This is a genomic window from Pedobacter sp. CAN_A7, assembly GCF_015752175.1.
Classification (GTDB): domain Bacteria; phylum Bacteroidota; class Bacteroidia; order Sphingobacteriales; family Sphingobacteriaceae; genus Pedobacter.
Window position 1 is genome coordinate 173,015 of sequence record NZ_JADOUW010000001.1, and the last position, 461,373, is coordinate 634,387.

Annotated in this window: 438 protein-coding genes, 3 tRNA genes, 1 other RNA gene and 7 pseudogenes (1 of these 449 running past the window's edge); 193 read left to right on the top strand and 256 right to left on the bottom strand. The window is 40.1% G+C overall.

Annotation, left to right across the window (positions count from 1 at the left end):
• Positions 1-288, top strand: the final stretch of a protein-coding gene (locus IWX76_RS00740) for an EamA family transporter (protein WP_196857949.1). Its footprint begins 615 nt before the window's first position; the window shows 288 of its 903 coding nt (coding positions 616-903); the start codon falls outside the window, past its left edge; its stop codon occupies positions 286-288.
• A 14-nt stretch (positions 289-302) separates the two neighbouring features.
• Here the strand turns inward: IWX76_RS00740 and IWX76_RS00745 are convergent, their stop codons facing one another.
• Positions 303-2,045, bottom strand: coding sequence for an ABC transporter ATP-binding protein (locus IWX76_RS00745; protein ID WP_196857950.1), 1,743 nt, complete (start codon positions 2,043-2,045; stop codon positions 303-305).
• 161 nt (positions 2,046-2,206) lie between these two features.
• Here IWX76_RS00745 and IWX76_RS00750 point away from each other — a divergent pair, with 161 nt between their 5' ends.
• Both IWX76_RS00750 and IWX76_RS00755 read left to right on the top strand, forming a co-directional pair.
• Entirely contained in the window at positions 2,207-3,061 is an 855-nt protein-coding gene (locus IWX76_RS00750) for a dienelactone hydrolase family protein (RefSeq protein WP_196857951.1), read from the top strand.
• A 67-nt stretch (positions 3,062-3,128) separates the two neighbouring features.
• Positions 3,129-4,040, top strand: a complete 912-nt coding sequence (locus IWX76_RS00755) for an NAD(P)-dependent oxidoreductase (RefSeq protein WP_196857952.1) — start codon at positions 3,129-3,131, stop codon at positions 4,038-4,040.
• On the opposite strand, the gene IWX76_RS00760 is transcribed toward IWX76_RS00755, so the two are convergent.
• Positions 4,027-4,827: an aspartate dehydrogenase domain-containing protein gene (locus IWX76_RS00760; RefSeq protein ID WP_196857953.1), complete on the bottom strand. Its 801-nt coding sequence runs from the start codon at positions 4,825-4,827 to the stop codon at positions 4,027-4,029. The two genes, IWX76_RS00755 and IWX76_RS00760, sit on opposite strands and share 14 nt — an antisense overlap.
• Positions 4,828-4,972: 145 nt before the next feature.
• On the opposite strand from IWX76_RS00760, the gene IWX76_RS00765 reads away from it, so the two are divergent.
• The gene (locus tag IWX76_RS00765) at positions 4,973-5,323 is read left to right on the top strand and encodes a HopJ type III effector protein (protein ID WP_196857954.1); all 351 of its coding nucleotides are present in this window, start codon (positions 4,973-4,975) and stop codon (positions 5,321-5,323) included.
• Positions 5,324-5,356: 33 nt separating this feature from the next.
• A complete protein-coding gene (locus tag IWX76_RS00770) occupies positions 5,357-6,289 on the top strand; it encodes an NADP-dependent oxidoreductase (protein ID WP_196857955.1) in 933 nt (310 codons plus the stop codon).
• Here the strand turns inward: IWX76_RS00770 and dinB are convergent.
• Positions 6,276-7,376 carry a DNA polymerase IV gene (dinB, locus tag IWX76_RS00775; protein ID WP_196857956.1) on the bottom strand — a complete coding sequence of 367 codons (1,101 nt, stop codon included), beginning with the start codon at positions 7,374-7,376 and terminating at the stop codon, positions 6,276-6,278. The two genes, IWX76_RS00770 and dinB, sit on opposite strands and share 14 nt — an antisense overlap.
• 164 nt (positions 7,377-7,540) lie before the next feature.
• Here dinB and IWX76_RS00780 point away from each other — a divergent pair, with 164 nt between their 5' ends.
• The 4 genes from IWX76_RS00780 (at position 7,541) to IWX76_RS00795 (ending at position 10,167) form a co-directional block, all read left to right on the top strand.
• Positions 7,541-8,116 (top strand): Crp/Fnr family transcriptional regulator, encoded by a 576-nt coding sequence (locus IWX76_RS00780; RefSeq protein ID WP_196857957.1) that lies wholly within the window; start codon positions 7,541-7,543, stop codon positions 8,114-8,116.
• A gap of 93 nt (positions 8,117-8,209) precedes the next feature.
• A complete protein-coding gene (locus IWX76_RS00785; RefSeq protein ID WP_196857958.1) occupies positions 8,210-8,659 on the top strand; it encodes an SRPBCC family protein in 450 nt (149 codons plus the stop codon).
• A 36-nt stretch (positions 8,660-8,695) separates the two neighbouring features.
• Positions 8,696-9,325: a DinB family protein gene (locus tag IWX76_RS00790; protein ID WP_196857959.1), complete on the top strand. Its 630-nt coding sequence runs from the start codon at positions 8,696-8,698 to the stop codon at positions 9,323-9,325.
• Entirely contained in the window at positions 9,325-10,167 is an 843-nt protein-coding gene (locus tag IWX76_RS00795; RefSeq protein ID WP_196857960.1) for a VOC family protein, read from the top strand. The genes IWX76_RS00790 and IWX76_RS00795 overlap by 1 nt, the downstream gene beginning before the upstream one ends.
• A gap of 67 nt (positions 10,168-10,234) precedes the next feature.
• On the opposite strand, the gene efp is transcribed toward IWX76_RS00795, so the two are convergent.
• A complete protein-coding gene (gene efp, locus IWX76_RS00800) occupies positions 10,235-10,795 on the bottom strand; it encodes an elongation factor P (RefSeq protein WP_196857961.1) in 561 nt (186 codons plus the stop codon).
• 357 nt (positions 10,796-11,152) lie between these two features.
• Here efp and IWX76_RS00805 point away from each other — a divergent pair, with 357 nt between their 5' ends.
• Together IWX76_RS00805 and IWX76_RS00810 are read left to right on the top strand one after the other, a co-directional pair.
• Entirely contained in the window at positions 11,153-13,516 is a 2,364-nt protein-coding gene (locus tag IWX76_RS00805; RefSeq protein ID WP_196857962.1) for a beta-L-arabinofuranosidase domain-containing protein, read from the top strand.
• A gap of 31 nt (positions 13,517-13,547) precedes the next feature.
• Positions 13,548-14,792, top strand: coding sequence for an MFS transporter (locus tag IWX76_RS00810; protein WP_196857963.1), 1,245 nt, complete (start codon positions 13,548-13,550; stop codon positions 14,790-14,792).
• A gap of 6 nt (positions 14,793-14,798) precedes the next feature.
• Here IWX76_RS00810 and IWX76_RS00815 read toward each other — a convergent pair whose 3' ends face one another.
• Positions 14,799-15,782: an aldo/keto reductase gene (locus IWX76_RS00815; protein ID WP_196857964.1), complete on the bottom strand. Its 984-nt coding sequence runs from the start codon at positions 15,780-15,782 to the stop codon at positions 14,799-14,801.
• 278 nt (positions 15,783-16,060) lie between these two features.
• On the opposite strand from IWX76_RS00815, the gene IWX76_RS00820 reads away from it, so the two are divergent.
• The 5 genes from IWX76_RS00820 (at position 16,061) to IWX76_RS00840 (ending at position 23,086) form a co-directional block, all read left to right on the top strand.
• Entirely contained in the window at positions 16,061-17,071 is a 1,011-nt protein-coding gene (locus IWX76_RS00820) for a glycoside hydrolase family 76 protein (RefSeq protein ID WP_196857965.1), read from the top strand.
• Positions 17,072-17,158: 87 nt separating this feature from the next.
• The gene (locus IWX76_RS00825; protein WP_196857966.1) at positions 17,159-19,177 is read left to right on the top strand and encodes a BCCT family transporter; all 2,019 of its coding nucleotides are present in this window, start codon (positions 17,159-17,161) and stop codon (positions 19,175-19,177) included.
• A 191-nt stretch (positions 19,178-19,368) separates the two neighbouring features.
• Positions 19,369-20,013: a (2Fe-2S)-binding protein gene (locus tag IWX76_RS00830; RefSeq protein ID WP_196857967.1), complete on the top strand. Its 645-nt coding sequence runs from the start codon at positions 19,369-19,371 to the stop codon at positions 20,011-20,013.
• Positions 20,010-20,993, top strand: coding sequence for an FAD binding domain-containing protein (locus IWX76_RS00835; RefSeq protein ID WP_196857968.1), 984 nt, complete (start codon positions 20,010-20,012; stop codon positions 20,991-20,993). The genes IWX76_RS00830 and IWX76_RS00835 overlap by 4 nt, the downstream gene beginning before the upstream one ends.
• 11 nt (positions 20,994-21,004) lie before the next feature.
• Positions 21,005-23,086: a xanthine dehydrogenase family protein molybdopterin-binding subunit gene (locus tag IWX76_RS00840; protein ID WP_196857969.1), complete on the top strand. Its 2,082-nt coding sequence runs from the start codon at positions 21,005-21,007 to the stop codon at positions 23,084-23,086.
• Positions 23,087-23,123: 37 nt separating this feature from the next.
• Here IWX76_RS00840 and IWX76_RS00845 read toward each other — a convergent pair whose 3' ends face one another.
• From IWX76_RS00845 to IWX76_RS00895, 11 genes are read right to left on the bottom strand one after another with little or no spacing between them, the layout of a single operon-like run.
• A complete protein-coding gene (locus tag IWX76_RS00845; protein ID WP_196857970.1) occupies positions 23,124-25,367 on the bottom strand; it encodes a xanthine dehydrogenase family protein molybdopterin-binding subunit in 2,244 nt (747 codons plus the stop codon).
• 26 nt (positions 25,368-25,393) lie between these two features.
• On the bottom strand, positions 25,394-26,413 hold the full coding sequence (locus IWX76_RS00850) for an FAD binding domain-containing protein (RefSeq protein WP_196857971.1): 1,020 nt from the start codon (positions 26,411-26,413) through the stop codon (positions 25,394-25,396).
• Complete coding sequence (locus IWX76_RS00855; protein ID WP_196857972.1) at positions 26,406-26,891, bottom strand: (2Fe-2S)-binding protein; 486 nt, start codon at positions 26,889-26,891, stop codon at positions 26,406-26,408. The genes IWX76_RS00850 and IWX76_RS00855 overlap by 8 nt, the downstream gene beginning before the upstream one ends.
• Before the next feature lie 58 nt (positions 26,892-26,949).
• Complete coding sequence (moaCB, locus tag IWX76_RS00860; protein ID WP_334641334.1) at positions 26,950-27,900, bottom strand: bifunctional molybdenum cofactor biosynthesis protein MoaC/MoaB; 951 nt, start codon at positions 27,898-27,900, stop codon at positions 26,950-26,952.
• Positions 27,901-28,344 (bottom strand): molybdenum cofactor biosynthesis protein MoaE, encoded by a 444-nt coding sequence (locus tag IWX76_RS00865; RefSeq protein ID WP_196857974.1) that lies wholly within the window; start codon positions 28,342-28,344, stop codon positions 27,901-27,903.
• 1 nt (position 28,345) lies between these two features.
• On the bottom strand, positions 28,346-28,594 hold the full coding sequence (locus IWX76_RS00870) for a MoaD/ThiS family protein (RefSeq protein WP_196857975.1): 249 nt from the start codon (positions 28,592-28,594) through the stop codon (positions 28,346-28,348).
• Entirely contained in the window at positions 28,587-29,315 is a 729-nt protein-coding gene (locus IWX76_RS00875; protein WP_196857976.1) for a sulfite exporter TauE/SafE family protein, read from the bottom strand. The genes IWX76_RS00870 and IWX76_RS00875 overlap by 8 nt, the downstream gene beginning before the upstream one ends.
• 6 nt (positions 29,316-29,321) lie before the next feature.
• Positions 29,322-30,497, bottom strand: a complete 1,176-nt coding sequence (locus IWX76_RS00880) for a molybdopterin molybdotransferase MoeA (RefSeq protein ID WP_196857977.1) — start codon at positions 30,495-30,497, stop codon at positions 29,322-29,324.
• Positions 30,494-31,102 carry a nucleotidyltransferase family protein gene (locus IWX76_RS00885; protein ID WP_196857978.1) on the bottom strand — a complete coding sequence of 203 codons (609 nt, stop codon included), beginning with the start codon at positions 31,100-31,102 and terminating at the stop codon, positions 30,494-30,496. Before IWX76_RS00885 ends, IWX76_RS00880 begins: the two co-directional genes overlap by 4 nt.
• A 31-nt stretch (positions 31,103-31,133) precedes the next feature.
• The gene (gene moaA / locus IWX76_RS00890; RefSeq protein WP_196857979.1) at positions 31,134-32,114 is read right to left on the bottom strand and encodes a GTP 3',8-cyclase MoaA; all 981 of its coding nucleotides are present in this window, start codon (positions 32,112-32,114) and stop codon (positions 31,134-31,136) included.
• A gap of 2 nt (positions 32,115-32,116) precedes the next feature.
• Positions 32,117-33,265, bottom strand: coding sequence for an XdhC family protein (locus tag IWX76_RS00895; RefSeq protein ID WP_196857980.1), 1,149 nt, complete (start codon positions 33,263-33,265; stop codon positions 32,117-32,119).
• A 115-nt stretch (positions 33,266-33,380) separates the two neighbouring features.
• Between IWX76_RS00895 and IWX76_RS00900 the strand changes: the two genes are divergently transcribed.
• Entirely contained in the window at positions 33,381-35,528 is a 2,148-nt protein-coding gene (locus tag IWX76_RS00900) for a S9 family peptidase (RefSeq protein ID WP_196857981.1), read from the top strand.
• A gap of 61 nt (positions 35,529-35,589) precedes the next feature.
• On the opposite strand, the gene IWX76_RS00905 is transcribed toward IWX76_RS00900, so the two are convergent.
• Entirely contained in the window at positions 35,590-36,891 is a 1,302-nt protein-coding gene (locus IWX76_RS00905) for a M23 family metallopeptidase (protein WP_196857982.1), read from the bottom strand.
• A 22-nt stretch (positions 36,892-36,913) separates the two neighbouring features.
• A complete protein-coding gene (locus IWX76_RS00910) occupies positions 36,914-37,900 on the bottom strand; it encodes a GlxA family transcriptional regulator (protein ID WP_196857983.1) in 987 nt (328 codons plus the stop codon).
• A 231-nt stretch (positions 37,901-38,131) separates the two neighbouring features.
• Between IWX76_RS00910 and IWX76_RS00915 the strand changes: the two genes are divergently transcribed.
• The 4 genes from IWX76_RS00915 to IWX76_RS00930 all read left to right on the top strand — a co-directional run bounded on the left by IWX76_RS00915 (position 38,132) and on the right by IWX76_RS00930 (position 40,754).
• The gene (locus tag IWX76_RS00915) at positions 38,132-38,674 is read left to right on the top strand and encodes a DinB family protein (RefSeq protein ID WP_334640889.1); all 543 of its coding nucleotides are present in this window, start codon (positions 38,132-38,134) and stop codon (positions 38,672-38,674) included.
• Positions 38,661-38,876, top strand: a complete 216-nt coding sequence (locus IWX76_RS18005) for a DoxX family protein (protein WP_334640890.1) — start codon at positions 38,661-38,663, stop codon at positions 38,874-38,876. The genes IWX76_RS00915 and IWX76_RS18005 overlap by 14 nt, the downstream gene beginning before the upstream one ends.
• Before the next feature lie 293 nt (positions 38,877-39,169).
• Positions 39,170-39,739 (top strand): NADPH-dependent FMN reductase, encoded by a 570-nt coding sequence (locus IWX76_RS00925; RefSeq protein WP_196857984.1) that lies wholly within the window; start codon positions 39,170-39,172, stop codon positions 39,737-39,739.
• 19 nt (positions 39,740-39,758) lie between these two features.
• A complete protein-coding gene (locus IWX76_RS00930) occupies positions 39,759-40,754 on the top strand; it encodes a 3-keto-disaccharide hydrolase (protein ID WP_334640892.1) in 996 nt (331 codons plus the stop codon).
• Positions 40,755-41,002: 248 nt separating this feature from the next.
• Here IWX76_RS00930 and IWX76_RS00935 read toward each other — a convergent pair whose 3' ends face one another.
• Positions 41,003-43,567: a M1 family metallopeptidase gene (locus tag IWX76_RS00935; protein ID WP_196857985.1), complete on the bottom strand. Its 2,565-nt coding sequence runs from the start codon at positions 43,565-43,567 to the stop codon at positions 41,003-41,005.
• A gap of 96 nt (positions 43,568-43,663) precedes the next feature.
• Here IWX76_RS00935 and IWX76_RS00940 point away from each other — a divergent pair, with 96 nt between their 5' ends.
• The 3 genes from IWX76_RS00940 (at position 43,664) to IWX76_RS00950 (ending at position 46,925) form a co-directional block, all read left to right on the top strand.
• Positions 43,664-44,995: a Gfo/Idh/MocA family protein gene (locus IWX76_RS00940; RefSeq protein WP_196857986.1), complete on the top strand. Its 1,332-nt coding sequence runs from the start codon at positions 43,664-43,666 to the stop codon at positions 44,993-44,995.
• Between the two features lie 3 nt (positions 44,996-44,998).
• Entirely contained in the window at positions 44,999-45,670 is a 672-nt protein-coding gene (locus IWX76_RS00945; protein ID WP_196857987.1) for a peptidylprolyl isomerase, read from the top strand.
• A 67-nt stretch (positions 45,671-45,737) separates the two neighbouring features.
• Complete coding sequence (locus tag IWX76_RS00950; RefSeq protein ID WP_196857988.1) at positions 45,738-46,925, top strand: multiheme c-type cytochrome; 1,188 nt, start codon at positions 45,738-45,740, stop codon at positions 46,923-46,925.
• A 9-nt stretch (positions 46,926-46,934) separates the two neighbouring features.
• Here IWX76_RS00950 and IWX76_RS00955 read toward each other — a convergent pair whose 3' ends face one another.
• The gene (locus tag IWX76_RS00955) at positions 46,935-48,176 is read right to left on the bottom strand and encodes a glycosyltransferase (RefSeq protein ID WP_196857989.1); all 1,242 of its coding nucleotides are present in this window, start codon (positions 48,174-48,176) and stop codon (positions 46,935-46,937) included.
• Between the two features lie 62 nt (positions 48,177-48,238).
• On the opposite strand from IWX76_RS00955, the gene IWX76_RS00960 reads away from it, so the two are divergent.
• The 4 genes from IWX76_RS00960 (at position 48,239) to IWX76_RS00975 (ending at position 52,601) form a co-directional block, all read left to right on the top strand.
• Positions 48,239-48,820, top strand: a complete 582-nt coding sequence (locus IWX76_RS00960) for a tRNA-(ms[2]io[6]A)-hydroxylase (protein ID WP_196858996.1) — start codon at positions 48,239-48,241, stop codon at positions 48,818-48,820.
• Between the two features lie 149 nt (positions 48,821-48,969).
• Positions 48,970-49,905: a zinc metalloprotease gene (locus tag IWX76_RS00965; RefSeq protein WP_196857990.1), complete on the top strand. Its 936-nt coding sequence runs from the start codon at positions 48,970-48,972 to the stop codon at positions 49,903-49,905.
• On the top strand, positions 49,898-50,206 hold the full coding sequence (locus tag IWX76_RS00970) for a lipocalin family protein (RefSeq protein WP_196857991.1): 309 nt from the start codon (positions 49,898-49,900) through the stop codon (positions 50,204-50,206). Before IWX76_RS00965 ends, IWX76_RS00970 begins: the two co-directional genes overlap by 8 nt.
• A 28-nt stretch (positions 50,207-50,234) precedes the next feature.
• Entirely contained in the window at positions 50,235-52,601 is a 2,367-nt protein-coding gene (locus IWX76_RS00975; RefSeq protein ID WP_196857992.1) for an ATP-binding protein, read from the top strand.
• On the opposite strand, the gene IWX76_RS00980 is transcribed toward IWX76_RS00975, so the two are convergent.
• The gene (locus IWX76_RS00980; protein ID WP_196857993.1) at positions 52,598-53,872 is read right to left on the bottom strand and encodes an Hsp70 family protein; all 1,275 of its coding nucleotides are present in this window, start codon (positions 53,870-53,872) and stop codon (positions 52,598-52,600) included. The two genes, IWX76_RS00975 and IWX76_RS00980, sit on opposite strands and share 4 nt — an antisense overlap.
• A 59-nt stretch (positions 53,873-53,931) precedes the next feature.
• Positions 53,932-54,885, bottom strand: a complete 954-nt coding sequence (locus IWX76_RS00985; protein WP_196857994.1) for a DUF6515 family protein — start codon at positions 54,883-54,885, stop codon at positions 53,932-53,934.
• Between the two features lie 271 nt (positions 54,886-55,156).
• Here IWX76_RS00985 and IWX76_RS00990 point away from each other — a divergent pair, with 271 nt between their 5' ends.
• Together IWX76_RS00990 and IWX76_RS00995 are read left to right on the top strand one after the other, a co-directional pair.
• Complete coding sequence (locus IWX76_RS00990) at positions 55,157-55,732, top strand: flavodoxin family protein (RefSeq protein WP_196857995.1); 576 nt, start codon at positions 55,157-55,159, stop codon at positions 55,730-55,732.
• Between the two features lie 70 nt (positions 55,733-55,802).
• On the top strand, positions 55,803-56,072 hold the full coding sequence (locus tag IWX76_RS00995) for a 4a-hydroxytetrahydrobiopterin dehydratase (RefSeq protein ID WP_196857996.1): 270 nt from the start codon (positions 55,803-55,805) through the stop codon (positions 56,070-56,072).
• 21 nt (positions 56,073-56,093) lie between these two features.
• On the opposite strand, the gene IWX76_RS01000 is transcribed toward IWX76_RS00995, so the two are convergent.
• The 3 genes from IWX76_RS01000 to IWX76_RS01010 are packed head-to-tail and all read right to left on the bottom strand — an operon-like array spanning position 56,094 to position 59,576.
• The gene (locus IWX76_RS01000; RefSeq protein ID WP_196857997.1) at positions 56,094-56,753 is read right to left on the bottom strand and encodes an HAD family hydrolase; all 660 of its coding nucleotides are present in this window, start codon (positions 56,751-56,753) and stop codon (positions 56,094-56,096) included.
• Positions 56,746-57,333, bottom strand: coding sequence for a biliverdin-producing heme oxygenase (locus IWX76_RS01005; RefSeq protein WP_196857998.1), 588 nt, complete (start codon positions 57,331-57,333; stop codon positions 56,746-56,748). The genes IWX76_RS01000 and IWX76_RS01005 overlap by 8 nt, the downstream gene beginning before the upstream one ends.
• Positions 57,334-57,356: 23 nt before the next feature.
• Positions 57,357-59,576 carry an ATP-binding protein gene (locus IWX76_RS01010; protein WP_196857999.1) on the bottom strand — a complete coding sequence of 740 codons (2,220 nt, stop codon included), beginning with the start codon at positions 59,574-59,576 and terminating at the stop codon, positions 57,357-57,359.
• Between the two features lie 144 nt (positions 59,577-59,720).
• Here IWX76_RS01010 and IWX76_RS01015 point away from each other — a divergent pair, with 144 nt between their 5' ends.
• On the top strand, positions 59,721-60,524 hold the full coding sequence (locus tag IWX76_RS01015; protein WP_196858000.1) for a metallophosphoesterase family protein: 804 nt from the start codon (positions 59,721-59,723) through the stop codon (positions 60,522-60,524).
• The gene (locus IWX76_RS01020; RefSeq protein WP_196858001.1) at positions 60,505-61,116 is read left to right on the top strand and encodes a hypothetical protein; all 612 of its coding nucleotides are present in this window, start codon (positions 60,505-60,507) and stop codon (positions 61,114-61,116) included. The genes IWX76_RS01015 and IWX76_RS01020 overlap by 20 nt, the downstream gene beginning before the upstream one ends.
• Before the next feature lie 8 nt (positions 61,117-61,124).
• Here IWX76_RS01020 and IWX76_RS01025 read toward each other — a convergent pair whose 3' ends face one another.
• The 13 genes from IWX76_RS01025 to IWX76_RS01085 form a co-directional block, all read right to left on the bottom strand.
• Entirely contained in the window at positions 61,125-61,352 is a 228-nt protein-coding gene (locus tag IWX76_RS01025; protein ID WP_196858002.1) for a hypothetical protein, read from the bottom strand.
• 111 nt (positions 61,353-61,463) lie between these two features.
• Positions 61,464-62,675: a 3-oxoadipyl-CoA thiolase gene (locus IWX76_RS01030; RefSeq protein ID WP_196858003.1), complete on the bottom strand. Its 1,212-nt coding sequence runs from the start codon at positions 62,673-62,675 to the stop codon at positions 61,464-61,466.
• 10 nt (positions 62,676-62,685) lie between these two features.
• A complete protein-coding gene (locus IWX76_RS01035) occupies positions 62,686-63,186 on the bottom strand; it encodes an FUSC family protein (RefSeq protein WP_196858004.1) in 501 nt (166 codons plus the stop codon).
• Positions 63,187-63,231: 45 nt separating this feature from the next.
• Positions 63,232-64,578 (bottom strand): 3-oxoacid CoA-transferase, encoded by a 1,347-nt coding sequence (locus IWX76_RS01040; RefSeq protein ID WP_196858005.1) that lies wholly within the window; start codon positions 64,576-64,578, stop codon positions 63,232-63,234.
• Between the two features lie 10 nt (positions 64,579-64,588).
• Positions 64,589-65,368 (bottom strand): 3-oxoadipate enol-lactonase, encoded by a 780-nt coding sequence (gene pcaD, locus IWX76_RS01045; protein WP_196858006.1) that lies wholly within the window; start codon positions 65,366-65,368, stop codon positions 64,589-64,591.
• A 34-nt stretch (positions 65,369-65,402) separates the two neighbouring features.
• Positions 65,403-66,188, bottom strand: coding sequence for a 1,6-dihydroxycyclohexa-2,4-diene-1-carboxylate dehydrogenase (locus IWX76_RS01050; RefSeq protein WP_196858007.1), 786 nt, complete (start codon positions 66,186-66,188; stop codon positions 65,403-65,405).
• 50 nt (positions 66,189-66,238) lie between these two features.
• A complete protein-coding gene (gene benC / locus IWX76_RS01055) occupies positions 66,239-67,252 on the bottom strand; it encodes a benzoate 1,2-dioxygenase electron transfer component BenC (RefSeq protein WP_196858008.1) in 1,014 nt (337 codons plus the stop codon).
• 10 nt (positions 67,253-67,262) lie between these two features.
• On the bottom strand, positions 67,263-67,748 hold the full coding sequence (gene benB, locus IWX76_RS01060; protein ID WP_196858009.1) for a benzoate 1,2-dioxygenase small subunit: 486 nt from the start codon (positions 67,746-67,748) through the stop codon (positions 67,263-67,265).
• A 10-nt stretch (positions 67,749-67,758) separates the two neighbouring features.
• Complete coding sequence (locus IWX76_RS01065) at positions 67,759-69,105, bottom strand: Rieske 2Fe-2S domain-containing protein (protein ID WP_196858010.1); 1,347 nt, start codon at positions 69,103-69,105, stop codon at positions 67,759-67,761.
• 83 nt (positions 69,106-69,188) lie between these two features.
• Positions 69,189-70,103 (bottom strand): catechol 1,2-dioxygenase, encoded by a 915-nt coding sequence (gene catA, locus IWX76_RS01070; protein WP_196858011.1) that lies wholly within the window; start codon positions 70,101-70,103, stop codon positions 69,189-69,191.
• A gap of 28 nt (positions 70,104-70,131) precedes the next feature.
• A complete protein-coding gene (gene catC, locus IWX76_RS01075; protein WP_196858012.1) occupies positions 70,132-70,434 on the bottom strand; it encodes a muconolactone Delta-isomerase in 303 nt (100 codons plus the stop codon).
• A 2-nt stretch (positions 70,435-70,436) separates the two neighbouring features.
• Positions 70,437-71,561, bottom strand: a complete 1,125-nt coding sequence (locus IWX76_RS01080; protein WP_196858013.1) for a muconate/chloromuconate family cycloisomerase — start codon at positions 71,559-71,561, stop codon at positions 70,437-70,439.
• A gap of 129 nt (positions 71,562-71,690) precedes the next feature.
• Entirely contained in the window at positions 71,691-72,602 is a 912-nt protein-coding gene (locus IWX76_RS01085) for a helix-turn-helix domain-containing protein (RefSeq protein ID WP_196858014.1), read from the bottom strand.
• Positions 72,603-72,991: 389 nt separating this feature from the next.
• On the opposite strand from IWX76_RS01085, the gene IWX76_RS01090 reads away from it, so the two are divergent.
• Positions 72,992-73,528: a lipocalin family protein gene (locus IWX76_RS01090; protein WP_196858015.1), complete on the top strand. Its 537-nt coding sequence runs from the start codon at positions 72,992-72,994 to the stop codon at positions 73,526-73,528.
• A 2-nt stretch (positions 73,529-73,530) separates the two neighbouring features.
• Here IWX76_RS01090 and IWX76_RS01095 read toward each other — a convergent pair whose 3' ends face one another.
• Positions 73,531-74,832: an ABC1 kinase family protein gene (locus tag IWX76_RS01095; RefSeq protein ID WP_196858016.1), complete on the bottom strand. Its 1,302-nt coding sequence runs from the start codon at positions 74,830-74,832 to the stop codon at positions 73,531-73,533.
• A complete protein-coding gene (locus IWX76_RS01100; RefSeq protein ID WP_196858017.1) occupies positions 74,829-75,485 on the bottom strand; it encodes a TetR family transcriptional regulator C-terminal domain-containing protein in 657 nt (218 codons plus the stop codon). Before IWX76_RS01100 ends, IWX76_RS01095 begins: the two co-directional genes overlap by 4 nt.
• Positions 75,486-75,575: 90 nt before the next feature.
• On the opposite strand from IWX76_RS01100, the gene IWX76_RS01105 reads away from it, so the two are divergent.
• Positions 75,576-76,379 (top strand): DUF3050 domain-containing protein, encoded by an 804-nt coding sequence (locus tag IWX76_RS01105; protein WP_196858018.1) that lies wholly within the window; start codon positions 75,576-75,578, stop codon positions 76,377-76,379.
• Here IWX76_RS01105 and IWX76_RS01110 read toward each other — a convergent pair.
• A complete protein-coding gene (locus tag IWX76_RS01110; protein WP_196858019.1) occupies positions 76,345-77,007 on the bottom strand; it encodes an HAD family hydrolase in 663 nt (220 codons plus the stop codon). The two genes, IWX76_RS01105 and IWX76_RS01110, sit on opposite strands and share 35 nt — an antisense overlap.
• A 146-nt stretch (positions 77,008-77,153) precedes the next feature.
• Between IWX76_RS01110 and IWX76_RS01115 the strand changes: the two genes are divergently transcribed.
• A complete protein-coding gene (locus IWX76_RS01115; RefSeq protein WP_196858020.1) occupies positions 77,154-77,447 on the top strand; it encodes a hypothetical protein in 294 nt (97 codons plus the stop codon).
• Between the two features lie 65 nt (positions 77,448-77,512).
• Here IWX76_RS01115 and IWX76_RS01120 read toward each other — a convergent pair whose 3' ends face one another.
• On the bottom strand, positions 77,513-78,103 hold the full coding sequence (locus tag IWX76_RS01120; protein ID WP_334640916.1) for a superoxide dismutase family protein: 591 nt from the start codon (positions 78,101-78,103) through the stop codon (positions 77,513-77,515).
• 65 nt (positions 78,104-78,168) lie between these two features.
• Complete coding sequence (locus tag IWX76_RS01125; protein ID WP_196858021.1) at positions 78,169-79,731, bottom strand: M28 family metallopeptidase; 1,563 nt, start codon at positions 79,729-79,731, stop codon at positions 78,169-78,171.
• Between the two features lie 293 nt (positions 79,732-80,024).
• Between IWX76_RS01125 and IWX76_RS01130 the strand changes: the two genes are divergently transcribed.
• From IWX76_RS01130 to IWX76_RS01140, 3 genes are all read left to right on the top strand, one after another.
• A complete protein-coding gene (locus IWX76_RS01130; RefSeq protein WP_196858022.1) occupies positions 80,025-80,465 on the top strand; it encodes an Hsp20/alpha crystallin family protein in 441 nt (146 codons plus the stop codon).
• A gap of 155 nt (positions 80,466-80,620) precedes the next feature.
• Positions 80,621-80,803: a hypothetical protein gene (locus tag IWX76_RS01135; protein ID WP_196858023.1), complete on the top strand. Its 183-nt coding sequence runs from the start codon at positions 80,621-80,623 to the stop codon at positions 80,801-80,803.
• Positions 80,804-80,954: 151 nt separating this feature from the next.
• On the top strand, positions 80,955-82,394 hold the full coding sequence (locus tag IWX76_RS01140; protein ID WP_334640919.1) for a trypsin-like peptidase domain-containing protein: 1,440 nt from the start codon (positions 80,955-80,957) through the stop codon (positions 82,392-82,394).
• An 18-nt stretch (positions 82,395-82,412) separates the two neighbouring features.
• On the opposite strand, the gene IWX76_RS01145 is transcribed toward IWX76_RS01140, so the two are convergent.
• A complete protein-coding gene (locus IWX76_RS01145) occupies positions 82,413-83,558 on the bottom strand; it encodes a baeRF7 domain-containing protein (protein WP_196858025.1) in 1,146 nt (381 codons plus the stop codon).
• Between the two features lie 173 nt (positions 83,559-83,731).
• Between IWX76_RS01145 and IWX76_RS01150 the strand changes: the two genes are divergently transcribed.
• The 3 genes from IWX76_RS01150 to IWX76_RS01160 all read left to right on the top strand — a co-directional run bounded on the left by IWX76_RS01150 (position 83,732) and on the right by IWX76_RS01160 (position 85,292).
• Positions 83,732-84,544 carry a hypothetical protein gene (locus IWX76_RS01150; protein WP_196858026.1) on the top strand — a complete coding sequence of 271 codons (813 nt, stop codon included), beginning with the start codon at positions 83,732-83,734 and terminating at the stop codon, positions 84,542-84,544.
• Positions 84,545-84,598: 54 nt separating this feature from the next.
• Positions 84,599-84,853, top strand: a complete 255-nt coding sequence (locus tag IWX76_RS01155) for a hypothetical protein (RefSeq protein WP_196858027.1) — start codon at positions 84,599-84,601, stop codon at positions 84,851-84,853.
• Positions 84,854-84,923: 70 nt separating this feature from the next.
• Positions 84,924-85,292: a YccF domain-containing protein gene (locus IWX76_RS01160; protein WP_196858028.1), complete on the top strand. Its 369-nt coding sequence runs from the start codon at positions 84,924-84,926 to the stop codon at positions 85,290-85,292.
• Here IWX76_RS01160 and IWX76_RS01165 read toward each other — a convergent pair.
• Positions 85,289-87,076 (bottom strand): mechanosensitive ion channel family protein, encoded by a 1,788-nt coding sequence (locus tag IWX76_RS01165; RefSeq protein ID WP_196858029.1) that lies wholly within the window; start codon positions 87,074-87,076, stop codon positions 85,289-85,291. The two genes, IWX76_RS01160 and IWX76_RS01165, sit on opposite strands and share 4 nt — an antisense overlap.
• 13 nt (positions 87,077-87,089) lie before the next feature.
• The gene (locus tag IWX76_RS01170; protein ID WP_334640925.1) at positions 87,090-88,361 is read right to left on the bottom strand and encodes a BamA/TamA family outer membrane protein; all 1,272 of its coding nucleotides are present in this window, start codon (positions 88,359-88,361) and stop codon (positions 87,090-87,092) included.
• A gap of 239 nt (positions 88,362-88,600) precedes the next feature.
• Between IWX76_RS01170 and IWX76_RS01175 the strand changes: the two genes are divergently transcribed.
• Entirely contained in the window at positions 88,601-89,578 is a 978-nt protein-coding gene (locus IWX76_RS01175) for a 2-hydroxyacid dehydrogenase (RefSeq protein WP_196858030.1), read from the top strand.
• A gap of 8 nt (positions 89,579-89,586) precedes the next feature.
• Here IWX76_RS01175 and IWX76_RS01180 read toward each other — a convergent pair whose 3' ends face one another.
• From IWX76_RS01180 to IWX76_RS01205, 6 genes are all read right to left on the bottom strand, one after another.
• Positions 89,587-91,500, bottom strand: coding sequence for an ATP-dependent DNA helicase (locus IWX76_RS01180; protein ID WP_196858031.1), 1,914 nt, complete (start codon positions 91,498-91,500; stop codon positions 89,587-89,589).
• A gap of 70 nt (positions 91,501-91,570) precedes the next feature.
• Entirely contained in the window at positions 91,571-94,093 is a 2,523-nt protein-coding gene (locus IWX76_RS01185) for an LruC domain-containing protein (RefSeq protein ID WP_196858032.1), read from the bottom strand.
• Between the two features lie 26 nt (positions 94,094-94,119).
• Positions 94,120-94,644, bottom strand: coding sequence for a hypothetical protein (locus IWX76_RS01190; protein WP_196858033.1), 525 nt, complete (start codon positions 94,642-94,644; stop codon positions 94,120-94,122).
• Positions 94,644-94,979 (bottom strand): STAS domain-containing protein, encoded by a 336-nt coding sequence (locus IWX76_RS01195; protein ID WP_196858034.1) that lies wholly within the window; start codon positions 94,977-94,979, stop codon positions 94,644-94,646. The genes IWX76_RS01190 and IWX76_RS01195 overlap by 1 nt, the downstream gene beginning before the upstream one ends.
• The gene (locus IWX76_RS01200; protein ID WP_196858035.1) at positions 94,966-96,108 is read right to left on the bottom strand and encodes a SpoIIE family protein phosphatase; all 1,143 of its coding nucleotides are present in this window, start codon (positions 96,106-96,108) and stop codon (positions 94,966-94,968) included. Before IWX76_RS01200 ends, IWX76_RS01195 begins: the two co-directional genes overlap by 14 nt.
• The gene (locus IWX76_RS01205; protein WP_196858036.1) at positions 96,101-96,643 is read right to left on the bottom strand and encodes a hypothetical protein; all 543 of its coding nucleotides are present in this window, start codon (positions 96,641-96,643) and stop codon (positions 96,101-96,103) included. The genes IWX76_RS01200 and IWX76_RS01205 overlap by 8 nt, the downstream gene beginning before the upstream one ends.
• A 38-nt stretch (positions 96,644-96,681) precedes the next feature.
• Here IWX76_RS01205 and IWX76_RS01210 point away from each other — a divergent pair, with 38 nt between their 5' ends.
• Positions 96,682-97,596, top strand: a complete 915-nt coding sequence (locus IWX76_RS01210; RefSeq protein ID WP_196858037.1) for a glycosyltransferase family 2 protein — start codon at positions 96,682-96,684, stop codon at positions 97,594-97,596.
• Positions 97,597-97,601: 5 nt separating this feature from the next.
• Positions 97,602-98,768 (top strand): glycosyltransferase family 2 protein, encoded by a 1,167-nt coding sequence (locus tag IWX76_RS01215; protein ID WP_196858038.1) that lies wholly within the window; start codon positions 97,602-97,604, stop codon positions 98,766-98,768.
• On the opposite strand, the gene IWX76_RS01220 is transcribed toward IWX76_RS01215, so the two are convergent.
• The 5 genes from IWX76_RS01220 to IWX76_RS01240 form a co-directional block, all read right to left on the bottom strand.
• Complete coding sequence (locus IWX76_RS01220) at positions 98,769-98,975, bottom strand: hypothetical protein (RefSeq protein WP_196858039.1); 207 nt, start codon at positions 98,973-98,975, stop codon at positions 98,769-98,771. It abuts the gene before it with no gap.
• 226 nt (positions 98,976-99,201) lie between these two features.
• The gene (locus tag IWX76_RS01225; RefSeq protein ID WP_196858040.1) at positions 99,202-99,693 is read right to left on the bottom strand and encodes a hypothetical protein; all 492 of its coding nucleotides are present in this window, start codon (positions 99,691-99,693) and stop codon (positions 99,202-99,204) included.
• Between the two features lie 49 nt (positions 99,694-99,742).
• On the bottom strand, positions 99,743-100,387 hold the full coding sequence (locus IWX76_RS01230; protein ID WP_196858041.1) for a hypothetical protein: 645 nt from the start codon (positions 100,385-100,387) through the stop codon (positions 99,743-99,745).
• Positions 100,388-100,663: 276 nt separating this feature from the next.
• Positions 100,664-100,912 (bottom strand): hypothetical protein, encoded by a 249-nt coding sequence (locus tag IWX76_RS01235; RefSeq protein ID WP_196858042.1) that lies wholly within the window; start codon positions 100,910-100,912, stop codon positions 100,664-100,666.
• Between the two features lie 96 nt (positions 100,913-101,008).
• Positions 101,009-103,177 (bottom strand): S46 family peptidase, encoded by a 2,169-nt coding sequence (locus IWX76_RS01240; protein ID WP_196858043.1) that lies wholly within the window; start codon positions 103,175-103,177, stop codon positions 101,009-101,011.
• Positions 103,178-103,687: 510 nt separating this feature from the next.
• On the opposite strand from IWX76_RS01240, the gene IWX76_RS01245 reads away from it, so the two are divergent.
• The 12 genes from IWX76_RS01245 to IWX76_RS01300 all read left to right on the top strand — a co-directional run bounded on the left by IWX76_RS01245 (position 103,688) and on the right by IWX76_RS01300 (position 113,331).
• Positions 103,688-104,164 carry a GAF domain-containing protein gene (locus IWX76_RS01245; protein WP_196858044.1) on the top strand — a complete coding sequence of 159 codons (477 nt, stop codon included), beginning with the start codon at positions 103,688-103,690 and terminating at the stop codon, positions 104,162-104,164.
• Positions 104,157-104,765, top strand: coding sequence for a DNA-3-methyladenine glycosylase (locus IWX76_RS01250; RefSeq protein WP_196858045.1), 609 nt, complete (start codon positions 104,157-104,159; stop codon positions 104,763-104,765). The genes IWX76_RS01245 and IWX76_RS01250 overlap by 8 nt, the downstream gene beginning before the upstream one ends.
• Positions 104,766-104,823: 58 nt before the next feature.
• Positions 104,824-105,312 (top strand): pyridoxamine 5'-phosphate oxidase family protein, encoded by a 489-nt coding sequence (locus IWX76_RS01255; RefSeq protein ID WP_196858046.1) that lies wholly within the window; start codon positions 104,824-104,826, stop codon positions 105,310-105,312.
• A 3-nt stretch (positions 105,313-105,315) separates the two neighbouring features.
• Positions 105,316-106,218, top strand: coding sequence for a histone deacetylase family protein (locus IWX76_RS01260; RefSeq protein ID WP_196858047.1), 903 nt, complete (start codon positions 105,316-105,318; stop codon positions 106,216-106,218).
• Positions 106,219-106,329: 111 nt separating this feature from the next.
• Positions 106,330-108,171: a DNA topoisomerase III gene (gene topB / locus IWX76_RS01265; RefSeq protein ID WP_196858048.1), complete on the top strand. Its 1,842-nt coding sequence runs from the start codon at positions 106,330-106,332 to the stop codon at positions 108,169-108,171.
• Between the two features lie 86 nt (positions 108,172-108,257).
• Entirely contained in the window at positions 108,258-108,632 is a 375-nt protein-coding gene (locus IWX76_RS01270) for a response regulator (RefSeq protein WP_196858049.1), read from the top strand.
• A 45-nt stretch (positions 108,633-108,677) separates the two neighbouring features.
• A complete protein-coding gene (locus IWX76_RS01275) occupies positions 108,678-109,013 on the top strand; it encodes a hypothetical protein (RefSeq protein ID WP_196858050.1) in 336 nt (111 codons plus the stop codon).
• Complete coding sequence (locus tag IWX76_RS01280; RefSeq protein ID WP_196858051.1) at positions 109,004-109,813, top strand: hypothetical protein; 810 nt, start codon at positions 109,004-109,006, stop codon at positions 109,811-109,813. Before IWX76_RS01275 ends, IWX76_RS01280 begins: the two co-directional genes overlap by 10 nt.
• On the top strand, positions 109,810-110,739 hold the full coding sequence (miaA, locus tag IWX76_RS01285) for a tRNA (adenosine(37)-N6)-dimethylallyltransferase MiaA (protein ID WP_196858052.1): 930 nt from the start codon (positions 109,810-109,812) through the stop codon (positions 110,737-110,739). Before IWX76_RS01280 ends, miaA begins: the two co-directional genes overlap by 4 nt.
• 88 nt (positions 110,740-110,827) lie before the next feature.
• Positions 110,828-111,367, top strand: coding sequence for a hypothetical protein (locus IWX76_RS01290; RefSeq protein WP_196858053.1), 540 nt, complete (start codon positions 110,828-110,830; stop codon positions 111,365-111,367).
• 94 nt (positions 111,368-111,461) lie between these two features.
• The gene (locus IWX76_RS01295) at positions 111,462-111,992 is read left to right on the top strand and encodes a DUF3347 domain-containing protein (RefSeq protein ID WP_196858054.1); all 531 of its coding nucleotides are present in this window, start codon (positions 111,462-111,464) and stop codon (positions 111,990-111,992) included.
• 52 nt (positions 111,993-112,044) lie between these two features.
• Entirely contained in the window at positions 112,045-113,331 is a 1,287-nt protein-coding gene (locus IWX76_RS01300) for a citrate synthase (RefSeq protein WP_196858055.1), read from the top strand.
• Positions 113,332-113,422: 91 nt separating this feature from the next.
• Here IWX76_RS01300 and IWX76_RS01305 read toward each other — a convergent pair whose 3' ends face one another.
• From IWX76_RS01305 to IWX76_RS01320, 4 genes are read right to left on the bottom strand one after another with little or no spacing between them, the layout of a single operon-like run.
• On the bottom strand, positions 113,423-114,688 hold the full coding sequence (locus tag IWX76_RS01305; RefSeq protein ID WP_196858999.1) for a nucleoside permease: 1,266 nt from the start codon (positions 114,686-114,688) through the stop codon (positions 113,423-113,425).
• Positions 114,689-114,731: 43 nt separating this feature from the next.
• Positions 114,732-115,346, bottom strand: a complete 615-nt coding sequence (locus tag IWX76_RS01310; protein WP_196858056.1) for a bifunctional nuclease domain-containing protein — start codon at positions 115,344-115,346, stop codon at positions 114,732-114,734.
• Between the two features lie 39 nt (positions 115,347-115,385).
• Positions 115,386-116,357 (bottom strand): electron transfer flavoprotein subunit alpha/FixB family protein, encoded by a 972-nt coding sequence (locus tag IWX76_RS01315; RefSeq protein ID WP_196858057.1) that lies wholly within the window; start codon positions 116,355-116,357, stop codon positions 115,386-115,388.
• Between the two features lie 37 nt (positions 116,358-116,394).
• Positions 116,395-117,132: an electron transfer flavoprotein subunit beta/FixA family protein gene (locus tag IWX76_RS01320; RefSeq protein ID WP_196858058.1), complete on the bottom strand. Its 738-nt coding sequence runs from the start codon at positions 117,130-117,132 to the stop codon at positions 116,395-116,397.
• A gap of 73 nt (positions 117,133-117,205) precedes the next feature.
• Between IWX76_RS01320 and IWX76_RS01325 the strand changes: the two genes are divergently transcribed.
• Positions 117,206-117,514, top strand: a complete 309-nt coding sequence (locus tag IWX76_RS01325; RefSeq protein ID WP_334640940.1) for a tetratricopeptide repeat protein — start codon at positions 117,206-117,208, stop codon at positions 117,512-117,514.
• 11 nt (positions 117,515-117,525) lie between these two features.
• Positions 117,526-118,725 (top strand): chromate efflux transporter, encoded by a 1,200-nt coding sequence (gene chrA / locus IWX76_RS01330; RefSeq protein ID WP_334640942.1) that lies wholly within the window; start codon positions 117,526-117,528, stop codon positions 118,723-118,725.
• Between the two features lie 14 nt (positions 118,726-118,739).
• Here chrA and dnaB read toward each other — a convergent pair whose 3' ends face one another.
• Positions 118,740-120,302: a replicative DNA helicase gene (gene dnaB / locus IWX76_RS01335; protein ID WP_196858060.1), complete on the bottom strand. Its 1,563-nt coding sequence runs from the start codon at positions 120,300-120,302 to the stop codon at positions 118,740-118,742.
• A 131-nt stretch (positions 120,303-120,433) separates the two neighbouring features.
• On the opposite strand from dnaB, the gene rlmB reads away from it, so the two are divergent.
• Positions 120,434-121,201: a 23S rRNA (guanosine(2251)-2'-O)-methyltransferase RlmB gene (gene rlmB / locus IWX76_RS01340; RefSeq protein WP_196858061.1), complete on the top strand. Its 768-nt coding sequence runs from the start codon at positions 120,434-120,436 to the stop codon at positions 121,199-121,201.
• A 160-nt stretch (positions 121,202-121,361) separates the two neighbouring features.
• Here rlmB and IWX76_RS01345 read toward each other — a convergent pair whose 3' ends face one another.
• Both IWX76_RS01345 and IWX76_RS01350 read right to left on the bottom strand, forming a co-directional pair.
• Positions 121,362-122,453, bottom strand: a complete 1,092-nt coding sequence (locus IWX76_RS01345) for a mannose-1-phosphate guanylyltransferase (protein WP_196859001.1) — start codon at positions 122,451-122,453, stop codon at positions 121,362-121,364.
• Positions 122,454-122,469: 16 nt separating this feature from the next.
• The gene (locus IWX76_RS01350; protein ID WP_196858062.1) at positions 122,470-123,435 is read right to left on the bottom strand and encodes a KpsF/GutQ family sugar-phosphate isomerase; all 966 of its coding nucleotides are present in this window, start codon (positions 123,433-123,435) and stop codon (positions 122,470-122,472) included.
• An 88-nt stretch (positions 123,436-123,523) separates the two neighbouring features.
• Here IWX76_RS01350 and recQ point away from each other — a divergent pair, with 88 nt between their 5' ends.
• Both recQ and kdsA read left to right on the top strand, forming a co-directional pair.
• Positions 123,524-125,713, top strand: coding sequence for a DNA helicase RecQ (recQ, locus tag IWX76_RS01355; protein WP_196858063.1), 2,190 nt, complete (start codon positions 123,524-123,526; stop codon positions 125,711-125,713).
• A 26-nt stretch (positions 125,714-125,739) separates the two neighbouring features.
• On the top strand, positions 125,740-126,555 hold the full coding sequence (gene kdsA, locus IWX76_RS01360; RefSeq protein WP_196858064.1) for a 3-deoxy-8-phosphooctulonate synthase: 816 nt from the start codon (positions 125,740-125,742) through the stop codon (positions 126,553-126,555).
• Positions 126,556-126,615: 60 nt separating this feature from the next.
• Here kdsA and IWX76_RS01365 read toward each other — a convergent pair whose 3' ends face one another.
• Complete coding sequence (locus IWX76_RS01365; RefSeq protein ID WP_196858065.1) at positions 126,616-127,239, bottom strand: 7-carboxy-7-deazaguanine synthase QueE; 624 nt, start codon at positions 127,237-127,239, stop codon at positions 126,616-126,618.
• A gap of 112 nt (positions 127,240-127,351) precedes the next feature.
• Here IWX76_RS01365 and IWX76_RS01370 point away from each other — a divergent pair, with 112 nt between their 5' ends.
• Positions 127,352-127,684, top strand: coding sequence for a Rieske (2Fe-2S) protein (locus IWX76_RS01370; RefSeq protein WP_196858066.1), 333 nt, complete (start codon positions 127,352-127,354; stop codon positions 127,682-127,684).
• Between the two features lie 65 nt (positions 127,685-127,749).
• On the opposite strand, the gene IWX76_RS01375 is transcribed toward IWX76_RS01370, so the two are convergent.
• The 6 genes from IWX76_RS01375 to IWX76_RS01400 all read right to left on the bottom strand — a co-directional run bounded on the left by IWX76_RS01375 (position 127,750) and on the right by IWX76_RS01400 (position 133,826).
• Positions 127,750-128,631, bottom strand: a complete 882-nt coding sequence (locus IWX76_RS01375; RefSeq protein ID WP_196858067.1) for a bifunctional 5,10-methylenetetrahydrofolate dehydrogenase/5,10-methenyltetrahydrofolate cyclohydrolase — start codon at positions 128,629-128,631, stop codon at positions 127,750-127,752.
• 40 nt (positions 128,632-128,671) lie between these two features.
• Positions 128,672-130,459 (bottom strand): translation elongation factor 4, encoded by a 1,788-nt coding sequence (gene lepA / locus IWX76_RS01380; protein ID WP_196858068.1) that lies wholly within the window; start codon positions 130,457-130,459, stop codon positions 128,672-128,674.
• A gap of 29 nt (positions 130,460-130,488) precedes the next feature.
• Positions 130,489-131,292 carry a nitrilase family protein gene (locus IWX76_RS01385; protein WP_196858069.1) on the bottom strand — a complete coding sequence of 268 codons (804 nt, stop codon included), beginning with the start codon at positions 131,290-131,292 and terminating at the stop codon, positions 130,489-130,491.
• Positions 131,293-131,319: 27 nt separating this feature from the next.
• Positions 131,320-132,465, bottom strand: a complete 1,146-nt coding sequence (locus tag IWX76_RS01390) for a methionine aminotransferase (RefSeq protein ID WP_196858070.1) — start codon at positions 132,463-132,465, stop codon at positions 131,320-131,322.
• A gap of 3 nt (positions 132,466-132,468) precedes the next feature.
• Positions 132,469-133,314, bottom strand: a complete 846-nt coding sequence (locus IWX76_RS01395) for a CvfB family protein (protein ID WP_196858071.1) — start codon at positions 133,312-133,314, stop codon at positions 132,469-132,471.
• Positions 133,315-133,469: 155 nt separating this feature from the next.
• The gene (locus tag IWX76_RS01400; protein ID WP_196858072.1) at positions 133,470-133,826 is read right to left on the bottom strand and encodes a YtxH domain-containing protein; all 357 of its coding nucleotides are present in this window, start codon (positions 133,824-133,826) and stop codon (positions 133,470-133,472) included.
• A gap of 177 nt (positions 133,827-134,003) precedes the next feature.
• Here IWX76_RS01400 and IWX76_RS01405 point away from each other — a divergent pair, with 177 nt between their 5' ends.
• From IWX76_RS01405 to IWX76_RS01420, 4 genes are all read left to right on the top strand, one after another.
• A complete protein-coding gene (locus IWX76_RS01405; RefSeq protein WP_196858073.1) occupies positions 134,004-135,149 on the top strand; it encodes an MFS transporter in 1,146 nt (381 codons plus the stop codon).
• Between the two features lie 255 nt (positions 135,150-135,404).
• The gene (locus IWX76_RS01410) at positions 135,405-137,819 is read left to right on the top strand and encodes an AsmA family protein (protein ID WP_196858074.1); all 2,415 of its coding nucleotides are present in this window, start codon (positions 135,405-135,407) and stop codon (positions 137,817-137,819) included.
• Between the two features lie 120 nt (positions 137,820-137,939).
• Positions 137,940-138,248 (top strand): RNA recognition motif domain-containing protein, encoded by a 309-nt coding sequence (locus tag IWX76_RS01415; protein ID WP_196858075.1) that lies wholly within the window; start codon positions 137,940-137,942, stop codon positions 138,246-138,248.
• 66 nt (positions 138,249-138,314) lie between these two features.
• Positions 138,315-138,998 carry a lysoplasmalogenase family protein gene (locus IWX76_RS01420; RefSeq protein ID WP_196858076.1) on the top strand — a complete coding sequence of 228 codons (684 nt, stop codon included), beginning with the start codon at positions 138,315-138,317 and terminating at the stop codon, positions 138,996-138,998.
• A gap of 2 nt (positions 138,999-139,000) precedes the next feature.
• Here IWX76_RS01420 and IWX76_RS01425 read toward each other — a convergent pair whose 3' ends face one another.
• Together IWX76_RS01425 and topA are read right to left on the bottom strand one after the other, a co-directional pair.
• On the bottom strand, positions 139,001-139,405 hold the full coding sequence (locus tag IWX76_RS01425; protein ID WP_196858077.1) for a hypothetical protein: 405 nt from the start codon (positions 139,403-139,405) through the stop codon (positions 139,001-139,003).
• Positions 139,406-139,418: 13 nt separating this feature from the next.
• Positions 139,419-142,022 (bottom strand): type I DNA topoisomerase, encoded by a 2,604-nt coding sequence (gene topA, locus IWX76_RS01430; RefSeq protein WP_196858078.1) that lies wholly within the window; start codon positions 142,020-142,022, stop codon positions 139,419-139,421.
• A 256-nt stretch (positions 142,023-142,278) separates the two neighbouring features.
• Here topA and IWX76_RS01435 point away from each other — a divergent pair, with 256 nt between their 5' ends.
• Positions 142,279-142,791, top strand: a complete 513-nt coding sequence (locus IWX76_RS01435) for a glutathione peroxidase (RefSeq protein ID WP_196858079.1) — start codon at positions 142,279-142,281, stop codon at positions 142,789-142,791.
• A 57-nt stretch (positions 142,792-142,848) separates the two neighbouring features.
• On the opposite strand, the gene mnmA is transcribed toward IWX76_RS01435, so the two are convergent.
• Entirely contained in the window at positions 142,849-143,940 is a 1,092-nt protein-coding gene (gene mnmA, locus IWX76_RS01440; protein WP_196858080.1) for a tRNA 2-thiouridine(34) synthase MnmA, read from the bottom strand.
• A 345-nt stretch (positions 143,941-144,285) separates the two neighbouring features.
• On the opposite strand from mnmA, the gene IWX76_RS01445 reads away from it, so the two are divergent.
• Positions 144,286-145,149 carry a sigma-70 family RNA polymerase sigma factor gene (locus tag IWX76_RS01445; RefSeq protein WP_196858081.1) on the top strand — a complete coding sequence of 288 codons (864 nt, stop codon included), beginning with the start codon at positions 144,286-144,288 and terminating at the stop codon, positions 145,147-145,149.
• A gap of 35 nt (positions 145,150-145,184) precedes the next feature.
• On the opposite strand, the gene IWX76_RS01450 is transcribed toward IWX76_RS01445, so the two are convergent.
• The 4 genes from IWX76_RS01450 to ribD form a co-directional block, all read right to left on the bottom strand.
• Positions 145,185-145,502: a hypothetical protein gene (locus IWX76_RS01450; RefSeq protein ID WP_196858082.1), complete on the bottom strand. Its 318-nt coding sequence runs from the start codon at positions 145,500-145,502 to the stop codon at positions 145,185-145,187.
• Positions 145,503-145,587: 85 nt separating this feature from the next.
• Positions 145,588-146,202, bottom strand: a complete 615-nt coding sequence (locus IWX76_RS01455; RefSeq protein WP_196858083.1) for an IMPACT family protein — start codon at positions 146,200-146,202, stop codon at positions 145,588-145,590.
• Positions 146,192-147,055: an EamA family transporter gene (locus tag IWX76_RS01460; RefSeq protein WP_196858084.1), complete on the bottom strand. Its 864-nt coding sequence runs from the start codon at positions 147,053-147,055 to the stop codon at positions 146,192-146,194. The genes IWX76_RS01455 and IWX76_RS01460 overlap by 11 nt, the downstream gene beginning before the upstream one ends.
• Positions 147,052-148,107, bottom strand: a complete 1,056-nt coding sequence (ribD, locus tag IWX76_RS01465; protein ID WP_196858085.1) for a bifunctional diaminohydroxyphosphoribosylaminopyrimidine deaminase/5-amino-6-(5-phosphoribosylamino)uracil reductase RibD — start codon at positions 148,105-148,107, stop codon at positions 147,052-147,054. Before ribD ends, IWX76_RS01460 begins: the two co-directional genes overlap by 4 nt.
• 48 nt (positions 148,108-148,155) lie before the next feature.
• Here ribD and prmC point away from each other — a divergent pair, with 48 nt between their 5' ends.
• Positions 148,156-148,998: a peptide chain release factor N(5)-glutamine methyltransferase gene (gene prmC / locus IWX76_RS01470; RefSeq protein WP_196858086.1), complete on the top strand. Its 843-nt coding sequence runs from the start codon at positions 148,156-148,158 to the stop codon at positions 148,996-148,998.
• A gap of 1 nt (position 148,999) precedes the next feature.
• Here prmC and xerD read toward each other — a convergent pair whose 3' ends face one another.
• The gene (xerD, locus tag IWX76_RS01475) at positions 149,000-149,899 is read right to left on the bottom strand and encodes a site-specific tyrosine recombinase XerD (protein WP_196858087.1); all 900 of its coding nucleotides are present in this window, start codon (positions 149,897-149,899) and stop codon (positions 149,000-149,002) included.
• A gap of 45 nt (positions 149,900-149,944) precedes the next feature.
• Between xerD and aroQ the strand changes: the two genes are divergently transcribed.
• On the top strand, positions 149,945-150,364 hold the full coding sequence (gene aroQ, locus IWX76_RS01480) for a type II 3-dehydroquinate dehydratase (RefSeq protein WP_196858088.1): 420 nt from the start codon (positions 149,945-149,947) through the stop codon (positions 150,362-150,364).
• Here aroQ and IWX76_RS01485 read toward each other — a convergent pair.
• Both IWX76_RS01485 and IWX76_RS01490 read right to left on the bottom strand, forming a co-directional pair.
• A complete protein-coding gene (locus tag IWX76_RS01485; RefSeq protein WP_196858089.1) occupies positions 150,339-151,361 on the bottom strand; it encodes a glycosyltransferase family 2 protein in 1,023 nt (340 codons plus the stop codon). The genes aroQ and IWX76_RS01485 overlap by 26 nt on opposite strands.
• A complete protein-coding gene (locus IWX76_RS01490; protein ID WP_196858090.1) occupies positions 151,351-152,241 on the bottom strand; it encodes a lysophospholipid acyltransferase family protein in 891 nt (296 codons plus the stop codon). Before IWX76_RS01490 ends, IWX76_RS01485 begins: the two co-directional genes overlap by 11 nt.
• A gap of 37 nt (positions 152,242-152,278) precedes the next feature.
• On the opposite strand from IWX76_RS01490, the gene IWX76_RS01495 reads away from it, so the two are divergent.
• From IWX76_RS01495 to mgtE, 3 genes are read left to right on the top strand one after another with little or no spacing between them, the layout of a single operon-like run.
• Complete coding sequence (locus IWX76_RS01495; protein WP_196858091.1) at positions 152,279-152,890, top strand: WbqC family protein; 612 nt, start codon at positions 152,279-152,281, stop codon at positions 152,888-152,890.
• A 4-nt stretch (positions 152,891-152,894) separates the two neighbouring features.
• On the top strand, positions 152,895-154,013 hold the full coding sequence (gene corA / locus IWX76_RS01500) for a magnesium/cobalt transporter CorA (protein WP_196858092.1): 1,119 nt from the start codon (positions 152,895-152,897) through the stop codon (positions 154,011-154,013).
• Position 154,014: 1 nt separating this feature from the next.
• The gene (gene mgtE, locus IWX76_RS01505) at positions 154,015-155,364 is read left to right on the top strand and encodes a magnesium transporter (protein WP_196858093.1); all 1,350 of its coding nucleotides are present in this window, start codon (positions 154,015-154,017) and stop codon (positions 155,362-155,364) included.
• Between the two features lie 90 nt (positions 155,365-155,454).
• On the opposite strand, the gene IWX76_RS01510 is transcribed toward mgtE, so the two are convergent.
• The 7 genes from IWX76_RS01510 to IWX76_RS01540 form a co-directional block, all read right to left on the bottom strand.
• Positions 155,455-155,865 carry an organic hydroperoxide resistance protein gene (locus IWX76_RS01510; RefSeq protein ID WP_196858094.1) on the bottom strand — a complete coding sequence of 137 codons (411 nt, stop codon included), beginning with the start codon at positions 155,863-155,865 and terminating at the stop codon, positions 155,455-155,457.
• Between the two features lie 44 nt (positions 155,866-155,909).
• Positions 155,910-158,066, bottom strand: coding sequence for an FUSC family membrane protein (locus tag IWX76_RS01515; protein ID WP_196858095.1), 2,157 nt, complete (start codon positions 158,064-158,066; stop codon positions 155,910-155,912).
• A 134-nt stretch (positions 158,067-158,200) separates the two neighbouring features.
• Positions 158,201-159,349 (bottom strand): tetratricopeptide repeat protein, encoded by a 1,149-nt coding sequence (locus IWX76_RS01520; RefSeq protein ID WP_196858096.1) that lies wholly within the window; start codon positions 159,347-159,349, stop codon positions 158,201-158,203.
• An 82-nt stretch (positions 159,350-159,431) separates the two neighbouring features.
• Positions 159,432-160,511, bottom strand: coding sequence for a tetratricopeptide repeat protein (locus IWX76_RS01525; RefSeq protein ID WP_196858097.1), 1,080 nt, complete (start codon positions 160,509-160,511; stop codon positions 159,432-159,434).
• Between the two features lie 28 nt (positions 160,512-160,539).
• The gene (gene gyrA / locus IWX76_RS01530) at positions 160,540-163,155 is read right to left on the bottom strand and encodes a DNA gyrase subunit A (RefSeq protein WP_196858098.1); all 2,616 of its coding nucleotides are present in this window, start codon (positions 163,153-163,155) and stop codon (positions 160,540-160,542) included.
• Between the two features lie 91 nt (positions 163,156-163,246).
• Positions 163,247-164,143, bottom strand: coding sequence for an oxygen-dependent coproporphyrinogen oxidase (hemF, locus tag IWX76_RS01535; protein WP_196858099.1), 897 nt, complete (start codon positions 164,141-164,143; stop codon positions 163,247-163,249).
• Between the two features lie 112 nt (positions 164,144-164,255).
• Positions 164,256-164,480: a coproporphyrinogen III oxidase gene (locus IWX76_RS01540; RefSeq protein ID WP_196858100.1), complete on the bottom strand. Its 225-nt coding sequence runs from the start codon at positions 164,478-164,480 to the stop codon at positions 164,256-164,258.
• 89 nt (positions 164,481-164,569) lie between these two features.
• Here IWX76_RS01540 and IWX76_RS01545 point away from each other — a divergent pair, with 89 nt between their 5' ends.
• From IWX76_RS01545 to IWX76_RS01560, 4 genes are all read left to right on the top strand, one after another.
• On the top strand, positions 164,570-165,055 hold the full coding sequence (locus IWX76_RS01545) for a DUF4442 domain-containing protein (protein WP_196858101.1): 486 nt from the start codon (positions 164,570-164,572) through the stop codon (positions 165,053-165,055).
• 24 nt (positions 165,056-165,079) lie between these two features.
• Positions 165,080-165,463, top strand: coding sequence for an AlbA family DNA-binding domain-containing protein (locus IWX76_RS01550; RefSeq protein WP_196858102.1), 384 nt, complete (start codon positions 165,080-165,082; stop codon positions 165,461-165,463).
• Positions 165,464-165,490: 27 nt separating this feature from the next.
• Complete coding sequence (locus IWX76_RS01555; RefSeq protein ID WP_196858103.1) at positions 165,491-166,852, top strand: MATE family efflux transporter; 1,362 nt, start codon at positions 165,491-165,493, stop codon at positions 166,850-166,852.
• A gap of 103 nt (positions 166,853-166,955) precedes the next feature.
• Positions 166,956-168,413 (top strand): sensor histidine kinase, encoded by a 1,458-nt coding sequence (locus tag IWX76_RS01560; protein WP_196858104.1) that lies wholly within the window; start codon positions 166,956-166,958, stop codon positions 168,411-168,413.
• Here the strand turns inward: IWX76_RS01560 and IWX76_RS01565 are convergent.
• Positions 168,392-169,429 (bottom strand): aldose epimerase family protein, encoded by a 1,038-nt coding sequence (locus IWX76_RS01565; RefSeq protein WP_196858105.1) that lies wholly within the window; start codon positions 169,427-169,429, stop codon positions 168,392-168,394. The two genes, IWX76_RS01560 and IWX76_RS01565, sit on opposite strands and share 22 nt — an antisense overlap.
• 84 nt (positions 169,430-169,513) lie before the next feature.
• Here IWX76_RS01565 and IWX76_RS01570 point away from each other — a divergent pair, with 84 nt between their 5' ends.
• Complete coding sequence (locus IWX76_RS01570) at positions 169,514-170,665, top strand: galactokinase (protein WP_196858106.1); 1,152 nt, start codon at positions 169,514-169,516, stop codon at positions 170,663-170,665.
• Between the two features lie 15 nt (positions 170,666-170,680).
• Entirely contained in the window at positions 170,681-171,211 is a 531-nt protein-coding gene (locus IWX76_RS01575; protein WP_196858107.1) for an RNA methyltransferase, read from the top strand.
• A gap of 77 nt (positions 171,212-171,288) precedes the next feature.
• Here IWX76_RS01575 and IWX76_RS01580 read toward each other — a convergent pair whose 3' ends face one another.
• Both IWX76_RS01580 and gltB read right to left on the bottom strand, forming a co-directional pair.
• Positions 171,289-172,755: a glutamate synthase subunit beta gene (locus tag IWX76_RS01580; protein WP_196858108.1), complete on the bottom strand. Its 1,467-nt coding sequence runs from the start codon at positions 172,753-172,755 to the stop codon at positions 171,289-171,291.
• A gap of 2 nt (positions 172,756-172,757) precedes the next feature.
• Entirely contained in the window at positions 172,758-177,269 is a 4,512-nt protein-coding gene (gltB, locus tag IWX76_RS01585; RefSeq protein ID WP_196858109.1) for a glutamate synthase large subunit, read from the bottom strand.
• 413 nt (positions 177,270-177,682) lie between these two features.
• Here gltB and ffs point away from each other — a divergent pair.
• Both ffs and fsa read left to right on the top strand, forming a co-directional pair.
• Positions 177,683-177,782: signal recognition particle sRNA small type (gene ffs, locus IWX76_RS01590), an RNA gene on the top strand.
• 151 nt (positions 177,783-177,933) lie between these two features.
• Positions 177,934-178,599 (top strand): fructose-6-phosphate aldolase, encoded by a 666-nt coding sequence (fsa, locus tag IWX76_RS01595; RefSeq protein WP_196858110.1) that lies wholly within the window; start codon positions 177,934-177,936, stop codon positions 178,597-178,599.
• 268 nt (positions 178,600-178,867) lie between these two features.
• Here the strand turns inward: fsa and IWX76_RS01600 are convergent, their stop codons facing one another.
• Positions 178,868-179,365 (bottom strand): D-glycero-alpha-D-manno-heptose-1,7-bisphosphate 7-phosphatase, encoded by a 498-nt coding sequence (locus IWX76_RS01600; RefSeq protein WP_196858111.1) that lies wholly within the window; start codon positions 179,363-179,365, stop codon positions 178,868-178,870.
• 66 nt (positions 179,366-179,431) lie between these two features.
• Here IWX76_RS01600 and IWX76_RS01605 point away from each other — a divergent pair, with 66 nt between their 5' ends.
• From IWX76_RS01605 to IWX76_RS01645, 9 genes and pseudogenes are all read left to right on the top strand, one after another.
• Positions 179,432-181,507, top strand: coding sequence for an OPT family oligopeptide transporter (locus tag IWX76_RS01605; protein ID WP_196858112.1), 2,076 nt, complete (start codon positions 179,432-179,434; stop codon positions 181,505-181,507).
• 132 nt (positions 181,508-181,639) lie between these two features.
• Positions 181,640-181,715 (top strand) — tRNA-Lys (locus tag IWX76_RS01610).
• Positions 181,716-182,034: 319 nt separating this feature from the next.
• A complete protein-coding gene (locus tag IWX76_RS01615) occupies positions 182,035-182,238 on the top strand; it encodes an Arm DNA-binding domain-containing protein (protein ID WP_196858113.1) in 204 nt (67 codons plus the stop codon).
• Positions 182,239-182,377: 139 nt separating this feature from the next.
• A pseudogene (locus tag IWX76_RS01620) lies at positions 182,378-183,019 on the top strand (phage integrase SAM-like domain-containing protein); the annotation flags it as partial.
• 531 nt (positions 183,020-183,550) lie between these two features.
• Entirely contained in the window at positions 183,551-185,098 is a 1,548-nt protein-coding gene (locus IWX76_RS01625; RefSeq protein ID WP_196858115.1) for a class I SAM-dependent DNA methyltransferase, read from the top strand.
• On the top strand, positions 185,098-186,534 hold the full coding sequence (locus IWX76_RS01630) for a restriction endonuclease subunit S (protein WP_196858116.1): 1,437 nt from the start codon (positions 185,098-185,100) through the stop codon (positions 186,532-186,534). The genes IWX76_RS01625 and IWX76_RS01630 overlap by 1 nt, the downstream gene beginning before the upstream one ends.
• On the top strand, positions 186,521-188,224 hold the full coding sequence (locus IWX76_RS01635; RefSeq protein WP_196858117.1) for a restriction system-associated AAA family ATPase: 1,704 nt from the start codon (positions 186,521-186,523) through the stop codon (positions 188,222-188,224). The genes IWX76_RS01630 and IWX76_RS01635 overlap by 14 nt, the downstream gene beginning before the upstream one ends.
• Position 188,225: 1 nt before the next feature.
• The gene (locus IWX76_RS01640; RefSeq protein WP_196858118.1) at positions 188,226-189,251 is read left to right on the top strand and encodes a hypothetical protein; all 1,026 of its coding nucleotides are present in this window, start codon (positions 188,226-188,228) and stop codon (positions 189,249-189,251) included.
• Between the two features lie 384 nt (positions 189,252-189,635).
• A complete protein-coding gene (locus IWX76_RS01645) occupies positions 189,636-189,788 on the top strand; it encodes a hypothetical protein (protein WP_196858119.1) in 153 nt (50 codons plus the stop codon).
• 57 nt (positions 189,789-189,845) lie between these two features.
• On the opposite strand, the gene IWX76_RS01650 is transcribed toward IWX76_RS01645, so the two are convergent.
• The 14 genes and pseudogenes from IWX76_RS01650 to IWX76_RS01715 form a co-directional block, all read right to left on the bottom strand.
• On the bottom strand, positions 189,846-190,064 hold the full coding sequence (locus IWX76_RS01650; RefSeq protein ID WP_334640960.1) for an ATP-binding protein: 219 nt from the start codon (positions 190,062-190,064) through the stop codon (positions 189,846-189,848).
• A 17-nt stretch (positions 190,065-190,081) separates the two neighbouring features.
• Positions 190,082-190,572 (bottom strand): annotated as a pseudogene (locus tag IWX76_RS18120) (ATP-binding protein).
• Between the two features lie 14 nt (positions 190,573-190,586).
• On the bottom strand, positions 190,587-190,931 hold the full coding sequence (locus IWX76_RS01660; protein ID WP_196858121.1) for a hypothetical protein: 345 nt from the start codon (positions 190,929-190,931) through the stop codon (positions 190,587-190,589).
• 79 nt (positions 190,932-191,010) lie between these two features.
• Entirely contained in the window at positions 191,011-192,129 is a 1,119-nt protein-coding gene (gene istA / locus IWX76_RS01665; RefSeq protein WP_196858122.1) for an IS21 family transposase, read from the bottom strand.
• Positions 192,130-192,361: 232 nt separating this feature from the next.
• Positions 192,362-193,504, bottom strand: coding sequence for a hypothetical protein (locus tag IWX76_RS01670; RefSeq protein ID WP_196858123.1), 1,143 nt, complete (start codon positions 193,502-193,504; stop codon positions 192,362-192,364).
• 158 nt (positions 193,505-193,662) lie between these two features.
• Positions 193,663-194,478 (bottom strand): hypothetical protein, encoded by an 816-nt coding sequence (locus IWX76_RS01675; RefSeq protein WP_196858124.1) that lies wholly within the window; start codon positions 194,476-194,478, stop codon positions 193,663-193,665.
• Positions 194,479-194,614: 136 nt separating this feature from the next.
• Positions 194,615-196,645 (bottom strand): DUF3732 domain-containing protein, encoded by a 2,031-nt coding sequence (locus IWX76_RS01680; protein WP_196858125.1) that lies wholly within the window; start codon positions 196,643-196,645, stop codon positions 194,615-194,617.
• Positions 196,645-197,148, bottom strand: coding sequence for a three component ABC system middle component (locus tag IWX76_RS01685; RefSeq protein WP_196858126.1), 504 nt, complete (start codon positions 197,146-197,148; stop codon positions 196,645-196,647). Before IWX76_RS01685 ends, IWX76_RS01680 begins: the two co-directional genes overlap by 1 nt.
• A 3-nt stretch (positions 197,149-197,151) precedes the next feature.
• A complete protein-coding gene (locus tag IWX76_RS01690; RefSeq protein WP_196858127.1) occupies positions 197,152-198,306 on the bottom strand; it encodes an ABC-three component system protein in 1,155 nt (384 codons plus the stop codon).
• Between the two features lie 422 nt (positions 198,307-198,728).
• Positions 198,729-200,933: an AAA family ATPase gene (locus IWX76_RS01695; protein ID WP_196858128.1), complete on the bottom strand. Its 2,205-nt coding sequence runs from the start codon at positions 200,931-200,933 to the stop codon at positions 198,729-198,731.
• A gap of 279 nt (positions 200,934-201,212) precedes the next feature.
• Entirely contained in the window at positions 201,213-202,454 is a 1,242-nt protein-coding gene (locus IWX76_RS01700) for an ATP-binding protein (protein ID WP_196858129.1), read from the bottom strand.
• Positions 202,455-202,661: 207 nt separating this feature from the next.
• Positions 202,662-202,829: a hypothetical protein gene (locus IWX76_RS01705; RefSeq protein WP_196858130.1), complete on the bottom strand. Its 168-nt coding sequence runs from the start codon at positions 202,827-202,829 to the stop codon at positions 202,662-202,664.
• Positions 202,830-203,181: 352 nt separating this feature from the next.
• Entirely contained in the window at positions 203,182-203,529 is a 348-nt protein-coding gene (locus tag IWX76_RS01710; protein WP_196858131.1) for a HepT-like ribonuclease domain-containing protein, read from the bottom strand.
• On the bottom strand, positions 203,516-203,827 hold the full coding sequence (locus tag IWX76_RS01715; RefSeq protein WP_196858132.1) for a nucleotidyltransferase family protein: 312 nt from the start codon (positions 203,825-203,827) through the stop codon (positions 203,516-203,518). Before IWX76_RS01715 ends, IWX76_RS01710 begins: the two co-directional genes overlap by 14 nt.
• Before the next feature lies 1 nt (position 203,828).
• On the opposite strand from IWX76_RS01715, the gene IWX76_RS01720 reads away from it, so the two are divergent.
• A complete protein-coding gene (locus IWX76_RS01720; RefSeq protein WP_334641337.1) occupies positions 203,829-204,032 on the top strand; it encodes a type II toxin-antitoxin system HigB family toxin in 204 nt (67 codons plus the stop codon).
• 253 nt (positions 204,033-204,285) lie between these two features.
• On the opposite strand, the gene IWX76_RS01730 is transcribed toward IWX76_RS01720, so the two are convergent.
• The 4 genes and pseudogenes from IWX76_RS01730 to IWX76_RS18125 form a co-directional block, all read right to left on the bottom strand.
• Complete coding sequence (locus IWX76_RS01730) at positions 204,286-204,423, bottom strand: DUF2256 domain-containing protein (protein ID WP_196858133.1); 138 nt, start codon at positions 204,421-204,423, stop codon at positions 204,286-204,288.
• Between the two features lie 334 nt (positions 204,424-204,757).
• Positions 204,758-205,927 carry an NAD(P)/FAD-dependent oxidoreductase gene (locus IWX76_RS01735; RefSeq protein ID WP_196858134.1) on the bottom strand — a complete coding sequence of 390 codons (1,170 nt, stop codon included), beginning with the start codon at positions 205,925-205,927 and terminating at the stop codon, positions 204,758-204,760.
• Positions 205,928-205,959: 32 nt separating this feature from the next.
• Entirely contained in the window at positions 205,960-206,586 is a 627-nt protein-coding gene (locus tag IWX76_RS01740; protein ID WP_196858135.1) for a flavin reductase family protein, read from the bottom strand.
• A gap of 1 nt (position 206,587) precedes the next feature.
• A pseudogene (locus IWX76_RS18125) lies at positions 206,588-207,303 on the bottom strand (SDR family NAD(P)-dependent oxidoreductase).
• 257 nt (positions 207,304-207,560) lie between these two features.
• On the opposite strand from IWX76_RS18125, the gene IWX76_RS01750 reads away from it, so the two are divergent.
• Positions 207,561-208,301 carry a class I SAM-dependent methyltransferase gene (locus tag IWX76_RS01750; RefSeq protein ID WP_196858136.1) on the top strand — a complete coding sequence of 247 codons (741 nt, stop codon included), beginning with the start codon at positions 207,561-207,563 and terminating at the stop codon, positions 208,299-208,301.
• On the opposite strand, the gene IWX76_RS01755 is transcribed toward IWX76_RS01750, so the two are convergent.
• The gene (locus IWX76_RS01755; RefSeq protein ID WP_196858137.1) at positions 208,287-208,889 is read right to left on the bottom strand and encodes a hypothetical protein; all 603 of its coding nucleotides are present in this window, start codon (positions 208,887-208,889) and stop codon (positions 208,287-208,289) included. The two genes, IWX76_RS01750 and IWX76_RS01755, sit on opposite strands and share 15 nt — an antisense overlap.
• A 180-nt stretch (positions 208,890-209,069) precedes the next feature.
• Positions 209,070-209,774, bottom strand: coding sequence for an SDR family oxidoreductase (locus tag IWX76_RS01760; protein WP_196858138.1), 705 nt, complete (start codon positions 209,772-209,774; stop codon positions 209,070-209,072).
• Between the two features lie 114 nt (positions 209,775-209,888).
• Here IWX76_RS01760 and IWX76_RS01765 point away from each other — a divergent pair, with 114 nt between their 5' ends.
• Both IWX76_RS01765 and IWX76_RS01770 read left to right on the top strand, forming a co-directional pair.
• The gene (locus IWX76_RS01765; protein ID WP_334640973.1) at positions 209,889-210,428 is read left to right on the top strand and encodes a YfiT family bacillithiol transferase; all 540 of its coding nucleotides are present in this window, start codon (positions 209,889-209,891) and stop codon (positions 210,426-210,428) included.
• Positions 210,429-210,466: 38 nt separating this feature from the next.
• Positions 210,467-210,838, top strand: a complete 372-nt coding sequence (locus IWX76_RS01770; protein WP_196858139.1) for a nuclear transport factor 2 family protein — start codon at positions 210,467-210,469, stop codon at positions 210,836-210,838.
• Here the strand turns inward: IWX76_RS01770 and IWX76_RS01775 are convergent.
• From IWX76_RS01775 to IWX76_RS01810, 8 genes are all read right to left on the bottom strand, one after another.
• Positions 210,835-211,152, bottom strand: coding sequence for a MazG-like protein (locus IWX76_RS01775; RefSeq protein ID WP_196858140.1), 318 nt, complete (start codon positions 211,150-211,152; stop codon positions 210,835-210,837). The two genes, IWX76_RS01770 and IWX76_RS01775, sit on opposite strands and share 4 nt — an antisense overlap.
• A gap of 14 nt (positions 211,153-211,166) precedes the next feature.
• Complete coding sequence (locus tag IWX76_RS01780) at positions 211,167-211,505, bottom strand: nuclear transport factor 2 family protein (RefSeq protein WP_196858141.1); 339 nt, start codon at positions 211,503-211,505, stop codon at positions 211,167-211,169.
• Positions 211,506-211,642: 137 nt separating this feature from the next.
• On the bottom strand, positions 211,643-212,647 hold the full coding sequence (locus IWX76_RS01785; protein ID WP_196858142.1) for a saccharopine dehydrogenase family protein: 1,005 nt from the start codon (positions 212,645-212,647) through the stop codon (positions 211,643-211,645).
• A 28-nt stretch (positions 212,648-212,675) separates the two neighbouring features.
• Positions 212,676-213,461: an SDR family oxidoreductase gene (locus tag IWX76_RS01790; protein ID WP_196858143.1), complete on the bottom strand. Its 786-nt coding sequence runs from the start codon at positions 213,459-213,461 to the stop codon at positions 212,676-212,678.
• Positions 213,462-213,513: 52 nt separating this feature from the next.
• Positions 213,514-214,131 carry a hypothetical protein gene (locus tag IWX76_RS01795; RefSeq protein WP_196858144.1) on the bottom strand — a complete coding sequence of 206 codons (618 nt, stop codon included), beginning with the start codon at positions 214,129-214,131 and terminating at the stop codon, positions 213,514-213,516.
• Positions 214,132-214,177: 46 nt separating this feature from the next.
• On the bottom strand, positions 214,178-214,756 hold the full coding sequence (locus IWX76_RS01800) for a TetR/AcrR family transcriptional regulator (RefSeq protein ID WP_196858145.1): 579 nt from the start codon (positions 214,754-214,756) through the stop codon (positions 214,178-214,180).
• A 94-nt stretch (positions 214,757-214,850) separates the two neighbouring features.
• On the bottom strand, positions 214,851-215,762 hold the full coding sequence (locus IWX76_RS01805) for a helix-turn-helix domain-containing protein (RefSeq protein ID WP_196858146.1): 912 nt from the start codon (positions 215,760-215,762) through the stop codon (positions 214,851-214,853).
• Between the two features lie 76 nt (positions 215,763-215,838).
• Positions 215,839-216,645, bottom strand: coding sequence for an SDR family oxidoreductase (locus tag IWX76_RS01810; protein WP_196858147.1), 807 nt, complete (start codon positions 216,643-216,645; stop codon positions 215,839-215,841).
• Between the two features lie 161 nt (positions 216,646-216,806).
• Here IWX76_RS01810 and IWX76_RS01815 point away from each other — a divergent pair, with 161 nt between their 5' ends.
• The 4 genes from IWX76_RS01815 to IWX76_RS01830 all read left to right on the top strand — a co-directional run bounded on the left by IWX76_RS01815 (position 216,807) and on the right by IWX76_RS01830 (position 219,580).
• Positions 216,807-217,118, top strand: a complete 312-nt coding sequence (locus IWX76_RS01815) for a type II toxin-antitoxin system HigB family toxin (protein WP_196858148.1) — start codon at positions 216,807-216,809, stop codon at positions 217,116-217,118.
• A complete protein-coding gene (locus IWX76_RS01820; RefSeq protein WP_196858149.1) occupies positions 217,102-217,461 on the top strand; it encodes a helix-turn-helix domain-containing protein in 360 nt (119 codons plus the stop codon). Before IWX76_RS01815 ends, IWX76_RS01820 begins: the two co-directional genes overlap by 17 nt.
• Positions 217,462-217,615: 154 nt before the next feature.
• Positions 217,616-218,614, top strand: a complete 999-nt coding sequence (locus IWX76_RS01825; RefSeq protein WP_334640982.1) for an aldo/keto reductase — start codon at positions 217,616-217,618, stop codon at positions 218,612-218,614.
• Between the two features lie 69 nt (positions 218,615-218,683).
• A complete protein-coding gene (locus tag IWX76_RS01830; RefSeq protein ID WP_196859005.1) occupies positions 218,684-219,580 on the top strand; it encodes a helix-turn-helix domain-containing protein in 897 nt (298 codons plus the stop codon).
• A gap of 92 nt (positions 219,581-219,672) precedes the next feature.
• On the opposite strand, the gene IWX76_RS01835 is transcribed toward IWX76_RS01830, so the two are convergent.
• Positions 219,673-220,647, bottom strand: coding sequence for a hypothetical protein (locus IWX76_RS01835; protein ID WP_196858151.1), 975 nt, complete (start codon positions 220,645-220,647; stop codon positions 219,673-219,675).
• A gap of 17 nt (positions 220,648-220,664) precedes the next feature.
• Here IWX76_RS01835 and IWX76_RS01840 point away from each other — a divergent pair.
• A pseudogene (locus tag IWX76_RS01840) lies at positions 220,665-220,814 on the top strand (helix-turn-helix domain-containing protein); the annotation flags it as partial.
• Positions 220,815-220,878: 64 nt separating this feature from the next.
• Here IWX76_RS01840 and IWX76_RS01845 read toward each other — a convergent pair.
• Both IWX76_RS01845 and IWX76_RS01850 read right to left on the bottom strand, forming a co-directional pair.
• On the bottom strand, positions 220,879-221,922 hold the full coding sequence (locus tag IWX76_RS01845; RefSeq protein WP_196858152.1) for a methyltransferase: 1,044 nt from the start codon (positions 221,920-221,922) through the stop codon (positions 220,879-220,881).
• A 181-nt stretch (positions 221,923-222,103) separates the two neighbouring features.
• The gene (locus IWX76_RS01850) at positions 222,104-223,153 is read right to left on the bottom strand and encodes a DUF5694 domain-containing protein (protein WP_196858153.1); all 1,050 of its coding nucleotides are present in this window, start codon (positions 223,151-223,153) and stop codon (positions 222,104-222,106) included.
• A gap of 429 nt (positions 223,154-223,582) precedes the next feature.
• On the opposite strand from IWX76_RS01850, the gene IWX76_RS01855 reads away from it, so the two are divergent.
• Both IWX76_RS01855 and IWX76_RS01860 read left to right on the top strand, forming a co-directional pair.
• Positions 223,583-224,077, top strand: coding sequence for an SRPBCC family protein (locus tag IWX76_RS01855; protein ID WP_196858154.1), 495 nt, complete (start codon positions 223,583-223,585; stop codon positions 224,075-224,077).
• Positions 224,078-224,284: 207 nt separating this feature from the next.
• Positions 224,285-225,394 (top strand): PAS domain-containing sensor histidine kinase, encoded by a 1,110-nt coding sequence (locus IWX76_RS01860; protein WP_196858155.1) that lies wholly within the window; start codon positions 224,285-224,287, stop codon positions 225,392-225,394.
• A 41-nt stretch (positions 225,395-225,435) separates the two neighbouring features.
• Here IWX76_RS01860 and IWX76_RS01865 read toward each other — a convergent pair whose 3' ends face one another.
• The 3 genes from IWX76_RS01865 to IWX76_RS01875 form a co-directional block, all read right to left on the bottom strand.
• On the bottom strand, positions 225,436-226,353 hold the full coding sequence (locus IWX76_RS01865) for a helix-turn-helix domain-containing protein (RefSeq protein ID WP_196858156.1): 918 nt from the start codon (positions 226,351-226,353) through the stop codon (positions 225,436-225,438).
• 116 nt (positions 226,354-226,469) lie between these two features.
• Positions 226,470-227,243 carry an SDR family NAD(P)-dependent oxidoreductase gene (locus tag IWX76_RS01870; protein WP_196858157.1) on the bottom strand — a complete coding sequence of 258 codons (774 nt, stop codon included), beginning with the start codon at positions 227,241-227,243 and terminating at the stop codon, positions 226,470-226,472.
• Between the two features lie 98 nt (positions 227,244-227,341).
• On the bottom strand, positions 227,342-227,737 hold the full coding sequence (locus IWX76_RS01875; protein WP_196858158.1) for an EthD family reductase: 396 nt from the start codon (positions 227,735-227,737) through the stop codon (positions 227,342-227,344).
• A 343-nt stretch (positions 227,738-228,080) separates the two neighbouring features.
• Between IWX76_RS01875 and IWX76_RS01880 the strand changes: the two genes are divergently transcribed.
• The 4 genes from IWX76_RS01880 (at position 228,081) to IWX76_RS01895 (ending at position 230,646) form a co-directional block, all read left to right on the top strand.
• A complete protein-coding gene (locus IWX76_RS01880) occupies positions 228,081-228,638 on the top strand; it encodes a DUF2975 domain-containing protein (protein WP_196858159.1) in 558 nt (185 codons plus the stop codon).
• A gap of 2 nt (positions 228,639-228,640) precedes the next feature.
• On the top strand, positions 228,641-228,853 hold the full coding sequence (locus IWX76_RS01885; protein WP_196858160.1) for a helix-turn-helix domain-containing protein: 213 nt from the start codon (positions 228,641-228,643) through the stop codon (positions 228,851-228,853).
• A 232-nt stretch (positions 228,854-229,085) separates the two neighbouring features.
• Complete coding sequence (locus tag IWX76_RS01890; RefSeq protein WP_196858161.1) at positions 229,086-229,307, top strand: hypothetical protein; 222 nt, start codon at positions 229,086-229,088, stop codon at positions 229,305-229,307.
• 43 nt (positions 229,308-229,350) lie between these two features.
• A complete protein-coding gene (locus IWX76_RS01895) occupies positions 229,351-230,646 on the top strand; it encodes an outer membrane protein assembly factor BamB family protein (RefSeq protein ID WP_196858162.1) in 1,296 nt (431 codons plus the stop codon).
• Positions 230,647-230,671: 25 nt separating this feature from the next.
• On the opposite strand, the gene IWX76_RS01900 is transcribed toward IWX76_RS01895, so the two are convergent.
• Positions 230,672-231,031 (bottom strand): winged helix-turn-helix transcriptional regulator, encoded by a 360-nt coding sequence (locus IWX76_RS01900; protein ID WP_334640988.1) that lies wholly within the window; start codon positions 231,029-231,031, stop codon positions 230,672-230,674.
• A gap of 102 nt (positions 231,032-231,133) precedes the next feature.
• On the opposite strand from IWX76_RS01900, the gene IWX76_RS01905 reads away from it, so the two are divergent.
• On the top strand, positions 231,134-231,889 hold the full coding sequence (locus IWX76_RS01905) for an SDR family NAD(P)-dependent oxidoreductase (RefSeq protein WP_196858163.1): 756 nt from the start codon (positions 231,134-231,136) through the stop codon (positions 231,887-231,889).
• Between the two features lie 27 nt (positions 231,890-231,916).
• Positions 231,917-232,687: an SDR family oxidoreductase gene (locus IWX76_RS01910; RefSeq protein WP_196858164.1), complete on the top strand. Its 771-nt coding sequence runs from the start codon at positions 231,917-231,919 to the stop codon at positions 232,685-232,687.
• A gap of 20 nt (positions 232,688-232,707) precedes the next feature.
• On the opposite strand, the gene IWX76_RS01915 is transcribed toward IWX76_RS01910, so the two are convergent.
• On the bottom strand, positions 232,708-233,340 hold the full coding sequence (locus IWX76_RS01915) for a flavodoxin (RefSeq protein WP_196858165.1): 633 nt from the start codon (positions 233,338-233,340) through the stop codon (positions 232,708-232,710).
• A gap of 26 nt (positions 233,341-233,366) precedes the next feature.
• Positions 233,367-234,350, bottom strand: a complete 984-nt coding sequence (locus tag IWX76_RS01920) for an aldo/keto reductase (RefSeq protein WP_196858166.1) — start codon at positions 234,348-234,350, stop codon at positions 233,367-233,369.
• Between the two features lie 286 nt (positions 234,351-234,636).
• On the opposite strand from IWX76_RS01920, the gene IWX76_RS01925 reads away from it, so the two are divergent.
• A complete protein-coding gene (locus IWX76_RS01925; RefSeq protein WP_196858167.1) occupies positions 234,637-235,533 on the top strand; it encodes a helix-turn-helix domain-containing protein in 897 nt (298 codons plus the stop codon).
• A 143-nt stretch (positions 235,534-235,676) separates the two neighbouring features.
• Positions 235,677-238,082 (top strand): ABC transporter permease, encoded by a 2,406-nt coding sequence (locus IWX76_RS01930; protein ID WP_196858168.1) that lies wholly within the window; start codon positions 235,677-235,679, stop codon positions 238,080-238,082.
• Between the two features lie 8 nt (positions 238,083-238,090).
• Here IWX76_RS01930 and IWX76_RS01935 read toward each other — a convergent pair whose 3' ends face one another.
• From IWX76_RS01935 to IWX76_RS01960, 6 genes are all read right to left on the bottom strand, one after another.
• On the bottom strand, positions 238,091-238,648 hold the full coding sequence (locus tag IWX76_RS01935; protein WP_196858169.1) for a dihydrofolate reductase family protein: 558 nt from the start codon (positions 238,646-238,648) through the stop codon (positions 238,091-238,093).
• Between the two features lie 49 nt (positions 238,649-238,697).
• Positions 238,698-239,150 (bottom strand): hypothetical protein, encoded by a 453-nt coding sequence (locus IWX76_RS01940; protein WP_196858170.1) that lies wholly within the window; start codon positions 239,148-239,150, stop codon positions 238,698-238,700.
• A gap of 54 nt (positions 239,151-239,204) precedes the next feature.
• The gene (locus tag IWX76_RS01945; RefSeq protein WP_196858171.1) at positions 239,205-240,275 is read right to left on the bottom strand and encodes a dipeptidase; all 1,071 of its coding nucleotides are present in this window, start codon (positions 240,273-240,275) and stop codon (positions 239,205-239,207) included.
• A 14-nt stretch (positions 240,276-240,289) separates the two neighbouring features.
• A complete protein-coding gene (locus IWX76_RS01950; protein WP_196858172.1) occupies positions 240,290-241,402 on the bottom strand; it encodes a D-TA family PLP-dependent enzyme in 1,113 nt (370 codons plus the stop codon).
• A gap of 53 nt (positions 241,403-241,455) precedes the next feature.
• Complete coding sequence (locus IWX76_RS01955; RefSeq protein WP_196858173.1) at positions 241,456-241,926, bottom strand: RidA family protein; 471 nt, start codon at positions 241,924-241,926, stop codon at positions 241,456-241,458.
• A gap of 70 nt (positions 241,927-241,996) precedes the next feature.
• The gene (locus IWX76_RS01960) at positions 241,997-243,310 is read right to left on the bottom strand and encodes a gluconate:H+ symporter (protein ID WP_196858174.1); all 1,314 of its coding nucleotides are present in this window, start codon (positions 243,308-243,310) and stop codon (positions 241,997-241,999) included.
• 163 nt (positions 243,311-243,473) lie between these two features.
• On the opposite strand from IWX76_RS01960, the gene IWX76_RS01965 reads away from it, so the two are divergent.
• From IWX76_RS01965 to IWX76_RS01980, 4 genes are all read left to right on the top strand, one after another.
• Positions 243,474-244,238: an SDR family oxidoreductase gene (locus IWX76_RS01965; protein ID WP_196858175.1), complete on the top strand. Its 765-nt coding sequence runs from the start codon at positions 243,474-243,476 to the stop codon at positions 244,236-244,238.
• A gap of 18 nt (positions 244,239-244,256) precedes the next feature.
• Positions 244,257-245,171, top strand: coding sequence for a helix-turn-helix domain-containing protein (locus IWX76_RS01970; RefSeq protein WP_196858176.1), 915 nt, complete (start codon positions 244,257-244,259; stop codon positions 245,169-245,171).
• A 127-nt stretch (positions 245,172-245,298) separates the two neighbouring features.
• Complete coding sequence (locus tag IWX76_RS01975) at positions 245,299-245,628, top strand: ArsR/SmtB family transcription factor (protein ID WP_196858177.1); 330 nt, start codon at positions 245,299-245,301, stop codon at positions 245,626-245,628.
• A 28-nt stretch (positions 245,629-245,656) separates the two neighbouring features.
• On the top strand, positions 245,657-246,085 hold the full coding sequence (locus IWX76_RS01980; protein ID WP_196858178.1) for an SRPBCC family protein: 429 nt from the start codon (positions 245,657-245,659) through the stop codon (positions 246,083-246,085).
• Between the two features lie 87 nt (positions 246,086-246,172).
• Here IWX76_RS01980 and IWX76_RS01985 read toward each other — a convergent pair whose 3' ends face one another.
• Positions 246,173-247,588, bottom strand: a complete 1,416-nt coding sequence (locus IWX76_RS01985) for an alanine/glycine:cation symporter family protein (protein ID WP_196858179.1) — start codon at positions 247,586-247,588, stop codon at positions 246,173-246,175.
• A 352-nt stretch (positions 247,589-247,940) separates the two neighbouring features.
• Here IWX76_RS01985 and IWX76_RS01990 point away from each other — a divergent pair, with 352 nt between their 5' ends.
• Complete coding sequence (locus IWX76_RS01990) at positions 247,941-248,507, top strand: DUF4256 domain-containing protein (protein ID WP_196858180.1); 567 nt, start codon at positions 247,941-247,943, stop codon at positions 248,505-248,507.
• 91 nt (positions 248,508-248,598) lie between these two features.
• Positions 248,599-249,522: an NAD(P)/FAD-dependent oxidoreductase gene (locus tag IWX76_RS01995; RefSeq protein ID WP_196858181.1), complete on the top strand. Its 924-nt coding sequence runs from the start codon at positions 248,599-248,601 to the stop codon at positions 249,520-249,522.
• A 230-nt stretch (positions 249,523-249,752) separates the two neighbouring features.
• On the opposite strand, the gene IWX76_RS02000 is transcribed toward IWX76_RS01995, so the two are convergent.
• Together IWX76_RS02000 and IWX76_RS02005 are read right to left on the bottom strand one after the other, a co-directional pair.
• Positions 249,753-250,097 (bottom strand): hypothetical protein, encoded by a 345-nt coding sequence (locus IWX76_RS02000; RefSeq protein ID WP_196858182.1) that lies wholly within the window; start codon positions 250,095-250,097, stop codon positions 249,753-249,755.
• 15 nt (positions 250,098-250,112) lie between these two features.
• On the bottom strand, positions 250,113-250,667 hold the full coding sequence (locus IWX76_RS02005; protein WP_196858183.1) for an RNA polymerase sigma factor: 555 nt from the start codon (positions 250,665-250,667) through the stop codon (positions 250,113-250,115).
• Positions 250,668-250,835: 168 nt separating this feature from the next.
• Here IWX76_RS02005 and IWX76_RS02010 point away from each other — a divergent pair, with 168 nt between their 5' ends.
• Complete coding sequence (locus tag IWX76_RS02010; RefSeq protein ID WP_196858184.1) at positions 250,836-251,465, top strand: hypothetical protein; 630 nt, start codon at positions 250,836-250,838, stop codon at positions 251,463-251,465.
• Between the two features lie 33 nt (positions 251,466-251,498).
• Here the strand turns inward: IWX76_RS02010 and IWX76_RS02015 are convergent, their stop codons facing one another.
• Together IWX76_RS02015 and IWX76_RS02020 are read right to left on the bottom strand one after the other, a co-directional pair.
• Positions 251,499-253,430 (bottom strand): sialate O-acetylesterase, encoded by a 1,932-nt coding sequence (locus IWX76_RS02015; protein WP_196858185.1) that lies wholly within the window; start codon positions 253,428-253,430, stop codon positions 251,499-251,501.
• A gap of 263 nt (positions 253,431-253,693) precedes the next feature.
• Positions 253,694-254,899: an MFS transporter gene (locus IWX76_RS02020; protein WP_196858186.1), complete on the bottom strand. Its 1,206-nt coding sequence runs from the start codon at positions 254,897-254,899 to the stop codon at positions 253,694-253,696.
• A 238-nt stretch (positions 254,900-255,137) separates the two neighbouring features.
• Here IWX76_RS02020 and IWX76_RS02025 point away from each other — a divergent pair, with 238 nt between their 5' ends.
• Entirely contained in the window at positions 255,138-255,704 is a 567-nt protein-coding gene (locus tag IWX76_RS02025) for a DUF1579 family protein (protein WP_196858187.1), read from the top strand.
• A gap of 41 nt (positions 255,705-255,745) precedes the next feature.
• Here IWX76_RS02025 and IWX76_RS02030 read toward each other — a convergent pair whose 3' ends face one another.
• Positions 255,746-256,831: an acyltransferase family protein gene (locus tag IWX76_RS02030; protein ID WP_196858188.1), complete on the bottom strand. Its 1,086-nt coding sequence runs from the start codon at positions 256,829-256,831 to the stop codon at positions 255,746-255,748.
• A 161-nt stretch (positions 256,832-256,992) separates the two neighbouring features.
• Here IWX76_RS02030 and IWX76_RS02035 point away from each other — a divergent pair, with 161 nt between their 5' ends.
• The gene (locus IWX76_RS02035) at positions 256,993-257,469 is read left to right on the top strand and encodes a DinB family protein (protein WP_196858189.1); all 477 of its coding nucleotides are present in this window, start codon (positions 256,993-256,995) and stop codon (positions 257,467-257,469) included.
• 49 nt (positions 257,470-257,518) lie between these two features.
• Here IWX76_RS02035 and IWX76_RS02040 read toward each other — a convergent pair whose 3' ends face one another.
• Positions 257,519-258,487 (bottom strand): helix-turn-helix transcriptional regulator, encoded by a 969-nt coding sequence (locus IWX76_RS02040; protein WP_196858190.1) that lies wholly within the window; start codon positions 258,485-258,487, stop codon positions 257,519-257,521.
• An 88-nt stretch (positions 258,488-258,575) separates the two neighbouring features.
• On the opposite strand from IWX76_RS02040, the gene IWX76_RS02045 reads away from it, so the two are divergent.
• From IWX76_RS02045 to IWX76_RS02070, 6 genes are all read left to right on the top strand, one after another.
• Positions 258,576-259,688 carry a DNA alkylation repair protein gene (locus IWX76_RS02045; protein ID WP_196858191.1) on the top strand — a complete coding sequence of 371 codons (1,113 nt, stop codon included), beginning with the start codon at positions 258,576-258,578 and terminating at the stop codon, positions 259,686-259,688.
• A 24-nt stretch (positions 259,689-259,712) separates the two neighbouring features.
• On the top strand, positions 259,713-260,252 hold the full coding sequence (locus IWX76_RS02050; protein ID WP_334641003.1) for an OmpA family protein: 540 nt from the start codon (positions 259,713-259,715) through the stop codon (positions 260,250-260,252).
• Between the two features lie 48 nt (positions 260,253-260,300).
• A complete protein-coding gene (gene xth / locus IWX76_RS02055; protein ID WP_196858192.1) occupies positions 260,301-261,074 on the top strand; it encodes an exodeoxyribonuclease III in 774 nt (257 codons plus the stop codon).
• Positions 261,075-261,274: 200 nt separating this feature from the next.
• On the top strand, positions 261,275-262,477 hold the full coding sequence (locus tag IWX76_RS02060; RefSeq protein ID WP_196858193.1) for a multidrug effflux MFS transporter: 1,203 nt from the start codon (positions 261,275-261,277) through the stop codon (positions 262,475-262,477).
• Between the two features lie 128 nt (positions 262,478-262,605).
• Positions 262,606-262,681: transfer RNA gene (locus IWX76_RS02065), tRNA-Lys, on the top strand.
• Between the two features lie 180 nt (positions 262,682-262,861).
• Entirely contained in the window at positions 262,862-263,455 is a 594-nt protein-coding gene (locus IWX76_RS02070; protein ID WP_196858194.1) for a hypothetical protein, read from the top strand.
• On the opposite strand, the gene IWX76_RS02075 is transcribed toward IWX76_RS02070, so the two are convergent.
• The 6 genes from IWX76_RS02075 to IWX76_RS02100 form a co-directional block, all read right to left on the bottom strand.
• Positions 263,452-265,014 carry a glycoside hydrolase family 43 protein gene (locus tag IWX76_RS02075; protein WP_196858195.1) on the bottom strand — a complete coding sequence of 521 codons (1,563 nt, stop codon included), beginning with the start codon at positions 265,012-265,014 and terminating at the stop codon, positions 263,452-263,454. The two genes, IWX76_RS02070 and IWX76_RS02075, sit on opposite strands and share 4 nt — an antisense overlap.
• An 83-nt stretch (positions 265,015-265,097) precedes the next feature.
• The gene (locus IWX76_RS02080; RefSeq protein WP_196858196.1) at positions 265,098-266,225 is read right to left on the bottom strand and encodes an alpha/beta hydrolase; all 1,128 of its coding nucleotides are present in this window, start codon (positions 266,223-266,225) and stop codon (positions 265,098-265,100) included.
• Between the two features lie 44 nt (positions 266,226-266,269).
• Positions 266,270-267,343, bottom strand: a complete 1,074-nt coding sequence (locus IWX76_RS02085; protein WP_196858197.1) for an alpha/beta hydrolase-fold protein — start codon at positions 267,341-267,343, stop codon at positions 266,270-266,272.
• Between the two features lie 6 nt (positions 267,344-267,349).
• A complete protein-coding gene (locus IWX76_RS02090; RefSeq protein WP_196858198.1) occupies positions 267,350-268,510 on the bottom strand; it encodes an alpha/beta hydrolase-fold protein in 1,161 nt (386 codons plus the stop codon).
• A gap of 35 nt (positions 268,511-268,545) precedes the next feature.
• Complete coding sequence (locus IWX76_RS02095; protein ID WP_196858199.1) at positions 268,546-271,038, bottom strand: glycoside hydrolase family 95 protein; 2,493 nt, start codon at positions 271,036-271,038, stop codon at positions 268,546-268,548.
• Positions 271,039-271,111: 73 nt separating this feature from the next.
• Positions 271,112-273,022 carry an alpha/beta hydrolase-fold protein gene (locus IWX76_RS02100; RefSeq protein WP_196858200.1) on the bottom strand — a complete coding sequence of 637 codons (1,911 nt, stop codon included), beginning with the start codon at positions 273,020-273,022 and terminating at the stop codon, positions 271,112-271,114.
• A 240-nt stretch (positions 273,023-273,262) separates the two neighbouring features.
• Here IWX76_RS02100 and IWX76_RS02105 point away from each other — a divergent pair, with 240 nt between their 5' ends.
• The 3 genes from IWX76_RS02105 to IWX76_RS02115 all read left to right on the top strand — a co-directional run bounded on the left by IWX76_RS02105 (position 273,263) and on the right by IWX76_RS02115 (position 279,520).
• On the top strand, positions 273,263-274,666 hold the full coding sequence (locus IWX76_RS02105) for a glycoside hydrolase family 43 protein (protein ID WP_196858201.1): 1,404 nt from the start codon (positions 273,263-273,265) through the stop codon (positions 274,664-274,666).
• Between the two features lie 150 nt (positions 274,667-274,816).
• Positions 274,817-277,903, top strand: coding sequence for a SusC/RagA family TonB-linked outer membrane protein (locus IWX76_RS02110; protein ID WP_334641006.1), 3,087 nt, complete (start codon positions 274,817-274,819; stop codon positions 277,901-277,903).
• 9 nt (positions 277,904-277,912) lie between these two features.
• A complete protein-coding gene (locus IWX76_RS02115; RefSeq protein WP_196858203.1) occupies positions 277,913-279,520 on the top strand; it encodes a RagB/SusD family nutrient uptake outer membrane protein in 1,608 nt (535 codons plus the stop codon).
• Positions 279,521-279,595: 75 nt separating this feature from the next.
• Here IWX76_RS02115 and IWX76_RS18130 read toward each other — a convergent pair whose 3' ends face one another.
• From IWX76_RS18130 to IWX76_RS02120, 3 genes and pseudogenes are all read right to left on the bottom strand, one after another.
• Positions 279,596-280,075 carry a helix-turn-helix domain-containing protein gene (locus IWX76_RS18130; protein ID WP_442952249.1) on the bottom strand — a complete coding sequence of 160 codons (480 nt, stop codon included), beginning with the start codon at positions 280,073-280,075 and terminating at the stop codon, positions 279,596-279,598.
• A pseudogene (locus IWX76_RS18135) lies at positions 280,052-280,462 on the bottom strand (response regulator); the annotation flags it as partial. The pseudogene IWX76_RS18135 and the gene IWX76_RS18130, both read right to left, overlap by 24 nt.
• A 33-nt stretch (positions 280,463-280,495) precedes the next feature.
• Positions 280,496-283,762, bottom strand: a pseudogene (locus tag IWX76_RS02120) (two-component regulator propeller domain-containing protein); the annotation flags it as partial.
• A 257-nt stretch (positions 283,763-284,019) separates the two neighbouring features.
• Between IWX76_RS02120 and IWX76_RS02125 the strand changes: the two are divergent.
• The 3 genes from IWX76_RS02125 (at position 284,020) to IWX76_RS02135 (ending at position 285,456) form a co-directional block, all read left to right on the top strand.
• Positions 284,020-284,349, top strand: a complete 330-nt coding sequence (locus IWX76_RS02125; protein WP_196858205.1) for an NAD(+)--rifampin ADP-ribosyltransferase — start codon at positions 284,020-284,022, stop codon at positions 284,347-284,349.
• Positions 284,333-284,701: a glyoxalase gene (locus IWX76_RS02130; RefSeq protein WP_196858206.1), complete on the top strand. Its 369-nt coding sequence runs from the start codon at positions 284,333-284,335 to the stop codon at positions 284,699-284,701. The genes IWX76_RS02125 and IWX76_RS02130 overlap by 17 nt, the downstream gene beginning before the upstream one ends.
• Positions 284,702-284,877: 176 nt before the next feature.
• Entirely contained in the window at positions 284,878-285,456 is a 579-nt protein-coding gene (locus IWX76_RS02135; RefSeq protein ID WP_196858207.1) for a YdeI/OmpD-associated family protein, read from the top strand.
• A 106-nt stretch (positions 285,457-285,562) separates the two neighbouring features.
• Here IWX76_RS02135 and IWX76_RS02140 read toward each other — a convergent pair whose 3' ends face one another.
• The 3 genes from IWX76_RS02140 to IWX76_RS02150 all read right to left on the bottom strand — a co-directional run bounded on the left by IWX76_RS02140 (position 285,563) and on the right by IWX76_RS02150 (position 289,323).
• On the bottom strand, positions 285,563-287,794 hold the full coding sequence (locus tag IWX76_RS02140; RefSeq protein ID WP_196858208.1) for a B12-binding domain-containing radical SAM protein: 2,232 nt from the start codon (positions 287,792-287,794) through the stop codon (positions 285,563-285,565).
• A gap of 277 nt (positions 287,795-288,071) precedes the next feature.
• The gene (locus IWX76_RS02145; RefSeq protein ID WP_196858209.1) at positions 288,072-288,626 is read right to left on the bottom strand and encodes a GNAT family N-acetyltransferase; all 555 of its coding nucleotides are present in this window, start codon (positions 288,624-288,626) and stop codon (positions 288,072-288,074) included.
• 55 nt (positions 288,627-288,681) lie between these two features.
• A complete protein-coding gene (locus IWX76_RS02150) occupies positions 288,682-289,323 on the bottom strand; it encodes a hypothetical protein (protein ID WP_196858210.1) in 642 nt (213 codons plus the stop codon).
• 106 nt (positions 289,324-289,429) lie between these two features.
• Here IWX76_RS02150 and IWX76_RS02155 point away from each other — a divergent pair, with 106 nt between their 5' ends.
• Complete coding sequence (locus IWX76_RS02155) at positions 289,430-289,948, top strand: protease (protein ID WP_196858211.1); 519 nt, start codon at positions 289,430-289,432, stop codon at positions 289,946-289,948.
• A 50-nt stretch (positions 289,949-289,998) separates the two neighbouring features.
• Here the strand turns inward: IWX76_RS02155 and IWX76_RS02160 are convergent, their stop codons facing one another.
• Together IWX76_RS02160 and IWX76_RS02165 are read right to left on the bottom strand one after the other, a co-directional pair.
• On the bottom strand, positions 289,999-291,624 hold the full coding sequence (locus IWX76_RS02160) for a PepSY-associated TM helix domain-containing protein (RefSeq protein ID WP_196858212.1): 1,626 nt from the start codon (positions 291,622-291,624) through the stop codon (positions 289,999-290,001).
• Positions 291,625-291,633: 9 nt separating this feature from the next.
• Positions 291,634-291,915 carry a hypothetical protein gene (locus tag IWX76_RS02165; protein WP_196858213.1) on the bottom strand — a complete coding sequence of 94 codons (282 nt, stop codon included), beginning with the start codon at positions 291,913-291,915 and terminating at the stop codon, positions 291,634-291,636.
• A gap of 111 nt (positions 291,916-292,026) precedes the next feature.
• Here IWX76_RS02165 and IWX76_RS02170 point away from each other — a divergent pair, with 111 nt between their 5' ends.
• A complete protein-coding gene (locus IWX76_RS02170; protein WP_196858214.1) occupies positions 292,027-292,317 on the top strand; it encodes a hypothetical protein in 291 nt (96 codons plus the stop codon).
• A gap of 1 nt (position 292,318) precedes the next feature.
• On the opposite strand, the gene IWX76_RS02175 is transcribed toward IWX76_RS02170, so the two are convergent.
• The 3 genes from IWX76_RS02175 to IWX76_RS02185 form a co-directional block, all read right to left on the bottom strand.
• Complete coding sequence (locus IWX76_RS02175; protein WP_196858215.1) at positions 292,319-293,539, bottom strand: DUF4374 domain-containing protein; 1,221 nt, start codon at positions 293,537-293,539, stop codon at positions 292,319-292,321.
• A gap of 19 nt (positions 293,540-293,558) precedes the next feature.
• Positions 293,559-295,907 carry a TonB-dependent receptor gene (locus tag IWX76_RS02180; protein ID WP_196858216.1) on the bottom strand — a complete coding sequence of 783 codons (2,349 nt, stop codon included), beginning with the start codon at positions 295,905-295,907 and terminating at the stop codon, positions 293,559-293,561.
• A 142-nt stretch (positions 295,908-296,049) separates the two neighbouring features.
• Positions 296,050-296,763 (bottom strand): DUF4198 domain-containing protein, encoded by a 714-nt coding sequence (locus IWX76_RS02185; RefSeq protein WP_196858217.1) that lies wholly within the window; start codon positions 296,761-296,763, stop codon positions 296,050-296,052.
• A gap of 174 nt (positions 296,764-296,937) precedes the next feature.
• On the opposite strand from IWX76_RS02185, the gene IWX76_RS02190 reads away from it, so the two are divergent.
• Positions 296,938-297,258, top strand: coding sequence for a hypothetical protein (locus IWX76_RS02190; protein ID WP_196858218.1), 321 nt, complete (start codon positions 296,938-296,940; stop codon positions 297,256-297,258).
• Positions 297,259-297,270: 12 nt separating this feature from the next.
• The gene (locus IWX76_RS02195) at positions 297,271-298,401 is read left to right on the top strand and encodes a DEAD/DEAH box helicase (protein ID WP_196858219.1); all 1,131 of its coding nucleotides are present in this window, start codon (positions 297,271-297,273) and stop codon (positions 298,399-298,401) included.
• A gap of 3 nt (positions 298,402-298,404) precedes the next feature.
• Here the strand turns inward: IWX76_RS02195 and IWX76_RS02200 are convergent, their stop codons facing one another.
• Entirely contained in the window at positions 298,405-298,863 is a 459-nt protein-coding gene (locus IWX76_RS02200; RefSeq protein ID WP_196858220.1) for a hypothetical protein, read from the bottom strand.
• A gap of 222 nt (positions 298,864-299,085) precedes the next feature.
• Here IWX76_RS02200 and IWX76_RS02205 point away from each other — a divergent pair, with 222 nt between their 5' ends.
• A complete protein-coding gene (locus IWX76_RS02205; RefSeq protein WP_196858221.1) occupies positions 299,086-299,421 on the top strand; it encodes a cupin domain-containing protein in 336 nt (111 codons plus the stop codon).
• A gap of 87 nt (positions 299,422-299,508) precedes the next feature.
• Here IWX76_RS02205 and IWX76_RS02210 read toward each other — a convergent pair whose 3' ends face one another.
• The 3 genes from IWX76_RS02210 to IWX76_RS02220 form a co-directional block, all read right to left on the bottom strand.
• Positions 299,509-301,632: a TonB-dependent receptor plug domain-containing protein gene (locus IWX76_RS02210; RefSeq protein WP_196858222.1), complete on the bottom strand. Its 2,124-nt coding sequence runs from the start codon at positions 301,630-301,632 to the stop codon at positions 299,509-299,511.
• 86 nt (positions 301,633-301,718) lie between these two features.
• Entirely contained in the window at positions 301,719-302,108 is a 390-nt protein-coding gene (locus IWX76_RS02215; protein WP_196858223.1) for a hypothetical protein, read from the bottom strand.
• A gap of 6 nt (positions 302,109-302,114) precedes the next feature.
• Positions 302,115-302,966: a hypothetical protein gene (locus IWX76_RS02220; protein WP_196858224.1), complete on the bottom strand. Its 852-nt coding sequence runs from the start codon at positions 302,964-302,966 to the stop codon at positions 302,115-302,117.
• A 98-nt stretch (positions 302,967-303,064) separates the two neighbouring features.
• Between IWX76_RS02220 and IWX76_RS02225 the strand changes: the two genes are divergently transcribed.
• Complete coding sequence (locus tag IWX76_RS02225) at positions 303,065-304,162, top strand: glycosyltransferase (RefSeq protein WP_196858225.1); 1,098 nt, start codon at positions 303,065-303,067, stop codon at positions 304,160-304,162.
• On the opposite strand, the gene IWX76_RS02230 is transcribed toward IWX76_RS02225, so the two are convergent.
• Complete coding sequence (locus IWX76_RS02230; protein WP_196858226.1) at positions 304,159-305,652, bottom strand: succinate CoA transferase; 1,494 nt, start codon at positions 305,650-305,652, stop codon at positions 304,159-304,161. The two genes, IWX76_RS02225 and IWX76_RS02230, sit on opposite strands and share 4 nt — an antisense overlap.
• A gap of 216 nt (positions 305,653-305,868) precedes the next feature.
• Between IWX76_RS02230 and IWX76_RS02235 the strand changes: the two genes are divergently transcribed.
• From IWX76_RS02235 to IWX76_RS02250, 4 genes are all read left to right on the top strand, one after another.
• Positions 305,869-307,356, top strand: a complete 1,488-nt coding sequence (locus IWX76_RS02235; RefSeq protein ID WP_196858227.1) for an MFS transporter — start codon at positions 305,869-305,871, stop codon at positions 307,354-307,356.
• 133 nt (positions 307,357-307,489) lie between these two features.
• On the top strand, positions 307,490-308,179 hold the full coding sequence (locus IWX76_RS02240; RefSeq protein ID WP_196858228.1) for a DUF421 domain-containing protein: 690 nt from the start codon (positions 307,490-307,492) through the stop codon (positions 308,177-308,179).
• Positions 308,180-308,308: 129 nt separating this feature from the next.
• Positions 308,309-308,381: transfer RNA gene (locus tag IWX76_RS02245), tRNA-Lys, on the top strand.
• Between the two features lie 84 nt (positions 308,382-308,465).
• Positions 308,466-309,272 (top strand): oxygenase MpaB family protein, encoded by an 807-nt coding sequence (locus IWX76_RS02250; protein WP_196858229.1) that lies wholly within the window; start codon positions 308,466-308,468, stop codon positions 309,270-309,272.
• On the opposite strand, the gene IWX76_RS02255 is transcribed toward IWX76_RS02250, so the two are convergent.
• The 9 genes from IWX76_RS02255 to IWX76_RS02295 form a co-directional block, all read right to left on the bottom strand.
• Complete coding sequence (locus IWX76_RS02255; RefSeq protein WP_196858230.1) at positions 309,269-311,302, bottom strand: PAS domain-containing sensor histidine kinase; 2,034 nt, start codon at positions 311,300-311,302, stop codon at positions 309,269-309,271. The genes IWX76_RS02250 and IWX76_RS02255 overlap by 4 nt on opposite strands.
• 52 nt (positions 311,303-311,354) lie before the next feature.
• Positions 311,355-312,350, bottom strand: a complete 996-nt coding sequence (gene mgrA / locus IWX76_RS02260) for an L-glyceraldehyde 3-phosphate reductase (RefSeq protein ID WP_196858231.1) — start codon at positions 312,348-312,350, stop codon at positions 311,355-311,357.
• Between the two features lie 107 nt (positions 312,351-312,457).
• Positions 312,458-313,804, bottom strand: a complete 1,347-nt coding sequence (locus IWX76_RS02265) for a Gfo/Idh/MocA family protein (RefSeq protein WP_196858232.1) — start codon at positions 313,802-313,804, stop codon at positions 312,458-312,460.
• Between the two features lie 176 nt (positions 313,805-313,980).
• Positions 313,981-314,739, bottom strand: a complete 759-nt coding sequence (locus IWX76_RS02270) for a phosphatase PAP2 family protein (protein ID WP_196858233.1) — start codon at positions 314,737-314,739, stop codon at positions 313,981-313,983.
• On the bottom strand, positions 314,736-315,926 hold the full coding sequence (locus IWX76_RS02275) for a sensor histidine kinase (RefSeq protein WP_196858234.1): 1,191 nt from the start codon (positions 315,924-315,926) through the stop codon (positions 314,736-314,738). The genes IWX76_RS02270 and IWX76_RS02275 overlap by 4 nt, the downstream gene beginning before the upstream one ends.
• Entirely contained in the window at positions 315,923-316,933 is a 1,011-nt protein-coding gene (locus tag IWX76_RS02280; RefSeq protein WP_196858235.1) for a SpoIIE family protein phosphatase, read from the bottom strand. Before IWX76_RS02280 ends, IWX76_RS02275 begins: the two co-directional genes overlap by 4 nt.
• Positions 316,926-317,339 carry an anti-sigma regulatory factor gene (locus IWX76_RS02285; RefSeq protein ID WP_196858236.1) on the bottom strand — a complete coding sequence of 138 codons (414 nt, stop codon included), beginning with the start codon at positions 317,337-317,339 and terminating at the stop codon, positions 316,926-316,928. Before IWX76_RS02285 ends, IWX76_RS02280 begins: the two co-directional genes overlap by 8 nt.
• Positions 317,320-317,736 (bottom strand): STAS domain-containing protein, encoded by a 417-nt coding sequence (locus IWX76_RS02290; RefSeq protein WP_334641011.1) that lies wholly within the window; start codon positions 317,734-317,736, stop codon positions 317,320-317,322. Before IWX76_RS02290 ends, IWX76_RS02285 begins: the two co-directional genes overlap by 20 nt.
• A gap of 3 nt (positions 317,737-317,739) precedes the next feature.
• On the bottom strand, positions 317,740-318,594 hold the full coding sequence (locus tag IWX76_RS02295) for an STAS domain-containing protein (protein ID WP_196858237.1): 855 nt from the start codon (positions 318,592-318,594) through the stop codon (positions 317,740-317,742).
• A gap of 167 nt (positions 318,595-318,761) precedes the next feature.
• On the opposite strand from IWX76_RS02295, the gene IWX76_RS02300 reads away from it, so the two are divergent.
• Positions 318,762-319,826 carry a dipeptidase gene (locus tag IWX76_RS02300; protein ID WP_196858238.1) on the top strand — a complete coding sequence of 355 codons (1,065 nt, stop codon included), beginning with the start codon at positions 318,762-318,764 and terminating at the stop codon, positions 319,824-319,826.
• Between the two features lie 42 nt (positions 319,827-319,868).
• Here IWX76_RS02300 and IWX76_RS02305 read toward each other — a convergent pair whose 3' ends face one another.
• From IWX76_RS02305 to IWX76_RS02330, 6 genes are all read right to left on the bottom strand, one after another.
• The gene (locus IWX76_RS02305; protein WP_196858239.1) at positions 319,869-320,324 is read right to left on the bottom strand and encodes a ferritin-like domain-containing protein; all 456 of its coding nucleotides are present in this window, start codon (positions 320,322-320,324) and stop codon (positions 319,869-319,871) included.
• Positions 320,325-320,394: 70 nt separating this feature from the next.
• Positions 320,395-321,480: a Gfo/Idh/MocA family protein gene (locus tag IWX76_RS02310; protein ID WP_196858240.1), complete on the bottom strand. Its 1,086-nt coding sequence runs from the start codon at positions 321,478-321,480 to the stop codon at positions 320,395-320,397.
• Between the two features lie 10 nt (positions 321,481-321,490).
• Complete coding sequence (locus IWX76_RS02315) at positions 321,491-322,945, bottom strand: Gfo/Idh/MocA family protein (protein ID WP_196858241.1); 1,455 nt, start codon at positions 322,943-322,945, stop codon at positions 321,491-321,493.
• A gap of 6 nt (positions 322,946-322,951) precedes the next feature.
• On the bottom strand, positions 322,952-326,377 hold the full coding sequence (locus IWX76_RS02320; protein ID WP_196858242.1) for a DUF1080 domain-containing protein: 3,426 nt from the start codon (positions 326,375-326,377) through the stop codon (positions 322,952-322,954).
• A 25-nt stretch (positions 326,378-326,402) separates the two neighbouring features.
• Positions 326,403-327,677: a Gfo/Idh/MocA family oxidoreductase gene (locus IWX76_RS02325; RefSeq protein WP_196858243.1), complete on the bottom strand. Its 1,275-nt coding sequence runs from the start codon at positions 327,675-327,677 to the stop codon at positions 326,403-326,405.
• 114 nt (positions 327,678-327,791) lie between these two features.
• Entirely contained in the window at positions 327,792-328,163 is a 372-nt protein-coding gene (locus tag IWX76_RS02330) for a YybH family protein (RefSeq protein ID WP_196858244.1), read from the bottom strand.
• 173 nt (positions 328,164-328,336) lie between these two features.
• On the opposite strand from IWX76_RS02330, the gene IWX76_RS02335 reads away from it, so the two are divergent.
• The 4 genes from IWX76_RS02335 (at position 328,337) to IWX76_RS02350 (ending at position 330,717) form a co-directional block, all read left to right on the top strand.
• Positions 328,337-328,990 (top strand): hypothetical protein, encoded by a 654-nt coding sequence (locus tag IWX76_RS02335; RefSeq protein ID WP_196858245.1) that lies wholly within the window; start codon positions 328,337-328,339, stop codon positions 328,988-328,990.
• The gene (locus IWX76_RS02340) at positions 328,968-329,777 is read left to right on the top strand and encodes a DUF3307 domain-containing protein (RefSeq protein ID WP_196858246.1); all 810 of its coding nucleotides are present in this window, start codon (positions 328,968-328,970) and stop codon (positions 329,775-329,777) included. Before IWX76_RS02335 ends, IWX76_RS02340 begins: the two co-directional genes overlap by 23 nt.
• Positions 329,778-329,883: 106 nt before the next feature.
• Positions 329,884-330,090 (top strand): YtxH domain-containing protein, encoded by a 207-nt coding sequence (locus IWX76_RS02345; RefSeq protein WP_196858247.1) that lies wholly within the window; start codon positions 329,884-329,886, stop codon positions 330,088-330,090.
• A 21-nt stretch (positions 330,091-330,111) separates the two neighbouring features.
• Positions 330,112-330,717, top strand: a complete 606-nt coding sequence (locus tag IWX76_RS02350) for an OmpA family protein (RefSeq protein ID WP_196858248.1) — start codon at positions 330,112-330,114, stop codon at positions 330,715-330,717.
• Between the two features lie 8 nt (positions 330,718-330,725).
• Here IWX76_RS02350 and IWX76_RS02355 read toward each other — a convergent pair whose 3' ends face one another.
• The 5 genes from IWX76_RS02355 to IWX76_RS02375 form a co-directional block, all read right to left on the bottom strand.
• Entirely contained in the window at positions 330,726-331,118 is a 393-nt protein-coding gene (locus IWX76_RS02355) for a hypothetical protein (RefSeq protein WP_196858249.1), read from the bottom strand.
• Positions 331,119-331,368: 250 nt separating this feature from the next.
• On the bottom strand, positions 331,369-332,460 hold the full coding sequence (locus IWX76_RS02360; RefSeq protein WP_196858250.1) for a helix-turn-helix domain-containing protein: 1,092 nt from the start codon (positions 332,458-332,460) through the stop codon (positions 331,369-331,371).
• A 121-nt stretch (positions 332,461-332,581) separates the two neighbouring features.
• Complete coding sequence (locus IWX76_RS02365; RefSeq protein WP_196858251.1) at positions 332,582-332,923, bottom strand: helix-turn-helix domain-containing protein; 342 nt, start codon at positions 332,921-332,923, stop codon at positions 332,582-332,584.
• 146 nt (positions 332,924-333,069) lie between these two features.
• Complete coding sequence (locus IWX76_RS02370; RefSeq protein WP_196858252.1) at positions 333,070-334,233, bottom strand: glycosyltransferase family 4 protein; 1,164 nt, start codon at positions 334,231-334,233, stop codon at positions 333,070-333,072.
• A gap of 130 nt (positions 334,234-334,363) precedes the next feature.
• On the bottom strand, positions 334,364-334,891 hold the full coding sequence (locus IWX76_RS02375; RefSeq protein ID WP_334641015.1) for a UpxY family transcription antiterminator: 528 nt from the start codon (positions 334,889-334,891) through the stop codon (positions 334,364-334,366).
• A gap of 567 nt (positions 334,892-335,458) precedes the next feature.
• Between IWX76_RS02375 and IWX76_RS02380 the strand changes: the two genes are divergently transcribed.
• Complete coding sequence (locus IWX76_RS02380) at positions 335,459-336,319, top strand: AraC family transcriptional regulator (protein WP_196858253.1); 861 nt, start codon at positions 335,459-335,461, stop codon at positions 336,317-336,319.
• A 132-nt stretch (positions 336,320-336,451) separates the two neighbouring features.
• Positions 336,452-336,736 carry a DUF983 domain-containing protein gene (locus IWX76_RS02385; RefSeq protein ID WP_334641017.1) on the top strand — a complete coding sequence of 95 codons (285 nt, stop codon included), beginning with the start codon at positions 336,452-336,454 and terminating at the stop codon, positions 336,734-336,736.
• A 43-nt stretch (positions 336,737-336,779) separates the two neighbouring features.
• Here the strand turns inward: IWX76_RS02385 and IWX76_RS02390 are convergent, their stop codons facing one another.
• The 15 genes from IWX76_RS02390 to IWX76_RS02460 form a co-directional block, all read right to left on the bottom strand.
• Positions 336,780-337,241, bottom strand: coding sequence for a tetratricopeptide repeat protein (locus IWX76_RS02390; protein ID WP_196858255.1), 462 nt, complete (start codon positions 337,239-337,241; stop codon positions 336,780-336,782).
• 160 nt (positions 337,242-337,401) lie between these two features.
• Positions 337,402-337,608 (bottom strand): exodeoxyribonuclease VII small subunit, encoded by a 207-nt coding sequence (gene xseB / locus IWX76_RS02395; RefSeq protein WP_196858256.1) that lies wholly within the window; start codon positions 337,606-337,608, stop codon positions 337,402-337,404.
• Entirely contained in the window at positions 337,598-338,959 is a 1,362-nt protein-coding gene (gene xseA / locus IWX76_RS02400; RefSeq protein ID WP_334641019.1) for an exodeoxyribonuclease VII large subunit, read from the bottom strand. The genes xseB and xseA overlap by 11 nt, the downstream gene beginning before the upstream one ends.
• Before the next feature lie 20 nt (positions 338,960-338,979).
• Positions 338,980-339,603, bottom strand: coding sequence for a phosphatase PAP2 family protein (locus tag IWX76_RS02405; protein ID WP_334641020.1), 624 nt, complete (start codon positions 339,601-339,603; stop codon positions 338,980-338,982).
• A 307-nt stretch (positions 339,604-339,910) separates the two neighbouring features.
• Entirely contained in the window at positions 339,911-340,540 is a 630-nt protein-coding gene (locus IWX76_RS02410) for a sterol desaturase family protein (RefSeq protein WP_196858258.1), read from the bottom strand.
• A gap of 4 nt (positions 340,541-340,544) precedes the next feature.
• A complete protein-coding gene (locus IWX76_RS02415; protein WP_196858259.1) occupies positions 340,545-341,837 on the bottom strand; it encodes a DUF4833 domain-containing protein in 1,293 nt (430 codons plus the stop codon).
• 22 nt (positions 341,838-341,859) lie between these two features.
• Positions 341,860-344,418: a DUF5686 and carboxypeptidase-like regulatory domain-containing protein gene (locus IWX76_RS02420; protein ID WP_196858260.1), complete on the bottom strand. Its 2,559-nt coding sequence runs from the start codon at positions 344,416-344,418 to the stop codon at positions 341,860-341,862.
• A gap of 1 nt (position 344,419) precedes the next feature.
• Positions 344,420-344,791, bottom strand: coding sequence for a GtrA family protein (locus IWX76_RS02425; protein WP_196858261.1), 372 nt, complete (start codon positions 344,789-344,791; stop codon positions 344,420-344,422).
• 1 nt (position 344,792) lies between these two features.
• Entirely contained in the window at positions 344,793-345,245 is a 453-nt protein-coding gene (locus IWX76_RS02430) for a phosphatidylglycerophosphatase A family protein (RefSeq protein ID WP_196858262.1), read from the bottom strand.
• 14 nt (positions 345,246-345,259) lie between these two features.
• Positions 345,260-346,249 carry an NAD-dependent epimerase/dehydratase family protein gene (locus tag IWX76_RS02435; RefSeq protein WP_196858263.1) on the bottom strand — a complete coding sequence of 330 codons (990 nt, stop codon included), beginning with the start codon at positions 346,247-346,249 and terminating at the stop codon, positions 345,260-345,262.
• Entirely contained in the window at positions 346,246-347,367 is a 1,122-nt protein-coding gene (locus IWX76_RS02440) for a hypothetical protein (protein ID WP_196858264.1), read from the bottom strand. Before IWX76_RS02440 ends, IWX76_RS02435 begins: the two co-directional genes overlap by 4 nt.
• Entirely contained in the window at positions 347,364-348,569 is a 1,206-nt protein-coding gene (spt, locus tag IWX76_RS02445) for a serine palmitoyltransferase (RefSeq protein ID WP_196858265.1), read from the bottom strand. The genes IWX76_RS02440 and spt overlap by 4 nt, the downstream gene beginning before the upstream one ends.
• A 245-nt stretch (positions 348,570-348,814) precedes the next feature.
• Positions 348,815-349,432 carry a TetR/AcrR family transcriptional regulator gene (locus IWX76_RS02450; protein ID WP_196858266.1) on the bottom strand — a complete coding sequence of 206 codons (618 nt, stop codon included), beginning with the start codon at positions 349,430-349,432 and terminating at the stop codon, positions 348,815-348,817.
• A gap of 120 nt (positions 349,433-349,552) precedes the next feature.
• Entirely contained in the window at positions 349,553-350,734 is a 1,182-nt protein-coding gene (locus tag IWX76_RS02455) for a hypothetical protein (RefSeq protein WP_196858267.1), read from the bottom strand.
• A complete protein-coding gene (locus tag IWX76_RS02460) occupies positions 350,718-351,323 on the bottom strand; it encodes an RNA polymerase sigma factor (protein WP_196858268.1) in 606 nt (201 codons plus the stop codon). Before IWX76_RS02460 ends, IWX76_RS02455 begins: the two co-directional genes overlap by 17 nt.
• Positions 351,324-351,481: 158 nt before the next feature.
• On the opposite strand from IWX76_RS02460, the gene IWX76_RS02465 reads away from it, so the two are divergent.
• A complete protein-coding gene (locus IWX76_RS02465) occupies positions 351,482-352,192 on the top strand; it encodes a DUF4397 domain-containing protein (RefSeq protein ID WP_196858269.1) in 711 nt (236 codons plus the stop codon).
• Between the two features lie 412 nt (positions 352,193-352,604).
• On the opposite strand, the gene IWX76_RS02470 is transcribed toward IWX76_RS02465, so the two are convergent.
• From IWX76_RS02470 to cls, 4 genes are all read right to left on the bottom strand, one after another.
• A complete protein-coding gene (locus IWX76_RS02470; RefSeq protein WP_196858270.1) occupies positions 352,605-353,882 on the bottom strand; it encodes an NAD(P)/FAD-dependent oxidoreductase in 1,278 nt (425 codons plus the stop codon).
• A gap of 119 nt (positions 353,883-354,001) precedes the next feature.
• A complete protein-coding gene (locus IWX76_RS02475) occupies positions 354,002-354,454 on the bottom strand; it encodes an RpiB/LacA/LacB family sugar-phosphate isomerase (RefSeq protein ID WP_196858271.1) in 453 nt (150 codons plus the stop codon).
• Between the two features lie 26 nt (positions 354,455-354,480).
• A complete protein-coding gene (gene tkt / locus IWX76_RS02480; RefSeq protein WP_196858272.1) occupies positions 354,481-356,478 on the bottom strand; it encodes a transketolase in 1,998 nt (665 codons plus the stop codon).
• A 56-nt stretch (positions 356,479-356,534) separates the two neighbouring features.
• On the bottom strand, positions 356,535-357,989 hold the full coding sequence (gene cls / locus IWX76_RS02485) for a cardiolipin synthase (RefSeq protein ID WP_196858273.1): 1,455 nt from the start codon (positions 357,987-357,989) through the stop codon (positions 356,535-356,537).
• A 64-nt stretch (positions 357,990-358,053) separates the two neighbouring features.
• On the opposite strand from cls, the gene IWX76_RS02490 reads away from it, so the two are divergent.
• The 3 genes from IWX76_RS02490 to IWX76_RS02500 all read left to right on the top strand — a co-directional run bounded on the left by IWX76_RS02490 (position 358,054) and on the right by IWX76_RS02500 (position 362,233).
• Positions 358,054-359,277, top strand: a complete 1,224-nt coding sequence (locus tag IWX76_RS02490) for a dicarboxylate/amino acid:cation symporter (RefSeq protein WP_196858274.1) — start codon at positions 358,054-358,056, stop codon at positions 359,275-359,277.
• A 32-nt stretch (positions 359,278-359,309) separates the two neighbouring features.
• Positions 359,310-360,836, top strand: coding sequence for an FAD-dependent oxidoreductase (locus tag IWX76_RS02495; RefSeq protein ID WP_196858275.1), 1,527 nt, complete (start codon positions 359,310-359,312; stop codon positions 360,834-360,836).
• Positions 360,837-361,027: 191 nt separating this feature from the next.
• A complete protein-coding gene (locus tag IWX76_RS02500; RefSeq protein ID WP_196858276.1) occupies positions 361,028-362,233 on the top strand; it encodes an inositol-3-phosphate synthase in 1,206 nt (401 codons plus the stop codon).
• Between the two features lie 375 nt (positions 362,234-362,608).
• Here the strand turns inward: IWX76_RS02500 and IWX76_RS02505 are convergent, their stop codons facing one another.
• From IWX76_RS02505 to glpK, 9 genes are read right to left on the bottom strand one after another with little or no spacing between them, the layout of a single operon-like run.
• Positions 362,609-364,516, bottom strand: a complete 1,908-nt coding sequence (locus tag IWX76_RS02505) for an AAA domain-containing protein (protein WP_196858277.1) — start codon at positions 364,514-364,516, stop codon at positions 362,609-362,611.
• A gap of 3 nt (positions 364,517-364,519) precedes the next feature.
• On the bottom strand, positions 364,520-364,903 hold the full coding sequence (locus tag IWX76_RS02510; protein ID WP_196858278.1) for a DUF3037 domain-containing protein: 384 nt from the start codon (positions 364,901-364,903) through the stop codon (positions 364,520-364,522).
• Positions 364,881-365,678, bottom strand: a complete 798-nt coding sequence (locus IWX76_RS02515) for a HipA family kinase (RefSeq protein WP_196858279.1) — start codon at positions 365,676-365,678, stop codon at positions 364,881-364,883. Before IWX76_RS02515 ends, IWX76_RS02510 begins: the two co-directional genes overlap by 23 nt.
• A 2-nt stretch (positions 365,679-365,680) precedes the next feature.
• Positions 365,681-366,064, bottom strand: coding sequence for a hypothetical protein (locus tag IWX76_RS02520; RefSeq protein ID WP_196858280.1), 384 nt, complete (start codon positions 366,062-366,064; stop codon positions 365,681-365,683).
• A gap of 49 nt (positions 366,065-366,113) precedes the next feature.
• On the bottom strand, positions 366,114-367,256 hold the full coding sequence (locus tag IWX76_RS02525; protein WP_196858281.1) for a hypothetical protein: 1,143 nt from the start codon (positions 367,254-367,256) through the stop codon (positions 366,114-366,116).
• Between the two features lie 22 nt (positions 367,257-367,278).
• A complete protein-coding gene (locus IWX76_RS02530; protein ID WP_334641029.1) occupies positions 367,279-368,022 on the bottom strand; it encodes a copper homeostasis protein CutC in 744 nt (247 codons plus the stop codon).
• A gap of 28 nt (positions 368,023-368,050) precedes the next feature.
• Positions 368,051-369,085, bottom strand: coding sequence for a N(4)-(beta-N-acetylglucosaminyl)-L-asparaginase (locus IWX76_RS02535; RefSeq protein ID WP_196858282.1), 1,035 nt, complete (start codon positions 369,083-369,085; stop codon positions 368,051-368,053).
• A 6-nt stretch (positions 369,086-369,091) separates the two neighbouring features.
• Positions 369,092-369,823 carry an MIP/aquaporin family protein gene (locus tag IWX76_RS02540; protein WP_196859011.1) on the bottom strand — a complete coding sequence of 244 codons (732 nt, stop codon included), beginning with the start codon at positions 369,821-369,823 and terminating at the stop codon, positions 369,092-369,094.
• A 17-nt stretch (positions 369,824-369,840) separates the two neighbouring features.
• Positions 369,841-371,340 (bottom strand): glycerol kinase GlpK, encoded by a 1,500-nt coding sequence (gene glpK / locus IWX76_RS02545; RefSeq protein WP_196858283.1) that lies wholly within the window; start codon positions 371,338-371,340, stop codon positions 369,841-369,843.
• Positions 371,341-371,552: 212 nt separating this feature from the next.
• On the opposite strand from glpK, the gene IWX76_RS02550 reads away from it, so the two are divergent.
• Entirely contained in the window at positions 371,553-372,347 is a 795-nt protein-coding gene (locus tag IWX76_RS02550) for an SDR family NAD(P)-dependent oxidoreductase (protein ID WP_196858284.1), read from the top strand.
• A gap of 56 nt (positions 372,348-372,403) precedes the next feature.
• Here the strand turns inward: IWX76_RS02550 and IWX76_RS02555 are convergent, their stop codons facing one another.
• The 11 genes and pseudogenes from IWX76_RS02555 to IWX76_RS02605 all read right to left on the bottom strand — a co-directional run.
• A complete protein-coding gene (locus tag IWX76_RS02555) occupies positions 372,404-372,934 on the bottom strand; it encodes an RNA polymerase sigma factor (RefSeq protein WP_196858285.1) in 531 nt (176 codons plus the stop codon).
• 134 nt (positions 372,935-373,068) lie between these two features.
• Positions 373,069-373,998: a hydroxypyruvate isomerase family protein gene (locus IWX76_RS02560; RefSeq protein ID WP_196858286.1), complete on the bottom strand. Its 930-nt coding sequence runs from the start codon at positions 373,996-373,998 to the stop codon at positions 373,069-373,071.
• A 4-nt stretch (positions 373,999-374,002) separates the two neighbouring features.
• A complete protein-coding gene (locus IWX76_RS02565) occupies positions 374,003-375,028 on the bottom strand; it encodes an FAD:protein FMN transferase (protein WP_334641033.1) in 1,026 nt (341 codons plus the stop codon).
• Positions 375,028-376,350, bottom strand: a complete 1,323-nt coding sequence (locus IWX76_RS02570; protein ID WP_196858287.1) for a Gfo/Idh/MocA family protein — start codon at positions 376,348-376,350, stop codon at positions 375,028-375,030. Before IWX76_RS02570 ends, IWX76_RS02565 begins: the two co-directional genes overlap by 1 nt.
• A 36-nt stretch (positions 376,351-376,386) precedes the next feature.
• On the bottom strand, positions 376,387-377,352 hold the full coding sequence (locus IWX76_RS02575; RefSeq protein WP_196858288.1) for a formylglycine-generating enzyme family protein: 966 nt from the start codon (positions 377,350-377,352) through the stop codon (positions 376,387-376,389).
• 45 nt (positions 377,353-377,397) lie between these two features.
• Entirely contained in the window at positions 377,398-379,278 is a 1,881-nt protein-coding gene (locus IWX76_RS02580) for a RagB/SusD family nutrient uptake outer membrane protein (RefSeq protein ID WP_196858289.1), read from the bottom strand.
• A gap of 29 nt (positions 379,279-379,307) precedes the next feature.
• Entirely contained in the window at positions 379,308-382,811 is a 3,504-nt protein-coding gene (locus IWX76_RS02585) for a TonB-dependent receptor (protein ID WP_196858290.1), read from the bottom strand.
• A gap of 85 nt (positions 382,812-382,896) precedes the next feature.
• On the bottom strand, positions 382,897-383,928 hold the full coding sequence (locus IWX76_RS02590; protein ID WP_196858291.1) for a FecR family protein: 1,032 nt from the start codon (positions 383,926-383,928) through the stop codon (positions 382,897-382,899).
• A gap of 81 nt (positions 383,929-384,009) precedes the next feature.
• The gene (locus IWX76_RS02595; RefSeq protein ID WP_196858292.1) at positions 384,010-384,576 is read right to left on the bottom strand and encodes an RNA polymerase sigma factor; all 567 of its coding nucleotides are present in this window, start codon (positions 384,574-384,576) and stop codon (positions 384,010-384,012) included.
• A gap of 50 nt (positions 384,577-384,626) precedes the next feature.
• Positions 384,627-385,100 (bottom strand): ankyrin repeat domain-containing protein, encoded by a 474-nt coding sequence (locus IWX76_RS02600; RefSeq protein WP_196858293.1) that lies wholly within the window; start codon positions 385,098-385,100, stop codon positions 384,627-384,629.
• A gap of 39 nt (positions 385,101-385,139) precedes the next feature.
• A pseudogene (locus tag IWX76_RS02605) lies at positions 385,140-386,684 on the bottom strand (catalase); the annotation flags it as partial.
• A gap of 173 nt (positions 386,685-386,857) precedes the next feature.
• On the opposite strand from IWX76_RS02605, the gene IWX76_RS02610 reads away from it, so the two are divergent.
• Positions 386,858-390,217: a vitamin B12-dependent ribonucleotide reductase gene (locus tag IWX76_RS02610; protein WP_334641037.1), complete on the top strand. Its 3,360-nt coding sequence runs from the start codon at positions 386,858-386,860 to the stop codon at positions 390,215-390,217.
• 128 nt (positions 390,218-390,345) lie between these two features.
• Here the strand turns inward: IWX76_RS02610 and IWX76_RS02615 are convergent, their stop codons facing one another.
• Positions 390,346-390,996, bottom strand: a complete 651-nt coding sequence (locus IWX76_RS02615; protein ID WP_196858295.1) for a DUF6266 family protein — start codon at positions 390,994-390,996, stop codon at positions 390,346-390,348.
• A gap of 342 nt (positions 390,997-391,338) precedes the next feature.
• On the opposite strand from IWX76_RS02615, the gene IWX76_RS02620 reads away from it, so the two are divergent.
• The 7 genes from IWX76_RS02620 (at position 391,339) to IWX76_RS02650 (ending at position 399,416) form a co-directional block, all read left to right on the top strand.
• Positions 391,339-391,737: an HYC_CC_PP family protein gene (locus IWX76_RS02620; RefSeq protein WP_196858296.1), complete on the top strand. Its 399-nt coding sequence runs from the start codon at positions 391,339-391,341 to the stop codon at positions 391,735-391,737.
• Positions 391,738-391,961: 224 nt separating this feature from the next.
• Entirely contained in the window at positions 391,962-393,260 is a 1,299-nt protein-coding gene (locus IWX76_RS02625; RefSeq protein WP_196858297.1) for an efflux RND transporter permease subunit, read from the top strand.
• Positions 393,257-395,194 (top strand): efflux RND transporter permease subunit, encoded by a 1,938-nt coding sequence (locus IWX76_RS02630; RefSeq protein ID WP_196858298.1) that lies wholly within the window; start codon positions 393,257-393,259, stop codon positions 395,192-395,194. Before IWX76_RS02625 ends, IWX76_RS02630 begins: the two co-directional genes overlap by 4 nt.
• A complete protein-coding gene (locus IWX76_RS02635; protein ID WP_334641041.1) occupies positions 395,178-396,428 on the top strand; it encodes a TolC family protein in 1,251 nt (416 codons plus the stop codon). The genes IWX76_RS02630 and IWX76_RS02635 overlap by 17 nt, the downstream gene beginning before the upstream one ends.
• Positions 396,406-397,620, top strand: coding sequence for an efflux RND transporter periplasmic adaptor subunit (locus tag IWX76_RS02640; RefSeq protein ID WP_196858299.1), 1,215 nt, complete (start codon positions 396,406-396,408; stop codon positions 397,618-397,620). Before IWX76_RS02635 ends, IWX76_RS02640 begins: the two co-directional genes overlap by 23 nt.
• Before the next feature lie 2 nt (positions 397,621-397,622).
• On the top strand, positions 397,623-398,843 hold the full coding sequence (locus tag IWX76_RS02645; protein ID WP_196858300.1) for an efflux RND transporter periplasmic adaptor subunit: 1,221 nt from the start codon (positions 397,623-397,625) through the stop codon (positions 398,841-398,843).
• A 24-nt stretch (positions 398,844-398,867) separates the two neighbouring features.
• Positions 398,868-399,416: a DUF3347 domain-containing protein gene (locus IWX76_RS02650; protein WP_196858301.1), complete on the top strand. Its 549-nt coding sequence runs from the start codon at positions 398,868-398,870 to the stop codon at positions 399,414-399,416.
• 63 nt (positions 399,417-399,479) lie between these two features.
• Here IWX76_RS02650 and IWX76_RS02655 read toward each other — a convergent pair whose 3' ends face one another.
• On the bottom strand, positions 399,480-400,196 hold the full coding sequence (locus IWX76_RS02655; RefSeq protein ID WP_196858302.1) for a RibD family protein: 717 nt from the start codon (positions 400,194-400,196) through the stop codon (positions 399,480-399,482).
• A gap of 296 nt (positions 400,197-400,492) precedes the next feature.
• Between IWX76_RS02655 and IWX76_RS02660 the strand changes: the two genes are divergently transcribed.
• From IWX76_RS02660 to IWX76_RS02675, 4 genes are all read left to right on the top strand, one after another.
• Entirely contained in the window at positions 400,493-401,224 is a 732-nt protein-coding gene (locus IWX76_RS02660; protein WP_196858303.1) for a DUF3667 domain-containing protein, read from the top strand.
• An 11-nt stretch (positions 401,225-401,235) separates the two neighbouring features.
• Positions 401,236-401,418, top strand: coding sequence for a hypothetical protein (locus IWX76_RS02665; protein WP_196858304.1), 183 nt, complete (start codon positions 401,236-401,238; stop codon positions 401,416-401,418).
• 66 nt (positions 401,419-401,484) lie between these two features.
• A complete protein-coding gene (locus IWX76_RS02670) occupies positions 401,485-402,465 on the top strand; it encodes an alpha/beta fold hydrolase (protein WP_196858305.1) in 981 nt (326 codons plus the stop codon).
• Positions 402,466-402,484: 19 nt separating this feature from the next.
• Entirely contained in the window at positions 402,485-403,012 is a 528-nt protein-coding gene (locus tag IWX76_RS02675; protein ID WP_196858306.1) for a DUF922 domain-containing protein, read from the top strand.
• 193 nt (positions 403,013-403,205) lie between these two features.
• Here the strand turns inward: IWX76_RS02675 and IWX76_RS02680 are convergent, their stop codons facing one another.
• From IWX76_RS02680 to IWX76_RS02710, 7 genes are all read right to left on the bottom strand, one after another.
• Positions 403,206-405,590, bottom strand: a complete 2,385-nt coding sequence (locus tag IWX76_RS02680) for a glycosyl hydrolase 115 family protein (protein ID WP_196858307.1) — start codon at positions 405,588-405,590, stop codon at positions 403,206-403,208.
• A 63-nt stretch (positions 405,591-405,653) separates the two neighbouring features.
• On the bottom strand, positions 405,654-407,033 hold the full coding sequence (locus IWX76_RS02685) for a glycoside hydrolase family 28 protein (protein ID WP_196858308.1): 1,380 nt from the start codon (positions 407,031-407,033) through the stop codon (positions 405,654-405,656).
• 89 nt (positions 407,034-407,122) lie between these two features.
• Positions 407,123-408,790 (bottom strand): RagB/SusD family nutrient uptake outer membrane protein, encoded by a 1,668-nt coding sequence (locus IWX76_RS02690; RefSeq protein ID WP_196858309.1) that lies wholly within the window; start codon positions 408,788-408,790, stop codon positions 407,123-407,125.
• Positions 408,791-408,803: 13 nt separating this feature from the next.
• Positions 408,804-412,049: a TonB-dependent receptor gene (locus tag IWX76_RS02695; protein ID WP_196858310.1), complete on the bottom strand. Its 3,246-nt coding sequence runs from the start codon at positions 412,047-412,049 to the stop codon at positions 408,804-408,806.
• 228 nt (positions 412,050-412,277) lie between these two features.
• Positions 412,278-413,303: a FecR family protein gene (locus IWX76_RS02700; protein WP_196858311.1), complete on the bottom strand. Its 1,026-nt coding sequence runs from the start codon at positions 413,301-413,303 to the stop codon at positions 412,278-412,280.
• Positions 413,304-413,414: 111 nt separating this feature from the next.
• Positions 413,415-414,056 (bottom strand): RNA polymerase sigma-70 factor, encoded by a 642-nt coding sequence (locus tag IWX76_RS02705; protein ID WP_196858312.1) that lies wholly within the window; start codon positions 414,054-414,056, stop codon positions 413,415-413,417.
• A 159-nt stretch (positions 414,057-414,215) separates the two neighbouring features.
• Entirely contained in the window at positions 414,216-414,491 is a 276-nt protein-coding gene (locus IWX76_RS02710; RefSeq protein ID WP_196858313.1) for a hypothetical protein, read from the bottom strand.
• A gap of 93 nt (positions 414,492-414,584) precedes the next feature.
• On the opposite strand from IWX76_RS02710, the gene IWX76_RS02715 reads away from it, so the two are divergent.
• Positions 414,585-415,667: an FUSC family protein gene (locus tag IWX76_RS02715; RefSeq protein ID WP_196858314.1), complete on the top strand. Its 1,083-nt coding sequence runs from the start codon at positions 414,585-414,587 to the stop codon at positions 415,665-415,667.
• Between the two features lie 77 nt (positions 415,668-415,744).
• On the opposite strand, the gene IWX76_RS02720 is transcribed toward IWX76_RS02715, so the two are convergent.
• The 8 genes from IWX76_RS02720 to IWX76_RS02755 all read right to left on the bottom strand — a co-directional run bounded on the left by IWX76_RS02720 (position 415,745) and on the right by IWX76_RS02755 (position 421,744).
• On the bottom strand, positions 415,745-416,185 hold the full coding sequence (locus tag IWX76_RS02720) for a sulfatase/phosphatase domain-containing protein (protein ID WP_334641338.1): 441 nt from the start codon (positions 416,183-416,185) through the stop codon (positions 415,745-415,747).
• On the bottom strand, positions 416,182-416,661 hold the full coding sequence (locus IWX76_RS02725) for a sulfatase-like hydrolase/transferase (protein ID WP_196858316.1): 480 nt from the start codon (positions 416,659-416,661) through the stop codon (positions 416,182-416,184). The genes IWX76_RS02720 and IWX76_RS02725 overlap by 4 nt, the downstream gene beginning before the upstream one ends.
• Positions 416,662-416,680: 19 nt before the next feature.
• Positions 416,681-416,983 (bottom strand): sigma factor, encoded by a 303-nt coding sequence (locus tag IWX76_RS18140; protein WP_196859015.1) that lies wholly within the window; start codon positions 416,981-416,983, stop codon positions 416,681-416,683.
• A 133-nt stretch (positions 416,984-417,116) separates the two neighbouring features.
• Positions 417,117-418,391: an adenosylmethionine--8-amino-7-oxononanoate transaminase gene (gene bioA, locus IWX76_RS02735; protein ID WP_196859016.1), complete on the bottom strand. Its 1,275-nt coding sequence runs from the start codon at positions 418,389-418,391 to the stop codon at positions 417,117-417,119.
• 4 nt (positions 418,392-418,395) lie between these two features.
• Positions 418,396-419,376, bottom strand: coding sequence for a biotin synthase BioB (gene bioB, locus IWX76_RS02740; protein WP_196858317.1), 981 nt, complete (start codon positions 419,374-419,376; stop codon positions 418,396-418,398).
• Positions 419,377-419,386: 10 nt separating this feature from the next.
• On the bottom strand, positions 419,387-420,013 hold the full coding sequence (gene bioD, locus IWX76_RS02745; protein WP_196858318.1) for a dethiobiotin synthase: 627 nt from the start codon (positions 420,011-420,013) through the stop codon (positions 419,387-419,389).
• A complete protein-coding gene (locus IWX76_RS02750; protein ID WP_196858319.1) occupies positions 420,006-421,112 on the bottom strand; it encodes an aminotransferase class I/II-fold pyridoxal phosphate-dependent enzyme in 1,107 nt (368 codons plus the stop codon). The genes bioD and IWX76_RS02750 overlap by 8 nt, the downstream gene beginning before the upstream one ends.
• Before the next feature lie 26 nt (positions 421,113-421,138).
• Positions 421,139-421,744, bottom strand: coding sequence for a hypothetical protein (locus tag IWX76_RS02755; RefSeq protein ID WP_196858320.1), 606 nt, complete (start codon positions 421,742-421,744; stop codon positions 421,139-421,141).
• 67 nt (positions 421,745-421,811) lie between these two features.
• On the opposite strand from IWX76_RS02755, the gene IWX76_RS02760 reads away from it, so the two are divergent.
• Positions 421,812-423,299, top strand: a complete 1,488-nt coding sequence (locus IWX76_RS02760; RefSeq protein WP_196858321.1) for an aminotransferase-like domain-containing protein — start codon at positions 421,812-421,814, stop codon at positions 423,297-423,299.
• 10 nt (positions 423,300-423,309) lie between these two features.
• Here the strand turns inward: IWX76_RS02760 and IWX76_RS02765 are convergent, their stop codons facing one another.
• Genes IWX76_RS02765 through IWX76_RS02780 form a run of 5 tightly spaced genes read right to left on the bottom strand, consistent with a single transcriptional unit; the run spans position 423,310 to position 424,498 of the window.
• On the bottom strand, positions 423,310-423,630 hold the full coding sequence (locus tag IWX76_RS02765) for an HPP family protein (protein WP_334641050.1): 321 nt from the start codon (positions 423,628-423,630) through the stop codon (positions 423,310-423,312).
• A complete protein-coding gene (gene uraH / locus IWX76_RS02770; protein ID WP_334641051.1) occupies positions 423,578-423,892 on the bottom strand; it encodes a hydroxyisourate hydrolase in 315 nt (104 codons plus the stop codon). The genes IWX76_RS02765 and uraH overlap by 53 nt, the downstream gene beginning before the upstream one ends.
• Positions 423,804-423,986: a hypothetical protein gene (locus IWX76_RS18035; RefSeq protein WP_334641346.1), complete on the bottom strand. Its 183-nt coding sequence runs from the start codon at positions 423,984-423,986 to the stop codon at positions 423,804-423,806. Before IWX76_RS18035 ends, uraH begins: the two co-directional genes overlap by 89 nt.
• Positions 423,987-423,989: 3 nt before the next feature.
• Entirely contained in the window at positions 423,990-424,094 is a 105-nt protein-coding gene (locus tag IWX76_RS02775) for a hypothetical protein (protein ID WP_334641052.1), read from the bottom strand.
• Between the two features lie 44 nt (positions 424,095-424,138).
• Positions 424,139-424,498, bottom strand: coding sequence for a heme-binding protein (locus tag IWX76_RS02780; protein ID WP_196858324.1), 360 nt, complete (start codon positions 424,496-424,498; stop codon positions 424,139-424,141).
• A 154-nt stretch (positions 424,499-424,652) separates the two neighbouring features.
• Between IWX76_RS02780 and parS the strand changes: the two genes are divergently transcribed.
• Together parS and IWX76_RS02790 are read left to right on the top strand one after the other, a co-directional pair.
• Positions 424,653-425,183: a type II RES/Xre toxin-antitoxin system antitoxin gene (gene parS / locus IWX76_RS02785; RefSeq protein WP_196858326.1), complete on the top strand. Its 531-nt coding sequence runs from the start codon at positions 424,653-424,655 to the stop codon at positions 425,181-425,183.
• Positions 425,184-425,186: 3 nt separating this feature from the next.
• Complete coding sequence (locus IWX76_RS02790) at positions 425,187-425,654, top strand: RES family NAD+ phosphorylase (protein WP_196858328.1); 468 nt, start codon at positions 425,187-425,189, stop codon at positions 425,652-425,654.
• A gap of 461 nt (positions 425,655-426,115) precedes the next feature.
• Here IWX76_RS02790 and IWX76_RS02795 read toward each other — a convergent pair whose 3' ends face one another.
• From IWX76_RS02795 to IWX76_RS02815, 5 genes are all read right to left on the bottom strand, one after another.
• On the bottom strand, positions 426,116-426,409 hold the full coding sequence (locus tag IWX76_RS02795) for a M48 metallopeptidase family protein (RefSeq protein WP_334641053.1): 294 nt from the start codon (positions 426,407-426,409) through the stop codon (positions 426,116-426,118).
• A 134-nt stretch (positions 426,410-426,543) separates the two neighbouring features.
• Positions 426,544-428,076, bottom strand: a complete 1,533-nt coding sequence (locus tag IWX76_RS02800) for a reverse transcriptase domain-containing protein (protein WP_196858331.1) — start codon at positions 428,074-428,076, stop codon at positions 426,544-426,546.
• A 687-nt stretch (positions 428,077-428,763) separates the two neighbouring features.
• On the bottom strand, positions 428,764-429,924 hold the full coding sequence (locus tag IWX76_RS02805) for a hypothetical protein (RefSeq protein ID WP_196858333.1): 1,161 nt from the start codon (positions 429,922-429,924) through the stop codon (positions 428,764-428,766).
• A gap of 8 nt (positions 429,925-429,932) precedes the next feature.
• Complete coding sequence (locus IWX76_RS02810; protein WP_196858335.1) at positions 429,933-430,574, bottom strand: DUF6266 family protein; 642 nt, start codon at positions 430,572-430,574, stop codon at positions 429,933-429,935.
• Between the two features lie 484 nt (positions 430,575-431,058).
• Positions 431,059-431,271: a helix-turn-helix domain-containing protein gene (locus IWX76_RS02815; RefSeq protein WP_196858337.1), complete on the bottom strand. Its 213-nt coding sequence runs from the start codon at positions 431,269-431,271 to the stop codon at positions 431,059-431,061.
• Between the two features lie 157 nt (positions 431,272-431,428).
• On the opposite strand from IWX76_RS02815, the gene IWX76_RS02820 reads away from it, so the two are divergent.
• Together IWX76_RS02820 and IWX76_RS02825 are read left to right on the top strand one after the other, a co-directional pair.
• The gene (locus IWX76_RS02820; protein WP_196858339.1) at positions 431,429-432,022 is read left to right on the top strand and encodes a Crp/Fnr family transcriptional regulator; all 594 of its coding nucleotides are present in this window, start codon (positions 431,429-431,431) and stop codon (positions 432,020-432,022) included.
• A 165-nt stretch (positions 432,023-432,187) separates the two neighbouring features.
• Positions 432,188-432,622 carry a helix-turn-helix domain-containing protein gene (locus IWX76_RS02825; RefSeq protein WP_196858341.1) on the top strand — a complete coding sequence of 145 codons (435 nt, stop codon included), beginning with the start codon at positions 432,188-432,190 and terminating at the stop codon, positions 432,620-432,622.
• A gap of 173 nt (positions 432,623-432,795) precedes the next feature.
• On the opposite strand, the gene IWX76_RS02830 is transcribed toward IWX76_RS02825, so the two are convergent.
• Positions 432,796-433,107 carry a DUF4113 domain-containing protein gene (locus IWX76_RS02830; protein WP_196858343.1) on the bottom strand — a complete coding sequence of 104 codons (312 nt, stop codon included), beginning with the start codon at positions 433,105-433,107 and terminating at the stop codon, positions 432,796-432,798.
• A gap of 290 nt (positions 433,108-433,397) precedes the next feature.
• On the opposite strand from IWX76_RS02830, the gene IWX76_RS02835 reads away from it, so the two are divergent.
• Both IWX76_RS02835 and IWX76_RS02840 read left to right on the top strand, forming a co-directional pair.
• Positions 433,398-434,306: a helix-turn-helix domain-containing protein gene (locus IWX76_RS02835; protein ID WP_196858345.1), complete on the top strand. Its 909-nt coding sequence runs from the start codon at positions 433,398-433,400 to the stop codon at positions 434,304-434,306.
• A gap of 79 nt (positions 434,307-434,385) precedes the next feature.
• Complete coding sequence (locus tag IWX76_RS02840) at positions 434,386-435,207, top strand: SDR family oxidoreductase (RefSeq protein WP_196858347.1); 822 nt, start codon at positions 434,386-434,388, stop codon at positions 435,205-435,207.
• Between the two features lie 218 nt (positions 435,208-435,425).
• Here the strand turns inward: IWX76_RS02840 and IWX76_RS02845 are convergent, their stop codons facing one another.
• A complete protein-coding gene (locus IWX76_RS02845) occupies positions 435,426-436,307 on the bottom strand; it encodes an alpha/beta hydrolase family protein (RefSeq protein ID WP_196858349.1) in 882 nt (293 codons plus the stop codon).
• Between the two features lie 256 nt (positions 436,308-436,563).
• On the opposite strand from IWX76_RS02845, the gene IWX76_RS02850 reads away from it, so the two are divergent.
• The 17 genes from IWX76_RS02850 to IWX76_RS02930 all read left to right on the top strand — a co-directional run bounded on the left by IWX76_RS02850 (position 436,564) and on the right by IWX76_RS02930 (position 451,522).
• The gene (locus tag IWX76_RS02850) at positions 436,564-437,166 is read left to right on the top strand and encodes a Crp/Fnr family transcriptional regulator (protein ID WP_196858350.1); all 603 of its coding nucleotides are present in this window, start codon (positions 436,564-436,566) and stop codon (positions 437,164-437,166) included.
• Positions 437,167-437,259: 93 nt separating this feature from the next.
• Positions 437,260-437,850, top strand: a complete 591-nt coding sequence (locus IWX76_RS02855) for a PPC domain-containing DNA-binding protein (RefSeq protein WP_196858352.1) — start codon at positions 437,260-437,262, stop codon at positions 437,848-437,850.
• Between the two features lie 233 nt (positions 437,851-438,083).
• Positions 438,084-438,863 carry an alpha/beta fold hydrolase gene (locus tag IWX76_RS02860; protein ID WP_196858354.1) on the top strand — a complete coding sequence of 260 codons (780 nt, stop codon included), beginning with the start codon at positions 438,084-438,086 and terminating at the stop codon, positions 438,861-438,863.
• A gap of 31 nt (positions 438,864-438,894) precedes the next feature.
• Positions 438,895-439,251: a nuclear transport factor 2 family protein gene (locus IWX76_RS02865; RefSeq protein WP_196858356.1), complete on the top strand. Its 357-nt coding sequence runs from the start codon at positions 438,895-438,897 to the stop codon at positions 439,249-439,251.
• An 11-nt stretch (positions 439,252-439,262) separates the two neighbouring features.
• Positions 439,263-439,646: a YybH family protein gene (locus IWX76_RS02870; protein WP_196858357.1), complete on the top strand. Its 384-nt coding sequence runs from the start codon at positions 439,263-439,265 to the stop codon at positions 439,644-439,646.
• A 16-nt stretch (positions 439,647-439,662) separates the two neighbouring features.
• Positions 439,663-440,634, top strand: coding sequence for a zinc-binding alcohol dehydrogenase family protein (locus tag IWX76_RS02875; RefSeq protein ID WP_196858359.1), 972 nt, complete (start codon positions 439,663-439,665; stop codon positions 440,632-440,634).
• 3 nt (positions 440,635-440,637) lie between these two features.
• Positions 440,638-441,633 (top strand): L-histidine N(alpha)-methyltransferase, encoded by a 996-nt coding sequence (gene egtD / locus IWX76_RS02880; RefSeq protein WP_196858361.1) that lies wholly within the window; start codon positions 440,638-440,640, stop codon positions 441,631-441,633.
• A 44-nt stretch (positions 441,634-441,677) separates the two neighbouring features.
• Entirely contained in the window at positions 441,678-442,841 is a 1,164-nt protein-coding gene (egtB, locus tag IWX76_RS02885) for an ergothioneine biosynthesis protein EgtB (RefSeq protein ID WP_196858363.1), read from the top strand.
• Between the two features lie 83 nt (positions 442,842-442,924).
• Positions 442,925-443,794 (top strand): helix-turn-helix domain-containing protein, encoded by an 870-nt coding sequence (locus tag IWX76_RS02890; protein WP_196858364.1) that lies wholly within the window; start codon positions 442,925-442,927, stop codon positions 443,792-443,794.
• A 166-nt stretch (positions 443,795-443,960) separates the two neighbouring features.
• Positions 443,961-445,289, top strand: coding sequence for a TolC family protein (locus IWX76_RS02895; RefSeq protein ID WP_196858366.1), 1,329 nt, complete (start codon positions 443,961-443,963; stop codon positions 445,287-445,289).
• A gap of 15 nt (positions 445,290-445,304) precedes the next feature.
• Positions 445,305-446,345 carry an HlyD family secretion protein gene (locus tag IWX76_RS02900; RefSeq protein WP_196858368.1) on the top strand — a complete coding sequence of 347 codons (1,041 nt, stop codon included), beginning with the start codon at positions 445,305-445,307 and terminating at the stop codon, positions 446,343-446,345.
• A 3-nt stretch (positions 446,346-446,348) separates the two neighbouring features.
• Positions 446,349-447,950: an MFS transporter gene (locus IWX76_RS02905; protein ID WP_196858370.1), complete on the top strand. Its 1,602-nt coding sequence runs from the start codon at positions 446,349-446,351 to the stop codon at positions 447,948-447,950.
• Positions 447,951-448,094: 144 nt separating this feature from the next.
• Positions 448,095-448,661, top strand: coding sequence for an ester cyclase (locus IWX76_RS02910; RefSeq protein ID WP_334641060.1), 567 nt, complete (start codon positions 448,095-448,097; stop codon positions 448,659-448,661).
• Between the two features lie 68 nt (positions 448,662-448,729).
• A complete protein-coding gene (gene ygiD / locus IWX76_RS02915) occupies positions 448,730-449,497 on the top strand; it encodes a 4,5-DOPA dioxygenase extradiol (RefSeq protein ID WP_196858371.1) in 768 nt (255 codons plus the stop codon).
• A gap of 9 nt (positions 449,498-449,506) precedes the next feature.
• Positions 449,507-450,187: an alpha/beta hydrolase gene (locus tag IWX76_RS02920; protein ID WP_196858372.1), complete on the top strand. Its 681-nt coding sequence runs from the start codon at positions 449,507-449,509 to the stop codon at positions 450,185-450,187.
• A gap of 37 nt (positions 450,188-450,224) precedes the next feature.
• On the top strand, positions 450,225-450,809 hold the full coding sequence (locus IWX76_RS02925) for a Crp/Fnr family transcriptional regulator (protein ID WP_196858373.1): 585 nt from the start codon (positions 450,225-450,227) through the stop codon (positions 450,807-450,809).
• Positions 450,810-450,844: 35 nt separating this feature from the next.
• On the top strand, positions 450,845-451,522 hold the full coding sequence (locus tag IWX76_RS02930; protein WP_196858374.1) for a family 16 glycoside hydrolase: 678 nt from the start codon (positions 450,845-450,847) through the stop codon (positions 451,520-451,522).
• Between the two features lie 81 nt (positions 451,523-451,603).
• Here IWX76_RS02930 and IWX76_RS02935 read toward each other — a convergent pair whose 3' ends face one another.
• The 3 genes from IWX76_RS02935 to IWX76_RS18145 form a co-directional block, all read right to left on the bottom strand.
• Complete coding sequence (locus IWX76_RS02935) at positions 451,604-452,701, bottom strand: efflux RND transporter periplasmic adaptor subunit (protein ID WP_196858375.1); 1,098 nt, start codon at positions 452,699-452,701, stop codon at positions 451,604-451,606.
• Positions 452,702-452,832: 131 nt separating this feature from the next.
• Positions 452,833-457,209, bottom strand: a complete 4,377-nt coding sequence (locus tag IWX76_RS02940; RefSeq protein WP_196858376.1) for a CusA/CzcA family heavy metal efflux RND transporter — start codon at positions 457,207-457,209, stop codon at positions 452,833-452,835.
• 60 nt (positions 457,210-457,269) lie between these two features.
• A complete protein-coding gene (locus tag IWX76_RS18145; RefSeq protein WP_442952245.1) occupies positions 457,270-457,602 on the bottom strand; it encodes a DUF6660 family protein in 333 nt (110 codons plus the stop codon).
• Between the two features lie 385 nt (positions 457,603-457,987).
• Between IWX76_RS18145 and IWX76_RS02945 the strand changes: the two genes are divergently transcribed.
• The 4 genes from IWX76_RS02945 (at position 457,988) to IWX76_RS02960 (ending at position 460,008) form a co-directional block, all read left to right on the top strand.
• Entirely contained in the window at positions 457,988-458,986 is a 999-nt protein-coding gene (locus IWX76_RS02945) for a PAS domain-containing sensor histidine kinase (RefSeq protein WP_334641341.1), read from the top strand.
• 107 nt (positions 458,987-459,093) lie between these two features.
• On the top strand, positions 459,094-459,282 hold the full coding sequence (locus IWX76_RS02950) for a GNAT family N-acetyltransferase (RefSeq protein ID WP_196858378.1): 189 nt from the start codon (positions 459,094-459,096) through the stop codon (positions 459,280-459,282).
• The gene (locus IWX76_RS02955; protein ID WP_196858379.1) at positions 459,272-459,520 is read left to right on the top strand and encodes a GNAT family N-acetyltransferase; all 249 of its coding nucleotides are present in this window, start codon (positions 459,272-459,274) and stop codon (positions 459,518-459,520) included. Before IWX76_RS02950 ends, IWX76_RS02955 begins: the two co-directional genes overlap by 11 nt.
• A 113-nt stretch (positions 459,521-459,633) precedes the next feature.
• The gene (locus IWX76_RS02960; protein ID WP_196858380.1) at positions 459,634-460,008 is read left to right on the top strand and encodes a hypothetical protein; all 375 of its coding nucleotides are present in this window, start codon (positions 459,634-459,636) and stop codon (positions 460,006-460,008) included.
• Between the two features lie 103 nt (positions 460,009-460,111).
• On the opposite strand, the gene IWX76_RS02965 is transcribed toward IWX76_RS02960, so the two are convergent.
• On the bottom strand, positions 460,112-461,068 hold the full coding sequence (locus IWX76_RS02965) for a DUF4625 domain-containing protein (RefSeq protein ID WP_196858381.1): 957 nt from the start codon (positions 461,066-461,068) through the stop codon (positions 460,112-460,114).
• Between the last annotated feature and the right edge of the window lie 305 nt (positions 461,069-461,373).

Here is a 461,373-nt window from a genome sequence, read left to right on the forward strand (position 1 = left end):
ACCAATAATTTCAATAGCATCAACATATTAATCAGTGGGGTAGTGCTAGCCATATTTGGTACCATATTGCCTCCCTTATTATTTACCAAGGGGATCCCTTATATTGGTTTAGGACTTGCCAGTATCCTGATTTCGGTAGAGATACCCATATCCATTACATCAGCACAACTGGTTCTAGGCGAGCAGGTATCGCTTACTCAATGGTTAGGGGTGGTAGTCATATTTATTTCTATCGTGCTGGCTAACTTAAAAACGATTAGCGAAAGCAGCCAAAAAACACCTGCTTAGCGTTTATAGCTTAACTATCTTCTTTCACCAATTTGTTGTCGCCACATAGAGTAATACAGCCCTTTGAGTTGTAAAAGTTCGTCATGGCTGCCCATTTCAGAGATCTTGCCTTTTTCTAATACATAGATCGTATCGGCATGCATGATGGTGGATAGCCTATGTGCAATCAGGATGGTCATTTGTTCACGCATGTTGGAAATATCCCTGATGGTAGCTGATATTTCCTCCTCGGTCAGGGAGTCAAGTGCAGAAGTCGCTTCATCGAAGATCAGCAAGCGCGGTTTTCTTAGCAATGCCCTGGCAATGGATAGACGCTGTTTTTCTCCTCCAGATAGTTTCATCCCGTTTTCACCAAGCACGGTGTCAATGCCATGGGATGCCCTTTGTATCAGTCCGGTAGCTGCCGCTTTTGCCAGTGCGTCCATCATATCAGCTTCTGTAGCCGTTGGGTTTACAAAGAGCATATTCTCCCTGATGGATCCGGCATATAACTGTGTATCCTGGGTAACAAAGCCTATTTGCCTGCGCATGGGGTTATAGCGGATCTGTGTGGAGTCTGTTCCGTTGAACATGATCTGTCCTTCAACGGGTAGGTAAAGTCCCACCAGAAGTTTGACCAGGGTAGATTTTCCAGATCCAGAAGGACCTACGAAGGCCGCAGTTTGCCCTCTTTCAATGCCAAAGGAAATGTCGTCTATGGCGTTATAACTAGAAGTTTTATGTTGGAAAACAACATTTTTAAACGCTAATCGCTCTAGTGGCCCCACCTCAATGGAGTTTTCCGGACGCAATTCTATTGATTTGTTCATCAGTGCATCAAAAGTTTTGAGCGAGGCATCGGCTTCCCGATAAAGAAGAATAAAATTACCCAGGTCCTGGAGCGGCGTAAAGATGGCAACCGATATAAACTGCATGGCAATCAGCTCTCCGGTAGTGAGCACCTGCCTGAAAATAAGCCACAATAAGATAAATAGTACAGATTGTTTAAGCAGGTTGAGTAGGTTTCCTTGTAAAAATGAAAGCAGACTGACCTTTCTTGCCTTTAGCATTTCCAGGTCAAATATCTTCAAGGTCTGGATATTCAGCCTCCGGATCTCCGAAAAGGTAAGTCCGAGACTTTTAACCAACTCGATGTTACGCAGGCTTTCCGTAATGATGCCTGCCTGACTGGTGGTCTGTCGGTTAATAGAACGTTGGATGGTTTTTATTTTCTTAGATATTAATCCGGTTAAGGAACCCAGTAACAACACCCCCACAAAAAATACAGGAACGAGTAACCAGTTTTTGTTGATGCTGTACCAGATCAGGAAACAAATACCCACTGTAGAAGAAAAAAGAATATTGATAAAGGCATTAATAAAGCGCTCTGCGTCGGTTTTTACTTTTTGAAGTACGGAGAGGGTGGTTCCACTGCGACTTTCTTCGAATTCCTGGAAAGAAAGTCGCAGCGTTTGTTTCAAGCCGTCATTGAAGATGCCCATGCCGAAGCGTGCAACAGCTTTGCGGGTCGTAAATTCCTGGATGGACTTAAAAAGTTTGGCCAGTACTGCAATACCCAAAGCGATTAATAGCCAATAGGTGACTTCAGTGATGAGCTGCTGTTCACTTAGGTTATTTTTGTTGGTGGAGTAGTCGTCGATAATGCGCCCAAAAATAATCGGATCCAAAAGATTCAGTAATTGTGCTACACCTGCCAGCACCAGGGATAAGGCAATTAATGAACCATGTGGTTTAAGGTATTTCCAGAGTATCTTCATCAGGGTGATTTAGGAAGCAAATCACTAAGGTAAGTAACTGGTGCGGGAAATCAATGGTTTGGATGATCACCTGATGTTATGCTAATTTTTATTCCTAGAAATAAGCAAAAAATAAAAAGAGTACACCTATTTTAGTAGTCATCAACCTAACCCATCACATTATGGATCAGAAAATTATCAACCTGTACGATTCGTACACACACAGCCAGCTAAGCAGAAAAGAATTCATTAAAAAATTATCTATTTTAACTGGAGGCACAGCGATGGCCTTGACCATGTTGCCCTTGCTGGAGAATAATTATGCTGCTGCAGCATCGTTGGTAGACGACAGTCAGCTAGAGACCGAAACCATAACATATAAAGGAGTAAATGGCGAAATGAAAGGTTTTATGGCGAAACCTAAAAACGGCAAAAACTTAGGCACAGTACTGGTGATTCATGAAAATCGTGGGCTGAACCCGCATACCATTGACGTGACGAAACAGGTTGCTGCCGAAGGGTTTCTGGCATTAGGTTTAGATGCCTTATCGGTTACTGGCGGTACACCAGCAGATGAAGATAAAGCACGGGAAGAAATAGGTAAACTTGACCCTGCTGCCAATCTTCAAAACTTTATTCTGGGCCTGGATTATTTAAGGAAACGGAAAGATGGGAATGGTAAAGTGGGTTGCGTGGGATTTTGCTGGGGTGGGCGCATGGCGAACCTGCTAGCGGTAAACGACCCTAACTTACAGGCGGCTGTGGCTTATTATGGATCACAGGCAGAGGTAGCCGATGTTCCGAAAATTAAGGCATCGCTGATGTTGCATTATGCCGGTCTGGATGAACGGATCAATGCGGGAATTCCGGCTTATGAGGCCGCATTAAAACAAAGCAGTATTGATTACCAACTTTTTATCTATGAAGGTGTTAATCATGCATTTAACAACAATACATCACCCACAAGGTATAATGAAGCGGCTGCTAAGCTTGCCTGGGGTAGAACAATTGATTTATTTAAGACGAAATTAAAGTAAATCCGTCCTGGTTTGCAAATTCCTTTTAAATGTGCTATCATATGGCTTTACTGATAGAAGAAAAAGTATGTTTAGAAAACTAGTTGCTATAGAACCCTTGAGTTTAAACCCATCAGCAGAAGAAAAGCTGTATGACTTTGCAAAAGAGGTAGTTATTTATCGTGACATCCCAGCAAATGCGGAAGAAATGGCTTTTCGCATTGGTGATGCAGATGCGGTATTATTAAGTTATACCTCAAGTCTTGGTTCCGAAACATTAAGTAAATGCCAACAGGTGAAATATATTGGCATGTGCTGTTCTTTATATTCTGCAGAAAGTGCAAATGTGGATATCCATTACGCCAACGCACGTGGCATTACGGTTACAGGCATCCGGGATTATGGTGATGAAGGCGTTGTGGAATATGTGGTCAGCGAACTAGTACGCTGCTTGCATGGTTTTGGACGCGATACGGAAGGTAAGCCGGTGGCGCCATGGGATGGTGTGGCTAGAGAAATTACTGGATTAAAAGTTGGCATTGTAGGCCTGGGTGTATCTGGTGGTATGGTAGCTGATGCCTTAAATTTTTTTGGCGCTGATATCTCCTATTTCTCCCGCACCGAAAAACCGGGCGCCGCGGAAAAAGCTTACCACTTTTTGCCTTTAAAAGAGCTGCTTAAAAAAAATGAAGTGGTGATCACTTGTTTGAATAAAAACACGATCCTGTTGAAGGAAGAAGAATTTGCACAGCTGGGGAATCGTAAAATATTGTTTAATACCGGACTTTCGCCTGCATGGGAGGAAGCGCCTTTTGCTAAATGGATTGCCCAGGATAACCGCTGTTATTGCGACACCATCGGTGCTTTGGGTGGCAGCCAATTTTTAGGTCATCCGCATGTGCATTGCATGGAAATCTCGGTTGGCCGTACTCGCCAGGCCTTTGACCGCCTGAGCGAAAAAGTCCTGGCCAATATGGCGTCCTATCTTAAAACACAATAGGCGAAGTTATGTTGCGCAGCGTATTTACTACGCTCCAGCCGGCAATTTGTGCTGTTTTGCTATATACATCAATCACCGCATGGACCTGATCACTTTTAATCTCTATGCGGTGGTCATCGCCAACAAAATTAGGTGTTGAGGTCACTGATACTTTCATCTCTGTTGGTCCAACAGAAGCTAATGAGGCGGCCACGGCCACATTTACGCTGGTCGGGAATAGGGCAATGGCTTCTTTGGCATTACCTTCGAATACTTTTCGCTGCTCGGTTTGCAGGGATTCATCATAAATTGATGATTTCCTTAAAGATTGAGGCCCTTTTTCGGTGGAGAAAGAGGCACTGCAATTGCCCATTAAAGATACGGTACGTAATACATCAAATCCACCAATAGCACCAGAAACCAAATGGACGCGTGTTTGGTTTTCAAGCGCTACTTTTTTAACTTCTTCGTAAAAATCGGTATCTGCAAATACTCCAATAGAAAGGGTAACAATAGAAGATCCGTTTTTTAAAGCAGGCAATGCCAGTGACCGCATAGAATCAGGTGAAGCCATTTCCAGGATGTAATCTGGTTTAAGGGAGAGCAAATCTTCCAGGTTTTCACAAGGTGTACATAGATTACCTGGATTGGCATGTTGTACTTTTTCGGCAATAGCTTTTGCTTTGTCTATGCTGCGTGAGAAAGTTCCAATTAATTTATAATCAGGCAGTAAACCTGCAATTAAAGCGTCGGTAACCAGGGTGGCGAGTTTGCCACAGCCTACAATAGCCAATGTTTTTGTGCTCATTGTGACAACATAACGTTTTTTTTAGCAAATGCCAAGTTGAAAGGAGTATGGTCTATGAGGAGTTTGTTTTACATTTGTATTGCCGGTTTAGCTGAATAAAGCTTGTAAAGTGAATGCTGCCCGGTTAATTATAAAATACATATTCATGAAAGATCAATTAAATACTTTACTTGCCGGTTTAAAAGCCAATACCATTCCATTCTCTTCGGTAATTACATTTATTGAAACATACTATACTCACCAACCCACTGCCTTTAAAAATGGGGATACTTATAATGAAGCTACGCAAAATCAGGGTAGTGCAAAAGTTTTTGCTTTTGCGCAAATCAATAACCTGAATGCGGCAGAAACCCTTACGCTATTTGCCGAGCATTACCAGGCCGTATTAGCACAACCGGACGCAACAGATCACCAAAATATCAGGCAATTTATGTCAAATGGCTGGGATGGTATTCAGTTTGAAGGGACAGTGCTAACTGCTATTTCAGCCAATTAAACTATACTATTTAACCAGCAACCAACCAAAACCATGAAAGCCATTTTAATCAACGAATTCGGGGATGCCAATAAATTACACATCGCCACTGTAGAAATGCCTCCTTATGGCCATGACCAGCTACTAATAAAGGTAATAGCAGCAGGACTAAATCCTGTGGACGCCAAGATCCGTTCAGGGAAACATGTGTCCTGCAGTAGTTTGCAGCTACCAGCTGTTCTAGGAAAAGATATGTCTGGAATTATTGAGGCTATGGGTAAAAATGTGCAAGGTTTTGCTGTGGGGGATGAGGTTTTTGGTTGCATTTCCAATACTTACAGTGAATATGTAGTTACCCATCCGGATGCTGTGGTTAAAAAACCAGAAAATGTTTCTTTTGAAGAGGCAGCAGCGGTTTCTTTAGCTGGATTAACAGCTTACCAGGCTATTCATGAACATTTAAAGGTAAAGGCCGGTCAGCGGGTATTAATCCAGTCGGCAGCAGGGGGCGTCGGCCACTTAGCCTTACAATTCGCCAAGATAAGTGGTGCCTGGGTGAGTGGTACGGCTTCTGGTAAAAACCTGGATTTTTTAAAAGACTTAGGACTTGACCAGCCCATTGATTATATGGAGGAGAGATTTGAAACCATTGCCACTGACCTTGATGCTGTTATGGATACTATGGGAGGCGAAGTCCTCTATCGTTCAATTGCTTGTGTTAAACCTGGTGGAAGGGTGGTTTGTCTGCCATCCTTTACTAAAGATGATCCTAAAGCCATTGAACTGGCACGGGAGCGTGGAGTAGAGCTGATCTGGTTTATGATGACAGCTCATCAAGAAACATTGCAACAAATTGCAGGTATGCTAAAAGAGGGCCAGCTTAATGTGGAAGTTTCAAAAGTGTTCGCCATGGAAGAAGTTGTCCAAGCCCATCATTTGATAGAAACGCAAGGCGTTCGTGGAAAAGTGGTGATTAAAATAAGCTAAGCTGGTCACCCGCCATCGCTGCCTTCGACCGCTCTGTTAAGTCGACGAAATTAGAAAGTGATATACCCAGTAACCTGATTTTCTGATCTTCAGAAAAAGTGTTCGTTAACAATTGTTTGGCTGTAGTGCTGATGGTTTCCAGATCGCCAACAGGGAATGGGAAGGACCTGTTCCTTGTTATTTGCGTAAAATCATTGTATTTTACTTTCAATGTGATGGTGCGCCCTTTCAGGTTTTTTCTGGCTAAACGGTCGCAAACCAGTTCGGCTATACGGTCTAGTTCGTTTTCCAACTCTTCCATCGTAGATAGGTCATGCGCAAAGGTGTCTTCAGCGGCCAACGATTTTGTTTCCCTATGGGGCCGAACTTCACGGTGATCGATACCACGCACAATCTGGTAATAGAACCGGCCTGATTTTCCAAACCTCCAGGTTAGTTGTTGTTCCGTGAGGTTCTTAAGGTCGGCACCGTTATGTATGCCCATCGACTTCATTTTGGCGGCAGTTACTTTGCCCACGCCATGAAATTTTTCAACCGGTAGTTTTTCCATGAAAGCCTCAACGGCAGAGGGACCAATAAACTTTAATCCATCGGGTTTATTGATATCCGAAGCTATTTTTGCAACAAACTTATTGATTGATACGCCCGCAGAAGCTGTTAACTGCAGTTCATTCTTAATGGCTGTCCTTATTTGCGCTGCTATTTCAAGTGCTGAGCCAATGTTTAATTTATCATGAGTAACATCCAAATATGCTTCATCAAGGGACAAGGGTTCAACCAGATCAGTGTAGCGGTGAAAGATCTCCCGAATTTTTTGAGAAACCTCTTTATAAGCATCAAATCTGGGTCTGACAAATAAAGCTTGTGGACAACGTTGGTAGGCGGTTCTTGATGGCATGGCCGAGTGGATACCGTATTCGCGAGCTTCATAACTGGCTGCAGCAACCACACCCCGGCCTTCGGGCTGGCCACCAACAACCAAAGGTTTACCGCGGTATTCTGGGTGGTCCCGCTGCTCGACCGATGCATAAAATGCATCCATGTCAATATGAATGATTTTGCGGTTATTTAAAGTTTCGTCCGCCATAAAAATTTCCTTTCTCCTAAATGGCTATTGAAGTCAAAACTATGTTTTGTTACCAAATGTACCAATTACCTTCAAGTTGTTTGTCATTTACAAGTAGCCATCTTTATCTTCTGTACTGATAAAACAACAAGTAAAATATTTATCTTTAATTAAATAATACCCTGATGACAGCATTACAAAAGGTCTATCAACATCCCTTGTTAAAGCCTCAAGATCTTGAAATCATCTTTGAAGCGCATCATAAGTTTAATTTCCAAAAGGGAGATTTTCTGCTTAAAAAAGGGCAAGTGGCTAATGCCTATTATTGTGTGTCAAATGGCTTAATCAGGTCTTTTGTATACGATTATGATGGCCACGATATTACCACAGGATTTATAGGAATTAATGAGATTGCTATTGATGTAGCATCCTTGTTTCGCAGGATCCCCACGATCGAATATTTCCAGGCAGTAACCGATGGTGAATGTTATTCAATAGATTTAGAAACCTTTCAGGGGTTATACCATTCCATGAAAGGGCTAAATGAATGGGGCCGTGAATGGATGTCTGAAAGCTTATTTCAACTGAAACAGCGATCCATTTCTATGATTTCAGATTCGGCAAGTGAGCGCTATAAAAGTTTACAACGTCAGCATCCCCATATTCTACAACAAGCCCCATTAAAATTTATTGCCAGTTATCTAGGGATAACTGACACCTCCTTAAGCCGTATCAGAAAAGAACTGGTAAAAGATACATAGCCTGTGTTTCTTGTCATAAGGCAAGAGGATTGCTAACGAATTGATTTAATTTTGATTAGCAGAAATAAACTTAACAATCAAAACTTAGATCATATGGAAAGAATGCAGTTTAAAACAGACATCCAGGCAGACGTCGCCAAAGTTTATCAGACCATGCTGGAAAATGAAGGATACCGTCAATGGACAAGTGTTTTTAATCCTACTTCGGATTTCGAAGGCAGTTGGAATAAAGGCGAAAAAATTTCTTTTGTTGGCACCAATAAAGAAGGTAAAAAAGAGGGGATGGTGGGCTTGATTAAAGAGCATATCCCTCAAGAATTTGTTTCTATAGAATACATTGCCATGGTGGATGGGGATAAGGAAGTGAAAGATGGCCCCCATGTAGAAGATTGGATAGGGGCCTATGAAAACTATACGTTTACAGGTGATAATGGCCAATCTACAGTAACTGTTGAAGTAGATGTGAACGAGCAGATGGTTGATTATTTTAAAACGACTTATCCAAAAGCTTTAAAAAAGCTGAAGGAAATTTGTGAGGCATAAAGGCTTTAAAGTTTATAAACACCTTAATTAAATTTTATGAAACAATTAATCACCGGAATACTTCTATTTGTTGCCGTTGGCCATACTTTCGCACAGCGGAAGGCTACAACGGATACCTTAGCAGCAACCTCTGTAAATGGAAAAGAATTTATGGTTAGCTACTATCAGCAAACATTTGATGCATTGAAGAAAAGTATAGATGGCCTGAGTGCAGCGCAACTGCAATTTAAACCTGCAGACGACAAGTGGTCCATTAGTCAATGCCTTGACCATATTTTACTCACCGAAAAAGCCCTTTTTGATTATGCTAAACAAGGTATGGAAAAGGCAGCTAATCCAGAACGGAAGAAAGACGTGAAGGTCAAAGATGAGGAGTTGATCAAAGGGATGAACGACAGGACTTCGAAAGCCAAAGCACCAGAAAACATCGTGGGGAAAGGCACTTATACTCAGCCGGCTACTGCCCTTGCTGATTTGCAAAAAAGCAGGGAGACTATATTAACTTACCTTAACCAATTTTCAGTCGATGATATGCGCAACCGCGTCAACGATTCTTATTTCGGGCCTGTTGATGCTTACCACGGTTTTTTATACATTGCTGCACATACATCCAGGCATACGGCACAAATTGAAGAAATTAAAGCAGACCCTAATTTCCCAAAGTAATGAAAAATACAGTTTATCCTTGCCTTTGGTTTGATAACCAGGCAGAAGAAGCCGCGGCATTCTATACAGATACCTTTCTAAACGCCAAAATTAAAGCAAGTAACCCAGTAGTTGTTACCCTTGATATCAATGGCAAACAGTTTATCTTATTAAATGGTGGCCCAGCTTATAAACCCAATCCATCGATCTCCTTTTTTAACGTTTGTGAATCAGCACAAGAAGTGGAGCAGCGCTGGAATAAACTTAGTGAGGGAGGAAAGGTGATGATGCCACTCGATGTTTATCCATGGAGTGATAAATATGGCTGGGTACAGGATAAATATGGAATTTCCTGGCAGCTGGCATTAGGCAAACCTGAGGAAAAAGCTGATTTATTCCCATCCTTGTTATTTACAGGTGAGCAAAATGGACAAGCAGAAAATGCAATCAATTTTTACACCTCTCTATTTAAAAACTCTGCTATTGAAGTGATAGCCAGGTATGAGCCTGGCGACAACGATATAGAAGGCCACATAAAATACGGCGAGGTTTTCCTCGATGGTAGCCGCATGGCGGTCATGGAAAGCGCAATGGAGCATGATTTCGCTTTTAACGAAGGGCTCAGCCTGGTGGTGGAGTGTGATACTCAGGAGGAAATAGATTTTTATTGGCTTAACTTAACCGAAGACGGTATGGAAGGACGCTGTGGCTGGTGTCGAGATGCTTTCGGTGTATGGTGGCAAATAGTACCTTCCATTTTAGTTCCGCTGATGAGCGACCCAGATAAGGCGATCAAGGTTACAGAAGCTTTTTTGCAAATGACAAAGTTTGATATCGAAGCCATTAAACAAGCTGCTGCATAAAAAATACCTGCGATAAAGAGAGGTTTATAAAACTATATCGCAGGTATTTAACTAAAAACAGTATTATTTATTTAACACGTTCAACATATTCTCCTGTGCGGGTATCAACTTTAACCTTATCACCCTGGTGTACAAACAAAGGAACTTTAATCTCTACGCCAATTTCAGTTGTTGCATATTTTTGTGCTCCTGATGAAGTATCGCCTTTAACAGCGGGCTCCGCGTAAGTGATTTCTAACTCCACAAAATTTGGAGCCTGTGCCATAATTGGTTCTTCGCTTTCGAAAGAAACAATCACATCCATACCTTCTTTTAAAAATTTTGCAGAAGTGCCGAATAATGCCTTAGCTACATTGAACTGGTCAAAAGTAACATTGTCCATTACGACAAAGTAGTCGCCTTCTTCGTATAAATATTGGAAGTCATTTGTTTCCACACGGCAAATTTCTACTTGCTCATCAGTTGCTAAACGAGCTTCTACAATTTTACCAGTTTTAATGTTACGGAATTTACCTAAGTAGAAAGCTCCACCTTTACCAGGTGTACGATGTATGATTTCTAAAACGATTACCAGTTCATTGTTAAATCGTAATGTATTACCAACTTTAATTTCTGATGCCTTTGCCATAAAGAATTTAATTGTAAAAAATTTGCACAAAGATATATGCTTTTTTGACTATTTATAATTGAAAGTGATAAGTAATGCTTATTGGTGTCTTTGAGGTGTTTTTTGTCGCAATACCCCCTAATGATGTCGCTTTCAAGCCTCATCCTTAGCCTAACATCCCGTATCTTTAATTAGCGTTTAAAGGCAAATGCAAGTTGGTAAAGCATCCTGAATTTACTGGCAATTGCAGCTGCTTTTAATTATAAATACTAGTCAGATTAAATGAAAGGTTATGAAAACTAAAGATTTAATGGAATTCTCCATAGGGATATTAAATGTTACCTTGACATTTAATAAATATATCTCTAGCTTAGGCCTATGGTAAGGAACAATCGTCGTCGTTTTTATGGTATTTTAGTCTTGCTTCTCCCAATAGTTGGCACGCAGGCACAAACAGGGAAATTGCAAGCTTTTCCTTTAGCCTCGGTCAAGCTATTAAATGGCCCTTTTCTGCAGGCACAACAAACTGATAAAAAATATATGCTGGCCATGGATCCGGATCGCCTATTGGCACCTTTCCAAAGAGAATCAGGACTGGAACCAAAAAACACAAGTTACGGCAATTGGGAAAACACAGGTCTGGATGGTCATATCGGGGGCCATTACTTGTCTGCCTTAGCTAATATGTATGCCGCTACTGGCGATGCCAATGTGAAAGCAAGGTTAACATATATGCTCAATGAGCTGGAAAAATGCCAGCTGGCTAATGGTGATGGTTATATTGGAGGGGTGCCAGGTGGCAAGGCCATTTGGAAAGATATTGCTGCAGGTAAAATAAAGGCGGCTAGCTTTTCGCTCAATGATAAATGGGTGCCGCTGTATAACATTCATAAAACTTATGCCGGACTTATCGATGCTTATCGACATACGGGTAATGAAAAGGCTAAAAGTATGTTGCTTAAATTTGCCGAATGGGCTTACCACTTAACAGCAGGTCTTTCAGACCAGCAGATCCAGGAATTATTACTAAGTGAATATGGTGGTTTAAATGAAGTTTTTGCTGATGTGGCGGAGATTTCCGGTGAGGAGCGTTACCTCAAGTTGTCACGTCAGTTTTCACAGCGCTTGATTTTAGATCCGCTGTTAAAGCAAAAGGACGTGTTAACGGGCATGCATGCCAATACACAAATACCTAAGGTGATTGGCTATATGCGGGTAGCTGAACTTACTGGTGATTCGGACTGGGCTGGTGCTGCTGATTTTTTTTGGAATACGGTGGTGAATAAAAGAACCGTATCTATAGGTGGGAACAGTGTCCGTGAACATTTTCATCCAGTCGACAATTTCTCTTCCATGATGGAATCGCGGGAAGGACCTGAAACCTGTAATTCCTATAACATGCTGAAACTAAGTAAACAGCTGTTCCTAAACCACCATACAGCTCCATATATGGATTATTATGAGCGTACGGTGTATAATCATATTCTTTCTTCACAACATCCAGACGGTGGTTTTGTCTATTTCACCCCCATGCGTCCAGGCCATTACCGGGTGTATTCTCAGCCACATGAAGGCTTCTGGTGCTGTGTAGGTTCAGGGTTGGAAAATCATGGTAAATATGGAGAGCTGATTTATGCGCATCAGGATAAATCATTGTATGTTAATTTATTTATGGCTTCTGAGTTAACTTGGAAGGAGCAGGGATTAAAACTTGTTCAGCATACCACTTTCCCGGAAAGTGAACATTCAAGCCTTACGTTAACGCTCGATAAACCTGCAAAATTTACCATTCATTTTAGGTATCCGAGCTGGGTAGCTCCTGAGAAAATGAAGCTTAGCATTAATGGCAAAGAGCAGCAGCTAATTAAAGATTCAGCTTCGTATGTCAGTATAAAACGACAATGGAAAAACGGCGACCGGATCAACATTACCCTGCCAATGCATACCCAGGCAGAATTTTTGCCGGATCAGAGTGATTGGGTGTCATTTGTGCACGGGCCAATGGTGTTGGCCGCTGCCACAGATAACAACGATATGACTGGTTTAAAAGCTGACGGCAGCAGGATGGGGCATATTGCTTCTGGCCCTCTAATGTCATTAGACGAGGCTCCTTTAATTGTGTCTTCTAAAGCTGCGCTGGTCAAAGGCCTAATAAAATCAAAGAAAGGACCGCTAACTTTTAAGGCACCATCCCTTATTCATCAGCAGAAATATAAGGACCTCGATTTAGTGCCATTTTATAAACTTCATGATACCAGGTACACCATTTACTGGCCGTATACCAGCCCGGATCGATTAGATGGCTTATTAAGCGCAGTGAAAAAAAGAGAAATAGCTGCTGCGGCACTGGAAGCGCAAACCGTCGATCAGGTCAATACGGGTCAACAACAACCTGAATCAGATCATCAATTTAAAAGTGAAAACGCTGAAAACGGCTTATTCATGGAGCGGCATTTCCGTACCGGAAAAGGGTGGTTTAGTTATGTGCTTCGAAACCCTAAAGGCTTAGCTAAAAAACTCAGGTTAACTTATTTTGGTGCGGAGAAAGATAGAAATTTTGATATTTTTATCAATAATATCCTCATTAGCCATGTTGAATTAGACGGCACCAAAGGTCGGGATTTTGTAGATGTAGACTATCAGCTTCCAGCGGGGATAAATGCAAAGGAATTGGAGGTGAAATTTGTAGCCAAAGAAAAATCAGCTATTGCCAATATTTTTGAAGTGAGGTTAATGAAGTAAAAAAAATGTGTTCAGAAAATCACGACTAAATATGAAACCACCATCAAGCAGCCCCAGGTCTGGCCAAACAAAATTGTTCAGTGCAGCAGTAATTGTCGCATCCCTGGGTTATTTTGTAGACATTTACGACCTCTTGCTGTTTAGCATTGTACGGGTATCAAGTTTGCAGTCTTTGGGTTTAAATCCACAACAGGTTACCGATAGCGGATTGTTATTGTTAAATATTCAAATGATAGGCTTGTTGTTAGGTGGTATCTTTTGGGGTACACTTGGCGATAAAAAAGGCCGTTTGTCGGTGCTCTTTGGTTCCATTTTTCTCTATTCCCTGGCTAATATTGCAAATGGCTTTGTCACTTCTGTGGAAGCCTATGCGTTGTGGCGTTTTATTGCCGGTTTTGGCTTGGCAGGTGAACTTGGCGCGGGCATTACGCTGGTCGCAGAATTGATGCCTCGAGAAAAACGCGGTTATGCCACAACGGTAGTGGCTACGGTAGGCGTAAGTGGGGCAGTAGCTGCATTTTTTATTGCGCAATATTTTGACTGGCGTACATCTTATTTTATTGGTGGAGGTTTGGGACTTTCCTTATTGTTTCTCCGGATAGGTGTTGCGGAATCCGGGCTATTTGGAAGGGCCACACAAACTGATGTAAAAAGAGGTGATTTCTTCTATTTATTTGCGGATAAAAAACGGCTTTACAAATACATTAACTGTATTGTAATTGGTGTTCCCTTGTGGTTTGTAGTGGGTATTCTCATCACGTTGTCGCCAGAATTTGGCAGGGCACTTGGTGTTAAAGGGGTGGTTGATGCCGGCGTTGCCGTAGCATGCTGTTATGCGGGACTTGTACTTGGTGATATCGCCAGCGGTTTATTAAGTCAGTACCTTAAAAGCCGCATCAAGGTAGTTTACACTTATTTAGTGTTGTCATCTATAGCCATTACGGCTTATTTTATGATGCAGAATGTGGAGATTTTTACCTTTTATGTTGTCTGCACATTTCTCGGATTTACGGTAGGGTACTGGGTGATTTTTATGACCATTGCAACGGAACAATTTGGAACTAATATCCGCGCAACAGTAACCACAACAGTGCCTAATTTTGTAAGAGGGGCAGTAGTGCCCCTCTCGATCCTTACACAATTGTTGAAAAATCTATTTGATGGAAATATTGTATACGCAGGTATTGTTGTTGCCATCGTGAGTATATTGGTTGCTTTTCTTGCCCTCCGCAAAATGGACGAGACTTTTTCCAAAGACCTCGATTATACCGAATAAGCTGTTTTAGTAATGTCCACGGATTTGATCCTTGATTTTGGAGTCATATAATTCTCTCAGTGCTTTGTGAGTTTCATTTGAAAGCGGGTCTAATGGAGACGCTTCTACGTTACTTTGCACATGATTCACTTTTGACGCTCCCGGGATCACGGTTGTTACTTCCGGATGATCAAGAATCCACCGAATAGACCATTGTGCCATCCTTTCATCAGGAAGTAAGGTTTTTATGGCGGTACTCAACTTTATACCTTCCTTAAATTCAATACCCGAAAACGTTTCTCCGGCATTAAACTGGTCGCCGTTTGCATTGAAATTTCGGTGATCATTATTAGCAAAACTGGTATCTTCTTTAAATTTACCACTTAACAAACCACTGGCCAGGGGCACGCGGATAATTAATGCCACACCTTTCTCTTTTGCTTTGGCGAATATTTCATCAGCCACATGTTGACGAAACAGGTTGAATATCATTTGTAACGATGCCAGACCTTCCTGTTTCAAACATATAAGCGCTTCTTCACTTGTTTCCACACTCGCACCAAAATGTTTAATCAGTCCTTCGCTTTGTAAACGCCTCAAATGGTCAAAGACTTCTCCCGAACGCAGTTCTTCAGTGGGGATGCAGTGTAATTGTTGCAAAAATAATTGCTTCAAACCTAAGTGTTGCAAGGATTCTTCGGTTTGCTTTTTCATGGCTTCATAACTGAAGTTCTGTGGCCAGCCATTTTCATGGTCGCCGCGCCGACCTAGTTTCGTTGCCACATGTATTTCATGTCCGGCAGTTTTAAGGAACTTGCCAATTAGCTGTTCGCTCACACCCATGCCGTAAACATCAGCCGTATCAATAAAATTACCACCTGCATCAACGTAAGCTTGCAAAATGTTCAGTGCAGCATCTTGATCAACTGTTCCCCAATCAGCACTCCCTAACTGCCATGTTCCTAATCCAACTTCTGCAATGTTTGTATCTCTAAAGGGTCTAAAATTCATGTAAATGTATTTATGGTAATATGATTTTATTTAATATAACAATTTGCCAGGCATTTGTTTGATTGTGAATTGTAGAAATAATCTTGTAACGAAACAAACCCAACTAAATTATTTACATCCCAATATCTGTGTGGCGCCAATCTATATTTTTTGAAACACCTATATTCGATAAACCAAATATTTATATCATAATGACCAAGATTCGAAAACAAACTAAATTTACCAGCGCCTTACCCTTCGTTTTTATGCTATTATTTGCAGTATCAAGCCTACCCGCTATGACACAGTCTACAAAATATCAGGAGCGGGTAGATGTACTGGTCGACAATATTGACCAGCACTTTAAAGCCGGGATAACAGGTTTATATTACGAGACAGCCGATCGTGTTCAAAAAGACAATCCACATTCCTGGTTATGGCCACTTTGTGCGTTGCTGCAGGCCAGTCATGAAGTTGATGTGGTGATGCCTGGTAAAAAACACATGGAACCGGTGGTGAAAGCCATTGACCAATATTATAGTCCGGTTGTACCTGTAGCTTACCAGGATTATGTAACTGCAGAACGGAAAAGTTCGCGGTTTTACGACGATAACCAGTGGATTGCCATTACCTATCTGGATGCTTACCAGCGTAATCCCGATCCTAAATACCTACAGGCATCGGTAATGATACACGATTTCATGATGACCGGTTTGGATACTGTAGCTGGTGGAGGACTTTACTGGAAGGAGGGTGAGTTGGATAGCAAAAACACCTGTTCAAATGGCCCGGCAATTTTAATCGCTCTGCAGCTTTATAAAGTAACTAAAGAAAAAAAATACCTGGAAACTGCCATGTCCGTGTATAACTGGACGAATAAAACTTTGCAGGCCCCGAATGGATTGTTCTATGACGCAATTAAAATTCCTTCCTTAAAAATTGACCAAACTTTTTTTACTTATAATGCTGGTAGTATGATGCAGGCTAATGCTTTATTGTATAATATAACTAAGGATAAGAAATATTTATTGGAAGCTCAACGCATTGCAACAGCGGCAAAGACACATTTCTTTAAAAATAATCGCTTGCCTAAAGACTATTGGTTTAATGCGGTGCTGTTAAGGGGATGCCAGGAGCTTTATAGCATTGATAAAAACTGGGGCTGGATCGACTTCTTTGTCACAGATGCTGATGCCATTTGGGCACAACGAGACGCGCAAAATTTCTTAAAGGATGGTCAGCATAAGGCACTAATTGATCAGGCTGGCATGCTGGAAATATATGCACGATTGGCTCAACTGGTAAAATAAAATTATAATGCTTTAAACTCTCCAACTTGCTCAAGTTTCTGTTATTAAACTGGAAGCGTAACTTTGGAATAATTTAAAGACATCATCATGGACAGGTTGACAAACATATTTAAACAATCTACCTTTAAAAAAGGGATTGTAGTACCGAGTCTGATTTTTATACTTTCCATAACGTTTCTATCCAGCTTCTTTCCTGGGCAGACTGCCTATTATTTAGGGATAGTACAGGAATGGATATTTATTAACCTCAACTGGGTATACGTTTGGTCAGTAACCATATTTGTAATATTTCTGTTGTTTCTATTGTTTAGTAAGTTTGGATCCATCCGACTGGGCGAGTATGATGCTGACCCGGAGTACTCTTTTTTTTCGTGGATATCTATGCTCTTTGCCGCAGGAATGGGTATTGGACTGATGTATTTTGGTGTAGCAGAACCCATGGCACATTTTTCAGATCCTACCTTCGCCGGTATTGAAGAGACTCAACGTGCAAGGAATGCCCAGCTTTTTACTTTTTTTCACTGGGGTATTCATGCCTGGGCAATTTATGGCGTGGTAGGTTTGTCGCTTGCTTATTTTGCCTATCGCTTTCGCTTACCACTTTCACTCCGCAGTTGCTTTTATCCGATTTTAAAAAATAAGATCAATGGTCCGGCGGGCGATGTGATTGATACATTCGCCTTATGCAGTACTTTTTTTGGTATAACAACAACCCTGGGTTTCGGCGTAGTACAACTAACAGCTGGACTTGTTGAATTAGGGTTGATAGCTGGCACCGGCTTCGGTTACCAGGTGGGTATTGTTGCAGTGGTCATGACCGTTGCCATCTTATCAGCCACTTCCGGGGTAAACAAAGGAGTGAAACTGCTCAGTCAGATTAATATCGTCTCGGCAATACTGCTAATGGCGTTTATTCTTATTTTTGGACCAACAATCTATCTTTTAGGTACCTTTTCTGAAGGAATTGGATACTATATCACCAGCTTCTTTACCTTAACATTTAATACGCATGCCTATGACCCGGCAAGTCAGCCGTGGTATTTCAGTTGGACAATTTTATACTGGGCTTGGTGGATTTCCTGGTCGCCATTTGTAGGACTGTTTATTGCTAAAATATCCCGTGGACGCACTATTCGCGAATTTATCGGCGCCGTACTGGTCATCCCAACTATCTTTAACTTTATTTGGATGACGATTTTTGGTAATAGTGCCATTTGGGTGGACAGAAATATCGGAAATAAAGTGTTAAGTAGTATTGCTAACAACACCGATGAACTGCTGTTCCGGTTCCTGGATTATTTTCCCGTCTCTGGAGTAACCAGTTCACTTGCCATATTTATCATTGTCGTTTTCTTTATCACGTCTGCCGATTCAGGTATTTATGTAATGAATAGCATAGCAACAAATAATGCTGCAAAGTCGCCTAAATGGCAACTGATCTTTTGGGGCGTCTTGTTATCAATTTTAGCGCTGGTATTGCTCAATGCCGGCGGGCTTCAGGCACTTCAAACACTAACCCTGATTACGGCTTTACCCTTCTCCATCATCATGTGTTTATTCTGTTACAGCCTCATCAAGGGTTTGGTTTTAGATCATAATTATTACGCCAGGGGTTATTCTCCTGCAGCAAACAACTGGTCGGGAGAATTTTGGAAAGAGCGGCTTCAACACATCCTTTCTTATAAAAACCGTCCTGCAGTGGAAAAATTTCTACAGCAATGGGTTCGCCCGGCTTTAGAAGACCTTGCTGAAGAATTCAATAATAAGGGCATTACAGCAGTCGTGCAAATTAATGAAAAACCAATGGAGGTGCAACTGACTATCAAACATGATGTTATTGAGGATTTCACTTATGGGGTGAGGTGTCAATCGAAATTGATTTCTGATTTTTTAGTGAATGAAGAGAATATTCCAGGGGTTGATATTAATAAAACATATATTCCCAAGACTTATTTTGGTGACAACAGAATGGGTTATAACATTGAATATTTTAATAAAAATGAGATTATTGCCGATGCGCTTAAACAATATGAGCGTTTTGTAGAACTGTCATCAGAGGTGAAAAATGAAATGTTCATTGACAATACTTTGAAAGACACGCCATAATATGTATGGTAAGTTTAGTTGTCATATTTTTCACTGGTCATTAATAGCTAGTTTTTTAATGACATGGTTTTAATTTATTGTATGAAGAAGAATGTGTAATGGTGATGTTACCCGTAAATTATTCTTAACTTAAAACAAAATAATGGGGGCGGCGGTTGTCAATTTACCTCACCCCAAACAGCTGAATGGTTATGTCGAAAAAAGATACTCATCAAAAAGATGCAGAGGTAAATCAAGCAGCTGGTAATGGCCGGCGTGATTTCCTCAGGCAGTCAACACTAATTACAGCCCTCAGTCTATCCCCAGGCGTGTTGCTTAAAGCAGCAGAGGCTAATATTGACGATAAGTTTGCCGCTTATTTTGAAAAAATCCCCCTTTCCATAGAAGTGAATGGATTGAAACACAACTTATCTGTGGAACCACGGGTAACTCTATTAGATCTCGTTAGGGAACAACTGGCTCTTACCGGAACAAAAAAAGGATGTGACCACGGGCAATGTGGCGCTTGTACTGTCCACGTGGATGGTCAAAGGGTATTGTCATGCCTAACCCTAGCGGTCGCACAACAGGATAAAAAGATAACCACAATTGAGGGTGTATCTAATGGCAAAAATCTACATCCATTACAGGAAGCTTTTATTAAACATGATGGCTTTCAATGTGGTTATTGTACCCCTGGACAAGTAATGTCGGGTATCGCCTGTATCAAAGAAGGGCATGCGAACACTGACGACGATATCAGGGAATACATGAGTGGAAACATTTGTCGTTGTGGGGCTTATCATAATATTGTTAAAGCCATTGCTGAGGTAAATAAAGAGGGGCTACAACCATGAAAAATTTCCAATATGTAAGGGCGTCCACGCCCGAATCTGCAATTACCGCGGTGACTAAAGACGGTACTGCCCAGTTTCTTGCTGGTGGCACCAATTTAGTAGACCTGATGAAAAAAGGGGTTGCTGCACCCGATAAACTCATAGACATTACCGGGCTTGATATAAAGAAAATTGAGGAACGTCAGGGGACTTTACACATTGGCGCCATGGCGCTGAATAGTGTCGTCGCTGCTGATGCCCTAGTTAAAAAGCAACAACCATTATTAGCCTTGGCTTTGTTAAAGGGCGCCTCCCAGCAAATCAGAAATATGGCAACCGTTGGCGGCAATATGCTGCAGCGTACGCGTTGTCCGTATTTCTATAACACTGATTTACCTTGTAACAAAAGAGAACCGGGAACAGGCTGTGGGGCCTTAAAAGGCTTCAACCGTATGCACGCTATCTTTGGTGCTTCAGAAAGTTGTATTGCTGTCCATCCTAGCGATATGTGTATCGCTTTGGTGGCTCTCGATGCCACCGTGGTGGTAAAAGGTTTAAAAGGTGAACGTCGTATTCCTTTTGCCGACTTTCATCGACTGCCGGGTGATCAACCACAACTTGACCATACCCTTGCTCGCGGTGAAATGATCATGGGGCTGGAAATTCCTGCTAATCAATTTGGTTCGCATGTGCATTACTTGAAGGTACGCGACCGTGCATCTTATGCTTTTGCGCTAATATCGGTTGCTGCCGCCATCAGAATAGATGGTAATACCATCGCTGATGTACGCTTAGCGATGGGTGGGGTGGCACATAAACCTTGGCGATTAACAGCAGCCGAACAATTCCTTAAAGGCAAAGCCGCGACAGAAGGTAATTTTCGTGAAGCCGCAAAACTAGCCATGAGCAATGCCACAGGCTACGGACACAATAATTTTAAGTTAAAACTTGCACCCAACAGCATTGTAGAAGCCTTAACAAAGGCTGCTGCAGCTTCATAATTAATAATCTCATGGGTAAATCACAATCCATTAACCGGGTAGATGGTATAGCGAAGGTAACCGGTACCGCAACATATGCTGCTGAATATCAAAGCAAAGGTATGGTCTATGGTTTTCTGGTTGGCAGTACCATTGCTAAAGGCCGAATAAAAACCATCGATATCAAAAAAGCAGAATGGGCTCCTGGCGTCATTGCTGTTTTGACCTATTTAAATGCACCTAAAATTCCTGGCTATCAAACTGGCAAGGATCCTGCAAAACCTCCTACCACTGGTCAGCCACTCCGTATTTTTTATGATAATGAGATCTTATATTATGATCAGCCCATTGCTATGGTGATAGCTGATACGTTTGAAAGAGGTCGTCATGCTGCCATGCTTATTAAAGCAACATACACCAAAGCGGCACACCAAACTAACCTGGAATCGCATTTGGAGGAAGCAAAAACGCCGACTGGTCCAAGGTTTGAAGATTATACCAGGGGAGAAGCAGATGCTTATAAAAAAGGCATTGTAACGATAGCGCAGGAATATGTGCAACCCATAGAAGTGCATAATCCCATGGAACTAGGAAGTATTATTGCCAGTTGGCAAGGCGAAGATCAATTGACTGTATACACCAAAACACAAGGTGTGGAGTCTACCAGGCGCTCACTTGTAGATGCCTTTAAACTTACTCCTGAGAAAGTGACTGTGCACGCAGAATATGTTGGCGGTGCATTTGGCATGGCACTACGTACCTGGCCTTATGAAATTGCGGCGGTATTGGGCGCTAAAAAAGTAGGACGACCATTAAAACTTGTTTTACACCGGGAACAGATGTTTACTAATGTGGGTTCAAGGCCAATCACCATACAAAAAATGGGACTCGGTGCCACACGTGACGGGAAGTTAACCGGATTAACACACGAAGCGATAGCACAAACCTCCACTTATGAGGACTTTACTGAAGCGACTGTTAACATTTCACGGTTTTTATACGCATGCCCGAATGTAACTACCCGATATAAACTGGTGGAACTTAATACCTGTACCCCAATTTGGATGCGTGGCCCTGGAGAGGCGACAGGTGCTTTTGCCCTTGAAAGTGCGATGGACGAAATGGCCCATGCTTTAAAAATGGATCCCCTTGAGTTTCGTTTAGTTAACCATGCAGATCAGGACCCCGAAAAGAACATTCCTTGGTCCAGCAAATACCTGAAGGAATGTTATGAAATGGGTGCAGACCATATTGGCTGGAAAAACCGTAAAATGGAACCTGGCACTTTGAAGGAAGGCGACTGGCTAACCGGTTATGGAATGGGCACAGGTTCATTTGGTGCCTTTAGAAATTCGACATCAGTAAAAGCAAAACTTCTTGCCAATGGCAGATTAGTGCTTGAGTGTTCCGTAAACGATATGGGACCTGGTACGGCAACGATGATGACCGCCATTGCCGCCAAGGAAATGGATTTGTCGACAGATAAAATTACCATAAAGATGGGAAGCACGGGGTTACCACCGGGCCCAACACAAGGTGGTTCTGCTACAACTTCATCTGTAGGCTCGGCAGTAGTAGAAGCATGCGCGGCTTTAAAAGCAAAACAGGGGACGTTAGAAAAAGGCACAGAACTGGAGGTAACCGTTACTTCAAAGGGTGGCGATGAGATGAAGAAATATTCAATGTATTCCTTTTCTGTTCACTTTGTGAAGTTGCAGGTACACCCGGAAACGGGGATGATCAGGCTTAACCATGTGGTTTCTTGTGCTGATGCAGGTACAATCATCAATGAAAAAACGGCTGCCGGTCAGATGAGTGGTGGTGCAGTAGGTGGTATAGGTATGGCCATGATGGAAGACCTGGTTATTGACCATCGTTTTGGGCGACCAATTAACAATAATTTGGCTGACTACCATGTTCCGGTAAATGCGGATATCCCAAAGATGGAGGTGTTTTTCGTGAACAAAAAAGATCCTTATACAAACCCTATGGGTTCAAAAGGCTTAGGAGAGATTTCTCTGGTTGGAATGGCACCGGCAATTGCCAATGCCGTATTTAATGCAACCGGAAAACGTATTAGGACTTTACCCATTACACCAGATAAATTGATTTAAAATTATCGCATAATCAGCTACTCATCAAATATCCAGTTTACTCATTGAGCAAAACGTCAAAGTGGATGGGTAGCTGGTTAATTCTTTTCCCTGTGGCATGATAGATCGCATTGGCAATGGCAGGAGGCATGCCCACAATTCCAATTTCCCCAATGCCTTTAGTGCCCATTTCATTCACCACATCATCATGTTCTGTAACAAAGATCACGTCCAGGTCATGTATATCGGCATGCACTGGAATGTGGTATTCTGCTAGGTTTTGATTCATATATTTTCCCAAGCCATGGTCACTGATGGTTTCTTCTCTTAAAGTTTTACTGATTCCCCAAATCATTCCACCTAACAGCTGACTCCTCGCCGTTTTCGGATTAATGATGTTGCCTGCAGCCACAGCAGTTACAGCACGAGTCACATTGATTACCCCTAATTCCTCATCGACCTCCACTTCAACAAATACAGCACTGTGCGTTGCACTCGAATATTTTCTTGTTTTTAGTGGGTTTGGTACTGATGTATTTTTACTTTTAATGACTTTACCTTTGTTGGCGGCAATGATCTCGTGGAAGGACACCCTGGCGGTGGTGTTTTTTCTGAGCACGATAGCGCCGTCCTTAAAAACGACTTCCTTAATATCTGCTCCTGCCAATGGCGATTTATCCATGTTTTTTGCCACTTTTAATAACTTCTTCCCTAGCTCCATACAGGTCTTCTTTACTGCAGAGCCCACCGTAGATACCGTAAAGGAACCACCTTGTATAGGTGCGAAAGGCATTTTGCTGTCTCCGTACGAAAACGTTACTTCTGAAACCGGCAGGCCGAGTTCATCGGCCGCTATTTGTGTCATCACGGTTAATGTTCCAGTACCAATGTCAGTCACAGCACTGTTCACTAGAAGTTTGCCTTCAGGTGTCATCACAGCTTCTGCGCGGGCGAGCAGCCTGTTTACCTCCCAGATACCGGTGGCCATGCCATAACCTACAAGTTTGCTGCCGCGACGCATGCTCCGGGGTTCCGGACTTCGCTTCGCCCAGCCGAATTTTGCTGCACCCTGTCGGTAACACTCCAGTAATTCCTTGCTGGAATAAGGTTTATCTACCGTGCCATCAATTTCCGTGTAATTGAGCAAGCGTAGTTCCAGCGGATCTAGGCCTAGTTTATACGACAGGTCGTCCATGGTGCTTTCTATGGCATGTATACCAGTGCTGCCTCCCGGTGCGCGCATATCAAGGGGGGTGAATACATCCAGCGGAACTAACTTATGCTCCAGGTTGGTATGTTCTGCAGGGTACAATTTGCTTGCCCAGTTCACCACTACTTCTGTATAATCTTCAAACCTCGATGTTTCTGAAAAAGCCTGGTGCGCCATAGCATTGACTTTACCATTACGATGAGCACCGAATCTGGTATATTGTAGCGTAGGTGGACGGTGTCCGAAGGAAAACATTTGTTGGCGGTCGAGCGTTACCCGCACGTGGCGTTTAAGCTGTAATGCCGCCATCACGGATAGAAAAAGTTGGTATTGTGGTCGTAGTCCAGATCCGAAGGCACCACCCACATAGGTAGAGATCACCCTCACATTTTTAAACCGTAGTCCGAAAACATTGCCAACATAGAGTTGCGAATTAACTGTGCCCTGGGTTTTATCATAAATGGTCACTTTACCTTCCCCTTCAAATACGGTGGTGGTCGTAAATAACTCTAAAGGGTTGTGGTGTTCGGTGCCGTGTTTAAACTCACCTTCTGATTGCGCATATGACTTCTTAAATTCCTTCTCAAAATTACCCTTGTCCTTTGGAGGCAGAGGTTTCAGTAAGGTGGCTAAGCTCACTTTAGGGCCGCGTGCCTTGTCGAGGTTGGCCTGCAGGTCGGTTGCAAAAATTTCTTCCACATATTCTACCATCACCAGGCTTGCTGCATAACGGGCAAGTTCAAAGGATTCGGCAACCACTAAACCAATCGGCTGACCATTGTATTTGATCTCCTCATCAGCTAGCGGCTTAAACACCATTCCGGGAGGAGCATCCATATCTGCATATTGTATGTCAAACCTGGCGGTTGATGGTCGGTTTTCATGCGTAAACACTTCCACGACTCCAGAAAGTGCTTTAGCTTGTTCTGTATAGATTGCCGTTATTTTACCTTTAGTAATGGTGCTGTTGATGACATAACCATACAGTAAATCAGGCACGTTATATTCGCCGGCAAATTTCGCTGCACCGGTAACTTTCTGGTAACCTTCCAACCGGCTGATCGGTTGTCCTATTGATGCTTTAGCGGCCATAAAGAGTGATTTAACATTATAATTAATTAAAGGGAAGGTTGGGCACCCGGTAATTGTGAAGAAGGGTCCAAGGCCATCATGCAATTCCGTATAATGGCCTTACGGGCTAGGGAGGGTTTGAAATGATTATAAGTATAGGTAACAGCACCTTCGAGGATTATGTCTGCTGCGGAAGCGAAATTTTCTTTGATGGCCATTCTACCGCGGAGGTAATCTTCTGCGGCCTTTACTCGCCAGGGTTTATGCGCTACACCACCAAGTGCCAAACGTGCATCTTTAATGCGGTCGCCATCCAAATCCAGTCCTGTTGCCACCGATACCAAGGCAAAAGCATAGGAATTGCGATCGCGAAGTTTCAGGTAGGAATAGTGCTTTTCAAAACCTTGAGCTGGTAAATCAATGCTGGTAATGACCTCACCATGCTTCAGGTTATTGTCCAGCTGGGGTGTATCGCCCGGCAAACGGTGAAAATCAGCAAAGGCAATGGAACGATGGCCGTCTGCACCGGAAACATTAACCACAGCCTCCATTGCCGCAAGGGCCACACTCAAGTCTGAAGGATATACGGCAATACAAAGATCACTGGTACCCATAATGGCCATTATGCGATTATAACCACCTATAGCCGAACAACCAGAACCAGGTTCACGTTTATTGCAGGGGGTATTGACATCATAAAAGTAATAACAACGGGTACGTTGTAAAAGGTTTCCGCCGTTGGTAGCCATATTTCTGATTTGTGCAGAAGCCCCTGCTAAAATGGTTTTAGACAATAGGGGATAACGTGATACCACTGCAGGATGATATGCCGTATCGGCATTGCTCAGCATGGCTCCTAAACGTAGTCCACCTTCTGGACTTTCCTCTACTGTTTGATGTTCCTTTAGCTGGTTAACATCCACCAGTTGATTCGGTTTAGTGATAAAATACTTCATCAGATCGGTGAGGTTGGTGCCCCCAGCAATATATTTCGTGCCCATATTTCCGTTGTGCTGCGCAATGGCGTCTTGCACATCTTTGGCTTTAGTGTAGCTAAAGTTATGCATGTTTACCTCCGTCTTTCACTTCCATAATAGCGTTAATGATGCCTATGTTTGCCCCACAGCGACACAGGTTGCCACTCATCAGTTCTTTAACCTCCTCACGAGTGTTTGCATGGCCTTCCTGCAGCAGTCCAATGGCACTGCATATTTGTCCCGGTGTGCAATAGCCACACTGAAAAGCATCGTGATCAATAAACGCCTGTTGTAATGGGTGAAGTTCACCCTCATCGGCTATACCTTCTATGGTGGTGATTTGGGAGCCGTCTTTCATCACGGCCAGGGTCATGCAACTGAGGATTCTCTTTCCATCACAGATTACTGTGCAGGCACCGCATTGTCCATGATCACAACCTTTTTTGGTCCCGGTGAGGTCCAAATATTCTCTTAGGGCATCAAGTAGCGAAACCCAGGGCTGGAAGTTTTGCTGGTAATTTTTCCCATTGACATAAAGAGTGGTTACATGTTCTTCTGCAGGTAGCATAAGCGTAGGTTAAGCGTTAATAATCAAATGGTAATTATTGATGAAGATATCACCTGTATTATTTTAGTTCCAATGGGTGGTCTATGTTATTGTGTACTTCAAAAATATGCAGTAGCTGTGGAAACAGGGCGGCCATGGTTTCTTTTGCACCATTTGTTGATCCCGGTAGGGTGATTACCAGTGTGTTTTTTACAAAACCAGCCACCCCACGAGATAACATGGCATATTTGCTGCGCTGTTGACCGTAACTACGGGCAGCTTCCATAATTCCGGGTACAGGTTGATCAATCAATGGACTCACCGCTTCAGGCGTAACGTCTCTGGCTGATAAACCAGTGCCACCCGTGAAAATTAGTAGGTCTATTCCAGAAGTACTGTAATTTTTTACCTGTGTTTGTATGAGGTCAAAGTCATCTGCAATGATCGAATACGCAACATTAGCAAATCCGTATTTCTCTAGGGTGTCCACAATAGCTAAACCGGCACTGTCTTGTCTTTTTCCACTGGAAACTCGGTCAGAGCAAACCACAACCGCTGCACGTAGGCCCAGCTTTGCGGCTATTTTCTGGTCACTTTTACCACCAGTTTTCTCCTGCAACCTGATATTCTGAATTTCTACATGTTTGTCTATTGGTTTAAGCATATCGTACATGACCAATGCTGCCACTGAAGCACCATGCATAGCTTCAACTTCCACACCCGTTTTGTACACCGTATGCACCTCTACAGTAATCTTCACCGAAAGGTCATCTATGCTATAACTTATTGAAGCGAATTCTACCGGGAGAGGGTGGCAGTCAGGAATGACATCACTTGTTTTTTTAATGGCAAATAGGGCAGAAGCCCGTGCAAATTCAAAGATATCACCCTTAGGAACCCTACGTTGGTCAATAGCCTCCATGGTTTCCCGCATGGATGTTTTCACCACAGCAGTGGCAATAGCTTTTCGTAAAGTGGTTGATTTATGTGTTATGTCTACCATGTTTATATGTCTACCCTTATTATTTATTTATTTATTTATTTTCCATTGGTGTGTGGCATCTTCAAACCATTCCTTACCCCAAATAGGTAATTCAGCTTTAATGCGTTCTACTACTTCCTCACAGGCATCTATAGCCACTTTACGGTGTTTGGAAGAGGTGAATGCAAAAAGGCAGATTTCTCCAGCCTTTACCATGCCCAGGCTGTGGTGTATATGCATACAGGTAAGCGCAGGGTATTTTTCAAATATGCTTTCTCTTATATGAAACATTAATTCCAATACCATCTCCTCATAGGCGGTATATTCTATCGCAGCTACGGTTTTTTCAGCTATAGCATCGGCCCTTACCTGACCTAAGAACAGGCTGTGCGCGCCAATAGTTTTATTGGTGGCGTGCTTTTGTATACTCGTTGCTATAAAATCGGCAGGAATAGCACCGGCCATAAATATACTTTTTCGTTTATCTTTCATATTATCCTCCCGAAAATGGCGGCAGCAGGGCCACCAGGTCGTTTTCTTCTAATGTGGTGTTCTCGGTGACTATAAATTCGTTCACGGCAATCAGGTAATTCTTACTTTGCAGCACAGGATATAATTTTCCAATCTGTGCTTGTAAATCGTCGGTATCTGTGGCCTGCATCTGCCATTCGGCTAAGCGGGTGTTGTCTGCCAGCTGACCAAAAACCTTTACGGTGACTGTTTTAATAAGAATGTTAAGCATAAGTAAAAAGTAATTTATAGGATGCAACCAATAACACACCAGCAAGTACTTGTTTTAACACACGCTGGTTAAACTTTAACGCACCAAAATAAGCGCCAAAACTTCCACCGGCAAACGCTACAAGCACATAAGCAAACATATGGTTATTGAATTGTATACCTTGTGTAAACTGGCCTGCTAGTCCGGCCAGGGAATTAACAAAGATGAAAATGGCACTGATCGCTGCAGTTTGTTTTTGATCTGTCCATTTGAGTAGCAAGATAACAGGCGACAAAATAATTCCACCCCCAATGCCAATCATGCCCGATAGCAATCCAATGCTTCCTCCAATCAATAAGGCGGGTACAAGTTTGTAAGAGCGCATTTCCCCTGGCTCGGGGTTCCTGAAAAAGACAAAGCGAATGATAGGCAGCAGTAGTAGTAAACCCAGAATTTTTTTATAAATGTTAGCCTCTATATCAATCATACCACCTACAAAAGCCATGGGGATAGAGGCAAGTGCCAGTGGGATAAATAAATCCTTCCTGAAATAATTGCCGCGATAATACTGTGAAAATGAAACTGCTGAAACAAAAAGATTAAGTAGAAGGGCTGTGGGTTTCATTTCTTCCGGGGCAATGCCGTAAATGGCCATTAATGCTAAATAACCGCTAGCGCCGCCATGCCCAACAGATGCATATAGAAAAGCAACAATAAAAAGGATCACATAAAATAACTCCATAGTTCATTAAAGGGGTAGCAAATGTACATCAACAATCTCCCCGGCCACTACTTCCGTTTGTTCTTCCTTTAAAACGATAAAGGCATTAGCTTGTGCAAAAGAATGTAAACGAAAGGACTCCTGTGCAGGCAAGGGTGTTACCTGTCCATTCTGGTAAGAGGCTTTTATAAAATGAGTTAGTCCCATTGTCTTTTTATAATTATTTGTAAGTGTGGCAGTTATTTGTTTTACTTCTTGTAGCTGTTGACCAGTAGCAGCCAACGCTGGTAATACATATTCGTAAAAGCAGGTGAGAACCGATGAGGGATTGCCAGGAAGGCCGAATACCAGTTGCCGACCTTTTGTGCCAAAAAATAAAGGTTTACCAGGTTTCTGTCTGATCTTATGGAATTGCTGAGTGATGCCACACGCCGCGGTCGCTGCCACTACAAAATCGTAGTCGCCCACGCTAACACCACCTGTCAACAGCACCATATCGCTTATTAACAGCGACGTCTGCAATACCGAAATCAGCTCGTCCAGTTTATCAACTGCTTTTAAAACCTTTACCTGTTTCACCTGGGCCTGTTGTAAGGCCGCCTTTAGCATCACCGAATTGGCCTCATACACCTGTCCAAAGGCTAATGGTTTTCCCGGATCCTGCAATTCATTTCCTGTCAGGATGATCGTTACTTGTAGGGGTTGGTAAACCGGTACTTCCGTTAATCCAATGCCTGCCAGGAACCCGATGGCTGCCGGAGAAAGGTAAGTGCCAGCGTCCATGGCCAATTCGCCTTTTTTAGCTTCAGCACCAATGGGCCGTACATTAGTGCCCATCCGCAATTGGTCATCCAATAACAACAGCTGTCCACCTTCCCGTTTTACTTTTTCCTGCATAATCACCGTGTCGGCGCCTTCAGGCAGGGGTGCCCCGGTAAAAATGCGTGTTGCCTGGTAAGGTTCCATCTTTTGTATAGCTGTAGCGCCAGCCTGCATTTCTCCGGCCAGCTCCAGTTCACGCAAGTCTGAGAATTTCAATGCATAACCATCCATAGACGACTGTGTAAATGCTGGAATGTCTATGGCTGCATAAACCGGTTCGCCCAGGGTTAGTCCCAAGGCTTCCACTAAGGAGATTTTTACTATTGGAGCTTTTATTGTACAGTCTTTAATAATGGCTTTGGCGGCTTCAACAGAAATCATATGGCAGTACTTTTCATCAGGTTAATATAGTCTTCCTCGGTATCAATATCGATGGCTCCTTTTTCAAAAGGAAGTTTAAATACGACGTCAGGGTATTGCAAAAAGATTTTTTTAGCACCCTCTCTGCCATTCAGCAGCATTAAATCTTTAAAGTAATTTCTCCTGAACAGGGCTGGAGTACCCAGGGTGTCGGCATAGGCCGAAGCAATCAGTTCCTCGCCAGCATTCAGGTGTTTCTTAATCAGCGCTTTGAACACCTCCCGATTAACATGAGGCTGGTCGCACACACTAAGAATACAGGAGTCCAACTGGGGTAACCATTCTTTCAAGGTTTCTACACCTAATCGAATCGAGGAGGCCATGCCTTCCTGCCATTCCGGGTTATAAACAGTCTTTACCCCGGTATCAGCTATTTCAGCCTCCATCACCTCATTTTTATAGCCAGTGACAACCAGGGTTAGGGTGTTAGACACGGCCATCGCTTCCATCACCATTCTTTTTAACAAACAGTTTTCCTGGTAAGGGAGCAATTGTTTTGGTCGCCCTAAGCGCATTGAATTTCCTGCGGCCAAAATAATAATTCCAATTTTTTCTTCTTTTTTCATGGCCAAGCGAATATGGTGAATAAATTAAAGGTTAACCTCCAATGGTAATCATACTTCTGTTTTCTATTGTATCGGGATCTATTTCTTCGAAAATACCGGAAAACTGACCGCCAAGGGCCTTTGCCTTTCCTTGTATGCAGGAATGAATCAGGGGCAATACTTCTTGCCCTGCGCGTAAGGCCGATAACAAATCCGTCTCTGTAGTGGAGAACAGGCAGTTCTTTAATTTACCATCTGCCGTTAGCCGCATGCGGTTGCAGCTGCTGCAAAAAGGCGCGCTCATCGTGCTGATTACGGCAAAAGAGCCTACGTGGCCGGGAATCCTGAAACTTTTAGCCGTATCATTGGGTTCTGATGCAACGGCCAGTACCGAGTGATGTTTTTCAATCACATTAAGCACTTCCTGCAAGGTGAATACCTGGTTGCTGGTCCAATGGTTGCCGCTAAAAGGCATAAATTCAATAAAACGGACTTCAATCGGACTATCTTTAGTCCAGTGGATAAAATCAAGAATCTCGTCATCATTAAGTCCTTTCATTACCACCACATTGATCTTCACTTTCACAGGGAGTGCCAATAATAAATCAACATTTTGACGAACCTGTTGGAACAGGTCGCGTCTGGTTATTTTGAAAAACTTATTTTCCTGCAGGGTATCCAGGCTAATGTTGATGGTGCTTACTTTGGCCGCCATCAGTTCTGGTAAAAGCATATGAATCCTGGTGCCATTGGTGGTGATGGCCAGATTTATCGGAAGTTTACCTAGGGCTTCCAGTATTTTAGGAGCATCTTTTCTAATCAACGGCTCGCCACCGGTAAGGCGAATTTTTTTAACACCCTGTTCAACAAATAACTTAGCCAATGTTTCTATTTCACTCACTTGCATCAATTTAGATGCTGGAGCAAAGTCATAATTTTCATCGGGCATACAGTAAAAACACCTGAGGTTGCAATTATCGGTGAGGGATATCCTTAAATAATCATGAATTCTTCCGTAGGTGTCTATAATCATTACTATTTATTTAGGGGTAATGTTTCTTTGCCTGCATCAGGCGGTTTGCTATGAATAGACGTGGTTTTATACCTTAATGAAGCGCCTGTGGTTCCGGATAATACGGCTTTAATTTCCGCTAACATGGAAAGGGCAATTTCTTCCGAGGTTTCTGCCCCTATGTCAAGGCCCAGCGGACTATACACTTTTTCCAGCTCTTCGCTTGTCCAGTTAATGCCTTGCGCCTGCAGTTCAGTAAACATCTTGTTGAGCTTTGATTTCGGCCCTAAAATACCAATATAGGGTGTTTCCTGCTGTTGTAAAAGTTTCAATAAAGCCAGGTCGTAATTATAATTATGTGTCATGAGAATAAAAACCGTCTGCTCATCAACGGGCACTTGTGCCAAAACCTGCTCAGGCTTTAATAGAAGTACATGATCAGCTTTCGGGAAACGACTTTGTACGGCATGTGTTGGTCGCCCGTCCACAATCGTCAGCTGCCAGCCTAATAAACTCGCCATGTTTACAACCGGTTGTGCATCATTACCGGCTCCGGCAATCACCAGGGAAACCGCTGGCGGAATAAATTCTACCAAAGCATTTAACGAGGGGTCGTTTAATACACCGGTTTCCACACCGGTCCTCTTGCCTTGAAGGGATTTTTCCAGAATCGGTAAAAGCTGATCCTGCTGTTCAACAGCTAAGGTACTTTCTAAGGTGTCCCTTAAAAGTAATGCGGTACCTGGCTGCTGCTGTCCACTTATGGAAAATAGGGTAACCAATATTGCGTTTTGACGCTCACTGGCCAATTGTTTTAAAAAGTCAATGGGATGGAAGGGCGATTCTGCGTTAATGGGTTCAAATAGGATGTGAACAATGCCGTTACAGCCCAGCTGTACACCAAACTTCAGGTCGTCTTCGTCAGTCGTATCGTAGGTGACCAGCTTATTTTCCTGCTGAAATATCGCCAGAAGGGCTTTTTTTAAGGCGTCACCTTCCAGGCAACCCCCGCTAATGGCTCCAGTTAATTGGCCATCTTCAGTGACCAGCATCCTGGCACCCGCACGCCTGTAGGATGACCCATCTACCTGCACTACCGTAGCCAGGGCAGATTTCTGTCCAGACTGCTGTGCATGCTCAAAAGCCTTTATAATTTCCTGTATTTCCTTCATAGGAGTTAAAACGGTTGCTTGTCTGTTTTGTTTTTCGGCATTTTATTCTGCAGTAGCTAAATTTCGTTATTTTTGTTGAGATAGAACCTACCTAAACCGCTAAAATAACCGAAAAATGAAGAAAAAATTACCGCTCCTGCTGCTTTTACCTGTCCTGGTGGCATGCAACAACTCAGAAAAGAACATGAAATCAACCCAATGGCCCGAAGCCACCCCGCCTGTAGCAGAAATTTTACCAACAACCAGAGTATTGCATGCTGATACCGTGGTCGACAATTACTACTGGATGATCGATTACTTTAAAAAAGGTAGAGACAGCAGCCGTGTGGTGCAATACCTGGAAGCAGAAAACAACTATACGGATACCATGATGAGTGGTACCAAAGATTTTAGGGATGACCTGTTCAAAGAATTGAAAGGTCGCATTAAAGAAAAAGATGAGTCGGTCCCGGTATTGAATAACGGTTATTACTATTATACCCGCACCGAAGATGGCAAACAATATTTTAAATATTGCCGCAAAAAAGGTAGCTTGAGTGCACCGGAAGAGGTATTGCTGGATGTGGATGAAATGGCCAAAGGTTTGCCTTATTTCTCGGCAAATGGCATGAAGGTGAGTCCGGATAACAAACTATTGGCTTACGGGGTCGACAAAGTTTCCCGCCGCCAATATACCATCCATATCAAAAACCTGGAGACAGGAGAAATTCTTAAAGATGCCATTCCTAATACAGAAGCAGATCCGATTTGGGCAGCTGATAATAAAACCTTGTTTTACACGTCAAAAAATGAGGTCACTTTGTTAAGTGAAAAAATTAAAAAGCACCGCCTGGGTACCGATGCCAAACAAGATGCAGAGGTTTACCATGAGAAAGACAATACCAATTATATTGGCGTAGGCAAAAGCAAAAATGGCAAGCATATTTTCATTTATTCCATGGCCACCTTATCGTCTGAAATGAGGATGATTGATGCAAGCATGCCAGACCAGCCCTTTAAGTTAATGGCACCACGCAGTAAAGACGTGTTGTATGAGATGATTGCACTGGATGATAAATTTCTGATCCTGACCAACTGGAATGCCAAAAATTTCCGTTTGATGGAATGCCCGTTGGATCAAACGGCAAAAGAAAACTGGAAAGAGGTGATCCCACACCGCAAAGATGTATTGTTGGAAGGTGTTGATGAGTTTAAGGATTTTATCACCATCACCGAACGTAAAAATGGATTGATACAATTACGTATCCAAAACCGCAATGGTGCAGAACATTTTGTAGCTTTTGAGGAACCTGCCTACCGTGCTGGTACGGGTGCCAACCCGGAATACAATACCAAAACCTTGCGTTACAGTTATACCTCCATGACTACCCCAAATTCTGTTTTCGATTATAACATGGAAACCAAAGCCAGGAAATTGATGAAGGAACAGGAAGTGGTTGGAGGCTACGATAAAACCGCCTATACTACCGAGCGTTTATATGCTACGGCCAAAGATGGTACCAAGGTGCCCATTTCGCTGGTGTATAAAAATGGCTTTAAGAAAGATGGAACAGCACCTTTACTTTTATATGCTTATGGGTCGTACGGAAACAGCATAGATCCGTCGTTCTCCAGCAATACTTTAAGCTTACTCAACCGTGGTTTTGTTTATGCTATTGCACATATTCGTGGGGGACAAGAAATGGGGCGCCAATGGTATGAAGACGGAAAGCTGATGAAAAAGAAAAATACTTTTACCGACTTTATTTCTTGCGGGGAATTCCTGATAAACCAAAAGTTCACCGCTAAAGGACATTTATATGCACAAGGCGGTAGCGCCGGTGGCTTATTAATGGGTGCAGTGGTTAATATTGCGCCTGATCTATGGAACGGTGTTCTTGCACAAGTTCCTTTTGTTGATGTGATCAACACCATGCTGGATGAAAGTATTCCTTTGACCACCAATGAATTTGATGAATGGGGGAATCCAAAACAGAAAGCAGCTTACGACTATATGAAAACCTATTCTCCATATGAGAATGTGGAAGCTAAAGCTTATCCGAATATGCTGGTGACTACCGGGTTGCACGACAGTCAGGTGCAATATTTCGAACCTGCAAAATGGGTAGCCAAACTAAGGGCCACTAAAACAGATAAGAATGTATTGCTCTTGAAAACTGATATGGACTTTGGTCATGGTGGTGCTTCTGGGCGTTTCGACTACCTAAAAGACATTGCATTCAACTATGCCTTTTTGTTTAAATTAGAAGGCATTACCAAGTAAGATAAAAGCCTTCGAGGAGCGCTGGTTATGCTGAAAAAAGCATAACCAGCTTTTTTTTGCATTAGTTCAAACCATCGCCAGCAATCCAGCCACGGCTTTTCTCCTGTTCAATGAAATAGTAACCTTCATATTCGCCAATAACCTTAACACGAGTGGCCACAGGACCAGGTTTCAGCTGTGCTGCCATGGGGTGTGGTGCAGCATAGACTACGCTGGCACTATCCAATTTTAAGGTGCGAATAGCCGTCACAACTGGCTGTAAGCCTTGTTGTAAAACAAAAGTCTTTTGCCGGTTGGGTAATACCACCCGATAGCCATTTTGCGTAGCGGCTTCAATTCTCACAGGTGTGTGTTTTAATCCTGCGGCCTGGTTACTATTTAACCTCATCATTTCCCCCAGACGGTTCGTATTGGCTAAAATTTTAGCTGGCGTTGATTTCCCTGGCCGAATAAAAGGCAGGGGGTCTACGGCTCCTGTGTTGGTATAGATACCGAAATGTAAGTGAGGTGGTGTAGTCATCGCATTTCCCGTATTGCCAATTAAACCGATGGTATCACCAATCTCTACCGGCTGACCGCTAACCACCAGCTGGCTGTCCAGGTGGGCATAATATAGGTTTATGGAACGCCCTTCGGGCCGTAAAAACACCACTTTGCCGCCTAAGTTATTCGTGCCGACCCGGCTGATGACTCCTTTGGCGGCTGCCACCGCTGGTGTAGACCGTGCTGCAAAAATATCTAGTCCTTCATGCTTTCGTTGTCCTGCATCCCTGGCCACGCCCCAAAAACTTTCAATGCTATTTTTAGTGCCTTTGGCTACCGGATGCTCCAGTGAAGGGCCAGCGGTAAGCTGCAAATCGTAAGAAACCCTGGCCAGGAGTTCCGGCTGCAAACGGAGCAGAAAACGGCCATCGATGTCAATGGCGTAACTTAAGCTGCTGTCGCCATCTTTTGCCGAAACCAGGTGTTTTGGTCCTGTGGTGGTATCCGCAGGAACTTCAAAAAGGTCCATAAATAAACGTACGCTATCAGCGCTTTGAAAACTAAGGTTCACCTGTAGTTGCTCACCCTGCCGCGCCTCAAATACCAATCCTACCGCCTCGGGCAGCTCACTGGCGAAATAACCTTTTTCAGCATATGGAACGCTGATGGTTGTAGGCTGATTTATACTTCTTGCCGCCGATTCCATCCATGACCTGTATAAAGCGCTTTCCTTTAAGCCTGCATTTTTCAATTGTTCGGCATAGCGTTCATGTGGTGTGGCCGGTTTAAAGAGCGTGCGACTTAACTTATTGTTGCATGACCAGCACAACAGGCTGATAGATAGCAGGAGCAGGGGGTAGCGGAACGGAAGGTGCTTCATATGAGCACAAACAATCAGAACATTAAAAAGTTGGCGTCATCTGTGCACTGTACTTGTTCAGGTAGTCCATCGGGGTCATGTTTGTAATTTTTCTAAACACATCCCTAAATGCTTTTGGGTCAGTATAGCCCACTTTATACATCACCTCATTTACCGTTTTTTTACCCAGCTCTAGTTCCTTTTTCGCAGCTTCCACTTTTACCCGTTGCAGGTATTCCCAAACGGTATTTGCAGTCGCTTTTTTAAAGCGCCTTTCGAAAGTTCGCCTGCTTAAGGCCATATGTTCGCATAGTCCGTCGATGGTAAGCTTCTGGTGGAAATTCCTTTCTATAAAATCCTGTGCTTTTAGGATATCGTCATCTTTATGGTTTTTCTGACCAGAGAAAATGGTGAATGGCGACTGGCTGTTCCGATCCAGGTCGATCATAAAACCTTTGGCAACCAGGATGGCCATGTCGCGTCCAGCAAATTTTTCGATTAGGTAAATAATCAGGTTGGTAAATGAGTAGGCTCCACCGCTGGTGTAAATTCCATCAGCCTCTGTTAGTATTTTGTCATCCATCAACAAAGCTTTTGGATAACGTTTTCTAAATTCATTGGCATACTGCCAATGGGTTGAGCAGTTTTTACCATCAAGTAAACCTGTGGAGGCCAGGAAAAAAGAACCCACACAAAGGCTTACGATTTCTGCTCCTCCATGGTATTGTTCCACAATCCAGGGAAGGAGGGCAGCGTTGTTTTCCAGGTTTTCTTCAAAATTACCATGAATGGCCGGAATGATAATTAAATCCGTTTTTTTGATGTCCTCGACCAGTAAATCGGCATGAACTGAAAACAAACCATTTGATTGGATAATGCTTTTTTCGGCAGCGGCAAGTTGAATATGAAAGAGGGGATGTTTGCCCTGCTGCTCCAGAAATTCATTTACAAAGGAAAATAGTTGATGGGTGCCGGCTATATTTACCATGCTGGTATGGCCTTTTGGGATAAGTATGGTTACTTGTTTCATCTTTCCTGTTTTTGATGGTCGTTCAACGCTGATTTCCTGTAGAATTTATAGGTTAATAGAGGAACGCACAATTATAAAGTTACAAAATTGTCTTGTCGTAATCAACCCTTACGATTGCCGTAATCACACTAGCTACCCAATGCATGTGTGGCTTATATTTGAGTTAATTATTCACCAGAGATAGAGCTATATGGGCGCTGTATGGTGGTCTGTTACTTAACAAAATAGGTTATGACTAGAATGGAATTGTTGCAGGAATTTGATGAGGTTACGCACCAATTATTGCATCTGCTTTCTCCTCTGGAGGAGGAGCAATTGAACCAGGTGCCATTTACCGGGAGCTGGACCGCCGGGCAGGTAGGCGATCATCTGTATAAATCGTACGAAATTCTACCCATCCTCTATGGTCATGTAGAAGAATGTAACCGTCCTGCCGATCAGAAATTACCGCCTTTGAAAATTGCTTTTGAAGATTTCAGCATTAAAATGAATGCGCCGAAAGAAGTGTTACCCAAAGGGGGTTACCTAAAAAAAGCTGAATTATTGACTGCCTTGCGCCAGCGCCTGGATCAGCAGCGGGAAGCCTTGCTAACCACCGATTTGACGAAACTGTGCCTGGACTTTGCAATACCAGAAAATGGACATTTTACGCGTCTAGAATGGCTCGGTTTTAATGTTATTCATACCCGTCGCCACCTGCACCAATTAAAAAATATCATTACGATTGTAAACCAACACCACACCATAAACCAATTTAAAGATGAAAAAATTTAAAATCTATTTCTGGATCAGCACGATCATTATAGTTTTGTTTGAGGGGGTGATGCCCTTGTTCACTTATAACACTGCAATGGCAAGGGAGGGCATCAGCCATTTAGGTTATCCTGTGTATTTCGGTACCGCCCTGGTTGTATTTAAGGTATTGGGCTGTGTGCTGTTAATTATTCCTAAATTGCCACCACGCGCCAAAGAATAGGCTTATGCGGGTTTTACTTTCGATTTTATTTTTGCATGCATTAGCCACTGGGCAGTGGATGGCATGGGGGTCATAGCACTGTTCCCGCTTCTTTTTTTAATCATCCTGATGATCTCTTATGTTAATTACCACAGGTTGCTTTCCAATGAAAATACGCCTGTTAATGAATTTAAAAGTGATCCATACCAGTCGCCGGTTAGTGGATAGCAAAGGCCCTGCTCAAACAATTACAGGATAGAAACCGTTTTAGTTCTATAGCAAAAATGTTTAGCTGTAAACTAGAAAAAGATATCATGTTTAAACTTAAAATTATATCGTCTACGGTACGACCTGGCCGTAAAGGTCCGCTTGTTGCCGGATGGATTACGGAACTGGCCAAATTGAAAGGAATTTTTGATGTTGAACTTCTGGATCTTGGTGAAATCAACCTGCCCATGATGAACGAAGAACATCATCCATCACAAAAAAAATATGCACATGAGCATACGAAACAATGGAGTGCAAAAATAGAAGAGGCCGATGCTTTTATATTTGTTACTGCGGAGTACAACTTTAACTATCCTGCGCCATTACGCAATGCATTGGAATACCTGGTGCAGGAATGGGCTTATAAACCCGCAGGTATTGTTAGTTATGGTGGTATTTCTGCAGGTACCCGGGCAGCAAATGCACTAAAGGGTGATTTGGCAACCTTCAAGGTGGTTCCCTTAACAGAGGCAGTCAACTTTTCGATGTTTACGCAGAACATCAATGAACATGGGGAATTCCATGCTAATGAAGTCTCTCACAAGGCTGCAGAAGTGATGTTAACACAATTGTTGCGCTGGACTAAGGGTTTGAAGGCGATTAAGGAAGACAGTTAATGAAATATAACTTATCTTAATGGCTTATTTCAAACCTATGCAACAGAAATATCTAGTATTCAGTTTAAGTGCCTTGCTCAGTTTTGGTATGGGCAACACCCTAATGGCGATGGATGAAGCGCCTAAGTATCAGCTACAGCAAAGTGTAACGGCTAAAGACCTTATCGGGCGCTGGGACATCACCATGGATGAAAATGGTAAGGCCGTGCCTTCCTGGTTGGAAGTGAAACTTTCAGGAACACATACGCTCGTGGGCTCTTTTGTTGGTGTCTCGGGCAGTGCAAGACCAGTATCGAAAGTGACCTTTAACCAGGGGAAATTCAGCTTTAGCCTGCCCCCACAATGGGAAAAAGGTGATCAGGACTTTGTGATCGAAGGAGAACTTAAAGGCGGCACGATCAGTGGTACATTAGTGACTAGCGAAGGTAAAAAACATACCTGGACAGGTGTACGTGCACCATACTTGAAAAGAACAAAGGAAGTAACCTGGGCTGAACCCATTAATCTGTATAATGGAAAAGACCTTACTGGATGGAAAGCCGCAGGACCCAATCAATGGGTGGTGAATAACGGCGTATTAAGCAGTCCGAAATCTGGTTCCAACCTTATTTCTGATCAGAAGTTTAACGATTTTAAATTATACCTGGAATTTAAATACCCTAAAGGAAGTAACAGTGGTATTTATTTAAGGGGTAGACATGAATTACAAATTGAAGATAGTGACAAAAACACTCACCCTTCAAACGTCTTATTTGGTGGTATCTACGGATTTCTGGCACCAAGCGAAATTGCTGCTCTAGGTCCTGATCAATGGCAAACCATGGAAGTCACCCTGATTGGCAGGATGGTTACTGTGAAAACCAATGGCAAAACCGTGATCAATAATCAGGAAATTCCCGGCATTACTGGCGGGGCACTGGATAGCAAGGAAGGTGAACCTGGACCGATTTATATTCAGGGTGATCACGGCCCGGTGGAGTTCAGAAAAATTGTGCTTACCCCAGCGAAGAATTAGGAGTTAGTAAGGAGCGGTTAGCCTTTCAAAACTGTTATGGCTAACGACTGGACATGCACTGATTTTCGCATGGCTAATGTTTGGTATTCGTGCTTATTAACTATACTTCACCTTTATATCTCCTCTATATCTGGTTCGGTAAAACAACCTTGTGATATACAGGAGATATAGAAGTGTCTGACAAGCAATAGAGCTTTAGATCCCGGTATGAGCAGGCCTGCTACAAAGCAGCTATAATGAGCTGATTTTTATGGGCGGAGCAGCTGCTGATTCCGGTATAAATGATCGGTGCTTTGCAGGATTTTACCACGGAGATTAGGGTTGTAATCCGGATGCTGGTGTAAAAACTCATTCACGATATCCATTGCTGCCTTGCTCTGGTAACTGTTAAATGTTGCGCTAAGCCAAGAGGTAGGAAAGAAAATGTCGCCTGTTTTCTGGATTTCTGTTAACAGCGATAAACTTTTTGGCAGGTACTTCATCGACGTATACTGCCTTAAGGGGTGATGGAGGTAGGCAAGTGCCGATCCTACCCAGCTTTCCTTTTGTCGGTTTTCACGTTGGCTTAAGCGGTTAAAAAAGGCATCGCGGTCTTCGACGCGGGAAGACAAAGCAGGTTTCAGGAACAATAACCGGGTTTTACGGTCTACGTTGTCTGTTCTTGCTATTTGTTGATCGATAACGGTAAGTGTCGTGTCGCTTTTAAGACTAAGCATTAAGGCCAGGGATATATAATCATCTTCAATCAGTTTAACACCTGCTGGCGCCTCTTGGGTTTTCCAAATGCTGTAAAGCTTTTGTCCAGCCTTTTTACTTAGGTAAATGTTTTCAAACGCATTATAGAGAATTTTTTTCTGGTTGCCCTGGCTTCGCTGTTTCATGGTAGTCCATAAACGTTCTTCCAGCAGGGTGCTATAGTCTAGACGCTGTTCCGGGCTGATAAAAGTCCAGTACAAGGTGCTGATGTAACCTGTGAGCATCCTTAAATTCATTTCCTGCTGTTCTTTCTGCAAGCCTTCAGTAAACAACCTCAGCAACTCAACTGGGGTGTAACCTTGTCCGGAGAGCGTGTTTTCGTAAATGTTGATGTAGGCTGCCGCACGTTCAAGCGGGATTTCCAGTTGATATACCGAGTCTATCATGGCTTTGTCGACCGGAAACCTCCCATAGCCGGTACCGTCTGCATTAAATATAATAAACAATGGTTTTTCCAAGTCCTTCATTGATGCTAAATCAAGGCTTTGGCCTTTAATTTTAACCGGGATGATTTTAGTAAAGTTAGGGTATACTAATTTGATGGTAAAACTTTGAGGCCATACACGTGATGGACCTGATTCTGCTTGCTGGGTGATTATAAATTTATTGATTTTATTTCCGGAGTAATTTACCTGATAATTAAATACCGGGCGGCCGGCCTGGTTTACCCATGTTTTATTCCATTCATAAAGGTCGTCTTTCGTATGTTTACTCAAGATGGCAATCAGGTCGTTCCAGGTGGCATTTTGGTAAGCATATTTATTCAGGTACTCCCGTATTCCTTTTTGAAATGGTTCTGGGCCCATTAATTTCTCTAGCTGCCGCATCATGATGGGTGCTTTGTGGTAAATGATATTGCCATACATAGAACCGGCATCCTGAAGGTTACCGAGTTGCTGCCGAATGGGGTTGGCACCACGTGTGCGGTCTACACTATAGGCCGCGGGATAATGGTCCTGCAGAAATTTCAAGTTAAAAGTCTGGCTGCCCATTAGTTTCTCTGTCACCTTATCAGCCATAAAATTGGCAAATACTTCCTTCATCCATACGTCATTGAACCATTTCATTGTCACCAGGTCGCCAAACCACATATGGGCAATTTCGTGTGAAATGAGGTTGGAGCGTGATATAAACTGATCTTTGGTGGCACCCTCACCTAAAAACAGGCTTGATGCCTTGTACTGTATTTCACCAGGATGCTCCATACCGCCAAACTGATAATCAGGGATGGCTACAAAACCCACCTTTTGGAAAGGATATTTGATACCAGTCCAGTGCTCCATAAACTGAATGGCATCGCGGTGAGCAATGAAAATAGAGTCTACACTACGTGTTGTTTTGTTAAGGTCAGTTTCCCGGTGCAGGAATTCCATGGCCCTTGACCCCGGGTTTTGATGTAAGGCGGTGTATTTTCCAGCGGTGAAAGAAAATAAATAGGTGGGTAACTGTTCAGTAGTGGCAAAGCGGTAGGTGGTCAAGTTCCCTTTGACCAGGGAGTCAGTTTTAGCGCCATTGGCCAGCACTTTCCATGGGGAAGGTACGGTTAAAGTTAAGTCGAAAGTGGCCTTTAAATCTGGCTGATCAAAACACGGAAATACCGTGCGGGCACGATCAGGGACTAACAAGGCATAGAGGTAGTCGTCATTGCGGTTTAGCGATGCATTTCCAGCGATAAATTCAATTTTGATGGTATTTTTTACGGCCACAAGGTATTTTCCATCGATAAGCAGGTGCTCATTTTTCAATTGGACAGGAATATTTTTGCCATTAACAGCAATGGTTTTAACCTGGTAATCGCCCGCTTTAAAATCGAGTTGTAAAAGTGCTGGTCGGTTAGCCAATTGAAACCTAATGGCTGCTGTGCCTGCTATGGCTTTGCTTTTTTCGGCTGGTAATTGGAAGTGAAGCTCGTAATTCAATTGGCTGATGTCATTTCGTCGTTGGGTAGCCAGCGCTAAAGATACCCCAGGTTCGACTGCCTGTGGCGGAACAGTTGGTTGGGCATAGCTGGTTGCCGTTAACAACAAGAGGCAACAAAGGGTATGTAGAGGTTTCATCTGCGTAATGGAAATATTATATAAGTATTTTATACCGGGTTGAATTTAGGAGAAAAATATTTGTAATTTACTTTTTCAAACCATTGAATAAACCAAATGTTAAACCGAAGAAATTTTATCCGTAACAGCGCAGGGGCTTTAGGTAGCACTGTATTACTTTCCGCACTCGACAATCCGGCATACGCGTTATATGAACAAACCATAGGTGCCAACGACCAGATCAATATTGGCGTTATTGGCATTAATGGAATGGGTTGGGCCAATTTAAAAGCTGCTTTAAAAGTGCCGGGGGTAACCCTGGTTGCCTTATGCGATTCAGATCAGAACGTAATTGCTAAACGCATGACCGAGCTGAAGGAGCTTAAAGTGGATGCCGCAAAAGTGAAAACCTATAGTGATTACCGTTCTTTACTAGACAGGAAAGATATTGATGCCGTGATTATTGGCACACCAGACCATTGGCATGCTTTAATGATGATTCATGCCTGTGAAGCAGGAAAAGATGTTTATGTAGAAAAACCTGTGGGTAACTCTATTGTAGAGTGCCGTACCATGGTAGCTGCACAACAAAAATATAATAAAGTAGTACAAGCCGGACAATGGCAACGCAGTCAGCAACACTTTAAGGATGCGGTCGACTTTGTACAAAGCGGACAGCTAGGTAACATCAGAACAGTAAAAGTGTGGTGTTACCAAGGTTGGATGAAACCGGGGCCAGTGGTGCCTGACGCCATGCCACCTGCAGGCGTTGATTACGACCTATGGTTGGGCCCGGCAAAGAAACGTCCTTTTAATGCCAGCAGGTACCATTTTAATTTCAGGTGGTTTTGGGATTATGCCGGTGGGTTAATGACCGACTGGGGCGTGCACTTATTGGATTATGGTTTGCTAGGTATGGGGATGCCTGTACCTAAGACCATTTCTGCTTTAGGCGGCCGTTTTGCTTACCCTGATTTGTACGAAGAAACTCCGGATACATTAACGACCCTGTATGAGTTTGATAAATTTAACATGGTATGGGATTCTGCCATGGGTATTGACAACGGATCGTACAACAGGGGCCACGGAATTGCCTACATAGGTAACAATGGCACCTTGATATTAGACCGTGGCGGCTGGGAAGTCATTGAAGAAAGACAGAGTGGCAATAAGGTAAGTAAACCTTTGGTAAAGGCATCGGATAACGGGCTGGACAACCACATGGTGAATTTCTTTAAATGCATCAGGAGCCGGAAAAAGGATGAGTTAAATTGTTCTATACAGGCGGGTGCACATGTGGCTACAGTTGCTCAAATGGGTAATATTGCCTTTCGCAGCGGGGAGAAAATAACTTGGGATGACCATACAAAACTGTTTACGAACAAACAGGTTAATGACAAGTATTTAATGTCGGAATATCATAATGGCTATCAATTGCCTAAATTTTAATTCATGAAACGGACTGCACTAAGCTTTGTCCTATGTTTATTTGCCCTGACCGTATTTGCGCAAGCTCGGTTTGTGCGGTTAAAAACAAACATGGGCGATATCACATTGCATTTATATGAGGAGACGCCCAAACATCGGGATGCTTTTGTACAAAGCATTAAAAAAGGACTGTTTGACGGTGCTGCATTTAACCGGGTGATCAAAGGTTTTGTGAGTCAGGCCGGTGAACTCGATGATGTGATATTGGAACGGGAGGCCAAACAACCTGGCATTCAGGTATCACGTATTGACGCAGAGTTGGTAGCAGGTTTGATCCATAAAAAAGGCGCCCTGGGTGCAGGACGCAATGACAATCCGGAGAAAAGTTCATATTTTTCGCAGATTTACCTGGTAGCTGGTAAAAAACATACAGCAGCACAATTGGATGCACTGGAGAAAAAGAAGGGGATTAAGTTTTCGCCTTTACAGCGACAGGTATACACCACGATAGGTGGAACGCCACACCTGGATGGCGATTATACCATATTTGGTGAAGTGGTGGAAGGTATGGAGGTGGCCGACCGCATTAATGCAGTGCCAACCAAACAAGGCGACCTACCTGTAAAGGAAATCATTTTTACACCGCAGGTGTTAACCCAAAAGGAAGTCAATGCCCTGTTGAAAAAGCTTCCGTAAGCTATTATACTCCATAGCTTAGGCTATTTTTTAATGCTCAACTTTGATACCCATAAGCCAAATTAATATGAGGCAACGACGTTTAATACTTCTCCTGTTTACCCTGTCGTCATTGCTGGTGGTGATTGTGCAATGCACGCAGACCAAGGTAAAAGAGCCAGACAGCCGGGGCCAGGCTTATGCGGGCAGTGCTACCTGTGTAAGTTGCCACAAAGCGGTTGGTGATTCTTATGCACATAATGCCCATTTTAATACTTCCAGGGCGTTAGATGGCACTGCAGCAACAGACTCCCTCGGGCTTCCCGAAGGTGAATTTGTGTTTAATGAAAATACTAGAGTTGGTTTAGAGAAACGCAATGGCGCTTTTTACCAGGTTGCTTACATCAATGGGAGAGAGGTGAAAGCTGAAAAAACAGACTTTGTTTTTGGTTCCGGCCACAGCGCATATACCTTTGCTTTCTGGTATAATAACCAATTGATGCAGATGCCCCTCAATTACCTGACCCAGGAGCACCAGTGGGTAAATAGTCCTGGCTACCCGGAGGAGCAGATTTACTTTGGCCGACCGATAATTGCCCGTTGTTTGGAATGCCATAGTTCATCGGTCAATAAAAAACTAATACAAACGGCCGACCTGAAGCTAGAAGAGCAGTTTGTAAAAGGATCTTTAATTGCCGGTATCGATTGTGAACGTTGCCACGGACCAGCCGTGAAACATGTAGAATTTCATCAGGAAAATCCTGAAGTAAAAGAAGCTAAACACATGGTGAACTATAAATCATTGCCTTTAGCTCGCCGAATAGATGCTTGTGGCGTATGCCATTCTGGAGTGGAGCTCCAATCCCTAACTTCTACTTTTACCTTTAAACCTGGAGATACGCTAAAGAGTTTGCCCCAATACAGCAGTTATACCGGTCAGGATCCTGATGTTCATGGCTATCAAAAGCAATTGCTGGAAGCGAGTCCTTGTTTTAAAATAGGCAAAGCCGAGTGTATATCCTGCCACGATGTGCATGGGGAACCTAAGGTAAGTTTGAAAATCTATTCTAACCAATGTAAAAGTTGCCACGAGAACACACCACATCCTACTTTGGCTGCAAAAGACCGGGCCATCATGGCGGACAATTGTATTGACTGCCATATGCCTAAAAAGACCTCGGGTACCATTGGTTTCCAAGTGAGTAACAGTAAGGATAAAATTCCCTATATGGTGAGGACCCATCGCATTGCTGTATATAAAGACCTGGTTAAATAAGCAATTAGGTTATTTAGGTTTGTTCTTTTCCTGAATCCACAAAGACATGTATTTAGTGCTGTTTGCGGTATGGTGCTGTAACAGTTGTCCGTAGAAATTTTGTTGCCGGTGGCTGGTCAGGTTTGCAAATAGTTCAGCGATCTTTTTTAGGAAGTCCGCTATAAACTTTGTTTTTCCATAACGTTCATTAATGATCTGTCGACCATGTTGTTGTGCTTGTAAAAATTGGGTTTTATGCTGATACAAAGCAGCAGCCTGTTCGATAAACAAGGTGATGTCATCAACGATGTAACCGTTCCATTCCAGTTCTGCTTTCATGGCTTCAGCACCGATGCTGGTGGTTACCGAGGGGGTACCGACCTGCATGGCATCGATAAACTTACCTTTTACACCCGCACCAAATCGTATGGGTGCAAGCAGGATTCTGTGTTTAGCCAGGGCTTCTCTTGCATTTGCTGCACGCCCATGTACATAAAAACGCTCTTTTTCATTGTGCAGTTGTAAAACTTTCTGACTGGCATAGGCGCCATAAATATGCAGCCTGGCACCGGGCACTTTAGCACGTAACCCTGGCCATACCTGTGTTTTTAAGGTTTGAAGGGTATGCCAGTTGGGTTCGTGCAGGTAGTTGCCGATAAAGGTGAAACCCTCGCGGTTTTCATAGCTGTTCCAGTTTTCTACACGTTGATCACTTAGTTCTTCTTCTAAAAAAGGCAGGTAATAAAGTATGGCCGGGTCTATCCGGAATTGCTGATTCAGGATGTCCATCTCCGCCTGGGAGATGATTAAGGATAAGTCACAGCGTAATATAGCCGCAATTTCACGTTTGGCAACTTCGTTGAACAAATCGGCCGTAGTCACAGTTCTGGCTGTTTTTATGGCCTGTTGTCGGGCATAACGTAAGCAGTGAAGGTCTTCGGTATCAAGCATCCGCAACGCATCGGGACATTCCTGCTGCACACGCCAGCCATATTGTTCTTCCACCATAAAACGGTCAAATAATACCAGGCTTGGCTGTAGGACTTTAATGAATTCATCAAAACCGTCGTCATTAAGTTTAATGGCTTGTTCGGTGACACCTAATGAAGGTAAGTCGTAGCTAAATTCACCTTTTGAAGCCGCGCAGGCAAAAGTGACGTTTGCCCCGGCAGAAAGAAATACTTGAAGGAGTTGGATGATCCTGGTGCCTGCCGCCGAGGAGCCAGGCTCTGGCCAAACCAATCCAATAACCAAGATGTTGTTTTCCTTCATTCCTTTTAAAATTTATGCAAAATAGATGTAATTTTGGCAGTGAAGAATATATTTATCAGCACATGCTTGGATTAAAATTACTAACAGACCCACGTTGGGCTAATATTGCGGAATCAAATTTAGAAGAAATATTGACGGATCATGCCTGGTGTGAGCAAAAAGCGGCAACAAATGCCATTACGCTTATTGCTAACAATTCTGAGCATATGGATTTAGTGGAGGAGCTGACCGCTATAGCCATTGAGGAGATGGAGCATTTTCAAATGGTGGTGGACATTATTAAACAACGTGGTTATACGCTGGGGCGTGAGCGTAAAGACGATTATGTTGGACGTTTGGTGAAATTCAGTAAAAAAGATGGCAGCAGAAACTCTGCTTTTATTGACCGGTTATTATTTGCGGCGATGATTGAAGCCCGAAGTTGTGAGCGTTTCCGGGTTTTATCGACCAATATAAAAGATGCGGAACTGGCTAAATTCTACCATGAGCTGATGGTTTCTGAAGCTGGCCATTACACTACCTTTTTAAACTTTGCTCGCAAATATACCATCGATGTGGATGTAAACAAAAGATGGAAAGAATGGCTGGACTTTGAAGGTGAGCTAATACAAAGCTTCGGAAACCGGGAAGCTATTCACGGTTAATTCTTTACCATAAATTTTCTTTATAAAATACTTGTTGTGGCACCATATTCTGGTGCCATTTTTGTGCATTATAAGTATATTTATTGATGTACAGGGTTGATTGACAACAGGGTTACATCATTTATGAAACCTATTTAAGCAATCAGGCTATGGCAGAGGGTATAAAAGTGAGAAACTGCGCCACCATGGAGGTATTTAACCGACAGGTAGAAGCTTTTCCGGAGTTCAGGAGGGCTCAGGCATCCATTGAAAACAACATCAATTCGCTGTTATACCAGACCAGGTCTTTTCGCCTACGGGAGCACGTGATGATACAGGTGGTGGTACATGTAGTGTATCAGGAAGAAAGTCAAAATATATCAGAAGAACAGGTCATCAGTCAGTTACAGGTATTAAATCAGGATTTCAGTGCAAGGAACCGCGATCGGAGCAAAGTGCCTGAAGTATGGTCGGGCCTGGTGTCTGATTCGCTGATTGGTTTTGAACTGGCCAGGGTGGGGCCTGATGGTATGGCTAGTAATGGAATTACCCGTACAGCAACGACAGTGGAAGGGTTTGGTACAGATGATCAGGTTAAGGATGGTGCCAGGGGCGGAGTTGCACCTTGGGCCACAGATCGTTACCTTAACATTTGGGTATGCAGCCTGGGTAACTCGATTTTGGGCTATGCACAGTTTCCAGGTGGGCCACCGGAAACCGATGGCGTGGTGGTAGACTACCGTGCATTTGGAACAAATGGCACGGCACTGGAACCATTTAATTTAGGCAGGACCACTACTCACGAAGTGGGACATTATTTAAACCTGTCGCATATTTTTGGGGAGGGTCGGGGCAGCACCTGTTCTGATTCTGACTATGTTGACGATACACCAAACCAATTAGGACCTAATTATCAAAAACCAAGTTTTCCTTCCATTTCCTGTGATAATGGTCCACATGGAGATATGTTTATGAATTATATGGACTACGTAGACGACGACAGCATGTACATGTTTACTGATGGGCAGGTTGCCCGGATGAATGCCACCATGCAGGGCCCGAGGGCATCTTTAATACAGACAGAGCAAACGGAAGGTTATGACTGATACAGAACTGCAACAATTACAACGGAAGTGGACACACTCTTTTGAGGAAGATAATGAACAGGAACAGGTTTATCGTCCGGCCGACTTTCCCTTTAACCGTTCGCGTGGCAGAAGTCAATTTGACCTAAAGGAAAATGGTGAAGTAGCAAGTTTTCAAATCGGCAGAAACGATGTTCCAGAGCAGATAACTGGTTCCTGGCGGCTGGAAGGCGACAACCTATTAATTATTTTTCATGATGGAACGTCGCAAGTGCTTTCTGTAAAGGAGGTTAATGAAGATAAATTAGTTGTTAAGAAATAATACAATTTTTTTCTACTTTTAGTGCAACATGAAAGTTGGTAAAATTGTTGTCCTGTTCGTTCTTCTTTTTAGCCTTGTCACCTGGAAGGTGAACGCCAAGTCCATTACGCCCATGGCGAGTAATGGAACCATCGACTTGCGTATGCAATCTCTTTCAACAGGTATACCACTAAATGGGCAATGGGAATTTCATTGGAAAGTATTTCTGGATCCTGACTTACCGAATGATAAAAGTGGAAAGTTAGTAGACTTCCCTTTCAGGTGGACAGATAAACATTCGGATGGTACTAAACTTCCATCTTTTGGTTATGCAACTTACAGGGTTAGGGTGTTGCTTCCGGCAAATACCGATTCGCTTAGCATGAAAGTTCCAGATACCTATAGTGCCTATAAATTGTTTATTAATGGTAAACTGGTATCTTCAAATGGAATCATCAGTACATCTGCCGAAGGTTTTCGACCATACTGGCGCCCGACATTGATCAATATTCCGCCTGGAAGGGACACTTTACAGGTTACGCTGCATATCGCTAACTTCGCTCATTACAAAGGGGGAATTTCCCAACCACTATTGGTTGGAAAACAGCAGCAACTTGGGCTCTCTGAAAATCGTGCCAGCTCTATAGATTTATTGCTTACCGGATGTTTATTAATGGCTGGTATTTTTTTTATGGGACTTTACCTTGTAGGCAACCGCGATAAAACCATCTTGTTTTTTGCGCTGTTTTGTTTATTGTATAGCTATCGAATTATTGGGGTTGATAATTACCTGTTACATTCCATTTTCCCAGGGATGAGCTGGCACCTCACTGTGCGCTTAGAATATATTAGTTTGTTTTTGAGTATTGGTGTTTTTAGTTTATATACACGTTATTTGTATCCCCAGGACATCCATAAGGTAGTCATCAGATGTACCAATGCTGTGTGTTTTTCATTTACTTTTCTCACCTTGGCGCTGAGTCCTTATTATTTCACGCAATTGTTAACGCCCTTTTTATTGGTTGCCACTTTTTGCATTTTTTATATCCCCTATATCTATACCATTGCCTATAGGAGGAAACGTTCTGGCGCTATTTATACATTAATGAGTGCGCTTGCCATTGTGACTGCCTTTGCGATATCCTTGCTGCATTTTTGGGGATATATTGATCGTTATCAAATGGTTAGCTTTGTGTGTTACATTGCTTTTTTCTTTCTGCAGTCGCTCATTCTGTCACACCGTGTATATGCTGCTTTAAAACAGGCCAGAACCGAGGCGGAACAAGGTCTTTTAGTGAAAAGTGAGTTTTTGAGCACGATGAGTCACGAAATCAGGACCCCCTTAAATGCAGTAATTGGTATGAGCCACCTGCTATTAAATAACAATCCAAGACCGGATCAGGAAGAGAATTTGAAGGTGATGTTGTTTTCTGCAAACAACTTATTAGTGATTGTCAATGATATTCTAGATTACAATAAAATAGAAGCTGGTAAAATTACTTTTGAGCGCATGGAGATGGACGTGGCCGATATAGCTAAATACATCGTATCGGGATTAAATGCCACGGCTACAGATAAAAATATAGCTTTAAAATTTGAGGTTGATCAGGAATTAAAAGACCTGGTGATTGGTGATCCGACCAGGTTTACACAAGTGCTGACCAACCTGTTGCACAATGCAATAAAATTTACAGACGCTGGTTACGTGGCAGTGACCATCGAGGTGTTAAAACAAAATGCGACAGCTATATATTTAAAAGTAGCGGTAAAAGATACCGGCATCGGCATTCCTCTTAAAAATCAGCAACGCATTTTTGAGCGCTTTACGCAGGCTGATTCTTCCATTTCAAGAAGTTTTGGCGGTACTGGATTAGGCCTGGCGATATCAAAGCGTATACTTGAGTTGCAGGATTCATCATTAGACCTTGTTAGTGAAGAAGGTAAGGGATCGGTTTTTTATTTTGAACAGCTGTTTACAAAGGGTAAAAAAATAGTACCCAAAGATATAACCCAGTCTGCGCCGCTTAGTCAGAAACCTTTCCAGGATGTAGCGGTGCTGGTAGTAGACGATAACATGATTAACGTGATGGTAGCCCGAAAATTTCTTGAAAATTGGGGTGCTACCGTTGATGTAGCTATGGATGGGCAAGAGGCTCTGGATCAGCTTGATGTTAACAAACACCAGTTGGTACTGATGGACTTACATATGCCCGTAATGAACGGCTATGAAGCGTCAAAAAAGATGCGTACAGATGGCGTGGTTATTCCGATTATTGCCTTGACTGCAAACTTGCCTGAAGAGATCTACGGCAGGCTAAAGGATTCGGGCATAGATGATGTGGTGGTTAAACCTTTTCTACCTGATCAATTGTATAAAAAAATCTGTCAATACCTCAATTTAGAAAACCTGTCTTAATAACCATCCTCAAATAAATAACTGCTGTAGGCGAGGCCTTTGGCTACACTGGTGAAGTTGTCGCCTGAGTTGACCTTAATATGTGGGAACTTGCTTTTGAACAGCTTTTGTATAGCAGGCACCAGGGAAGTACCACCCGTTAAAAACAGGCTGTCGATAGCAGACTCCTGGATATTATTTTTTTGCAAAAATTCGGTCATGTAATGTGCTATTTTTTGCAGGTCTTTATCAATGATGCGGTCATATTCAGCAATATCAACCTCTTCTTTAATATCTATATTCATGTTGCTGTATTCAAAGCAAGAATGGTCTTGAAAACTCAGCTCAACCTTTGTCTTTTCAATGGACTGGAATACCGAATACCCCAGGTTATGATCTATTAAAGTGATCAAATTCTTAAATTTAGGGTCATTGCCCGAAAAGTAATAATAATCTTCAATCTCCTTTTTGATCTTCAAACCATTGAAAAAGTTCATTTTATCCCAGGAGCAAATATTAGCAAACAGCGATTTAGGCACTGTTAACACTTTACCCGGCGTAGCTTCATACTGTGTATATTTACCAAAATAGGGGGTGCCTTTTTCCCACATAAATGCAGAGTCGAAGCTATCGCCACCAATGTAGATACCTCCTGAGGCCACTAAATCTTCTTTGCGGTCAATATTGCCTGTTTTATTAGGGTCAAGGATCACATAAGTAAAATCGGTGGTACCGCCGCCAAGATCGGCAACCAGCACATGTTCTTTCTTTGTTAAAGTTTTTTCATAGGCAAAGGCAGCGCCGATCGGTTCAAACTGAAAGCGCACCTGATCGAAGCCAGCAAGTTCAGCCGCTTTGTTTAAACGTGTTTGTGCAAGGGTGTCTTTAGAAGTATTGTCATCGTCGAAGAATACCGGGCGTCCAATGACTGCTTTGGTGCAGGACTGCCCGATGAATTGATCTGCCCTTGTTTTTAACTCCTTAAGAATCAAGGCCACCAATTGTGAAGCATTATACCGTTTGTTTTGAATACGGGTTTCTGTAAAGCTACTTCGGGATAGGATTTGTTTGATCGATTTTATAAATCGGCCTTTCATACCATCTTCGAGGTAAGCATCAATTGCCGTTTCGCCAACTATATAGTTTAAAGATCCTTCAGAAGCGGAAGTTTCCGGAAAATAGATGAGGGAAGGAATAAGTATGGTGGTTAGGATTTCCTTCTTTTCTTCATCATAAATGGATAAAGCCGAATTCGTTGTTCCAAAATCAATTCCATATAATATCTTTTTCATCAAAACCTTTTTTTATACTTTGCCGGGGCGGCGAAAGTATAAAAAAAAGTTAAGAAAGCTTATAAGCCAACCACTTTATAGCTGACCTTTTCGTCGGCAACTACTTTTTCATAGTAGACACCATCAGGAGAAACAAAGTATTGTGCACCTTTCAACGTCACCTCTGCACTGCCTTCAGGCAGTTGCTGAACTTCGTCGCCAATGCGTACGGCTTCGTTAGGATCGTCAACCGGGGCCTGGCCATCAGCTGTGTTCAGTACACCATCTTTTCCAGCGATGACATAAACTGTTTTTCCTTCATCATTTTGGCGGGCCTGGTAATAAACACCTTTGTATTCATAGAATACTTTTCCGTTCACGGTAACCTCCTGAGCCTCTTCTGGTAGGCTTGGTACTTCAGCTCCAACCGGTGGTACGACTACCTTATATTCTCTTTCATATTGTCTGTAGTATAATCCGCCTGAATAGAAGAATTGAGTTTGACCAAAATAGAATGGGTAATAGCCAAACGGCAATACGCTTAAGCTAAAGCCAAGGTAAGGTCTGTAATAATTATAGAAACGACCATAAAATGGAGCTCTGTAGCCATAACCATGTCCATATCCATAACCTGGGCGGCCATAATGTGGTCTGCTGTTTACGGGCCCACGGTAGTTGGTAGGGCGGCCAGCATAATTGGGCCTCCTGCTGCTATTCGGGTTAATCCTCGAGCGATTCTGACTTTGCAGGCTTCGGTTTTCATTCCGTTGGATGGAGCGTTGTGCCGATCGGCTGGTATTGCCCTGTAAAGAACGCGGCTGACTCGGTCTAACGGCTGATCTGTTGCCAGAATTACCCATTGAACTTCTTGATATGCTTGGTGCGCTGCTTCTTGATGGTGCAGAACGGCCTGCTGATCCGCCGCCACCGTTACTGCTTCGCCCTCTTTGCGCAAACGTATCCTGAATAGTTGTGCTACTTATAAAAAGTACCGCAGCTATACTACCTAATGTTTTGAAATTTAAGAGTTTCATAAGTGTATATTTAGTTGTATAAAGGTCTTGAAGCCATCATGAGCAATATCTAGTTTTTGTCCTGAACGTTACTTGACATGGGTCTTCGATATAAATGTACTGGTAAGACTATAACTGCTGTGAATGGATTAACGCTACAAATAAGGTTACATTTATATGATGAATTCCTTTTTGTCATCATAAATGTATTGACCTAAAACTACTGGTCAGTTTTAGTGTTAGTGATTAGACATTCCACCGGACGATTTAGTTTAACCTTAAATTCATTCAGATGAAAGCAGTAATTTTACTCGGAACGCTAAAGAAAACAGGGCTATCTAATACGGAGACTTTATCAGCGTTTTTTGTCGAAAAACTAGAACAACAGGGTGTGACCTGTGAGGTTATTAAATTAGTTGATCACCCAATTTTTGCTGGAACCTATGATGACATGGGGGCGGGGGATGCCTGGCCGGCAATTTTGGAGAAGATACTTGCAGCCAGAATTTTGATCTTTGCCACACCGATCTGGTGGGACAATCATTCTTCGGAAGTACAGCGGGTTATTGAAAGGCTGGACGAAGTGCATGATATGATTTTAGCTGGCGAAACATCAAGGCTGGCCAACAAAGTTGGCGGAATTCTGATTACAGGTGATTCTGATGGTGCGCAACATATTATAGGCAACATTAGCAATTTCTTAAATGCAGTTGGCGTTTTAATACCACCATACTGTACCCTCTCGGTATTATCGCAGGAGCAGGCTAAGGGCGTGGCTACCACAAGGGAAGCGCTGCTGGAAAAATACGAATCGGAGTATAGTCAAACAGCTGAAACAATGGTTGCTCATTTGTTAAGATATATTTAATCGCCGTCTGACGATACTTTTAAAATGATAAAACATATAGAACATTACAAACTGTTAGTTACTACCTACAATGGAACATTTCATTCAAAAACAATGGGAAGAAAAAGACAATAAACTGTATAAAGCGGTGATCTTTAAAGATTTTCAGGAAGCTTTTTCTTTTATTGTGAAGGTTGCCTTTCTCGCTGAGAAAAACAACCATCACCCTAAATGGACTAATGAATATAATAAAGTCGAACTATGGCTATCTACACATGATGTTGGAGATTTCGTCACAGAAAAAGATCGTAAAATGGCAATGGAAATAGACAAGCTATTGATGTACGACCTGGAAGAATAATAGTGGCTATAAAACTACCAGTTATGATAGTAACTTTTTTACCTGGTCAAACGACAATTCTGTGTAATTATTGATGTACAGGTCGCAGGGAGGAAGCTCTTCTTTTTGATGTGAAGTTAACACGCCAACAACCTTCATTCCTGCATTTAACGCAGCACTTATGCCAGAAAATGAATCTTCAAAAACTAGGCATTGCGAAGGATCCACCTGTAGATTTTTTGCAGATGTTAAGTACACTTCCGGATCTGGCTTATGTTTAGTCACGTTCTCACTTGCCATGATCGATCCGAACATTTCCCTGATTGGCACCTTGCTCAATATCAGATCAAGGTTGGCTTTTGGTGCCGATGTAGCCACACCAAGCTTAACGCCATGGTCATGTAAATCGGTGATAAAGGGCACAATGCCTGTTATCGGGTCCACATGTGCTTCATATATTTTTCTGAACAAACCTTCTTTCTCTTCTTCCAGTTCCAATAATTCAGCACTTTCTATTTTACGTTGTAAAAAGTGGCTCATGATATAACTGTTGCTCTTGCCAAACATATGGGCAGCAAATTCTTCGTCGGTTGGATTTAAATTTCTAGTGGAGAAAAATTCGCGAAAAGCTAGGGAATGATATGGATTGGTATGGCAAATTACACCATCCATATCAAATATAACGGCAATTTCTTTATTCATTTTGCAAAGTTAGCTTAAGCTTGGGATAATATTCCATCCAATGTTTAAACTTTACAAAAGTTTCATTGGCAGCAGCAATAATTTCCGCTCCTTCTGCTTCATTGTTAGCCTGTTTGTTCATATAATCTTTAAAATCTGACCACATGGCCATGGTATTGTCACCATAACCATTAAAAAAGCTTAGTCCAGCAGAATCAGCCTGTTCCAGTTGTTTACTTATCATTTGGCTAATGTATTTGCCGCCTAAGGTAGATCCTTCAATCACATATAATGCACCAATGGCCTGCAGGTGGTTTTCAATTTTAGGTAAGTCATCTGCTGAAGCCAGTGGGGGTATTGCTGCCCCATAATGCGACAGGTCAGCGGCAAGATCACCAGCTTTTCTTCTTTCTGCTATGGCAAAGCCATCATTCAGATGTGCTTTGATTTGTTGTTCCAGTCCGCCAAAATAACTGTAGAATATTTCTAAAATGTCCGTATAATCGTTTATGGATTTCATAGACTTTAATTGGCGTATCATGATTACTTCCAATGCCTGGTGGTGGGTATTTGTATTGTTTTTGATTTGATCGGCTATCATATTATAATTACAATCGTTTATTATTAATCTGTGAAGGAGATAAAAAAGGTAGAACCTTCGCCAAGCGTGCTTTCTACCCAGATATGTCCGTTGTGTTTTTCTATTATTCTCTTAACAATTGCCAGACCAATCCCAGTGCCTTCAATGTTTTGTACGTTTTCCATGCGTTTAAACAAGTCAAATACTTTAGACAGCTCCTGTGCATGGATTCCAATTCCATTATCATTAATGCGATAAACCACTTCTGATCCTTGCAGATTCCCTTCAATCCTGATGCATGGATGCTCATTTTTGCTGGAGTACTTAATAGCATTACTTAGCAGATTGGAAAAGACCTGTGAAATCATAAGCGGATCGCCTTTTATCATTGGCATATTGCCTATAATCACCTCCAGATTGTCAGTTTGGTAAGCAATGCGAAGGTCCCTGATCAGGTCTTCCACCAGTGTTTTTACTTGGATGTCTACTTTACTTAACTCCCCCTGGTTGATCCTCGAATATTCTAAGACCTCCTTAATCATGTAGTTCATTTTATCCGTGCTGGCTAAAATTCTATCGACTACATTGGAAGCATGTGGTGTTAAACTCTTTTCTCGTTTTAATATCTGGGAGAAACCCTTAATCGTAGAAAGGGGTGTCTTAAGGTCGTGTGATATGGTGTAACTAAAGGTATCCAGCTCCTGATAAGCTTTTTGAAGCTTCTCATTCAATTGCCTGATTTGGTTTGCCTTAAGGTTTATGGTATATACAATTTCCTCCTTAAGTCGTTTTACCGCTTTGATTTCCTCTCTATTCCAACTTTTTGATTTGCCAATCACCGTTTCTGACCATATTTCAAATGATTTTCTGGGCGATAAGTGGACCAATCCGGTTCCATCAATGGTTTGTTCCTTTTCTTGCTTTCCTGCCCAGTTAATAGTTTGCACATACTCTGGCTTAAACCATAAAAGGTACTCATTCAATTCTTTTGACAGCACACATACCAATAACCCACTGGCTATCTTCTGATAACTTTCTGCCTTTGGAAAAACATTTTTCAGGTGAGTGGTGTGGTAAAAGCGGTCATGTACGGTATCTTTAATCCAGCTCACTAATTCGGTAATTTCTGGAATGCTGGGTGTGATGCCTAAGGTTTTTATGTTGTTTTCGTACAACAAGACGGCCCCATTACAGTCAGTAACTTCCAGTAAATTTACTTTGTGCGCTGTTAATGCTTCTATAATATTACTTCCTGGCATCATTAATTGCCTGGATAAGGCATCAACGTTATTGCGAAACAGTTGTAGCTTTTGCTCATTTTCCTCGTCCTGCCTAAATTCCAATGCTGATGAAAGGATTTGGCTAATGAGTTTAGAAGACTCTCTCGATTTATAATCAATGAATCGCGGACTATAATGATGACAGGCGATTAATCCCCATAACTGGCCATGGTATATTAAAGAAATGCTAAAGCTGGTAGCCACCTTCATATTTTTGAGGTACTCAATATGAATAGGCGATACCGCACGAAGTTGTGCATGACTTAAGTCTAATTGGAAGGCTTTATCTTCCACCGCTGTGACCAGTCTTGCGGGTTCAGCATGAACATCGGTAATTAACCTGGTCAGGTTGATCTTATACAGTTCGCGGGCTTGTTCTGGAATATCTGATGCAGGATAGTGTAAACCCAGCCAGGAGGAGAATCCTTCATTACGTGCTTCAGCCACTACTTCCCCATGATGATCGGCGGCAAAACGATAAATCATCACCCTGTCGAAAGAAGTGATCTTTTTTATCTGGGCAACAGCGTTGTTTAACAGGTTATTGAGGTTTTTATCACCAAGCATTTCAGCAATTGAACGCCCTATTATTTTATTCAGGTCTACGTCAAGATCCGTTTGTGCAGGTTCGAATTCCAACAAGTAATACATGGTGGAAGGACTGATCATCAGGTAAAAAGGTTTACCGTTAATCTCGATAGAGATAGGATTAATTTGTTCAAAGCCATTGGTTTTACCAATAGCAATTAACTGTTCTAATACGGGGTGATGCAACTGCTGGCTTAATAGACCATCCAACACACTTATTGATTCACCTAGCAGGCTATCAGGTGTGGAGGGTAGAAATTTCTTTATGTTTTCACTAAAAAATTGAACCAACATTTGCTGGTCAATCCCTATCATAAAACCGTGCGATTGTATCATTCCAGGTGAACGAATGGGCTCCCGATCGCAATTAGTGGCATCTACATTAAATTTATTCATGTACTCCTTTGATTGTTACGAATTTAGTTAAATTCCATTAAAGAATGATACTTTCATCAATTGTCTTCCGTTTGTTACCTTTCGACTTTTTGCTATAAATAGTCAATTTAAATAGTCAATTTTGACCTCGTAAACGGAAAGACTATGTGGACAAAAATCATACCTGCTATTGGAATTGCCTTGTTACTGCAGGGTTGCGGAGGATTTGAGTATAGTCCGAATCAAAGTTTTAGCGGTGATACCCGAACCGCTATCAACAAAGAGAATATAAAAAGATTGCAGGAAAGTCCCGGGGATAAACGCATTCGTTTTGTGCTTACCGGCGATAGCCAGCGTGCTTATAAGGATGCAGTCGATCTGGTTGATGCTGTTAACAAACTGCCGGAGGTAGATTTTGTGTTTCTGGCTGGTGATATTTCAGATTTCGGGCTTTCTCAAGAAATGGAGTGGGTTGATCAGATCTTTTCCAAACTTCACATTCCTTATTTCGGTGTAATTGGCAACCATGATATGGTTTCTACTGGTCAGAAGTCCTATAAAAGGATGTTTGGCGACCTGGATTTTTCCTTTATTTACCAGGGTGTAAAATTTGTTTGCCACAATACCAATAGCCGAGAAACCTCTTTTGATGGAAGTGTGCCAGATTTACCCTGGCTGAAAGAACAATTTCTACCTGAAAATGGCGTAGATGCTTACGTGGCCGTGGCGCATATCCCCCCAGGTAGTGGTGATTTCGACCCAATACTAAACGACAATTATGTAAGTATCGTCAACAAATCACCCAATACCCTAGCCGCTTTATATGCCCATAACCATACGAGTGAGGTTTTCTTTCCCGGAAATCAGTTAGCTATACCTTATATCGTGACAGATGCTATTGAAAATCGAAAATTCGTACTTATAGAAATTGTTAATGGAAAACTTAAGTATGAAAATATCACCTATTAAATACCTACGGTATATTGCAGCCTTATTGTTTTTCTACATAGGATCTCCTGCACATGCACAAATCCCTCAGTTTTTGATACCTAAGGATGTGACACTACAACATGCAGGCAGCATTGGTTTTATGAGTGCAGGTTTTGGTTACCCTGTGTTTAAAAATCAGCGTGGTCACCTTGATTTTAATTACGGCTTTGTACCTGAAAAGAGAGGGGGAGAGTTACATGTGCTGAGTATTAAGTTTAATTATCGCCCTTGGGAAATTGACATCGCCGATGGCATAAAGTTATACCCTGCCAATCCGGGTGCTTTTGTTACTTATCACCTTGGTCCTCAATTTGACCTCCATTGGGATAAAGACACTTATGAGGAAGGGTATTATTGGTGGTCCACTGCACTTCGGCCTCACTTATCGCTAAGCACAGAGTTTCAACTGGATGCCAAAAAACTATTTAAAACCGACAAAATTAAAGGCATAAGTGTGTATTCAGAGTTCAATACGAATGAACTTTATATGGTAAGTTATTTTCAAAATGTAGGCGCATTGTCTGTCACTGATATCTTTAAGATAGGTATAGGTCTACGTGTTCATTTGTAGGAGCTATCTTATTTATTGTACCCTGGCCTATCCAGATATCCCCATTCGTCCCCCTCGGGCAAGTCTGGGTAATCATTTTGATCGGTAATTACCACATAGACCATCCAGATCACCAGGAAGGGGGAGATCAGAAACAGGCAAGCAATTATCGGTCCGGGCCCGTTCAACTGGAACAAAGTAATGTATACGATCAGGTAGATCGTCACCATGAGCACCCAAAATATTGACTTATTCATGACTGTAAGTTTGTAATAGGTTAACAGTCAGGATGCAACTTGGTTTTACCAAACATATTAAAGCTTAAATGATTATGTGCAAAGGTCATGTTTTTAGTCGTAAAATTAGTATTACACACTTTCCAGAATCACGGCATAACCCTGACCAACACCCACACACATGGTAGCTAATGCATAACGTTTACCCTGTTTTTTTAACTCTAGCGCTGCTGAATAGGTAATCCTTGTTCCCGACATGCCTAATGGGTGACCTAAAGCAATAGCACCTCCATTTATATTAACACGCGGATCATCTACCTCCAATCCTAAAGCCATCAAGCAAGCAATAGATTGTGCGGAGAACGCTTCGTTAAGCTCAATGACGTCTATTTCTGCTAATGTTAGTCCTGCTTTATTTAATGCTTTTTTAGTGGCTTCCACTGGTCCGATGCCCATCATGCGTGGTTCAACACCAGTGACCGCACTGGAAACAACTTTAGCCAAAGGTTTCAAGCCATATTGTACAACTGCGGCCGAAGAAGCCAGGTAGACAGCTGCTGCTCCATCATTTAAGCCGGAAGCATTTCCAGGTGTTACCGTGCCGTTTTCTTGTTTAAATGCTGGTTTTAATTTAGCCAATCCGGCAATAGTGGTTGCTGGTTTAATAAACTCATCCTGATCAAAAATAATTGGATCGGCCTTTCGCTGTGGAATCAGGACCGGCATAATTTCTTCTGCCAATCGGCCGCTGGCTTGAGCTGCTGCTGCTTTTTGTTGTGACTTCACGGCGAAGTCATCCTGTGCCTCCCGCGTAATCTGGTATAACTCAGCCAGGTTCTCGGCCGTTACACCCATGGCATCTACGCCATACATATCTTTCATCTTCGGGTTAACAAAACGCCATCCGAAGCTGGAATCAAACATTTGAGCATCGTTACCGAATGCTTTTGAGGGTTTTGACATCACCATGGGTCCACGGGTCATGTGCTCAACACCACCAGCAATGTAAATATCACCATCGCCAGCTTTAATGGCACGGGCAGCGTTCACAATGGCCGACATGCCCGAGGCACATAATCTGTTGACGGTTTCGCCGGGAACGGTAACTGGTAAACCAGCAAGCAACAAGGCCATACGTGCAACATTTCTATTGTCTTCACCAGCCTGGTTATGGCAGCCTAAAATAACATCCTCAATGGCGATAGTAGGGATCTGCGGATTCCTTTTTACCAGTTCTTTAATTACTAAAGCGGCTAAATCATCAGTGCGGACAGGGGAGAGGCTACCGCCGAAACTTCCAATTGGGGTACGAATACCATCTATGATATATACTTCTTTTTCCATTTTCTTATTGTTATAAGTGTGAGCCTTTTATTTTGTTTTTTAACCAGGAGGTAGTCACCACAATGGTTAAGCCGATGATGCACCCGAGAGCGACCGTGAGGAAACGATAGATGGGTGCAAACTGTGAATGATCACTTTGGTGCCAGGACAGGATAATGAGTAACGCCACAATAGCCACCCTGGCCATATTTGCCATGTTTAATAAATGGCAGATTAAGGTGGTTACAATGATGCCGGCAATCATCATGTAGGCATTTGGCGGATGGATCAGGAAGCAGATCAATCCTACACCAGAGCCAATAACGTTCGATTTAAAGCGGTCGAAAGACATGCGCCTGGTATCCTTTTCTTCCGGCGAAATGACCAAAACAATGGATATCAGCGTCCAGAACAATTCCTCTATTGCAAAATGTTTAAACAAAGCATAGCCAATAACAAAACCCAATACACAACGAAAAGTGTATAGAAGATAGTGGGAATCAACAATTTTGTTTAACCATTTATTTATCATTATCCAAGAGATTAATAAAACAGATAGTACCTGTTGGGTGTAACTTTAGGACAACCTAAGTTCAAAACTAGCGGTGGTGCTTGCCTGTACTTCTTCTAATGTTGCGCATGGCATCAATTCGATTAAGCACAGTTTTTTGTCGATAAATTTAAATACTGCTTTATCGGTAATGATCATGTCTACAGCCTTAATGGCAGTAAGTGGAAGTATACATGTAGGAACAATTTTAGGCGAACCATCTCTTTCTGTGTGCATCATCGTAATGATTAATACTTTGGCACCTGAAGCCAAATCCATGGCACCACCTACGCCTAATAACGGTTGCCCCGGCACTGCCCAATTGGCTAAATTTGCCTGCTCATCCACCTCTAAACCACCCATGACGGCAATGTCTACATGTTTACCACGAATCATGGCAAAAGAATCTGCGCTGTCGAAATAAGAACTTCCCGGTAAAGCCGTTACCGGGATTTTACCAGCATTGACAGGGTAGGTCATGGCGCCACCACCATCAGCAGGTGCCGGGCCTACACCCAGCATGCCATTTTCGGTATGCAGGATAATGCCATCTTCCGGGCTGATCAGGTTTGCCACCAAAGTGGGTATACCGATACCCAGGTTTACCACATCGCCTTTTTTTAACTCTGCTAATGCACGTTTAGCCATGTTCATGCGTACTTCTGAAACCTTTTTATCGGTAGCTACTGCTGCAGAACTGCCAAGATCTTCGAGCGTCAGGCTAGCCTGCACCAGGTAATCGACATAACTTCCAGGGGTATGAATGTTTTCTGGCAGGATTTCACCTACCGCCACAATTTCTTCCACTTCAACAATCACCAGGTCGGCAGCAGTAGCCATTCCCCGGTTAAAGTTCTGCTCGGTCATCCGGTACTGGAGGTTCCCGGCAGTATCTGCTTTCCAGGCGCGTATAAAAGCCACATTTCCACGAATACCTTCAATAAATATTTGTTCTTGTCCGTTTAATAGCTTTGTCTCCCGGTCTTTTGCCAACGCTGTGCCTGCAGCTGTGGGGGTAAAAAAACCACCAATGCCTGCGCCACCTGCGCGTATTGCTTCGGCCAGGGTTCCCTGAGGTAAAAGTTCATAATCTACCGTGCCATCCTGTGCCGCTTTCACCGCTTCCGGGTTAGAGGTAAAGAAGGAACCGATCATTTTTCTAATCTGTCCGTTGCGTAATAAACGACCACCACCTATGCCCACTTCCCCTACATTATTTCCAATAAAGGTTAAGTCTTTGGTTTCCGTTTCGGCAAGTGCATGCATCAGGTGAACGGGGTTGCCCGTCATGCCAAATCCGCCTTGCAATAAGGTATCGCCATCTTTTACTAAAGCAACCGCTTCCTGTAAACTTATTTGTGGTACTTGTTTCATGCTTTCTAAATTATTGTGCTGAAAAGTGGAGAATGTGTTTCGCGAATTCTTCGGCACACTCCACATTGGAAAGGTGCGCCGCATCTAGTGACACATGTCGGGCTACTGGAATGCGCTTTTGCAGCAGTTTGCCATCTGCTACGGTGGTTACCTGGTCTTGCACGCCGCTGATAATTAGGGTGGGTACTTCTAAATCATATAATTGCTCCATGAAATCGGCATCACGTACCGCTGCACAGCAGGCGATATAACCTTGTAAGGAAGTTTTTTCAAATCTAGCCAGGATGTCGGTTTCTACTTCCGGGTAACTCGCCCTGAACGCGGATGTAAACCATCTTTCGGCAGTACCCGATAAAATGCTGTGTAAACCATGCGCTGCTACCTGCGAAATACGGTCGTTCCAGCCGCTTTCATTACCAATTTTAGCCGCAGTATTACTTAGTATGATCTTTTCAAAGCGCTGGCTGTGGTTAATACCAAGCCATTGGCCTACCAATCCGCCCATAGATAAGCCACAGAAATGAACTTTATCCAAATCCAGTGCATCCATCAAGTCGATGATGTCAGTGCCCAGGTCTGCGATGCTAAGCACATGCTGGTTGATGTCGCTTTGTCCATGGCCACGGGTATCCAGGCGTAACACGTTAAAATGATGACTCAGGATATCCATCTGGTATTCCCACATGGATAGGTCGGTACCCAAAGAATTGGAGAAAATAATGGTCTTGTCATGTCCAAAAGTTTCCAAGGTATATTGACATGCTGAAGTTGATAATTTTAATATTGGCATTTTAATGTTTTTAATAGGTAAGCAGTGTTTGTGATTAACCTAAATCTCCACCTCCTACAGGAATAGTTAAGCCAGTGATGTAGGAAGCTTCCCTTGAGGAGACAAACAGAATGGTGGCTACTTGTTCTTCTAAGGTGCCATATCTTTTCATCAGGCTGGAGTTAATAGTTTGATCCACGATTTGTTGATACCAGATTTTCTCCTGTGCTGTTTGGAGAGTTTCATTCCTGGGAATGATACGTTCCGGTGCAGCAGTGCCACCCGGGGCAACACCCACCACACGGATGTTGTTAACCGCTTGTTCCAGTGCCAACGATTGGGTAAGCGCATTTACACCACCTTTTGCTGCCGCATAGGGTACCCTGTTTACACTCCTTGTGGCCACAGAAGACACATTAACAATAGTGCCGCCACCATTATTAATCATAAAAGGTAAAACGGCACGGCAGCCCCATAGCGTTGGGAATAAGGAACGGCTTATTTCCTTTTCAATCTCGCTGGTCGCATATTCGTCATAAGGTTTGGCCCAGATGGTACCCCCTACATTATTCACTAAAATATCGATCGTACCGAACGATTCAAGTCCCTGGCTTACGGCCTGTTCAAAACCTTCAAAACTTTCCAGGTCGGCTTGCACCGATATAGCGCGCAAATTAAGGTCAAGTATTTCCTTTAAAACAGCCTGCACCACCGGCGACCGGTCAACTAAAATAACCTGTGCGCCTTCCTGTGCCATGCGCAAAGCCACTGCTTTACCAATGCCTTGCGCTGCACCTGTAACCAGGGCGGTCTGGTGTTGAAATCTATCTTGAAATATCATGTCTGTCTTTTTAAAATTGGTGGTACGAGGCTACAATTGAACAATGATGTTTATACTACCACTGCCGTACCACTCGGTACAAATTTCTCCATATAGAAGTTACTGTAAGTTATGCTTTCATCGGCCAGAGAGGCCTTTACCGCCTCAACCATGGCTGTAGGTCCGCAAATGTAGATGTCGTAACTGGCTAAGGTGAGGTGATCTTTATTGATCCACTGGTTCACATAACCACTGGCATGTTTTGCACAGGTTTCACCCGATACACAGGTATGTACAGTTAAGGGTATTTTTTCTTTAAAACTTTCCAGGCGTGCTAATTCCACCATATTTTCAGCCAAGGTAGAGCCGTAAAAGAGATGGATGGGTTGGGTAACCTCTTCCAGACTTAGCTTTTCCAGCATCGACATAAAAGGTGCAATGCCCGTGCCACCGGCAAAGAATAAACTCGGCTGCTGCAGGTCACGCAAGTAAAAGCTACCCAAAGGACCAGTCAGGCGCAGTGGATCGCCTACTTTTGCCGTTGTTAAGAAATTACTCATCACCCCGTTGGGTACTAGCCTGATCAGGAAGCTAAGGTCACTGCTGTTAGGCAGGTTGCAAAAGGAATAGGAACGACTAAGGTCAGTGCCCGGCACATCAATATTTACATATTGGCCAGGTAAAAAATTAATTGCTTTTCCATCCACAGGGCTTACAATCAGTTTAACCACCTCGGCAGATAAAAATTCTACGGACGTAATGGTGGTGTCCACACTGGTGACTTCCACTTTACAAGCAGCTGCGCTGGCTAAGATATCAACCACCAGGGGGCTGTCTGGGCGCATCTGGCAAGCTAAACCATAGCCGTTCTCTGCCTCATCGTCAGACAAGGCTTCCTCGATATAGTCGCCGGGATCATAGGATCCTGATAAAACCTTACATTTACAGGTGCCGCAAGCGCCATCGGCACAGTCCAGGGGAATATTGATGCCTACACGGTATGCGCTTTCGGCAACGGTTTCTCCAGGTAATCCATCGATGATGCGGGTAACGCCATCCTCGAAATTCAGTGCTATATTTGCCATATGCTATTTATTATAAGTGATATACATCGATTACCTGACGGATGTAATCGTTTTTTAAGATTATTTTTTTATTAATAATTAGGAAACTATCCTCTGTTTTTTTTAAGGTATAAAAAGAGGTTCCAAAGTAAAAGTCCGACGCCTGGTAGCGGTAACACATGGTATTCCAGTTAAAACGAAGTTTAACTTCCTCATCGTTTTCTTCCAGAATTTCCAGGTTCGACAAGTTATGTGTGGTTCGCGGTTCAGGAGTAGAGGCGCTGGAACGTTCTGTTTTGATTCTAAAAATCCGGTCTTCCAGGCCATCGCGGTTAGGGTAGTAAATCAACGAGATCTCTGCCTGCGGATCTTGCGTTAATTCCTCCTCATCATCCCATGCCGGCATCCAATAAACAGCTTTTTCATCATAGTGTTTCAGCCATTCATCCCACTGCTTATCATCTAAACATCTCGCTTCTTTGTATAAAAACGATTGTATTTTAAGGTAATCTGTCATGCTCGGCTTATTAAAGGGTTGTAGATTCTTCTGGTTGCTGCAATGCTTGTTTCATGCTATTTAACCAATATTCATGCTGAATCAGGAATAGTCCTTCATCTTCTGATTTCAGGCCACTCAGGATGGGGTTAATGCCCATCTGCGTGGCATGTTCATCAGCACCCTGAATCCAGTGTTTCGCTCCGCGCGACGCATCGTTCCAGGGCAAGGCAATGCCCTTATACCCATTCTGACAAGCACGAAACTCTTCTAAATCATCAGGGGTACCCATTCCGCTCACATTAAAAAAATCTTCATACTGTCGGATGCGTGTGGCACGTGAAGCAGGATCTTCATTTTTAGGGGCGAAGCAATAAATGGTTACTTCAGTCTGGTCGACAGCGATGGGTCTGATCACCCTGATTTGCGTGGAGAACTGGTCCATCAGGAATACATTCGGGTATATCCCCAGGTTGCGCGTCAAGTTCACCATATGGTCTGCTTTTACCGCTCCAAAGGTTGCAATTAAACGTTCCCTTTCGGCATAAACCGGACTTACCTCTGGGTTTATTTTACGCGTCCATAGTAAAATGTGTCCATTCTCGAAGCCATAAACACCACCAGTACTTTTCGACCAGCTATTGGCGTCAACTGCTTTGGTGCCTTCATTTTCATACTTACGGCGGCCCATGGTCGCTACATAATTCCAATGCACAGAGCTTACGTGGTAACCATCAGCACCATTTTCCATCTGCAATTTCCAATTCCCATGGTAAACATAGGTAGAGCTGCCACGTAACACTTCTAATCCAAATTCAGCCTGATCGCTCATCTGGTCAATAATTGCTTTTGTTTCACCCAGGTGATCAGCTAAAGAAATCACATCAGCATTTAAACTGCCAAATAAAAAGCCTTTATATGATTCGAAACGCGCAACCTTTTTAAGGTCATGAGACCCTTCACAGTTAAATTGATCCGGGTAATCTGCCTCACGTGGATCCTTCACCTTTAATAACTTGCCAGAGTTGTTGAAGGTCCAGCCATGAAAAGGGCAGGTAAACGTAGACTTATTGCCTTTTTTAAAACGGCATACCATGGCGCCTTTATGACTGCAGGCGTTGATAAAGGCATTTAGCTCGCCCTCTTTATTTCTGGAAATAAAAATGGGTTGGCGACCAATATAAGTACTGTAATAATCGTTTTTCTCCGGAATCTGACTTTCATGCGCTAAATACACCCAATTGGATTCAAAGATTTGTTTTAACTCCAATTCGAAGAGTTCTGGATGAGTAAAAGATTCGCGATGGTGGCGATATAGACCGGCCTCGGTATCGTGTACCAATAACCCTTCTAAATATTCTTTGGTGACGTTTTGCATAATTGGTTTTTTAACCTGTGGTTAGCGTTTCTAAAGTGGACTGGCCGTTTAAATTAAATGCTGAACAGGTGTGTTCAATAGGACTAAAGCGAAGCGTGCGCTCTGTTGTTTTCTGCTGAAAACAGGCTTTCTCTCTCGCCAATCAGGTTGAAATTAAAGTCGATAGACGCAAAGGCTTCGTCTTTTCCTAACTCTTCTGCTTCTTCTGCAGAAATGCGTGTTACCGCAGGCACTAGATCTTCGCGGGTAGCGAATGCAAAATCGTCGTATAATAATGGATCGCCATCGATGTTAATTTGAGTGGTCAGCTTTCTGAAACCAGGGGCGGTGACAAAGAAATGGATGTGTGCCGGGCGACTACCATGGCGGCCTAAGGCAAACATCAGTCGTTCTGTGCAACCGTTCGGCGGACAACTGTATCCAACAGGAAGGAAACTTTTAAACTGGTATTGCCCATCGGCACCTGTTCTAATTGCCCGACGTAAGTTAAAGGCCGATTGTGAGGAGTCAAAATAGGAATACATGCCTTTTAAGTTGCAATGCCATATTTCTACCAAAGCACCTTCTACAGGCTTTCCGTCTTCATCTTTGACATAACCCTGCATGTACAAACGTTCGCCATTTTCTTCTGGCTCGTTTTCCAGTTCTGCGTAACTTAAGGTTTCCGGAGATCCAGCCACATAAAGCGGGCCTTCAATGGTTCTGGGTGTGCCACCTGTAATGCCGGCTTGTTCTTCCTCATCATCCATTTTTACATCAAGGAAATGCTCTAAGCCCGTCCCAGCGCATACCAATCCAAATTCATTGTTTTTGCCGGTCTCGGTAAACCAGTCCACCGCTTTCCAAATCTCTTCAGGGCTGATGTTCAGGTCTTCAATAGCGTAAAAAAGGTCTTTTGTTAAACGATTTACAATTTCTTTTATGCGTGCATCGCCCTGCTCTGGATTCTCGGTTTCTTGAATTCTAGCGAGTACGGCATCGATTTTTGCTCTTTCCATTTTATTTATATTTAGGTTTATATATTTTTCAGGGGTTGACCTGGATTTCTTCATCTTTAACCGATGAGTAATGCTGGCACAAAGAGGTGATCTCTATCGCCATATAAGGGTATAGCGGAAGCGACATCAGTATTTCATGCATTTCAGTGGCACTGTTTACATTGAAAATGCTGATGTTCTCGTATTTTCCAACAATTCGCCAGATATGTGTCCACTTGCCTTCCTGCTGCAGCTTTTGCGAAAGTGCTTTTTCAGTGGCTTTGAGTTCGTTAACATAGTCTTTGTCTAAATCCAATGGGATGTTGACCGTCATTTTTACATGAAATAACATGATTATTTTCTTTTATAAGTTTCTACTTTGTTCCAGTTTATACTAATACCCAATCCTGGGCCTTGTGGTAATTCCAGCACGCCATTACCATAGGTAATCGGGGTATTCACAATGTCGTCTGTTAATAATAAAGGGCCAAAAAGCTCAGTTCCCCAGTCCAGGTTAGGAAGGGTGGCAAATACATGTGCTGATGCCAGGGTACCAATAGTACCTTCCAGCATGGTTCCGCCATATAGGGAAATACCTGCACCTTGTGCAATGGCCGCCTGACGCTGGATATTGGTTAAACCACCAGATTTAGCAATCTTTAGTGCAAATACGCTGCCTGCATAATTGCTGGCTAATTTAAAAGCATCAACTACGGTACCCGCAGCTTCATCGGCCATAATGGGTACTTCGAAATATCGGGTAAGTCGTGCTAAGCCCTGCACATTCGTTTTCACCAGGGGTTGTTCAATTAAATCAATCCCTGCATCCTGCAGTTTTTTTATCCCCTGTTTGGCGGTACTTTCAGACCAGGCCTGGTTAATGTCAACTGTAATTTTAATGTCTTCACCCAGGGCCTTTTTAATGGCCGCCACATGAGCAATATCTTTCTTCGGGACATTTCGCCCAATTTTTAGTTTAAAGGTGTGGTGTCTTTTGCTGTCAATAAGCTGCTGCGCTTCTTCAATGTCTTTTTCGGTATCGCCAGAAGCAAGTGTCCATAATACAGGAAGTGTAGGCGTAACAGCACCTCCTAATAGCGAGGATACCGCCAGGCCATAACGAATGCCTTTAGCATCAAGTAGTGCTGTTTCTATAGCAGATTTCACAAAATGGTTGCCTTGTATATATTTACCCATCAACTGCATTACGGCATTGGTATTGTTGGCCTGCTGCCCTACAATTAAAGGGGCAATGTATTGGTCTATGGTCAGTTTCATGCCTTCCGGCGATTCATCGCCATAGCTTAAGCCGCCAATGGTGGTAGATTCACCGATGCCTTCGATACCATCCGAGCAGATAATCCTTACAATCACCATGGTTTGCTTGTGCATCACCGCCATAGACAGGTGGTGAGGCCGAATGGTGGGAAGGTCTATAATGAACGTTTCCACTTGTTTTATGAGGGCAAATTGATCCATATCGAATTGTTGTTTTATAAGTATACTTCAGATAAGCAGCCCGTTATCCGGTTTACTTTATCATGTAGAATCAAACTTATTGAAAACCTGGGCTGAAATACAGGACTAATCTTTTATAATTAGGACAAATCAATAAACTGCTTTGTTGATCAGGGAATTTTTAATGCCAGTAGAGTTTCTGAATTCTTTTGGGGTCGTTCCTGTTCTCTTTTTAAACAGGCGGGTGAAATAAGCGGGATCTTCGAATTGTAACAGGTAACAAACCTGGTTAATTGATTTCTCGGGATCGAGGAGCAGGAACCTGGCCTCTATAAGGAAATAGTCTATAATAATGTCCTTTGGACTTTGATTGGAAACGCTTTTACAGATGTTATTTAAATAGCCGCTAGTGATTTTCAGGTCTTCGGCATATTGGTTAACGGTCTTTTTATAGGAATAGGATGATTTAATGTTTTGCTTAAACCTCCGGAAGTATAGGGCACTGGAGGTGTCGGTAGCAGCAGCTTCGCGATGGGTACTTATATCTTTTTGGCGAAACAAGTTCACCATGATTTGCCCGACGAGCGTTTGCATCATTAAAATACGACCGGGCAAATTACTGTGGTATTCATCAACACAAGTTTGCGCAGCCTTATAAATGGCCATGGTGGTTGGCTGTTCTTCATTTAAAGGTGTTACCTGGAAAACATCAATAGCCGTCAGAATGTCGACATCGGTTTGTACCATGTGCTCTATGTAAATATCCGATAAACTGATGATCCAGCCATTCACATCGCCAAGGTGATTAAAGCCATGGGCCATGTTTTTTGGGATGATAATAAAGCAGGGGCCAGTTACGGTTACGGCTTCATCATTAACACGAAGTTCGGTAGTTCCGCTGTTGATTAAAAAGAGCTGAAGCAGGTTATGGTGAGCATGTACTTTTACGGCGCCATTATACTGTTTTCCGATCACGCCAAATGGATAAATGTTGATCAGTCCGCGTTCAAATTCTATTGCGTTTGATCCATATAGTCCATTGAAATATTGCTTCTGCGACATGTTTGTTCCACCGTTGTTTCTACGTAAATGTAAGAAATATATACGCAATGAAATGACCAAATATAATTTGCCGGACTTATTTAAGAGATTTATAAGTGAAAAAATAATACTAAATATTTTAGCATGTTAGTAGTTTAAATTCTGATCTTTAACGTTGAGAATGACTGCAACTGTTTCCTGCCACATATAGTGCTTTCTCACTTTAACTGAAAATTACATTAATATAAAAATCAATTCCTTATAACTGTTAATTAAATAATAAATATAAGTAAATCTATGCAGTACTTATGCTGCTAAGACGTTGCAAAAAGCGATTGTGTCCAAACAATATAGCCTTTAAGGTGTTGTTTTTGCGAGTGATCTAAACGTATAAATCAATTCAAATTGTTATGATTAAAGTAAGTAAATGGGTTGTTGCTTTAGCCCTTGGAGCCATCGCCGTTAACCTTTCCAGTTGTGCGTCTATCCCTAAAGGTGCCGTTGCCGTCCGTCCATTTGATCAGCAAAAATACCTGGGAAAATGGTTTGAAATTGCGAGACTTGATTTCAAATATGAGAAGAACCTGAACAACGTTACGGCGGTCTATTCACTAAAAGATGATGGTAAAATCCGTGTCGAAAACAGAGGTTTTGACTATATGAAAAACGAGTGGAAAGAGAGTATTGGCAAGGCGAAATTTAAAGGAAGTCCGGAGGTTGGACGTTTAAAGGTTTCCTTCTTCGGGCCGTTCTATGCGGCCTATAATGTTCTGTCTGTAGACGACAATTACCAATACGCATTGGTTGCCGGAAAGAACCTGAAATACCTGTGGATCTTATCACGCCAAACAACAATCCCCGATAACATAAAATCCAAATACCTGCAGCATGCAGAAAGTCTGGGTTATGATACCGGGGATTTGGTATGGGTAGAACACAATAAGTAATTTTACAACTGTCGTGGTTTAAAGGTATCCGTTTGAACCACGGCTTTTAATTCCTGAAGAATGGTATACAGGCCAAAGTTAGTCCGGTTAACATAGATAAAGTGTTTTACCCCACGTGCCTGTTTAAACTCGGGCATCTTGGCCATCTTCTCGCCATAAGCGTAAAGCTGGTTAAAGAACTCAGGTCTACTGAAATCAAAGGTGCTGCCTGTATAAGGCTTTGCAAACAACTCAATCATTTCCCTATAGGCATTATAGTAAAACTCCACTTGTGCAGGCGTATCGCCCTCATGGATCATCTCTAACTTTTTGAAAGCTTCCAGCGTCTTTTCCTTATCGCGCATCACATCCGTAGAGACCAGGGAAAAGAAAGGGTAGTAGAAATCATCGGGCATTTCTTTAATACAGCCAAAATCAATCACGCCGAGCTTTTCATCGGGTGTAATCATAAAGTTTCCCGGATGGGGATCCGCATGTACGGCACGCAGTTCATGTTGCTGGAAATTATAAAAATCCCATAAGGCCTGGCCAATCTTATTACGAAGCTCTTGGTTAGGGTTAGTTTTTAGGAATTCTTTGAGGTGCATTCCTTCGATCCAGTCCATCGTGATTACTCTTTTACCCGAAAGTTCAGGGTAATAAGTTGGAAACACCACATGATCCAGGTCTTTACAAGCCAGGGTAATCTCCATGGAACGTTTTACTTCCAATTCATAGTCGGTTTCTTCCAGCAATCGTTCTTCCACCTCCTTAATGTAGATGTTGAGTTCCCTTTCGCTCATGCCTAATAAACGGAAAGCGAATGGTTTCACCAGCTTCAGGTCGGAAGAAATACTGTCGCCAACCCCCGGATACTGAATTTTAATGGCTAATTTTTTTCCATTTAACTCTGCCTCGTGCACTTGCCCAATGGAAGCGGCGTTGGTGGAAGTGAGTTTAAATTTATCAAAAACCTGCTCCGGCGACTTCCCCACGTTCTTGGTAAAGGTTCGCACAATCAATGGTCCTGATAAGGGAGGGGCATTATATTGCGATTGCGTAAACTTATCGACGTAAGACTTAGGCAGGATATTTTTGTCCATGCTCAGCATCTGTGCGATCTTTAAGGCACTTCCTTTCAGTTCGCTAAGCGATTTGTAGATGTCTGTCGCGTTATTTTCATTCAGCTCATCCCGGTTTAGCTCGGGATTGAATAACTTTTTAGAATAATGTTTGATGTAGTTGCCGCCAATTTGAAAACCGGTTTTTACAAACTTGGCCGATCGTTCTGTTTTGGTGGTAGGAATAGAATCTTGTTCGCTCATGCTTTATACCTCATCTTTTCCTGCAGTTTTGCATTTCTGGATAAAAACTTACCGTATTCAAACAAGTTGTCGAGCGGTGAGCGCTGAAATAAATCGAACGTTACGTTAATACCGCGTTCTATGGCCTCATCTGTCTTCTCGAAGTCATCACTGTCATCTGTTATCCAAAAGTTCAGGATAAAGGCAAATTGCACCCATAGCGCGTCTTTATATCGCTTAGATAGAAACTTCCTGTCGGCAAGTTCGCCACTTTCCAGTCCGTCATTAATAATGTTTGTGGCAAAATTCTCAAAAATAGGCTGTACACCTGATAGTACTGGGGGTGTGGACAGTTGTTTATGATCTTTCAAAGTGTAAATCACAAAACTTCGTTGTCTTTTTAATACCTCTACATAACTGTAAAAAAAAGCCAGCATTTTATCTCTGGAGGAATATTGTTCCCAAACTTCCTGTTGTGAAATGGTATCGATGGTTTCAATAGTTGAATCTACCCAGATAGTTTTTTCTATACTTTCAAAAGAGGCGAAAAATTGGTAAAATTCTACTTCCGTTATTTTAAGCTTTTTAGCGAAAGTGTAAACAGATTTGGGCTTTTCATCATGTGTGAGCACATAATCAACATAGCCGTTTCTGATTTGCTGAGACGTTGCCATATGATATTTTTATTATTATAACGTAATTATTGCCTATTTAGTTCTTTAGATAATCTGTTACCTTTGCGGCCACATTTTAGTAGCAAGAGTATGACAAAAGCAATCGACCAGATTCAACAATCTATTTTCGGCATCAGACAAGAAATCGTTAAACACCCGGTTTATGCCGTGATTAATGATTTGCAAGACCTAAGTATTTTTATGGAACACCATATTTATGCCGTATGGGACTTCATGTCGCTGCTGAAATCACTGCAGATAAACCTTACCTGTACTAGCATTCCCTGGTTCCCTGTAGGATCAGCTACCACCAGGTCTTTGATCAATGAAATTGTTGCTGGCGAAGAATCTGATGTTGATGCAGATGGTATGGAAATGAGTCACTTTGAAATGTACCTGGAAGCCATGCAGCAGTGTGGAGCAAATACAACGGCCTTTGAAATCTTTATGCAAGCGTTAAAAGCTGGTAAAAGCAGGGCAGAGGCCTATGATCTTGCCGATGCCCCTTTAGCTGCAAGGCAGTTTGTAAACTATACTTTCGACCTGATCGAAGGTAATCAGCTGCACCAGCAAGCCAGTGCCTTTACGTTTGGTCGCGAGGATTTAATCCCTAACATGTTTTACGCTATGGTTGCCGATCTTGATCAACGTTTCCCTGCGCAGTTATCTAAATTTAAATACTACCTGGAAAGGCATATTGAAGTAGATGGCGACCAGCACAGCCACCTGGCCCTGGCCATGACAGCTGAATTATGCAATAGTGATCAGCATTGGCATGAGGCTAAAGTGGTAGCCCTGGCTTCCTTACAACAAAGGTTAAACTTATGGGATGCAGCTTATGAGAAAATAATGCAAATCCCTAAACCAGCTGATGGGCTAACAAATAAGATTTAACCTCTTCAAAGTCAAGAAACAAACGATCGGCCTGGTGCAAGGCAGCATGTTGTTGTTCGTGCCTTTGAATGGCGTAACAAGTGAGTCCAGCTGCTTTAGCGGCTTTTAGCCCATTTACAGTATCTTCAAAAACCAGGCATTCCTCTTTTTCCAAGCCCAATTGCTTCAGGCACAAGTTATAACACTCCGGATTGGGCTTGGGTTGTTTTACATCATCATTGGTCACAATGGTATCAAAATATGGCCTTAAGCCATTTTTTTTAAAGAGGGAATTGACCTCATCCCTGTTGCTTCCTGTTACCAGAGCCATGGTGATGGGGATTTGCTTAAAGAAGTCAAGAATTTCCCGCGCATAATACATTAATGGTACTTCCAGGTCATTCATACGCTGGATACTCAGTGTTTCACGCCGATGGATAAGTTCCTGTAGGGGCATGGTCAGCGCATATTTTTCAGTTAAAGTCGATGCATTTCGTGCCAATGGTATGCCAGCATAGTCTTTCAGCCAGTCGCTATAAGTCAGACAAACTTCCGACTCTCTTAATATTTCATTCCAGCATTCAAAATGGAATAATTCAGAGTCAACCAGCGTACCATCCAAATCAAATAATATAGCTTTAAGTTTCATTTTTGATCAAATAAGGGCTTTAAATGTAGTTATTACGTATAGATGTGGTAAACACCTAATTGTCAATTAAGTTAAACTTACTTTCCTGCGCGCTGTTTTCCAAACAATTAACTCGGTTTTTACGAAAATAAAAATTTACAACAATTATGGTAAAACGAATTTTAATAGTCTTTGCATTAGCAGGAATAGCTGTTGCGGGATGTAATTCTGACACGAACAGTACGGATAATACCGATTCTCTTATTACCGATACATCAATGATCGACACGGTAGCTACTGATTCGGCATCCATGGTAGACAGCGCAGCAAGAACAGATACCATTGGTATGGGTGGCGCTAGTAGTACAGGTGCTGGTGGCGGCGGTGGCGCTGGTGGTTCAGCAAGTGGTGCTGGCGGTGGCGGTGGTGCTGGCGGAGCAGCTGGTACTGACCAACCTTAATATATTAAAAAGCCGTTGCCGCAAATCATGCAGCAACGGCTTTTTAAATTGGTGAAATTGATTTTTTAAACCTTAGTAATTACACCACAACCAACTCTAGGACCAGAGTTTCCGGTTGGTTGAGTTTTATAATCATCCGTTCCACCATGAACAATGATACCACGACCAATAATGGTTTTGATAGTATCACCTTCTACAGTCCACCTGTCGGTTGTAATCGAAATGGTTCCACGGCCCTGGTTATCCAATTGGATGTTACCAATATCGCCAGCATGCGAAGCAGCTGAACCCCATTTACCATGGTTTTCTTTTGTTGGATTCCAGTGTCCATGTGCATTTTCGCCCATGTTACCACAATCACCATGTTCATGGAAATGTACCGCAACGGTGCTATCTGCACGTGCAGCAAAGTTAATTTCCAGATCCATGCGTATTTGACCATCTTCTAATTGAAAAAACCTGGCCGTTCCCATGTCTTTCGAATCTGCTGTGGTTGCTAATTTTGCCGAAGCCACTTCAGTACCCGCACTTACAGAATCCATTCCAGTGGTTAAGGAGTCGGTACCTGCAGTGTCGGAAGCATTTTCATTATTTCCTGAACAGGAAGCAAACACAGTTGATGCAGCAAGTAAAGCAATAACAAGATAATTTTTCATAATTTTTTTCCTTTAAGTTATTTTAGCATAACAATTTGCCTTACATTTAGTTTGAATTAGTTAAACTATGGTTTTGCATCAGGTGCCTGTGGTAAAGGTTTCCTTGGAATTTGTTCAGCACGTTCTGAAGTATGGTATACAAATGAAGCAACTATTGTTGCAGAGCGTTTAAGGGCTTCTGCATCCAGGCGATCAAAGGTATCCTGGTTAGAGTGGTGTGTACGAGTTCCATAATCCATAGGATCCTGTATAAACTGGAATCCTGGAATACCAACAGCATCGAAAGCCAGGTGGTCTGTTCCACCGGTATTGCCTAGGGTTACTGTTTTTGCACCAATGTCATGGAATGGACTTAACCATTCTTCAAAAATTGGTTTAGCAGCTTCGTTTCCTTGCATATAAACACCTCTGATAGCACCTGTACCGTTATCAAGATTGTAATATGCACTTACTTTTTTCTGGTCTTTGGTCAATACCATGGTTTTAGGATCGCCGAAATGTTTGGCTACATAACCCCTGGAACCGAATAAACCCTGTTCTTCAGAACTCCATAATACCACACGTAAAGTACGCTTTGGTTTAAAATCTATGGCTTTCAAAATACGCATCGCTTCCATCATCACTGCAGATCCTGCAGCATTGTCGGTTGCGCCTGTAGCGGCATGCCAGGAATCGTAATGACCCCCGATAATCACCACTTCATCTTTCAGCTTTTTATCTGTGCCCGGTATTTCAGCGATTACATTGTAACCTTGTGGGTCTTCTGCAAAAAACGAAGTTTTGATATCCGCTTCTAATTCTACCGGATGGCCTGCACGTAATAAACGTAAAATATGTAAATAATCTTCTGCCGATACTTCCAGTTCTGGTGAAGCTGGTTTTGCATCTAATGCATAGGATGCACCATTGCTGGTGAAAAGTGTACCATGGTTTCCGCGTGCGAAACTAAGCAATAAACCAACATTTTCTTCCTGTAAACGTTGTGCAATAGCTGCACGGTTTGCTCGTTGACGCATCATGGCAGACATTGCCGCTGGTGCTGCTGCCCTGCGCTGCCCGCCGCCACCTAAAGTAGCTGCCGCCATTGCCTGTAACGTAGAATCACTATGTTTGGTCGCGTCTGGTTTGTAAGAGTTTTTTAAAGGCTGTACATTGCTTTGGTCTAACATCACAATTTTGCCTGCCAGTTTGCCTTTATATTGGTCTAAATCACTAACCGTATCGGCTTTGATTAAAATTACAGCCGATTTAATAGGTCCGTTGGTTCCAGTGGTCCATGCTTTTGGTGAGGCAATAATGGCTTTATAAAAAGGCGCCGTAGTTGCCGCATAATATTTATCAATTTGCCAGCCTTTACCAAAAGTTCCCCATGCTTCCAGGCGTGCATTTTTCAAACCCCAGTCAGAAAACTGCTTTACGGCCCAATCCTGTGCTTTTTTTAAACCTGGTGAGTTAGAAAGGCGGGGTCCAAGCACATCCGTCATGTGAAAGGCAATGTCCATTACTTTAGAGTTTTCCAGACCTTCTTTTCTAATTTTTTGTACGGCTGCCTGGTCTACTTTTTCCTGCGCCAGGGCAGATACAAAAAGTCCGACGGCCAATAAGGTTGCGGTAAATTTTTTATTCATGATAAGTTGTTTGTTTATTAAAGCCTGAATTTAGTTTTAAAAGTGATCTTTTACCTTTGTTCACTACAATTTTACATGGAAGTCAGCGCTGCTGATGATGAAATTATGGCGTTTTAAGCGCAACAGACACCTGTCAACATTTCACTTAAAATGTAATATTTTCAGTCCGTAAACGCTAAATGACCTCTATCTGGTAGGTGTTTTTAGTTGGCACAAGCCTTGAATATTCTTTTACGGATTTGAAAGTTTATTTAATGATGTTGAACTATCTAAAATAAAAAGGAGGATTTGTTATGTCACTTATTAAATTTAACAGCGGAACAAAAGAAGGTAATATAACAAAAGGATTCAACGATGTTTTTGAATCCATGTTCCAGGACAGCTTTATGTCAGACCGGCTAATGTCAAAAGTTCCAGCCGTAAATATTTCTGAAACCGAAGATCATTACCATATTGAAATGGCAGCTCCAGGTTTAAAAAAAGAGGATTTTAAAATTAAGTTAGACAGAAACCTGCTCACCGTTTCTGTAGAACAACGAAAACAAAATGTAGAAACAAACAGGCAATACAACAAACGCGAATTTAGCTACAGCTCTTTTGTGCGTTCTTTTGCGTTGCCAGAATCTGCAGATGATTCCGGTATTGGGGCCACTTATCATGATGGCATTTTAAATATATCGGTAGCAAAAAAAGAAGAAGCTAAACAAGTTATTCGTGAAATTGAGATAAAATAATAATTTGTTAATTTACTTTCAAATCTCCTGGCCCGTATCTTTCCATTGGAAAAATACGGGCCTTATCTTGACGTATACTTCACTCTTCGATGAAGTCTGCTTCTCAATAAAAAACAGTATTGCCTATTTTGTTGTTAAGCAGAAAAACAAATATCATGGAAGAACAAGAAAACGATAACAGACAAAATCAGGAAGATGTAATACCAGGAAGTGCACTTGACAAAATTGTAGAAGACCCGGAAAAAGAACACCTGCCAGATACCAATGGAACAGGATCTAATAAACCCGTACCTACCGAAGGTTCTGTGGTGATTAAAAAGGATGACGATAAGGCTTAATACCACTTAACCTTTTTTGTTTATCCAGTCTATTTTGTCTAAAATTATGGCCTGAGCTTACAGCCGTGGGGTGCAGTGGCCTGCGGTTTTCGATGAACAAAGGTAGGTGATTAGAATTGATTTTTGTATATTAGGCTATCTCGTTATGCTTATGAAAAACACTAGTCAAATCTTGATTGCCTTAGTTGTGGTTGCGCTTATAGCTGCCGGCACCTATTACATTACCCATCCAACTACTCACAAAGAGCCTTCGCCTGTAACCTCAAACAAAGCGCTGCTCAAACAGGAAGTTAATTTCATATCAGCCGCACGCCTGGTTACACCTGCTGTGGTACACGTGAAAACAACCTATGAAACCCCTGTTGATCCCTATGAATTGTACCGTAGGGGTGGGCAAAGTCCGGTGAAGAAAGGCTCGGGTTCTGGCGTGTTGATTTCTGCAGATGGTTACATCGCTACCAATAATCACGTGATTGAGGATGCTACAGCCATAGAGGTCATTTTGCCCGACCGCCGGGTATTTGCTGCTGAGCTTATTGGGCGTGACCCTAATACAGACCTGGCGCTGCTTAAAATAAAAGGCAATGATTTTCCACATATAGGTTTTGGTAATTCTGATCTGCTGGAGGTAGGCGAGTGGGTACTGGCTATAGGTTACCCATTTTCATTAAATACAACCGTTACGGCAGGCATTGTAAGTGCCAAGGGCAGAAGCATAGGCATAATTAACAGTGCGCAGCCTGGCACAGCCGAAGCAAATACGGCCATAGAATCATTTATACAAACTGATGCCGCCATAAACCCAGGTAACAGTGGTGGCGCGCTGGTAAATACCAATGGCGAGCTGATAGGGATTAATACCGCCATAGCTTCTATGACTGGCAGTTATGCTGGTTATGCTTTTGCCATACCGGTAACCCTGGCAAAAAAGATACTGGACGACCTGAAGAAATATGGAGAAGTAAGACGTGGAGTGCTTGGCGTCTCGTTTCCGGCACCAGCAGCCGAAGATGCCTATTTAAAACAACAAGGCATTAGTCCGGGCAGCATTACAGGAGTTATCGTAATGGATATACAACCGGGAAGTGCTGCGGAAAAGGCAGGATTAAAGGAGGGAGATGTGTTGCAAGGTATTGATGGCATGACCATCAACTCTTCAGCAGATTTTTCTGAACGTATTGCCAGACGCCGGCCTGGCGACAAATTAAAATTAGATTACCTGCGCAACGGCAAGAAAAATAGCACTTCGGTTACGTTGGATAAGGAAAAGGCGATTGCAAAAACAGATGGTAATTCAATGGAAGAGATTTATGACCGGCTGGGTGCAACCTTTGCACCATTAAGTCCGGCGCTTAAGCAGCGCCTGGAACTTACTGGTGGTGTGGTGGTTGCTGAAGTGCGGCAGGGCGGTTTCTTCAGTCAGATCGGCATTCCGGCAGGCACCATTATCGCCTATATCAACGGCAGGGAAGTGAATACGCCAGCTGACATTGAAAAAGCATTAATGGCGGCCAGAAATAGCAAAGTGCAGGTATTTGCCATTGCACCTGATGGCTCTCGTGTGGTATTTGAGCTGTTGTTAGGTGCCTAATAACAGCTGCAAGCTGGGTTAAAACCGGAAAGAAGCAGCTATGAGGCTATCTTTTGGCATTTGATCCTGATCAAGCATATATACGTTGCCACCATTAGATAGGGTTTGTACTGCGGCCTGGTTTAACAAACATGCATCTCCGGGTTGTTTCTGTTCATGCACTTCCAGCTGGTTATCATTTTTATTGAACGTGCCCCAAAGGTGTTGCCCCTTAGCGATAAAGAGCTCAGAGACTTGCGCATAGTGACTTGCCGGAATTACTTTTTCTGGCATAGACGATGTGGCCGCTGTAGCAATTTGCGTATAATATTTTTCTAAAGCCTCTTTGGTACGTTGCTCAAAATAAGGTATTAATGGTTTCTTAGCCTTTTCAAATAATGCTTGTACAGCTTCTCTTTCCTGGTTTCCAGTAATGGCCTCCTCCAAAATAGGTTTGTATTTGCTTACGCTTTTATAAATTGGAATGAGGTATTCGACCCCCGCCAATAATAACGGCGCATTTTTATCATGTAATACTTCGGCCATCAGGGTGCGGTCCACTTCCTGAAAATAAGTGGTGATGTTAGCTTTATCATCGTTCGGGCCTTCGTGGCCATGGGAACCACCTATTTCTGCGCCTGATCCACCACCTTTTCTAAATAACTGGCGACCTTCTTTTTCCTCAAAATGGACGACGTCGTCCATACCATTGGGCAAACCTTCTACTTCTACCAGCTGTAGGCCAAATTCATTGCCCTGATAAAATTTAGCGTCATGTTTACTTAAGGCCAGCAGGTAGAACTCCTTGGTTTTAAGCATGGCTGGTAACAGCGGGGTCAAATAAAAAGTAGCGTTAACATAACATTTTTCCGGCACTGTAAATGGAAGGTGAATGATTTTGTCAAATCCCTGACTAATAAAAACAGCCAAACCTTCTGCCTGGTTATTCCAGAAATGGTCGTCGCCAACCAATTTTAACGCGGGTTTAAGTAGTTTCTCGATCTCCGGTGGAGTTAAACCTTGTTGTTGCAAAGAGGATTGTGCGGCCTGCAAGGCATTTTTAAAAACAATAACATCCTGTTTTTCATTAACCTGCATACCTGAACGGTGTGTAGGGATGTAAATTGATACGCAAGCTGAGTTTTGGAATTGGAGCAGTTCTTTAAATGCTTCTTTTGTGATCATATCCATCATCGGTAGTTTAATAGTTAACAAATACCTGTTTTGATAACAGTTATTATAGACTAATTAATTAACAGGCTGTGCCGTAGGTTGTTTGTCAAATTAAATATTAGTAATCAAGGCATGAACATATTGGGGCTAACCGTTATTCTTGGTATATTTAAGTAACGAATGTCATGAACTGGATTGTAAAATTTATTAACCTGTTTAAGTTTAAACCTGCAGCACCTCATGATCACAACATTAGGAAGGTTTATTATAACCTCTTGTTGCTCATTGGTCTAATCACTGTGGTGATTCTGGTTTCCTTTTATCTATCCTTTCCAAAGGATGGGTATTTTCAAGTATTCACCATCTTAGCGGTTATGGCTGCTTATTACCTGACTGGTTGTGCTATTGGATTTATATTTGCCATTCCAAAAAGTGCACAGGGTGCCAGGCAGGATCGGCTGCCAATTACCGACCAGGGGAACCGCCTGGGTACGACCGGCTACTATCATGATAATACGAGCCTGGAGGAAATATCAGACTGGTTGGTTAAAATTATCATTGGTTTAAGTTTGACACAGTTTTCTTACCTGAAAGAAACAGTCGAATCTGCGGCCGGTAACGTTGCTGCCATATTCCCCTGTATTCCGCAGGCACAGGGCTGTAAAAGCTTTTATGTCTTTTCTTATGCCATTATTATATTTTACTCCATTGGCGGAGTGATCATTGGTTATTTATGGACACGCATTGACTTTCCAAAGATTCTAACAAAAAGTAAGAACGAGCTGGAACTGATTGCAAAATTGGAGAAACAGAATAAAACCATGGTTCGCCTGATTAATGATCCTGATTCGCCAGTGCGTACACAGGAGCTGCTGCAAACGGAGCGTTTAGACAACCCTTTGTTGTTGGAACTGATTAACCGTATTGCTGATACAAAACCAGTGTTAGCCTATCAAGATGTGCAGAAAGGCAGGTGGGGCGGGAAACGCATAGAGTAAGGGTTACAACTATCGGCAACGGTGAAAAATGCTAACATTATTGATTTATTTCAAGTGACTATAACTTTGCGCACAGGACATGGGTCGGTCTTTTCTGGTCCGGTAGCTATATTATTGCCCGACTATTTAAATCCTGACGTACGTTTGCTGAATGCGGAGGGACTTTCGGAAGTATTTGTATCCGTGTTAGCCAGTGAAGCCTTTACGGTAGCCGCGCTGGTTGATATCCAATCAGAACAGGCCTACACCAGTTTAGAACTGGACCTGAACCAGGTTTTGTTATTGCCAGCAGGATTTTACTGGAAATAAAAGTAAATGCCCTCTATTTTTATTGTCGGGTGTAACTTATACGCACATTTTATGTCACAAAGAATAAACTATGAATCTAATCGGAAACATCATTTGGGTCATCTTTGGCGGAATATTTATCTTTTTTGAATACATTATAGGCGGACTCTTTTTATGCCTCACCATTGTAGGCATACCCTTCGGTCTGCAATGTTTTAAATTTGCCGTAGTTGGTTTAGCCCCATTTGGAGTAAAAATTACCGAAAACCCTCATGACAGCGGATGTTTATCCACCATCATGAATGTGATTTGGCTCATTTTTGGTGGATTCTGGATCATGCTGACGCACTTACTTTTCGGTATCCTATTTAGCATCACCATTATCGGAATTCCTTTTGGGAGACAGCATTTCAAATTAATGAGCCTCGCATTTTCTCCTTTTGGGAAATCTATAGCTTAGGTTTTATTGGATACAGATCCTTCTGGAGGATAGGGTAGCGTGTTTCTTAGTTTCTCGATCTGTTCCAGGCTAAAATGTGGAAGTTGTATATCATTAGATTTGCGCCATTGTTTTACACTTGCTGTTGCAGCTGCGGTTTTTTCTTCAGAAATTCCTTTGTCTTTTGCAAAATATAAAGTTTGCGATGGGAAAGCGAAGTCAGTGCCGCTTTCTGCTACAATATCCATGATGCGTAGCAGTAAATCTTCTCTGATTTCCATAAATTCATCATTATTTCGGGTACTAATGTAGGTCCAGATTTCTATATCAATGGAATGAGCACCAAGTCCTACTAATTGTACCCTGGCTGGAGCGGGGTCTACTTTGGGGTGTGCATATAACATACTGCGTAAAGCCACCAGTAAATACCTGATTTGCTCTGGGGTGGTTTCATAGCGCATGCCAAAGGTACTGGCAAAAAGAAATTTATCACGTGGCGCAAAATTCTCTATTTTCATAGAAGAGAAATCGCCATTGGGGATGCTGACCACCGTACGTTCACCAGTACGGATCTGTGTGGTACGCATACCGATCTGTTCTACGGTACCTGTTACATCGCCCGCTTTACAGAAGTCGCCCACCCGGATGGGATGATCTGCAATCAGGGTGACACTACCCACTAAATTTTCTACTGTTTTTTGCGTACCCAGTGCTAAAGCGATACCTACAATACCCAGTGTGGCTAACCAGGTGGTGACATTAAACCCAAGCGTATCGAGTATCGCTAACATGCCCAGGATAACCAAGGCCACTTTTGCTGTTCGCCGAAAGAACAATAGCGCAGAAACCCCCGAAGTTTGGTCGCGTAAACGCATCCGTTTTTCCATTAATTTGGAAATAAAATCAATGAGTTGCCAGATGAGTAGCAGTATGGCAGCCAAACCAACCAGGATAGTGAGGTCACTTAAACGTTGGCGTATGAGTAAAGAAATGCCGACTTGCCTGCTTCCAACCACAAAAAGCCATACCCCAAGATACAGTTGTATGGGTTTAACAAAGGATTGAATAATGCCAGCCGTAGATTCCTGCCTGGCTTTACGCCATACTAGTGGGATAAAAAATACTAGGAATTTAGTGATGGCGCCCGCGAGGTAGTAGGCAATAACGACAAGCACAATAAGGCCAAGCCAATGAGCGATGGGAACGCCAGCCCATAGATTGCGTAATAAAAAGCCAGGAGCTGCTTTTTCTACCAGTGTGGCTTGCGCTACCTTAATAGAATCAATGGGTACACTTTTAATTGTTTGTGCCGAGAAGAGCCATATAGGGGCGCCAGTGGAATCAGTAAGGTGTTCCAACATCAGGTCAAATGATTTATCATTTATCGTGATTTCACCAACTTTATCCAGTTCAGGACCTAAATCATCGTCTTTTTTTCCATCTAGTTCATTGCTGATCCAGGAGTATGGGTATATATTTCCAGAGGTTTCTATAACGTGTTGCAGGGCACGGACATATTTATCTTTATCGCCAGTAAAACTGGAGTCAAGGTTTAAATAGTTTTGCGCTTGTATAAACTTCTGCGAAGTTGCTGCTTTTAAAAAGCCTTCTACGGTGCCACGTGGTGTACGCCTGCCTAAAGAATCTGCAGGCCAAACAGGCGCCTTATTGATGATGGAACTATCTGTTACAGAAGTAGTATCCTGAGCCTGACTAAAGTTGGAGCACAGCAGTAAAAAGCTACAAAAAAACAGGACGGAATAAAAATATTCTGGGAAGTTATATTTTGCTTTTGTAATGATCATAAAGGCAAATTTATTAAAAAGACTCATTTAATCCTAAAAACAGACCACGCGCACCATAGTTACCCACAGCGTAATCTATACACAAATTGGTTCTGGTTGCTTTATTAAAGAGTACACGCAGACCGGCACCACCTGCAGGTTGCCAATGGTCAAAGAGCTTGGTACCGAGATTATCATGTGTGGTTTGGACATTGAAAAACGTTACTCCGCTTAGGAATTTGTTCCTGGTGATGGGAAAGCGGTATTCTATCTCTGAATAGAAATAATTGTTTCCTTTGAAATAGGCTGTGGTATAACCACGGCCACTTCGGGCGTTATTGTCTTTTCCAGTTCCCGGCAGTTCCAGGTAGGGTAAGGAACCACTGGTGAGGTACGAACCCCAGTTCCATAAGGCAATAACATGCTCGGGGTTGCGGTGTGACAGACTCCAGTATTTCCTGATATCAGTGGTAATTTGTACTGCATTTTTTGTGCTCCCTACCCAGCTTTGGTTAATCCTGACGCCTACATCGGCATACATTCCTTTATATGCACGGTTTTGGTTATCTCTGGTGGTAAATTGAACATTGAAAAGAAACCCATTGGCCATATAATCCTGAGGGTCATATCCAGAACGTTCGCTATAGATGTAATAGGGTGTTTGTGTATCTGTAGCATTGCGGTCTTCGATTTTTCTTCTGATATCAAAGGACACACCTGCACCCACAAAGAGGTTGTCCTTAATCTGTTTGTATACTTTTTCGCTTATTTTATAATATTGGGCATGCAGAACATAACCTTTCCGATCCGGATTGGTAAGGATGCGATCGGCCTCGCTGTCGCCAGAACTCAAGCCAATTCCTAAGCCAAAATCTGGTGTAACGGTTATGGCGGCGACAAGGATACCTTGAAGATTCCATTTATTACCAGGGGTATATACGTTATGACTTAAATAAGTATATATGATGCCCTTAGTGGTAATGGATGCCGATGTTGCTGCTACTGACATGAGGGTATTGGGGTCGTTACCAAGCTTTTTACCCGCTACCGCCTTAATTCCAATCTGAAAACCAATGCTGGGGTTATAGGCCACGTTGGGCATGGGCGTAATGGCAGACTTGGTTTGAACCGGTTTGGGCTTGCTGTTAGGGCGAATGATGGTTCTGATAAGATCGGCTACATCAAACTGTTGTACAGGTATCCGTGTGGTATCTTGTTGTAGCGTATCTGTGGAAATAAGTGTCTGGCTGAAAACTTTTGGTTGCACACTGATCATGATAAAGATCAATAAGATGTATCTATACATTCTATACGGTGTTTTTTGATAAATATCGGGTATTTATATGATCAACATTTGTTAGCTTCTTATGTTTAGTCAAATAAAATAGACACAGGAAGAAAATCACCTGTAGGTAAGGAAGTTTAATTGTTAGCTAAACAATGTATTAATTACTTAGTTTTACAACGTTCGATTTTAAGGAAATTAGCTTAAAGATGGTATTTAAGGGATTGAACAGATAATGAAACAGTTAAAAAACAACAGCAATGAATATTTTTGTGACCAGAGTTATACCTCAAAAAGGATTAGATTTATTAATTGAAGCAGGTTTTGAAGTTACGCAGTATACAGAAAAGCGTGAACTTTCGCAGGAAGAACTCATCCTGGCCTGTAAGGATCATGATGCGTTGTTAAGTGTTGGTCCGAATAAAATCGATGAAAATTTTCTGAAACAATGCAGTCACCTTAAGGGAATTGCCTTGATGAGTGTAGGTTACGATAATGTAGATGTGGAAGCTGCTACCCGGTATGGCGTGCCCATAAGTAACACCCCAGGGGTATTAAGTGGCGCCACGGCCGATGTGGCTTTCCTGTTGATGATTGCTGTTTCACGTAAGGCGTTTTATATGTCTAATTCTATTGCAAAAGGGGAATGGGGATTTTTTGAACCTACGGTAAACCTTGGGCAGGAACTAAACGGCAAAACTTTAGGTGTATTTGGTTTGGGGAGAATAGGCATGGAGCTGGCACAAAAGTGTAAGGCGGCTTATAACATGAACATAATTTATCATAACCGTAAGCCTAATGATGAAGCAGAAGAAAGCCTGGATGCACAATATGTGTCTTTTGAAAACTTATTAAAGCAAAGTGATGTATTGTCGGTTCATGTGAACCTGACCCCTGAAACCAAGGGGCTATTCGATCACACAGCTTTTAAACAAATGAAACCGTCTGTTATATTCATTAACACAGCCAGGGGTGCGATACACCAGGAGGATGATTTGCTGCAGGCTTTACAAAATAAAACGATATGGGGTGCCGGACTAGATGTGACCAATCCTGAACCCATGGAACCTACACACCCTCTGTTGAGCATGCCGAATGTATGTGTGTTACCTCACATTGGATCTGCTACTGCGGAAACGCGGGATAACATGGCGGTGATGGCTGCTCAAAACCTCATCGCGGTCTTGAAAGATCAAGAAATGCCACAGGCCATAAATCCTGAAGTGTTCCATCATTAAGCTGTAGCTTAAAACAACTGGAGGGAATTGATTTGATTTTCTCCAGTTGCAGACTTGGCCGAAATCAAGGCTTGTTGTTTATGATTCTCTATCCAATTAGTGTAACCTGTAGCTATAATCGGCTCCTTCCATAGTGTGGTTGCAGCTTGCATGCTGGAAATGCTGTTTTCTATGACTGGCCTAAATTTGCGCAGCAAGTGTTGTAAAAGTTGTTGACTTTTATTTTTGGGCTTTAACCGGATTACTTTATTGAGCGGATTGATAAGTGTGGCTGTAATTTCTTTGGAGAAATAGTCATAGGCCGCGTCTATTCTTTTCATTAAGGCCGGTTGATCGTTAAATCCGCTTTGTTTGTGCAGTTGAATCACTTGTGCCTGGAATTTATCGGATAAGGCGATCAGGTTATCGATGGCTTTTTGGAGTTGATTGGTCAAGGCGCTGAATTCAGGAAGGTTAGCTTTAATCAACTCAGGATGGACACTTAACTCGCCAAGTCCCAGATGGATACGGTGAAAAGAAAAATGGTTGAGTATCAATTGAAGAATGTACTTTTCTTGGGCGCTTAACAACAGCTGGTTAAGTTCTTCGTCTTTCGCAGGGTTCATGTAATGAATCACTGCTGGGTTCGACCTTAAACTTTCTGTGCTGATTTTAGATTTCAACACAAGGCCTTCCAGCGTTCTTACGCGACTTAAGGCCACATAAACCTGTCCGGCTACGAATGACTTACCCGCATCGATGATGGCACTATCGAACGTTAAACCCTGGCTTTTATGAATGGTTACCGCCCAGGCCAGTTTAATGGGGTACTGTGAAAACTCACCTACCTGCTGCTGCACAATGACCTGATCCGGATCTGTTTTATACTCAAAGGACTGCCAGGCAGATCTTTCCAGCAGCATATCTTCTTCCTGTGGAAAGGATATGTAGATGTTGCCGGCACTGATGGACTTTACTTTACCTATTTTTCCATTATAAAACTTTCGGTTTTCGCCGGTGTCATTTTTGATGAACATCACCTGTGCGCCTTCCTTTAACTTAAGGCTTTGCTCAGCCTGCAAGCCCAGGTCTCTAAATTCTCCACTGATTTCTCCTTCAAATACATGTTCCACACCACTCAGCTCCTCCAATTTTTCTTTATTAATAGCATTGGCTTCTGCATTATGGGAAGTGATGATGATTGGATTTAACTCGTTGGAAGCCTTAAATAAAGGGTCGTAACGCTTGTTAAGCTGTGCAAGACTACTTTCGCTAATCTGGTTGTTTCTAATATCGTTCAGGATATTGATGAATTCAGGCTCTGTCTGGCGAAATACTGTTGTCAGTTCTACCTGCAATAAGGGATTACGGCGGATCACATATGATTCGAAGAAATAGGGTGAGGCATAGGCCTTACTTAAAAAGGTCCAGTCCTCTCTTTTGGTTACCGGTGGCAATTGGTACAGGTCGCCGATGAGGAGCAACTGTACACCGCCAAATGGTGCATTATTTTTACGTACGGAGCGAAGTATACCATCAATGACATCCATCAGGTCGCAGCGTACCATAGAAATCTCATCGATTACTAACAGTTCTAACTCATTAAAAAGGTTTATTTTATCTCTGCTGAAGCTCAGGTTGGCCACCGTCGACTCAATGGACAGGATGCCTGATTGCAGGTTTTCCAGGCTAATATCACCTGGGAAAAAGGACCCTGGAGGCAATTGAAAAAATGAATTGATGGTGGTTCCTTTGGCGTTCATAGCCGCCACACCTGTTGGTGCAACAATTACTATTTTCTTGGTGCTTTTTTCCTTAATTCTTTTAAGCAAGGTTGTTTTTCCTGTTCCTGCTTTTCCGGTAAGGAATATATTCTGATTAGTATAGTCTATAAAGGAGATGACCTGATCAAAGATAGAAGAAGAAGAATTGCCGTTATTCATGTTGCGAATTTAGGCAAAAAAAAGGCTGAACCCTTTGTTGGGTTCAGCCTTTTTACGTTGTTGAAACTAATTAGTTCGCTTTATAAATATTAGCTGTATTTCTATAACCAGATCCTGTATTTGAATACCAATCCACGCTATTTACACCACCTGAGCTGGCCCAATCGCCAAACTTCAAATATGTATCTGTAACAGCAATTCTTTCCGATGGATATTGGAAACTTGTTGGAATGCTAATGGCCCATGGAAGGTTAACTTTAGTACTGTAAGTTTTTCCAGCCTTTGAATTATCGTCATTGGTTCCAAAAGCATCTAAATTGGCGAATTTTGTTGGTGTTTTGCCAATCATGTGCGTTTCGTTGCCTCTGTTTGCATTCCAAATAAAAGGATTGTAAGTACCAATTCCGAACACTGCAAACTGCGGACCGTCGACTACGTCGAAGCTCAGCTCATAATTTTTAACAGGTGATACGGTCTGACCAGGAACAGTGTTCCAGGTTGCCTGTTCGGCGCGGCTATTGGTGAAAAGAATCACCACCACGCTGTCCTGACCACTTTCTAGTTTTACGCCGGTATTGGTTTTGAAATTAGCGGCACTTGCTGAAGGAAGATTAAATTGTATACCTGCACCACTTTGGAATTCACCACCTGTAGCTATTAAAGCATAGTCAGCTTTGATATGAACAACCTGGTTCGTGGCATTAGTAATCACTAAATACTTATAACCAATGACTACGTCATTTAAATCGTAATCACCTTTCATTGGCCAGCTGTCTTCAAATGCAACAGTAGAACCACCGTTATCATAATTTACAGAGTAGTTGTTGAAAGCTTTAGTTTTATCCTGAGGGTAATCGTCTTCTGTATCAATGATACCATCACCATCTGTATCTACTAATACAGGTCCTGGTACGATACCATTTCCTACTGGGTTACAATTGTTGATGGCTATATACACATCACAGCCTTGCACAGCACCACCTGTAAACTGAGATGCTTTTATGGTACGGCTTGGATCGCAATATTGTAAGGCATTTTTAAACTTTTGATTGCCGTTATCGTTCACATTATTCGTTGAAGATTCAACTACTTTAAACAAAGAGGTACTGCCGTGCCCTGTAACTGTACCATCTAAACCAATTAAGTTTTTAGTGCGGAATATTGCCGCATTATGTAAATTGAAGTTGCCTTTTAAATTACTTCTTTCATCTACCTGAATGTAGCTGTGGTTATGGATGGTGGCATTGTTATCAAAATCTACTAATACATTTAAATAACAAGTATTGGTCAGTGTTCCTGAATTTACGGTCATGTTTTGAACCACCATGTTACCTGCATTCGTAAAGTTTCCTGACACATTTAATTTAGATAATCTTGCAGTAAAGATGCCTGAATTAACAAAATTCGGATTATTATTAAAACTAATCTCGCCTTTGCTAGCCACTACAGTACCGCTATTTTCAAATTTCCCCCCAATGGTCATATTATTATTCAGGTTCAATGTGCCGGTATTGGTAAAGTCAGGATTGTTGTTTGAATTAAAAACTCCTGCAACGCTTAAATTTCCAGAATTGACAATCTTGCCACTTGCATTTAAGTTACCCTTTACCGTAATTGTTCCGCCAAGGGTTGCATTAGTTCCATTTTCAAAGGTTAGTTCATTAGTAGTTAATGTACCTGTATGGTTAAATGTACCTTTGATTTTGGTATTACCGTTAACTGTGATTACGCTGCTATTCGATGCCGAATTGCCTTCCACTGAAAAATCACTGCTCGTCAGGTTTCCTGAATTATAAAATTCTCCTGTGCTATTTACATTTCCAACTGTGGCCACACCAAAGTTTTTAAATGTTCCACCGTTTTCCCAGTTAAGGTTATTGAACGTAACAGAAGCATTTTCAGTTACGATTACGCTGATGTTATTTCTAATTTTTAAGCCGTCAATCGTAACACCGGTACCACAAATACGTACATTTCCTTTTGATAAATTACGGAAGTTGACTCTAATATTGTTACCTGTAATGACATAGGTTTCGCCATTTAAGTCAATTTGCTGTGATGGTGAGTTTTTGATTTCAATCTCACCCTGTGCAATTGCGCAACCTGGACTGTTTTCTACTACAATATTAGCCCGGAGTGCCGGAAGTTTTATGGAATTTTTTAGGGAGGAAACCGCCTGCGTAAGGCTTTCTATTCCTAAAGAAAGGGAAACCGATGTAGATTCAACAGTGGCTTTTTGTGTATTTTTTGATCCATCTGGAGCAGTTTTAATCAGGTATACTTCATTGATGCCTGCAGGAATCTCTGCTTTGAATTTAAATGCAGTGGTTACAGAAGCTGCTCCTTTAGCAAGCGATGTTCCACCTTTTGCAGGGTCGCCTTGAAATACTTCAATAATGTGTAAGGCATTCTGAAAACGGGTGTCGTGAACAGCAATGTTAAAATTAACATCTCTGGCTGTTTGCCAGTTAAAGCTTGCTGGAACAACAAGGTTGCTGATGTCGCCCGCGCCGGGAACATCATTAGCATCTTTCTTGCATGATGATAAGAAAATACTGAGTGCAATTGTAGTGAGTAGAAGTTTATTTCTCATAAATTATTAATGTAATATATATTTGGCTATAGATTTATCTGTACGATAAAGGTGTTTTTTTTTGATTCAGGATCATGCTCATATTCAAAACTATCGGAGGCTACCGTAATGATGAAAAAGCCAAAGTTCTCAGGAAAGTGGTCAATGCTCATGTTATCTTTATACTTATCTAAAAACCTGAACTTATAATGATCAGTTACTTTGATGTCGTGACTATTATTATTAGAAAAACTGACCTGCATCGTTTTATCAATTTCCTTAAAAGGTATTTGCTCAGCGCCTTCAAAAATAATCTGCAAACCCACGTCAATCTTTTCAATGGTCAACCTGGGGTGTGTAATCGTCAGTTGTAGTAAGGCTTCCGGATCAGTAGAATGTTTAATGGAATTGGTAATCAATTCTATTAATATCAATTTCACTTTTCTTTCCAACTCCTCCGTAAGGGTGATATGCTTGCCAAGTTCGCCCAATACCTGAAAAATATAACCTTGTATATCATCAGGATGGTCTGGAATTCGAAGACCGATTTTTATGGGAGGGAGGTTATTCATTAAAATTTCTCTAAAGAGGTTTTTACGGTGGTGCTTAAAGTGAAAATCTTGTCAAGCCTGGTGAGTGTAAATAGGTTTAAAATATCATCATTCAATTCTGTAATGACTAATTTTCCTTGTAAAGGAAGCAGTTTTTTCAGTACAGCAACCAGTGCACCTAAAAAAGAACTGTCAAGATAATCTACGTTTTTAAATGAGATGATGAGGTTACGTGCACCAAGCTCTATTTCCTGAAGCATTAGTTCTTTAAACTGCTCTGCTTTAGATAAGTTAGCTTCTTTATTCTCAATAATAATGACTAAAATATTATCAATTGTTTCTTTAGTTAACTTCATTTTTTGTTCTTTTTATAATGACTATACTACAGTCATCTACTTGTGAGGTATGTTTATTAAATAAATTATCTACAATTTCCTCAGTAGGGTGATTGTTTTCTTTTAATACATGGAGTTTACGCTTAAATAGTTCCATATCAGATTTTTTCTCTCCGTTTATTTCAAAATCGATCATGCCATCGGTAACCAGAAAAACCTCATCTGTACCCTGAATCATGATTTCCAGTTCTGAATAACTGGCATCTTCGCTAAAACCCAAAAGAATTCCTTCAGACTGGAAAGCTGTGATCTCCTTTGTCTGCGAGTCGTATTTTAATAGTGGCAAATCACCAGCACCCGAGTAACAAAGGCTGCAGTTTTCGTCGTCTATTAATACAATACTTATGGTGGAAAAAATGTCTGACAGGAACTCATCAGCATAGACTACGCGATTCAACTTGTGGAGGATCGTAGATAGAGAGAAATCTCCGTCAAATACGCATAGACGTATGGCAGACCGTACATAACTCAGGTAACTAAAGGAAAAGAACCATGCACCCCATTTTTTGCCCATTACATCACCCAATATTACAAAGGTAAAGCGGTCATTAATCTGAATAAAATCAATAAAATCACCACCAGGTTGGTCCTGATAGGAATGGTTGAAATACTGAAGGCTAAAGTTTTTCAGTTGAGGAGGGGTTTTTGGAATGTTCCTTAAGCTTAGTTTCTCGGCAATGCCCTTAAGCTCACTCAGCGAACGTTCATAATGTTCCCTCACGGCTAGCATCAGGTTGTTTATTTTAGATAAAATGCGCATTGGAGGCACATCCTTGGCCATATAATCAATTGCTTTTAAATCTAATCCCTGTTGTATAAAATGTTCGTCGTTAACGGAAGTTAAAAATAAAAATGGGACATTTTTGAGCAGGTTATTCTTCAATAACCTTTTTCTAAATTCAAAGCCATTTTTATCAGGCATTTCATAATCTGAAATAATAAGGTCTGGGATATCAAAATTTGCTAATATGATTTCGGCTTCGTCTACTGATAATGCTATACGACAGGTATAACCGTTATTTTGTAATAATTTTTCATAAAGCTTTAACTGAAATAAATCATCATCAACCAGTAGAACGGTTTTATTCATATTTCTTGGTATTGGAGATTGATTTTATGATTATATATATACCTACTGCAATGATTATTAATGATATCAAGTCCATCAACGTTACCCCATCATCTGGTGTAAAATAGAATACCGTAAACATTTCAAAATAGGGTGGTGCAGGCATGATAATCATGGCAAAACCTAAAGTGACGAACAAGAAACCAATTACAATTTTTACAAATTTAATAAACTTTTCTGATAGATTAATTTTATTAGTTTGTTTCGAATCGAGGAAATTATTATTAAGCAAAAACTCTAGCTGATCTAACTGGTCTATCTTGTCAAGATCTGATAGTGAAACATCTTTAATTTCGTTAATCAGGTGGTCATTGGCTAGTTTGTCGTTAAGGGCCACATTTACCCTTGTCTGTAAACTCTTTATATTTTCAGAATTTAAATTACTTTGTTCAAGTAAGGTAATGAACTCGCTTAATTTCTGATTTAATTCTTCATCTTTGCGATCAAGTTTAGCAAATTCTTTAAGATTCTCAGAAATTTTAATTTTATCAGCCAAAACAATGTTGTATAAAGCTTTATTACAAATCTATAATAATGCCATTAATTTCAATTATAACCGTTAACTACAATCAGGCCCAGGCAACTATAGATTTATTAACGTCCATTAAGCTACACGGATGTCATTTCCCATTGGAAATTATTCTGGTTGATAATGGAAGTCTGGAAAACAAAGAGCTCGACTATATGGCTTGTTGCAAAGATATTAAATTTATTCGTTCAAAGAAGAATTTAGGTTTTGCCGCAGGAAACAACCTGGGTATTCAACAGGCCACCGGAAAATACCTGTTTCTGGTTAATAACGATACTGAATTTACAACAGGACTTGTAGATACGCTGGTGCAGACCATGGAGGCTCACCCGGAGGTAGGAATTATTTCTCCGATGATTAAATATGAGGAGCAGCGCGATGTAATCCAGTATGCCGGGTTTACACCCATGAATTATTATACCTGTAGAAATGAATGTATTGGTCAATTTGAAATAGACAAGGGCCAATATCAGGGACTGATGGGGCCTACTGGTTATTGCCACGGCGCTGCCATGATGATTTCAAGAACGGCAATGGAAAAAGCCGGAGTAATGGCAGAAAACTTTTTCCTGTATTATGAAGAAATGGATTGGTGCGAAAAAATTAAAAAGGCTGGTTTCCAGGTTTGGGTAAATACCACGGCCACCATATATCATAAGGAATCTTTGGCTGTAGGTAAAAACAGTGCTTTAAAGGAATATTTTATGAATAGAAACCGGATCCTTTTTATCAGGCGTAATGCAAACCTTATTCAGCGTTGCTTTTTTTACCTATACTTCCTCAGTTTTGTAGCCACCAGAAATGTCCTGAAATATAGTAAAGAAAAAAACTACAGTTACATCAACATACTTTTACGGGCCATTGGCTGGAATATTCAACATGGTGTGAACAGTAAATACCTTGGCTATACCATAAAATAAATCACATGATCACTACCTTTTGGATTGCTGTATTCCTTGTCTTTTACACCTTTTTTGGTTACGGCATTTTATTGTACGGCTTAGTCAGGATAAAGCGTTTGTTTAACCTGAAAAAAAAGGCTTTATATGCCTTTGAAGACCTGCCTAGCTGCACCCTGGTGATAGCAGCTTATAATGAAGAAGATTTTATTACTCAAAAAATAGTTAACACCCTTGCGCTTCGCTATCCAGCAGGTAAACTGGAAATCGTATTTGTTACGGATGGCTCCACCGATCGTACGCCACAACTCGTAGCACAATATCCGGAAATTAAGTTAATGCACACACCGGCGCGTAGTGGTAAAATTGCTGCAGTACATCGCGTGATCGAACAGGTGACAACCGAGTTAATTGTTTTCACTGATGCCAACACCTTTCTCAATCCCGAGGCATTATTTTACCTCTGCCGTCATTATGCAGATCAAAAAGTAGGTGCCATTGCAGGCGAAAAGCGGGTCATGATCGAAAAATCGGCTGATGCAACTGCTGGAGAAGGTTTTTATTGGAAATATGAATCAAAATTAAAGGCTTGGGATTCCGAGCTTTATTCTGTGGTTGGGGCTGCCGGCGAGCTTTTTAGCATCCGGAAATCACGCTATGAACCCGTGCCGGCAAACAGCATATTGGATGATTTTATGATATCCATGAAAATTGCACAAAAAGGGGATGTCATTGTGTATGAACCCGAGGCCTATGCCCAGGAAACCTCATCGGCAAATATTGCAGAGGAACTGAAACGCAAAGTGCGTATTGCAGCCGGAGGTATACAATCTGTCATTTGGTTAAAATCTTTGCTATGGCCGATTAAATACCCATTGCTGACGTTCCAATACATCAGCCACCGCGTTTTACGGTGGACGGTTACGCCATTGTTAATGATATTGGCTTTGATATTGAATGTCTTCATTGTGTTGCAACAGGGAGGGGTTACCTATCAGGTGTTGCTAATTGCCCAAATAGCATTTTATATATCTGCTTACCTGGGCAAGTTAATGGAGTCCAGAAAAATAAGGGTTAAAGTGTTATTTATACCTTATTACTTTTGCGTGATGAACTACGCGGTGCTGGCTGGGTTGTTACGTTATTTCTTTGGAGAACAGTCCGTGATATGGGAAAAGGCCATCCGGAAATAATTATTTCTTTTCCGGTGGCGTATTTGGCTTTTCTGGTGGAGTGGATACAATTTCTCCGAATTCATTTACGTAAGCCATCATGCTCTCTAAAGATCCGTCATTCGGATTCTGCTTGCGCTCTTCTTTACGTTGCAATTTATCTTCTTTTTTCTTTTGTCTATTTTTTTCAAGTTGCTTTTTCATGAAAGTTGCCTGAGATTTAGCCATGTATTTTATAGTTTAAGTTAGAAAATAACGTTTCTCTGTATGGTGTTATACTGCAATTTAAAATGCTCATTTTAAATTGATTAAGCAGTAAGGTTAAAATTCTCGATGGTAACGGAGGAACATCAGGGGAATTCAGTCCAATCAATTGATAATGATTGGCAATGCATTAGAGAAAAGTTTTAAATTTATTCCGTTTTATGCAAATATAAGCAATATATCTGAATATTTACATACCTAAGGTCAACTTGTAGCCGGCTACAGCCTTTGCCTGAATGACCTTAGTCGTAGAATCTCTTGCGACACCGGTAATCACATAAGTTAGGCTATCCGCATTAAGGTACTCCTGTAGCTGCTGTGTAGCCGCCGTAATAGTCACATTCAACGTATTTAAGTTCTGTGTAGAAATGTTATTGGTAGCCCCAAGTTGAATTAAAGGTTTTGCAGCCGCTTTCATTTGCACCCTCATGGAACTGAAGGCAGAAAGGTCATTACCATTGGTATCAGGATCGTCTAGTTTAATCACAAATTTAGTGATGTACGCTGAGCGTAAATCAGCCAAAGTAAACTGATCCGTATTGTCTTCCACTTGTTGATTTAAATCAACCTTATTTTGTAGTTCCGCAATAGTCAGTGTGTCCTCCAAATTAGTGCTGATAGGGACAATAAAATTTATGGAATCTGTTTCTATGACAATATCTCTTTTGATGTCCTCTTTCATCGTACAAGATAAAAACAATATCGAAGCTAAACCAAGAAGAAGGAACTGTCTATTTTTTGCCATTTAGGATTGAACTTAGGTTTGGTTTTATGCCAATAGAAATAGGAACAGATTGAAAACGCCTGTCCTGGATCTTTTTAAAACCATGCATAAAACTGCTTTCCAAAAATACAGAAACTTTATTAAAACTATACTCCATTCCCAGACCTGTTTCCAACATCGCCATGCCAACGTTTTCGTTACGCTGCGTTGCTATAGCATTGGTATTGTTTAATTCGATTCTTGGTGTTAACAGGAAGCCTCCGCCGCCGCCCACAAAACCATAATAAGCAAAGTTGCCGTGGAACTTTCGGTACCCTATAGCCATGTTTAATAAGTAGGTGGTTGCACGACCATCATGGAGCAGCGTAGTTTGCCCCTGATCAAGCGAAGGCTGATCATATTTATAGGCATGGAGACTAACCTTTGGGTATAGGAAAACACCGCCATTTCCCAAGCCTATGTTTAATCCTATGGTGGTTGAAAATTTCGGTTCAAAGTAATCAGCTGTTTCCCCAACTGGAATCGAAAAGCCAAATCCACTGGAAGTATATAATTTGTCTTTGCGACCTAAAAGATCGGATTGTGCAAAACCGGAATGGTAACCACTTACCAATAATATAATCAGTAGTGATAGGCTTAATTTTAGTTTCATAGGTCTTAGGTTTACTTTAAAACACACGCCTTTGCCATATGTTTGGTTTTGGTATTAATTGTCGGCAACCTAATATAATTTTGTGTTTTATGCTTCAAAATTTAATATTGTATGATATTTTAATTAATTTAATTTCAATGTTTTATGAAGTTTAATTATATATTTAATGTAGTTATTGCCTTTTTAAGCACTCCAAAAACACTAAGATTGCCATATTAAATTTTGTTTAAGTCTTGATTTAACTGTACTACAGTTAATTAAGAAGGTTATATATATTTATTGTTGACGTTTGAATGCAGCAGAAAAATCATCCCTCATTAACTTGAATCGTTCTACTACAGTAGCAATAAATTCCTCATCAAGCATTTGAAAAATCTCATTAGCCCCACCGCCGGTTAAGTCTAGTTCTGATAATTTATAACTCTGTTCAAAGCTGCCTAACTCAAACTTAACAATGTATTTTTGATTCATATTGAATAGCGTAATCTTGCAGGAAGGGTGCGGTAATTCAGCGATAACTCTCATAATTTTTTTCTTGAACTTTCGTATTTTACAGATAAAGGCCATTACCTGAAACACCTATTTATCATAGCATTCAGGTAATGGCCTTTTAAATTTTGTTTACAATTTAACACCCATTTCCTTTACCAGGAAATCAGCTTTATCAATTTTAGTTGCTACCCACAATACAAAACGAATGTCTACACCAATCGATCGGCTGTAGCTTTCATTCCAGGAGTAATCGTTGATGGTCGCCCCATAGGCACGATCGAAATTTACACCAATTAATTCACCCTTTGCATTCATAATCGGTGAGCCCGAATTGCCACCTGTGGTATCCATATTATAAAGGAAAGATACTGGAACATCATTCAAATCTTTCTTTGCAAAAGGACCAAAATCTTTGGCAGTCCAAAGGGTTTTAATCGTTTCCGGATAACCGAAATCTGCATGGCCAGAAGCGCCTTTCTCCAGTATCCCTTTAATGGTAGTGTATGGTTTCATGTAAGTGGCGTCAGCAGGAGAATAACCCCTTACATAACCATATGTTAATCTTAAGGTGCTGTTTGCATCAGGTATAAAATCCTTTTTCAAAAATTTCTCTTTCACCCTTACGTAGTCACCCATCAATTTATTTAACTGTCCTTCACGCGCATCTTTCTCTGGTTTTATCGCAGCAATTTGTTGTTGCAGGTCTTTTTCAAACAACATCAAACCATCGTTATAGGCGCTTAATGCTTTCAGCGATTTTAACAAGGTATTTATCACATAATCCTGGTCTTTCAACTTCGAAATACCAAATGTGTTGTTAATATACTGGTCTATGACCGACTGGCTGTTGTTTCCCTTGCTGGTTACTTTCGCTACTGCATTAATCTTTTGATATGGAGAGAAAGCAGCCGCGTCATTCATCATTTTTTTGAATACCGTTCGATCTACATCAATGTCAAATGATGCATACGTTGACGATAGGGCTTGTTTTACTTGTGGGATGTTCTGATCGAAAAACGGTTGTTTATTAGCAGGACTCTGCGCATTTAAGGCTTCTTTGAAGTTGTTGATGGTACGGGATACCGACAATAAACTTGTAGAACTGTAGATTTGTCCTAACCACAAATCTCTTTGTGCATCGCCATTGATCAGCTTATACAGGTTGTCGATGTCGTTCATCAATGTTCCATATTTAGCTTTCTCCTCCACGTTGTTATTGATGAATTCAGCTAAAGCAGCATCTTCCTGTTTTTTCTGACCGATCAAGTCAATGCCTTTTAAGCCTTGAAGTTTACCACGGTAATTTTTCATCACGTTCGCATTTCTTTTAATGCGCGTAGCTAACTTAATCTCGGTTTCCTTATTTTTCTTGCCAGCTTTCTCCATGGTAGCATTCTGAAAATCATATAATTCAGAAGTATAAGGCAATACAAATTGCTGTTGATTTTCGATAAAGCCAGCTGGACGGTGACGGAAAGTTCTGCCCGGATAGCCTAAAATAAATACGAAGTCTTCTTCTTCAGTACCACTTGCATTTACTTTTAAGAACTTTTTAGGGGTATATGGAACGTTGTCTTTTGAATATTTGGCTGGTTTGCCATCTTTACCTACGTAAGCACGCATAAAAGAGAAATCTCCGGTATGACGGGGCCATACCCAGTTATCAGTCTCCCCACCAAATTCTCCAACCTGTCTGTTTGGAACATATACCAAACGAACGTCAAGTATAGTTTTGTAACGGAAAAGCACATAGGTTTTGCCGATAAACATTTCAGATACCTCTGCTTTTATGCTTGGATCTTTTTGTTCTGCTTCGGCAGCGATGTTTTTCATGGCATGGTTTACTAATTGCAAACGGGTTGCCGGGTCGGTAATTTGTGCTACCGGACCTAAAATACGGTCAGATACATCTTCGTAACTTTCAGTAATGCGACAAGTAAGACCTTTAGCTTCAATTTCCTCACCATAAGAACGCGCTACCAACCCTTTGGTCAGGTAATCTTTCTCCGGTGTGCTGGCCTGCTGTACAGCGCCGAATGCACAATGGTGATTGGTAATGATCAATCCTTCGTTAGAAACGAATGATCCGGTACAACCGCCAACATTAACCAGGGCATCAACCAGACTGGTGCCATTTGGATTATAGATTTCATTCTGGTCTATTTTTAAGCCCGCTTTTTTTAAATCGAGTTTGTGAATCTCGCTCAAAGGGAACATGCCTTCATCAGGCGGTGTATATCCTGATTGCAGGATTCCAAATATGAGCAAAAAGGTAAATAATAAGGTTTTTTTATTCATGTGTTTGAATTTTTTGTTAATTGTTTCAAATCTAGCAATTTTCAAAGGTTTTACCGTCCTAACTGCTTTTTTGATTGAATTGCAGCCATTGACAACTGCATATCTTTGCTGCATTGCCTGCAAAAATCAAAATAACCCGCACAAAAAGTCATGCATCCTTATGTTTAAGTTAAAAGAAATTGACCTCCAGGCGGACATGGAGTACACCTAAATAAAGGTTAAATAGCTAATGAATATATGTTGAATACGACTTTTTCTAGAAAAACACGGATTCATGTCGGATTCATGTCGTATTCAATACGGATTCAGGTGTACGCCATGTAGGCCTTCAGGATCGGTAAAGGGCGTTTGTGGTGAGGTGTTTTTAACCCTTTACTGCATATTATTGGCGAAATAAAATAAACTAATAAATTATAATATTTTCCTTGAACCCGGAGCTGTTGCAGGGCTAATGTTGTTTATTTGCATTTACACAAAGGTTATAATTAGCTTTGTCAGATATTTAAACATATGGCTGAGGATTTAAACATTATAGCAGCTGGTAACAAAGAGGCGCAATACCAATCTTTATTACCACAGATAGAAGCATTAATTACAGGAGAAACGGATCTCATAGCCATCCTTGGCAATATTTCTGCAGCCCTAAAAGAACAGTTTAACTGGTTCTGGGTAGGTTTTTACCTGGTGAAAGAAGATGAACTTGTTTTAGGTCCTTTTCAAGGACCTGTTGCCTGTACACGAATCAAAAAAGGCAGGGGTGTATGTGGGCAGAGCTGGGAAAAAGCCGAAACCATCATTGTGGCAGATGTAGATGCTTTTCCCGGACATATCGCCTGCAGTTCGGCATCGCGGTCTGAAATTGTACTTCCAGTGTTTAGTGATGGTAAGGTTATCGGGGTTTTGGATGTGGATAGCGATGAGCTGGATCATTTTGACGAAGTAGATGCCATGTATTTAAAAAAGGTTATTGAGTTGATCTATGTCTAAATTACCGCTATCGTTTTACCAGAATGATGTAGTTACTGACCTGGCCGTACAACTTTTAGGCAAACAATTGTTTACCCTGATTGATGGCGAGCTTACTGGGGGCACCATTGTGGAAACAGAAGCTTACAACGGGGTCATGGATAAAGCGTCGCATGCATATGGTGGTCGTTTTACCAACCGTACCAAGGTGATGTATGAGCAGGGTGGACTTTCGTATGTGTATTTATGCTATGGCATCCATCACCTGTTTAATGTGGTGTCTGGCACTCAGGGAATTCCACAAGCGGTACTGATTAGGGGGATTGAACCAGTTACCGGTCTGGAAGTGATGATGCGGCGGCGAAATAAGGCCATATTACAACCTAACCTTAGTGCCGGACCGGGCGCATTGGCTAAAGCATTAGGAATAGACAGTAAACTAAATGCAAAAGACCTTCAGGGCGACGAAATCTGGATAGAAGACAATGGGATCTATTACGAGCCAGAACAGCTTGTTGCCGGACCAAGAATAGGGGTGGCTTATGCCGATGATCATGCGCTGTTACCCTGGCGGTACTATGTTAAAGGCAATAAATACGTGAGTAAACCTCATACAAAATAAAACAATCTGTGTACTGTGCTGTTGGATATGACAAACATAAAATTCAAATCCAAAGCTTATGAAAACGGAGAAAAATATAACATTGCTAAAAGAGAAGATTGAGGATGTGCGTACATGCATGATGACCACCTTGTCACTAAATAACGAATTTTCCAGTCGCCCAATGGCAACGGCCAATGTGGAAGACGATGGAAGCATTTGGTTTTTTACCAATGAGTACACGCTGAAAACTACGGAAATATCAAGAGATAACATGGTTTCCCTAATTTATAGCAACCCTTCCAGCAATACCTATATGTACGTTAACGGAAAGGCGGAATTAGTAGATGACCAGCGTAAAAAAGACAGCTATTTTTCAGCAATTGATAAAGCCTGGTTTCCTGATGGCTCTGCAGACCCTAATTTGATCCTGATTAAAATTACTCCTGTGGTAGCAGAATACTGGGACAGCACCTCCTCAAAAATGGTTGTTGCCATTAATATGTTAAAAGCAATTGTAACCGGCGAACAATATGATGAAGGGCACCACGACAAATTAAAGTTCTAAAATTTGATTAAAATCGCCTGGCATCCTTTATATGCACATCCACTTCCTGAAGGGCATCGTTTTCCAATGCTTAAATATGAACTGATTCCTCAGCAGCTTTTACATGAAGGTATTATTTCTGCCGCAAATTTATTTGAACCCGAGCCAATTGCCGAACCGTTAATTTTATGGTCGCATGAACAAGCTTATTGGGAATCCCTTCGTGACCTCACCTTGCCACCGCGCGAACAGCGGCGCATCGGATTCCCATTAACTGCCCAGTTGGTAGAACGTGAACAAAGAATAGCACAAGGCACCATTGATGGAACCAGGTTTGCTCAGGAAACAGGTGTGGCCTTTAATGTGGCTGGCGGCACGCATCATGCAGGAAGTTTTTGGGGGGAGGGATTTTGCCTGCTCAACGACCAGGCCATTGCTGCCAACTACCTAGTAAATAATAACCTGGCCAAGCGAATCTTAATCATTGATTTAGATGTGCACCAAGGAAATGGTACAGCCGAAATATTTCAAGGGAATGCCTGTGTGTTTACTTTTTCTATGCATGGCGATAAAAACTTCCCCTTTAGAAAAGAGCAATCTGACCTTGATATTCCCCTGGAGGAAGGACTTAAAGATGCGCCATACCTGGGTAAACTGGCTGAAACATTACCACTTTTATTTGAACAGCAGCAGCCTGATTTTGTGTTTTACCTGGCCGGGGTTGATGTATTAGCTACCGATAAACTGGGTAAACTTGCCCTTACAAAAGAAGGCTGTAAAGAGCGGGACCGCCTGGTGCTCCAGCATTGCCGCGATGCGGGGGTCCCACTTCAAATTAGCATGGGTGGAGGTTATTCTCCCCAGCTCAAAGACATCGTTGACGCGCATTGTAATACCTTTAAGTTGGCCCGTGATATTTTTGGTTAGCTGTTTTCAAAAGCTAACTTTCTTGTGTTAAGCAAATTGTAAATTGGTAATTTTTAGTCTGAATTAGGATAATTTTAATGAAATTTGGCGGTCCGGACTTAACCCTATTTAATGAAAGTTGTAATTGCAGAAAAGCCTTCCGTTGCACGTGAGCTGGCAAAGGTTTTTGGGGCAACGACCAAGAAAAATGGATATATAGAAGGTAAAGGCTATACTTTTACCTGGGCTTTCGGCCATCTTTTACAATTGGCACCCCCACAAGAATATGGTTTTATTGGTTGGCGCAGGCAGCATTTGCCCATGTTACCCAAAAAATTCAAACTTGCTATCCGTAAGGTGAAAACCAAAGACGGTTTTGTTGATGATCCTTCTGTTAAAAAGCAGTTAGACATTATAAAAACGCTGTTTGACGAGGCAACAGAGATCATAGTAGCCACCGATGCCGGGCGGGAGGGTGAACTGATTTTCCGATATATTTATTACTTTTTGCGTTGTAAAAAACCTTTCAAGCGGCTATGGATCTCCTCCCAAACAGATGAGGCCATTAAAGACGGTTTCCGAAACTTAAAACCCGGTACAGATTACGATACTTTATTCAATTCTGCACATTGCCGCTCTGAATCAGATTGGCTGGTGGGTATGAATGCTACACAGGCATTAAGTATATCTGCAGGTTCCAGGTCGGTATTATCCTTAGGGCGCGTGCAAACACCAACCCTGGCCATGATTTGTTCCCGTTACCTGGAAGTGAAGAACTTTGTGCCACAGGCATATTACCAGTTGGCTATACAGGTAGATAAGGACGGACAGCTTTTTAAAGCCATGTCGGTCAATAACTTTGATAAAAAAGAGGATGCCGAGGCACTATTTGAAAAGATAGAAGACCTTAAATCTGGATTTCCGTTAGGGGCAGAGGTAATTGATGTAGAGGCTAAACCAAGAAAAGAACCCCCACCATTATTGCACGATTTAAGTAGTTTGCAACAGGAGGCCAATAAAAAGAAAGGTTTTACTGCCGATCAAACATTAGGTTTATTGCAAAACCTGTATGAAAGTAAACTGGTGTCCTATCCCAGAACTGGAAGTCGTTATATAGGCGATGACATTTTTGCCAATATTCCGGCTTTAATAGAGAAGGCACAGTCACACCCCCAGTTTGGTAAACAAGCTGAGTTCCTGCTAACCATTCCGCTAAATAAAAGAAGTGTCAATGCAAAGAAGGTAACTGATCACCATGCTATATTACCCACTGGCGAACCCGTATATGGATTAAGTGATGATAAACAAGCCATTTACGATATGGTTATTGGACGCATGCTGGAAGCCTTTCACCAGGAATGTGTAAAAGAAATTACTAAAATTACCATTTCCAGTGGGTCTATATTTATTGCTAATGGTACGGTTATCCGTGCTGCTGGCTGGCGTTCTGTGCTAAATGATAAGGACGAAGATAAAAAAGACGAGGATAATCCTTCGCTTCCAAAAGTGAAAGCAGGGGAGCATTTGCCCCTCCCTGAGAAAGCATTACTGGAAAAGCAAACCAAACCAAAAGCGATGTACAACGAAGCATCGCTCTTAAAAGCCTTGGAAACTTCAGGTAAAGAAATAGAAGATGAGGAGTTGCGTTATGCAATGAAAGACACTGGTTTAGGTACGCCTGCAACCCGTGCATCTATTATTGAAACTTTAATTACCCGTGAATATATTATTCGGGAAAAAAGAAATTTAATCCCCACACAGAAAGGCTTAGCTGTCTATGATGTGGTGAAGGATCAGAAAATTGCTCAGGCTGAATTAACAGGCCAATGGGAAAAGAGATTGGAAGAAATTAGAGGAGGCGCATCGGTAATGGATTTTAAAACGGAAATTTCTGATTATACTAGAACGATTACAAATGAGTTACTGCTTGCGGGAGCAGGACTACTAAATAAAATGGAGGTGAAAACTAATTAATAACCTGCACTTTATGTGGTTGTGGTACTGTTTTTGCACAAATCTGTTTTTCATTCTATACAGGTTACCAGAACACACACACATACATGAATACACAGAAAAGAGTAATGATTGCAGATGATGATCCGGGGATACTAGATGCTGTAGAAGCGATGTTAGAATTTGGGGGTTATGAAGTGAGTTCTACGCCTAATGGTGCAACCTTACTGGATATTCATGATAATTTCCCTGACTTATTATTGCTGGATATCTGGATGCCAGGAACAGATGGCCGTGATGTGTGTAAGCAATTGAAAGCCCAGGAAAGCAGCAAAAAAATGCCGATCATTATGATTTCTGCAAGTACTGAACTGGAACGATCAGCTAAAGAAGCTGGTGCAGATGATTTTTTGGAAAAGCCTTTTGATATGGATGAGCTTCTTCAAAAGATAGCCTTCTACCTAAATAAAGAAAGCAATTAATAGACAGCTATAAATGTTATTTTAGTAAATAGAACAATCAACCTTATGAAAACAGACCTTATAGAAATTTTTCAAACAATTAGAGCTGCCTTACAACCTTATGCCGTACTAGGATTTACTAACCGGACCAACAGTGAAATTTTATATGATTTATGGAGCGAAAAAAACATCACGGTTGAAGGGGAGCAAAGGACGGAAAGTTTCTTTGGCAGTGTGAGCATTGCTGCTGATCATGTGCTGGTAAGTACAGGATTTGAGCACAAAGGAGTTGACGGTCAGCAAGATGTTAAGATTAAAACTTTAGATGAGGTGATGATAAACCAGATAGAAGAAATATTTGCCACTGGTTTTAAAAAGTTTAAAGAGAATGAATGGGTCTAAATGTAGACTGGACTAAAGAAGTTGAACAACTATTGACACTGGAAAACCTATCTGTTGAATGGAAGGTGATAGGAGATGTTGAATTGTTGTGGTTACATCAGACTCAGGTTATAATTAACCTGATTTCCATTCCTTCCAAATGGTCACCTGATACATTAATTGGGTTGCAGGAGCGTTATTTGGCTGAAGACAAAATGCTTATCCACTTATGGCAGGATGTATGGTTAAGTCGCAAGCAACAAGTGTTAAGCAGGCTAAAATCACTTGTAGGCATAAATAAGCGTATACACGGACGTAGCACCAAGGTTATTAAGATTACTAAAACCGCCGCTGAAAACTTTCTTAATCTTTATCACCTGCAGGGAGGCGCCGGGGGTCGTTACCATTTTGGATTAGTTTTGCAGGAGGAACTGGTTGCGGTAGCCTCATTTAGCAATAAAAGAACTATGAAAGATCGAGCGAAGGATCACACTTCAGCAGAGTTGATCAGGTTTGCTACTAAAGACGGCTTTACGGTTACCGGCGGACTTTCGAAACTCATAAAACATTATGTGCAAATGGCTAAACCCAATGACCTGATGAGTTATGCAGACCGGGATTGGTCGCATGGCAAAGCCTATCTGGCAGCAGGGTTCCAATTAAAAGCCATTACAGCCCCTGTCCGTTTTTACCTCGACGCGGAGAGTCTGCAACGCTATTCGGCTAAACAATTAGCTGGAAATTTGGATGCAGCAGGGGTAGGTACCTGCCTGGAAATATTTAATACCGGCAATTTAAAATATGTATTGGACTTGTCATGAAGGAGCCGTTTATCATTATATTAGGCCCTACAGCTTCGGGTAAAACCAGGTTAGCTGTAGCTATAGCCCATGCTTTACATGGTGAAATTATTAGTGCCGATAGCAGGCAAGTATTCAAAGGCATGGACATTGGCACGGGAAAAGACCTTAATGAATACATGATCGATGGCCAACAGGTACCTTATCATTTAATTGATCATAAGAAAGCAGGCAGCCGTTATCAGGTTGATGCCTTTAAAGATGATTTCTACGAAGCCTATGTCGATATTAAAAAGCGGGCTAAACTGCCAATCCTTTGCGGAGGAACAGGTATGTACATCCATAGTTTATTACAAAACCACCATTACACGGCTATTCCTGTCAATTTACCATTAAGGGATGCGCTCTTGCTGAAGACTAAGGCAGATTTGGAAGATCAATTACTCACTTTTCCTATCGCATGTAGGGAGCATGCCGATTTATCGACCAGTAAAAGGCTTATCAGGGCGATAGAAATCGCCGATTACCTGACGCACCATACCTTGATTCCCCGAGAACGCCCAACTTTGGAACCCCATATTATTGGCTTAACCTCATCAGTAGAAACCCGTCGTAACAGAATTTATGAAAGACTGAAATACAGGTTGAAAGAGGGTTTAATTGAAGAAGTACAACGCCTAATCAAACAAGGAGTTACGGCTGAGATGCTGGTGTTTTATGGTTTAGAATATAAATTTGTGGTTTCTTATTTACAGCAGGAGATCAGTTTTGATCAGTTACAGGAACGCTTGTATACTGCCATTTGTCAGTACGCAAAAAGACAAATGACATTTTTTAGAAAAATGGAAAAAGACGGGGTTCAGATCCATTGGTATGCTGTTGACCAGGAAGATGACCTGGCTGCAAAGTTAATTAAGGAGTTAAAGATGCAGGTTAATTTAAAATAAAATTAAACATAATTGTACCGTGGCATGCAATTTGTTTAAGCCATGGAGCCAGGTAAAAATGGCTTTTAAACGAAATAACAACACAATTATGAAAACAACTACTAAATTTTTAGCATCTGCAGTAGCTGCAGTAGCTTTATTCTTCACTACAAATGCAAATGCGCAAGGCCCTAAATTAGGAATAGGTATTAATGCAGGTATTCCAACTACAGATCAATATAACTTAACCTTAGGTGCTGATGCTCGTTTACAATTTGATGTATCACAACAATTGTCAATTCCAGTAACAGTTGGTTACACGCATTTCTTTGCAAAAGACCTTAACATTGGTGGTGCAAACTTTAAACAAGATTATGGCTATATCCCCGTTAAAGCCGGTGCTAAAGTTTTCTTTAATGAATCAGGATCAGGTCTTTATGGTTTAGCTGAAGTGGGTGCTGCTTTTGGTGTAACCGAGGATGCTAAAATCGGATTCTTGTATTCGCCAGCTATTGGTTACTCATGGAGTAGCGGTTTAGACCTAGGTGTTAAATATGAAGGTATTTCAGGCGCTAGAGAAGCTAACCCAGCTTATGAGAAAAATGTAGGCCACGTAGCTTTACGTTTAGCTTATGGATTTAAATTGTAATCACTAACTCACAAAATTATGAGGCCCCTGATTTTTTCAGGGGCTTTTTTTTTATTCAAATTTAAAATGCTATTTTGAGCAAAAAACAAAACATATGAATAAATATATAGGTGTAGTTCTACTATTTGCCTTGTTTTCTTGTAATAGTGCGACAGAAAACGCAAATCAAACTCAGGATAGTACAGCTGTACAGGTGGATAGCACCGCAACTAGTATAGCTTTAGACGATCAACAGGTTCAGGAGATCTATAACCATTACATTATTTTAAAAGATGCCTTAGTGGCCACAAACTTTGAGCAGGCTCGTCCGGCAGCATCGGAATTGTCGGCTAAACTTGCAGGTTATGCAGGCTGTGAGAACACTGCCTTAATTGCTAAGAAAATCGCTGAGGCTAAAAATATTGCCGATCAGCGTAAAGAATTTACATTTCTTAGTTCTGACATCATCGCCTTATTTAAACATGCTGATTTAACTGCAGGTACCATTTACGTGCAACGTTGTCCAATGGCTAACAATGGCGATGGAGGCGAGTGGTTAGCTTCTGAAAAGCAAATCCAAAACCCTTATTACGGCGACGAAATGATGGATTGTGGTGCCGTTTTAGAAGAAATTCATACTAAATAATCAACCTCAATTAATATAGATTAGTTACTTTTGTTATTATAAAAAATTAAATATGTCAGAAATTGCAGAGATTAAGATTGACGGAAAAGTTTACGAATTCCCGGTTATTACGGGAACGGAAGGCGAAAAGTCAATAGATATTTCAAAATTAAGAGAACAAACTGGTTATATCACGCTCGACTTCGGTTACAAAAATACAGGTTCTACTAAAAGCGCTATAACATTCTTAGACGGAGAAAAAGGAATATTAAAATATCGTGGTTACAGTATTGAAGAACTTGCCGAAAAATCAACTTTTCTTGAAGTAGCTTATCTGCTAATCTATGGTGATCTTCCAAAAACGGCTGAACTTGAAAGTTTTCAATCTCAAATTAGCCGCCATACGCTGATCCACGAAGACATGAAAAAGTTTTTAGATGGATATCCTTCTAAATCTCATCCAATGGCTCAGCTGGCCTCTTTGGTGTGCTCGTTGTCTACTTTCTATCCTGAATCACTTGTTGCTAACTCAGAACCTGAAACCATGGATCAAACCATGCTTAAGTTGTTAGCTAAATTCCCGACCATCGTGTCGTTTATTTATAAAAAATCTTTAGGTCACCCGCTTATTTATCCAAAAAATAAGTTCGATTACGTGACCAATTTCATTAACATGATTTTTGGCCAGCGTACTGAAGAAGTAGAAATTGATCCGGTAGTGGTTACTGCGATGAATACCCTTTTGATTCTTCATGCTGATCATGAGCAGAACTGCTCTGCATCCACAGTAAGGATGGTGGGATCTTCTGATTGTAACCTTTATGCATCGGTTTCAGCAGGTATTTCTGCTTTATGGGGTCCGCTACATGGTGGTGCTAACCAGGCCGTGATTGAAATGCTTGAGAATATTAAAGCTGACGGTGGTGATACGGAGAAATGGATTAACAAAGCGAAAGATAAAAATGATCCTTTCCGCATGATGGGTTTTGGGCACCGGGTTTATAAAAACTTTGATCCACGTGCAAAAATCATCAAAAAAGCCTGTGATGACATTTTGGACAAATTAGGTATCAATGATCCAGTATTAGAAATAGCTAAGAAATTAGAAGAAGCAGCATTAAACGATGCATATTTTGTAGAACGTAAACTTTACCCTAACGTTGATTTTTACTCTGGAATCATTTACAGAGCTTTAGGTTTCCCTACGGATATGTTTACCGTGTTGTTCGCTTTAGGACGTTTACCAGGGTGGATTGCACAATGGAAAGAAATGCATGAAAACAAAGAACCAATCGGTCGCCCACGTCAGATTTACGTAGGTCACACCAACAGGGATTTTGTAAACATCGAAAACAGATAAGAAAAGCAATACTACATTTGGTATAAAAGTAAAAGGCCTGCCTTCATGAACAATGAAGGCAGGCCTTTTTATAGGATAGGAATTTATTTGTTTAACTGTTCATGGCTTTAATGGCTGATTCTTCTGCACGGTTGTGTTTGTATTTAAATACAAAGGGGAAGATAACCGCTAGCACCAAGGTATAGCCTGCAAAAGTGAGCCAGATATTCGTCCAGTCTTTACTTTGATCGGCATAGGTGAAAAACTCCGTGATGATTAAACCACTGGCAAAACTTCCAAAAAGTGCACCAAAGCCATTGACCATCATCATAAATAAACCTTGCGCACTTCCACGCATCTTGGCATCTACTTGTGTTTCTACAAACAAAGAACCCGAGATGTTAAAGAAATCAAATGCCATTCCATAGATAATACATGACAATACAATCATCCACAAACCACCGGCAGGATCTGCATAAGCAAAAAGACCAAACCTTAATACCCAGGCGAGCATGCTGAAGAGCATGACATATTTAATCCCAAATTTTCTCAGAAACAAAGGGATGGCCAATATAAATAAGGTTTCAGAAATCTGAGAGATGGACATAATCACGGCAGGATATTTAACCGCAAGTAAATCGGCATAGGCCGGTACATTTTTAAAATCATGCAGAAAGGTGTCGCCATAGGCATTAGTCAGCTGTAAAGCCGCCCCTAACAACATAGAGAACAGAAAGAAAACCGCAAACTTGGGTTGTTTCAATAAAGTAAAAGCCCTTAAGCCTAAAGCATCAACAAAAGATTTTGTTTTTACCTGATTAGCCAGTGGCGGACACTTAGGAAGGGTAAAAGCATAGATTCCTAAAATCATAGACACTGCAGATGCAATGTAAAATTGATTAGAACTGGCTTCATTTCCGGTTAAGCTAACGGTCCATAATGCAGCAATAAAGCCAATAGTACCCCAAATTCTAATGGGTGGGTAATCTTTTACGACGTCCTTGTTGTCATTTTTTAAAGCTGAATAAGCCACCGTAATGGATAGGGACAGGGTGGGCATGTAAAAGATCATGTTGAGCAAGATCACCCAGAAAAATGTGCCTGGATCTGTTACCATTGGTAGACTAAATAACACAATGGAACCACAGATGTGTAGGATACCCAATAGTTTTTCTGCATTAACAAAACGGTCAGAAATAATACCAATGATGGCAGGCATAAAAATGGAAGATATGCCCATGGTAGAAAAAATAACTCCGAATTCAGTGCCAGACCATTGTTTGTTTTGAAACCAGTAAACTCCGATCGTCAGAAGCCATGAACCCCATATAAAAAACTGCAAAAAATTCATCAGCGTTAAGCGGATCTTAACATTCATCATAGAGGTGTGAGGTAAGGGTGGATGATAGGACTAAATAGGATTAAGATGAATTTCTTTTGTTAAGTTCATCCCTTAATCGGGCAGCTTTTTCATAAGCTTCTTCGGCAATGGCTTCCTGCAATTTCTTTTGCAGTTCTTCTACAGATAAAGATTTGTAATTATTTCCAGGAATGGAAGTAGAAATATCTTCGGAGCCCTTTTCTTTAGTCATGCTATCCATGTTTTCCAGGAAAAGCAAATCATTTCCTTCTATTACGATACCTGCGGAGGAAATAATGAATTCATAGGTGTAGATGGCCGCTTTAAAACGAACGGCTAAGGCGATGGCATCGGATGTTCTGGCGTCAATTTCACGGACGTTTACTCCATCTGAGCAGATTAGTTTGGCGAAAAACACACCATCGACCAGGTTATAGATTAAAATTTCCTGTATTTGAATATGATAGGCCTGAGCAAATGACTTGAATAAGTCGTGCGTAAGCGGCCTGCTTGGCGTCATCTTCTCTAATTCGATGGCAATAGCCTGTGCTTCAAACGCACCTATAATAATAGGAAGTCGTCTTCTTCCATTTACTTCTCCCAATACCAGTGCATAAGCGCCTGATTGGGTCTGGCTATAGGATAAACCAACAATATCAAGTTTTACTTTTTTCATATGAAAGAATAACAGGCAGGCCGGAACCTGCCTGTTATTTTATCCTTTATGTACTTTTAACGCTTCGATTAATTGAGGTACTACTTCGAAGGCATCGCCAACGATTCCATAATCAGCCACTTTAAAGAAAGGTGCTTCAGGATCTTTGTTGATGACAACGATTACTTTAGAGGAGCTGATCCCAGCTAAATGCTGTATGGCACCAGAGATGCCAACGGCAATATATAAATTAGGACTGATCGATATACCGGTCTGTCCAACGTGTTCTGAGTGTGGTCTCCAATCGGCGTCAGACACTGGTTTAGAGCAAGCCGTAGCTGCACCAAGAAGCTCAGCAAGTTCTTCAATCATGCCCCAGTTCTCCGGACCTTTAAGTCCACGGCCAGCAGAAACAACAATTTCAGCATCAGGCAAAGAAACTTTATCGGTAGCCCTTACAATTTCTTTCACAATGGCACTGAAGTCAGTAGCTTTAACTTCAGGAGCAAAAGCTTCAATGGTTACTTCTTCATTTACTTCTTTAACACCGAAAGCATTTGGCATCAAAGCAATTACCTTTTTTGCTGAGGTAAGTTCTGTTACAGCAAATGCTTTACCAGAGAAAGCTGTTTTTCTCACCGAAAATTTACCGCCATCTGTTTGAGGTAGTTCTACAGCACCGTCAATAAGACCTGCCTGAAGTTTTACCGCAATACGTGGTGCTAAACCTCTTCCGGAAAAGGAGTTTGACAACACCAGAATGTCTGCAGCTTCTTTATTTGCCGCTTCTACAATAACCGAAGCATAAGCCTGGTTAACAAAGCTATTTAACTGGTCTGTATTGACATTTAGAACTTTCGACGCTCCGTACTTACCTAATTCTTTAAGTTCACTTTCTTCAACGTTCCCGATTGAAATCGCAGTCAGGCTGGTTCCTTGTGCAGTGGCGATTGCTTTTGCATAAGAAACGGCCTCAAAACCGGATTTCTTAAACTTACCATCGACTTGTTCTATATATACTAATACTGACATATTATCTTTTTAAATGTTTAGGGTACAAGATTAATCCTTAGATCACTTTTGCTTCTGCGTGTAATAAATCAATTAATTTCGTTGCTTCTTCCGAAGGTATTAATTTAACTGTTCCTCTTGGTGCCGGGGTATCAAACTTCACCACTTTGGCTACTTCTTCAATAGCAACAGCCTCTACAACCACTAATGGTTTAGTTCTGGCCGACATAATTCCCCTCATGTTAGGTATTTTAGCTTCTGCAACACCTTCTGCACAGCTGGCAATGAATTTTCCGGTAACAGTTACCACTTCCTTACCACCTTCAATCTCGCGTTCTAAGGTTGCTGTGGTACCGTCATAGTCAAGTTTTTTGATAATAGAGATGGATGGAATAGCTAAAAATTCGCCTACCATAGCAGCCACCTGGCCTCCATTGTAGTCGATTGATTCGCGACCACAAAGGATCATATCGAAATCATTAGCCTTCACATATTCGGCAATTTGAAAAGCAGTAAAATAAGCATCACGAGGAGCTGCATTGATTCTTACTGCGTCGTCTGCTCCGATTGCTAAGGCTTTTCTAATGGTTGGGTCGGTGTTGCTTTCGCCAACATTTAACACCGTTACGGTTCCTTTTCCACCTTCACAAAGTTCAATAGCTTTCGATAACGCAATTTCATCATAAGGGTTAACAATAAATTGTACGCCTGCTGTATTGAATTGTGTATTATCGTTAGTAAAAGTTATTTTTGTCGTTGTGTCGGGCACATTACTGATACAAACTAATATTTTCATAAAAATTGTCTTTTTGCAAATCTAATTAAAAAAGCAGGGATTTAAAATGCAAAGTAACCGATTAATCACCTTAATGGAATTTTTAAAGAGTGATCCTCAGGATCCTTTTGTTATTTATGCTTTGGCTACAGAATATAACAGCCTCAAGGACTCAGAAAAGGCCTTTTACTATTATAACATCCTCCTGAACGAACATCCTGATTATGTTGGCACTTATTATCATTTGGGTAAATTATATGAAAAAACTGATGACCTTTCCAAAGCGGTTATGGTTTACCAAAAAGGGATGGAGGTTGCCCGTAAGAAAAGAGACAACCATGCACTTTCAGAATTACAGGCTGCCTATAATTCTGCTATGGGCTTGGATTATGAAGATGACTAAGTTATTGTACCTTGAAAAATAGACAGCTGTTATTTTTGCGAAACGTAATCCTTTTTACTTTTACGGCTTTTGGCGGTGCACAAGCGCATATGGCACTTTTACTGAAGTATTTTGTGAAAAATACGCCATTTGTGTCAGAAGAAGATTTGCTGGAATTGAATGCACTTGCGCAGATTTTACCTGGACCGGCTTCTACGCAAACACTTGTGGGCATAGCTTATAAGGTAGGGGGCTTAAAGCTTAGCTTGATCACCTTTTTGATATGGATAATACCATCTGCAGCCATGATGACCTTCGTGGCCATTACTTTTGCCAGGGTGGATCAAAAGGCTGGTTTTGCCAATATTCTTCAATACATACAACCTGTTGCGTTGGGTATTGTAGCCTATGCTGCCTTTCATTTATCAAAAAAAGTATTGGTCAACCAAATGGCCATCATGTTAGCTGTAGCTTCTGTGGTAGCCACACTGGTGCTTCAAAACGCCTATGTTTTCCCATTAGCCATACTCATTGGTGGCATTGTTTCTTCGGCCATTGGTAGTCCGAGGGAAGAAACCGACCTCCGGGTTCGCCTTTTTTCCAATGTAAATCCCAGAAAACTGGCTTACCTGATTGGTGTATTGCTGTTTTTGGCCCTATTAGGTGCTTTAATCAACACGACATCCCCATTCAGTTTACCGATCAGGTTGTTTGAAAATTTCTATCGAAATGGAATCTTCATTTTTGGTGGTGGACAGGTGCTGGTGCCCCTCATGTTCACGGAGTTTGTGCAAATGAAACAATACCTGATGGCTTCCGATTTTTTATCGGGCTTTGCCTTGCAGCAGGCACTCCCTGGACCTACATTTTCTTTTACCAGTTATGTAGGTGCGCTCAGCATGAAGAATTTCGGCTATGGTGTATTTGGTCAAATCGCAGGAGGGATCATTGCGGTAGTAGGTATCAATTTACCAGGTTTAATTCTGGTGCTTTTTATTGTCCCCTTTTGGGACGATTTAAAGAAGATAACACGTATAAAATATTCATTGGCAGGGATTAATGCCGTAAGTGTTGGTTTTATAGTAGCTGCATTTATGCTATTGCTTAAACCCATTGGCCTGGATCCGGTGTCCATGACCATCATGACGGTCACCTTTTTAATATTGAACTTTACTAGAATTAGTCCGCCGTTTCTGGTGATCGCCGTGATGTTATTAGGTTACTTTATTTAATTTTCTGGCCCTTGTTAAAAAGGAGCGTCTTCATCTTGCATATCGTCCATTCTAGATGGCTTGATGATGACGTTACCTGATGGACGATCAAATTCTGGCGACGGAAGCATGCCTGCACCTGGGCTGTCAATAGCAAAAGCATTTTGAGGCATAAAGTTTTCTTCTAAATCGGCAAACTTCACATATTTACCAATGAAACGAAGTGGAACGATGCCGGTTTCACCGTTACGGTGTTTGGCGATGATCACTTCACCAATCCCGGCTTGTGAACGGCCTTGTTCGTCTTCTGTAATGCCGTAATATTCCGGGCGGTATAAAAATAATACCATATCGGCATCCTGCTCAATGGAACCAGATTCCCTTAAATCGGATAGTAAAGGTCGTTTACCGTTTTGTCCGGGTCTGTTTTCCACGGCACGACTCAACTGTGAAAGGGCGAGCACCGGTACGTTTAGCTCTTTAGCTACCGATTTTAATGCCCTTGAAATACTACCAATTTCCTGTTCACGGTTACCACCGCCACCTTCGCCTTTACCGTGCATCAACTGCAGGTAATCGATGATGACCATCTGGATATCGTATTGAGATTTTAACCTTCTGCATTTTGCCCTGAATTCAAAGATATTTAATGCTGGGGTATCATCTATTAATAAAGGGGCTTCTGTTAAGCGGCCAATTTTACTGTGTAATTGTTGCCATTCCCATTCTGCCAGGTTTCCTTTTCTGATTTTCTCCTGTTCGATTTCTGTTTCCCCAGAAATTAAACGATTAACCAACTGTACTGACGACATCTCTAAGGAGAACACCACCACAGGTTTTTGGAAATCAACGGCAGCATTTCTTGCACAGGTAAGCACGAAAGCGGTTTTACCCATCGCCGGACGTGCAGCGATGATGACTAAATCTGATTTCTGCCAGCCGCCTGTAATCCGGTCCAGGTCAGTAAATCCAGAAGGTACACCGGTTAAACCATCAGTTTTTGTTCTGAGCTCCTCTAGCGTGGCTAAAGACTGCTTAATGATCTCATCCATTTTTTGCGTATCACGACGCAAGTTATTTTGGGCAATATCAAACAGGTTCTTTTCTGCGTGGTCTAAGAGGTCAAAAATATCGGTGGTATCTTCGTAGGCATTTTGAATGATCTCGGAGGAAATCCTGATCAGTTCTCTTTGTATGTATTTCTGTGAAATAATACGAGCATGGTACTCAATATTTGCGGCAGAGGCCACACGATTGGTTAGGTTAGTAATATAGTATGCACCACCAACCATTTCCAGGGTTCCCAGGTTTCGTAACTCAGAAGTAACGGTTAAAATATCTACGGGTTTTGATTTTTGAAACAGCAAATGAATGGCTTCAAAGATTTTTTTATGAGATTCCTGGTAGAAAACTTCAGGTTTCAAAATATCGATTACCGTAGATAGGGCATCTTTTTCAAGCATTAAAGCACCTAAAACAGCTTCCTCCAAATCAATAGCTTGTGGTGGTATTCTGCCCATGCCACCTGCTGTATTGCTTAACCTGGTCTTTCTTGCTGTATAATTTGATTTCTCTTGCCCCTGTGTATCGATACTCATGCAGCAAAATTAGTCAAAATTAAATGCCCATCAATAAATGTTTATGAACATTATTTCCTAACCAGGTGCTGAAAAATATTTATGCAGAAAATCTTTTTATTTGCGCTACTTTTGCGCATTAATATATACGTATGGAAAACTTTAAAAGGTCTGGAAGACCTAAAGAAAATAATGAGTTTGTATTTGGTATTCGTGCTGTAATAGAGGCTATTAAAGCAGGTAAAGAAATTGAAAGCATCTACATCCAAAGGGGATTATCTGGCGACTTGATTACAGAACTAAAACCCTTATTGAAAGAAGTTGAGGCACCTATCCATACGGTTCCTGTTGAAAAACTAAATAGAATGACACAGAAAAATCACCAGGGTGTGATTGCTGTCATTTCTTCTATTACCTTCCAAAAAATTGAAGATATTATTCCATTTATATACGAAAAAGGCGAAACCCCATTGATCCTGATCCTGGACGGAATTACGGATGTAAGAAACATGGGTGCCATTGCAAGGACTGCAGAATGTGCGGGTGTTCATGCCATTTTAGTGCCTACTAAAAACTCTGCACAGATTAATGCTGATGCCATAAAAACATCTGCTGGTGCCTTGTTTAACATTCCGGTATGTCGTCATGCCAATTTACATAAAGCAGCATTGTACCTACAAGAGTGTGGGTTACAAATAGTAGCCTGTACAGAGAAAACAACTGATATGATTTATACACCTGACTATACAGCGCCTACAGCGATTGTGATGGGTGCTGAAGATGATGGCGTTTCTAATGAAATCATGCGTATGGCCAATCACCTGGCTAAGATCCCGATGTTCGGTGAAATTGGTTCCTTAAATGTTTCCGTGTCTACAGGTGTGATTTTGTATGAAGCTATTAGGCAACGTACGGCTTAAACACCGCAATCAATAAGGTATAGTCAAGATCATAAATAGCAAGGCACAAAAAAACCGCTTCCTTTAAGGAAGCGGTTTTTTTGTGTCTAAAGGCCTAAATAAGTGCTTAATCCATACAGCTAATGATAGCTAATTTAATGTATACTAAGTAACTATAGGTTTAAATGTATTTTGATCCGTGTTTGGCTTTTACATCAGCAACAACCAATTTCACATGCTGCTCTTCACTTCTTGGACAAATCATTAAAATATTATTAGACTCCACAACAATGTAATCATGAAGACCCTGCAAAACAACTAATTTGTTATCTGGTACATTGACCATACAATTAGATGAATTAAACATCATTACTTTTTCTGCTGGGATGACGGCATTGCCTACATAGTCTTTTTCAGCCATGTCGTAAATAGAAGCCCAGGTACCCAAATCTGACCATCCAAATTCTGAAGGCAACACGTACACGTTATCAGCTTTTTCCATAATGCCAAAATCTATAGAGATATTGGTACATTGCTGGTATGCATTACTGATAAAAGCAGCTTCGTTCTCGGTATTGTAAAATGCCTCGCCTGCATGAAAAATCTCATACATATCTGGTAGATGTTTCTCAAAGGCTTTATTAATGGCCTCAACCGACCAGATAAAGATCCCTGCATTCCACAAAAAGTCGCCACTTTGTATAAAAGAAGTTGCTAATTCCTGGTTAGGTTTTTCAGTAAACAGTTTTACTTTATGAATGCCCTGATCGGAAGCTAAAGTTTCATCCTCATATTGGATGTAACCGTAACCGGTATCAGGACGGCTTGGTTTGATACCTAGTGTAACTAAGCAATTATTTTCTGCGGCCGCCTGGAGCGATTGCTGGATGGCTTCAATAAATTTATCCTGCTGAGCGATGGTATGATCTGAAGGGGCAACTACAATGGTAGCCTCCGGATTTATCTGTGCAATTTTCATGGCACCATAGGCGATACAAGGTGCTGTATTACGCATGATGGGTTCTGCAAGAATCTGATTATCCAGTATGGCAGGTAATTGTTCTTTAATGATGGAGGTATAACTTTGGTTGGTAACAATAAAAATATTCTCCGGAGGACATATTTTTAAAAATCGGTTATAGGTACTTTGAATTAAGGTTTGTCCTGTGCCGAAAAAGTCGATAAATTGCTTAGGAAATTCTGTTCTGCTTACTGGCCAGAAGCGGCTTCCAATGCCACCGGCCATGATTAATGCATAATTGTTTTTGTTCATCATTATGTTGAGCGCGTTATATAATTCCTTCCTGAAGAAGATCGTGTAAATGTATAATACCGAAGTACGAATTCCCTTTTGTAACCAACAATTGGGTGATGTTATTGTGTTTTATAATCTCCAATGCATTAATGGCTAACTCAGCCTCGTCAATTTTCTTCGGATGTCTGTTCATGATGTCCTGTGCCTTGATTTCTGCTAAATTAGTATGTTTTTCCAACATTCTTCTAATGTCACCATCAGTAATTACCCCTAATATAGCATCGTTTTCGATAACAACAACAACGCCTAAGCGATTTTGACTAATCTCTATGATTACATCTTTAATGGGGGCAAGGGCAGAAATACTTGGTTTTTCATTCCTTACGGCTAAATCTGCCGCTTTAAGGTATAGTTTTTTACCTAAAGAACCACCAGGGTGATATTTAGCAAAGTCATCTTTGTTAAATTCCCTGGCATGGAGCAGCGCAATGGCAAGGGCATCGCCCATGGCCAGCTGCGCACTGGTGCTGGTGGTAGGTGCAAGGTTATGCGGACAAGCCTCTTTTTCTACGGTGGTATTTAGTATTAAATCAGCGTGATTGGCCAGTGTAGAATCCAATTGCCCAACCATGCCAATTAAGGTGTTACCCGCATGTTTAAGCAGGGGAGAGAGCACCTTAATTTCGGGAGTATTACCACTTTTGGAAATACAGATCACGATGTCGTTTTTTTGTATCATGCCCAGATCGCCGTGCACAGCATCAGCAGCGTGCATAAACACCGCAGGTGTACCTGTAGAATTGAATGTAGCTACTATTTTTTGAGCAATGATGGCACTCTTTCCGATTCCGGTAACCACCACACGACCATCCGTGGCCATGATTAAGTTCACCGCGCTTACAAAATCATCGTTAATGCTCTTAATTAAGCCAAAAATGGCCTGTGATTCCAACTGTAAAGTGTTGATACCCGCCTCTATAATTGATTCTTTACTTTTCAAACAGAATTATTTAGTATCTTGATGCTTTAATTAAGGCAAAATTATGTTATTTTGAGTAAAAAATAGCACGGAATATTTTATACACGGAATGGATGTGAAAAAGTCGTTGTTCGACAACTTACAAAACTTTTTTGGTTTTGATAATTTTAAAGGTGATCAGGAGTCTATCATCACCAATGTTCTTGAAAGAAAGAATACTTTTGTAATCATGCCAACGGGGGGTGGGAAATCTATTTGTTATCAATTACCAGCATTGATGAGCGAGGGGACCGCTATTGTTATCTCCCCACTGATTGCTTTAATGAAGAATCAGGTAGATCAACTAAGGGCCTTTGGCGGAAGTGACAGTATCGCTCATTTCCTTAATTCTTCCCTTAATAAAACCGATATTGCACAGGTAAAAAGTGATTTGTTAAGTGGACAAACTAAACTTTTATATGTAGCACCAGAGTCGCTTTCCAAGCAGGATAATATTGACTTTTTCAGGTTAATCAAAATATCATTCGTAGCCGTCGATGAAGCCCATTGTATCTCGGAATGGGGACATGACTTTAGACCTGAATACCGAAAAATCAGACAGGTAATCAGTGGCCTGGGGAATGATATTCCTATCATTGCTTTAACAGCCACGGCTACCCCTAAGGTACAGCAGGACATCATCAAAAACCTGCAAATGACGGAAGCTACCTTATTCAAATCGTCATTTAACCGCCCCAACTTATTTTATGAAATCCGCCCCAAGCGTGATGTGGTTAAAGAAATCATCAGGTATATTAAGCATAACACTGGCAAGTCGGGTATTATTTATTGTTTAAGCCGCAAGAAAGTGGAAGAGGTTGCCGACAGTTTAAACCTGAACGGCATTAAGGCGCTGCCTTACCATGCAGGTTTAGAACCAAAAGTAAGGGCTGATACACAGGATAAATTCTTGATGGAAGATGCACAGGTTATTGTAGCCACCATTGCTTTTGGTATGGGTATTGATAAACCAGATGTTCGGTTTGTCATTCACCATGATATTCCTAAAAGCATGGAAGGCTATTACCAGGAGACTGGAAGAGCCGGACGAGATGGTGGGGAAGGCATTTGCGTGGCATTTTATGCGCAAAAAGATGTAGATAAATTAGCCAAATTCATGAAGGATAAACCGGTTGCCGAAAGAGAAATAGGCACCCAAATCTTGAAAGAGGTGATTGATTACGCAGAGTCTGGCGTATGTCGCAGAAAGCAGATCTTACATTACTTCGGTGAAAACTTTAATGAAACCGGCTGTAATTGCATGTGTGATAATTGCAGAAAACCAAAAAGATCGTTTGATGCAGAGGAACACCTAAAGGCATTATTAATATTAATCAAAAATATAGGGGAGAAGTTTGACGATGCCCACCTGCTTAACGTATTGATGGGCCGCGAAACTGCTCAAACCATTGCTTACGAACACCGTAAAATTGCGGAATATGGTTTAGGTAAAATTGAAGGCGAGAACCTTTGGAAATCGCTGATCAGACAAGCTGGATTGAATAATTTCTTGTCTAAAGACATTGATAACTACGGACTGTTGCGTTTAACTAAATCTGGTCAGGATTTTATTGATAACCCTTACAGTCTCAAATTCGTGCTGAATGATCCTATTGATGCAGCTCCGGATGATGATGAAGATGACGTTAAACATGGCACCGGTGCTTTGGATACACAGTTATTGGTGTTATTAAAAGACCTTTGTAAAAAGATTGCTAAACAAAAAAACGTTCCTCCTTTTGTAGTTTTTCAGGAACCTTCTTTGGAAGAGATGTGTACGCATTATCCCATCTCCATGGAGGAACTGAAACAGATTTCAGGGGTTGGAAATGGAAAAGCCTTTAAGTTCGGTGCACCATTTATCGAACTGATCAAGAAATATGTGGAGGATAATGACATTGAGCGCCCGGTAGACTTGATTATCAAAACACAGGCAAACAAATCACAACTTAAAGTGTCGATCATCCAGAATGTAGACCGACAAATTGGTCTGGAAGATATTGCCAGGTCAAAAGGCATCACCTATAATGATATTTTAAAGGAAATCGAAGCCATCGTCAATTCAGGCACCAAGTTGAATCTTAATTATTTCGTAGATGAAATGATTGACGACGACCGCCAGGATGAGGTGTTCGATTATTTCAGAAATGCGGAGAATGATTCTATCGATAGTGCTTTAAAAGATCTTGGTGAAACAGACTATACGCGTGAAGAAATTCAGCTGATGCGAATTAAATTCATGTCAGAACTCGGAAATTAATACTTGCCCTTAATAAAACAGCATACATGATTAATTTTGATATAGATAAATTACAACATACGCAAAGTGATAATTTCTTTTTAATGGCCGGTCCTTGTGCCATTGAAAGTGAAGATATGGCTATGCGTATTGCAGAGAAAATTATAACAATTACCAATAAACTGGAGATCCCTTATATTTTTAAAGGATCGTACCGTAAAGCTAATCGCTCTAAAGGAAGTTCCTTTACCGGTATTGGCGATGAAAAAGCACTAAAGATTTTAGAAAAGGTGGGCCATACTTTTGGGGTTCCTACCGTGACCGATATTCATGAAAGTGCAGAAGCTGCGATGGCTGCTGCCTATGTGGATGTACTTCAAATCCCTGCTTTTTTGTGCAGGCAAACAGATCTCTTAATTGCAGCTGCGCAAACGGGAAAAGTAGTGAACGTGAAGAAAGGCCAGTTTCTTTCGGCCGGCTCTATGAAATTTGCGGTAGAGAAAATTATCGAAGCCGGAAATAACCGTGTAGTCTTAACAGACCGGGGTAACACATTCGGTTACCAGGATTTGATCGTTGATTATCGCGGTTTACCTGAAATGCAAAGTTTTGGCGTACCCGTGGTGATGGACTGCACACACTCTTTACAACAACCGAATCAAAGTAGCGGGGTAACTGGCGGAAAACCGGAACTGATTGCTACTATTGCTAAAGCGGCGATAGCTGTAGGTGCCGATGGTTTATTTATTGAAACCCACCCAGATCCTGCCAATGCAAAATCAGATGGTGCCAATATGCTTCATCTCGATCGATTGGAAGAATTGCTCGAAAAATTAGTTAAAATAAGAAAAGCGGTTATTTAACCGCTTTTCTTATTTTAAGACCTTACTGTTTTAACTACAGCAGTTCCTGGTCAATACCACTTAAGGAATGTTAAGGTATTTATGTGTTTGCAACGATATTTCCCATTTCGGGTTCGCCATCACATAGTCAATAATCAAGGGTGTAATTTCTGCACCCTTTGACCACTCTGGTTGTAAATATAATTTGCAGCTTGGCGAGACAGCTTTCGCATATTCCTCTGCCCAGGCAAAATCACTTTTATTAAATACAATTACTTTTAGCTCATTGGCAAAAGGCGTAATGTCTGGTCTTGGAGCTTTAAACTTTTTAGGCGATAAACAAATCCAATCCCATGTACCTGAAAGCGGATACGCTCCGGACGTTTCAATAAAGGTGAGGATATTTTTTTCCTGTAACTTTTTGGTCAGGTAATCCATGTTGTAAATTAAAGGTTCACCACCGGTGATCACGACTGCTTTACCGGGAAAGGTTTCGGCTTTGGCCACAATATCGTCAGCTAAAGTTAGCGGATGTAATTCTGCATCCCAGCTTTCTTTCACATCACACCAATGGCAGCCTACATCACATCCGCCAAGGCGAATAAAATAAGCTGCTTTGCCTGTGTGATATCCTTCGCCCTGAATAGTGTAAAATTCTTCCATCAATGGAAGTAGTGTGCCGTCGCTTGGTATTTGATGTGCCATAGAATTGTGCAAATGTAAATAATTCCGAACAGGAATAACATTATATGTATCTTCATATTCATTTAAATGACCCACCTGTGAATTTTAAATCCAACACGATAATAGCGCAGTCATGCTAAAATGGTACAAGTTAGAAGAGGAGCTGCCAGAAAGTGACTTTGTGAAACAAATTAATGTATCTGGTAAAAAGTTGTGCCTGATCAAAGAACAGGGTGAATATTATGCCGTGCAAAATACCTGTCCGCATGCTGGAGGTATACTAAGCGGGGGTTGGTGTAGAAACGGACATTTAGTATGCCCGATTCATCGCTGGGAATACAACCTGAAAACCGGAAGGGGTGCTACTGGGCAGGGCGATTATATTAATACGTATCCATTAGAAAAACGCAAAGACGGACTTTACATCGGTATTAAAGAAAGTTGGATTAAGCAATTATTTAGCTAAGTGTTAAATCCCCTACAAAATATTAGGCCTGAAATTTAGCATTCCCGGATAAACAGTTATTATCTTTAGGAATAGATTTCTTTTTTTGCAGAAGCCAGGGTATTTTTTAGCAAACCAACAATCGTCATCAAACCAACTCCACCTGGTACTGGAGTAATCCAGGAAGCCTTTTCCGCTACATTTTCAAAATCAACATCACCAAATAATTTATAACCAGATTTAGTCGTTGCAGAAGTTTCTCTGTTGATACCTACATCAATTATGATGGCACCCGGTTTAACCATATCAGCCGTCACAAAATTCTTTTTACCAATGGCGGCCACAATGATATCGGCCTGTAAAGCTATTTCTTTAAGGTTTTTGGTTTTGCTATGCGTTAAGGTTACCGTACAATTTCCCGGATTGGCGTTTCTAGCCATTAAAATACTCATCGGGCTTCCCACAATGTTACTTCTTCCTACCACTACACAGTGTTTACCTGTGGTATCAATTTCGTATGCTTGTAACATGAGCATGATGCCATAAGGTGTTGCCGGAATAAAACAAGGCAAGTTGCGCATCATGCGACCTAAGTTTACCGGGTGAAAACCATCAACATCTTTTTTGTAGTCGATGGCTTCCGTTACTTTTTCCGGATCAATATGTTTAGGTAGTGGTAGCTGAACAATAAGTCCGTCAACCCCAGGGTCGTCATTAATAGCTGCAATTTTAGCCAATAATTCTTCCTCAGTTACCGTTAAATCATAGCGTATTAAAGAAGATTGAAAGCCAACCTTCTCACAGTTTTTCATCTTGCTGGCCACATAAGTTTCACTACCACCATCATTTCCAACCAGTATTGCCACCAGGTGTGGTTTTCTTCCGCTTTGATTTAAAAAATCTGCTGCTTCGGCAGCAATTTCTAACTTAATCTTTTCTGAAGCGTATTTCCCGTCTAGTAATTGCATAATAATGGTGGTCCCTAATGGTTTATGTATATGATTTCGCTTAATCTAATTTTAATACCGCCATAAAAGCAGTTTGTGGTATTTCTACGTTACCTACCTGACGCATTCGTTTTTTACCTTTTTTCTGTTTCTCCAGTAATTTACGTTTACGTGAAATATCACCACCATAACACTTGGCAGTAACATCTTTACGCATCGCTTTCACATTTTCGCGTGCAATAACCTTCGCACCGATAGAAGCCTGAATGGCAATGTCGAACTGTTGACGTGGAATCAGTTCACGTAGTTTTTCACAGATTTTTTTACCAAAATCATAAGAGTTAGAACGGTGGATCAGCGATGATAAAGCATCTACATGTTCACCGTTTAACAGGATATCCAAACGTACCAAATCTGATTGGCGGTAGCCTATCTGGTGGTAATCAAAGGATGCATAACCTTTGGAAATGGTTTTTAGTTTATCGTAAAAATCAAATACAATCTCGCCCATTGGCATTTCAAATACCAGCTCAACACGATCAGAGGTCAGGTAATTCTGGTTGGTAATAATTCCTCTTTTTTGAATACAAAGCGACATGATAGGGCCAACAAAATCAGCCTTCGTAATGATGTTTGCTTTAATGTATGGTTCCTGAACATATTCCAATTTACTTGGATCGGGAAGATCAGATGGATTATTAACCAGGAATTCCTCGTCTCTGGTTGTTTTTGCAATATAAGATACGTTGGGTACGGTGGTAATTACCGTCATGTCGAACTCACGCTCCAAACGTTCCTGAATAATTTCCATGTGCAGCATGCCCAGGAAACCGCAACGAAAGCCGAAACCCAGGGCTGCAGAACTTTCTGGTTCAAAAACAATGGAAGCATCGTTAAGTTGCAACTTGTGCATGGCTTCACGAAGTTCTTCAAATTCGTCGGTATCAACTGGATAGATACCCGCAAATACCATCGGTTTTACTTCTTCAAATCCCTGGATGACATCTAAAGATGGACGGGCAACATTGGTAATGGTATCACCAACTTTTACCTCACGGGCTTCCTTTATACCAGATATAATGTAACCTACGTCGCCAGTTTTGACCACCGATTTAGGTAACATATTTAGTTTAAGTACACCAACTTCATCAGCCAGGTATTCTTTACCGGTATTAATAAATTTCACTTTATCGCCTTTACGAATTTCGCCGTTTACTACTTTAAAGTAGGCAATAATTCCCCTGAAGGAGTTAAATACGGAGTCAAAAATTAAGGCTTGTAAAGGTGCTTCCGGATCTCCAAGAGGAGCAGGAACACGGTCAATGATAGCTTGTAGGATATCCATTACGCCTAAACCGGTTTTACCCGAGGCCGGAATAATGTCTTCTCTTTTGCAACCTATTAAATCTATGATTTGATCTTTTACTTCTTCTGGCATGGCACCAGGTAAGTCCATTTTATTTAAAATGGGTATAATTTCAAGGTCATGCTCCAAGGCAAGATAAAGATTGGAGATGGTTTGAGCCTGTATACCTTGTGAAGCATCTACAATTAATAAAGCACCTTCACATGCAGCAATAGAACGCGATACCTCGTAAGAAAAATCTACGTGTCCCGGAGTATCAATCAGGTTTAGTATATATTCCTGTCCGTCAACAATATAGTTCATTTGAATGGCATGACTTTTAATCGTTATGCCACGTTCACGTTCCAGGTCCATGTTGTCTAACAGTTGTGCCTGCGATTCACGCTGGGTAATCGTCTTTGTATATTCTAATAAACGGTCGGCTAAGGTACTCTTTCCGTGGTCTATATGTGCAATTATGCAGAAATTCCGTATGTGCTTCATCTTTGCTGCAAAGATAAGATTTTGATTGATTAAACTATCGTAAAATTATCTGCATCGGGAAGAAAAGGGTATGCTCTGCGTATTTTAACCAGTTCTTCGTAACCTATACTGAAAGTATAAAGGTCTTCATCCTCGGGTTTGTAGTATACCGTATTACCAAAAGGATCGATACACATGGAATGTCCACTGTGGTAAACCTGGTTACCATCGTGACCCACACGGTTTACAGCTACCACATAACTTTGATTTTCAATTGCCCTTGCAGGTATCAATGCACGCCAATGGGCCATGCGCTGGTCAGGCCAGCTGGCAACGATTAACAGCAAGTCATAATCTGCCCCCTGGTTTCTTATCCAAACCGGGAAACGCAAGTCGTAACAAATGGCAAGGCGTATTTTCCAACCTTTAAGTTCTACCGTGACTTTCTTATTTCCAGCAGTATAATAATCATCTTCCTTACCCATGCTAAATAAATGCCGCTTGTCGTAATAAGTGACTTCTCCTTCCTGCGTCATCCAGATCAAGCGATTAAAGTAATGGCCATTTTCCTTAATCATCATGCTACCTGTAACTACACAATCGTATGTACGTGCTACATCTGCCATCCAATCCATGGTTTTACCATTCATTTCTTCGGCCAGTAGTTCAGAATTCAAGCTAAAACCTGTGTTAAACATTTCTGGCAATACAATAAGATCCGTTTTTTCTTTTACGCCCGATGATAAACGTAGTGACAAGTTCTTTAGGTTCTTATCTACATTTTCCCAAAATAAGTAAGCCTGGAAAACGGTAATCTTTAAATTGCTTAGTTGTAGATAACTCGGTTGTTCCATGGTGGGTAGGTAGGTGTTATTGATAAATTATAGTTTTATTAATCTATTAACGGCATTTTCGAGTGTTTCTTGTTTTTTCGCAAAACAAAATCTCAATACCTGGCAGTCGGTACTGCGGGTGTAAAAGGCCGAAAGGGGTATGGCTGCAACTCCAAATTCTTTTATCAGGCGGGTAGCCAAAGCGTAATCTCCCTCATCACTAATGGCTTTATAGGTTACACACTGAAAATAGGAGCCTTCGCAAGGAAGCATTTCAAATCGTGTTTGTGCGAGTAAGGAACGGAAGTAATCTCTTTTTTGTTGAAAAAAGGCGGTAACATCACTATATACAGTTTCATCCTGTAAATAGTTTGCAATGGCCACCTGCATGGGGGTGTTCACACTGAACACATTAAACTGGTGTATTTTCCTGAACTCTTTCATTAAAAAATCAGGAGCTATGCAATACCCCACTTTCCAACCGGTGGTATGCAGTACTTTGCCAAACGAAGCGATAATAAATGCCCTTTCCCTTAGTTCAGGGTAGGCTGCAACGCTTAAGTGCTGTTTACCGTCATACACCAGATGTTCATACACCTCATCACTTAAAATCAATACATCGGTATCTCTGGTGAGCTTGATGAGGGCCTGAATATCATCTTCCTGAAGGATGCAGCCAGTAGGGTTATGCGGACTATTAATAATGATCATTTTAGTGTTGGCACTAAAAAGCTTTTTCACCATGTCCCAATCTATTTTATCCTCGGTAAAAGCCATGCTATAGGGTTTGACTAAACCGCCGAACATTCTGATGGTAGGGGCATAACAATCGTAGGCAGGTTCAAAAATGATGACCTCATCGCCAGGATTAATACAGGAAGCCAGGGCCGTGAATATGGCCTGGGTACCACCCGCGGTAATGGTCACCTCCAAATCAGGATTATACGCAGCCTGATGCGTATGGTTCACCTTGTCGGCAACCAAATTCCTTAACACTGGTAAACCGGCCATTGGTGCATACTGGTTATCGCCATTTTTCATGGCATCGCTAACCAGCTCAATCAATTTAGGATCACAAGCATAGTCTGGAAACCCTTGCGAAAGGTTAATGGCCTGATGTTCTTCCGCCAGGGTAGACATCACAGAAAATATATTGGTACCTATACCAGGAAGCTTAGAGTGACTCGATATCATTATTTATTCCGCTTCGTCGTCTTTAAAAAGTTTAATTTCATGGTCTTCAATGGTAATTAAGCGGTCTTTGTAAAGTCCACCAATAATTTTCTTAAAAGCGTTCTTGCTTAGTTTAAAACGACTGTATATATCATCTGGTGAGCTTTTATCGCCCAGGTTAATGATGCCGCCATCAGCTTTCAATTCTTCAAGTACCACATTTTTATTGTCTAAAATATGGCTATAACCCATGGGCTGTAAACTAAGGTCGATCTTTCCGTCAACCCTTACTTTTTTAATCCAGCCTTTTCTTATCTCTCCGGGATGTAATTCATCGAATAGCTCATTGGTATACAACAAGCCGATATATTTATTATCAACAATGGCATTATAACCTAAATCAGAGCGATCAACGATCAATAAACTTACTTCATCGCCTTCATCAAGGTCAATATCTTCTTCTTCAACAAAGTTGGTTAACCTCGATGATGCCACCATACGGTCATTGGCGCCATCTAAAAATACGTAAACCACATGCTGATCGCCTTTAAACATGGGACGTTTTTGCTCTTTTTCAGGAACATACACATCTTTACCAATACCCAGGTCCATAAATATACCATCCTCACCATCATCTACAACGGTCAGGTAGGCGAAATCGCCAACACAGGCAAAAGGTCTTTTGGTCGTGGCAATTAAACTGCCGTCTTTATGAATGTAGACAAATACATTAATGTTTTCTCCGGGTTCAGCAGTTGTAGGGGCAAGGTTATAGGGTAATAACACTTCTTTGTCGCCGTCTGTTAATATTAATCCAGATTCTGTTTTATTGATGATCCTTAAATCGTTGTACTGTCCTATTGCTATCATGATGTTTTTGTAAAGCCATCCACTTCAATGGCTGTTAATTTTACTTAGTTTACAAAGGTAATAAACTAGCTGTCCAATACACCCTAATGAATAACAAAATGATAGGTATCGATTTAAACAAAAAAAAGGCCGGTAATGTACCAGCCTTTAAATCATTAACTATTTTTAACCGGATCGTTACCGGATGCGGTCGCATCGGCTTCGCCGCTCAGCTGATCAGCGGCAGCTTTAGTTTTTTTTCTAACGTCATCAACCACCTGGTCTTTTACTTCAACCACTTTTTCTGATTCAGCACTAAATTGTTCTTTAACACTTTGGATTTTGTCTTTTACACTTGATGCCAAATCGCCTGCTTTATCGGATATTTTTCCGCGAACATCAGCACCTTTTTCGGGTGCAAATAACAGTCCTACAACTGCGCCAACGGCAAGTCCGGCTAATAACGCCACGATAGGCATTGAAGAATCAGTATGTTGTCTGGTACACTTGGATAGCATTTTATTTAGTTTCATGATAAAAGGTTTTTATGTGGTTAGAACAAGTGTAGTATATATATGTTTTAAAAAATACATAAAAGCTGTTATCCTGATGTTTCCTAAACCACAAATAATTAGTACAATTTTAAAAAGCAAATGTTATCCTGATTAGGATAACCTATTTAATTACCTTTGCGGACCCATTTAAAAGCAATGATCACGAAAAACAAACACAGAGCCTATTTAAGTCTTTTTTTCTTTATGTCGGGATTAAGTTTTTCTACTTGGGCATCCAGAATTCCAACCATTAAATCTGCATTCGACTTTAATGAAGCTACTTTAGGTACCATTTTATTGGCATTACCCATAGGTTCTTTAATTGGATTACCTATTTCAGGCTGGTTAGTGTCACGTTTTAACAGCAGGGTCCCTTTAGCCATTGGCTTTGGTTTGAATACCATTGCATTGGCCATGATCGGTTTTGCCAGCAGCACCTTTATGTTAGTGGTCTCTGTAATGATTTTTGCTTTTACAATGCGCATATTTAACATTTCGGTAAATACGCAAGGGATTACGTTGCAGAAATTATATGATAAAAAGATCATCGGGTCTTTCCACGGTTTTTGGAGCAGTGGGGGCATAGCAGGAATTCTATTCTCTACATTTTTCCTGGCCTTCAATGTGAGTATGCAGGTTCATTTCATCGTTATTGCCCTGATATCATTGCTCATCACCTGTTATTCCTATCGGTTTTTGCTTCAAGACGACCGTTCTACCTCAGGTAATAAGTTGGTATTAAGTAAACCAGATCCATATATTCTTTACCTGGGTTTGATTGTTTTTTTCTCCGCCATCTGCGAAGGAGGTATGTTTGACTGGAGTGGTATTTATTTCCAGGAAGTGATTAAAGTCAAGATTTTCACCTATGGTTACCTGATTTTTATGACTTTCATGGCCTTATCCCGGTTTATTTCTGACGCCATTGTCGATCGGGTTGGCATGGCAGCCATGTATATCATCAGTGCCGGTTTTATCATTGTCGGTATATTACTAGCCATTCTATTTCCATATTTCTGGCCGGCCATGATTGGATTCTCTTTGGTTGGTTTTGGTACTGCAGCTGTTGTGCCCATGTCCTACGCTTTAGCTGGCTTGTCGAAAAAATATTCGCCAGGTATGGCCATATCCATCATTGCTACCTATTCCATTACCGGTATGTTATTGGGTCCTCCAATAATAGGTTACCTGGCACATGCCTTTGGTTTAAGGTCCTCCTTCATCATTTTCGCGTTATGCGGATTGATGTTAATTCCCATATCGCAGTTATTTTTTAAGTATAAACGTTCCGTTGCCAAATAAATTCATAACCTGTTTCCAGTAACGAAATTTAGTATAGGTCGATACGGCCTTATCCTGCGTCTAGATATTAATCAACTATAATCCATAAAAAATCCTAGTTTTCTAGAAAACTAGGAGTCAGCTAGGACTAAATATGGTTCAGCTTTTTCATATTCACCTTTTTGAAGTCTTCTGGCTAAAAGAAATTTTGATAATTGGTTACAGTCTCTTTTAAAACAAAACAATAGCCGATATTGTTATCTATAAAATCTAAAAATGCCTCGCTGGACAAAACTCACCCTACAAATCCTTTCTGCACTGCTGGGATTATTCCTTATTGTATTTATCGCTTTAGCCATTTATGTTAACCTGAATAAAAAGGAACTGCTGGTTTCCATTACTGCGGCTCTTAATAAAAATTTGGATGGCAACATGACCATCGGAGGGATGGACCCTACGTTATTAAAGAGTTTCCCAGGTGTATCGTTATTACTCACGGACGTTGAACTTCGCGATAAACAATGGCAGCGTCACCAGCATACTTTATTAAAGGCCAAAAAATTTAACATCTCCTTAAACACCCTGGCCATGCTTAAGGGAACCATACAGATAAAAAAAATTGATATAGAAGACGCCTCTATTTATCTGTATACCGATACTAATGGTTATAGCAATACCGCTGTTTTTAAGAAAAAAACTGATACTGCTGAAACAGGGGAAAGCGGTATGTCGACTGAGCTAAAAAGGTTCTCCTTAACTAAAGTTAGCTTTAAGGTAGACAATCAAAAAGGAAATAAACTTTTTGATTTTGCTATTAGTAATTTATCAGGGAAAATAGATTATCCATCTACAGGCTGGCATGCCCGTTTTAAGCTTAAAACGAAGGTAAATAGTTTTGCATTCAACACGAAAAAGGGAAGTTTTATTAAAGATAAAGAGATAGAAGGACCTTTTTCTGTATTTTACAATGATAAATCAGATATGATAACCGTCGAAGAAAACCGTTTAAAAATCGGCGATGGAAATTTCAGGGTGGCGGGAAAGTTTTACTTTGCGCCAGATCCGGTAACCTTTACCTTAAATATAAAAGCAGACCAGATTCACTGGAAACAGGCTAACAGCCTGCTTCTACCAAAAGTGAGGACAAAATTAGGGAAGTTCGATTTTGAAAAACCTTTAGATGTGAATTGTGATATCGTAGGTAATCTGGGGGGTGGTGGAGATCCTTCCATACGCGTAGCTACAATCGTAAAAAATAATACGCTGACCACTCCGGGTGGTAAAATAACTAAATGTAGTTTTAATGGCAGTTTTACAAATAACCAATACCAAGGTAGGGGGTTTAATGATGCAAATTCTGCGATAAAACTCTATCAATTTACAGGTGATTTTGAAGGCATTCCTTTCCAGGTAGATACAGCAGCCATAAATAATTTCGACAGGCCGGTGGCTACCGGGGTAATCAGATCAAATTTTAATATTGAACGGTTGAATGAAGTGATTGGCGATGACCTGTTAAAGTTTGAAAAAGGTACTGCCCGGGTTAATTTACATTACAAGGCCGATATGGTAGACCTGCAGTTAAACAAGCCATATGTACAAGGAACGGTGATCATTGACGATGCGTCTATCAATTATGTTCCACGTAACCTGCAGTTTAAAAATACGTCTATTTCTCTCCATTTCACGGAAAAAGACCTGTTGATTAAAAACCTGAAGTTACAAAGTGGAAAAAGTGTAGTGCTGATGGAAGGTACGGTTAAAAACTTCCTTAACCTGTATTACAATGCGCCAGAAAAAATCTTGTTGTCCTGGCAGGTGAGGAGTCCTCAAATCCATTTGGGCGAATTCTTCGGCTTTTTGGGTGCACGTAAAACGGTAGCTAAGAAACGGAAAAAGTCGGGTTCCTTCTCGGATAACCTTGCAGCGGCTTTCGAAAAAAGTAATGTAGATTTAGACCTGCGTCTGGATAAAGTATATTATAACAAGTTTCTGGCCACTGATGCACAAGCCAATTTATACCTATCGCAAAGCGGAATGGCGCTGAAAAACGTGAAAATAAATCATGCGGGCGGGTCACTGAAATTAAATGGAACCTTGACACAGAAGGGCCAGAACAATTTATTTGCCCTCAATGCCAACATTAGCAAGGTTGATATCAAAGCTTTCTTTAGGGCATTTAATAATTTTGGGTTAACCACCCTGACTTCAGAAAATTTAAAGGGCTTTTTATTTGCTAAAACGAATCTGAAAGGCGTGATTACAGATCGCGGTACATTACAGAAAAATTCAATTTATGGGAATGTTATTTTTGACTTAAAAAGGGGAGAATTAAACAACTTCGACCCTATACTTAATGTGGCTAAATTTGCCTTCCCCTTAAGAAACCTAAACAACATTACGTTTAGCAATTTAAATGGTAAGTTTGACTTGAAGGGCAACAGGATTACCATAAACCCGATGCAAATAAGCTCCAGTGTATTAAATATGGATATTGCAGGTATTTATTCTTTTACACAGGGAACGCATATTGCTCTAGATATACCACTTCGGAATCCGAAAAAAGACAAACTCATTGAGGATGCAGCGGAGCGCAGGGAAAAAAGAATGCGTGGTTTAGTACTTAGAATTGTGGCTGTAGATGGAGAAGATGGCAAGATTAAGTTGAAATGGAATAAGGATAAAAAATAATACAAAACCTTTTATTTTTTGAATTGTTGATAAATCAATAAGAAAAAATGGTTTAACTTACACTCACATTGCAAATTCGACATATTATTTCGTTAGTTTTGTATAAATTTTTAGACATTAATGAAGATATTTATTACAGGCCTTCCTTTAGAAGTAGGGGAAGATGAATTGACGGCCGTATTTGGTGATTTCGGTCAAGTAAAATCACTTAGGATTATCAAGGATCGCGAAACGGGTCAGAGCCGTGGTTTTGGTTTTGTAGAAATGCCAAACGACGAGGAAGCGAAGGAAGCCATTAAAAGAATGAATGGCGGCGATTACAATGGTAACCGTATTAAAGTTGCTGAAGCGCAAGAAAAACCTAATACTGGTGGCGGTGCTGCTGGCGGTGGCTTTAAGCGTAACAACAATAGAGAAAGAAGCTACTAAAATATATATAACTGGCTGTAATTTGATTACAGCTGGTTGTTTTATTTTAACACCTTGCTCATGTTGATGAAACATAAGGCATTTAGCTTGCTCTATTTTATTGTTTTCAGTCTTTTATTGGCATCGGCATTTTTTCAGGATGCTGTTTTATACCAGGTCGCCCGACCATGTATGGTATTATCTCTGCTTATTTATTTTTTTGTAAATACCAGGCTTAAAGGCCGGTTTCATAAAAGACTTTTTACAGGTCTTTGTTTTGCTGGACTGGCTGATCTGATCATGCTGTTTTACCATGGTCATGCATCTCTGCCTGTATATACTTTTATCGTTATTGGTTTTGCCACCATTTTTTATATCCGTGCATTTTACCTGGATTTCAGGTCAGCGCAAGAATTGGATAAAAGTGGCGCAAGAATAGGTATAGCTACCTGTGCCATATTAGGAATGGGGTTTTACATCTATCTAAGGCCTTATGTGAGGCAAGATGTGCTAGCGGTAATGTTAGCCACCTTTTTAATCAGTATGTTGTTAATGATGGCTATTTTCAGAAACCAGCGAGTGAATGAACTTAGCTTTAAATTGATTCTGACTGGATCGATTTGCCTGGCGCTAACTTTAGCCGTATTCACGGTAAACAAGTTTGTTGCACCTTTTAGTGGTGCTTCGCTAGTTTTGTTTAGTGGTTATGTTATTGGGCAGTACCTCGTGATTATCGGTGGTGTTGAACGCCAGCTACTGCATCATCAATAGCCTTATTTAATCATTACTCCTGGTTTATTTACCAGCGGTATCTTCATCAGGTTTTCATCAACAATGCTTTCCGGCAGGAATATAAATTTCTTATCGTAAATGGTACCACCTATGTAATAGCTTAACCAATATTCATTAGTTAAACCGAACACTTCTGTATCAATGGCTTCAACACCCGCAAACGAATGAGGAGCAATGTCGCCTAGGAAGTGACGTAAAACCGAAGTCTTTACTACACGTCCATCTTTTTCACCATAACCTTTAGCACTAATTAACACGTTGGTGATGGGTTCATCTTTCAAGTTTACCAGGTAAACTGTCCAATTTTTCACTTCCGGCGTTTCATTCATCAGTACAACGGCCATGGCAACATCTTGGACAATATTTTCTGGGAGGTCCTTTTTCATAAATGATCTATAGTTATTTTGCTTTAACTACTTTTTTCTTCGCTGCTGGTTTTTTTGCTGCTGCCTTTTTAACTGGAGCACCAGGTTTAGCGGCTGCTTTTTTCTTTACTGCTTTCTTTTTAACCTCAAAGGCATTAGGAATTTGTTCTTCGATCAGTTTTTTAACGACTTCTAAACTAAGTTCCTTCAGTTCTTCCTGCGTATACTTATCATTGGTAGCTGGGTTTTTACTCAATTTGAGCATTTCTTTTCCAAAACGGATAAAGGGACCCCAACGCCCGTTTTCTATGGCAATCTTATCTGCATTCCACTGCTGAATGTAACGGTTGGCTTCTTTTTCCACCTTCTTACCAATCAGTTCATTGATGTCCTGGTCGCGAAGGTTCTCGAAATCATAAGCCTTAGGTACATTGATAAACAAATCGTTCCATTTGATAAAAGGACCAAACCTACCTGTACCTTTGGTAACAGGCAAATCCTGGTAATGTGCAACAGGTGCATCAGCTAGGATTTTTTCGTCAATAATCTCGATGGCCCGTTCAATATCAATAGATAAGGGATCTTCGTTTTTTGGAACGGATATAAATGCTTCTCCCCATTTCACATAAGGACCGAAACGACCAACGCCTATAGATACTTCTTTATCCTGGTAATCTGCTAATTGAAATGGAAGTTTAAATTGCTCTAAAGCATCCTCCAGACTGATGGTGGCTACAGTTTGTGATTTAGGCAAACTTGCATAGCGAGGTTTTTCTTCATCATCATTCTGACCAATCTGTACTAAAGGACCGTATTTACCGACTTTAGCATAAACATTCTTACCCGTTGCAGGATCCAGGCCTAATAGCCTTTCGCCATTGGCTCTGTCGGCGGTCTCTAAAGTGGTTTCTACTTCCTGGTGGAAAGGTGTATAGAAGGAGTGGAGCATTTTTGTCCATTCCTGTAAGCCTTGTGCAATTTCATCAAATTCCTTTTCCACTTTAGCGGTAAAGTTAAAGTTGACAATATCTTTAAAATGCTCCACTAAAAAGTCATTGACCACCTCCCCAATATCTGTAGGAAATAATTTATTCTTTTCAGCACCCGTAATTTCAGTTTTTATTTGTTTTTGTACGGTGTCATTTGCTAAAGTCAAGGAAGTAAAGGAGCGTTGTTTACCTTCTTTTTCTTCTTTGACTACATAACCACGATTTTGAATGGTAGAAATTGTTGGGGCGTAGGTTGACGGACGGCCAATACCTAGTTCTTCTAATTTCTTCACCAGACTAGCCTCGGTGTATCTTGCCGGCGGACGAGAGAATCGTTCAACAGCATTCATTTCTTTCAACTTTAAAGGTTGCCCTTTCGCTAATGGCGGCAATAAGTAGTTACTATCGTTTTCATCCTGGTCATCATCATCTATTGATTCCAGGTAGACGGTTAAGAAACCATCAAATTTCAGTACTTCACCTTCGGCCACTAAATGTTCTGGCCTGGTGCTAATGGCAATATGAGCAGTTGTTTTTTCAAAAAGGGCTTCACTCATTTGAGAAGCGATTGCACGCTTCCATATCAGGTCGTACAAACGTTGTTCAGAGCTATCGCCAGTTATGGTGTGTTCACTAAAGTAAGTAGGTCTGATGGCTTCGTGAGCCTCCTGAGCGCCTGCTGATTTAGTTTTATAGATGCGGGTATGCAAGTATTTATCGCCGTAAGCAGATTTGATCTCTTTGGATGCAGCCTGAATGGCAGTTTCAGATAAGTTTACAGAATCGGTTCGCATATAGGTAATCTTACCACTTTCATACAAGCGTTGCGCTACCTGCATGGTTCTGGCCACAGAAAATCCTAATTTTCTGGAAGCTTCCTGTTGTAAAGTAGAGGTGGTAAATGGTGCAGCAGGATTACGTTTAGCAGGTTTTGTTTCCAGGCTAGTCACTTGAAAGTCGGCCTGAACACAATCGTTTAAAAACTTTTCGGCATCAGCTTCTTTATCAAATCGTTGTGGTAATTCAGCTTTAACGAGTTCCTTTTGTTTATCCGTAAAAAACTGCGCACTCACTTTGAATGCTGCTACGGGCTTGAAGTTATTATATTCTCTTTCACGATCTACAATTAACCTTACGGCTACAGATTGTACCCTGCCTGCGGAGAGAGAAGGTTTGATTTTACGCCATAATACCGGAGAGAGTTCGAAACCCACCAAACGATCCAGCACACGGCGTGCCTGTTGGGCATAAACTAAGTTATAGTCTATGGTTCTGGGCGTTTCAATGGCTTTAAGGATGGCAGGTTTAGTGATTTCATGAAAAACGATTCTTTTGGTTTTGTTCTCCTGCAGCCCTAATGTTTCAAAAAGGTGCCAGGAAATCGCTTCCCCTTCACGGTCCTCATCGGACGCTAGCCATACCATTTCGGCAGATTTAGCTAGCTTCTTTAATTCAGCAACCACCTGTTTTTTATCGGCAGGTACCTCATAGGTCTGGCTGAAATTATTAGCAACATCTATCCCCATATCCCCCTTCACTAAGTCACGAATATGTCCATAACTTGATTTTACCAGGAAATCCTTGCCTAAATACCCTTCGATGGTTTTAGCTTTTGCGGGTGACTCAACTATTAATAAATTCTTCGCCATTCAGAACGTTTTTCTGCAAATAAAGCTATAATAACCGCGAAAATCAAAATAGAATCTAATTTTTTATCAAGATACAGTCAAAAATGAAGGTGTAACAAGTGATATACCTAGAAGTGAAGTGTGGTTAGAATACACAGATTAAGGATATTGGGTAACGATATCGTAATAAATTTCAAAACTAAATATCGGTTTTTACAGATCGTTTATATTACTTTAGTTTTAATGCTTAAATTCGTTAACATTAATCCAATTACCTATGAATATCTTATTAATTCTATTGACTTTGTTTTTTTCGCCGCCGAAAAACATCTACGATTTTAAAATCAAAACTATCGATGGTAAGGAGGTTAAGTTATCGCAGTTTAAGGGTAAAAAAATCTTACTGGTGAACACGGCATCTAAATGCGGCTTTACTGTTCAATATGAGGAACTAGAGAAATTACACAAGCAGTATGGCAATAAAGTGGTGCTTATTGGGTTTCCTGCCGGCAATTTTGGTGGCCAGGAGTTAGCCAGCAATGAGGAGATTAAAGAATTCTGTAAAAAGAATTTTGGGGTTACCTTTTTATTAAGTGAGAAAGTAAGTGTTAAGGGAGCTGATATCAATCCTTTATTTAAATACCTCACTACAGCGCAGAACGCAGATTTTACGGGCGAAATTAAATGGAACTTTGAGAAGTTTCTAATTAATGAGCAAGGCAACCTGGTACATCGTTACCGCTCGAAGGTTACACCCTTAGATCCGGCCATTACCACTAACCTGAAGTAAACATTATTCCATAAAAAAAGGGGCATAAGCCCCTTTTTTTATGTTCAATATATTTTCTTAGCAAAGAAATCCTCCGCCTAACAAGTCGTTTCCTTCATAGAAAACCGCACTTTGTCCTGGCGCAATGGCGGATACTTTATGGTCGAATACCACGCGCATTTTATCATTTTCCTGTACAATAGTACTTAGCATACCTGCATCTTTGTAACGAATTTTTGTAATCACGTTATCCATAGGTTCATTGATGTTGCCATATTTAACCAGGTTGATGTTACGTACCAAGGCTTCACCTCGCTCCAGTTCATCTGCACGACCTAACATCACGGTATTACTTTCTGGTAGAATCTGAGTAACGAACATAGGTTCGCCAAAGGCAATACCCAAACCTTTACGTTGGCCTATGGTATAAAATGGATAACCTTTATGTTGTCCTACCACCATACCATCACTGGTTACAAAATTACCACCGGCAACTTTCGCTTCCAGGTCACCAACTTTATGTTTTAAAAATGCACGATAGTCATTATCTGGAACAAAACAAATTTCATAGCTTTCGCTCTTTTTTGCTAATTCTTCCTGGCCCATATCTAAAGCCATCTGTCTAATCTCAGATTTCGCAAAAGATCCTAATGGAAATTGTGTACGGGAAAGGTTTTCCTGAGAAACGCCCCATAGCACATAAGATTGATCTTTATTCTCATCATGCCCTTTGGAGATCACATAACGGCCACTGTCTTGTTGTCTGATATTTGCGTAATGCCCTGTTGCAATAAATTCACAATCTAGTTTATTTGCACGTTTTAATAATGCTTCCCATTTGATATGGGTATTACACAATACACATGGATTAGGTGTTCTGCCAGCCAGGTACTCATCTACAAAGTTATCGATAACATAATCTCCAAATTCATCTCTGATGTCCAGGATGTAATGAGGGAAACCGTAATTAACGGCAAGTGTTCTTGCGTCATTGATACTATCAAGACTACAGCAACCCGTTTCTTTACCACTTGTACCCGATGTGGCATAATCCCAGGTCTTCATGGTTAGGCCAATTACTTCATACCCTTGTTCGTGTAGCATTACAGCAGCTACAGAACTGTCAACACCGCCACTCATGGCCACTAATATTCTGCCTCTTTTACTCATTGTGTTATTTTCAGCTACAAAAGTAAATCTTTTAAAGTAAAGTTTGAGGTAAAGAGGTCAATGGCTTGTAAAAAGCCGGGTCAGAATGGACAGGCGGTTTACTGTTGACGCTTATTTAACTTAAATACACTTGTCTGATAAACTGATGATTTTAACATTATGTTAAAAAGATTATGATAGAAAATGATTTAATTATTTTGAAATGTAAATGATTGTGTTAATATTTGGTAAAGTGAAGTTTGAATAATATTTAGTTTAAAATATGTCTTTTTTATTAATTAATATAAATACCAAGGGTTGTTTACATAGATAAGAGATGAATTAATATTTAACATTTAAAAAAACATGAGACAGTTAAAAATTGGGCAAACCATCACTAGCAGAGACTCTGCTTCTCTGGATAAATATTTAAGCGACATTGGAAAAATAGACCTCTTAAGTCTCGAAGAGGAAATAGGCCTGGCCAAACGGGTGAGGGAGGGTGATGAACGCGCATTGGACCAGCTGGTGAGGTGCAATTTAAGGTTTGTGGTATCGGTAGCTAAAAAATACCAGCATCGGGGCATGTCTTTAGGTGATTTAATTAATGAAGGAAACATGGGGCTTATTAAAGCCGCGCAACGTTTTAATGAAACTAAGGGTTTCAAATTCATTTCTTTTGCCGTTTGGTGGATTCGTCAATCTATACTTCAGGCCATATCAGACCAGACCCGTATTGTCAGGCTTCCTTTAAATCAAATCAGTTCGATCACTAAAATTAACAAGGCATCCCTAACCCTTGAACAAGAATTAGAAAGATTACCATCTCTGGTAGAGCTATCAAAATACCTGGATCTGGACCAGGAAAGAATTGCTGATCACTTAAGTATTGCCAGAATGACGGTTTCGCTTGATGCAGAGGTGAGTGAGGATGTTGGTTGTTGTTTGCTGGATACGCTTTCTGATGAACATCCCAGCGCAGATCATAACCTTATGTTAGACTCTTTTTATTCTGATATCAGAAAAATATTACACACCCTTCCTATACGGGAACGGAATATCATCTCCTTGTATTTCGGACTTAATGGACAAGATGCGATGGTGTTGGAGGAAATTGCTCTGGTAAATGGCTTGAGTAAAGAGCGGGTAAGGCAACTTAAAGATAAAGCGTTGCGGGAGCTAAGGCGGAGATCAACGATGTTCAAGAATAAAATAATAAACAACGACTAGCGTGTAAAGGTGTAAAGAACCAATAAGGTGGTTCTTTACACAAAAGCTGGGACTGCCCCAGGTTCATTGCCCTGAATTTGGTTTCTACGCATATCTGCAGCTTCCTTTGGTTTTTTGTAAGCAAGTAAATTTATCCCCGTAGCGCCGTTATATAAAAGAAAACTTCCTAATAAAACTTCCTGCACGGCAATAACTGGCGATTTAGTAATAATTCTTACCCCACGTTGAAACATATATGCGCCTGCAATAATAGAAATCAGTCTTTTTCCAGCCTCCATTTCTCTTGCATCTTCAATGTTTAACAACAATTTTCCGGTAAATATCGCTAATTTATGATTTAAGTTTTCTAACATCAGTTTATTCCTATTGTTTATCAATTCAACATTCTTATCCGAATATTGTTTCCTGATTTTAAATTTAGCGTAGAAATCTAATGGATTAAACCGTACCGATGTAGGTTGCTTTTAAGGTGTCAATGGCTTCCAGACGACCTAATACAGCATTAAGTTTAGCCTTTCTAATTTCTATGTTTATGCTGCACCGGGTATCGTAGGTAGGGGAAACAACAGCAATATGTTCTTCTTTAAGCACTTTCATGACCTCATTCATACCCAGATAATCGAAAGTAATTTGGTAACGATCATTCACCGTTTTTTCTATGACCTTTGCATTAGCCAGTGCTTCTACGGTGGCTGTTTTGTAGGCGTTAATTAATCCAGGCACACCCAACAGTGTGCCACCAAAATACCGTACTACAATAACCACCAGGTTAGTAAGGTCGGCTGAAAGTAAGGTATTTAAAATTGGTCTTCCTGCAGTGCCCGAAGGTTCTCCATCATCATTTAACCGGAAAATACTGCGATCAGGCGTTAAACGAAAAGCCCAGCAGAAATGCCTGGCTTTAGGGTGTTCTGTACGAAGGCTTGCCAGGATGGGTTTAATTTCTTCTTCCTGGGTAATAGGATAGGCATAAGCAATAAACTTACTCCCTTTATCTCTAAAGATGCCTTCAGCTGGGCCTTCAACGGTCTTATACGTATCGTCAAATAACATAAATCTGTGATAGGGTGATCAAAACAATGGCCATCAGTGCTAAACACAAGCCCAGGTAATTAACTTTACTTAATTTTTCCTTAAACAGAACAACACCTATTATACTTCCCAGAATAATTACCCCCATGTTCATGGCTGCAAAAACGGTAGAAGGGCTACTGGCAAATGCCTGATGCGCTTTGAGGTAAAACAGGATATTACCGAAATTAAAAACCCCTAAAAAAACTCCGCAGATCACATTGATTAAGGCAATTTTATGTTTCTTCTGATAAGCTAAGGTTAGCATGTACACCAATGAAATAAGAAAAGCGATGCTAAACACGACGATTAATGAAGTGGTATAAGGGATGATTTTTAGCAGCGCCACCTGTTTAAACAGAATGTCAATGATGCCGAAACCAAAAAACACCACCAGGGGATATACCCAGTTTGAACTTGCGCCAGACTGTTGATTTCTTTTAAGTAAAGTAAGTAGAATAGCTAGCATACCGACCGCTAAGCCAATGATTTTGAATGTGCTGAGTTGTTCGTTGAAAATGAAGTATGCAGCAAGGATAGGCAGAAATAAGGAAAGTCTTTGGGCAATATCTGTTTTAACGATTCCTATGTTTTTTATGGAGGCCGCCAGAAACCAGAAAATTACAGGTAGTAAAATGCCCAGTGCCATATAAACAGGGGCAGGGCGTTGCAGCAAGTCGTTGACTTGTGGCTTAAAAAATACAACAGCCAAAAATATAGCAACCAGGTAATTCCAGGTAACGGCCTGTACGACATCTATTTTATAACGACGAGCTAATTTTAAAAGTACGGCAACTGTAATGCTGCAGCAGATGCTAATTAAGATATAAATCATGGACGTTCCCAGTTTTGGTAAACCACAAGCTTATCCTGACTTATTTCAACAACATCAGTAATTAAACCATGTATAGCGGGCGCTGCCACACCTGTTTCCCAGTTAACGGAGGAGTTAAAGACCCTGGCTTCATCCCATAGTCCGGCTTGTATAAACTGGTTAAGTATATTTGCACCACCTTCAATAATGACGGATTGAATATCCATGAGGTATAACTGGAAAGCAATTTTCTGCGGCAGATAATAGTGCATATCTTCCATTTGTACATATTGCAGGTTTTCTGAATAAGCAGACTTCAGCTCATTGAAAATGATGGTTTTGCCAGCACCGTTAAAAATCTGTTTATCTAAAGGGATTTGAAGGTTTTTATCAATGACCAAACGGATTGGATTTTTACCTGTCCATTCACGGGTAGTCAACTGCGGGTCGTCGGCAATTACAGTTTGTTTACCCACCAGCACGGCATCTTCTTCCGTACGCCATTTATGAACCATTTTCTTAGCAAGCGCAGTGCTGATCCATTTTTTTGAAGGATTTAGGGGGGAGAAATACCCATTTGCGGTCTGTGCCCATTTCAATATAATATATGGACGCTGTTTGGTAATTCGGGTGAAAAAACGGCGGTTCAGCTGGCTGCATTGCTGTTCCAGTACACCTTGTACCACTACAATGCCTGCATTTTTAAGCTTTTCTATGCCTTTACCATCCACATCAGGAAAGGGATCATTGTTGCCAATCACCACTTTGGCTACTTCATGTTTGATGAGCAGATCAGCGCAGGGTGGCGTCTTCCCAAAATGAGCGCAGGGTTCCAGGCTTACATAAACGGTGGCATCTTTTAAAAGCGTATTGGCCTGTTCACCATATTTTAGAATCACATCTTTTACTGCGTTGACTTCGGCATGGGCCTGGCCGATTTTCGCGTGAAAACCTTCGCCAATAATTTTACCGTTTTTTACAATCACACATCCCACCATGGGATTCGGACTTACGGAACTCATACCATTTTCGGCAAGTTCCAAACAGCGCTGCATAAATATTTCATCCGTCATTATCGCAAAAGTAAGGTATATAGTTTGATTTCATTACTTTTACCAGGCATGAATTTTAAAGCTTTAAAGCAACATTTTATTGAAAAAATTGCAAGTGTGTATGATGTAGAAGAAGCTTCTTCTATATTTTATCTGGCCATGGAAAGCATATCAAATTGGAACAGAAGTCAGGCGATGCTGAATCAATTGGAGGAGGTGCAACCTCTTGAACAGGAGCGCTACCTGCAAGTCATAGAAAAATTAAACAATGGCTTACCGATCCAACACATTCTACAGGAGGCTTATTTTTACGGGCTTCAATTTGTAGTAAATGCTGATGTGTTAATCCCAAGGGTGGAAACCGAAGAACTTGTACAATGGATAGTTGATGAAGTTGATTCTGGTGGTAAAAAAGCTATTTTAGATATTGGAACGGGCAGTGGTTGTATTGCAGTGAGTTTAAAAAAACACTTTTTACAGTCCACAGTTTATGCTATGGATGTTTCTATCGAAGCCCTGGAAGTGGCCAGAAAGAATGCCCTGGCTAATCATGCCGCTATATCATTTATTTCAGGCAGCATCCTCGGTTACCAATCAGATTTAATGTTTGACGTTATCGTTAGCAATCCGCCATACATTAAAGAGGATGAAATGGCAGCCATGCAGCCCCTTGTTTTAGACCATGAGCCGCACCAGGCACTGTTTGTAACTAATGAGAATCCGCTGTTGTTTTACAAAGCCATTGCAGATTTTGCACTCACAAACCTCCATGAAAACGGTTACCTGTTTTTTGAAATTAACGAATACCTTGGTCCTGAAACTGTTCAAATATTAAGGGATAAAGGATTAAGAAACATTGTCTTAAGAAAAGACATGCAGGGGAAAGACCGGATGATTTGCTGCCGTAAATAACTTAATTTCTTGGATGGAACTGTGTAATGATCGACTTTAGGTAATCGCGGTCTAAATGAGTGTAGATTTCTGTTGTGGTAATGCTGGTATGGCCAAGCATTTCCTGTACCACTCGCAGGTCGGCACCGCCTTCAATGAGATGGGTGGCAAAAGAATGGCGGAAGGTATGGGGACTTATGCTCTTGTTTAACCCTGATTTTTCTGCTAATGTTTTAATTATGGTAAACACCGAAATACGGGAGATTCTGGTACCACTGCGGTTAAGGAATATATAGTCTTCGAAACCTTTTTTGATGTTAACATGAACGCGTACTTCCGTCAGGTAAATGTCTATGTATTTCAGGGCAACACGACCAATTGGAATAAGGCGTTCCTTACTGCCTTTACCGGTGACTTTAATGAATTCTGCGGCAATATTTAGGTCAGAAATACGCAGGTTAATTAATTCAGACACCCTTAAGCCGCAACCATATAACACTTCGATCATGGCTTTGTTACGCATGCCTTCGGCCGAAGAAAGGTCTATAGCCTCAATAAGGGCATTGATTTCCTCTACGTGAAGTACATCGGGTAGCTTACGGCTTAGTTTTGGCGCCTCCAGCATTTCAGCAGGGTCGCTGGCAATCACTTCTTCAATAAGCAAGTAGGTAAAAAAAGATTTTAAGCCCGAAATAATCCGTGCCTGGCTATTTGGTAACACCCCAAGTTCGTTTAGCCAGTTCACAAAGGACTTTAAGGTGCGGAGGTCTATTTGTTTAACTTCTGCAGGTACACCCGTAAACTCATAGTACTGGATCAGCTTATGAACATCATTAATATAAGCGTCGATAGAGTTCGCAGATAGCGCCCGTTCTATTTTTAAGTAGGTTTTAAATTCTTTTAAGTAAGCGTCAATAATCACACAAATATTTTATACTCTAAATTTTTACAACTAAGTTTGGAAAGCATGAAGATACAAATAATTAACGGGCCAAATTTAAACCTTTTAGGCATTAGGGAGCCAGGAATCTATGGAAATAAAAGTTTTGATGATTATTTCGAAGAATTGGTGCAAAAATACCAGGAGCAGGAGTTAAGTTATTTTCAAAGTAATGTAGAAGGGGAGCTGATTAATAAAATTCATGAGGTAGGTTTCACTTACGATGGGATCATTATTAATGCCGGCGGTTATACGCATACCTCTGTGGCTTTGGCTGATGCCATTGCTGGTGTAAATACCCCGGTAATTGAAGTTCACATTTCTAACATTTATGCCCGCGAAGAATACCGACATGTATCGCTAACCGGTAAAAACTGTAAAGGTGTACTCACCGGTTTTGGTATGGACGGTTACAGACTCGCTATAGAGAGTCTGTTAAATGGTTAAAACTCTTTATCTTCTTGATGAAGTAATTGTAAACAATGCTGGATTGCAAAACACCTTTATGTTGATAATAAGGGAGTTGCACAGTCGTTCTTTTACGGTTTGTTTCTTTTAATCGTTTAAAAAAATCTATGTGTGCCTTAGAAACGGCCCAGGCAAACTTTGTTTCGCCTTTGATCAGGAAATGGATTAATGCCGCAAAGTCTATAAAAAATCGAATAAAGATCATTTGGAAAACCTCAGCTTTTGGGAGGTTCTTTTGCATGATAACCAGGTTGTTTCTAAAATTCAGGAATGTTTTAAAAGGGTTGGTTGCATTTAATGATCCACCACCTACATGGTATACCTCAGCATCCGGACAAAACATCACTTTATAACCCTTATTTTTTAAGCGCCAGCATAAATCTATTTCTTCCATGTGTGCAAAAAGATCACCATCTAATCCGCCCACTGCTTTCCATGCTGTGCTTTTAATAAATAAAGCTGCACCACTGGCCCAAAATACTTCTTTAACATCATCATATTGCGCCAAATCTTTTTCAACGGCATCAAATATCCTTCCGCGACAAAATGGAAAAGCATACTTATCCAGGAAGCCACCGGCTGCCCCGGCATATTCATATTGCGTTTTATCCAGCTGCCATTTAATTTTAGGCTGCGCAGCGGCTATTTGTTCGTCAGTCTCCATCAGATTGATCACGGGTGTAATCCAGTCTTGCGGTACTTCCACATCCGAATTTAAAAGCACGTAATAATCGGCAGTCACCTGTGCCAACACCCTGTTGTAACCTTCAGCAAAGCCGTAGTTACGCTTATTTTGCAACACCGTTATTAAGGGGTAGGTTGTTTTAACAAATTCTACGGAACCATCATTGGAACAATTGTCGCCAACAACAATTTGCAGGTTGGGATAATTAGAGTTAACCACACTTGGCAGGAACTGTTGTAACAAACGTTTACCATTCCAGTTTAAAATGACAACAGCTACACTAGGCTTCATAAGTTACGTTTTCTGGTTTATGTTTCCATCGCCTGTGGCTCCATAACCAATACGGGGGCGCAGCGTTAATATGGTCTTCCAGCAATTTAAATTGCGCTGTGGTAATTTCATGCTCACTGGATAACGAAGGATTTTCGATGATAGGTACACATTCAACTTCGTAAAATCCTCTTTTCACCACACTTACCCGCAGGTAATAAACGGGCCTGTTGGTTTGCATGGCTATTTTTTCTGGTCCGGTGAACACAGGAGTGGTTTGGTGTAAAAATGTTAACCAGTGATTTGACGGTTCCCTAACCGGCGTTTGATCAGATGCAAAACAAAAAACCGTTGGCTTTTTTCTGGAAACCGCTATTGTTCTTAAGGTTTGTTTCATGGCTATTGGGGTATTGCCAAATCGCGCACGCATGTTATAAAACCAGGAATCAAATAGCTTATTGTTTAAAGGTTTGTAGATGACATATTTCGTCTCTGACAAGTTTAACCCGAAAGCCAACATGCCCCATTCCCAGTTACCATAGTGTGCAGAACAAGCAATAACGCTTTCTCCACGCTGCAAACGATCTTCAATAAGGTGGAGGTTTGTAAATTTATACCTTTTGTGTAGCTCTTTTTTAGAAATCAGTGGCATTTTAATGATTTCGAAAATAAGGTCACTCAAATAGCGATAGTAGGTCTTTTCTATATTTAATATGTCGGGCATAGCCTTTTCCGGAAAAGAATTAAGCAGATTTTCTCTAACCACTTTTCTACGGTAGCCAACCAGATGATACAATATATAATAGGTAATGGTAGAAAATGTATAAAGAACGGGTAAAGGAAGCAGGGCTAAGCTGTATAAAAAAAATATTCCAATATAAGAAAACCCCTTTTTTATCATTAATTTGGCGATTTAAGAATGCAAACATAGTTAACAAATGCAAAGTCCCGCAATTTTTCCTCTTTTTTATCTTCCTCCGGTGAGTTATTTATCCGCGCTACAGGCTCATGATTTTAACTTTGTCTTAGAAGCGCATGAGCATTTTCCAAAACAAACTTTTCGGAACAGGACCAGCATTTGTTCACCAAATGGTCCTTTAGATTTGTATATCCCTGTGGTGAAGGGCGCAAAGATGCATACCCTGGTTAAAGATGTTAAAATCAGTTATGATTTTAAATGGCAGCGGCTCCATTGGTTAAGTTTACAAAACTGCTATCGCAATTCTGCCTATTTTGAATACTATGAGGACGAGCTTGCCCCGTTTTATGAAAAAAAGGATGAATTCCTTTACGATTATAACCAGGAACTTTTTGAATGGGTATTAAAGAAGCTTAAAAAACCGACGGAACTCCAATTTACGCCAGAATATTTCAAAGATGCCGGACTGGCTGCAGATTTTAGGGACCGGAGTAATTTTAAACATCCGGAACTAGATTTCCCAGCGAAACCTTATTTTCAGGTATTTGAGGATCGTAATGGTTTTATGCCTAATTTGAGTATTGTAGACTTACTTTTTAGTCAGGGTCCACAGGCAAAAAACCACCTTTAGTCAAATGGGCAAAGAACCAAAAAAAGGCAAAAAGAAAAAGCACCATAATGTACCGATTGCGGGCAGCAGCCCAGGATTGGTATACATTGATGAAAGTGCGCTTCCATCGGTCATTACCTTGCATAGTTATCATGCAGGGCATTACCTATGTCAAAAAATTGAAAGTCTCTCAGGACTGAAGGCGCATTTGTCAGATCCGCAAAACACCTATTGGATTGATGTAAAGGGTTTAAAATCAGAGGCCTTATTTGAGGTACTGCTACTTGAGTTTGATATCCATAAACTGGTTCTGGAAGATATTACCCGAACCAGCGAACGCCCAAAATATGAGGAGTATGATGGTTACGACTTCGCAATCAGCAGGATGTTATATGTGGATGAAGAAAATGGCTTAGGTAATGAGCAGGTATCTTATATTTTAATGAAAAATGTACTCTTCACTTTTCAGGAAGGTCACATTAATGGCATGGATCCGGTTAGGGCACGCTTAAAAGCCGGAAAAGGCAACATTAGGACCGCAGGTAGCAGTTACCTGATGTATGCCGTTATGGATGTGGTAATCGATAAATATTTTTTTATGCTGAATACCTGGGGAGATGAACTTGACCGCATTGATGATGAGCTTATAGAGAAACCCGACCGCTCTTTAGTTTTCGTCATCCAGGGAATAAAACGTAACCTGATCAGTGTGAGAAGAGTGGCCTGGGCGGAACGTGATAAATTAAATGACATTCTGCGGTCTGATAGTCCTTTTATTACCGATCAAACAAAAATGTTTACCAAGGATGCTTATGACCATAGTATTCAAATCATAGAGATGGTAGAGTCGCTGAAAGAAATATGCATTAGTAACATGGATATGTACCTTTCCCTGATTAGTAACCGGATGAATCAAATCATGAAAGTGCTTACTATCATTTCCTCCATCTTTATTCCATTAACTTTTATCGCAGGTATATACGGTATGAATTTTGCGAAACAAGACCCGGTAACCGGAAAAGACTTGCCAGACAATATGCCCGAATTATATACCGAACATGGTTACCTCTATACGATGGCTGTAATGGCCCTTATTGCTTTAGTACAAGTTTTCTACTTCTGGCGGAAAGGGTGGTTTAAATAATATGCAATCTTTCGACTTAGACAAAACCGACGTCCTAAAAATCAGGTCGGCCTTAAACGGCGATGATGAGCATTTAAAAGTGCTTTTAGGGGCCTATCATGCCTCTGAAATTGCTATTTTATTTGAAAGCATCCAGCAGGACGACCGCGAAAGAATTATCAATTTACTGCCTGTTGAGGTGGCTTCTGAAGTGATTTCAGAGATGCATGAAGAAGCGCATCCTGAAGAATTACTGTTGCTTTTACATCCGGAAAAGCGAACAGAAATTGTAGAAGAGCTTGATTATGATGATGCTACCGATATTATCTCCCAATTAGATGCACATGAGCAGCGGGAGATTCTGGAGGACTTAAATGAGGATGACGCATCGAACATTAGGAACCTCTTAAGTTACGCTGAAGATACGGCAGGTGGTTTAATGAACACAGAGTTTATTAAAATCAACCTGAACCTGAATAAGCAGGATGCCATAGTGGAGCTCATCAGGCAAAGTGAAGACATTGAAGAGTTTTACACCATATTTGTTGTAGACGATCATAACGTCTTTCATGGTATCGTATCTCTGAAAGATATTATTAAAGCGAAGGGTAATGTTAAAATTACAGCCCTGGTGAAGGCAGAAGTAGCCTGGGTTTATCCTGATACAGACCAGGAAGAAGTAGCCAGGTTAATTTCTCAATATAACCTGACCAGTATTCCGGTTGTTGACCGTGATATGCATTTATTAGGCCGTGTAACCTTTGATGATGTTATTGATGTTATTGAAGATGAAAATACAGAGGATATTTTAAAAATCTCCGGCGTTTCGGAAGATGAGGAATTAAGCGGTAATTGGGTAGAAGCGGTGAAATCACGACTACCATGGCTGATTATTAATCTCGGTACGGCATTTCTAGCCTCGGCCGTGGTACGATACTTTGAACCCACCTTAGCTAAAATTGCTATTTTAACTGCCTATATGACTATTATTGCGGGTATGGGTGGAAATGCAGCTACTCAAGCACTTGCAGTTACGGTAAGGAGGATTTCTTTATATGATTTAACCGATCAGCAAGCTTATAGAACCGTACTGAAAGAATTTACTGTGGGATTAATCAATGGGGCGGTAACAGGATTAATTGTGTTGGTGGTCGCCTTATTCTTCGATAGTAATCCCTTATTAGGGGTGGTTATTTTCCTTGCGATGACAGGTAACCTGGTTGTTGCAGGGGTAACAGGAGCGGGGATCCCCTTAATCTTAAAACGTGTGGGCATTGACCCTGCTATTGCTTCGTCCATTATCATTACAACCTTCACTGATGTTTTTGGGTTTTTCCTTTTACTTGGCCTGGCTAGTAAATTATTATTATAAAATTTTTTGTTATTTGTTACGCTAAAATTATTCATAAAAAAAGGCAAAGCATCACTGCTTTGCCTTTTTTTTATAGCCTATATTATTTATTTATAGTGCAGTAACCTTTGATTCAATATTGCCTCTGGTCGCTTTAGAGTACGGGCAGGCACGATGCGCTTTATCAGCTAAGGCTTGTGCTTCTTCTGTAGAAATACCTGGAATATGAACATCTAATTCAGCAGATAATACAAATGCATTTCCATCCTGATTAAACGATACGTGTACCGTAACGTTAGCTTCAGATACATCAACACCATCATTCTTAGCTACGGCACTTAATGCACCCAGGTAACATGGTCCCCATGCTGCAGCAAATAATTGTTCGGGATTTGTGCCGCCTCCCTGACCGCCCATTTCTCTGGGTTTTACCACATCAAATTCAATCTGACCATCACTAGATTTAATATGTCCGTCTCTACCGCCTGTTGCGGTTACTGAAGCTGTATATAGTTTTTCCATTATATGTTATATTTTAGGTACAACAAATGGGGCTATTGATAGTTTTATATTTTTATCCTTTCAGTCAGCTTATAGATATCGTAGGCCACCTTTTGGATCAGGCTCAGCAGCTCCGTAACCAATTCACCATCTCCATCTGGTTCATTGTTTTCAGTTTTTAACCTGATGAGCGGAACATTACTGATCTCCTCTTTATGTGTAACTAAATTATCATTAGACAGGTTGATCAGGTAAAGTGTGTTGTTAATGACAGGATTAAACTCTTGGAAATCTTTAAAAGCCATACCGTGTTCCTTATGGTATAAGGAAAGGGTGGCTACATACGAGGAGAGTAAATGGTTTAGCGCTGTAAACTGATGCATTTCCTTCATGAGCACCTGTTTGCTTTTAGGTTCAGAAAACATCCGTTGAAACAAGGATGTCAGATTGGATGACGTCACGTATACTTCCTTACGGGCAAGTTTGTAGTCTGTTAGGTTTTCGTTATTTTCAAAATAGAGCTGCGTAACTTTTTTGAAATAGGTGGCATTAGCTGATAATGTCGCCATCATCGCTTCTTTTAGTTTCTCATGTTCCCAATTAGGAAACAAGGAATAACTTGCAAACAGAGCAATTCCAGATCCAATTAAGGTGTCAATGATGCGCTCACTAGCCATACTAAGGCTTCCCATCCCCAGGAAATTGAAAAGGATTAATATATAGGGCGTCATGAAAAGAACGCTTACTACGTAATTTAAACGCTGGAAACTGTAACATCCAATCATGCAGATGAGGAGGACCACAAACAAAGCGTTTTTGTCATGTATATAAGTTAAAACCGCTACACCAACCAGGGCACCAACCACCGTCCCTATAATACGGTGATAGTTTCGTTGTTTAGTCAGACTAAAACCCGGTTTGGAGATCACCAGGATGGTCAATAGTATCCAATAACTGTGAGAAAATGGGAGTGCTTTTGAGACCACAAAGCCAATAAACATCACAATGGCCACCCTAAGGGAATGCCTGAATATTGAGGATTTAAATGTCAAATTCTCAAGCATCAATTTAAAATCGATAGTTTGATGGGAAATAAATTTGTCGGTATCAATCTTTCCGGTCACCAGGTTTTTCTTTTCCTTTTTATTGAAATAACCATTTATAGTAACTACCCTGGATAAAATATTCTCAATATTAACCTCAATATTCTTTAAGGCTAAGATGCCTAAGGTGTTATACTTTCTAGCTTCGCTATCTGCCTCAAACGCTGTAATTCTTGATTTTAGGCTGGCCACTTCCGCAATCAACTGCTTAGGCAGGAGAGGAGTACCTCCAGTTTTTAAGGCAAAAGCCAGGTTATCCAATTCATCAGCAATTTGGTTGATGACAATCTCATAATGTTTAAGAATTCCTGAAGAATCAAATTGCTCATGTAAACGCCTGTAATTATAATAAGTAGACATAATTTGTTCGAACAAATCGACCATATCTACAAAAACGAGCAGTAAAAACCGTCCTTCTGGTGTGGAATCACGAATAATTTCACGGGTTTTAAACAAAACTTCTCTAACCGCATCTTGTTTTTCATGCACATGCACTTGTAGTTGCAATAATTTGGCATAGTTCGCATCGTAGTCTACATTTTCACGGTAAAACGTAGCTTTAGCGCGTAGAAATGACGAAACCTCATAGATGGATTCACTCAGGTTTTGCTGGGCCAGCCGATATGGCCTAAGTCTATAGATGAAATAACTCAATATGGTGTACCAGGTGCCGCCAGCCAGAATTAAAACTGCATGCAAGGAAACTTCCTGCCAAGGGCGAACATCATCAACACTGAGTACAATGACCAACAGCGCCGCTGTCCCAATGGCACCAGCACGCATGCCGTAAACCGAAAACATGGAAAATATAAAACACCCAAGCGGCAGTAATATGCCAATGAAATATAGATTTTGATTCGTTAATCCAACCAGAAAAGAAAGCACGAAAATCAATACGGTCGTAAAGATCATTGCATTTCTACGGTGTACAATGGGTCCCGGCGAATCCACAACACTTACGCAAAGCGCACCCAACGACAAGGCCATTCCTAATGTCAACAAGCCAAATTGAGCAAGAATCAGTGACGGACACAATACGCCAATGGTTATTCGTATACCTTCAGCGAAATATGTACCTAATAAAAAATCTTGAATGCTTCGAAGCGGCTTATGAAACATGTGGGTTCAGAGAAAACAGGATAATTGATGAGTAGTTGAGATTTTCAAAGGCCAGTAAATAAAAAATTATTTAGTCGCCATAATTAATATTATGTTAAGTATGATCCAAAATATCATAGTTGAACAGTCCTATTTTAGAATTCTTCCAATTTACGCTTCAGTTCCTGTACTTTATCTAATCTGTTTTTCCTGGTATTGATATCAATGAGTAACTGTGCTGTTCCTTTGTCATTAGGATTGATTTCATAAGCTTGTAACAACGTGAGCTCCGCGCGGTTAATATTAGCTGTATAGGTAGCCGTCCGCTCCGTTGAATCAGTCAGTTTAAGTGAAGAATTAGCCATGTCTACATAAGCGATGCCCAATTGATACAAAGCATCAAAGTAATTCTGGTCCAGGTCAAGTGCTTTTTTATAGGACAATTCAGCGGTGGTGTTTTTGTCTTTTTGCTGGTGTAAATACCCATACAAGAAATAAAGCAGTTTATTTTGGTTGTCTACATTTAAAGTTTTATCGATCGCTTTAATCGCTTTATCGTATTTCTCGCTGTCAATCAACAAGTTAATGTAATCGTTATTAATGAATGTATTATATGGGTTTTTAATTAATCCTTCTTCCAAAGCTTGGATAGCCAGGTCATTTTCAAACTTTGAGGTATAGATACTGGCAACGGATTGAAATAAAGTCGGGTTACCGGCACCGTTGTCTTTTGCTCTTTTATAGTAGTAAAGTGCATGATCATAATCATTAATACTTTGGGCGCTTAAACCCGTGTTAATGGCTAGTGTAGTGTCGGTTGGGAAATAGTCACTTACTTCCTTCAGCAGGTTAAAAGCGACCTTAAACTCGTTATTTTTGAATGCTGTATTGGCTTTTTCCTGTTTCCTAAGTACCAGGTTATAGTTTGCTGCAGCAATTAATGAGTTGTTGTTCTCAAAACGGTCCAGTTTTTCTGCGGTATCTAAGGCCAACACGGCTTCATTATAATATTTATCAGCATTGGATTCATTTTCATCGATCAGCGAGATGTAAGAACTGAGGTAAGCTTTAATGGCCCAGGTCTCCGGCCAATTCTTTGTTCTCCTATCCTTTTGGGCATTTTCAACAGCTTTAATCCCCTCTCCAATTACCTTTAACTGGTCCGTTTCATTCTTGCCATCAACAATGGCTGCCTGAAGTTTACCCACCGTATTTTGGGCTATTTTCATTTGGCTTTTCTGACTAAAAGCCTGGAAGGAAATAAATAAGGTGGCGACAAATATAATAAAGGATCTATGTTTCATCAGGTTCTGTTTTAAGGCAAAAATATACAAAAAAAAAGAGGGATAAAACTTATCCCTCTTTTTTAAACTATCATTCTGTGATTTATGGTGTTAAAGCTTTCAATTTAGCACTCACTTCATCATACTTTGCAGTATCATTTTTAAAGGCATAAATCCTTTTCAAGGCTTCTAAAGCAGAAGCAGATTTCGGATCAAGTTCAGCTGCTTTTAAATAGAAAGGTAATGCTTTGTCTAACAAACCAGCCATTTTGGTGCTGATTGCATTTCCTTCTTTTACATTTTTCGGATCAAGCTTGTTTTTTTGACCTTGAAGCTCTACTGCCTGAAGGTAATAAACATCACCTTTTAGGTACTGATAAACAGAGTTAGTCGGCTCTTTTGCGATTAACTTGTCTAACATCTCTTCAGATTTAGCAATATCACCTTTGTTAATGTATAATTGCGCTTCTGTTTGAATGAAACTCATTTCATCAGGAAACTTTGCTGAAGCTTCTTTCAAAACTTCCATAGCAGCTACCGTATCTTTCACTTCAGCCAGGTTCAGGTTAATCACCTCTAAATACAAATCTTTTGCATTTGGAGCGTTAAAGCTGATCACCTTTTTAAAGTTTCTAATCGTTTCCGGATGGTTTTTAAGGTTCCTCGCCATGATACCAGCATTTAAGTACATGGCTGTATCATTAGGGTTTTTCTCTGTCACTTCATTGAAGTATTTCAATGCAGAAGCGAAATCCTGTTTGTTGTAAGCTGTGAAAGCCCTTACTTTTAATGCATTGTTAAGGTTTAACTCTGCAGTAGCCAGGTTTTCTTTTTCATCACCTTTGGTATCCAATTGTTTTGTTTTAGCAATAGCTTCTTCAGCTAATTTCTGATTGGCAATTGAATTTTCCACGTTTACCGTATCAGACACCGCAATAGCCGATGCAAATAAAGCGCGGTAAGACCATGCTTCTGGCAAATCTTTAGATTTTTCATGTGCAATCGCAGCATCGGTGCGTTTCAAACCAGCGTTTAAAGCTGCCAAAGATTTATCAAGCGGCTGATTTGCGCTAAGAAGCTGGAACATGCCCCACTCCTTTTTTGCTGCTGCAACCTCACTTTTTTGTGCATGAGCAAGGGTGCCTGCTCCTATTAATAGTATGCTAAAAAGTACTTTTTTCATTTTCTATGATTTTGTTTATACTTATTTATTAATTGTTTTCTTCTTCGTCTTCGGCTTCCCCATCTTCTGCGGTCTCTTCAGCATCATCCGCTTTTTCGTCTTCAACAGATGGCTCTGCACCTGCTTCCAAAACTTCTGCGTCAGCAGTTTCAGCATCTACTAAAACGGATTCATCTATTTCTTCGTCATCCTCATGGTCAATTCTGGCTACAGATGCAATGGCGTCATTTCCTTTTAAATTAATCAAACGGACACCTTGTGTTGCTCTACCCATCACCCTTAAACCACTCACCACAATTCTGATTACGATGCCTGATTTATTGATAATCATCAAATCATCAGCGTCAGTAACGTTCTTAATCGCGATTAAATCACCCGTTTTCTCCGTAATGCTAATGGTTTTAACACCCTTACCACCTCTGTTAGTAACGCGATAATCGTCGATATCCGTACGTTTACCATATCCTTTTTCAGAAACCACTAAAATAGTTGCCTCTGCATTATCTACAGCAATCATACCAACAACTTCATCTTTGTCATGTGCTAAGGTAACACCTCTCACACCTGTGGCCGTTCTACCCATTGGTCTAACCGTTGATTCGTTGAAGCGAATCGCACGTCCTGAACGTAAGGCCATTACAATTTCACTGTTACCACTGGTTAAGCTGGCTTCTAATAACTGATCACCTTCATTAATGTTAATCGCATTGATACCATTTACTCTTGGACGAGAATAAGCTTCTAAAGAGGTCTTTTTAATTGTACCTTTTTTAGTACACATGATGATGAAGTTATTCTCCAGGTAATCCTGGTCTTTCAAGTTCTTCACCTTGATATAGGCCTTAATCTTCTCTTCTTTAGGAATATTGATAATGTTCTGTATTGCTCTTCCTTTACTTAGTCTAGAACCTTCAGGAATTTCATAAACCCTTAACCAGAAACAACGACCGCTTTCTGTGAAGAAAAGCATGTAATTATGGTTAGAAGCGATCAATAAATGTTCAATAAAGTCCTCACTTCTAGAATCACTTCCTTTAGAACCTTTACCACCTCTGGCTTGTGTTCTGTACTCTGTAGCAGGCGTACGTTTAATATAACCTTCACGAGAAATGGTAATCACTACGTCCTCATCTTCGATGAAGTCTTCCATGCTCATGTCTTCAGCAGAGTGAACGATTTGTGTTCTACGTTCGTCACCATACTTAGTCATCATTTCATTCAACTCATCCTTAATGATCTGCATTCTTAGACCTTCATCATTTAAGATCGATTGCAGGTATTCGATGGTTTTCATTAATTCTTCGTATTCTTCTTTAATTTTATCGCGTTCCAGACCAGTTAAACGACGTAAAGTCATATCTAAAATGGCACGTGCCTGAAGATCACTTAAGTTAAACTGGTCCATTAAACCAGTTCTGGCTTCTTCCGGAGTATTGGAAGCACGGATTAATTTAATCACCTCATCAATATGATCAAGGGCAATTAATAAACCTTCCAGAATGTGTGCTCTTTTTTGTGCTTCGTTTAATTCAAACTTGGTACGGCGAACCACCACTTCATGTCTGTGGTCAACAAAATGCCTGATCAGGTCTTTCAAGTTTAACATTTCTGGTCTTCCTTTAACCAGGGCAATGTTATTTACACTAAAAGAAGTCTGTAATGCCGTTTGTTTAAACAGGTTATTAAGAACGATAGCCGCATTGGCATCACGTTTAATTTCATAAACGATACGGATACCATCTTTATTCGACTCATCTTTAATGTTCGAAATACCATCAATTTTCTTCTCCCCAACCAATTCGGCGGTACGTTCAATCATCATGGCCTTGTTTACCTGGTAAGGTATTTCGGTAACAATAATGGTTTCCCGTTCTTTATGTGTTTCAATTTCCGCTTTCGCACGCATCACAATACGGCCTCTGCCAGTTTCGAATGCATCCTGAACGCCAGAATAACCATAAATAATTGCTCCTGTAGGAAAATCAGGTGCTTTTATAAACTTCATTAATTCTGGTATGGTGATTTCGGTATTTTCAATATAAGCAATGGTACCATTAATAACCTCGGTAATGTTATGTGGTGGCATATTTGTAGCCATACCCACTGCAATACCCGATGCACCATTAATTAATAAGTTTGGAACTTTTGACGGTAATACGGTTGGTTCCTGTAAGGAATCATCGAAGTTTAATTGGAAATCAACAGTATCTTTATTGATGTCGGCAAGCATATCTTCCGCAATCTTTTGAAATCTTGCTTCCGTATAACGCATTGCTGCAGGTGAATCACCATCAATTGAACCAAAGTTTCCCTGGCCTTCTACCATTAAATAACGCAAACTCCATTCTTGCGCCATCCTGACCATGGTTAGGTATACGGACGAATCACCATGGGGGTGATACTTACCGAGCACCTCTCCAACGATACGTGCTGATTTTTTATAAGGTCTATTGTTTGCTAATCCCAGATCAAGCATACCATATAACACCCGGCGGTGTACAGGTTTTAAGCCGTCACGTACATCAGGTAAAGCTCTTGAAACTATAACAGACATCGAATAATCGATATAAGCAGACTTCATCTGCTCGTCTATATTAATTTTAATAATCTTGTCGTTTTCCTGATTTTCTAAATCTTCTGCCATAAATTAAATGTTCGTATAAAAACGATATAAATAAGGTATTGTTATAACCTTGCGAATTTAAGAAAATAATGCTGTTTAACCCCAAAAAATGTTAAACCCAGTTAATTCCTTTGATAAGTTTACTGGTGGTCTCTGCTTCTGGCGTATTTTCTTTTGGTTGAAAATTATAAATCCATTTGGCAAGCGGAGGCAAACTCATTAATATCGATTCTATACGTCCATTGGTTTCCAGTCCAAACTTTGTTCCTGAATCATAAACCAGGTTAAATTCAGCGTAGCGGCTTCGGCGTAGGTATTGCCACTCCTGATGTTCAGGGGTATATTCCGTATCTCTGTTACGGTCAATCAGTTCAGTATAGATGGGGGCAAATGTGCGGCCAAGGGCCAGCGAGAAGTCTAAAATTTGCTGGTAATCCATTTGGGTGTTATTAGGCCTTAACCGGTCATAGAAAACACCGCCAATACCTCTGGTTTCAGCGCGGTGTTTGATGAAAAAGTAGTCATCAGCCTGTTTTTTAAATTTAGGATAGAAATCAGGATTAAATTCATCACAAGTATTTTTCAGCAGGTGATGAAAATAGCGGGCATCCGTGTCAATCACATAATGCGGGGTCAAATCAATTCCTCCACCAAACCACCTGGTTTGTTCATCCATTTCAAAATACCTAATGTTCATATGGATGATGGGTACAAAAGGATTTTTAGGGTGCAACACTATGGAAACCCCTGTAGCAAAAAACTCCTGGCTTTCTACTTTAAATGCTTTCCGCACAGATTCTGGAAGAACACCATGTACGGCAGAAAAGTTAACTCCACCTTTTTCAATTACATTACCTTCCTGGAACACCCTGGTGCGGCCACCGCCACCACCTTCACGTTCCCATAACTCTTCCTCAAATCTGGAACCGCCATCGGCTGTTTCCAACGCCTCACAAATCTCGTCCTGTATTATCTTATATGCTTCGGCAACTTGTTCTTTGAAAATCATAATTCAAAGTTAACCCTAAACTTTGCCTTCGTTCTTAATAATTAGAGATAGTACAATTGTTTGACAGTACAAAAAAAGCCACCCCTTTTGGATAGCTTTTTTTTGCTGTACATTACATAGTTTGCCTTGTGGTGGTGTCTGGTGGCATGGTCGTTTTGGTCGTGTCCATCGTACTGGTCGTTTTACTGGTGGTGGTAGTGTCTGTTGTCGGGGTGTTCATTGTTGAATCCATCGCCGTACTATCCCTGGTATCAGAAGCATTACGGGTAGAATTGCATGCTGTAGTGGCAATAACAAATGAACCGACTACAGCAAGACTTAGAAATGTTCTTTTCATAAGTTTTATGTCTTTAATTTAAATAGAGAACATCACATGCATTAAATAGTTTTTCAAAAATTCAATAATGTTTCTGATCTTTAAACACCATGATTGTATCTGAAACTACCCTTAAATGGGCCCTATGTTTATACCCACCGTTTTTGTTCCAAAGGATATGGATAAAGAGATTTCACCCCGGTTTCAGGGGCGTAGACGTGAAAATTAACAAGAGTTTATTTAATAAAAATTACAACGGTTCTATTTATGGCGGCACCATTTACGGCGCTACAGATCCATTTTATGCCCTTCTGTTCGACCAGTTATTGCAAAGGAAAGGCTATAAAAACCGGGTCTGGTTAAAAAGCGCTTCCATTCAATACCTTAAACCTGGGCGCGGTGATTTGTTTTTTACGGTAGTGATCACCGACCAGATGTTAGCTGAGGCCGTAGAAGCCTTAACCCTAACCGGCAAATTTGTAAAAGCTTACCCCATGGAAATTACAGACAAATCTGGTGAGGTATGTGCAACGGTAACCAATGAGGTTTATGTAAGAAACCTGCACCATGGAGAAAAACAGGTTGTAGCCTATTAATATCATGACTTAGTGCAAATGGCGATGAATATCAGAAAGATAATTTTGCAAGGCGAAGGAACCATGGTCGATTTTAAAACCACCATCACCAGCGTCGAAAAAATAGCACGTACACTCGTTGCCTTTGCTAATAATATGGGTGGCCAACTTTTAATTGGCGTTGCCGATGATGGCTCCATTAAAGGAGTAAAATCTGAAGATGAGGAACGTTACATGATTTCCAAATCTGCTAACCAATACTGCAAACCGGCCATAGGGCATTCCTTTGAAGAAATCAAGGTAGAAGGCAAACTGGTGTTGGTGGTGCATATCAGTGCCAGTGACACGGGGCCACATTACGCCCTTGACGAAAACAAGAACTGGGGCAAATACTTTAGGGTAAACGACAAGAGTATATTGTGTAAATAAATGTAGATTCGCCGATTATTTCAAAATATGCTACAATCGTTATATACTAAATACAAGCCTTATTATACAGATAATTTAAGATTGGCCATGCCTATTGTGGTTTCACAATTAGGCCATACCATTGTCCACATGGCCGATAGCGTCATTGTGGGTCATTTTGCAGGCACCACACAGTTAGCTGCCGTATCCCTGGTTAACAGCATATTTATGCTGGTCCTGGTTCTTGGGCTCGGTATCGCCTACGGCTTAACGCCATTAATTGCCAGAGATAATGGTCGTAAAGATTATGCTTCCTGCGGCACGTTATTAGTCAACAGTTTAATTATCAACCTGACTACAGGTATTCTGCTGTATGGCTTTGTACATTTTGGAACACTTTCCATCATCGACCACCTGGACCAGTCGCCAGAAGTAGTAGCCTATGCAAAACCTTTCCTGGCCTACCTGGGTATATCCATTATCCCCCTCATGATTTTCCAAACCTTTAAGCAATTTGCAGAAGGATTGGGTTTTACCAAACAAGCCATGTTTGTATCCATCTGGGGTAACCTGATCAATATTGTGCTGGGCGTTATCCTGGTTAAAGGGATGTTTGGCATTGCCCCAATGGGTGTTGTAGGTGTTGGCATCAGCACACTGGTTGACAGGATTCTGATGGCTTTAGTCATGGGCATTTATGTGTTCAGGTCACAACATTTCAAACCGTATCTCCAGTCCTTTAAACTCAGGCTGCTCAATTTAGCCATCGTTAAAAAGATCTTTAAAATCGGTGCTCCGGTAGCTTTACAATATGCATTTGAAATAAGTGCTTTCAGTGGCGCCGCCATATTGATTGGTACCATTGGTGCCATTGAACAAGCTGCCCATCAGGTGGCCATTAACCTGGCCGCCATCACTTATATGCTGGCAACAGGCATTGCATCAGCAGCCACCATTAAAACGGGTAACAACCTGGGTAAAGGTAGTTTCACAGACCTGCGGCGGTCGGCAGTAGCCAGTTACCATGTCATCATCATGTTTATGAGTTTAACCGCTATACTTTTTATCGTAGCCAATAACTTGTTACCATATATTTATACGGAAGACAAGGCGGTAATAGCCATTGCTGCACAATTATTAATTATAGCAGGCTTTTTCCAGTTATTTGATGGAACCCAGGTTGTAGGCCTTGGCGTCTTAAGGGGTATTGGTGATGTGAATGTACCCACATTAATCACTTTCGTTGCCTATTGGGTAGTAGGAATACCTTTAGGATACCTATTGGGAATTACTTTAGGCTGGGGTGTAAATGGCATCTGGTATGGCCTAACCGTTGGTTTGCTCAGCGCATCTATATTCCTGTTTATACGCTTTCAAAAGAAAACAAGGCATCTGGAGGAAAAAAATTAACTTAAATTATGAGTTAAGCCAAAAGAATAATAGTATAAGAAAATAAATTTTTAGAAGTTACAGCAAATTTCATTTTAATTGATAAATTTGTTGTAACCTCTTCATGCTCAGAATATACACGTTACTTCGAAAACATATAGGTACAAATCCTCTCGACCGGCTCATCATACAAAATGAAGTGCGGGAGACTAATATATTAAGGTCTTTGGTGCTAATGGGCTTAAGCATGTTCGTATCTGCATTCGATTTAATGCTGCTCTTTCAAGATGATTATACAGTGTCTGTTGCCCAGGCTGCATCCATTAGAAATATCATCACCGTTAACCAGGTTATCCTTCTATTGTCTATTTTGAACCTTTTTTTATTGGTTGGAAGTTATTTAAACTCCAATTGGAAAGACTTTGTTGGTAAATACGTCCCACATGTGGTCTTTTTCATGATCACCTTGTGGGGTGCCCTGACCACCATTTTTGATCAGAACGTTACTTCATCCATCACTTCGTTTATACTAGGGTGCATCATTTGTTCTTTAATGTTACTCATCAATCCCTGGCGTATCACCGTATATTTATCCATCCTCATGCTGGTCTATTATTTTGGCGTAGTGCAAAATCAGGTTGACCCCATGCTTCGGCTGGTTAACATCAGTGAAGGTTTTGCGACCATTGTAGTATGTTTCGGTTTGTCTATCACGCAATGGCGAACAAATACCATCCGCTTTAAGCAAAGCCATATCATCAGAAGCCAGCAGGAAACTTTAAAAGAAAATTACCAGGAACTCGTAAATAGTTCGGAGCAACTGGAGAAAGTCAATAACAGTAAAGACAAATTTTTTGCCATACTTGCACACGACCTCCGGGGGCCCATATCTTCTACACTTGCCTTAACAGAGCACCTGAAAGATGGTTTATTTGATGAGGATGAAAAGGAGCGTAAACGGATGTACGGACTGCTGCAAAATAGCTTAAGCACAACAGGAAAACTATTGGAAAATGTGTTGTTGTGGTCCAGAAACCATATGGGAACCCTCACTTTTAAACCGGTGAACATGGCATTGCATGAGGTGATCGAAAACAACATTGCGTTGCTTCATATCGTGGCCGCACATAAGGATATTACGATAATTAACGAGGTTAACAAAACCCTTAAAACCAGTGCAGACCTTGATATGGTGAATACCATTATCAGAAACCTCTTGTCCAATGCCATTAAATTTACGCCTAATTTCGGTAAAGTAGAGATCGCTTCAGGTGAATATTATGACGAGCTGCTCCAACAGCAGTTCATTACCATATCCGTGCGCGATTACGGCATTGGAATGACCAAAAAGATAATGGACAATCTGTTTAAAATCGATAAAAAGATTACCTCTACCGGCACTAACAATGAAACGGGAACCGGATTAGGACTTATATTGTGTCATGACTTTATTCAGAAACACCAGGGAACATTACAAGTAGAAAGTGAGGAAGGCACCGGTACAACGATCACCTTTACCATCCCTCATATTTCGAATGTCGAAATTCCGCACACAGAAAACTACCTGTGTTCTACTTTATAAATCGTTGTTTGTTTATAGGTTTCGCCAGGACGTAAAGTCGTGGATGGAAACTCAGGGATATTGATGCCATTTGGATGGTGCTGCGTTTCTACACAAAAAGCTTCTGCAGGACCATAATGAAGACCATCTTTACCATCCTTTACCTCCAGTGAAATGGCGGTATAAAAATGTGCTACAGGTTCAGTGGTATAAACAGATAACTTCAATCCACTCGTCTCTTCCCATGTTTCTGATGCCAGTGTCAATTCGCCAGCATCTTTATCCAACACATAAGTCTGGTCGTAACCCGTTTGTGCATTCCAGTCTGCCCCAATTTCTTTAGCGCCAAGGAAGTTATGTGGGGTGCCTTGTACAGGAATCAAGTTGCCAGTCACCACAAAGTTATCATCTTGCTCCAGGTAATAACTCGCAGGCATGTGGTGTACATGTTTCGCCACAGAACCTCCCTTTGGGGCTAAATTAAAATAGCCATGGTGGGTAAGGTTAATCGCTGTTGCTTCATCGGTGTCTGCCTTAAAGTCTAAAATCAGCTCATTATCGTCCGTCAGTTTAAAAGTCAGCTGGATGGTCAGGTTTCCCGGGAAACCCTGTTCACCTGCCGGACTCACATATTGCAGTGTCAAACTAGGATCAATGGTGGGTAGAATGTCCCACACCACTTTATCAAAACCCACATTACCACCATGCAGACTGTCTTTACCGCGGTCGTCAGTAACCTGATAGGCCTTCCCGTCTATGGTAAACTGACCACCTTTAATTCGATTTGCATAACGACCAATCACTGCACCCAGGTAAGGATATTTAAGTAAGTAATCGTCTGTCAAATAACCTGCTAAGTCGTCAAAGCCCAATACAATATCCTGCTTTTCTCCATGCGCATTCACTACAATAAAATTGCTGATTATTGCTCCATAGTTGTAAATTTTAACATAAGTGCCGTGATTATTAATAAGTTCAACGGCGTATACATCTTTTCCGCCAATTACATGGCCGGTCTTTATTAGGTTTGCTTTCATATTGGTATATTGGGCTGTATTTATAGGATGGACAATACTATACATTACTTTATAAAAAACAACAACTTAATTTAAACTTTTATAATGAAAACCGAATTATCAGATAAATTCTTTGCGCATTACCAACAGCAAGCCACCGCCACCTATTTTACACCCGGACGGGTTAATCTAATTGGGGAACACATCGATTATAACGGAGGACTGGTCATGCCTTGTGCAGTTACTTTAGGTACCTGGCTGGTTGTTGCGCCAAATCAAGATCAGGTGATCAGGTTTAAAAGTTTAAATTTTTCGGAGGAACAGTCCTTTCCCTTAGCCTCAAGTTATACAAAAACCGGCAGTGAATGGTTTAATTACCCATTAGGTGTGTTTAACGAGATCCTAAAAACTAAAAAAATAACTACCGGGCTTGACCTTCTTTTTTACGGTAATATCCCAGTCGCTTCAGGACTATCTTCATCCGCGTCCATTGAAGTCATCACCGCCTATGCACTTAATGAGCAGTTTGACCTGGGTTACAGTCGCCAAGAAATTGCCTTACTTGCCCAAAAAGTAGAGAACGAATTTATTGGTGTTAACTGTGGCATCATGGACCAGTTTGCCGTTACTTTCGGTGAGAAAAACAAAGCTATCGTATTGAATTGCGATACCCTAAAGTACAGGTTGGTCGATTGTAAACCAGGCGATTATGTACTGGCCATCATCAACACCAACAAACCACGTAAATTATCAGAATCTAAATACAATGAGCGGGTCGCTGAATGCCAGACCGCCTTAGCACAGCTTAACCAGGAAATTACTTTAAACAACCTTTGCGAGTTAACTGCAGATAAATTTGCCCTTCACTCCCATCTCATTACAGATCCAGTCATCTTAAAACGTGCCACCCATGTCATTACAGAAAATGACAGAGTAACTTTGGCCGCCAAAGCTTTAAGCGAAGATAATTTTGAGGATTTCGGCCGTTTAATGTATGCTTCTCACCAATCTTTAAAAGACTTATATGAAGTTTCAGGAGAGGAATTAGACACGGTAGTGGAATTTTGTGCGCAGTACCCACATGTAGTGGGCGCAAGAATGACTGGTGCCGGTTTTGGTGGCTGTGCCATCGCCTTTCTAGCAAAGGGATATGAAGATGATTTCGTTGCTAAAATCACCCCTTATTACGAAGAAAAAGTGGGTTATGCACCTGAAGTTTACTTTAGTGATATCGGGAATGGTGCATCAACAATTTAATTCTACTTTTGTACCATGCAAAAGTTAAAGTTAGAAGACCTGAACAGGGTAAGTGTGGAGGCTTTTAAAGAACAGGAAAAACTACCTGTTGTCGTGATCTTAGATAATGTACGGAGCATGCACAACGTAGGTTCTGTATTCAGAACAGGCGACGGTTTCGCCATAGAGAAGTTAGTGTTATGTGGCATTACCGCTAACCCACCACACCGGGAGATTGAGAAAACCGCTTTAGGGGCTACCGCTTCTGTAGATTGGGAACATGTGGAAGAAACCACTGCTGCTGTGACCACCTTGCGCGAACAAGGTTATACCATCATTGCCATTGAGCAGGCAAAAAACAGCACCATGCTGCATACCTACCAGCCAGACATGACTAAAAAATATGCGCTGATCTTCGGAAACGAAGTGGATGGGGTCAGTGATGAGGTGATGGCCATGTGCGATGAATGTATCGAGATACCACAATTCGGCACCAAACACTCCTTTAATATCGTCATCTCCGCAGGTATCGTATTATGGGATTTCTTTGCCAAACTGAAATTGTAAAATCATAAATTTATCAATGAAAAAGGGCCTGATCATCATTTGATTCAGGCCCTTTTTTCTATCGAGATTTATACTATTTACGCGTAAGGAATCCCGTCTTTACAAGCCAGTTTACTATATCCCATCAGGTATTCATCCACTTTACGTGCTGCTTCCCTACCTTCAGATATCGCCCAAACAACTAACGATTGTCCTCTTCGCATATCACCAGCAGCAAATATCTTTGCAATATTAGTCTGGTATTTTCCTTCTTCGGCTTTCACATTCCCACGGTTATCCAATTCGATACCCAGGTTCTCTAACAAACCTTCTTTCTGTGGGTGAAGAAAACCCATGGCTAATAAAACCAGCTGACAAGGCAATTCACGTTCTGTACCTGCAATTTCAGTGAAATTAACCGGACGACCGTTGGCATCGATCTGCCATTCTACATCAACCACTTTCAAACCTACTAAATTACCAGACTCATCTTTGATAAACTCTTTAGAATTTACACCCCATGCACGGTTGCAGCCTTCCTCATGCGAAGAAGTTACTTTCAGCAACATTGGGAAAGTTGGCCAAGGCATATTCGGCGTACGTGCCTGACCTGGCATCGGCATGATTTCAAACTGCATGACCGATCTGGCACCTTGTCTGTTGGAGGTTCCAACACAATCAGAACCCGTATCACCACCACCAATGACGATCACATCTTTACCAGTCGCCATAATTGGGTCCTGCTCAAAGCTGAAATTACGTACCCGTTTGTTCTGCTGTTTTAAAAAGTCCATGGCATAATGCACGCCATCAGCATCACGACCGGTGATGCTCAAGTCGCGCGGAATGGTAGAACCACCAGCTAAAACAATCGACTGAAAGTCTCTTAATAAAGTATTCAGCTCTACGTTTACACCCACGTTGGCGTTACATTTAAACTGAATTCCTTCTTTTTCCATCAGGCTGATCCTTCTGGTCACTACATCTTTCTGCAGTTTAAAATCAGGAATACCATAATTTAATAAACCACCAGGGGTATCATCGCGTTCAAAAACGGTTACTTCGTGACCAGCTTTATTCAATTGCGCAGCAGCGGCCAAACCAGCAGGACCAGAACCAATAATGGCTACTTTTTTTCCTGTTCTGATTAGCGGCTCTTCCGCTTTGATATAACCTTTGGCAAAGGCCATTTCGATAATATGTTTCTCAATTTCCTCAATGGATACCGGCGATTTGTTAATACCCAATACACAAGCCGATTCACAAGGTGCCGGACAAATCCTTCCAGTAAACTCAGGGAAGTTATTTGTGCTCAATAAGATAGCTGTTGCTTCCTCCCAGTCTGCTTGATATACAGCATCGTTAAATTCAGGAATAACATTACCAAGAGGGCATCCCGATTGACAAAACGGAACACCACAGTCCATGCAACGTGCAGCTTCCCTGTTGATTTCCTCCGCATGGTAAAGGTGCACGAATTCATTATAATGTTTTAGTCGCGTTTTCGCATCTTCTTTCGCAGGAGCAGTTCTCTCGTATTCTAAAAATCCAGTTACTTTTCCCATGATTAAGATATTTTTATTGTTGAGTTTCTTTTGATTAATACAGCTTTGTATTCTTTAGGGAATACTTTAACGAAATGCAGGGCCTGGGCCGACCAATCATTTAATATAAACTGGGCTAATTTACTATTTGTCAGTTGAATATGTTGTTTAAGTAAGGTCGTTATTCTGGCTTCATCTTCTTCATTAAGTGGATCAAGATCAACCATTTCCTTATTACATTTTTTATGGAAATCACCTTTGGTATCATAAATCCAGGCTACACCACCACTCATACCGGCAGCAAAGTTACTTCCTGTCTGACCGATCACTAAAACCTCACCACCTGTCATGTACTCACAACCATGGTCGCCTAAGCCCTCTACAACAGCTGTTGCACCAGAGTTCCTTACGGCAAAACGTTCACCGGCTTGTCCCCTTACAAACAACTCACCAGAGGTAGCACCATATAAAGCCACGTTACCGATAATGATATTTTGTTCTGGTACATAACCAATGTTAGCGAAAGGATAGATCGATAAGCGGGCACCGGATAGACCTTTACCTACATAATCATTTGCTTCACCTTCCAGTTCAAGCGATATACCTCGGGCTGCAAAAGCACCGAAGCTCTGTCCTGCCGAACCAACAAATTTAAAGTTGATGGTATCTGGCGGCAACCCTTGTCCTTTATAGATTTTCGATAGCTCATTCGATAACATGGTACCTGTAGCACGATCTGTATTTTTAATGGTAAATGAAGCAAATACGGGCTCTTTATTACCTAAGGCAGGCTGTGCTGCTTCAATTAACTGGTGATCCAATAAGGTAGACATGCCATGATCCTGTTTCTCAGAATTGTATAAAGTCAGGCCGTTTTCAGGCGCTTTAAATAATAAGGCAGAGAAATCAAGGTCTTTCAGTTTCCAATCGGCCTGGTCAATATCTCTAACGCCTAAAGCATCAGCCTGACCCACCATTTCATTTACGGTACGGAAACCAAGTTCTGCCATGGTTTCTCTTAAATCCTGTGCAAGGAAATTGAATAAGTTTACAATATGATCTGCATCACCAGTAAATAACTTTCTTAATTCAGGATCTTGTGTAGCCACACCTACAGGGCAGGTATTTAAGTGACATTTACGCATCATGATACAGCCAGAAGTAACCAGGGCAGCGGTAGCCACACCCCATTCTTCGGCACCTAATAACGTAGCGATGGCAATATCACGACCAGTTTTCAATTGACCATCCGTTTGTAACACGACCCTGCTGCGCAGGCGGTTTTTAACTAAGGTCTGGTGAGCTTCGGCTAAGCCTAATTCCCACGGCAAACCTGCATGTTGAATAGAAGTTAATGGTGAAGCACCTGTACCCCCATCAAAACCCGATACTAAAATCACATCAGCATGCGCTTTCGCTACACCTGCTGCAATGGTACCAACACCCGCTTTAGAAACCAGCTTGACGTTAATCCTCGCTTCGCGGTTGGCGTTTTTAAGGTCGAAAATCAATTGAGCAAGATCTTCGATGGAATAAATATCATGGTGTGGCGGCGGCGAAATCAAACCTACACCAGGCGTCGAGTGACGAACCTTGGCAATATAATCATCTACTTTATGACCAGGCAGCTGACCACCTTCACCAGGTTTAGCCCCCTGAGCCATTTTAATCTGCAGCTCATCAGCATTCGTTAAATAATTACTGGTTACCCCAAAACGGGCAGAAGCAATTTGTTTAATGGCCGAACGCATGGAATCTCCGTTTGGTAATTTATCGAAACGTACCTCATCTTCACCACCCTCGCCGGTATTACTTTTACCACCAATGCGGTTCATGGCAATGGCTAAGGTTGAATGCGCTTCCTGAGAAATAGATCCTAAAGACATGGCACCAGTGGCGAAACGTTTGAAAATACTTTCTACCGGTTCCACTTCGTCAATCGGCACTGCCGGACGGTTATATTTAAATTCAAAAAGGCCTCTGATGGTAAAAGCTTGTTTACCTTGTTCATTAACCAGTTTTGCATACTGCTTGTACGTTGAATAATCTTTCTTTCTGGTCGAATTTTGCAGCAAATGGATAGTTTGTGGGTTAAACAAATGCTGTTCCCCTTTACGTTTCCATTTGTAGTTACCGCCAGTAGGTAAAATACCATCCGGGCGATGCGCCATACCAAATACCCTGCTGTGTTTAATTAAGGCCTCTGTAGCAATTTCATCAAGACCTAAACCACCAATACGGGAAACCGCCCCAGTAAAGAATTTGTCAACCACTGAAGCATGGATGCCTAATATTTCAAAGATCTGTGCACCATGGTAAGATTGTAAGGTAGAGATTCCCATTTTAGAGAAAATCTTTAACAAGCCATTATTGACCGCATAGATATAATTTTGAGATAACTTTTCGAGATCCAGTGTGCTTTCTTCTTCGAAACTTTTTATGGTTTCCAGGGCCAGGTAAGGATTTACCGCTGTAGCACCAAAGCCAATTAAACAAGCAAAATGGTGAACTTCCCAAACGTCGCCAGCCTCTACTACTAAACCAACAGCACCACGGTATCCTTTACGAATCAAATGGTGATGCACGGCAGAAACCGCCAATAATGAAGGTATAGCTGCATGCTCAGAATCAAGGGCACGGTCAGACAGTACCAATACCTGGAAACCATCTTCCACGGCATCAACTGCATAACGGCACAAGCGATCAAGCGCTTTAGCCATGGCACCCGGTTTGCCGGTAGCCCTGAAGTAAGTCTGCAAGGTTTTAGATTGAAAAGCACCGGTATCGATACTTCTTAATTTTTCCAGCTCCAGGTTAGTCAGGATGGGATGTTTAATGCCCACACAGTGACATTGCAAGGCGTTTTCTTCCAGTAGGTTTCCATTATTACCCATAAAACCAGCAAGGCTCATCACCACTTTTTCCCTGATCGGGTCAATTGGCGGATTAGTTACCTGTGCAAACAACTGTTTGAAGTAAGAAGCTAAATGTTGTGGTTTTTGCGATAAAACGGCTAAAGGAATATCGGTACCCATAGAACCCAGGGGCTCTTTGGCGTCCAATGCCATCGGTTTAATGATCAGGTCAATATCTTCGCGGCTATAACCAAATACCTGCTGGTACCTAAAAATAGACTCTTCGGCTAAATTACTGAACACCACACGAGGTGCCGGAAGTTCTTCCAGTCTGATCTGGTATTGGTTAATCCAGTCTGCATAAGGTCTTCTGCTGCAAACGGTGGTTTTAATTTCATCATCACTAATGATCCTGCCCTGCTCCATGTCTACTACAAACATTTTACCAGGCGTAAGGCGTCCTTTCTCGATCACTTTACTTTGATCTAAAGCCAATGCACCCGCTTCAGAAGCCATGATCACCATATCATCTGAAGTGATGGCATAACGCGAAGGACGAAGTCCGTTACGGTCTAGCGTCGCGCCAATCAGGTTTCCGTCCGTAAAAGCAATGGCTGCAGGACCATCCCAAGGCTCCATTAATGTCGCATGGAATTTATAAAAGGCCTGTTTCAATTCGTCCATATCCTCGTTACCATCCCAGGCTTCCGGGATCAGCATCATGAGTACATGGGGTAATGAACGACCAGCATGGAGTAACAACTCCACAATATTATCTAAACAACCCGAATCAGATTGTGACTCATCAATTACGGGAAGTAATATATTCAGTTCTTCAGGTGTAAAATAAGGTGAGGCAAAGGACTTCACACTCGCCCTAAACCAGTTTAAATTACCCTGTAAGGTATTAATTTCCCCATTATGGGCAATATAACGAAAGGGTTGCGCCAAACGCCATGAAGGAAAAGTATTGGTTGCAAAGCGTGAATGTATTAAACCGAAAGCTGAAACCACACGTTTATCACTCAATTCGGTAAAATAGGTTCTTAATTGCATGGAAGTAAGCTGACCTTTATATACGATTGTTCTGGAAGAGAACGAAGCGATGTAAAAATCAGACTTCACACCTTTTACAGTATTAAGAATGGTGTTAGTCAGGTAATTTTTGAACACATATAATTTACGTTCAAAATCAGCGCCTTCTGCAATGGCATAAGGGCGTGCAATATATACCTGCTCCATTTCAGGCTCTACAGAAAGTGCCATATCGCCTAAATCAGACGAGTTCGTTTGCACTTTTCTAAAGCCTAATACTTCCAGGCCCAGTTTTTCTGCTGCGCGGTAAATAATCTCGCGGCATTCTTCCCTGGTTTTAATGTCTTTAGGTAAAAACAGCATTCCTACGCCGTAGTCGCCTGATTTGTTTAAGCTAAAGCCAACCTTTAAACATTCGTCATATAGGAATTCATGAGGAATTTGAATCATTATTCCGGCTCCATCGCCGGTATTAATCTCCGCACCACATGCCCCTCTATGGTCTAAGTTTTCCAGAATGGTGATCGCATCTGAAACAATTTGCTGGGACTTCCTCCCCTTTACATGAGCAACGAAACCAATGCCGCAGGCATCGTGCTCGAATCGCTGATCATATAACCCCGTATTTTCTTCGTTTTGGTCCATATTGGTTTAGTGTATTTAAAACACTAAGATAGGAAAATCCTATGCCAATTACCATTTTTGCACTTATTTTTTGAAATATTGAATTGTTTAATTGCGGAAGGGTGTAAGAATTAACAATATTACAATTTATAGGTGTTATTTTTTAAAGTATTGAAATGAAGATGCCATAATACACGTATTTTACGCAACATTATAACACTATTTTAACAGCCTATTAATATCAGGAGATTTATGTTTATTGCTATGATTACGTGAATTCTATTAAAATCCAGCCGAATAAAGTTCCTTGTTTTCAAAATAAAATGCAGCTACAATAGCTTAAACATCAATATTTTAGCCATTAATTGCAAAAAAACAGCTAATATTTACACCATTTAGTTTCGTAAACTGATAACTATTGCTACTTTTGTGACGGGCAAGTCTTTTACGATCAGCTCCCTTTGAACTCCCCCAGGGCGGGAACGAAGCAAGGGTAGAAGGTTGTAGCGGTGCGATAAAAGTTGCTTGCCCATTTTTTACTTTTTCTGATAAAGTAAAAAACGGCATACCCCTAACTAACTTATTAATATCTAAATTATCAAGGCAGAATTTTGCTGTATAAGCAAAGTATTTGTCTAATTTAGCCTTCATAAAAATATTTTGAATTATTAATTAATCATATTATATGAAGTTTTTTATTGATACAGCGAACCTTGATCAAATTAAAGAAGCCCAGGATCTAGGCGTTTTAGACGGCGTAACCACCAACCCTACCCTAATGGCTAAAGAAGGCATCACTGGCGAAGCCAATGTGACTGCCCATTACCTGGCTATTTGCGACATCGTTGACGACAACGTAAGTGCAGAAGTAATTTCCACTACCTACGACGAAATGATTAAAGAAGGCGAAGCATTAGCTAAGCTTAATCCGAAAATCGTTGTTAAAATCCCGATGATTAAAGATGGTGTTAAAGCCATTAAATATTTAACCTCAAAAGGAATCAGAACCAACTGTACGTTGATTTTCTCTGCAGGACAAGCCTTATTGGCTGCAAAAGCAGGTGCTAGTTATGTTTCTCCATTTTTAGGCCGTTTAGATGATATCGGTAACGATGGTTTAAACTTAATCGAAGACATCAGGTTGATTTTTGATAACTATGAATACCCAACTGAAATATTAGCGGCTTCTATCCGTAGCCCTTTACATATTATCAACTGTGCTAAATTAGGTGCTGATGTGATTACATCACCATTATCTGCCATTGTAGGTTTGTTGAAACACCCATTAACTGACAGTGGATTGGCCCAGTTTCTTGCTGACCATGATAAAGCAGCGAAAGCAGCCTTGTAAGTAAAACTTATATATTAAAGCGGCCGTATCAGAGATAAATTTTATCTTCGATACGGCCGCTTTTGTTTGAGCTAATCAGCAACCTGATTGCGCTTTAAGTTTAGCTTATCCTAAATGGCATTTGCCGTGCGACGGCTACCGCACTTCAAGTGCATCTCCGTTCGGTTTTGTGAAACAAGTTGCGAAGGAGGTGCGGCGCAGGTGCGACGGTGAACGCCATATTTTATAAGCTAATATTAAGGAATCATTAGCTTTTTAGACGAGCTTTTTAAGCCGCTAATACTTCCTTTACTTTCTCGTAATTGATCTGCTCATCCGGTGCAATCAAAATGCCTTTCACCCCTGCCCCATTTGCGGCATCCACATCACGTGGTTTATCACCAATCATCACCGATAAGGCGGGATCAATGTTGTATTTAGCAATCGCTTCCAATAACATGCCCGACTTCGGCTTGCGGCATGCACATTCGCCGGAAACAGTTGGGTGATGCGGACAATGGTAAGCATCCGTAAATATGGCGCCCTGCTCCGCGTATTTCGCAAAAAGGATCTTGTGCATTTCTGCAAGGGTTTGTTCTGTATACCTGTTGGTGGCAATGCCACCCTGGTTGGTGATCACGATGAGCATGTAACCCTCATCATAGAGTTTCTTTAAAGGTGGAATTTGATATTCCAGTACTTCAAAATCTTCTAACCTGCAGATGTAATCATATATTTCATGGTTTAAAACCCCATCACGGTCTAAAAAAACGGCTTTATTCTTCATTTTTAGTATTTACTTCCGGATGAATATATACATTAAAAAAGATACCTTTAAAATTATTTTACATTCATGAACAAAGACGAATTCAAGCCCTTCATTGCGGCGGAAGAAAATGTTGCGGAATTAACCTTAAAATCTATTCTTTTAGGTTGCGTAGCGGGAATCATATTTGGTGCAGCCACCGTGTACCTGGCCTTGAAAGCTGGTTTAACCGTTTCAGCCTCCATCCCCATCGCCGTATTGGCCATTACCCTTGGGAAGAAGTTTTTCAAAACCACTATCCTGGAAAATAACATTATCCAAACCACAGGTTCGGCTGGAGAATCCATAGCTGCTGGCGTGGTGTTTACCCTGCCCGGCTTTTTGTTTTTAAGTTCAGATGTAGGCGGGGTAAGTTCTGGGGAAGCGTTTTTTAACTACATGACCATTTTAATACTGGCCATCCTTGGTGGTATTTTAGGTACACTGATGATGATTCCACTGCGCCGTTCACTGATTGTGAAGGAGCATGAAAGCCTGCCCTATCCGGAAGGAACGGCCTGCGCCTCGGTATTAAAAGCCGGTGAACGAGGCGGATCTTTTGCCAGAACCGCTTTTTGGGGATTAGGCTTTGCATTAGTCTATGCGATGCTGCAGAAAGTATTTCATGTGATTGCCGAGGCGCCAACCTGGGTAAGTAAACAAACGAACCGCTTTTTACCTTCAGCACAAGTGAGTGGTGAGATCACACCGGAGTACCTGGGTGTAGGTTATATCATCGGTCCAAAGATAGCCGGTGTATTAGTAGCTGGTGGTGTTTTAGCCTGGTTGGCCCTGATTCCTTTGTTAGCGACCTTAATTGACCCGATCCGTGCAGCCATGCAATTGGTTAAACTGGGCATGCTGGCCGATGTCACCCAAGCTGGTGGTGCCGGTGGCTGGGATCCGGTAACGCAGACTTTCGCTGATTATCCTTTGGCCATTTACCAGGCTTTTGTGAAACAGATTGGTGCTGGCGCCGTGGCTGCAGGTGGTTTCATTACGTTATTAAAAACTATACCGACCATTATATCCTCCTTTAAAGACAGTCTGGGTTCCATTAAGGAAGGTAAGACCGCTGCTGAGACCAAGAGAACGGACCGCGATCTTTCGCTGAAAATCGTTGGTTTGGGTAGTTTAGGACTGATCCTATTGGTGGCTTTTCTGCCACAGATTCCTGGCGACAGCATTACCAATAAATTTATCATCGGGATCCTGGTGGTGATTTTTGGAGCTTTCTTCGTTACGGTATCCAGTCGTATTGTCGGTTTGATTGGTTCCAGTAATAACCCCATCTCGGGGATGACCATTGCGACCATTATGGGTACCTGTTTGATTTTTATCGCCGTTGGCTGGACCGGGAAGGTTTATGAACCGATGGCACTGGTTGTTGGTGGCATGATTTGTATCGCGGCAGCAAATGCAGGCGCCACTTCACAGGATTTAAAAACAGGTTATTTAGTGGGCGCTACACCTAAATACCAGCAGATTGCTTTATTCATTGGGGCGATTGTTTCTTCGATTGTGATCGGTCTGACCGTGCGCATTCTGGATACGCCTACTCCGGAGATGCTTGCACAGGGTATACAACATGCGATCGGTACACAGGAATATTCTGCACCACAGGCTACACTAATGGCGACTTTAATTAAAGGAATGCTTTCTTTTAACCTGGACTGGCAATATGTGCTCGTGGGTGTGTTCATTTCCCTCGTGATTGAACTATGTGGCGTGAATTCTTTATCGTTTGCTGTAGGGGCTTATTTACCGCTATCCACTACCCTGCCTATTTTTGTGGGTGGTGCCATTAAAGGGGCGATCGACTGGAAGGAACGTAGGAAAGTGAAATCTGCACAGGAGGAAGAGTTAGGTCCGGGGAACTTGTTTGCCACAGGGCTTGTTGCCGGTGGTGCATTAGCCGGTGTGGTGGTTGCAGTATTGATGGTGATCCCTTCTGTACGTGATAATTTGAGCAAAGTTAACGTGGAACCTTTGTTTAGCGAGTGGTTTGGCGAAGGTGGTTACCAGATTTTAGGGGTATTGTTCTTTTTATTGATGGGTTTTGTGCTGTATAACATCGCCAGGAAGACCAATGAAGCGGAAGATATTTTAGATGATGAGAAATAATCTGCCTTTAAATCAAGTTTATAGCTATTAATTGAATATTACTTGAAGGTTAATGTTGCAACATATTACTATGAATCCTATATTTGCATCACTTTAAACGGAAACGCTTAGGGTAGTTCTGAAAAGAACGATGATTCCGTAGCTCAGCTGGTAGAGCATTACACTTTTAATGTAGTGGTCCTGGGTTCGAATCCCAGCGGGATCACCAGATATAGAATCAAAACGTACAAATGGCTGTTAATCACATGATTAATGGCCATTTTACTTTTACGGGGGTACCAAAACTTGCACCAATTCTCATAAAAATAGTGAGCGATTCGGTGAGTCGTTTGGAAAATTCACCCAACTCACCGAATGCTACATATTCAGCTACTGAACAATTAGTTACAAACTGAACATCTTGTAATCGTTAAACTGCAAAGCTATTTTTGTTTCACCCTTAATCATTGAATGATGAAAACGAACTTTAGCCTGCTTTTCTATCTGAAAAAGCAAAAGAACTACATCAGTGGCACCCCCCTATTTACATGAGAATTACGGTAGACGGTAAACGTGCAGAAATCGCGACCAGCAGGGATTGTAACCCCAGCCGTTGGAGTAAGCGATCCAGCCGACTGATCGGCACTAAAGAAGATGTGAAAATGCTTAATTCTTATTTAGACTCAACTGCAAAGTTCCGTTTATTAGGCACACCAGGAGTTGGTAAGTTTCGGGATCGGCATAACTTCTGAGGCTATTAAATGCAGGTATTTGGGTAAAATGGATGGCTCGCATACTTTACTGGAGGCTGTTAAAGATCATAACGAAAAGATGCAGTCTATCGTCGGTAAAGGTTACGTACAGGGCACATAGAACCTTTATAAGGTCTTAGAAAAACACTTGTCAACTTTTATGCTTTCAAAATACGAGCTGGCGGATATGGATATTAAAAGAGTAGATCAAGCCTTCCTAAATGACTTTGACTACTATTTAAGATCGAATAAAGACTGTGAGAATAACTATGTGGTTAAGAACGTCAAGAATTTAGGAAAGATCCTTCGGATCGGTTTAGAAAACGGCTGGGTAGAAAAGGATCATTTTCTTGGTTGTAAAGGCAAAACCAAGAACGTTGACCGTTATTATCTTAATCAAGAAGAACTGGAGCAGATCGCCGGAAAAGAGTTCCTATCTGATAGATTAAGGCAGGTGCGTGACGTCTTTGTTTTTTGCTGTTTTACCGGACTGGCTTATGTAGATGTGTTTAAACTGAAACAGGAGCATATCCAAAAAGGAAATGACGGGGAGCGATGGATTTTCACTAACAGGCAAAAGACAAAACCAGATCTGCAATCCCCCTATTGCCAACCACTAAACACCTTCCACAACTACCGGAGAATACCGCTGGAAAGTTCACGAGATATTCCGTACGAAAAAGTGATCCTTATGGAAAAACTATTTGACTTTCAGCAGGGCACACTAGCAAACCAGCATCCGGAAATTGAAAGTTTAAAAAGTATATTGATAGATATTTGAACTATTACATTTTATCCAAAACCACAGTTTCTTCCGTAAACACCTCCGCAAAAAGTGCACGGTGGCCAGGGATTAAGGTGTTTTTGCAAGCCACAAATAAGTAGGGGTAAACTCTTTTGCCAAAACACCTTTCTTTATTTCCTGTCTTAAGTAGACCAGATAGAAAGAGAGTATTACAGATAGCCCCCTATCTTATAACCTTTCTACAAAAGTAAGAATCCTCAAGGATTCTTACAGCCCGATTTGTAACGCAAAGGGACATAAAATAGAGCTACTTCCCAATTCTTGCTCATATATTCTTCCAAGAACCAACAAGATTAACTGCATTTTAGGGATGAAGAAAAAAACTTAAAAGATTTTCTAAACTTAAAATGGTTGATTTTCATAACATCATATGTGAAGTTGGATAAAATTAATTTTTAGAGATTTATTGGCATGGTAGGTTCTCCCATCGTATTAAGTCTTCGTATGTTTGTATAGAAGGAATTAATTGAACTAATTTCGTTCTAAATACTAATGCTGTAATTTGTTATGTTAAAACAAGAAATAAAATCAAGGATTAATTGGCTATGGGATCGCTTTTGGTCAGGGGGATTAGCGAATCCAATAGTTGCAATAGAGCAAATTTCTTACTTACTGTTTATAAGGAGGTTAGAATTTGTAGACAATGGTTTACTTATCCCAGATGAAAAGTTAAAATGGAGTGTTTTCACTCAAGATATAACTGACAACAACGAACTTGTATTACATTTTAAGCAAAATGTCTTTCCATTTATAAAAAATCTAAAGAATTCTGAAGATACTTTTTTCCAGCAGATGGCTGATGCTACTTTTGAAATTGAAAAAGGAACATTATTGAGAGAAGCGGTAGAAGTAATTGATGAAATTTATATAGAAATTGAGAAGGAAAAGCTAAGTGGACAGCATTTTCAAGATACACAAGGTGATGTATACGAATACCTGTTAAATGCCACAAGTCAAGCTGGCAAAAACGGTCAGTTTAGAACGCCTAGGCATATAATTCATCTGATGTGTGAACTTTTGAATCCAGATCTAAATGATGAAATCTGTGACGTTACAAGTGGAACCGCTGGTTTTTTGGTAGGAGCATATCAGTATTTAATAACAAAGTATTCTTCAAAGAATATTCAAACTGATGATGATGGATTTAAAAGAAGTGTTTTAGGGGACAAGTTATCTGATAGGTCTAAATTGAATTCAATGACCTTTTTTGGATTTGACAACGATAAAACAATGGTTAGAATTGGCATGATGAATATGATTATGCATGGCATCACTGAACCAAAAATATATAAAGTTGACAGTCTATCACAGGAATTTGATGATCTACAGGTAATTACTAATAATAAAAACGGGGCAAATTTAAAGAATGAAGTAACTGGTGAAAAATACTCCTGCATTTTGGCTAATCCTCCATTTACTGGAAAAATTGATAAATCTGGTTTAAGTGATAAATTACATAGAATAAATTCACCTCAAACAGAACTTCTTTTTTTAGATCGTATAATTCATATGCTTAAACCTGATGGTAGAGCTGCGGTTATTGTTCCTGATGGAGTTCTATTTGGATCATCAAAAGCACAAAGAAAAACGAGAGAGATTCTATTAAAAGATTGTTGTCTTGATGCTGTTATATCTCTCCCTAGTGGAGTTTTTAATCCATATACAGCAGTTAAAACTTCAATATTAATATTTACGAAGAAACAGTTGTATAGTGCTGACTATAGTACCGATTTAGTTTGGTTTTATGATATTGATTCAGATGGTTATTCTCTAGATGCTAATAGGAGAAAACTTAAAAAAAACCCACTACCAAAAATCGTTGATGACTGGAGAAATCGAGGAAAAAACAAGCAATTAGATAGAACTAAGATTTCTTTCTATATCCCAATAGACGAAATCATCAATAATGATTTTGAACTAAATCTGAATCAATATAAAACGTTTGTATACGAAGACGAGGCCTTCGAAAAGCCGAGCAAACTACTTGGAAATCTTTTGGAATTAGAAACGGAGATCATGAATGATTTAAAAGGACTAAAAGAGATGTTAAGTTAATGAAGTACACTAAACTCTTATTGGGGGATTTAGCCCTGCAGATTAAAACAGGTAAAACACCACCTACAAATGAAGACGTATTTTTTCAGGGCGGAACAATAAATTGGTACGCCCCAGGAGATTTTAAAGGAAACAAATATTTGCCGGAATCATCAAAAAAAATCTCTGACTTTGCTGTTAGTGAAGGTAAAGCAGTAATGTTTGAAAAGGGCACGGTTTTAATAACCTGTATTGGATCTGACCTCGGTAAACCAGGAATGCTTAAAGATAGCAGTTCTTCGAATCAGCAAATAACTGGTGTTGTAGTAGATGAAAGTATTATTTCATCTGAATTTTTCTTTTATTGGGTGCTTCGTAATAAAGCATTATTGTCACATTATTCAAATTATGCTGTAATTCCTATACTAAACAACAGTGTTTTAAGAAAAATACCAGTATACTTTCCACAACATCTTAGTATCCAATCCAAGATAGTATCACAACTCGACGTACTACAATCCTTAATCGAGAAGAGAAAAAGATCTATTCAACTTTATGAAAAGCTGATAGAATCGACATTCCTTCAAATGTTTGGTCCCCAAAAAGTTCGAGAAGAAAAATGGAGCACAGTAAGCTTTAAAGATATTATCTTAAAATCTCAATATGGGATATCAGATGGACTTGATTCAACAAGCGTAGGCACCCCAATATTAAGAATGAACAATATTACTAATACTGGTGATTTTGATTTATCTAACCTTAAGTACAAAGATTTACCTGATGCTAAATTTCGCAACTATAAACTCAATAAAAGAGACCTACTGTTCAATCGAACAAATAGTCGGGAATTGGTGGGGAAAAATGCAGTATGGGACAATGATATTGATTGCTGCTTTGCAGGATATCTGGTTAGATTCATAATAAATGAAGAATTTGCAAATCCTTATTTCGTTTCAGGTTACTTGAATTCGAGTTTTGGCAAAAGACTATTATTTAATTATGCAAAATCTTCAGGAAATCTAACAAATTTCAGCCCTCCCTTACTTGAGAAACAAGCAATTTTTCTACCTCCTATTGAAGAGCAAAAAAAATATGAACATATAATTGTTTCACTTAAGAAAAAAAGGGAATTGAATAAAAAATCCTTAAAAAGCTTAATTGATTTGTTTAATGCCATATTACAAGAAACGTTTAAAGGAGAAGAAATAATAAGTGAGGGTGATATCTTTGAGGACTTGTTGAAAGAATTTAATGTTACTGATTTTCTTGGAAACAAATCGAGATTAGAGAATTTAGTATCTTTGATTAATGACAAGAAAATAAAAGACATTGCAACATACGACATAGCTAAAGAGTTAATCTTCATTCTTTTAGACGAACCAAGCTCTGGACTTAAGCAACAGTACAACAATAGAAAGAACAAAATGGAACTAATAATCATCAATGAAATTAATTAGTCTAAAGATTAAAGATCAAAAAGGATTTAGCAGTTTACATAATGGCTTTAAAATCAATTTTCATTATGAAAATCCTGAAAAATATCCATACGAAGATCTTTCAGGATTCCATCCTTTTTGCTTTGCAGGACTAAACGGAACGGGAAAATCTAATGTACTAGAGGCTTTGGTAAACATTTTTTATCATATGGAATGTTGTGCCCTAAAATTTAAACCTGAAAAATTTAAACCGAACTTCAATCCATCAATTAGTACACCAAATGCTTTTGAAATAGAATACTTTATTGGCTTGAATGATGGTAGATCCTATATTCTTCCCAATTTTTACAAAGTTAGAATAACAAAACTAGAGAATAAACCGCCTAAAATGCTAACACAAAGATATCCTTTTACAAAGGATGAAGTTTGGCAAAAGGAAAGTGTGATTTCTTTAGGTGAGAAGCATAGGGCCACCTCAAAATCATTTCTACCAGATTTGGTTATTGGTTATTCATCTGGCGAAAATGAAATATTAAGTATTCCATTTATAAAAACTAGATTAATACAATATGACGAATATATTCAAGCTTTAAAAAGTGGAGATTACTATCATGAGCCAGAAAGCAGCCTAATATATATGGATTATGAATTAACACAGGCAGTTTTATTAGCCAATTTGTTATTTCAAAATGGAGAAGTATTAAAACCTTTAAGCCAGGAATTGGGTCTGAAGCGAATAAGGAGTTTTAGATTAAATTTCAACTTACATAAACAAATCATCAACGAAGGTCAACGTGTAAGTATTACACAACAATTAAATATTGAACGTATTGACAAATTAAAAAAATGTGCAACCTCTTGGTTTGAATATCCAATTAATGATGATTGTGACAGGTTAGTTTTGGATTTTTTCGTGGATTCAGAGACTATCAGCGCAGTCCAAAAAGAAGGGAATTTTACTGATGCATTTGATTTTTTTAGGGCGCTGCAGATCATGTATGTATTAAATAATAGAAAAGTCGATGATGTAATCAAAGAACAAGTATACCAATCGAAAGGATTTTACACCGAAGGTAAAATTCCTATTTCTGAGCCTAGCGAACAGGTGTTTTATTTTCTAGAATACTACCTAGAAATTCAAAAAGAAGGTGAAGATACCCCAAAAAAAATGTTGATGAAAAATCTGAGTGATGGTGAACATCAATTCTTACACACTATGGGCATTTGTCTTTTATTAAAAAACCACAGAACGCTAATATTACTTGATGAGCCAGAAACGCATTTTAATCCAGATTGGAGATCAAGATTTATTAAAATATTAAAGAATAGTATTGAATTAGGAGGCGGTAACAATATGCTTAATGATATAATACTAACTTCTCATTCTCCATTCATTATTTCTGACTGCTTACCCGATAAAGTTATTGTTTTTGAAAAAAATGAGAAGACCAAGTATAAAGTTGAGTGTAACTATGCTTCATCTTTAGGAATAAAAACATTTGGCACTTCTATAAATATCCTATCCAATCTAATATATGATAAACGAAACACAATAGGTAATCATGCTTTAGATAAATTGAAAATATACAAACAGCGATATGATCAAGGTGAAGATGGACAAAAAGTTATTGATGATCTGAATCGTACATTTGGAGATTCAATTGAGAAGCTGATGTTAATTAAAGAAATCACAGAAAAAGATAATCTTTAATATGTTAAAGCCTTATAAAATTCAAAAACATGATATCCATAAGATACAGTCTTTTGTAAATCATTTAGTGATTGATGTATTGTGCAAACCGCACATATCAGATCAATTTAGCTCATTACTGCTACTTCCTAAGTATCGAGATTTAGTCGATAATGTAAATGATGAATATATACTAAAGCCAATAAGTGAATCTTTTTTAATATGTAAAAATGTGTTAAAAAAAAAGGATTTAAAACTTTTGAAGAGTGCAGTACTAAATAACAATCAAATTAGAAAATTGTGCACTGGTGAACTTAATCCAGTTTTATATGAGGACATAATTAATTTAAATGCCGACTTAGCTAAATATCTGAAGGTTTTCTGTGACCATCTTTATAAGCATTCTATTAATCTAGAAGCGTTTTATTCAGTGTATGGTAAAGTCGAATCCTACTATAGGAAATTTGCTGGAGCTGATCTTACTTGTCGATTTTGTGGGATCGGTAATATTCTTGGACAGTTCCATTCTAAGAGAAGTGCACTTGATCACTATTTTCCAAAGGGATTATTTCCTTTTTCATCTGTAAACTTTAAAAATCTTATTCCTATCTGTGATACTTGTAATTCAAAATATAAGTTAGAGCAAAATCCGATTCGTACGCCCAAAAAGAAAAAAGGAAAGGGATTTATTGGGAATGAGAAAATCAAAACATTTTATCCCTTTAGAAGAGATACACCTGATATAGATATAACTATATCATTAAGTAAGACGTATGGAATAGGTATGGCTAAATCTGATATGAACATCACTTTTTCTTGTATAGGTTTTGATGAAGAAGTTAGAAATTGGGAAAGATTATTCGGTATATCAGAAAATTATATTGCTTTTTGCTGTAGCAACGATATGTTGATGTATTATGAAGAACAATACGTTGCATTAAAAAATGAGGGAATTCAACATGACAAATATATTGGTATGTTAAAAAAAAACAGATATTCTGATAAAAATGTTATTAAAATACCATTTTTAGAAGCAATACAACCATAAAAAAATATGTCATCTCATTTAATGCGCTTAAGCTATGCAAAAGGAAGAAGACATTAACAATACACAGCTTATTAGAGTAAGAATATCTAAAGCATGATTGAGTATTTCAACTAAAATAAAATTACATTTACATATAGCATTTGCAGCAAAAACGTACAAAATAAAGGTGAGTCATTAGGTGAGTACCAATTTAAAAACCTCCCAGATAATGAATAAACATTGATTTTCGCAATAGGTATGGGTTCCTTGGCATTAATTCGGATCAAGTCAACTTGTGGAGTAAGTCTTATATTTTTAACTTTGATTGTTTAGATTTCTTACTTCATACATGACGGTTACCATTCTTTAATAAGCTTATACTCCCAGATTTTATTCTTGATTTTTTTGAACTTAAGGAAGTTCGGAAAGAAGAAAGATGTATTTCATTTAGATCTTCAGGAAGTCAATATGACGCCAGATGTGCCTGATGGAGAGAAGCTGCTTTCTAAAGGTTTTTCTTCACATCAAACGCAGGCGCTGGCTGAATACGACCACTAGTGTATCGCTTGAAGGTGGGCCAGCTGTATCGGTGATACGGGGCCAGTAATTATAGGATTATTTTTTCACTTTTCTCAGGGATTCTCCTGATAAACTTATGCGGTGTGCACTGTGTACAAGTCGATCCAGGATTGCATCCGCAATTGTTCCCTCGCCAATCACTTCATACCATGTACTTACCGGTAACTGAGAGGCAATAATGGTTGATTTGCTATTATGCCTATCCTCAATAATTTCCATTAAAAGATCCCTCTGCGGTTTATCTAAATTCAGCAAACCAAAGTCATCCAGAATCAGTAGGTCCTGTTTTCTATGCGGGCGATTTCTTTATATAATGAGTTATCAGCCCGGGCTCCATGCAATCTGGTAAAGAGTTTGGCTGTATTGTAATATGCGACTCTGTAGCCCATAGCACAAGCCTGATGGCCAAGAGCCGACGCGATAAAGTTTTGCCAACACCTGTAGGGCCAGTGATCAGGATGTTCTCTTTTTGCTGAATAAACTGACAGGTTGCAAGCCTGTTCAGTAATTCTCTATCCAGATCTCTGGCTGCCTGATAGTTGATCTCAGATAAGTGAGATAAGTAACGAAAAGCTGCCCCCTGTGTTAACCTAACTACTTTTTTATTTGATCTGTCCTGCCATTCTGCATCAACCAGCATGCTGAGAAGTTCGTCCGCAGTCAACTGTAAATGCCCTTGGCTTTCAATACTGCTGCTGTAAGCCTGCAGCATTCCTGGAAGGCGCAAGCTTTTCATTTTTTCTAATGTTTGTTGTGTATTCATATTTGTCTATTGGATTATTGATAATAAGTGGCCCCACGCAGGTTATCATGCACTGGCAGACAATTCTGTTCTTGATCATGATCCTGCTGATCAAGGTTTTGCTTCAGTATCGATTCTAGTACTTTATAGCCGTACTGCTCAAAGTCTGCTGCCCGTATACAAGCACTTTTAAGACGCTCAATTCCATAGATTTTTCCCAGTCGCTGTATGCCCCAGCAAGACCGGCTGGCTTGTTCCGGATGTGCGCGCTGTGCAAATACAGTCTCTACATAGTCATGGATAACCTGGTCTTTTGATTTTGCCCAGGCTAAAAAGTCTGTCATATTCCATCCTTGCATGAATACATGGTTATCAGGCATATGGCTGGTATTAGTAGTAAAGCATGCACTTTTTTTGCTTCTGGGATGTGAAGCTATTCTAGAACCGGAAGAATAGACTTCAAGGAGTGTTTCGTTGTAACGGAGCTCTACTTTTACCGATATATTGATGAGGAACACTGTAATAGTGCTTGTCTTCGCCGATGAACACATGGTAGTTCTTCTGGACCGTAGCCTGTTTATAGGTGATTAAAGTGAAAGCTTGGGCGGGTAATGGGGAAAGTAGCAGCTGTTCCTGTTCCAGGAACAGTTCGGTGCGGCTGGTTTCCCTTTGCTGATACATTCTTTGGTTATAAAGTTCCAATAATCGCTTGATGGCCGCATTGAGTGTATGCAAGTCAAAGAACACCTGATTTTTTAAAGCAAAACAGATCCGCTGATAGACTAGTCTGACCGCATTTTCTACTAATGCCTTATCCTTTGGTTTTCGTGCACGGGTGGCTAACACCGCAGTACCGTAATGAAGGGCAAAGGCTTTAAAGTCTTTATTGAGTTCCGGTTCATACCGGTGAGCCTGTGTGACTGCCGATTTCAGGTTATCTGTAACGATCAGTTTGGGTACACCACCGATAAATTCAAGGCTTCGCCGCATAATATTCAGAAATGACGCTTTCTGCTGGCTTTCACTGGCCTCCACAAAAGTGTAACCGCTACCAGCAAGAATAACAACAAAAAGCTCTACGGGTCGTGTTACGCCTGTTTCCCGGTCGGTGAGAATTAGCCTATCACCAGCATAGTCGATCAGTAATTTCCCTCCCATAATCTGTTCCATATGAAAGGATGCCTGCTGAATGGCAAATGCCTTTTGTATCTGCTCCTTAAACTGAGTGTAGCCATATCCATCAGGATATTTCATTCGGTATTCTTCCCAGATGTTTAAATAGGTGAATCCTGATTGCTTAAGGGCTTTTTTGTAAGTGGGAACCAGCGCCTGTAAATCCAGATAGGCCTGTGGCGTATTGAATACTTTCGCTTCAGGCAAGATAGAAACCAGTGATTCTTCATCGAGACGGCTTAACACTGAGAAATCTTTGACCGAGCCAACTAGGTTCAGGACATACTCATTAACAGTTTTGCGGTTTATCCCTAATAGTCTGGCGATCGAACGGTTACTTTCACCACGGGCTTTTAATTGAATAATACGTTGAATATCTAACATGTCTTTTCGGTGGCCGGCCATATTCTACAGAGTTGTTTGCTGTAAAATACTGCTTTGTTTAAATTGGCCCGGTATCACCGATAGGACTGGCCCAGTATCACCGATACAGGCGGCCCGTTATAGACTGATATATGCAATCAGATAACAACCGCTCCCCGAAATGGATGTTAGGGGTTGAATTTGGGAAATGCATCTAATCAAAGAAATTCCGCTCACGTCAATTTTCAACATAGTTGGAAAATTTCTGTCCTGTCTAGCTTTGGGAATAAAGCATGATTTCAATTTTATGTGACTTGTTTGGAAAAAAATATCCATTCAATGCCAGACGGAGTACAGCTGGATTTTCGTTAAGCTGTTCCACCAAGCGTTCCATTCGGTCAACCTCATTGAGTTGATTGGTAATTATGACCTGCTCAGTATTCGCAGCAGTAACTGTCAATTTTAGATTGAACGAAAATAGATTTTCAAAATCATCGGATTCAATTAAAAAGAGATACTGCTTCCCACTGGCAACATCACTTTGGGAAACAAAGGTGGCAACAGCTTGCCTGGTTATGAAGCCGAACAGGAAAGATATCCTGTCAGCTAGAATCGTAAATCCCAACTTAACATTCAGTGAACGGAACAGATCAAAGAAGAAATCACTGATAATTGTGTAATAGGGTGAAATGAACTTTGAGCGGACACGCAACACACGCGACAGTTCCTCCGGAATTAGCTCCAAAACCAGTCCGCCATCACTACTGGCAACCAAATCATCCAATTTTTGGTTTAGTTTAATTGTAAACTCAGCACCGTTATGCATGATCCTGTTCCGTAAGAATTGCAGTCCTTGCAGTTTATTCATTTTTGGCTCGACCGAGGTTATGTCAATATCCGCAACAAGCGAGATATATTCCATGATCGACTTCAGGTAATCCGTTTTTTCAAAGCGCTCCACAGTAAATCTTAGACCAAACGTACTATGCAGATGATCACAAAGGCGGCGAAGTTCAGTTTCCAGCAGGGCGTAAAGCGTAACCAACGAAGATTTGTTATAATGATCGGCAATTTCCAAAAAACTGGCCTTCAGGTCTTCTTCCCCAATGGTATAATGGTGCTCGATTTCCTGGGTGCCCGACTCGTGGGTTGCATTGCCATGTTTATCATCCTCACTTCCGCCGGTTTCCTCGTAAACACGTTTGTAGACGAGGTTTGCCTCCTCCATGGCAGCTTTAAATTCTGCCCGCTGAATTGCCAGTTTTCCATCGGCTTCTGATTGATAAAGCTGGGTGGTAGTTTCAGCGTGCTGTTTATACATCGCAATCTTGCCCTGAACCTGAATGAAAAATGTTTCCAGGATTGTCAATTGAGGCGGGTCAAGAAAATACAGAGTGAATCCAAAGTCAAATGCCATGCGCGTAAATTTGTTTCAAAGCTAAAACAATCCATAGCTTTTAAATGAAATTCCCGTTTAATTCCCGGATTTTCGAATCAATCATGAAGTCCTACTAACTATAGAACTATCCCTTTAGCAGGAGACCTTATATTTTTTGCAAGCATGAAACTGATGAATTAATTATAATCGTCAGGTGCCTCTCCGCCCTGTTCATAAATATCGTTTGCAACGCCCGAGTCTCGTATTACCTTTTGGCCTAGCTTCACTTTCTCTTTTTCACTTACAGCGGGCAAAACAAAGTCAGAAGGGATGATCATTTTCCCAACAATATGTTCTCGAGGAATATCCACCTGTGATAGGAGCACGAACAATAAATTTGACTTGAAACAGGCTGCTAATTCAGGGGTAATGCTCACCGCATAGACAACTCCCGGAGCTTGGCGATACCCCTCACACTCCAAAATGATTGAACTGCAGTTTTCGATATGAGCATCATCAGAAGCATTCCCCATTGCTTCCAGTTTATTTTTCACTTCCAAAGCAGTTTCAGCAATAAATTGTATGATCTGACCACCTACCAACGGCAGACTGGCGTACCTTGCAGCGGTATAGCTCAAGGGAGAAAAACTGTTGGTCGTAATCTTTTGAAGGTAATGGTCTAACCTCCCAGGGGCATTCAGACTGGCCTGTAAGAAACAATTGGCATTATGGTTCGAGATCTCTCCAAGAATTCCCAGCGACTCCACTAGTAACTCAACCTTTGCCCGGTCTACAGGCAAGTGACCTACCGAAAACCCATTAGTTTCGATGCCCTCGCTGTAGGCAAGCGAAGTCCCGTGGTAGACCACATCGGTACGAGAGGAAATCTCCAATGGAAAAAGGTCAAATGAACCAATTACGGCTGGCACTTGAAAAACAGGGATTGGGGTGTTTGCTATTGACATATTCATTTTGTAAAAATGTTTCATTTGGAAAGGATGTAATATAGGCAAGTTTAATCGACTAGATCGCCTCCAACAGGTTTCCTTTAGCGATGTGCTTGGAAAGGTACGCTGGCTTTTTTCACAGATCGGCCAATATCTGTCCATAAGTAAACAATTTTTTTCTCTGGATACTTGACCGGATCAATTAGCGGTCTGGTTGTAGCTTGGGCGCGTCATTTTGTTTACCACTTTCAATCCACTCCAATGGAATAAGCTTTTTTCCATTTCGCCAGACATCAACTTCGTGAATCAGGTCAATTTCGCCATAAATTATGTCATCAGCATGATCTAGGATAATCGCCTGCCACTTACCATTGGATGATGTCTTGATTGAGTTTGAAATGGTTTTAAAAATATTTTTAACGGCAGTGACGTCCTCGTCGTCCTCGAATTTCACATCTATACCTTCACCTTCCACTGGTGCCTTTTTTAATTTTGGAAAATAGACTTGACTAGGCTGGTCAAAAATTACAAAACTTGGAACCGATGAATTCCTCAATTCCAGGAAGAATTCCTGTAATGCGCACATCAATGCTATATGAAATGAGACCCAGTTCGATGCACTTCCTACCTGACCCAAGTAATGCCAGTGGCTATCGTTGCTCAATACAGAAATATTTAAATCTTTGATGTCAAATCTGGGTGCAACTTCCTTATACTTATCTTCAACATCTAAAGTCTTAAGATGGGAAAGGATTTTAGCTGCGATTTTTGCTGTCGCACCGTTGATTCTGTTATAAACTCCATTTGCATCGACCACTTTGTTTAAGCGTTTCAGTTCCTCCTCTAAAACCTTGATCTGATCTTGATATTCACCTCCATCACTTAATTTATCAAAAAATTGTAAGTGTGCCTGTAGATGGCCTAAAAAGAGAAACATATTTTTCCTTTTCTGCATTTCCTGCTGGACTTTCTGGTCTTTCGCAGCAATATTATCAATCCTCCCCTGTAATTCTTGTTTTTCTTCCAGATACAGTGCAAGCTGTGCTTTAATCTTTTCTTCCTCGCGTGCAAATGATGCCGGAACCTCAGCAAGGGTTTTAGATTCAGATTCCAAGGCTTTAAATGCGGTCGATATTTTGGTAATTTCTTCTACTTTTTTCGGATGATCGTGACTTCCGCAGGATGGACATTCCTGACCATCAGATTGCATGTCAAGAAGCCATTGAGAAATATGCAGCCGATCCTGTCTTCTGCGGACAGAATTACCATAGTCCTTCAACCCGCTTTTTAATTCGTTCAAATCAGACAATCTTTTTTTCGCCTGCCCAATGTTCAAACTTAGCTTTCCTTCTAAAGCGTCCAGCTCCATGACCTCTTTCGACGATTCTTCAATGTTTTCGATAGTGGTTTGTGAATAATCCGGTATGTTCTCCAGCAAAGTTCTGGCTATTTCCAATAGCATTTCCGGATTAGGGTCACTCAAACCAGCCTTGTCTATAAGACCGTATTCCTGTGCGATTCTTAGGTGTCCTTGCATATTTTCTACCCAGGAGTTGGACACTGATTTAGCACGTTCAAAATCCCGACGTAACCGACTTAACTGCTTTTCTATTTCCTGTACTCTATTTCTAGCTGTAAGGATATCCATGTTTTCAGCACCTATGATGAATGGGAACCAATTTCTTAATTTTTCCCGATGCTCATGTGAGTGTGTTTTATAAAACAGGATATTTTGATTTGCAACAATGTCCTGACTTTGAAATACGAAGGCCATTAAGTCTCTAAAACTCAATCTGGCCTGATAACCCCGGTTATCTTCGCTTCCAAGCCCCTGAAAGGGTACCCCTGATAATCCGTTTAGAAAATTTTTGATCCCGTCAAGTTTTTCATTAGGCTGAAAGATTGTTACAGGAGGAACGAGGTTTGAACCTCGCATGAGGAAAAAGTTATTCGAAGATGTAGTACCAACCGGTACTTCTCTTCCTATCAGAATTTCTTCAGCCGACGTTTTTATAACTATTCCATACCACACTGCATAGTCCCTGATGGTATCAATAGGTATTGAGCAATCAAATGAACCAAGACAATAATCTATGATTGGAATAATGGCAGACTTACCCGTTCTGGATGCGCCTGTGATTACATTCACTTTCCCTGGTTCAAATGGGACTATTTGTGGTAAAAACATTTGATTTTTAGGCCAGATAATCAGTTTTAATATTTGAAATTGCATCAGAGTAGGATTTTAAAATAAGCGGTAATTGTTGTGAGGTCGTGTTCTGAAAACCATTTGCCCAATATTTCAGCCTTTTCCCCGTCTCTTTTAATTGATGGTTTGGGAGCATTACCATGTTTAGGTTGATTTTCCTGTTTTTTATAATATAGTTTTCCTGTGTTAACGTCCCAGAACAATAAGCCATTGGCTACTGCAATATCTATTGATGACCAGGTATAATGCATCTTTTCTTTTATGCGCTCATGGATTCCTAACAGTAAGTCGGATGTTTTATTATCTTCGAAACTTCTGATGTATGATTGCAGGTTTTCTCTTTTGTTGCTGATGGGTACTTTTAAATTTTCGCTTGTTAGTATTGCCGATGCTATAAAGTGATGTAGCGCAATTGGAGCGTCACCAGATTTATGGCCATTTGTATAGCCTTCAGTAAATTTCCATAAAAGATATGCACCCAAAGCAGGGGTATTGAATAACTTGACTTCTTCAACGATTTCACCCATATTCTATTTTTTCTGTTTTTTAAATGAACTTTCCCATTCTGGATGCCAGCCCAATTCCGTGGTGTTTGCCAGCGCATGATAAGTGCCTGCAATAGTTGCCGATGGAGGACTTTGATCTTTGATAGTTTCCTGCCGGGATCTACATTCGGTATACAGGAGCATCCCCCTTTGACATGAATCATTGGCACTATGGACGATTTGAATTCTAGTTTTACTGTTTTCCCAAAAATCAGTTAGCTTGGCTTCAAAATCGATTGCTGTAGGTTCGTCTATTAGCTCTTTCTCAATCCAGTTATACCTATTCACTTTTGCCTTTAGATAATCCGTAACTGCATGCTGTATTAAATCGTCATCTGCTTTTATTTCTTCCAGCTGTTTAATATAGACGGGCCGTTCTTTTAAATGTTTTTTAATCTCCTTTGCATCGGGTGGATAGGTTAAGGTAAAGTCAATAAGTTCCCTTTTACGTGCCCTTTCGAAAAGCGGTTGAAATTGTTTGTCAAACTCCGCCCAGCTTATTATTGCATCTTCCTTTTTTGCGAGTCTCTCCAGAACTGTTGTCTGTAGCCATCCAGCAAGGTTGTCATGAATGAAATCAATCTGCGTTTCGTGTATATGCTTTTTTCTAATTTCTGTTTTTACCGCTTCAGAGCCTCCTCCGGCACATATTTGTAATTCGAAATTGCAAATAACATCTATTAAAGTTTCTTCATTTTGGTTTACCAAAAAATCGTAATAAGGCCAAATTTCATGGTTAGAGTCTAACTTTTTAAGTTTTTTCTTTGCTTTGTCAATTACATCTTTTGCGACAGCGGGAGAAGTGGCTTTATCAAACGTATTAACAATGGCACTTCTACCTTTCTTGTTAACATATAATACAAACTTGGTATTAAATGCGTCAATTTTTTTGTCCTTGATCAATCCAACCCAGTTGTAAAATGTTTTCCATAGGTCTGTTGATAAATCAGTTACAGGATTACTAACCTGCGAGGATTTGTCTTCTTCGGTTATCAAAGATTTATCAGCTGCTAATGTTGCAACATCTCCCAAGACTTCTATGGCAACCTTATCATCTGGTTCACAGCGTAACAGGTGGTAGAGGGCGCGAGGAAATTGCAAACCGTACCCTAAAACCTGACCCGGAGCGTGTATTCCCATAGTGTTTATATTTTGTTAATTCAAAAGTATAATATTTTCTTCCTAAAAGTATATTTCCCTATAATGTTTAGTTCATTTAATTGAATTTGCAAACCCTAACTTTCAGGAACCTCGTACAGAGTTTACCATCATCGCCGCTCGTTGTGTGGCGTAAGATAGTTCTGGAGATGTAAACAATGCATTTATGGATGAGTTGACCACATTATCCCCAGTCCAAGTTACCCCGAACTATTTGTTACCAGAATTACAGAGGCTTATACCAATCAGTTATAATGATGTCCACAAAAAAAAAAGGCTGTTAACTTATTCAACTTCAATGCTCGATGACGAGGTGCTCACTACTGCTTTAATGGAGATTAGAATTTACCCCTACCCTTTTAGCAGAGTCTTCTATTGAATACTTATTAAGTATTTTCCAATGATTAATTTTGCTGCCCGATCATCATGTCAAAATGTTGATCATGTTTAGTATGAATGAATATACTTTTGAATACGTCAAAGTACTTTTCGATGACGTCATCTTGCTTTTCAATAAACAGATCATCGGGCATTGAGTGCGACCCATCGTTTATCCAAAGCATCAAAGATCTACAAATTTCCTTTTCTTCTGGAATAGTAAACTTTTCAACAATGTTATCTTCGGAAATTCCGCCAAGTATCTTGAAATAATTTTCTAAAATCCGACGCATAGTATTTTGTATAGATATAGTTGAGCATTCTCCTCTGTTCTTTATCTCTTTCCATAACAGCTCATATGAACTTTGTATGGGGTTTATCATTAAGAAACTTTGTACACAAGTATGCTTTTGGTGCTTCCTTAGTATCCAATAATTCGTGTTTTTACATTCTTTGATTTTACTACTAATGAATGACACCTCCTTATGGAAATAAACGTTATGAGTAAGAAGAATCAATTGCTTAATATTTCCTTTGTCTGCCTTTACATCTTTGATAATCACTCTTAACAGTGAGCTAATCACAAATAATATGCTACTATCCAGGCTTGAAATGGGATCATCTACTATAAGAATTCGTTCTTCTGATATATTATCTTCGGTGACACTACCCTTAGTGAGTTGAAGAAAATATAAAAAAGTTATAAATGTAATTTCTCCTTCGCTTAACGTATTAACAGCCATTTCACCTCCCTCCCTTTGGATCTGATATTTATTTGTCTCAATATTGGAAGGGACGATCATAAAATTATTAAAACCATATGACTTAAGTGTAAGATTTATTTGGTCAACTGAAGGCTGTACACTTGTTAAATTCTTACTTCTGTTGATTATATCTGCATTAACTTCCGAATACTCTTTCAACAACTTATCTATCTTGGCTTGCATACCATCAATTCCTTTTTGTCCATTAATGCTCTTACTTAAATAGCTTTGAGTTGTAGTTGAAAAATCGTTGATCACATATTGCCAGATATTTCCTATTAATTCTGCTTTTGATTTTTCAAAATTATTGACAATAGTATTATGCTGGTTAATAGCCTTATTTGCTGCCTCAAGAACATTTATGATATTTCCTAATTGTTCCGTAGTTGATCCTATTTCAATACACCTGCTTGGCTCTTTTAACTTTGCTTTTATTAAATTATTGTGATGCTGAAATTGCGTGTCAAGTGTTTTCAAATAGGCAGAAAATAACTCTGTCTCAAGTTTCGAATTCTTGTTTGCCTTTTCATTAATTTCAATCTCATGCAGAACATTCAATAAATTTGAAGAGAAGAGGGAATAGTCTTCTTCAAGATTTTTGACTTTTTTAGTATCGGCGATAAAAGTTTCATCAAAGTAATCTTCCAGTTGCTTTCTAAATTCGAATGTGATAGTTTCCTCTTGACAAAATGGGCAAGTATGATCTCCTTGAAGGAAGCTTCTGCCATGGTTAACCCAGTCATTCATATTGAATTTCTGAATTAGATTAGCAATGTTAATGTCGGACTTTCCTATGATTTTTTTTGACCAAATATCATCTTGCTCAATTTCATTGATTTTATCAAACTCAAAGATTATTAAAGTAGATTGAAGTATTGGTTTATTCCCAAAAATAGTTTGGGCATAGCCTTGAAGTTTTTCAAGGTCTAAGAGTTTACTTTTATTTTTTTGATTCTCATCAAGAAACTTGCTCTTAAAGGACTCCTTATTATTGATATAACCTCTGAACCCTTCCTTAAAATTGGGTTCATGTTTTTTATATACTGCTGCCCACACACTATCTCTAAAGTCATTGTCAAGTTCTAGCTGCGTTTCAGTCATCTTTTTTAGCGTTTCCCGTTTTGTCCCACCTTCTACTAACAACACCTTGCGTCTTGCTTTTAACTCTTCTATCTTTTCAGCTTCTTCTTTTGTTGCTTGACCAAGTGTAAAAACGCCATCAATGTTTCCTTTTCCGAAGTTACGCTCACGAAAGTCCTTATTATATATCAAAAGTTTTACTGGTTGGTCATTCACCCACGTGGTTCTGCAATCTTTATAGGATTCAGGGGCAAAAAGATACTTAGTGAAAGTGGTTTTCCCACTACCATTTGAACCATAAATAAAATTTATTTTTTTGAGATTTTTGATTTCCACACCTGTAGAATCATAAGTTGCGATATTTTTAAGATGAACACCATTAATCATTGGACATTGGGTTTAAGTCTTGTTTTAATAGACAAACTAAGAATGCAGCTTATCTGAATAAAATAATTGATTTTCTAACAACCAAACATACATATGATTAGAATGGTCTTCTTACGGTAAACCGTAAGTGTAGCCTATATAGGAGACAATCCTCAGTGTGAGTTGGGATTCAACATTTATAACGTTCCTAATTCAAAACAATAAAAATATAACAGCGCCATCACTGAGTAACCATATGTTTTAATCTAACATACATAGTCATTCGCTAAAAAAAAGTATTTATATTTGCAATACTCTGGTTAAAGTTGCCCTTTCTTCATCACCTAATTCAACAACTCCTTCTATTACTTCGAGGATATTTAGAGCGTTACCAGCGGCTATTAATAAATTTATTAGCCCTATGAGGGTCTTGCTTTGTTGAAGATTTGAGGTCAAGAAAATGCGTGGCTCCGCACAGTAAATTTCTTTTACAACATTTTCCAACTCATTAGTCTTGATTTTCAATTCTGGAAATATACCCTTTGCTTGATAGTCTTCTATCAGCCTATCGGCTTGAACATCTCTAATAAACTCTTTTTCTTTTCGGGACACTAAAACGTTAAGCATCTTTAAAAGGGTCTTAAAATAAGGGTGAGCCTGATTATTGCCAAAAGCCCCAAAGATGGGATTGTCGTCGCTTGTTTCTTGATATGAATCAAAGAAAGGGGATTCTACATAAACAGAATGATGGAATTCAATAGCCTTATTGTTAAATGAAGTATGTTTCTTTGCTTTTTCTTTTTGATTCTGACCAAGGAAATAGAAAAAATACTTATCTCCGATTTTCTGGTTCCAACGGATAAACACAATTTTAAAATTTTCTCCGCCAACTTCGTAGACTAGTTCCTCGCTATCACCAATAGAATCTTCATACGCCAGCTTCACCCCATTGATGATAATTTTGCAACCCCTGTCTCGATTTAGAAATAAAAACCATCCAAACTCACTTGATAAAAAACGGTCGAACTCTTTGTTTAACAATGATATTGACGATAGTTCAAAAAAATCATAAAAGCTCACCATCGTACCAGTCTCATTTGTTTTATTTATGATTCTGTTTTCAATTATAAAATTCTGCAGGTCTTCCTTGTTAATCATTATATCATAAGTGAGTAACTTGCCGGTAGCATCCTTAAAAGTCGTGTTCCAAATGCACTTATTAGCAAAAGTACTAAACGCATATCTACCTTTTCCTTTTCGCCCTTTTTGAAAAATTTCTTTATTAAATGGGTCACGTTTATTTGAATCTAGGAAGTTTCCAAAGCTATCATCAATAGTTTCTATATTAACGCCCTTACCGTTATCGCTGATTGAAAACGACTCTAAACGTCCCAATTCATTAGATTCAAAGTTCAAATGTATTTTTGTTGCATGTGCATCAAAACCATTCCAAATATATTCCGCCAAGGCTTTCTTGTAATCTGTTGGCAATCCGCTCTGTTCGATGCTCTTTGCTGTTATTTTTGAAGTGTGCTTTTCCATTGATTTATTAACTCCTGCTAATATGATTAGTAATTATGTTTATTCTGCTTTATTTATTTAACATAAACTCACCTAGATTTAGTTCATTTTTTTGATGGTTAATTAATGTTTTGCTAGGGGGGGTATATCCACCATTGGCTTCAAAAGCTAAATCACCATCTATTGAAACCCTTATTTAATTGACTTTCTAACTTTTTCTTTCTAAAATCAATTCGATATTTTCAAAAATTCTCCGTCTATCAACACCACCCTTTTCTCTACTGCATGTTCAATAGCTGCAGATAGAAATTTTCTCAAGTCCTCAGTTACTCTTGCAAAGCCAAACAACTTTGCCACCATCGGTATAGCTGCAATTTCCCGCATAGTAATTTGCATTTATAGTAAAAATGGAAAGACAAGAAAACTTGGACCGCATAACCTTGTGATGGAAAAATATAAATCCATCATAAACCTGATTTGCAGTTGAAATTAATATGTTAACTGAGAATATGAATGAGAGGTTAATTAACATATTCAATATTACAATAATTTTATTATAACTCAAATATCAGATATGGTAATTTATATACTAGTGATCGCCTCCATTTTGATTACCTCCTATTAAGAGGATTATTAGATACTCGTATTGAGTCTGCATGCCGGTAAGAGAAAAATTTGCTAGGCTAGATGTATAAGCGGGAATCCCACCGGTCTCATTGCTGCTATGAAACCTTAATGAAGGTTGAATTTAACTCAGCTGGTGTTCTGTAATTATTTTAACTATATCGTTCTTGAGATCGGGAAGTTTAGATGTAATGATGTCCCATACAATATCATAATCTATTCCGAAATAAACGTGAATGAGACGATTCCTAGTTCCTGCCATTTTTTTCCATTCAACATGAGGATACAAAGATTTGAAATCAGGATCAATTTTATGACTAGCTTCACCTATGATTTCAAGGCTTCTTATTAATGCCCTTGAAAGAATAGGATCATTAACTACATCTTCTTTATTTCTGCCAGCTGTAGAATCAAGTAGAAAGATGGTTTCTTCTAAAATATGTTTTAATAACGTTATATTAGAAGGGAACATGCTCGGCTTGAGATAAAATATATGGGCCAATGTGTTTACTTAGAGATTGCGGGGTTATTATTTCGACTTTTCGACCTAGCAAATCTTCTAGAAAGAATGATAACTCTATGAAATTATCGTAACTCTTTTGTTGTGGATCGAATTCTACTAAAAGATCAACATCACTATCCGCATGAAATCTACCAGTAATGAAAGATCCAAACAAGCTTAGATTCAAAACACCAAACGACTTTAACTTTTTACCATTGGCTTTAAGTAAAACCAATAATGATTGCTTATTTTGAACTGGCTTTTGCATAATCAAATATAATCATAATTTCAAACCTAAATTAAGCCAATATTTAAGGAGCCTAGCTACTGTATTCAACATCCATGGTAGTAATTATAGATTAATCGTGGATATTGAGTATCGACTAAAAATCGTATTTATTGTTTGGTTTGGATCGCATAATCAATATGATAAAATAAATGCTAAAACAATTAGTTATGTTAAAACCAATTAGAACGGAGAAAGAATACGATGATGCGCTGGCTCGGGTTTATGAGTTGATGCAAACTGATATCGTAGAGCGTTCGGCTATTTCAGATGAATTAGAAGTCTTAAGCTTATTAATTAAAGAATATGAATTAATACACTATCCTCTTTCTTATCCAAATCCAATAGAAGCTATAAAATTTCGAATGGAACAAATGAACTTATCTGAAAATGAACTAAGTGAGTTGCTCGGTACACGTTCAAGGAAATCTGAAATCCTATTATTTGTTTTTCTTACATTTATCACTACAGTATTTAACCTCGTCCCAATGCTTCTCCCATTTTTTGCGCCAAGTAAAATTCCTATTGCAAACCACGCAAATTTTAGATGGTAAATTTTGTTTTTTCACATTATTCATCAGTTTGTTTTACTATTCAATTGTTCTAAAAAATTTTCAGCATGGATCAGATGAAGATCCTACTTTTCGATCGGCATCTTATCATACATATTTACCAGCATACCTAACCGAGGGTTCTTTAAAAAGAAGCTACGATTTACGTGCATAAACCGCCAAAATAACCCGTCCCATACAGACTGCCATTCCCCCTTTTCATAATCACTCATTTTCATGAAGTAGTAAAAATTAGACTTTATTAAATATTTGCAGTTCAATTAACCATGCTCTGCCGTCTTAATTATAGCTTCGGCAGCGAGTCTGCCACTTTTCATGGCTGCATCGATTGAGCCATTCATTAATAATCTCCGCAAACAAAGCACTGGTCATTTAATCTCAGAAGATGATGTCCTGGCTGATTAGTAACCTGATCATCATTAGGTAGCGCATAACTGATATGGTACGTTTTAAGATGCTTCCAGTTGAGGGCATCAGGATACCAAAATTTCATTTCTGCTATCACACTATCCTGAAGTTGAGTTTGATTCGCCTGAAAATGATTACCAATAAGAGATACTGATATTAAAGCCTTGCCGTTACTGGAATACGCTGGGGATATCTGATCCATGACAGCAATATTATTAATCAATTTTCCGGATAAAGTGTTCAAAGCAATCAGCGGCACGGTAAACGGCTTTTTATCAGCTGTAAAGTACATATTAGTAACTGAGTGGTATGATTTTACCACTCGCTGCTGAAAAGGAGCTGGCATTTGAATAGGATTTGTGGCAATAAGGATATATTTAGCCTTGTAAACTGATTTTGTAGACGTGATCACATTACCGCCATCAATAGTTTCTACTTTTTCATTAAAAACTAATTCATCAGCAGAAAGACTCTGCGCCAGTTGTAAAGGAATCATTCCCATTCCATTAGCTGGAATGGCGGCATCTCCTTCGCTAAACATTTTAAATACAAATTCAAACATGCGGCTTGATGTGCTCAACTGATCTTCAAGAAAAATACCCGTCAAAAAAGGCTTGAAAAACTGACTGATCATCGTTTCGCTAAACCCCTCTTTTTTTAAATAGTCAATAGTGCTGATCTCCTTTTCTGAAAATATATGTTGTATGGTCTTGCGGCTAAGTTTCAGTTTTAGCCTCAGCATCTTAAATTTATCAGCTAATGTACCTGCAGAAGAAAAAAGTGTGCTTATCAATGCGCGTGGTTGGCGCAGCGGATCGCCAATCTTGGAGATTCCCTTTTTATTTAAAATCAAAGCACCCGGGTCAAACTTGCAAAGCGCTAACGCTTCATAATTTAAAAAGCGTTTTGCTTCTGGATAGGCAGCCAATAAAACCTGAAAGCCACGATCAAGAAGAAAACCATTTACTTCATCTGTCTGTACTCTGCCACCTACCGCGTTAGAAGATTCAATAACAAGCACTGATTTACCCGCTTCCTTTAAAACTTTAGCAGCTGTTAAACCAGCTAAACCCGCACCAATGATAATCACATCTTTTTCCATATTTAATGTCAAGAATTAACAAGATTATTTATTTAATGAGGCTCAACTCCTGGCTTAGCATAAGCCAAACGGCCAACAGCCTGCGGCAAAAAATAAGCATCCAAACCGGCTACAGTCATGGTCTTTGCTTTCACATGGTCAACAGTACCATCCTCTGCGATCAAATCATCATCAGCTAAGATTTGAACGATTTCTCCGATCAGAATAGTGGTGCCATTAATTTCTACATCAATAATTTCCCTTAGCTCCAGTCCGATACAAATGGAGGATTGCTTAACAAAAGGTGCCTTAAAACGATCAACATATAACTCTTGAAATCCACACGTATCAAACTCTGATACATTAGATGGGTAGTAGGCGCTGGTTTGGTGCGCCTGCTTGTACCATTCAGGCAATACATTATTTAAAGTGTACTGGCCGGTGGTTTTAATATTTGAAAGCGTGCTATTCTGCTCACGTTCTGGTCTTATCACAATACCCAAAAGCGGTAGATTAGCGCCCAAATGAAAAGCCGAACTAATCACGCATAAATTAGTAATCCCTTCACTGCTGACAGTTCCTAAAAGATTCAGGGACTTATAACCAACTAAACTATTAATCAGACTAATCCTGTACTGTTTTTCTAACTGGTAGATCTGCTCACTCTTAATATTTATCATATTAACTTGTTTTTAGCTTTCCCAATCCGCCATCCACACCAATGACTTGCCCGGTTATCCAGTTGCTTTCATCCGAGAGTAAAAAAGCAATCAAACTACTGATATCTTCTGGTTGTCCTACCTTTGATAAAGGGTGTCTATTCGCAGAGGCTTCACGTTTTTCAGCAGAGTTCAATAGATTTTTAGCCAGTGGCGTATCAGTAAGCGACGGAGCTACCACATTTACCCGTATTTGCTGGGCAGCAAATTCCGCTGCCAATGATAATCCCAGACCCTCTACACCGCTTTTGCTGTAGCGACACTGGCATGATAAGGCATTCCGGTCTTAGCAGCAACAGAACTAATCAAAACTATAGATGATGCAGGAGCATTTTTCAAATGTTTAACAGATTGCTGAATAGTGCGTGCAGCACCCAAAACGTTTACGCTATAGTCGTTTAAAAAATCTTCTTCAGTAAGCCTATGGAAAGGCTTAAGGGTAATGCTCCCCACTGAATACACCAAACCATGTAATTGTTCAGGAAGAAAGTCTGCCATGGCACTCAGATCATCAAGAACATCCAAACACAGGTGCCTAATACCCTTAGGCCAATCTGGATGCTCAGTTCTTGATATATTATATACAGTTGCACCATTTAAAGCCAGCGACCTTACCAGAGAAAGCCCTATACCCGAACTTCCACCGACTACTAATATGTTTTTACCTTCAAAATTCATCCTCTTAATTATCTGAAAAATCTAATGCTACAATTCAAGGCTATAAAAATAGGAGTTAACAGCGCTAATTAACTTCAACATTAGTACATAAAAGTATTTATTTAGTTTTAAATAATAAAGATTTTTATAATTATAGTATGTTTCTGCACTAATTTAATCCAATTAATCATGAACTATCAGCTCATAAAAGAAAAATTAATATAACTATCGCAAACTTTTGTGTGCTGCTTTTCGTTGCTCCCATAAGCTACATCGTTATGAAAATATCAAACCTTCTAATCCCCTTTTGCTTTTTGATAGTAGTGCATACCACCTCTGCCCAGGAGCAGTCACCCTACACTTTCAAAAAGCCTTCGGCCAATGGTACCGGTAAGGTTTACATGGGCAGGGAGATTGCACAGGTAATGAGTTTTGATGGCGTGGAATGGCTGGAACGCAACAGCCGAATGCGGGAAGAAAATATTACCCTGGCTTTGGCTTCCCTGCCGCTGAAAAGCAACAGTGTTGTTGCCGATGTTGGCGCGGGATCTGGATTTTACACTTTTCGGGTTGCCCGACGCATTTCAGAGGGTAAAGTCTACGCGGTAGAGATCCAGGATCACGCTATTGCCTACCTGAAGAAAAAGGCAGTTGACGACCGCCTGGACAACGTGAAAGTAATTAAGGGTACCGAAATCACACCCAATCTACCGGCCAACTCCATTGACTTAGCCTTTATGGTTGATGTTTACCATGAACTACAACACCCAAAAGCTTATCTGGAGGCCCTGAGCAGGGCACTTAAACCCAATGGACAGCTGCTGCTACTGGAGTACAAGGAGGAAGACCCTACGGTAGGCATTAAACCTGAACACAAGATGAGTGTAAGGCAGGTAAAAAAAGAACTTGAGGCTAGTGGCTTTAAGCTGGTTAGGAACGGCACATTTTTACCGCTGCAACATTTTCTACTGTTTGAGAAAACAGGCAATTATACGCAGTCGCCTTTAAGCAATCCATGAATTCTCAACTTTGCTGATTACCCACTTATTATTTATTTTTTTAATAGTGACGACATAACCTAAGCCACATCTAGTTCCGCAATAATAACTTACATTTAAAGTTCCATTTATTTTGCTGACATCAAAATTTATATTAGAAAAAACCAAAGCTCCTGCAAATTTAGGATACTTAGCAGCCCAATTTTTATAGTTTTCATCTGCTGGTAATTCGGAAAGGTGTTTGAATTTAAATTTTGGACTATTATAATTTTGTAGTTCTGTTTTGTCATTTATTAAGCCGCCGGTTCCAATAGCGATAATGAGATTTAAGCTGTCTTTTATAAAAACTTCCGCTTTAGCTTTACGTTTAAGATCTCTTTCACGTTGGCCAATTAGACTTCGTCCAATCCATTTTCCATTTTTGTCATAAATTCTTTCCCCCATTTCCGGAACAATTGTTAATATTCTATAATCCTGATAGGTCGAATCAACAACCTTTAAAATTATTTCGGAAAAAACGTTTTGTTCAAACTGCTCATCGGTAATCTTTTTTTCGCAACTAAAGAGAATGAATACAACTATTAAAAATACGAAGCTTACTCGACTCATGATTAAGGATTAATGATATATACCCCATGATGCGATTTTACCGTACTTTACATAAAATTCATTATTGAAAGTTAAACGAGATTGATTTTCAGTGTTTTGGAATCCTTATTTTCTAATCGATGATCATGAATATATCTTAAGCACTACTGACTTAATGATATATTCGTGATCAGTGTTGTTTTATTTAGTCTGTGTAGGGCGAACCTCAATTTTACTCGGCAGTACATTTGGATTCATTTTCAGCAAACCAACAATCATTTCACCAATATCTGATGGTTGAATTTTCCATGAATCGGCTTCACTTGGTTGGTGATCATTGAAATGAGAGGTTACCGAACCCGGCATAATGGTAGTTGACTTTATTCCATATTCCCTTAAATCCAGCATCGCAGCCTGGGTGAAACCCACAACACCAAATTTTGAAGCATTATAACCAGATCCGCCTGCGAAAAAGTTAGTACCGGCCAGACTAGCAATAGTGATATAATAACCTTTATTCGATTTGAGTTGCTCCACCCCTGCTTTAAGCGTATGAAACACACCGGTAAGATTGGTAGCTATCATTGCATTCCAATCCTCCAGACTCAACTGATCAACAGGCCCAAATTTTCCTACTCCCGCATTGGCAATGAGTATGTCAAGCCGACCAAACTTTTCTACGATCTGTTCCACCGCGCGTACCTCATCATCGTAATTTGATACATCAGATGCGATAGCAATGACGTTATCTGAGCCAAGTTCTTCCGCTGCCTTTTGCACATCTTCCAGCTTTCGGCCCGAAATGGCTACCTTTAATCCGGCTTCGATCAATGCTTTGGCAATGCCAAATCCGATACCTTTTGTTCCGCCAGTAACGTAAGCTACTTTGTTGTTTAAATCTTGCATATATAAATTGATTTATAGACTGTAAAGTAACCACCCTCAAAACATGCTCCAAAACCGTTTAGGTATTATGTTTAGCAATCCAAAATGATGTGAACAATTTTCCTATTTTAGGGCATGGAAATACCTCTGGAAAAACTAACGTATCCGATTGGTCGCTTTTCTGCAGCGGATAGCTATAACGAAAGCAATCTTATTACTTGGATTCGTAGCATTAAAACCGTACCGCTATTATTCGATAGGTGTATCGAGAATTTAGACGAAGCGCAGTTAAAAGTCCCCTACCGGCCGCAGGGCTGGAATATTGCCCAGGTGATACATCATGTGGCCGACAGCCATATGAATGCTTACATCAGGTTGAAGCTGGCCCTGACCGAAGACAAACCTAGTATTAGTCCATACAACGAGAAACTTTGGGCTGAGCTTCCAGACGTTGCCATGGTACCGCTCAATATGTCGGTTACGCTACTCCATGCGCTGCACGCCAGATGGTCGACGCTGTTAGAGAATTTAACGGAAGAAGACTGGAAAAGAAGCTATTACCATCCGGAAAATAAAGAGTACGTGCAGGTATGGCAAATGACGCAACATTACGCGTGGCACGGAACACACCATGCGCAGCAAATTATCTCGTTAAGAAGGAGAATGGGATGGTAAGGGAATGGTGTTACTAATGTAATTGCTAATAGACAAGTATGGGAACTATACTAACAGAACGCGATATCCTTGAGCAGGAAAGCAAACTCTACAACGCCATTAAACAAAGTGACATCGGTGCGCTTGATGAATTATTGCATCAAGATTTGTTGTTTATCATCCCGTCTGGCGAAGTCATCACCAAAGAAATCGATTTGAATTCCTATCGTGACGGGTCACTCAAGATTGACGAATTGCTACCAAATGTTGAGCACCTGAACATCATTGATGATCTGGCAGTCATTACCTTAACAATGGACTTAAAGGGAAAATTCAATAATGTGCCCTTTGAAGTCACCTATCGTTACATCCGCTTTTGGAAAAAATTCGCCGAAGGCATTAAAGTAGTTGGCGGAAGCGGAATGGCTTAAAATAATTTTTCGGTCTTTTCTAGAAACTTGTTTACGGCTTCTTTGATATCAATACCCGACCTTTCGGCGAGAACAACCAACCACCAGATATTTTCGCCCAGTTTATGTTCTAATTCTTCCTCAGCACCTGCTTTGGGCCAGCGTTGCTGTTGCGACATGATGTTGCGTCCAACCAAACCTGCATCGGTAAGATAAGCCAAGGCATCTTCTTCCACCGTCCATTCGCTTCCGTGGTGCTGCATCTCCAGCTCGTGGTATTTTTTTCTAAGCTCAAGTGAGCGACGAATGATCTCGTCAAAATTTTCTTTACTCATTATTATTCCTTTTATTAGTGAATCAAGTCTGCCTTTACGAATGCTATTTTGCCGTCTTTGAATGTAAAATCAAAAGTACCACCAATTTTTCCTTCCGGAAAGTCACCGGTAAATTCTACTTCCAGATGGGCGTTTTCTTCATCTACAATTTTAAGTGCAGTCTGTGCTGTACGAGTCTGATAGCCTATAAAGTAGTTGTCAAAATACTGTTTTATACCACTATGCCCTTCAAACTTTCTTCCTACAGAAGGGTCGTCTAAAATAGCATCTTGTAAGTAAAGTCCGAGATACTTTTCTGTATCGAATGCATTGCTGGCAGCAATCCACTTCGTAATAAAACCTTGTATATTCATTTTCTTTAGTTTATACCTACTTGTGGCATGTGTTATCATTATGATTTGTTGTTGCAAGGTGCACAAACATATAGCTTTAAAATTCGTCAGAATGGGATTTTATGTTGCCATTTTGACGAATTGTTATTTGCTCCTGTTTAGACCATGTCAAACAAATAGGTGTCTGGAATATCTTTTAAGATGTCCTCCCTATAGGCAGAGCCAGGTGATTGATAGCCCACTTTGAAGTCTCCGTTTAAGATGCGATGCGCTACTGCCACTACGGAAAGTGGCGTAAGGTCGTATCCTGAAGGGGCATCAACATAAGCGCTTACCACCTGACCATTTCTACCGGTAATCTCTGCCGAAATACCATTTCTGCCTGCTGCCCTTTCCTCTTTTGTGGGCCCTTCGGGCAGGTGTTCCACTGTCGTGCCTTGATTCAATTCAATGGCGGGCAGTTTTAAAGAGAAAAATTCCTCAATATTTGGAATGCCTGTAGATTTATAACTCAAAATTATACCCCCTAAAGGGGTTGGCATGCATTCCACTTCCTCTTTACCAAACGCAAAGGTTTTTGACTTTGGAGCTGGCTGGTTAATGATATCACCATTTTTGCGAACTAAGATACCTAAGTTTGCGATGTTTTTACTACTCAATACCGAACCCCTGGAGAACCCGCCATAATGACGAAACCCTATTTTCAGATATTCTGGTTCAGCCACCATTTTTGAAAGATGCACGACCAATGCATCATAACTTACAAAAAGTCCTGCACCAGAGATCAGCTGAATTCCTGCTTCCCGAGCTTCCTTGTCGAGAGATTCCGCTAACCTATAGGTATCCATTTCGGCACTGATGTCAAGATAATGCACACCTGCCTTTAAACAAGCTTTCATCGCCTGTGCGGCAGTGAACTGAAATGGACCTGCCGCATTGATTAATACTTTTATATTTGTCAGTGCTTTTGGCCAGGCGCTCTCGGTATTCACGTCAAATACGTGATAAGCTATTTCAAATTCGGCTGCCAATTGCCTGGTTTTATGGGGATCCCTTCCGGCAATCTCAAAATCAAGGTGAAGCGCTTTCGCCCTGGCTACAATGATTTTTCCTGTATATCCGGTAGCGCCGTAAATTAAGAGCTTGTTTTTCTTGTTATTCATATTCTTACACCTTTTTAGGTTCAAATTATTATGATAAAGATGGATTTGTGCCGCCGTCAACAAGCATATTGGTTCCGGTAATGTAACTGGCACCATCGGATACCAAAAAGGCCACCATATTGGCAATTTCTTCAGGCTCGGCCATACGGTTCATTGGCACACCACCCAAACTAGCCATGATCTGTTGTGATGCTTCCATTACGGTTTTACCGATTGATTGTGCATAGCTTTGCAGAAAAGTTTCCATCGCTGTTGTTTTTACCATTCCCGGAGATACCGTATTTACCCGAACACCATGTTTGGCAACTTCATTGGCCAGCGTTTTACTATAGGCGTTTAAAGCTGATTTCATGACTCCGTAGGAGAAATTGGACTCGTACAATGGGATTTTGCCGTTCAGCGATGATATATGGATCACCGCGCCGGAATTCTTTTCAATCATCCTGGGAACAATGGCCTTGTCCAATCTGATAGCGGCCAGCAGATTGAGTTCGATATCCCTACCCCAGTCTTCGTCGCTGAGCATTTGAAAACCTCCTGCGGGAGAAGAAGTACCACCTACATTATTGATAAGAATATCGGGCGTACCATATTTCTCGATCAGATTTTTGCTTAGTTCAGCGATATCACCACTGTTTGTCAGATCCGCCATTATAAAATGATGTTCGATATTTTCCTCTGCTGGTTTACGTGCAGTGACCACAACCGTTGCTCCTTTTGAGGCCAGCTTGTCTGCAATGGCTTTTCCTATTCCTTTTGTTCCTCCGGTAACCAGGGCTATTTTACCCGATAATTCTTTAGTCGATATTTCCATTTTTGTTTTTATTAGTTATTGAAACATTTGTTTCAGATATGGTTAAAAAAAATTAGTGCTGTTTTACCACGGGATCTCTTAGGATGGTTTGCAAGTGTGCCTGACTTTGTCCCAATTCAAAATGGGTGAGGTGAATTTCGTGATGCATACCAGATTTCCTAAAGCCATTGTCGGTGGCAAATTTCTGAAGGATAGGAAGCGTTTGCAATTCTCCAGCAAAAGGTCCTTTATGCAAAAGCTGCACACACGTCCCGGCTGTATACGTAAAATGTTCAAAGTCTTTTGCGAATAAAATTTCCCCTCTTTGTTCGGTGACCTGTTTGATATCTTCACTGCTAATAAAATTGGGAATGCGGATCGCAATTCGGTATTGAAGCAGGGCTAAGTCTACTGTTGTATAGAAATTTCCGATATCAACGTACCCTACTTTTTCTTCGTCGAACCAGTAAAATATTTCCACTACACTGCTTGAAAACGGCTTATTGTCCAGGGTATGCTTTTCCGCCAATGCGGCTACAAATTCTTTAATTGCAGCTTTCTTTTGATAGAAAGCTGGAGTACCAGGACTTCCAAGCCCTAATATAGAGACGTAGCTTGCTTCCCCTATTTCTACTACTTCCGGCTTTTCACTTGCCGTATAATAGTCTTTGTATGCTGCGAGTATATCCATCTTATTTATGATTATAAAACATTTGTTTCAGATTTGGCTAAAAAAATTATTGAGTGATTTGCTTGAGCAGGAACGTAGCCATATTCTTGATCCGCGTTTTGTCTTTGTGAATGATAAATGATTCGTGCCAGCCGCTAAAGTGGTTAATGATATAATCCGTTAGCATTGCTGCGTCCTGACTTACCGTTATTTCGCCTTTCTGGATTGCTTTTTCTACCAATCCGTTCAACAAATTATAGGTAAAGTCATTGTCTGCTTTGATGATCTTCTGCACCTGCTCATCGTTAGTTGCTACCTCAAAAGTAGTTTTAATGGCCAGACAGCTGTTAGGTTCATTGGTAATGACATATACTGACGACTGGATAAATTTATCGATAGCTTTTATCGGCGATTTAATGGGGTCCAATTGCTTTAAGGCGGCCTGCATTCTGGATTCCGTATAATGTTTTAAACTGCGAACAAAGAGTTCGTGCTTGTCGCCAATGGTATTGTAAAGGCTGCTGCTGTTGATCCCCATGGCTTCCGTCAAGTCACGCATTGTGGTGCCATTATAGCCTTTCCTCCAAAAGACATCCATTGCCTTGGAAACCGCTAGCTGCTCGTTAAATTCTACATTTCTTGCCATACCTCAGGTGCAAAGATAAAAATTATCTGAAACATACGTTTTAGAATTTGTCTGCTTACGATCATTTTTCTTGAACAACAAGCGATATGCTAAATTAATTCAGCAAACTCCTTTTGTATGCTGATGGCGACAAAGTGGTTTTACTTTTAAAGAGTTTATTGAAGGACTGCGGATGTTCAAAGCCTAAATGATAGGCGATTTCAGCAATGGTCAGCTTCTCTTTTGCAAGATATTCCTTTGCTTTTTCTATCACTCTTTCGTGGATGAACTGTTGGGTATTCAATCCCACAAGATTTCGCAGCAGATCGCTCAGGTAACGTGGGGTAACATTAAGATTTTCTGCGACTGAATTAACGGTAGGCAGTCCTTGATTTAAGGATTTATCTTCATTAAAATATTGCTCCAATTGTTCTTCCAACCTCACAAGAATATCATTATTTACGGCCTTTCGGGTCAGAAACTGACGGTCATAAAAGCGGTTGGCATAATTCAGCAGCAGTTCAATTTGCGCAATGATCACATCCTGACTAAATTTATCAATACGCTCGTTCAGTTCTTCCTGAATAAAGGCGTAAATGCTTAAAATGGTTGCTTTTTCTTTTTCTGAAAGGTACAGGGCCTCAGCTGCCGAGTAGCCAAAAAAGCCATATTGTTTGATGCTTGCAATTATCGAATAGGACCTCAGGAAATCCGGGTGGATATGAAGTGTCATCCCTTCATAATTGGCTTCTTCCTCCTGCATTTTCAATAGCTGGCCGGGTGCTATGAATGACATTCCGCCTTCTTCGAAATCGTAATACCCCTGACCATATTTCAGTTTTCCAGAAAAGCTGGTCTTAAAAGAGATCTTGTAAAAGTTCAGGATAATACCCTGCTCAAAATCCTTTGGGTCAAATCGTGCCTCTCCATAATTCATGATGCTAATCAGCGGATGTGAAGGAGCCGGCTGTCCCATGGCCTTATGCAATTGGGACAGAGAATTGAAGATGACCGGTTGTTTTTTCATGATACAAATTTAAGTTATTCATTAAGAAGTCGTTTCTGCCGGATCAATATTAGTTCCGACAAAAATGACGAAGACACTAAAATATAAACTGAGCTGAATTTTTTTCGAATTGTCCTTCGGGTGTTAATTCCAATCGTTCCTTATATAAGCCGATAGCATCATGACCTGCAATATACCGAAGCTGGTTTTTGTTGTCTGTAGCCGCATCATAAATGACCTGGGCTACCGCTTCTGCTTTTGTGTAATTGGCAAGCTGTTCCTCGCTATAACCTTCACTCACTTTTTCCACCAGTTTGCTATATGCGTGATGCATTCCACCTTGTAAAGATCTACCGGCAAAGTTAGTCTGCATACCTCCAGGTGCCACTACTTTCACTTGAATGCCGAACTGAGCTAACTCATAGGCCAGACCTTCTGAGAATCCGTCGACTGCAAATTTGGTTGCGTTATAAATGGAACAGGTGGGATAACCCACCAGACCAAATGTGCTTGTAATATTGATGAACATACCGCGTTTGTTTTTCCTAAAGAAAGGAATGAACGCCCTTGTTACATTAATAACACCAAATAGGTTAGTCTGAATTTGCGTATCGATCTGTTCATCGTTAAATGATTCCAAGGGACCAATCAGGCCGTAACCGGCATTGTTCAACACCACATCAACTGAATGGGACTTCATAATTTTTGAGACTGTTTTTTGTATGGCCTGACTATCGGTAACATCCAATGGTAATACGGTTACATTAGGAAGCGCTTTCAGTTCGTTCTCGTTCTCAGGGTTACGCATGGTTGCAATTACTTGCCAGCCTTTTTCCTGAAATAATTTAGCGGTTGCTTTACCCAACCCAGATGAGGCTCCGGTAATGAAGATTGTCTTTTGCATGATCTTATGTATTAGTGTATGATGCAAAATTCGATAATACATGGTGGGGCCAATTCATCTAATTGGTAGTTTAGCAAGCCAAATTGACGATTTAGCGTCTTTCACTTTATACCTGAGTCTCGCGTTCCCTTTTTGGGAACAATTTAGTATATTTGTTTATTATGCGAGTGATAGCAATAAAAACGCTAAAGGATTACATTGGCGAATTTCATCAGGCAGAACAGGATTTATTAAGCTGGCATGAAGAAGCCGTTTCTGCAATGTGGAGTAATCCAAATGAATTAAAAGCGCAATATAAAAATGCTTCTGTCCTTAATGAAAAAAGAGTCGTATTCAACATCCATGGCAATAATTATCGACTAATTGTAGATATAGAGTACCGATTAAAAATTGTGTTTATTGTTTGGTTTGGATCGCATAATCAATATGATAAAATAAATGCTAAAACAATTAGTTATGTTAAAACCAATTAGAACTGAGAAAGAATACGATGATGCGCTGGCTCGGGTGTATGAGTTAATGCAAACTGATATCGTTGAGGGATCTGCAATTTCAGATGAATTGGAAATCTTAAGCCTATTGATTAAGGAATTTGAATTGGTACACTACCCTGTATCTTATCCAAACCCAATTGAAGCGATTAAATTTCGGATGGAACAAATGAATTTATCTGAAAATGAACTAAGTGAATTGTTAGGTACGCGTTCAAGGAAGTCTGAAATCCTATCTGGGAAAAGAAAATTAAGTCTTTCTATGATCCGGAAGTTAACAGATGTACTTCATATACCCGCAGAAGTCTTAATACAGGCTTATTAATTTTATATCTGGTCGACCTATTCCACAGATACGATAGGCTGCAACCTCAACCCTATTACCTATTCCTTGATTTGCATACAACCTTCAGGGCTTTGCATACAGCGATTAAAGTGTTCTTAGCGAACTTTGACCTATAACAATTAATCTTATGGAAATGAAGAAAATAAATTTGGGAAGCGAAGGTTTGGTAGTACCCATTATAGGTTTGGGCTGTATGGGGATGACGGGTTTTGGAGAAGCAAATATGTATGGAGCCGCAGATGAGCAGGAAGCTATGGCCACCATTCACCGATCGCTCGAATTAGGTGGTAATTTTTTAGATACTGCCGATTTGTACGGGCCTTTCAAAAATGAGCAGTTGATTGCTAAAGCAATAGCTGGTAACAGAGAAAAATATCTTATCGCGACAAAGTTCGGCTGGGAAATAGATGACAACAATAAAGTGACCTGGGCTATTAATGGGAAAAAAGAATACGTGAAAAAAGCGGTGGAACGATCTCTTAAAAATCTTAACACGGATTATATTGATTTGTACTATATGCACCGCCTTGATAAAAATACACCCATCGAAGAAACCGTGGAGGCGATGAGCGAGCTGGTGAAGGAAGGAAAAGTGGGTTATCTCGGACTATCAGAAGTATCTTCAGAAACTGTGAAAAGAGCTCATGCGGTTCACCCAATTACGGCGGTGCAAAGTGAATATTCTTTATTTGAGCGTACCACAGAAGAACGTGGCATACTGAATACGTTAAATGAACTTGGGATAGGTTTTGTTGCTTATTCCCCATTAGGACGTGGCTTTTTATCCGGGCAAATCCGATCGATAGATGATTTACCGGAAAACGATTTTCGCCGTGCAATTCCCCGTTTTCAGGAAGGGCATTTTTACAAGAATATGGAACTGGTTAAAGCAATTGAGGCCATGGCGGAAGAGAAAAACATTACCCCATCACAATTGGCACTGGCTTGGATTATGAAAAAGGGCATCGTCCCTATTCCGGGCACCAAACGAAGAAAATATGTGGAGCAAAACATAGCGGCCACAGAAATTGAATTAAACGAAGCGGATCTGTCGAAACTCGAAAGCATTGTGCCCTTGGGTACGGATACCGGTAAACCGTACGATGAGTTTAGTATGGGGCTAATTGATTAACCTATTTCTACGGTTGCATTTTAAGGATGCAACCGCTATTCTACACCTAAAAATGTTTAATTTAGTATGATGAATGCCATAAATTCAGTTTCAGAATTCCACCGGTTACTCTCTTTGCCCGAGCCACGCCATCCACTGGTCAGTGTGATTAACCTTGCTGAAAGTGTTTTCCTGGAAGATGAGGTATGGAAAGGTTTCGTGAATCGGTTTTATTGTGTTGCCCTCAAAAGGGAAGCCAAGGGGAAAATACGTTATGGCCAGCAACATTATGATTACGATAAGGGCGTCCTGAGCTTTACTGCAGCTAATCAAGTTCAATCCCTGGATCTGAATAATATAGAATGCGGATCAGGATACCTGCTTATTTTCCATCCTGACTTTTTGCTGGCCCATCCCCTGGCAAGCAACATCAACAGTTATAACTTCTTCTCTTACGCGGTTAATGAGGCGCTGCATCTTTCTGCTGAAGAAGAAGATGATCTTATTACCATATTGAAAAAGATCGATAAGGAATGCCTGCATATTGATAAACATACTCAGGAAATTATTTTATCTCAGATTGAGTTGCTGCTCAATTATTCCAATCGTTTTTACGAGCGACAGTTTATTACCCGGAAGAACCACAATCATCAACTGCTTGCCAAATTTGAACGCCTTGTTGATGGGTATTTCGACAGCAGTACTACAGCGATACCGGAGCTATTAACGGTTCAACGCATGGCCGATCTCATGAACTTGTCTCCAAACTACCTGAGTGATTTATTGCGCATGCATACTGGACAAAATACACAGCAGCATATCCATCAAAAGTTGATTGAAAAGGCGAAGGAAAAACTATCGACTACAAATTTATCGGTGAGTGAGATCGCTTATACGTTGGGCTTTGAACACGCACAATCGTTTAGTACGTTGTTTAAGAAGAAAACCAGTTTGTCACCTTTGGAATTCCGGCAGGCGTTTAATTGAATAAGATACGAATATGCAGATTTGCGTCTTTTAAACTACTTAATGATTCAAAGCTTTGCAATAAAAAGTATGTAACCAAATAATGTTCATTACTAATATCCATATACACCAAGAAGTTGGATTACACTTTCTTTGTCCAACATTTTTACATATTCATTATACTTTGCTGGGATTTTATATAGTATTTTTTCAATTGCATTCTCAGTGAAATTACCGCTTATTACAATGTAAAGATAACTTATGCACTGTAATTGTTCAGTTTTCAATCTAAATGGTATTTTGAAAGCATCATCAATTTGCCCGATCAATTGATCAATTTGACCATTAACTTTACCATTAATGTCTCCAGCTTTTACCTGCATCCCATAATGTATAAAATTGCCAAATTTATCAGTAGCCGAAAAGACAAAATCTTTGCCAAATTCACGATTACCATGGGAATAAGATATATTCAAAAATCCCATTTTTAGTAACAAAGGCATAATAACTTCCTTTGAATATAGAATCTCACTATTTTGATAGTCCGTCTTCCATCTAAATCCTGACAGTCCAGTACGAACGGCTTGTTCGGCTTTTTTAAACTTACTTAGTGCGTCTTCTACAAAATCCTCTATGGTAAGATAATGCTCTTTAGCTTTTTCATAATAGAAAAAAATATTATAATTATCATCTACTGGTTCCCAATATTCAAAATCAGGATATGAAACTTCCTTAAGTTTTTCAATTATCTTTATTGGATTATAAATTGATGTCTCCCAAGAGACAAAATGTTGATAAGAGCATAGTTCCAGTTTTAATTTTCCTTTATGACATTTGAATCCACAAATTGAAAATAAAGATTCTTTTATCGGCTGATCCATAAAGAAACCAATGTCACTTGGTAAATCATTAAATCGTTCTGTATATAATGATTCAATTTCAACCAATATTGGATCGTCATTCCAATAAAGTTCGTCTTTTTCTATAAGATAGCCTTGTTTAGTTATTAAAGATAAATTGTCTTTATAATACGAAAAAGGTAACTCTAGCCCATCCACTTCTTCTTTGTTTTTAATAATCGAAATCATAAAATTTAAAATTAGATAAAGCTTATTATCATTTAGCTGAAAAAAAGAAAAAGCCGACCGAGGTTTATCTTGAAGTTGGCTTTGAAGACCTGTCGCATTTTTCCTTCATTTTCAAAAAGAAATACGGGGTTTCACCCAATCAGCTGCAATTATCTCCTATTCACTGACATCGTAGCTGGCAGGTTTTTGTAACCATGTAAGCCACACAATAACGTGGTTCATAACTGGGTGTCACTTATAAGCAATTGCTGCACTAGAAGGCCCTAAGAGTGACACTATTGATGTGGAACGAAACCCAATTGATTTAGCCCATTTGTTAAAATCAGCAAAGGTATAGTCAAAGCCTTTCCCGGTTTCGATCAACATATTCAGGCTCATCATTAAACCAAAAACATTGCGTTTTCTTTCCTCATCAATAATGTTTTCTATTGCCACAAAGGCACCGCCATCAGGAATAGCATCATATGCTTTTCTCATCAGGATTAGCTTTTTATCTTCATCCCAATCGTGTAATATATTCCCCATCACTACAACATCTGCTGGTGGTATAGGATCAGAAAAAAAATCACCACTAGCAGTTTTAACTTGGTCGCCCAGGTTAGCTTGCTGTATATTTTCCATGGCTATGGGTTCCACTACCGGTAAATCAAAACTGGTACATGACATATGTGGTTGAAACCTGGCAACAGATAGGGAAAGTAAACTTCCTGCTCCTCCTGCATCTGTTAAGGTCTTATATTGGGAAAAATCGAAGTTTTGCGCAAAGGCTATAAAATTTCCTCTTTGTATACCACTCATGGCATTTATAAATTCCCGTAATTTTTGTGGGTCCTTATAAATGGCACCAAATAGATCTCCATTGCCATTTTTAGCCTCGTTTTGCGGCATACCAGTTAACAGCCCTTCTTCCAGATTAGCCCAGTGCAGGTAAAGGCGGTTATTTAGCATTTCAAGTAATCCGCCAATGTAGGAAGGTTTATGTTTGTCTAGAAAGGTATCTGTATCTGGGCTGTTTGAATATAAGGCATGTTCTAAAAGCCCTTCGCGATGTAGGAATTTGAATGCTGTTAAGGAATCCAGGAAATCAAAAACATTCCTGTCCGTACATTTCAGATGCAGTGTATCCTTAATTTGCCCGGCCGACATGCTTTTTCTTTCTGCCAGAAATGTAAAGAGTTGAAATTTAACCGCTGCTAGTAGAATTTTAGAAGCCCAGAATCCGGTGCCCATCTGCATGATACTTACTGGAGATGGTTGGTCCATTTCTTTTTCCATGAAACTAAAGGGTTTATATGATTGATTAATCCTCAACAAACGCCTATATATTAAGTTTTTATGAAATTGCTAAATGTTAAACATAGTCACTTGCACAGGTAATCAATTGATGTATAGCCTATATAACTTAATCATTGTGGATGGGCAATACCGGCTGATTTTTTAGTGAAGTAGGCAATTCTTAGTATTCATTGATGTTTTGTACAGTTACATTTGGCATTTTTTCAAATATATCCTGCATGTATTTCCTGTGGTTAGCACCAACTATAACAACTACTTTTTTCAACCCTAATGAAGAGGCTTGTTTGATAACATTGTCACACATTCCTTTATTTCTCATGGTCCACCAATGTATTTGTGAAAGCATCTCTTCTTTTGGAAAATCCTTGATCTCATACAACTCCCGGAAATAAAAATCACCTGAAGCTAAAATGGCTGATGCTTCATCTGTATTTAGCCATTCAGTAAATCTTTGGGAGTTTTTTTCGATACTTCCATATTTTTTAAAGCCATTATCTCTTTTGTTAAGTATGGCTATAAAGTCGTTTTTATTAGCTGCAATGGCATCAGTTTTACCCCTTTCAAATTTATTGTAAAATGCAAGGGCGGCGGCTGACCAATTCAAATCATAAGATTGACAATCCATCGGCAACAATTCCTGGATTTTCATGTCCAGCATAATTGGAAAAGCGATATTTGCATATTCAGAGGTTTTCAGTCTTTTCATGCTCCGTCCTGTTGTATCTAATGGAGGACTAAGTATGTTATCGACATATTTTTCAAGATCGGTATTCGGCGTTTGTCTAAGATGATTGTACACTTGCCAAAATTGATAATGACCATTTGCAACATCTTGATTAAGATAATAGGCGTGTGCTAAATCGGTTTTTAATTTATAGTCTTTCGGGTGTAGGAAGATTAAGTTTGTTAAACTATCAATTGTTTTAGGCAAATCCGCTGTGGAGATACTTCTATTAGCGCTGAGCATCTCCAGTCTTTTAATATTTTGAGGCTTACACCAATAGTCCATAATTAACCGTTCATCTTCCTTGCTTAAAAATTCTCCAAAAAACGCATGAGGTTTAAATTTTTTAATTTTAGAAGAGATATTTGAAAAGTCCTGAACGGGAGCATTACTATAGTTATGGGAGGCTCCGATTAATAAAATGTCTATTTTCTGAGCATTAGCTTTTAAGGACAGAAACAGCAAAAGAAGAAAGATAAACCTCATGTTTTGTCAGAATTATTTAGGTAATTATGCAGATATAAGAAGGCCTAACACGTTGAAGCCTTAATAAATATCATAAATCATTAATCTTAAACAAGATACAAATACGTACCATTATTTTATACTATTCGCAACATGCAAAGGCAATAAGTAATCTTGCCAAGGGCTCCTTGGTACTCCCCTGCAATGTTTTAAACTCATCATAAAACAATTTACCTGGCAACATGATTGTATAGGTGATGAAATGTCTCATTATTAACTAATTCTATCATATGCCCCCCATGTCAAGGAATGAACAGGCATGGTTGATGAATACGTTCTTTCCTTTATATTTCCTATATTTATTGCTGCAATGGGTATGCTAACCTTACCCTAAATTTAATGCAAATATCGGCAATAGGGTTGGCAACCGTTTGATCTAAATTTACGATCATGAATAATTTCGACTGGACATCATTCACTAAGCGTATCGCTATTAAATCTTCACTCCGTGAAATTTATGAAGCCTGGACTGTTGCAGCCAATCTGGAGAAATGGTTTTTGGAACGTGTAGTTTTCCAAGATATGGGAAATAACCAACTTGAACATACCGAGCCAGTGAAAAGCGGTACTCGATACGATTGGTACTGGTACCTTGAAGCAACACCTATGCACGGAGAAATCCTACGCGCAAATGGAAAAGATTTTATCCAATTTACTTTTGAGGGCGTTAGTTTGGTAGATGTCAAATTAAGTACGCTCGATGAATACGTTATTGTAGAACTGCGCCACCACAATATTCCACAGGATGATCATTCCAAACAGCACATTCGTTTGGGCTGCTCAAATGGCTGGGCCTTTTATTTGCACAATTTAAAATCAGTTTGTGAAGGTGGGATTGACCTGCGTAACAAAGATCCAAAGCTTGGGGTTATGATTAACAACTAAGGCAATCACCCTAATTAATTGACGATCAGAACTGCACACTAATTGATAAGCGACCTCGTTAAGTTCGGCCAGGTATTACACCGTAGGTAAGGTATGTTTGATTCGCTTTTGTCACTTTTAAAAACAACATTGGACAGCTTGGATAATCATAAATTGCAAAACGCTTTTTACTGAGCAAATAATGTAAGTTTGTAAAAATAGATATTTGTGGAAGAAAAATCATTTCGGGAGCTTCAACTAGAAATTGCGCAGTATAAGGAACGTCTGGACCAGCTATCACTTGCCAATGAAGAGTTGACCGATTTTATCGAAAACGCAGCGCTACCTCTACACTGGGTAAACGGTGAAGGGGTAATTACTTGGGCAAACCAGGCAGAGCTAACAGCACTAGGATATCAAAAAGAAGAGTACATTGGGCAGCCTATCGCTAAATTCCATGCAGACCAGCATACGATTGGGGATATCCTTACCAGACTCATCAACAATGAAACACTCATTAACTATCGAGCAGACTTAATATGCAAGGACGGAACGATTAAACATGTACTGATCAGCTCTAATGTGCTTCGAAAAGATGGAAAGTTCATCCACACCCGATGTTTTACAAAGGATATCACAGCGATGGTACTTGAAGAGCAGCGAAAAAATGATTTCGTAGCAATGGTGAGCCATGAACTCAAAACCCCCTTGACTTCTATTTTGGGCTACCTTCAAATCATGGCCTCGCGTACTGCAAAATCTGGCGATTCTTTTCTTAACCAGGCTTTGAACCGTACCGAGAAGCAGGCCAAGACCATGACAAAGATGATCGAGGATTTCCTGAACATTTCGAGACTGGAAGAGGCCAAAGTTGAGCTTAATCTTGAACCGATCGAACTGCACATTTTATTACAAGAAGTGATCCAGGAGATACAGCTCAATCACCACAGTCACAACATTAATCTAATACACAGCGGACCTATTCATGTTGAAGCGGATATGACTAAGTTGGCGCAAGTAATGATCAACCTGATCAGTAATGCGATCAAATATTCACCAGATTATAGTACTGTCTCCATTGGTTATGAGAAGCTGGGATCTACAGTGAAAATCTATGTAGCTGACCAGGGAATAGGTATTTCAGAAACTGACCAAAAGCGACTGTTTGAAAGATTTTACAGGGTCCAAAGCCAGGAGACAAGGTACAAAGTAGGTTTCGGCATAGGCCTATATCTTGTAGCCGAGATTCTCCGTTACCACCATTCAAAAATAGAGGTTGAAAGCGTCCCTGGACAAGGGTCTAGTTTTTACTTCCAGCTTCCCATTATTCAACTTTAGCTTCCAGGCCATAAATAAGAAAGCTTCCGCCAACAAACACCCTAATTAATAGACGATCGGAACTGCACAGGAGAAACTTTGGTTTTTATTTTAAACAGTCTGCTAAAGGACTGAGAATGCTCAAATCCTAACTGGTAAGCGACCTCACTGACGGTCAATGTTGTTGTAGAAAGCAGTTCTTTAGACCGCTCGATCAGCTTTTCATGGATATGTTGTTGTGCGTTCTGCCCGGTGAGCGATCTCAGCATATCACTTAAATAGTTGGGTGTATAGTTTAATTGCTCTGCCAGGTATTGCACCGTAGGCACGCCTTGATTAATTGGTTTTTCTTCATGGAAGTAAGCATTAAGTTGTTCTTCCAGTTTCTGAAGCAAGTCGCTGGTCACTGACTGCCGGGTTAGGAACTGACGTTTGTAAAAGCGCTTGGCATAACTTAACAGCAACTCGATCTGTGCAATGACCACTTCATGGCTGAAATCGTCAATCCGGTTGTTTAGTTCTTCCTGGATGATGGTGAAAATAGACGATACGGTGGTTCGCTCCTGCTCTGAAAGGTGTAGCGCCTCATTCGAGGCGTAGGTAAAGAACCCATATTGCTTGATCTTTGCGGCAAGCGGATATCCTTGAAGAAAATCCTGATGGAAGATCAAAGAATAACCTTCGTTTCCCTTGTAAATGGCAGTACTGCCCACAATTTGATTAGGTGCAGTGAAAACCATACTGCCTTCGTCAAAGTCATAATAACCCTGGCCATACCTGAACTGACCGCCTAATTTAGCGATAAAAGAAATCTTGTAAAGTGTGGTTACATAGCTGACCGGGAGTCGGCTTAAGTTAACTCTTTCCTCCCTGGTATCCAGTAAAGTGATCAGTGGATGCGCAGGTCCTGGAATGCCCAGCATACGGTGGATCTCGGTTATAGATTCCAGTTTTTCAATTTTTGGTGAGTCGTTTTTCATGCGGTAAGATGAGGCAAGATAATGAATTATGACCGGAGCCAGTTACAGCCACCGGTCATAATTTAAGTGGAAATGCGGTTAATGGCAACCGTTGAAAGTATGACCAGGCAAAAGTATTACCAAGGCAGCGGTCCTTCAGGGCCTGTAAAGCTGCCAGTCGGGCCGTCTGTTTCCAGGGCTACCCTCACAGGTTCTCTTGAGCCGACTTCCAGGCTATCCGTACCCTGAAAATTGTTCAGCGCCGTAGCCGTATAACCTGGGCTAGTAGCATTCACCTTGATGTTTTCTTTTTCCAGCTCTAAAGCGAAGGCCAAAGTCACGGCGTTAAGGGCGGTTTTAGAGGCCGCGTAAACAATGCCGAAGTTCTCTCTTGCCCAGCATTCCGGGTCAGAGATCCAGGTTAATGAACCCAGACCACTCGATACATTGACAATACGCGCTGCCAATGATTTACGCAGTAACGGCAAAGCAGCCTGGGTTACGGCAATAACGCCGAATACATTGGTTTCCCAAACCGTACGTACTTCGTCAAGTGATATATTGACGGCCCGTCCGGTGCTCATTAATTCCTCAGGGCTTTTAGGGCTTGTTCCACCATGCGATATACCAGCGTTATTGACCAACAGGTCCAGTCGGCTGTACTCGCTTTCGATACGTTTTACAGCGGCGTCGATGGTCGATTGGTCGGTAACATCCAGCTGAATGGCTTTTGCGTTTTCGCCGATCTCAGCAGCTGCCTTTTCTCCATTTTCTAGTTTACGTGAACCCAGGTATACGATATATCCATGAGCAGCAAGTGCTTTGGCGATCTCATTGCCAACACCTTGGTTGGCACCGGTTACTAAAGCAATAAGTTGATTGTTTGTGGTTGATTCATTTTGATTTTCCATATGATTACGATAATATTTTACGTAAGCAAAAGTCATGGTTCAGGCTTTAGATACTGTAACCAAATCAGGGAGACTTGTAACCAAAAACAACGACATCATTATTTTACCACCTCACTCACCAGAATGACAGGAATAACATTGGTATAGTTTTTAAAATCGGCACGGATGGCTTCTCTGTTTGGTGTTACAGCCGACTGGTATTCACTTAAGCTTTTTACGTAAAATGTACCGATAGCCATAAAGGGTAAAGCTTGATTTGGAATACCACTGGAAAGCCCTTTTTCAATGGTATATTTAACCAGGTTTGATCCTAAATACCCCGCCACCATGGGCATGTGCTTCGTTTCATAGTATTCCATATGGAAGGTTTTACCCTCGGCATAAGGATACATGATGGATATTTTAATTAAGCCCTTCTCAGCGGGTTTATCTTGACTGAATGCAAGATAGCAAGTGGTTAAAAGCAATAACGATAAAACAAGTTTTAATTTCATAACTAATTGATTATTATAGTAAATATTCAAATTATTTATGAAATTATACTACAAAGTATACGTTTAATTGGGTTCCAGGCAGGTTGCTGGTAAGACCGGGGATTCAACGGCACTGGTACGGCATTAGTACGGCCATCGTACGGGATTCTCCGTACGAGTCGCGTCTTTAACACGTTTCTAAGTAGTCTGATCTGCGGACTAACCTGCAAGCGCAGTCGAAGCTAGTGGGGCTTTACCTAACTTTTTTCACGGGCCTTCTTAATAGCAAAAAAATCAAATATATTTATTGTTTATCAATAAATATTTACTGATATTTATGCTATTCATTTTGTAACATAAAATTATGGATATCAAAATCACAACTCATCAAATCCTAAGGGTATTGGAAATACTTTCGTGGATTATCTTTATTGGCTTATGTATTCAGGCAGGAGGCATTTTGGTTAATACTTTCATTACCCTATTCATAAACCCTGCTGGCGTGGAGAACTTTTGGGAAGGTGCAGATTATTTATCAGGTCTTTACAACGTTGATAATGGGTATTTTCTGACAATGTCACTAGTAATGAGCATTGTAGCCGTCTTAAAGGCAATAATGTTTTACCTTATTGTGAAACTGTTTACAGAGAAAAAACTAAATATCGATCAGCCCTTCAGTCTCGAATTAAGGCATTTTATGTTAAACATATCTTATTTAGCGCTTGGCATAGGCTTATTCTCTAATGCTGGCTTTGAATTTTCCAGCTGGCTTGCTACACAACATTTAGAAACTGCCGACTTAAAGTCATTACATTTTGCAGGAGCTGATGTGTGGCTTTTTATGGCAGTGATACTTCTAGTTATCGCGCAGATCGTAAAGAGAGGGATAGAAATTCAAACTGAAAATAATTTAACGATATAACTATGCCTATTGTGGTAAACCTGGATGTGATGATGGCAAAAAGAAAGATGTCTTTGAATGAGCTTTCAGAAAAAGTTGGCCTCACCTTATCTAATTTATCTATTTTAAAAACAGGTAAAGCAAAAGCTGTTCGCTTTAGTACCCTGGAAGCCATATGTGATGTGTTAGAATGCCAACCTGGTGACATTTTAGAACATATTGATAAAAAAACATGAGCTATGGCGATCAGTTGAACACAGACCTGAATTGCCTTAGCGTCGCAACACCTATCTGTCCGAAATGGGCTACCGCTTTGTTTATGGCACTTTTAACAGCCTCTTCAGAGGTGATATCAAGTGCTATTGGATAGAGGTTTTGCAGTCTCCTATTATCGAAAGAAATGTGTATGAATTACCCCCTTAAAACTCAAAATGGTTAGTATTATAGAGTAGGCAATGATTAAATGAAATGCGTATCTTTATTCAGTTGCTTAGAAATATTGAACAACAATTTGAAAAAGCTATGGAACAAGTGACGAAATTTTTCAAGGAAGAAAAAGATTTCCTTTATCGCAAAGGTGAAGCAATAGGTGTGGCAAAAGGAGAAATTAAAGGCGAAGAAAAGAAAAGCCACGCAGTGGTAGAAAACCTTCACGTTAAATTAGGGCTTACGGATGAACAGGTTGCCTGAATCGCTGCATATTAAGTTGCTACTCATAGCAATAGCATCAATAATGATTATAATTGCTGGATGTAAGAAAGAGAATCCTGAAAAGGATAATACTGACACTCCCGTGTTTGCGCAATTGCCCGATTCGGTGATGTTTGTAAGCACATTAGATACCATTACAAAAAGCAATTTAGGCACGACAATTTACGTGCTTAACGCGTCTACCGGCTCATTAATAACTAAATACCATTACCCATATCATCAAAATACAACATGGAGCTATCCGGCCGCGGGCAATGGGTTTTTGTATAGCTTGGAAAATAAAAAAATTAATGCCATAAACATGAATACTGGCGAAGTATTATGGACGGATACGGTTGATAACTTGACCGTTCCCGTTTTGCATGATGACACTTTTTACGGAGTTTACCGGGAAAATAATACATCTTATGCCGTATACGCGCTGGATGCTAAAAAACCATCTAATGATTATATTTGGAAGTATAAGTTAACTCGTCTTCCCCTTACTTTTCCTCCAGGCGTTGATAATCCGCCACTTTACCCTATCATAAAGTACGACGTTAGGTATTATAATGGGACCATATATATAACTGCAGACAAAATACATTTAGTCGCTTTAGATGCAATAACGGGTGTGTTAAAATGGGAAATATCAACGAATAACACCGCCCTTTATTCATTAGCCGCATTAAATAAAGGGGTAATTATAGCTGGAAAAGACGTTATTGATGCTGCCAGTGGGACTAAGATATGGTCTGCAAGCCCAGCAAACGTACCGCTGGTGCCCGGCACCCAGACTGTGCAAGCAGAGATAGCGTATGCAACAATTGAACTGTATTTTGTAAAAACATATCATTTCAACACGCCTGAATCTACCTCATTCCTGAGTGCTGTAGACAGAGCAACCGGGGAAGATGTATGGACAATTAATTTTGGTGGCGGCTATTCTTCCTGGGATACTGTCAATACTGTCGAAAAGGTTTGGAATAATCAATTGATTGTTAAAAACGGCATCAAATCCAGCAGTAAATATGGTACAAATATCGCCGAAAATTTTAGGCTGCTAAATATAGGTAGCGGTTCAATTAAGTTAAGCTTTGATGATATTGGTAAGGGTAATGATCTTGAAAGTTTTATTGTGAACAATACCATGTATTTTCATAAAGCCAACAACAATTTAGGCCCTTTCTATTCCCCACCAGTTAACTATTTGTATGCGATAGATCTGTTCACCGGCAAACAAAAATGGAATAATGATAAATTATTAGCCGGCTACAGTGGTTCTGTATTCAGTTGTGTATTTGCAGCAGGTAAAGGCTTTTCGCCTTTTATTCAATGATAGGATGCATTTAAGATATCAGGGATTATGACTTTTGTCCAATAATTTCTCTTCGGTGCGCTAATCCCCAATCCGTAAGGTTGGTAATAATGGTTTGTAATGTTTTGCCATGTTCGGTAAGCCCATACTGAACGGTTACTGGGTGAGTATTTAATACCGTTCGTTCGATCAGTTTGTTCACTTCCAATTCTTTTAATTCTTTGCTCAGCATCTTATTGGAAATACCGTCAACATCATTTAAAATGTCTGAAAATCGACGTTTGTTATAAAGACAAACAGATGAAATAATATAGATTTTCCATTTACCGCTTAGTACATCCATCGCATCGTGTATAGCCCTCATTTCTGTTTTACGATCCAACGCTACTTCCTTTTTGCACTCCATATGTTACTTTGTTACCTCTAGGTTACTGTTACTTTTAGTTACAAAGTTACTAATTGTTATTATCACCAGCTAACTTTGTGGTCAATATTAGACATAAAAGTAATGAAGAAATTAGAGAACAAAGTAGCCATAGTTACAGGCGCCTCAAAAGGAATAGGTGCATCCATTGCTAAATATTTCGCAGCAGCGGGTGCAAAGGTTGTAGTGAATTATGCTTCAAGCAAAGAAGGTGCAGATCAGGTGGTAAAAGACATCACCAATAAAGGAGGTATTGCCATTGCAGTGCAGGGCGATGTATCAAAAGAGGCAGACCTACTTAGCCTATTTGAAGAAACCAAGAATGCTTTCGGCACATTAGATATTCTGGTAAACAATGCAGGTATTTATAAATATGAAGCCATCGAATTGGTGTCTACAGCGTCTATCCAAGCGCATTTCAACATCAATGTGATGGGACCAATCCTGGCTATCCGTGAAGCCGTAAAGTTGTTCGGTGATAAAGGTGGAAATATTATCAATATTAGTTCTGGTGCAAGCAATACACCTTTACCAACGGGCTCCGTATATTCTGCAAGTAAAGCAGCATTAGACGCCATTACTATTGCTTTATCTAAAGAATTTAGCGGAAAAAATATTCGCATCAATTCTATTTTACCAGGAGTAGTAGAAACTGAAGGTTCGCACAGTGCGGGTTTTATTGGTAGTGACTTTGAAGCTAAATTAGTAACCACTACACCGCTCGGCCGTACAGGACAACCGGAAGACGTTGCGAAAGTAGCCGTATTCCTGGCTTCCGATGATTCTGCCTGGATCACGGGCGAGAAAATATCCGTATCCGGAGGCCTTTACGGCGTTTAATTCTACATCAAATTAAGATTTAACAAAATGACAAAGTTAAAAAACAAAGTAGCCGTGATCACAGGCGGCAATAGCGGTATTGGATTCGGTATTGCAGAAGCATTCAAAAACGAAGGCGCAATTGGCGTAATTACAGGAAGAAACCAGACTACATTAGACTTCGCTTTATCCGCTTTAGGTGCGGCCTTTACTGGCATTAAAGGTGATGTAACAAAGAACAATGATTTAGATAGTTTATTCAAAAAAACCGCTGATCAATATGGGAAAATCGATGTTTTAGTGGTCAATGCGGGTGGTGTTGTGGATGGGATGCCAATGGCTGCCATACACGATGTTACGGAAGAGAACTATGACAGCTACATGGACCTGAATTTGAAAAGTGCCTACTTCACGGTGCAAAGAGCACTCCCCTATCTAAATGACGGTGCATCCATCATCCTGATCGGATCGAGTGCCGCGCATCGAGCCGCACCGGGCATGGCCATTTATGGTGCAGCAAAAGCAGCGGTTATATCATTGGCAAAGGGCTTGTCGCTGGACTTGTTATCGAGGAAAATAAGGGTTAATGCGCTTTCTCCTGGCTCTATTGATACACCCGTTTTTGGAAAAATTGTTCCCCAAGAACAACTGGAACAGGTAAAACAAATGTGGGTAGATATTACGCCCGTGGGCAGACAAGGGTTGCCAGCTGACATTGGCAAAGCTGCAGTGTTTTTAGCATCTGACGACTCCGAATTTATCGTAGGAACCGAAATTCTTTCAGATGGCGGCATGACTAATATCAGTCTAATGAAATAAGGCTTATTAGCTGTCAGGCACTATTCTTGTTTCCTTGTGATATTGATATTTTCAAGCCAACGGACAAGTTTGGTACTGACGCTTTTAGCTTTATCACCCTCCATGACAAAAAGTTCACCGTCACGCTCTACCCCACCCTTTACGGTGAAACCTTCTAATACCCTGCTATTTGGACAAAGCTTTTTCACCGTTTCAAAACTACTGCCGATGCCATAACCTGCGTTAGTATTAAAGGGAATTATCGTTTTTCCGCTAAGGTCATATTCATTTAGAAAACTTTTCATAGGAGGTGGCAACTGCATTCCCCAGGTAGGAAAACCAACAAACACCATATCGTATTTCTTGATATTGTCGATTCTTGTTTTTAAAGGTGGCAGGAAGCCTGATTCATTTTCTTTGGCTACCTGATCAACTGTTGTCTTATAATCAGCGGGATAAGGTTTCAGCACTTCAATAGCTGTAATTGTGCCACCAACATGTTGATGGATCATTTCTGCAACAGCCTTTGTATTGTTGGTTCGTGACAAATAAACGATAAGTATATTTTTACCTGTTATCTTCTCCAAATTTTCTTTTGGCGGTTGAGCCTTAGTACAAGCTGTTGACATCATGATTAGCAATATGACCGCTAATTTCTGTGTGGCATTTTTCATTGGTTAATCAGTTTAAGTATTCAAGGTTAGTTACCCACCCTTTTAAGTAAATTCGCTGGATACCTTGCTCCTTGAATGGTAATTTTTGAAGCCGCTTCTTCAATCTTCAACAAGTCCTCAGTGGTCAGTTCAACCGATACCGATCCAATGTTTTCCTGTAATCGATGAAGTTTAGCTGTACCTGGTATGGGAACAATCCAAGGTTTTTGTGCCAGCAGCCATCCTAAAGCAATTTGGGCAGCAGATACATTCTTTTCAGTAGCTATAGTTTTTACCAGATCTACCAAAACCTGATTTGCTTTTCTGTTTTCTTCTGAAAAACGCGGTACGATATTTCGAAAGTCGTTTTTATCAAACTGTGTATGCTCATTAATGGCACCAGTCAGAAAACCTTTACCCAGTGGACTGAAAGGTACAAAGCCGATCCCTAATTCTTCCAGGATCGGTAAAATCTCCTGTTCAGGTTCACGGAAAAACAGGGAGTATTCGCTTTGTAGTGCGGCAACCGGTTGTACAGCGTGTGCTTTGCGGATGGTTTGTCCACCTGCTTCTGATAATCCCCAATGTTTGATCTTGCCTTCTTTAATTAATTCCCCAATGGTGCCCGCAACTTCTTCGATCGGTATATTTGGGTCAACGCGGTGCTGGTAAAATAAATCAATATAGTCTGTATTTAAGCGTTTTAGCGATCCTTCAAGTGCTTTACGAATACTTGATGGGCGACTGTCTGGTGGGTTGGATGAGCTTCCATCAAGGAAACCAAATTTTGTAGCAATCACCACCTGATCTCTTGTTGCTTGGAACGCTTCGCCAAGAAGTGTTTCATTATCAAAAGGGCCGTAAACTTCGGCTGTATCAAAAAATGTAATACCTGCATCAAATGCAGCATGCAATAGCTTAATCGCTTCCTTTTTTTCTGTGGCCGGGCCGTATCCAAAGCTCAAGCCCATACAACCCAATCCTAATGCAGAAACTTCCAATCCGCTATTTCCTAATGTTCTTGTTTTCATGTCGATTGTGATTTTGATTTTAAAAAATTGTGGCAATACACTTCACTATGATTTTCATCAACGTTTTGCATCATGGCATTTAAATTTGAACTTATCTGCGAACAAGGTGATGTTATAATGTTTCAACTTAACGCGTAACCTATTCATTTGCACAAAGGTCGAGACTTAATAAACGTTAATTGTTATACAGATTACTGGAATGCCTACCGTTATTACTGATTAGGGCTTACGGGTAATTCAAATGGTTGGTGATGTAGTATCTTTGAGTAAAGAAATAATAAATGATATGGAAAATATATTGATGATTGATTCCATCGGTCAGTTTAGCACTATAAACAACAATGAAACTTTACATCCATTAGTAAATATTGTCGATCTGTCTAAGGCAGAGGAGAGACAAAACCGAAAGTCGAATTATGGCTTTTATGCTGTGTTTTTAAAGGAGATTAAATGCGGCGACTTACATTACGGATGCAATTATTATGATTATGAGGAAGGTACCCTGGTATTTGTAGGGCCTGGCCAGGTCATTGGCGTAGAAAATAATGGGGAGCTTTATCAGCCAAAAGGACTTGCTTTAGTCTTTCATCCTGATTTGTTAAAAGGTACATCACTAGGGCGACATATAGCTGACTATAATTTTTTTTCTTATGAAGTATTCGAGGCGCTTCATTTATCTGAAGCTGAGCGTAAGATCATATATGATTGTTACGCTAAGATAAAATATGAATTAGTTCGTGGTATTGACAAACACAGCAGAACCTTAATTGTAAGTAACATTGAGCTTTTGCTAAACTATTGCATTCGTTTTTACGACAGGCAGTTCATCACACGTGAAAATGTTAATAAAGGAATATTGCAGAAATTTGAAGAATTGCTGAATAATTATTTCAACTCAGAAAAACCAAAGGAAATTGGTCTGCCTTCTGTTGGCTATTGCGCAGATCAGTTGAACCTTTCAGCAAATTATTTTGGTGACTTGATTAAAAAGGAAACAGGAAAATCAGCACAAGAGTACATTCAGTTTAAAATTATGGACTTAGCCAAGGAAAGGATTTTTGATGCTACAAAGTCCGTTAGTGAAATAGCATACGAATTAGGATTTAAGTATCCCCAGCATTTCAGTAGATCATTTAAGCAACATGTAGGTTATTCTCCCAATGAATACAGAAATTTAAATTAACTTTAAAGTCGATCGATAGGAATTATATGGTGTTGGTCACTGTACATAACCGTACATTGGATGTTCAGTATTGAACATGTTGTTTGAATACTGCATGTATTAGGCTAAGCATCAGCATGATACTTAACAACATTTGTTTTGGCATGCTAATCGCAAAAGCCAGCAAAAATGATCCTATGCTCGCACTTAACTTTAAAATAGCTTTAAGAAACATTCGTAAAAATCCCGGCTTCTCCATTATTAATATTGGCGGACTGGCAATTGGACTTGCTTCCTGTATGATGTTATTGCTTTACGTTAATTACGAATGGAGCTATGACAAACAGTTTAAGGATATTGATCGCATATACTTTGCCCAACTTAACTTAAAGCTTGGAAGTAACATCATTACGCTGCAGGCTACACCAAATGGGCTTGCCGGTACTGCAGCCCAGGAGATTCCCGGTATTGAGGTGGCATCACGTATAAGTGATCCGGAAAACAAGCTCTTTAGTTACCAGCAGCAAAAGATTAAACTATCATTCACCTATGTAGACCCTACATATCTGCAAATCTTCGACTATACCTTTCTTAAGGGAGATCAGGCAACCGCATTAAAACAACCCAATTCCGTTATTCTTACAGAAAGTGCTGCAAACAAGTTGTTTGGGTTTGAAGAGCCTATAGGGAAAAGTTTGTTATGGGATAACCGCAAAACCCTGACGGTAACGGCTGTAATTGCCGATCCGCCTAAAAACCAGAGCACGCAGTTTGAAGCGCTCCAGACCTGGGATTTTTACAGCCAGGAATATCCGAATGAAATTAACGGTGGCTGGGGCAGCATCAACTGTGCAACTGTATTTAAACTAAAAGTGAATGCAGATGTTAGCGCAACTGATGCATCCTTGCGTAAGCTTGCAAAAGCGCATCATAAAGAGAGTCAAATGGAAATCTTCCTATTTCCATACCAAAAATATCAATTGTATGACGAGTTTAATAATGGGAAAGTTGTAGGTGGCAGGATCGATCAGGTACGGCTTTTCTTTTTTCTTGCTTTTTGTGTACTGCTGATTGCCAGTATCAATTACATGAACCTCTCTACCGCACGATCAGAAAAACGTGCAAGGGAAGTTGGTGTACGGAAAGCATTAGGTTCAAGCCAACGGTCGCTAATTGGCCAGTTCCTGATGGAATCTTTGTTATTGTCATTCTTAGCGATGATTATTGCGGTTGCACTGATCGAATTGACCCTTCCCTATTTTAATAACCTGCTGGAAATCGTCATCACCATTAATTACCATTCCCCATTATTCTGGTGTTTCCTCCTTGCCCTGATCCTGGCTACTGGTTTTCTAGCTGGATGTTATCCCGCTTTTTACCTTTCCTCTTTCACCCCGGTAAAAGTTTTAAAAGGCTTCACCAATATTGGAAAGGCCTCATTACCGATCAGGAAGCTGTTAGTGGTGTTCCAGTTTAGTTTATCGATCGTCATGATCATCGGTGCTACCATCGTATATTCACAGATTCAGTTCATGAAAAATAAGCCTCTGGGCTTTGATAAAAATAACCTGGTACAAATGAACCTGGAGGGTGAATTTGCCAATCCAAATAAGGTAGAGATCTTAAAAGCAGCGCTAAAAAATGCAAACGTCATTGTTTCTGCAACAGAATACGCCGCAGATTTTACAGCTAATGGTGGCTCGATTACGGGCGACTTCGACTGGCCGGGCAAGAATGGAAAAGACGATTTTATTATAAGTTACCGCAGTGTAGGTTATGATTTTGTGAAAACCATCGGTGCTAAATTGGTAAGTGGGGCCGACTATTCCCGTCAACTGGCATCAGATACAGCTAGTGGAGTACTCCTTAACCAGGCGGCAGCCAGGATGATGGCGCTTAAGCAACCTGTGGGTACACCTATTACCTGGGGTGATTTAAAATTAAAAGTGATTGGTGTGGTGAATGATTATCATAATACAAACCTTAGGCATCCTTCAGAACCTACGGTATTTTATTATAATCCTAAAAAGAGCAGCGCTTTACTGTTGAGACTTCATCCTAACCAACCTCTTCATGGGGCTGTCCAAACCATCAATAAGATTAGCCAGGAACTGAATCCTGCCTATCCACCTGCGTTGACCTATGTGAGTGAAGGGATGGAACAAAAGGTAAAGTCGGAAAGATTACTCGGTGTGCTCTCTAATATATTCGGAAGTTTTGCTATTGTAATTTCCTGCCTGGGTTTGTTAGGCCTGGCGCTTTATATGGCTGAGCAGCGTAAACGTGAAATTAGTATCAGAAAGGTTCTTGGAGCAGATTTAAAAAGCATCTTGATGTTGCTGAATAAGGATTTTATCAAATTGGTATTGATTTCTAATGTCATTGCGATCCCTGTGGCCTATATTTTATTGACGAATTGGCTCAAAACATATGATTACAAAGTAAGCATGGGATTATGGCCATATTTTATGGCAGCAGGTATTTCGTTAACGATTGCCGTGTTTACCATCAGCATGCAAAGTTTCAAGGTGGCTAAAGCAAATCCGGTAGATGCTTTGAAGTATGAGTAGGAATCATTTCACTGCCTGGAATAATGGAGTGCTACATATCCTGGTTTAAGGAGTGTAGTTTTTACAAGGTTTAACAACAATTTATCTTGCAACTTCAGCTCTCCTATTAATTTTTTGCCTTCTCCTACGATGATGGGATGAACGACAAAAAGATATTCATCAATCAAATTAAGCGCTATAAGTTGCGATGAAAGTGCTATTCCGCTTACTAAAATATTTCTACCGGGCTGTTCTTTCATCTTAAGTATTTCCGCTTCAAGATTGTTATGAAGAATTCTCGTGTTTTTTTCGTCAGTGTGTATTAATGTTTGGGAGAACACAACTTTATCGATAGCATTAAATATTTTTGCAAACTCGTAAGTTGCTGTTTGCTCACCATCGTGAGCTAATGCATAGTCAGGCCAAAAAGGGACCATCAATTCATAGGTTTTACGTCCGTAAACGAGTAAATCAGCATCTTTTAAAAGCTGCATAAAGTAGTGATGTACTTCGTCGTTCGCAATGGATTTGGTGTGGTCGTAACAGCCATCTAAAGTAATATTGATGGCGAAGATTAATTTTCTCATCGTATTGCATTTAATTGGTATTTTAACCTGAATCCATAAGCCTTATAGGTTACTTCGTAGCAACAGAATTTTCCTGATGTGCTGCAAGTAACCTTTTTAATTCTTCTATTTCCTGTTGTTGTTCCTGAAGAGCCTTAATGATAAATGGAACAAGTTTTTCAAGGTCTACCGTTTTTACTTTTACCTGGTGATTGCTGTTTTTGCCTTTTGGAGACGAATAGAACTGATCGTAAATAAGCTCATTGGCCAAATGCTTTACCTCATCAACTTTTAGTGAATACTGTTTTCCTTTAGGCAAACTGTTTATTTTTTTGTAATCATAATCAAAACTTACGGGCTGAAGTGCATTGATTAGGGAAAGGGAACGTTCCATTGGCACCTCATTTTTAATATACAAATTAGGTTCTGCTTGCTTAATAATTGCTTGCTGAGCCGCTACTTGAAGGGTGCAAACTAAAATAAAAGCAGAAATAAGTACAGTTTTAATATAATCTATGCGCATAGTTGAAATGTGTAAAATGATAAAAAAGGCAAGTTACGTAGTTTTACTTTAAATCTAAACCCAGTTTTTTCTTAAGAACTTCAACCAGTTTCCAGACATCAGGTTCTGGACATCGTTTTCACTATACCCCCGCTTAGCAAATAAAGCGGGCACTTTATCCAGGTCTGCAATGCTTTCCAAATCATAAGGACATTGTTCTTTCCCATAACCACCGTCGAGATCTGAGCCGATACCTACATGATTTGTATTTCCGGCCAGCTGGCAGATATGGTCAATATGATCAATCATTACTTCCAGGTTACATTGCATCCCCAAAGGTGTGGAAATTTTTCTTTCCCAATTCGGCACCATCATCCAGGCATCCAGTGCAGCGCCAATTACAGCGCCCCTATTGATTAGTTCCTTGATCTGCTCATCGGTAAACTGGCGGTTATGATCTACTAATGCCCTGCAGTTGTTGTGTGATGCCCACACTGCCCCATTAAAATGACTTAAGGCATCCCAAAAACTTTCATCACTTAAATGGGTAACGTCAAGAATGATGTTCAACCGTTCCATTTCGGCAAGCAGCGCATAACCATCAGGGCCCATTTTGCCAGTGGCATTGGTACCCTGTGCATACCTCCCTGGTCCGTAATGTGCCGGACCAACTGCCCGCAATCCTTTTTCATAAGCGATTTTGAGGTACCCCACGTCGACTATAGAATCTGCTCCTTCCAGGCTCAGTATATAACCGATAGGCTTTTCGGGTAAGGGTACTTCACTTTGCCACAAATTCAGGTGCTTTTCTAAACCTTCGAGATCTTTCACCTGCACCAACTCCCCGGCTGTTTCCATGGCATGGTACCAGGCAAGCTGCCCTTGCGTTTGTGCCCAAGCCTGTTCTGGAGAATGCCATCCTGGTAAAGCATTGCCTGGAGCAACGTAGCGTGCAATTTGTGTAGCCACCACTAGTCCTATGTTTCCTTTTCGTAATTCCGGAAAGCTTACTGTTGCATTGCCCCGGTCTGGCTTATCTGTTAAGCCGTATTCCCGCTCATTGATCGTGTTTAATGGAAGCCGTAGGTCTCGGTTCCATTCCATGGCATTCATACTCAAATCCAGGTGTGCATCTATCTTAAACATAGGTTGTAATTCGTTTAAATGGTGTCTTTTCTTTTTCGTGAACTGATTTTCCACACTTCAGGTGTTCTTTCAGGAGAGACGCTTATAATTTCATCGTAAAGGGCAACCGTCGGACAAACATGATGTGGTAATCCGTATAACACGTCACCAACTTGATAACCGTGGTGTATTCCGGCATCAAGAACCAGGTGTTCCTCACTTTGGCTTATGGGTATCAGGTTTGGGGCATTAAGGAAGGTTACCCTCCGCAACAATTCATTCTCTGCCGACACAGCTTTATGGCCCAGGTCAGTACAAATCAGCTTCTCCTCTGGCAAGGAAACAATCCTCGTCATCAGCACTGCTGCGGGCAGGAAATGTTGTTCCTGGAAAGCCTGCTGGTAACCACTATCCCATAGGGCAAAGGTTCCTGGACTGCATTCAAAATTTGTAGCTTCTGCATACATAGGGAAACTTGGTGTACCACCCGCGATGATAGTTGGTTTGTGCTGATACTTCTGTTCTACCTGTTCACTTAATTCATGAAGCACATCAATAATTTCGTTGACTTTCTGCTGTCTAATGGAGTAATCACTGTCATGAATATGACCGTCATAAGCATGCAGCCCCATGAACTTTAATCCTACGATCGCAGAGATGTCTTCATAAAGTTTAAATACTTTACCTGGAAGGACGCCTGTGCGATTCATGCCTACGTTAATGTCAATATATACCTTTACAGTAGTGTTATTTTGTTTGGCAAGTAAGGAGATGCTTTTAGCCGTTTCTAAATTATCTATTAGACAGGAATAGGTGGTTCTAGGAAATCGCTCTTGCAAAGTCATAAACCTGTTGATATTGGGGCCTACAGGTTGATAAGCCAATAACACATCTGGTGCTTCACAACTGCCCAGCATCTCTGCTTCAGCAATAGTTGCACATTTAAATTTCTGTAAACCTGCCGCCATAAGCAGTTTTGTTACCTCCACAGATTTATGTGTTTTTACATGTGGACGAAGACGGCTTTTATCCTTAATCATACCGATAAGCAGGTTTATGTTTTGCTGGATTCGGTCCTCATAAAAAACCAGCCCCGGGGAACTTATGTTTGCCACATCTTCCAGTTCATACCAATTTGATTTGTTCATGATTAGGCAATTAATTTAAAGATCACTAGCACATTGATTTAAATATAGTTTGATTAGTAGAGTTCAAAAAGTGCCTCTACTTCTACGGGTATGTTATCTGGAAGGGAACCAAATCCTACGGCACTTCTCACTCCTATGCCATTTTCTGAACCCCATACTTCGGCAAATAATTCACTGCAGCCATTAATCACATAAGGATGTTTTTCAAAATCAGCTGTACAATTGACCATACCTAATACTTTGATCACCCTTTTTACTTTGTCGAGGCTACCCAATTGCGCTTTAATGGTAGCTAACATGGTTAACCCCACTTGCCTTGCAGCTAATTTTCCTTCATCCTGGTTGAGATCTGTGCCTATTCTGCCAATAATTAGGGATTTGTCGTCATTAACAGGACCATGCCCGCTTAAATAAAGGTTTTTGCCATCAATAAGACATGGTTTATAAACACCCAAGGGGGCTGGTGCTGGTGGGAGGTTTAGTCCAAGTTTTTCAAAACGTTGGTCTGCAGTTAAATTTTCCATATTCGGTTATTCGTAGTGTTTAATAATTACCGCTTTGATAAGCAATTTTGATTGGTAGTACGCAAGCAATTTACAAAAGGGTATTGAGAATCAGAATTCCAATCAGCCCTACCACCCCTACAATAGTTTCCATCAAGGCCCAGGAACGGAAGGTATCTTTAAGACTAAGGTTAAAATACTCTTTGAATAACCAGAAGCCAGAATCATTCACATGGGAAAACATCAGGCTGCCGGCACCTACGGCTAGCACCATGAGGTTGGGGTTGGTATTTGCACTCACCATCAAGGGAAATGCAATGCCTGCAGTAGTTAATCCGGCTACGGTTGCTGAACCCACAGCAAAGCGGATCAGCGCTGCAATTAGCCAGCCTAAAAACAGTGGTTCCACGTTTATTCCCTGCAGGTATTTGGCAATTTCAAGACTCACCCCTGTTTGAACCAGGACTTCCTTTAATGCCCCTGATCCTGCAATAATCAATAAAATCATGGCGATATCCTTGATTGCATCCCCGTATAGCAGCATGATGTCATTCATTTTCATTCCCCTTGATGTACCAAGCAGCCAAGTGGCAATCAGCAACACGATCATCATGACGACTGAAGGATTGCCGATGAAACCGATGACCGGCGCAATGGCTGAACCTGGAGGGAGCAATAAAGGTAAAAAAGAAGCTAGTGCCAATAGGATAACCGGAAGTAGCGCGGTAAACAAACTTACCCAACGCCCGGGCAATTCTTCAGAAGGCATTTCTTTCGTTCTGAAGGATTCAAGTGGTTTTGCCTCGATGTGTTTTAAGGATTTGGCAAAGATTGGTCCGCCGATCACTATAGCAGGAATGGCGACGATCATCCCATAAAATAAGGTGAGCCCCATATTGGCATCAAATTGTACCACCAATGCTGCCGGAGAAGGATGTGGTGGTAGAAAACCGTGGGTTACGGACAAGGCGGCCAGCATGGGCAGACCGATATAGATGGCATTGAGCTGGTAACGGTAGACGACGGAAAAAATCAACGGTACCATTAACACAAATCCAATTCCATAATACAAAGGAATGCCAATTATAAAACCGGTAATGACCATGGCCCATTGAATGTGCTTTTTTCCAAAGGTGGTCATCATGACTTCTGCAATTTTTTGGGCTGCACCACTCTCTGCAACAAGCTTACCCAGCATGGCTCCAGTAGTAATGATAATTACTAAAGACCCTAACACATCACCCATCCCCTTTTCAACAGCACCTGCAATTTTTGTAAGCGGTAAGCCTAAACTTATACCTGCAACGATAGACACGACCAGGAACGAAAGGAAGGCATTGATTTTAAATGCGGAAATCATCACAATTAACAGGATGATGCAGAGTAAAACGATGAGTATGGTCATATATTAAATATCAAAATATTTAATTACTAAACAAAGATTAATTGAAGGAGGATGGTATAGCATCTATTGACGAAATTGTTTAGGCTACAACAACAGTAGATTCGGCTACGTTGACTTTACATATGTTATGGAAATTTGTATCAATAACTAAATAATATATAACATGGAAACAAGAAATAAAATTGCACTAATTACCGGCGGCAGCCGTGGCTTAGGTAAAAACATGGCATTAGCCATAGCTAAAAAAGGTATTGACGTGGTGATTACTTATCATGCGAATAAAGAGGCTGCCGATGAAGTTGTAGAACAGATTCTTACGATGGGTCAAAACGCAATAGCCTTCCAATTGGATACGAGCAACATGAAAAGCTTCGATTCCTTTGTGAGCGAAATGGCGACACATCTTGAAAAAGAAAACAACAGTCCGAATATCGATTACCTCATCAATAATGCAGGAACAGCGTTATATGCGCCGGTAACAGACACCACTGAGGAACAAATGGATGCAGTTTTTAACATCCACTACAAAGGTGTTTTTTTCTTAACCCAAAAACTTTTACCTTTTATAAATGATGGCGGCGGTATCGTTAATATTTCTTCTGGACTGACACGTTTAGTTATGCCTGGTTCAGCAGTATATGGTTCATTAAAGTCGGCAGTGGAAACACTTAGCCGTTACCTGGCAAAAGAATTGGGTAGCAGAAGAATACGTGTCAATGTTATTGCACCAGGTGCGATAGCAACAGATTTTGGCGGAGGCCGTGTCCGTGATAACAAGGAATTCAACGATCAGGTGGCTAACATCACCGCATTAGGTCGGGTTGGACTGCCAGATGATATTGGAGGCGTGGTTGCTTTTTTATGCACAGCGGAATCCTTTTGGATCAACGCACAGCGTATTGAAGTTTCTGGAGGACAGGCTATATAATCTATCTATCTTTACGTTATGAAACCCCACCGAATTAAGTCGATCACCGAATTTCACAGCCTGCTGCACCTGCCTAAACCTGAGCATCCGCTGATCAGTGTGATTGATTATGCGGTATTGGTGGCTGCCAAAACGGATACGGAAATTAACACCATAATATCTGAGCATTTTTCCATTTCGGTAAAACGCGGACTAGGCGAAAAAATGCGTTATGGTCAGCAATCTTATGATTTTGATGAAGGTGTGATGTATTTCATGGCGCCTGGCCAGGTATTGCAAACCAGCAGAACGACGAATGCAGCAGTAAAACCTTCAGGATGGATTCTCTTGATCCATCCTGATTTTCTCTGGAACACGCCCCTAAGCTCAGGCATTAAGCGATATGAGTTTTTTGATTATTCGGTGAACGAAGCCTTGTTTCTTTCAGAAAAAGAAGAATTGATCCTTAATAATATCATTCAGAACATCAAACAGGAGTATCACGCCAATATTGATTCTTTCAGTCAGAACATTATTATTTCGCAGTTGGAGACAATGCTCAACTATGCGGAACGGTTTTACCAGCGTCAGTTTATTACACGGAAAATAAATAATCACCAGGTGCTTGACCGGCTAGAGAAGTTGCTGGCAGATTACTTTCAGGGTGATGAGCTGCTTAGACAAGGCATACCCAGCGTTCAGCATGTTGCAGATGCGTTAAATGTATCTCCCAGCTATTTGAGCGGCCTGTTGAAAGTGTTAACCGGGCAAAGCACGCAACAGCATATTCACGACAAGTTGATTAAAAAGGCAAAAGAGAAACTATCTACTACAGATCTTTCAGTGAGTGAAATTGCTTATAGTTTAGGGTTCGAGCACCCCCAATCCTTCAGTAAATTATTCAAGTCTAAAACCCAACTTTCTCCATTGGAGTTCAGGCAGTCATTTAATTAAAAGGACTTAAATAGCTTATTTTCAATTTATTTTACACTTCTATAAATTAGGAATATAAGTTTTTAAAATATAGTTGTGTAACCAAATGGTTTTATATAAATTAGTGTAACCATTTGGTTTCTAATATATGGAATTAAGAAGAGACGTGTTTCAAGCTGTTGCCGACCCAAACCGAAGGCAAATAATCGATTTGTTAGTCAAACAGCCGATGAATCTAAATGCCCTTGCCGGACATTTTGATATTAGCAGACCGGCTGTTTCCAAACACATCAAAATATTGACAGCGTGTGGTCTGGTTGTGGTTAAACAAACGGGCAGGGAAAGAAACTGTAGCGTAGATGCACAAAAGCTTGTAGAAATAGATCAATGGCTCGGTCGTTACAGAAAATTTTGGAACCATCAATTAGATAACCTCGGTAAATTTCTGGAGAGCCAGAATGATACTGACTTAAAGTGATTATAGAACTAACTAAAAATGAATCTATATGGAAACAAAACCACTAATTATCGAGCGTACTTTCCATGCGCCGATCCATCGGGTATGGACAGCCATAACCGATAGCAAACAGATGAAAGAATGGTATTTTGACTTTAATGAGTTCAAAGCGGAAAAGGGATTTAAGTTCCAGTTTACAGGAGGTGATGAACATGTACAATATCTCCATGAATGCGAAGTGCTGCACGTTGATCCACCGCATAAATTGAGTTATTCCTGGGTATATCCAGCGTATCAGGGGTATTCCGTATTAACCTGGGAGCTATTTTCAGAAGGTGACGATCGCACGCGGCTAAGGCTTACTCATGAAGGGTTGGAAAGTTTCCCTCAAGATAATCCGAACTTTAGGGTGGAAAGCTTTACTGCAGGCTGGAATTACTTTGTCAATGAAGCACTGCCAGCATTTGTCGAAGTTTAAATATCTTTGTAACGTGGTGTATTACCCAATAACAACTAAATCTAAAAAAGAATAGCTAACGATGAACATCGTTAGCTATTCTTTAAATTACCATTGATCTGTGTTCGTAATGCCCACATCTTTGGCTTTAAATACAGGATCTTTTCCTTCCTTTTTCTGCCGCTCGTAATCTCTGAAAACCTTCATGGCAGGTTTTCTAAGCAGCAATATGGCAATGACGTTTAACCAGGCCATTAATCCTACCCCTATATCTCCCAGTGTCCATGCGGCCTCAGCAGTTTTAACAGATCCATAAAAGGTAGCGACCAAAATCAAAGCCCTTAATCCGTTAAGTAACCACTTGTTACCTTTTTTATCCAGATAGCTTAGGTTAGTCTCTGCTATATAATAATAAGCCATGATGGTTGTAAAGGCGAAAAACAGCAAAGATATTGCAACAAAACCTGCACCCAAAGATGGGAAGTGCGAAGCTATGGCTAGCTGAGTATATTCAGCACCGATTTCTGCACCGGGTATATTTTCCAATAGAAAACCACCAGCAGGATTGGCAACATTATATTTACCTGTAAACAGGATCATAAACGCAGTAGCTGTACAAACAAATAGCGTATCCACGTAAACCGAAAAGGCCTGAACCAACCCTTGCTTAGCCGGGTGGCTTACTTCTGCTGCAGCTGCAGCATGCGGAGCAGTACCCTGACCAGCTTCGTTAGAATAGATTCCTCGTTTTACTCCCCAGGCTACAGCCATACCAAATATACCTGCAAAGGCGGGTTCCAAATCAAATGCAGACCTGATGATGAGCGAGAAAACTGATGGAATCTGCGTGAAATTAAGTGCCATAATGATAAGCGCCATCAGGATATAAGCACCTGCCATGAATGGAACAACGATCTCAGCTACTTTCCCAATCCGTTTAACCCCACCAAAAATGATCATCGCTAGTAAAATAACAACGCCAATTCCAGTATAGGCAACAGGAACATCAAATGCATTCTGCATGCTGAGTGCAATACTATTACTCTGAACACCAGGAAGAAACATCGCCGTACTTACTACCGTTGCGACAGCAAATAGAATGGCATACCACTTAATGCCCAATCCCCTTTCAATATAATATGCAGGCCCCCCACGGTATTGTCCGTTGTTCACTTGCTTGTATACCTGCCCCAGTGTGGCTTCGATAAAGGCTGATGCACTGCCCAAAAAGGCAATTAACCACATCCAGAATACCGCACCTGGACCGCCCATGGCAATCGCTGTAGCCACTCCAGCTATATTTCCTGTTCCTATTCGTCCAGATATCGCTATGGCAAATGCCTGGAAAGAACTTACACCCTTTGCTGAACTCTTACCATCAAACAGCAAAAGAATCATTTCCTTAAAATATCTGACTTGTAAAAATCGGGTTGATATCGAAAAATAGATACCTGCGCCCATACAAAGGATAATTAAAGCATCACTCCATATTAAACCATTGATTGTGTTTATAATATTCTCCATCTTATTTTTAAAAGCCGCTAAAGTAATGGAATTTCAATTAAACACACCTTACTTACCAACGTTTTTATAAACAATTCTGTGACAAAAGAAGATTTGTGCTAAAAAAGTAGCATTAAAGCGCAATTAAATATGGTTTATTTCATTCTGAGTCGAGTTAAATGCTATTTGATCTCATTTATTAGGTATTGCTGATTGAATATATATATAACCCGGGTAATGGTGACGAATTGAATATCTAATGGTCAAAAATATTATACGGCAAATTATAGCCATCCAATGGCCCCATTGACGCTAAAAACTTGCTAACTTAGTTATGGCATCGTTTTAATTTCAATCCTTTTAAACTATAGGTATGACTCATAATAACACCAAGCTGTCGCCAGTACAACAGGAAGAATTGTTAGCTATTTTAAAAACGCGTTTCGAAAAAAACGCAAATCGGCACACCATCATGGAATGGGCCAACATACGCACACAGCTAGAAGGTAAACCTGAAAAGTTATGGTCTCTTCATGAAATGGAAACATCCGGTGGTGAACCAGATGTTGTTGATTACAATGCAGATACTAATCAATACCTATTTTTTGATTGCTCCTTAGAAAGCCCTTCTGGACGTAGAAGTGTTTGTTATGATCGGGAAGGACTGGAATCGAGGAAGGAAAATCGCCCAGTAAATTCTGCGATCGACATGGCAAAGGAAATGGGAATTGAACTGCTTACCGAAGAGCAATACCGGCACCTGCAGCGCTTAGGGGAATTTGATAAAAAAACCTCAAGCTGGCTGAAAACCCCAGATCCTATTCGCAAACATGGTGGTGCTATTTTTGGAGATTTTCGATACCAGCATGTCTTCATTTATCATAACGGTGCGCAATCTTATTACGCTGCCAGAGGTTTCCGCGGTTGCTTATGGGTTTGATTTTAGATAAATAGATGCAACACTATTGCATTTATTAATAATACTCGTATCTTTAATGACAGAAATAAATATGCTCATTAAAGTAGGTTATATGAAAGCAAACGAATTATTTGATGTCATTATCATAGGTGGAAGTTATGCCGGCCTCTCAGCAGCCATGTCTCTTGGGCGCTCCTTAAAGAAAACACTTGTTATTGATAGTGGAAAGCCATGTAATGCACAAACACCGCAATCACATAATTTTCTGACACAGGATGGGAAACCGCCTCAGGAAATTGCCGCTCTTGGTAAACAACAGGTGGAACAATACGATACCGTAAAATTCTTCAACGATATCGCCGTAAAGGCAATTAAAACAGACACTGGTTTTTTGGTAAGCACACGAGCTGGCACAACCTTCCAAGCTAAAAAGCTTATTTTAGCTTCCGGTATAAAAGACATGTTACCTGATATACCTGGGTTCTCTAACGCTTGGGGTATTTCGGTGATCCATTGCCCTTATTGTCATGGTTATGAATACCGTGATCAGCTTACCGGAATTTATGCGAATGGAGATAGGGCTTTACACCTTGCCTCTTTGGTCGGTAACTTGACCAACGAACTAACCATTTTAACTAATGGTCCAGCTGAATTTACTCAGGAACAATCAGATCTTTTAGCACGTCGCCATATTCCAGTGTTGGAAAGCCCAATTTTAGCCATTGAGCAGCAAAATGGCCATTTGCAACAATTGATATTAAAGGATGGTACACATCTTCCAATGAAAGCCTTATATGCGGCTGTTCCATTTGTACAGCATACTGATATACCCTTATCCTTAGGATGCGAAATGACCACCTCGGGGCATCTTCAAGTAGATTCTTTTCAAAAGACCACCATCCCAGGCGTATGGGCATGCGGAGACAATTCATCTCCTATGCGCGCCGTATCAAATGCTGTAGCAACTGGTGCATTAGCAGGGGCTATGGTCAATATGGAGCTTACACAGGAATCTTTTAACCGTACTGATAGTTAAATGTTTCCATGGTTTCACAGTGGTAGCCCTCACGCTGTAGTAATTGACAAACCCTATGTGGCTCCGAATCTGTGCTGATTAGCCTTAGAATATTGTCACTATCATCCAGATCGAAATTACATGCTGAAGTTGACGGCAATCCGCTTAATAGCAATTGAATTTTAAGGCTTTGTTCGTGTGTATTCACACTTGTTTTGAATACTGTAAGGTACATATTCTTAATTTTTTGATTAGCTATTTTGCGGATCGTTTTGTTTTTTCCACCCGCACATTTTTTGCTTCATTTCCTCTTTAAACTGCTGTCTTTCTTCGGGCGTCATTTGTTTACATCGTTCTACCATTTTACGCGCCCCCCATGATCCGCCACCACCATGTCTTCCAAAACCAAATAGGATCTTACATAGGATAAAGATTCCCATCGCTTGCCAAAACGTAATTACATTAACATTCAGTATGTTAGGCAGTAAATTATTCCACAACACCATCACTATATAGCTGATGATAGCGAGTAAAGCGGCCACGCCAAAAGGTATAAAAAGGAACTTTTTTCGGTTTCTATTGAAAGTAGATTTCATTTGATTGTATGTTTATTAATATTCGGTAATGTCTGTATAAAGCTGTTTTAGTCGCCTTCTCAAGTGCAGTACAGCATAACGCTTTCTAGAAACCAGGGTGTTAAATTTAATACCCGTTTTTTCGGAGATCTCATCGAAAGACTGATCTTCTAATTCCTGCCACACGAATACTTGTTTCTGTTCTATGGGCAGCTCGTCTAATGCCAGGAAAAGCTGTTCCCAAAAAAGATTACGCAAGTAGGCAGTCTCAGGAGTAGTTACTTCAATCATCAGAATGCTTATTAAATCTGATGTTTCTTCATTAACCTCTTCTTTGTACAAGTCATCTAACAGGCTCTCCCGATGCTTTTTATGTTTATCAAGAATCTTATTTTTAGCTACGCGATACAGCCATGCACTGGTTTGCTCTATAGGTTGCGCATTAATGACGTTGCTTAATTGGTACCAAACATCCTGTAAAATATCTTCTGCGTCGGCTTCATTGCTTACCTGCTTTCTAATAAAGCCCATCAAGCTCTTGCCATATGCTTTAATGGTATCTACGATATAGCTATTATGGTCTTTGGGCATGAATGCGGCTTTCAAAATATTGGCTGTTTATACTATGAAGACGACTGTGCCGAAGAAACATTTTAAATTATTTTTAAATATTTGCATAACCATCTTTTCGACATAAGATTACAAATATTAATTAGAACATTTTGTTCTGATTATCCGTTTTCTATCAAATTAATAGATATGTATAATTCAAAGACTGCAATAGCAGTATTAATAACTTTAACAACTTCATTTGCAGCATGTAGCAGGAACGATAAGGAAACGAATGATGATCGCCAGGATGATAAGGAGAACGCGGCAACTACAATTCGTGACAGTTTGATGGATTCACCAGAACAAGTAAGCGCTGATTTTACTTTACTGCCAGGTATTGCTGCGGGCAAAATTAAAATTGATGGAAATACTGAAGAGGTATTCGAATTGCTGGGTAAACCTGACTCCAGTGATGCGGCTATGCAAAAAATGGTTGCCTTCTGGTTCCAGGAACAAGATGGTGTAAGGCATTCCACCTCTATCTTTGCTGCCCGAACCACAGAAGAACTCTCGCCCTCCAGAGTTCGACAAATTCGGGTGACCTCACCAGCTTTTAAAACTAAGGAAGGGTTTGGTGTAAATGATACACTTATGGAAATTAAAAAAGCATACGATGTACAGCACATTAAATACCCCTTAACGCCTAATCAGATAATACAGGTCTGGAACGATAAAGATGGTATTGCCTTTGAAATTGGGGATGACCAAAGATGCAAGGCCGTCATTATTTTTAAAAAAGGCGACGATCCCACTTCCACCTATCTACCACTCCGTTAGTACCGGGTGGTAAATAGATGAATAGGCGGTAGTTTAGTCAATGTCTGTTCGGAAAGGAACTGCAGGTAACCCGTCCTTATTTATTAGGTTGCCATCCGGGTTATCGGCCCATGCATAACGTACGGCAACAGGTGATTTAACCTCATCGCTTGAAAGGACTACTGTATTGCCCTGTAAAACAGCATTGGCCCAATAAAACTTTTTATCACTTCCTGCGATGGCGAAACCTTTCAATTTGCCATGATCACTAGTGGTTAATCCTTTCCCTGTTTCAGCATAACGGACCGTAATTATACCATCCTGCGTTTTGTGACTTTTATAAAGAGGTCCAGTGGCTTGTACCTTCTTTTTATACACCTGTCGTTTAACCAATAGCGCAAGCCTTCTGCCTACCTCCTGCTTGTTTCTGGGGTGAATATCGTCGGCCACGCCAATATCAATGGCTGTGGCCATGCCTGTATTTGGCTGTTTTAAACTCATCGTTTGCGCTTCACGAAGTAATGCCCAGTCGCTTTCTGTGGGTTCAGGATGTTGCTTCATAAAATTAGCCAACTGCACATATAAAAATGGTAAATCTCCTTTTTTCCAACGTGCACGCCAGTCAGCGATTAACATTGGAAATGTGGTTCTATATTCCTTAGGTGCACCTACATTGTTTTCTCCCTGGTACCATATAAATCCTTTTATGCCATAAGGAATAACAGGATTTATCATGCCATTATAGAGAAAAGCAGGATGCTGGTAATAGTTTTTTATTGACGGTATTGCAGGTTCCAGGCTTTTTTGATATTTCCAGCTTCCTGCCATGCTAATTTTGGTTTGTCCATCTGTAATATATAGCCGATCAGCTGGCGGATTAAAACCACCCCCTTGCCACAAAAAGGCCATGCGTATGGCGATTACATTATTACCCTGTTTTACCAATTTCGCAGGGATGGTATAGTGATGCGTCGGGTTAGCATTCCATATATTTTTTGCTATCAATTCTCCATTGAAATACAAAGAATAATTCATTTCAGGTTGCCCAAGCTCAATCGTTAAATCTTTAGCTGTCATGGCCGATGGAAGGTTTATTGTCTTGCGTAACCACATCATGCCTTCATAACCAGGCATATTCATGTTCTTTAGTGTTGCAGGCATGTTTAGCTGTAGCCAGGAAGAATCATTATAATCCACTTTGGTAACGCTACCAACTACATGGTGTGGCGGTTGGTTTACAATTTCCCAGAACCGAACCAGGTCCAGGCTGTCTTGTATAAAATGCTTTGCAGTGATGGTATCATTTTGAAGAACCTTTTCGCGGGTAATTGTGGAAGTAAGTAGCTGCTCTTTACTCGTCCAGGCTTCTACCGGTGTACCGCCCCAGGTGGATTGCACAATACCTATGGGCACATTTAATTCTGCATGCAGATCTCGTGCGAAAAAATAGGCAACAGCTGATGCATTTTTTACTCCTGCGGTATCCATACATACCCAGGAACCGCCTGCAAGGCTATCCTGTGGTTTAACCTGCACATTGTGTGGTACATTAAAAAAACGAATTGCTGGAAAATTAGCGTTCCTGATTTCTGCTGCTGCATTGGCCGACTGTTGTACTTGCCATTCCATGTTCGACTGCCCCGAGGCCAACCAAACATCGCCCAGCAAAACATTGCTAAAATCAAACGCAGGCTCTACATTATTTCCTTCAAAAACAGACAAGGTATGCGGACCACCGGCTTTCATGGCTGGAAGTTTTAACTGCCACTTGCCATCTGGCCCTGCAGTTGTTTTTACGCGTTTACCATTTAACACCACCACGACCTGACTTCCAGGCTTGGCAGTTCCCCAAATTGGGATCGCAGCATCTCTTTGCAGGATCATATGGTTTCCAAATAATTTTGGTAAGCGTACCTGTGCATTAACGAGGGATACTGATGCCACCATAAATATAACCAGTGCTGATTTAATGAATTCCTTTCTCATTGATTCTTTATAGTTTTTTAGTTGGTTTACTCCTTAAATATACCTTGCGGGTAATTCTCCAAGCTATTAATAATCCTGCGGTTGATGATAATAAACCTATAAATAACTGCCTGTGGGTGAATTGTTTATTCGGCCCCTGAATTTGGCGGACGTATCTAACGAAGTATTCAAAGCAGTATAAGACAAATTGCCGCCAACAACGACCATGAGGGATACGAGGATGTATCCACAAATAGTCTCGGGGTAGAAGTTAAATTTAGTTGTTATCTTTTGCGCTCAATATTTGGTAAAAACCCGGTAAGCAATCCTATTAACGGCAGAAAAGAACAGACGTGAAACACGTATTCAATACTGGTGCTATCGGCAAGATTACCTAATAACGCCGAACCTATTCCGCCCATTCCAAAAGCAAAACCAAAAAACAGGCCTGATACTAAGCCCACTTTACCAGGAATAAGTTCTTGCGCGTACACCAGAATTGCAGAGAAAGCTGAAGCTAAAATCATTCCGATAGGTACAATCAATACACCCGTCCAGAACAGATTGGCATAAGGCAACAGCAAAGCAAAGGGGGCTGTACCCAGGATAGAAAACCAGATTACATATTTACGGCCAATCTTATCGCCCACCGGACCACCAATTAAGGTGCCTGCAGCTATAGAAACCAAAAATATAAATAGGTATACCTGTGAGGTTTGCACGGATACGCCGAACTTATCCATCACATAAAAAGTGAAGTAACTGGTTAGGCTAGCCATGTAAAAATACTTTGAAAAAATCAGGATCAATAAAATGGCGACAGCGAAAACCACCTTCTTTTTGGAAAAGGTATGGGTAATGCTGGTGATCTTAGATTTGCCTTTGGCTTTTAGGGCAGTTACATGGCCTTTATACCAGGTACCAACTTTGCTGAGTACCATAATGGCCACCAATGCAATGACCGAAAACCAAACCACACTTGATTGTCCATAGGGCACGATGATCCAGGCGGCCAATAAAGGACCCAGAGAGCTACCAAAATTACCACCTAGCTGAAAGATGGATTGTGCTAGTCCACGCCTGCCCCCCGATGCCGCATGGGCCATACGGGAAGCTTCAGGATGAAATATGGAGGACCCAGTACCTACCAATGCCACGGAAAGCAGCATCATGTAAAAGCTGGAAGAAAACGACAGAGAAATAAGCCCCACCAGGGTAAAGGTCATTCCAACAGCTAAAGAGTAAGGTTGCGGTTTTTTATCAGTATAAAGCCCTACAAATGGCTGGAACAATGATGCAGCCATTTGAAATGTTAAGGTAATCAATCCGATTTGCGTAAAACTGAGTTGGTAAGCATCTTTAATTACCGGATAAATAGCAGGAATTAGCGATTGTATAGTATCATTTAACAGGTGTGAAAAGCTTATGGCGAAAAGAATGGGGAAAACTGTTTTCTCGGCAATGCTTTCGGTTGTAGATGCGGTATTCATTGGTGGTACAAAATATTAAAACGATTTCCGCAAATATAAGCATCTGTCTAATAGTTGGGGCTTAAAAGCTTTAATTATAACATCTGCCTGACCTGTTGCTAAGGATACAACAGGCATAAATTATATGCACCTAAAATTTCATCGTGTTACCATTATTTATATAGGGACACAAATGACCATTTTATTTGTACAACTACACACCTTACTAAATATATATAATTTATGCTTAAATTACTTTATGAAAAGATTAATCCTGGCCATACTCCTCACGATCAGCTATTTCTCTGTAATTGCCCAGCAAAGTGACCCATGGGAAGAATACATGACACCAAACGAAGTCCACCGTATGTTAAGTGAATACGCCGGAGATTTCGATATGGAAATTTCCATGTGGCCCGCCGAAGGAAAAGATCCGATGAAGGTAAAAGTAGCTGCTAAAAACCAAATGATACTAGGAGGCCGCTTTCTCGAACTTAGCCAAACCGGCACCATGATGGACATGGACTACCAATCGGTAACTACCATCGGTTTTAACACCAGCGGTAAAAATATGGACCTCATTACCATCACCAATATGGGAACTGGAACCCTATCACTGACCGGTGCCTGGAATCAAAACACAAAAATAGCAACCTTATCTGGGCAAATGATTAGTCCGGGTGGTGGAAAGGTAATCAGGATTAGACAGATACTGCATTTCATAGATAAAAACACTTTGATTATCCAAAATATTGACCAGGCCGATGGCCAGAAAGCACGGAAAACGGTGGAGTACAAATTAACGCGTACACCTACAATTAACTAAACTACAGTATAGAGAAGTCTGACAACATGGGCATTAAGCTATTATCCTTGCTTTTTTCTTTTCGCATTTAAATACCTGCGCACTGGAATATCAAACGACACCATGGCGATATAGGCAACACCTGTTAAAAGGATCATACCCGTAATAATAATTAAAACAAGTTGTGTGGTAGTGGGCTGCGTTGCAGTATAATAATTAAGAAACATAAAGATAACCGCATAATGGGTCATGTATAAAGGATAGGAGATCTCTCCTGAAAACTTGCACAATTTTTTCAATTTTTCGGTCACTTGAGCCCCTGCCCCTAACGTAATTAACAAGGGGAAGTAAAGTAACACGACCACTAATTCAGCTCTCCAACCCCAATTAAAGGGCATTAAAAAAGCCAACAGCAGTAATATAGATAAACCGAGGAAACCAACCTGCGACCGGATGATCAGGTTGAATCTAAAAATGAGCATCCCTGCTAAAAAGGAATAGGCAATTCTTGCCCCACCATGCCAGAAGGTCGATCCTCCCCAACCCCCTAGTAAAGAACCGGAACTGTAAGCTACATAAATAAGTGCCCCTGCAGCAATAATGGCTAATGCTAACAAAATATTTCGCCCCAACTTTACCAGAACCAACGCATAGGCGATATTGGCTACATACTCCCAAAACAACGACCAGGCTGGTGCATTTAACCCAAAAAGATTAAAGAAACGATCTTCCATTACCGGAAATGGGATCAACAAAACTGAACTTACAAAAATTAAGAAAATTCTTCCTGCACTATAGGTATCTGCACTACCGCCAAAGGGATCGAAGAGAAAGGCGAACAATCCTAACACCGCACCCAATATAACTAAAGGATGTAAGCGAATGATTCGCGACTTAAAAAACTCCAGTAAGCCCATTTTCCCGATCCTGTCGTCATAAGCGTAGGCGATTACAAAACCTGATAAACAGAAGAAAAAATCAACTGCTAAAAAACCATGACCAATAAAGTTTTTAGTGGCATCTGGATAAGCTACTTCCATAAAATGGAAACATACAATGGCTAATGCTGCTACGCCACGAAGGCCGTCAAGGATTTCGAAATGATGTTTAGACTGAAGTATTTCTGGGTTTGTGGTTTTAACGTTCAAATGTAGGTAGTGTTTATTAAATGAGTTTATCTGTGGTTGATGATGGGCAAGGTTACAGAATAATAAATAAACATCAAAAATAAAAGATTCTAAATGCTACTGACAAACTGTTGTCACCACCCCTATTTACTTTTGATTTACAAACCATAAAGGATAATATTATGAACACAATCGTAGAAGTAATCAGCCCGGAAAAACTATTAAGCCATTGGCAAGGACACCGTAATTTAACCAGAAAAGTCATTGAGGCTTTTCCAGAGAAAGATTTCTTTGAATTCTCTATCGGAGGTATGAGGTCTTTTTCGGCCCTGACTTCAGAGTTGCTTGCAATGGGTGCTCCAGGGATGAAAGGAATAGTGGAAAAACAAGAAACTCCTTTTCAGGAAAATTCCCAAGAACTAACCACCAAGGAGCAATATTTAGAGAAATGGGATCAGGCTACTGAAGAAATCAACCAATACTGGAGCAAGTTACAAGTGGAAGATTTTAATGAAACTGTTAACCTCTTCGGCCACTATAATTTCCCGGTGATTGAAAATATTCTTTACATTATTGATAACGAAATTCACCACCGCGGACAAGGTTATGTGTATTTAAGAGCTTTGGGTATACAACCTCCTTTTTTCTGGGAAAGGTAAGGTTACGTCATCGTAATACCTTTAAACCATTAAGCGCGTTAATTACCGCTTAGTGGTTTACCTTTATCCGGCACAGTATTTTATCCATTAACTCTATTACCCTGTTTCTTAGCTGCTCAGGCGATATGATACTCGCATAATCGCCAAACATTAAATACCAGCGCGCAAACCCTTCCTCTATATTGGGTGCAAGAAAGGTCATTTCCCAATGGTCTCCAACAGAGGTTTCCGACACAAAACCGTGGTATTTCATTTCATACTCCAAATGTTTCCTGATTTTTTTGTCAACTAAAATGACCACTTTGGTTGTTGCACATGCTTTTTCATTCTGCTGAAGATAGGTTTCGAGCGGCTGGTGTGTTAATGTAAATGGCTTTTCCGTCAGATTGATCTGGCAAATTCTATCCGTCCTGAATTGCCGGTAAGCTTGTCGCAAGTGGCAATAGCCCAGGGTATACCAATTGTCGTGATCATGAAAAACCCCCACAGGCTCAATCGTTCTTGCGATGGCTTCCTCCGATTCTGCCGTTTTATAATAAAGTACCACTTGCTTTTTCTCCGCAATACTTTTAAAAAGTAAGGCCAAAGTATCAGGTGCTCTTTCATTAAACAACTTACCTCCTGGCTGCATTAACACATTAGATTCAATGCTGGAAACCCAATCTTTATCAGCACTTTGAAGAACGGCTTTCAATTTATAAGTAGCCGAAGCATAATGTTTACCCATTTCCTGATCGGTAAACTTTTGCATCAGTTTTTCTGCAGCAATGAAACTGCTGGCTTCCTCACGACTAAACATGACCGGTGGTAAACGATAGCCTTCCATTAAGGAGTATCCTATGCCGGCCTCACTGTAAATAGGAACGCCGGATGCTTCCAAGGTGCGGATGTCGCGGTATATGGTCCGCAGACTCACATCAAAACGCCCGGCCAGCTCCTGTGCTTTCACGATTTTTTTGGATTGCAATTGGATCAGAATAGCCACTATTCTATCAAAACGTTTCGGCGTTTCATCCATAGAAAAAAATATTTACCCAAATATAAGGGTTAAAAACAAAAGTGATGACTATTCCTTTACGTGGTTATTGTTTCCTTAGCTTTGTTTTATGTTGAAAAATTTATACGGAACAGCGTTTTACGTTAGCGTGGCTACCGCACTAAGTAAGGTCCTTCCTGCCTTCGATTCGGTTAAATTCAAGTCTCTAATTTTCAACGAGCAGTTCCAGCACATGGAGTTAAAGGAAAGGATGCGGCACACCACCCTAGTGCTTCATGAATTTATGCCAGCCCAGTTCACAGCTGCCGTACCCGTTATCTATAAACTTATTAATGAACTACGTCAAATGGGTCGTGGTGAGGACGAACTTGCATTTATCTTTTTGCCCGATTATCTCGAAGTTTATGGTATCGACGATTTCCAGGCCTCCGTTCCTGCATTGGAGTTCGTTACCCAATTTGTGAGCTGTGAATTCGCAGTCCGTCCTTTTCTCATCAAATATTTTGACCAGATGATGGAGCAGATGAAACTTTGGTCTAGGCATGAAAGTGCAAAAGTGAGACGTTTGGCCACAGAAGGCAGTCGGCCCCGTTTGCCCTGGGCCATGGCCATCCCCCAATTGAAAAAAGACCCCGCACTGATTCTTCCTATCCTGGAAAACCTAAAGAACGATCCATCTGAATCGGTAAGAAGAAGTGTGGCCAATAATCTGAACGATATTTCTAAAGATAATCCGGAAGTGGTGCTTCTTCTGGCGAAAGAATGGCTTGGACATAGTAAAGAAACTGATGCCATTATGAAACATGGCTGTAGAACCTTGTTAAAACAAGGACATGCGGATATTTTGAGTCACTATGGTTTAGATACGGAGGGCTTATTGGTAACTGATTTTAAAATGAAGACACCCCTGGTGATGATGGGAGACGCGATGGCATTTTCATTTTCGATACAGAACACCAATACCGCGTCAAAAACAATCAGGCTGGAATATGGATTGTTTTATAAGAAAGCTAATGGCACGCTTGCCCGAAAAGTGTTTAAGATCAGTGAGCGAATTTATAAAGCGGGTGAACGTGTGGTCATTGAGCGGAAACAATCATTTAGGCCCATTACCACCCGGGTGTTTTACCCAGGCGAGCATCAATTGTCGTTAATCATTAATGGCGAGGAACAAAAGGATACCATAAAAAGCTTCGAACTGCTCGCTAAACTTTTATCTTAAAGAAATAATATTTAGTTTTAACAGATGAGATATCCAACCTACATGACTAAAAAACAAAGCCTAATACTTGTTGTGATCGCCATGGTCACTGTTTCCTGTAAAACGAAAAAAATAGCGGTTCAAACACCTGTTAAACAGACAGAAACCGACAATGAGTTAACTAACATCAAAAAAGACTTACCAGAAAACCAGGTGGAAAGAACGAATGAAGGCATTAGGTTTACCTTTAGCTCGGAGATTCTGTTTCCTACCAATTCCTCCTATTTGAATGATAACTCTACTAAAAGCATTGCCGATGTTACAAACGTGATTAAACAACAAGCTACAGACCGCAGGATTTTGGTAGAAGGACATTCTGATAAAACGGGAACTCCTGAATATAACCAATGGCTATCTGAGAAGAGAGCGGTATCAGTAAAGAAATATATGGCTAGTTTGGGCCTGGATTCAAACAGGATTAAAACTATAGGTGCCGGAGATACCAAACCTGTAACCGATAATAAAACAAAAGAAGGAAGGTTGATTAACCGCAGGGTTGAAGTGACTATACTGAAAGCAAACTAAAACTTTTATTTACCGGTAGACGTTCGTTAAAAAACAAATTTTATACTAATGAAAATCGCTACTTACAATGTAAATGGAATTAACGGACGTTTACCGGTTCTGCTACGATGGCTTGAACAAACTAAACCCGATGTGGTGTGTTTGCAAGAGCTTAAAGCACCCCAAGATAAATTTCCACTGCAGGCAATTAATGATGCAGGTTATCATGCGATATGGCATGGACAGAAAAGCTGGAACGGTGTGGCCATCCTTTCCCGCTATGGGGAAATTCAAGAACTTCGCCGGGGATTGCCTAATGACCCCGATGATACCCAAAGCCGGTATATTGAAGCGTTTATCAATGGTGTTATAATTGGATGTTTGTATTTACCAAATGGAAATCCCGCTCCTGGACCTAAGTTTGACTATAAATTACTGTGGCTGGAGCAATTTAGCCAACACGCAGCCAAACTATTAACCGCTAAAGTTCCTGTGGTGCTCACTGGCGACTACAATGTAATTCCCACGGAGCAGGATGCTTACAAACCAGAACGCTGGGTGAAAGATGCCTTATTCAGGCCGGAAAGTCGGGAAGCCTTTAAAACCCTGGTTGATCAAGGCTGGTCAGACGCCATCCGTAAACTGTACCCTAATGAAACAATTTTTACCTTTTGGGATTATTTTAGAAACGCCTATGGAAGGGATGCAGGATTGCGCATCGATCATTTTCTGCTAAGTCCTAACCTGAGTGATAAGCTGCAGGCAGCTGGTGTAGACCGCGATGTGCGTGGCTGGGAGAAATCGAGCGATCATGGTCCGGTTTGGATTGAGTTAGCTGATTAAACCAGCTCGACTGAAGTCGCCAGGGTCTTAGTTGCTTTATTTGTGTTTTTTCTTGTTAACGGTTTATAAGCAGAACATAATTAATGTTTGATAATAGTTAGCCTTAAATTACTGCTATGATTTGCAGGTGAGGAACAAATTAAGGTACTGGTTTTTCTAAAAAAATAGCAACCTTTGCGCCCTATTTATGACAGCACCCTATGGCGACATCTAAAAACTTCAATCTTATCATGATTCTGGGCGCTTTGGCGGCACTAGGGCCATTTTCTATCGACATGTATCTTCCAGGCTTTGATTCCATTGCCGCGGATTTAAATGCCACAGTACCTAAAGTTTCCTTATCACTTACCGGATTCTTTATTGGAATATCTTTCGGGCAATTGTTATACGGACCCTTACTGGATAAATTTGGCCGTAAAAAGCCTTTATATTTTGGTTTGGCACTGTATATTATTGCTTCCATAGGCTGTTTGGCGGTCACTAATATAAATCAGCTCATCGTATTGCGCTTTGTGCAAGCCATTGGTAGTTGTGCTGCTGCGGTAGCCTCTATGGCAATGGTAAGGGACCTCTTTCCTGTTAAAGAAAGTGCTAAAGTATTTGCATCGCTGATGTTGGTTATTGCCATTTCGCCCATGCTTGCCCCTACAGCGGGTGGTTACTTGATGACGGCATTTGGCTGGCAATCGGTGTTTATGTTCCTGGCAGGTATGGCCGTACTGATGTTATTAGCTGTTATATTCTTTTTGCCAAACAGCTTTAAACCAGATCCAACCTATTCCTTAAAGCCAGTAGCGATGATCACTAAATTTAAAAGTGTGTTGGTTGTACCTCAGTTTTATACTTATGCATTAATCACTTCCCTATCCATTGCAGGTCTGTTTACCTATGTAGCGGCATCGCCCATGGTGTTTATGAATTTATATGGCGTAAGTAAAACCGGTTACGGATGGATCTTTGCTTTGTTATCAGTGGCTTTTATAGGCACCAGTCAACTGAACAGTTTAATTTTACGCTGGCACAGCAGCAAAACCATTATCACCTGGGCTTTAGCCGCACAGGCCATCATAAGTGTGCTTTTCTTATTGGCTGCACTAAATAACCTACTTTCGTTATACAGCACCATCGCTTTTATTGCCTTATTTTTAAGTTGCCTGGGGTTAATCAATCCGAACGCTGCTGCACTTTCGCTTGCGCCTTTTTCGAAAGATGCGGGTAGTGCTTCTGCATTAATGGGTGCATTTCAGATGGGTTTAGGTGCTTTGGCATCTATGGCGGTCAGTTTCTTCCCTGAAACCTCTACCCTTCCGATGCCTTTGATCATGACGGTAGCGGTATTAACGGCCTTATTAATTTTGTTTGCAGCGAAAAAGACGGTTTCGCTGCAAGCTGCAAAGGTTTAATGATTGAAATTTTTAACGCTCTTAATCAGGCTTTTGTAAGATAATTTAACATATTTATTCGTTTTAATTAACTTGATGATGGTTTTTTAAGATAAAAGGCTATCTTTGCATCACTTTAAAAAGGAGTTGATTCCGTAGCTCAGCTGGTAGAGCATTACACTTTTAATGTAGTGGTCCTGGGTTCGAATCCCAGCGGGATCACCAGATTTTGAATCAAATGTTTAAACCCCTGCTATCGAAAGATGAGCAGGGGTTTTTATTTTAAGGGAATTGGTAAATTTCCTGTATTTTCACAAAAGCTTAAACGAATATCCAAAACAAAGTAATGACAAGTTCGTAGTATCACTATTATTGAATTGGTATTTTTGCTAAAATTTTTATATAATGTCTGAAATTAAACAATACGCAGCACTGGAGTATGTTGTAGAAGTACTACAAAAGGCCATCTTAGGCTCCAAAGTTAAACAATTAGCACCTGATGAAATCGCAATCATTGATGGCAATGCGGCAATAGGAATTAAGCAGCAAGTTGAACGCAATGGAAGTACAACATCCATTGTGATCAGGGACAAAAAGGAAATTCTATATAGCGAGGATTTGTTAGAAACCGTGTACCATATTCATAAGGGAGCAACTCATGATGCCGGTCTCAAGGCAGCTTTATTGAATGCCAATATCATGATCAATGGTTTAAATATTGAAGCGGAGCTAATCTTTCACGCCATAAGGGACCAATTCTATGCCCTTGGCGATAGCTACGAATTTCTAAAATTTATTGAAAAGGACAATCAGCAAATGAAATTCAATATGACTTTCGGCGATGACGTTGTATTTGAGTTGATCGTTTTAAATGAACCCACTGCGGTAACCATCACCGCTATCAGTGGCAAAGCAGCAGCACCAGCTGTAAAAGCAGCCATTAAATTAGATGTGGAAAGTGTAAGCCTTGAAATCAATAAGCAGTTTAAAGCCTCTTAATTTAACCTATCGCTAATGCGGAAATAATTAAAGTCGGCATATCCACCTGCAGTTTTTGTTGCATAGTTGAACAAAGCAAAACGGTAGCCCATGAAATGTGGTAAGGTATAGGACATTTTCAACTGGGTGCCAATTGGCATCCAGGTTTTACCATCCAGGCTATAGAAGAAATCAGCAGTGTCCTTTTTATCTGTAAAATCACATTGCGCTTTAAAGTAGACCACATTTTGCTTGATTATTATGTTTTGTGCTTCGACAGCTTTCCCTGTGCTGGCATTTATCATAACAACTACTTTACGATTCCCGTCAACCCTAACACCTACTAAACCATAGTTTTTTTGTAAAAGTCCCAGGCCCGCAAAATCTCCATCTTTCATGTGAGAGAGATCCAGCGCTGTAACACCAGTACTCACAGGGCCAATGGTTCGTTGTGTTAAACTATTCCTGGCCATTAAAAAACTGGTGTCTATTCTTTTTGTGGTGATTCTCATATACCCAGGCCTATCCAGAAGCGACCAGGAGGTGTTATCAGGGTTGTGATTCCACTGCCAAACCAAAGGCAGGGAACTATCACCTTGTTTGCGCGTAAACTCGTCTGATGCTACAATACCAGGAACGAGGCCATTACTTGCTGGTAGCGTTAACGTTTCCGGTACTTTTCCATTTGTGCCTAACACTGGCCAGCCGTCTTCCCATTTCACAGGAACAAGATAAGGAATACGACCTACTGCTCCGAAATCACGAAAGAGGTAGGCATACCAGCTGCCATCGGGTTTGTCGATCAAACCACCTTGTGCTACACCCAGGTCTGCCAAGCCTACCCGGCCTTCCCATGGCCCTGTCAGTTTTTCGGCCCGGTGTATAACCACGGTGCGCATGCCGCCATTAGGCCAGGTAATATTGAATAGGTAATACTTGCCCTTAAGTTTGAATAATTGCGAACCCTCCCCCAGTCCACTATTGCCTACAGCTTGACTTGGCTTTGTGGAATCTTTAATGATGGTCTGGTTAATACCGTCTGTTTTTATGCCCGATAAGTCACCTTTTAATTCCACCAGTTTAAGCTCCTTATTACCGTATATCATATATATCTTACCATCATCGTCAAAAAAGAGGGAATGATCATGTAACGCTGGACTAAATGAAGTCTCTTTCCAGGGGCCTTTCTCAATGTTTTTAGTGGTGTATATGTGTGTTCTACCACTGGTTGCGGCAAAAGTAGACACGTAATAAGTTCCATTGTGGTAACGTAAACTGCTGGCCCATGATCCCCTGCCATAGGTTGACTTTCCATCCAACAGGTTCATTTCGTCGTTATCAATTAGGATATCGTGGGCATAGCTTACCAGCTTCCAGTTGACTAAATCTTTAGACGACATGATAGGCAAACCTGGGCTCATGTGCATCGTGGTGCTGCTCATGTAATAGGTGTCGCCAACCCGTATCATGGCCATATCAGGGACATCGGCATAGATCATTGGATTCGTTGCCTGTGCTGATGCTGATTTTGCGAATAAGGATGCGGTAAGTATGGCAACACCCAGTACATATTTTTTCATTTGGTTATAGGTTTGAAAAGTTGGTTCAAAGAAAGACTGTTAAAAATAGTAGGATTACTTTAATGCAGTTTATATCTGGAGATTTAATTTTTAAACAACAATAATGCAAGTACCTGAAGACTGCGGCGCCAGGTTTGAAACTCATGACGAGTATTTGGGGAGACAAAGGATACGCCATTAATCCCTACTGCTTTTAATGCCTTAGCAGCCTTGGTTACCCCATCTGGGTTTTCAAAACTACCGGAACTCATGAAGATGAGTTTAACTTTTGACTTATCTTTTATTTCTTCAGGTTTATAGGTGCCGCCGCTTAACAATCCGTAATAAGAAAAAATATCGGGCTGGGCAAGTGTAATGGTATGGGTTTCGAATCCACCCATAGAAAGCCCTGCCATGGCGCGGTTATCTTTGTTAGCAAGGGTTCGGAAGTTCGCATCCACATATGGAATCAGTTCATCCAGTAACACTGTTTGAAATGGTTTAATATTAAAACTACGGAGACCTCCAGCCCTTGGTCTGATTACATTTGTCATACCATAGGTCATCACAATGATGAAAGGCTTAGTTTTACCTTCGGCAATAAGATTATCCATAATCAGGTTGGCACGCCCCTGATTAATCCAGGCTGTTTCATCCTCGCCCCAACCATGCTGAAGATACAAGACCGGATAGCGATTTTCCTTGTTACTTTCATAACCTGGTGGTGTATAAACAAAAGCGCGTGGAGAAGTATTAGTGCTTTTGGATGTAAAATGGACCTGGTGTACATGCCCATGTGGAACATCTTTTAAGGCATAAAAATCTTGATCATGTGCAGGTATTTCAATACCGCTTTCCCAACGTGTTGAACCATAAAAATTCAAGGCACCGGGGTCATTAAATGTTCCCCCATCAACTGTTAGGTGGTAATAGTGAAATCCTTCTTCCATAGGTCCTGCAGTGGTACCTGTCCAAAGACTATCGGTAACCTTTTTAAGTGGTGTACCCCCCGAAGTACCGCCCAGACCAAGGCTCACTACGATAGTTTTTGCCTGTGGAGCCATTATTTGAAAACGTGCATATCCTTGAGAATTCACCTGAGGATATTGCTGGCCAGGTTGGTTTAATGTGGATGGTTTGAAATCATCCAGAATGGTAGCAGCGTTTTGTGCGTAGCTAACTCCTGTCAGCATCATGCTGGCAAAGGCAATGGTTAAAGACTTTAATATCATTTGATTATAGTTTAGGTTTTATAACTGGTTAGGTTGATTGTTAGCTACTTAAAGATCTCTTGTAGCGTAGAGGCTAGAAATAATTTACAATTCATCCAGCTATGCCCACCTGGAACAATATATGTTTTAAGAAGGAGGCCTTTTTCTGTAAACATGGCGATGTTTTGCTTAACACTTTCATACAAAAAATCGTCAGTACCAACACTGATGGTAAACAATTTCAGTTTGTTATTCAATAACTTCGCGTCAGGCGACCAACTGGAAAAGTTCTTTTTAAACTCTTCGGTAGCCGTGTAGGGTGCATATGAAGCTACATAGGCAAAAATATCGGTGTTTGTAAGGCCGATATTTAAGGTTTGACCACCACCTACAGAAAATCCAGCTATTGCTCTGCTTTTACTATCTTTAATCACCGGATAGTTAGCTTCGATAAACGGTACCACATTATTTAAAACATCTTTAGTGAAATCAGCCATTTCTTTAGGTCGTACGTTGCCATAAGGCATCACAATAATCATCGGGGTTGCTTTGCCTGCTGCGATTAAATTGTCAGCAATAAGGTTTGCACGCCCTACTTTTGTCCAGGTTTCTTCGGTATCAGAACCACCATGAATCAGGTATAACACCGGATATTTTATTTTACCAGCAGGGTTGAATCCTGGGGGTGTGTAGACAAGTACACGGCGTAAGGTATCCAACGTTACTGAGTTGTAGTAACGGTAATCAATTTTTCCATGCGGAACATTTTGTAAGGAATGAACTAAAGGCAATGGGCCGGAAACATCTAGGATGCTTCTCTTGAAACGCTCATTAGCAAACACATGTGTATTATTGGGGTCTGAAATTTGCACATTGTCTACAGTGTAAAAATAAGGATAGATGTCAGGCTTAACCGGGCCTACGGTTACGCTCCACACCCCCGAAGTGTCTTTAATCATCGGCTCAGCGTTCTTTAAAAATTCGCCATTCAATGACACACTTTTTGCTGTGCGGGAGTAATAATAAAAGGTAACCCTTTGATCAGGTTTAACCTCTGGAGAATTCAGGCTAGGTGCACGCTGTGCGACCACGGTGTTTGAAAATAATAGGATGGCTATGATATAGAGATATTTTTTCATGAGGATCTATTTAAATAGTAGTTGTGCTGTTTCGGCAAAGTAACTTTTAACGTTCATCCAGGTGTGTCCGCCATCAGTGATCAGTTTTTTATGATTTACTCCCTTAGAATTTAATAAGTCAATAAAGGTGACGGTCTGCTCATACAAGAAATCATCATTTCCTACGCTGACCCATAAAAGCTTTAAATCCTTATTGGTTTTTTCAGGATTCGTATAAATGTGCTGAAAGTTTGTTTCCATTTCTGGTGTAGACAAGTAGGCGCTGTAACAGCATATCCAGGCGAACTGATCCATGTTGCCAAAGCCAGTGCGCAAGGTTTGACCTCCTCCTCTGGAAAAACCACCAACAGCACGTGAGTTTCGATCACTAATTGCACGATAGTTTTTTTCAATAAAAGGAATTATTTTGGTCATCAGATCTGTTTCAAACATTTTAGAACGGTTAATGGCATCCTTACCTTCCCGGGACATCAAATCTGAAGGCTTGGCCTGCCCTGTTTGTTCAGCTATTCTTGCGGCTGGATTACCATAAGGCATTACCACAATCATAGGTGCTGCTTTCCCTTCTGCAATCAGATTATCCAGTATAAAATTGATGCGCCCTACTTTGAAAAAGGTTTCTTCCGTATCGGTAGTTCCACTGATCAGGTAAAAAACAGGGTATTTTTTGGACGCATTTTTCTCATAACCAGGAGGCGTATATACTAGCAAAGACCCGGTGCTCTCCTCTATTGAAGGGTAATAAGTATAAGACACTGTTCCATGGGGTACATTATTGGCAGCATGAACCAGCGGTTTATCGCCAGGCACATCTAGAAGACTGCCTTTGAAACGCTCATTTGGGAAAAAAAAGGTATTAGCGGGGTCCATGACGGAAACCCCATCAACACGAAAGTTGTAAGGATAAATGTCGGGTTTTACCGGCCCTAGCGTAACACTCCAGATCCCTTCAGCATCTTTTATCATTGGCACATCACCATGAGTAAATTGGGTACTCAATTTGACTTCATTTGCCAAGGGTGCCAGGTACTTAAAAGTTACCTTACGATCTGCATGGACCTGTGGTGAAACAATTTGTGGCCCTCTTGGGGGTTGCCCGATAACCTGATGTGAAAAGGCTATCAACAAACAGGATAGTAATAATGGGATGGCTAGCTTTATTTTCATATTTGATTAATTGCTGGATAAATAAGTAAGGCCTATTATTGGGCGTAAAATGAATAAGTTTGACCAGCTACGGTTGGTACGTCAAAGACCAGGGTTTCTTTTAATAGAGCATCGGCAAGTATAGCTTTTGGAGAAATAACAGCCCCCGGTGTAGCTGTTATTTTATAGAATGGATTGGTGTTTTCTCCGCCAGCTAATTTCAAATCCCCACTTTTTAGCTTAAGTGAATTCGGCACCCTTAACCGTAAATTCCCACCAAGACCTGATTTCACCTCCAACTTCATTAACAGGCCATCTTTCCATTCCATGTGAACAATCTCGAAGCCACCAATAGCTTTGATACCACTGATAGACCCAAAGGCGCTCCAGGCATCTGGCAAAGCAGGGAGCAAATGAACTGCACCATCTGCACTTTGCATTAGCATTTCAGTCATGCCTGAGGTGCAGCCAAAGTTGCCATCAATCTGGAAAGGGGGGTGCGCATCAAAAAGGTTATTGTAGGTACCTCCTCCATCCTTGTTTACACCAAGTGGCGTTAATTGATTTTGAATTAATTTATAGGCATGGTTACCGTCCTGCATCCTAGCCCACCAGTTCACTTTCCAACCCATACTCCATCCTGTAGACAAATCGCCCCTTTGGAGCAATGTATTTTTAGCCGCATGATAAAGTTTGGGTGTGCGATACGGCGATATTTGATTAGATGGAAATAACCCATACAAATGGGATACGTGACGATGGTTGTCTTTTGGATCATCGATGTCCTCCAGCCATTCTTGTACCTGACCATACTGACCAATATGCATAGGTGCTAGTCGGTTACGGGTTTTAATTAAAGTTTTAATAAAGTTCTTATCCTTCTTCAGCAATTCTGCTGCCCTGATCGTGGAACTAAATACATCGAATACAATTTGGTTAGTCATGGTCACCCCTGCATCTAGTGATGAGCCTTGATGGGCTTGCGGCGCATTCTCGGGCGACTGGTCTGGATTAACTACCAGGTATCCATATTTCGGATGTGCTACGAGGATATCCACATAGAATTTTGCCGCCCCTTTCAGTATGGGATATATTTCTTTCAAAAAAGCCTTATCTCCGGTATATAAATAATGCTCCCAAAGGTGCTGACTGGTCCAGGCACCTCCATGGCTCCATGCCCCCCAAAAGGCCCCGTCTACAGCACCAGTTGTTCTCCAGACATCTGTATTGTGATGGGCCATCCAGCCTTTGGCACCATACATGTCTTTCGCGGTTTTTTTACCTGTTAAAGCAAGTTCTTTGACCATCCTGATAAATGGTTCATGGAGTTCAGAGAGATTAGTTTTCTCTGCCGGCCAATAATTCATTTGCGCATTGATGTTGATCGTATATTTACTATCCCAGGCGGGATGTAATTTGCCGTTCCAAATCCCCTGTAAATTTGCAGGCTGGCCACCTGGCTGGGAGGAAGAGATCAGTAGATAACGACCGAACTGATAGTAAAGCGCTGCGAACTGGGGATCGTTGGCCGTACTAAAATTTTTCAAACGCACATCCGTAGGGAATTTTTCGACCCCCGTAGTTCCAAGATCTAATTTTACACGATTATAATACTTTTGATAAGCCCCTATGTGGTCCTTAAGCATATTGTCAAATGCTTTTGAGCGGGCTTTCTCCAAATACGATTCCGCTCGCTTATGCTCATCCCCATTGATATCCTTGAAGCTATTAAAACTTGTGGCAATAGAAATATAAATGGTAACTGAATTTGCATCCTTAACGGTGATGGTCGTATCTGTTGAAGATAAAGATCCACCTTCTGGTTTAAACTCAGCGATTCCTTTATAGCGCACCTGTCCCTCAACCCCCTCATGATTTATGGTCGTACCAGAAAATGTCAATTGATTGGTAGCATTAGTGCTGAGCGCAACCTTGGGTTGTGGTGAGGAAAAAGAGGCAGTAAATGAAATGCTCCTGGCTTTACTTGCAGTTAAACGAATGGCGATTACACGCTCGGGAAAGGAGGCAATGACCTGCCTGGCATATTGAACCCCACCAACTGCATAGGACGTGGTGGTCACTGCTCTTTCCAAATCCAATTCTCTATAGTAATTAACGTAGTTCTGATGGCCTGGAAAGGATAAATGGATTTCTCCAGCAGGACCGAATACCTGTCCATGGGATTGTTTACTGATCATGACCTTATTGGCCAGCTGTTCTGCCTGTTTTTGGTTATCGTTGAATATTAAATTACGAATGACTTCCATGGAGTCTCGCAACGCGGGGTTATCATTTCTATTGGGACCTCCACTCCAAAGCGTATGTTCATTGAGTTGGATGGTTTCCTTTTCTACATTTCCATAAACCATAGCTCCTAGCCTTCCATTTCCTATTGGCATTGCGTTTTCCCATACTTGACCAGAAGGTTTATCGTACCAAAGTTTAAAAGACGATTCAGATTGTTGCCATTGTTGTTCAGTCTGGGCTTGAAGACATAGAAAGCTAAAAATTGGGATCGTAAATAGAAAAATTCTCTTGTAAATGCTCATTCGGGTTGATTAATCAACATGTGTAACAATTGTAGCCTTAGCCATCGGTTCATGTTCAATAATTTGAACTGGTTTACTTAAATAACACCTGTGCAAAATTATGGAGGTTATTACGCCATACAGGCCACGTATGGCCTCCAGGGTATTCTGAGTAGGTATATTTAAGATTGAGCTCATCAAATTTTGAAAGCATCACCTTACAATTGTTGTAGGCAATATCTTCTTTCCCGCCCATTGCAATCCATAATGACTTCAGGTTAGTATTAATGGATTTATAATTGTCGCCAATAAATTTATATTCAGGATCACTTAATTCATTACGTTCAGCGAACCATCCGGAGCTGAATACGCCCAGGTAGGAAAACATAGCTGTATTTCTGATTCCTGAATGTAGTGTCTGAATTCCACCCATTGATAAACCGGCAAGGGCCCTGCTCCCGGCACTGACATCAGCGCGGTAATTTGCCTCCACAAAAGGAATGAGGGCTTTTAGCTCACGGTCAAAAGTTTGTAGTGATTGTGCACCGAAGCTACCGTTTCCAACGTTTCCATCCATCATGACCACCAGCATGGGTTTTGCTTTCTTTTGGTCAATAAGGTTATCCATCACCAGGTCAGTCTTTCCCTGCATACCCCAACCTCTTTCATCTTCTCCTCCACCATGTAATAAGTATAAAACGGGGTATTTTTCCGTCACGTTCATTTCATAACCAGGAGGCGTATAGACAAAAAACCTTTTCCAGGAATTGGATACCTTGGAGAAATAACGTTTCATGCGAATCTCTCCATGAGGTATATCTTTTTCGGCATAATATTCACCATCAGCAAAAGGTATTTCTATACCACTGGCCATTCTTCCCATACCATAGAAGGTTTCACTGCCGGGATCGGCAAGTGCCACACCGTCTATCAGTAAGGTATAATAATGAAAACCTTCACCTATAGCGTCGGTAGTCGTTTCCCAAACACCATCCTTTCCTTTAATCATATCGTATTTTCTGCCAAGATCGATTTGAACTTTCTGTGCTTCAGGCGCTTTAATTTTAAATAAAACACGATGATCTGGCAATACTTGAGGATATTTTGATGACCTGATGTTTGTTGATGCAGGAAGTCCAAGTACAGTAAAGGCAGAAAACTTTGACTGATCAACAGGTTTAAAAAGTAGTTGGGAAAATTGATGCAAATCATTTTTCCATACTTTAAAATCATGATTTCCAGGTTCTATATAAAAAATATGAGGAACTTTTTCTTTCGCCAAATAATCATGAGTACGTTTACTAAATGCGATTAAATTGTCATTATCTCCGCAGGAAATCCATAGCAATTTTAGTTTTGCAGCAGCTTCTTTGGGATTAGGAACCAGCTGTTCTGGAAGCTTCGTATTTGGAGCGGAGGAGAATCCACCTACCCAGGCAAACTTATCGAGGTTTCCAAGTCCGAAATTCAAAGATTGTCCCCCGCCCATGGATAGTCCTGCGATGGCACGGTGCTCCCTGTTCCTGATCACAGCATATTTTCGTTCAATATAAGGTATGAGATCATTTAGCAGATCTTTCTCAAATGTTGCAAATGCCTCCACTTTATCAGCAGCCATAATATTGCCCACCGCCCGGTCATCCTTCATGGCCCTACCATTTGGGAGGACAACAATCATCGGCTCAAGCTTATTTTCCGCATAGAGGTTGTCAAGAATAATATGCGGACTACCATTTTTAAACCATTCCTTCTCATCACCTCCAATGCCGTGCAAAAGGTATAATACAGGGTATTTCTTATTCTTTTTATAACCAGGGGGTGTATATACCAGGGCTTTTCTGACTGTGCCCACGGTCTTCGATTGGTATGATACGGTATCCACCTTTCCATGAGGGATTTCAGTACGCAGGGAATCAAATCCGTCAGGTGCCCTTTTCATATTTGTTTGCGAGAACGATAACCCGGACGTGAGCAAGATAATGATCGAAAAAATTATAGCTTTCATACTTGTGTGGTTTAGAAACCTGGAGCTTTTAGCTCCCGATATATTTATTTGGTTACTTCAAATTTAACATCTTACCGGCCCCATACAAGACAATTATGACCAAAAAGATAGCAGTTTTGTTTAAAATGTTACTTTGACATTTATCCTACTCTTTTGGACAAGGGTATCACTTACCATCTGGTTTCTTAAATAATTTAGATCATCCATAAACGGGTAACCAAATATTCAAACCTATCATCAATGAGACCTACAAAACTCACGGCTTTAGTCGCTGCGGTATGTATGCAGTATTCGCTGTACGCGCAAAATCCTATCATTCAAACGCACTACACTCCAGATCCAGCGCCTATTGTACACAATGGGACAGTATATGTGTATACTGGAGATGATGTTCCAGGTTACGAATTTTACAACATGACCAAATGGAGGGTATTTTCATCTACAGACATGGTCAACTGGAGAGACTATGGTTCTCCGATTTCTTTAGAGTCTTTTGAATGGGCCAGAGACCGTGGGTGGGCCGCGCAGTGTATGGAAAGAGATGGGAAGTTTTATTGGTATATATGTGCACAGACCACCGCAAATGATATGGCCATTGGTGTTGCGGTTTCAGACAGTCCTACCGGACCATTTAAAGATGCATTAGGAAAACCATTAATTATAACTGGTGCATGGTCTACCATAGATCCAACTGTTCATATTGATGATGACGGCCAGGCTTATATGTACTGGGGAAATGGCAGCTTATATTATGTAAAACTAAACAAAGATATGGTTTCCTATTCTGGGGATATCGTTGAGATACCACAAAGTGTTAAATCTTTTGGTGGAATTAGGCAAGCAAAGAATGCCAACGAGAACAATCAGCAAACCGTTCAACCTAAAGACACCTATATAGAAGGTCCATGGCTTTTTAAACGGTCAAAACAGTATTACCAAATGTTCGCAGGTATGAGTAAGGGTGCCGAGAGTTTATCATATTCAGTAAGTGATTCACCAACCGGCCCCTGGAAGTATCAAGGTAAAATTATGACAGACCAACCAACGAATAGCTTTACCAACCATGGCGGAATTATTGATTTTAAAGGAAAGTCTTACCTCTTTTACCATACAGGTTTACTCCCCGGCGGAGGAAGTTATGGCCGGGCAACCGCTATTGAGGAATTTAAATACAATGCTGACGGTACTATTCCTTCCATCACTATTACTAAAGAAGGCGTTCAACCTGTTGCAACGCTTAATCCTTATACCCGTACAGAGGCGGAGACGATAGCCTGGGCTGAAAAATGCACAACTAGTGAGGATAAAAAAGTGGGCGTATATGTATCTGACATCCGTACTGGAGGCCATATCAAAGTACGATCAGTAGATTTCGGTTCCATATCCCCTAATACTTTTCAAGCTTCATTGGCGGCAGGGTTAGATGGTGGAATTCTTGATGTACATATCGATAGTCTTAAAGGTCCAAAATTGAGCTCCATAAATGTACCTCGCACAGGCGGGTGGGATTCATGGAAAACCCTTAGTGAAAATATCGATGTAAAGGTTACGGGAGTGCATGACCTCTTCTTCGTTTTCAAAAGCCACAATATTATCTCCGGCAGAAAGCTCTTCAACTTTGATCACTGGGTTTTTAAGCCATAAAATCGATTTCAAGTATTTAAAATAACATCTCAAAATGATTATCAATCAAACTGTCATGATGCGAATCTTCTTTTTCCAGGTTCGGGACGGATAAGCACTTCCTAAAGAAACCAAATTAATCAAATGACAAATTATCAATCAAATAAAACGATGTTAAAACTTAAACCAAACTTAGGCGCTACTATAGCTTCCCTCCTGGTCATTCTAATGTTGCTTAATCCTTCAAGGGTGAAAGCACAGGGAGGTGAAATTACGGTGAGCGGAACAATTAGAGATGCCTCCGGTGTGCTTCCGGGAGTAAGTATAAAAGTAAAGGGAACCCGAACAGGCACCATGTCTAATACGGACGGAAAATACCAGATCAAAGCACCTGCAACTGCCGTGCTTGAGTTCATAAGCGTCGGATTCGCTGCTCAGGAAATCCCAGTGACCGGTAGAACTGTAATTGATGTACAGTTGACTGCTGGAGAAAAAGACCTCGAGGAGATTGTTGTTGTTGGCTATGGAACACAAAGGAAAGTTGATCTGACTTCCTCTATTGCTACGGTTGACACCAAAGACCTGTTAAAAGTTCCCGGAGGATTTCAGGCTGCTTTACAAAGTACGGTGCCTGGAGTACAGGTAAATTCAGGAACCATTAGGATTCGTGGTGTTGGCTCCATCAACAACACTGACCCACTATATGTTGTTGACGGAATGATTGGAGGCGCAGTGCCTGACGATAATAACATTGCCAGCATCCAGATCTTAAAGGATGCCGCATCGAGTGCCATATATGGGTCCAGAGGTGCCAATGGGGTAATCTTGATTACCACTAAACGCGGCAGTGCAGGAGCCGTGAAAATAGATTATTTTGGTTATGGTGGTACTAAGTCCATCGCAAATAACGTAGACATGCTAAACGGTCAGCAACTGGCAGAACTGATCAACGAAGAGATGTATAACCAAAACCCTTCCAGAACAGATTATCTCGCTGCATTAGCTAACCCTGCAAGTATTGGTGAAGGATACAATATGGTTGATGCATTACTTCGCAACGGCACTTACCAAAAACACAATCTATCGATTAGTGGAGGATCTGAACAAGCTACTTTTCGTGTCAATGGTATTTATTCTACTGATAAGCCGATACTGATACGCGATGGTTCGAAAAACTATGGTATGCAGTTTATCTCTGACTTTACCAAGGGAAAACTAAAGGTAGGAGAAACAGTAACTATTAATTATAATAGTCGTACCTGGAGTGATAAAAACATCATTGATGCTCAACGTTGGTCGTCTACCCTACCTCTTTACGATGCTAATAGCGCTACAGGATTTGCAGGTGCAGGAAATGGAACAGATGGCGCAAGTGCCCTAGCAAATGCTTATCTGAATGAAAATAATAATGAATCGCTATTTGTTAATGGAAACGTGTGGGCTTCCTACGAGATCTTAGCAGGCTTGAAATACAGGGTAAATCTTGGTATTGATATGAACAGGGCAAGAACCCAAGGGTATATTGCTGCCTATTCGGTAGGTCAGTATCAGAATCATGACCCTGATGAATTAAATATTTCGAGCAATCAAAATAACAGGTGGTTGCTTGAAAATACTTTATCATACGATAAGGTGATTGGGAAGCACAACATTAGTGGGTTAGCTGGGATTACCTCTGAGGAGTCAAGATATAAAGCTGTTAATGCAGGTGCAAGGGCACTCCCTAGTCCGGAATTACTCATGCTAGGGCAATCAACCCTAGCATCTTCCCGAATAGTAGGATCTGGCTTTGGACAATTTGCAATGTATTCAATGCTTGGACGTGTCAACTATAATTATGACACCAAGTACCTCCTCACCCTGAACTTCCGTCGTGATGGTTCAGCAAATTTCAGTGAATCCTATCGCTACGGAAACTTTCCTTCCATCTCCGCTGGATGGCGGGTAAGTCAGGAGAACTTTATGAAAAATGTTTCTTTCATTAACGACCTGAAATTAAGAGGTAGTTACGGTATGCTAGGCAACTCAGATATCACACAATACCAATACCAGAGGACAGTAAGTTTTGATCGTGTGTGGTACTATTTGAACGATGTGATGGTCACTGGCGGACTTCCCCTTACACCATCTAATCCAAATGTAAAGTGGGAAAGTCAGTACTCCACTGACATTGGTATAGACCTCTCCATGTTTGATAATAAAGTCTCCTTTACAGTTGATTACTACAACAAAAAAACGGAAGACATGTTAGTCAATGTGCCAATTTCGTATGTTGCAGGTTACATTGACAATTTTCCGATCCTTAATGCAGGAAGTATTAGAAACCGGGGATGGGACATTCTTGCCACCTATAAAAATTCAGGACAGAAGTTTAATTATTCAGCATCTGCAAACCTATCCTTGGTAGATAACGAAGTGCTGAGCTTGGGCAATAACAATGAAATACTTTTTGGAACTGTTAATCCGGGTGGCGAAAATGTAACCAGGACTGCTGTTGGCCGTTCCATAGGCGAATTTTGGGGTTACGTAACGAATGGTCTTTACACCTCTGCTGACCAGCTTGAACAGGATAGAGCATTTGCTCCTAATGCATCGCTAGGTGACATTAGGTTTAGAGATTTAGATGGCGACAAGGTATTGAACGATCGAGACAAATCGTTTATCGGTAGTCCAATCCCAGACTTCAGTTACGGTTTTATTTTTGACGCTAGCTATGCAGCAAAATTCGGAACACTTGACTTCTCTATGATCTGGCAGGGTGTTCAGGGTAATGAAATTTACAATAACAGCAAATATTGGGGTGAAGGAATGTATCACTATTATAACAACTTTGCGACGACGCTCGACCGTTACCGTGCAGCGGATGTGTCTTTTACTAATCCTGTGTCTGGCATCGTTACCCAATATCCTAAAAATGTGGACACAGATATCCCAAGAGCCGTACTAGGTGATCCTAATCAAAATCTACGCGCTTCTAGCCGCTACATAGAAGACGGTTCTTATCTCCGCTTAAAAACGTTGAACCTTGGTTATACACTTCCAGACCAATTTTCGAAAAGGTTGAATATTGATCGATTCCGTATTTATGTGGGTGCTAAAAACCTGCTTACGTTTACTAAGTATTCTGGTTACGATCCTGAAGTGGGATCTGATGATGCCAGGTATAATTTAAGTCGCGGAATTGATGCGCAGCGGCCATGGGGAAGGACTTTTCCCAATTCAAAAGAGTTCTTTTTAGGATTACAATTTACATTATAATTTTTCACCATGAAGACGACAGTAAAAATTGGAAATATTATTGCGCTTGCATTACTGCTTTCAGCAGGCTGTAAGCCAAATTTAGATCTCTTGAATCCCCAGGAATTGTCTACAGAGATTTACTACAAAACCGCCGAACAGTTGGAAGCTGCTGTGATACCAGGCTACCAAGCTTTAATAGGACGTGTTCAGGGGGGATATGGTCGCTCCCTATATTATGAGTTGTTAGCACCTGGTGATGATTTTGATCACACATTCAAATGGGAACCTATGTACCAGGACACCTATAACACGCCGGCAAGTGACGGAATGGCCGCCGGCACCTGGAAAGACCTTTGGAATGGTGTGGCTGCCTCAAATCTGGCAATTGATAAAATCACGAATTTCGAAGGGGAAATCGAAGAACAGCGCAAAAACAGGTTATTGGGAGAAGCACATTTTTTGAGAGGCTTGCACTATTTACATCTGGCAAGCTTATTTGGTGAGACCATCCCCTTGCTCGACAAACCTGTATCTTCGGATGCAGACTATTATCCGACAAATTCAGCTAAAGGTCAGGTGTACGCACTAATCATTAATGATTTTAAAAGAGCAGCGGAACTGTTGCCCTTACGAAGTGTACTTTATGCCAACCAAAGTTTTATCGGGAGGGCAACAAAAGGTGCTGCGCAGGCATATCTAGCAAAGGCTTATCTATACCGCCCCATTATAGAGCCGGGACAGCGCGCCCAGTTTGCAGAAGCGGAAGTTGCCTTAAGAAGCGTCATTGAAAGCGGGGAATATAGATTAGTTGATCAATTCAGACATAATTTTTTGGCGTCGACAGAGAACAACGCAGAGTCAGTATTTGAAATTCAGATGCATAATGGCCCAAGCTGGCTAGGTGATGACTTATCAGATTCCTGGCGCTGGCAAGAGATCGGTATGTTTGATGGGACTGGCGGAGCCTGGTGGAACCTAGCCCCTAATAAAAAAACTTATGATGAGTTTGAAGCAGGAGACCCGAGGAAATACATGACCCTTTGGTGTGATAATGGGGCCTATTTTACCCAGCTTGACGGTAAGGTAACGAGTTATGATGATTGGATGAAAAACCTGGCTACGAATAAGAACCTCTATGGCACACGTAAATATTGTCCTGATGTACAAATTCCAGATTTTGATAATGATAATAATGATCGCCTGCTTCGTTATGCTGATGTCTACCTGATGTACGCCGAATGCCTTAACGAAAAAGGTGATGTAGCTGGCGCAAAAACATATATTGACCTGGTAAGAAAACGCGCAAACAATATAGTGCCTTCAGAGCAGTCGCACCTATGGTATCAGAAAGCACCTGGCACTATCCCTACTGTAGATGCACTATTAGCCCAGGATATCACAATTAACGGTATCAGATTAAACAATATCAAGAACATTATTGCTCATGAAAGATATGTTGAATTCACCGGAGAATATTTAAGGTATTTTGATTTGCTACGCTGGGGATCTGCTGATCCACAATGGCTGGAATCACTTAAGAAATTAGGTTGGACAGAAAGAGCCACTTACTACCCTTTTCCCCAGGCAGAACTCGATAACAATAAAAATTTAACAGGCAATGCAATGAACAATTAAAAGGCCATAATTGGTTATAAAAAGCGTATGGATTGGCTTAGCTAGCTATTCATACGCTTTAATAATATGGGTAATTTACAATCGCTCCGCAGACTGCAAATTTCGCTTTTTCACCATATACTCAGATGGTACCACGTTGTATTTAGCCTTAAACGATCTGGCAAAATAATTTGGAGTAGAGAAACCTACATGATAGGCTATCTGTGCTATGCTCAAGTCACTTTGCTCCATTAATACAATGGCCTTCTCCAACTTTACAGACCTAATAAATTCTACAGGGCTCAATCCGGTAATTTCAAGGACTTTGTTGTACAAGCTAGCCCTGCTCATATGGAGGCTCCTGGCCATACCTTCTACTGAAAGTTGAGGGTTGTGGAGATTGTCTTCAATATATACTAGCACTGCATTAATGAGTTTTTCGCTTTCAGATGCTATTTCAGCAGTTATTGGCAGTACTTTTACCTGCTTTACATATGTATCTTTCAATTGTTGATTCAGCGCTAAAAGATTCTTTAGTTTAACATTCAATACTGCAAAATTGAAAGGCTTGGTCATGTAATCATTGGCACCTGACATGAGGCCGGTTAGTTGTTCATCCTCTCCTCTGGAGGCTGTTAGTAATACAACCGGTATATGAGCCGTTCTTTTATCAGCCTTAAGTTTCCGACTTAATTCTATACCATTCATCGCTGGCATATTTACATCACATACGATGATGTCAGGGTGGAGAGATAGCGCCCGCTGCCAGCCTTCCTTGCCATCGGCAGCCTCATATATTCGGTACTGTGACTTTAAGTTATCCTTTAGGTAAAACCTAAAATCATCATCATCTTCAATGATTAGTAATGACAAGGTTAAACTTGAATTATCTTGCTGAGCATCCTGATTGATAAACTTTTGTTTTTCACATGGTTCAGCAAGGTGTTGCTGACTTTCAACCAACTCAAGTCCCGATTCGGACTTTGCAAACGGAATAGATACCGTAAAACTACTACCCTCTCCCTGCTGACTTTCTAATGTTATAGATCCCAGGTGCATTCTTACAAACTCTTTGACAATAGATAAACCGATGCCGGTTCCCTGATTAAGTACCATACTACCTGGATCATGTTGAAAAAAACGTTCAAAAAGGTGGTCCTGGACTTCTTTAGGAATACCAATCCCTGAATCGCAGACTATCATATCTAATAACAGCCGTCCATCAGCTGCCAGAAGCTCATGGGCTGTTATTTTTACCTGAATTACACCGCCCTCCTGAGTAAATTTAAATGCGTTGGAAAGCAAATTAAAAAGGATACGCTCAATTTTATCATGATCAAACAACACAAATACGCTTGTAATATTCGAAGTGAAAGTAAATGTAATTTTCTTTCTCAAAGCCACGTCCCTAAATGAATCAGTAGAATCTCTGATAAAGGAAATGACATCACCGCTGGCAAGATGAAGCTTTAATTCCTGTTCTTCCATCTTTCTGAAATCCAGCAATTGATTTACAAGGTTCATCAATCGGCGGCCATTGCGCTTTATCATTCCTAATTGACGTGATTGTGAAGGTTCCTTAATGTTTTCTAAAAGCATTTCAACAGGTCCAACGATCAGTGATAATGGCGTTCTAAATTCGTGACTGAGGTTGGTCAAGAACTTTATCTTCATTAAATCCATTTGGTGTAAATGCTCAGCATGGCGCCGTTCCTGTTCAATGAGTTGTTTGGCTTCCATGCGTTCCTTTTCCAGGGCAAACCTCATTTCCAATTTCTTGATTCCCCGATATCTTATCACCAGGATACAGCCTAAAATAGTAAATACATAAAATAGGTATGCATAGGAAGTGCGCCAGAATGGAGGTGAAATATGAATGATTATAGACCGGCCCTCTGTATTCCAAACACCATCATTATTACTGGCTCTAACCTCAAAAGTGTAATCACCGGGGTCCAGGTTAGTATAATATGCTGTATGCTCTTTTCCCGCCACTGTCCAATCCTCATCAACTCCACTAAGGCGATAAACATATCGGTTCTGTTCAGAAACCGTATAATTTAATGCGACAAAGCTGATGGAGAAATTATCCTTGTGTTTAAGAGCTATTTGTTTTGCAAGTAGCAAAGATTGCTTTAATGGGCCTTCTTCCGAGGGAATCACTGGGACGCTATTTACATTTAAGTTAGTAAGAACAATAGAAGGTACGTTTTTATTCATTCTCAACATCGAAGGGTCGAAGTAATTGAAGCCTTCCTGCCCTCCAAAGAATAACGTCCCGTCTGACAAACATATGCCCGCACCAAGTACAAATGGACTATTTTGTAGTCCGTTATGATGTGTGTAATTCTTGAACTTTTTAGTTACCGTATTAAAACTGCTAATCCCAGCATTTGTACTTAACCAGAGTTTCCCAGTTTTATCTTCTACAATCTTCTGTATAGCATCATTCGCAAGACCTTCCTTGATTGAAAAATTAGTGAATAGTCCAGTCTTTTTATTCAGGAGATTTAAACCACCTCCATAAGTTCCTACCCAGATATCTCCTTTACTATCTTTATAAATGCTGGTTACATAATCACTGGGCAAACCGTTTTTATCCTTTGTATAAAAACTGAATCTTTTTTTCTTTGCGTTATAAACGGATATGCCTCCTCCAAAACTACCAATCCACATATTACCTTCACCATCTTCTTCAAGGGCTCTGATTACCGGATGGGAAAGTCTATTAGGGTCTAACGCATTTACCGGGTTATTGATAAGCTTTTCGATGCGACCATTTACTGGATGATATAAATTAATTCCCCCACCATTGGTGCCTATCCAAACAAGCCCGCTTTTATCCTCCCGAATACAAAACACGTCACTGAAATTTAGGTGACCAGGTCCACTGCCCTTTACAAGATGCTTACGATTGCCTGTAGCTAAATCTATAACGTAAACACCGTCAAGGTAAGTACCCACCCATAAGTTATTATTCCTGGTCATTTCCAGTGCCAACACTGACATTGGCTCGCCACTTTTTGAGCGTCGATGAGGTAAGATCTGATAATGTGTAAATGCCGCGTTACCAGGCCTAAAGAGATCGACTCCTCCACCATCTGTACCAACAAACACACCTTTCCCCTTATATTCAGCAAATGACGTAACTACAGGCGCACTAAGGCCATTAGTAAAGAATGGGTTGCTCTCTACACGTTTAAAACTTGTATAATTTGGATCGAATTTACTAATACCACCTTGAAAGGTTCCCACCCAGGTGATGCCATCATCACCGAAACAAACTGCGCGAATAGATTTGGCTTTCAGACTACTTCTACTTCGCCGGTCTGCCCGATATTGGTAAACCAAGCCACTGTCAATGCTAACAAGGTTTAATCCATCTTCAGTTCCTAGCCACAATAACCCATTTTTGGCCACCTGTACCGTATATACAATATCATTGCTAAGGCTAGCATTGTCCCCTCCATGCTGATTGAGCGTTTTTATTAATTCTCCTTTTGGTGTAAGTACATGCAGGCCCCCTTGGGTGGCGACAAGTATGCGTCCTTTTTTATCTTCATTAAGAGACAATACAAATGCGGAAAGCTGCATTTTTGGCCCATGCGGAGTGTATAGAAATCGTGTAAAGGAATTACTCGCTCTATTATACCGGTATAACCCTGCATCCGTTCCTACCCACATGATATTCCTAGAGTCTTTAAATACAGAAATGATCGTGTTTGTGCGGAGCTTCCCAGGATCGCTGCTATCTTGATAAATCTTTTCAATTATCCGGGTCTTTCGGTTTATCACATACAATCCACTATAAGAAGCCACCCAGATATCCCCTTTATGATCCTCCACAATTGAATTCGCTGCAACCCCAATAGGTTCCTTATTATATTTACCAAGTTCTATAAATTCATCTTTATTCCGGTCGTAAATACTTACAGAGCCTCCGTTAGTTCCAACCCATAATGTACCGTCCGAATCTTCAAATAGGGAGGTAACATGGTTTATTGGCAATGATTTTGGGTTTTCACTTACATGTCGGTATACTTTAAAGGATGTTCCATCAAAGCGGTTAAGTCCATCTTCTGTGGCTATCCATAAAAATCCTAAATGATCTTTAATGATGGCAGTTACAGTATTTGATGAAAGGCCATCTTTGGAGGTAAATGTGCTAAAGCCAAGATCTGGCTTTTTACCAAATAATTGTAATGATATTACTATACAGAACACGAATAGCACGGCGCTGTTTAAGACTACGTTCTTTTGCATGAGAGGTTTATCGCTATACTTGGTTGCTATAAAGCTAATGATCTCAAACTGAACAAAAAAGATAATTGGAAATTAAATCAAATAGCCTCATTAAGGTTTACAGCTTTGGTTATGTTGGTTATTTATGACACCAAATGCTATAAGTTTTTTTACATCTAATCAATTTTCAATGCTTGAATAAACATTGCTTATTCCTAATAATCCGTTGGATTTCATTAAATTTAAACCTACAGGTGTGTAAGTAAAGGAAGGATGATATGGAACAAACAACACTTTATCATGGCACTAAAGCAAACCTACACAAGGGCGACCTCATTAGCCCTGGGTTTAGCTCAAACTATGGAAAAAGAAATAAGGCTAAATTCGTCTATTTTTCTGCCACCTTAGAGGCGGCTGCTTGGGGGGCGGAACTACCAACTAAATCATACCGTACTGCAAGTCAGCTTAGGGTGACTGGAGAGGTGAAAGATTGGAAAAGGCATTCCCCGGAACAGCTCAAAGCGATGAAGGATCATCTGGAGGTATTCAAACAACAGGGTATTGAGGGCAATTCAAGAATAAATACAAGCTATGAAACACAAAGTTAAATCAATCAGGCCATTTATAGGGGCAAAGAATTATGACATCTCCAGAAGCTTTTACCGCGACCTGGGATTTGAGGAGGTTATATTAAGTCCAGATATGTCCTTGTTTAAAAGTGGCAGCCTGGCATTTTATCTTCAGGATGCTTATGTAAAAGAATGGATAGAGAATACCATGATCTTTATGGAGGTAGATAATACACAGGAATTTTATGATGGACTTAAATCGCTGGACCTAAGCAGCAAATACAAGGAGGTAAAGTTAACCCCTATACGGGAAGAAAGCTGGGGCAGAGAATGTTTCCTGCATGATCCATCGGGTGTGCTTTGGCATTTTGGTGAGTTTTTTACGTTGTAAATATTTCATAGCTGACATAGGGTTGTCATACCACCGCTTTAAATTTACGACTTCTTAATTACTCAAAAATTATAATCAGGCATTTAGATCGATCCTTTGGAAACAAATATTCGAAAGCAACATTTGGCTGAAACATTATTGGTTAGTGTCATTATAATAACAATGAAATTGCCCTTATGCTAGAAGAAACGGAAACATTTTGCCCGGCTAGTCAGCAAGACTGGAGACAATGGTTACAGCAAAACCATCATATAAAACAAGCCGTATGGCTAGTCTATTATAAAAAGAATTCAAACAAATCAACCATTAACTGGAGCCAAGCTGTTGATGAAGCGCTTTGTTTTGGCTGGATAGATAGTACGGCAAAACCATTAGATAAAGAGAAATACATTCAGTTTTTTTGCAAGCGAAAACCAAAAAGTAATTGGTCAAAAATTAATAAGGCGAAGGTTGACATGTTAATTGAAGCGCAGCTCATGACGTCGGCAGGATATGCCAGTATTAAAACAGCTAAAGAAAATGGTTCATGGACCATTCTGGACGAAGTTGAAGAACTTAAGATCCCTGACGATCTGGAAGAATCATTCAAAACCAGGGCGGGTTCTAATGACTTTTTTACGAGTTTTAGTAAGTCGGTAAGAAAATCTATGTTGCAATGGGTGGTGTTGGCGAAAAGGCCAGAGACCAGGCAAAAGCGAATAAAACAAATCACTGATTGTGCAGCATTAAAGCAAAAACCGGAACAGTTTAGGTAAAATAGTTGATAGCTTTAATTTGTTTAAAATCGCCTTGAGAATGTTCTTGAGGCGTTTTTTTAATTAGCAACTGTTTTTAGCGTGACGATTGTTTAGCTCGGTTTTACTATAAAACCAACAAACCGAAATCTCTTAACGTATTAATCGGTTTTGAATACCAGAACAATTCAAAATGTTCCATACTCGCCTCAAAGTCAGTTTTAAGGTCTTGAAAAGTATATACCTTCATATTGATTACCGCTATTTTCGGCAAATTGGTTAGCAGCCACTCCCCTTCTGCTTTACTGGTCTGAATAGTAAAAGTTTCTTTTTTATCGTGGAATGTTAATACCATCGACTCGAATGTCTGTCCTTTTTTAGACTTAGCAAAACTTGTTGTTTCGGGTATTCCGCCAAGCCAGACCACCTTAGCCGTGGGTTTAGTATTAAATTTACTCTCTTCTTTTAAAGATTTCCTGATATGATCAAATGGCACGGTTACTTTAGGAATTTTAAAGTCAAACCAGTCCTGCAACTTGTAATCCAGGCAAATGCCATGCATAAAGTTAAAAAGCGATTTCTTTAAACCATAACTAAACTTATCGTGGTCAATTCCTGTTTTATCGATGAAATTAATGTCATTGTTGGCAAAGGTTCCGATCGTTTCTGTTTCCTTCATTACGCCAAATTTTTCCGGATACAGACCTACCGGACTATGGGCTGTCATGGCAAACTGGTGCCAGAATCCTGATTGTAATACCCCTGCTTCAAATAATTGCCTTACCATTTCCAAACTGTCTACAGTTTCCTGAACGGTCTGCGTGGGGTAACCATACATCAGGTAAGCATGGACTAACACACCAGCTTCCGTTAAATTACGCGTAACCTGGGCAACCTGTTCAACAGATACCCCTTTATCAATGAGCTTTAACAACCGGTCTGACGCTACTTCCAAACCACCCGAAACAGCAATACAGCCCGAAGCTTTAAGTAACAGGCATAAATCTCTGGTAAAGGATTTTTCAAAGCGAATATTCGTCCACCAGCTTACCGATATTTCACGCCTTAAAATCTCTAATGCAACTTCCCTCATTAATGCCGGTGGTGCAGCCTCATCTACAAAGTGAAAGCCATTCTGCCCCGTTTGTGTTGCTAAAGCCTCCATTCGATCCACAATCAATTTGGCAGCGACAGGTTCATACACCTTGATATAATCTAAGGAGATATCACAAAATGTACATTTACCCCAGTAACAACCATGTGCCATGGTCAGCTTGTTCCAGCGACCATCGCTCCACATCCGATGCATCGGGTTTACAATTTCGATCACCGAAATATAATTATCCAATGGTAAGTCGCTGTAATCTGGCGTTCCCACATCACTTTGTTTGTAATCGTTTCTTAATGCATCATTTTTAAAAACAACCTCTCCATTTTCGAGCATAAATGTTCTTTTATAGAGATGGAAGGCCCCGACATTGCTAACCGCCTGATGAAGCAATTCAACTGGCAATTCACCATCATCCAGGGAGATGTAATCGAAAAACTCGAATACGCGCTTGTCGGATAAGGAACGTAATTCCGTATTGGCAAATCCACCACCCATGGCTATTTTTACCTCCGGATAATGTTGTTTTACATATTGCGCACAACGGAATGCGGCATATAAATTTCCGGGAAAAGGAACTGATATCAGAAAAATCTTAGGCTGAATAATGGCCATTTTCGACTCCAGGATATCCATCAGGATATTATCCATATAGGTGTATTCCTGATGTAAAACCCCGTACAACTCATCAAAAGAGTTAGCACTTCTACCTAATCTTTCGGCATAACGACTAAAACCAAAATTCTGGTCAATACATTCCACAATGAAATCAGAAATATCTTCCAGGTACAACGTGGCTAAATGTTTACCTTTATCCTGTGTTCCCATAGAACCAAATGCCCAGTCCAACTCTTCCAACTGCGTAAACCTTGATGCTTCTGGTAAAAAGTCCTCCTGACAAATCTGCAAGGCCAGGGTCGGGTTTTTACCCTGTAAAAAAGCAATTACTGCATCAATAGTTTTGATGTACTCGTTTCTTAACGCATAAATCCGTTTTGCATTTATACTTTTAGCCTTAACTGATATCCCATTCTCCTGTGAGAATAGCTTTTGCAAACCTTTCCTTGAAAACAAGGCCAATATCACTTCAATACCTAAATCTGCCTGCGTTGAGGAAATATTTTTTGTGTTTAAAAAACCTTTGATATACGCAGTCGCAGGATACGGAGTATTTAGTTGGGTAAAAGGCGGTGTGACAAGAAAAAGATCTGTTTTCAAAATGGCATCGTATTTCGTGGCAAAATTATCCATAATTATGTTAGTATTCAGCCCCATTTTTGATTTATATCAGATTCTAACATCTCAGCCCTCTATCGTCTTTATCCAGCTGCATGAAATATTTTGTATGAGCCTGGATGTAGTGTTTATTAACCTTTGCTGCTTCAGGTAGCCTATTGTAAACCAGGGTTCGTGATTAGCCTACTCACAGCTGTCACTTGCTGTATATCTCCTGTACGTTTTACCGAAGCGGATATAGAGGAGGTATACAGGAGATATGCTTTTGACTACTACAACATACACGCTATAATCAAGCCGTCATGAATTTAACTTTAGTCTTCTGCCAATCTCTACTTTCAATTTTGTATACAAAATTATGCATTGGTAATTCGCCATAGTAGGTTACGACCTGTTCATCAACTTTCTCTGCGTTTAAGCGGCTTATGGCTATTTGGGAGCGCATGTTCTCAGCCCCAATATGAAAATACACTTTGGTAACAAATTGAAAGATATAGTCCAGCATCAACTTTTTTACCAGCAAATTGACACCTTTACCCCAATAGGCTTTTGCGTAAAAAGTGTATCCTATTAAAATACTGTTTTCTTCTTGGTTATAGTCGTAAAATCGAGTGCTGCCAATCACAGCTTCAGTCACCCTATCGATGACTTTAAACGCTGCTTTACTTTCTATGGCCCCTTCAAAAAATACTTCAAAAACTTCTTTTTGCCACCTATTTTTATTAGGATGTTGTTCCCATATTTCAGGATCTGACGCAACGTGGTATAAGGTATCAAAATCCATTTCTTCTAAAGGCAGAATGGTCAGTAGATCATTTTGTAAAATCGGTTGTAAATCGATGCTCATTGTTAGTTGCGTTTTAATCTTTTATAATGCTATGAATTTAATGATTTCCCGTCCTTTATTGTTCTACTTCGATAAAAATAGCAACACTTCCATTTTTAAAAGGAGTCCATACATTAGAATTTATTGTACTAACAAAAGCATCACCTCCGGTCATATTTGCTCTAAAACTTATTGGGTCTCCTTTCTTATCAAGTTTATGCATGTATTCAAATGACACTACACAATCCTGATCAAGGTATATTTTTTCGGAAATCATGTTGAAGGTGAGCAAATTGGCCCTGCATGAAAATGTTTTAACGAACTCTTTATCTAGTAGTCGCTCTACGGGCAAGCCGTTTCGTACCTTATAAATATTCAGCCTATAAGTGACGGAATCCCTACTTTTTTTATCGCTACCTACCCTGACATTGGCCGTTAATAATTTCGAAGGTTTCTTGATGTGCAGCAGCTTACCGTGTTCATAGTAGTTTCCATCCCTTCCACTAACGCTCACCCAAAACAAGGGTGTAAACCGTCTGGTCCCGAGTATAATAAATTTTGGTTTTTTTTCGGAAACGACAACTTCCTTCAATTGGATAGCTATTTTCTCTAACTGAATGGTGGTGTCTTGAGCAAGCGCAAAAGTGCCCATGCATATTAATAATATGATGGTAAAGTATAACGTCTTTGGTTGGATAAATTTTAAGGCATCAATCATGCATACCAATTTAATCTGTTTGAATATTATAAACGCCTGATTTAACTTACTTTAACACTTTAATTTAGCACAGTTATAGAAACGCATAAAACACTATGTTTGTAGTATGAAAAACATACATAAACTTTTATTTTCTTCAGTAGTTTTACTGGCTGCATGTAGCAATAACTTACATACGGCTACTCAGGATGACGCTACTTCAGATTCTAATCAAAACGCTGGGGCTATGGTTACCGAAAAAGTACTTACTGCTAAAATGACAATCGCACCTGTAGCAATGCTAAGTGATTCTATTTCATTTAGATTCACTGTTTACAATAACACGGATAGCACTAGATCTTTTTGTAAATGGCATACCCCATTTGAACGTTTGATGAGTAAGTATTTAGATGTAAGAGATGAATCTGGACAAGAAGTAGATTATAAAGGTGCCATGGCCAAAAGAATGATGCCGCCACCTGCTGATAGTTTTATCACGGTGAATAAAGGTGACAGTATTTCTGTGGTAACAGATTTAAAAGAAGGATACGCCATTCAAAAGCCCGGAAAATATAGTATCAAATACAATTCTTCTGAAATAAACGGCCTGGTTGTGAAAGACAGTATTAGTGTTACCGTCAAATAATTATAAATATTTAAACTTGATGTTCCGAAATGGAACATCAAGTTTTATAGCTATGCTGGGATTCTTTCTTTACTTTTTATTTTAAGGAAACTGATCAAACCAATAATACCTATAGCAAAACTAAATACATCGATAAACAAGATATCTGTAGCCCCTGCTGCATAAGTTTGCCATACCCAGTTACCGGTGCAGATGCCGTTAGCTACTGGGATCAATAAACTAAATACACTCCCCAGTAATATAGTTTCGCGATTAGTACGTTTCAGGTCTTTGCGAACAATGTAATATGCTGATAGCAGTAACCAACCGTAAAAGTAAAAACGATAAATGAAATCCTGATCTGTGGCGGCGTTAACCTTGACGGCAATCAAAGTCATTGCGGTAATAGGAAACATAGACAGACAAGCCGCAAGGAAGATATTAGCCAGCCAGAAGTTAAACTTCCTTTTATAGGCAGGCACGTTATCTTTATCTCTGGCTACCAGCCAGACTAAAATACCAGAGATGATGACTACGCAGCCCATAATACCTAAAACGAAATATACTAATTTCAACCAGTACCCTCCAAAATCGCCAAAGTGCAAGCGGTAGATCAGGCTCTTTACCTTATCCATATAAGTCGCTTTTTCTAAAGGAGATTTATGGTAAACGACCTGGTCATTGGCTATATTATAGATGATCCGGCCTGTGCCAGCAAAGCTATATTTGCGATTAGCATTCCCTTCAATAACCACATGCATAGAGGTATCACCATAGTTTTTAAGGAGTATACTTTTTATAAAGGGATCTTTCCAAAGTTTACGGGTATGGCTAATGTAGGCGTCGATATCGATGGTCTTATTCAAAGCCTGATAAGTATATGGATATTCCCTTGTATCTGAGTAATCAAGTTCCTGATATAACTTTTCTGATTTACCATCATAAAAGAGATAACTGAAAGGTGCAATGATTGCGGTATTAAAGATGAGTATAATACCCGTTATCGCATAAATGAGCTGATAAGGGAAACCGATTACACCGAGCGCCGTGTGGGCGTCGGTCCATACGGTCTTCACTTTAGACCAGGGTCTGAAAACGAAGAAGTTTGAAACAATCTTATCCCAATGTAACAGTAAACCAGTGAGCAAGGCAAAGAGGAATAAAAAAGAAACCACACCTGCAAGCAAATAGCCAAAGGGCGCACCAATCCTGATCGGTACCTGATTTAACTGGGCCAGGAAATGCAGCCGGTAAAGAAATTCGCCCATATCATAAGATTGAGCGTAGGTCTTGCTATCGCCTTTCATGAAATTATAGTTAAAGTAGGCGCCGTCTCCACCCCTTCCCCGACCACGTCCACGACCTTTTTCGGGTTTAACGACGGCTGTTTTTGGCACTAAAGTGCTGTCTTTGGAAGCCGACATGTTTACATAACCATTGAAGCTGTGCTCCTGAAAATACAGGGAGATGTCTCTACCGGTAAGGTTATGTTTTTGGTGCAGCGAATCAAGAAGCTTGGCATAAGTGATGGGTTTATGCTGGTGAGCGCGATAGGAAGTATTACTTTGCCATGCTGATATTTCTTTTTTGAAAAAAGAGTAAGAACCTGCAAAAAAGATGACAAAAAGCAAGGCGCAGATAATGATGCCGCTAATGGTATGGGTATGAAAATAAATATTATACCTTCTAAGATTCATAGCTGGTGGTTAGAGTTTTAATAAGATAGGAAGGGAGAAAATAAGGGTTAATAAGGCATAGACCAACCAGATTTTCCATGCGCGTTCGGCAAGGAAAGCCAGCAGTAGAAGAACAGCCCAAAGGATATAACCAGTGAAGGCCGCTGTGATGACCACATATTTAGGCTCAAAAAAGTAGCTAAATAAGTGGTGAAAAGAGATCATGACGAAATAACCCCCAATAAAACCAGCGGTAATTTTAAAAAACCGCTCAAAGGGAGATTTAGTAAGGTATTTTTTCTTAGCTGGCATGGTTAAAAAATTAAAGTTTCAAAACTCAATAACAACCCGTAGATCAGTAACACATGCATAAAGCTGAGGTAGCGTAATGGGAATAATAAGATGGTTAGACAGCCAATGCACATGAGCACGACGACTAAGGAAAAAATTCCTGACCCAACTCCATTAAGAATTATAAGCAGAACACCAGCATTAAGGATTAACAGACCACTTATTATTCTGGAATACAGAGGTTGTGAAGCCAATTTTATGGCCCATAACGGTTTATGGTCCCACCGTGCTTTTTTGGAAAGGTTGTATAAAAGCAGAAATGCTGCAAAGAGTAAAAATATAATGGTGCTGTACATATCGGTTATTAATAAACCAGCCGTTGAAAGCTCAACGGACTGGTTACTTGAAAGCATTACTGAATAATTTATAATTTACTGATTGAGGTAATTACACCACCTTCTATTTTCAGACCTCTAGTTGCCGTTGCAGTACCTGCATCTATTTTATATACATAGCTGCTACCATCAACTAAGGTTACACCCATATAAGCTGTTCTGCCATCTACAGGACTAAAATTATGACTGGTTATGCTACCTATTGTCGCCAATTCAGGCATTCCGGTAACGGCTTTGAATGTTTTGTTATTTACGTTAATGATGCCGATGTGTTTACCTGTATTAAAAGCACCTTTTTCTGAAGCTGTAGTGGCATTAACAATAAAATTGCCTGCACCAACATAAATCCAGTTGGTGATATTCATACCGCCTGACGCTTCCTGGAAATTGAAATAATAAGTTCGGTCGAATTCTGTTGTTCCGGCATTGATCCTTGTTATAGCAGAAGGCTTTTTAGAGGTTAACGCGCCACCAGTGGTCGCTACTGCCGATGAAAACGCATAGGTATCTCCGTTTTCAATTACACCTAATCCGTCTACGAAATATCTACCGATAAAACTGGTTCTGTCATCTTTAATGATTTTTTCCAGTGTCATACTTGGATAATCGTATACTGCAACCCAGGCACTGTCGGGATAGTTCGTGCCAAAACTATCGCCACAACAAGCTTTTATGGAGAAATAAGGTGCAAACACCTTGTTATTTACTTGTTTAAGCCAGGAGAAATGTGCTGTTTCGCCATTTTTTGTAAGATTGGCTACATCCATCTGTCCCTCTCCTGAAATAAGCAGGTTATCGGTATTAACCTGATACCAATTTGCTTTATTCCCATAGGTACGTGGAATTTTAACCAGTAATAAGTCATTATTTACCGGTGCAAAGGCTTGAACAGTTTCCGTTTGGAAATTAGACAGTTTATTCAATTTTCCGCCTTCCATGTTGTAGGTTGTTACCGCACCAGGATTTCCTTGTCCGTAAAGCAAACTAAAGAATTTGTTGTTATGGGTGACATAATAACGGAAAGTTCCGTCCTGTTCTAATCCATTCCTGGCAGTAGTAATGGTTCCTGTGTCCAGGTTATTTGCTGTCAGCAGGTAATCGGCTACGCCGGTTGAAGCCACCGGAGTAACTGTTAATATATAATTGCCTGTTGGATCAGCAATGTCAGTGGGTGTATTGCTTTTTTTACAGGAGGTAATTGCAGCTGCAAGGGCGAGGGCAAGGCACGCATTTTTAAGGGTATTTTTCATTTCTATTATTTTTTAAGATTTAAGATGTTTTATTGATGAAGTAGCGTAATTTTAAAAAGAAGGACCTGCTTGGCTTTTGAAGGCTGAAGTTGTCGTACAACAGCGCATCATTCAGGTTTTTGCATTCCAGGGAGATGTTGTACCGGCCATTTTTCATGCTGTACATAAAGTTGGCGTCATGGCTTAGCTGTTTAGGTATACCATATTTATCGCCTGAAGCACCTCTGCTTGGCCAGTATAAATAGAAGGCATGCACATAAAGCAGGTTGTAGCCTACACTCAGGTTGTTCCCTTTACTGCCTACATCTTTAAAGGTGAGCGTGACGTCGCCATTTCCGTAAAGAAAAGGAATGTTAGGCATGCGGTCTTTGTAAACCGGACTTAATACTGGGGGATTACCTTCGTATTGTTGCTGGTTGACGATATTTTGATAAGTAAGGTTTATGCCTGCACTGAACCAGTCTTTATAAGAGTATCTGGTCTCGATGTCGCCACCCATATTTGTTACGCCTTCCCGGTTATCAGCAACAAGTTTGCTTTGATTCTGATTGAACTGGTAATAGATAAAATTGCTGGCATTTCTGTAAATCGCATTGGCAGAGATGGAGAATTTATTTACTTCCTGCAGGGAGAAGGAATACATTAAACCCAGGTTCAGGTTATCACTCACTTCTGGCTTAAGGCTGGAATTTCCTTCAAAGTTCTCCACATCCCCAAAAATTTCTGTTGCTTCAGGCATTCTGTTTGCCTTTTCATAAGAAGTCTTTAGCTGGAGGTTGCGATTGATGGTGTAACTAGCTGCCACACCATAGCCTATCTGATGTTGTGTGGTTTCCTGATTGAGGTTCTGCTGTCCGACAATAGAATTCTGAAGGATGTATTTACCAAATAGGTTTAAATCCCATTTATCGGAAGTGGTAAACATATACCCTAGACCAAGGATGTTTTTATGGGTTTTTTGTGTTCGCTCAAAAGCATTGTTTGCTGGATTAAGCTCATCTGAACCCTTACGATTAAAGGTAGAAAAGACATTACTCAATGCTAGTGAATGCTGGTCTGTTAAACGATAGTTTAACATGGTGGTCGCCAATCCGGTATTGTTACCATATTTATACATGGATCTGGATCTTTCGGCGCCATTTCCCGCATACTGCTTATAGTTTCCAAACCAGTCATACCTGCGGTACGCGGTATCAATATTTTGTTCCTTACCAAAATTGTAATTCGCATTCAGGTTCACATCAAGCCCTTTAATCAGGTCCTTTTTCTGATACTTTAATGTTGGCATCACCATATTACCCCGGCGGTGCCACTGTCCGAAAACAGATACCATCCGGGCGCCGGTTTGGATTTCTTTATAGTTTTGACCTAACGTGATACCGAGAAGTAGCTTGTCGGCATATGACTTGTTCACTACCCCCACATTAGCGATGAGTGTTTCGTTATGGTATTTATCATGGAAACGGTTTACCCTGGTGCCTGGTGAATATTGACCGGTATTAATATCGGCAGCATCAACGGTTACTTTATAGTCGTTGTCTGAATAATTCTGGAAAGCATTCAGTTGGAATGTAAGTCCTGATTCGGACGTAACTGCGGCATTAATGACACTGCGATGGGTGTTAAATGACCCAACGGTATATGCTACATCCACATAGTTACGGTAGCGATCGCCTGTTACAATGTTTACAGCGCCACCTAAGGCATCTGCACCTAACCACATGGGTACAACACCTTTATAGATTTCCACGCGTTCGGCAATGTTAATAGGGATGTTATTTATCTGAAAGGAGGAACCGAAGTTATCCATAGGTACCCCATCCAGGAAAAAACGGATGTGATTTCCGGAAAAGCCGTTAAGTGAAAGGTTAAAGTTAGAACCTAAACCTCCGGTTTCTCTAACCCGCACTCCCGACACCCTGTCAAGCGCACCAGCAATGTCAAGTGTCGAGTTGTGCAGTTTAGTAGCATCTAGCGCGGTCACATTAAAGGGCTGTCGATTAACCTCCAGTACTTTGGTGCGTCCCATCACTTCTACACTTTTCAATTGACGCGTGTCGGATTCCATTGTAAACTGACCTTTAGGGAGTTGGCCTGCCCCCAGGTTAACGTTTGTGGAAATTGTTTTAAAACCGATAGAGACTATTGTAAGGGAATAGGCTTTTGGAGAAAGGTTCTCAAAGCTAAAAACCCCATTATAATTTGTAACACGGGTGTAATCACCGAGTTTTACGGTAGCTCCGTGGATCGGTGTGCCCGCTGCTGACTGGACTGTACCTGAGAAAACGGGCGCTTTTTGTTGCGCAGAAGACTGTTGAATTTGATAAAAAACCAACAATACAACTAATAATAATTGCTTAATTTGCATATTAACTTTTAATGTCGAGTTAGGAGTTAGCGCTTTTGTAAAAAAGCGTTTTGTTTGACAGTTTCCGCTGTCTTACATCTTTAAAGATCCCTATGGTTAGAAATTGCCGTTTCTTTCCATAGGATCTTTATTTAAATCTTGTTTATTTTACATACATCACTGTGGTCGCCCCTTGCCAGGTACTTTCAAAAGCTTTTCCATTCAACTCACCAGCACCCTTCTTGAAGTTTGTAGCCTCTAGCACATATTTACCCTTCCAAACCGGTGAAAATGTGATTTGTCCGGCTTCATTAGCCGTAAATTCTTTACCCCATCCCTGCTCAGAGGTTACTAAAACTTTACCATTTGCATGTGGATTGCCGTCCAAATACACTTGTACAGTCGTTGCCGAGCCTATTTTTGTTACTGTTTGAGGGGTGATCACTTTTAAAGAGTTTTTTACCTGCTGGTGATTGGCAGATACCTGCTCTCCTACTTTAATTGCTGCTACTGAAGAAAACTCATACTTGGTGTTACCCGCAATTTCTGAAGCTTCATGCAATACGGAAAGGTAATATACACCATCTGCCTGAGGTGTAAAAGTGGCTACAAAGTGATTATCTTTTGGCGTTACATCTATTTTTACAGGTTGCTGGTTAGGTACGGTCAGCCAGAGTGAAAATGATTTTACATCGGCATACCATTTTTCTATGGGCTCTAATTCGCCGGTGGCAAACTCACCGTAATAAACTTTTATCTCCTGCGTTTGGCCCTTTTTTGCATTAGCGTTTGCTTCGATCCACAATGCATGTGCAAAACCTGTTTGGCAGGTGAGCAGGATAAAGGCTAAAAGAAAGATTGATTTAATTGATTTCATATATAATAATTAAGGTTTAAGATATTTTGGTATGCTGTAATTGTTAAGGTGTTTTATAGATATGCTTATTTAGACTAAATATAAACAGTGCGAAGATAGTATACATTTATATATCTAGGTAGAATTTTTAAAAAATAATTTATCTATCGGGATAACTGTATATTTGCACCAATTATGGGTTACGCAAAAGAAAGAGGAAAGCTGGAAAAGCTAATTACAAGAATCGCAGGTTTAGAAACGTATGACGAGAAAACGTTTGCTAACCTTAACGATAGTCACGATAAATATTCTCACACCATTAGAATATTAAAGAATAAGGATCCAGAAACGTTTACTGAGTTTTATGAAACAGAATTACAAGAAATTAAACAAGGTAAGATTGCGGTTAAAGGAAGTGAAACTGACGAAGCACGTCAGGTAAACTTCATGGCGTATAAAGAAACGATCTTGCGGGCATTGGAAAAAACCATTAAAACGACACACGAGTCTTTATAATTATCAGAAAATATGCCCTTTACTTCTTTAGGTCTGTCGCCAGCTTTATCAAAAGCGTTGGCAGACCAACATTTCACTACCCCCACACCTATTCAGCAAGCTGTTATACCGGCTATCCTAAACAAAAGAGATGTTTTAGGGATTGCCAAAACGGGCTCTGGAAAAACAGCGGGTTATGTATTGCCAATACTAATGAATATTAAACATGCACTGCGAACAAAAAACAGGCATGTGAAAGTTTTAGTGGTAGTACCCACTCGCGAACTAGCGGTACAAGTGACAGAAGTATTCCAACTATTTGGGCAGGCACTGCCAGAAACCATTAAATCTATGGCGGTTTACGGTGGTGTATCTATTAACCCACAGATGATGTCAATGCAAGGGGTTAACATTTTAGTGGCTACACCAGGTCGTTTATTGGAACTGGTGGAGGCAAATGCCGTTCATTTATCAGAGATTGAAACGCTGGTGCTGGATGAGGCAGATAAAATGCTTAATCTTGGTTTTAAAGCAGAAATGGATAAGATTATTGGTTTGCTTCCTACGAAAAGACAAAACCTGTTGTTTTCTGCAACGCTGAGTAAGGACATCGAAAACATCAACCAGATCCTTTTACATGATCCAGAGGTAATTAAAATAACCGAAGAATCAAGTTCGATTGATACGATAAAACAACTTGCATATTTGGTTCCTGAAGAGAAAAAAGGGCCATTTTTACGCCATCTGATTAATAAACATGATATGAAACAGGTGTTGGTATTTGCTGAATCTGTATTTCAGGTGGATGCCATCGTGAATAAGCTACGTAAAAACAACATTGATGCTAAGGCAATCCATAGTAAAAAAAGCCAAGGTGCACGCACCGAGGCATTAATGAACTTTAAATCTGGAAAATTGCGGGTATTGGTAGCTACAGACTTGATAGCCAGGGGAATTGACATTAGTTTTTTGCCTTATGTAATCAACTATGGACTGCCCCGTTCGCCTAAGGATTATGTTCATCGGATTGGCCGCACAGGTCGTGCAGAAGCTTCAGGTGAAGCTATTTCTTTAGTAAGTACCAATGAATTACACCATTTTGAGGTGATTCAAAAAAAAATGGGTAAGGTAGTAAACCTTATAGATAGCAATGGCATGATTTAAGTTTTAAGGCTGGCAATCTTTAAACGACCCTATCACCGGCTTTAGTTTCGCTACTACATCGGTAAGTTCTTCAGGCACTTTCCCATAATCGTAGGTTACCCGGTATACTTTTCCATCCATCTCTAATTCAATGAATTCTGCACCCCCATCTGCACAATCTGGGCATCCATAAACTGCAGGAAGTTGGTGGAAATTTTTCAGGTCAGGACTGTTTAAAATATCCTTAAAGAGCGCCTTGTCTGTTGCTTTACTACATCGTTTATTGATATTCGAGGCCATGCTTTTATTCTCGTATAAAAAAAGGTTTTCGTTAAGTTGGATTTGTTGGGAAGCATTTGCCATTCCAAAGCTATAGCCATATATAATTCTAGGTGTTTTTGTATCATTGCTTTTTTCGCAAGAAAAAAAACTGAAGGTAATCAAGCCGCATAGGGCTAATAAACGGAAGGTTTTTGTTTTCAAGGTAAAGTAGGTTAGATAAGGTTTAAGTAATATACCTGAAACGAAGATAATTATATAAATGCTACATAGTAATAATAATATTAAGATGTGAAGAAAGCTATTTTGATGCAAAAAGAATCAATGAAAATGAATATACCGTAGGAACTTTGTTTCTTTGCAGTAGTGGTTAGCATTGTTTAATTTTAAACAACTACTCGACCGTTGATTAACTAATTTTATACAATGTCACAAAGCAATTTATTTCAATTGGAAGACCAGACAGACTGGCAAGATTTAGGAAATGGGATATCAAGAAAGGTTTATGGATACGACGACCGGATCATGCTGGTTAAAGCCAGGTTTGAAGCAGAAGCCGTTGGTGTGCTACATGAACATCATCATGCCCAGGTAACCTATGTAGACAGTGGCGTTTTTGAGATGACCATTGGTACCCAAAAACAAATCATAAAAAAAGGTGATGGTTATTATGTTCCGCCACATGAAATACATGGGTGTATTTGCCTTGAGCCAGGCATATTGATCGATGCGTTTACCCCATTGCGAGAAGACTTCTTATAGCAGCCCTACCTCCTGCTATTCAGGAAAGATATCAGGTTGATACTTATTCATAGCGAAGTTTACCTTTTGTATACTGGATAAAATGCACTATTGGTGTGCAGCATGCGTTGGGTTTTTGGCCGTCCGGTATAAGTTATATTTGATTCCAAGAAATCCGCGGATACCTTGATTTGGTCCGTAAATATAGGTAGGGTCAAAAGTTAATCCATAAGGATTTTCTGGTGTAACCATAGCCTGCCCATTGTTATCAAACTGAACATTTTTATCAAATGGATCGTTTGCTCTGGCAATGATAAAAGGGTTACCTTTATTTGGTGTCCAATTTAACAAATTTTTCACCCCTCCATAAATCGACAAGCCATTTTGAAAGGCTTTGGTAAGCTGTATATTTTGGATACTCCAGGTTGGTGAATATGCTTTACGCGGATCAGTAGCACTTAACAAAGGAAGTTTCATTGGACTATATAAATTTCCGGTATAGTCAATGGTAAAACCCAAATTTTTAAAGGTGTACCCTACGTTCCAAACACCAGTAAACTTTTCCGTAAATAGTTGTCTTTCTTTAATGCCCGCACGCTTACTGTATACATCCAACAGCGTTGCACCCATTAGGATTTTCAACCCGTTACCGAAGGTAAAGTCGACATTCAGTGACGCGCCTTGCGAAACTGCATGTCCATCGAGGTTATCATAAATAATTTGATTAGGATTGGTCAGGTAATCAGCCACTATTTTATTATTAAAATAGGTATGAAAAACAGTACCGTCCAAACCTATGAAATCATGGTCACCGATATAGAATTTTTTAACAAAGTTGATATTCCCGTTCCACGAAGTTTCAGGCCTCAGGTTATCTAAAAATACCACTTCACGTGCGCCGGTTAGGGCAGCATGGTCTTCTGTAAACACATTAGCCACTCGATAACCATTACCGACACTTACGCGCAGAATATTGTTTTTGTTGAGAGAATTCCACTTATAGTTTATCCTGGGTGTGAGAATGCTTCCATGAATGGAATTGTAATCATAACGGATACCCAATAGCAACTTACTCTGTTGGCTAATGGTGATTTCATCTTGTACAAAAACTCCTGGTAAATTAACATGTGAAGGTTGATTGCCACCATGAACAGCCGAGGCCGTTGCTGGCGTATTGTCGTCGTAATATGTATATCGGTACGTTAGACCCGCCAATAGATCGTGTTTTTTTATTTGCTTATTCCAGGTCAATTGGCCGAATCCAATATATTGATCTGCCAGATAGGAAGTACTACCATAAACACTATTTTGATCATGACCATTTACACTAAACTGTAATACAATTTTCTCCTTAACAGGTAATTGGTAGTTGCCAAATAGTTCCCAACGGCTGGTATAAATACTTTCTCCATACACTTCATTACCGCCCCTGAATTTACGTTCCCAGTCCATTTCACCACCCCAACGATTTTCATGAATGAACCTAGCCGCAAATGAAAATACCCGCTCTTGTTTTCTTTTAAAATTCCATTTATTAAAAATAGACACCCTATTTTGAAGCGTTACATCTGTAAAACCATCATGATTATGATCTACCGGATGCTGATAGTTAAAATAATTTACTCCTATTAAAGACTCAGCCTTGCTTCCTACATTAAATTTTCCTGATAAATCGGTGTTCACTTCTCCCCAGCTGGTACTGAACATATCTGCTGATACCAATGGCGCATCCTTTGGCTGTTTAGTAATGATATTAATTAAACCACCAACGGCTTCACTCCCATATAAGGTAGATGAAGGTCCTTTTACAATTTCAACCCTATCGATGAGTGACTGTGGGATGCCACTTAAGCCATATACTGTTGATAGTCCACTTACGATGGGCATGCCATCGATCAATACCATAGTATATGGACCTTCCAGTCCGTTAATGTGTATATCACCAGTATTGCAAATACTACAGTTTAATTGAGGTCGTACCCCATTAATATGTTGTAAAGCATCAAATAAGGAAGGTGTAGGATTAGCATTAAAGAATTTGGCGGTATATATTTCAACGGGTACAGGACTATCAAGTTTAGATACCTCTTTCATTGTTCCAGACACGACTACCTCGTCGAGTGGGTTTACTTTTGATTCTTTGGCTTTAATTAACAGCGTATCTGTTTGAGCAGAAACATCCATTAACGAACACATGAAAAGGGAGAGAAACAAGAGAATTGATAACTTCATTACTTTGTGATTAGAGTAACAAAGATATAAAGTTAGACTAACCTAACAATATAATTAGGGATATAATTTTATTTTTCTGTAATATATTAATCCTCTTCAGGATATAGCAGCAACTTTAAGTCCTTTACAGCTTGCACAAAACCTTTCAAGTTGCCACTAGCGATTGCCGTACTGACATTTAGGACAGAGGTTGCCAGGTTAACCATTAACTTGATTTCTGTTAGGTGTATAAAGGTTTCTTGTATTTCCGTCGCGAGGTCATTTAGTTCATCGATGGATCTGTGAACCTCTTTGCCTATCTCTAAAGCAGATAGCAGGTACAACTTACTCGCGTCTTCCAGGATGGCTGCATGCAAATTTCCTAATTTCCCCTTTACCGACAGTTGATGTTGAATAATATAATCACTAAGTACCCGGGATAAAGTCACCAGGTTATCCGCTATCTGTGTAATTTCTTTCGCAGTGAGTTTAGACATAGCCAGTTATTTTAGATTCTCCATTTTGCGCAGTATGGATTCTATTTTGGCCGCATTGCTGGCCATCATGTTAATTAATTGATCATTATTCCAAGCTTCCAAATTATTGTATAGGTCTTTATGGCCCTTTTTTATTTCTTCCAACACCTGTACGAAGTAAAGGCTGGCTAATTTCTGCTCTTCGAGCTGGTCGAATATTTTATAATAAGTAGCGGTAATTTCTCTTTTCTGATAAGGGGTGTAACGTTTGTCTTGAATATACTCATAGAAAGCTAGCTTGTTTCGCTGAATCCGAACTTCAATTAACCCATTTAAGTTTTTCGACCGATTTAATTGAAGATAATCTATTAGAATAGTTAATGGCTTTTGGCCTTTGCTTACAAAGCTTTTTAGTTTATTTTTACGGTACTGCCCGCTAAGGACATTACTTAGCAAATCGCCTATAGTGGTATAAGAATCGATTTCTTTCTGACTAATCTTTAAATTAGCCGCTGGACTAGCTTGAATACTTGCACTTAATGCTGTTATGGGTAAAGTGGTTACCTCTTTTCCAGACAATTGACCTAATGCGAGCACATAAGCCCTAACCGCTTGCTGCATTAATAAATTTAAGCTATCTGCATGTTTACTATCCTCACAATTGCAGTCTACACTTGTCAACCGAAATGCTTCGAGGTCATGATCTCTGCAGCTAGCTAAACAATGCTGTTCAAAATTATAGGTTATGGATCCTAAAGCTTCTATTCCTTTTGTTGATGCAGCAGTATATGTGCGGATGGGCGTTAACCCCGAACAACCACATATTAATACACAGAGGAAAAAGAGGATAATCGAAGTAAAACGTGCTTTCATATCCATTTTGGTATTTATATGATTTTGGTATAACAGTTAAATTAACAAATAGTTGATGAGCAACCGTAATAAAAATGGCTTAGTTTTAGCGTGCTATGGGGCAGATGATAAAACCAAAAAAAACTGTACTTTTCTTTCCCTTCAATTTGCTATCTCATTACTTAAGGTGTCTGGTCCTAGCGGAAACATATGACCCCAGCGAGTATCAAATATATTTTATCAGTTCAAATGAGTATAACAAATTTGTACTTAAGCAGGGTTATGAAGCTTTTAACAGCAAACAATTTGATGCTGCGGAGGTGATGCGCTGTTCAAGTCGTTTTGATTTCTCCTGGTTAAACACGGCAGATCTGGAAGAAGTAATGCTGGACCAAGTGAGGATTATTAAGCATTTAAATGCCGACCTGGTGATTGGTGATATGGCGCCCACGTTAAAAATGGCAACGGAAATTACAGGAACGCATTATATATCTATATTAAATGCCTATATGACAAGATATTATAAGTTGACAAGGAAGCTATCAAGAAGCCATAAAGCTTATGGATTTCTACAAATTTTTCCAATACCGCTAAGAAATTATTTAACAAGGTTAGGCGAAAAACAGGCTTTCAACCGGATACAAAAGGATTTTAATCATATCAGAAATAAACACGGTTTAGCTAATAAACAAGATTACCTCTGTGAAATAGAGGGCGATGAAACCATAATTTGCGACCTACCTGAGTTATTCCCCTTAAAGCCACTGCCCCCATCTTATAAGATAATTGGCCCATTATTATATAATGTGTCACCGATGGATGAACAACGACTTCAGGAAGCTATTGCCCAACGCCCTGTAATATGTGTTTGTATGGGAAGTTCTGGTGATTGGGAATCACTTCGCTTTTTGAACGACCCCTATTATGCTAAATATGCAGTAGTTACTACTGGTGACACAACAAATGTGCTGTCTGCATCCCATATTGTTTCCTTCACTTTCATTAACCTTGATCAGGTGCTGAAAAAATGCAAAGTCATGATATGTCACGGTGGCAACGGAACAATCTATGCAGGTTTAAAAAACCAGGTATATATGCTTTGTTTACCGAGCCATTTTGAGCAGGAATGGAATATTAGTGCTTTAGAACGTGCTGGACATGGAAAATCTGCAATACGCTTTAATCAAGATAAATGGAAAAAAGAAATAGCTTTATACCATTAATCTTCTTTCATGGTTCCTTTTTCTCGTAATCTTGTGTGCCAACTATATGATTCCTCCAACAGATGGGGCGTGTGCCCCCCTCTTAAACAAGCACGTTCGAAATAGCTATTTAACTGGGCTTTATAATCGGGATGGACACATTTATCAATAATAACTAATGCCCGTTGGCGTGGTGCAAGCCCCCTTAGATCTGCAAGACCTTGCTCGGTAACGATAATATCGACGTCGTGTTCAGTATGATCCACATGAGATACCATAGGAACGATACTTGATATTAATCCGCCTTTAGCTAAAGACTGTGTAACGAACACACTCAGGTAAGCATTCCTGGCGAAATCACCTGACCCCCCAATTCCATTCATCATATGGGTCCCATTCACATGGGTGGAATTTACGTTACCGTAAATATCACATTCCAGTGCCGTATTCATGGTAATTACACCCAATCTGCGAATAACCTCGGCCGCATTGCTGATACTTTGAGACCTTAACACGATTTTATCTTTATATTGACTGAAATTACTGAAAATCTTTTGGTAATATTCTGCTGATACAGTTATAGAAGAACCAGAAGCAAATATCATTTTTCCAGAATCCAGCAAATCAAAAGTACTATCCTGCAATACTTCTGAATACATAGTTAAATTTTCGAAATCACCTGTCCTAAACCCGTCAAGTACTGCATTGGCGACTTTTCCAATACCTGCTTGCAAAGGCAGCAAGGACTTAGGGAGTTTACCTGTTTTTACTTCGAAGGCAAAAAAATCGACCAGGTGTTTGGCCATGGATTTAGTTGCCTCATCAGGGGCTGTAATATCCGCTGGACTGTCTATTTTATTAGTGATAACGATACCTATAATTTTATTGGGATCTAACTTTGCAGTTTTACTACCTGCACGGGAATTTGCAGCAGTAATGGGAATTGCCGTACGATTAGGATATTCATTTGTATAATATACATCGTGAAGTCCAAAAATATCCATTGATACTGCCATATTTACTTCCAGAATCACCTGGTTAGCTAATAGGGCGAAAGCAGCCGAATTCCCAACAGATGTGGTTAACAGCACACTACCGTCTTCTTCAATCATTGCTACCTCTAAAACAGCAATATCTATTTTTGGAAAATTATTAGCCTTTAATAAATTTGCTGTTTCTCCTAAATGCTGATCAATATACATCACTTCGCCACAATTGATCGCTTTACGTAACACAGGGTCTACCTGAAAGGGAAGTCGCAATGAAAGTGCTTTGGCTGCAGCAAGTGCACCATCTGTTCCATATCCCAATGAAGCACCAGTCATTAATGTTACTTTAAGTGGGTCAACAATGGCTCTTTCAGCAAGCGCAGGCAGTACTGCTTTACTATCACCCGCTTTTGTAAATCCACTGGACGCAACAACCATTTTATCCTTAAACAATGCTGCTGCTTCTGCGGCAGTCATTAACCTGTTTCTTAGTGCTGCACTCTTAATTCTGTCTGCGTACATGGATGTATATTATATCCCAATCATATGGAATTGGTGTATGGATTTATTCCTACCAAATGAAAATATTGGCGTGGCAAATATAAACAAGACAACCTTAAAACCTGCCTTTGGTAAGGATTAATTAAGAAAATCTAAACTCAATACAAATTACTTTGTTATGGGCAAAGGGCAATTGATATAAGACCACCTAATACAACGTTTATTTAACTTCTGGCAATGAATTTACAGCCAAAGGAAACCTTAACGGAAGATGAAGTTCAAAAAGGATTGAAGGTTGTTATCTGGGATGGCTTAAGCTCAGAGGTAATGACTACTTTTACCGGTGGAGCTTTTTTGGTGTCCATGGCACTGTTATTAGGAGCAAATAACTTAGAAATCGGGATTTTGGCCGCCTTGCCCATGTTCACAAATATCTTTCAATTGTTATCCATTTACCTTGTTGGAAAATACAACAACAGGCGTGCAGTTACAGTGTATTGTGCTTTTTTAGCAAGAATACCACTAATTATTATTGGTATATTAGTGTTAACCACAGCACAAAGCTCCATAGCTATATTAATCTTTTTCCTTTTCTTTTATTACCTTTTTGGCTCCATAGCAGGACCAAGTTGGAACTCTTGGATGAAGGATATGATTCCAGAATCAAAGCTCGGGAATTATTTCTCTAAGCGAGGACGTTACAATCAAACACTAAACGTAGTTCTTAGTATTTTACTGGCATTATTGATGGATTTTATCAATAACTTTTATAAAGAATATGAGCTACAGACTTACGCTATATTTTTCATTATTGCTGGTATAATTGGTTCAATTGGTGGTTATGTATTGTCATATGCACCAGAGCCACAATCTTATCTTTCTAACACAAAGATTCTTTCACTCTTTAAAAGACCTTTAGCAAATTTGAATTTCAGGCGTTTGTTAATTTTCAATTCTGCCTGGGCATTTTCCATCAGTTTAGCTACGCCATTTTTCACTGTGTTTATGCTTAAAAGTTTGGGTCTTCCCATATCTTATGTAATATCCTTGTCCATCATTGCACAATTGTTTAGCATATTGACTATCCGTACCTGGGGCAAATTTTCCGATCGCTACAGTAACAAAAGTATCATTTCAATTAGTGCACCGATTTACATCATTTGTATAATAGGTTGGTGTTTTGTGGGCATTTATTCTCGATATTACCTTAACATTGCCCTACTAGTTGTATTGCACATATTTACTGGTATCGCTACGGCTGGCATTAATCTATCAATCACGAATATGGGGTTAAAACTTTCTCCAAATAAGGATGCCATCGTTTATCTTTCGATTAAAAATATAATCACATCGGTATTTTCCTCACTTGGCCCATTAATCGGTGGGTTGCTTGCAGATTTGTTCGCTGAGCGAAGCCTTACCCTAAAGGCAACCTGGACGAGTTCCGGAATCAGTAAAGTGGTGCGATTAATTTCATTGCATGAATGGAACTTCCTATTTCTAATAGGAGCAATACTTGCCCTCTTGTCTTTAGAATTTTTAAGCCGGGTGAAGGAGATTGGTGAGATACATAAGGATGTGGTTCGTAGAATTATGCGTAAAAGTATCAGAAGCAATTTAAAGGATTATTTTATCATAGGCGACATCATTGCCATGCACCAGCAATTACGTGCAGTGGTACGTAGCAAAAGAGAGAAATTTACTGAGAAAATTAAACCTGACTAAATTTTCGGCAGGCAACTAAAACTTCACATACCAATTTAAAAGGGAAATGGACTATGCCACTTGATCAAATGGTTACATAGATGCACCAAACATTAAGTGCTATTTGTATGTTGCAGAAGACAAAGAACACATTATGGACATAGATTGGCATAGAATATTATTTAGCGACCACCCTTATTCGTTTTTTTTAGAAATTTTACTTAGAACACCCATTATATTTCTCGCAGTGGTGATGGTGTTACGTCTGACTGGTAAACGGGGCGTGCAACAGCTATCCATTTTTGAAATGGTAATGATTATTACTTTAGGTTCAGCGGCCGGTGATTCCATGTTTTACGATGATGTAGGTATGTTACATGCCGTTGCTGTTTTCGTCATTGTGTTAGTTCTATATCGTTTAATCATTTACATCATTACAAAAAGTGAGAAAGCAGAACTGCTGATAGAAGGCAAGCCGGTATACCTAATCAAAGATGGTCAGTTTTGCTTAAAGGAATTGAATAACGATGAATTGGGGTCAGACGAATTTTTCGGTGAGTTACGACAAAGGAGCATTGAACATCTGGGTCAAATAAAGTATGCGATATTAGAAGATAATGGGAAAATAAGTGTTTATTATTACCCGGACGATGATGTTAAGCCGGGATTGCCTATTCTTCCTGAAGATTATCATCAAAAGAATTCTGTGATCAATAACCCAGGCCTTTATGCCTGTTCAAAATGTGGTAGTACTTTTCAGCAGATGGTAACTACTGAAACTCATTGTGTTAATTGTAATCATAACGAATGGGTTTTAGCAATTGATAACAAACGAATAACATGATAAATTAATAAACAATCTTTAATTAGGTTCATATTACGACCTATTAAAATGCATCAATAAAATAATTTAAATAAATAATTGACAGTTTCCATATTAATACTATCTTTGCACCCTCATCAAAATAAAGATGATTCCGTAGCTCAGCTGGTAGAGCATTACACTTTTAATGTAGTGGTCCTGGGTTCGAATCCCAGCGGGATCACATATTTATTTAAAAACTGAAAAAGCGCTGTAATCATAGATTATAGCGCTTTTATTTTGGTATCTAAATTGCAGCTCTTTAAGTATGGAGTACTTTGTCAAAAAAACATCAATTGTACGTGAAATTTGGAGCAAAGGCGACACCATCTTATTTATATTCGCTGGATCTGCGGCAGAATTTGCCGTAAATAAAGCAGTTGATTGGTTGTATTTTACTGGACGTCTTCCTGCCGATCCAATTGGACGGCTATTTTCAACTGTAAACTATGCACGAAAAATCATATTTGCCGAACGATATATAGCCCTTAACGCCATTGACAAGATAAATACTATCCATCAGACTGTAGAAAATAACCGGGGTTCGAAAATCCCTGATTGGGCTTACCGGGACGTACTGTTTATGCTTATTGATTACTCCATACGTTCTTTTGAACTGCTGGAAAGAAAATTGACTAAGGCAGAAAAACAAGATGTTGTAGATGTGTTTAATGAACTTGGTATTCGCATGGGCTTAAAAGATTTACCTAAAAGTTATACTGATTGGCATGTAATGCGTGATGCTCATCTGAAGGAAAACCTAAAATATAGCAAATTTACAACTGATCTTTACAAGCAATATCGCAAGCATTTGGGCAGTTTCAGGTACCAGGTGCTTCTACAAGCCCAGGTATTAGTTGTGCCCAAGCGAGTTAACCACTTGCTTTCACTTGGTCGCATTGCGTTCTTAAAACCGGCTATATTTATTTATAAAATATGTAGAATTCTGAACTTACACCAATACATTAAAAACATCATGCTGCCTGAAGCTTATAAAAAACAAATAGCTGATTTAGATCAAATCTCAAATCACATGTCAGGAAATATTGAGCCCCTTAAAAGCGAAACAATCTAGTCTACTTTTGCTAATGGTAAACTAAAATAGAAATTGGACCCTTTACCAAGTACTGATTTTACATGAATGCTTCCATGATGACGCTCGATGATTTCTTTGGTTAAATACAAACCTAAACCTAACCCTGATATATTAGAAGGCCCATCTGCCCGATAAAACCTGGTGAAAATTAAATGTTTTTGAGTTTCACTTATGCCCATACCCTCATCTCTGATTGATATTGTAACACTGCCTTGTGCGGAAGTAGTGGATACATAAACTTTATCTGCTTTTGGAGAATATTTAACAGCGTTGCTAAGCAAGTTGATGAGCACCTGTTCGATACGCTGCTGATCTGCAAAGACCATATAATCGCATTGACTATCCATTACAATTATCTCATGTGTTTTATTAGCATATTTAAAAGTATCAATTACATCAAGAAGCAATGTATAGAGATCAAAATGTGCCAGATTAAATTGAATTTTACCCGCAACAATCTTTGAGCTATCAAGTAAATCAGTAACTAAGGAATCTAATTTGTCAACTTGTGCTAAGGCTTTTCCAATAAACTTACGTCCTAGTTCATCTTTTTCCGTTCTTGCCGAAATTTGAAGATAACCTTTTATACTGGTGATTGGTGTTTTAAGCTCGTGACTAGCCAATGCAATAAACTCATCTTTTTTAGCACTTAAAACTTTTATCCCTTCAAATAAAGTAGAGTTCTCCAATGCAACAGCTGCCTGGGAGGCAACACTTCCAATTATATCTTCATGTTCCGTTGTAAATACATTTTCTTGTCTATGGCCGAAAAGTAAACTACCAATCACTTCTCCCGAAGTGGAAATTACGGGTACGGCCATATAACTTGCAACTGGCATATGGCCAACAGGTATGCCGTGATGGGGACCATTGCTTCCATATCTGGCATCTGATGCAATGTTTGCAGATCGTACCACTTGTTTATCCTTAAATGTTAAATCGAAAAGTTGGGTGTTCATAGGCATTCCTAATTTTTCAAAGGAATCTATTTCAGTACCTGATATTGAAAATAAACGTAAATTTTCACCTTCTTCATTAACAGCATTATAAAAAAAAGCACCGAATTCTGCACCAGTAATTTTAGTGGTGGCATCAGTAACTTTTTGTAAAACAGCTTTTACATCTAGTTTTTCCAAAATCACCTTTCCTAGCGCGTTTAAAATTTCCAGGTTTTGAGTATTCTTTTTAATAGCTTTCTGTATACGCAATTCTTCGGTAATATCTCTTGCAATTTTTGATGCACCAATAATTATCCCCCAACTATCCCTTACTGGAGAAATAGTTAATGAGATGGGAACTTCCTTACCAGATTTCGTTAACCTCATTGTTTGTAAGTGTTCTATCCGCTCCCCTTTTTTTAACCTATCAAGAATTTCAATTTCTTCTGTTTGTCTGTCAGCAGGAATTATTTTTAAAATAGACTGGCCAACCATCTCGGATTCGGTATAGCCGAAAATTTGCTGTGCACCCGGATTCCAGCTCGTGACTTTACCATCTAAATTTTTACTAATAATGGCATTATCGGTTGATTCAACAATTGCTGATAATATTGCCTGTTTTTTATCAGTTACATCCATGTTGGTCACATCTACCAGGATACTATGAGTACCAATTTGGCATTTGTTCTTATCAAAAATGGGTCTTGCATATAGCATGACATTTTTGATAGTTCTATCAGGCCTTTCAATGGTGATCAAAAAATTATCATAAGCCCTACCCTCCTTAAGTGCAAGCGCCATTGGGGAATCCGATAACTGCATTTGCTTGCCATCAGGATGATAAATTCTCCAGGAACCACAATATAAGTCTTTACCTATTTCTGGCGTTCTACCCCATAACTCTACAGCGGCTTGATTAAATACCGTCACATATCCTTCCTTATTACAAGAATAACTTGCGAAAGGCGATTCATAAAAGAAGTGCTTAAAAATGGATTGGTGATTAAGTTCCTCGCTTTCATCTGGAGAAGTGGAGTTGATGATAGAAGCGTGATCGGAAGATTCCGGCATAGTCATTTGGTTGTGAATGAAAGGAGATAAGTTTACGATCTATTGGGAAATATTAATGTTGTTTTAATATAGATTCAATTGACTGTAGTTCCATGGTATTAAAATCCAGGTTATTTAAACATATCAAAGATTCAGCCAATTGCGCAGGTCTGCTGGCACCAACTAACACAGATGTTACTCTCGAATCCTTTAACAACCAAGCTAGGGCCATTTGAGCCAAAGATTGGCCGCGTTGCAAGGCTAATTCATTTAATTGCTGAATTTGATGAATTCTATTTGCAGTAAGCTGATCTATTTGCAAAAAGCCATGTGATTTAGCTGCTCTTGAATCTGCAGGTACTCCTTGCAGGTATCTATCAGTTAACATACCCTGGGCTAATGGTGAAAATGGAATACAGCCCACCTGCGTACTTTCCAAAACATCCAGTAATCCCGCTTCCGGTGTACGTTCAAACATAGAATATTTAGGTTGGTGTATCAAACATGGCGTCCCAAGTGATTTCAATATAGCGATGGCTTCAGCAGCCTCTTCAGCAGAATAATTTGAAATCCCTACATATAAAGCCTTGCCCTGGCGAACTATAAGATCAAGCGCAGACATCGTTTCATATAATGGCGTTTCTGGATCAGGCCGGTGGTGGTAAAATATATCTACATACTCAATACCCATTCTTTTTAAACTTTGATCAAGGCTGGAAACTAAGTATTTTTTTGAACCCCACTCGCCATATGGTCCCTCCCACATATGGTAACCAGCTTTGGTCGAAATAATCATTTCATCCCGATAGCCAGCAAAACTATCTTTAAGTATTTTACCAAAGTTTTCTTCAGCTGATCCTGGAGGTGGACCATAGTTGTTAGCTAGGTCAAAATGAGTAATTCCCTGGTCAAATGCTAATCTGATAATCTCTCTCGAATTTTCAAGCACATCAACGTGTCCGAAATTATGCCATAGGCCAAGTGAGAGTGCAGGAAGTTTTATTCCACTATTTCCACAACGCCTATATTGCATAGACGCGTATCTATTTATCGCTGGTTGGTAAGACATATAATTATTTAAGGCTACTAAATTAAGAAAGTTATAGAATAGTCAAAACAAAAAAAAGGTCGCATTATTTGAAAATTGTGGAAGCCATTATCATTATGGATTGTTTATTAATAATCGTCGTTTAACGCAAACACTGGCTTTCTATTCATCCATTTACCGCCAGTAAAATCGGGGAATTCTATTGTTTCGTTTCCCAGATCAATGGATTGTTCACTTAAAGGGGTTATCGCACTCCAGGTGGCAGCATCATAAACATCCATCGGAGTTTCAGTTTTTCGTTTTGCAGCTTCTACGAAAGCATGTAAAACGAAGAAATCCATACCACCATGACCTGCGCCCTGGGCATCATTTCCATATTTTTTCCAAAGGGGGTGGTCATACCTGTCTAACCATTTTTTAGCACTATCCCATTTATGTGGCTCACTTTCTCCTTCTATATAAATGCTATTATTAATATCCATCCATAAACCATTCGTACCTTGCACACGAAAACCTAAGGAATATGGTCTTGGCGAATTTGTATCATGTTGAAGAATAATAGTTTCGCCATTGGCACATTGTAGCGTCGTCGTCACAATATCGCCTAACCTAAAGTTCACTTTAGCATTTGGATGATTCTCGCCGCCATGTTCTACGACAAATTTATGAAGACCTCTGGCTTTGGTAGCAAAAGAATTAATCTTTGTAAATCGGTTTCCCCTGTTAATATTAATTGTTTGTGCAATCGGACCAACACCATGCGTTGGGTATAGGTCACCGTTTCTGAAAACAGAATGGTTTGTTCTCCATTTTGCTTCTGAATATCCTTTTTCATTAAATTCTACCCCCTTACCAGCACTTCCATCGTTAAATTTAACATCGCGTAGGTCATGCTGATAACCACCTTGAAGATGAAGAATCTCCCCAAAAACACCTTGACGCACCATATTCAGTACGGCTAATACATCTCGGCGATAACATACGTTTTCCAGCATCATCACCTGCGCATCAAATTCTTCAGCAGCATGTACCACATCCCAATGATCCTGAAGAGTAATACCTAATGTTACCTCTGTACCAACATATTTAAGACCTGCTTTTATAGATCCGATAATCATTGGTTTATGCCATTCCCAAGGGGTTGAAATTATTACTGATCCTAAACCTTTTAAGGCAACCATATCTCTCCATGCATAGTTATGGCCTGTAAAGATTTTCGGCATTTTTTTACCACTTTTTGCAATTATTTTTTTTGACATATCAAGCATATTAGCGTCTACATCACAAATTGCAACCACTTCTACATCTGCTCTTTTTAAAAGTAAATCTAAATGGTTTTGTCCACGTAGTCCAACTCCAATCAAAGCTATTTTTAGTTTTTCAACAGCAACACCTGCAAATAATTGATTATCTGGCATTACTGTCATTGCTGTTGCGGTAACACCGGTGGTTCTAACAAAATCTCTTCTGTTCATTTCGTCTTAATTTGGATTGATGGGTATTAATACAATGTTTAAGCTAACAAGGTAAAAATTTTACTCATGTATAGCTAAGCTGGAGAACTTCTATTGTTATGTTTCGGTGAGGCAACAATAGAATTGTTAGCTAATAGGTGACAACGGTATATATCGATTTCTTTTATGCTACTCCATTAAAATTGGCCGACTAAGGAAAAACCTATATTTTTTTGCTGATAAGTTGGAAGCAAGGTATACTGGGTTTTGTTATTTTGTCCCCAAATCATCCTTGTTAGAACAGGGTACATGTGGTAAGCTACTTTGGTTGACAATACGCCTACCCCAGCGCCCGCAACAACATCACTAAACCAATGTTCGTTATTATAAATACGCAGCACTGATGTAGCAGAAGCCAGCGTATACCCCGCAATGCTATACCAAGGTGATAAATGTCCATATTCCTGATTGATGATTTCGGCCCCGGCAAAAGAGATGGTTGCATGTCCAGATGGAAATGATCTATAATCTGTTTGATTAGGACGATGTTTATTTGTTACTTCTTTAAGTAGTCCGGTTGTTACATAAGCAATTGCGCCGGATAACACAACCATTGTAGTTTTTTCTTTGAAGTTATTTTTACTTTTAACGCCTAATGCATCAAAGCCATATACGGCGAGGAAAGGTACATAGCGCAAATAATCATCAACCGTGGTGTGAAAATTTGGACGCCTTTCGTTACGCCTCTCCGTAATGTAGTGGTCTAAATTTTTAAATGGGCCGTCTGCTAAAGCAATGACACCATATGTAATGGCTATGAGCCCGGGTACATAGGGTTTGTAGCTTTTTCTCTCAACGCTGTCTTGTTGGATGGTGTCGCTGTACTGTGTATATCCAATTAGAGGAATACATAATAATAAAATAAATGCAATATTTTTTAGACCATTGTTTATCATGCCATGGGTAAAGTTATAAAAAATGTAGATCCAACCCCTTGCTTACTTGTAACCCATATTTTTCCATTATGAGCATGAATAATTTGGGAAGCTATATACATACCTATTCCCAACCCTGATTGTTTACCCAGAACTTCAGGTTCTCTGTGAAATTTCTCAAATATTTTAGTTAATCCATCATCTGCGATGCCAATGCCTTGGTCGGATATAGAAAGAATCATATATTCACGTTCAGAACTCAATTCCGTTTTGACAATAATTTCTGTATCGGGTTCAGAATATTTTGCTGCATTACTTAACAAATTACTTAATACCTGCTCAATTCTAAGTTGATCTAGGGAAATATGTGGACTATCGCTCAGGTCGGTATTTATATGATGGCCAGGAATCAAGTATTTCAGGTCTTCTATGGTTTTATTTAAAAAAGGATTAAAATCAGTACTCGTCATTACATATTCTAACTGACCATTTTCTATTTTTGCAGAATCTAATAACTGCAATGCAAGCATGGAGAGTTTGGTGCATTGTGAATTCATCTTTTCTACAATGGACTGTACTTGTGACAATGTTGTAACCTTGCTTGACAAAGCAAGCTGTCCGTAGGCCTTTAAAATGGTTATAGGAGTTTTTAATTCATGGCTAGCCATAGAAATAAATTCTGACTTAAGATCATTTAAAAATTTCGAAGCTTTAAGTTCTTCTTTTTGCAGTTTCGCCTTTTCAAATAATACATTTTTACTGATTTTAATTTCTTCATAAGAGGATAGCGGACCTAAGTTGCGTATTGAATTGCATATTTTTTGTATATTTTCACTTGTCAAATTAAGTGACTTAGGGAGGCCAATAGAAAATTCAATACAATATAAATCTTCTACCGTAGTAGTACTAAATAGTGGTACAAGTCTTTTAGCGTAAAGAAAAAGATCGCTTGAAATAGGCGCTACATACAAAGGATAAAATACTTTACATATCAATTGGTATTGGCGATTCTGTTCACCGATACCAATTTCTAACACTCCTTCATCAGTGTGTTCAGTCATCACCCTTACAACTTCTGAGATTGCACTTCCGAATGTGCTTTTTAAAGATAGATTTAGCTTTAATAATTCAGCTACTTTAATAAATTTCTGGTTAGATAGCACCAGGTCCATTTCACTTTGCAGGGAAACGTCTAACAGCCTGATCATATTTTATTCACTTTTATAAGTACTATTGACATATCATCATTTCGACGACCGAAATCTTTATATATTGCTGCTGCAATAATCATAGGGTCGTACCGTAATATCATTGGATGCTGTGAGAAATCCCATCTAGTTTTTAGTCCGTCTGAACAGAGAATCAAATAAGTAAATTCTTTTTGTTGAATGACATGGCTGCTCATAGTGTTAGGAATATTGTGTCCAATAATACCGTTATAACTCATGATATTTTTGACTTCCCTGCCATCAGCAGTTCTGGTAGCGATATTGCCTACCCCCAACACTTTAGCCACCTGTTCCTTAAAATCATATACGACAACGGTACCTACGCCGCCTCTAGTTTTTTTAAGTGCCAGGTGTAAAAAACGCACAATTTCTTCGGGTTCGTGATAAGGACATATCTTTAATGTATTATTAGCTTCCATAACCACTTGATGTGCCTCAGGACCATGACCTAGGCCATCTAATAATAGGAGTTTAAAATACCTTTCAGTAGATTTATATATACAACCATCACCACTCAATATTTCGGACGGCTTAGGTAGGACGAGCGTATTTACTGATAAAGGTGGAATTTTTTTAGGTGGGTGAGTTTTATATAGTCTGGATAACAAAATAGTTCCCCAACCTTTCAACGTATAAATTGAAAAGAAGTCAGACAATCTTTTAATACTACCTAATCCATGACCTAGGGTACTCACTGATGAAACGCCGTCTAACAGCATGGCTGGTAAATCCGTTATTCCAGGGCCATTGTCAATACTGATTAATTCCAAATACTGGCCATCACCTTTGCCTACCAGACCACAAAGAATTTCACCACCTACGGTATGTTTTGCTAAGTTTGAAGTGATTTCTGCTACGATTAGGTCCAAATGAGCAAGTTTTTTCTCACTAAATTCAGCCTGCACGGCTTGTCTGTGAATTGCTTTACGTAGCAATGCAAAATAACTACGATCTGATGCCGTATAACTGGTATGATGATTAACCATTACACCACTTTATTATAGATACGGTAGTACCTTTACCAACACCCGATTGAATATCAAATTCATTCACTAATCTTTTTGTACCTGGCAGGCCTAACCCCAGACTTCTACCAGTTGAGTATCCATCTCTCATGGCTAATGTAATATCTGGAATACCAGGTCCTTTGTCTACAAACATCAATCTTATACCTTTATTTCTGTCATCAACAACTAATTCAATGGTAACAATACCACCATTTCCATATTTTAACATGTTGCGCACCAATTCGCTGGCTGCTGTGATTAATTTCGTTTGATTAACCAACCCCATTTTCACCTGGACAGCCGAATCTTTTACCTTATTGCGAAAAGGAACCACATCTTGATCCCTAAGGATAGAAATAGTTTGTTTAGACAGGGTCTTGATCATCTACAAAATCATCAGAATTATCTGTATTCAAGGGATTATAAATATCAATTTTTGACCTTAATAAATCCATTCCTCTATCTACATTAAGCGCGGTGTGTACACCAGTTAAAGGTAATCCTAATTCTATTAATGTGATAGCTACAGCAGGTTGCATGCCTACTACGACAGTTTCTGCGTCAAGTATTTTGGACATACTAGCTATATTTCCGATGATCCGCCCCATAAATGAGTCAACAATAGAGACCACTGAGATATCAATTAAAACACCTTTAGCATTTGTTTTACTAATGCTCTCTATTAAATCTGCTTCAAGATTAAGTGCTAGACGATCATATAGATCTACTTGAATAGTGACCAATAAAAAAGGGCCCATTCTTAAAATAGGTATTTTTTCCATAGTCTAATTTAACCTAACTTGTTTTTTAACTTCTAATTTGAGTGTGTGAAAAGAAAATTTAAGGGCATGTGCCAAGGTTGCTTTTGTAATAATATTTGAAAGATCAATACCTAAATGCACTATAGTTTGAGCAATTTCAGGTCTAATCCCACTAATCACACATTCTGCACCCATTAAACGTGTAGCTGCAACAGTTTTCATCAAGTGCTGAGCAACTAGAGAATCAACAGCAGGTACACCTGAGATATCCAAAATAGCTATACTGCTTCCAGTTTCTACAATAGCTTGTAAGAGATTTTCCATTACAATCTGTGTCCTAGCACTATCTAATGTTCCAATAATTGGCATGGCTAGAATACCATCCCACACTTTAATTACAGGGGTTGAAATTTCGGAAATTTCATCAGTTTGGCGCAAAATAACTTCTTCACGACCTTTTATAAAGGTTTCAAAAGTAATCTGACTTAGGTCATCAAATAAATTATTTATTTTTTTACTTTCGCTATAAAGCGTGGATGGATCTTTAATATCTGTTTCAAACACCTCAATTATAGCATTCTTTAACCCCCGGACAAATTGGTCTGTCTCTTTCGGACTATATCCATGTTTAGCTCGATTAATAGAAATTTCAGATAAACATTCAATTACTTCATCTAAATCACTTGCATTAATATCATTAATATTACTTGCATTTAGGTTTTTAAGTAAAAGGCTTAAAAGTTCATTGGATTGTTCTTTGATTTCGTAAGAATTAACCATGTCTTCATTGTGTCCAATTTGAGACATTTGATTTTGGATCCATTTTTCCAAGATAGTTTGATGAGACTGTTTTAGAAGCTCAAAGATATTAACGGCCATATAAAAATAATTGTGCCCAAATATAATTTAAACTTTAATTATTCTTTCATGGTTTCAAGTTTATTATATATACCTCTTTGACTACAGCGCTGGGCATAAAAACAACTTGCACCTTTTTTGAAATCAGCTAAATTTTAGTGAATAGCTCCAAATGACTATCTTCCGGCATGAAAAGAATTCTTCTTCTATTAGCCTTACTATGTTCGTTTACATTACAAGCACAGGTAGCATCCAAAATTCATAAAAAAGCAATTGTTATTGATTCTCATAATGATGTGTTGTCTAACCAGATGAATAATGGAGTTGATTTAGGTCAACTACAATCAACAGGTCAATTTGATCTGATTAGAGCAAAACAAGGCGGTCTGGATGCCCAGATATTTTCTATTTGGTGTGGGGAAGATTATGGTAAAGGACGTGCATTTTCCTTAGCCAATCGGCAAATTGATTCATTATATTCATTAATTGCACGTTATCCAGATCGGATAGTTTTAGTACGAAATACGTCAGGAATAAAGAAAGCTGTAGCTGATGGCAAACTTGCTGCTTTAATTGGTGTAGAAGGAGGGCATATGATTGAGGAGCGATTAGATTATATAGATAGTTTGGCTAATAGAGGCATGTGTTATTTAACTCTTACCTGGAACAACAGTACAAACTGGGCATCATCAGCCTATGATGAGACTTTTAAAAGCGACAGTTTGACCCATAAAGGATTAAGTGAAAAAGGTGTTAAAATTATAAATCGCTTGAATAAACTTGGGGTAATGGTTGACATTTCACATGTTGGGGAAAAAACTTTTTATGATGTTTTGGCTGTTAGTAAAAAACCTGTCATTGCATCACACAGTAGTGCTTATGCACTAAACCCTCATCAGCGTAATTTAAAAGATAAACAGCTACTTGCGCTAGCTAAAAAAAATGGTGTAGCCTTTGTGAATTTTTATAGTGGTTTTTTAGACTCCACCTATAATCAATCCACACCTGTAAGACCACCTTTGGCAATTCTTATTAAACATATAGACTATATGGTAAAATTGATGGGAGTTGATCATGTAGGTTTGGGAGCCGACTATGAAGGTGCAGAATCTTACCCTATAGGTTTGAATGATGTGAAAGACTATCCAAAAATTACTGAAGAACTTGTGAAACTTCGTTATTCAGAAAAAGACATTAGAAAAATTTTAGGAGGTAACCTAATGCGTGTTTTAAAAGCGAACACAGGTAAATGATATATAAAAGGTAGGTTATGCTTTAACCTACCTTTTATCCCCCTATCCTTTGCGAAGAACCAATAATTCTTCAATTTCTTTCAATGCATTAAGTACACCTTCTCTTTGTCTGGTAAGTAGCTGCATATGGTCTGCATGATCTGCGTAATTTGAAATGTATTTATCGTATTTTTCAATGGCTGCTTTTTCGCCAGTAATAACAGCTTCTAAGATCGCTACTTCTTCTTTACTGCTTAGCGCTTGTTTTATATCAATCCAAGTACGATGAAGTACGCCTAAAATTCCACCACTTTCGTTTTCTGCAAAGTCACCATGTGATGCAATGTGGGTCTTCAGTTCGTCAGCGTAACCTGCACGCTGTGCAGCAAATTTTAAAAACACGCCTTGTAAACTTATATTATCGGTTACTTCACATGCAGATTCATAGCCCACTTTCCCATCGTTTACAATAGATAATAAATCTTTTAAGTCGATAATGATTTCTTTATTTGTTTCCATAGTAAAGTAATTATATTTACTACATAACCTAGAAGTCCAAAAATAGTTTGATTGAACTTAACAGTAACCATTAACTTAATCGTACAACCTCACCATTTTTTACAGATTGATCGCACGCAAATGCTATCATTAAACTATTTATAGCGTCAGCAGTAGCATCGGTTAGATCCAGATTTTCGTCAATAGCTTTTAAAAAAAAACGCTGTTCCCTGTTACATAATTCCTGATGATCTGGCTCATCCTTCAAATCAACCCATAAGTCTGGTGTTAAAAAATGTTGATTGGCATTGAGAGCTGCATAGTGGACTCTGATCCCTTCGGTTTTTGTATGATCTTCAATCGATGATGATTTACCAATAGCCGCTGCATCTTTAGCTACAATAGAAACGGATCCTTTTGGCCCAAAAACATCTTTCACAAAAAAAGCAGTCTCACTGATCATAGGACCCCATCCTGCCTCATACCATCCTACCGATCCGTCCTCAAAAGTAATATGTAAATGACCATAATTATAGTTCCCAATCGGAATGTCATCCGTCAACCTGGCGCCTATGGCTGAAACTTGTATCGGTTTAGACCGTGTCATTTGACACATTACATCTATATAGTGTACGCCACAGTCGACAATCGGACTTAAGCTTTTCATCAGGTTTTTGTGTACGTCCCATTTAGCACCTTGACTTTGTTGATTTAGGTTCATACGCATAACTAAGGGTTTACCCATTTCATGTGACAATTTAATAAATTTTTGCCATGATGGATGGTAACGAAGTATATAACCAATTAATAGCTTTTTATTATATTTTATTGCAGCTTCGGCTACACGCTTAGCACCGGCTAAGGTATCTGCTAATGGTTTTTCTATAAATACATGGCAGCCTTGCTCCATTGCTTGAATAGCATAGGTTTCATGAGTATCTGGATAGGTGGAAATGCAAACGGCATCTGGTTTAGTTTGTAATAAAGCTGTCCTGTAATCATCAAAAATGGAATACCCACCACCTAATAAATCATTCAACACATTTTTACTTTCCCCTGTGGAAACCAATCCACAAATCTCAAATCCATCGAGCTGATGATAGGCAGAAGCGTGGGCAGTACCCATATTCCCACATCCAACCACCAATATGCGTATTTTTTTTTTATCTAAATTCATATTCTATTAGTTATACCCCCAGACTCCATCCAGTACGGTATTCACGCTTTATAAATTGGTTAACTGCATCAAAATTAGTTACCCTTAGCTGTTTTTTATCCCAAAGCAACTTGATGTCCCTACCTGGATAGTTAAATCTTTTACCGTCTGCAGTTGGAATTTGTACATCCGTGCCCCGAATTGCCAAATTTGCAATAAGCAAAGTTTCCGTCAATGGACCTGCAATTTCGAACGATGAGCTAAGCTTTTTCTTTCCATAACCAGCAATACAAGCTTCTACCCATGACCAATAATGCCCATCAACTCCTCCAGGCACTCTTTCTTCACTTTGTCTTACGTGAACCTCATTAGTACGTGTCAGTGGTAATAATCTAGGGTTAGCACCATAGACATCACAAATCATTTTACCTCTGGTACCTTCAAACAACACCCCATTCGATCCAAATGCTTCATTTGGGCCTAATTCTTCCGGACGTGCCGGCTTTATACCACCATCCATCCATTGTATTTGCAGGTCATCTTTGGTTTTTTTTGTTTTCTTAAATGTCATAATTACATGACTAGAAGGTGGACAGCTATCAGGAAAATAGCCGCGTTTAAATTCATCTACATAAATGCTTCCCACACTACACTGCACGTCGATAGGTGTATCAAGATCTAAAATTCTAAAAGGAGGTTCTACTAAATGGCATCCCATATCACCAATGGCACCAGTACCAAAATCCCACCACCCTCTCCAATTGAAAGGGACGAGTTTATCGACATATGGTTTATAATTTGCACTGCCTAACCAAAGGTCCCAATCTAATTCCATTGGAACATCAGCTGCTGTATTTGGCCACAAAATTCCCTGTGGCCACGAAGGCCTATCGGTCCAACAATACACATTTTTCACTTTTCCAATCACCCCAGCATCAACCCAATCCTGCAAAAGACGCACACCATCACCTGACGAACCCTGGTTTCCCATTTGGGTAACTACTTTATAGCGAAAAGCAGCCTCAGTTAATGCCCTTGCTTCATAGATATCATGTGCAAGTGGTTTCTCTACAAATACATGTTTACCCAATTGCATGGCAGCCATTGCCATCATGGCATGATTATGGTCTGGAGTTGATACTACAACGGCATCAATATTTCTGGACTCTTTATCCAGCATCTTCCTATAATCTTTATAATACTTTGCCTTTGGGAAAGCCTTAATAGAATTAGCAGCCCTCCGATCATCTACATCACATAAATATGCAATATCAGCTTTACCACCTTTATAGATATTATTTAAATTGCTCTCACCTTTTCCTCCTACACCAATACCAGCTATTAACAATCGATCACTAGGAGCTAAAAAACCTTTCCCACCTAAAACGTGCCGAGGTACAATCATAAAGCTTGCTGCAGCAAGAGTTGTGTTTTTTATAAAATTTCTTCTAGACTTTAAATAAACTGAATCTTTATTTTCAGGCATTTTTGATTACTTTTTGGTGTTTAAATTTTTTATTCTAATGTTCCTAAATTGCATAGGAGATCCATGACCAAGAAAGCCAATGTGTCCTGAATTTCGCAATAAACCGGGGTGTGTTTTTCCATCTGCTGTTCCGTTTTTTCGGGCTAATGAAATGTCAGAATCAAGTATAACTTCTCCATTCAATGTTACCTTAATTTTTGAACCCTTAGCAAACACTTCTTGTATATTCCACTCTCCCATAGGTTTTAGGAAACCTCTCTTTGCAGCTGCCACGCCATAAATTGAACCGTGGTATTGATAGGCATGCAAATCCTTGTATATTGGCGCTTCATTGTCTAGTATTTGCAATTCCATCCCCTCATATGCAGCATCTCCGGTTAGAGGAGCACGAATCCCAAGCCCATTGTTAGCACCTGGAGTTAATTGAAATTCAAACCGAAAAACAAAGTCGCTATATTGATCTTTTGTGTAAAGATTGCCTCCTGAACCCTTTCCAGAAATAGGGCGAATAGCCATATTACCATCCGCTATTATATAATCCTTGGTATTACCAAGCCAATGATGCATGTTTGTGCCATCGAAAAGCACCTTAAAACCCTCTTGAATTTCCTTGGTGGATAGCTTATATGGCTCGTTCCGGGGTATTTCACGAACAAATATATCCCGATATGCTACTGGAGATCCATGGGCTTGCAATTCAATTTGTTCTTCTGTATATATTGGCACGTTCCTATTCCAATAATTTTCTAGAATGACATTGTCGGTCACTAATATTCCATTTAAATAAACCGTAACCCTATCGCCTTTCATTAGAATTCGAAAAGTATTCCATTCACCCAGTTTATTATCTGCAACAGTGAGTGGCTTACTTTCGTGTGTCTGATTATTATATAACCCGCCTGATCCTACCTGAGCACCATCTTTCACTCTAGCAGTGTCCCATATTTGGACCTGGGGAGTACCTCGAAGGTAAATACCGGCATCTCCGTTTTGTTTTTTATCGTCTATGATCTTCCAATCTATTAACATTTCGAAATCACCATATTTTTTAATAGTTGCTAAATTATCGCCATGGCTAGTAAACCGCAACTCACCCTCTGTAACCGTCCAGCTTTCTTTCATCGCTACATTCGCTTTTTCCTGTGCAGCTTGTAAAGTTTTTGAATCCATTTTAGCTCTTTTGATTGGATCGCCAACAAGCCCTTTCCAACCAGCGAGGTCCTTTCCATTAAACAACCTTACAAATCCTTCTTCTTTTGTCCACTCAGTAATGTGCTTACGGATAGCCTCTTTTTCATATTCACTGTCGTCTCCACGAAGTACTTCCATGGTTTGATTTAACAAACTCATCACTTCAGCACCTTTGAAATTAGAATTGCTTAAAGCAATGTTCATCACCGTTTTGGCTGCTGTTTGGTTTAATTCAGGAACACTAAGATAGCTACTTGTAAAAATCAATGCATTGTAAGTCTTTGTTTGGGTAAACGCTTTTAAAACTGCTTGTTTTTGTTCAATTGTTAAAGCTACATCCATTGCTTCCCTTAGTTTCAAATACTTTTGTTCTGGTGTATAATTGGTTGATCCTATTAGCCGCAAGTATCCTGTCAGCATTTGTGCCACATAACTAGTATCTGATGTTTCCCGGCTAATTTGAAGTAGATCGGGCATTATAAGCGGATCTGTCCATGATGCTAAAGCACTGATTGCAGCGCGCTTATCATCGTCCGGTCCCGTTATGTAGGCAGTTTTCACTGCATTTAGGGCCTCCTTACTTCCCAAGCTGGCCAATACCTTAAAATATAGGTGTTTCTTTTCTTGAGATGCCTGTTTCATTTGTGCTAAGACCGTAGCGACTACCTGCTCATTGTTTATTTCGCTGCTTCGTGTAGCTGCTATTATTGCTTCCTGAATTTCTTGCAGCTCCCCAGGTAAACTCCGTTCCTTTAATAGTACGAATAGTTGAGGAAGTTCTGCTGGTGTAACAATTTTCTTCAGTGAAGAAAAAGCGGCTTGTTGTACCACAGGGTTTTTATTATCAAGAAGATTATAGATGTCTTTTACTTGTGCATGTGCTGCACGGCTAGCTATAATTTGAATTAGTGCCACCTGCACTTCAGTTTTAGCTTTAGGTAAATATCCTGCAGCTTGCCTCGCAATATTGCTGCCTTTCATAGTTTGTATTGCTGTAATTACAGATGAAATTGTAGCACTATCACCTTTTTGCATGACCTTATAAAGGTCGGGCATCATATGATCAGCACCAATTTTCGAAGCTGCTGAAATAGCTGTGAATTTCACCTGCTGGTCTTTATGCTTTAGTAATTTAACAATGGATGGCAATGAAGCCTTGGATTCTGCCTCCCCTAACATATTGACGATCTCTGCCTTTATTAAAGGACTTGATTTAGCCAATTTCTTCAGCCATAAGATTGTGGTTTCAGGATTCAAATACTGGCCTGCTAATTTTAATGCTGCCGCGCGATAGTTAAGGTTTTCATCATCCATTGCTTCAACAAGTATTGAAGAAGGATTTCCTTTTGCACAGTGTACTAGGATGTCTAATGCAGCGGTTCGGCTGTGCAGCTGGTCTACCGATAGCGCATTTTGTTGAATTGTTTGGGCGATCTGAGCTGCTAAAGTATAATTAGAATCTGTTAAGAGCTTACCAGCGTAAATTAACATTGCAGCCGTGGCATTAGTATTATCATATTCATAATTAGCTCTTTTAGCAGCAGAAGAGATTACTTCTGCAGTAGCGGGGTCCGCAATGTGTGCTAATGCTGTTAGTGATACTTTTGTCAATGATTCATCCTGGCCAACTAATTTTATTAGCGCTTCGTTCGCTGCGCGTACGCGGGTTAACCCCAAGGCATTTATAATTGCCAATTGGGCTTTTCCTTTAGTAAGAGGTAATTTATTCAACAAAGCTATTTTTGCTTCGTCAGTATTAATTTTTACTAAGGCTCTAGCACTGGGATCGGCCAAGAATGGATCTGTAAGATGTTCTTCCAGATATGGAACTGCATCATTTTTTCCAATAAGTTCTAGTTGACTAATTATAAAAGCTTTATTATTTTCATTTTGATTGTTTTTTAAAGCTCTTCCATAAGCTTTAACACTTCTGTGTCGCTCAACGTCTTTACCATGTTGCATTACATAAGCTGAATAGCCACTAATAGCATATTCTATGTTGGCATTGTTTTCTTTCCCTGGCGCCGTTAGACCAGTAATTAATTGTACATAACCATCTTCTCCAAGATTGGAAATCTGCTGCATACTTCTATGTAGCTGAATTGAATCATGTGCTGGTAATGTTGAAAGTAGGTCGGCAATTTTGGTAGTATTAGTACGCTGGTCTGTAGATGTTTGTGCCTGGCTGCTAAAGGTTGTAAGACCAAATGACAAAAATATTATGTATATATATTTAATCATGTTTTTTATATTAGTGCAAATAAGATTAAGATAAAATAAATGGGGAACGCATAACTGGATCGATCAACCTGTTGGCAGCTTCGTCCTCTACAAATTCTTGTTGAACTGGATCAAATTTTAACGATCTTCCCAATCTCAATGCCGCTAATCCGATATTAATCAGATTGCATGAACGGTGTCCATTTCGTTCATTAAGTGCAAATAATTGCCTGGTTTTTACAGCCTCAGTAAAATTGGTCAATTGTGGTATTGGTTCTGGAAATGCAGCTAATTTTCTTTCTAGATCTGGTATATCTGATTTAAACCCAGGATATAACTTACCTTTAGGTCCCTCTATGTATGGCACATTGACATCTTTTCCCTCGCCGTCTAATATAATTTGGCACCCGTCGGAATACGTATAGGTAATTCTTCTCCAGGTCCCGACTGCATCGGCATGTTGTTGTGGCGCATCAATTTCGACTGAAATTGGACTGGTATCATCTTTACCTAAAAAATATTGAATAGGATCCAAATAGTGTTGTCCCATATCACTTAAACCTCCACCATCATAATCCCAATATCCTCTAAAAGTTTGATGTACTCGGTGACTATTATAAGGTTTATAGGGGGCAGGTCCTAACCAAGCATTATAATCTAGCCCTTCTGGTATCGGTTCAGGCGCTAAATTATCATGTCCTACCCAATAGAATTTCCAATCAAACCCAGTATGCTTACTTACGATAACTTTAAGAGGCCAACCTAACATGCCGCTGTCAACTAATTTTTTAATAGGCTTTACCGTTGTTCCCATTCCATAGAATTTATCATGAAAGCGGAACCAGGTATTTAATCGAAATATTCGTCCATGTTGTTTCACAGCCTCCATGACTCGCTTACCTTCACCAATAGTGTGTGTCATCGGTTTTTCACACCAAATATCTTTACCAGCATTTGCTGCATCAACTGCCATGATACCATGCCAATGAGGTGGAGTGGCGATATGTACAATATCCACTTCTGGAAGTTTGATTAATTCTCTATAATCGCTAAAAGTTTTCACTCCCTTATCAAGCATAGGCAATGACTTTGCTATATGTCGCTTATCAACATCACATATAGCAACAACTTGGGTACCATCATAAGGAAAGTGGTTTCTACCCATTCCTCCTACGCCAATAACAGCTTTAGTAAGTTTATCACTTGGTGCAATAAAGCCTGAACCGCCTAATACGTAGCGGGGTACAATAGTAAATGCAGCAAGACCTACTGCGGAATTTTTAATAAAATCCCTTCTAGAATTAAGTTTTTTAGATTTCATAAGGTTGATTAGCGTGTGTTAATATGTGGTTCTTTTTTAAAGGTAATAAGATTCCAACCCTACAGCAATTTATTGACAGTATATTTTTAAATGAATATTAAATTACTAAAACGATTAATGCAGTGATACATATAATTCACACTGTGTTAGCCATCTGCCATTAAGTTTTCGCCACATGGCTGAATAATTCCCAAAGAACCTTTCTTCTTTATAGGCCCAAACTCCCTTTTCCCATGCAATATCACCACTTTCTGCAATAATTATTTCCTCTGGTAGTCTTTCAAAAACCGGACTACTGTGTGAAAACATTTGTTTCCAATCTTTTTCTATTTTTACGCGGCCAATTGTATGGCTTCCATCTCCTGCTATCTGGATAAAATCTGGTAGCCAATAGCTTGAAACTCCTGTTACATCTTTCCTTTTTATAGCAGCATTGGATGCCAACCTCGAATGTTTTATATTTATAATATCTTCATTTTTATCCATACACAAATTTGCTATTAGTTAGTTAAATTTAAAACATGGTAATAGTAACAGATACTATATTACTAATGACCTTTATTATAGAACATATATCCAATATATTATAATTATAGAATATTTAAACTATATTCGATCATTATAGAATATATATACTATTTATTAAGCAACAAAAAACAATGAAAATCCAAGCAGTTTTAACCGGCGATATTATAAATTTCACACAACTAAATCCACAAAAAAGGAAACGATTAATATTAAATTCAGAAAAATTAATCAAAAGCTGGATTAAGATCAGTGAAGATGCAGAAATCTATAGAGGCGATAGTTACCAAATATTATTTGAAGACGTAACAAAAGCCATAAGTCGAGGTGTCCAATTGATTTGTTGGTTTAAAATTCAGTCAGATCAAGAGAAAAAAATTTATATAAGTTCAAGAATTTCGATAGGTATAGGCAGTGTATCCTATAGAGGAAAAAATGTGTTAAGCTCAGATGGGGAAGCATTTCACCTCTCCGGAAGAAATTTTGATAAAATGAATAATGAAGAATTAATTAGCATTCATACAAACGATCCTGAGAAAAACAAAGCGATCAATATCATTCTAAATTTTGTTAATAAAATCATTAATGAATGGACGATACCACAGGCGGAAGTGATTTTTCATATATTAGAGGGGAAAACACAGCAAAAAATAGCAAACAACTTGTCTGTATCTCAACCGTCTATAAATAGTCGAATAAAACTATCTCATTGGAAAGAAATAGAGCAAGCAATCAATTATATTTCAGAATTAGTGCAAAAAAATAATGGAATTAAACTTATTACTTAAATTACTAATTGCCCATTTAATTACAGATTTTATCATTCAACCAAAAAAGTGGGTGGATGATAAAAATGAAAAGAAAATCAAATCAAGGAAGTTGTTAATTCACATTTGTCTAACAACCTTATTTGCTTATGCTTTCTCCGGATATTATTTAAACTGGATCATTCCTCTTACCATCTTCATTACTCATTATTCATTAGATTTAATAAAGTCATACTTAAAGGACAATTTTGCATATTTCCTTATTGATCAGTTTTTACATGTTTTAGTTATTGTTTTATTATATCTAGGTGTAGAAAATCAATGGATAAACATGGGAAATTACCTAACTCAACTTGCAGTTCATGACAATTTTTGGCTAATAGGCACAGCCTACTTATTCGTGAGTTGGCCGTTAGGGATTATAATAGGGAAAGGAACTCAAAAATGGCGAAATCAAATTGCAATAGAACAAGAAAAAGCTCAGATAAGTCGTCTATTGAAGAATAGTTTAGTTGGAAATATTACCGAAACGGAAAAACCTACAGAAGTATTTAAAGAAGAACAAGGCTTGGGGCTAGCCAGTGCAGGAAAGTGGATAGGTATTTGTGAGCGAATACTGATATTGACATTTATATTGCTTCAGCAATACACCGCAATTGGATTTTTAATGACTGCTAAATCAATTTTAAGATTTAGTGAAAAAGAAAGCAATACACAATTGAAAACAGAATACATACTAGTTGGGACATTAGTTAGTTTCACTTCATCAGCGCTTATTGGAATTTTAACCAAATATGCATTGCAATAAAGTCTAGACATCCTATATTAAAAACACATAACTAACGTAACTTTATAAAAAAATAAACAATTTGTGACTTTAGATGTTTTATTTAAAACTTAAACACTTAATAGTTATGGGATTATTTAAAACAGCATTAATTGGCGCCGCAGTATATGGAGCCATTAAATATGTAACTAAAAAAGATATCAACGGTAAATCTATAGTTGATGATTTAAAGGAAAAAGCTCCTGAATACATGGACAAGGCAAAAAAATTTAAAGATGACCTTGAAAACAAATATAGTAGAAAAGAAGATGTTATTACAGAGGTAAAACCTTAAATATTTTTGTTTATCTGACTTATGAACGACAGAGATTCCCAATCAAAAAACAATTGGCTATATTGGTTAATAGGCATATTAGCTATTATAGCTATTATCATCTTCTTTTCGAGGAATCGTGATAACACAGCTGAGTTTATTGGAGCGGCCAGCGATTCTTCCACAGTAGAAAGTGAAATAAATAATAATTGGACCGGTATTGATCCAAATATACCTACAGCTAATTATGATGAAATCAAAGATTCAGAATTACAGGTCAGAGCAAATGAAAATTATGCTGTATATAGTCTTAAAGAAGCGATACTTTTTGAGTCAGGCAAATATACTATCAGCACTAAAGGAGCAGAAAAACTAAAAAGGATTTCTGCTTCAGCTGAAAAGCGTTTTACTGGAGGCTCAATCATAATTTACGGCTACACAGATTCTATAGGAACAGCTAAAGAAAATAAAGCATTAGCATTAAAAAGAGCAAACTCAGTTAAAGAATGGCTAATTGCATCTGGTAATATAAATCAAGATCGCATTACTATTGAAGCAGTAGGCGAAACAAACCCTATATCTAATAATGTAACATCAAAAGGACGAATAGAAAATCGAAAAGTTGATATTGTTATTAGAAAAAAATAATAGATAGCTTAGTTTTCCTGTTGCTTGTGCCTCTGATCATAACTCGATTCATAATTAGAATCTTGTAATAACTTTTTGTAATCCTCTAGTAAGGCAATATACTTCTCCATCCAATAATAAACTGTTTCCGAATTTTTACCATCTCGGTCACTTTTAACACTTAACATTCTTGCAGAACCTTTTATTGCAGAGCTGTTAAGCTCATCATTAAAATCCTTAGAAAAATCATAGTTAATAACTTGTCCAATTCCACAAATTACATCAGCATTTAAACTCTTTTGCTGAAACCAATTGTACAAAGTTCTTCTATTAACTTTCATCCTTCTTGACAATTCACTAATATTCACATTTTGGCGTCGAACAGCATGCTCAACAATTTCACCAGCATTTAATTTTGTCATTTTTACGGTAATTAAATTTATAATATATAATTTATTAAATGGAATTAAATGATAACGTTATAAGGCGTCATCACATTTAGCTTTGAAATTTTGGTTAGTACTAGAAAACTATTGACTTGAAAGCAAAATATCTAACAGTTTTATTTTTTTCTTTTATTTATTTAATATTATCTTATTTCAAAAATATAAAATAAAGACTCTTAATATAACCTATTGATGCTCATAATATGGCTATTGACATTCACGCATATTAATGTATAGTAGTACAAATAATTAATCCTATGACATTTTTTTGATCATCAATCCAAGGTTTAATTTCCCAGTTAAGTAAATAACAAGCGCCATTACTAAATTCTACTTGATCTAACAACGCTTTTCGTGTTAGCCCACCTAAACAGTCTACTAAAATTCTAAGCCATTTCATCCGCTGTTTTGGAAAAAACTCAAACACACTTTTGTTAGTTAGAATTGTAGGATCTATAGAAAAGTCTGAAACCCATTTTTCAGAAAAAAGAGTAAAATTTAAATGTTGATCCAATACAGCAACTGAAATTGGTAGTTGTGCAATTATGAATCGGAGATTATCTTCAGGTGTCTTTATGTTTAACTCTGAAACTAAATCGCTTGGAATCTGCTCTTTAAGCCATCGGTTATAACAAGACGTAAAATTAGCAGGATTAGAGAATCCCAATATCATTGCTAATTGCTTTTTACTATACCCTGAATCCTTGATATGTCTTGAAGCAAATTCCATTTGCAAGCTCCTATAAAATAAAAACGGACTTGTTCCATGCTCCTTTTTAAAATCTCTCATCAGCTTAGAAACCGATATCAGATGGATATTAGCTAAATATTCTAACTTGGGAAACCCTATAAATAATTGGCTTTTTAAATATAAAACAACTTGTGGAATTTTATTATTTGAACTTAGCGAAAGATAACAAGACTTGTTATTTGGTTTAAGCAAATTTTCATTTTCAGCTTTTTCCTTTTTCAAACTAAAGTGTAGAAAGAATCCAACTACAACACCTAATTCTATGTCAGGAAAATAGGTAGCTATTACAGGCTTTCTACCTATCTCAATGAATGTCCTGTCATATTCGAATGCCTGGGATTTCCCATTAAACACTTCTTGCACGTATGGCACATGTAAGCTATAGTCTTCACCTAAAAGCAATTCTAATTTATTTCGGCCTGCAAGTTGTGACGGTTTAATCCCAAACCAATTTACCGTTTCTTGATTTGCAAACTTACAGTCCAAATTTTTATCCCAATATGATAATACACTGTGAAATTCCTGACTTCTAGAATGATTAATAAAATAATTAAATCTCGATGTCATAAAGTCTGTGTATTTTAAGATTCACGAGTTTTCATCTCATGAATCATAAATTTAAACAGAAATTTTAACAATAGAGTAATTATCCTATTAATAACACGAAATTTCACATGATGAAATAAGTTTATGATCTGTTCTTTATTAGTAAACCAGTATAACTTTCTAAAAGATTAATATACTTAGTTTTCCAATAATGAGCAACGTTTGGATCAAAGCCGTCAATTGTGTCACTGTCCTGCCTTAACTTCTTTAGTTCTACATTTAATTCTTCGTATTTCTCAGGAAGTTCAGTTGTGAAATCATGATTTAAGACTTCTCCGATCCTGTTAATAACATCGAGACTAAGATTCTCTTTCTTGAACCAATTATAAATGGATTTTCTACTCACTTTCAGCTTCCTGGAAAGTTCACTTATACTTATTTTATCCCGTCTAACAACGAGCTCAATTATTTCACCATTATGCATAATAAGATTTTAATTGGGTTAAAATTTAGAAAAGAATGTTCAAAATTTATGCTTTTATCATAAGAATACCCAGGGGACACCTGTCCTAGCTCATGATGATAGGATGTTTTTCAAAGGTAAGTACTGAAGCTTTGACAAATCAATTGTCAGGTTTTAGATTTATATAACAACTCAAAAGCATTATCACGGCCTTCAAAAAGATTAAGCGCTTTGTTATAGCTATTTATATGGTTTAATGCAGATGTTTTTATCTGATGATTTTTATTATAAAGATTTTTTAAATTGTCTTTTATGCGTTCTTTATCGGTATAATGTAATGCCCGTTGAAGTGCTTTACAATAAGAATCAACTTCAATTCCTTTACTCAAAAATCCATTAACGCCATCAACAATTAATTCTTTAATTCCTCCTACAGCTGTACAAATGGGCACGCATCCTCTAGACATGGCTTCAATTAGAGAAATAGGTATTCCATCATTAGTACTTGACAAGCAGAAACCATCTGCTATACTTAAATAATCTGCAACATTATGCTTTGGTCCAATAAATTCAATATATGGATCAGCCTGTATAAGGCCACTTAATTGCTGAAACAATGTTCTATCCTTAATTTCCCCAATCATTAACAACTTACATTTTTTTAAAGCAGTTAGATTGAATAACTGTATAGCTCGTAATAAGAGTTGTTGGTTTTTACCGTCAGTAATGTTACCCACATGTACCACTAAAAAAGAATCTTTATCTACACAATATTTATCCCGTAAGTCGATCTCTGCTGTAGAGGTCTTCAAAATAGGTCGCGCAAGTTGTATAATAATATCATTATAGACCTTATAGTGTTCCCGAAAGGCCCTGCTGCTATTTTGTGATATAGATATAGGTATAACATGATTACCCTTGTAAGAAATCATTCTTAATTTCTTAAATATAAGATTGCGACACTCTACATCAACAGGCTTATGGATGGTATGAAAAAAAGAAGTTCTTGTATCAAAGAATCTATATAAATAAAGGTATTCAAACGCATTTAAATGACTATGTACAATGTGAGGACATTCTTTTTTCAACCATAACGTAAGCTTATAAAATGCGGAAATGCTTAATCCTTTACTTTTATATAAAGATATATAATGAACATTTGACTCTATTTCATTGACTAGAGTATTTCTTGAATCATTATCATATAGTGAAATAATATACACATCATATTTTTCAACTTTAGCGACCTCATTACATAAATCAATTACAAATCTTTGTGCTCCACCAAAATGGAGATTTTCAACAATGTGTACAACCTTAATTTTGAGCATATATAATAATATTTTTCACATCCGCTTTAACTATAACCTTAAATTAGATATAACCATAATAACCCATACAACATCTTGAAGAAGATCGCCAAAGAAACATATACAGCAAATAAAATGCAAAATCAGATCGTTAGTTGATCAGCTCGAGGTTAGTGAAAGGAACCTTAGTGATTAAGGCACAATTCAAGCTGTCTAGAATCACTAATACATCTTTACCCTGCAATCTAATAATTTCACCAACTTTTTGCGTCATTACACCCTCTTTGATTTTTACGCGATCTCCGATTTCCATACCTGGAATACTCATCACTTCTGCCTCCGGATATATTTTCATATAATTTTTGATAGACTCAATGACACTTTCTCTTATGACGGCTGGCTTTCCCATGTAATAAACAAAATTCATCACTCCCAAAGTAAGTCTTACTTTCAACTCTTCTTTTGGAGTGATTTTCACAAATACGTATGAGCTAAACAAAGGCATTTCAACGTCTTTAACTCGATCGGCCCATTGACTCCTTTTTTTCCTTACTGGGCAAAAAGAAGTAATTCCCTGCATTTTAAGTAATTGATCTACTTTCTTTTCCCATCTTGGGCGAGTATAGATTACGAACCAATTCTTGACGTTAGACATTTTTGTGATGTTTAAATTTTCCATTGCATTTTAGAGTTATGTTAATTGGATATAGCTTCGCTTACTCACTTACATGAGGTTAATAAATACAAAATGACTACTTACCTATTCACGTTATTTGGTTGTTTCTACAATTTATTATCACAATATGCTCATGCTTAACTCGAACCAAGAACCTTGTTTTTCAAACTTCTCATTGCACAGTTCAGTATGGTTACATATAAAATACTGCACATACTTTCTGTGCATAAATTGTATCAGTTATTAATAATAGTAATCAAGTTTTAATTAATATGCTTTAAATCTATGTACTTTTAATGTCAGAATGAATTAATTTAATCAAACGTGAACAATATTGTGAATAATACACAACATTCTTTCTCACCTTAAAATACAGTGACATACCCCAACACTTAACTAAATGATGTTTCAACAAATTATCATTCGATCACATTAAAAAACACAATAGGTAGTGACTTAATCACATCTAAATAGGCTATACACCTAATTACATAATATTTATCGGTAAAAAACACCATTTAATCTAAGTTTAACACCATCCATCTTCACATATTATTGTTAACTTTATACATGAAATTAAGTGTTCCTATATATGACCTTTCCACTTTTGAGCAATACAAAAATCAGGGAGTATACATTGGACAATTTGGAGCATATTCAAAACGTTATAGTCATTTACATGCCGTTCATGGCCATTCATTTTATCACATGGTCTATTTTTCAAAAGGGAATGGGATCCAACATATAGACTTTAAACCATTTGAAATAAAACCAGGACAGGTTTACTTTATGATACCTGGACAGGTACACATCACAACTGAACCAGAGGGCTACATCGTTAATTTTTCTAAAGAATATTTTAGTTCATTGTTGTTAAAAACTGATTATTTAGAAAAATTCTCTTTTTTTAAAGGCCCAGCCTATCAACAGGTGTTTGAAATTGAACCGCCAACTGCTGATAAACTTACAGACCTATTTGAGGAAATCTTAAAGGAAGGAGCATTACGAAAGTTATTTCAAGATGATTTAGTTAAAATACTATTATTACAACTGTTTATGTACATTAATCGTACTCACTTCATTAGTGATTCAGCTATAAGTAACCCCTATAATCATACGCTATTAAAGAACTTTCAGTCTTTAATAGATGTAAATTTTACTGCGTTAAAATTTCCAAAGCAATATGCAGCTCTTTTACACATTACACCAAATCATTTAAATGCGTTATGTAAAGACTTAATTAATAAATCTGCTGGAGAACTGATTAGAGAGCGCATTATTCTCGAGGCAAAACGCATGTTGATAAATATTGACTATTCTGTAGCAGAGATAGCAGGAAAATTAAATTTCACTGATCTATCCTATTTTATCAAGTTCTTTAAGAAATATGAGGAAGTCACCCCAGAAAAATTTAGAAAATTTAACACCTAATTTATGGATACCAATAATAGTCCAAAACAGAAACACATCTCTCAATGGCATGCTTTTAGCCATTCTAAATGTCCCAGATGCCGAACCGGAAAAGTGTTCGTTGGATCAACATACAGCTTTAAAGTTCAAAAAATGAATGAATTTTGTCCACATTGCAATCTAAAGTTCGAGAGAGAACCTGGTTATTTCTACGTTGCAATGTTTGTTAGTTATGCCTTAAATGTTGCACAAATGGTTACCGTTTGCGTTGCTGCATATATATTCGGCCTAACGCTAGATTATGACAATTTATGGTATTTTATCTTGTTGTTACTAGTTACCGTTTTTATTTTTGCGCCTTTTAACTACAGGTATTCAAGAATGGTGTTGTTATACTGGTTATCACCAGGACTTCGTTATGACCCTAAAAAGGCTTAGTTACTAAATAAATGAACCATTGAATCCTCAGTGGTTCATTTATTTAAAGTAATACTTTGGATTTTAAAAAATCGAAATACAGGGGTTCGTCTACAAACATGTCAGGTCCCTCAAGCATATACGTATTTAAAAGATATTCTTTAGCGTCTTCTTCTTTATTAAGGTGGTAATAACATTGACCCAAGCGAAGTAGTACAAATGGATTGGCATCATTTGGGCCATAAACTTCCTTTGCAAGTAGCAAATATTTAACAGCTTCTCTATATTTATGAAGATTAAAACAAGCATCCCCAATACAAGCACTCAACCATCCTGTTGCTAACCATGCTTTCTTGGGTTCTGGTAAAACTTCCATAGCTTTGTTAAACCAACCTATCGCATGTTCAAAGTTTTCTATTTCTACTTCATCATTTCCCTTTTGGGCATAACTATTTATTTTCTCTTCCTGTTCATCAGTTAACTCTAATTGTTGAACACCTTCTCGGCTTTTAACTATATTATTCATCTTTATGACAGGATTTATATTCTTATAAATAAACTCCTCTACATTAGCATCCCTAACTAGCTCAACACCAATGTATACTGAAATTAATGATTATAGTTGGCAATTCAAAATTAATAGTTAAGCATAAATTAAATATTCAGCTATTAATTACATAGTATCATTAATCATCTGTTGAAGTTATATTTTTTATAATTCTCCCAACCTCCTCTTCAGTAGATCTTAATTTTTCCTGACAAAAAAGAATTAAATCCGATGCTCTTTTTACTTTTTCAGCGAGTATATCAACTGATATAGATTCCGTTTCAATCTCATTGGCAATTGCTGTCAGCTCTTTATAGGCAGATTCGTATGTCATATTAGTTTCCATTTTCCTGAGTTTTTGAAGTTACCATAGTTGTAATTTTTGAATCGATAAGTCGAATAACTAAAGCTTTTCCAGGCGCTACTAAATCAGCATTAGATATAATTTTTCCATCCAGTTCTAAAATTGCAAAACCTTTTCTGAGAATATTTTTAGGACTCATCAAATTAATCAAGCTTTGATGATGCGATAAATTCATCAACTTATGTTTAAGCATTTGCTGGTTTGCGATTTTTATATTTCGTAAGATATTTTCAATAGTCCTCTTTTCCTGTTGAAGGAGCATCGTTGGTCGATTGATGAAAATTCCTGAAATCTGAGAAAGATGCCGTTGACTCCGTTGAAGTAATGTCAATGACTCTTTGACTATAACCGATTTAAGCAGATCCATGTCTTTATTAGCAACTAAAAATTGTTGTTGGGTTTTAATAACCACTAACTGTTGAAGCTGTTGTAAACTTTCTTCAAAATTTCTATTATTAGCAATTATCAACTCAGCAGCTTTAGTTGGAGTTTTAGTTGCGGTATGTGCCATTAAATCAACTATAGTTTCATTCTTATGATGACCAATTCCAGTAATGATAGGGATTGGAAATTTAGCAACAGCTCTGCTCAACTCATAGTTATCAAAAAGAAGGAAATCTGATTGAGACCCACCCCCTCTTATCACCACAACAGCGTCATAAGCAATCCCTGCTTCAAACACCTCAATCAGCTTTGATAACAGTACCTTTGAATTAACTTCCCCCTGTACCTTTGTGAAGTATAAATCCAGGCTAAATGTATACTGATAATTATTATTTACCAGCGTATGATTAAAATCCTGATAACCAGCAGATGTTTCTGACGTAATCACAGCAATTCGCTGAATAACCCTATTTAATTTAAGCAGCTTGTTCTTTGTAATAAACTCATTCCCTTGTTTCTGAATGAAGAGTGGATTGTCTGTAACCAATTTCAGCAAGGTTGCATTCCTTTCCTGTTCAAACTTGCCTAAAGTAAATTTAGTATCAATATCTAAAAGGTTAATTTGCAAACCATAAGTTTCATGAAATTGAACAGATACCTGAATTAATACATTGATATCATTTTTAAAAACCTGTCCAGTAGCTAATTCAAAGTTCCTGATGTGGATAGCAGCATTTCCCCAAGCCCTAGCAGCAATTTTAGCTACAATTCTAGAGGACTGTGTGTCTTTTTCTACCAGTTCAAAATAATGAAAATTTGTATCTGGTTTAAAAGTATGGCTTGAAATATCAGCAATGATCCAAAATTTAGCCATCCCGAAAACACTGTCAATGGTTTGTTGCAGCTTTCGGGTTAGATCTGATAACCTTAAAATTGTACGTTCAGTCAATATGTTGAGTTGTAAACCTGTTAAGTTATGGCATTTGTCATTTGATCAATTAGCTTTTTAATGCTTTTCCGTTTAGCTATCCAGTTAAACAATAGTATTCCAATTAGTGCACAAGTAATTCCAGCTAATACATCGAGCATATAATGGTGACTTGTGTAGATGGCAGTAAACCAAATTCCGAGCATAACCACAGCAAAGAAAACATTGATCAAACCAAGTTTGTTTTTCAAACCATAGTACAGCACAATTACCGGATATGAAGAATGTAATGATGGCATCGCTGCAAAAACATTTGAGCTTTTACTGTAAATTGATTGAAAAATAGGAAGATTAAAAAATTCGTCAAATCTTATCAATCCACCAGTATTTCCCTTAGTTTCTGCAATAAAATTAAAGCCATTCAATTGCACATACCATGGTGGTGCCGCAGGATATCCATAATAAACCACGAATCCTAATAGGTTGACCAAAAAAAAGGTGAAAGAAAAATGTAAAAATTGCCTGCGGTTTTTAAAATATAAAAATGCCGCAAAAGCTAAAGGAACAGGTATCCATAATAAATAAAAAAAACCACTACAAACATCTGTGATCGTATTACTATTGGCAAGCCAAAATTCATTAGGAGTAACTTGTTTTCCGGCCATGGTAATCCCAAAGAGGCGCCTTTCCATGCTGTACAATTCCTCTATACTAACCGTGCTGTACAAGTAATTCGGAAAAGCCTTCATGTAATCAAACAATATCCAATAGATGATAAATATGGAAAAACCAGTTATAAATTTCCGGGTTAACCATGAAGCATAATAACAAACATTGAAAATTAACAAGAGTACCAATTGGTCAGATTTGAATCCAACAAGCAGGTGTGATAATAGCAAATAAGCTATAGAAATAAAAGTTGTAGCAATTAAACTTTTAGTTGTAAAAATAGGTGGCTTAACTAGTAGATCTTCAGGCATTTTTATTCTTTGTAAAATTTGATCCCAGGATATTGTCCCAAAAGTCTGAACTTACACCATATCCTTTCGTTGCGTCCGAATAGTGGTGTAACATATGGTGTTGCTTTAGTCTTTTCCAGATACCACTTTTAAAATTAGCATGATGTAAAGCATAGTGAGTCATATCATACACCAGGTAACCTGTAATGAAACCAACAAAAAAAACATCATTTGCTCCTACCGGCAATAGGGCTTTAAACAAAAAATAAAAAGCTAAGGCCATAGGTATGCTTGCTGACGGTGGCATAACAAGTCGATTAGCATCATTTGGATAATCATGATGAACACCATGAAATATAAAGTGGATGCGTTTCCCGAGTGTAGACTTTGGATAAAAATGAAACACAAAACGATGAAGCACATATTCTGCAAATGACCAAACTACCAGTCCAAGTCCCATATAGCCAAAGAAGTTTATTAAATCCATTTGAAGAATAGAAAGCGTATGCCAGCCTAAGTAAATGATGACTGGAATATAAACCAAAAGCGGCACGTAAAACCGCACTTTAGACATGCTTTCTAAAAAGCTATTTTTAAACATCCTAACCGAATCTGAGGAGTTTGAAATAAAATTCTTTTTCATCGCCTTACACTTTTATTCGCTCAACTATTGGAGCGCCATTTGCCTGATTAATTCCTTTAAGTTCTACATATTTAACATTTGGCACCCAAAAAGTACCACCTTCAATTCTTAAGAAGATTCGCTCTAACTGAATCTTTTTATTGTTTGCCGTAACATATACGTGATATTTATTGTCAACTGATGATTTCATCAGGTATAAGGGGAATTTTTTATAGGATACAAAGTGAAGCTTATAGCGGTTATTACCAATTGCCTCACTTTCCATGCCGTAAGCAAACTTCCGTTGAATATAATTTAAATCTTTTTTTTCTTTATTATCCTGATAGCGAATCCAATAAACCTTAATAGGATTATCCTTAATAACTTCCCCATCATCACCTACATTTAACTCACAAATGATTGTATTCGTATTCGGATCGCGTTGTAAATAGAACAGTTGATTTTTAATACCTTTTGGTGTCGGAAAAGCAATGGGAGATGGATCAGTTTGTGCTTTTGCATCAGATCCAGTACCAAGCCCTAATGTAGACGCAATTAGTAAAGCCACAACTGCAGTAACCTTAGTGCCTTTTAGCGCATTCTTTTTCTCAGCGTCCATTAAATTTAATGTTTTTTTTGCATCCATTAAACGGTTATAGGCAGTTATGTTTGTCATAAATGCCATAATGGTAATCGGAATGGTAAAAATTGACATGGTTTCAAACACATGAAACGACACTCCTGGAAGGTACACCTTGTAATCACCACCAATATAATGTCCTGTAATACCACAGGCTATACCAACGATCCCTATAGTTACCACGCGCTCCGGGCGTTGCATTAATCCACCTTTACACTCAACCCCTAATCCCTCAGCCCTTGCCCTCGTATAACTCACCATCATGGATCCCATTAATGCAATAAAGGCAAATAAGGAACTTAAAAAATAATGATGAGATACCAGATAATAACAAATCCCTAAAAACATAATCAGTTCACTATACCGGTCAAGCACCGAATCATACAAGGCACCGAATGTGGAACTCATGTTCCCTATGCGGGCAACCTGCCCATCAAGCATATCAAATAAGCCAGCAACTAAAACTAATGCACCTCCCCATCCGATAAAAGATAGATCACCACGATTACTTTTTTCCGCACCGAATATGAAGATTACCGCTACGCCAATATTGAGTAGCAAGCCTATCGTTGTCACCGCATTTGGTGTCAGTCCAATGCGAATAAGACTTTTTACAAAAGGATTTATGATTACATAAATTCCTTGTTGCAGACGGTCTCTTAATGTTATTGCAGCCATTTTATTTTATATTAATATCTTCTTAAAAATCAAACTTTACTCTTGCACGAATTCCCCATTCCGACACAACCGGATGGTCCAGGTAATTGAATCTTTTAACAAGATCTACCCTTAATAGTTTAAAAATGTTACCTACCCCAACACTACCCTCCATATACGGCTCTTTATTTAATGTATAGGTCGTAGCTACACCATTAGCGGTGGTTGGAAACAACAACAGTGATTGATCGTATGCAGGATTGTTCTCGTCTCTCAATCCACCGTATAGAATCTTAAACGATACGCTTTCTCTTAATTTTAATTTTTTTAATAATGGAATCTTATTAAAAAAGAAACCGTTAAAATTATGATCAATATTTAAACTTGCATAGTGATCACTCACAAATTCTAAAAAGTTCATGAGGTTATAAGAATTTAGCTGATAGGCATAAGTCTGGTTCGCGCGGTGAATGCTCAATAAAGGAAATGGAACTTTACCAAATATGTAACTTCCCTCAAGCGTGACGTCAGAATAACCTAGTTGAGACAAGTAAAAACGTTTATCTATACTGCCCATCAGGTTATGGTAACTATAGTCACTCTCAAACACATCTTTTAAGCCGGCTGTATACCTTACATTAAATACCGGATATTTATCAATGATTGGCGTACGATAAATCTTTCCCTGATAAAACCGTTCTCTTGGCGCATAACGTAAAGCCAGGCTTATTTCAGAACTGTTTATCTTATCAACCGCCTGAATCTGATTATTTACGAGGGTATTAAAATTTAAGGCTCCACCAGGTCTTTGAGACCATTTACGGAACGAAAGGTTGTAAGAAAAATGACTTTCATATTCTTTCATATATTCTACTTTATAAAAGTCATTATAAAGCATCATGTTATTTTCACCTCGCTTAAACGATAGCAAAAAGTTGTCCTCCTGAACAAACTGTAATTCCTGACCAGGAATCTTGGTGTCTCGCTGAAAACTTCCTCTCACATAATGCTGTGGAAACGAATAGATCGACTTGTTATTTAATGAATAGGTTCCACTCAAAAAATACTTCCATTTTTCATCTTTCATACCATATGCTGCATAGGTTTCAAAGTAATAACGTTTACTCAATGCAGGCGTTGTACGTCCACCTAAACGTAGACGTAACCCTTCCACATCATTGAAACTATAAAAGGTGTTCACCGGTCCTACTTCAAAGGGACCAAAATCTTTATATCCTGCAAATAGTAAGGTCACCAAGTCCATCGTTTTCTTAAACGAAGTCATATTTTTTAGCGTATCCACATTTCTATATACCCGTAAGTCGGCAGCAGATAGTGTATCAGCTCTGTTTTCTAGCCAGAAATCCTCCGACCGTTTCTCTGCATCTGGCGTTATTGCAATTTTTGGACCATCGAAAACAGACTCTGGTTGTTTCTTATTAATTGCATAATCAGTTAAGGTAACGGTACGCTCTCCGGTAAATCCTCCACCTTTATTTTTATTTAATCCGAAATCAACCAATAGGTTTGTTTTCGTCAGATAGTAACGTTGGGCTTCATTTTTATCAAAAGTCAACTTCACTTCCAAAGCTCGCACAAAATTCAGGTTAATATTTTTGTTTACCGTTAAAAAAGCATCCTGAACCGCATAGCGACCATCCATTGTAATGTAAATTCGCCCTTCAAATAAAAGGTCGGTGTTATTACGTGGAATAAACGATAGTTCAATTAACTGCGGACTATGGGTTTTAATAGTGTCAGTAATGAAAAATTTATAAAAGGTAGGTGCTGAATCGGCAATTGGACTTAAAAATTGATTACTTACTAGTGAAATATTGTTATCGTATATATTCACATTGGCATACATCCTTTCGAAATACTGACTTAAGCCTTTGCTGTCTATTAATGGCGTATCATAATTAACACTTTTGTCGCCTAATACGATGGATTTATTCTTTTCCGGGTTTTTATTAAAGTAGTTCTGCGTTACTTTTTCCTGTAAAAATATAGGTAGAACATTTTTACCACCTATTTTAGTTGAATCTTGTTCATCAAATAAAAACTGATAGTTCCGGAAAATGCGTTTGTTCTTAAATTTATCAGATAGGTTGCTCATCGAAAAAAGCATCTTTTCATATTCCTTATATTCAACCTGGTTGTAACTTTCCATGCGGTTGGAATTTTTATGGTCAATTACCTTCCTGATTAATTCCACAGCCGGGTTATTTTTATTTTTGTACGATGGCCTTTTGCCGCTGCTAATCACTACTTCATTTAATGCCATGGCTTCAGCGTCCATTTTAACGGAAATGTCTTGCGCTTCGCCAGCCTTGATCGTTACAATTTTCGTGGTGTAGCCCACAAAACTAAACTGAAGTTGGGTATGCGGTTCAGCTGTGCTGATATTGAATTTTCCATCACCGTCGGTTCTGGTAATAATACTTGTCCCTTTAAACAATACGGTAACATAAGGTAAAGGATCTTTATCTTTTGCATCGGTAACAATGCCCGAAACAACCGTAATTTGTGCAGTCGCCTGTAAGGCCGACAGTGGCAACACTAATGCTAAAATATAGAATATTTTTTGAAGGTAATTTTTCATGTTATGCGAATACAAATTTCTTCTGCATGAGGTAATTGTATGTTACCCCTACAGTACTTGTGACTATGATTTTGGATATGATATAATTAAAATTCAGGTAATGAGTAACTAAATACACTCCAGTTGTGGTTAGTATCAGATTGCCCGTCCATACCAGAATATACTTTGTGATTTGCGAATAAACTTTCTTCTCGTTAGCGCCAAAAACCCAGTGGCGGCCCATGGTAAAATTGATCACCCCACCTACAATCGTTCCGGTTGCACTGCCTGCTACATACCAGAAATGCAAATACTGCGTACAGACTAATGTGGTAAGAAAGTCAAAGATGGAGGCCGACAGAGACGCGACCTGAGCCTTTAAGAAAGTCGCCATATTATAGTAAATTAACTTTTAAAAATATCTGTAATACAATGTTGGCATATACACCAGCCAGAATGTCGTCAAACATAACGCCCCAGCCACCAGGCCAATTCTCTACTCTTTTAATATATAATGGTTTTACAATATCAAAAAACCTAAATAACAGCAATGCAATCAATACATTTAAAGGTGTTACCGGAATCCATAATAATGCTATACACATTCCAGCCACTTCATCAATTACAACACGTTGATGGTCTTTACCCCATTGTGCCTCTACGATATTAGCCGACCAGATACCCAGAGCTGATATCAATAAAGTAATCACAGCTGGTACAATAAAATTACTATCCACCGACAGGCTGAAATACCATACTAAACAAGTGGCCACTGCAGCTACAGTTCCCGCTCCTTTACCGATATAACCTATGCCAAGGCTTGTAGATGTAATTTTATGAAACAACATGTTCAACCTATATTTTATAACCAATTATTAATTTTATACCATTCCAATGTTTCGGCTAATCCTTGCTTCAGGTTATACTGAGGCTTAAAATTAAAATCCTGCTCCATGGATTGAATGCTGCATGCCCAATTAACTGCAGTCAGTTCGGCCATTTTTTCTTTATTTAAAGCAGGAGTCTCTTTTTTATTCTTATAAAGCCTATCCATTAGAGAAGCTAGAGCACCAACCGTTACAACAGGCAGGTGAAATTTTAAGGTCCTTTTATTCAATAATTCCTTAGTCACATTGGCTAAAGCATACCGGTTGTACACATGTCCATCACTTATATTATAAGTCTTATTGGTTGTATCAATTAATAAGGCTTTAATAATAATTTGTGCAAGATCCTTAACATAAACAAAGCTAAATTGCTGTTTAAAGCTCCCTATATATGGTTCAATCCCTTTATTTATGCTTTTAAACAAAATTAACAGGTCTCTTTCCCGGGGGCCATAAACTGCCGTTGGCCTAATGATAACCAAAGGTAAATCAGGGATATCGTGTAAAAAAGCCTCTGCAAGCATTTTGCTCTTACCATAATTAGTAACAGGCTTAGCTTCCGTTTCATCTTCTATTTGACCATTCAATACCTCTAGAGGCCCAATGGCAGCCAAACTACTTACAAAAACAAACTTCTCTATTGGTTTCAAAAGCTGTTTACTGGCTAAACCTAAATTTTTTGTATACGCTGCGTTAATCTCATTATAAACAGCCTCCGTTTTAGCTTTTGTCGTACCAGCAGCATGAATAATATAATCAAACTGAATTTCAGACAACACTTTAACTAAATCGTCAATGGAGGCATAATTTAATTGAACGTAGTGTATCGGCAAGTCTTCCAGGTGTTCCGTATCACTGTTAGCACGCACCGCGGCATACACTTCCAAATTGGCAGCTAAGGCCTCATTGATCAAATGGAAACCTACAAAACCGCTTGCACCAGTAATTAACACCTTCTTTCTCATATAGATTTCTCTAATATCCTGTACTTCCTATACAGTTCCCCACCTATTTGTTCTATAGGTTTATTAATTAAATCGTTATGATCCAATGTCCAGGAAGCTTCAGCATATTTCATCTTCTTCTTCTGAAATCCCTGTATAATAATTCCGTACAAACAAGCTTCAATACCCATTTTGCGGTAACCGTCTACCACACCCAATAATAAAATTCGAATGCCTTCAATTTTTTTTCGCTGCGTTAACAACTTATATAAGCCCGTCGGAAACAACCTGCCACGCTTAATTTTTATTAAAATTTGATTAATGTCTGGTACAGCCAATGCAAAACCAACTATTTTCCCATCCTGTTCTGCCAGCAAGCAAAAATCCGGATCCATAATCATTTTTAAATCCTTGGCTGTATAATCAAATTCGGCATCCGTCATTGGCACAAAACCAAGGTTTTTATCCCAAGCTTTATTGTATACTTCCCTCAAAGCTGCAGCTTCCTGCTTAAAATTCTTTAGATTAATTTTACGGATAATGATATTGCTTCTGGTTAAACGCTCTTGTAAAGCACTCACTAATTTTGCCGACCGGTCATTGTAGTTTCCTGCAGCAAAACGATATGCTCTTAAATCAACTTTTTTATTAAAACCGGCCGTCTCCAGCAAGTTAAGGTAATAAGGTGCGTTGTAAGCCATCATAGCTAACGGCGGACCATCAAAACCTTGAATAAGTAGACCACAAATATCATTAGTAGAAAAATTAACCGGACCAACCATGGTCTCCAATTCCCGTTCTTTTAACCATTGTGCAGCTTTATCCAATAGCAATTGTGCCGTTTCCTGATCGTTAATGCAATCAAAAAAACCAAAAAAGCCATCTTTAACGTTATTCACCTGGTTATGATTATTATTCTGAATGGCCGCTATTCTTCCAACCACTCGATCCCCATCATAGGCTAAAAATGTTTGCAAGGAGGAATGCAAATAAAAAGGATGCTTACCAGGGGTAAGCATATCTCTTTGCGCAATGAAAAGTTCAGGAACGTAATTAGGATCATTCTTATAAAGTTCATGCGGGAAATCTATAAACACACCTAATTCTTTTTTGCCATTAACGGCAACTATACGCTTCATAAACTAACTTTAACTGGCGTAAGTTCTACCTCCGTAAAGGCAGCATATAATTTATCAACAGCCTCTTCGATTTGTTCGAAGCTATGAGTAGCCATTAATGAAAATCTAATTAACGATGAATCAGAAGGTACAGCTGGTGATACTACCGGGTTAACAAATATTCCATTGTTTTGCAGAATATTAGTAATCTGGAAGGTTTTATAGTTATCTCTGATGTATACCGGAATGATCGGGCTGTCTGTATCGCCAATATCAAAACCGGCTTCTAGTAAAAGTTTCTTTGCATAGTTTGTGTTATCCCACAATTTGTCAATTCTTTCCGGCTCAGCCTCTATAATATCTAAAGCAGCGATAACGCTGGCAACCGAAGCCGGAGGCATGCTTGCACTAAACATTAACGAACGCGCGCGGTGTTTTATGTATTCAATCGTTTTCTCATCAGCAGCAATAAACCCCCCTAAAGAAGCCAATGATTTACTAAACGTTCCCATAATTAGATCAACCTGATCGGTTAACCCAAAATGCGAAGCCGTTCCTGATCCATTGAATCCAATGACACCAAGACTGTGTGCATCATCCATCATAATATTAGCACCAAATTCCTCTGCTAACTTTACAATCTCAGGCAGGTTAACTAAATCACCTTCCATGCTAAAAATACCATCGGCAACAATCAGTTTCGCTGAATCTTCTGGTAAGCGACTTAATTTCTTACGCAAATCTTCCATGTCATTGTGAGCATATTTGATAGACTTGGAAAAAGACAAACGGCTCCCGTCAATAATGGAAGCATGATCGTATTCATCAAGAATCAAATAGTCATTCCGGTCTAATAAACAAGAGATCACTCCCAGGTTCACCTGAAAGCCTGTGCTAAAAAGAACAGCCGCCTCTTTACCTACGTAAGTCGCCAATCGTCTTTCCAACTCCAGGTGTATATCTAAAGTCCCATTTAAGAACCTTGATCCCGCACAACCTGTACCATATTTTTCAATCGCCTGTTTCGAAGCTTCTTTAATTTTAGGGTGATTTGTTAAGCCCAAATATGAGTTAGAGCCGAACATTAGCACTTTTTTACCGTCGATAATAACTTCGGTATCCTGTGCCGATTCAATTGATCGAAAATAAGGATATAGGCCTTTCTCTTTAATTGCATCTGCCTCCTTGAATGATGCAATCCTATCTTGTAATTTTTTGCGCATGCCTGAATTATAAAATTTTTACTTCAGCGGGGTATATATTATTTAGTGCACAGATTCGACCTTTTGGTCAAATTAAACATAATCTAATATATTAATAATATGTTAATTTATAGCGAACAAAAGTAATTCATTGATAGACCAATTTTCCATTTTGGTCTATAATAATTTTGTCAAATAAATCGTTAACCGCCGCTCTTGTTTTTAAATGTGTTTTTAGATGATTTAAATTTTTTTTTATATATTTTCTAGACCAATTTAGCATCTCGGTCTACTTTTTCATTTCCTATTCCTTCAATGAGCACGTCTACAATCTCGTCATAATATTCACATGTGTTAAACTCCTGGCTTTGCACCGTTAATGGATAATGCAAACCCCTGAAAGCGGTTGCCATCACAAAAGCCATCCTGTTCATTTTTGACATAGAAAGTTCCTTAAACTCCCCAGATTGCGAACCACCTAGCAAGATTTCCCTAATCATATCAATTTGAATCTGCTCATACTGAATCTTCAAACGTATAAATAGTTTGAGGTTCTCCATTGCATCTTCAAAAATGACTTCCCTAAAATTTTGGTAGTCTAGAATTGCCGTAAGCAGCACTTTCAAAAATGCTTTTAGCTTATTTTTTGCGGTTCTAGCTCCGCTCACTGCATCCCGAAGCCTTTTAATCACAAGCTTCATTTCGCTCTCGACTACCGCTTCAAAAATTTCTGTTTTGCTCGGAAAATAATAATAAAGTGTGCTTTTTCCTTTACCTGCAGCCATAGCAATATCTTCCATCGTGGTCTTTTTCAAACCATGTTTGCCAAACAGCTTTTTAGCACCAGAAAGTATTTCTTTGATTACAAGTTCGTCCTTTTCCATTATTAGCTACACCTAGACCGAAATCCATTAAGGGTCCAAAAGTACAAAAATTTTCCCTATTTTTTGCCGACTGGCGTGGTGCTTAAGAAATTTTACGAAGGGGAAACAAATGGTAGAATACTAGAAAGAAAAGCGCAATTTCACACCACCATTGCTTAACTTCAAATCTTCTGTAGATAGCTTACCTACAGGCACTTTAAGAAAAGGCTCGATCACAATCTGGTGATTTTTAGATAGCGTTTGTTTATGTCCTATGGAGAAATTCATAAAGCCGAGGTAACTGTTTCCATCTAATGGAACGTCTTCGGCCACTTCCATGTTTTGCTGACTTACCTGCGTTTGTAACGACTCCAATTGGCCGGTAGCCGAATTTAAAGCAGTACGCGACACCTCCAACTGTGTTAAATAATTGTTATTTCTTCGCTCACTCAATACATTAAAATACGATACTCCAATGGCTGTATATAAATGCTTATTCACATTATAGGTAATAGCAATCGGAATATCTATGGCCCTAATATTCGCATCAATTTCAACCAACTTTTTAGTTGACATTAAACTAACAGGTTGTGGATTTTCGATCTTTTGGCCAGCGTTTAATGCAATGTAAGAGATCCCGCTACTTATAGAAAATTTATCAGATAATTTAAATTCTGTGGTAATTCCCGCCCCTAGGTTCACTTTAGATTGTAAAACAGTAGGTAACAACTCGACCCCAAAATTCCATTTAGATGAATTGTCTTTATTTTTTACAGTAGCTACTTGTGCTTCGTCTTCTAAAAACTCGGTAAATGTCTTTTTTCTAGAGGGCTCTACAACAGGCTTCTCTTTAAGTTTAACTATGGGCTGCTGTGCTACCTCCGGCATTGCTTCTACCTTTGATAGCGTAGCCATGGTATCTGCAAATGATGCAACTGACGCAGGTGAATAGGCCAGCACAGGTGCAGTAGAAATCTTAACATTTGGCAACTCTACAGCAGCTAAACCAGCATTATTTGTCGTTGCTTCTTTTATCTCCGGCGCAGGACTAAACTGGTCAGAAGCGGTTACAGGCATTTCTACTTTTGGCATATCTTTAACAAGCACTGGCGCTGTAGGTAAATTAGTATCAAAAATAAATGGCATAGCCGACAAGATTACCGCAAACAGTGCAGCTATACCTATCCATAACAAATAAGTCCCTTTTTTACTTTTCGCCCCATGGTTAAATTCTTCCCAGGCACCCTCCTCATATGGTTCTTCATAAGCCTTCAACTGGCTAACCATTTCCGCTATTAATTCTTTCTTATCTGGAGTTTCCATCAGTAAGTTGTATAGTATTGGTATATAATTCCCGCAATTTTTGTTTGGCTCTTGTTAAATAAGTGCGACTTGAGCTTGTCGGGATTTCTAAAAGCTTTGAAATTTCATCGTGACTAAAGCCTTCTATTTCATATAGATTGAAAACTGTTCTATGAAGATCAGGCAATTGAAACAACAATTTCATAATATCCTCTACATGCAGTCTATCGTCAACAGCCACATGTTCTATCTGTAGATTATCATAAGATTCCACAAAACTTAATGGCGATTTATCCTTTCTGATTTTATCTAAAGCAGTTCTTACTGTAATGGTCGCTAACCATGCCTTAAAAGTTTTCTGAAAATCCTCAATGACATAGTTATGTTTAAAATCATACATGCTTTTAAAAGCCTTGATAAAACTATCATTAACAATTTCTTTAGCCACGCCCCTATCTTTTACGTAACGCGCAGCCACCCCCATCAGGTAACCCCAATAGTGGACATAAATTCGTTCCTGTATGCGTTTATCTTGGGATTCTAGTCCATCAATGATATCCTGGAACAAAAGATTATTTTTATCAACGCTGCGCTGAGCCTTAACATCCATTGGTGCTGTAAACGATTAGTTTCTAATTAACGCTACAAAAAAAATAGGTTAATCATATTTTATATAAAACTAAACAAAAAGATAAAGTGTTTGTAGCATTTTCACCAATGCCTTCGTTTATCCCATCATAAACAATAAATCATTTAAAAATTTATCTTATGAAACCGATACTAACTTTTAAAGCATTTTCTAAAAACGCAGCACTAGTAACTGCCCTGATAGGATCAGCGGTATTTTTTAATTCTTGTAAAAACGATATCGATAACACGAGTCCGGGTATAGCCGCTTTATCCATCATAAACGCCTACCCAAGTACCAATACCCTTGATTTTTATATAGGTGGCCAAAGATTAAATAATACCGGGTTTGCATTTGGGGGTAAAATAGATTATTTCACTGCCTATGAAGGCACGCACACCTCAAAGGTAACTTTAAACAACAGCGCCACTACCCTGGCAAATAAATCCATTCCCCTAAAAGCTGGAGTTTACCATTCTTTATATCTTGTTGGTGCAGCCGCAGATTCTGTACAATACTTATTGTTAGACGACCAGATTTCACAACCAGCAGCAGGCAAAGCGCATGTCCGTTTTATCAACTTATCACCTAATACTACTGATTTAAGTTTAGAGCTTACCGGCGATACAACTGGCTTTAAAAATAAAGCATTTAAAGGATTTACAAATTTCAAACCAGTTACCGCAGCAAAATCATCATTTGTATTAAGAAATGCCGCAAATGGTGTTGTCGCAACACGCGATACAGTTAACCTGCAAAATGGAAAAATTTACACCATTTATGCTAAAGGCTTAGCAACGGGAGGCACTGACGCTACGAAGTTGTCAATTGCAGTGTCCTTACACCAATAACTACCAATTAATAATAGCGCTACTAAAAGAGCCGTATCATTTAATCAATGATACGGCTCTTTTGTTTTATGTGGCCTTGGGTAGTGCTTTGGCATGCAGTTATAGCTGCTCCAATAACAAACCAATGATAAATTGCTGTAAATTTAACGTTAACGTCTTCCTTGCTTCAAAATAAAGGCGCCTAACATCAGCGCAACCGACAGCCCGGATGTTCCCGGAAATTTAATAAAAAGATATAACATTCCGCTAACTCCAGCTACCGCTAACAGGAATAAAAAGCCTTTCAGAGGCGTCTCCATCTTAAAAGCGGCTATGATAGCAAACACATAGAAGGTAATAGCGAGTACATATATAAACATTGCGCAAATATCAGGTTGTAATGTTAAATTAATGTTAAGTTATCGATTTAATTTTAAATATCTTTTTTAGCTGGCCTAATCAGTACCCGCAGGGACTGGTCTCTGGTTAAATAAGAGATAGTCCAGTTGTATAAGGTTTTAACCCTAATGCCCCCGGTAATCAAAGAAATCAGGTGAATAAATAACCACGCCGCCCAAGCAATAAAACCATCGAAATGTACTTTCGGACTAGGGAGATCGGCAACGGCTTTATTCCTTCCAATAATAGCCATCGACCCTTTATCATTATAAACAAAAGACTTAAGCCCTTCCCCTTTAACCATTTTCTTAAAGTTTTCCCCTAAGTTTTTACCTTGTTGAATGGCTACTTGTGCTACCTGAGGGTGCCCCTGTACAAATGCCGGGTCGGCGGTTTGCAAACAGGTATCACCAATGGCATAAATATTTTGAGTACCAGAAACTTTGTTATAACCATCAACAATCATGCGTCGGCCACGACCATAACTTTCTTTTTCAATACCATCAAAAACCAGGGAAGTTACACCGGCTGCCCAGATTAATGTTTTGGCAACTATGCTTTTTCCGTCAGCAAATCGAACAACATCATTAGTATAATCTTGCACCAGGCTATCTAATTGAATAGTGACCCCCATTTTGGTTAAGGTATCATAAGTATATTTTTGTGATTTCTCACTCATGGGCGCCAAAACTGCTTTCAAGCCATCAACTAGGTAAATGGTTGCGTTTGAACCCACCAGTTCAGGATAATCTTGAGGAATAACTGTTCTTTTCATCTCGGCAAACATGCCCGAAATTTCTACCCCTGTTGGGCCACCACCGGCAACAACAATTGTTAATAGTTTCGTTCTTTCTAATGGATCAGTTTCTCTCGAGGCTTTTTCCAAAAGGGCAAGCATGCTGTTACGCATATACAAAGCGTCTTCAACCGTTTTCATAGGGATCGAATTTTCTTTGACGCTTTCTATTCCAAAATAATTGGTTTCCGTACCAGTTGCAAAAACCAAATAGTCGTATTGCACCTCTCCTGTATCTAATATCACTTTATTTTGTTCCTGAACTACCTTTTCAACCACACCCATTTGGAAGCGGAAGTTTTTGATACCACGAAATAGTTTTCTGAAAGGGTAACTGATGTTGGAAGTTTCTAAATAACCTGTAGCGACCTGGTATAAAAGTGGAGGAAAAAAATTGTAATTGTTTTTATCTACCAATACAACATCGAAATGATCATCATTACGTAACTGTTTTACGAGATTTACGCCTGCAAATCCGCCGCCTATGATCACTACGGTCTTTTTATTGTTTATCATATCAAAGAAATGTGTTAACTATAACGTAATTATTCTTAAAACGCCGTTGTTTTTGGCAAATCTCTCAAAAATCTTTGTTTTTTAACCAAAACCCTAGAAAAAAAACCAAACTTACTGAGTTATAGCTGATCTTTTTCCAATAGACGTATTTTATCCAGGCGTCTAATATGCCGTTCAGCGCCTGAGAAATTTGAATTAATAAATGTATCTACCAATTCCTGGGCCGCCGCTGGTCCGGTAATTCGGCCACCCAGACAAATCATATTGACATCATCATCTTCCACACCTTGGTGAGCCGAAAAATGCTCAGTAATTAATGCGGCCCTTACGCCATTTACCTTATTAGCAACCACAGAAGCACCTACCCCACTGCCACATACAGCAATGGCCCTATCAATCTGTTTATCCTGTAAGGCTTTCGCTAAGGGGATGATAAAATCAGGGTAGTCATCCTGACTATCCAGTTCAAAAGCTCCAAAATCATGAAGGTCATGACCTGACTTTTTTAAATGTAATAACAGGACCTGCTTTAACTCAAAGCCACCATGATCTGCTGCAATTCCTATTTTCATGAGTAAGTAATTAGTTTGTAATGTAGCTATATCAAGGTTTTAGCCTTTTCTACCACATCATCTACCGTAAAGCCAAAAAATTTATAGAGATCCGCGGCTGGTGCCGATTCGCCGAAACGGTCTATACCAAGTACAGCACCATCATCAGTTACATATTTATGCCAGCCCAAGGTAGATCCTGCCTCTACTGCCAGGCGCTTTCTTATGCCCTTAGGTAACACAGCCTCCCGATAGTCTGCACTTTGCCTATCAAACAGTTCCCAGGATGGCATGCTAACAACACGTGCTTTTATCCCCGCTACCTTCAGTTTCTCCTGCGCCGCAATGACCAGTGAAACTTCAGAGCCTGTTCCAATTAAAATCAAATCTGGCTCAGCAACATCTACCAATACATAAGCACCTCTTTCAAGCTGCGTTGCCGCCCCAAATTTCTTCTGGTCAAGGATCGGCAGGCCCTGCCTCGTTAACACTAAAACCACCGGACCACCTTGATGTTCCAAGGCCACCCGCCAGGCTTGGGCAGTTTCATTGGCATCTGCTGGCCTGATTAATGTAATATTAGGAATCGACCTCAGTGAAATTAATTGTTCTATAGGTTGGTGTGTGGTCCCATCTTCCCCAAGGCCAATACTGTCGTGAGTAAAAATAAAAATGGGTCTAATTTTCATGATGGCCGCCATACGAATGGCAGGACGCATATATTCAGAAAAAATAAGGAACGTAGCTGCATAAGGATGAATTCCTGGGGTAAGGGCCATTCCATTCAAGATAGCCCCCATAGCATGTTCTCGAACGCCAAAGTGGAAGTTACGTCCATCCCGGGTTTCTGAAGTAAAAGAATGATAGGCCTTTAAATAGGTGTCGGTAGATGGTGCCAAATCTGCCGATCCGCCCATCAGGCCTTGTAGCCCTCCAGCAATGGCATTTAATACTTTTCCCGAGGCCTGCCGGGTGGCTATTTTGTCTTCCCCACTAAATACGGGTAAAGAAGCAGTCCATCCCTTTTTTAACTTATTGTTTAATGCTCGATCAATTACGCTTCCTAAATTTGGGAAATTAGCGCGATAATCGTTATAAAGCTTATCCCAATGCATGGATGCGGCCTGCCCTTTTCTTCCTACTTCATGGTAATACTGATATACTTCCTCTGGCACATGAAAAAACTGCTCCGGGTCGAAACCAAAATATTTTTTCACCAGTTTCACCTCGTCTTCACCAAGTGGAGAACCATGCGCCCCCGCAGTATTTACTTTATTCGGACTACCATACGCAATCTGTGTGCGCACCTTAATTAACGATGGCTTATGAGTCTCTGCTTTCGCATAGCGTAGCGCACTTTCAATGGCTAAAAGGTCATTACCATCTTCTACCTCCTGTACATGCCAGCCGTAGGCTTCAAAACGCATCACTACATCTTCAGTAAAAGCAATTCCTGTACTTCCCTCAATGGAAATATGATTATCATCGTATAAACAAATCAGGTTGCCCAAGGCCAAATGCCCAGCCAGTGAGGCCGCTTCCGCACTAACCCCCTCCATCAAATCGCCGTCGCTACACAATACGTAAATATTATAGTCAAAAAGTTCATAACCAGGCTTATTAAAACAAGCAGCCAGGTGTTTCTCGCCAATTGCAAAGCCTACCCCATTGGCAAAGCCCTGGCCTAAAGGTCCTGTAGTTACATCTATCCCATCAGTTAACCCAAATTCGGGGTGTCCGGCGGTTTTACTATGCAATTGTCTAAAATTCTTTAGGTCGTCCATACTTAGGTCATAACCGGTAAGGTGTAATAGCGCGTATTGCAACATACAACCATGGCCCGCTGAAAGGATAAAGCGATCGCGATTGGGCCATTTCGAATTTTTAGGATTAAAGTTCATGAACTTACTAAACAGCACATGTGCCATGGGTGCCGCTCCCATGGGCATACCGGGATGCCCGGAATTTGCTTTTTGTACGGCATCTACTGCCAGTACCCTAACGGTATTCACAGCCAGTTCTTCCAGGCTCCTGTTGTTTTCCATAATTAAGATTAAAGGTTAGCTAGATAACGTTTCTCCCCTTAAACAGTTTTATAAAATTACAGGAGGTGCGACAACAGCCGGGCTACCTTTTCGAAGAATTGTTTATGGAACGGACGGGCATACCAAGTCAGCGGATCAATCATCACCGCATGAGCTACATCAGCATAAAAAACATCGCGCAATTGAGTAGCAAAATCCCTGTCGTATACAATGGTGTTTACTTCAAAATTTAGGTCAAAGCTCCGGTGATCCATATTGGCCGTTCCTACAATGGCCAATTGCGAATCAGACACCAAAGTTTTAGCATGTATAAATCCATCTTTGTACAAATAGATTTCTACGCCAGCTTTTACCAGTTGACCATAGTACGACCTAGCTGCTGCATCAACAACCATAGAGTCCGAGCGGTCAGGCACTAATATTTTAACCTTAATGCCACTCAATGCCGCTACAATAAGCTCATGGGTAAGGCTTTCGCCAGGAATAAAGTAAGGTGTTGTAATTAAAATCTCTTCTTCAGCCAGGCCAATGGCATCTAATAAAGCGTACAATATCGTGGGGTTATCAGAATCTGGACCGCTTGAAGCCACCTGCACCACAGCACCAACTTCTTCGCCAGGTGCAGGAATAGAAAAGTAGACTTGATCAGGCAAAAACTCTTCCTCTGAACAAAAATTCCAGTCGTTAATAAAAAGGTATTGCAAGTACGACACCGCTTCACCAGTTAACTTGATGTGGGTATCGCGCCAAAATTGCTGTTGGGGGTTATCCTTATGGTTGATGTATTTGTCGCTTACATTGATGCCTCCGGTAAAAGCAATATACCCATCAATGATAATTATTTTCCGGTGGTTACGGTAGTTAATCCTGTTAGCTAAGGCTAGAAATATAACTTTATAAAAAGGAACACAATGAACACCTGCTTCAATTAACTCAAGTACTACCGTTTTGCGAATAGAACGGCTGCCAAAATCATCATAAATAAAACGAACTTCCACGCCTGCTCTAGCTTTCTCTATGAGCACATTTTTAATCTGGTTGCCAATTACATCATCTTCATAAATGTAATACTCCAGGTGTATATGGTGTGTAGCAGCCTGCATGGCCTTAATTACCTCTGGAAATTTCTCCTCTCCATTGAGCAGCAACTCCACCTGGTTATGGGCCGACAGCTTACTTAGACTGCCATTTAAAAGTAACTTGGCAAGTTTCATGAAATTCCCCACTTCTTCCTTTTGTTGGGCCATCACCAGCTCAGAAGTGTGAATAATTCTTTTAGTTAACTCCTCCAGCAACTTTTCATCTTTGATCAGTTTTTTAGTATATAACTTACGTTTTCTGTAATTTGTACCAATGCTGAAGTAAATGATCATACCCACTACTGGTAGAAAAAGCGCAAGCAAGAGATAGGAAAGGGTTTTACTGGTGTTTGGAGTATCGTTAATTATACGTAGACAGCCACCGAGCACAGCAAGTACATAAAACACTTCGACAACGATAATCCAATTCATTGAAAAGTTTTAGTTCGAGATAAAATTAGCAATTACTTTCACATAAATAAAAGATATTAGCGCCATGAAGAAGTTTGTGCAAAATTACAAGGGAATCATTTTACTGCTGATAGGCATCATTGTAGGGAGCATTGCAGGTTTAATATTCGGCGATCAAGTACAAGTGATAAAACCTATTGGTGATATATTTCTGAACTTCCTGTTCACGGCGGTCATACCTCTCGTATTTTTCGCCATTACATCCGCCATTGCCGGTCTGAGTGCTTCCAATAAACTCAGCAAAATGATGGGCGTGATGTCGCTGGTTTTTCTGGCCACCATTATCATCTCCGCCCTCATCACCATACTTGCAGTACACATTTTTCCCATCCATGAGAATATTCAGGTTATTAAACTCACAGAAACCTTTGATGAAAAACCATTCGGTGAGCAGATCACCCAAATGATTACGACTAAAGACTTCTACCTATTGCTTTCCCGTGAAAGCATGTTGGCCATGATTATTTTTTCTGTACTCATTGGTTTTGGCACCTTACAAGCTGGTGAAAATGGGGCTGCTTTTGCACGTTTCCTCCATTCGGGAAACGAAATTTTTAAAAATGTATTCATCCTGATCATGAAACTGGCACCAATTGGTTTGGGCGCCTATTTTGCTTATCAGGTGGGTGTTTTTGGCCCACAGTTGTTTGGCACCTATGCAAAATCATTGGGTTTGTACTACGGCGTTGCCGCGTTCTACTTTGTTTTTATATTTAGTCTTTACGCCTACATTGCCGGTGGTAAAATCGGTTTTAAACGGTTTTGGCCTAACAACCTGGTTCCATCAGCAACCGCTGTGGGTACCTGCAGCAGCATCGCTACCATACCGGCAAATATGGAAGCCTGTAAAAATATAGGGGTGCCAGAATACATCACTAACGTAACCATCCCCTTAGGGGCAACCTTACATAAAGATGGGTCCAGCATTTCCTCAATCATCAAAATGGCCGTGGTATTTGCCATGTTTGGAAAAAGCTTTAATAGTGCCGAGGTTATTATCCTGGCGCTTGGCATGACCATCCTGGTGAGTGTGGTAGAAGGAGGTATTCCAAATGGTGGTTATGTTGGCGAACTGTTATTTATATCTGCCTACGGCTTCCCGCCCGAAGCATTACCTGCAGCAATGATTATAGGTACCCTGGTTGATCCGGGTGCTACCCTATTAAATGCCACTGGCGATAATGTCTCTACCATGCTTGTCGCCCGCTTTACGGAAGGGAAAAACTGGTTAAAAACCATTTCCGCTTAGTCGTGTTATTTAGGGAAACCTATAAATAACAGATGAAAGAACGTGATAGTAAAACAATTAGCCTTTGGCAGAATGTAGATGAAACCGATCAGTTAACCCCAACAATAAACACAGCCGGCATTACCTACGATGTCTTAATAGTAGGTGGTGGTATTTCCGGCTTAACCACAGCCTTGCGACTTCAAACCGCTGGCAAAAAGTGTATCCTTGCCGAAGCACGTTCTATTGGCTTTGGTACAACCGGGGGCACTACTGCCCATTTAAATACTGTATACGACACCCCTTACCTTGATATCGAAAAAGATTTCGGTGAGGAGGCTGCAAAGCTTATGGCCTTAGCAGCTATGGAATCCCTCAGTCACATCAAAAATAATATCGACCAGTATGGTATTGATTGCGACTTTGAAGTCAAGGATGCCTATATGTATTCAGAGAATAAAAAAGAAACACAGCAACTGGCAGACATTCTTGCCGCCACCAGAAAAGCTGGCATCAACATGGTAGAATCGCCAGATAATGGTGTGCCCGTGCCTTTCCAGTTAGCCGCGCTGATTAAAGATCAGGCACAATTTCACCCCCTCAAATACCTTAGTCAGCTTGCAAAAGCTTTTGTGGATGCTGGTGGTGTATTGCTTGAAAATACCTTCATCAGGAAAACAAGTGTTGCAGACGGCCTTCATACTGCAGAAAGTGATCATGGAAATATCCAGGCCCTAAACCTGGTTTATGCTACACATATGCCACCAGGAGTTAACCTGCTCGATTTCCGTTGTGCCCCCTACCGCAGCTATGTGCTAGGCATTACCTTAACCAACGCTGATTATCCTGATCACCTGGTTTATGATATGCAGGAACCCTACCATTATACGAGGTGCCATGTCATTGAAGGACAAAAGTACCTTATTCTAGGTGGTGAAGACCATAAAACAGGGCACGATGATCCTGAAAAGGCTTTTAAAGCGCTGGAAGATTACGCCAGGAAATATTATTATGTAGCAGAAATTCCATACCGCTGGTCAGCACAGTATTATGAACCGGCAGATGGACTTCCTTATATCGGCCAGCTGCCTGGTGCTGATGAACACACCTTTATTGCTACAGGTTTTAGCGGTAATGGTATGATTTATGGAACACTCGCAGCCAATATGATTACCGACCATATATTAGGTCTTGAGAATAAATACGCAAAACTGTTAAGTCCTTCACGTATGAAACCTGTAGCTGGCTTTACTGAGTTTGTTAAAGAAAATGCAGATGTAGCTTACCGCTTTATTGCCGACCGCCTGAAAACGCAGGATATTGATTCCCTTGCAGAACTGGCACCGGGCACTGGAATGGTGGTAAAATACCAGGACGAAAAATTAGCGATTTATAAGGACCAAATGGGTAAGGTTACAGCGTTAAGTCCGGTTTGCACCCATGCTGGCTGTATAGTTAATTTTAACCAAACTGAAGGAAGTTGGGATTGCCCTTGTCATGGTGGACGCTATGATTGTTATGGAAAAGTGATTACCGGTCCACCGACTAAAGATTTAGCTCAAATACAGCTAGAGGAGTAAGTAAAGGACATAATTATCTATTCTTAAAATTACCAGTATGAACTTAACGTAAGGATTTTGTCAAAGTTTTGCTAAAATTGATTAATCTTCAACTGTTTTATGATTACATACTATAAAATATGAAGACTTTGAATATTTTTGCAGACTTTAAATACTACACGAATTCACTAAATTAAATATTTACACATATAATGCATAACCCGGATAATAAAATCAAAGTTGCAATTTTAGGCGTAGGCAATTGCGCTAGTTCACTTGTACAAGGCGTAGAATACTACACAAAAAACAGTGAGCAGAAATCAGGCTTAATGACTGATAATATTGGAGGTTATAAGGCTAAAAATATAGAGTTTGTATGCGGGTTTGAAATTGATGAGCGTAAAATTGGCACGCCGTTAAAAGATGCCATTCTTGCTAAACCTAATTGTACGATTATATTAAATGATGATGTTAGAACGGAGGCTCCTATCTACAGATCACCTGTATTAGATGGTGTATCCCCTCAAATGGAAGCATACCCTGAAGCTAACAGGTTTGTTATTGCTGCCGATTTAAAAACTACTGATTTATTAAAAGACGCTGTTTCTTATGATAAGGATTTAGTTTATTCGCTTAGAAACGACATCATTGCACAATTAAAAGCACATGAAGTTGAAGTGTTAATTAACTATTTACCAGTGGGATCACAGTTGGCTACAGAATTCTATGCAGAAATTTGCATTGAATTAGGTATTTCTTTGGTTAACTGCATCCCGGTTTTCATCGCATCTGATCCAGTTTGGGAACAAAAATTCATCAATGCAGGTATCCCGATCATTGGTGATGATATGCGCAGCCAGTTTGGTGCAAGTATCGTTTCTCAAATGTTACAAGAACTTGCATTTGAGCGTGGTCACCATGTGAAAGCACACATCCAGAGAAATGTTGGTGGTAATACCGACTTCTTAAATATGGAAGATAAAAATCGCCTAAAATCTAAGAAAATCTCTAAAGAGAATGTAATCAGGGCACAAAATGACATCAGGGGTATTTCGACAGAAAACAGCTTTTTACATGCCGGACCTTCAGAATATATTCCTTTCTATGGCGACAATAAAGTAGCTAACTTCCGTTTGGAATTAGAAGGATTTATGGGTGCACCTGTTATTTTTGATGCGCAGTTATCTGTTCAGGATTCTCCTAACTCAGCCGGTGTAGTAATTGACGCCATTCGTTATGTATATGTAGCTAGAGAATTAGGTTTAGTAGGTGCTTTAAGAGGGCCATCTGCTTCGACTCAAAAAACACCACCACAACAAATGATGTTTAGCGACGCCATTTTAGAATGTCATGCATTGGCAAACCGTGAATTAACGGAATCCACTAAAAAACAATTGAAAAAAGCAGTTGTTGCTTAACACATAACATCTTACTGATAACAAGGGTTGTTTCTATGGAAGCAGCCCTTTTTTTATGTTCTTTCATTTACAAAAGTCAGATGGAATGCTAAATAAATGGCCGTTAAGTAGCTGTTAAGAGGGGGTTATAAGGGTGTTTAGCCGGCTGTAGCCGTTCAAAGGCCCTTCAAAGGCCCTTCTAACCCCCTTCTAAGGCCCTTATAACTAAGAATTGATGTCTAAAAAATGTGTAACGATTTTGTAAAACCAGCAGCCTTCAATGGAAACTCTTATTGACTTTACGGGCACCGGCTAAACCCTCCCGGTCTGTTTAGGAGAAACCCAAGCTTATCCTAAAGCAGATTAAGGAAAACGGAAAATAAGTAAGTCTATTTTTTAAATGGCCATAAATTCCCAGGCGCTGTGGTAAGCGTTTCGCTGTTCAGCATATTGAATGAAATCATCATAAAAAGCATGTCGGGAAAGCGTTGCACTGTCGCCAATCACCACAAGTTTTTTCTTTGCCCGTGTCATGGCTACATTCATACGCCTGATATCGGCTAAAAAGCCAATCTGCCCCTCCTGATTGCTCCGGGTTAAGCTGATATAAACAACATCTCGTTCCTGGCCTTGAAAACTGTCAATGGTGTTAACCGTAATCTTTGAAGTGTAATCATTCAATTCGGGAGACTGCAATAGCAAATCTTTCAATACCTGGATCTGTTGTTTGTAAGGTGATATGATGGCTATGGTAGGGAAAGTATTTATCGTATAGTTTGTTTTTAAATTGTTAATGGTAGCAGTAAGGTGTTTTATTAGAAAGACGCCCTCATCTGGATTAGTGGTGCTTGTACCTTCAGCTTTTTCTTCAAAACCGCAGCCAGCAGTATCCAGAAATAATAAAGGCTTATCATCGGCAAACAACAAGTGTTGAGCTACCGTGGCATGTGCCTTCAGTTTATTTTGATAAAACACGGTGGAAGCGTATTGCATAATGTCCTCATGCATGCGGTATTGCTCTTCTAAAAGCACTACAGACTGGGGATGTAATTCTACACACTTTTCAAACAAGGTGCGGCTGAGTCCTCCTTTAGCAGCGTCATTTGACTTAATTGTAGGTGCTAGCTGGCAATGGTCGCCTGCGAAAATAACCTTTTCTGCTTTGAGTATCGGGATCCAGTTGGCCGGTTCCAGCGCCTGGCCAGCTTCATCGACCACTACAGTAGCATACTTCCGCTGCCTAACGGTATAGTGGTTTGCACCCACCAACGTTGCAGCAATAACTTGTGCAGCATCCAACACCTGGTCGGTAATGTATTGCTCCGTTTTATCCACTTCCTTCATCATTTTATAGGCTTCGTCAAACAGTGCTTTCCGCTGTTCCTTCTCTGCCTTGCCGAAATTGCGCTTATACTTATGAGCCATGTTTTTATACTCAGCAGCGCGCTTTTTAAGGACCTTGATATCTTTCATCATGGGATGCCCAGATATATGATGGTCTAGGGTTAAGGACATCAGCTCTGCTGACACCCTAGCGGGGTTACCTACCCTAATTACCTTTAAACCTTGTGCAGCAAGCTTTTCACTTAATAAGTCTACCGCCGTATTACTTGGTGCCACCACCAATACCTGTTGATGATTTTGTTGAATCAGGGCTTTAATAGCTTGAACCAGGGTGGTTGTTTTACCGGTACCCGGCGGCCCGTGCACAATAGCCAATTCCTGAGCGGAGAGGATATTATAAACCGCTTGTTGCTGCGATGGATTTAAGGAATCGATGATAGGCAAGTAAGCCGGGGTTTGAAAGCCCGGACTGCGCTCACCTGTCAATATTTTTATCAGCGAAGCTGAGTTATAATGCTCATCAGGTGCTGCAGCCATTTTGATGGCTTTTTTCATTTCATCATAACTGTTGTTATCAAACAACAAGTCGATTCCCAACTTTCCGTCGCTAGCCCAGTCGGGTAGTTCATCCGTTTTTAAAGTTAATTTCAGCTTGTTACCGCCTACATAGGAAATTATACCTTCTAGCCGGTCTTTATACGGATCGTGATTAGAAAATAGCGCAGCTGGCATGCCAAAGCGTAATTGGTGACTTAAATCATGATGTGTAGTTCTTTCGAATTCTACACTCAGGTAATCACCGCGACTCATTTCTGATCCCCTGATGGCCACTGGATACCAGGATAGACCATAACCCCGGCGATCGGCTACAGATGATGATGAGGTTAATTTTTGATAAGTACGAAGGTCCTCCTCCTGCTCCATTTGCAGCAGCTGGAGTAAACGGCTAAAATATTCCATGGGTTATAAGACCAGACTGTGGTGTAATTTTTCCAGGGTGTGGTCGGCATCTTCACAAAAGCCCGGATGTACTTTGGAAGGCTGAATCACCGTACTTCGGGTGGCCGTTAACCACCTGAACCTGGAAGGAAGATCCAGTTGCCCGATAGCTCCGGCATCTTTGTTGCCGGCACAAATGCTACTCATGGCCTGTAAATGAAGATCAAGTTCTTCTAAATCAAGTTGAGGGGCTACAGCATGTAGCTTTGTTGCATGAAGCGTATAGTTTAATTTTAAAAACTTCTTTTTTGCACAATACATGATGACCCCAACATTGAGAAATTCTTCGCGTTCAACCCTTGGAACAACCCGAATCAGCGCATATTCATATAAGTACTGTTCTGGCATGTTGCGCTTCTTTAACAAAAGTGGATGAATGGGCAATTCGGGTATTCAAAAAATAAAGGTAAGCCTGGCGGTGTTCTTCAGGCGTCTGGAAAGTAGATTCATCACCTAACCAGGCATCTGGAATTAAAGCCACAACAGATGCAATAAATTCAGGGCTAAGTATTTCGCAAAACGCTTCATCTACCGTATCCAGTGCTGAGGCCTGAGGTAACAACACATGGTCTTTGACTAAGAAAAAAGGTTTTGTGGCTTGTTCCTGCCAGTTGTTCCAGGAATGGTGGAAGTACAGGGATGCCCCATGGTCAATAAGCCAGAGCTCTTTATGCCACATCAGCATGTTGGTGTTTCTGGCTGTGCGGTCCATATTGGTGAGCAGACAGTCGAGCCATACAATTTGTGAGGCCAATTGTGGATCTATGGTATCAACAGTGGCGTCAAAAGTAATGGCGCCACTGAGGTAATGTAAGGCTAAGTTTAGTCCTACGCTAAACTTAAGCAAGTCTTGTATTTCTTCGTCGGCCTCGGTACGGCCAAAAGCTTCATCGAGATTTGCAAATACCAGTTCCGGTACACGCAGTCCAAGTGCTCTTGCAATCTCGCCTCCGATTAATTCGGCAATTAAGGCACGTGGCCCTTGTCCGGCACCCCGGAATTTTAATACATATAAAAACTCATCGTCGGCAGCAGCCAGTGCAGGCATGGACCCTCCTTCTCGTAAAGGGGTTACATACCTGATCACGTTTACTGTACGCAGATGAGGTGGATGGTTGATCATAGTTATTTTGCTTCTGTAATACGTTTGCCAGTGGCATCGAACATGTTTAATAAGTTCCCTACCACATTAACATCATCTTTTTTATCTAGAAAAAGAGAAAGGTCATGGCCTTCGGCAAAGAAATAAGCGGTAATGGTTTGATCTTTTTCTTCCACTTTTGTCACTTTGGAGATCTCTGCATTTGTAGCTGCATCATTTACAGTTCCCGATAACAAGCCGTCTTTTCTTTCTAAAGAAAGTATAAACTTAACATCGCCGTTTGGCGTGCCGGCCACAAAGATATCCCATTTTCCAATAAAGTAGTCTGTTTTGTCCTGTCCTTTCACATTTACAGACAACAGCACGAGTAAAACTAAACCTGTAAGAAGTATTTGTAATTTTTTCATAATTAGTGTTTTTAAGTTTAAAACCAATTTATTAATATAATTGATGATATCAAACTAATTGATAAGCGATCTGTGCGAGCCAGATCAGACTTTTAACATCGGTTTCACTGGCTATTGTTCGCTGGTGAATATCAATTAGTACAGGTTGTTTCGGATAGCTTGCATAGTACAACATTAAATCTATTTCTCCGTGAGCTGGATACAGGTAATTGCCCAGTGGTCGTTGTGTAAGAATGGTAGAACTTCCTTTGTGACTTTTTGAATAAATATGTCCGCCGTAGGCGAGTAAAATCTCATGACCTATTTCATGTGCAGCGATTAGTTTATAGTCTGCATTGGCCTGCGCTTCTTTTTTTGTGTACCACTTTTTGGCATGCCTTAGATTACCTGTATTATAAAATAAGATTCTGGAAAGTTCCCAATTTCGCGACCTCCGTAACCGGGCGTTGGATTGATAAACTATTTTCGGTGTTTTTATGGCATACACAGGCGTGTTAATGGCTTCGACGAAAACTTCATAGGCATTACCATCCGCTAAGACAATATTTTTGCCTACCGGGTGACCTTGGTTCCGACTCCAATAATATTGTAACCCATCCTGTGCAAGTAGCAACAATTCTTCAAAGCTTTTGGTACGTCCGTCATCTGTGGGCAGGTCTTGATGATGAACCGCAGCAGCACCGCCATCTTTAAAATTAGTCCTCAAGGTTATGTTTATGCGCTTTTGAGATCGTGATATCAGTAGGTCCAACCAGGATACCACCTGATAACGTGTAGTCAAAAAAACAGAATGCGTTTTGCTGCCCTGAGGTCCAGATACAATTAAACTGGCTTTTAAGGGTTTATGGTTAAAACACCGGCTGTCGAAAGTATCAGCTAAATCAAACCCATCCCATAAAAGACGGTAATGACCAGGTTGCAGGTAGGCCTGTGCTATTGTTGATTGGTAATACAGTTGACCAGTAACGTTTCTCACCTCAAAAATAAGTGTTGTCGCAGCCTGCTGTATGATGGAATAATTAAAGTGAAAATATGGATCTGAAGGTTGATTCTTAACATTTGGGATGCCTAGTGGAACCATGACTCCTTGTTTGCGATGGAGGGAAAACTGAAGATCGACTGTTGCATGCTGACCGGAGGTAGAAACCGTTTGTGCAGAAGGTGAAGAAAGTACTTCGATTTTGGTAGACATTGACTTGCTTTTAATGTAGCTTTTAACCTGCGTTGGCCTTTTGAATTAATTTATGGACGGCTGTAGTGGTAGTAAGCTCATGGTTATTCTCATCGGCTGATGCTGCCTGGTTTAAAAACTCATTGATGTATTGCATGGTGGAGGAAACAGGTATTTTTGCGGTGGCATGAAATACCTTGGCGCCGGTGACTTCGATGATATCCCTGACGTTGTGTTCCCTGATTCCTGAACCAGGCATAATTTCAATACGTCCGGCTGCCTGGTCTAGGAGTTCTCTAATAACTAGAGCACCCTCCAGTGCCGTGGGTTTGCCCCCTGAGGTAAGAATCCGATCACAGCCCAGGGCTATGATGTCTTCAAGGGCGCTTTTTAAATCATTTGTACGGTCAAAAGCACGATGGAATGTTACTTTCATGGGTCGTGCAAGCGCAATAAGGCTAGCACACCGGGTTTTATCTACACGCCCATCAGCTAGTAACATACCAATCACTACGCCATCACAACCTAAATCTTTGCAACATTGAACATCCGCTTTCATAAGCTCAAACTCCAAGGCTGAGTATAAAAAATCGCCCCCGCGAGGACGAATAATCGGATATACCTGCATGTTTAATTGTGCTGTTGCTAACTTGATCTGGGCGTAACTGGGTGTGGTACCACCCTCTCCAAGGTTATCACACAATTCAACCCTGATGGCTCCTCCCTCTTGAGCGGCTAAAGCCGAAGTCAGGCCATTTGCACAGACTTCCATTTGTATTTGCTCCATGGTAAGTTTATCGGTTTTTAAATACTATTTAATAATAACTTTTCCCTGGAATAGTGAGGTCATTTTGCTTAGCATGACAAACGGCAAAAGTAAATCCCTTTTGGATGGCATAAGCGCCATATTCCCCTTTTTTATTGATGGCAAGGAAGCCTACCTGGATTTCTTTTGCAATGGCTGGTTTCTTTCTAATGATCCGCATTACAGCTTCTTTACAAGCGTCTTCAGGACTTAAGCCCTGACGCATGAGTTCTACCACAAGAAAGCTACCTACATTGCGAATTACCTCTTCGCCAACGCCAGTAGAAGTAGCACCGCCAATTTCATTGTCTATGTAAAGTCCGGCACCAATAATGGGACTGTCACCCACCCGCCCATGTAGTTTGTAAGCCATACCACTGGTGGTACAAGCGCCGGATATGTTACCAGCTTTATCGATAGCTAACATGCCAATGGTGTCGTGATTATATTGGTTTCCAGGCAACTTAGTTGGCGCCACCTTATCATAAAGCTTGTTTTCGATATTCATGGTGGGCTCGTATTTAGCGGTTTTCAACCATTCTTTCCAGGCTTTTTCGCTTTCCTTAGTGAGCAAATTCTCTTTCTTGAATCCATTTTCTAAGGCAAATTGCAAGGCACCATCGCCTACCAGCATAACATGTGGTGTTTTTTCCATCACCTGGCGGGCTACAGATATGGGGTGTTTAATAAACTCTAAGCCGGCTACGGAGCCGCAATTGCCATGTTCATCCATAATGCAGGCATCGAGTGTTACCCTGCCATCACGGTCGGGCAAACCGCCGTAACCTACGGTCTGGTTGGTGGGATCAGCTTCAGGTACCCAAACGCCTTGTTCAACGGCATCAAGCGAGCGCCCACCTGCCTGCAGCACTTTCCAGGCTGCCTGGTTAGCAGCGACACCAAAATCCCATGTGGAAATAACGATGGGTGTGATCATGGAGGGGGAACTGGAAGGAATCATGGCACCTGCACTTTTATGATCAAGGGCAAGTAAGGTTGCGGAAATAGTGGCGGAGGTAAGGAATTTTCTTCTGTTTAGGGTCATTAGGTTTTAAGCTTTAAAATACAAATATAGTAAAGCAGCCAATGCTGACCCAATAATTGGTCCGATAACAGGAATCCAGGCATAACGCCAGTTGCCACTCCCTTTGTCTGGGATAGGTAAAAGCGCATGCATTAGGCGTGGCCCAAGATCACGCGCGGGATTAATGGCATAACCTGTGGTCCCTCCTAACGAAAGTCCAATAGCCCAAACTAAAAAAGCAACAGGTATTGCCCCCAGTGAGCCCAGGCCAACAGGTGTTTTTTCTGTCCCCATTTCTGCATTAGTGAAATGAAATATCACAAAAATGAGTACAAACGTACCAACGATTTCACTAAATAAGTTGGAGCTGGTGTTACGGATAGCCGGGCTGGTGCAAAAAACAGCAGCTTTTAAATTGGGATCCTTGGTTTGCAAAAAATGATCCTTATAGACCAGCCAGACCAAGAGTGCACCGAGCATAGCGCCAATAAATTGGGCAAGAATAAAGGAAGGAACCAGGGCCCAGCTAAAATTGCCGGCAATGGCAAGGGCAATGGTTACGGCGGGGTTTAAATGAGCGCCACTAAAAGGGCTTGCTACCACAACACCTACAAATACCCCAAGTGCCCAACCCGTGGTAATGACCATCCATCCGCTGTTGTTACCTTTGGTTTGGTGCAGCAACACATTGGCTACTACGCCGTTGCCCATCAAAATAACAAACATGGTTCCTATAATTTCAGCAATAAATCCATTCATCATATAAAGGTTATAGTTTATTTTTCTGTTGATATGGCCCAGGTTTTGACCGCACTTACCGCTTTATTCCAGTTATTTATCATTCCCGGAAGGTGTTCATCATGCCGGGGTTCAAACTGTTTGTTGACCTTCCATTGCGATTGAATTTCATCAATACTACTCCAGTAACCCGTTGCCAGTCCAGCGAGGTAAGCTGCGCCAATAGCCGTCACTTCGGTTACGTCTGGCCGCACCACATCAACGCCCAATACATCAGCCTGAAACTGCATCAGGAGGTCATTAGCCGTAGCTCCGCCATCTACACGGAGTTCTTTAATGCTCACTCCAGCATCGGCTTCCATCGCCTGAAGCACTTCCATGGTTTGATAAGCAATACTTTCTAAGGCGGCACGACAGATATGTCCGCTATTTGAACCCCGTGACAAGCCAAAAATAGTGCCTCTGGCATAGGGGTTCCAATGAGGTGCACCCAAACCAGCAAAAGCAGGAACCAGGTAAACTCCCCCATTATCAGAGACCTGTGCAGCCAATGTTTCCACTTCACTTGAGGTGGAGATGATTTTAAGTTCGTCACGGAGCCACTGCACCACCGCACCGGCAATAAAAATGCTGCCTTCCAGTGCATACTGGACTTTCCCATTAATTTGCCAGGCAATAGTGGTTACCAGGTTATTTTTTGACAGAATAGGCGTTTCGCCGATATTCATGAGCATAAAACACCCAGTGCCATAGGTATTTTTCACCATGCCGGGTATTGTACACATTTGGCCGAATAAAGCGGCTTGCTGATCGCCAGCAATCCCTGCAATAGGTATTTTTTGTGCAAATAAACTTCCTGAAGTTTCTCCATAAACCTCACTACTTGACTTCACTACGGGCAACATTTTTTCTGGAATACCAAACAGTTTCAATAAATCAGGATCCCAGCTTAGGGTATGAATATTATACAACATAGTTCTGGAAGCATTGGTTACGTCAGTAACATGGACCAGGCCATCGGTTAATTTCCAGATTAGCCAGGTGTCAATGGTACCAAACAAGAGTTGGCCCGCTTCAGCTTTTTCTTTCGCACCCGGCACCTGTTCCAGTATCCATTTAATTTTAGTTGCTGAGAAATAGGCATCGATGATCAATCCGGTTTTACGCTGTATTTCGGAGCTCAGGCCCTGTTGGATCAGCTCATCGCAATAGGCCGCCGTTCGGCGATCTTGCCAAACAATGGCATGATACACGGGTTCGCCCGTAGCCTTATCCCATACCACCGTGGTTTCTCTTTGATTGGTAATACCAATAGCCGCTAAATTGGCCGATTTAAGGTTTGCCTTTAATACGGCTTCAGTGGCTACCGCAATTTGTGTGGACCAGATTTCGCGCGCGTCATGTTCTACCCAACCAGACTCTGGATAGATTTGTTTGAATTCTCTTTGGGCGGTTGAAACAATAACGCCTTGTTTATTGAAAATGATTGCTCTGGAACTGGTTGTACCTTGGTCAAAGGACATGATGTACTTCTCCATATGATATTTGGTTTAGATTGTAGCCTTATTTACTGTTGCAGGAAATAAGATGATTAAAAGTAAAGGATTTTTTTTAATTGGGAGGTGATAATATTTTAACGAAAATTGGACTGAGAAACCAGAGTGAGAAAAAAATACAGGTTGTGAATACCAAAAACATTTATTACGGCATGGTGTTTTTTTTTATATCGAACACCTTTAAAATGAACATTATGGCTAATCATAAAAAATATGCATTAATCACTGGAGCCTCCAGTGGAATAGGGTTTGAGCTGGCAAAGTTATTTGCCCAAGACCACTACAACCTCATCATCATTGGGCGAGATAAGGAAAAATTAAATAAATGTGCAAATGAGTTAGGCACCTATGGTGTGGAAGTTATTTCCCTAGTTAAAGATTTGTTTAAACGGGAAGATACACTTTCCATTTATCAGGCTGTTAAAAGTCATGGCATTGAGGTAGAGGTATTGGTAAATGACGCAGGTCAGGGCTTATATGGGGAATTTAAGGACACCGACCTGAGTAAAGAACTTGACATGATAGAACTTAATATCTCTGCGGTCGTTATTCTAACGAAAGATTTTTTGAAAGATATGGTCAACCGAAATTCGGGCATGATACTGAATCTCGCCTCTATTGCAAGTAAAGTACCAGGGCCCTGGCAGTCGGTTTACCATGGAACAAAAGCTTTCATACTTTCCTTTTCTGAAGCCTTAACCGAAGAGGTAAAAGAAACTAATATTACGGTAACCGCACTATTGCCTGGAGTTACTGAAACTGATTTCTTTAATAAAGCAGATATGAACAGCAGTAAGGTTGTAAAGGAGCAGGACAAGGCGGATCCAGCAAAGGTGGCTAAGGATGGTTACACTGCGCTTTTAGCAGGAAAGGATAAGGTGGTATCAGGCTTGAAAAACAAACTTCAGGTAGGCATGACGAACCTGTTGACTGACCAGGCAGCAGCACACCTGATGAATGAACAACAAAAACCAGTGGATAAGCCATAAAAAAACCCGACCTGCTTAATTATTATAAGCAGGTCGGGTTAGTTAATACGGTTAAATTAATTAGGTCTGGAAAATTGCTCCTGATACATCTTTAAATTGTTCTTTAATATTCCTCTGGCTGCATGTATTCTGGTTTTTACCGTGCCTATAGGAATATTGAGTTCCTGGGCTATTTCGTGATACTTGTACCCTTCGAAATATTTGATAAATGGGATATAATATTCTGGCTGTAATTTATCTAAAGCCTTATGAATATCATCCATCATACACTTATTTTCGCCTTTGTTATTCGAGGCACTGAACTTTAGCTGATCTGATGTAATCTCATCCGTAACACTCACTAGCGAATTAATTTTTGTTTTACGGCGATAGCTATTAATAAAAGTGTTTTTAAGAATAGTGTACAACCAGCCTTTTAAATTTGTGCCGTCTTTAAATTTAGTAGCGTAATGTATAGCCTTTAACAAAGTATCTTGTACTAGGTCATCAGCATCATCAGCATCTTTGGTAAATGAAAAGGCAAAAGAACGTAAGGAGTCCTTATATAAGTACAATTCTTGGTTAAAATCTGTCGTTTTATTTTCCATAGCACTGTTTAATTTAGGTAACTATAATTGAACAATTCTTATACCAAGAATGTCATAATTTCAGAATTAACACGTTACAGGTATTTACCTTTGTTACCGTATTTACACCTATTACACAAGCTATTACACTCATTTTACATGAAATTATCCACTTCTCTATAGGCCTGTATCAAGCGTTTCTCGCCCGCAGCACCAGCAATGGAGTTTCCGTGTTCCATTCCCATAACTCCTTTATAACCTTTTTGATGCAGGTGTTTAAATACATTTTTATAATTGATCTCCCCAGTGGTGGGCTCTTTTCTTCCCGGGTTATCGCCAATCTGAACATAGGCAATTTCATCCCAACAACGGTCAATGTTTACCAGCAAATGTCCTTCTGTTTTTTGCATATGATAAATATCATACAGGATTTTACAAGACGGACTGTTTACAGCTTTACAAACGTTATATGTTTCATGCGTTTGCTGCAAAAACAATTCTGGAGTATCACTTAGCGTTTCCAGCACCATGATCAGTCCGTGTGGCTCAAATATTTCTGCACCTGCACGCATAGCATCAACCACATTGGCCATTTGTATACCGTACGGAAGTTTGCGTTCATAGAAACCGGGTACGACAGTTAACCATTTAGCATTACACCGTTTTGCAGCTTCTACAGAACGTTTACAGGTGTCCACAAATTTATCCTTAAATTCTTTTTTCCCTGTAGTAAGCGATGTTTTCCAATTATCACCACCATCAACAACAAATACGCCCATCCGCATATTCAATTTCTCCAGCAACTTGCCAATTTGCTCTTGCTGTGCCACAGGACGATTTAAGTAACCATTATCCTCAATAGACCTGAATCCCTGGTCGTACATGAACTGTATCTGGTCAGTGAAACTTTTACCCGCGTGATTAGCAAACATTCCCTCATGGGGAGCATAATCCATGTTGAAGGTTTTTCCATTTTGTGCTGCATATGGACTTTCTGTTGTAGCTGCTGTAGCACCCATCGCTGATCCGGTGAGTACAGCGCCTCCTGCAAGCAGCGTATTTTTTAAAAATTCTGTTCTGTTCATGATTTTAAGTTTTGTGGTTCCTTTTTAATTTAATGATCAATTTTTTAAAACCCCGACTTAATGTATCGGCCACTTGCCCATCCTTTTGGTGATAAATGAAATATGCCTCCAGGCCGGCTTTATGCTCTATAAATTGAAGTGCTTCATTGACATCCATGGCCATTAAGGCATTATCATAACCGTCGGCAGTGATTGCGTCTTTAGCAAAAACAGTCACACTGATCATTTGGTTATCCAATGGATAACCTGTTTTAGGATTGATAAGGTGGGTGATTTTTTTAGCTCCCTTTTGAAGGAATTTACGATAGTTACCTGAGGTAGTTATTGCACCTTCAGAAATACTCGCAATGTGCCTGATTTGGGGTGTTCCGTCTTCAACTAATGCAGGCCCCTCTATTCCTATTCTTCTGGATGAGCCATCAGGTTTTAGGCCTTTAATGCGAAGCTCTCCGCCAATTTCCACCACAAAGGAGGTTATTCCCTTGCTGATCAGGTAATCAGCCACTACATCAACGCTATAGCCTTGTGCAATTCCATTAAGGTCAACTTTCACCCCCGGATGCTTTTTCTCGAGGAAGTTGTTGTTTTTGAGGATTAATTTATCCATGCCGACTACCTTTAACAGGGTTTTAATTTCCTTTTTTTCTGGAAAGCGTTGCACAGGCTGCGCACCAAATCCCCAGGCATGTACTAAAGGGGCAACAGTTACATCGAATTTACCAGTGGTATTTCTGTAAATTTCAAATGACTTCCGCATTACTGTGGCAAACTGATCGTCTACATGACAGCCCTTTTCAGATGCATTAAATTGATTGATTAAGGAGTAGGGTTTGTATAAAGACATCGACGAATCTATTTTTAACAATAGGCTATCAATAGCGCTTTTGCTAATCAAGGCATGAGATGCGTAGTATTTGACGGTGTAATCTGTTCCCTGGGCATAACCCTGTATCACATACTGTTGTTGACCTGTATACTGATGATAGAAACAGGTCAACAACGACATGATACAAAGTAATGATTTAAACATTAAACCCAGGCTTTGTGTCTACCAGGCGTAGCCACGGCATAAAGGCCATTCTCATCTGGCATTACTTTCGGGTTTGCAGTCCAACTTAACTCGGCTGGCATTAAACTATTTTCTGCTTTTAATGCATCATCCCATTTAATAATCTGTCCGGAATAGGTTGCATATCTACCAATGATGGCAGTAAAACAACTCTTAGCACCTCTTTCCGCATCAGCAAACTTAAACTCACCTTTAGAAATGGCATCAAATAATTCATCATGTTCGGTTTGGTATGGATTAGCATTACCTTTTGTAGGGTGGTTGAATATTTCTTTTCCGTTATGGTCCCAAAGCACCGCGTTATTGCCTGCCGATAGGTAAGTCTTTCCTTTTGTACCCTGGAAAGTTTCATCTACCCGGTTTTGTGTCCCTTCAAAGTGGCGGCATTGGCTATAAATTACCGCTCCATCTGCGTAGGTTAATTCCACTGCATGGTTGTCATAGATTTCTCCATAGTCTTTTCCTGTTCTCCAGGCGCGACTACCTGTTCCCTGAACTGAAACCGGATAAGACCCTTTAACCCAGTTAGCTATATCAATATTATGAACATGTTGTTCAACAATATGATCACCGCACAACCAGTTAAAATAATACCAGTTTCTCATTTGGTATTCCATTTCAGTTTGGTTAGGCTGACGTTTTTTCACCCATACACCACCACTATTCCAATACACTTGTCCGCCTACAACATCGCCAATCGCGCCATCCTGGATCCGCTTCAGGGCTTCTCTATAGTTCGTTTGGTAGCGACGCTGCAAACCTACCACAACGTTTAATTTTTTCTGTTTAGCAATTTCTGCCGTAGCCAATACCTGACGGATGCCCGGGGCGTCTACCGCTACAGGTTTTTCCATAAAAACATGTTTACCTTGTTTTACGGCTTCTGCGAAATGCATCGGTCTAAAACCCGGAGGAGTTACCAGTAGAACTACATCGGCTAATGCAATGGCCTTTTCATAAGCATCAAAACCCACAAAACGACGTTCCTTAGGTACATCTACTTTATCCTTGAATTTATCAGCTAGCACTTTATAACTGTTATCCATTCTGTCCTGAAAGGCATCAGCCATGGCAACCAGTTTAATATTTTGTTTTGTACTTAAAGCTTGAAATGCTGCTCCCGTACCCCTGTCTCCACATCCAATCAATGCAATTTTTATGGTGTCATCAGTGGAGGAATGCCCACCGGCGAATGCGAACTGATTTAATAATACGCCTCCGGCAAGCATAGCGGAAGTTTTTAAAAATTCCCGGCGTTTGCCGCTTAATTCTTCATTTTTCATCTGTTTTGGTTTATATAGGTTAATAATGGTGAGTCTTTAATAATCGGCAATAACAGCCTTGTTGTAATAGGCATCAATTTCTTCTTTCGAAGGCGGTGTTACCGGTCGCACTAAACGCATTCCAATAAAGGGTGCTTCTGGAAACCACCAATTGCTTTTAGGAATTTGAGGGTCTATTTGTTTCCATAATGGATCTGATGCTAAACGTGCAGCAGAACGTAAATCACTTGCGGGATCATCATAAGAACCGCCACGGATCACATGTGAATAGAGCTGATCAGGCACCACTATAGGGTCACTTACTTTACTGTTTGTTTTTGAATAAGCATCATTTGCATACTGATCAAATGTCCACTCGGCTACATTACCGTGTAAATCAAATATGCCCCATTTATTTGGCTTTTTCTTGCCAACCTCATGTGTTTTACCACCGCTGTTATCCTTGTACCAGGCGTAATCAGCTAATTGAGCTACATCATCTCCATAAGTATATTCATGTGTACTCCCTGCCCTGCTGGCATATTCCCATTCAGCCTCTGTAGGCAGGCGATAAAATACGCCAGTCCTCGCATATAACCACTTACAAAACTGTATAGCATTGTAATGCGTCATCGCTAAGGCAGGATGATTTTCTTTCCCCATACCAAAAGTCATGTCCAGATAGGGTTTTGTTGGGCGGGTTACAGCATCAACTTCCGCAGGGATGGGCCCGGTACTGTTTAAAGTTTCGTAATCCTTATACAAAAAGGGTTCGTAAATATCCCAGGTTACTTCAAAAGTACTCATCCAAAATGGTAAAATCTTGACTTCCCGAAGCGGTTGTTCATCTGGTTTCCCTTTTTTGCTTCCCATTACAAACTGTCCGGAGGGAACCGGATGCATGCTAAATTTTAAGGAAGTACCGTTAATTTGTTGCAAATAAGGCTTTCCTTTCTCCTGAGCCGGAGAAAGGAAAGCACTAATGAGGATCGGAAAGGTTAAAAATATTCTTTTAACGTTCATGTTTGAGTTAATATAGTTACACTACTAAGTAACTGCAAATAAGTATTAATATCCAGGATTTTGTGTCAAATCTTTGTTTCGATTGATTTCGTCGCGACTAAAAGGTCTGAAATAGATCTTATCTTCCCATTTACGATTCTCTTGTGCAGTTTCTACTGTTGGAGTATAGGTATAGGTATATACTGCCGGATCGTAACGGTAAGGAGCGGTCTTGGTTTGTCCTGCTTTAAATTTACCAGATACCTTGATATAGGTTGTTTTACGGCCTAAAACTTCAGGAGCAATCATCCAACGACGCGTATCATGGTAACGCTGTTCTTCATATACCATTTCAATACGGCGTTCCTGACGGTAAGCATTCCTTAATTCTGTTTGAGAACTTACCGTAAGTGCAGGCATACCAGCACGGAAACGGATGCGGTTTAACCAAAGTAATGCCTGATCCAATTCATTCAGTTCGATACTTGCCTCTATATAGTTAAACGCAGCTTCGGTATACCTGAAGAAAGGCCATGGAACAAATTGAGGCTGGTTAGCATCTGCAATATTTGGATCTGAATCAATAAATTTGTGCATGTAATAGCCGGTCCAGCTACCATTCCAGTTTTCAATAGAGCTTCCTCGGGTATCTAAGCCTTTAAAGTTAATCAATTTACCATCTTCAATCAGGTCGTAATCACCAGTTTGAATTTGGTTTGCCGGATCAACATTACCTGATACGATGTTGCGTGGTTTCCAATCCGCTCCATCATACAAAATGGTGGCATAAAAACGCGGATCACGATTTTGGTACGGTGCAGCTTTATGTGTAGGATTGGTCCAGCTGAATTTAGTGCCGTCAACCATTTCATAATCGTCAACCAATAAACCTACAGGTGTATTTCCAGCCCAGTTATGGTAACCATTGGGGCCGTTAGCACGGCCTAAACGCATATCACTGCGGTCAATAAAATACCTAGCCAGGATTAATTCAGAAGCAGCGGAGGCATCAATGCCTGGGGCTTTACTACCACCCCCCATAGCCATGCTTTTGTAATTCATTTCACCTTCTTCTGCACTAACTGGAGCAGAAAGTGTCATTTTATAACCTGTACCAGCATCTAGAACCGCTTTAGCAGCTTGCTGGGCAGCTCTCCATCTGGCCGTTCGATCACCTGTTAAATAACCCAAAAACTCAGGATTAGCATAGCTGGAAATAACTGTCGACTTAACTTTAGCTGTTGGGATATCATGCAAATCACTTGCAGCATATAACAATACGCGAGATTTTAATGCATTAGCTGCAATTGCAGAAGTTCGTCCTTTTGGTAGCGCTTTCCCGTTTAGCAAGGTAGCAGCGGCATCACAATCTGCCACAATAAGGTTTACACACTCTTCATAAGTAGCACGCTTCACTGCGAAATCGTCATTTAAAGCATAGCTCTTTTGTATAAGTGGTACACTTGCATAAAAACGAACCAATTGCTGGTAAAAATAGGCACGCAAAAAGTGGGCTTCGCCCAAAAGTTGATCTTTAATGTTCTGATCCGCAATTCCATTTTCGCCACCTTCAGACAAACGCTCAATAGTGATGTTACAGGCACGGATTCTGTTATACATTGCGTTATAACCCCAGGTATCATTAACCCAACCCAACGTTGTTGCATTAATAATACTGGCATTAACCAGGTCAATCCCACGATTCGGGTGCGTAAACATAGATTCATCGGATACAGAAGAAAGCATTTCCTCTGAAAACCCGCCAACACCTAATCCATTATATAATTCGGTAACGAAAGCCTGTGCCAGAGCCGCATCATTCCAGACCAATTCAGCCGAAATCTGATTAGGAGGTGTTACTGACAGAAAATCCTTTTTACATCCGGCAGAAAGCGTGACGATAAAAATGAAAATAAATATAGTGGTGCTTTTAATAATCGGTTTCATATGATGATTTTTTCTAATTCTATACATAACTAAAAAGTTGCCTTGATACCTGAGTTAATTACTCTTGCCTGAGGATAATATTGTGCACTGGAGTTAGTAGACTCAGGATCCCAAATTTTTATTTTATCAAGCGTAAACAAGTTTAAAGCGTTAACATATACCCTTAAAGAACTCAATCCGATTTTCTTACCTAAACCTTCAGCAAGCGTATATCCAAGTTCTACATTTTTCAACCTGATGTAGTTATTGCTTCTGATCCAGTAAGTATTATTTGCCGCATTGTTGGTATCGGTAAAATAGGTTTGTCCACGGTTCGATAATCGAGGGAACTCATTACTCGGATTATCGATTGTCCATCGATTGATGTACGACCATTCCAAAAAATTACCAATATCACCAGATTCTGTAAGTCCGACAATCTGAACACCACCTGTTGCACCTTGAACTAATGCAGAGAAATCGAAGTTTTTATAACCAAGGTTCAAGTTAAAGCCACCGGTAAAAGTTGGTGTACTTGTTTTACCAAGCCTTACTTTATCATCACCATTCAGAATTCCATCCCCATTAATGTCCTTAAACTTCATGTCACCTGGAACAAGTTTTCCAGAAAAAGCACGATAGTCTAAATTGGTGGCATCTATTTCTGCCTGATCTCTGAAAACACCGTCATATTCATACACCAATTGTGATCCAGTTGGCATACCTGTAGAGCGTTGCCATTCTGGTGCACCTGGCGTTTCATCCCAGAAAACAATTTTGTTTTTAGAGTAACCACCGTTAATGCTCACACCATAGTTAAATTCACCAGCACGATCGTTCCAAGAGAACTTGAATTCAAAACCCCGGTTATCAACTTTACCTAAATTCACTGGAGGCAATTTGTCGGTAATACCAGAACTTCCAGGGATGGAGTTTCCTCTGGCAATTAAAATATTGGTACGTTTATTATAAAACCCGTCTAACTCCATGCTTAGTCTGTTATCAAGGAAGGATGCATCCAAACCTATGTTGGCGTTGTTTGCCACTTCCCAGCCAAAATCCAAGTTAGGAACACGATTTTCAAAAACTGTTTGTGTAAGCTGATCGTTGATCACGTAGTTACCAAAACCCATGGTACTTAAGTACTGGTATTCAGCCAATGCATCACCAAAATAAGCTTCTGCGCCCATTTGTCCCCATGACGCCCTCAATTTTAAATTATTCACAAAACTTACGTTATCCTTGAAGAAAGGTTCTTCAGACAGCCTCCAACCCACAGATACGCCAGGAAAGAAACCGAAACGTTTATCTTCCGGGAAAATATAAGAGCCATCTACCCTCCATAAAAATTCAGCAAGATATTTCTCTTTATAGTTGTACCCTACACGACCGAAATAACTTAAGCGGGCTCTGTTAAACAAGTTATTTGGCGTACCGGTTGGATTTCCAACAGTTTGCTCACGGTCGCTACCTGCAAGAAGTTCTTGTAAAGCGGTAGACAGAAAATACCTGCGCGATGCAGTAAAACCATCATTGTTCACTTTCTCTTTGGTCACACCAGCCATCAGGTTAAAACTATGATCCGCTATCTTTTTGTCATAGTTTATCATACCCATTAGGTTGATGGCTAATTGCCCACCTGCGGTTTCAGATAAACTGGCATCCGTACGTTCTGAACGGACAGAGCCTGTTAGCAATGGCGATACACCATCCGCTTCAAAGGTTTTTTTGTCCCAGTAGTAAAGTGTCCAAGGTTTTTGCCAACGTTTCTGACGACCGGAAAATTTATCGATCGAAGCTGTACCAGTTACCGAAAGTCCCTCTACCCAAGGTATTTTAATGTCAATTTTACCAGTAGATTGAAAATAATCCCTTGTATCTCTGTTATACCCAGATAAATCAGTTGAAACCACATAAGGGTTAAAACCATATTCAATATCTGGTCCTGGTAATCCATTTGGCCAAACCTCTATTTCAGTTGGTTTACCACGCATTAACATCCTGAAAATATCACCTGCACCAACTGTTGGAAAGTTACGCACTTCTTCTCTGCCTGTAACCCCTAAAGTAGCTGTAATATATTGGCTAAGTTTAGCTTCCAGGTTGATTCTCATATCATATTGCTGGTAGCCCGTAGCTGATTTTTCATAATAACCGTCCTGATCCAGGTAACCTAGGGAAACCAGGTATTTGATGTTTTCCGCACCACCGGTAATTTGAACATTGTGGCGTTGTTGCGGTGACCATTCCTTTAATGTGGTACCAAACCAGTCCGTGTTAGGGTAACGCAATGGATCGCTACCATCAGCCAGCTTTTGCATCTCGTCCGGACGGTAAGCAGCATTGATGGTATTACCATTATCTGCACGCACATATGATCCAGTTGATTTAAATGCATCCCAGGCAGGTTTCCATTCACTAACAGGTAAATCAGCACCGAAAATATTTAACTCATTTAAAATCTCAGCATATTGAGAAGAGTTTGACATTTTTGGTGTCCTGGTTGGTTGTTGTAAGCCATAGCTAAAATCGTAAGAAAACTGAGGTTTACCTGTTTTACCTTGTTTAGTGGTAATCAGGATAACACCATTCGCTGCCCTGGAACCATAGATCGCTGCAGATGCATCTTTTAACACAGAAACGCTTTCCACATCATTTGGGTTAATCCGCTCTAATCCACCAGCACGGTTAGGTACACCATCAATCACAATCAAGGCGTCATTATTTCCAAGGGAGTTTACCCCACGGATTCTGATGGTTGATCCATCATAACCAGGCTCTCCACTAGCTTGTAACGCCGTTACTCCAGGTAGTCTTCCTGCTAAGGAGTTAGACAAGTTAACTGTTGGCGTTTTAGCCAGTTCCGAACCTTTTACAGCCGTTACTGCACCCGATACCACAGCTTTTTTCTGCGTACCGTAACCTACTACAATAACTTCCGACAATTCCTGACTAGTTTCTAAAAGTTTAACAGGCAGCGTGGTTTGGTTATTTACAGCTACTTCTTGGGTAACAAAACCCATGTAAGAGAAAACAAGGGTTCCATTAGCTGGCACCTGAATGGAAAACCGTCCATTTTGATCTGTTGAAGTAGCTACTTCTGCGCCTTTTAATTTCACACTTACTCCTGGAATCCCGCTGCCTTTCGAATCTACAACCTGCCCTTTAACAATGATGTCTGCTCTTATAGATTTTATGACAACCAGGTCGTCTTCAAGCGCTTCGTACTTTAAGCCTGTCCCGTTTAAGATAAATAGCAATGCATCCGAAATCAGGATGTTATTTTCAACAAGTGTAATGTTTTTGTTTAGGGAGATATCGTTCTCATTATACATCAAGCGTATATCACCTTTCTTCTCTAAAGTCACTAAGGCCTCTTTTAACTTTACATTTTTCATGTCAAGGTTAACCCTTGTCTTTTGAGAAAACGTTTTAGCAGATACTTGGAGGCAAATGAGAAACGATAAAACAAATGTCCAGTTCATCATTAATATTAATCTTTTATTAGAAAAGTGGTTATAGAGAACATCATGGTTTAGTCCTTTTTTTTTCATAAAATTGTTAATTTTCTAGGTTTAAAATCTGTTCGTAGCAAGCAAGCTACGGTGTGGTTCTGAGGGAGCTTCTCTGCTCCTTGATCTAATAGATGATTACTTCATTCGCGAGGAGTTTAAATTTAAAAGGTTTGATTAATTGCATTGCTGTTAAAGCTTCTTTTATATCTTCATTTTTAAGGACACCTGTAAAACGATAGCTTTCAGGAACTGAAGCCTGTATGGTAACTTTTAGTTCATACCAGCGTTCAAGTTTGGGTTTTAAATCTTCAAAAGATTCATCCTTGAACACCAATAAGCTATCTTTCCAGGCTACCTCTTCGATATACTGCATCTCACCAATCCGCATTGGTTGTATCTTTTCAATGGTTAAGGTCAGGTCGGGATGTTTAAGATTTTTTTGAGAATTTGAAAGTTCGGAGGTCTTATTATCTTCTATCGCAAATTTCTCCGAAGGATTCAATAAAATTTTTTGTTTAGGACGTGAATGCACTAATAATTCAATAGCACCACGAATTAAAGTAGCTTCAGACTTCTTATCGACAAGATATGCTCTTACGTTAAAAGAGGTTCCCAATACTTTTACGGAGAATTTTTCAGTACGTACAATAAAGGGATGTGATTGATGATGCGCGACATCAAAAAATGCCTCACCTATTAAATAAACTTTACGTTTCGGTTTATCATTTAGGTCGGCAGGATAAGAAAGTTTACTATTGGCATTCAGCCATACCAGGGTGCCATCAGGCAACGTTACCTTTTTACGTACCCCCTTTCCAGCTACAATATCTATAGTTGTTCCTGGAGTGTTATCATGGTAAAAATAAAGTAAGGAAAGTAAAGTTATTGCCAGCAGGAATACTAAACTTCCAATAAGCTTTTTCTTCCTATTAAATTCGCTGGCATATTTTGAGCGGTGAAGCTGGTAAGCTTTTTCGGCATCCACTGTTTCGCCTTCAATAGCTGTAGACTGTGTCCACACCTGAGCCAAAAACTCTTCATAATAGACCGCATCCGGAAAACGCATCATTAATTCGCGAAGCTCTTCTAACTCGCGATGGCTCGCCTCACCAGCCATTTTACGGGCCAGTAATTCCAAAATCTTGTTTTTATCCATACGGATCCCGAAAGTTTATACTGGTTATATAGGTAAAGACAATAATTACTATGAAACTCCCTAGTGCAGCAAAAAATATTTTTACCTCAGGTTATATTCAACTTGCAAAAGCACCGTCAGCTTTTTTACAGCTGTGACTAAATGTGCATCAACTGTTTTAATCGAGATATTCATAATTGCTGCAGTTTCTTTATAACTACATCCATCTTCTTTGATGAGTTTAAACACCATTTTACATTGCTTGGGTAAGCTGTTAATGGCAAACTGAAGTTTTTCTTTTAATTCTCCGTTTATGAGCGATTGCTCCGGATTTAAATCGCTTAAAACAATATCGAGTTCAAGTTCGTCGATAGCGATCAATTGATGACTTTTATTTTTATTTAAGACATTAAGCGCCTGATTGCGAGCCATCACAAACGCATAAACCTTAATATTCCGAATGGAGAGTAATGCCTTCCGATTTTTCCAGAGGGTAATCATCACATCATTAGCTACTTCTTCTGCCTGTTCTCTTGATTTTAACAAGGAAAAGCTAAATCCGAGCAATGCAGGATATAAATATTTGAAAAGTTCCTTATAAGCTTGCTGACTGTTATACAAAGAAATCTGATTGACAAGATGGCTCAAGTCAGGTGAGTGTATTTGCATAGGTTTACAATTGGTTAATCCAAAATAGAGAATTAATACCGAGTAAACAACTATACCTCCATCAATAAAATTGCATTTGTGTTCCCTTGTTGCACGGCAAGGTCCACAGCTGTCAGTCCACGCTTCTCTTTAATATACAAGTCAGCACCCTGTTTCACCATAATATCCACCAGCTCATCGCGGCCGAAGAGAACGGCAAACATCAAGGCGGTGCCGCCATTGGCATGTTGTAAATTTAAGTCAGCACCATGGGCAATGAGCATTTCGGCAATTTTGGGATAGCCTTTAAAACAAACGCCCATCAGGGCCGTGTTGCCACCTTCATCCTGGATGTTAACATCGGCCTTTGCTGCTAATAAAAGTTGAACAGACTCCGCCTGATCATTGTAACTTGCAATGATCAGGGGAGTAAAACCTTTGGTGTCCTGAGTATTTACGTCGGCCCCATCGGCTATTAAAGTTTGCAGCAAGTCTACATCACCTGTTCTTGCTGCATGAAAAAGTTGATCGTTCGGGTACGCCATTCCTAAGCTGTTTAACTTTGTTACCACAACAATGATGGGTTAATAAGGTCTGCTTTCACGACTTTCCTCTTCTGCCTGCACCACTGCATCATGTGAACCTGTGGTACCCAAAGGACCTTTGTCTTCGTCAGTAACTGTTGAATTGGCTAAACCTTCTTTTACCCTGCGGCCATAATCAGCATCACATTGCATAAACAGCTCAATCATTTTATCCTTAATCACCTGGTTAGCGGTGGCCAGGGTATTGACTAAATTGTTAATCAGTTCATCACGTTCCCAATCCTCAAAGTTCCGATAGGTTTCACCCGCTTGTTGAAAGTTATTTTGTTTCTCAATTTTCTGGCGAACCAATGCCGCATGGTACAAGGGAGTATGGTCTTTCCCTGGGCGTTGCACTTCCTGAGGCCCTCCAAGGTTAGAAGGCTCATAATTTACATGAGGATTGTTCATTTTATCACCGCCCTGGTTATATGCCATTTGCCCATCTCGTTGGTTGGTATGCACTTTAGATTTAGGCGCATTGATTGGCAATTGCAGGTAATTGGTTCCTACGCGGTAGCGTTGTGTATCTGAATAAGAAAATGTTCTTCCCTGCAGCATTTTATCATCCGAAAAATCCAGACCATCAACCAGAACACCTGTACCAAAAGCAGACTGTTCTACTTCCGCAAAATAATTCTCTGGGTTTCTATTTAAGGTCATTTTACCAACTGGAAGCCATGGAAACTGTTCCTTAGGCCATATTTTAGTATCATCCAATGGATCAAAATCAAGTTCAGGATGTTCACCATCCTCTATAATCTGCACATTAAGTTCCCATTCCGGGTAGTTGCCATTTTTAATCGCATCATATAAATCCTGCGTGGCATGGTTAAAGCTCTTGCCCTGTATTTCATTGGCCTGTTCCTGTGTCAGGTTTTTAATACCCTGAAGCGGTTCCCAATGGTACTTCACTAAAACACCAACACCTTCACTATTGACCCATTTATACGTATTCACACCAGAACCCTGCATTTGGCGGTAATTGGCTGGAATACCCCATGGCGAAAATAAAAATGTAATCATATGCATGGCCTCAGGGGTGTTGCTAATGAAGTCAAACTGTCGCTCACCATCCTGTCGGTTGGTTACCGGATCGGGTTTAAAGGCATGAATAAAATCAGGGAATTTAAGGGCATCACGAATAAAAAAGATCTTCAGGTTGTTACCCACTAAATCCCAATTTCCATCATCGGTATACATCTTAACTGCAAAACCTCTGGGGTCACGCAGCGTCTCTGGCGAATGCCCACCATGGATCACGGTAGAAAAGCGCACAAAGCAATCCGTTTGTTTGCCCTTTTCCTGTAAGAAACGGGCGCGTGTATATTTTGATATAGGCTCATCACCTACCTGTCCATAGGCTTCAAAAACGCCATGTGCACCAGCACCCCGGGCATGAACAACACGCTCAGGCACCCGCTCCCTATCGAAATGCGACATCTTTTCCAAAAACTGATAATTCTCGAGTGTTGCAGGTCCCCGACTTCCAACGGTTCTTAAGTTTTGGTTATCGTAAATAGGATGGCCATTCCGGGTGGTTAAATTATCTTGTTCGCTCATAACAAATGATTTAGGTTGATCACTAGGTTAAAGATAACAAAATTACAACACCATAAAAAGTGAAAAATGACAATAAGTTTCTCCACATTACAACCGGCTTTAAATCAATTCCCTGAAACTTTTAAGCAAGCTATAAATCGTTATTCTTGTAGAATGTGGAAAACTCAAGACCACATGGCCGCTACATTACTAATAAATTTGACTACTCTATTTTACACCTTATGGCTACATCATCATCAACTAAAAACAACAAACATACTGGCAAAGGGCTTCCCTTCCAACGCTACTTCACAAAAGAAAATACGCCTGTTTTTGACTTATTTACCTACGAAAAGCGTAGTTCTGTCATTCGGAATCCTGCAGGTGATGCCGTATTTGAAATGAACAATGTCGAAGTACCAGCATCCTGGAGCCAGGTGGCAACAGATATCCTTGCACAGAAGTACTTCAGAAAAGCAGGTGTACCCCTGCCCGATGGCAGTACGGGCGGCGAAAGCAGCATCAAACAAGTGGCACACCGTATGGCGGCCTGTTGGAAACAATGGGGCGAGCAGCACCAGTATTTTGCTTCTGCAAAAGACGCCTCCATTTTCTACGATGAATTAGTATATACCATCGTTGGGCAAATGGCAGCACCTAACTCTCCACAATGGTTCAATACAGGTCTGCATGCCTCTTACCAGATTACCGGCAAACCACAAGGGCATTATTATGTAGACCCACAAACTGAAGAATTAAAAAAATCAACATCAGCCTATGAACGCCCTCAACCACATGCCTGTTTTATCCTGTCGGTAAGCGACGACCTGGTAAACGATGGTGGTATTATGGATCTTTGGGTACGCGAAGCCCGTATCTTCAAATATGGCTCCGGTGTAGGCACCAACTTCTCTGCCATTCGCGGAGAAAATGAAAAACTCTCCGGTGGTGGTTACTCTTCCGGCATCATGTCCTTCCTTAAAATCGGCGATCGTGCTGCCGGAGCCATCAAATCTGGTGGAACTACCCGTCGTGCCGCTAAAATGGTGTGTTTAGACATGGATCATCCCGAGATTGAGAAATTCGTTAATTGGAAAGTAGAAGAAGAGAAAAAAGTAGCCGCGCTTATTGCTGCAGGTTACGATTCCGACTATGAAGGCGAAGCCTACCGCACCGTTTCCGGGCAGAACTCCAATAACTCCGTTCGTATTCCCAATGCCTTTTTCCAGGCAAAAGAAAAAGGAAACAACTGGGATTTAATCGGCCGTGTAAAAGGCAATGTAGTAAAAAGTATTCCCGCAGAAAAACTATGGCAGGATATTGCTTTTGCTGCCTGGGCCTGTGCAGATCCGGGTGTACAATATGATACGACCATCAATGAATGGCACACCTGTCCGGAGGGTGGACGCATCAATGCGTCTAACCCCTGTTCAGAATATATGTTCCTTGATAATACCGCTTGTAACCTGGCGTCCATTAACCTGGCCCATTTCTTTGACCCTAAAACCCTTACGTTTGACGTCAAAGGCTTCGAACATGCCTGCCGCATCTGGACAGTTGTGCTTGAAATTTCTGTTTTAATGGCACAGTTCCCTTCCAAAGAAGTAGCACAGCTTTCCTATGATTACCGTACCCTTGGCCTAGGTTATGCCAACCTGGGTTCCATGCTTATGGTGGCCGGCATCCCATATGATAGTGATAAAGGACGTGCCATAGGAGGTTCCATTACGGCAATTATGACTGGTACGGCTTACGCCACCTCTGCCGAACTTGCCGCAGCACTAGGTACTTTTAAAAGATTCCCAGAAAACAAAGAAAACATGTTGCGGGTAATGCGCAACCACCGTTATGCAGCCTATAATGCCAATGAATATGAAGGATTGGAGATTGCGCCACCCGGACTAGACCCAAAATTCTGTCCAGACTACCTGCTTTCTGCAGCCTGTAACGCCTGGGACAAAGCTGTAGAACTGGGTGAGCAACACGGTTACCGCAACGCACAGACAACGGTCATCGCACCCACAGGCACCATTGGCCTGGTGATGGATTGTGATACCACAGGTATAGAACCTGATTTTGCATTAGTCAAATTTAAGAAACTTTCGGGCGGTGGTTACTTTAAAATCATCAACCAGGGTGTGCCAGCAGCACTGCGTAACCTGGGTTACAGCGAAAGCGAAATTACCACCATTGTTAATTATGCTAAAGGCGCTGCCACCCTACAAGGTGCACCTCACATTAACTTTGATACCCTTGCTAATAAAGGACTTACCCTCGATGAGTTAAACAAAATCGAGAAGTCCCTTGCGGCAGCCTTCGAGATAGGTTTTGTGTTTAACCAATGGACATTAGGCGAGCCTTGCCTGCAAAGACTAGGTTTTACTGTTGCGCAATATAACGCGGCAGACTTTAACCTGCTGCGTGCACTTGGCTTTAACCGCCAGCAAATCGCTGATGCCAATGAGTACATCTGTGGTACCATGACCATCGAAGGTGCGCCATATTTAAAAGAAGAACATTACGCTATATTTGACTGTGCCAATAAATGCGGACAAAAAGGAGAGCGTTTTATCCATGCGCATGGACACATCCGTATGATGGCTGCTGCTCAGCCATTCCTTTCCGGAGCCATTTCTAAAACCATCAACCTGCCCAATGAGGCAACAGTGGAAGACGTTAAAGACTGTTACCAGATGAGCTGGGCATTAGGTTTAAAAGCCAATGCACTTTACCGCGATGGCTGTAAACTTTCTCAACCCCTTTCCACCAAGTCGGCAGACTCCAAAGAAGACCAGCTGGACACCGTAGAAGAAGTATTGGGTAAGGCCGGCAATGTACGTTTGGGCGATCTTACTCCCGAGCAAGTATTGGAAGCGGCACGTGCGATCCTGGAGAAATCAACTGACACCAAGTTCAAACGCCAGCTATCTTCGGTAGTCGAACGTAAAAACCTGCCTGGTAAACGTGGTGGGTTCACACAAAAGGCCTCTGTTGGCGGACAAACAGTGTTTGTACGCACCGGGGAATACGAAGATGGTACACTTGGCGAAATCTTTGTTGACATGCACAAAGAAGGCGCAACATTCCGTTCGCTGATGAACTGTTTTGCCATTGCCGTTTCCGTTGGCTTACAATATGGTGTACCCTTAGAAGAGTTTGTCGATAAGTTCACCTTCACCCGTTTTGAACCTTCAGGCATGGTAGGTGGCCATGATAACATTAAAAGTGCCACCTCCGTAATCGATTATATCTTCAGGGTATTGGGTTACGAATACCTGGGCCGCGAAGACCTGGTGCATGTACTCAATAACCATAACGCTATTTTGGGCAACCCACAAATGGCCGATGAGGATATCAATCCTGCACCAGTGGCTTTGCAGCAGGAAAGCGCAGCAAAGGTATTCAAACCAGTACTAGACATTTCTGGTGGCGGACAATCTGATGCACCTGCTTGTGGCAACTGTGGCCACATCATGGTAAGATCCGGCACCTGTTACAAATGTTTAAACTGTGGTACACAAGGTGGTTGTGCATAATCATCATTAAACCAAAACATGAGGATGAACTGATTAGTTAACAATAAAGGCCTAAGGTAACTCAACCTTAGGCCTTTATTGTTATATGATTGAGATAATCAACTGAAATACTGATATTAAATAATTTATCATTGAAGTACCAGCACCTCACCTAGATACATTGAATTTGACAGGAAGCCTAAGGTATTGACCGATTCCATGAAGAGGTAAGCATGAATAGTGTATCCACCAAAACTGGCTGGAAGCATCACTGTATAATCCCGGTCTGCCCTGGTTGCTACCCGCATTAGATTCACAAAACGTTGCAATGCCATACAGTAAATCAGCACCGTAACGAGGTCCCGTGGATGCTCCAATTTATCCCGGTCACCCTGATAATCCCAGCTGAACACGATCCTCCTCTGCGTCCATCCTTCAACCGATGCAATCTTTGGCAATGCCCTGCTACCACGACTAAAGCTAAGTCTGGAATAGTCCAGTTGACTGTCTGGCGACGTTCCTTTAAATGCATGTTTTAAGTTATAGGCCATGGCCAGGTTCATGGCCGTCGGTGTAACACAGGCATCTGAAAACCCGATGTCAATCACTGAACCCACCTTACTCAATAATTGACTCAGCAGCCTGAACTTCATTTGCTGATCCAACTGTTCCTGACTGGGTGCTTTACTGGTTTTACGAGGAATCCCACGCATCACATCAAGGCCACGCCAGCGCACCCCAACTACCGCACCAGTCTTTTTTCGAAATCCACCAAGGATCCCACGTTTAATAATTCCCATGTTTGTAATAACAAGTTTTCAAATCTGTTGATTCGTGCTTTACCATGGAGTTCCCAAGGGTAATAGCACCATACAAATAGAAGAAATCAATGGGTACAGGTTAGTACCTGGGATATGGTACCCTGCGTGTTAAGAGCTTAGTTAAACGGCAGAATAAGCTGCAAATCAAGAAAATTATTCGGCGGCTGGGAGTAAGCAAATCATATCCAACTTACCCACATAGCCTATAAATAAACCAGCAATTCTAAAATAGACTCAGAATTATATAATTTTTTGACAAGATTCTGTAAGTCTAGCCATAAAAGTTAACCTATCTTTGGCAGATCATTGTGCTATAACCTCATGAAAAGAATACTGTTATTACTTCTGGCCTTTTTTTACATGGGTATTGCTCAAGGGGCAGAAGTATATTTTCATTATTGCATGGGCGAGTTAGTCGAATTAGGCTTAACAAAAACAAATCCGCCATCTTGTGATTTTTGCGGCATGACTGCAAACGAAGCCAAAGAAAAAACCTGCTGCAAACAAGATTCCAAAACACTAAAGGTCGATAACATTCAAAAAATGGCCACAAGCCATTTTCATTTCGAGCAGGCACCAGTTATTCTCTTAAAAAACATCATTTGGGAGGCAAGAAACTTGGCTATTCCCATAGAATTGGGTAAAGGATCTTTAAGCCATGCACCTCCAAAAGTGCAGGACGTCCCCGTCTTTATCCGTAACTGTACTTACAGAATCTGATTCCCTACCACTAACATACACTTTCGTGTATAGGTTATCGCCTCGCTTTAACCTGATTATAAATTATTATTTATAACCTCATCATTCGCTATTCAATTTCTTGCAGCTCCTCCTATGGTCTATATTTTTAGCCCATCACCTGCCCTGTTTTTCAAGGGCACAAAAGGTGCTAACTGAAAGCCTGCGGTTAATTGCCATTAGCGTCAATGATTGAACAAAATCACATGGTACACAAATTAATAGAATGGTCACTTAGGAATAGGTGGATCGTACTGATGCTCGCTACCGGAATCTTTATTTGGGGCATCTTTGCCATCAAAAAGAACCCTATAGACGCTATACCTGACCTGTCAGAAAATCAGGTCATCGTTTTCACAGAATGGATGGGCAGGTCGCCGCAGTTAATAGAAGACCAGGTTACCTATCCACTGGTTACTAATCTACAGGGTATTCCTAAAATAAAATATGTTCGTGGCTCCTCCATGTTTGGGATGAGCTTCATCTATGTCATTTTTGAAGACGATGTAGATGTTTACTGGGCAAGGGAGCGTGTAATGGAGCGTTTAAGCACGATATCCAGCACCTTACCAGAAGGCGTTTCTCCTCAATTAGGCCCCGATGGAACCGGCGTTGGCCATATTTTATGGTACACCCTTGATGCACCAAATACAGACCTTGGAGAGCAACGCGCTATTCAGGACTGGTATGTAAAATTCGCTTTGCAAAATGTTGCCGGTGTAAGTGAAATTGCCTCCTTCGGGGGATTTCAGAAGCAATACCAGATTGCGGTAGACCCAAATAAATTACTTTATTACAAACTAAGTATTCCCGAAGTCATTGCGGCGGTGCGTGCCAATAATAATGAATCTGGGGGGAGGAAATTTGAAATGAGTGGTATTGGTTATATCATTAAAACTTCTGGTTACCTCAAATCCCTGGAGGAAATCAGCAACATCCCGATAAAAACACAGAATGGAACCCCAATCAAAGTGTCGGATGTGGCGGCTGTACAAATGACCGGTGAAACCAGGCTTGGCATTTTCGATCAGGATGGTGAAGGAGAACGGGTTGGTGGCATTGTGGTGATGCGCTATGGAGAAAATGCTGCTGAAGTAATTGAAGGCGTTAAAGCCAAAATGAAAGAGGTCGCAAAAGGTTTGCCTGAAGGGGTGAAATTTGATATCGTTTATGATAGAGGAGAATTGATCCAGGAATCTGTAGACTCCATTACCACCACTATCATTGAAGAAATGATTGTAGTATCCCTGGTGGTCATCGTCTTTTTATTTCACTGGCGCAGCGCAGTCAGCATCATTATCCAAATCCCAATTACTATTGCAGCCAGTTTTATCTTATTAAATGCCTTCGATATCTCCTCCAATATCATGTCCCTAACCGGAATTGCACTTGCCATTGGGGTCATCGTCGATAATGGCATTGTGATGAGTGAAAATGCTTACAAACACTTGTCCGAACGCTATGAACTGTGGCAAAAAGAACAACAAAAAACAAATGAGCTATGAGAACCTGGTTTAACAAATTATTCAAAAAAAGTCCCGACTGGATTTCCGAAGAGGAAAGATTGAAGGTGATCGAAAAGTCTAGCAAACAGGTATCCAGAGGGGTGTTTTTTGCCACGGTAATCATTATTACTTCATTTCTTCCGGTGTTTATGCTTACCGGACAAGAAGGAAAAATGTTCCACCCACTGGCCTTTACAAAGACTTTTATCATGATCGTGGATGCCTTACTCGTGCTTACGCTGGCACCGGTGTTGATTTCCTTTTTTATGAAGGGAAAGTTTAAGCCAGACCATGCCAACCCTGTGAACAGGTTCCTGGAGAGATATTATGAACCTGTAATCAGAGGGGTATTAAATTGGCGTAAAACAACCATAGCCATTAATATCATTGCTTTGCTGATTACCATTCCCCTGCTCAAAAATCTGGGTACTGAGTTTATGCCGGCACTGGACGAACAAAGCATTCTATTTATGCCGGTAACCCTGCCTGATGTTTCCAATAATGAGATTAAACGCATCTTACAGGTGCAAAATAAAATTATTAAATCAGTACCTGAAGTTGACAAAGTGTTAGGTAAGGCTGGTCGTGCCAGCACAGCAACAGATAATTCGCCCATGAGCATGATCGAAACGATCATCATGCTCAAACCAAAAGCACAATGGCGCGAAGGGATGACTAAAAAAGACATAATTGATGAATTAGACAAAAAGCTCCAAATCCCCGGGGTGGTCAACGGCTGGACGCAACCCATCATCAACCGTATTAACATGTTAGCCACGGGTATCCGTACAGATGTGGGTGTAAAAATATATGGACAAAATCTAGATACGATTGCATCGGTTTCCGAAAAGGTAAAAAAAGCACTGGAAGGCACCAATGGTGTGGCAGACCTGTATGTAGATCCCATTACCGGGGGCAAATACCTGTCTGTTGATGTGAAACGTGGAGAATTGGCCCGTTACGGTTTAACGGTAGACCAGGTTAACCAAACTGTGGAATCAGCCTTAGGTGGTGCTACCATTGGTAATACCATTGAAGGAAGGCAACGTTTTTCCATCAGCGTACGCTTAGGGCAAGCGTTCAGAAACAGTGTAGAAAGCATCAAAAGGATTCCTCTGCAATCATCCACCATGGGAGAAATCCCCTTGTCGGCAGTAGCGGATATCCGCTTTGAGGATGGACCCCCGATGATTAATTCAGAAAACGCCTTGTTAAGAGGCGCGGTGATGTTTAATGTACGCGACAGGGATATGGGAAGTACCGTGAATGAAGCGATGGAAAACTTAAGTAAAACCGATGGGATTTTACCTGAGGGCTATTTCCTGGAGTGGAGCGGCCAATACGAGAACATGATCCGTGGCCAGCAAACCTTATTATGGATTGCCCCTATTGTACTGGTTATCATTTTCTTTTCCCTGTATTTTGCCTTTAATTCCATTAGAGAGGCCTTTCTAAGCCTGATCACTGTGCCATTTGCACTTATTGGTGGCGCTTATATCATCTATATCTGGGGAGTAAGTTTATCAGTTGGCGTAGCCGTAGGCTTTATTGCCCTCTTTGGTATTGCCGTAGAAACAGGTATTGTGATGGTGATCTACTTAAATGATGCCATGAATCAACTGATCAAAGTTAAGGGCAATTCGTCGGAGACCATAAGCAAGGAAGACCTGCGCGAATATGTGGTTAAAGGCGCAGCCAAACGCCTTCGTCCAAAATTGATGACCGTTTGTGTGTCCTTATTTGGATTGATACCCGTGTTATGGGCAACTGGTGTAGGTGTAGATGTGATGCTGCCCATCGTATTGCCCATGATTGGAGGCGTATTGACTTCCTCTACGCATATTCTGCTGGTTACGCCACTCATCTTCCTCATGTCAAAAGAATACGAATTAAAGAAATACGGAAAATTGGAGGTGCATGATGCTCAACATTAAAAAGTACGTGCTGCTACTGGCCATGTTGCCCGTACAGCTTTACGCCCAGCAACAGACAGTGCCATTAGATACTGTTTTAAATCGAATAGCTAATAATAACCTGCTGCTGCAGACCTATGCGCTGAAAGCTGAAAGCTATAAACATAAAGCCAATGCCGGTACGGCATGGATGGCTCCCATGGTGGGTGTTGGGACTTTTATGACACCCTATCCGGGACAGCAGGTCATGGAGAATGGCGATAAGGGATCGCTCATGCTGCAATTGGAACAAGAAGTGCCCAACCCATGGAAACTCCAGGCACAGAAACGGTATGAAACTTCTAAAGCAGCGGTGGAACTGGCAGGGCGTGCAGTTGCCCTGAATGAGTTAAAGGCGCAGGCGAAATCCTTGTATTACACCTGGATTTTAGCCAGTCAGCGCATCCAGGTGCTCCAGGCGAACGACAAGATCATGCAGATGATGAAAAAAATCGAGCAGATCCGTTATCCCTATAACCAGTCGCAACTCTCCGGTGTGTTTCGGGCCAATGCAAAAATCGAAGAAAACAAAAACATGATCAGGATGCAACAGGGCGACATCGCAAAAGCCAAAGCCTGGCTAAACAGCCTGATGAACCTTCCAGGGAATCATGATCTGGAGATTGACACTACCTATGTCCCGCAGTACACCGCGGAAGCAAGGATAGACACCCTCCTGCTTGCAGGCCAGCGAAAAGACATCCTTCAACTAGAAGAAAACATACGATCCATGAAGTTAGGCGTTGATGCCATGAAAGCGCAAAGTAAACCAGATTTTAAAATAAGGTTTGATCACATGGCCCCCTTAAGCAAGATGATGCCTAATTCGTATAGCGTGATGGGCATGATCAGTATTCCAATAGCACCATGGTCTTCCAGGATGTATAAATCAGAAGCAAAGGCCATGGGTTATGAAATTCAGGCCATGGAGAAAGAACGGGAAGGAATGCTTCAGGAAAGCCAGGGCATGTTAACCGGGATGCACTATGAAATATTGTCCATGCAGAAAAGAATACTGGCGATGGAGGAAACAATTGTACCTGCATTAAAAAAAGCAATGGATGCAGACTTCGTCAATTACCAGGAGAATAAGTTACAGCTTCCAGCGGTCATTAGTTCATGGGAAGCTTTGACCATGATGCAAATTGCTGTACTCGATGAAAAAACAAAATTATATAAAATGATCGTTGATTATGAAAAAGAATTATATCGTTAGGCTGTTATTGTTTTTCACCATCAGCTTAGCTGTAGCTGCCTGCAGGCAAAATGATCAGGCACAGGAGACAAGCGCACCTTTACATGCGAAAAGAGATACCAGCTTAAATTACCTGTTAAAACCAGTAAATGAGCAGGTCATTGCTAGCATCCCCATCATCTCGGCGAAGGAAGGCGCAAGTATTTACGTTCGCGAGGTACAAGGCCGTATCGCCTATGATACCCGTAACCAGATCAGCCTGGCCAGTCGCGTATCAGGGCGCATCGAAAAACTGCACATTAAATACAATTATCAGCCGGTAAAAAAAGGACAGCTGCTGATGGAAGTTTACTCCCCAGACCTGGCGGCAGCCCAACGGGAACTGCTGTTGATCAAGGGTTATGGAAACGAGGACGGCATGCTGGAAGCTGCAAAACAACGATTAATGCTTCTTGGCATGGATGAAACACATATCCGTAAAGTATTACGGACAGGTCAGATATCTTACCGCATTCCGGTCTACAGTCCAGCAACAGGATTTATTCTTGAAAAACAGGCGGCAGCCATAGCGGCTCCCGCGCCTGCACCATCTTCATCTGCTGCAGGTTCAGGAATGGATGGTATGAACTCAGGTGCTGCCCAGCCGAACATGGCAGCCAGCCAAAACCCGGCGACTCAAAACACTTCGGTCATGATTCGTGAGGGTCAATACCTCAGTGCCGGACAAAATGTATTCACCATTTACCGAAGTGGAAATCTGGTCGCAGAATTTTCCTTAACGCCTGAGGTAGCCGCAAAGGTAGATCAACAAGCTAAGGTTCTCATCCAAAGAACTGCTCAAAAAGAACAAACCCTCACGGGGAGAATTGGATTAATACAGCCGGTTTTCAATGCAGGGGAGAACTTTGTACTCGCCAGAGTTTACTTAGAAAACAGTGGACTGCAGCCTGGAGCGTTAGTTACCGGACAGATCCCATTTCTAGCAGAAAAAGGATATTGGTTACCCAAAGAGGCCGTGGTTTCCATAGGCAACCAGTCGGTCGTTTTTAAAAAGGAAGGACGTGTTTTTATTCCTAAAACAGTAAAAACCGGCATAACCCAAAACAACCAGATACAGGTTTATGACGAGGTTATCGGATGGGACCTGGCCAGGAACGCGTATTATTTAATTGACAGTGAAAGTTTCATCAAAGCATCAACAAAGGAAATGTAATCATGGAAAGAAAAGAATTTATAAAAAGCCTGACTATAGGCCTGCTCGCCCCTACCTTGTTTCTTGCCGCCTGCAGCGATGATAAAAATAAAGACAACAAAAAGGCCAGTCAAAAAACAACAACCTATACATGTCCGATGCACCCTCAGGTGGTACAGGATAAAATGGGCACATGCCCAGTCTGTGGAATGGATTTGGTTCCTTTCGAAAAAAACTCCGCAGAGGCTGCCCTGCACCTTGACGAAAATCAAAGGGCACTAGCCAATGTCACCACCATGGCCGTTGGTTTAACAGGCTTCAATACCTATAAACAGTTAAACGGCAGACTGGTGGTTAACCCAGAAAAAACGGAATACATCTCCAGCAGGGTATCAGGAAGGCTAGAACGACTATATGTCCGCCAAACCGGGAAAAAAATTAATAAAGGACAAGCCCTATATCAAATATACTCTGAGCAGTTGGCTTCATTACAGCAAGAATACCTGCTGTCACTGGAGCAGGCCGCACAATTTCCTGAGGACAAAACTTTTGCACAACTATTAACCTCTTCCAGGCAAAAACTAAGTTTATACGGACAATCCGAGGGGGCCATCAAGGCACTGCAAAACAGCAAAAAGACCAGTCCGAATGTCATCTTCAGGGCGCCAGAAAATGGTACTGTTGCAGAATTAACCGTTACTGAAGGGCAATATGTTAGTGAAGGAACGCCATTAATGCGATTAGAAGGCTATCAATCCTTATGGGTGGAAGCAGATCTATATCCTACGGAGGCAGCCAGCATCAAGGATGGACAACAGGTTAAAGTCGTGATCCCGGGTTGGGAAGATCAGCCGCAACTGGTGACTGTTAAATTCATCAATCCAGCATTGCAGGCCAATACACAGCTTACCCAACTTAGGGCGGCCATCCCAAATCCCAATAATCAATGGCAACCAGGTTTACAGGCGAATGTTTTTGTGCCTACGGAAAGCAAGGGCGATGTCATCAACCTACCCATAGCTGCCGTGATCCGCAATGAAAAAGGCGCACATGTTTGGGTAGAAAAAGAAAAGGACAAGTTTGAGCCACAAGTGGTCAAAACCGGAATTGAAACTTTCGATACCATAGAAATCAAAAAAGGACTAAAAGCAGGCGACCAGGTAGTGATCAGTGGTGCCTATCTGCTATATAGTGAGTATATCCTTAAAAAAGGAAAGGACCCCATGGAAAGCGCAAAATTGTAACCATAATTATAAATAATGAAAGTCATGAACAAAACACTAAAAACAACCTTAACACTGAGCTTGGTAGTCTTATTAGCCGCTTGTAGCAACACAGCACCTAAAGATAGTCACGCGGGCCATAACCATGGACCGGCCAGCCCAAAGGAAACCTCCACTCCTGCTGTTGCCGCTTCCTTAAAAGACAGTAACCTGAATGCTGTATACAAACAATACCAGCTATTAACAACGGCCTTAACTGAAGGAGATGCAGCCACAGCAAAGGTATCAGCTATGGCGATTGAAGCCGGTGCTCAAGGTGTTAAAGGAGGCACTGCTTTAGCTACAACAGCTGCACAGATTACCGCTGCCAAGAACCTGGACACGCAAAGAACACTTTATGCGACTTTAAATAATCACTTCATTGCTTTGCTAAAAGACACTGGCCTGGAAAGCGGAGAGCTCTATGTAGCACATTGCCCAATGGCATTAAATGATAAAGGTGCATCCTGGGTAAGCCAAGTTAAAGAAATTCGAAACCCCTATTTTGGAGAAAGCATGTTAACCTGCGGTTCAGTTACGGAAACATTAAACTAATAGTCTAAATAGCCTGCCAAATGTGAGTTAATCATAAAACGTTATTTGGCAGGCCTATTTGCTTTACGATGAGTATTTAAATTTGTAGGTAAGCCATAACACATCGTCCTCAATTTGTTTCACATTTTCGAGCTTTAAAAGCGTAGCCCCTTCCTTTTTTATCGCCTCATCAATCTCAAACAAGGTTGATGTTGCTGTAGTACCATCGGCAATTGGTAAAAGCAATTGATGAAGTTCATCGATCAATTCTTCATTCAGAAAACTACCATTAATACGCGCCCCACCTTCTAACATTAACTTTTCAATGCCAAAAAGATGACGCAACTTATAAAGTGCAGTTTTTAGCTCGATTTCATCTGATCCAGCAAAAATATAAGATACGCCGATGTCTTTTAAATGTGCCAGGTAAGCATCTTCCACCCTTTCGGTGAGTATCGTGATCACATGATCGCCTTCCATTTCTGCACTTTCCCAGCCTAATTTGCCCTTACCATCCAGCGCTATTGCAAATGACTGTGCGCCATGTGCTGCTACGTAATCGTTCCGGTCTATTTGATGATCAGCTTTTTTCAAGATAGGCTTTGTATAGTCCGTAAAGTCTTTTTCCATCGTTGTCCGGCCAACTATCCAAGCTTTGATACCAATCTGGTTATGAATTTGCTCAAATTTGTTTTTCAAGGTCACCATCTCCGGGCGATCCCCCCAATTTTCTCCAAGTATTTTCCCATCCACAGAAGTCATCATTAAACAGATGATGTATGGGCGATCCTTTATGCTCAAATTGTTATTTAATTCATTAGTCATGGCATAACAACACAGCCAAACTTATTTTGTTGGCTGGAAGAGGGTTTAACCACTTCAAAATAGGTTAACCTAATTGGTCGTGTATAATTATTGCACCAACATCATTTAATTACACGGCCGTATGTAATTATAGATGCACGAACGCAGCTCATTGTAATGAGGTCAAAATTAAATTATAAAAAATTTTCGCAACGCACACTTTAGTATTTTAGTATTTCAGTCATTTTTATATATTTGATTACTGGTCGTTATGATCATCAATACAGCAACTTATGACGGACAGGCCAACTACGAATTGTAAAAATTGCAAGACTGAAGTAAATTTAAACTACTGTCATAACTGTGGCCAGCCTGTGCTGTTAAAACGGATTAACGGCCATTACATCATACATGAGGTTGAACACGTCTTACACTTTGAAAAGGGTATTTTATATACGATCCGGGAATTGTTAATCAGGCCTGGAGAGAATGTAAAACAGTTTATTTCAGAAAACCGAAGCAGGCTGGTAAAACCCATTATTTTCATCATCATCACTTCTTTGGCTTATTCACTCATCAATCATTATTTTCATCTTGAAGACGGCTATGTAAATTATAGTGAACAGCAACCATCCACTACAGGTATCTTTTTTAAATGGGTGCAAGCCTATTATGGTTATTCAAACATCATCATGGGTATCTTCATTGCTTTTTATATAAAACTATTTTTTAGAAAATACAATTACAATTTCTTTGAGATTTTGATACTGCTGTGTTTCACTATGGGCATGGGCATGTTAATTTATGCTCTTTTCGCCCTCTTTCAGGGAATTACACACCTGGATTTGATGGCCGTTGGTGGCTTCGTTGGTGTTACCTATTGCTCCTATGCTATTGCACAGTTTTTTGACAAGAAAAAACCTGGAAGTTATGTTAAAGCACTAGCTTCTTATCTTTTAGGCATGATCACCTTTTGGCTAACTCTATTTCTCTTAGGCACTATAATAGACTTCATCATTAAATAAAAATAAAACATATGGAAAAGAAACAGGCCCTTACGGTAATTTTTAGTGTAATCGCAATTATTTTAGGTATCACCTTGTACAAGAAATTTGATTTTGAAACTTTCAAATTCGAGAACACCGGCTTAGCCATCATTTACATCATTACCTTCATCGGTTCGCTATTTGTCATCATCAAAAATGTTAAGCGGGGATAATCGCTAACATCCTATTGACGCTACACCGCCTGATTGCTTTTTTTAACGTTCTCCATACCAAAATCAATGATTAAGAAAGGTCTAATTATTATGCTATTCACCATTTCATTTCCATTTTATGGAAGTAATGGGCAGCAAAAAAAACAAATTAAGCCCCTGGGCACTGCTGTTAAAATTGACACACTGCTTAGGCCGCAAATTGGCGGAATAAAACAAGTCATCTCCATTAAAACTGATGATGTTACCAGACCAGTGTTACTCTTTTTAGCGGGAGGACCTGGAAGCTCTATGATGAATAATGCGGACGCTTTTACAGACCAATTGAAAGGTAAATTCACTATCGTTCAATGGGATCAAAGGGATGCTGGCAAAACCTTGAAATTAAATCCTTCTCCAACCCTGCCGTCTGTTGAGCAAATGGAAAAGGATACTTATCAAGTGATCAGTTTTCTATTGAAGGAATTAAAACAAGACAAAGTATACTTACTCGGAAGTTCATGGGGTAACGTTTTAGGCTTTACTATCGTTAAAAATCATCCCGAACTCTTGTATGCCTATTTCGCTGTAAACCCGGTGATTAGTCAATTAGCAAGTGAGAAAGAATTACTCCATACTTTGAAAACACATTTTGATGCAAATTCACTTGCTAGTCAAGAATTAGCTAGCATTAATATTCCTTTCAAAGTGGATGAAGACTTGTTTTACTTAAGAAAGTGGCTTTTTTATAAAGAGGGTAAGGAATATGTTACCAGCGATGATTTCAAAAACGGATTTCTGCAATGGTCTAAAACATGGTCGCCTGTTTGGAACGAAGTGATGGCTATTGATTTACCGAAAACCTTAAACAAAGTTGACTGTCCCGTTTATTTTTTTGTAGGTAAAAACGATATTCAAACCTCAACAGCCATTACAAAGAAATATTATGAGCAATTGAATGCACCCAAAAAAGACTTGTTTCTATTTGATAATTCTGCACATCAGATTCATCATGATGAGCCAGAAAAGTTCCAAACAACCATCATCCAGACGCTTCAAAAGACTAACTAGTACCTTACATCATCAAACAATGACCAAAAAACTTTTAGGTGCAATTACAGTTACCTTTTTACTGCTCCACATTAATACCAGCGTAAAGGCCCAAGACTATCGCCAACTTAACGTTAGTGATTTTAAGTCGCTCCCAGACTTAAACCGCTCTTTTGCAGCTTTTATATTTTGGGAGGTTCATTATAAGTATACATTTTTTCACCCCGCTAAGAAATTAGAACTTGCTGTTGGCTTGCATTTCATGCACGATAAATCATGGTTTCTAACTGACCGCCTTTCAGAAGAACAAGTAAATCACTTGTTAAATCATGAACAGATGCATTTTGCTATTGGCGAAATGATGAAACGTGAGGTCAAAAAGACTTTATCTAACTTTAAGTATTCAAAAAACTTCAGAACGGAGATTGATTCCCTTTTTAAATTAACGAATGTGAAGTACCGCCAGCTGGATCAACAATACGACCGTGAAACGAATCACAGTAGAGACACCGTATCACAAAAGAGATGGGATGCCTATATTAAAAGTAATCTGGAGCTTTTGGAGTAAACTTCTACAGGCAGGCATAACACTGATTTAACTGTTGTTTGTACTACTCAATCTTTGCCAGTTTATTATGATAAAGTAATAAAAAAGTGCACCGGAGAATCTCCGGCACACCCCACTAACCAAACTGAACAATTTAAATAACTTAGGTAAGTAGATTTCGATATCACCTATCCTTTCACGAGTATCAATAACGTCACTTTTTGTACAACAAAATCTGATCTAGCACAACCCCTTCGTCAACAGCCATAAAGGTCAGCCGATGCGATTTCCTGGTACACTTGAACGTCAATTTTTTGATCGCCTGGTTACGTAAAACATTGTCCTTCCATTCTTCACTCGATTCCTTGGTCGTATAATCGATTATCCTTGCCTCACCGCCATCCAACGATACCGAAAAACGAAGTTTTCCTTCTGACACCGCATGGGTTGGCAACAACCTGACCTCCACCAGCACAGAATCCGTTCCTAAATCCTTAAATTCGAATGTTAACGTCTCGTCCTTCACAATCGTTGCTGCTTTTCCCTCATAGCCAAGTCCGGTTGCCAAAAGTTTCACTCTGCTATTTCCTTCCAGCGCATTCCATTTCCGTGCTGGTTTATTCGGTGCAGTCATGGACGACAAACGCTCATCTTTAATTAGTGCCTCAAAAACAGGCAATTTCCTCGGCTGAGCATCCATCATTCCATTCCATTTTCCATTAGACAACGTATTATATCGATGTGTTAAAACTTGAATACTATCATATGCTTTCGTGCTTAATGCCCATTCTGCCTTTGCATGTCTGGCTAGCTGGCCATACAGCATTTTAAAATTCATTTGTGTAGCCGCCTGTACCGGGTATTGAACAAGTTGATAAAAGGCATCTTTTTTTGCCAATGGAATAAGAGCCGACAACGTCTCTACTTTTTTAGAAATCTTATCATACTCATTTAACCGTGTCCGGATTTCCGCCTCAGTCCATGGAAGATCCGACACCTTGGCACGTGCCTCATCGTAAACCCTGGAATTCCCTAAAAGTTCGGGCTTGCGGATATGGGCGAGTCGATAATGTTCCTGCATGATAGCTGATAGTTCCTTAGCCGTACTTTCACCAAACTCACGGAAAAGGAAGCTTTCAAGATGTGAGTCTACCCCTTTTACCTCATTAATATTCCAAGCCAAATCAAGAAAAAGCTCTGTCTGGTATTCGACAGGCTTGATGTCACCCACGTTTGCTATCCAAATCTTCCTGGCGCCTTTTTCGTAGGCAAGCTTCATTTGCTGAATTTCCAAAGCCGGGTTTGCTGTACCCAGCCACAAATAATCATGTGGCCTGCCCCAATAAGAAAGGTGATAATAAACCCCGTTACCACCAGTCCTGCTTCTTTCTACCTCGGATGGGAAATGGCGAATGTATCCAAAGTTGTCATCAGGCCATACCAGCGTTACATGGTCTGGCACCTTTAGTCCCGAATTATAAACCTCTAATACTTCTTTATAAGGCACAAAAGCCTGCGGAATACGGGTATAATCGTCTGCAATATATTTTTTAAGAAGGTTTTGCTGGTCGGGGATGATCCTTGCAAGCTGATCTTTGTATTCCTGAACGCTGTTTACCCCCTCCATTTTACCATCATGTTTGCCGCGCATACCAATGGTGTAGAAATTCTCAGCCCCCTTAAGTTCTTTTAACCTCTCCTCCCAGTAGTCAACTACAGCATCCTTATTGGTTACATAGTTATAACGCCCCTTGCCTGCTGCGTCCCATTCACTGGCACTGTTTCGCATCAATGGTTCGCAATGGGAAGTGCCCACGATGATACCATATTTATCTGCGATTTCCTTTGTCCCCTCCACAAAATAAAATGGAACGGTAACCTCATGCATCGCTGGCCAAACCGTGTTGGCACGAAGTCTCAGTAACAGCTCAAATATCTTCGCGTAAGTTTTCGGACCAATGACGCTTTTTTCATTTAATGTACTGGTATCTATCCCTGGCTTGATATTACCTTCTGGTTCAAAAGTATTGCTGCTCCATGGCAGGAGGCCCCAATCTTCATCATTTAAAAACACGCCACGATACTGCACAGAAGGCGATTGAATTATTGTTTCATCTGGAAAAGAAAAAGTCGTAAGCTTATTTGGTGTTGCATCTGCCCACCATTCCCATGGTGAAATCCCGATCATTCTGGATAATTCCAATATTCCATAGGCCGTACCACGACTATCACTGCCTGCAATAACCAGCTTTAATTTCCCGTTCTCTTTGATCGTTTTGAGCACAAAAGCTTCCCACTTTCCTTTAATCCCTGTAAGGTCAACTAATTTAGCACCATCCAAACGGGTAATTTCCTCATTTATGCCAATCGTGCCGGCAACAATTTCCGTTTTACCATTTGACCGGGTTATTGCCAGTTGTGACCCAAATACAGCTTTAATGTCTTTCTGTAAAATATCAGCAGCAGTGTGAACCACTGGTTCCTCCTTTATAGCAATATGCAGCTTAGCACTAACCCCAGCCCTTAACAAAGGTTGCTGAGCCTTCAGCATGAAGCTGGAAAAGAAAATTATTGTTACTAACAAGACGTTGTATTTCATGGTCTTCGTATAAATATTACTGATTAATACATAATAAATATGTATTGACTATTAAACATACTTCTATTTTACTTTGCTCTTTACTGCAGAACCACTGATAAAATTTTCATGAATATGCCTATTCTTTAAAATGGTATCCGCCTTCACGCTCTTTAGCGAAACCGTATGAATCGGCAACCTTTTATCACCAAGAATTCTGGATATAAACTTCACATTGGTCGATTGAATGTTTTCCAGATATATTTTACTGATTGGTGTAAGTTTGACTTTGACCGTCGGCACAAGTGTTCTCCATTGGTAGAGCACATCAGTTTCAATGCCTAATATGCCTAAATCAATTTTTCCGGAAGTAAGGTTACTGGCGTAAATGTTTTTTACGTAGCCGCCCATACGTTCGTTCGTTTTAATAAAAATTAGGTGGTTAAGTTTAGCACCGTCAACCACTATACAGTTATTGACAAATACGTTTTCAATCCCTCCAGAAAGCTCACTTCCTAGCGCTAAAAGCTGGTGACCGTTTTTAACTGTACAATTTTGGATGACGATATTTTTTGATGGTGTTTTCAAACGCCATCCTTCCGGATTACGGCCTGATTTAATAGCAATAGCATCATCACCCTGATCAAATTGACAATTTTCTATAAGTACATTCTGGCTCATTTCCGGATCAATTCCATCGTTATTATGTCCATGGGCATATATATTAATATTCCTAATCACGACATTTTTAGAGAGATAAGGATGAACGGTCCAAAAAGGACTATTAGTAATTGTTACCCCTTCCAATAATATGTTCTCACTACGGTTGAATTGAATAAAATGAGGACGAAGATTCGCCGTATCGTTGACCATCGATCGCTCATTAAGAGGTGCATAGGCGGAAACCAGGTTATATAACCTTTTAATGCTCTCCATATGTGCCTTTGGCCTGGAGAACCAGGTTTTCCAGGTGTTCATCTGTGCCCTTAATTCACCTTCCCCGGTAATGGCAATATTTTTACATTTATAGGCATAAATTAAGGGCGAGTAATTTAAACACTCCATTCCTTCCCAGCTACTGTGTACAGCAGGCAAGTAATCAGCCGGATCTGCAGAAAACAACAGTAAAGCTCCCTTTTCAATATGTAAATTCACATTACTTTTAAAATGAATTTTACCAGTCAGCCACTCTCCAGCTGGCACTACCACAGTCCCACCACCTAGTTCATGCGCCTTGGAAATGGCTTGAGCAATAGCAGTGGTTGTCTTTTCCTTATTTCCCAGGGCAGCACCAAAGTCAACAATATTTAATTTTACGGCCTTCGAGAAATCCGGGACGGTAATATTGTAATTGCCAAACGGAGCCTTTACATTAATTTTAGTTTCAATTATTCTGTTTCGTTGTTGGGCTAAGGAACTGGAGATAGAATAACAAAACAGCATCAGCACTAATAATTTCTTCATTGATCTTACTTATGTAGTTGTTAATAATAGACCGTGGTCTAGCTAGACCACGGTCTGATCACTATTCTATGATGACTGCTATCAGCTGATTAATACCCTGGATTTTGTGGATATCCACCAGTATCTCTATCGCGTACTGTTTGAGGGATAGGTCTCAGGTAGAATTTTTCGTCTACGGCCGCTCCATTAGCAGCATTTGTTAAAGGATTGTGTCTAAAAGCACGATCTAATTTATGCGTACGCTTTAGATCCAGCCATCTCTTGTATTCCCCAGCTTGTTCCCTTGCCCGCTCATCCAGTATAAAATCAAGCGTTACCTCCGCTACAGTAATATTTAAATTCTGACCAGCTTTTGTTGCGCGTGTCCTCACTATGTTAAGTTTTTCAGCGGCTTTTTGAGGTTGGCCTAACATGAAATAAGCTTCGGCAGCAACTAAGTAAGTTTCCGCAACGCGATAAAGAATTATATCTTTTGATGAAGCATGCGCGGATTCTGCACTTCCGGGTAAGGCGGCGTTAGGGTCATAAAACTTGTTAATCATTGGAAACTTTTCTTCATTATAAGTATAGATCCAGGGATATTTGATCACCTCAACTTGTGGGTTAGCAGCTTTCAATATGGCTTCCTGATCAGCTGAAAATGGTTTATCCGGGTAAGGGAAATAAAACCTTAAATCACCTTTTTTTACTGTTCCCTGGTCTTTTGTTGCCCTGTATTCACTTAAAAAGGTAACATCATACCTGGCGTCTTTTTCTGTGTTAAATAAAGAGTAAAGAAAAGGCGTAGGTACAAAATCTGACCTGCGTTTATTGTAAATGGTGGCTGCCGAAGCCTCATCAAAGCCAGTCTGCGCCTGCCAGAGTCTCCAACCAAACTGAATATTTTGTCCATGACCTGGACCGCCCGGAAGTGTCTCATATTGGATAGAAAATATGATCTCTTTACTTCGCTCATTTGCCGTTTTAAATACATCAGCAAATGAAGGCAATAGGCCGTAAAAAGGACTACTTAAAATCTCTTCCGTTAACCTGGCAGATTCAGTGAAATCATTGGCGTTTTTGTAGGTCTTGTAACCACGGGTCAGGTACAATACAGACAACAACTGTTTTACAGCGCCCTGGGTAACCCTGCCAGGTTCTACTTTTGCAGGATCCACTTCCAAATTAGGGAGCGCCATATTCAGTTCAGTGAACATAAAATCATAAACTTCCTGTTCTGTATTCGGAACAAAATGCGTTTCAGGACCAGTAAATTCATCTGTAACTATGGGGACGCCGCCAAAATTCTCTGCAAGCAAATAATAGTAATACGCTCTGATAAAACGAAGCTCTGCAATACGTTTAGATTTGATGTCCTCTGTTAAATTCGGGATCTTGTCTGCCCTGTTTATGCCCGTATTACACCTCTGGATACCTGCGTATAACCTGGAGAAGAAATCCTGAATATCACCATTATTAGAAGCTAAGGTTTTGTATTCATTCAGCTGGGTTCCAGGTACCAGATCAGCAGAACCATTTAAAAGTTCTTTAGAACCTCTCGTCACAATATCAGTTCCCCATTCAAATAAACTAGGGTTTGTGTTGTACACGCTTCGCATAGATTGATAGCAGGAATTGACCAATGCTTCGTACCCAGCTGCATCTACATAATAAGTCTCATTGGTAATACCACTTAAGTTCTCTTCTACCAAGAATTTTTTACAGGAAACCATCCCTGAGATGACAAATATTGCCAGTATATATAAAATCTTTTTCATTTTCAATTGATGTTTAAAAACCTAAATTCAATCCGAACATATAAGTTGAACTGCTAATCGCGCCACCGTAAACATTGTCAGATGACCATTCCGGATCATATCCGTCAAATTTGCTAAACAGGAAGGGGTTGGTTGCTGTTGCATAAACCCTTAAGTTATTCAGGTTCAATTTTTGTAACACTTTACTTGCAAAGGTGTACCCAAGGGTAATGTTACTAATCCTCACAAAGTTTCCAGTTCTGTAATTAGCTGCGCCAGCAAAATTACCTGCAGCGGCAGTACCTCCGGGGGCTGGAAAAGTGTTAGACGGATTTTCTGGGGTCCAGTAGTCACCACGGGCCTGATTAATCCACTGTGATGAATATGAAGCGAAAGTTTGGTGGAATTGACTTAGGAATTGCTCACCTTGGCGTGTATAGGCCATAATATACAGATCCACATTCCCATATCTGAAGGTATTTGCGAAGGATCCTGTCCAGCTTGGTGCACGTTTACCAATAATTGTTCGGTCAGCTTCGTTGATAACACCGTCAGGCACCCCGTTAGGGCCAGAAATATCCAAAACCCTAACCATCCCTGGTTTTTGACCAAAAGCTGCAGCAGCCTCAGCCTGATCCAGTTGCCAAATTCCATCAAACTTGTAGTCATAATTAACTTGTATAGGTTGACCTATGAACCATCGGTTGCCGATATCATCATTCTTACCATTTCCAGTCTCCAGAATAACGTTTTTATTCGCATCAAATACAAAATCAGTTTTCCAGCTAAACTTACCTGATTGAATATTAGTTGTGCTTAAACCAACCTCTATTCCTCGGTTCCTTAATTTACCAATGTTGGCAAGCACAGATCCATAACCAACAGGTGCAGGTAGATTTCTATTTAAAAGCACATCAGTGATGGTTCGATTATAAACATCTACAGTACCGGAAACCCGATTATCAAACATGGTATAATCCAGGCCAAGGTTAATCTCTTTAGTGGTTTCCCAACCCAGGTTTTTATTAGCCAATAGGCCAGGTGCGTAACCTTGCGCTAAAGTATTTCCAAAATAGTATACTGTGGAAGCCAGCGTAGCTTGTGTACTATAAGGATCTACCCTGTCATTACCCGATTCACCGTAACTTAACCTTAGTTTCAGGTCGTTGATTGCTGTAATCTTTTTGATAAACGGCTCTTCCGATAACCTCCATGCGAAAGCCGCGGAGGGAAAAAAGGCCCATTGATTACCTTCTGCAAGTCTTGAGGACCCGTCCCAGGTACCTGATGCCGTAAACAGGTATTTGTCCTTGAACGTATAATTTAATCTTCCCCTGGCAGATGCCAAAGTAATTTTCCTAAAACCCGTTACATTTACCGGCGCCCGAAGCGTTCCGTTAGGCAAGGTGTTTTTCGCTGAACCTAAATTATACCAAAGGGAACGGAAAGGCAAATTAACGCCGTCCAGCTGGTTCCACTCTTCCCTGTCTTTTTGCGCACTTTGAATTGCCGTGGCGGTTATTTTATGTTCACCAAAAGTTCTTGCGTAAGTAACCTGATTATCCCAGATCCAGGTGAACTGTTCATTTGTTCTACTTTCCGCATGGCTCACTGCCTGATTATCCAGGGCGTTCTTTGACGGTAGCCCTCTGTACCATCCTCTACGCTCCGAATAGATTCCCGGAGAAAAACTCGTTTTTAAAGTCAGGTATTCAATAGGTTCAACCTGTAAGAATAGTTGTCCGAATGACCGTACCCAACGATTTCGACGAATTTCATTTTCCTGGTCAAAATAGGGATGAACAAGGCCCTGACTATTGGCAAGAGGACGCTCAATTCGATCCCCATTACTATTCACTGCAGAGGCAACAGGATGTATCCGGTAGGAAGACCGTAATGTTTCGGCACTTCCCTCATTCTGAAGGTTCTGAGCGCCATAAAAATTCATTCCAGCTCGCCACTTTTTTGAAATCTGATGTTCGATGTTCACGCGGATGGAATACCTTTTAAAATCCTCAGGTGAAACATTCCCTTGTTCCTGTAAGTATCCACCACCAAAAGAGAATTTGGTCTTTTCATCACCACCACTTACACTCACGTTATGGTTCATTTGTAAACCATTGGTGATAAACATAGATGACCAGTCGGTGTAATTTCCGGCATCAATATTTTCCCATTCATTAGCCGTAAAAAAAGAAGTATTGCTCCGGTCAGTAGATCTGCCGGTATTCTTGTACAACTGCATCATGTAGGCCACATACTCCGGACCGCTCATCATATCCGGCAGGTTCGCAGGGGTTCTTACCCCCATATATGCATCATAGGAGATAACCGTTTTACCCGATTTACCCCTTTTGGTAGTCACAATTACAACACCTTTTGCACCTCTTGACCCATATATTGCAGTTGCGGAAGCATCCTTTAGCACATCAATTTTTTCAATGTCAGCCGGATTAAGATCATTTAGACCTGAAGTGGTTGGAACGCCGTCAATAACAAACAAAGGCGAGTTATTTCCTCCGAAAGAACTGATTCCTCGAATGTTAATCGCGAAACCTGAACCCGGTTTACCTACTCTTTTTACAACCGTCACACCTGGGGTATTACCTTGCAGGGCACCGGTAGCATCCGTAGTTGCTGCCCTTGCGATGGTATTAGCATTAACAGAAGCTATAGAACCTGTTAAGTCAGCCCTCCGCTGGGTTCCATAACCCACCACAACCACCTCATTTAGTTTTTGTGACGATGGTACAAGCTTGATATTTAAAGTTGTTCTGGAATCAAGCTGAATTTCCTGGGGGTCATAGCCAATATAGCTGACAATAAGAACGGCATTTTCCGGAGCAATGAGACTATAATTACCATTCGTATCTGTCTGTGTACCTCTGGAAAGACCTTTGATTGTTATTGTAGCGCCTGGAATTGGCATATTTGTTTCATCAAGCACCTTTCCTGTAACGGTAATATCCTTCATCAAAGTTCCTACCGGAACAATGGCAATCAAATTACCCTGTAGCCTTTGAAAAGAAAAAGACGTGCCTTCTAAAACTTGTCCAAGAACCTCCAACACCTCTTTATTGTTGACGCTCATCGTAATGAATTTGTTCTCAGGTATATGGCGCTCGCTAAAAACAAAACGGTATATTGTTTTCTTCTCCAACTCAGCAATGACCTTTTTAAAAGAGGCAGATTTTAAATCAAGGGTTACTTTAGTTTGTGAAAATCCGGTCGCCCACGATTGGAGACTAAATAGGATAATTAATGCAAACGTTAGTCTCATAATAATGATAATTTGCTTTTTTGGGCAAAAGAAGCCGCCAACACCATTTAGGTGTTTAAAAAATTTCATAAGTTTACTGTATTAAAGGTTGATTTGATTGCAGACTTCCGTCCAAAGCAGTCTGCATTAATTATTCATCGATCATCTTTGATTGTACGGGGATCTAGGTCCCCGTTTTCATTAAGTAAATTCCTGTTTCATATGGTTCAGTATTTAGTTTATAATTGGTTATTTGATTAATAGGTTGTTTCCGTCTGCCGTATAGGTAAAGTTCTCCGTTACACTAAGGGCTTTCAGGATTTCTAATGGGGAACGCCGTTCAAAAGTGCCCGTAAATTTAAGTTTCTTTAAATTTTCATCTCCAAAACTTATTTTAACACCATAAGCTCTTTCCAGGGACTTGGCAATTTCAAAGAATGTTTCGTCTTTAAAAGCTATGGTATTGTTTAGCCAGGACGTTTCAATTAAAGTAGAATCATTTTTATGGTAATGTGTTAGCTCCGTCAGGGGAAGATCATCAGCTCCTCCTTTGGCATTTTCAGATCCCTCATCAAGAGTGAAATTCACTTTTAGCTTTTCCGAAGGCCTGAGTGTTATTTTATCATTACCCCTATTTGGTATGGTCACTTCTACTAGACCTCTAATCAAGGTAGTTTCGCTATAAGGATCATTGGGGTACGATTTAACATTAAAGGCCGTTCCTAGTACTTTGATGTTCATTTTTTCGGTGTGAATAATAAAAGGACGATCTGGATTCTTTACTACATCGAAGAAGGCTTCACCCACCAAGGTCACTTCCCTGGAATTTCTGCCAAATTGTGCTGGATAAACAAGTTTGCTTGAGCCATTAAGAATAACTTTTGTGCCATCAGACAGGGTTATTGACCTCTTTGAACCCGCTTTAGTAACCAGGGGAATATCAACTCCCGAGTGCTGTTTTGTGAAAATGAATAGGACAACTAAAATTAGGGCAGCTATAGAAGCTACACTCATAACAAGCGGGTAATGTCTTTTCAGGAATGAAGGAGTGCTCGTCAAAGTTTCATCCTGACCAATTTTTGTCATTACCTTATTAAATATAGCAAGGTCAGAATCATGAACAGAAGTATTCGTTGAAAAATACATCTTATAAAGATCATATTGTTCTTTATACTTGTCGTCGTTTAAGAATTGAGCCAATTCAGTAGCTTCAGAAACGCTGAGCGTTTCCATCATTTCTTTAGCTATCAGCTCGTTAAATCTTAATTGAGACATAGTAGTATGATTCTTTTCTATAGGACAAGAATTTCACCGAAACTACTTACAAGAAATTAAAAAAATTTTGTTGACCAGAAATGTTGCTGCATAACAAATGTAAAAATGGAGCTAAACGAATATTTCCAAGCATATGGAAAGCCAGGCAATAACCACAGATGCGATATGACGAATAGGTGTTACCTTTCTTCCCTCCCTCTGGTTTTGGTGACCAACCATGATCGTACTTATTTTGTTCATTGCCCGGTAGACTTGGGTTTCCACCGTTCGAGGTGAAATTTCCAATATTTCGGCTACCTCTTTACATTTCATGCCATTTTCTTTCACCATTTTGAATATAACTTTGCATTGCAATGGCAGCGTCTCAATAGCTTTGTCAAGCTGAAACATCAGTTCCTTTTTTTCAAAGTCTTTATCGGGCTGGTATGTGAATGCAAGTTCATCGCCGCAGTCATCAATATTGACCAACTTTAGTTTCGCTGCACTTTTACAATGATTGATCGCCCGATTTTTCACGGACACAAACAAATACGTCTCTGGATTTACAACGTGCGACAGATTTGCCCGGTTGACCCATAGGTGTACAAATACATCGGATACAATTTCTTCAGCAATTTCTTTTTGATAGACGTAAAATGAACAGAAGCTAATCAATTTGGAGTTTAATGAATACAATAGCGCCTCAAAAGACTTCAGGTCGTTATCCTTAACTATTTTCGCCCAGCACGCTAATATGTCTATAGTCTGTTTCAAGCTTGTAAAATGATAGCCCCTGCCAGGAACGGCAAATGAGCTGATTATATTTGGTTAGCTTAAATGTAGTGTTTTTATTTACCAAATACTAAAGAAGTGAAATTTGAAGTTCAACTCTAGCTATTTCTGTCTACCACTATCCAGCGTAAATAATGCTAGTCAAAAACTCATTTTGAAACTTTGATTAGGATCATGCTTCGCAACTAAATTCTTAAAATCATTAATTTTTTCATACCTGAATTTTATCACTGCAGGAGACATGGTAACCTCAGGACTACCAAAGTCATTAATTAAATATGCTTTCATATTAAACAAAAGTAGTTCAAGAGTCTCCAGTTCACTTATCCAATCCAGTAATAGAATGGTACTATTTGGAAATGGGCGCAGATGCTTTTTACAGCGACCCTTTGGAAGCCCTACAAATATTTTCTTCATGATTAGGCTTTTATGATGTCTTTAGATCTTTAAATTTGCAACTCACTATATTATATTTTTTTTGTTGTAAAACTACCCCATCCAAAACAAACCATGTTTGCAAGCATAAAACGAGTCATCCATAGAGAACTAAGGCTTTTTTTTCAACTAAAGAGAACAGAACGCTTATGGCACATACCTGTGTTGGCGTCGCTTTGTGTAGGAATTCCCTTGCTGGTAGGGTATTATTTCGACCATCTGGAATTTGGAATTTTAGGCTGCTTAGGAGGATTGGTCATATTATATATGCCACCAACCAGCTTCAAGCACCGTTTTTCGACCACTATATTCTGTGGTCTGGGTTTTATCCTAAGTTTTACCATAGGGATTGTATGTAGCTTTAATGGCATTTTTTCATCTATTATGATAGGAGTTTTTGCCTTTATTATTAACTGGACAACAAATAACTTTAAACTCGGCCCCCCGGGAAATTTCTTTTTTATCATGATTGCAGTAATGGCTAGCTGCATGCCTTTTGATTTGGAAAGAATTCCAATTAAGGTTGGAATACTAACACTTGGGGTATTATTTGCTTGTATCCTGGCGTTTATATACAGCTTATATATCACCAATAAATATAAAACAAACCTACACGAGATTACACCCAGGGGAAGAAACGGCACTCTTATTACTGAATCCTTTATTTTAGGTATTTTTATCATGCTCGCACTTTTGGTTGGACACCTGTTTAAATTTAGTAATCCATATTGGATACCCATATCTGCCCTTGCCATTATGCAGGGAATAACGGTGACGCATGTTTGGCAGCGGAGCTTTTACAGAATGCTAGGCACTTATATAGGTATTGGCCTGACATGGATCCTTCTTCAGTACAATCTGAGTCCTTTAACTGTTTGTATCTTAATTCTGGTTTTACAGTTCATCATAGAAATGCTTGTCGTAAGGCACTATGCATTGGCCTGTATTTTTATTACGCCATTAACTATTTTTCTTGCTGATATCGGCAGCCTTTTCACTGTGGATACAAATCAGCTTATATCTATAAGACTCACGGATATCATCATTGGTAGTGTTATTGGAGGAATAGGAGGATGGATTTTGCACAATCAGCAATTGAAAGCTAAAGCCGACCGTCATCTGCGAATGGCAAAGGTGGCAATGTTGAGAAAGCACTAGTGTTCATTGTGTATCATCCTTGGAGGTGAGCTAAAGAAGTAAACCGACTTCTGCAGTGTAGGTAAATATTACATCTTTTACAAAGAAAGAGAATGAGCCTTTTCATCCGGCCAGGGCAAACTTTTACCAGTACTTTTATAAGTAGGCAAAACCACGTTCCAGGCTTTTAACTGCGTAGTCAGCGATTTCGCCAGTTTTAAGGCGGTCGCTCTATGCTTTCTTATGAGATTCCCATGTTCTCCAATATCTTGACTATAGTCGTAAAGCTCTAGTTTTTCTTTTTTAAAATCATAAATTAGTTTCCAATTCCCTTGCCTGATAGCACTGAAGTAATTGATGCCCGGGCCATCGGTTGCCGTCCATTTATGCGGATTATACCAAATCAATGACCTGTCCTTATGAGCATATGGTTCTACTTTAAGTAGAGAAACGAAACTTATGCCATCAACCTCTTGACTCACCGAAGGACTTTCTATTCCTGCCATTTCCAGTATAGAAGGGAAAAAATCTTCGATTATTTCTCTTCGCGCGGATCCATACCCTTATCGAGGTATTTCTGAACAAATCTTGGGTCGGCCTGAATAGGGTCATGAAGGGCATAGTGAGCCAAATGAAGATAAAAGGGCCGTTTCGTACTCACTACCTGATCGGTGCTTTTCAAAGCTTCAAGCGTTAATGCTTCTGTAAGGAAAGTATCGCTACCGTAGTATTCCGCAAGCCCCTGTACGGCATTGTATGTAAACTTACCCGGAATATTGCCATAGTTTTCCTTTCCATAATAACTTTGCGGGTGACCGATAGCATTTCCAGCTACGTTAACCATAAAACCCAAGTTCAGGGGATTGGCACCAGGTGTTCCCTGTGAGCCCCAGTGTGCTTTACCAACATGCACAGTAAAATATCCGCTTTGTTTTAATAATTGAGGCATTGCTGTAGCATAGATGGTAGGTGGAATATTGGGCACAGGACTGTAACCGTTAAAGTTCCAATCCATACGGTTAAACACTACATTATCACGATCTTAAGGTGTGTCTTGTAAACACTGTATCATAATGACGACGAACGACTTTCTCATGTCTGATTCGGTTACAGGCAATAAACTTTACGGAATTAAAGAGGTAAGCCTTGATAACCTTTTCATTATCCTGAATGTTACGGATCTGATTCCAATAAGAAACGTAAGCATCCTGCACAACATCCTTTGCTACATCCTGATCACCCAGAAGCTGATACGCGAAAAAACATAAATTGGGATAATATAACTTAAATGCTTCTTTAAAAGATTGTTCACTAATAAAATCAGGGGAATCTTTGATTCATCTCAATTTGTTCAGTAGCTATATTTGGAAAAACAATAATACAAAAAACCATTCACAACCCTAATTATTATATAAGTTAATGTATAGGCAAAAAAGCTATTGTGGACTCCCCTACACGGCGCACAGACCTTCACCTTTTCTCAGTTTGACTTAGTGCCAGCCAAATGACTGAATAAATATATTCCAGATCCTCATTGCTCATGCAATAGGGAGGCAGTATGTAAATAACATTTCCCAACGGCCTTAGCAAGATGCCATGCTCCAGAAAAAAAGGATAAAGTTGGTCCCTGAATGCATTAAAATAAGATGTTTCCGCATTGCTTTTCCATTCAATAGCCAAAATGGTGCCTGTTTGCCTTACTTCTTTTACTTGAGGGTGCGACTCTACCTTTATCGAGAACTCAAGGTGTTTTTTGCAGATCCTACGGATATGATCCTGAGTTTCCTGGCTACGCAGCAATTCCAAACTTGCAAGCGCGGCTGTACAAGCGAGGGGATTAGCAGTGAAGGAGTGTCCATGATATAGTGCCTTATGCTGATCTTCACTAAGGAAACCCTCATATATTTCATTGATACAAGTAGTTATACCTAATGGCATGGTGCCACCTGTCAGACCTTTTGAAAAGCACATCAAATCGGGAACCTCCGTCAAATGATCACAGCCAAAGTTCTTTCCTGTACGACCAAAACCAGTGAAAACCTCATCCTGAATCATTAAGACCCGCTCTTTACGACAATGACGCATCAGCTCATTCAGACCTTCAGCGCTGTGCATCAGCATCCCCCCAGAACCTTGCACCAGTGGTTCGTAAATAAAACAAGCTATTTCTGTTGCCATGCCGGATACCAAAGACTTCAACTGTGGAAGATTTTCCTTTGTCGGAGGATCAATAAATACCACATCAAACAAGAGTTGTTCAAAAGGTCTCGTCCATACACTCCTGCCACTTACAGCCATGGCCCCAAAAGTATCACCATGATATCCATTGGTAAATGCCAGTACTTTTTGCCGGCTGCTCCCCTTGTTATTCCAAAACTGTAAGCACATTTTTAAAGCTACCTCAACGGCAGTAGATCCATTATCGGTATAAAATACTTTTTGCTGGTTGGCAGGCAAAATCTCCAGCAGCGTTTCGGCCAGTTCAATAGCGGGCGTATGTGTAAAACCGGCAAAGATCACCTGCTCAAGCGCTAGAAGCTGTGCGGCGACTTTCTGAGCAATGTAAGGATGTGCATGGCCATGTAGGGTAACCCACCATGACGAAACTGCATCAAGATAACGTTTCCCTTGTTCATCAAATAAATAAGCACCCGCTCCCTTAACAATGGGGATTGCCGGAGCGGAAGTTTGCATTTGTGTATAGGGATGCCAGATATGCTGTTGGTCTCTTTCAGATAAAGTCATCATGTTAGAGCTGCCCTCCCTTCACCATTGGCCTTAAGCCTAAGTTTTCAAACATTTTTTTATCTTGCATCAAACCTGGATTTGGAGTAACCAATAAAGTTTCGCTTTCACTCGTAAAAATAGAATTGGCACCTGCCATGAAACACCAGCCCTGTTCTTCTTCATTCATTTCTGCCCTTCCAGCACTCAATCTCACCAAGGCAGCTGGCATTATAATTCTTGCGGTAGCTATCATTCTGACCATATCCCACAATTCAACTTTCGGAAATTCACCTAATGGCGTTCCCTTCACACGGGACAAGGCATTAATAGGTACAGATTCCGGATGTTTAGACATCGTAGCTAAAGTCAGTAACATTGACATCCGGTCGTCGTGACTTTCACCAAGACCTAAAATTCCACCAGAGCAAACGGTAATGCCAGCCTTCCGCACATGGTTAATTGTATTGAGCCTGTCGGCAAAAGTTCTTGTACTGATGACTTCCTCATAATACCCTTCAGAGGAGTCCAGGTTATGGTTGTATGCGTACAAACCTGCCTGCTGTAAACGCTTTGCCTGCTCTTCTGTCAACATGCCCAGGGTACAGCATACTTCCAGACCCAGTTCGTTTACACCCGCAACCATTTCCAGAATACGGTCAAAATCTTTATTATTACGCACCTCACGCCATGCAGCAGCCATACAAAAACGTGATGAACCTGCTTCTTGAGCGCGTTTTGCACAGGAAATTACTTCTTCAGCAGACATTAGCGCCTTAACTTTAATATCGGTATGATAGCGCGCTGCTTGTCCGCAATAAGAACAATCTTCGGTACATCCACCAGTTTTAACCGACAATAAGGTACAGACCTGTACCTGAGAAGGCTGGTGCCATTGGCGGTGTACTGTTGCTGCCCGGTAAACCAGCTCCAATAAGGGTAGATCATAAATGGCCCTGATTTCATCCAGGGTCCAGTCTGTTCTGAGTTTCTTTTCTACAGTCATGTGTATAATTTTATGTGTTATTGTAATTGCCCAGTATATCAGGGCAGTGCTGTATGCTTTGCTTGTTGAGGTTTTTAAATTCCGGTATTTTTGCGACATATGTTTCCGCCGGAAAATACCTGTGCAGGATGCTTTTTGTGGCCTCATCCATTTCTCCACTGATGATGACCCCCCGCACCATGATATTTCGGTTTACTAAAGCTTCCATGGAAAGCAAGGCATGGTTAATGCATCCCAGATAATTTCTGATTACCAGAATGGCAGCTGCATCAAAGTGCTGGATCAGCTCTATCATCCGGAACTTGTCGGAAAGTGGCACCATCAATCCACCGGCACCTTCAATGACTAGCTGATTCCCGGTATGGGGCAAGGTAAAATCTGTTAACTTAATTTTTGTATTTTCAAACTGTGCTGCTTTATGGGGCGAGGCCGCCAGTTTAAAACGATAAGTTTCACCGTGAAAAACGGTTTGTTGGTGACTAACCAAACTTGATACCCTATCACGATCACTGCATTCCAGGTCGCCAGCCTGTACCGGTTTCCAATAATCAGCTTTTAATTGCTCGGTGAGTATTGCCGAAACAATAGTTTTACCCACGCCAGTACCAATTCCTGTAACAAATAATGGTTTATTCATGTATGTTAATGCTATTTGAAAGTGTATGACAAAGTTTTTTAATGTCTTGATCAGTATTGAAAGTATGGAGGCAAATCCTGAGTCTTTCCTTGCCTTTAGGAACTGTAGGACTTAATATCGGAAAGACGGCCAGTCCTTGTTCTGCTAATTCCATACTCACACGTTTAACTTTTTCGTTGCCGGGCAGGATAATAACCTGGATTGGGCTTTTAAATGTCCCCTTAGCTTGGTGTGGAAAGAGGCAATGTTGAAACAGATGAATCTTTTGCTGAAGTTTCTCCTGAAGCGACTCATTTTCTTTCAAAAATTGAAAAGCTATTTTGAGCCACAGGAGGTCTGAAAATGGCATTGCTGTACTGTAAATAAAAGGCCTGGCAAAATTAACGAGGTAGCTGCGTAGCAATCTGCTTCCTAAAACTGCGGCACCATGTGCGCCAAGCGCTTTACCAAAGGTAATCACCACAGCAAAGACATCGTGGGTTAATCCCGCACCATGCACCAATCCTTTTCCGAATACGCCAAATGCATGTGCTTCGTCTACAATCAGTAGCGCACCATAACTTTTGCAAAGTGCGGTAATCTCTATCAGTGGCGCCAAATCCCCATCCATGGAATAAACACTTTCTATGGCAACGTAACAGACACCTTTAGTCCTATTAAGCTTTTCCTTAAGATTTGGCAGATCATTATGTTTGAATTTTATGCGCGTTGCAAAATTTAACCTACAGCCGTCAATCACTGAACTATGGATAAGTTCGTCTATTAGGATTGTATCTCCTTTTTGGGGTAGACTAGAGAAAAGGGCCAGGTTTGCCGTATAGCCGCTGTTAAATAATAAGGCCGCTTCCATCTGCTGGTCTGCAGCCAGATCAGTCTCCAGGCTTTCAGCAAAGTCACTGTTGCCGGTCAACAGCCTTGAACCCGTTGCTCCCAAAGGCATATCATGATAAGCTTGCTGGGCGTTTAAAATATTTGCCTTTAAAGCTGAAGAACGGGAAAATCCCAGGTAATCGTTGGAGCAGAAATCTATTAGATTTAGTTGCGAAGGCAAGTTCCGTAGCAAACCCTCATCGCTACGTTTCTGTAAGCGTTTTTGCATCGTTTTAATGCCTGCATTCTCCAACATTATATCGTTATGGATTGCTGCATGGCAGCAATCCATTTTTTGAATAGTTGATGCTCTATGTCAATGACTACTGTGGCATGAGTTTGCCAGTCTGCCGAAAAATGCTCCAGCTGCAAGATCATTTCTTCCAAATGACCTGCTTCTTCAAGGATGATCGACTTCACCGTAACTTTATGCTGAACTTTACTAAGCTCAAACTGGTATAGCGGATAAAGCTCATCGGCCCTTAATTCAATGGCATAAGTAACGAACAAATAAGCTGCGTAACGTAGACTGGCCCCAGTCAAGCCCATTTCTTTTTTTAAATACCTACTAGATAACACATCCAGCTTATTCAAATAAAAACAACTTTCTGAAGGCGCTAATAAAGCTTCCCTTGCGTAAGTAGCGCATTTGCCGGGAAAAACTTTATTCAGCTGTTTTTTTAAATAATAAGCATGGCGATGTTCCTCTGCGGCATGTTTTAAAATCATCAAACTTACCGTTTCAGGATGCTCACACGCGGAAATCTTTCTGGCACCCGCATTCTCCATAAAAGATAGCGTATTTAAGAATTGCGCATGACTAGTTTCTTGACTAATGATATGAGATAATAGTTGTTGCATGGGCATTATTAATTTTTGACCAAACTTAGTATCTTGCCGGATCATCAAAGGAGCCAGTTTATAGTTTATGAGTAGTCCGGTTAGAATACCATTTAAGAATTTAATTCAAATTGATAGGAAATCGGATAGAGCCGTATACCTTCAACTGGCTTACCAGTTGATCATTGCCATTCAACGGGGCCTCCTTGCACCTGGAATCCAGCTTCCAGGCAGCAGACAACTTTCAGCTTTGCTGGACTTACACCGGAAAACGATCATTGCTGCTTATGATGAGCTTGACGCCCAGGGCTGGATAGAGGTCAGACCCAACAAAGGAACTTTCGTATGCACTAAATTCCAACCGATACACACCGATTCTTCAAAGCATCATCAAAAACTAATAGCAGGCTACCCTGCATGGACAGGTTATAACTTTAAGAAAAGCATTTTACTGGATCTCAGCGTGGTTAAAACAAGCGCTGAACTGGAATTTACAGATGGACTGCCGGATGTACGGCTAGCCCCTTTAGCAGATTTATCGAGAGTGTATGGCACTAATTTAAAACGTAAAAGCAATTTGAAGCACCTGGGCTTTACTCCAAATGAAGGCAGTGAATATTTCAAAGAATTGTTAACCACTTATTTAAATAATACAAGGGGTCTACACATTTCTAAAAACAATGTTATGGTGACCAGAGGTGTAGACATGGGAATTTACCTGGCTGCAGAATTGTTACTTCAAAGAGGAGATCTTGTGCTAGTTGCAGATTTAAGCTATTATGTGGCCAACATGATCTTTCAAAAAGTGGGGGCTAAAATAGTTTCGGCGCCCGTCGATGAGCAGGGTATCAATGTGCATGCTGTTGAGGAGCTGTGCAAACTATATACAATCAGGATGTTGTACCTCACCCCCCATCAGCATTATCCAACAACAGTAACTTTAAGTGCGCAAAGGCGTGCTGCGCTGTTACAACTTTCGTCAATTTATGGGTTTATCATTCTGGAAGATGATTATGATTACGATTTTCAGTTTGACAGCAATCCTATTTTGCCGCTTGCCAGTGCAGATACCCAGGGAATGGTGATTTATATTGGCTCTTTCGCCAAGTCACTTGCCCCTGGTTTCAGATGCGGTTACCTGGTTGCCCCAGAGAATCTAATTAAGGAACTGGGTAAATTAAGAGGTTTAATAGACCGGCAAGGAGATTTGTTAATGGAGCAAACGTTGGCTGAACTGTTGGAAGAAGGACAAATACAGCGGCATTTAAAAAAAACATTAAAGGTCTATATGGAACGCAGAAATGCTTTTTGCACACTACTGCAAACACATTTGGATGAATTTGTTTCATTTGATGTACCTGCTGGTGGGTTAGCAGTGTGGACAAAATGGAAAGCGGAGCTTAACCTGATGCGAATCAGTAATAACTGTATGCGTAATCAACTTTATTTACCCCAAACATTACTTTACCAAAAAAGAGGCCTAACGGCAATGAGACTTGGTTTTGGAAATCAGACCGTAGAGGAGTTGGAACGTTCGGTGAAGATTCTGGCAGCCGCAATAAAGAAATCTACCTGAGGCGTTGGCATTATACACGTCTTTTAGGCTTATAATTTCGTTTCCAAAGCTTATACCAGTGTTTGTTATGTGGGTACTGCCGGTGTGGCGTGGCATTGTTAAATACAATTGCCACTAAAAGGAGGATCAATACTCCAGTTAATACCGGACTAAACACATACATAAATCCAAGGGCATGAATTTTTTCAGAGCCAGCATTTGCAATCAGAGCTGTGGCGCCACCAGGCGGATGTTTACAGTTCGATAACGGCGACGAAGTCGTTGTTTCATTTGCGCTATTAATTCCCTCTGTAAGTAGAATAACCAAAGGCTGAAAGTGTAATAGGCACATGATAATGTTTTTCATCCTGTATCTGAAACACTACATCAACAAACGGATAAAAGCTTTCCGTTTTTTTGCTGGTAAAGTAATCTTTTACAAAAAAGGTAAGTTTGTAAATTCCTTTATTTTGTTGGCGTTGATTAAGAAATTCTTTGATCCTACCTTGACCATCTGTAACCTTTTTATCCACAAAAACCCAGGCTTTGGTCTTTTCGTTTAATTTTCTCCAATTGAACAGTAACACCAGTTGCAGGCATGCCTGTAGATACATCAAGGATATGGCTCGACAACTGATAAGTTGGTGCCTGTCCATAAGCAAAATTAAGGATCAACCCTAACAATACACTTAATACAATTTTTTTCATGTTTTAGTCTTTTTTTGTTGTGATACCGGCTACTGGTAGTATTGCCGATTTTGCAATCAAGTCGTCATTTTCAGCACCGCCACCACCTGCTACGCCAATACTTCCCACAATTAAATTGTTATGCCATAAAGGAACACCCCCACCCAGTAATATTAACTCTGGTAGGTTTCGCTATCACCACTCATCTTTGCGTTTCGTGCTAAGGTGAGCGTTGCTGTTTTGGTTGAAAGTGCTGTATAAGCTTTTCTTCTGGCCGCTTCGGTATTATGAGGGCCAACACCATCACCACCAGTAATTAAAATAGTTACTCCTGACTGGTCTAAAATGGCAATTGATACTTGTTTACCCATTGCAGCTGCTTTAGCTCTGGCAGTTTCGGCCAAGGCATAAGCTGACTTTAAGGTAAGTTGACGGTTTGTAGTCAAATATTGATCCTCATTATTTTTATCCTGAGCAAATGCTGCCACAGGCAAAGCCATGAAAATAAATACTATAAAACTTTTTAAGATCATCGCACAAAAATAATAATGATTTGATAAAGAAACGTTGACCTAGATCAACGTTTTGAATTTCCATGCTTGTCAGCATGGCTTTTTACAATGATTTCTTTTGTGGCTCTGTAACAAAAATATTTCCGTTTCAAATAGAAAATTTTTACCTTTAAATATGGCAACTAAGAAACGAATTTCTACTTCCGGTAAAGTAACTCCAAAGCGTACTTCTGCTTTCGCTGAGCCTGCAGGCCAATTGTATGGTTTAATTAAAAATACTGAACCGGCAACTAAAAGAGCCATCGAAATCTTAAAACCTTATCAAAGATCATTGAGATCACCTTCGGCAAAACTGATAGCCATAAAGAACGGACTGGATTCACATGCCATCAGCGATTTAATTGAAATAACTGGCGCTACGCAAATGGATTTAGCCCAGATCCTTAATATAACGGAACCTACCCTGCGGAAGCATATCAAAGCCGGAAAAGAGCTTAATACTGGCCTTAGCGAACACATTTTACAGCTGTTCCAGCTTTTTGATAAAGGGATGGATACCTTTGGCTCCTTAGAAGAATTTAAAAGTTGGCTTAAGCACGAAAGTATCGCACTGTCTGCACGTCCAGTTGATGTATTGGATACCATGACCGGAATCAACATGGTTATGGATGAATTAATTCGTATTGATTATGGCATTACGGTATAACGAATGTTTGTTTATAGAATTAGCCAGAGCAGATATGCCAACTCCTTAAATCCTCCTGGAATTGCGGCACGGTGGAACTTAGCCGGACAACGAATTGTTTATACAGCAGGTAGTCTAGCCTTATCCTGTCTCGAAATGCTCGCTCATAAAAGTGGCGCTTCGTTGGCATCCGGTGATTTTTCTCTTTCCATTATTAACATAGACGATTCACTGATCGTCCATGAAATACCAGCTGAAGAGCTGCAACGTCTACATCATCAATGGCATCAAATTGTAAATTACCCTGTTACCCAAGAAATTGGTGACAAGTGGCTCCGTGATGGTCAATCTGCGATCTTGAAAGTTCCTTCAGCGATTATTGATTTAGAATATAACTATTTGATAAACCCTGATCATCCTGGTTTTTCAAAAGTTACTGTTGCTAGAGTATCTAAGTTTACCTTCGACCCCAGGTTAAAAGCGAATCCTTAATATTTGGTCATCAGGCCTATGCTTACACCTTAGTCCAATAAACAATGGCAAGTAGGACCTGAAATAACTAGGAGTGTGGGTTTAGAATAGTTCATAAGTTTTACGAATGCTATCTGCCTGCATTCCTTTAAGAACTCTAATACACGCGTACGGAAATTTCTTCCAGCAAATGCAACTTCCTGTATTTCAATACGACCATCAGCAAATTCTTTATAAACCTGCCCTTCTGGAAGATTCTCAGAAAGGATAAGAAATGGCAGGTCTTTGCTGAAATTATGTGCCCTAAGGTTTCTGATGGTGTTCAGATATATCTCCCGCTTAGTTTCAAGCTCTAAATTTTACATATTGTTAGCTGCTGAGGCATTTAAAAATACAAAATTTACGACGAATTTGTACTAATTTCACCCCTCGTGGGGCCAACTGCTAAAAATATAATGTTGTGTAGGGGATTTAAACATCCCCTACAACCTCAGCCCCATCATTATTTCATCCAATGCTTTCCAATCTGGTAAATGCTTAGACAGCTCTGCCCAGAACTCCTTCGAATGGTTCTTAACCTTCGTGTGGCAAAGCTCATGCACTACAACATAATCGATCAATGAATAAGGCAATTTCACCACATTAATATTCAAAATAATAGTGTTTGTGGGCGTGCAACTACCCCATCGTTTTTCTAGCTTCATTACCCTGGCATCATGGTAAGTTAAACCCGTTTGCTTTGACAACTTCCTTAGGCGAGGCATCAGTTTCTCCACCGCTTTTCCTGGTAAAACGCAAACAATGTAAACGATAATTTACACTTCGATTTACGGGAAAGCGTAAAAAGACGCTTATTTACTACTTATACCGAGCACAAAAATTTAGGTATTGAATAATTTACTAAGCCAAATCACATCTTATTATCAACACCTTTCTTTATTGAAAATTGCCCACTTTCCTTTTCTAGTTCTTTTTGAAGAATACCAAAGTGTGCAGAAAGTTGTCTTTTAATAGATATAGAATTTAAGCCTTCTCGGATAATCCCCTCAGAATTTTTATACTCTTTTTTAGATGCATTCTGTGCGTACGTAATGAAATTTCTTTTACCGAAGTGAGAGTACTTTAAGAAAAGTTGCTTCCTATAAATTTTTTGAATCTTAGTTTTTTTACCATAAGCCATCATCATAGTTTTTAAGATTCTTCCTTTTGCTATACGGAAGTATCTTGATAAACTGCCTGGTCGTATGTAAATATTCATTCCATTATATTCAAAACCAAGATATTGAAGGTTTTTATAAAATCTCTGTTCGTTACTTTTTGAAATATTTCGTTTATCAACTCCTTTTGCATTAAATGCACGAACTATACCTTTGCAATTTGGTCTAAACTCAATGATTTCAGACTTCCTTTCTTGAATAGTTAACTTAAATTCATTTTTTATTGATGCAATGATTTCACTAATCAAATATTTAGCATTTTCTGATTTACAAACAATTAGTAAATCGTCACAATATCTGAAATAATGAAAGTCCAATATTTTGCTGAGATTATTTAACCATTTATCGAAATCAATCAAATAAATATTCGACAATACCGAGCTCATTTGTGACACTTGAGGTATGCCACGGCAGGTTATATTTCCATCTTTATCTGTTTTTGGTTTATTGCGCACAACCAACTGCCTTTTTCTCAGTAAACCGAATTTTTCGCGATAAGACGGACCAGCTAAGTCAGCTGGAATTAAATCTAATAATGTCCTCCAATTATTAAACTTATTTAAATCCAAGTCGAAATGCTTTAGAAGACTCGCCTTACTGACATAAGAATAATTTGTGAGTGATCTAAAAACCTTGTATTGATCTTTTGGAAGGTTAGGCAACCCTATTATGTCACACCACTTTTCCTTAAGGACTGTATGATCAATGTTATCAAAATATCCAGTGATGTCCAATGCAATTGACGTGCACTTTCCATGAGACTGACACATAGACTTGATAGAATCGAAAGCTCTTTTCGCAAACTGAATATTACAAGCTCCATTTAAATCTGATCTGTATGCAAGAACACATTGTTCAAATCCGCCAGTTTTTATATATCGTTGATAGGCTTGATTAAGTGTGAAAGCATAAAATGAATAGATATAAGAATCAAAATGGGATGCGAATGAAATTGGACGAATCTTAGTTTCTAAATTATAGGTATCTGATTCTTCGTCAAACTTGTAACGGGGCGTTTTGGTCAGGATTTTAAGATGAGGTGTAAAAGAATGTTCAGCGACTTGTCTCAGAGAAGTATCGCTCACCATAGCCTTAACTTTATGACCCTCATTTCGAAAATCAAATATATAATCGAAATGCTTATAGGTTTTAATTTTGTTCCTATTTACGGTCTTTTCGAAAAACTCATTCCAGTTGTCTTCAGTATATAACGATTCGCTTTCCATGCGTTTTAATGGGACATTAGCCAAAGAGATCCATCAGTTTTAACGTCTTTGGCTAATGTACAATGTGATTCATTGCTTAGTAAATGACCACCTTAATCATTTAAGGATTTTCACCTTTACATACCTTAATCCACCCTTGGCCAATCATCTTGCAATGTGGCACTACACATTAAGCTACCAATTGGCTGCTTAACCTAATTGAGATTACCGGCTAACAACTGATATTAGCTTCTGTTTCCTCAATACCTATCCACATATGTTTCGACATAGATCGGGTATTCTAGAATTCCTCCTAGTAAAGCTATTAAACAATAATTATGATGTTATGAATACAATCAACTACACTCTTCAGATAATCATGATTCTACTCTATTTCCTTGTAGGAATAAGAATGGATTTACATGACACTTCAGAACTGCAATGCTATTTGGAAAGCTCCCAAATATTTAGTATCTTAAACAATAAACCCTTCAACCTACATTGAAGGCAACTATCTCCTATCAATTCTTGAGCCGAAACAATATATCGGCCTAGTTGTCACATATAATTTTCAATTAACACAAATACATCTGCTCACGTGTCATGAATGTCATATTTGTCAGTCTGAAAATTTCTGTAGCACGAGCAAACCAAGTGTTGGATTGATTTACGAATCAATTCTTTGACAGTAATACTTGCAATGGGTTTTCACAACCCAAACTCCTTCGCCACAATCTTCTGCATCCTGCCCAGCGCCGCGTTCACATTTTTCGCCGTCGTTTGCACCACCTGCTTATACTTTGTACCCAAACTATTCGCTGATAAATACCCATTCCCAATCCCTGGTGTCTGAAAATTCCGTGCAATAAAAACCATCAACTCCGATCTCGGATTAGCCATAATCAATTCCGACTCGATCATTAACCGCACCAGGTAAGCCAGGGCATCGGCAGAAATAGAAACCTTCACCCGGTAATCCGGAACCTGCTGGGTAGCAAGCACTCCTCTCTTCGTCGCAGGCGGCTGGCCCAACAATGCAATCCCCTGTTTCTTTTGCAGGTACTTCAGCTCAGCCTTAATAAATGAAGTTAACACCACCACCAAACTCGGGCTACAAGGATCAAAACAAACCATACCCCGCTCCTGCTGTCCTTTCATTACTTTCTCCATTTGATACAGCAACGCTAACTTCTCAGTCTGGTTATACACTTGATCAAGGTTTTTTAATAAACGCGATTTATAATAGCCTTCGTAACTGGCCGAATTAAAACGCAGGTATAGCAGGTGTTCCATCATAATCCTTGTAAAATCTTCCGCCTGTACATCACGGCAGAGGTTTATTAACGATGTCTGCAGGTGTTTCATATAAGCCAGCTTTTCATAACTGGCTTTCCGCGATTTAATAAAATCATGGTAACATTTTAACAACAATTCCTGTAGAGGCAAGTCCACCCCTTTCCGCTTAAAACCTGTGCTTAATAATTTCAGCTGTTCGGTCAATTCGGCAAGTTCTAAATTTAACTTGCGTTCCGGTACCTGGCTTTTTAAACAGAAATAGCGGTGGTGCTGCGTTTCCATATAATCTAATACCTCTTCTAGCAAATTAACCATTACCATTTTCATGGTGCACCCAGTTTGCCACTGCTGCTCCAATAATTGGAGCAGCAGGATACAATCATGTTGAGTTTGCTGGAGGTGCCGTTCTACCAGGCGGTCGCTTACCTGGCTAAACACTTCCTCGCGGATGGCCTGGAACAGGCCTACGTTTATTTCTGAGATTTCCAGCAAACGTTTTTTCAACATTTGGGCAGCTAGTGCAGCATTTGATGCATTCGTCACTTCCTGCACCAATGCTTTCATACGTGTCATGTGGCGGTTCATACGGCAATGAATTTACCCAGAAACTGGCTGTCCGACACCTGTAGTTGATTTAAAGCATATAACCCTACATAAACAGCAATCTCTTTTCCAACCATTTTAGAGCTGAACTTAAACGTAAGGTGTGCATCGTCACGCATAGTGCCACCAATAAATCCATCAGCTAAACCTATTTCCGTACACAAAATAGCCACCATCAGTTGATCATCATACGCATAGTTCCTACTCAAATAGTCAACCTCCCATGAAATTTCAAGCGTTTGTGAAGTCATTTGTGTAATCACTACCTGTTCCAATTGGTCAAGTCTGCCCTCGCTTATCGTTATCTTTTCATAATCAACAACAAAATCTGGGTAAACACCCCTCAAAGCCTCATTATAGTTTTTGCTATAACCTACATTGTATTCGGTTCTATACTTAGCCTTGTGATAAAACCCCGCCGTAAAATAGGGCGATAAAGGTTTAATCAGCTGGTGTACAAACTTAAATTTCTCTTGTACTGCTATTTGTGCAGCTGTTCGTGGTTTTTTGTTTTTTTCCGACGCCTCGCGCACATAATTAATACCTTTCCACGTGGAAGCTACTACTCCACTAATTTTTCCGGTAATGGGTCCGAAAAGCCCTTGATGTAAAATTGCCATATTCGTTAGTTTTGATTGATTAATTGTTTCGTTTTTACAAAGACCCTATTGTGCGTTGGCCAGTTCCTGAAATTAGCTGCAATGAGGTGTTGGCTGTCTGTATATCTGCTGTATATTCCGTGTACGTTTTCGCGAACCAGATATAGAGGAGATATAGAGCGGACAACCTTTTGATAAACATAATTTACCAGCCGTAGCCGAGTCATTCTCTTCTTAATATTTTCCATTTTCTTTATGATTAGAATTCGAAAGTATTTGATGAAATGTGAAAAACCTAGGCACCAAACCTAATTGACTGGTTTTGACCGGGTTTTTTGCAAAATTGACCGGATTTGACCGATCACAACAACGCAAGTATTTAACTTGTAAAAGATTTTATTATAAATCATTTTACTCATTGAATAATATTACTACCTTGCGTGTTACAACAACCAAATATTAACGCTCATGAAAACCTTTCCAAGAATGACCACTAGACTTGTGATTACAACATCCGCTCTAAATCAGATTTCCGATAATAGTGTTTGTTTCCGATTAGCTGCGATTCGATAAGATTTCTCTTCCTCCAGCGGTATAAGGTGCTATCACCCACATGCAATAAGCGCTTAGCGTCGGCATTATCCATCAACTCATCGCTTATAATTAATTCTGTGACAACAGCGTTTTCTGATAGACGATTTTGAATATCGTGGAGCATTTTTATCATCTCTACGAGCAGGTTGAAAATCTTTATTAGCATAAGAACACAATAATAAATTAAAGTTTAAAGAATAATCACACTCACTTTACAGTTCCTACACAATATTAAATTAACCCTAACCAAATAAAAACCAATTAATATTAGAAAAATCCTTATGCATTTTACATCTTTCATTAACCACCTGAAACCGCATGGCCCGCTGTCTGATAGCCTGATCAACGACCTTCGCAATCGTTGCGAATACTTTAATGTGCCAGACAAGTCCACACTCATTGTGCCTGGCCAAGTTTCAAAATACATTTATTTTATCAATGAAGGTTTGTTAAGGACATACCATATAGCTGAATCTCAGGAGGACACCATGGGTTTTTCTGGTCCTAATGAATTCATAGCCGATGGCCATGGGTTTTTAAACAACACCCTATCTGAAATTGGCGTGGTATGCCACTCAAAAGCCTCAGGAGTAAAAATTAGGCATCATGAATGGAAAATACTGTGTGAGGATAATCCGATGTTTTTGAATTTATCAAGAAACATTTTACTTCAACAGCTCCTCAAATTGGAACGTGAATCGGTGATTTATAGGACAAAAGATACGAAGGAAAAGATTGAGCAGCTTTGCAGGTTGTTTCCCGGCATCACGGATATCGTAGCCCGCAGACATATTGGGAATTTCTTTGGAACTACTGAACAAGGCATCTCTAATATTATTTCCCAAATGAGGAAATGCTCTGAAAAAACCAACTGAAGTGAGGTGCAGTGCCCTGCGTAACCTCATTTAAATTGGAAGACCATATTTACCAATCCGTCGATTTTGATGATGATAGTTGAGTAACTCAAATTTGGAATTGAATAACCAGTTAAGATAAAGTAGCAATTTTATTAAAAATAATTAAAATCAATTAACTACACTATGAATAATTTAGGAGAACGAATCAAACATTACAGGCATAAAAAAGAATGGTCTCAATCAATTGCTGCAAATTTACTAGGCATATCCATACCCGCCTTCTCAAAAATCGAAACTAACATAACCATAGTCACAATAGTTAGGTTACGCCAAATAGCAGACGTATTAGAGGTTCCCATAAATATACTGTTAGGTGATGTATTTGGAAATAAACATAACACTGAAATTGCAGCGTTGGAAAAAAGCCTGACAGAACAAGCTAGTAGATTACTTGCCCTTCGATATAAAATAATTGCCCTTCATGACGAGCTACAGGAAATTAAATCTAATAAATTTATGGACAAGCAGGTTGCACACCCCAATGTTGATTCCGACCTGTCATTTACTGACCTATTGATAGGCAATATAAATTCTGGCTTATCATTGATTAACCTTTAACCGCAGCCACATTTATTTCTATAAATCAACCGGGTTTATTTCTTTAGCTAACCAGAATGGCTCACTGAATATATCGAGAATTTCCGGCATGCGGTGCTTGGGGTACTGGACTTTTCAAAAAGACTGATTAACTTCGGTATTTAAAACGTGTACCGTGTGCACATAATTCTGATTTAAGTTACTTTGATAATGTCAGACCAGCTAGTTGTATAGGATTTACTAAGAAACTTACGCCGCATGGCCCATTTCTGTTCTTTGCCTTCTGCTGCAATTCTTAACGTACCAGTGCCGTAATGTTTATTGATGTCGTCCATAACTTTGCTCAATTTATCGTTAAGTGATCCATTCCATTGGCTAAACATATTTAGCTGCAATTCTGTTTCGGGAATAAGTCCGGTTGCCATTACTTCCACCTTTTGGAATAAATATTCTTTACGGTAAATCGCTTTTAATCCGAACAAAGCAGCTTTCACCAGGTCCTGCATGTTATTAACCTGATGAGATCGCCAGCTGGTGACGCAAAGCCGGTAACCTGTCCAGGATTTTCTAAGAGTTCAAGTAATCGATCCCGGTTTGGTAAGTTATTCTTTAGCATAGATGTGGTGTTTAACAGCGGCAAAATTACTAATATTTTTAGCATTAAGGTGTGCTGTTGATAACTTGTAATAGTGCAGCATTCAATATGCCTTGAGAAGGTTTTACGTATTGTGCCGAAGAAGATGCTACAAACAAGGAGGCTTTGTAAATTCGTCCACCAAATTTATTATGTTTGTTTATGGTCCAACAGCAAACCCTTGACAATTATTCGTCGTCAGTACCAGAGACTGTAAAAACCGACAAACGAATAGGTGGATATTTCGTTGCGATAAAACTTGACGAGTTTTCTGCGGAAAGCATCGAGGCTTCGAGTATTTATAGCCGCAAGGATTTTTATAAGGTCACATTGGCAACCGGACATGCAACATTTCATAGCATGAACAAGGAATATCAGATTAGGCCAGATCAGAGTGCACTGATTTTCACCAACCGCGAAGTACCCTATCGCTGGGAAGTTCTATCCGAGAAATGCAGTGGTTACAGTTGCATGTTCACTGAAGACTTCTTACCATCGCAAAGTTACCTGAGGAAGTCTGATTGGACAGTATTCGACACAAATAGCCAATCAATTTTCCCTTTGGATAATGCACAAAAGGATTTTTTCACCAATCTTTTCTTGAAAATGATTGCTGAACAAGAATCATCCTATAAATACAAGTACGATCTTCTTCTTCTATATGTTCTGGAGTGCATACATGCTGCAATGAAAATGGCACCAGGTTTAGAATCGCAGGGACACACTGCATCAGATCGGCTAAACGAGTCTTTCAAAATGTTACTCGCTGGTCAATTTCCGATGGTTACACCATCACAGCGGATAAAACTTCGAACTGCACAGGCCTTTGCTGACCAGCTAGCAGTTCATACCAACCATTTGAACCGGTCACTAAAAGCGGTTACCGGATACACAACTAAAAAACTGATTATGGAGCGAATCATGCAGGAAGCCAACGCGCTGCTGCTATATTCTGACTGGACTGTCAGTCAGATCAGCTATAGTCTAGGATTTGATGAACCTACACATTTTACACAAGCTTTTAAATTACATACAGGGAGGACACCTTCTGGTGTCAGACAAAATGTTTGATTTTCGATAGTATTCGTTTGTAAAGCGTCCTAATTCACTCCCTAGCGAGCGGTAACTTTGTTTTATAAATATTATACAAATGAAAACATGGTTCATCACAGGTACGTCTTCTGGCTTGGGACGTTTACTTACAGAAAAATTATTAGATCAAGGTCATCGGGTAGCTGCTACCTTACGCAAGCCAGAGTTGTTAAACGAACTTATAGCGAAATATGGTGATCAGTTATGGATTGCTCAACTTGATGTTACCCATACGCAATCTATTAAAAGTGTGGTAGATAAAGCATTTGCCGATCTAGGCCAGATTGACGTGATTGTAAATAACGCTGGCTACGCACTTTTTTGCGCTGCTGAAGAAGCTTCTGACGATCAAATCATCCAACAGATTAATACGAACGTCATTGGTTCAATACAAATTATACGATCCGCATTACCTCATCTGCGAGCACAGGGTGGCGGCCGAATCTTACAAGTATCATCAGCGGGTGGACAGACCACTTACCCTAATTTTAGCTATTATCACACCTCAAAGTGGGCAATAGAAGGTTTTTGCGAAACATTGGCGCAGGAAGTAAGTCTTTTTAACATCAGAGTAACTATCGTAGAACCAGGGGCGCATAAAACTGATTTTGGTGGAGGTATGGTTACGGCTCCTGTTCTTGAGGCTTATGATCAGACACCCGCAGGGTATGTTCGCCGCTTAGTGGATAGCGGCACATTTCCATTGACGGGCGATCCTGATAAAACAGTTCAGGCCATGATAAACGTAGTAGATGCCACTACAGCACCCCTTAGATTGGCTTTAGGAAAGGATGCTTATACCGACATACGCGCCTCACTTTTATCGCGTCTGGTCGAACTGGATGCACAGAAGGAATTGGCTTTATCGAGCATTGTCTAGTCAATACAAATCTCTTTTAATACTTCAAATTTGTACGATAAAGCTATTAGGTTGGTTGGCTCAAACATCTCCGTTTTAATATTGATTTGAAGAAGTACGTTATTCGCGATTGGATAACGTACTATTTGTATTTTATAATAAAACCAGGATTGTGATAAGGACATGTATTTAAATTTAGCACATATTGATTACGCTTAATTGTTACTCATGGCTTGTCCTTACATACCGCTACTCATGGACTTAATCCATTGAATAGCAAAGTTAACTGGCTCCTTTGAATTTGAGAATGCAGTATTGTGGCCAAATTCTGAGAATAATTTATACTTATATGGCTTTCCTATTGCTTTAAGAGCTTCGATTCTTTCTATGGATAAACCTACTGGAACTTGTATATCTTTTCCTCCATAGAGCCAAAGCCCGGGAATCGTAAGCAAGGAAAGCACTTCACGCGGATCAGTAGGCGCAAATTGATACTTGTCAGGGTCATTACTTATATGTTCACGTGCATCAGCTTCACTATGCGTTTCCCAGAATTTCGAATCGCCGTTCGTATAAAACTGAAACCGAAGTTGTTCGAGGGTTGTGATAACAGGTCCACTAAATATTGTGATAAATTTTACCTTTCGGTTTTTTTCTGCAGTCAGAGGAATTACCCACCCAGCCTGACTAAAGCCCATTAAGCCCAACGGTATCCGTGTAGTGGTCAGATGAATCAAGAGCTCATCAGTGGCGGCGCTTGCGTCTATAGCTAATAGGTCTAAATTTGAAGCATCAATGTTATTAGTGCCAACTTCCGGTCCGGCATATATTCCGCCAGATTTCCCTACCCCACGTTTGTCGTAGGTCAATACTGCAATGCCGTTTTCGGCTAAAAGTGAAGCGAAACTATTCATTCTGGTTTCCTGACCAGATCCATGGACCAGGACTAGCGCGGCAACCGTATGTTTAGGTATAAAAATAGAGCCTTCCAAAATCACACCAGCACTATTGAACTTAACATTTTCAGTCTTAAATTCTTCACTATGAATAGAATCAGAAGTTTTTTGTCCAAATGATCTTAGACTGAGACAGCAAAGCAAAAGAAATAAATATGGTTTCATTGTTGGTAAATTAAGGGGTTTTCTCTAAGACAACATAGTAAACGAGAAAGTTACATTTTATCTTATTAAACGGCCATCTACCATAACTATAACAGAATATATTATCATTTAAGGGTGGAATTCATAGATGATTCCAAAACCAAGGTTTATTAATAAAATAAAGACTTAGTCGTTTCAGAGGATTAGACAATTGTTATAAAGGTTGCGTAATCTCTATTTGATAAGTATTAATTTAGCACCTTATTAATTTCTTCGAATGTTAGATCCTAAGCAAATTTCTACAGAGATATTAATTGAATCTTTTAAAAAGGTCTTTCCGTTGACTGCAAAAGAGAAAGAGGAATTAATAGCTCGTTTCACCGAACGTCATGTTAAGCGACGCGGCTTCATTCTGCAACAAGGAGATGTATGCAAGCATTTTACATTTATTGTGTCTGGATGCTTTAAAATGTTCGCTATGGATCAGGCTGGCAAAGAACATAATTTGCAGTTTGCCTCAGAAAACGACTGGATAGCTGACTTAGCAAGCTTTTATGCACAAAAAGCCAGCGGTGTTTATATTGAAGCCATGGAGCCTGCTGTGGTGCTTCAGATCCAACATAATGATTTGTTGAGCCTGTATACCGGCTATCATAAATTTGACCGTAACTTTAGAATCATTGTAGAGAGAAAATACATCGAGTTACAGAACCGGGTTTTACAAAACATCAGCATTACAGCTGAACTGCGATATCAAACCTTTCTGGAACAATACCCACACTTAGCCAACCGGCTACCTAATACGCAAATCGCTTCTTACTTGGGTATCACTCCAGAATTTTTGAGTAAGATTAGAAAAGGCCTAGTTCACAAAACCTGATCCTTAACTTAGTTTAAGGGCATTTCTTAAGATAGTTAATAGGGGAATTCTCTTTGCCCTGCCGACCTTTGCATTGTACAAAAGAACGTAACAATGAAAAGATTAATGAATAGGAAAGCTTCTTTGCTGTCATGGAAGTTTGCAATAGTTGGAATACTAGCGAGTGTGGCATTCAGTGCCCATGCCCAGGAATATGTAACGCCTACTGATCCACCTCAACCTGGCAAAGCGCCAGGCGCAAAGGTTCGGTTATTAAGCACGAACGGAGCAACAAAAAATTATATCATGGTGCTTTCTCCAGGCGACGAATTAATGTCGGGTCTTGCTGCATTTGCCGAGCAATATCAAGTAAAATATGCACATTACACTGGCTTTGGGGATGCAACTTCAGCAAAATTTGGCTGGTTTGAAGCCAGTCGTAAAATGTTTAAGTCAGTGCCTGTCAACGAACCATCAGAAGTTACCTCCATGACTGGTGACATTTCCTTATATAAAAACAAAACCCTAGCGCACACTCATTTAAGCACAGCCATTCAGGATGGTAGCGTTCACGGTGGACACCTGTTTGAATTGATCGTTGGTCCTACGTTCCAGGTAATCATCACCGTTGAGCCTACGCCGATTTATAAAAAAATAAATCATGAGTTTAACGCCCTTGTTGTTGATCCAACCCTGAAAAAGTAAATTACTTAAACTAGTATAAGGGCATTTCTTAAGAAAGTTCATAGGGTAACATACATTAATAGGAAGACCTTTGTAAGACTAAAGTTTAAAGCTTTGTGCATTAAAAAAAACTAAATACACCGACTTTTATAATGAAAATACAGAATTTAAATATCAAATCTTTCCTATTCATACTGCTTAGCTTTTTGGCTTTAAAGGGAAATTCCCAAGACCTAAATCAGTTAAGGTACTTTATGCATTCAGGGACAATGCCAGCCAGTGAAATACCATACGGTAATAATCCTAAAGCAGGCCATTATCTACAAACCGGTGATGCCAGGATTTATTATGAATTATATGGAAAAGGAAAACCGCTAGTGATTCTGCATGGAGGAATAGTTGGATCTACCTACGAAATGGGTCAATTAATAGATAGCCTTTCCAAAAGGCATCAGGTCATCGCTATATCCACCAGAGGACATGGAAAATCAGAAATGGGTAAAGATAGACCAACTTACCAGCGTAAAGCAGAGGACGTTCATGCAATTATTAATGCGGTCACCAAAGACAGTGCGACTGTTTTAGGGTTCAGTGATGGTGCTTACACAGGTTATTTTCTTGCGGCAATGCATCCTGAAAAAGTAAGAAAACTAATTGCCATTGGTGCTGGAGAGTGGAAACAAGGCTTTCGTACCTTCAACAATACCAGAGAGATTCTTTTTGGAATGGACAGCCTTTACTTTAATCAACAGCTTGAATTAAGCCCAGAACCACGACGGTTTGACGAATGGTTAAGCACAATGAACAAATACTATAGTTCCTTAAATATAGGCAAAGAAACTTTAGGAAAGATCCAATGTCCGGTCTTGGTGATGGCCGGTGAAAAAGATCAAAATGCGCCATTGGAAACTGTTTTAGCAGCATACAAAATGATTCCCCGCGCACAATTGGGTATCATCCCTAATGCACCGCATCCTGCCTTTTTAGTGAACTTTCCTGCAGTTTGGGGAAGCATCCTCCCCTTTCTAAATTAAAGAATAGATAAATCAGTTTAAAAAAATAAAAATGGAAATTAAAGAAATAACAAGCCAGGTGTTAACACATCACCTAACAGCCTTCGGAAGCAACGACCTTGACGAAATCATGAAAGATTATACCGAAGATTCAGTATTATTTACACCAACAGGGCCATTGAGCGGGTTGGCAGCCATCAGGAATTTCTTTGAGGCGTTTTTCTTCGCTATCCCAACCGGTTCTGCTTTTGAAATGATACAGTTAAGTGTAAAGGATCATGTTGCTTATATTGTATGGACAAGCGAATCCTCCATTGCAAAAATACCAGTCGGCACTGACACCTTTATTCTTGAAGGTGATAAGATCAAATACCATACGGTAGCTGATTACAGATTAAATAATAATTAATTTTAAGAAAGATGAGTACGCAAATCGAAAAATCGACAGTTGAACAACTAATTTCTTCTTATGCAGAAGCGGTGAATAAAGGAAATCGCCAGGCGATCTCAGCGTTCTATACCCAAGATGGTTTACTAATACCTGAAGGGTTTAAACCCGTACCGCAAGGAAATAGCAATGACAAGTATTTTGCCAATACCGGTGTTCAAATTGGTTTTACCGTGAAAGAAGTAATTGTTGAAGGAAACTATGCTTTTGTAGAGGCACAAGCCAACACAAAGTTGACTGATCTCAAAAACAATCAGGAACTTAAGAGAAAAACAAGAGACCTGTTTATCCTAAGGAATACAGATGGTGACTGGAAAATATTCCGTTACATATTCAATAGTAAAAACAAAGCTTAACCCTCATATACGGACTATGAAAGCAGCAGTGTTGTACCAGCCTGGTGGGCCTGAAAATTTCGTTTTGGAAGAAAGGATTGTGCCTGGAGTTAATGAAGGCCAGGTACTCATCAAGGTGAAAGCTTTTGGGCTTAACCGCTCAGAGCTGATGACAAGAAAGGGTTTTTCTCCAGGAGTAAAATTCCCAAGGGTTCTTGGAATCGAGTGTGTTGGCGAAGTGGAAAGTGATCCGTCAGGAGAATTTAAAAAAGGCCAAAGCGTTGCTGCTTTTATGGGAGGTATGGGCAGAGATTTTGATGGAAGTTATGCTGAATATACCGTTGTACCAAGGTCGCTCGTTATCCCTTTTGATAGCATGTTAACCTGGGACAAATTAGGCGCAATGCCTGAAATGTTCCAGACCGTTTATGGTTCTCTTCATCTGGCACTAAAAATTCAGAAGGGAGAAACCATACTGATCAGAGGGGGAACATCTTCTATCGGCATGCTTGCCACTCAGCTAGCAAAACAACAGGGCTTAATTGTACTAGCAACTACCAGAAACCCTGCAAAACAAGGCTTACTATTAAGCAATGGGGCGGATCATGCACTTATTGACGACGGTCATTTGACTACGAAAATTAAAGCTATTTTTCCCAAAGGTGTTGATAAAGTACTTGACCTGGTAGGCACACTCTCCTTGAAAGACTCCCTTCTCTGCACTGTTCAGTTTGGAACGGTGTGTATGACAGGGATGTTGGCCGAGCAATGGTCACTGAGTGATTTTGCACCGATGGATTTTATTCCAGCTACCGTTCATCTTACTGTTTATGATAGCGGTCAAATCAGCGTAGGTATACAACACTTTCAGCAGTTTATACGCGATGTGGAAGCTGGAAAGATTCGCCTTAATCTAAATCGCACCTTCCATATCGATGATATAGCAGAAGCCCACCGTACTATGGAAAGCAATGCTGGCGCAGGAAAAATTGTTGTTTTAACAAATTAATCAATGCTATTAACTTCCAATAAATTTACCGACTTACAAGTGCTATCCCCTATTCAACTGAATACACGTTTTTTGGAAGATGTCCTAACAGGTTTGAACAGCTTGCCAAAAAGACTAGAGGCAAAATATTTCTACGACAAAACCGGAGACCTGCTGTTTCAGAAAATCATGGGTTGCGAGGAATACTATGTCACCCGCGCTGAAGCAGAAATTTTTCAAACTCATAGAGGCGCAATAGCCACAGCCTTAACGGAGGACTTCGCCGAGTTTGACCTCATCGAACTTGGAGCAGGTGATGCGACTAAAACGATCTACCTACTACGTGAATTGCAACAGATGAACGCTGATTTCAACTATCTTCCAGTAGATATTTCGGAAGCAATGATTCACCATTTATCGCAAGAACTTCCAGTAAAGATCCCTGGATTAGTTGTCAGGGGCCTACATGGAGAATACCTTGAAATGTTAAAAAAGGCCGGCCAGATTGCGAAGAGAAGCAAGGTTGTTCTATTCCTTGGCGGCAATATTGGAAATATGAACCGTCAGGACGCACTTAATTTTCTTAAAAAAGTTAGGATAAACCTCAATAAAGGAGACAAAATGCTTATCGGCATTGATCTGAAAAAAGATCCTGACACGATACTTTCTGCTTATGATGATTCATCTGGTTATACGCGTGCTTTTAACTTGAATCTTTTAGCTCGAATTAACCGAGAATTGAATGGATCATTTGATATAGATCAGTTTGTACATTACCCTTCCTATGACCCCATTTCCGGAGAATGTAAAAGTTTCCTCGTTAGCCAGCAAAATCAAGAGGTACATATATCAAATGAGGTTATTCATTTCAAAAAAGGTGAAGTCATCTATATGGAACTTTCTCAAAAATATGATCTACAGGAAATCAATGATATAGCCACTGCTGCAGGATTTGTGTCCAGGTCAATCTTCACAGATAGCAGAGCGTGGTTTATTGACGCCATATGGGAATGCGTTTAACATGATCCAGCTATTAAAAATGTAACAGCTATTTAAATAAAACTATGAGCAACCTCCTCCTATTGGACAAATATAAAAATATCAGGCAAAGGACTGAGCAAATCTGCAGACCACTGGAAAAAGAGGATTATGTAGTTCAGCCCATAGTGGATGTTAGTCCCCCTAAATGGCACCTTGGGCACACCAGCTGGTTCTTTGAAACCTTCATTCTCAAACAATATTTTGAGGGGTACACGGAATTTAACAACCAGTATAATTACGTGTTTAACAGTTATTATGAAACTGTTGGTGCACGGGTTATTCGCACAGATCGCGGAAACCTGAGTCGCCCTTCTGTTGATGATGTTTATGAGTACCGAAAATACGTAAACGAGTTCATGGAACTACTTCTTGGCTCAGCAGAACTTTCTTCTTCACTCACCGAGCTGATTACATTAGGGCTAAACCATGAGCAGCAGCACCAGGAGCTTCTGCTTACCGACATCAAGTACATTCTTGGTCATAACCCCCTGTTTCCTGCCTATACTACTTCAAATGCAAATGTTGATGTAGACTTAACCCGCACAGGAGAATTTGTAACAATTAAAGAAGGTGTTTATGAAATTGGATTTCAGGGTAACGGATTTTGCTTTGATAATGAATTAGGACGGCATAAAGTCTATGTTCAGGAGGTTGAAATTTCAAGGGATCTTGTAACTAATGCCGAATATCTTGAATTTATCAATGATGGGGGCTATCAGGACTTTAAGCACTGGCACGCCGAAGGTTGGGATTGGGTTAAGCATAATCAGGCAAAAGCTCCTTTGTACTGGCATTTCGTTAATGGCGAATGGATGAACTATACGCTTCAGGGATTAGAAAATGTAGCGGCGGATGCTGCACTTTGCCACATTAATTTTTATGAAGCTGCAGCTTTTGCCTCATGGAAAGGAATGCGCCTGCCTACTGAGGCTGAGTGGGAGATTGCCTCAAACGAACTTAGTTGGGGATCAAGGTGGGAATGGACAGGTAGTGCATATTTACCCTATCCCAATTTTTCAAAAGCCCCGGGCGCGATTGGTGAGTATAACGGGAAGTTCATGGTGAACCAAATGGTACTTAGAGGAGCTTCTGTTGCCACATCAGCGCATCATAGCAGAAGTACTTACCGAAACTTTTTTCAGCCCCAGCATCAATGGCAATTTACCGGAATAAGACTTGTCCGTTGAATGAGTGTGCTTGTCTAATATTAATAACAAGGCCTGTCAGATTTTAGATACTGACAGGCCGTTTTTTATCTACTTTTACGCTGATGGAAGACATAAAGACCTTTTCCCTGTCTAGACATAGCCGTCTGTTTTCGCTATCTGATAACAGTCGGGATTATCTTTTTGTGCAGGCCGTAGATCATCCTTACCTGGAAGAGCCTTACCGGGCAGAGAGTTACGCTATAGCCTTTCTAAAAGAGGGAGGTATCCACCTGCGGGCGGGGTTAATTGGCTATGCCGTAGATGCGCCTTCAATTATTGCCCTTGGGCCATCTGTAATCCGAAGCTTCCGTAAACGCAGTGACCTCATGAAGATGGACATCCTGTTTTTCAAGGATACATTTTTACTGGAGAGATACGCTAGTCTGTTCTTTCAACTGAAACATAACTTTTTTGAGAACAGCGATCTACATGTGCTGCCCTTAAAGGACCACTATATTGCACGTTTCAAAAGGATATTTGAGCTCATTGATCTCACAAAGAGTGTCGCAAATTACCATCAAGATGATATCGTCCGCAGTTACATATTTGCATTAATATACGAAATCGACGCCTATTACCGGCAATATTCGTCTAACAGTCAGACTGCGCTCAAAACCCACCCGCTTTTTAGCAAATTCAGCGTATTATTAGCAAAAAACTATATGCATGAGCGCAAGCTGGAGTTTTATGCACGTCATCTTTACGTAACCTCCAAACACCTTTCATCAGCAATTAAAAAGCAAACTGGAAAATCAGCAGTGGAGTGGATTAATCAAAGTATTACACTGGAAGCAAAGGTGCTTCTACAAAACAGAACACTTACCGTTTCACAGATCAGCAACATGTTTAATTTTTCAGACCAGTCAGTCTTTGGGAAATTTTTCAAGGCTAATGCGGGACTGTCTCCGATTGAATATCGAAATAAGTTTTAATCAACAAGACACTTCCCCTTAGTGTAAATCCTCCATCAATACGCTATTTCGACGAAAGAATAGGCCTTTTAACCTAAATATGGGCCATAATTTGCAGCAACTTTGCCGCATGATACTTAATCGGGGTTTGGACCCTTCGAAATACTCGCTTAGCTCAGCAAAACTATTGCTAACACTACTAATACTCATTCCGATTGCTTTGCTGCTAACGTCAAATTTAGCTACCGCGCAAGAAACTTCAACCGGTCAATATCAGCTTTCACTTGCAGAAGCAATACAATTGTCCAAAAGTCAAAACAAATGGGTTCAGGCAAGTGCTTTGGAACAAAGTGCCGCGGCTGAAGATCGCAAGGATACCTATAAAGCAGCACTACCCGTTATCAATGCCAACAGTTCCTACCAACGGTTTTCTGATTTAACGTTATTTACCGATGGGCTTAGGCATTCCACAACAGGACCAAGAAAGCCTACCCCTAATGCCGCTGCATTAGGCGTTGATGCGCTATTTAATATTTACGGTGGTGGCCGGCAGCGCTCCTTGCAAAGTGAACAAGATGCACGCCTTCATTTAGCCGAATTAGATACAAAGGATCAAACAGGTAATGTTGCCATGCAAACAGCCACCCAATACCTGGACCTTGTACGATTGAATGACCTGAATAGATTCATCTTAGATCAGCTCAAAAGAGCGCAAACCCGCTTAAATAACATAAAATCGCTCTATAAAAATCAAAAGGTAACACGAAGTGATGTACTACGCGCAGAAGTCATGTTATCAAACGTTGAACTCTTGTTACTACAAAACGAAAATGATGTAGTCATCGCCAATCAAAAGTTAAACATACTGATGAACATTCCGGATTCAGTTCGCATCAAACCGACCGATTCTGCCGGGATGCTCAAACCAGAACTAAGTTCACTTTTACACTTCATCCAGGGTGCTGGTGTGTCATCTTACGCCGTTCAAAAAGCCGGTCAGCATATTGATTTGCAACTAGCACAGGTTAAAGCAATCCAAAGCAACAACAAACCCACTTTAGGTTTCTATATGGCCTACGGACTAAATTACCCTAATTATCTGTTTTTCCCTCCGGTCGACCAAGCGTACACCATTGGATTCGTGGGCCTAAAAGCCAATTACAATATCTCGTCGCTTTATCATAATAAAAGTAAGATGGCCGCAAGCAAGCTTAGGGTCAAAAAACTCGAACTACAGCAACAGGCGGCTTCTGATCAGGTGCGCATTGAGGCAAGTTCCTATTACATCAGGTATAAGGAAGCTTTAGCCCGTATCTCCGTAAATAAAAGATCGGTTGAGCAAACACGTGTAAATTACCGAATTGTCAGTACAAAATATTTCAACCAACTAGCTTTATTAACGGATTTATTAGATGCAGACAACCTCTATCAGGAATCTCAATTCAACCTGATTCGGGCGCAAACTGATGCGCTCGTTATCTATTATCAACTATTGTATATCAGCGGTAAACTATAATCACCATTAAACAATATGAAAAAGGAACATCATAAAATACATCCAGGAAATATAGTTATTACCATTATCGCAGTGGTTCTGATTCTGGTTGGTGCCGCATATTTTATTCACTACTGGCAATACAGCAGTCGTTTTGAAGAAACTAATGATGCGCAGGTAGATGCACACATCAATCCTGTATCTGCCAGAGCCGGCGGATACATTCAGCGGGTTTACTTTAATGAGCATCAATTGGTAAACAAAGGAGACACCCTGGTAATTTTGGATGATCAGGAATATCGTGCCCAGCTGGAATCTGCTCAGGCCACTGTTGAAGATGCAATTGCACAACAAACTGTTCTTGCCGCCAGTATTCACTCCGCACAGCTTAGCACTCAGGTTAACAAAGATCAGATCAAAGGGTCCGCCGCTAAATACCTGCAACAGCAGCAAGATATCAAGCGTTATCGCAATTTAGTTAAAGAAGAGGCCGTGACTGGAGCAGACTTTGAGCAGGTAAAAGCCCGGTATGATGTAGCTGAAAGTGATTTAAGTGCCACTAAGAATAATTTAAAAACAAATTTGGCAAAGATTGAAGAACTGAAGACACATTTCGCCTTAATAAAGGCAGACATCAAAAAGAAGGAAGCTGCACTGCAATTAGCCCGGCTAAATTTGTCCTATACTGTTATCCTGGCGCCATATTCTGGACGGTTGGGCAGGAAGAATATCATGGAGGGCCAGCAGATTCAGCCTGGTCAGCCCCTGGTTAGTATTATAAACGATTCCGAAAAGTGGATTACAGCCAACTTTAAAGAAACGCAGGTCAATGGCATGTACATCGGCCAACCTGTGGAAATTAGAATAGACGCGATAGATGATAAGGTGTTCAATGGGCGGATTGTAGCTATTGCAGGATCAACAGGTGCGAAATTTTCGCTTCTGCCATCTGATAATTCTACAGGCAATTTCGTAAAAACAATTCAACGAATTCCCGTTAAAGTTGAATTTGCGGATGCCGGAACTGAAATGGCAGTCGCCGGTATGAATGTCACCGTTGCCGTAAAGAAAAGGTAAGTGATGAAAAGACCTGATTATTTTAATTCATGGATTTCAGGATGGGATTGGGGCATCAGGATCGCACTTTTTCTGATTTTGCTATCTGCGCTTACCCAGTTTGGCATGTTTGCCCTTACGCAGAACTACATGGTGGCTTATCTTGGCGCCCAACCAGAAGATGTTACCTATGCCCTCTTGCTCACTAACGCGGGCATCATTTCCATTTTGCCGGTTCAGTTTCGTTTTCAAAGGTATTTTAAAACCCGGAGTTATTTGTTGGTCAACATCACCCTCTCCATCTGCCTGAATCTATTGTGTTTACATTGTGATAACCTCTATCTGTTTTTTATCCTGCGATTTTTGCAGGGCATCCTGGTTGCTAATACAGCTGCATGTTTACTGATTATTATTTTTTCACATATTTCAACTGAAAAGTCACTTGCTGTGGGGTCAGCTGTGTTTTACGGAACGATTTTGAGTAACACCGTTATTGTCGGGCTGGTAGCCGCATTTGTGGTAACGACCTGGGATTGGAAGTTTACCTATTATTATTCAATTCTTTTCCAATTGATGGCCCTTCTGATTACGCTGCTGATATTTAAACCCGTAAATGCAATAAAAAAATACCCACTGCATCAGATTGACTGGCCCGGTTTTGTAATATTTAGTTTTTCAGCATCGGCCTTTGCCTATTTGATGATCTACGGTTCAAAGTACTATTGGTTTTCAGATGAAAGGATACAAATGGCGGGTTTTATGGCATGTATGGGGTTGTGTCTGTTTCTGTACCGGCAACAAATCATAAAAAGGCCTTTGATCCACCTCTCCATTTTCAGGTCAGGCAACGTCATTATCGGACTTTGTTTACTTGCTATTTATTATGGTAGTAAAGACAGTATCAACCTCATTTACAACTATGCTGGCAACACTCTAAAATGGAGTACGCTACAAGTGATGACTTTAGGGTGTTTTAATGTCGTTGGAATTATAGTATTCATGACTATTTCTACTCAGCTAATGGTACGAAACAGAAGTTCAATCAGGCTAATGTTGTTTACTGGCTTCACGATGATGGTTTTCTACCATCTTTGGGTATACTTTCTGCTGACTCCTGATCTGGCTTTTACAGACCTAATTTTCCCCGTCTTCCTGCAGGGTGCATCATCCGGATTACTATTTATGCCAATTGTTATTTTTGTGCTCTCCTCTGCACCAGCTAACACCGGTATAACAGGACTTGTAGTAGCGGCTTATGCACGTTTTACAGCGGCCTTAATTTCTGTTCCCGGATTTTATAACCTTCAACTATATTTTAATCAATTTTTCAAAGAAGGTTTTTTAAAACACCTGACAAGTGAAACGCAACAAACAGTTACCCGCATCGCTACTTATCGGCAACATTTTGAATCTAAAGGGTTTAGTACTGAACAGGCCTCGGCATTAGCAATGACTACCATCAGTCAAAATTTATCACAACAAAGCCAGCTCATAACCAACAGGGCCATCTTTTTACTATTGGCTATTTTACTCGGTATTACAGGCCTTTTAGTCTTAGCAGTTCCCTCGATAAGCAAAACCTATTTACATTGGAACAAAAAAATGTTTACACCGCCGGACAGATAACGGGTAGATACTATTAATCCAACGAATATTGTCACTTAAACTTAACCTATATTAAGACGTTTTACTATCCTAAGTCAAGCTTTAAATAAGTACTGTTGCGCATTTTTGCAATGTCAATATAGACATATTCATAATAAGACAAAAATGAAATTAACACAAGGCCTGATCCGTACTTCAGTAATTTTTACTTTACTAATCTTTGCTGCCAGTTTCAACTTAAAAGCACAATCAGAAGTAGATTCACTAAAAAAAGTAATTGCAACACTAACCGAGAAAAATCTGCTGGTAGCGCAGCACTTAGAAACTTTCGACACCCTGGATTATACTATTTTTAGTGGCAAACAGTGGGCTAGGTTTCATGAAAGTCATGGTAAGGACATTAAAGTTATTTGGCCTGATGGTCACATCACCACCGGGCTAGCCACACACATTGAAGATATGAAGGCAATGTTCGTTTATGCACCTGATACAAGGATCAAACAACATTTAATCAAATTTGGATCTGGAAACATGACCGCCGTAACAGGTGTTATGGAAGGAACCTTTACCAAGCCGATGCCAATTGGAAATGGAAAATTTATTCAGCCAACTGGTAAAGCATTTAAGTTGTCAATGGCAACTATCGGGATATGGAAAGATGGAGTGATGATTGAAGAACACTTATTCTGGGATAATCAGACCTTCATGAACCAAATGGGAATTGGTAAATAACCATAATTGATATGGTTTTAGGTAACCTTTATAACCTCGCAAATATTTTCAAGACAAGAGCACGGCGCATGCCCGTGCTCTTCATTGGACATGGTCATCCAATTAATGCAGTGCTGGACAATGATTTTACCATGACGCTCTCCCGTATAGGAAAGGAGATTGACAAGCCAGATGCTATATTAGTAATTTCGGCACATTGGGAAACCGTAGGAACCTACATTTCTACCAATTTAAATCCCCGCATCATCTACGACTTTGGTAGATTCGATGATAGACTTTACCAGCTGGATTATCATCCGCCTGGTGCCCCGAAATTGGCCCGTGAAATAATTGATCATATACAATCAAAAAGTATACTGGGTGATGAGCACATGGGTTTTGATCATGGAGCCTGGACTATACTCAGATTTCTTAGGCCAGAGGCCGATGTTCCGGTTTTGGAAATGAGCCTTGATTATGGACGCAGTGCTGCCTATCATTATGATCTTGCGAAACAACTGAAATACCTTAGGAGTAAAGGCGTATTAATTGTCTGCAGTGGCAATATTGTTCACAATCTGCAGCAGATAAACTGGCAAAACATTAATGCAACACCATATGATTGGACCTTAGCATTCGATGGTATCGTGAAATCGCATTTGGATCATCAAAATTTTAAGGCCTTAACCAATTATGCCCAATTTGGGGAAATAGCTAAGCTTGCCATTCCTACGAATGAGCATTATTTGCCAATGATCTATAGTATTGGAATGTTAGAGAAAAATGAACATATAAGTCATCTTTTTGAGGGATATCAATTCGGATCAATGAGTATGAGATGTTTTAGAATAGGATAAATATATAATATGGAAAACACTAATCAATACGAGGCCACAAAGGGCGAACAACTGGTATTACAGTACAAGGTCAAACTACCTGTAGAACAGGCCGAAAAACCAGCTTTAATATTATTAATGCATGGTGTTGGTAGCAATGAAGAGGATATGTTTCAACTGGCTGACCAGTTTAATGGCAATGTAATTGTTGTTTCAGCCCGTGCACCTTTTGTCATTGCAACCGGTCGTTATGCCTGGTTTACAGTAGATTTCTCTACTGGAGTACGGCGTATAAATGAAGAACAAGCCGAAAAAAGCAGACAGACTATAAATCTTTTTATTAACCAATTATGTGAAAGATATATGGTGAATAAAGATCGGGTGTATCTTGGGGGATTTAGTCAGGGAGGGATTATGGCCTACAGTGTTGGCCTTACCTATCCACAAAAATTTGCCGGAATATTTGCTTTTAGCAGCCGCTTACTTACAGAGATCAGACATTTAATAAAATCATCAAAAGAACTTGAGCATTTAAAGTTATTTATGGCGCACGGCACCCTTGATCAGACATTGGTTATTGAATATAGCAGAGAAGCAAAAGCATACTTAAGTCCACTTTTGCCTAAATTAGAATACCATGAATACGAGATGGCACATACCATAATCAATCAGGAACTGGAAGACTTTAAAAAATGGTTAGGCGATTTCTAACGTATGTTAACAGGATATATTTGTTAAATTTACATTAATGGATTACCCACTACTATTTCAAAATTTCAACCGATATACGAGTATTTCGGAAATAGATTATAATCTCATAGAAACCGCTCTTGTAAAAAGACATGTAAAAAAGAAGCGCATCCTACTTAATCAAGGAGATGTAAGCCGGTATCTGATTTTTGTGCTAAATGGCTCCTTACGATCATACACCATCGACAAGGAGGGCAATGAACATGTGATGCAATTCGCCTTTGAAGGTCACTGGGTTTCTGACCTTGCCAGTTTTATCACCCAGACACCTGGAGAAATGGTTATTGAAGCTATCGAAGAATGTGAAGTAGTATTGTTGCCTCATGATGAACTTAACGCACTACTGGAACGCATTCCATCCCTGGAGAAGTTCTTTCGGCAGCTGTATCAAGGGGCTTATGTGGCACTTCAAAAGCGTGTAAATTCAAGGGCTAGCACATCAGCGAAGGAGCGATACAAGGAACTCATTTTGCAGCACCCATATATTGCAAAAAGAATTTCGCTTCGACTTATTGCTTCATATTTAGGAATAACGGCGGAGTCATTGAGTAGAGTTCGAAAGACAATGGCTAATGAAAAATAATTAAATTAATTCAGCTCATTAAATAGTATTTTAAAATGAATCATATAAAATCACTAATTACGATCTGCCTGTTTCTTTCATCTGGAAACCTTTATGCGCAGTTCTTAGATTTGAAAAAAGATGCCCTCCTACCTGTTCAGGTATCAATGTCTGTAGAAAAACTTAATGGCAAAAATGTAGTAAAAGTCATTAAGGATTCTACTGTTAAAGCATTCGACGAACCTACGTTCGTGAGAATAAAGGAAAGCGACTTTAAAAACGGTACCATTGAAATTAAAGTTTTAAGTCGGTTATTAAAGAACGCTCCAGAATTTTCACGTGGTTTTATTGGTATTGCGTTTCGCATTAATGACGATAACTCAAAATTTGAAAGTATTTATTTGCGACCAACAAATGCAAGAGCAGAAGATCAGGTGAGACGCAACCATTCCATTCAATATTACGCCTACCCTAATTACAAGTTTGACAGACTTAGAAAGGAAGCCCCAGAAGCATATGAATCCTACGCTGATATGAATTTAAACGAATGGATCCGAATGAAAATAGTCGTGGAAGGAAAAACAGCAAAGCTTTACTTAAATGATAACAAACAGCCCTCTTTAATTGTCAATGATTTAAAGTTAGGGCCAGATGCTTCAGGAGCTATTGGCTTATTCGTTGACGTCGGTACAGAAGGTTTTTTTCGTGATCTGAAGATACATAAGCAAGAGTAATAAACTAAAAGCAAGCATCTGCTTAAGAGAGATGCTTGCTTTTTTCTATGTCTGTCGCTATGTTTATGTATTAACGTCATATCAATGATGATCCCCACCACCCTCGGCGGTCATGGATTGAATATAAAACGCACCTTTATTCACAATCACAGCATCTTTGCCTAATTCCGCTAAAGGTGTAATTTCTATGTAACCTAAATCAGAGACCCCTGTTACGACTTCAACTTTTTTAAAACGGTAATGTACGCCAGCCTCATCTTTATTTTCATTTTCTTTGTGATGTCCCGGTTTTTCTGGGGTATCATCAACCATAAAAATATAGCTTTTACCTTGCCCATTTACCACTGCCTCAATAGGTACTGCATGAGTGGTTTGGTTTCCAACGTTAATAAGCGCAGAGACATACATACCTGGAATCAGATTTTTATTTGAACTATTGTCAATTTTTGCATGAGTAATTACCGCTTTACTTTCATTTTCAAAGGTCTTATTGATGCCATATATGGTGCCCGATATTTGCTGATTATTTTGATTCGTTAAAATAAAATCAACTTTTTGTCCCTTTTTAACTTTAAAAAGGTCTTTTTCATAAACAAGCAAGTCACAGTGAATCTGGCTATTGTCTGTGATGGTCATTAAAGGACTCGATGTTTCTGCATAACCACCCGTGGTTGCCTGAATATGGCCTACTACACCGCTAATTGGAGCGGATACGGCAACTCTTGTAACCATGGTACCCTTGTTTAATGACGCTACACTTATTCCTATTTGTCTAAGCTGACTTTGTAAAGCTTTAAATCTGGATTGTTCAGTAAAGTAATTAGCTTCTGCCTGTTGAAATACCTTACCTGTTCCCGCTTTGGCAGCCATTAATTCCTTTTGCCTTTCATATTCCTTTGTTGCAAAAGAAAGGTCACTTTTTGAAGCAAGATAGTCTTGCTGCACCTTTAAAAAATCAGGATTTTCTATAGTAACAAGGGTTTGCCCTTTGCGAACGTAATTGCCCTCCAAAACAAAGATTTTACTAATTACGCCACCTATTATTGGATGCACTTCAGCCTTGTTTTGCGGTGGAACTTCCAACTGACCGTTTGCTTTAACTACATTTTTTAAATTTTTCAATTCAATCTTCCCAAGCGTAATTCCCACCGCCTCCATCTGTGCTTTGGAAAGCGCCATCTCCGGCGCAGTTTCCTCATGTTCATCCTCCTGTTCCATAGGGGCACTATTATTAGTGCAGGAAGCGAATAACATTAAGGGTATTAAAAAAAGTAAGTGAATGCGACTATTATATTTGATTATTCTTTTCATTATAAATTTCCTATTAAATAATTGTGTTGAACGAGTGCCTGATTATACAGACGTAAAGACGCTAAGTAACCCATACGAATGTTTATAGCATGCGTTAAATTTTGCAAATGCTCTACATATCCAATTTCTCCTTTTTCGTAGGCAAATTGAGAAATGCGTAGCATTTCAGAAGCCTCATTTAAAGCGGAGCTTTGATAAAATTGTATGGCTTCATATTGCATCGATACTTCATTGGCCTGTTTGATATAATCGCTAAACAGTGAATTCTGGAGATTGACAAGGTTAGCCTCTGCAATTTGTTCTTCAATATGGGCAGCTTTTAGGCGAGCCTTTTGTGCGCCACCAATCAATGGAATTCCAATCCCTAATTGTAAGCCTGCTATACGTGTTCCCGGAAAATAATCCCGGCTGATGTTAGCAGGATTGAATCCCTTTATTAATAGTTGATGCGAATAGCCAAGCGTTATGTCTGGTAAACGCTTTCTTTGTTCTAGCAAAACACGATCACGTGTGATATCAATTTGCTGCTGTTGCTGTAATAAGAATGGATTATTCGTTAATGAATCCATCAATGGCAAGGCGTTCGCTGTTGTTTTCAGTTCCTCACTGGCCACTATTTCTTCTGTAGTCCCGGTGAGCTTTTGTATTTCGGCCCGACTAATTAAAAGTGCTGATATAGCCTGTTTCTGCTGCATCCTGATTTCTTTATATCGAGTCTGCGCAGCAAGTTTTTCCAGATAAGATGTTTCTCCTGCCTTGTACCTGAGTTCTGCCTGATTGTCAAAATTGCTATAAATGCTATCCAGAGATTTTAATAAAAGAATCTTTTTTTGACTATAAACAAGTTCATAATAGGCAAGACTGATATCTCTGATCAAGGTAAGTTTTGAAATATCAGCGGTACGTTCTGCAAGTTTGCCTTGCTGAGAAAGCACTTGTGAATGAGCAGAATATACGGAAGGAAAAGAAAAAATTTGACTCACACCGATACTATTATCATTACTTCCTCCTGCTGTTGGGTCCTGAGAGAGGTTAAATTGAGTTTTATCAACATCAAAGGCCGTTTTCTGTAATGCTTGTGCTTGATCAATAGCAAGGTTTGTCCCTTTTAAACCCGCATTGTTTTTGAGGCCCATTTCAATGATTTGTTTAAGCGTTTTTGGGGTTTGGCCAAAGGAGCTGTTTGTGGTAAGGCTAAACAAACAAACTAAGAGAAAAATGGATAATGTACCCGGCTTAATATTCATGTTTAATTTGCTTTCTTTTCTTTCAAAAATCAATACATATAAGGCGGGAAGTATCACTAAAGTAAGAAGGGTTGCCGTGATCAATCCGCCTATAACTACAGTTGCAAGGGGCTTTTGAACTTCTGCACCTGCGGAATTTGAAAGCGCCATAGGTAGAAAACCAAGGGAGGCAACGGTTGCCGTCATGATTACAGGCCGGAGCCTTACATATGTACCTTTCCTCACTCTTTCATAAATGTCACTTATTCCTTCCTCTTTGAGTTGGTTAAAATAGCCAATTAAAACAATTCCATTTAATACGGCAACGCCAAATAACGCAATGAACCCAACCCCTGCCGAGATACTAAAGGGCATTCCTCTAAGGCTTAAAGCAAGAATACCACCGATGGCAGATAAGGGAATAGCGGTAAATATTAATAATGTTTCCTTAAAGGAGCGGAAAGTAAAATAAAGTAGTGCCAGAATGAGCAGTAAGGCCGCAGGAACAGCAATAGCAAGCCTATCCTTTGCCTGATTTAGGTTTTCAAATTGACCTCCATAAGTAGTATAGTATCCAGATGGTAGTTTTAATTGGCTTTGAAGTTTTAACGTTATATCTTCCACTACACTTTCTACATCCCTTCCCCTCACGTTGAATCCAACGTATATTCTTCTTCGGCCATCTTCATGAGATATTTGCGCAGGCGCATCTTTGATCTCAATAGTTGCAACCTGGCTTAATGGAACCTGATTACCTGAAGGGATAGAAATAAATAAGTTCTCAATGTTTTTAATGTCCGTGCGGAGATCACGTTGTAATCTTACAACCAAATCAAACCGTTGATCTCCTTCAAATACAACGCCTGCAACATTGCCTGCAAACGCAGTTTGTAGTACCAAATTGATATCTTCAATGGAAAGACCGTACTGAGCAATCATATCCCTATTATAGGTAACAAGAATTTGTGGTAAGCCGCTTACTTTTTCCACTATTGGCTCACTTACACCTTCTACACCTTTAATTAACCCGGCAATTCCTTCAGCTTTTTCAGAAAGGATCTCAATATCATCACCAAAGATTTTAACCGCCACGTCCTGCCTTATTCCAGTCATTAACTCATTAAAACGCATTTGCATGGGTTGGGTTACCTCGACATTAATTCCCGGAATGATGGATAAGGCTTCTTCAATTTTTTCAGATATCTCTGCCCGGTTTTTTCCATTTGTCCATTCCTCCTTGGGTTTCATGGATAACATCATATCTCCACGTTCAATTGGCATAGGGTCTGTAGGAATTTCTGCACTACCAATTCTTGTCACCGCCTGTTTTATCTCGGGAAACTTTGCTTTTAAAATTTTCTCTGCCTTACTAAACGTTTCAATAGTTTGACTCAGGGAAGTACCCTGCATCATACTAATTTCAACAGTTAAGTCACCTTCTTCCAGCGTTGGGATAAATTCTCCCCCCATTGTGCTAAAAACCCAAATACTAATCGCTAAAATCCCAACGGCAATTAAAATTACAGTTCGCTTCATCTTCAATGTTACTTCCAGTACAGGTTGATAAATCCTGTGGAAGAAATCCATAATTCGGTCTGAAAAATTGCGTTTATGTTGGGTTTTCTTACTTAAGAATAAAGCACTGGCCATTGGTACATAAGTAAGGGAGAGTATAAAAGCGCCCAGTATAGCAAACGTTACGGTTTGTGCCATAGGAATAAAAGTTTTCCCTTCTATGCCCACCAGTGTAAATAAAGGGAGATAGACAATCAGAATAATAATTTCTCCAAATGCAGCACTGTTTCTGATTTTCGCGGAGGCTGTATATACTTCTTCGTCCATTTGCTGCTGGCTGAGCTTCTGAATACCCTTTAAATGCGCATTACCAGTCGTTATTCGGTGCACAATACTTTCTACAATAATTACTGCTCCATCTACAATTAACCCAAAATCAATTGCCCCAAGGCTCATTAGATTTCCAGACACGCCAAATAGGCGCATCATGGCCAGGGCAAATAACATAGCCAATGGAATTACTGACGCTACAACAAGCCCCGCCCGTAGGTTCCCTAAGAGTAAAACAAGGATGAATACCACAATTAGTCCGCCTTCAATTAAGTTGGTCTTTACCGTGCTCATTGCCCTACCAACAAGTTCTGTACGATCAATAAATGGTTCGATAACTACCCCTTCAGGTAATGACTTTTGGATCTGTGTCATACGCTCTTTAACGTTTTTTATCACTTCGTTAAAGTTTTCCCCTTTCAGCATAAGCGCAATTCCAGCCACTACTTCACCCTCACCGTTTCTTGTTACTGCCCCATATCGGGTTGCACTCCCAAACTGGACCTTCGCTACATCGCGTATTAATACTGGAATACCGTTGGTGTTCGTAATAACAATCTTTTCTATATCGGTAAGGGATTTCACCTGTCCTAATCCCCTGATAAAATAAGCGCTGTTCTGCTGCTCTATATAAGAACCGCCAGTGTTTGCGTTATTTTTTTTGAGCGCATTAAAAATATCAGTAACGGACAATTTAAATGCATTTAATTTATCGTTATCTACAGCAACCTCGTACTGCTTAACATAACCGCCCCAGGCACTTACTTCAGCAAGACCTTTAGTACTGGCCAATTGCCTGCGAATAATCCAATCCTGAATGGTACGTAAGTCAGTCGCCGTAAATTTGTCTTCATATCCCGGTTTAGTGTGAACTACATAATGATATATCTCTCCAAGACCTGTACTTATAGGCCCCAAAGCAGTTTCTCCCAACCCTTCTGGAATTTGCGACGCTACTTCTTTAAGTCGTTCAGAAACCTGTTGCCTTGCCCAGTAAATATCTGTGTCGTCTGAAAAGACAACTGTAATGACAGATATTCCTGACCTGGAAATTGAGCGTTGTTCCTCCACATTTGCAATATTGCTTAAGGATTGTTCTATTGGGTTTGTAATCATTTGCTCAACCTCCTGAGCCCCAAGATTAGGCGATTGCGTAATGATCTGCACCTGATTATTAGTAATATCCGGAACTGCATCAATAGGCAATTTAACGGCTGAATATATGCCCCATATGATAAGGATTAATACGCCCACGCCGATAACTATTTTATTCCGAATGGAATAAAGAATAATTTGATCTAACATAAATTTTAATTAAAGTAAACAAGAAGATGGCGTGCAATTGCAGGCCTGTGATATGTTTACTTAAGCCCTGGGTGGCTGTAGGAAAGAATATTTAGATGCTTTGAAGTGCTCATCCAAATAAAAGAAGGATGTTTGAACAACATGCTTAGTTATTGGTTGAACAATTATGCCTGGTGCATTTGTGAAGCCAACACAACAAGCACATGCACAAAAGGGTGAACAGTGATCACCACAGAATTCAACATGTATATTATAGGAGGCTATTTCTGCATTGTCATTATCCGAAAATCTTAATTCATCCGCACACGCAACACCGGTAAGCAGCATGACGTATATTGAGAATACAATTGATAAGATTTTCATTTCGCAAATATAATTAACGGTGACAAACATACGTGACTCTAGTATGCAATCCTATTGCAATTTTTGAAAAGAGATGGCAAATGCTAAAAGATGCAACCTATGCTAATCACATTTCGATATTTACCATCAAAATTTACAATTTGTTACTTTAAATAATTCCGTAAGTGGTTCAATGTTTGTTACCTGAAATTATCGCCTCACCTTCTAATATTTACCTATAAACGCCTAACCGAATACCATGTCTGCTAATGAAAAAACAATACAGCGCTTAAAGGAAAATATTAAATGCCTGAAATTGGAATTATCCCGATCGAAAAGCCATCAAAAGAAAAGTGAGCGCGCTGCACAAGATTACTATAATAGCCAAAACAAGTTTAAAACTGTTTTCGAGCAATCATCGCTGGGTTAAAAGTTTATTGATGCCGACTTAAAGATTATTAAAGTCAATAATGCGTTAGTAAAGTTATTAGGCTACAGTAAGAAAGAACTTCTGGGAAGTCGCATTACCGATATTGTATTGCCAGAATTTGCGAATTGCTGGAAGGAATTACAACTTGAACTCTGGACTAATAGGAAGCCTTCATTTAGCATTGACACCTGTATCATTAAGAAAAACAAAAGCGTTATCTGGTGTCGGATTAATTCAATCCTTCTGGAGGATAATGGTGAAACTCTTGGTTATACTATTCTGGAAGATATTTCTGAGCGTAAGACAATGGAGAATGATGTGAAAGAAGCAAATAACCGCGAACGGCAATTTCAGCAGCAGTTATTAGAAATGACCATCAACACCCAGGAGAAAGAACGGGCGCGTATTGCAGAAGATCTGCACAATAGTTTGGGCCAACTATTATATGGTGTGAAACTGAACCTGGATCATATCAAGTTGGATAATTCAGGGCTTCAAAAGCATATTGCTATAACCATTGAGAGCACTAAGGATTTATTAGTTGAATGTATTAAGGAAAGCAGGCGTATTTCACATGACCTTATGCCATCTGTACTTAAAGATTTTGGACTACAAGTTGCGATTGAAGATATCTGCACGCAGCTTAGCAGAACGATAAATTTCAAATGTGATTTTAAGGGATTAGATACCAAACTGCCAAACTATCTGGAAAAAGCTATATATCGAATAGTGCAGGAATTAGCTATGAACTTAATCAAACATGCAGACGCAACCAAGGCCTCCTTAAGGTTAGGCATTGATCAAGATGATATTTTAGTTAGAGTAGAAGATAATGGCAAAGGATTTAATACGTCAAAGATAGAAATAGATGAAGGTATAGGCATAAAGTCCATTAAAACTAAACTTCATCTTTTGAAAGGTGAATTAGATATTTCTTCCACACCAGGGAAAGGTACCGTGATTAGCATCCGGCTTCCAAGCAAGTTAGCAGAGGAAAATTATTAACAGGATACTGGAGCTTATCCATCACCTCATTTACTAATTTTATATTTTAAAATTCGTCGAACGGCAATCCCTAAGATGCTTACGTGAACGCAATTATAAACATTCAGATGAAACTGATTTTAGAAACTGATCGACTTCTATTACGAGAATTAAATATTAATGATGCAGACAGCTTCTACAAGCTTAATTTAAATCCAAATGTTATAAAATTCACTGGAGATTCAGCTTTCAAAAATATGGAGGATGCAAAAGAGTTTTTAAAAAATTATGGTGATTACGCGGAAAATGGACAATGAATTTTTGGGATGGTGCGGACTGAAATATGATGAACATTTAAACGAAACTGATATTGGGTTTAGATTTTTTGAAGATTATTGGAATAAAGGTTATGCAACTGAAAGTGCAAAAGCTTGTTTAACTTATGGATTTAAAAAACTTGGGTTAAAAATTATAGTTGGAAGAGCAATGGCGGACAATATTGCATCTATAAAAGACATTGAAAAAAATCGGACTTACATTTATCAGAGAATTTGAATTTGACAAAAATAACAAAGGCGCAATTTATAAAAGTTACGCTAAAGGCAGCAATACAGTTTAAGTGTAGCACATCATAGATTTTAACCGTTTAAAAAAGAAAAAATAAGGCTATGAAGAAACTATGTATTTTACTATTCGTTTTCAGTTTGGTTTATTTAAGTTGTAAAAAAGATGAAGATGCTCCGGGTGAAATTTACGGGAAATGGAAACTTACCGAAACGATGAATGACCCTGGCGACGGAAGCGGGAAATACATTAAAGTAAAAGGTGACCCAAAATATTTGACGGTGGATCGATCAGGTAAGATGAGCGGAGATGCTGTACCGGATTTGCATAGTCTTAAAATTATAGATAGTGTAAGAATTGAAGTTATTAATAGTAATGCTAAGGAGCCTCTGGTTTATCGTTACAAAGTTTCAGCAAGTTCGCTAACGCTCCATCCTCCATGCATTGAAGGTTGTGGAATTCGTTTTGTAAGAAATTAACCTTAACCGCACCCTATATTTTGAATTCTTTTATTAAACAGTTGGGCTTTAAAAAGCCCAACTGCTATATTAACATTTAGTTTACTCTTTGGCCGACTCCGACTTAAAAGTTAATTCCAAAGTCGATATACTTAAAGGTGCTGATATTGTAAGTAGTATTGTGGTAGATATAACCTAACACATAATCTCCTGATTCCCAGATTTTGATGCCATTAATCGCATTTGGACTAGGCGTGTTGTTATCCTTTTCCGCGCCAATAAGCAATGAAGGGCTTTCACGTATGAATTTGAAAGCTACAGGGTCAAATTCAATATTGCTGAACGAAGCACCCTCTTTCCAATCTTTATGCTCGTAATTGTCAAGAACCATAGCCTTACTAAAATCAATTGCTTGTATAGATTCAGGACGGTGGTTTAGCTTCTTATTGATAAGCAAGATGTACATTTTTCCGCTTCCCTTTACGTTATTAAGCGTCACTTGTGTATTTATAACATCACCCTTTATAAGTTTATTTCCAGGCTTTGAAAATGCTCCGTTTCGGTAAAAAAAACCTAAGTCTGTGCTTATGCTAAAAATAGCCTCCACAGGACCTACTGGAATGTTGGCCTGAAGATAAATGGTAATATTTTTTTTTACTTCTAGTTTTGTACCATTTTGATCATTTAGAATAATAATAAAGTCATACTTACCCTCAACGGCTCCCGCTGGCAATGAAAAATGTTGATGAGCAGTCGCATTTTTTGCACCTTTATACTCATTCCACGTAAGCTCAAACTGCCAGGGCTTGGCGTATGTCTCTCCACTGCGTGGCAGGATTTTTATCTGCACATTTTCAATTTTGTCACCAGCTGTAATCTTAGCATCAAAGTGAAAGTCGCGACCAATTACACCCATTTCACCATTATTTAAACCTACCTCAATGTTTTCAATAGTTGGTACCGGTAGTTCTGGATTATTCTGTTCATCTTTTTTACATGCTGTAATAGATGATGCGATGAGTAGCAACGCTACTAATTTAATTGCAGTTTTTTTCATTTTTGAATGTAATTGTTTGTTCATTTTTATACTGTATTTGATTAATTAAAAAGGTGTGGTGAGTTAAATGGTCTATTAGATTGATTAGCCTCTGCAAAAATAAATTGCACAGACAAGCAACATAAAGAATCCCTTCATGTGAAAATTGAGCACCTAAAGCGCTCATAAAAAATCTGGGTGATTATAGTTAGGCCCGCACAGAAAACGGGGGACCTTTATTGGTTATGCCTTGCCATGTAAACTCGTAAATACGAATGACAACCCTACCCTTTAACTCAACTGATGATGGTACGAGTAGCGCTAATGGCGAAGATTTACTGAGGTAAATA

Bases quoted from the DNA above. Each gene is read 5' to 3' on its own strand.
- IWX76_RS00915 (WP_334640889.1), top strand. From the start codon at position 38,132: ATGACTAGAATGGAATTGTTGCAGGAATTTGATGAGGTTACGCACCAA.
- IWX76_RS02280 (WP_196858235.1), bottom strand. From the start codon at position 316,933: ATGGTTAATCATCATACCAGTTATACGGCATCAGATCGTAGTTATTTT.
- IWX76_RS01085 (WP_196858014.1), bottom strand. From the start codon at position 72,602: ATGTCGCAGAAGCAATATTTCAATGGACTATATGGATCAAACGCAATA.
- IWX76_RS02525 (WP_196858281.1), bottom strand. From the start codon at position 367,256: ATGTCTACCAAAATCGAAGTACTTTCTTCACCTTCTGCACAAACGGTT.
- IWX76_RS02825 (WP_196858341.1), top strand. From the start codon at position 432,188: ATGAATAATTTAGGAGAACGAATCAAACATTACAGGCATAAAAAAGAA.
- IWX76_RS02160 (WP_196858212.1), bottom strand. From the start codon at position 291,624: ATGAATCTTAGAAGGTATAATATTTATTTTCATACCCATACCATTAGC.
- IWX76_RS02760 (WP_196858321.1), top strand. From the start codon at position 421,812: ATGAGTAGTCCGGTTAGAATACCATTTAAGAATTTAATTCAAATTGAT.
- IWX76_RS02175 (WP_196858215.1), bottom strand. From the start codon at position 293,539: ATGAAAAATACCCTTAAAAATGCGTGCCTTGCCCTCGCCCTTGCAGCT.
- IWX76_RS01275 (WP_196858050.1), top strand. From the start codon at position 108,678: ATGAAAACAGACCTTATAGAAATTTTTCAAACAATTAGAGCTGCCTTA.
- IWX76_RS02925 (WP_196858373.1), top strand. From the start codon at position 450,225: ATGGATTACCCACTACTATTTCAAAATTTCAACCGATATACGAGTATT.
- IWX76_RS02410 (WP_196858258.1), bottom strand. From the start codon at position 340,540: ATGAAAAAGAATTTTATTTCAAACTCCTCAGATTCGGTTAGGATGTTT.
- IWX76_RS02680 (WP_196858307.1), bottom strand. From the start codon at position 405,590: ATGAAATACAACGTCTTGTTAGTAACAATAATTTTCTTTTCCAGCTTC.
- IWX76_RS01405 (WP_196858073.1), top strand. From the start codon at position 134,004: ATGATCACGAAAAACAAACACAGAGCCTATTTAAGTCTTTTTTTCTTT.
- IWX76_RS01925 (WP_196858167.1), top strand. From the start codon at position 234,637: ATGGAAAATATATTGATGATTGATTCCATCGGTCAGTTTAGCACTATA.
- IWX76_RS01010 (WP_196857999.1), bottom strand. From the start codon at position 59,576: ATGAATAAATTTAATGTAGATGCCACTAATTGCGATCGGGAGCCCATT.
- IWX76_RS01755 (WP_196858137.1), bottom strand. From the start codon at position 208,889: ATGAGTCGAGTAAGCTTCGTATTTTTAATAGTTGTATTCATTCTCTTT.
- IWX76_RS02460 (WP_196858268.1), bottom strand. From the start codon at position 351,323: ATGGATGTTAAGGCTCAGCGCAGCGTTGATAAAAATAATCTTTTGTTC.
- IWX76_RS01765 (WP_334640973.1), top strand. From the start codon at position 209,889: ATGGAAATACCTCTGGAAAAACTAACGTATCCGATTGGTCGCTTTTCT.
- IWX76_RS01100 (WP_196858017.1), bottom strand. From the start codon at position 75,485: ATGGCAACGTCTCAGCAAATCAGAAACGGCTATGTTGATTATGTGCTC.
- IWX76_RS02830 (WP_196858343.1), bottom strand. From the start codon at position 433,107: ATGCAGGACCTGGTGAAAGCTGCTTTGTTCGGATTAAAAGCGATTTAC.
- IWX76_RS00895 (WP_196857980.1), bottom strand. From the start codon at position 33,265: ATGAAGGAAATACAGGAAATTATAAAGGCTTTTGAGCATGCACAGCAG.
- IWX76_RS02365 (WP_196858251.1), bottom strand. From the start codon at position 332,923: ATGCATAATGGTGAAATAATTGAGCTCGTTGTTAGACGGGATAAAATA.
- IWX76_RS01775 (WP_196858140.1), bottom strand. From the start codon at position 211,152: ATGAGTAAAGAAAATTTTGACGAGATCATTCGTCGCTCACTTGAGCTT.
- IWX76_RS02340 (WP_196858246.1), top strand. From the start codon at position 328,968: ATGGAATTAAACTTATTACTTAAATTACTAATTGCCCATTTAATTACA.
- IWX76_RS01795 (WP_196858144.1), bottom strand. From the start codon at position 214,131: ATGGATATACTCGCAGCATACAAAGACTATTATACGGCAAGTGAAAAG.
- IWX76_RS02515 (WP_196858279.1), bottom strand. From the start codon at position 365,678: ATGATCAACCATCCACCTCATCTGCGTACAGTAAACGTGATCAGGTAT.
- IWX76_RS02520 (WP_196858280.1), bottom strand. From the start codon at position 366,064: ATGAAAAAATTACAAATACTTCTTACAGGTTTAGTTTTACTCGTGCTG.
- IWX76_RS00785 (WP_196857958.1), top strand. From the start codon at position 8,210: ATGGAAAGAATGCAGTTTAAAACAGACATCCAGGCAGACGTCGCCAAA.
- IWX76_RS01370 (WP_196858066.1), top strand. From the start codon at position 127,352: ATGCTAAAATGGTACAAGTTAGAAGAGGAGCTGCCAGAAAGTGACTTT.
- IWX76_RS01630 (WP_196858116.1), top strand. From the start codon at position 185,098: ATGAAGTACACTAAACTCTTATTGGGGGATTTAGCCCTGCAGATTAAA.
- IWX76_RS00845 (WP_196857970.1), bottom strand. From the start codon at position 25,367: ATGGCCGCTAAAGCATCAATAGGACAACCGATCAGCCGGTTGGAAGGT.
- IWX76_RS00850 (WP_196857971.1), bottom strand. From the start codon at position 26,413: ATGCATAACTTTAGCTACACTAAAGCCAAAGATGTGCAAGACGCCATT.
- IWX76_RS00965 (WP_196857990.1), top strand. From the start codon at position 48,970: ATGGCAGAGGGTATAAAAGTGAGAAACTGCGCCACCATGGAGGTATTT.
- IWX76_RS02020 (WP_196858186.1), bottom strand. From the start codon at position 254,899: ATGAATACCGCATCTACAACCGAAAGCATTGCCGAGAAAACAGTTTTC.
- IWX76_RS02095 (WP_196858199.1), bottom strand. From the start codon at position 271,038: ATGAGCATTTACAAGAGAATTTTTCTATTTACGATCCCAATTTTTAGC.
- IWX76_RS01545 (WP_196858101.1), top strand. From the start codon at position 164,570: ATGATTGTATCTGAAACTACCCTTAAATGGGCCCTATGTTTATACCCA.
- IWX76_RS01105 (WP_196858018.1), top strand. From the start codon at position 75,576: ATGACAAAAGCAATCGACCAGATTCAACAATCTATTTTCGGCATCAGA.
- IWX76_RS01300 (WP_196858055.1), top strand. From the start codon at position 112,045: ATGTCAGAAATTGCAGAGATTAAGATTGACGGAAAAGTTTACGAATTC.
- IWX76_RS01200 (WP_196858035.1), bottom strand. From the start codon at position 96,108: ATGAATAAAACCGTTCTACTGGTTGATGATGATTTATTTCAGTTAAAG.
- IWX76_RS02385 (WP_334641017.1), top strand. From the start codon at position 336,452: ATGAATGAATTTTGTCCACATTGCAATCTAAAGTTCGAGAGAGAACCT.
- IWX76_RS02040 (WP_196858190.1), bottom strand. From the start codon at position 258,487: ATGGATGAAACGCCGAAACGTTTTGATAGAATAGTGGCTATTCTGATC.
- IWX76_RS01195 (WP_196858034.1), bottom strand. From the start codon at position 94,979: ATGAAGTTAACTAAAGAAACAATTGATAATATTTTAGTCATTATTATT.
- IWX76_RS02530 (WP_334641029.1), bottom strand. From the start codon at position 368,022: ATGGAGCAAATACAAATGGAAGTCTGTGCAAATGGCCTGACTTCGGCT.
- IWX76_RS02700 (WP_196858311.1), bottom strand. From the start codon at position 413,303: ATGTCTCAATTAAGATTTAACGAGCTGATAGCTAAAGAAATGATGGAA.
- IWX76_RS02955 (WP_196858379.1), top strand. From the start codon at position 459,272: ATGGACAATGAATTTTTGGGATGGTGCGGACTGAAATATGATGAACAT.
- IWX76_RS00910 (WP_196857983.1), bottom strand. From the start codon at position 37,900: ATGAAACAAGTAACCATACTTATCCCAAAAGGCCATACCAGCATGGTA.
- IWX76_RS01670 (WP_196858123.1), bottom strand. From the start codon at position 193,504: ATGGCATTTGACTTTGGATTCACTCTGTATTTTCTTGACCCGCCTCAA.
- IWX76_RS02085 (WP_196858197.1), bottom strand. From the start codon at position 267,343: ATGAAAAAATATCTCTATATCATAGCCATCCTATTATTTTCAAACACC.
- IWX76_RS02190 (WP_196858218.1), top strand. From the start codon at position 296,938: ATGGGTTACGCAAAAGAAAGAGGAAAGCTGGAAAAGCTAATTACAAGA.
- IWX76_RS01140 (WP_334640919.1), top strand. From the start codon at position 80,955: ATGAAAAACACTAGTCAAATCTTGATTGCCTTAGTTGTGGTTGCGCTT.
- IWX76_RS01625 (WP_196858115.1), top strand. From the start codon at position 183,551: ATGTTAAAACAAGAAATAAAATCAAGGATTAATTGGCTATGGGATCGC.
- kdsA (WP_196858064.1), top strand. From the start codon at position 125,740: ATGATTAATTTTGATATAGATAAATTACAACATACGCAAAGTGATAAT.
- gltB (WP_196858109.1), bottom strand. From the start codon at position 177,269: ATGGACCAAAACGAAGAAAATACGGGGTTATATGATCAGCGATTCGAG.
- IWX76_RS01865 (WP_196858156.1), bottom strand. From the start codon at position 226,353: ATGAAAAACGACTCACCAAAAATTGAAAAACTGGAATCTATAACCGAG.
- IWX76_RS02675 (WP_196858306.1), top strand. From the start codon at position 402,485: ATGACCAAAAAACTTTTAGGTGCAATTACAGTTACCTTTTTACTGCTC.
- IWX76_RS01040 (WP_196858005.1), bottom strand. From the start codon at position 64,578: ATGAAACAAGTACCACAAATAAGTTTACAGGAAGCGGTTGCTTTAGTA.
- IWX76_RS02560 (WP_196858286.1), bottom strand. From the start codon at position 373,998: ATGAACAGAACAGAATTTTTAAAAAATACGCTGCTTGCAGGAGGCGCT.
- IWX76_RS00905 (WP_196857982.1), bottom strand. From the start codon at position 36,891: ATGAAGCACCTTCCGTTCCGCTACCCCCTGCTCCTGCTATCTATCAGC.
- IWX76_RS00865 (WP_196857974.1), bottom strand. From the start codon at position 28,344: ATGAAAGATAAACGAAAAAGTATATTTATGGCCGGTGCTATTCCTGCC.
- IWX76_RS02555 (WP_196858285.1), bottom strand. From the start codon at position 372,934: ATGGAAAATAAAACGACAGATTTTAACCAAGAATTGTACTTATATAAG.
- IWX76_RS01170 (WP_334640925.1), bottom strand. From the start codon at position 88,361: ATGTATAGATACATCTTATTGATCTTTATCATGATCAGTGTGCAACCA.
- IWX76_RS01965 (WP_196858175.1), top strand. From the start codon at position 243,474: ATGGAAACAAGAAATAAAATTGCACTAATTACCGGCGGCAGCCGTGGC.
- IWX76_RS02420 (WP_196858260.1), bottom strand. From the start codon at position 344,418: ATGAAAAATTACCTTCAAAAAATATTCTATATTTTAGCATTAGTGTTG.
- IWX76_RS02920 (WP_196858372.1), top strand. From the start codon at position 449,507: ATGGAAAACACTAATCAATACGAGGCCACAAAGGGCGAACAACTGGTA.
- IWX76_RS01050 (WP_196858007.1), bottom strand. From the start codon at position 66,188: ATGATATTTCAAGATAGATTTCAACACCAGACCGCCCTGGTTACAGGT.
- IWX76_RS01570 (WP_196858106.1), top strand. From the start codon at position 169,514: ATGAAAACCGAATTATCAGATAAATTCTTTGCGCATTACCAACAGCAA.
- IWX76_RS01920 (WP_196858166.1), bottom strand. From the start codon at position 234,350: ATGAAAACAAGAACATTAGGAAATAGCGGATTGGAAGTTTCTGCATTA.
- IWX76_RS02950 (WP_196858378.1), top strand. From the start codon at position 459,094: ATGAAACTGATTTTAGAAACTGATCGACTTCTATTACGAGAATTAAAT.
- IWX76_RS00935 (WP_196857985.1), bottom strand. From the start codon at position 43,567: ATGAAACCTCTACATACCCTTTGTTGCCTCTTGTTGTTAACGGCAACC.
- IWX76_RS02875 (WP_196858359.1), top strand. From the start codon at position 439,663: ATGAAAGCAGCAGTGTTGTACCAGCCTGGTGGGCCTGAAAATTTCGTT.
- IWX76_RS02050 (WP_334641003.1), top strand. From the start codon at position 259,713: ATGAGATATCCAACCTACATGACTAAAAAACAAAGCCTAATACTTGTT.
- IWX76_RS01780 (WP_196858141.1), bottom strand. From the start codon at position 211,505: ATGAATATACAAGGTTTTATTACGAAGTGGATTGCTGCCAGCAATGCA.
- IWX76_RS01445 (WP_196858081.1), top strand. From the start codon at position 144,286: ATGAGACAGTTAAAAATTGGGCAAACCATCACTAGCAGAGACTCTGCT.
- IWX76_RS02220 (WP_196858224.1), bottom strand. From the start codon at position 302,966: ATGGATATGAAAGCACGTTTTACTTCGATTATCCTCTTTTTCCTCTGT.
- IWX76_RS01830 (WP_196859005.1), top strand. From the start codon at position 218,684: ATGAATGCCATAAATTCAGTTTCAGAATTCCACCGGTTACTCTCTTTG.
- IWX76_RS02350 (WP_196858248.1), top strand. From the start codon at position 330,112: ATGAACGACAGAGATTCCCAATCAAAAAACAATTGGCTATATTGGTTA.
- IWX76_RS02290 (WP_334641011.1), bottom strand. From the start codon at position 317,736: ATGGAAAAAATACCTATTTTAAGAATGGGCCCTTTTTTATTGGTCACT.
- IWX76_RS02860 (WP_196858354.1), top strand. From the start codon at position 438,084: ATGCATTCAGGGACAATGCCAGCCAGTGAAATACCATACGGTAATAAT.
- IWX76_RS01290 (WP_196858053.1), top strand. From the start codon at position 110,828: ATGAAAACAACTACTAAATTTTTAGCATCTGCAGTAGCTGCAGTAGCT.
- IWX76_RS01700 (WP_196858129.1), bottom strand. From the start codon at position 202,454: ATGGAAAAGCACACTTCAAAAATAACAGCAAAGAGCATCGAACAGAGC.
- IWX76_RS01695 (WP_196858128.1), bottom strand. From the start codon at position 200,933: ATGATTAATGGTGTTCATCTTAAAAATATCGCAACTTATGATTCTACA.
- IWX76_RS02690 (WP_196858309.1), bottom strand. From the start codon at position 408,790: ATGAAAAAGATTTTATATATACTGGCAATATTTGTCATCTCAGGGATG.
- IWX76_RS02815 (WP_196858337.1), bottom strand. From the start codon at position 431,271: ATGCTCCACGATATTCAAAATCGTCTATCAGAAAACGCTGTTGTCACA.
- efp (WP_196857961.1), bottom strand. From the start codon at position 10,795: ATGGCAAAGGCATCAGAAATTAAAGTTGGTAATACATTACGATTTAAC.
- IWX76_RS02415 (WP_196858259.1), bottom strand. From the start codon at position 341,837: ATGGCTGCAATAACATTAAGAGACCGTCTGCAACAAGGAATTTATGTA.
- IWX76_RS02580 (WP_196858289.1), bottom strand. From the start codon at position 379,278: ATGAAACCGATTATTAAAAGCACCACTATATTTATTTTCATTTTTATC.
- IWX76_RS02425 (WP_196858261.1), bottom strand. From the start codon at position 344,791: ATGGCGACTTTCTTAAAGGCTCAGGTCGCGTCTCTGTCGGCCTCCATC.
- IWX76_RS01970 (WP_196858176.1), top strand. From the start codon at position 244,257: ATGAAACCCCACCGAATTAAGTCGATCACCGAATTTCACAGCCTGCTG.
- IWX76_RS01635 (WP_196858117.1), top strand. From the start codon at position 186,521: ATGAAATTAATTAGTCTAAAGATTAAAGATCAAAAAGGATTTAGCAGT.
- IWX76_RS01280 (WP_196858051.1), top strand. From the start codon at position 109,004: ATGGGTCTAAATGTAGACTGGACTAAAGAAGTTGAACAACTATTGACA.
- IWX76_RS02940 (WP_196858376.1), bottom strand. From the start codon at position 457,209: ATGTTAGATCAAATTATTCTTTATTCCATTCGGAATAAAATAGTTATC.
- IWX76_RS01990 (WP_196858180.1), top strand. From the start codon at position 247,941: ATGACTCATAATAACACCAAGCTGTCGCCAGTACAACAGGAAGAATTG.
- IWX76_RS00825 (WP_196857966.1), top strand. From the start codon at position 17,159: ATGGACAGGTTGACAAACATATTTAAACAATCTACCTTTAAAAAAGGG.
- IWX76_RS02225 (WP_196858225.1), top strand. From the start codon at position 303,065: ATGATAAAACCAAAAAAAACTGTACTTTTCTTTCCCTTCAATTTGCTA.
- IWX76_RS02195 (WP_196858219.1), top strand. From the start codon at position 297,271: ATGCCCTTTACTTCTTTAGGTCTGTCGCCAGCTTTATCAAAAGCGTTG.
- IWX76_RS01175 (WP_196858030.1), top strand. From the start codon at position 88,601: ATGAATATTTTTGTGACCAGAGTTATACCTCAAAAAGGATTAGATTTA.
- IWX76_RS02080 (WP_196858196.1), bottom strand. From the start codon at position 266,225: ATGATATTAAAGTCTTTAACCATTGCCTTTGCCAGCATGATGCTGACA.
- IWX76_RS01730 (WP_196858133.1), bottom strand. From the start codon at position 204,423: ATGAATAATGTGAAAAAACAAAATTTACCATCTAAAATTTGCGTGGTT.
- IWX76_RS01220 (WP_196858039.1), bottom strand. From the start codon at position 98,975: ATGGCTAAATCTCAGGCAACTTTCATGAAAAAGCAACTTGAAAAAAAT.
- IWX76_RS00875 (WP_196857976.1), bottom strand. From the start codon at position 29,315: ATGGAGTTATTTTATGTGATCCTTTTTATTGTTGCTTTTCTATATGCA.
- IWX76_RS02180 (WP_196858216.1), bottom strand. From the start codon at position 295,907: ATGCAAATTAAGCAATTATTATTAGTTGTATTGTTGGTTTTTTATCAA.
- IWX76_RS02935 (WP_196858375.1), bottom strand. From the start codon at position 452,701: ATGGCGCTTTCCAAAGCACAGATGGAGGCGGTGGGAATTACGCTTGGG.
- IWX76_RS01210 (WP_196858037.1), top strand. From the start codon at position 96,682: ATGCCATTAATTTCAATTATAACCGTTAACTACAATCAGGCCCAGGCA.
- IWX76_RS01520 (WP_196858096.1), bottom strand. From the start codon at position 159,349: ATGAAACATAGATCCTTTATTATATTTGTCGCCACCTTATTTATTTCC.
- IWX76_RS01710 (WP_196858131.1), bottom strand. From the start codon at position 203,529: ATGTTCCCTTCTAATATAACGTTATTAAAACATATTTTAGAAGAAACC.
- IWX76_RS02205 (WP_196858221.1), top strand. From the start codon at position 299,086: ATGTCACAAAGCAATTTATTTCAATTGGAAGACCAGACAGACTGGCAA.
- IWX76_RS02540 (WP_196859011.1), bottom strand. From the start codon at position 369,823: ATGAATGGATTTATTGCTGAAATTATAGGAACCATGTTTGTTATTTTG.
- IWX76_RS02155 (WP_196858211.1), top strand. From the start codon at position 289,430: ATGAAAAACATACATAAACTTTTATTTTCTTCAGTAGTTTTACTGGCT.
- IWX76_RS01035 (WP_196858004.1), bottom strand. From the start codon at position 63,186: ATGATAAATAAATGGTTAAACAAAATTGTTGATTCCCACTATCTTCTA.
- IWX76_RS01245 (WP_196858044.1), top strand. From the start codon at position 103,688: ATGGCTGAGGATTTAAACATTATAGCAGCTGGTAACAAAGAGGCGCAA.
- IWX76_RS02115 (WP_196858203.1), top strand. From the start codon at position 277,913: ATGAAGACGACAGTAAAAATTGGAAATATTATTGCGCTTGCATTACTG.
- IWX76_RS02615 (WP_196858295.1), bottom strand. From the start codon at position 390,996: ATGGGAATTATTAAACGTGGGATCCTTGGTGGATTTCGAAAAAAGACT.
- IWX76_RS01770 (WP_196858139.1), top strand. From the start codon at position 210,467: ATGGGAACTATACTAACAGAACGCGATATCCTTGAGCAGGAAAGCAAA.
- IWX76_RS00790 (WP_196857959.1), top strand. From the start codon at position 8,696: ATGAAACAATTAATCACCGGAATACTTCTATTTGTTGCCGTTGGCCAT.
- IWX76_RS02810 (WP_196858335.1), bottom strand. From the start codon at position 430,574: ATGGCAATTTTACATCAAGGGCTTTTCGGACCCATTACCGGAAAAATT.
- IWX76_RS01660 (WP_196858121.1), bottom strand. From the start codon at position 190,931: ATGCCTGATAACCATGTATTCATGCAAGGATGGAATATGACAGACTTT.
- IWX76_RS02305 (WP_196858239.1), bottom strand. From the start codon at position 320,324: ATGGAAACAAATAAAGAAATCATTATCGACTTAAAAGATTTATTATCT.
- IWX76_RS01185 (WP_196858032.1), bottom strand. From the start codon at position 94,093: ATGAGAAATAAACTTCTACTCACTACAATTGCACTCAGTATTTTCTTA.
- IWX76_RS01065 (WP_196858010.1), bottom strand. From the start codon at position 69,105: ATGCAAAACGTCACCAAAGAATATTTAGAAGGGTTATTGGTACACGAT.
- IWX76_RS02035 (WP_196858189.1), top strand. From the start codon at position 256,993: ATGAACACAATCGTAGAAGTAATCAGCCCGGAAAAACTATTAAGCCAT.
- IWX76_RS02960 (WP_196858380.1), top strand. From the start codon at position 459,634: ATGAAGAAACTATGTATTTTACTATTCGTTTTCAGTTTGGTTTATTTA.
- egtD (WP_196858361.1), top strand. From the start codon at position 440,638: ATGCTATTAACTTCCAATAAATTTACCGACTTACAAGTGCTATCCCCT.
- IWX76_RS02755 (WP_196858320.1), bottom strand. From the start codon at position 421,744: ATGCAACAACTATTATCTCATATCATTAGTCAAGAAACTAGTCATGCG.
- IWX76_RS02000 (WP_196858182.1), bottom strand. From the start codon at position 250,097: ATGAAATCTACTTTCAATAGAAACCGAAAAAAGTTCCTTTTTATACCT.
- pcaD (WP_196858006.1), bottom strand. From the start codon at position 65,368: ATGCCAATATTAAAATTATCAACTTCAGCATGTCAATATACCTTGGAA.
- IWX76_RS00795 (WP_196857960.1), top strand. From the start codon at position 9,325: ATGAAAAATACAGTTTATCCTTGCCTTTGGTTTGATAACCAGGCAGAA.
- IWX76_RS01120 (WP_334640916.1), bottom strand. From the start codon at position 78,103: ATGAAAAATTATCTTGTTATTGCTTTACTTGCTGCATCAACTGTGTTT.
- IWX76_RS02310 (WP_196858240.1), bottom strand. From the start codon at position 321,480: ATGAATTTAGATAAAAAAAAAATACGCATATTGGTGGTTGGATGTGGG.
- IWX76_RS02595 (WP_196858292.1), bottom strand. From the start codon at position 384,576: ATGCAAATACACTCACCTGACTTGAGCCATCTTGTCAATCAGATTTCT.
- IWX76_RS01815 (WP_196858148.1), top strand. From the start codon at position 216,807: ATGCGAGTGATAGCAATAAAAACGCTAAAGGATTACATTGGCGAATTT.
- IWX76_RS01410 (WP_196858074.1), top strand. From the start codon at position 135,405: ATGCCTCGCTGGACAAAACTCACCCTACAAATCCTTTCTGCACTGCTG.
- IWX76_RS01985 (WP_196858179.1), bottom strand. From the start codon at position 247,588: ATGGAGAATATTATAAACACAATCAATGGTTTAATATGGAGTGATGCT.
- IWX76_RS01435 (WP_196858079.1), top strand. From the start codon at position 142,279: ATGAATATCTTATTAATTCTATTGACTTTGTTTTTTTCGCCGCCGAAA.
- IWX76_RS02390 (WP_196858255.1), bottom strand. From the start codon at position 337,241: ATGAATAATATAGTTAAAAGCCGAGAAGGTGTTCAACAATTAGAGTTA.
- IWX76_RS02025 (WP_196858187.1), top strand. From the start codon at position 255,138: ATGAAAAGATTAATCCTGGCCATACTCCTCACGATCAGCTATTTCTCT.
- IWX76_RS02125 (WP_196858205.1), top strand. From the start codon at position 284,020: ATGGAACAAACAACACTTTATCATGGCACTAAAGCAAACCTACACAAG.
- IWX76_RS00835 (WP_196857968.1), top strand. From the start codon at position 20,010: ATGAAAAATTTCCAATATGTAAGGGCGTCCACGCCCGAATCTGCAATT.
- IWX76_RS01385 (WP_196858069.1), bottom strand. From the start codon at position 131,292: ATGGAACAACCGAGTTATCTACAACTAAGCAATTTAAAGATTACCGTT.
- IWX76_RS01150 (WP_196858026.1), top strand. From the start codon at position 83,732: ATGAACTGGATTGTAAAATTTATTAACCTGTTTAAGTTTAAACCTGCA.
- IWX76_RS18130 (WP_442952249.1), bottom strand. From the start codon at position 280,075: ATGACCAAGCCTTTCAATTTTGCAGTATTGAATGTTAAACTAAAGAAT.
- IWX76_RS00840 (WP_196857969.1), top strand. From the start codon at position 21,005: ATGGGTAAATCACAATCCATTAACCGGGTAGATGGTATAGCGAAGGTA.
- IWX76_RS02635 (WP_334641041.1), top strand. From the start codon at position 395,178: ATGATGCTCAACATTAAAAAGTACGTGCTGCTACTGGCCATGTTGCCC.
- IWX76_RS02455 (WP_196858267.1), bottom strand. From the start codon at position 350,734: ATGGAAACTCCAGATAAGAAAGAATTAATAGCGGAAATGGTTAGCCAG.
- IWX76_RS02275 (WP_196858234.1), bottom strand. From the start codon at position 315,926: ATGATCAGGCTGTTAGACGTTTCCCTGCAAAGTGAAATGGACCTGGTG.
- IWX76_RS01375 (WP_196858067.1), bottom strand. From the start codon at position 128,631: ATGCAATTACTAGACGGGAAATACGCTTCAGAAAAGATTAAGTTAGAA.
- IWX76_RS01450 (WP_196858082.1), bottom strand. From the start codon at position 145,502: ATGTTAGAAAACTTAAATCATAAATTAGCGATATTTACCGGAAAATTG.
- IWX76_RS01915 (WP_196858165.1), bottom strand. From the start codon at position 233,340: ATGAAAAATGCCACACAGAAATTAGCGGTCATATTGCTAATCATGATG.
- IWX76_RS02005 (WP_196858183.1), bottom strand. From the start codon at position 250,667: ATGCCCAAAGACCATAATAGCTATATCGTAGATACCATTAAAGCATAT.
- IWX76_RS00765 (WP_196857954.1), top strand. From the start codon at position 4,973: ATGAAAGATCAATTAAATACTTTACTTGCCGGTTTAAAAGCCAATACC.
- IWX76_RS01125 (WP_196858021.1), bottom strand. From the start codon at position 79,731: ATGAATAAAAAATTTACCGCAACCTTATTGGCCGTCGGACTTTTTGTA.
- IWX76_RS02640 (WP_196858299.1), top strand. From the start codon at position 396,406: ATGAAAAAGAATTATATCGTTAGGCTGTTATTGTTTTTCACCATCAGC.
- IWX76_RS02240 (WP_196858228.1), top strand. From the start codon at position 307,490: ATGGACATAGATTGGCATAGAATATTATTTAGCGACCACCCTTATTCG.
- IWX76_RS01000 (WP_196857997.1), bottom strand. From the start codon at position 56,753: ATGAATAAAGAAATTGCCGTTATATTTGATATGGATGGTGTAATTTGC.
- IWX76_RS02380 (WP_196858253.1), top strand. From the start codon at position 335,459: ATGAAATTAAGTGTTCCTATATATGACCTTTCCACTTTTGAGCAATAC.
- bioB (WP_196858317.1), bottom strand. From the start codon at position 419,376: ATGACTGTAGAAAAGAAACTCAGAACAGACTGGACCCTGGATGAAATC.
- IWX76_RS01365 (WP_196858065.1), bottom strand. From the start codon at position 127,239: ATGGCACATCAAATACCAAGCGACGGCACACTACTTCCATTGATGGAA.
- IWX76_RS00960 (WP_196858996.1), top strand. From the start codon at position 48,239: ATGCTTGGATTAAAATTACTAACAGACCCACGTTGGGCTAATATTGCG.
- IWX76_RS02210 (WP_196858222.1), bottom strand. From the start codon at position 301,632: ATGAAGTTATCAATTCTCTTGTTTCTCTCCCTTTTCATGTGTTCGTTA.
- IWX76_RS01910 (WP_196858164.1), top strand. From the start codon at position 231,917: ATGACAAAGTTAAAAAACAAAGTAGCCGTGATCACAGGCGGCAATAGC.
- IWX76_RS01760 (WP_196858138.1), bottom strand. From the start codon at position 209,774: ATGCAAGATTTAAACAACAAAGTAGCTTACGTTACTGGCGGAACAAAA.
- IWX76_RS02660 (WP_196858303.1), top strand. From the start codon at position 400,493: ATGACGGACAGGCCAACTACGAATTGTAAAAATTGCAAGACTGAAGTA.
- IWX76_RS01455 (WP_196858083.1), bottom strand. From the start codon at position 146,202: ATGTTATTTGACGATACGTATAAGACCGTTGAAGGCCCAGCTGAAGGC.
- IWX76_RS02430 (WP_196858262.1), bottom strand. From the start codon at position 345,245: ATGTTGTTTCATAAAATTACATCTACAAGCCTTGGCATAGGTTATATC.
- IWX76_RS01785 (WP_196858142.1), bottom strand. From the start codon at position 212,647: ATGAATAACAAGAAAAACAAGCTCTTAATTTACGGCGCTACCGGATAT.
- IWX76_RS02320 (WP_196858242.1), bottom strand. From the start codon at position 326,377: ATGATTAAATATATATACATAATATTTTTGTCATTTGGTCTTACAACC.
- IWX76_RS00900 (WP_196857981.1), top strand. From the start codon at position 33,381: ATGAAGAAAAAATTACCGCTCCTGCTGCTTTTACCTGTCCTGGTGGCA.
- IWX76_RS02130 (WP_196858206.1), top strand. From the start codon at position 284,333: ATGAAACACAAAGTTAAATCAATCAGGCCATTTATAGGGGCAAAGAAT.
- IWX76_RS02470 (WP_196858270.1), bottom strand. From the start codon at position 353,882: ATGATAAACAATAAAAAGACCGTAGTGATCATAGGCGGCGGATTTGCA.
- IWX76_RS02565 (WP_334641033.1), bottom strand. From the start codon at position 375,028: ATGTTTAAATCATTACTTTGTATCATGTCGTTGTTGACCTGTTTCTAT.
- fsa (WP_196858110.1), top strand. From the start codon at position 177,934: ATGAAGTTTTTTATTGATACAGCGAACCTTGATCAAATTAAAGAAGCC.
- IWX76_RS01975 (WP_196858177.1), top strand. From the start codon at position 245,299: ATGGAATTAAGAAGAGACGTGTTTCAAGCTGTTGCCGACCCAAACCGA.
- IWX76_RS02355 (WP_196858249.1), bottom strand. From the start codon at position 331,118: ATGACAAAATTAAATGCTGGTGAAATTGTTGAGCATGCTGTTCGACGC.
- IWX76_RS02070 (WP_196858194.1), top strand. From the start codon at position 262,862: ATGTCTGAAATTAAACAATACGCAGCACTGGAGTATGTTGTAGAAGTA.
- IWX76_RS01180 (WP_196858031.1), bottom strand. From the start codon at position 91,500: ATGAATAACGGCAATTCTTCTTCTTCTATCTTTGATCAGGTCATCTCC.
- IWX76_RS01020 (WP_196858001.1), top strand. From the start codon at position 60,505: ATGAAAATATCACCTATTAAATACCTACGGTATATTGCAGCCTTATTG.
- IWX76_RS01955 (WP_196858173.1), bottom strand. From the start codon at position 241,926: ATGGAAAATTTAACTGCAGACCAACGTTTTGAAAAACTTGGACTAAAC.
- dnaB (WP_196858060.1), bottom strand. From the start codon at position 120,302: ATGAGTATCGATACACAGGGGCAAGAGAAATCAAATTATACAGCAAGA.
- IWX76_RS01270 (WP_196858049.1), top strand. From the start codon at position 108,258: ATGAATACACAGAAAAGAGTAATGATTGCAGATGATGATCCGGGGATA.
- IWX76_RS01750 (WP_196858136.1), top strand. From the start codon at position 207,561: ATGAAAATATCAAACCTTCTAATCCCCTTTTGCTTTTTGATAGTAGTG.
- xseB (WP_196858256.1), bottom strand. From the start codon at position 337,608: ATGGAAACTAATATGACATACGAATCTGCCTATAAAGAGCTGACAGCA.
- IWX76_RS01095 (WP_196858016.1), bottom strand. From the start codon at position 74,832: ATGAGCGAACAAGATTCTATTCCTACCACCAAAACAGAACGATCGGCC.
- IWX76_RS02765 (WP_334641050.1), bottom strand. From the start codon at position 423,630: ATGTGCCTATTACACTTTCAGCCTTTGGTTATTCTACTTACAGAGGGA.
- IWX76_RS02270 (WP_196858233.1), bottom strand. From the start codon at position 314,739: ATGATAAACAATGGTCTAAAAAATATTGCATTTATTTTATTATTATGT.
- IWX76_RS00975 (WP_196857992.1), top strand. From the start codon at position 50,235: ATGAAAGTTGGTAAAATTGTTGTCCTGTTCGTTCTTCTTTTTAGCCTT.
- mnmA (WP_196858080.1), bottom strand. From the start codon at position 143,940: ATGAGTAAAAGAGGCAGAATATTAGTGGCCATGAGTGGCGGTGTTGAC.
- benB (WP_196858009.1), bottom strand. From the start codon at position 67,748: ATGACAGATTACCTTAAAATACAATCGTTTTTATACAAAGAAGCGAGA.
- IWX76_RS02075 (WP_196858195.1), bottom strand. From the start codon at position 265,014: ATGAAAAAATATGTACTGGGTGTTGCCATACTTACCGCATCCTTATTC.
- IWX76_RS02790 (WP_196858328.1), top strand. From the start codon at position 425,187: ATGTTTGTTTATAGAATTAGCCAGAGCAGATATGCCAACTCCTTAAAT.
- IWX76_RS18035 (WP_334641346.1), bottom strand. From the start codon at position 423,986: ATGAAAAAAATTGTATTAAGTGTATTGTTAGGGTTGATCCTTAATTTT.
- IWX76_RS02535 (WP_196858282.1), bottom strand. From the start codon at position 369,085: ATGACCCTAAACAGAAGAAAATTCCTTACCTCCGCCACTATTTCCGCA.
- IWX76_RS02670 (WP_196858305.1), top strand. From the start codon at position 401,485: ATGATTAAGAAAGGTCTAATTATTATGCTATTCACCATTTCATTTCCA.
- IWX76_RS02590 (WP_196858291.1), bottom strand. From the start codon at position 383,928: ATGGATAAAAACAAGATTTTGGAATTACTGGCCCGTAAAATGGCTGGT.
- IWX76_RS01130 (WP_196858022.1), top strand. From the start codon at position 80,025: ATGTCACTTATTAAATTTAACAGCGGAACAAAAGAAGGTAATATAACA.
- IWX76_RS02840 (WP_196858347.1), top strand. From the start codon at position 434,386: ATGAAAACATGGTTCATCACAGGTACGTCTTCTGGCTTGGGACGTTTA.
- IWX76_RS00995 (WP_196857996.1), top strand. From the start codon at position 55,803: ATGGAACATTTCATTCAAAAACAATGGGAAGAAAAAGACAATAAACTG.
- IWX76_RS01800 (WP_196858145.1), bottom strand. From the start codon at position 214,756: ATGGCAAGAAATGTAGAATTTAACGAGCAGCTAGCGGTTTCCAAGGCA.
- IWX76_RS01460 (WP_196858084.1), bottom strand. From the start codon at position 147,055: ATGATTTATATCTTAATTAGCATCTGCTGCAGCATTACAGTTGCCGTA.
- IWX76_RS02510 (WP_196858278.1), bottom strand. From the start codon at position 364,903: ATGCCAGAACAGTACTTATATGAATATGCGCTGATTCGGGTTGTTCCA.
- IWX76_RS01515 (WP_196858095.1), bottom strand. From the start codon at position 158,066: ATGTTTCATAAGCCGCTTCGAAGCATTCAAGATTTTTTATTAGGTACA.
- IWX76_RS01950 (WP_196858172.1), bottom strand. From the start codon at position 241,402: ATGAACAAATCAAATTGGTATGAACTGGAAGATGTGGCAAACATAAGT.
- IWX76_RS02325 (WP_196858243.1), bottom strand. From the start codon at position 327,677: ATGAAATCTAAAAAACTTAATTCTAGAAGGGATTTTATTAAAAATTCC.
- IWX76_RS01230 (WP_196858041.1), bottom strand. From the start codon at position 100,387: ATGAAACTAAAATTAAGCCTATCACTACTGATTATATTATTGGTAAGT.
- IWX76_RS01580 (WP_196858108.1), bottom strand. From the start codon at position 172,755: ATGGGAAAAGTAACTGGATTTTTAGAATACGAGAGAACTGCTCCTGCG.
- IWX76_RS01980 (WP_196858178.1), top strand. From the start codon at position 245,657: ATGGAAACAAAACCACTAATTATCGAGCGTACTTTCCATGCGCCGATC.
- IWX76_RS02135 (WP_196858207.1), top strand. From the start codon at position 284,878: ATGCTAGAAGAAACGGAAACATTTTGCCCGGCTAGTCAGCAAGACTGG.
- IWX76_RS02750 (WP_196858319.1), bottom strand. From the start codon at position 421,112: ATGCAAAAACGCTTACAGAAACGTAGCGATGAGGGTTTGCTACGGAAC.
- glpK (WP_196858283.1), bottom strand. From the start codon at position 371,340: ATGGAGAAGTACATCATGTCCTTTGACCAAGGTACAACCAGTTCCAGA.
- IWX76_RS02285 (WP_196858236.1), bottom strand. From the start codon at position 317,339: ATGATCAAGACCCTGTCTAAACAAACTATTTCTATCCTTAGGGATCAA.
- IWX76_RS18145 (WP_442952245.1), bottom strand. From the start codon at position 457,602: ATGTTTGTCACCGTTAATTATATTTGCGAAATGAAAATCTTATCAATT.
- mgtE (WP_196858093.1), top strand. From the start codon at position 154,015: ATGCAATCTTTCGACTTAGACAAAACCGACGTCCTAAAAATCAGGTCG.
- parS (WP_196858326.1), top strand. From the start codon at position 424,653: ATGGCAACTAAGAAACGAATTTCTACTTCCGGTAAAGTAACTCCAAAG.
- uraH (WP_334641051.1), bottom strand. From the start codon at position 423,892: ATGTATCTACAGGCATGCCTGCAACTGGTGTTACTGTTCAATTGGAGA.
- IWX76_RS01870 (WP_196858157.1), bottom strand. From the start codon at position 227,243: ATGGAAAATCAAAATGAATCAACCACAAACAATCAACTTATTGCTTTA.
- IWX76_RS00830 (WP_196857967.1), top strand. From the start codon at position 19,369: ATGTCGAAAAAAGATACTCATCAAAAAGATGCAGAGGTAAATCAAGCA.
- IWX76_RS01835 (WP_196858151.1), bottom strand. From the start codon at position 220,647: ATGATTTCGATTATTAAAAACAAAGAAGAAGTGGATGGGCTAGAGTTA.
- IWX76_RS01705 (WP_196858130.1), bottom strand. From the start codon at position 202,829: ATGCAAATTACTATGCGGGAAATTGCAGCTATACCGATGGTGGCAAAG.
- IWX76_RS01320 (WP_196858058.1), bottom strand. From the start codon at position 117,132: ATGAAAATATTAGTTTGTATCAGTAATGTGCCCGACACAACGACAAAA.
- IWX76_RS01325 (WP_334640940.1), top strand. From the start codon at position 117,206: ATGGAATTTTTAAAGAGTGATCCTCAGGATCCTTTTGTTATTTATGCT.
- IWX76_RS00950 (WP_196857988.1), top strand. From the start codon at position 45,738: ATGAGGCAACGACGTTTAATACTTCTCCTGTTTACCCTGTCGTCATTG.
- IWX76_RS02495 (WP_196858275.1), top strand. From the start codon at position 359,310: ATGAAAGAACGTGATAGTAAAACAATTAGCCTTTGGCAGAATGTAGAT.
- IWX76_RS01250 (WP_196858045.1), top strand. From the start codon at position 104,157: ATGTCTAAATTACCGCTATCGTTTTACCAGAATGATGTAGTTACTGAC.
- IWX76_RS00970 (WP_196857991.1), top strand. From the start codon at position 49,898: ATGACTGATACAGAACTGCAACAATTACAACGGAAGTGGACACACTCT.
- IWX76_RS01025 (WP_196858002.1), bottom strand. From the start codon at position 61,352: ATGAATAAGTCAATATTTTGGGTGCTCATGGTGACGATCTACCTGATC.
- IWX76_RS01235 (WP_196858042.1), bottom strand. From the start codon at position 100,912: ATGAGAGTTATCGCTGAATTACCGCACCCTTCCTGCAAGATTACGCTA.
- IWX76_RS02695 (WP_196858310.1), bottom strand. From the start codon at position 412,049: ATGAGACTAACGTTTGCATTAATTATCCTATTTAGTCTCCAATCGTGG.
- IWX76_RS01295 (WP_196858054.1), top strand. From the start codon at position 111,462: ATGAATAAATATATAGGTGTAGTTCTACTATTTGCCTTGTTTTCTTGT.
- IWX76_RS01415 (WP_196858075.1), top strand. From the start codon at position 137,940: ATGAAGATATTTATTACAGGCCTTCCTTTAGAAGTAGGGGAAGATGAA.
- rlmB (WP_196858061.1), top strand. From the start codon at position 120,434: ATGGAAAACTTTAAAAGGTCTGGAAGACCTAAAGAAAATAATGAGTTT.
- IWX76_RS01080 (WP_196858013.1), bottom strand. From the start codon at position 71,561: ATGGATCAATTTGCCCTCATAAAACAAGTGGAAACGTTCATTATAGAC.
- IWX76_RS01550 (WP_196858102.1), top strand. From the start codon at position 165,080: ATGAATATCAGAAAGATAATTTTGCAAGGCGAAGGAACCATGGTCGAT.
- IWX76_RS01395 (WP_196858071.1), bottom strand. From the start codon at position 133,314: ATGATAGCAATAGGACAGTACAACGATTTAAGGATCATCAATAAAACA.
- IWX76_RS02110 (WP_334641006.1), top strand. From the start codon at position 274,817: ATGTTAAAACTTAAACCAAACTTAGGCGCTACTATAGCTTCCCTCCTG.
- IWX76_RS00940 (WP_196857986.1), top strand. From the start codon at position 43,664: ATGTTAAACCGAAGAAATTTTATCCGTAACAGCGCAGGGGCTTTAGGT.
- IWX76_RS01255 (WP_196858046.1), top strand. From the start codon at position 104,824: ATGAAAACGGAGAAAAATATAACATTGCTAAAAGAGAAGATTGAGGAT.
- IWX76_RS00930 (WP_334640892.1), top strand. From the start codon at position 39,759: ATGGCTTATTTCAAACCTATGCAACAGAAATATCTAGTATTCAGTTTA.
- IWX76_RS01615 (WP_196858113.1), top strand. From the start codon at position 182,035: ATGAGAATTACGGTAGACGGTAAACGTGCAGAAATCGCGACCAGCAGG.
- IWX76_RS02235 (WP_196858227.1), top strand. From the start codon at position 305,869: ATGAATTTACAGCCAAAGGAAACCTTAACGGAAGATGAAGTTCAAAAA.
- IWX76_RS02710 (WP_196858313.1), bottom strand. From the start codon at position 414,491: ATGAAGAAAATATTTGTAGGGCTTCCAAAGGGTCGCTGTAAAAAGCAT.
- IWX76_RS01305 (WP_196858999.1), bottom strand. From the start codon at position 114,688: ATGAATGTTAAGATCCGCTTAACGCTGATGAATTTTTTGCAGTTTTTT.
- aroQ (WP_196858088.1), top strand. From the start codon at position 149,945: ATGAAGATACAAATAATTAACGGGCCAAATTTAAACCTTTTAGGCATT.
- topA (WP_196858078.1), bottom strand. From the start codon at position 142,022: ATGGCGAAGAATTTATTAATAGTTGAGTCACCCGCAAAAGCTAAAACC.
- IWX76_RS02300 (WP_196858238.1), top strand. From the start codon at position 318,762: ATGAAAAGAATTCTTCTTCTATTAGCCTTACTATGTTCGTTTACATTA.
- bioA (WP_196859016.1), bottom strand. From the start codon at position 418,391: ATGACTTTATCTGAAAGAGACCAACAGCATATCTGGCATCCCTATACA.
- IWX76_RS02800 (WP_196858331.1), bottom strand. From the start codon at position 428,076: ATGGAAAGCGAATCGTTATATACTGAAGACAACTGGAATGAGTTTTTC.
- IWX76_RS01190 (WP_196858033.1), bottom strand. From the start codon at position 94,644: ATGAATAACCTCCCTCCCATAAAAATCGGTCTTCGAATTCCAGACCAT.
- IWX76_RS00770 (WP_196857955.1), top strand. From the start codon at position 5,357: ATGAAAGCCATTTTAATCAACGAATTCGGGGATGCCAATAAATTACAC.
- IWX76_RS01825 (WP_334640982.1), top strand. From the start codon at position 217,616: ATGAAGAAAATAAATTTGGGAAGCGAAGGTTTGGTAGTACCCATTATA.
- IWX76_RS01740 (WP_196858135.1), bottom strand. From the start codon at position 206,586: ATGATAAATATTAAGAGTGAGCAGATCTACCAGTTAGAAAAACAGTAC.
- IWX76_RS02250 (WP_196858229.1), top strand. From the start codon at position 308,466: ATGGAGTACTTTGTCAAAAAAACATCAATTGTACGTGAAATTTGGAGC.
- IWX76_RS01880 (WP_196858159.1), top strand. From the start codon at position 228,081: ATGGATATCAAAATCACAACTCATCAAATCCTAAGGGTATTGGAAATA.
- IWX76_RS01940 (WP_196858170.1), bottom strand. From the start codon at position 239,150: ATGCGCATAGATTATATTAAAACTGTACTTATTTCTGCTTTTATTTTA.
- IWX76_RS02850 (WP_196858350.1), top strand. From the start codon at position 436,564: ATGTTAGATCCTAAGCAAATTTCTACAGAGATATTAATTGAATCTTTT.
- IWX76_RS00755 (WP_196857952.1), top strand. From the start codon at position 3,129: ATGTTTAGAAAACTAGTTGCTATAGAACCCTTGAGTTTAAACCCATCA.
- IWX76_RS02490 (WP_196858274.1), top strand. From the start codon at position 358,054: ATGAAGAAGTTTGTGCAAAATTACAAGGGAATCATTTTACTGCTGATA.
- IWX76_RS00955 (WP_196857989.1), bottom strand. From the start codon at position 48,176: ATGAAGGAAAACAACATCTTGGTTATTGGATTGGTTTGGCCAGAGCCT.
- IWX76_RS02505 (WP_196858277.1), bottom strand. From the start codon at position 364,516: ATGGAATATTTTAGCCGTTTACTCCAGCTGCTGCAAATGGAGCAGGAG.
- IWX76_RS01995 (WP_196858181.1), top strand. From the start codon at position 248,599: ATGAAAGCAAACGAATTATTTGATGTCATTATCATAGGTGGAAGTTAT.
- IWX76_RS02090 (WP_196858198.1), bottom strand. From the start codon at position 268,510: ATGAAAATAAAGCTAGCCATCCCATTATTACTATCCTGTTTGTTGATA.
- IWX76_RS02845 (WP_196858349.1), bottom strand. From the start codon at position 436,307: ATGAAACCATATTTATTTCTTTTGCTTTGCTGTCTCAGTCTAAGATCA.
- IWX76_RS01510 (WP_196858094.1), bottom strand. From the start codon at position 155,865: ATGGAAAAACTATATACAGCTTCAGTAACCGCAACAGGCGGTAGAGAC.
- IWX76_RS02575 (WP_196858288.1), bottom strand. From the start codon at position 377,352: ATGAACGTTAAAAGAATATTTTTAACCTTTCCGATCCTCATTAGTGCT.
- IWX76_RS00805 (WP_196857962.1), top strand. From the start codon at position 11,153: ATGGTAAGGAACAATCGTCGTCGTTTTTATGGTATTTTAGTCTTGCTT.
- egtB (WP_196858363.1), top strand. From the start codon at position 441,678: ATGAGCAACCTCCTCCTATTGGACAAATATAAAAATATCAGGCAAAGG.
- IWX76_RS02725 (WP_196858316.1), bottom strand. From the start codon at position 416,661: ATGGATTGGAACTTTAACGGTTACAGTCCTGTGCCCAATATTCCACCT.
- IWX76_RS02230 (WP_196858226.1), bottom strand. From the start codon at position 305,652: ATGTACGCAGACAGAATTAAGAGTGCAGCACTAAGAAACAGGTTAATG.
- IWX76_RS01875 (WP_196858158.1), bottom strand. From the start codon at position 227,737: ATGAAATTAAAACTTGTTTTATCGTTATTGCTTTTAACCACTTGCTAT.
- IWX76_RS01790 (WP_196858143.1), bottom strand. From the start codon at position 213,461: ATGGAAATATCGACTAAAGAATTATCGGGTAAAATAGCCCTGGTTACC.
- IWX76_RS02215 (WP_196858223.1), bottom strand. From the start codon at position 302,108: ATGTCTAAACTCACTGCGAAAGAAATTACACAGATAGCGGATAACCTG.
- benC (WP_196858008.1), bottom strand. From the start codon at position 67,252: ATGGCAAATATAGCACTGAATTTCGAGGATGGCGTTACCCGCATCATC.
- IWX76_RS00750 (WP_196857951.1), top strand. From the start codon at position 2,207: ATGGATCAGAAAATTATCAACCTGTACGATTCGTACACACACAGCCAG.
- IWX76_RS01855 (WP_196858154.1), top strand. From the start codon at position 223,583: ATGAATAATTTCGACTGGACATCATTCACTAAGCGTATCGCTATTAAA.
- IWX76_RS01805 (WP_196858146.1), bottom strand. From the start codon at position 215,762: ATGAAAAAACAACCGGTCATCTTCAATTCTCTGTCCCAATTGCATAAG.
- hemF (WP_196858099.1), bottom strand. From the start codon at position 164,143: ATGATTTTCAAAGAACAAGTTGCCGAAGCATATAAGATAATACAGGAC.
- IWX76_RS01315 (WP_196858057.1), bottom strand. From the start codon at position 116,357: ATGTCAGTATTAGTATATATAGAACAAGTCGATGGTAAGTTTAAGAAA.
- IWX76_RS01905 (WP_196858163.1), top strand. From the start codon at position 231,134: ATGAAGAAATTAGAGAACAAAGTAGCCATAGTTACAGGCGCCTCAAAA.
- prmC (WP_196858086.1), top strand. From the start codon at position 148,156: ATGAATTTTAAAGCTTTAAAGCAACATTTTATTGAAAAAATTGCAAGT.
- IWX76_RS01030 (WP_196858003.1), bottom strand. From the start codon at position 62,675: ATGGAAAAAGAAGTATATATCATAGATGGTATTCGTACCCCAATTGGA.
- IWX76_RS02965 (WP_196858381.1), bottom strand. From the start codon at position 461,068: ATGAACAAACAATTACATTCAAAAATGAAAAAAACTGCAATTAAATTA.
- IWX76_RS02265 (WP_196858232.1), bottom strand. From the start codon at position 313,804: ATGAACAGAAGAGATTTTGTTAGAACCACCGGTGTTACCGCAACAGCA.
- ribD (WP_196858085.1), bottom strand. From the start codon at position 148,107: ATGACGGATGAAATATTTATGCAGCGCTGTTTGGAACTTGCCGAAAAT.
- IWX76_RS01575 (WP_196858107.1), top strand. From the start codon at position 170,681: ATGCAAAAGTTAAAGTTAGAAGACCTGAACAGGGTAAGTGTGGAGGCT.
- IWX76_RS02060 (WP_196858193.1), top strand. From the start codon at position 261,275: ATGGCGACATCTAAAAACTTCAATCTTATCATGATTCTGGGCGCTTTG.
- IWX76_RS02780 (WP_196858324.1), bottom strand. From the start codon at position 424,498: ATGATCTTAAAAAGTTTTATAGTATTTATTTTCATGGCTTTGCCTGTG.
- IWX76_RS02375 (WP_334641015.1), bottom strand. From the start codon at position 334,891: ATGGAAAATTTAAACATCACAAAAATGTCTAACGTCAAGAATTGGTTC.
- IWX76_RS02550 (WP_196858284.1), top strand. From the start codon at position 371,553: ATGGCTAATCATAAAAAATATGCATTAATCACTGGAGCCTCCAGTGGA.
- cls (WP_196858273.1), bottom strand. From the start codon at position 357,989: ATGAATTGGATTATCGTTGTCGAAGTGTTTTATGTACTTGCTGTGCTC.
- IWX76_RS02870 (WP_196858357.1), top strand. From the start codon at position 439,263: ATGAGTACGCAAATCGAAAAATCGACAGTTGAACAACTAATTTCTTCT.
- IWX76_RS01715 (WP_196858132.1), bottom strand. From the start codon at position 203,827: ATGCAAAAGCCAGTTCAAAATAAGCAATCATTATTGGTTTTACTTAAA.
- IWX76_RS01690 (WP_196858127.1), bottom strand. From the start codon at position 198,306: ATGGGAATACACGCTCCGGGTCAGGTTTTAGGGTACGGTTTGCAATTT.
- IWX76_RS01640 (WP_196858118.1), top strand. From the start codon at position 188,226: ATGTTAAAGCCTTATAAAATTCAAAAACATGATATCCATAAGATACAG.
- miaA (WP_196858052.1), top strand. From the start codon at position 109,810: ATGAAGGAGCCGTTTATCATTATATTAGGCCCTACAGCTTCGGGTAAA.
- IWX76_RS01960 (WP_196858174.1), bottom strand. From the start codon at position 243,310: ATGACCATACTCATCGTTTTACTCTGCATCATCCTGTTAATTGTGATG.
- IWX76_RS01820 (WP_196858149.1), top strand. From the start codon at position 217,102: ATGTTAAAACCAATTAGAACTGAGAAAGAATACGATGATGCGCTGGCT.
- IWX76_RS01735 (WP_196858134.1), bottom strand. From the start codon at position 205,927: ATGGAAAAAGATGTGATTATCATTGGTGCGGGTTTAGCTGGTTTAACA.
- IWX76_RS02370 (WP_196858252.1), bottom strand. From the start codon at position 334,233: ATGCTCAAAATTAAGGTTGTACACATTGTTGAAAATCTCCATTTTGGT.
- IWX76_RS02685 (WP_196858308.1), bottom strand. From the start codon at position 407,033: ATGAAGAAATTATTAGTGCTGATGCTGTTTTGTTATTCTATCTCCAGT.
- IWX76_RS02140 (WP_196858208.1), bottom strand. From the start codon at position 287,794: ATGGATAATTTTGCCACGAAATACGATGCCATTTTGAAAACAGATCTT.
- IWX76_RS02435 (WP_196858263.1), bottom strand. From the start codon at position 346,249: ATGAGAAAGAAGGTGTTAATTACTGGTGCAAGCGGTTTTGTAGGTTTC.
- IWX76_RS02930 (WP_196858374.1), top strand. From the start codon at position 450,845: ATGAATCATATAAAATCACTAATTACGATCTGCCTGTTTCTTTCATCT.
- IWX76_RS02475 (WP_196858271.1), bottom strand. From the start codon at position 354,454: ATGAAAATAGGAATTGCAGCAGATCATGGTGGCTTTGAGTTAAAGCAG.
- IWX76_RS02665 (WP_196858304.1), top strand. From the start codon at position 401,236: ATGGAAAAGAAACAGGCCCTTACGGTAATTTTTAGTGTAATCGCAATT.
- IWX76_RS01400 (WP_196858072.1), bottom strand. From the start codon at position 133,826: ATGAAACTAAATAAAATGCTATCCAAGTGTACCAGACAACATACTGAT.
- IWX76_RS01215 (WP_196858038.1), top strand. From the start codon at position 97,602: ATGATCACTACCTTTTGGATTGCTGTATTCCTTGTCTTTTACACCTTT.
- IWX76_RS02360 (WP_196858250.1), bottom strand. From the start codon at position 332,460: ATGACATCGAGATTTAATTATTTTATTAATCATTCTAGAAGTCAGGAA.
- IWX76_RS02145 (WP_196858209.1), bottom strand. From the start codon at position 288,626: ATGAGCATCGATTTACAACCGATTTTACAAAATGATCTACTGACCATT.
- IWX76_RS01680 (WP_196858125.1), bottom strand. From the start codon at position 196,645: ATGCAATTTCAAATATTAAAACTGATTATCTGGCCTAAAAATCAAATG.
- IWX76_RS02715 (WP_196858314.1), top strand. From the start codon at position 414,585: ATGTTTGCAAGCATAAAACGAGTCATCCATAGAGAACTAAGGCTTTTT.
- IWX76_RS02170 (WP_196858214.1), top strand. From the start codon at position 292,027: ATGAGCACGACGACTAAGGAAAAAATTCCTGACCCAACTCCATTAAGA.
- IWX76_RS01420 (WP_196858076.1), top strand. From the start codon at position 138,315: ATGAAACATAAGGCATTTAGCTTGCTCTATTTTATTGTTTTCAGTCTT.
- dinB (WP_196857956.1), bottom strand. From the start codon at position 7,376: ATGGCGGACGAAACTTTAAATAACCGCAAAATCATTCATATTGACATG.
- IWX76_RS02185 (WP_196858217.1), bottom strand. From the start codon at position 296,763: ATGAAATCAATTAAATCAATCTTTCTTTTAGCCTTTATCCTGCTCACC.
- IWX76_RS01565 (WP_196858105.1), bottom strand. From the start codon at position 169,429: ATGAAAGCAAACCTAATAAAGACCGGCCATGTAATTGGCGGAAAAGAT.
- IWX76_RS01900 (WP_334640988.1), bottom strand. From the start codon at position 231,031: ATGGAGTGCAAAAAGGAAGTAGCGTTGGATCGTAAAACAGAAATGAGG.
- IWX76_RS01810 (WP_196858147.1), bottom strand. From the start codon at position 216,645: ATGCAAAAGACAATCTTCATTACCGGAGCCTCATCTGGGTTGGGTAAA.
- IWX76_RS02905 (WP_196858370.1), top strand. From the start codon at position 446,349: ATGAAAAGACCTGATTATTTTAATTCATGGATTTCAGGATGGGATTGG.
- IWX76_RS02330 (WP_196858244.1), bottom strand. From the start codon at position 328,163: ATGGATAAAAATGAAGATATTATAAATATAAAACATTCGAGGTTGGCA.
- IWX76_RS01110 (WP_196858019.1), bottom strand. From the start codon at position 77,007: ATGAAACTTAAAGCTATATTATTTGATTTGGATGGTACGCTGGTTGAC.
- IWX76_RS01425 (WP_196858077.1), bottom strand. From the start codon at position 139,405: ATGAAAAAGGACCTCCCAGAAAATATTGTCCAAGATGTTGCCATGGCC.
- IWX76_RS01015 (WP_196858000.1), top strand. From the start codon at position 59,721: ATGTGGACAAAAATCATACCTGCTATTGGAATTGCCTTGTTACTGCAG.
- IWX76_RS01685 (WP_196858126.1), bottom strand. From the start codon at position 197,148: ATGGGTGAAATCGTTGAAGAAGTCAAGTTATTCAATACCCCTGCTTTG.
- IWX76_RS02335 (WP_196858245.1), top strand. From the start codon at position 328,337: ATGAAAATCCAAGCAGTTTTAACCGGCGATATTATAAATTTCACACAA.
- IWX76_RS00985 (WP_196857994.1), bottom strand. From the start codon at position 54,885: ATGAAACTCTTAAATTTCAAAACATTAGGTAGTATAGCTGCGGTACTT.
- IWX76_RS01135 (WP_196858023.1), top strand. From the start codon at position 80,621: ATGGAAGAACAAGAAAACGATAACAGACAAAATCAGGAAGATGTAATA.
- gyrA (WP_196858098.1), bottom strand. From the start codon at position 163,155: ATGGCAGAAGATTTAGAAAATCAGGAAAACGACAAGATTATTAAAATT.
- IWX76_RS01225 (WP_196858040.1), bottom strand. From the start codon at position 99,693: ATGAAAGAGGACATCAAAAGAGATATTGTCATAGAAACAGATTCCATA.
- mgrA (WP_196858231.1), bottom strand. From the start codon at position 312,350: ATGTCTTACCAACCAGCGATAAATAGATACGCGTCTATGCAATATAGG.
- IWX76_RS02105 (WP_196858201.1), top strand. From the start codon at position 273,263: ATGAGACCTACAAAACTCACGGCTTTAGTCGCTGCGGTATGTATGCAG.
- IWX76_RS01115 (WP_196858020.1), top strand. From the start codon at position 77,154: ATGGTAAAACGAATTTTAATAGTCTTTGCATTAGCAGGAATAGCTGTT.
- IWX76_RS02910 (WP_334641060.1), top strand. From the start codon at position 448,095: ATGAAATTAACACAAGGCCTGATCCGTACTTCAGTAATTTTTACTTTA.
- IWX76_RS01485 (WP_196858089.1), bottom strand. From the start codon at position 151,361: ATGAAGCCTAGTGTAGCTGTTGTCATTTTAAACTGGAATGGTAAACGT.
- IWX76_RS02465 (WP_196858269.1), top strand. From the start codon at position 351,482: ATGAAACCGATACTAACTTTTAAAGCATTTTCTAAAAACGCAGCACTA.
- IWX76_RS00925 (WP_196857984.1), top strand. From the start codon at position 39,170: ATGTTTAAACTTAAAATTATATCGTCTACGGTACGACCTGGCCGTAAA.
- spt (WP_196858265.1), bottom strand. From the start codon at position 348,569: ATGCGCAAAAAATTACAAGATAGGATTGCATCATTCAAGGAGGCAGAT.
- topB (WP_196858048.1), top strand. From the start codon at position 106,330: ATGAAAGTTGTAATTGCAGAAAAGCCTTCCGTTGCACGTGAGCTGGCA.
- IWX76_RS02620 (WP_196858296.1), top strand. From the start codon at position 391,339: ATGAAAAGAATACTGTTATTACTTCTGGCCTTTTTTTACATGGGTATT.
- IWX76_RS01490 (WP_196858090.1), bottom strand. From the start codon at position 152,241: ATGATAAAAAAGGGGTTTTCTTATATTGGAATATTTTTTTTATACAGC.
- IWX76_RS02645 (WP_196858300.1), top strand. From the start codon at position 397,623: ATGGAAAGAAAAGAATTTATAAAAAGCCTGACTATAGGCCTGCTCGCC.
- corA (WP_196858092.1), top strand. From the start codon at position 152,895: ATGGGCAAAGAACCAAAAAAAGGCAAAAAGAAAAAGCACCATAATGTA.
- IWX76_RS02835 (WP_196858345.1), top strand. From the start codon at position 433,398: ATGGTCCAACAGCAAACCCTTGACAATTATTCGTCGTCAGTACCAGAG.
- IWX76_RS02600 (WP_196858293.1), bottom strand. From the start codon at position 385,100: ATGGCGTACCCGAACGATCAACTTTTTCATGCAGCAAGAACAGGTGAT.
- IWX76_RS00855 (WP_196857972.1), bottom strand. From the start codon at position 26,891: ATGCTACCTGCAGAAGAACATGTAACCACTCTTTATGTCAATGGGAAA.
- ygiD (WP_196858371.1), top strand. From the start codon at position 448,730: ATGCCCGTGCTCTTCATTGGACATGGTCATCCAATTAATGCAGTGCTG.
- IWX76_RS01945 (WP_196858171.1), bottom strand. From the start codon at position 240,275: ATGTTTAAGATAGATGCACACCTGGATTTGAGTATGAATGCCATGGAA.
- IWX76_RS02625 (WP_196858297.1), top strand. From the start codon at position 391,962: ATGGTACACAAATTAATAGAATGGTCACTTAGGAATAGGTGGATCGTA.
- IWX76_RS02045 (WP_196858191.1), top strand. From the start codon at position 258,576: ATGTTGAAAAATTTATACGGAACAGCGTTTTACGTTAGCGTGGCTACC.
- IWX76_RS01160 (WP_196858028.1), top strand. From the start codon at position 84,924: ATGAATCTAATCGGAAACATCATTTGGGTCATCTTTGGCGGAATATTT.
- IWX76_RS02255 (WP_196858230.1), bottom strand. From the start codon at position 311,302: ATGCCGGAATCTTCCGATCACGCTTCTATCATCAACTCCACTTCTCCA.
- IWX76_RS18005 (WP_334640890.1), top strand. From the start codon at position 38,661: ATGAAAAAATTTAAAATCTATTTCTGGATCAGCACGATCATTATAGTT.
- IWX76_RS02015 (WP_196858185.1), bottom strand. From the start codon at position 253,430: ATGAGAAAGGAATTCATTAAATCAGCACTGGTTATATTTATGGTGGCA.
- IWX76_RS01930 (WP_196858168.1), top strand. From the start codon at position 235,677: ATGCTAATCGCAAAAGCCAGCAAAAATGATCCTATGCTCGCACTTAAC.
- IWX76_RS01345 (WP_196859001.1), bottom strand. From the start codon at position 122,453: ATGAACAAAAACAATTATGCATTAATCATGGCCGGTGGCATTGGAAGC.
- lepA (WP_196858068.1), bottom strand. From the start codon at position 130,459: ATGAAGCACATACGGAATTTCTGCATAATTGCACATATAGACCACGGA.
- IWX76_RS01240 (WP_196858043.1), bottom strand. From the start codon at position 103,177: ATGAATAAAAAAACCTTATTATTTACCTTTTTGCTCATATTTGGAATC.
- IWX76_RS02890 (WP_196858364.1), top strand. From the start codon at position 442,925: ATGGAAGACATAAAGACCTTTTCCCTGTCTAGACATAGCCGTCTGTTT.
- catA (WP_196858011.1), bottom strand. From the start codon at position 70,103: ATGGAAAGAGCAAAAATCGATGCCGTACTCGCTAGAATTCAAGAAACC.
- IWX76_RS02900 (WP_196858368.1), top strand. From the start codon at position 445,305: ATGAAAAAGGAACATCATAAAATACATCCAGGAAATATAGTTATTACC.
- IWX76_RS02315 (WP_196858241.1), bottom strand. From the start codon at position 322,945: ATGCCTGAAAATAAAGATTCAGTTTATTTAAAGTCTAGAAGAAATTTT.
- IWX76_RS02855 (WP_196858352.1), top strand. From the start codon at position 437,260: ATGAAAAGATTAATGAATAGGAAAGCTTCTTTGCTGTCATGGAAGTTT.
- IWX76_RS01605 (WP_196858112.1), top strand. From the start codon at position 179,432: ATGAACAAAGACGAATTCAAGCCCTTCATTGCGGCGGAAGAAAATGTT.
- IWX76_RS01560 (WP_196858104.1), top strand. From the start codon at position 166,956: ATGCTCAGAATATACACGTTACTTCGAAAACATATAGGTACAAATCCT.
- IWX76_RS02500 (WP_196858276.1), top strand. From the start codon at position 361,028: ATGCATAACCCGGATAATAAAATCAAAGTTGCAATTTTAGGCGTAGGC.
- IWX76_RS00880 (WP_196857977.1), bottom strand. From the start codon at position 30,497: ATGATTTCTGTTGAAGCCGCCAAAGCCATTATTAAAGACTGTACAATA.
- IWX76_RS02165 (WP_196858213.1), bottom strand. From the start codon at position 291,915: ATGCCAGCTAAGAAAAAATACCTTACTAAATCTCCCTTTGAGCGGTTT.
- IWX76_RS01845 (WP_196858152.1), bottom strand. From the start codon at position 221,922: ATGGAAAAAGAAATGGACCAACCATCTCCAGTAAGTATCATGCAGATG.
- IWX76_RS01310 (WP_196858056.1), bottom strand. From the start codon at position 115,346: ATGAAAAAAGTAAAACTTGATATTGTTGGTTTATCCTATAGCCAGACC.
- IWX76_RS02150 (WP_196858210.1), bottom strand. From the start codon at position 289,323: ATGATTGATGCCTTAAAATTTATCCAACCAAAGACGTTATACTTTACC.
- IWX76_RS01600 (WP_196858111.1), bottom strand. From the start codon at position 179,365: ATGAAGAATAAAGCCGTTTTTTTAGACCGTGATGGGGTTTTAAACCAT.
- istA (WP_196858122.1), bottom strand. From the start codon at position 192,129: ATGGCCGGCCACCGAAAAGACATGTTAGATATTCAACGTATTATTCAA.
- IWX76_RS02630 (WP_196858298.1), top strand. From the start codon at position 393,257: ATGAGAACCTGGTTTAACAAATTATTCAAAAAAAGTCCCGACTGGATT.
- IWX76_RS00945 (WP_196857987.1), top strand. From the start codon at position 44,999: ATGAAACGGACTGCACTAAGCTTTGTCCTATGTTTATTTGCCCTGACC.
- catC (WP_196858012.1), bottom strand. From the start codon at position 70,434: ATGTTATTTCATGTAAAAATGACGGTCAACATCCCATTGGATTTAGAC.
- IWX76_RS00810 (WP_196857963.1), top strand. From the start codon at position 13,548: ATGAAACCACCATCAAGCAGCCCCAGGTCTGGCCAAACAAAATTGTTC.
- IWX76_RS01895 (WP_196858162.1), top strand. From the start codon at position 229,351: ATGATTATAATTGCTGGATGTAAGAAAGAGAATCCTGAAAAGGATAAT.
- bioD (WP_196858318.1), bottom strand. From the start codon at position 420,013: ATGAATAAACCATTATTTGTTACAGGAATTGGTACTGGCGTGGGTAAA.
- IWX76_RS01935 (WP_196858169.1), bottom strand. From the start codon at position 238,648: ATGAGAAAATTAATCTTCGCCATCAATATTACTTTAGATGGCTGTTAC.
- IWX76_RS02805 (WP_196858333.1), bottom strand. From the start codon at position 429,924: ATGACACGTATGAAAGCATTGGTGCAGGAAGTGACGAATGCATCAAAT.
- IWX76_RS01525 (WP_196858097.1), bottom strand. From the start codon at position 160,511: ATGAAAAAAGTACTTTTTAGCATACTATTAATAGGAGCAGGCACCCTT.
- IWX76_RS02295 (WP_196858237.1), bottom strand. From the start codon at position 318,594: ATGGCCGTTAATATCTTTGAGCTTCTAAAACAGTCTCATCAAACTATC.
- IWX76_RS01885 (WP_196858160.1), top strand. From the start codon at position 228,641: ATGCCTATTGTGGTAAACCTGGATGTGATGATGGCAAAAAGAAAGATG.
- recQ (WP_196858063.1), top strand. From the start codon at position 123,524: ATGGATGTGAAAAAGTCGTTGTTCGACAACTTACAAAACTTTTTTGGT.
- IWX76_RS02585 (WP_196858290.1), bottom strand. From the start codon at position 382,811: ATGAAAAAAAAAGGACTAAACCATGATGTTCTCTATAACCACTTTTCT.
- tkt (WP_196858272.1), bottom strand. From the start codon at position 356,478: ATGGAAAACAACAGGAGCCTGGAAGAACTGGCTGTGAATACCGTTAGG.
- IWX76_RS01005 (WP_196857998.1), bottom strand. From the start codon at position 57,333: ATGATAGCCGATCAAATCAAAAACAATACAAATACCCACCACCAGGCA.
- IWX76_RS00760 (WP_196857953.1), bottom strand. From the start codon at position 4,827: ATGAGCACAAAAACATTGGCTATTGTAGGCTGTGGCAAACTCGCCACC.
- IWX76_RS01495 (WP_196858091.1), top strand. From the start codon at position 152,279: ATGCAAAGTCCCGCAATTTTTCCTCTTTTTTATCTTCCTCCGGTGAGT.
- IWX76_RS01165 (WP_196858029.1), bottom strand. From the start codon at position 87,076: ATGATCATTACAAAAGCAAAATATAACTTCCCAGAATATTTTTATTCC.
- IWX76_RS02405 (WP_334641020.1), bottom strand. From the start codon at position 339,603: ATGGCCGGAAAACAAGTTACTCCTAATGAATTTTGGCTTGCCAATAGT.
- IWX76_RS02345 (WP_196858247.1), top strand. From the start codon at position 329,884: ATGGGATTATTTAAAACAGCATTAATTGGCGCCGCAGTATATGGAGCC.
- IWX76_RS00870 (WP_196857975.1), bottom strand. From the start codon at position 28,594: ATGCTTAACATTCTTATTAAAACAGTCACCGTAAAGGTTTTTGGTCAG.
- IWX76_RS00780 (WP_196857957.1), top strand. From the start codon at position 7,541: ATGACAGCATTACAAAAGGTCTATCAACATCCCTTGTTAAAGCCTCAA.
- IWX76_RS02820 (WP_196858339.1), top strand. From the start codon at position 431,429: ATGCATTTTACATCTTTCATTAACCACCTGAAACCGCATGGCCCGCTG.
- IWX76_RS01890 (WP_196858161.1), top strand. From the start codon at position 229,086: ATGCGTATCTTTATTCAGTTGCTTAGAAATATTGAACAACAATTTGAA.
- IWX76_RS00820 (WP_196857965.1), top strand. From the start codon at position 16,061: ATGACACAGTCTACAAAATATCAGGAGCGGGTAGATGTACTGGTCGAC.
- moaA (WP_196857979.1), bottom strand. From the start codon at position 32,114: ATGATTATAGACACCTACGGAAGAATTCATGATTATTTAAGGATATCC.
- IWX76_RS02650 (WP_196858301.1), top strand. From the start codon at position 398,868: ATGAACAAAACACTAAAAACAACCTTAACACTGAGCTTGGTAGTCTTA.
- IWX76_RS01850 (WP_196858153.1), bottom strand. From the start codon at position 223,153: ATGAGGTTTATCTTTCTTCTTTTGCTGTTTCTGTCCTTAAAAGCTAAT.
- IWX76_RS02440 (WP_196858264.1), bottom strand. From the start codon at position 347,367: ATGAAGCGTATAGTTGCCGTTAATGGCAAAAAAGAATTAGGTGTGTTT.
- IWX76_RS00745 (WP_196857950.1), bottom strand. From the start codon at position 2,045: ATGAAGATACTCTGGAAATACCTTAAACCACATGGTTCATTAATTGCC.
- IWX76_RS00990 (WP_196857995.1), top strand. From the start codon at position 55,157: ATGAAAGCAGTAATTTTACTCGGAACGCTAAAGAAAACAGGGCTATCT.
- IWX76_RS02100 (WP_196858200.1), bottom strand. From the start codon at position 273,022: ATGAAAGCTATAATTTTTTCGATCATTATCTTGCTCACGTCCGGGTTA.
- IWX76_RS01145 (WP_196858025.1), bottom strand. From the start codon at position 83,558: ATGATCACAAAAGAAGCATTTAAAGAACTGCTCCAATTCCAAAACTCA.
- IWX76_RS02570 (WP_196858287.1), bottom strand. From the start codon at position 376,350: ATGAAAAATGAAGAATTAAGCGGCAAACGCCGGGAATTTTTAAAAACT.
- xth (WP_196858192.1), top strand. From the start codon at position 260,301: ATGAAAATCGCTACTTACAATGTAAATGGAATTAACGGACGTTTACCG.
- IWX76_RS01555 (WP_196858103.1), top strand. From the start codon at position 165,491: ATGCTACAATCGTTATATACTAAATACAAGCCTTATTATACAGATAAT.
- IWX76_RS02865 (WP_196858356.1), top strand. From the start codon at position 438,895: ATGGAAATTAAAGAAATAACAAGCCAGGTGTTAACACATCACCTAACA.
- IWX76_RS02450 (WP_196858266.1), bottom strand. From the start codon at position 349,432: ATGGAAAAGGACGAACTTGTAATCAAAGAAATACTTTCTGGTGCTAAA.
- IWX76_RS00885 (WP_196857978.1), bottom strand. From the start codon at position 31,102: ATGAAAAAAGAAGAAAAAATTGGAATTATTATTTTGGCCGCAGGAAAT.
- IWX76_RS00815 (WP_196857964.1), bottom strand. From the start codon at position 15,782: ATGAATTTTAGACCCTTTAGAGATACAAACATTGCAGAAGTTGGATTA.
- IWX76_RS01090 (WP_196858015.1), top strand. From the start codon at position 72,992: ATGATTAAAGTAAGTAAATGGGTTGTTGCTTTAGCCCTTGGAGCCATC.
- IWX76_RS02010 (WP_196858184.1), top strand. From the start codon at position 250,836: ATGTATAATTCAAAGACTGCAATAGCAGTATTAATAACTTTAACAACT.
- IWX76_RS00980 (WP_196857993.1), bottom strand. From the start codon at position 53,872: ATGAAAAAGATATTATATGGAATTGATTTTGGAACAACGAATTCGGCT.
- IWX76_RS01540 (WP_196858100.1), bottom strand. From the start codon at position 164,480: ATGAAAAGAACATTTCTAAGTCTTGCTGTAGTCGGTTCATTTGTTATT.
- IWX76_RS01390 (WP_196858070.1), bottom strand. From the start codon at position 132,465: ATGATATCGAGTCACTCTAAGCTTCCTGGTATAGGTACCAATATATTT.